The 461,373-nt window shown below is 37.5% G+C and carries 452 protein-coding genes, 2 tRNA genes, 3 other RNA genes, 1 pseudogene, 3 riboswitches and 2 other annotated features (1 of these 463 running past the window's edge); of the genes and pseudogenes, 162 read left to right on the top strand and 296 right to left on the bottom strand.

From position 1 onward, the window contains the following. Positions 1 to 61 precede the first annotated feature (61 nt). The 34 genes from tsf to E6X37_RS02695 all read left to right on the top strand — a co-directional run bounded on the left by tsf (position 62) and on the right by E6X37_RS02695 (position 37,097). Positions 62 to 742: a translation elongation factor Ts gene (gene tsf, locus E6X37_RS02860; protein WP_004695689.1), complete on the top strand. Its 681-nt coding sequence runs from the start codon at positions 62 to 64 to the stop codon at positions 740 to 742. 62 nt (positions 743 to 804) lie between these two features. Continuing rightward, positions 805 to 1,530, top strand: coding sequence for a UMP kinase (pyrH, locus tag E6X37_RS02855; RefSeq protein ID WP_008713845.1), 726 nt, complete (start codon positions 805 to 807; stop codon positions 1,528 to 1,530). Positions 1,531 to 1,535: 5 nt separating this feature from the next. After that, positions 1,536 to 2,096: a ribosome recycling factor gene (frr, locus tag E6X37_RS02850; protein WP_008713847.1), complete on the top strand. Its 561-nt coding sequence runs from the start codon at positions 1,536 to 1,538 to the stop codon at positions 2,094 to 2,096. Beyond that, the gene (locus tag E6X37_RS02845; RefSeq protein WP_004697100.1) at positions 2,096 to 2,347 is read left to right on the top strand and encodes a hypothetical protein; all 252 of its coding nucleotides are present in this window, start codon (positions 2,096 to 2,098) and stop codon (positions 2,345 to 2,347) included. The genes frr and E6X37_RS02845 overlap by 1 nt, the downstream gene beginning before the upstream one ends. Further along, positions 2,328 to 3,092, top strand: coding sequence for an isoprenyl transferase (locus tag E6X37_RS02840; RefSeq protein ID WP_008713849.1), 765 nt, complete (start codon positions 2,328 to 2,330; stop codon positions 3,090 to 3,092). Before E6X37_RS02845 ends, E6X37_RS02840 begins: the two co-directional genes overlap by 20 nt. Before the next feature lie 3 nt (positions 3,093 to 3,095). Further along, complete coding sequence (locus tag E6X37_RS02835; RefSeq protein WP_060919768.1) at positions 3,096 to 3,920, top strand: phosphatidate cytidylyltransferase; 825 nt, start codon at positions 3,096 to 3,098, stop codon at positions 3,918 to 3,920. Positions 3,921 to 3,938: 18 nt separating this feature from the next. Next, entirely contained in the window at positions 3,939 to 5,084 is a 1,146-nt protein-coding gene (locus E6X37_RS02830; RefSeq protein WP_060919769.1) for a 1-deoxy-D-xylulose-5-phosphate reductoisomerase, read from the top strand. 8 nt (positions 5,085 to 5,092) lie between these two features. Further along, a complete protein-coding gene (gene rseP / locus E6X37_RS02825) occupies positions 5,093 to 6,109 on the top strand; it encodes an RIP metalloprotease RseP (protein ID WP_008600853.1) in 1,017 nt (338 codons plus the stop codon). A gap of 18 nt (positions 6,110 to 6,127) precedes the next feature. Further along, positions 6,128 to 7,213: a flavodoxin-dependent (E)-4-hydroxy-3-methylbut-2-enyl-diphosphate synthase gene (gene ispG / locus E6X37_RS02820; protein ID WP_004695704.1), complete on the top strand. Its 1,086-nt coding sequence runs from the start codon at positions 6,128 to 6,130 to the stop codon at positions 7,211 to 7,213. Next, on the top strand, positions 7,207 to 8,925 hold the full coding sequence (locus E6X37_RS02815) for a proline--tRNA ligase (protein WP_156697535.1): 1,719 nt from the start codon (positions 7,207 to 7,209) through the stop codon (positions 8,923 to 8,925). Before ispG ends, E6X37_RS02815 begins: the two co-directional genes overlap by 7 nt. 116 nt (positions 8,926 to 9,041) lie before the next feature. After that, the gene (locus E6X37_RS02810; RefSeq protein WP_101928248.1) at positions 9,042 to 9,869 is read left to right on the top strand and encodes a PHP domain-containing protein; all 828 of its coding nucleotides are present in this window, start codon (positions 9,042 to 9,044) and stop codon (positions 9,867 to 9,869) included. Between the two features lie 15 nt (positions 9,870 to 9,884). Continuing rightward, positions 9,885 to 10,760 carry an Asp23/Gls24 family envelope stress response protein gene (locus tag E6X37_RS02805; protein ID WP_156697536.1) on the top strand — a complete coding sequence of 292 codons (876 nt, stop codon included), beginning with the start codon at positions 9,885 to 9,887 and terminating at the stop codon, positions 10,758 to 10,760. An 8-nt stretch (positions 10,761 to 10,768) separates the two neighbouring features. Beyond that, positions 10,769 to 12,082, top strand: coding sequence for a tRNA (N6-isopentenyl adenosine(37)-C2)-methylthiotransferase MiaB (gene miaB, locus E6X37_RS02800; protein WP_156697537.1), 1,314 nt, complete (start codon positions 10,769 to 10,771; stop codon positions 12,080 to 12,082). A 228-nt stretch (positions 12,083 to 12,310) separates the two neighbouring features. Further along, positions 12,311 to 13,111, top strand: a complete 801-nt coding sequence (locus E6X37_RS02795) for a class I SAM-dependent methyltransferase (protein WP_004697379.1) — start codon at positions 12,311 to 12,313, stop codon at positions 13,109 to 13,111. Positions 13,112 to 13,137: 26 nt separating this feature from the next. Then, positions 13,138 to 15,771 (top strand): DNA mismatch repair protein MutS, encoded by a 2,634-nt coding sequence (gene mutS / locus E6X37_RS02790; protein ID WP_156697538.1) that lies wholly within the window; start codon positions 13,138 to 13,140, stop codon positions 15,769 to 15,771. After that, entirely contained in the window at positions 15,771 to 17,810 is a 2,040-nt protein-coding gene (gene mutL, locus E6X37_RS02785; RefSeq protein ID WP_156697539.1) for a DNA mismatch repair endonuclease MutL, read from the top strand. Before mutS ends, mutL begins: the two co-directional genes overlap by 1 nt. A 1-nt stretch (position 17,811) precedes the next feature. Next, the gene (locus tag E6X37_RS02780) at positions 17,812 to 18,624 is read left to right on the top strand and encodes a class I SAM-dependent methyltransferase (RefSeq protein ID WP_004695722.1); all 813 of its coding nucleotides are present in this window, start codon (positions 17,812 to 17,814) and stop codon (positions 18,622 to 18,624) included. Beyond that, entirely contained in the window at positions 18,621 to 19,550 is a 930-nt protein-coding gene (miaA, locus tag E6X37_RS02775) for a tRNA (adenosine(37)-N6)-dimethylallyltransferase MiaA (protein WP_004695723.1), read from the top strand. The genes E6X37_RS02780 and miaA overlap by 4 nt, the downstream gene beginning before the upstream one ends. Further along, the gene (locus E6X37_RS02770; protein WP_008713866.1) at positions 19,547 to 20,785 is read left to right on the top strand and encodes a methionine gamma-lyase family protein; all 1,239 of its coding nucleotides are present in this window, start codon (positions 19,547 to 19,549) and stop codon (positions 20,783 to 20,785) included. Before miaA ends, E6X37_RS02770 begins: the two co-directional genes overlap by 4 nt. Before the next feature lie 198 nt (positions 20,786 to 20,983). After that, positions 20,984 to 22,045 carry a tRNA 2-thiouridine(34) synthase MnmA gene (gene mnmA / locus E6X37_RS02765; protein WP_004695727.1) on the top strand — a complete coding sequence of 354 codons (1,062 nt, stop codon included), beginning with the start codon at positions 20,984 to 20,986 and terminating at the stop codon, positions 22,043 to 22,045. Between the two features lie 38 nt (positions 22,046 to 22,083). Continuing rightward, entirely contained in the window at positions 22,084 to 23,883 is a 1,800-nt protein-coding gene (lepA, locus tag E6X37_RS02760) for a translation elongation factor 4 (RefSeq protein ID WP_156697540.1), read from the top strand. Positions 23,884 to 23,887: 4 nt separating this feature from the next. After that, a complete protein-coding gene (gene hemW, locus E6X37_RS02755) occupies positions 23,888 to 25,072 on the top strand; it encodes a radical SAM family heme chaperone HemW (protein WP_118091432.1) in 1,185 nt (394 codons plus the stop codon). Positions 25,073 to 25,153: 81 nt separating this feature from the next. Continuing rightward, positions 25,154 to 25,756, top strand: coding sequence for a nitrite/sulfite reductase domain-containing protein (locus tag E6X37_RS02750; protein ID WP_024061690.1), 603 nt, complete (start codon positions 25,154 to 25,156; stop codon positions 25,754 to 25,756). Positions 25,757 to 26,153: 397 nt separating this feature from the next. After that, positions 26,154 to 27,182, top strand: coding sequence for a heat-inducible transcriptional repressor HrcA (gene hrcA, locus E6X37_RS02745; RefSeq protein WP_101928258.1), 1,029 nt, complete (start codon positions 26,154 to 26,156; stop codon positions 27,180 to 27,182). Beyond that, the gene (gene grpE / locus E6X37_RS02740; RefSeq protein WP_024061688.1) at positions 27,182 to 27,727 is read left to right on the top strand and encodes a nucleotide exchange factor GrpE; all 546 of its coding nucleotides are present in this window, start codon (positions 27,182 to 27,184) and stop codon (positions 27,725 to 27,727) included. Before hrcA ends, grpE begins: the two co-directional genes overlap by 1 nt. Positions 27,728 to 27,754: 27 nt before the next feature. Then, positions 27,755 to 29,596, top strand: a complete 1,842-nt coding sequence (dnaK, locus tag E6X37_RS02735; protein WP_004697142.1) for a molecular chaperone DnaK — start codon at positions 27,755 to 27,757, stop codon at positions 29,594 to 29,596. A gap of 16 nt (positions 29,597 to 29,612) precedes the next feature. Next, entirely contained in the window at positions 29,613 to 30,770 is a 1,158-nt protein-coding gene (gene dnaJ, locus E6X37_RS02730) for a molecular chaperone DnaJ (RefSeq protein WP_004695739.1), read from the top strand. A 55-nt stretch (positions 30,771 to 30,825) separates the two neighbouring features. Further along, the gene (locus tag E6X37_RS02725) at positions 30,826 to 31,689 is read left to right on the top strand and encodes a 50S ribosomal protein L11 methyltransferase (RefSeq protein ID WP_021148129.1); all 864 of its coding nucleotides are present in this window, start codon (positions 30,826 to 30,828) and stop codon (positions 31,687 to 31,689) included. Then, positions 31,686 to 32,417 (top strand): RsmE family RNA methyltransferase, encoded by a 732-nt coding sequence (locus E6X37_RS02720; protein WP_060919782.1) that lies wholly within the window; start codon positions 31,686 to 31,688, stop codon positions 32,415 to 32,417. Before E6X37_RS02725 ends, E6X37_RS02720 begins: the two co-directional genes overlap by 4 nt. Before the next feature lie 24 nt (positions 32,418 to 32,441). Then, positions 32,442 to 33,737 carry a tRNA (N(6)-L-threonylcarbamoyladenosine(37)-C(2))-methylthiotransferase MtaB gene (gene mtaB, locus E6X37_RS02715; protein WP_024061685.1) on the top strand — a complete coding sequence of 432 codons (1,296 nt, stop codon included), beginning with the start codon at positions 32,442 to 32,444 and terminating at the stop codon, positions 33,735 to 33,737. A gap of 11 nt (positions 33,738 to 33,748) precedes the next feature. Continuing rightward, complete coding sequence (locus E6X37_RS02710) at positions 33,749 to 34,093, top strand: histidine triad nucleotide-binding protein (protein WP_156697541.1); 345 nt, start codon at positions 33,749 to 33,751, stop codon at positions 34,091 to 34,093. 157 nt (positions 34,094 to 34,250) lie between these two features. Then, complete coding sequence (gene rpsU / locus E6X37_RS02705) at positions 34,251 to 34,430, top strand: 30S ribosomal protein S21 (protein ID WP_004695751.1); 180 nt, start codon at positions 34,251 to 34,253, stop codon at positions 34,428 to 34,430. A gap of 82 nt (positions 34,431 to 34,512) precedes the next feature. Further along, positions 34,513 to 34,956 carry a GatB/YqeY domain-containing protein gene (locus E6X37_RS02700; RefSeq protein WP_004695753.1) on the top strand — a complete coding sequence of 148 codons (444 nt, stop codon included), beginning with the start codon at positions 34,513 to 34,515 and terminating at the stop codon, positions 34,954 to 34,956. 236 nt (positions 34,957 to 35,192) lie between these two features. Beyond that, complete coding sequence (locus tag E6X37_RS02695) at positions 35,193 to 37,097, top strand: type I glutamate--ammonia ligase (RefSeq protein ID WP_004695754.1); 1,905 nt, start codon at positions 35,193 to 35,195, stop codon at positions 37,095 to 37,097. A 105-nt stretch (positions 37,098 to 37,202) separates the two neighbouring features. Here the strand turns inward: E6X37_RS02695 and E6X37_RS02690 are convergent, their stop codons facing one another. Continuing rightward, the gene (locus tag E6X37_RS02690) at positions 37,203 to 37,598 is read right to left on the bottom strand and encodes a phosphate-starvation-inducible protein PsiE (protein WP_004695756.1); all 396 of its coding nucleotides are present in this window, start codon (positions 37,596 to 37,598) and stop codon (positions 37,203 to 37,205) included. Positions 37,599 to 37,708: 110 nt separating this feature from the next. Then, positions 37,709 to 38,224, bottom strand: coding sequence for a thiol peroxidase (gene tpx / locus E6X37_RS02685; protein ID WP_004695758.1), 516 nt, complete (start codon positions 38,222 to 38,224; stop codon positions 37,709 to 37,711). Between the two features lie 411 nt (positions 38,225 to 38,635). Between tpx and E6X37_RS02680 the strand changes: the two genes are divergently transcribed. The 8 genes from E6X37_RS02680 (at position 38,636) to thrB (ending at position 47,588) form a co-directional block, all read left to right on the top strand. Then, entirely contained in the window at positions 38,636 to 40,363 is a 1,728-nt protein-coding gene (locus E6X37_RS02680; RefSeq protein ID WP_004695760.1) for an ABC transporter ATP-binding protein, read from the top strand. Continuing rightward, on the top strand, positions 40,350 to 42,095 hold the full coding sequence (locus tag E6X37_RS02675; protein WP_004695761.1) for an ABC transporter ATP-binding protein: 1,746 nt from the start codon (positions 40,350 to 40,352) through the stop codon (positions 42,093 to 42,095). The genes E6X37_RS02680 and E6X37_RS02675 overlap by 14 nt, the downstream gene beginning before the upstream one ends. A gap of 1 nt (position 42,096) precedes the next feature. Beyond that, the gene (locus E6X37_RS02670; protein WP_004695763.1) at positions 42,097 to 42,891 is read left to right on the top strand and encodes a TrmH family RNA methyltransferase; all 795 of its coding nucleotides are present in this window, start codon (positions 42,097 to 42,099) and stop codon (positions 42,889 to 42,891) included. 159 nt (positions 42,892 to 43,050) lie between these two features. After that, a complete protein-coding gene (locus E6X37_RS02665) occupies positions 43,051 to 43,905 on the top strand; it encodes a ChbG/HpnK family deacetylase (RefSeq protein ID WP_004695765.1) in 855 nt (284 codons plus the stop codon). After that, on the top strand, positions 43,902 to 44,894 hold the full coding sequence (locus E6X37_RS02660; RefSeq protein WP_004695768.1) for a lysylphosphatidylglycerol synthase transmembrane domain-containing protein: 993 nt from the start codon (positions 43,902 to 43,904) through the stop codon (positions 44,892 to 44,894). Before E6X37_RS02665 ends, E6X37_RS02660 begins: the two co-directional genes overlap by 4 nt. Before the next feature lie 13 nt (positions 44,895 to 44,907). Continuing rightward, positions 44,908 to 45,357: an ACT domain-containing protein gene (locus E6X37_RS02655; RefSeq protein WP_004695770.1), complete on the top strand. Its 450-nt coding sequence runs from the start codon at positions 44,908 to 44,910 to the stop codon at positions 45,355 to 45,357. A 24-nt stretch (positions 45,358 to 45,381) separates the two neighbouring features. Further along, the gene (locus tag E6X37_RS02650; RefSeq protein ID WP_004695772.1) at positions 45,382 to 46,671 is read left to right on the top strand and encodes a homoserine dehydrogenase; all 1,290 of its coding nucleotides are present in this window, start codon (positions 45,382 to 45,384) and stop codon (positions 46,669 to 46,671) included. Between the two features lie 2 nt (positions 46,672 to 46,673). After that, the gene (gene thrB, locus E6X37_RS02645) at positions 46,674 to 47,588 is read left to right on the top strand and encodes a homoserine kinase (protein ID WP_316689511.1); all 915 of its coding nucleotides are present in this window, start codon (positions 46,674 to 46,676) and stop codon (positions 47,586 to 47,588) included. 97 nt (positions 47,589 to 47,685) lie between these two features. Here thrB and E6X37_RS02640 read toward each other — a convergent pair whose 3' ends face one another. Genes E6X37_RS02640 through E6X37_RS02630 form a run of 3 tightly spaced genes read right to left on the bottom strand, consistent with a single transcriptional unit; the run spans position 47,686 to position 49,390 of the window. Next, entirely contained in the window at positions 47,686 to 48,732 is a 1,047-nt protein-coding gene (locus tag E6X37_RS02640) for a tyrosine-type recombinase/integrase (RefSeq protein WP_316689510.1), read from the bottom strand. Positions 48,733 to 48,740: 8 nt separating this feature from the next. Further along, positions 48,741 to 49,007 carry an ImmA/IrrE family metallo-endopeptidase gene (locus E6X37_RS02635; RefSeq protein ID WP_316689508.1) on the bottom strand — a complete coding sequence of 89 codons (267 nt, stop codon included), beginning with the start codon at positions 49,005 to 49,007 and terminating at the stop codon, positions 48,741 to 48,743. Between the two features lie 20 nt (positions 49,008 to 49,027). Then, a complete protein-coding gene (locus E6X37_RS02630) occupies positions 49,028 to 49,390 on the bottom strand; it encodes a helix-turn-helix domain-containing protein (RefSeq protein WP_316689548.1) in 363 nt (120 codons plus the stop codon). Positions 49,391 to 49,556: 166 nt separating this feature from the next. Here E6X37_RS02630 and E6X37_RS02625 point away from each other — a divergent pair, with 166 nt between their 5' ends. The 66 genes from E6X37_RS02625 to E6X37_RS02300 all read left to right on the top strand — a co-directional run bounded on the left by E6X37_RS02625 (position 49,557) and on the right by E6X37_RS02300 (position 93,157). Further along, on the top strand, positions 49,557 to 49,763 hold the full coding sequence (locus E6X37_RS02625) for a helix-turn-helix transcriptional regulator (RefSeq protein ID WP_316689506.1): 207 nt from the start codon (positions 49,557 to 49,559) through the stop codon (positions 49,761 to 49,763). A gap of 27 nt (positions 49,764 to 49,790) precedes the next feature. Further along, positions 49,791 to 50,075, top strand: coding sequence for a hypothetical protein (locus E6X37_RS02620; RefSeq protein ID WP_316689504.1), 285 nt, complete (start codon positions 49,791 to 49,793; stop codon positions 50,073 to 50,075). Beyond that, positions 50,072 to 50,365 (top strand): helix-turn-helix domain-containing protein, encoded by a 294-nt coding sequence (locus E6X37_RS02615; protein ID WP_316689502.1) that lies wholly within the window; start codon positions 50,072 to 50,074, stop codon positions 50,363 to 50,365. The genes E6X37_RS02620 and E6X37_RS02615 overlap by 4 nt, the downstream gene beginning before the upstream one ends. A 15-nt stretch (positions 50,366 to 50,380) precedes the next feature. Further along, entirely contained in the window at positions 50,381 to 50,536 is a 156-nt protein-coding gene (locus E6X37_RS02610; RefSeq protein WP_316689501.1) for a hypothetical protein, read from the top strand. Positions 50,537 to 50,751: 215 nt separating this feature from the next. Beyond that, entirely contained in the window at positions 50,752 to 52,170 is a 1,419-nt protein-coding gene (locus E6X37_RS02605) for a YadA-like family protein (RefSeq protein ID WP_316689499.1), read from the top strand. Positions 52,171 to 52,271: 101 nt separating this feature from the next. Beyond that, the gene (locus tag E6X37_RS02600; RefSeq protein ID WP_316689498.1) at positions 52,272 to 52,412 is read left to right on the top strand and encodes a hypothetical protein; all 141 of its coding nucleotides are present in this window, start codon (positions 52,272 to 52,274) and stop codon (positions 52,410 to 52,412) included. A 7-nt stretch (positions 52,413 to 52,419) separates the two neighbouring features. Next, entirely contained in the window at positions 52,420 to 52,914 is a 495-nt protein-coding gene (locus E6X37_RS02595; protein WP_316689497.1) for a hypothetical protein, read from the top strand. A gap of 13 nt (positions 52,915 to 52,927) precedes the next feature. Further along, on the top strand, positions 52,928 to 53,248 hold the full coding sequence (locus E6X37_RS02590; RefSeq protein ID WP_316689496.1) for a hypothetical protein: 321 nt from the start codon (positions 52,928 to 52,930) through the stop codon (positions 53,246 to 53,248). 9 nt (positions 53,249 to 53,257) lie between these two features. Continuing rightward, on the top strand, positions 53,258 to 54,898 hold the full coding sequence (locus E6X37_RS02585) for a PcfJ domain-containing protein (RefSeq protein ID WP_316689495.1): 1,641 nt from the start codon (positions 53,258 to 53,260) through the stop codon (positions 54,896 to 54,898). A 12-nt stretch (positions 54,899 to 54,910) separates the two neighbouring features. Next, a complete protein-coding gene (locus E6X37_RS02580; RefSeq protein WP_316689493.1) occupies positions 54,911 to 56,818 on the top strand; it encodes an AAA family ATPase in 1,908 nt (635 codons plus the stop codon). 1 nt (position 56,819) lies between these two features. Then, positions 56,820 to 57,527, top strand: a complete 708-nt coding sequence (locus E6X37_RS02575) for a hypothetical protein (protein WP_316689491.1) — start codon at positions 56,820 to 56,822, stop codon at positions 57,525 to 57,527. After that, complete coding sequence (locus tag E6X37_RS02570) at positions 57,524 to 58,234, top strand: MBL fold metallo-hydrolase (protein ID WP_316689489.1); 711 nt, start codon at positions 57,524 to 57,526, stop codon at positions 58,232 to 58,234. Before E6X37_RS02575 ends, E6X37_RS02570 begins: the two co-directional genes overlap by 4 nt. Before the next feature lie 8 nt (positions 58,235 to 58,242). Beyond that, positions 58,243 to 59,109 (top strand): DUF4373 domain-containing protein, encoded by an 867-nt coding sequence (locus E6X37_RS02565; RefSeq protein ID WP_316689488.1) that lies wholly within the window; start codon positions 58,243 to 58,245, stop codon positions 59,107 to 59,109. Continuing rightward, entirely contained in the window at positions 59,063 to 59,743 is a 681-nt protein-coding gene (locus E6X37_RS02560; protein WP_316689486.1) for an ATP-binding protein, read from the top strand. The genes E6X37_RS02565 and E6X37_RS02560 overlap by 47 nt, the downstream gene beginning before the upstream one ends. Before the next feature lie 137 nt (positions 59,744 to 59,880). Further along, positions 59,881 to 60,078 carry a hypothetical protein gene (locus E6X37_RS02555; RefSeq protein WP_316689484.1) on the top strand — a complete coding sequence of 66 codons (198 nt, stop codon included), beginning with the start codon at positions 59,881 to 59,883 and terminating at the stop codon, positions 60,076 to 60,078. Positions 60,079 to 60,081: 3 nt separating this feature from the next. Further along, positions 60,082 to 60,504: a RusA family crossover junction endodeoxyribonuclease gene (locus tag E6X37_RS02550; RefSeq protein WP_285364105.1), complete on the top strand. Its 423-nt coding sequence runs from the start codon at positions 60,082 to 60,084 to the stop codon at positions 60,502 to 60,504. After that, complete coding sequence (locus E6X37_RS02545) at positions 60,501 to 60,632, top strand: hypothetical protein (protein ID WP_316689481.1); 132 nt, start codon at positions 60,501 to 60,503, stop codon at positions 60,630 to 60,632. Before E6X37_RS02550 ends, E6X37_RS02545 begins: the two co-directional genes overlap by 4 nt. Further along, positions 60,625 to 61,005 carry a hypothetical protein gene (locus E6X37_RS02540; protein ID WP_316689479.1) on the top strand — a complete coding sequence of 127 codons (381 nt, stop codon included), beginning with the start codon at positions 60,625 to 60,627 and terminating at the stop codon, positions 61,003 to 61,005. The genes E6X37_RS02545 and E6X37_RS02540 overlap by 8 nt, the downstream gene beginning before the upstream one ends. Continuing rightward, positions 61,005 to 61,445 carry a dCTP deaminase/dUTPase family protein gene (locus tag E6X37_RS02535; RefSeq protein WP_316689478.1) on the top strand — a complete coding sequence of 147 codons (441 nt, stop codon included), beginning with the start codon at positions 61,005 to 61,007 and terminating at the stop codon, positions 61,443 to 61,445. Before E6X37_RS02540 ends, E6X37_RS02535 begins: the two co-directional genes overlap by 1 nt. 22 nt (positions 61,446 to 61,467) lie before the next feature. Further along, entirely contained in the window at positions 61,468 to 61,935 is a 468-nt protein-coding gene (locus tag E6X37_RS02530) for a hypothetical protein (protein WP_316689477.1), read from the top strand. Positions 61,936 to 62,233: 298 nt separating this feature from the next. After that, on the top strand, positions 62,234 to 62,701 hold the full coding sequence (locus tag E6X37_RS02525) for a ParB N-terminal domain-containing protein (protein ID WP_316689476.1): 468 nt from the start codon (positions 62,234 to 62,236) through the stop codon (positions 62,699 to 62,701). After that, a complete protein-coding gene (locus E6X37_RS02520) occupies positions 62,701 to 63,435 on the top strand; it encodes a hypothetical protein (protein ID WP_316689474.1) in 735 nt (244 codons plus the stop codon). Before E6X37_RS02525 ends, E6X37_RS02520 begins: the two co-directional genes overlap by 1 nt. Before the next feature lie 9 nt (positions 63,436 to 63,444). Further along, positions 63,445 to 64,143 (top strand): 7-cyano-7-deazaguanine synthase QueC, encoded by a 699-nt coding sequence (gene queC, locus E6X37_RS02515; protein ID WP_316689473.1) that lies wholly within the window; start codon positions 63,445 to 63,447, stop codon positions 64,141 to 64,143. A 5-nt stretch (positions 64,144 to 64,148) separates the two neighbouring features. Next, entirely contained in the window at positions 64,149 to 64,487 is a 339-nt protein-coding gene (gene queD, locus E6X37_RS02510) for a 6-carboxytetrahydropterin synthase QueD (protein ID WP_316689471.1), read from the top strand. Next, a complete protein-coding gene (locus E6X37_RS02505) occupies positions 64,474 to 65,109 on the top strand; it encodes a radical SAM protein (RefSeq protein WP_316689470.1) in 636 nt (211 codons plus the stop codon). Before queD (E6X37_RS02510) ends, E6X37_RS02505 begins: the two co-directional genes overlap by 14 nt. A 2-nt stretch (positions 65,110 to 65,111) precedes the next feature. Further along, positions 65,112 to 65,675 (top strand): GTP cyclohydrolase I FolE, encoded by a 564-nt coding sequence (folE, locus tag E6X37_RS02500; protein WP_316689469.1) that lies wholly within the window; start codon positions 65,112 to 65,114, stop codon positions 65,673 to 65,675. 213 nt (positions 65,676 to 65,888) lie between these two features. Then, positions 65,889 to 66,602 (top strand): phage terminase small subunit, encoded by a 714-nt coding sequence (gene terS / locus E6X37_RS02495; protein ID WP_316689467.1) that lies wholly within the window; start codon positions 65,889 to 65,891, stop codon positions 66,600 to 66,602. Beyond that, positions 66,586 to 67,848, top strand: a complete 1,263-nt coding sequence (locus E6X37_RS02490; RefSeq protein WP_316689466.1) for a PBSX family phage terminase large subunit — start codon at positions 66,586 to 66,588, stop codon at positions 67,846 to 67,848. Before terS ends, E6X37_RS02490 begins: the two co-directional genes overlap by 17 nt. Positions 67,849 to 67,859: 11 nt before the next feature. Further along, on the top strand, positions 67,860 to 69,299 hold the full coding sequence (locus E6X37_RS02485) for a phage portal protein (protein WP_316689465.1): 1,440 nt from the start codon (positions 67,860 to 67,862) through the stop codon (positions 69,297 to 69,299). Positions 69,300 to 69,361: 62 nt separating this feature from the next. Beyond that, on the top strand, positions 69,362 to 70,000 hold the full coding sequence (locus E6X37_RS02480; protein WP_316689463.1) for a phage scaffolding protein: 639 nt from the start codon (positions 69,362 to 69,364) through the stop codon (positions 69,998 to 70,000). 16 nt (positions 70,001 to 70,016) lie between these two features. After that, positions 70,017 to 71,024 carry a major capsid protein gene (locus tag E6X37_RS02475; protein ID WP_316689462.1) on the top strand — a complete coding sequence of 336 codons (1,008 nt, stop codon included), beginning with the start codon at positions 70,017 to 70,019 and terminating at the stop codon, positions 71,022 to 71,024. 10 nt (positions 71,025 to 71,034) lie between these two features. Further along, complete coding sequence (locus E6X37_RS02470) at positions 71,035 to 72,939, top strand: minor capsid protein (RefSeq protein ID WP_316689461.1); 1,905 nt, start codon at positions 71,035 to 71,037, stop codon at positions 72,937 to 72,939. A gap of 10 nt (positions 72,940 to 72,949) precedes the next feature. Next, complete coding sequence (locus tag E6X37_RS02465) at positions 72,950 to 73,183, top strand: hypothetical protein (RefSeq protein WP_316689460.1); 234 nt, start codon at positions 72,950 to 72,952, stop codon at positions 73,181 to 73,183. A 12-nt stretch (positions 73,184 to 73,195) separates the two neighbouring features. After that, on the top strand, positions 73,196 to 73,594 hold the full coding sequence (locus E6X37_RS02460; RefSeq protein ID WP_316689458.1) for a head-tail connector protein: 399 nt from the start codon (positions 73,196 to 73,198) through the stop codon (positions 73,592 to 73,594). Continuing rightward, entirely contained in the window at positions 73,587 to 73,949 is a 363-nt protein-coding gene (locus E6X37_RS02455) for a hypothetical protein (RefSeq protein ID WP_316689457.1), read from the top strand. The genes E6X37_RS02460 and E6X37_RS02455 overlap by 8 nt, the downstream gene beginning before the upstream one ends. 2 nt (positions 73,950 to 73,951) lie before the next feature. Then, positions 73,952 to 74,317, top strand: coding sequence for an HK97 gp10 family phage protein (locus E6X37_RS02450; RefSeq protein ID WP_316689455.1), 366 nt, complete (start codon positions 73,952 to 73,954; stop codon positions 74,315 to 74,317). Next, positions 74,310 to 74,777 (top strand): phage tail terminator family protein, encoded by a 468-nt coding sequence (locus E6X37_RS02445; RefSeq protein WP_316689453.1) that lies wholly within the window; start codon positions 74,310 to 74,312, stop codon positions 74,775 to 74,777. Before E6X37_RS02450 ends, E6X37_RS02445 begins: the two co-directional genes overlap by 8 nt. Positions 74,778 to 74,781: 4 nt before the next feature. Beyond that, complete coding sequence (locus E6X37_RS02440; protein WP_316689452.1) at positions 74,782 to 75,912, top strand: phage tail sheath C-terminal domain-containing protein; 1,131 nt, start codon at positions 74,782 to 74,784, stop codon at positions 75,910 to 75,912. 16 nt (positions 75,913 to 75,928) lie between these two features. Further along, positions 75,929 to 76,384: a phage tail tube protein gene (locus E6X37_RS02435; RefSeq protein WP_316689451.1), complete on the top strand. Its 456-nt coding sequence runs from the start codon at positions 75,929 to 75,931 to the stop codon at positions 76,382 to 76,384. Positions 76,385 to 76,401: 17 nt separating this feature from the next. Then, positions 76,402 to 76,764 (top strand): phage tail assembly chaperone, encoded by a 363-nt coding sequence (locus E6X37_RS02430; protein WP_316689450.1) that lies wholly within the window; start codon positions 76,402 to 76,404, stop codon positions 76,762 to 76,764. A 171-nt stretch (positions 76,765 to 76,935) separates the two neighbouring features. After that, a complete protein-coding gene (locus E6X37_RS02425; RefSeq protein WP_316689449.1) occupies positions 76,936 to 79,680 on the top strand; it encodes a phage tail tape measure protein in 2,745 nt (914 codons plus the stop codon). Beyond that, the gene (locus E6X37_RS02420; protein WP_316689447.1) at positions 79,680 to 80,390 is read left to right on the top strand and encodes a hypothetical protein; all 711 of its coding nucleotides are present in this window, start codon (positions 79,680 to 79,682) and stop codon (positions 80,388 to 80,390) included. The genes E6X37_RS02425 and E6X37_RS02420 overlap by 1 nt, the downstream gene beginning before the upstream one ends. Next, positions 80,390 to 81,538 carry an XkdQ/YqbQ family protein gene (locus tag E6X37_RS02415; RefSeq protein WP_316689445.1) on the top strand — a complete coding sequence of 383 codons (1,149 nt, stop codon included), beginning with the start codon at positions 80,390 to 80,392 and terminating at the stop codon, positions 81,536 to 81,538. Before E6X37_RS02420 ends, E6X37_RS02415 begins: the two co-directional genes overlap by 1 nt. Next, a complete protein-coding gene (locus E6X37_RS02410) occupies positions 81,528 to 81,950 on the top strand; it encodes a DUF2577 family protein (RefSeq protein WP_316689443.1) in 423 nt (140 codons plus the stop codon). Before E6X37_RS02415 ends, E6X37_RS02410 begins: the two co-directional genes overlap by 11 nt. Continuing rightward, positions 81,947 to 82,375: a DUF2634 domain-containing protein gene (locus tag E6X37_RS02405; RefSeq protein WP_316689440.1), complete on the top strand. Its 429-nt coding sequence runs from the start codon at positions 81,947 to 81,949 to the stop codon at positions 82,373 to 82,375. The genes E6X37_RS02410 and E6X37_RS02405 overlap by 4 nt, the downstream gene beginning before the upstream one ends. Further along, complete coding sequence (locus E6X37_RS02400) at positions 82,368 to 83,402, top strand: baseplate J/gp47 family protein (RefSeq protein WP_316689439.1); 1,035 nt, start codon at positions 82,368 to 82,370, stop codon at positions 83,400 to 83,402. Before E6X37_RS02405 ends, E6X37_RS02400 begins: the two co-directional genes overlap by 8 nt. Before the next feature lie 44 nt (positions 83,403 to 83,446). Next, positions 83,447 to 84,028: a putative phage tail protein gene (locus E6X37_RS02395; protein ID WP_316689438.1), complete on the top strand. Its 582-nt coding sequence runs from the start codon at positions 83,447 to 83,449 to the stop codon at positions 84,026 to 84,028. A gap of 11 nt (positions 84,029 to 84,039) precedes the next feature. Further along, positions 84,040 to 85,041: a phage tail-collar fiber domain-containing protein gene (locus E6X37_RS02390; protein WP_316689435.1), complete on the top strand. Its 1,002-nt coding sequence runs from the start codon at positions 84,040 to 84,042 to the stop codon at positions 85,039 to 85,041. An 11-nt stretch (positions 85,042 to 85,052) separates the two neighbouring features. Then, positions 85,053 to 85,445 carry a hypothetical protein gene (locus E6X37_RS02385; RefSeq protein ID WP_316689433.1) on the top strand — a complete coding sequence of 131 codons (393 nt, stop codon included), beginning with the start codon at positions 85,053 to 85,055 and terminating at the stop codon, positions 85,443 to 85,445. 2 nt (positions 85,446 to 85,447) lie between these two features. Then, the gene (locus E6X37_RS02380) at positions 85,448 to 85,618 is read left to right on the top strand and encodes a hypothetical protein (RefSeq protein WP_316689431.1); all 171 of its coding nucleotides are present in this window, start codon (positions 85,448 to 85,450) and stop codon (positions 85,616 to 85,618) included. Further along, on the top strand, positions 85,590 to 85,928 hold the full coding sequence (locus E6X37_RS02375) for a hypothetical protein (RefSeq protein WP_316689429.1): 339 nt from the start codon (positions 85,590 to 85,592) through the stop codon (positions 85,926 to 85,928). The genes E6X37_RS02380 and E6X37_RS02375 overlap by 29 nt, the downstream gene beginning before the upstream one ends. After that, entirely contained in the window at positions 85,928 to 87,247 is a 1,320-nt protein-coding gene (locus E6X37_RS02370; protein WP_316689427.1) for a hypothetical protein, read from the top strand. The genes E6X37_RS02375 and E6X37_RS02370 overlap by 1 nt, the downstream gene beginning before the upstream one ends. 5 nt (positions 87,248 to 87,252) lie before the next feature. Then, positions 87,253 to 87,582 (top strand): hypothetical protein, encoded by a 330-nt coding sequence (locus E6X37_RS02365; RefSeq protein WP_316689425.1) that lies wholly within the window; start codon positions 87,253 to 87,255, stop codon positions 87,580 to 87,582. Then, entirely contained in the window at positions 87,557 to 87,889 is a 333-nt protein-coding gene (locus E6X37_RS02360) for a hypothetical protein (RefSeq protein ID WP_316689424.1), read from the top strand. The genes E6X37_RS02365 and E6X37_RS02360 overlap by 26 nt, the downstream gene beginning before the upstream one ends. Continuing rightward, positions 87,886 to 88,404 carry an N-acetylmuramoyl-L-alanine amidase family protein gene (locus E6X37_RS02355; protein WP_316689423.1) on the top strand — a complete coding sequence of 173 codons (519 nt, stop codon included), beginning with the start codon at positions 87,886 to 87,888 and terminating at the stop codon, positions 88,402 to 88,404. The genes E6X37_RS02360 and E6X37_RS02355 overlap by 4 nt, the downstream gene beginning before the upstream one ends. Then, positions 88,404 to 88,835, top strand: coding sequence for a hypothetical protein (locus E6X37_RS02350; RefSeq protein ID WP_316689422.1), 432 nt, complete (start codon positions 88,404 to 88,406; stop codon positions 88,833 to 88,835). The genes E6X37_RS02355 and E6X37_RS02350 overlap by 1 nt, the downstream gene beginning before the upstream one ends. A gap of 263 nt (positions 88,836 to 89,098) precedes the next feature. After that, the gene (locus tag E6X37_RS02345) at positions 89,099 to 89,335 is read left to right on the top strand and encodes a hypothetical protein (RefSeq protein ID WP_316689421.1); all 237 of its coding nucleotides are present in this window, start codon (positions 89,099 to 89,101) and stop codon (positions 89,333 to 89,335) included. Positions 89,336 to 89,353: 18 nt separating this feature from the next. Then, the gene (locus E6X37_RS02340; RefSeq protein ID WP_316689420.1) at positions 89,354 to 89,557 is read left to right on the top strand and encodes a hypothetical protein; all 204 of its coding nucleotides are present in this window, start codon (positions 89,354 to 89,356) and stop codon (positions 89,555 to 89,557) included. Positions 89,558 to 89,654: 97 nt separating this feature from the next. Next, positions 89,655 to 89,840 carry a hypothetical protein gene (locus tag E6X37_RS02335; RefSeq protein ID WP_285364048.1) on the top strand — a complete coding sequence of 62 codons (186 nt, stop codon included), beginning with the start codon at positions 89,655 to 89,657 and terminating at the stop codon, positions 89,838 to 89,840. A 1-nt stretch (position 89,841) separates the two neighbouring features. Then, positions 89,842 to 90,024: a hypothetical protein gene (locus tag E6X37_RS02330; protein ID WP_316689419.1), complete on the top strand. Its 183-nt coding sequence runs from the start codon at positions 89,842 to 89,844 to the stop codon at positions 90,022 to 90,024. Positions 90,025 to 90,247: 223 nt separating this feature from the next. After that, positions 90,248 to 90,580 (top strand): hypothetical protein, encoded by a 333-nt coding sequence (locus E6X37_RS02325; protein ID WP_316689418.1) that lies wholly within the window; start codon positions 90,248 to 90,250, stop codon positions 90,578 to 90,580. A 7-nt stretch (positions 90,581 to 90,587) separates the two neighbouring features. Continuing rightward, positions 90,588 to 90,902 carry a hypothetical protein gene (locus tag E6X37_RS02320; RefSeq protein WP_316689417.1) on the top strand — a complete coding sequence of 105 codons (315 nt, stop codon included), beginning with the start codon at positions 90,588 to 90,590 and terminating at the stop codon, positions 90,900 to 90,902. Continuing rightward, positions 90,902 to 91,090, top strand: a complete 189-nt coding sequence (locus E6X37_RS02315; protein WP_316689416.1) for a ribbon-helix-helix domain-containing protein — start codon at positions 90,902 to 90,904, stop codon at positions 91,088 to 91,090. The genes E6X37_RS02320 and E6X37_RS02315 overlap by 1 nt, the downstream gene beginning before the upstream one ends. A gap of 181 nt (positions 91,091 to 91,271) precedes the next feature. After that, positions 91,272 to 92,147, top strand: coding sequence for a zinc metalloprotease HtpX (gene htpX / locus E6X37_RS02310; protein WP_004695776.1), 876 nt, complete (start codon positions 91,272 to 91,274; stop codon positions 92,145 to 92,147). A 22-nt stretch (positions 92,148 to 92,169) separates the two neighbouring features. Next, positions 92,170 to 92,577, top strand: coding sequence for a nucleoside-diphosphate kinase (gene ndk, locus E6X37_RS02305; RefSeq protein ID WP_038125354.1), 408 nt, complete (start codon positions 92,170 to 92,172; stop codon positions 92,575 to 92,577). 64 nt (positions 92,578 to 92,641) lie between these two features. Then, a complete protein-coding gene (locus E6X37_RS02300; protein ID WP_004695779.1) occupies positions 92,642 to 93,157 on the top strand; it encodes a cob(I)yrinic acid a,c-diamide adenosyltransferase in 516 nt (171 codons plus the stop codon). A 46-nt stretch (positions 93,158 to 93,203) separates the two neighbouring features. Here the strand turns inward: E6X37_RS02300 and E6X37_RS02295 are convergent, their stop codons facing one another. Next, positions 93,204 to 93,539, bottom strand: a complete 336-nt coding sequence (locus E6X37_RS02295; protein WP_004695781.1) for a hypothetical protein — start codon at positions 93,537 to 93,539, stop codon at positions 93,204 to 93,206. A 63-nt stretch (positions 93,540 to 93,602) separates the two neighbouring features. On the opposite strand from E6X37_RS02295, the gene cobU reads away from it, so the two are divergent. The 29 genes from cobU (at position 93,603) to E6X37_RS02150 (ending at position 118,150) form a co-directional block, all read left to right on the top strand. Beyond that, positions 93,603 to 94,181: a bifunctional adenosylcobinamide kinase/adenosylcobinamide-phosphate guanylyltransferase gene (cobU, locus tag E6X37_RS02290; RefSeq protein ID WP_004695782.1), complete on the top strand. Its 579-nt coding sequence runs from the start codon at positions 93,603 to 93,605 to the stop codon at positions 94,179 to 94,181. Next, positions 94,174 to 95,691, top strand: a complete 1,518-nt coding sequence (locus tag E6X37_RS02285) for a cobyric acid synthase (protein ID WP_004695784.1) — start codon at positions 94,174 to 94,176, stop codon at positions 95,689 to 95,691. Before cobU ends, E6X37_RS02285 begins: the two co-directional genes overlap by 8 nt. Positions 95,692 to 95,703: 12 nt before the next feature. Next, positions 95,704 to 96,696, top strand: coding sequence for an adenosylcobinamide-phosphate synthase CbiB (cbiB, locus tag E6X37_RS02280; protein ID WP_004695785.1), 993 nt, complete (start codon positions 95,704 to 95,706; stop codon positions 96,694 to 96,696). Then, the gene (cobS, locus tag E6X37_RS02275) at positions 96,696 to 97,589 is read left to right on the top strand and encodes an adenosylcobinamide-GDP ribazoletransferase (RefSeq protein WP_004695787.1); all 894 of its coding nucleotides are present in this window, start codon (positions 96,696 to 96,698) and stop codon (positions 97,587 to 97,589) included. Before cbiB ends, cobS begins: the two co-directional genes overlap by 1 nt. 73 nt (positions 97,590 to 97,662) lie before the next feature. Then, the gene (locus tag E6X37_RS02270) at positions 97,663 to 98,547 is read left to right on the top strand and encodes a GHMP family kinase ATP-binding protein (RefSeq protein WP_021148137.1); all 885 of its coding nucleotides are present in this window, start codon (positions 97,663 to 97,665) and stop codon (positions 98,545 to 98,547) included. Positions 98,548 to 98,571: 24 nt separating this feature from the next. Beyond that, positions 98,572 to 99,702 (top strand): pyridoxal phosphate-dependent aminotransferase, encoded by a 1,131-nt coding sequence (locus tag E6X37_RS02265; RefSeq protein WP_021148138.1) that lies wholly within the window; start codon positions 98,572 to 98,574, stop codon positions 99,700 to 99,702. Between the two features lie 7 nt (positions 99,703 to 99,709). Further along, positions 99,710 to 100,348: an alpha-ribazole phosphatase gene (gene cobC, locus E6X37_RS02260; RefSeq protein WP_316584082.1), complete on the top strand. Its 639-nt coding sequence runs from the start codon at positions 99,710 to 99,712 to the stop codon at positions 100,346 to 100,348. Next, a complete protein-coding gene (locus E6X37_RS02255; RefSeq protein WP_287528589.1) occupies positions 100,348 to 101,046 on the top strand; it encodes a pseudouridine synthase in 699 nt (232 codons plus the stop codon). Before cobC ends, E6X37_RS02255 begins: the two co-directional genes overlap by 1 nt. Positions 101,047 to 101,116: 70 nt before the next feature. After that, positions 101,117 to 102,190 carry a M24 family metallopeptidase gene (locus E6X37_RS02250; RefSeq protein ID WP_205112414.1) on the top strand — a complete coding sequence of 358 codons (1,074 nt, stop codon included), beginning with the start codon at positions 101,117 to 101,119 and terminating at the stop codon, positions 102,188 to 102,190. 15 nt (positions 102,191 to 102,205) lie between these two features. Then, the gene (gene efp, locus E6X37_RS02245; protein ID WP_004695799.1) at positions 102,206 to 102,763 is read left to right on the top strand and encodes an elongation factor P; all 558 of its coding nucleotides are present in this window, start codon (positions 102,206 to 102,208) and stop codon (positions 102,761 to 102,763) included. Between the two features lie 135 nt (positions 102,764 to 102,898). Beyond that, entirely contained in the window at positions 102,899 to 103,279 is a 381-nt protein-coding gene (locus E6X37_RS02240; protein WP_004695801.1) for an Asp23/Gls24 family envelope stress response protein, read from the top strand. 11 nt (positions 103,280 to 103,290) lie between these two features. Next, positions 103,291 to 103,686, top strand: coding sequence for an Asp23/Gls24 family envelope stress response protein (locus E6X37_RS02235; protein WP_004695803.1), 396 nt, complete (start codon positions 103,291 to 103,293; stop codon positions 103,684 to 103,686). Then, positions 103,676 to 104,080, top strand: coding sequence for a transcription antitermination factor NusB (nusB, locus tag E6X37_RS02230; RefSeq protein ID WP_287518302.1), 405 nt, complete (start codon positions 103,676 to 103,678; stop codon positions 104,078 to 104,080). Before E6X37_RS02235 ends, nusB begins: the two co-directional genes overlap by 11 nt. After that, on the top strand, positions 104,080 to 105,033 hold the full coding sequence (locus E6X37_RS02225; RefSeq protein ID WP_287518299.1) for a Kae1-like domain-containing protein: 954 nt from the start codon (positions 104,080 to 104,082) through the stop codon (positions 105,031 to 105,033). Before nusB ends, E6X37_RS02225 begins: the two co-directional genes overlap by 1 nt. A 2-nt stretch (positions 105,034 to 105,035) precedes the next feature. Further along, the gene (gene xseA, locus E6X37_RS02220) at positions 105,036 to 106,259 is read left to right on the top strand and encodes an exodeoxyribonuclease VII large subunit (protein WP_287518297.1); all 1,224 of its coding nucleotides are present in this window, start codon (positions 105,036 to 105,038) and stop codon (positions 106,257 to 106,259) included. After that, on the top strand, positions 106,234 to 106,440 hold the full coding sequence (gene xseB, locus E6X37_RS02215; RefSeq protein WP_004697322.1) for an exodeoxyribonuclease VII small subunit: 207 nt from the start codon (positions 106,234 to 106,236) through the stop codon (positions 106,438 to 106,440). The genes xseA and xseB overlap by 26 nt, the downstream gene beginning before the upstream one ends. A 9-nt stretch (positions 106,441 to 106,449) precedes the next feature. Beyond that, positions 106,450 to 107,328, top strand: coding sequence for a polyprenyl synthetase family protein (locus tag E6X37_RS02210; protein ID WP_287518295.1), 879 nt, complete (start codon positions 106,450 to 106,452; stop codon positions 107,326 to 107,328). A gap of 28 nt (positions 107,329 to 107,356) precedes the next feature. Then, on the top strand, positions 107,357 to 107,836 hold the full coding sequence (locus tag E6X37_RS02205) for a divergent PAP2 family protein (RefSeq protein ID WP_287518292.1): 480 nt from the start codon (positions 107,357 to 107,359) through the stop codon (positions 107,834 to 107,836). Beyond that, positions 107,833 to 108,636, top strand: coding sequence for a TlyA family RNA methyltransferase (locus E6X37_RS02200; RefSeq protein ID WP_287518289.1), 804 nt, complete (start codon positions 107,833 to 107,835; stop codon positions 108,634 to 108,636). Before E6X37_RS02205 ends, E6X37_RS02200 begins: the two co-directional genes overlap by 4 nt. Before the next feature lie 9 nt (positions 108,637 to 108,645). After that, positions 108,646 to 109,530, top strand: coding sequence for an NAD(+)/NADH kinase (locus E6X37_RS02195; protein WP_024061669.1), 885 nt, complete (start codon positions 108,646 to 108,648; stop codon positions 109,528 to 109,530). 24 nt (positions 109,531 to 109,554) lie between these two features. Then, entirely contained in the window at positions 109,555 to 110,130 is a 576-nt protein-coding gene (gene mnmM / locus E6X37_RS02190) for a tRNA 5-(aminomethyl)-2-thiouridylate-methyltransferase MnmM (protein WP_021148148.1), read from the top strand. A 320-nt stretch (positions 110,131 to 110,450) separates the two neighbouring features. Further along, positions 110,451 to 110,906 carry an arginine repressor gene (gene argR, locus E6X37_RS02185; RefSeq protein WP_004695825.1) on the top strand — a complete coding sequence of 152 codons (456 nt, stop codon included), beginning with the start codon at positions 110,451 to 110,453 and terminating at the stop codon, positions 110,904 to 110,906. A gap of 4 nt (positions 110,907 to 110,910) precedes the next feature. Then, a complete protein-coding gene (recN, locus tag E6X37_RS02180) occupies positions 110,911 to 112,575 on the top strand; it encodes a DNA repair protein RecN (protein WP_316584083.1) in 1,665 nt (554 codons plus the stop codon). 41 nt (positions 112,576 to 112,616) lie between these two features. Next, positions 112,617 to 112,789, top strand: a riboswitch (Lysine riboswitch). A gap of 76 nt (positions 112,790 to 112,865) precedes the next feature. Continuing rightward, the gene (gene dapB / locus E6X37_RS02175; protein ID WP_287517703.1) at positions 112,866 to 113,663 is read left to right on the top strand and encodes a 4-hydroxy-tetrahydrodipicolinate reductase; all 798 of its coding nucleotides are present in this window, start codon (positions 112,866 to 112,868) and stop codon (positions 113,661 to 113,663) included. Between the two features lie 23 nt (positions 113,664 to 113,686). After that, the gene (locus E6X37_RS02170; RefSeq protein WP_119562960.1) at positions 113,687 to 114,718 is read left to right on the top strand and encodes an aspartate-semialdehyde dehydrogenase; all 1,032 of its coding nucleotides are present in this window, start codon (positions 113,687 to 113,689) and stop codon (positions 114,716 to 114,718) included. A 21-nt stretch (positions 114,719 to 114,739) separates the two neighbouring features. Next, positions 114,740 to 115,627, top strand: coding sequence for a 4-hydroxy-tetrahydrodipicolinate synthase (dapA, locus tag E6X37_RS02165; protein ID WP_077708420.1), 888 nt, complete (start codon positions 114,740 to 114,742; stop codon positions 115,625 to 115,627). Between the two features lie 270 nt (positions 115,628 to 115,897). Next, positions 115,898 to 116,290 (top strand): aspartate 1-decarboxylase, encoded by a 393-nt coding sequence (gene panD / locus E6X37_RS02160; RefSeq protein ID WP_004695834.1) that lies wholly within the window; start codon positions 115,898 to 115,900, stop codon positions 116,288 to 116,290. Between the two features lie 70 nt (positions 116,291 to 116,360). Further along, entirely contained in the window at positions 116,361 to 117,203 is an 843-nt protein-coding gene (panC, locus tag E6X37_RS02155) for a pantoate--beta-alanine ligase (RefSeq protein WP_077708421.1), read from the top strand. An 11-nt stretch (positions 117,204 to 117,214) separates the two neighbouring features. Next, on the top strand, positions 117,215 to 118,150 hold the full coding sequence (locus E6X37_RS02150; RefSeq protein WP_287517694.1) for a bile acid:sodium symporter family protein: 936 nt from the start codon (positions 117,215 to 117,217) through the stop codon (positions 118,148 to 118,150). Positions 118,151 to 118,207: 57 nt separating this feature from the next. Here the strand turns inward: E6X37_RS02150 and lexA are convergent, their stop codons facing one another. Continuing rightward, complete coding sequence (gene lexA / locus E6X37_RS02145) at positions 118,208 to 118,879, bottom strand: transcriptional repressor LexA (protein ID WP_287517691.1); 672 nt, start codon at positions 118,877 to 118,879, stop codon at positions 118,208 to 118,210. 253 nt (positions 118,880 to 119,132) lie between these two features. Here lexA and E6X37_RS02140 point away from each other — a divergent pair, with 253 nt between their 5' ends. Further along, positions 119,133 to 119,444: a LysM peptidoglycan-binding domain-containing protein gene (locus E6X37_RS02140; protein ID WP_287517688.1), complete on the top strand. Its 312-nt coding sequence runs from the start codon at positions 119,133 to 119,135 to the stop codon at positions 119,442 to 119,444. Positions 119,445 to 119,567: 123 nt separating this feature from the next. On the opposite strand, the gene E6X37_RS02135 is transcribed toward E6X37_RS02140, so the two are convergent. Next, entirely contained in the window at positions 119,568 to 120,578 is a 1,011-nt protein-coding gene (locus tag E6X37_RS02135; RefSeq protein WP_287517686.1) for a site-specific integrase, read from the bottom strand. A gap of 106 nt (positions 120,579 to 120,684) precedes the next feature. Between E6X37_RS02135 and E6X37_RS02130 the strand changes: the two genes are divergently transcribed. Together E6X37_RS02130 and E6X37_RS02125 are read left to right on the top strand one after the other, a co-directional pair. Then, positions 120,685 to 122,031, top strand: coding sequence for a VanW family protein (locus E6X37_RS02130; protein ID WP_316584084.1), 1,347 nt, complete (start codon positions 120,685 to 120,687; stop codon positions 122,029 to 122,031). Positions 122,032 to 122,224: 193 nt separating this feature from the next. Further along, a complete protein-coding gene (locus E6X37_RS02125) occupies positions 122,225 to 122,842 on the top strand; it encodes a phosphatase PAP2 family protein (protein WP_316584085.1) in 618 nt (205 codons plus the stop codon). 181 nt (positions 122,843 to 123,023) lie between these two features. On the opposite strand, the gene E6X37_RS02120 is transcribed toward E6X37_RS02125, so the two are convergent. After that, on the bottom strand, positions 123,024 to 124,325 hold the full coding sequence (locus E6X37_RS02120; RefSeq protein ID WP_316689415.1) for a hypothetical protein: 1,302 nt from the start codon (positions 124,323 to 124,325) through the stop codon (positions 123,024 to 123,026). 210 nt (positions 124,326 to 124,535) lie between these two features. On the opposite strand from E6X37_RS02120, the gene E6X37_RS02115 reads away from it, so the two are divergent. Further along, entirely contained in the window at positions 124,536 to 124,685 is a 150-nt protein-coding gene (locus tag E6X37_RS02115; RefSeq protein WP_004695850.1) for a hypothetical protein, read from the top strand. Between the two features lie 105 nt (positions 124,686 to 124,790). Here E6X37_RS02115 and E6X37_RS02110 read toward each other — a convergent pair whose 3' ends face one another. From E6X37_RS02110 to E6X37_RS02100, 3 genes are all read right to left on the bottom strand, one after another. After that, positions 124,791 to 125,534, bottom strand: a complete 744-nt coding sequence (locus E6X37_RS02110) for a DUF4241 domain-containing protein (RefSeq protein ID WP_156697547.1) — start codon at positions 125,532 to 125,534, stop codon at positions 124,791 to 124,793. Between the two features lies 1 nt (position 125,535). After that, complete coding sequence (locus E6X37_RS02105; protein WP_156697548.1) at positions 125,536 to 126,444, bottom strand: haloacid dehalogenase-like hydrolase; 909 nt, start codon at positions 126,442 to 126,444, stop codon at positions 125,536 to 125,538. A 140-nt stretch (positions 126,445 to 126,584) separates the two neighbouring features. Continuing rightward, a complete protein-coding gene (locus tag E6X37_RS02100) occupies positions 126,585 to 127,535 on the bottom strand; it encodes a DUF1848 domain-containing protein (protein WP_156697549.1) in 951 nt (316 codons plus the stop codon). Between the two features lie 149 nt (positions 127,536 to 127,684). Here E6X37_RS02100 and E6X37_RS02095 point away from each other — a divergent pair, with 149 nt between their 5' ends. Then, entirely contained in the window at positions 127,685 to 128,434 is a 750-nt protein-coding gene (locus tag E6X37_RS02095) for a class I SAM-dependent methyltransferase (RefSeq protein ID WP_004697068.1), read from the top strand. Between the two features lie 70 nt (positions 128,435 to 128,504). Here E6X37_RS02095 and E6X37_RS02090 read toward each other — a convergent pair whose 3' ends face one another. From E6X37_RS02090 to ribD, 9 genes are all read right to left on the bottom strand, one after another. Further along, a complete protein-coding gene (locus E6X37_RS02090; protein ID WP_156697550.1) occupies positions 128,505 to 129,794 on the bottom strand; it encodes an amidohydrolase in 1,290 nt (429 codons plus the stop codon). Positions 129,795 to 129,913: 119 nt separating this feature from the next. After that, positions 129,914 to 131,158 carry an adenosylhomocysteinase gene (locus E6X37_RS02085; RefSeq protein WP_008713939.1) on the bottom strand — a complete coding sequence of 415 codons (1,245 nt, stop codon included), beginning with the start codon at positions 131,156 to 131,158 and terminating at the stop codon, positions 129,914 to 129,916. Between the two features lie 199 nt (positions 131,159 to 131,357). Next, complete coding sequence (mtnA, locus tag E6X37_RS02080; protein ID WP_156697551.1) at positions 131,358 to 132,422, bottom strand: S-methyl-5-thioribose-1-phosphate isomerase; 1,065 nt, start codon at positions 132,420 to 132,422, stop codon at positions 131,358 to 131,360. A gap of 42 nt (positions 132,423 to 132,464) precedes the next feature. Then, complete coding sequence (gene mtnP, locus E6X37_RS02075; protein WP_008713941.1) at positions 132,465 to 133,259, bottom strand: S-methyl-5'-thioadenosine phosphorylase; 795 nt, start codon at positions 133,257 to 133,259, stop codon at positions 132,465 to 132,467. A gap of 109 nt (positions 133,260 to 133,368) precedes the next feature. After that, the gene (hslO, locus tag E6X37_RS02070; RefSeq protein ID WP_008713942.1) at positions 133,369 to 134,247 is read right to left on the bottom strand and encodes an Hsp33 family molecular chaperone HslO; all 879 of its coding nucleotides are present in this window, start codon (positions 134,245 to 134,247) and stop codon (positions 133,369 to 133,371) included. 195 nt (positions 134,248 to 134,442) lie between these two features. Continuing rightward, positions 134,443 to 134,904, bottom strand: a complete 462-nt coding sequence (gene ribH, locus E6X37_RS02065) for a 6,7-dimethyl-8-ribityllumazine synthase (RefSeq protein WP_004697404.1) — start codon at positions 134,902 to 134,904, stop codon at positions 134,443 to 134,445. Between the two features lie 69 nt (positions 134,905 to 134,973). Continuing rightward, entirely contained in the window at positions 134,974 to 136,176 is a 1,203-nt protein-coding gene (locus E6X37_RS02060) for a bifunctional 3,4-dihydroxy-2-butanone-4-phosphate synthase/GTP cyclohydrolase II (protein WP_156697552.1), read from the bottom strand. Between the two features lie 15 nt (positions 136,177 to 136,191). Further along, positions 136,192 to 136,848 carry a riboflavin synthase gene (locus tag E6X37_RS02055; RefSeq protein ID WP_156697553.1) on the bottom strand — a complete coding sequence of 219 codons (657 nt, stop codon included), beginning with the start codon at positions 136,846 to 136,848 and terminating at the stop codon, positions 136,192 to 136,194. Beyond that, positions 136,829 to 138,043, bottom strand: a complete 1,215-nt coding sequence (ribD, locus tag E6X37_RS02050) for a bifunctional diaminohydroxyphosphoribosylaminopyrimidine deaminase/5-amino-6-(5-phosphoribosylamino)uracil reductase RibD (protein WP_316689414.1) — start codon at positions 138,041 to 138,043, stop codon at positions 136,829 to 136,831. Before ribD ends, E6X37_RS02055 begins: the two co-directional genes overlap by 20 nt. Positions 138,044 to 138,110: 67 nt before the next feature. Beyond that, positions 138,111 to 138,226, bottom strand: a riboswitch (FMN riboswitch). 293 nt (positions 138,227 to 138,519) lie between these two features. On the opposite strand from ribD, the gene poxB reads away from it, so the two are divergent. Next, complete coding sequence (poxB, locus tag E6X37_RS02045) at positions 138,520 to 140,262, top strand: ubiquinone-dependent pyruvate dehydrogenase (RefSeq protein WP_024061651.1); 1,743 nt, start codon at positions 138,520 to 138,522, stop codon at positions 140,260 to 140,262. A gap of 96 nt (positions 140,263 to 140,358) precedes the next feature. Here poxB and E6X37_RS02040 read toward each other — a convergent pair whose 3' ends face one another. From E6X37_RS02040 to E6X37_RS02015, 6 genes are all read right to left on the bottom strand, one after another. Further along, complete coding sequence (locus tag E6X37_RS02040) at positions 140,359 to 140,817, bottom strand: hypothetical protein (protein WP_008713954.1); 459 nt, start codon at positions 140,815 to 140,817, stop codon at positions 140,359 to 140,361. Between the two features lie 45 nt (positions 140,818 to 140,862). Continuing rightward, a complete protein-coding gene (locus E6X37_RS02035) occupies positions 140,863 to 141,072 on the bottom strand; it encodes a hypothetical protein (protein WP_008713956.1) in 210 nt (69 codons plus the stop codon). A gap of 127 nt (positions 141,073 to 141,199) precedes the next feature. Further along, positions 141,200 to 144,991, bottom strand: a complete 3,792-nt coding sequence (locus E6X37_RS02030) for a PolC-type DNA polymerase III (protein WP_316689413.1) — start codon at positions 144,989 to 144,991, stop codon at positions 141,200 to 141,202. A gap of 2 nt (positions 144,992 to 144,993) precedes the next feature. After that, complete coding sequence (gene holA, locus E6X37_RS02025; protein WP_024061647.1) at positions 144,994 to 145,971, bottom strand: DNA polymerase III subunit delta; 978 nt, start codon at positions 145,969 to 145,971, stop codon at positions 144,994 to 144,996. 11 nt (positions 145,972 to 145,982) lie between these two features. Then, on the bottom strand, positions 145,983 to 148,211 hold the full coding sequence (locus E6X37_RS02020; protein ID WP_101928292.1) for a ComEC/Rec2 family competence protein: 2,229 nt from the start codon (positions 148,209 to 148,211) through the stop codon (positions 145,983 to 145,985). Next, a complete protein-coding gene (locus tag E6X37_RS02015) occupies positions 148,168 to 148,737 on the bottom strand; it encodes a helix-hairpin-helix domain-containing protein (protein ID WP_021148170.1) in 570 nt (189 codons plus the stop codon). The genes E6X37_RS02020 and E6X37_RS02015 overlap by 44 nt, the downstream gene beginning before the upstream one ends. A gap of 111 nt (positions 148,738 to 148,848) precedes the next feature. Between E6X37_RS02015 and E6X37_RS02010 the strand changes: the two genes are divergently transcribed. Next, complete coding sequence (locus tag E6X37_RS02010) at positions 148,849 to 150,078, top strand: aminopeptidase (protein WP_060919821.1); 1,230 nt, start codon at positions 148,849 to 148,851, stop codon at positions 150,076 to 150,078. A gap of 160 nt (positions 150,079 to 150,238) precedes the next feature. Here the strand turns inward: E6X37_RS02010 and E6X37_RS02005 are convergent, their stop codons facing one another. From E6X37_RS02005 to E6X37_RS01995, 3 genes are all read right to left on the bottom strand, one after another. Continuing rightward, positions 150,239 to 150,718 (bottom strand): deoxycytidylate deaminase, encoded by a 480-nt coding sequence (locus E6X37_RS02005; RefSeq protein ID WP_004695896.1) that lies wholly within the window; start codon positions 150,716 to 150,718, stop codon positions 150,239 to 150,241. A 75-nt stretch (positions 150,719 to 150,793) separates the two neighbouring features. Beyond that, on the bottom strand, positions 150,794 to 153,262 hold the full coding sequence (gene leuS, locus E6X37_RS02000; protein WP_302942700.1) for a leucine--tRNA ligase: 2,469 nt from the start codon (positions 153,260 to 153,262) through the stop codon (positions 150,794 to 150,796). Positions 153,263 to 153,352: 90 nt separating this feature from the next. Then, positions 153,353 to 155,035: a glycosyl hydrolase family 18 protein gene (locus E6X37_RS01995; protein ID WP_316603707.1), complete on the bottom strand. Its 1,683-nt coding sequence runs from the start codon at positions 155,033 to 155,035 to the stop codon at positions 153,353 to 153,355. 156 nt (positions 155,036 to 155,191) lie between these two features. Between E6X37_RS01995 and lgt the strand changes: the two genes are divergently transcribed. Next, positions 155,192 to 156,016: a prolipoprotein diacylglyceryl transferase gene (lgt, locus tag E6X37_RS01990; protein WP_004695902.1), complete on the top strand. Its 825-nt coding sequence runs from the start codon at positions 155,192 to 155,194 to the stop codon at positions 156,014 to 156,016. A 116-nt stretch (positions 156,017 to 156,132) separates the two neighbouring features. Here the strand turns inward: lgt and trmFO are convergent, their stop codons facing one another. From trmFO to E6X37_RS01710, 56 genes are all read right to left on the bottom strand, one after another. Continuing rightward, positions 156,133 to 157,449, bottom strand: coding sequence for a methylenetetrahydrofolate--tRNA-(uracil(54)-C(5))-methyltransferase (FADH(2)-oxidizing) TrmFO (trmFO, locus tag E6X37_RS01985; RefSeq protein ID WP_316603706.1), 1,317 nt, complete (start codon positions 157,447 to 157,449; stop codon positions 156,133 to 156,135). Continuing rightward, positions 157,442 to 159,814 (bottom strand): type I DNA topoisomerase, encoded by a 2,373-nt coding sequence (gene topA / locus E6X37_RS01980; protein ID WP_316603705.1) that lies wholly within the window; start codon positions 159,812 to 159,814, stop codon positions 157,442 to 157,444. Before topA ends, trmFO begins: the two co-directional genes overlap by 8 nt. Further along, the gene (gene dprA, locus E6X37_RS01975; protein ID WP_316603704.1) at positions 159,804 to 161,030 is read right to left on the bottom strand and encodes a DNA-processing protein DprA; all 1,227 of its coding nucleotides are present in this window, start codon (positions 161,028 to 161,030) and stop codon (positions 159,804 to 159,806) included. Before dprA ends, topA begins: the two co-directional genes overlap by 11 nt. A 106-nt stretch (positions 161,031 to 161,136) precedes the next feature. After that, entirely contained in the window at positions 161,137 to 162,834 is a 1,698-nt protein-coding gene (locus E6X37_RS01970) for a YifB family Mg chelatase-like AAA ATPase (protein ID WP_316063711.1), read from the bottom strand. A gap of 12 nt (positions 162,835 to 162,846) precedes the next feature. Beyond that, a complete protein-coding gene (locus E6X37_RS01965) occupies positions 162,847 to 163,245 on the bottom strand; it encodes a YraN family protein (protein WP_004695915.1) in 399 nt (132 codons plus the stop codon). A 294-nt stretch (positions 163,246 to 163,539) separates the two neighbouring features. After that, on the bottom strand, positions 163,540 to 164,337 hold the full coding sequence (locus tag E6X37_RS01960) for a ribonuclease HII (protein WP_287507693.1): 798 nt from the start codon (positions 164,335 to 164,337) through the stop codon (positions 163,540 to 163,542). Then, on the bottom strand, positions 164,330 to 165,235 hold the full coding sequence (ylqF, locus tag E6X37_RS01955; protein WP_060919830.1) for a ribosome biogenesis GTPase YlqF: 906 nt from the start codon (positions 165,233 to 165,235) through the stop codon (positions 164,330 to 164,332). The genes E6X37_RS01960 and ylqF overlap by 8 nt, the downstream gene beginning before the upstream one ends. A gap of 184 nt (positions 165,236 to 165,419) precedes the next feature. After that, on the bottom strand, positions 165,420 to 165,761 hold the full coding sequence (gene rplS / locus E6X37_RS01950; RefSeq protein ID WP_004695921.1) for a 50S ribosomal protein L19: 342 nt from the start codon (positions 165,759 to 165,761) through the stop codon (positions 165,420 to 165,422). Between the two features lie 142 nt (positions 165,762 to 165,903). Beyond that, positions 165,904 to 166,290 carry a MarR family winged helix-turn-helix transcriptional regulator gene (locus tag E6X37_RS01945; protein WP_118091475.1) on the bottom strand — a complete coding sequence of 129 codons (387 nt, stop codon included), beginning with the start codon at positions 166,288 to 166,290 and terminating at the stop codon, positions 165,904 to 165,906. A 166-nt stretch (positions 166,291 to 166,456) separates the two neighbouring features. Beyond that, positions 166,457 to 168,508, bottom strand: a complete 2,052-nt coding sequence (gene glyS, locus E6X37_RS01940) for a glycine--tRNA ligase subunit beta (RefSeq protein ID WP_316689412.1) — start codon at positions 168,506 to 168,508, stop codon at positions 166,457 to 166,459. 1 nt (position 168,509) lies between these two features. Further along, positions 168,510 to 169,385, bottom strand: a complete 876-nt coding sequence (gene glyQ, locus E6X37_RS01935) for a glycine--tRNA ligase subunit alpha (protein ID WP_012864405.1) — start codon at positions 169,383 to 169,385, stop codon at positions 168,510 to 168,512. A 359-nt stretch (positions 169,386 to 169,744) separates the two neighbouring features. Continuing rightward, a complete protein-coding gene (locus E6X37_RS01930) occupies positions 169,745 to 170,245 on the bottom strand; it encodes a hypothetical protein (RefSeq protein ID WP_231968110.1) in 501 nt (166 codons plus the stop codon). Next, positions 170,196 to 177,101, bottom strand: a complete 6,906-nt coding sequence (locus E6X37_RS01925) for a two-partner secretion domain-containing protein (RefSeq protein ID WP_187002447.1) — start codon at positions 177,099 to 177,101, stop codon at positions 170,196 to 170,198. The genes E6X37_RS01930 and E6X37_RS01925 overlap by 50 nt, the downstream gene beginning before the upstream one ends. A 31-nt stretch (positions 177,102 to 177,132) precedes the next feature. Then, positions 177,133 to 178,662, bottom strand: coding sequence for a ShlB/FhaC/HecB family hemolysin secretion/activation protein (locus tag E6X37_RS01920; RefSeq protein WP_243624512.1), 1,530 nt, complete (start codon positions 178,660 to 178,662; stop codon positions 177,133 to 177,135). A 242-nt stretch (positions 178,663 to 178,904) separates the two neighbouring features. Beyond that, positions 178,905 to 180,224, bottom strand: coding sequence for an amidohydrolase (locus E6X37_RS01915; protein WP_316597695.1), 1,320 nt, complete (start codon positions 180,222 to 180,224; stop codon positions 178,905 to 178,907). A 132-nt stretch (positions 180,225 to 180,356) separates the two neighbouring features. Beyond that, positions 180,357 to 180,818: a hypothetical protein gene (locus tag E6X37_RS01910; RefSeq protein ID WP_316689411.1), complete on the bottom strand. Its 462-nt coding sequence runs from the start codon at positions 180,816 to 180,818 to the stop codon at positions 180,357 to 180,359. Then, on the bottom strand, positions 180,811 to 181,614 hold the full coding sequence (locus tag E6X37_RS01905; protein WP_060918838.1) for a DUF3100 domain-containing protein: 804 nt from the start codon (positions 181,612 to 181,614) through the stop codon (positions 180,811 to 180,813). Before E6X37_RS01905 ends, E6X37_RS01910 begins: the two co-directional genes overlap by 8 nt. Positions 181,615 to 181,710: 96 nt before the next feature. Then, on the bottom strand, positions 181,711 to 182,232 hold the full coding sequence (locus tag E6X37_RS01900; protein ID WP_118091263.1) for a hypothetical protein: 522 nt from the start codon (positions 182,230 to 182,232) through the stop codon (positions 181,711 to 181,713). 64 nt (positions 182,233 to 182,296) lie between these two features. Further along, positions 182,297 to 183,001 (bottom strand): DNA repair protein RecO, encoded by a 705-nt coding sequence (recO, locus tag E6X37_RS01895; protein ID WP_118091264.1) that lies wholly within the window; start codon positions 182,999 to 183,001, stop codon positions 182,297 to 182,299. Beyond that, positions 182,988 to 184,319, bottom strand: a complete 1,332-nt coding sequence (locus E6X37_RS01890) for a hemolysin family protein (protein ID WP_118091265.1) — start codon at positions 184,317 to 184,319, stop codon at positions 182,988 to 182,990. Before E6X37_RS01890 ends, recO begins: the two co-directional genes overlap by 14 nt. A 55-nt stretch (positions 184,320 to 184,374) precedes the next feature. After that, positions 184,375 to 185,274: a GTPase Era gene (gene era, locus E6X37_RS01885; RefSeq protein WP_221740974.1), complete on the bottom strand. Its 900-nt coding sequence runs from the start codon at positions 185,272 to 185,274 to the stop codon at positions 184,375 to 184,377. Continuing rightward, positions 185,267 to 185,743, bottom strand: coding sequence for an rRNA maturation RNase YbeY (gene ybeY, locus E6X37_RS01880; protein ID WP_012864418.1), 477 nt, complete (start codon positions 185,741 to 185,743; stop codon positions 185,267 to 185,269). Before ybeY ends, era begins: the two co-directional genes overlap by 8 nt. Before the next feature lie 2 nt (positions 185,744 to 185,745). After that, positions 185,746 to 186,756 carry a PhoH family protein gene (locus tag E6X37_RS01875; protein ID WP_287529433.1) on the bottom strand — a complete coding sequence of 337 codons (1,011 nt, stop codon included), beginning with the start codon at positions 186,754 to 186,756 and terminating at the stop codon, positions 185,746 to 185,748. Positions 186,757 to 186,764: 8 nt separating this feature from the next. After that, the gene (mnmL, locus tag E6X37_RS01870; protein ID WP_155086207.1) at positions 186,765 to 187,730 is read right to left on the bottom strand and encodes a tRNA modification radical SAM protein MnmL/YtqA; all 966 of its coding nucleotides are present in this window, start codon (positions 187,728 to 187,730) and stop codon (positions 186,765 to 186,767) included. A 106-nt stretch (positions 187,731 to 187,836) separates the two neighbouring features. Next, positions 187,837 to 189,678 (bottom strand): B12-binding domain-containing radical SAM protein, encoded by a 1,842-nt coding sequence (locus E6X37_RS01865; protein WP_316689410.1) that lies wholly within the window; start codon positions 189,676 to 189,678, stop codon positions 187,837 to 187,839. A 63-nt stretch (positions 189,679 to 189,741) separates the two neighbouring features. Further along, positions 189,742 to 190,158: a hypothetical protein gene (locus tag E6X37_RS01860; RefSeq protein WP_012864422.1), complete on the bottom strand. Its 417-nt coding sequence runs from the start codon at positions 190,156 to 190,158 to the stop codon at positions 189,742 to 189,744. Between the two features lie 166 nt (positions 190,159 to 190,324). Continuing rightward, positions 190,325 to 191,773, bottom strand: coding sequence for an Asp-tRNA(Asn)/Glu-tRNA(Gln) amidotransferase subunit GatB (gene gatB, locus E6X37_RS01855; protein ID WP_101928315.1), 1,449 nt, complete (start codon positions 191,771 to 191,773; stop codon positions 190,325 to 190,327). Beyond that, positions 191,770 to 193,230 carry an Asp-tRNA(Asn)/Glu-tRNA(Gln) amidotransferase subunit GatA gene (gene gatA, locus E6X37_RS01850; RefSeq protein ID WP_278618107.1) on the bottom strand — a complete coding sequence of 487 codons (1,461 nt, stop codon included), beginning with the start codon at positions 193,228 to 193,230 and terminating at the stop codon, positions 191,770 to 191,772. Before gatA ends, gatB begins: the two co-directional genes overlap by 4 nt. An 11-nt stretch (positions 193,231 to 193,241) precedes the next feature. Continuing rightward, positions 193,242 to 193,532: an Asp-tRNA(Asn)/Glu-tRNA(Gln) amidotransferase subunit GatC gene (gatC, locus tag E6X37_RS01845; protein ID WP_004695967.1), complete on the bottom strand. Its 291-nt coding sequence runs from the start codon at positions 193,530 to 193,532 to the stop codon at positions 193,242 to 193,244. A 75-nt stretch (positions 193,533 to 193,607) separates the two neighbouring features. After that, positions 193,608 to 195,611, bottom strand: coding sequence for an NAD-dependent DNA ligase LigA (ligA, locus tag E6X37_RS01840; RefSeq protein ID WP_278618108.1), 2,004 nt, complete (start codon positions 195,609 to 195,611; stop codon positions 193,608 to 193,610). An 81-nt stretch (positions 195,612 to 195,692) separates the two neighbouring features. After that, complete coding sequence (gene pcrA / locus E6X37_RS01835) at positions 195,693 to 197,882, bottom strand: DNA helicase PcrA (RefSeq protein WP_004695971.1); 2,190 nt, start codon at positions 197,880 to 197,882, stop codon at positions 195,693 to 195,695. Between the two features lie 219 nt (positions 197,883 to 198,101). Further along, a complete protein-coding gene (locus E6X37_RS01830; protein WP_278618109.1) occupies positions 198,102 to 199,043 on the bottom strand; it encodes a manganese-dependent inorganic pyrophosphatase in 942 nt (313 codons plus the stop codon). A gap of 157 nt (positions 199,044 to 199,200) precedes the next feature. After that, positions 199,201 to 202,383 (bottom strand): efflux RND transporter permease subunit, encoded by a 3,183-nt coding sequence (locus E6X37_RS01825; RefSeq protein WP_316689409.1) that lies wholly within the window; start codon positions 202,381 to 202,383, stop codon positions 199,201 to 199,203. 14 nt (positions 202,384 to 202,397) lie between these two features. Continuing rightward, a complete protein-coding gene (locus E6X37_RS01820; RefSeq protein ID WP_101928320.1) occupies positions 202,398 to 203,525 on the bottom strand; it encodes an efflux RND transporter periplasmic adaptor subunit in 1,128 nt (375 codons plus the stop codon). 245 nt (positions 203,526 to 203,770) lie between these two features. Then, positions 203,771 to 204,388, bottom strand: a complete 618-nt coding sequence (locus E6X37_RS01815) for a Type 1 glutamine amidotransferase-like domain-containing protein (RefSeq protein ID WP_123137912.1) — start codon at positions 204,386 to 204,388, stop codon at positions 203,771 to 203,773. 192 nt (positions 204,389 to 204,580) lie between these two features. After that, positions 204,581 to 204,922, bottom strand: a transfer-messenger RNA (tmRNA) gene (gene ssrA, locus E6X37_RS01810). 175 nt (positions 204,923 to 205,097) lie between these two features. Continuing rightward, on the bottom strand, positions 205,098 to 206,258 hold the full coding sequence (gene bioF, locus E6X37_RS01805; protein ID WP_316689408.1) for an 8-amino-7-oxononanoate synthase: 1,161 nt from the start codon (positions 206,256 to 206,258) through the stop codon (positions 205,098 to 205,100). Positions 206,259 to 206,262: 4 nt separating this feature from the next. Beyond that, on the bottom strand, positions 206,263 to 206,991 hold the full coding sequence (locus E6X37_RS01800) for a 6-carboxyhexanoate--CoA ligase (RefSeq protein ID WP_316689406.1): 729 nt from the start codon (positions 206,989 to 206,991) through the stop codon (positions 206,263 to 206,265). Next, positions 206,991 to 207,491, bottom strand: coding sequence for a hypothetical protein (locus tag E6X37_RS01795; protein WP_012864432.1), 501 nt, complete (start codon positions 207,489 to 207,491; stop codon positions 206,991 to 206,993). Before E6X37_RS01795 ends, E6X37_RS01800 begins: the two co-directional genes overlap by 1 nt. A gap of 156 nt (positions 207,492 to 207,647) precedes the next feature. After that, positions 207,648 to 208,118 (bottom strand): SsrA-binding protein SmpB, encoded by a 471-nt coding sequence (smpB, locus tag E6X37_RS01790; RefSeq protein ID WP_004695987.1) that lies wholly within the window; start codon positions 208,116 to 208,118, stop codon positions 207,648 to 207,650. Positions 208,119 to 208,126: 8 nt separating this feature from the next. Beyond that, the gene (gene rnr, locus E6X37_RS01785) at positions 208,127 to 210,490 is read right to left on the bottom strand and encodes a ribonuclease R (protein WP_316689405.1); all 2,364 of its coding nucleotides are present in this window, start codon (positions 210,488 to 210,490) and stop codon (positions 208,127 to 208,129) included. A gap of 58 nt (positions 210,491 to 210,548) precedes the next feature. Then, positions 210,549 to 210,785, bottom strand: coding sequence for a preprotein translocase subunit SecG (gene secG / locus E6X37_RS01780; protein ID WP_004695991.1), 237 nt, complete (start codon positions 210,783 to 210,785; stop codon positions 210,549 to 210,551). A gap of 5 nt (positions 210,786 to 210,790) precedes the next feature. Next, entirely contained in the window at positions 210,791 to 211,465 is a 675-nt protein-coding gene (sigH, locus tag E6X37_RS01775) for an RNA polymerase sporulation sigma factor SigH (protein WP_004695993.1), read from the bottom strand. Between the two features lie 73 nt (positions 211,466 to 211,538). Further along, on the bottom strand, positions 211,539 to 212,072 hold the full coding sequence (locus E6X37_RS01770; RefSeq protein WP_004695995.1) for an NYN domain-containing protein: 534 nt from the start codon (positions 212,070 to 212,072) through the stop codon (positions 211,539 to 211,541). Positions 212,073 to 212,074: 2 nt separating this feature from the next. Then, the gene (rlmB, locus tag E6X37_RS01765) at positions 212,075 to 212,806 is read right to left on the bottom strand and encodes a 23S rRNA (guanosine(2251)-2'-O)-methyltransferase RlmB (protein WP_004695997.1); all 732 of its coding nucleotides are present in this window, start codon (positions 212,804 to 212,806) and stop codon (positions 212,075 to 212,077) included. Position 212,807: 1 nt separating this feature from the next. Then, the gene (locus E6X37_RS01760) at positions 212,808 to 213,284 is read right to left on the bottom strand and encodes a Mini-ribonuclease 3 (RefSeq protein ID WP_101928324.1); all 477 of its coding nucleotides are present in this window, start codon (positions 213,282 to 213,284) and stop codon (positions 212,808 to 212,810) included. After that, positions 213,274 to 214,722: a cysteine--tRNA ligase gene (gene cysS, locus E6X37_RS01755; protein WP_278618119.1), complete on the bottom strand. Its 1,449-nt coding sequence runs from the start codon at positions 214,720 to 214,722 to the stop codon at positions 213,274 to 213,276. Before cysS ends, E6X37_RS01760 begins: the two co-directional genes overlap by 11 nt. A gap of 49 nt (positions 214,723 to 214,771) precedes the next feature. Further along, positions 214,772 to 214,978 (bottom strand) — a binding site (T-box leader). Between the two features lie 240 nt (positions 214,979 to 215,218). Continuing rightward, positions 215,219 to 216,172, bottom strand: a complete 954-nt coding sequence (locus tag E6X37_RS01750) for a bile acid:sodium symporter family protein (protein ID WP_278618121.1) — start codon at positions 216,170 to 216,172, stop codon at positions 215,219 to 215,221. Between the two features lie 136 nt (positions 216,173 to 216,308). Next, positions 216,309 to 217,778, bottom strand: coding sequence for a glutamate--tRNA ligase (gene gltX, locus E6X37_RS01745; RefSeq protein WP_008714033.1), 1,470 nt, complete (start codon positions 217,776 to 217,778; stop codon positions 216,309 to 216,311). Positions 217,779 to 217,780: 2 nt separating this feature from the next. Next, positions 217,781 to 218,956 carry a 2-C-methyl-D-erythritol 4-phosphate cytidylyltransferase gene (gene ispD, locus E6X37_RS01740; RefSeq protein WP_008714035.1) on the bottom strand — a complete coding sequence of 392 codons (1,176 nt, stop codon included), beginning with the start codon at positions 218,954 to 218,956 and terminating at the stop codon, positions 217,781 to 217,783. Beyond that, positions 218,940 to 220,091, bottom strand: a complete 1,152-nt coding sequence (locus E6X37_RS01735; protein WP_004696009.1) for a PIN/TRAM domain-containing protein — start codon at positions 220,089 to 220,091, stop codon at positions 218,940 to 218,942. The genes ispD and E6X37_RS01735 overlap by 17 nt, the downstream gene beginning before the upstream one ends. Positions 220,092 to 220,106: 15 nt before the next feature. Next, positions 220,107 to 221,480: a DNA repair protein RadA gene (radA, locus tag E6X37_RS01730; RefSeq protein WP_278471622.1), complete on the bottom strand. Its 1,374-nt coding sequence runs from the start codon at positions 221,478 to 221,480 to the stop codon at positions 220,107 to 220,109. A 163-nt stretch (positions 221,481 to 221,643) separates the two neighbouring features. Next, on the bottom strand, positions 221,644 to 224,091 hold the full coding sequence (locus tag E6X37_RS01725) for an ATP-dependent Clp protease ATP-binding subunit (RefSeq protein WP_278471624.1): 2,448 nt from the start codon (positions 224,089 to 224,091) through the stop codon (positions 221,644 to 221,646). A 234-nt stretch (positions 224,092 to 224,325) separates the two neighbouring features. After that, positions 224,326 to 225,387, bottom strand: a complete 1,062-nt coding sequence (locus E6X37_RS01720) for a protein arginine kinase (RefSeq protein WP_205112456.1) — start codon at positions 225,385 to 225,387, stop codon at positions 224,326 to 224,328. Between the two features lie 9 nt (positions 225,388 to 225,396). After that, complete coding sequence (locus E6X37_RS01715) at positions 225,397 to 225,936, bottom strand: UvrB/UvrC motif-containing protein (protein ID WP_038125381.1); 540 nt, start codon at positions 225,934 to 225,936, stop codon at positions 225,397 to 225,399. Positions 225,937 to 225,942: 6 nt separating this feature from the next. After that, the gene (locus E6X37_RS01710) at positions 225,943 to 226,422 is read right to left on the bottom strand and encodes a CtsR family transcriptional regulator (RefSeq protein WP_004696020.1); all 480 of its coding nucleotides are present in this window, start codon (positions 226,420 to 226,422) and stop codon (positions 225,943 to 225,945) included. Positions 226,423 to 226,635: 213 nt separating this feature from the next. On the opposite strand from E6X37_RS01710, the gene E6X37_RS01705 reads away from it, so the two are divergent. Further along, complete coding sequence (locus E6X37_RS01705) at positions 226,636 to 227,142, top strand: S-adenosylmethionine decarboxylase family protein (RefSeq protein WP_004696023.1); 507 nt, start codon at positions 226,636 to 226,638, stop codon at positions 227,140 to 227,142. A gap of 80 nt (positions 227,143 to 227,222) precedes the next feature. On the opposite strand, the gene E6X37_RS01700 is transcribed toward E6X37_RS01705, so the two are convergent. The 32 genes from E6X37_RS01700 to recG form a co-directional block, all read right to left on the bottom strand. Beyond that, positions 227,223 to 227,906 (bottom strand): HAD hydrolase-like protein, encoded by a 684-nt coding sequence (locus E6X37_RS01700; protein ID WP_004696982.1) that lies wholly within the window; start codon positions 227,904 to 227,906, stop codon positions 227,223 to 227,225. A gap of 1 nt (position 227,907) precedes the next feature. Further along, a complete protein-coding gene (sufU, locus tag E6X37_RS01695) occupies positions 227,908 to 228,333 on the bottom strand; it encodes a Fe-S cluster assembly sulfur transfer protein SufU (protein WP_004696027.1) in 426 nt (141 codons plus the stop codon). A 14-nt stretch (positions 228,334 to 228,347) separates the two neighbouring features. Then, positions 228,348 to 229,577 carry a SufS family cysteine desulfurase gene (locus E6X37_RS01690; RefSeq protein WP_118091277.1) on the bottom strand — a complete coding sequence of 410 codons (1,230 nt, stop codon included), beginning with the start codon at positions 229,575 to 229,577 and terminating at the stop codon, positions 228,348 to 228,350. Between the two features lie 12 nt (positions 229,578 to 229,589). Further along, positions 229,590 to 230,636, bottom strand: coding sequence for a SufB/SufD family protein (locus E6X37_RS01685; RefSeq protein ID WP_004696032.1), 1,047 nt, complete (start codon positions 230,634 to 230,636; stop codon positions 229,590 to 229,592). Between the two features lie 9 nt (positions 230,637 to 230,645). Continuing rightward, positions 230,646 to 232,055, bottom strand: a complete 1,410-nt coding sequence (sufB, locus tag E6X37_RS01680) for a Fe-S cluster assembly protein SufB (protein ID WP_004696034.1) — start codon at positions 232,053 to 232,055, stop codon at positions 230,646 to 230,648. 8 nt (positions 232,056 to 232,063) lie between these two features. Further along, the gene (gene sufC / locus E6X37_RS01675; RefSeq protein WP_004696035.1) at positions 232,064 to 232,807 is read right to left on the bottom strand and encodes a Fe-S cluster assembly ATPase SufC; all 744 of its coding nucleotides are present in this window, start codon (positions 232,805 to 232,807) and stop codon (positions 232,064 to 232,066) included. 294 nt (positions 232,808 to 233,101) lie between these two features. Continuing rightward, the gene (locus E6X37_RS01670; RefSeq protein WP_004696038.1) at positions 233,102 to 234,358 is read right to left on the bottom strand and encodes a diaminopimelate decarboxylase family protein; all 1,257 of its coding nucleotides are present in this window, start codon (positions 234,356 to 234,358) and stop codon (positions 233,102 to 233,104) included. Between the two features lie 63 nt (positions 234,359 to 234,421). Next, the gene (locus E6X37_RS01665; protein ID WP_004696040.1) at positions 234,422 to 234,838 is read right to left on the bottom strand and encodes a DoxX family protein; all 417 of its coding nucleotides are present in this window, start codon (positions 234,836 to 234,838) and stop codon (positions 234,422 to 234,424) included. A gap of 333 nt (positions 234,839 to 235,171) precedes the next feature. Further along, a complete protein-coding gene (gene groL / locus E6X37_RS01660; RefSeq protein ID WP_118091278.1) occupies positions 235,172 to 236,797 on the bottom strand; it encodes a chaperonin GroEL in 1,626 nt (541 codons plus the stop codon). Between the two features lie 112 nt (positions 236,798 to 236,909). After that, on the bottom strand, positions 236,910 to 237,191 hold the full coding sequence (gene groES, locus E6X37_RS01655) for a co-chaperone GroES (protein WP_004696047.1): 282 nt from the start codon (positions 237,189 to 237,191) through the stop codon (positions 236,910 to 236,912). A gap of 131 nt (positions 237,192 to 237,322) precedes the next feature. Beyond that, a complete protein-coding gene (locus E6X37_RS01650; protein ID WP_278604476.1) occupies positions 237,323 to 237,901 on the bottom strand; it encodes an ANTAR domain-containing response regulator in 579 nt (192 codons plus the stop codon). Further along, positions 237,902 to 239,293 carry a sensor histidine kinase gene (locus E6X37_RS01645; protein ID WP_278604475.1) on the bottom strand — a complete coding sequence of 464 codons (1,392 nt, stop codon included), beginning with the start codon at positions 239,291 to 239,293 and terminating at the stop codon, positions 237,902 to 237,904. It lies immediately after the preceding gene. A gap of 2 nt (positions 239,294 to 239,295) precedes the next feature. Beyond that, a complete protein-coding gene (gene tsaD, locus E6X37_RS01640; RefSeq protein WP_004696053.1) occupies positions 239,296 to 240,327 on the bottom strand; it encodes a tRNA (adenosine(37)-N6)-threonylcarbamoyltransferase complex transferase subunit TsaD in 1,032 nt (343 codons plus the stop codon). Next, positions 240,324 to 240,773 (bottom strand): ribosomal protein S18-alanine N-acetyltransferase, encoded by a 450-nt coding sequence (gene rimI, locus E6X37_RS01635; RefSeq protein WP_004696055.1) that lies wholly within the window; start codon positions 240,771 to 240,773, stop codon positions 240,324 to 240,326. The genes tsaD and rimI overlap by 4 nt, the downstream gene beginning before the upstream one ends. After that, positions 240,773 to 241,531: a tRNA (adenosine(37)-N6)-threonylcarbamoyltransferase complex dimerization subunit type 1 TsaB gene (gene tsaB, locus E6X37_RS01630; RefSeq protein ID WP_316689404.1), complete on the bottom strand. Its 759-nt coding sequence runs from the start codon at positions 241,529 to 241,531 to the stop codon at positions 240,773 to 240,775. Before tsaB ends, rimI begins: the two co-directional genes overlap by 1 nt. Further along, entirely contained in the window at positions 241,515 to 242,009 is a 495-nt protein-coding gene (gene tsaE / locus E6X37_RS01625) for a tRNA (adenosine(37)-N6)-threonylcarbamoyltransferase complex ATPase subunit type 1 TsaE (protein ID WP_302942627.1), read from the bottom strand. The genes tsaB and tsaE overlap by 17 nt, the downstream gene beginning before the upstream one ends. Further along, the gene (thiL, locus tag E6X37_RS01620; protein ID WP_316689403.1) at positions 241,999 to 242,979 is read right to left on the bottom strand and encodes a thiamine-phosphate kinase; all 981 of its coding nucleotides are present in this window, start codon (positions 242,977 to 242,979) and stop codon (positions 241,999 to 242,001) included. Before thiL ends, tsaE begins: the two co-directional genes overlap by 11 nt. 112 nt (positions 242,980 to 243,091) lie before the next feature. Continuing rightward, positions 243,092 to 243,652: a GerMN domain-containing protein gene (locus E6X37_RS01615; protein WP_316689402.1), complete on the bottom strand. Its 561-nt coding sequence runs from the start codon at positions 243,650 to 243,652 to the stop codon at positions 243,092 to 243,094. Positions 243,653 to 243,655: 3 nt separating this feature from the next. Continuing rightward, a complete protein-coding gene (locus tag E6X37_RS01610; protein ID WP_316689401.1) occupies positions 243,656 to 244,753 on the bottom strand; it encodes an N-acetylmuramoyl-L-alanine amidase family protein in 1,098 nt (365 codons plus the stop codon). Between the two features lie 244 nt (positions 244,754 to 244,997). Further along, positions 244,998 to 245,942, bottom strand: a complete 945-nt coding sequence (locus E6X37_RS01605; protein WP_302942619.1) for a ComEC/Rec2 family competence protein — start codon at positions 245,940 to 245,942, stop codon at positions 244,998 to 245,000. Next, positions 245,939 to 247,516, bottom strand: coding sequence for an NAD(P)H-hydrate dehydratase (locus E6X37_RS01600; protein WP_316689400.1), 1,578 nt, complete (start codon positions 247,514 to 247,516; stop codon positions 245,939 to 245,941). The genes E6X37_RS01605 and E6X37_RS01600 overlap by 4 nt, the downstream gene beginning before the upstream one ends. Position 247,517: 1 nt before the next feature. Next, positions 247,518 to 247,889 carry a holo-ACP synthase gene (acpS, locus tag E6X37_RS01595; RefSeq protein ID WP_008601123.1) on the bottom strand — a complete coding sequence of 124 codons (372 nt, stop codon included), beginning with the start codon at positions 247,887 to 247,889 and terminating at the stop codon, positions 247,518 to 247,520. Positions 247,890 to 247,957: 68 nt separating this feature from the next. Then, on the bottom strand, positions 247,958 to 248,749 hold the full coding sequence (locus E6X37_RS01590; RefSeq protein WP_105086748.1) for a hypothetical protein: 792 nt from the start codon (positions 248,747 to 248,749) through the stop codon (positions 247,958 to 247,960). 94 nt (positions 248,750 to 248,843) lie between these two features. Then, positions 248,844 to 248,927 (bottom strand) — tRNA-Leu (locus E6X37_RS01585). Positions 248,928 to 248,981: 54 nt separating this feature from the next. Then, positions 248,982 to 249,743 carry a 5'/3'-nucleotidase SurE gene (surE, locus tag E6X37_RS01580; protein ID WP_004697320.1) on the bottom strand — a complete coding sequence of 254 codons (762 nt, stop codon included), beginning with the start codon at positions 249,741 to 249,743 and terminating at the stop codon, positions 248,982 to 248,984. 17 nt (positions 249,744 to 249,760) lie between these two features. Continuing rightward, positions 249,761 to 251,023: a glycosyltransferase family 2 protein gene (locus E6X37_RS01575; protein WP_004697272.1), complete on the bottom strand. Its 1,263-nt coding sequence runs from the start codon at positions 251,021 to 251,023 to the stop codon at positions 249,761 to 249,763. A 19-nt stretch (positions 251,024 to 251,042) separates the two neighbouring features. Then, positions 251,043 to 251,714 carry a CDP-diacylglycerol--serine O-phosphatidyltransferase gene (gene pssA / locus E6X37_RS01570; RefSeq protein ID WP_105086749.1) on the bottom strand — a complete coding sequence of 224 codons (672 nt, stop codon included), beginning with the start codon at positions 251,712 to 251,714 and terminating at the stop codon, positions 251,043 to 251,045. Next, positions 251,707 to 252,348, bottom strand: a complete 642-nt coding sequence (locus E6X37_RS01565) for a phosphatidylserine decarboxylase family protein (RefSeq protein WP_004696080.1) — start codon at positions 252,346 to 252,348, stop codon at positions 251,707 to 251,709. Before E6X37_RS01565 ends, pssA begins: the two co-directional genes overlap by 8 nt. Positions 252,349 to 252,362: 14 nt before the next feature. After that, positions 252,363 to 253,085 (bottom strand): WecB/TagA/CpsF family glycosyltransferase, encoded by a 723-nt coding sequence (locus E6X37_RS01560; protein WP_101928340.1) that lies wholly within the window; start codon positions 253,083 to 253,085, stop codon positions 252,363 to 252,365. A gap of 15 nt (positions 253,086 to 253,100) precedes the next feature. Then, positions 253,101 to 254,555: an IMP dehydrogenase gene (guaB, locus tag E6X37_RS01555; protein ID WP_004696085.1), complete on the bottom strand. Its 1,455-nt coding sequence runs from the start codon at positions 254,553 to 254,555 to the stop codon at positions 253,101 to 253,103. A gap of 76 nt (positions 254,556 to 254,631) precedes the next feature. Further along, positions 254,632 to 254,817 carry a 4-oxalocrotonate tautomerase gene (locus tag E6X37_RS01550; protein WP_004696087.1) on the bottom strand — a complete coding sequence of 62 codons (186 nt, stop codon included), beginning with the start codon at positions 254,815 to 254,817 and terminating at the stop codon, positions 254,632 to 254,634. A gap of 132 nt (positions 254,818 to 254,949) precedes the next feature. Next, complete coding sequence (recG, locus tag E6X37_RS01545) at positions 254,950 to 256,992, bottom strand: ATP-dependent DNA helicase RecG (protein WP_105086750.1); 2,043 nt, start codon at positions 256,990 to 256,992, stop codon at positions 254,950 to 254,952. Between the two features lie 223 nt (positions 256,993 to 257,215). Here recG and rpmB point away from each other — a divergent pair, with 223 nt between their 5' ends. Next, positions 257,216 to 257,404 carry a 50S ribosomal protein L28 gene (gene rpmB, locus E6X37_RS01540; protein WP_008601135.1) on the top strand — a complete coding sequence of 63 codons (189 nt, stop codon included), beginning with the start codon at positions 257,216 to 257,218 and terminating at the stop codon, positions 257,402 to 257,404. 85 nt (positions 257,405 to 257,489) lie between these two features. Here the strand turns inward: rpmB and E6X37_RS01535 are convergent, their stop codons facing one another. The 8 genes from E6X37_RS01535 to tyrS form a co-directional block, all read right to left on the bottom strand. Next, positions 257,490 to 258,479 carry a deoxyguanosinetriphosphate triphosphohydrolase gene (locus tag E6X37_RS01535; RefSeq protein ID WP_105086751.1) on the bottom strand — a complete coding sequence of 330 codons (990 nt, stop codon included), beginning with the start codon at positions 258,477 to 258,479 and terminating at the stop codon, positions 257,490 to 257,492. Continuing rightward, on the bottom strand, positions 258,476 to 259,297 hold the full coding sequence (locus E6X37_RS01530; protein WP_105086752.1) for a pyruvate, water dikinase regulatory protein: 822 nt from the start codon (positions 259,295 to 259,297) through the stop codon (positions 258,476 to 258,478). The genes E6X37_RS01535 and E6X37_RS01530 overlap by 4 nt, the downstream gene beginning before the upstream one ends. A 10-nt stretch (positions 259,298 to 259,307) precedes the next feature. Then, positions 259,308 to 259,937, bottom strand: a complete 630-nt coding sequence (locus tag E6X37_RS01525) for a helix-turn-helix transcriptional regulator (RefSeq protein WP_233189877.1) — start codon at positions 259,935 to 259,937, stop codon at positions 259,308 to 259,310. A gap of 98 nt (positions 259,938 to 260,035) precedes the next feature. After that, on the bottom strand, positions 260,036 to 262,417 hold the full coding sequence (gene ppsA, locus E6X37_RS01520) for a phosphoenolpyruvate synthase (protein ID WP_316689399.1): 2,382 nt from the start codon (positions 262,415 to 262,417) through the stop codon (positions 260,036 to 260,038). 175 nt (positions 262,418 to 262,592) lie between these two features. Beyond that, positions 262,593 to 263,039, bottom strand: a complete 447-nt coding sequence (locus tag E6X37_RS01515) for a hypothetical protein (protein ID WP_008601144.1) — start codon at positions 263,037 to 263,039, stop codon at positions 262,593 to 262,595. 3 nt (positions 263,040 to 263,042) lie between these two features. Next, on the bottom strand, positions 263,043 to 263,285 hold the full coding sequence (locus tag E6X37_RS01510) for a Zn-dependent protease with chaperone function (RefSeq protein ID WP_316689398.1): 243 nt from the start codon (positions 263,283 to 263,285) through the stop codon (positions 263,043 to 263,045). Next, entirely contained in the window at positions 263,282 to 263,899 is a 618-nt protein-coding gene (locus E6X37_RS01505; RefSeq protein WP_105086756.1) for an NUDIX hydrolase, read from the bottom strand. Before E6X37_RS01505 ends, E6X37_RS01510 begins: the two co-directional genes overlap by 4 nt. Positions 263,900 to 264,133: 234 nt before the next feature. Further along, positions 264,134 to 265,342, bottom strand: a complete 1,209-nt coding sequence (gene tyrS / locus E6X37_RS01500; protein ID WP_281782947.1) for a tyrosine--tRNA ligase — start codon at positions 265,340 to 265,342, stop codon at positions 264,134 to 264,136. Positions 265,343 to 265,504: 162 nt separating this feature from the next. Between tyrS and E6X37_RS01495 the strand changes: the two genes are divergently transcribed. After that, positions 265,505 to 267,595, top strand: coding sequence for a transglycosylase domain-containing protein (locus E6X37_RS01495; protein ID WP_281782946.1), 2,091 nt, complete (start codon positions 265,505 to 265,507; stop codon positions 267,593 to 267,595). A gap of 155 nt (positions 267,596 to 267,750) precedes the next feature. Here E6X37_RS01495 and E6X37_RS01490 read toward each other — a convergent pair whose 3' ends face one another. From E6X37_RS01490 to nth, 40 genes are all read right to left on the bottom strand, one after another. Further along, complete coding sequence (locus E6X37_RS01490) at positions 267,751 to 270,129, bottom strand: endonuclease MutS2 (protein WP_316689397.1); 2,379 nt, start codon at positions 270,127 to 270,129, stop codon at positions 267,751 to 267,753. Between the two features lie 13 nt (positions 270,130 to 270,142). Then, on the bottom strand, positions 270,143 to 272,566 hold the full coding sequence (locus E6X37_RS01485) for a U32 family peptidase (protein ID WP_316689396.1): 2,424 nt from the start codon (positions 272,564 to 272,566) through the stop codon (positions 270,143 to 270,145). 88 nt (positions 272,567 to 272,654) lie between these two features. Beyond that, a complete protein-coding gene (gene pheT / locus E6X37_RS01480) occupies positions 272,655 to 275,099 on the bottom strand; it encodes a phenylalanine--tRNA ligase subunit beta (protein ID WP_278618136.1) in 2,445 nt (814 codons plus the stop codon). Positions 275,100 to 275,108: 9 nt separating this feature from the next. Next, on the bottom strand, positions 275,109 to 276,131 hold the full coding sequence (gene pheS, locus E6X37_RS01475) for a phenylalanine--tRNA ligase subunit alpha (RefSeq protein ID WP_101928347.1): 1,023 nt from the start codon (positions 276,129 to 276,131) through the stop codon (positions 275,109 to 275,111). Positions 276,132 to 276,167: 36 nt separating this feature from the next. Further along, positions 276,168 to 276,632: a PaaI family thioesterase gene (locus tag E6X37_RS01470; protein ID WP_077708498.1), complete on the bottom strand. Its 465-nt coding sequence runs from the start codon at positions 276,630 to 276,632 to the stop codon at positions 276,168 to 276,170. A 225-nt stretch (positions 276,633 to 276,857) separates the two neighbouring features. After that, a complete protein-coding gene (locus E6X37_RS01465) occupies positions 276,858 to 278,069 on the bottom strand; it encodes an ABC transporter permease (RefSeq protein ID WP_278618137.1) in 1,212 nt (403 codons plus the stop codon). Further along, positions 278,062 to 278,784: an ABC transporter ATP-binding protein gene (locus tag E6X37_RS01460; protein ID WP_004696122.1), complete on the bottom strand. Its 723-nt coding sequence runs from the start codon at positions 278,782 to 278,784 to the stop codon at positions 278,062 to 278,064. The genes E6X37_RS01465 and E6X37_RS01460 overlap by 8 nt, the downstream gene beginning before the upstream one ends. Before the next feature lie 12 nt (positions 278,785 to 278,796). Beyond that, positions 278,797 to 279,879 carry an efflux RND transporter periplasmic adaptor subunit gene (locus tag E6X37_RS01455; RefSeq protein WP_278618139.1) on the bottom strand — a complete coding sequence of 361 codons (1,083 nt, stop codon included), beginning with the start codon at positions 279,877 to 279,879 and terminating at the stop codon, positions 278,797 to 278,799. Positions 279,880 to 280,038: 159 nt separating this feature from the next. Continuing rightward, positions 280,039 to 280,953 (bottom strand): ATP-dependent 6-phosphofructokinase, encoded by a 915-nt coding sequence (locus E6X37_RS01450; RefSeq protein ID WP_278618208.1) that lies wholly within the window; start codon positions 280,951 to 280,953, stop codon positions 280,039 to 280,041. Next, positions 280,925 to 281,767, bottom strand: coding sequence for a shikimate kinase (locus E6X37_RS01445; protein ID WP_060918894.1), 843 nt, complete (start codon positions 281,765 to 281,767; stop codon positions 280,925 to 280,927). Before E6X37_RS01445 ends, E6X37_RS01450 begins: the two co-directional genes overlap by 29 nt. Before the next feature lie 119 nt (positions 281,768 to 281,886). Continuing rightward, positions 281,887 to 282,294 carry a hypothetical protein gene (locus E6X37_RS01440; protein ID WP_042986426.1) on the bottom strand — a complete coding sequence of 136 codons (408 nt, stop codon included), beginning with the start codon at positions 282,292 to 282,294 and terminating at the stop codon, positions 281,887 to 281,889. Beyond that, entirely contained in the window at positions 282,284 to 282,541 is a 258-nt protein-coding gene (locus E6X37_RS01435; RefSeq protein ID WP_232055008.1) for a hypothetical protein, read from the bottom strand. The genes E6X37_RS01440 and E6X37_RS01435 overlap by 11 nt, the downstream gene beginning before the upstream one ends. A 322-nt stretch (positions 282,542 to 282,863) precedes the next feature. Beyond that, the gene (locus tag E6X37_RS01430; protein ID WP_105086764.1) at positions 282,864 to 283,718 is read right to left on the bottom strand and encodes a hypothetical protein; all 855 of its coding nucleotides are present in this window, start codon (positions 283,716 to 283,718) and stop codon (positions 282,864 to 282,866) included. A gap of 9 nt (positions 283,719 to 283,727) precedes the next feature. Further along, entirely contained in the window at positions 283,728 to 284,135 is a 408-nt protein-coding gene (locus E6X37_RS01425) for a hypothetical protein (RefSeq protein ID WP_004697137.1), read from the bottom strand. Continuing rightward, the gene (locus E6X37_RS01420; protein ID WP_105086765.1) at positions 284,116 to 284,787 is read right to left on the bottom strand and encodes a hypothetical protein; all 672 of its coding nucleotides are present in this window, start codon (positions 284,785 to 284,787) and stop codon (positions 284,116 to 284,118) included. Before E6X37_RS01420 ends, E6X37_RS01425 begins: the two co-directional genes overlap by 20 nt. Next, a complete protein-coding gene (locus E6X37_RS01415; RefSeq protein ID WP_004696139.1) occupies positions 284,784 to 285,140 on the bottom strand; it encodes a hypothetical protein in 357 nt (118 codons plus the stop codon). Before E6X37_RS01415 ends, E6X37_RS01420 begins: the two co-directional genes overlap by 4 nt. Positions 285,141 to 285,147: 7 nt before the next feature. Beyond that, a complete protein-coding gene (locus E6X37_RS01410; protein ID WP_004697487.1) occupies positions 285,148 to 285,609 on the bottom strand; it encodes a hypothetical protein in 462 nt (153 codons plus the stop codon). Continuing rightward, the gene (locus tag E6X37_RS01405; protein WP_105086766.1) at positions 285,588 to 286,130 is read right to left on the bottom strand and encodes a prepilin peptidase; all 543 of its coding nucleotides are present in this window, start codon (positions 286,128 to 286,130) and stop codon (positions 285,588 to 285,590) included. Before E6X37_RS01405 ends, E6X37_RS01410 begins: the two co-directional genes overlap by 22 nt. Before the next feature lie 53 nt (positions 286,131 to 286,183). Beyond that, a complete protein-coding gene (locus E6X37_RS01400; protein WP_004697182.1) occupies positions 286,184 to 286,630 on the bottom strand; it encodes a competence type IV pilus major pilin ComGC in 447 nt (148 codons plus the stop codon). Positions 286,631 to 286,666: 36 nt separating this feature from the next. Continuing rightward, positions 286,667 to 287,842 (bottom strand): type II secretion system F family protein, encoded by a 1,176-nt coding sequence (locus E6X37_RS01395; protein WP_105086767.1) that lies wholly within the window; start codon positions 287,840 to 287,842, stop codon positions 286,667 to 286,669. Positions 287,843 to 287,850: 8 nt separating this feature from the next. Continuing rightward, entirely contained in the window at positions 287,851 to 288,870 is a 1,020-nt protein-coding gene (locus E6X37_RS01390) for a type IV pilus twitching motility protein PilT (protein ID WP_105086768.1), read from the bottom strand. Further along, entirely contained in the window at positions 288,854 to 289,864 is a 1,011-nt protein-coding gene (locus E6X37_RS01385; RefSeq protein ID WP_105086769.1) for a GspE/PulE family protein, read from the bottom strand. The genes E6X37_RS01390 and E6X37_RS01385 overlap by 17 nt, the downstream gene beginning before the upstream one ends. A gap of 188 nt (positions 289,865 to 290,052) precedes the next feature. Continuing rightward, complete coding sequence (gene eno, locus E6X37_RS01380) at positions 290,053 to 291,336, bottom strand: phosphopyruvate hydratase (RefSeq protein ID WP_316689395.1); 1,284 nt, start codon at positions 291,334 to 291,336, stop codon at positions 290,053 to 290,055. Positions 291,337 to 291,453: 117 nt separating this feature from the next. Then, a complete protein-coding gene (gpmI, locus tag E6X37_RS01375) occupies positions 291,454 to 292,980 on the bottom strand; it encodes a 2,3-bisphosphoglycerate-independent phosphoglycerate mutase (protein ID WP_105086770.1) in 1,527 nt (508 codons plus the stop codon). 13 nt (positions 292,981 to 292,993) lie between these two features. Continuing rightward, positions 292,994 to 293,764 (bottom strand): triose-phosphate isomerase, encoded by a 771-nt coding sequence (gene tpiA / locus E6X37_RS01370; protein ID WP_060919726.1) that lies wholly within the window; start codon positions 293,762 to 293,764, stop codon positions 292,994 to 292,996. Position 293,765: 1 nt separating this feature from the next. Further along, positions 293,766 to 294,944 (bottom strand): phosphoglycerate kinase, encoded by a 1,179-nt coding sequence (locus E6X37_RS01365; protein WP_316689394.1) that lies wholly within the window; start codon positions 294,942 to 294,944, stop codon positions 293,766 to 293,768. A 13-nt stretch (positions 294,945 to 294,957) separates the two neighbouring features. Further along, entirely contained in the window at positions 294,958 to 295,968 is a 1,011-nt protein-coding gene (gap, locus tag E6X37_RS01360) for a type I glyceraldehyde-3-phosphate dehydrogenase (protein WP_004697289.1), read from the bottom strand. Between the two features lie 67 nt (positions 295,969 to 296,035). Continuing rightward, a complete protein-coding gene (locus tag E6X37_RS01355; protein WP_008714121.1) occupies positions 296,036 to 297,061 on the bottom strand; it encodes a sugar-binding transcriptional regulator in 1,026 nt (341 codons plus the stop codon). A 239-nt stretch (positions 297,062 to 297,300) separates the two neighbouring features. Continuing rightward, positions 297,301 to 297,927 (bottom strand): uracil phosphoribosyltransferase, encoded by a 627-nt coding sequence (gene upp / locus E6X37_RS01350; protein ID WP_008601199.1) that lies wholly within the window; start codon positions 297,925 to 297,927, stop codon positions 297,301 to 297,303. Between the two features lie 184 nt (positions 297,928 to 298,111). Further along, entirely contained in the window at positions 298,112 to 299,344 is a 1,233-nt protein-coding gene (locus E6X37_RS01345) for a serine hydroxymethyltransferase (RefSeq protein WP_101928355.1), read from the bottom strand. Positions 299,345 to 299,390: 46 nt separating this feature from the next. Continuing rightward, on the bottom strand, positions 299,391 to 299,828 hold the full coding sequence (gene rpiB, locus E6X37_RS01340) for a ribose 5-phosphate isomerase B (protein WP_101928356.1): 438 nt from the start codon (positions 299,826 to 299,828) through the stop codon (positions 299,391 to 299,393). A gap of 11 nt (positions 299,829 to 299,839) precedes the next feature. Continuing rightward, on the bottom strand, positions 299,840 to 300,286 hold the full coding sequence (locus tag E6X37_RS01335) for a low molecular weight protein arginine phosphatase (RefSeq protein ID WP_060919729.1): 447 nt from the start codon (positions 300,284 to 300,286) through the stop codon (positions 299,840 to 299,842). Positions 300,287 to 300,398: 112 nt separating this feature from the next. After that, positions 300,399 to 301,430, bottom strand: a complete 1,032-nt coding sequence (locus E6X37_RS01330) for an L-threonylcarbamoyladenylate synthase (protein WP_060919730.1) — start codon at positions 301,428 to 301,430, stop codon at positions 300,399 to 300,401. Between the two features lies 1 nt (position 301,431). Continuing rightward, positions 301,432 to 302,301, bottom strand: coding sequence for a peptide chain release factor N(5)-glutamine methyltransferase (prmC, locus tag E6X37_RS01325; protein ID WP_316689393.1), 870 nt, complete (start codon positions 302,299 to 302,301; stop codon positions 301,432 to 301,434). Next, the gene (prfA, locus tag E6X37_RS01320) at positions 302,294 to 303,376 is read right to left on the bottom strand and encodes a peptide chain release factor 1 (RefSeq protein ID WP_004696177.1); all 1,083 of its coding nucleotides are present in this window, start codon (positions 303,374 to 303,376) and stop codon (positions 302,294 to 302,296) included. The genes prmC and prfA overlap by 8 nt, the downstream gene beginning before the upstream one ends. Positions 303,377 to 303,378: 2 nt before the next feature. Next, positions 303,379 to 304,284, bottom strand: coding sequence for a DUF1385 domain-containing protein (locus tag E6X37_RS01315; protein ID WP_008601206.1), 906 nt, complete (start codon positions 304,282 to 304,284; stop codon positions 303,379 to 303,381). A 57-nt stretch (positions 304,285 to 304,341) separates the two neighbouring features. Then, a complete protein-coding gene (rpmE, locus tag E6X37_RS01310) occupies positions 304,342 to 304,539 on the bottom strand; it encodes a 50S ribosomal protein L31 (RefSeq protein WP_004696185.1) in 198 nt (65 codons plus the stop codon). A gap of 79 nt (positions 304,540 to 304,618) precedes the next feature. Further along, positions 304,619 to 304,888, bottom strand: a complete 270-nt coding sequence (locus E6X37_RS01305) for a YdbC family protein (RefSeq protein WP_004696187.1) — start codon at positions 304,886 to 304,888, stop codon at positions 304,619 to 304,621. A 104-nt stretch (positions 304,889 to 304,992) separates the two neighbouring features. Beyond that, complete coding sequence (locus E6X37_RS01300) at positions 304,993 to 306,438, bottom strand: hypothetical protein (protein WP_316073329.1); 1,446 nt, start codon at positions 306,436 to 306,438, stop codon at positions 304,993 to 304,995. Between the two features lies 1 nt (position 306,439). Continuing rightward, positions 306,440 to 307,075, bottom strand: coding sequence for an endonuclease III (nth, locus tag E6X37_RS01295; RefSeq protein WP_316073330.1), 636 nt, complete (start codon positions 307,073 to 307,075; stop codon positions 306,440 to 306,442). Positions 307,076 to 307,198: 123 nt separating this feature from the next. On the opposite strand from nth, the gene E6X37_RS01290 reads away from it, so the two are divergent. Continuing rightward, positions 307,199 to 307,468: a DUF896 domain-containing protein gene (locus E6X37_RS01290; protein WP_316689392.1), complete on the top strand. Its 270-nt coding sequence runs from the start codon at positions 307,199 to 307,201 to the stop codon at positions 307,466 to 307,468. A gap of 116 nt (positions 307,469 to 307,584) precedes the next feature. On the opposite strand, the gene E6X37_RS01285 is transcribed toward E6X37_RS01290, so the two are convergent. From E6X37_RS01285 to E6X37_RS01135, 31 genes are all read right to left on the bottom strand, one after another. Beyond that, positions 307,585 to 308,637, bottom strand: a complete 1,053-nt coding sequence (locus E6X37_RS01285; protein ID WP_316073332.1) for an ABC transporter substrate-binding protein — start codon at positions 308,635 to 308,637, stop codon at positions 307,585 to 307,587. Positions 308,638 to 308,639: 2 nt separating this feature from the next. Then, on the bottom strand, positions 308,640 to 309,440 hold the full coding sequence (locus E6X37_RS01280) for an ABC transporter ATP-binding protein (protein WP_316073333.1): 801 nt from the start codon (positions 309,438 to 309,440) through the stop codon (positions 308,640 to 308,642). Continuing rightward, positions 309,440 to 310,423: a FecCD family ABC transporter permease gene (locus E6X37_RS01275; RefSeq protein WP_316689546.1), complete on the bottom strand. Its 984-nt coding sequence runs from the start codon at positions 310,421 to 310,423 to the stop codon at positions 309,440 to 309,442. The genes E6X37_RS01280 and E6X37_RS01275 overlap by 1 nt, the downstream gene beginning before the upstream one ends. Before the next feature lie 174 nt (positions 310,424 to 310,597). Continuing rightward, positions 310,598 to 311,845, bottom strand: coding sequence for an aminotransferase class I/II-fold pyridoxal phosphate-dependent enzyme (locus E6X37_RS01270; RefSeq protein ID WP_195395119.1), 1,248 nt, complete (start codon positions 311,843 to 311,845; stop codon positions 310,598 to 310,600). A gap of 248 nt (positions 311,846 to 312,093) precedes the next feature. Then, positions 312,094 to 312,663 carry an outer membrane beta-barrel protein gene (locus tag E6X37_RS01265; protein ID WP_004696198.1) on the bottom strand — a complete coding sequence of 190 codons (570 nt, stop codon included), beginning with the start codon at positions 312,661 to 312,663 and terminating at the stop codon, positions 312,094 to 312,096. 80 nt (positions 312,664 to 312,743) lie between these two features. Further along, the gene (gene ftsZ, locus E6X37_RS01260) at positions 312,744 to 313,784 is read right to left on the bottom strand and encodes a cell division protein FtsZ (protein ID WP_004697140.1); all 1,041 of its coding nucleotides are present in this window, start codon (positions 313,782 to 313,784) and stop codon (positions 312,744 to 312,746) included. A 138-nt stretch (positions 313,785 to 313,922) separates the two neighbouring features. After that, on the bottom strand, positions 313,923 to 314,267 hold the full coding sequence (locus E6X37_RS01255) for a small basic family protein (RefSeq protein WP_278469750.1): 345 nt from the start codon (positions 314,265 to 314,267) through the stop codon (positions 313,923 to 313,925). Then, on the bottom strand, positions 314,264 to 314,959 hold the full coding sequence (locus E6X37_RS01250; protein ID WP_042986433.1) for a DUF881 domain-containing protein: 696 nt from the start codon (positions 314,957 to 314,959) through the stop codon (positions 314,264 to 314,266). The genes E6X37_RS01255 and E6X37_RS01250 overlap by 4 nt, the downstream gene beginning before the upstream one ends. Further along, complete coding sequence (locus E6X37_RS01245; protein ID WP_156697593.1) at positions 314,960 to 315,841, bottom strand: cell division protein FtsQ/DivIB; 882 nt, start codon at positions 315,839 to 315,841, stop codon at positions 314,960 to 314,962. 28 nt (positions 315,842 to 315,869) lie between these two features. Next, complete coding sequence (locus E6X37_RS01240) at positions 315,870 to 316,802, bottom strand: D-alanine--D-alanine ligase family protein (RefSeq protein WP_314932780.1); 933 nt, start codon at positions 316,800 to 316,802, stop codon at positions 315,870 to 315,872. Continuing rightward, a complete protein-coding gene (murC, locus tag E6X37_RS01235; RefSeq protein WP_316073205.1) occupies positions 316,799 to 318,181 on the bottom strand; it encodes a UDP-N-acetylmuramate--L-alanine ligase in 1,383 nt (460 codons plus the stop codon). The genes E6X37_RS01240 and murC overlap by 4 nt, the downstream gene beginning before the upstream one ends. Positions 318,182 to 318,195: 14 nt before the next feature. Beyond that, positions 318,196 to 319,305: an undecaprenyldiphospho-muramoylpentapeptide beta-N-acetylglucosaminyltransferase gene (murG, locus tag E6X37_RS01230; protein WP_316073206.1), complete on the bottom strand. Its 1,110-nt coding sequence runs from the start codon at positions 319,303 to 319,305 to the stop codon at positions 318,196 to 318,198. Further along, positions 319,305 to 320,675 (bottom strand): UDP-N-acetylmuramoyl-L-alanine--D-glutamate ligase, encoded by a 1,371-nt coding sequence (murD, locus tag E6X37_RS01225; RefSeq protein ID WP_316073207.1) that lies wholly within the window; start codon positions 320,673 to 320,675, stop codon positions 319,305 to 319,307. Before murD ends, murG begins: the two co-directional genes overlap by 1 nt. Before the next feature lie 83 nt (positions 320,676 to 320,758). Beyond that, on the bottom strand, positions 320,759 to 321,745 hold the full coding sequence (gene mraY, locus E6X37_RS01220) for a phospho-N-acetylmuramoyl-pentapeptide-transferase (RefSeq protein ID WP_288580510.1): 987 nt from the start codon (positions 321,743 to 321,745) through the stop codon (positions 320,759 to 320,761). Positions 321,746 to 321,801: 56 nt separating this feature from the next. Next, complete coding sequence (locus E6X37_RS01215) at positions 321,802 to 323,160, bottom strand: UDP-N-acetylmuramoyl-tripeptide--D-alanyl-D-alanine ligase (RefSeq protein WP_316689391.1); 1,359 nt, start codon at positions 323,158 to 323,160, stop codon at positions 321,802 to 321,804. Between the two features lies 1 nt (position 323,161). Beyond that, on the bottom strand, positions 323,162 to 324,646 hold the full coding sequence (locus E6X37_RS01210) for a UDP-N-acetylmuramoyl-L-alanyl-D-glutamate--2,6-diaminopimelate ligase (RefSeq protein WP_227065262.1): 1,485 nt from the start codon (positions 324,644 to 324,646) through the stop codon (positions 323,162 to 323,164). 55 nt (positions 324,647 to 324,701) lie between these two features. Further along, positions 324,702 to 325,106 (bottom strand): cell division protein FtsL, encoded by a 405-nt coding sequence (gene ftsL, locus E6X37_RS01205; protein WP_004697156.1) that lies wholly within the window; start codon positions 325,104 to 325,106, stop codon positions 324,702 to 324,704. A 21-nt stretch (positions 325,107 to 325,127) separates the two neighbouring features. Further along, positions 325,128 to 326,060 (bottom strand): 16S rRNA (cytosine(1402)-N(4))-methyltransferase RsmH, encoded by a 933-nt coding sequence (rsmH, locus tag E6X37_RS01200; protein WP_227065261.1) that lies wholly within the window; start codon positions 326,058 to 326,060, stop codon positions 325,128 to 325,130. A 9-nt stretch (positions 326,061 to 326,069) separates the two neighbouring features. After that, entirely contained in the window at positions 326,070 to 326,501 is a 432-nt protein-coding gene (mraZ, locus tag E6X37_RS01195; RefSeq protein WP_004696227.1) for a division/cell wall cluster transcriptional repressor MraZ, read from the bottom strand. A 403-nt stretch (positions 326,502 to 326,904) separates the two neighbouring features. Continuing rightward, positions 326,905 to 327,225: a thioredoxin gene (trxA, locus tag E6X37_RS01190; RefSeq protein ID WP_004696229.1), complete on the bottom strand. Its 321-nt coding sequence runs from the start codon at positions 327,223 to 327,225 to the stop codon at positions 326,905 to 326,907. A gap of 9 nt (positions 327,226 to 327,234) precedes the next feature. Beyond that, a complete protein-coding gene (locus E6X37_RS01185; RefSeq protein ID WP_004697233.1) occupies positions 327,235 to 327,609 on the bottom strand; it encodes a CoA-binding protein in 375 nt (124 codons plus the stop codon). Positions 327,610 to 327,741: 132 nt separating this feature from the next. Next, entirely contained in the window at positions 327,742 to 328,716 is a 975-nt protein-coding gene (gene gluQRS, locus E6X37_RS01180; protein ID WP_024061914.1) for a tRNA glutamyl-Q(34) synthetase GluQRS, read from the bottom strand. An 82-nt stretch (positions 328,717 to 328,798) separates the two neighbouring features. Then, positions 328,799 to 331,708, bottom strand: a complete 2,910-nt coding sequence (locus tag E6X37_RS01175; RefSeq protein ID WP_316689390.1) for an insulinase family protein — start codon at positions 331,706 to 331,708, stop codon at positions 328,799 to 328,801. Positions 331,709 to 331,848: 140 nt separating this feature from the next. Beyond that, positions 331,849 to 332,166, bottom strand: a complete 318-nt coding sequence (locus E6X37_RS01170; protein ID WP_004696238.1) for a hypothetical protein — start codon at positions 332,164 to 332,166, stop codon at positions 331,849 to 331,851. Between the two features lie 7 nt (positions 332,167 to 332,173). Continuing rightward, positions 332,174 to 333,403 carry an aspartate kinase gene (locus E6X37_RS01165; protein ID WP_004696945.1) on the bottom strand — a complete coding sequence of 410 codons (1,230 nt, stop codon included), beginning with the start codon at positions 333,401 to 333,403 and terminating at the stop codon, positions 332,174 to 332,176. A 319-nt stretch (positions 333,404 to 333,722) separates the two neighbouring features. Beyond that, positions 333,723 to 334,112, bottom strand: coding sequence for a class II SORL domain-containing protein (locus tag E6X37_RS01160; RefSeq protein WP_004696242.1), 390 nt, complete (start codon positions 334,110 to 334,112; stop codon positions 333,723 to 333,725). A gap of 138 nt (positions 334,113 to 334,250) precedes the next feature. Continuing rightward, the gene (gene cobO, locus E6X37_RS01155) at positions 334,251 to 334,793 is read right to left on the bottom strand and encodes a cob(I)yrinic acid a,c-diamide adenosyltransferase (protein WP_227037051.1); all 543 of its coding nucleotides are present in this window, start codon (positions 334,791 to 334,793) and stop codon (positions 334,251 to 334,253) included. A gap of 198 nt (positions 334,794 to 334,991) precedes the next feature. After that, a complete protein-coding gene (locus tag E6X37_RS01150; protein WP_227037052.1) occupies positions 334,992 to 336,368 on the bottom strand; it encodes a cobyrinate a,c-diamide synthase in 1,377 nt (458 codons plus the stop codon). A 29-nt stretch (positions 336,369 to 336,397) separates the two neighbouring features. Continuing rightward, a complete protein-coding gene (gene cobI / locus E6X37_RS01145; RefSeq protein WP_012864519.1) occupies positions 336,398 to 337,105 on the bottom strand; it encodes a precorrin-2 C(20)-methyltransferase in 708 nt (235 codons plus the stop codon). An 86-nt stretch (positions 337,106 to 337,191) separates the two neighbouring features. Continuing rightward, complete coding sequence (locus tag E6X37_RS01140) at positions 337,192 to 338,046, bottom strand: sirohydrochlorin cobaltochelatase (RefSeq protein ID WP_120055323.1); 855 nt, start codon at positions 338,044 to 338,046, stop codon at positions 337,192 to 337,194. A 206-nt stretch (positions 338,047 to 338,252) separates the two neighbouring features. Continuing rightward, positions 338,253 to 339,134, bottom strand: coding sequence for a sirohydrochlorin cobaltochelatase (locus tag E6X37_RS01135; protein WP_004696252.1), 882 nt, complete (start codon positions 339,132 to 339,134; stop codon positions 338,253 to 338,255). Between the two features lie 474 nt (positions 339,135 to 339,608). On the opposite strand from E6X37_RS01135, the gene E6X37_RS01130 reads away from it, so the two are divergent. Beyond that, positions 339,609 to 340,598: a sirohydrochlorin cobaltochelatase gene (locus E6X37_RS01130; protein ID WP_101928374.1), complete on the top strand. Its 990-nt coding sequence runs from the start codon at positions 339,609 to 339,611 to the stop codon at positions 340,596 to 340,598. Between the two features lie 51 nt (positions 340,599 to 340,649). Then, positions 340,650 to 341,591, top strand: coding sequence for an ABC transporter substrate-binding protein (locus E6X37_RS01125; RefSeq protein ID WP_119563156.1), 942 nt, complete (start codon positions 340,650 to 340,652; stop codon positions 341,589 to 341,591). Between the two features lie 68 nt (positions 341,592 to 341,659). Here the strand turns inward: E6X37_RS01125 and E6X37_RS01120 are convergent, their stop codons facing one another. The 12 genes from E6X37_RS01120 to E6X37_RS01065 all read right to left on the bottom strand — a co-directional run bounded on the left by E6X37_RS01120 (position 341,660) and on the right by E6X37_RS01065 (position 352,585). After that, entirely contained in the window at positions 341,660 to 342,442 is a 783-nt protein-coding gene (locus tag E6X37_RS01120) for an ABC transporter ATP-binding protein (RefSeq protein WP_105086614.1), read from the bottom strand. Beyond that, the gene (locus tag E6X37_RS01115; protein ID WP_021148283.1) at positions 342,442 to 343,437 is read right to left on the bottom strand and encodes a FecCD family ABC transporter permease; all 996 of its coding nucleotides are present in this window, start codon (positions 343,435 to 343,437) and stop codon (positions 342,442 to 342,444) included. Before E6X37_RS01115 ends, E6X37_RS01120 begins: the two co-directional genes overlap by 1 nt. A 199-nt stretch (positions 343,438 to 343,636) precedes the next feature. Then, positions 343,637 to 344,302, bottom strand: a complete 666-nt coding sequence (locus tag E6X37_RS01110) for a precorrin-8X methylmutase (RefSeq protein ID WP_004696261.1) — start codon at positions 344,300 to 344,302, stop codon at positions 343,637 to 343,639. Beyond that, positions 344,289 to 345,077: a precorrin-6A reductase gene (gene cobK / locus E6X37_RS01105; protein ID WP_128114217.1), complete on the bottom strand. Its 789-nt coding sequence runs from the start codon at positions 345,075 to 345,077 to the stop codon at positions 344,289 to 344,291. The genes E6X37_RS01110 and cobK overlap by 14 nt, the downstream gene beginning before the upstream one ends. Continuing rightward, positions 345,074 to 345,763, bottom strand: coding sequence for a precorrin-3B C(17)-methyltransferase (gene cobJ, locus E6X37_RS01100; RefSeq protein ID WP_004697003.1), 690 nt, complete (start codon positions 345,761 to 345,763; stop codon positions 345,074 to 345,076). Before cobJ ends, cobK begins: the two co-directional genes overlap by 4 nt. Positions 345,764 to 345,792: 29 nt before the next feature. Beyond that, positions 345,793 to 346,938: a cobalt-precorrin 5A hydrolase gene (locus E6X37_RS01095; RefSeq protein WP_195394681.1), complete on the bottom strand. Its 1,146-nt coding sequence runs from the start codon at positions 346,936 to 346,938 to the stop codon at positions 345,793 to 345,795. Positions 346,939 to 346,942: 4 nt separating this feature from the next. Next, positions 346,943 to 347,704, bottom strand: coding sequence for a precorrin-4 C(11)-methyltransferase (cobM, locus tag E6X37_RS01090; RefSeq protein ID WP_012864529.1), 762 nt, complete (start codon positions 347,702 to 347,704; stop codon positions 346,943 to 346,945). Between the two features lies 1 nt (position 347,705). Further along, a complete protein-coding gene (gene cbiT, locus E6X37_RS01085) occupies positions 347,706 to 348,293 on the bottom strand; it encodes a precorrin-6Y C5,15-methyltransferase (decarboxylating) subunit CbiT (protein ID WP_009351736.1) in 588 nt (195 codons plus the stop codon). Next, positions 348,290 to 348,916: a precorrin-6y C5,15-methyltransferase (decarboxylating) subunit CbiE gene (cbiE, locus tag E6X37_RS01080; RefSeq protein ID WP_012864531.1), complete on the bottom strand. Its 627-nt coding sequence runs from the start codon at positions 348,914 to 348,916 to the stop codon at positions 348,290 to 348,292. Before cbiE ends, cbiT begins: the two co-directional genes overlap by 4 nt. Next, positions 348,892 to 350,010 (bottom strand): cobalt-precorrin-5B (C(1))-methyltransferase CbiD, encoded by a 1,119-nt coding sequence (cbiD, locus tag E6X37_RS01075; RefSeq protein ID WP_316689389.1) that lies wholly within the window; start codon positions 350,008 to 350,010, stop codon positions 348,892 to 348,894. The genes cbiE and cbiD overlap by 25 nt, the downstream gene beginning before the upstream one ends. A 70-nt stretch (positions 350,011 to 350,080) precedes the next feature. After that, entirely contained in the window at positions 350,081 to 350,575 is a 495-nt protein-coding gene (locus E6X37_RS01070) for a YajQ family cyclic di-GMP-binding protein (protein ID WP_004696277.1), read from the bottom strand. 414 nt (positions 350,576 to 350,989) lie between these two features. Then, positions 350,990 to 352,585, bottom strand: a complete 1,596-nt coding sequence (locus E6X37_RS01065; protein WP_316689388.1) for a WG repeat-containing protein — start codon at positions 352,583 to 352,585, stop codon at positions 350,990 to 350,992. Between the two features lie 227 nt (positions 352,586 to 352,812). On the opposite strand from E6X37_RS01065, the gene E6X37_RS01060 reads away from it, so the two are divergent. The 3 genes from E6X37_RS01060 to E6X37_RS01050 all read left to right on the top strand — a co-directional run bounded on the left by E6X37_RS01060 (position 352,813) and on the right by E6X37_RS01050 (position 356,525). Then, positions 352,813 to 353,787: an RluA family pseudouridine synthase gene (locus tag E6X37_RS01060; protein WP_316689387.1), complete on the top strand. Its 975-nt coding sequence runs from the start codon at positions 352,813 to 352,815 to the stop codon at positions 353,785 to 353,787. A 248-nt stretch (positions 353,788 to 354,035) separates the two neighbouring features. Beyond that, positions 354,036 to 354,965 (top strand): class II fructose-1,6-bisphosphate aldolase, encoded by a 930-nt coding sequence (fba, locus tag E6X37_RS01055; protein WP_316689386.1) that lies wholly within the window; start codon positions 354,036 to 354,038, stop codon positions 354,963 to 354,965. A gap of 3 nt (positions 354,966 to 354,968) precedes the next feature. Continuing rightward, positions 354,969 to 356,525: a putative polysaccharide biosynthesis protein gene (locus tag E6X37_RS01050; RefSeq protein ID WP_316689385.1), complete on the top strand. Its 1,557-nt coding sequence runs from the start codon at positions 354,969 to 354,971 to the stop codon at positions 356,523 to 356,525. Between the two features lie 96 nt (positions 356,526 to 356,621). Here E6X37_RS01050 and E6X37_RS01045 read toward each other — a convergent pair whose 3' ends face one another. Then, entirely contained in the window at positions 356,622 to 357,665 is a 1,044-nt protein-coding gene (locus tag E6X37_RS01045; protein ID WP_316689384.1) for an AEC family transporter, read from the bottom strand. Between the two features lie 220 nt (positions 357,666 to 357,885). On the opposite strand from E6X37_RS01045, the gene E6X37_RS01040 reads away from it, so the two are divergent. Then, positions 357,886 to 358,626: a gamma-glutamyl-gamma-aminobutyrate hydrolase family protein gene (locus tag E6X37_RS01040; RefSeq protein WP_316689383.1), complete on the top strand. Its 741-nt coding sequence runs from the start codon at positions 357,886 to 357,888 to the stop codon at positions 358,624 to 358,626. A 15-nt stretch (positions 358,627 to 358,641) separates the two neighbouring features. After that, positions 358,642 to 359,949 carry an APC family permease gene (locus E6X37_RS01035; protein WP_316073572.1) on the top strand — a complete coding sequence of 436 codons (1,308 nt, stop codon included), beginning with the start codon at positions 358,642 to 358,644 and terminating at the stop codon, positions 359,947 to 359,949. Between the two features lie 150 nt (positions 359,950 to 360,099). On the opposite strand, the gene E6X37_RS01030 is transcribed toward E6X37_RS01035, so the two are convergent. Together E6X37_RS01030 and E6X37_RS01025 are read right to left on the bottom strand one after the other, a co-directional pair. Beyond that, on the bottom strand, positions 360,100 to 360,939 hold the full coding sequence (locus E6X37_RS01030; RefSeq protein WP_316689382.1) for a hypothetical protein: 840 nt from the start codon (positions 360,937 to 360,939) through the stop codon (positions 360,100 to 360,102). Position 360,940: 1 nt separating this feature from the next. Further along, on the bottom strand, positions 360,941 to 362,284 hold the full coding sequence (locus E6X37_RS01025) for a hypothetical protein (RefSeq protein ID WP_316689381.1): 1,344 nt from the start codon (positions 362,282 to 362,284) through the stop codon (positions 360,941 to 360,943). A gap of 124 nt (positions 362,285 to 362,408) precedes the next feature. Here E6X37_RS01025 and E6X37_RS01020 point away from each other — a divergent pair, with 124 nt between their 5' ends. Next, positions 362,409 to 363,068, top strand: coding sequence for an HAD family hydrolase (locus tag E6X37_RS01020; RefSeq protein ID WP_316689380.1), 660 nt, complete (start codon positions 362,409 to 362,411; stop codon positions 363,066 to 363,068). A 201-nt stretch (positions 363,069 to 363,269) separates the two neighbouring features. Here the strand turns inward: E6X37_RS01020 and E6X37_RS01015 are convergent, their stop codons facing one another. Beyond that, positions 363,270 to 363,866 (bottom strand): hypothetical protein, encoded by a 597-nt coding sequence (locus E6X37_RS01015; RefSeq protein WP_227065242.1) that lies wholly within the window; start codon positions 363,864 to 363,866, stop codon positions 363,270 to 363,272. Between the two features lie 225 nt (positions 363,867 to 364,091). Between E6X37_RS01015 and E6X37_RS10350 the strand changes: the two genes are divergently transcribed. Together E6X37_RS10350 and E6X37_RS01010 are read left to right on the top strand one after the other, a co-directional pair. Continuing rightward, positions 364,092 to 364,169 (top strand): putative holin-like toxin, encoded by a 78-nt coding sequence (locus E6X37_RS10350; protein WP_223209338.1) that lies wholly within the window; start codon positions 364,092 to 364,094, stop codon positions 364,167 to 364,169. Positions 364,170 to 364,442: 273 nt separating this feature from the next. After that, positions 364,443 to 364,530: riboswitch (ZMP/ZTP riboswitch) on the top strand. A gap of 88 nt (positions 364,531 to 364,618) precedes the next feature. Continuing rightward, complete coding sequence (locus E6X37_RS01010) at positions 364,619 to 365,830, top strand: L-lactate MFS transporter (RefSeq protein ID WP_316689379.1); 1,212 nt, start codon at positions 364,619 to 364,621, stop codon at positions 365,828 to 365,830. A gap of 272 nt (positions 365,831 to 366,102) precedes the next feature. On the opposite strand, the gene E6X37_RS01005 is transcribed toward E6X37_RS01010, so the two are convergent. Both E6X37_RS01005 and E6X37_RS01000 read right to left on the bottom strand, forming a co-directional pair. Next, complete coding sequence (locus tag E6X37_RS01005) at positions 366,103 to 369,441, bottom strand: AAA domain-containing protein (protein WP_316689378.1); 3,339 nt, start codon at positions 369,439 to 369,441, stop codon at positions 366,103 to 366,105. A 233-nt stretch (positions 369,442 to 369,674) separates the two neighbouring features. Continuing rightward, the gene (locus E6X37_RS01000) at positions 369,675 to 371,450 is read right to left on the bottom strand and encodes a hypothetical protein (RefSeq protein ID WP_316689377.1); all 1,776 of its coding nucleotides are present in this window, start codon (positions 371,448 to 371,450) and stop codon (positions 369,675 to 369,677) included. Between the two features lie 29 nt (positions 371,451 to 371,479). Here E6X37_RS01000 and E6X37_RS00995 point away from each other — a divergent pair. Next, a pseudogene (locus E6X37_RS00995) lies at positions 371,480 to 371,980 on the top strand (restriction endonuclease subunit S); the annotation flags it as partial. Between the two features lie 23 nt (positions 371,981 to 372,003). Here E6X37_RS00995 and E6X37_RS00990 read toward each other — a convergent pair. From E6X37_RS00990 to E6X37_RS00965, 6 genes are all read right to left on the bottom strand, one after another. Continuing rightward, a complete protein-coding gene (locus E6X37_RS00990) occupies positions 372,004 to 372,963 on the bottom strand; it encodes a site-specific integrase (protein ID WP_298606197.1) in 960 nt (319 codons plus the stop codon). Then, positions 372,924 to 373,508, bottom strand: coding sequence for a restriction endonuclease subunit S domain-containing protein (locus E6X37_RS00985; RefSeq protein WP_316689376.1), 585 nt, complete (start codon positions 373,506 to 373,508; stop codon positions 372,924 to 372,926). The genes E6X37_RS00990 and E6X37_RS00985 overlap by 40 nt, the downstream gene beginning before the upstream one ends. Positions 373,509 to 373,651: 143 nt before the next feature. Next, on the bottom strand, positions 373,652 to 376,786 hold the full coding sequence (locus E6X37_RS00980; protein ID WP_288327573.1) for a type I restriction endonuclease subunit R: 3,135 nt from the start codon (positions 376,784 to 376,786) through the stop codon (positions 373,652 to 373,654). A gap of 18 nt (positions 376,787 to 376,804) precedes the next feature. Then, a complete protein-coding gene (locus tag E6X37_RS00975; RefSeq protein ID WP_316689375.1) occupies positions 376,805 to 378,019 on the bottom strand; it encodes a restriction endonuclease subunit S in 1,215 nt (404 codons plus the stop codon). Beyond that, entirely contained in the window at positions 378,009 to 379,604 is a 1,596-nt protein-coding gene (locus tag E6X37_RS00970) for a type I restriction-modification system subunit M (RefSeq protein ID WP_288327577.1), read from the bottom strand. The genes E6X37_RS00975 and E6X37_RS00970 overlap by 11 nt, the downstream gene beginning before the upstream one ends. Positions 379,605 to 379,784: 180 nt before the next feature. Continuing rightward, on the bottom strand, positions 379,785 to 381,005 hold the full coding sequence (locus E6X37_RS00965; RefSeq protein WP_316689373.1) for a hypothetical protein: 1,221 nt from the start codon (positions 381,003 to 381,005) through the stop codon (positions 379,785 to 379,787). A gap of 111 nt (positions 381,006 to 381,116) precedes the next feature. Between E6X37_RS00965 and E6X37_RS00960 the strand changes: the two genes are divergently transcribed. Then, the gene (locus tag E6X37_RS00960; RefSeq protein WP_038125447.1) at positions 381,117 to 381,353 is read left to right on the top strand and encodes a hypothetical protein; all 237 of its coding nucleotides are present in this window, start codon (positions 381,117 to 381,119) and stop codon (positions 381,351 to 381,353) included. Between the two features lie 122 nt (positions 381,354 to 381,475). Here E6X37_RS00960 and E6X37_RS00955 read toward each other — a convergent pair whose 3' ends face one another. The 5 genes from E6X37_RS00955 to infC form a co-directional block, all read right to left on the bottom strand. Beyond that, a complete protein-coding gene (locus tag E6X37_RS00955; RefSeq protein WP_227037082.1) occupies positions 381,476 to 382,117 on the bottom strand; it encodes a PdaC/SigV domain-containing protein in 642 nt (213 codons plus the stop codon). Positions 382,118 to 382,385: 268 nt separating this feature from the next. Next, positions 382,386 to 382,940 (bottom strand): hypothetical protein, encoded by a 555-nt coding sequence (locus E6X37_RS00950; RefSeq protein WP_316073566.1) that lies wholly within the window; start codon positions 382,938 to 382,940, stop codon positions 382,386 to 382,388. A gap of 143 nt (positions 382,941 to 383,083) precedes the next feature. After that, entirely contained in the window at positions 383,084 to 383,434 is a 351-nt protein-coding gene (gene rplT, locus E6X37_RS00945; RefSeq protein WP_004696335.1) for a 50S ribosomal protein L20, read from the bottom strand. A 46-nt stretch (positions 383,435 to 383,480) separates the two neighbouring features. Continuing rightward, the gene (rpmI, locus tag E6X37_RS00940; protein ID WP_004696338.1) at positions 383,481 to 383,678 is read right to left on the bottom strand and encodes a 50S ribosomal protein L35; all 198 of its coding nucleotides are present in this window, start codon (positions 383,676 to 383,678) and stop codon (positions 383,481 to 383,483) included. 20 nt (positions 383,679 to 383,698) lie between these two features. Beyond that, complete coding sequence (infC, locus tag E6X37_RS00935) at positions 383,699 to 384,217, bottom strand: translation initiation factor IF-3 (RefSeq protein WP_008601314.1); 519 nt, start codon at positions 384,215 to 384,217, stop codon at positions 383,699 to 383,701. Between the two features lie 450 nt (positions 384,218 to 384,667). Here infC and E6X37_RS00930 point away from each other — a divergent pair, with 450 nt between their 5' ends. Continuing rightward, entirely contained in the window at positions 384,668 to 386,161 is a 1,494-nt protein-coding gene (locus E6X37_RS00930) for a DASS family sodium-coupled anion symporter (protein ID WP_316689372.1), read from the top strand. A gap of 164 nt (positions 386,162 to 386,325) precedes the next feature. Here E6X37_RS00930 and E6X37_RS00925 read toward each other — a convergent pair whose 3' ends face one another. The 70 genes from E6X37_RS00925 to E6X37_RS00580 form a co-directional block, all read right to left on the bottom strand. Further along, positions 386,326 to 387,531: an MFS transporter gene (locus tag E6X37_RS00925; RefSeq protein WP_315307279.1), complete on the bottom strand. Its 1,206-nt coding sequence runs from the start codon at positions 387,529 to 387,531 to the stop codon at positions 386,326 to 386,328. A 158-nt stretch (positions 387,532 to 387,689) separates the two neighbouring features. Then, a complete protein-coding gene (thrS, locus tag E6X37_RS00920) occupies positions 387,690 to 389,600 on the bottom strand; it encodes a threonine--tRNA ligase (RefSeq protein WP_316689370.1) in 1,911 nt (636 codons plus the stop codon). Between the two features lie 139 nt (positions 389,601 to 389,739). Then, positions 389,740 to 389,972 (bottom strand) — a binding site (T-box leader). Positions 389,973 to 390,115: 143 nt separating this feature from the next. Then, positions 390,116 to 391,105 (bottom strand): hypothetical protein, encoded by a 990-nt coding sequence (locus E6X37_RS00915; RefSeq protein ID WP_077708549.1) that lies wholly within the window; start codon positions 391,103 to 391,105, stop codon positions 390,116 to 390,118. Positions 391,106 to 391,200: 95 nt separating this feature from the next. Continuing rightward, positions 391,201 to 391,482 (bottom strand): DUF4911 domain-containing protein, encoded by a 282-nt coding sequence (locus E6X37_RS00910; RefSeq protein WP_287511131.1) that lies wholly within the window; start codon positions 391,480 to 391,482, stop codon positions 391,201 to 391,203. A 3-nt stretch (positions 391,483 to 391,485) separates the two neighbouring features. Then, the gene (locus E6X37_RS00905) at positions 391,486 to 392,730 is read right to left on the bottom strand and encodes a peptidase U32 family protein (protein WP_287511129.1); all 1,245 of its coding nucleotides are present in this window, start codon (positions 392,728 to 392,730) and stop codon (positions 391,486 to 391,488) included. Continuing rightward, positions 392,730 to 393,338, bottom strand: a complete 609-nt coding sequence (locus E6X37_RS00900) for an O-methyltransferase (RefSeq protein WP_287511128.1) — start codon at positions 393,336 to 393,338, stop codon at positions 392,730 to 392,732. Before E6X37_RS00900 ends, E6X37_RS00905 begins: the two co-directional genes overlap by 1 nt. A gap of 23 nt (positions 393,339 to 393,361) precedes the next feature. Next, positions 393,362 to 394,795, bottom strand: coding sequence for an endolytic transglycosylase MltG (mltG, locus tag E6X37_RS00895; protein ID WP_316055518.1), 1,434 nt, complete (start codon positions 394,793 to 394,795; stop codon positions 393,362 to 393,364). Between the two features lie 243 nt (positions 394,796 to 395,038). Then, positions 395,039 to 395,335 (bottom strand): DUF1292 domain-containing protein, encoded by a 297-nt coding sequence (locus E6X37_RS00890; RefSeq protein ID WP_008601328.1) that lies wholly within the window; start codon positions 395,333 to 395,335, stop codon positions 395,039 to 395,041. Positions 395,336 to 395,360: 25 nt separating this feature from the next. Next, positions 395,361 to 395,780, bottom strand: a complete 420-nt coding sequence (gene ruvX, locus E6X37_RS00885) for a Holliday junction resolvase RuvX (RefSeq protein ID WP_004696363.1) — start codon at positions 395,778 to 395,780, stop codon at positions 395,361 to 395,363. After that, complete coding sequence (locus tag E6X37_RS00880; RefSeq protein ID WP_004696366.1) at positions 395,780 to 396,040, bottom strand: IreB family regulatory phosphoprotein; 261 nt, start codon at positions 396,038 to 396,040, stop codon at positions 395,780 to 395,782. Before E6X37_RS00880 ends, ruvX begins: the two co-directional genes overlap by 1 nt. Positions 396,041 to 396,194: 154 nt before the next feature. Continuing rightward, a complete protein-coding gene (gene alaS, locus E6X37_RS00875; protein WP_287511125.1) occupies positions 396,195 to 398,810 on the bottom strand; it encodes an alanine--tRNA ligase in 2,616 nt (871 codons plus the stop codon). Positions 398,811 to 399,087: 277 nt separating this feature from the next. Then, positions 399,088 to 399,900: a C40 family peptidase gene (locus E6X37_RS00870; RefSeq protein WP_008714242.1), complete on the bottom strand. Its 813-nt coding sequence runs from the start codon at positions 399,898 to 399,900 to the stop codon at positions 399,088 to 399,090. 84 nt (positions 399,901 to 399,984) lie between these two features. Continuing rightward, entirely contained in the window at positions 399,985 to 400,995 is a 1,011-nt protein-coding gene (locus E6X37_RS00865; protein ID WP_004696372.1) for a glycosyltransferase family 2 protein, read from the bottom strand. A 376-nt stretch (positions 400,996 to 401,371) separates the two neighbouring features. Beyond that, on the bottom strand, positions 401,372 to 401,749 hold the full coding sequence (locus E6X37_RS00860) for a hydrogenase expression/formation C-terminal domain-containing protein (RefSeq protein ID WP_008714244.1): 378 nt from the start codon (positions 401,747 to 401,749) through the stop codon (positions 401,372 to 401,374). A 50-nt stretch (positions 401,750 to 401,799) separates the two neighbouring features. Then, a complete protein-coding gene (locus tag E6X37_RS00855; protein WP_077708554.1) occupies positions 401,800 to 402,396 on the bottom strand; it encodes a HyaD/HybD family hydrogenase maturation endopeptidase in 597 nt (198 codons plus the stop codon). After that, positions 402,389 to 403,198 (bottom strand): Ni/Fe-hydrogenase, b-type cytochrome subunit, encoded by an 810-nt coding sequence (cybH, locus tag E6X37_RS00850; protein WP_077708555.1) that lies wholly within the window; start codon positions 403,196 to 403,198, stop codon positions 402,389 to 402,391. Before cybH ends, E6X37_RS00855 begins: the two co-directional genes overlap by 8 nt. A 14-nt stretch (positions 403,199 to 403,212) precedes the next feature. Beyond that, the gene (locus E6X37_RS00845; protein WP_174892258.1) at positions 403,213 to 405,114 is read right to left on the bottom strand and encodes a nickel-dependent hydrogenase large subunit; all 1,902 of its coding nucleotides are present in this window, start codon (positions 405,112 to 405,114) and stop codon (positions 403,213 to 403,215) included. After that, a complete protein-coding gene (locus tag E6X37_RS00840; RefSeq protein ID WP_004696383.1) occupies positions 405,114 to 406,253 on the bottom strand; it encodes a hydrogenase small subunit in 1,140 nt (379 codons plus the stop codon). Before E6X37_RS00840 ends, E6X37_RS00845 begins: the two co-directional genes overlap by 1 nt. 273 nt (positions 406,254 to 406,526) lie before the next feature. Beyond that, positions 406,527 to 406,856, bottom strand: a complete 330-nt coding sequence (locus E6X37_RS00835) for a thioredoxin family protein (protein WP_004698670.1) — start codon at positions 406,854 to 406,856, stop codon at positions 406,527 to 406,529. 57 nt (positions 406,857 to 406,913) lie between these two features. After that, an RNA gene (gene rnpB, locus E6X37_RS00830) (RNase P RNA component class A) lies at positions 406,914 to 407,264 on the bottom strand. Positions 407,265 to 407,313: 49 nt separating this feature from the next. Continuing rightward, positions 407,314 to 408,417 (bottom strand): Nif3-like dinuclear metal center hexameric protein, encoded by a 1,104-nt coding sequence (locus E6X37_RS00825; protein ID WP_316689369.1) that lies wholly within the window; start codon positions 408,415 to 408,417, stop codon positions 407,314 to 407,316. Positions 408,418 to 408,432: 15 nt separating this feature from the next. Further along, entirely contained in the window at positions 408,433 to 409,164 is a 732-nt protein-coding gene (locus tag E6X37_RS00820) for a tRNA (adenine(22)-N(1))-methyltransferase (protein WP_077708558.1), read from the bottom strand. Between the two features lie 192 nt (positions 409,165 to 409,356). Continuing rightward, positions 409,357 to 409,431 (bottom strand) — tRNA-Ile (locus E6X37_RS00815). Between the two features lie 65 nt (positions 409,432 to 409,496). Beyond that, positions 409,497 to 410,060 (bottom strand): GTP cyclohydrolase I FolE, encoded by a 564-nt coding sequence (folE, locus tag E6X37_RS00810; RefSeq protein WP_004696390.1) that lies wholly within the window; start codon positions 410,058 to 410,060, stop codon positions 409,497 to 409,499. 81 nt (positions 410,061 to 410,141) lie between these two features. Beyond that, positions 410,142 to 410,885, bottom strand: coding sequence for a radical SAM protein (locus E6X37_RS00805; RefSeq protein ID WP_101928401.1), 744 nt, complete (start codon positions 410,883 to 410,885; stop codon positions 410,142 to 410,144). Continuing rightward, a complete protein-coding gene (queD, locus tag E6X37_RS00800; protein WP_004696395.1) occupies positions 410,872 to 411,210 on the bottom strand; it encodes a 6-carboxytetrahydropterin synthase QueD in 339 nt (112 codons plus the stop codon). The genes E6X37_RS00805 and queD (E6X37_RS00800) overlap by 14 nt, the downstream gene beginning before the upstream one ends. A 205-nt stretch (positions 411,211 to 411,415) precedes the next feature. Further along, entirely contained in the window at positions 411,416 to 412,576 is a 1,161-nt protein-coding gene (gene rpoD / locus E6X37_RS00795) for an RNA polymerase sigma factor RpoD (protein ID WP_004696398.1), read from the bottom strand. Positions 412,577 to 412,604: 28 nt separating this feature from the next. Further along, complete coding sequence (gene dnaG / locus E6X37_RS00790) at positions 412,605 to 414,377, bottom strand: DNA primase (RefSeq protein ID WP_316689368.1); 1,773 nt, start codon at positions 414,375 to 414,377, stop codon at positions 412,605 to 412,607. A 255-nt stretch (positions 414,378 to 414,632) separates the two neighbouring features. Beyond that, positions 414,633 to 416,234 (bottom strand): ribonuclease Y, encoded by a 1,602-nt coding sequence (rny, locus tag E6X37_RS00785; RefSeq protein WP_004696400.1) that lies wholly within the window; start codon positions 416,232 to 416,234, stop codon positions 414,633 to 414,635. Positions 416,235 to 416,352: 118 nt separating this feature from the next. Further along, positions 416,353 to 416,796: a regulatory protein RecX gene (locus tag E6X37_RS00780; protein WP_120055401.1), complete on the bottom strand. Its 444-nt coding sequence runs from the start codon at positions 416,794 to 416,796 to the stop codon at positions 416,353 to 416,355. A 2-nt stretch (positions 416,797 to 416,798) separates the two neighbouring features. Further along, entirely contained in the window at positions 416,799 to 417,839 is a 1,041-nt protein-coding gene (gene recA, locus E6X37_RS00775; RefSeq protein ID WP_004696404.1) for a recombinase RecA, read from the bottom strand. A gap of 4 nt (positions 417,840 to 417,843) precedes the next feature. Further along, entirely contained in the window at positions 417,844 to 419,091 is a 1,248-nt protein-coding gene (locus E6X37_RS00770) for a competence/damage-inducible protein A (RefSeq protein ID WP_120055403.1), read from the bottom strand. Positions 419,092 to 419,128: 37 nt separating this feature from the next. Next, entirely contained in the window at positions 419,129 to 420,475 is a 1,347-nt protein-coding gene (rimO, locus tag E6X37_RS00765) for a 30S ribosomal protein S12 methylthiotransferase RimO (protein WP_021148332.1), read from the bottom strand. Positions 420,476 to 420,530: 55 nt separating this feature from the next. Further along, positions 420,531 to 421,568 carry an ABC transporter substrate-binding protein gene (locus tag E6X37_RS00760; RefSeq protein ID WP_008601367.1) on the bottom strand — a complete coding sequence of 346 codons (1,038 nt, stop codon included), beginning with the start codon at positions 421,566 to 421,568 and terminating at the stop codon, positions 420,531 to 420,533. A 56-nt stretch (positions 421,569 to 421,624) separates the two neighbouring features. Further along, complete coding sequence (locus E6X37_RS00755; RefSeq protein ID WP_316689367.1) at positions 421,625 to 423,571, bottom strand: YgiQ family radical SAM protein; 1,947 nt, start codon at positions 423,569 to 423,571, stop codon at positions 421,625 to 421,627. A 39-nt stretch (positions 423,572 to 423,610) separates the two neighbouring features. Further along, complete coding sequence (locus E6X37_RS00750) at positions 423,611 to 424,063, bottom strand: helix-turn-helix domain-containing protein (protein ID WP_004698676.1); 453 nt, start codon at positions 424,061 to 424,063, stop codon at positions 423,611 to 423,613. Between the two features lie 48 nt (positions 424,064 to 424,111). Continuing rightward, positions 424,112 to 426,856 (bottom strand): FtsK/SpoIIIE family DNA translocase, encoded by a 2,745-nt coding sequence (locus tag E6X37_RS00745; protein WP_120055405.1) that lies wholly within the window; start codon positions 426,854 to 426,856, stop codon positions 424,112 to 424,114. Between the two features lie 82 nt (positions 426,857 to 426,938). Continuing rightward, positions 426,939 to 428,240 carry a replication-associated recombination protein A gene (locus tag E6X37_RS00740; RefSeq protein WP_004698739.1) on the bottom strand — a complete coding sequence of 434 codons (1,302 nt, stop codon included), beginning with the start codon at positions 428,238 to 428,240 and terminating at the stop codon, positions 426,939 to 426,941. Between the two features lie 244 nt (positions 428,241 to 428,484). Continuing rightward, positions 428,485 to 428,656: non-coding RNA, 6S RNA (gene ssrS, locus E6X37_RS00735), on the bottom strand. 80 nt (positions 428,657 to 428,736) lie between these two features. Continuing rightward, entirely contained in the window at positions 428,737 to 430,542 is a 1,806-nt protein-coding gene (gene aspS, locus E6X37_RS00730) for an aspartate--tRNA ligase (protein ID WP_012864577.1), read from the bottom strand. A gap of 8 nt (positions 430,543 to 430,550) precedes the next feature. After that, positions 430,551 to 431,822 carry a histidine--tRNA ligase gene (gene hisS / locus E6X37_RS00725; RefSeq protein WP_120055409.1) on the bottom strand — a complete coding sequence of 424 codons (1,272 nt, stop codon included), beginning with the start codon at positions 431,820 to 431,822 and terminating at the stop codon, positions 430,551 to 430,553. Then, positions 431,822 to 433,249 carry a coproporphyrinogen dehydrogenase HemZ gene (gene hemZ / locus E6X37_RS00720; protein ID WP_316689366.1) on the bottom strand — a complete coding sequence of 476 codons (1,428 nt, stop codon included), beginning with the start codon at positions 433,247 to 433,249 and terminating at the stop codon, positions 431,822 to 431,824. Before hemZ ends, hisS begins: the two co-directional genes overlap by 1 nt. Continuing rightward, complete coding sequence (locus tag E6X37_RS00715; RefSeq protein WP_004696420.1) at positions 433,242 to 433,730, bottom strand: Fur family transcriptional regulator; 489 nt, start codon at positions 433,728 to 433,730, stop codon at positions 433,242 to 433,244. Before E6X37_RS00715 ends, hemZ begins: the two co-directional genes overlap by 8 nt. A 41-nt stretch (positions 433,731 to 433,771) precedes the next feature. After that, positions 433,772 to 434,407: an MBL fold metallo-hydrolase gene (locus tag E6X37_RS00710; protein WP_316689365.1), complete on the bottom strand. Its 636-nt coding sequence runs from the start codon at positions 434,405 to 434,407 to the stop codon at positions 433,772 to 433,774. Continuing rightward, positions 434,407 to 436,647 carry a RelA/SpoT family protein gene (locus E6X37_RS00705; RefSeq protein ID WP_004696424.1) on the bottom strand — a complete coding sequence of 747 codons (2,241 nt, stop codon included), beginning with the start codon at positions 436,645 to 436,647 and terminating at the stop codon, positions 434,407 to 434,409. Before E6X37_RS00705 ends, E6X37_RS00710 begins: the two co-directional genes overlap by 1 nt. A gap of 11 nt (positions 436,648 to 436,658) precedes the next feature. Further along, positions 436,659 to 438,641, bottom strand: coding sequence for a single-stranded-DNA-specific exonuclease RecJ (gene recJ / locus E6X37_RS00700; RefSeq protein ID WP_316689364.1), 1,983 nt, complete (start codon positions 438,639 to 438,641; stop codon positions 436,659 to 436,661). A 194-nt stretch (positions 438,642 to 438,835) separates the two neighbouring features. After that, positions 438,836 to 440,254: a [FeFe] hydrogenase H-cluster radical SAM maturase HydG gene (hydG, locus tag E6X37_RS00695; protein WP_004698580.1), complete on the bottom strand. Its 1,419-nt coding sequence runs from the start codon at positions 440,252 to 440,254 to the stop codon at positions 438,836 to 438,838. A 310-nt stretch (positions 440,255 to 440,564) separates the two neighbouring features. Beyond that, positions 440,565 to 441,653 carry an ABC transporter substrate-binding protein gene (locus tag E6X37_RS00690; RefSeq protein ID WP_004698736.1) on the bottom strand — a complete coding sequence of 363 codons (1,089 nt, stop codon included), beginning with the start codon at positions 441,651 to 441,653 and terminating at the stop codon, positions 440,565 to 440,567. Position 441,654: 1 nt separating this feature from the next. Then, positions 441,655 to 442,464, bottom strand: coding sequence for an ABC transporter ATP-binding protein (locus tag E6X37_RS00685; RefSeq protein ID WP_004698744.1), 810 nt, complete (start codon positions 442,462 to 442,464; stop codon positions 441,655 to 441,657). Between the two features lie 14 nt (positions 442,465 to 442,478). Then, entirely contained in the window at positions 442,479 to 443,477 is a 999-nt protein-coding gene (locus E6X37_RS00680; protein ID WP_004698530.1) for a FecCD family ABC transporter permease, read from the bottom strand. Between the two features lies 1 nt (position 443,478). After that, positions 443,479 to 444,501, bottom strand: coding sequence for a FecCD family ABC transporter permease (locus E6X37_RS00675; RefSeq protein ID WP_004698649.1), 1,023 nt, complete (start codon positions 444,499 to 444,501; stop codon positions 443,479 to 443,481). A gap of 292 nt (positions 444,502 to 444,793) precedes the next feature. Then, complete coding sequence (locus E6X37_RS00670) at positions 444,794 to 445,558, bottom strand: ABC transporter permease (protein WP_004698663.1); 765 nt, start codon at positions 445,556 to 445,558, stop codon at positions 444,794 to 444,796. Further along, entirely contained in the window at positions 445,555 to 446,211 is a 657-nt protein-coding gene (locus tag E6X37_RS00665; protein WP_004698519.1) for an ABC transporter ATP-binding protein, read from the bottom strand. The genes E6X37_RS00670 and E6X37_RS00665 overlap by 4 nt, the downstream gene beginning before the upstream one ends. 154 nt (positions 446,212 to 446,365) lie before the next feature. Continuing rightward, complete coding sequence (gene rpmA, locus E6X37_RS00660; RefSeq protein WP_004696430.1) at positions 446,366 to 446,650, bottom strand: 50S ribosomal protein L27; 285 nt, start codon at positions 446,648 to 446,650, stop codon at positions 446,366 to 446,368. Positions 446,651 to 446,662: 12 nt separating this feature from the next. Further along, positions 446,663 to 446,977: a ribosomal-processing cysteine protease Prp gene (locus E6X37_RS00655; RefSeq protein WP_004698521.1), complete on the bottom strand. Its 315-nt coding sequence runs from the start codon at positions 446,975 to 446,977 to the stop codon at positions 446,663 to 446,665. A gap of 2 nt (positions 446,978 to 446,979) precedes the next feature. Then, on the bottom strand, positions 446,980 to 447,291 hold the full coding sequence (gene rplU, locus E6X37_RS00650) for a 50S ribosomal protein L21 (protein ID WP_004698652.1): 312 nt from the start codon (positions 447,289 to 447,291) through the stop codon (positions 446,980 to 446,982). Between the two features lie 202 nt (positions 447,292 to 447,493). After that, positions 447,494 to 448,069, bottom strand: a complete 576-nt coding sequence (locus E6X37_RS00645; protein ID WP_004698596.1) for a manganese efflux pump MntP — start codon at positions 448,067 to 448,069, stop codon at positions 447,494 to 447,496. A gap of 28 nt (positions 448,070 to 448,097) precedes the next feature. Beyond that, entirely contained in the window at positions 448,098 to 449,525 is a 1,428-nt protein-coding gene (locus E6X37_RS00640) for an Rne/Rng family ribonuclease (RefSeq protein WP_004698671.1), read from the bottom strand. A gap of 34 nt (positions 449,526 to 449,559) precedes the next feature. Further along, a complete protein-coding gene (locus tag E6X37_RS00635; RefSeq protein WP_004698585.1) occupies positions 449,560 to 450,255 on the bottom strand; it encodes a TIGR03936 family radical SAM-associated protein in 696 nt (231 codons plus the stop codon). Beyond that, positions 450,227 to 452,110, bottom strand: coding sequence for a TIGR03960 family B12-binding radical SAM protein (locus E6X37_RS00630; RefSeq protein WP_004698741.1), 1,884 nt, complete (start codon positions 452,108 to 452,110; stop codon positions 450,227 to 450,229). Before E6X37_RS00630 ends, E6X37_RS00635 begins: the two co-directional genes overlap by 29 nt. Before the next feature lie 55 nt (positions 452,111 to 452,165). Beyond that, positions 452,166 to 453,269, bottom strand: coding sequence for a rod shape-determining protein RodA (gene rodA, locus E6X37_RS00625; protein ID WP_004698715.1), 1,104 nt, complete (start codon positions 453,267 to 453,269; stop codon positions 452,166 to 452,168). Between the two features lie 8 nt (positions 453,270 to 453,277). Continuing rightward, positions 453,278 to 454,201, bottom strand: coding sequence for an AAA family ATPase (locus E6X37_RS00620; protein WP_004698588.1), 924 nt, complete (start codon positions 454,199 to 454,201; stop codon positions 453,278 to 453,280). A 1-nt stretch (position 454,202) separates the two neighbouring features. Then, on the bottom strand, positions 454,203 to 456,125 hold the full coding sequence (gene mrdA, locus E6X37_RS00615) for a penicillin-binding protein 2 (protein ID WP_008714278.1): 1,923 nt from the start codon (positions 456,123 to 456,125) through the stop codon (positions 454,203 to 454,205). A gap of 19 nt (positions 456,126 to 456,144) precedes the next feature. Next, positions 456,145 to 456,639 carry a rod shape-determining protein MreD gene (gene mreD, locus E6X37_RS00610; protein WP_008714280.1) on the bottom strand — a complete coding sequence of 165 codons (495 nt, stop codon included), beginning with the start codon at positions 456,637 to 456,639 and terminating at the stop codon, positions 456,145 to 456,147. Continuing rightward, entirely contained in the window at positions 456,636 to 457,553 is a 918-nt protein-coding gene (gene mreC, locus E6X37_RS00605) for a rod shape-determining protein MreC (RefSeq protein WP_004698531.1), read from the bottom strand. The genes mreD and mreC overlap by 4 nt, the downstream gene beginning before the upstream one ends. Before the next feature lies 1 nt (position 457,554). Beyond that, positions 457,555 to 458,592, bottom strand: coding sequence for a rod shape-determining protein (gene mreB / locus E6X37_RS00600; RefSeq protein ID WP_004698656.1), 1,038 nt, complete (start codon positions 458,590 to 458,592; stop codon positions 457,555 to 457,557). A gap of 279 nt (positions 458,593 to 458,871) precedes the next feature. Continuing rightward, positions 458,872 to 459,570, bottom strand: coding sequence for a RadC family protein (radC, locus tag E6X37_RS00595; protein WP_004696456.1), 699 nt, complete (start codon positions 459,568 to 459,570; stop codon positions 458,872 to 458,874). Positions 459,571 to 459,737: 167 nt separating this feature from the next. Continuing rightward, positions 459,738 to 460,304: a Maf family protein gene (locus E6X37_RS00590; RefSeq protein WP_004698546.1), complete on the bottom strand. Its 567-nt coding sequence runs from the start codon at positions 460,302 to 460,304 to the stop codon at positions 459,738 to 459,740. An 86-nt stretch (positions 460,305 to 460,390) separates the two neighbouring features. Next, positions 460,391 to 461,011, bottom strand: a complete 621-nt coding sequence (locus tag E6X37_RS00585) for a hypothetical protein (protein WP_278604975.1) — start codon at positions 461,009 to 461,011, stop codon at positions 460,391 to 460,393. Between the two features lie 152 nt (positions 461,012 to 461,163). Further along, positions 461,164 to 461,373: the end of an acetate/propionate family kinase gene (locus E6X37_RS00580; protein ID WP_004696461.1), read on the bottom strand. Its footprint extends 996 nt past the window's final position; the window shows 210 of its 1,206 coding nt (coding positions 997-1,206); its start codon lies beyond the right edge, outside the window — the gene reads right to left on this strand; the stop codon is at positions 461,164 to 461,166.

Here is a 461,373-nt window from a genome sequence, read left to right as displayed (position 1 = left end):
CATATATAATTGGGGTAAGGACTATATCCTTACCTTAATTAATACTAGGAGGAACAAAATAATGGCAATTACTGCTGCTTTGGTAAAAGAATTGCGCGACATGACTGGCGCAGGTATGATGGACGCTAAAAAAGCATTGGTTGAAACTGACGGTAATATCGATAAAGCGGTTGACCTTCTTCGTGAAAAAGGTTTGGCTGCGGCAGCTAAAAAAGCTGGTCGTATTGCAGCTGAAGGTGTAGTACAATCCTACATTCATGCTGGTGGTCGTATCGGTGTTTTAGTGGAAGTTAACTGTGAAACTGACTTCGTTGCAAAAACTGATGATTTCCAAAATTTAGCACGCGACATCGCAATGCAAATTGCAGCTGTAAATCCTACATACTTGAACCGTGAAGAAGTTCCTACTGAAGTAATTGAACACGAAAAACAAGTATTATTGGAACAAGCTAAAGTAGAAGCTGAAGAAGACGTTAAAGCTGGTCGTAAACCAAAACCTGAAGCTGTTTTAGAAAAAATGGTTGCAGGTCGTATTGAAAAATTCTATAAAGAAAATTGCCTATTAGAACAAGTATTCATTAAAGATGGCGATAAAACTGTTACAGACATCATTAATGAAAGTATTGCAAAAATCGGTGAAAACATCAACGTACGTCGTTTTGTTCGCTATGGTTTAGGTGAAGGCATTGAAAAACGCCAAGATGACTTCGTAGCAGAAGTAATGGCATCTGTTGGTAAATAATTAATAAACAATAAGAGAACACCGTACAGTGTTCTCTTATTTTGCAATAGAGGAGTAAAAATATGGCAAAAAGAAAGTTTCGACGTATTGTTTTAAAGTTGAGTGGTGAAGCATTAGCAGGTGAACAAGGTTTTGGTATTAATCCTGATGTTGTTGAAGAATTTGCAAAAGAAATTGCTGCTTTAGCAAAATCCACTGATTTAGAAATCGCGATTGTTGTTGGTGGCGGTAACCTATGGAGAGGTTTAGCTGGTAGCAATCAAGGTATGGATCGTGCTACTGCTGACTATATGGGGATGCTAGCAACAGTGATGAACTCCTTAGCATTGCAAGATGCATTAGAGCAAGCTGGTGTAGATACACGTGTTCAAACAGCTATTGAAATGCAAGAAATTGCAGAACCTTATATTCGTCGTCGCGCTATTCGTCATTTAGAAAAAAAACGTATCGTTATCTTCGGTGCTGGCCTTGGTAAACCTTACTTCTCTACAGATACAACAGCTGCATTACGGGCCGCTGAAATTGAAGCCGATGCTATTTTAATGGCAAAGAAATTTGCAGATGGCGTATATGATTCTGACCCTAAGACAAATCCTAATGCTGTTAAATTTGATGAATTAACATATAACGAGATTATCACAAAAGAATTAAAAGTAATGGATGCTACATCTACAACTTTATGTAAAGATAACAATATTCCTATTATTGTATTTAGCATGGATATTCCTGGTAATATTACAAAAGCTGCTAAAGGTGAAGAAATAGGGACCATTGTTCGAGGAGAATAATTCATATGGAAATTAAAGAATTGTTACAACAAGCAGAAGACCGCATGAATAAGTCTATTGAGGCTTTAAAACATGAATTCGCATCTATTCGTACAGGCCGTGCTAGTGTAGCACTACTTGATAAAGTAATGGTTGATTACTATGGAAGTCCATCACCCATTAATCAAGTTGCGAATATCTCCGTGCCTGAACCTCGCATGATTGTGATTGCACCTTGGGATAAAACAATGATTGGTGCTATTGAAAAAGCAATTTTACAATCTGATTTAGGTTTGAACCCTGGTAATGATGGTGCACAAATTCGTTTAAGTATTCCTCAATTAACTGAGGAACGTCGTAAAGAAATCGTTAAAGTAGTTCATAAAAAGGCTGAAGATGCAAAAGTTGCAGTGCGCAACATTCGTCGCGATGTAAATGAAGCATTAAAAAAAGAAGAGAAAGCTAAAACGATTACTGAAGATGATGCTAAAGACGGTTTAGATCAAATCCAAAAGCTTACCGATGCTAAAGTTAAGCAAATCGATGAGTTAAAAGTAGTAAAAGAAAAGGACGTATTAGAAGTATAATGTTTGATTCTAATAGCCTTATTGGAATACCATGGCAGCTTGCAAAGTCTCGTTTGCAGGCTGCCCATATTCCTTTTAAGGTAATGATTGGTGGATCCTTTAATCGCTTCTTTGAAATTTCAGATAAAGGATTTTATGTGGCACGTATTACAAAGGTTGATGAGTGCTTGCATATACTACTATATAGACCAATGATTGCCAGCGACTTCGGAAATTCTATCGAGGTAGACTATGCTAAAGAAATTATTTAACCGTAAACGTTCTGATACGCCTGTCATTGATCGTAATATAATTCCACAACATGTTGCTATTATTATGGATGGTAATGGACGATGGGCTAAACGCAGAGGCATGCCGCGCTCCATGGGGCATCGTGCTGGTGCAGATGTATTAAAAGAAATTGTTATGGCCGCAGATGAGATCGGAATTAGAGCTCTTACGGTATATGGTTTCTCCACGGAGAACTGGAAACGTCCTGAACAGGAAGTTTCTTTACTTATGTCTCTCATAAAAGAATACTTAAATAATAATGTTAAGTATATGCATGAACATAATGTACGCATTCGATTTATTGGTTTTATTGGAGGGCTTTCAGAAAACCTACAAAAAATCATTCAAGATGCAGAATTATTAACTCAGAATAATACAGGCCTCACATTACAGTTAGCGATTAACTATGGTGGGCGTGATGAAATAGTTAGAACTATCCGCGACATTGTAAAATCCGTTGCGGATGGCGTTATTACAATGGACAAAATTACTGAAGAATATGTAAGTTCTCAATTATTCACTAAAGAGTTTAGTGATGTAGATTTATTAATTCGTCCTAGTAGTGATTTTAGAATTAGTAATTTTTTGTTATGGCAACTAGCGTATGCTGAATTTTGGTTTACCGATTTGCATTGGCCAGATTTTACTAAGGAAACTTTACTTGAAGCTGTGGCGGCATATCAGAAACGAGAACGCCGATTTGGTGGCTTATGTGATGAGGAATAAAAAATGTTAAAAACACGTGTTATTACCGCTGTTATTGGTTTTATTATTGCCTTAGGGGCCATTACATTTGGTGGATTAGTATATGATGTGCTAATTACACTTTTAGCTTTATTAGGGTGGCGTGAGTTTGTATTACTTGGTAAAGCTAAACGTGTTCGGATATCCATTATATGGGGATATATTAGCATTTTATTGCTAATGATTGCTCTTGCATGTCATCAGTATATTATAGCTATAGCTATTTTAGTATTAAGTTTATTTGCCAATTATATGTTGTGTACATTTGGTGAAAGTAAGTACTCGATGTCTAGTGTATCCTTTAGTGTATTTGGTTTATTATATATTGGTATGGGTATGACTTCATTACTCTTGATTCGTCATGACTCAATTTACATGGATTTATCAATGCCTTTTGAACTATATAACTGGGGCACTATTACACTTTGGTTATTATTGTTTACTACTTGGGCTAGCGATACCTTTGCATACTTTTCAGGTCGAGCTCTTGGTAAACGTAAAATAGTACCATCCATTAGTCCTAATAAAACACTAGAAGGTTTTATTGGTGGATTTATCGGCTGTATCCTTACAGGTGCAGTATTTTCGTATATCGTTGGCATTCCTTGGTGGATGGGAATCCATGTAGGTATGATTAGCGGTATATTAGCACCATTAGGTGATTTGTTTGAATCAAAGATTAAACGACTATGTAATGTAAAAGATTCTGGTACATTATTACCAGGTCATGGCGGTGTATTGGATCGCTTTGATAGTTTATTATTTGCGGCTCCCATTACATTAGTATATATATTGCTATTTTCGTACTAATTTTATAGAGGTACACTTATGAAATACCTAAGTATTATCGGCAGTACTGGCTCAATCGGTACACAGACGCTTGATGTGGTGTCTCAACATCCAGATCAATTCAAGGTGGTTGCCTTAGTGGCACATCATAATATTGACCTCTTAGAACATCAGATTAAAGAATATAAACCTTTGGTGGCTGGTCTTGTAGATGAAGGTGCTTTTAAAGAATTACAAGCACGCTATACAGGTCCTACAAAATTGATAGGTGGTAAGGAAGCCCTCATTGCAGCAGCTACAATTCAAGAAGCAACAATGATTGTTACTGCTATTGTAGGTGCTGCGGGAATTGAGCCTACAGTGGAAGCTATAAAACAAGGGAAGACTATAGGTCTTGCTAATAAAGAAACTCTTGTTGCTGGAGGTCCATTAATTACGGCTTTAGCTAAAGAACATGGCGTGCAAATCCTACCTATCGATAGTGAACATAGTGCTATATTTCAGTGCTTAGAAGGACAGAAGCGTGACAATGTTGATTCTTTAATTGTCACTGCTTCTGGTGGACCTTTACGCACATGGGATTCTAGTAAAATTCAAACTGCAACTGCTGCAGATTGTTTGCGACATCCTACCTGGAATATGGGTAATAAAATAACTATAGACTCTGCCTCTTTATTCAATAAAGGCTTAGAGGTAATAGAAGCTCATTGGTTATTTGGTTTTGATTTTGATCATATTGATGTAGTAGTACATCCTCAAAGTATTGTTCATTCTATGATACGTATGAAGGATGGTGCGATATTAGCGCAAATGGGTAATCCAGATATGCGCGAGCCCATTCAATATGCTTTGACGTATCCCAAACGTGAAGTTTTAAGTATGAATCATCTTGATTTTAGTCAAGCACTACATTTGGAGTTTTTACCTCCACGGTATGACGATTTTCCTGCACTTCGACTTGCGTATGAGGTGGGACGTGCTAGTGGATTTAAACCTGCTGTATTTAATGCAGCTAATGAAACGGCAGTATATGCCTTTTTAGAAGATAAAATCGCCTTTGGTGATATTTATAAAGTCGTTACTTCTGTTCTTGAATCTATGGGACCAGAAGATGATTTTACATTAGATAATTTATTATCCATCGATAGATGGGCCCGTGAAAAGGCAACATCGTTGATGTTATAGGAGAATATATGATTACGGCATTAGCCACAATATTTGTATTTGGTTTAATTGTGTTTATTCATGAATTAGGCCATTTTATTACAGCTAAGATGTCAGGTATGCAAGTTGATGAATTTGCTATAGGTTTTGGTCCAGCCATATTTAAAGTACAAAAAGGGGAAACTTTATATTCTATTCGTATAATTCCTCTTGGAGGATTTAATCGTATTGCTGGTATGACACCTGACGAGCCTCTTAATGAGCGCTCCTTTTATAATAAACCTGCGTGGAAAAAATTTATTGTTATTTCTGCAGGGGCTGTATTTAACTTTATATTAGCCATTGTACTTTTCTTTGGCCTAAATGTGACTGTAGGAAATCTTACATATACAAATGAACCTGTAATTGGTAACATTATTGCGGGTAGTTCTGCAGAACAGGCTCATTTAGAAGCTAACGATAGAATTATTACGATTGATGGTAAAAAAATTAGTACTTGGGATGATATTCGTCCTAGCTTACAAGGCACAGCAAACCATGGTGTAACTGTTGTTGTAGAGCGTGAAGGACAAACTATAGAGACTACGGTAATACCTAAAATGGAACAAGATAGTCCTAAGATTGGCATCTACCCTAGCTTTACTCGTGAAACATATAGTATTGGTGAATCTTTGAGCCTTGCTGTTAGTCGGACGGGGCAAACTATTGTTGCTATGGTCAGTGGGATTTACGATATGATTCGTGGCACACAAGCAGCCGAATTATCTGGTCCAGTAGGAATTTCCCAAATGGCAGGTACTATTGCACAATCAGGATTTGCACCACTATTAAGTTTTGCTGCATTCCTTAGTATTAACTTAGGGGTTATTAATCTTTTACCATTACCTGTTTTAGATGGTGGTCACTTGATTATTATCTTGGCGGAAGCTATAACAGGCCGTAGATTACCTGCTAAAGCTCTTATGTATATACAAATGGTTGGGGTTGCCTTAATGGTAGCATTATTCTTATATGTAACAACGCAGGATATTTTCCGTTTACTATAAGACAGATGGGAGATTACAATGATTGTACGTAAACCAACAAATGGTATCTATGTAGGTACAGTTAAAATCGGCGATTATGCACCGGTAAGTATTCAATCTATGATTACTACGGATCCAGTACATACAGAGAAGGCAATTGCAGAAATTAATCATTTAGCAGAGGCTGGTTGTGAACTGGTTCGTGTCGCCGTTCCTACAATGGCATCTGCAAAGGCTTTAAAGGCTGTTAGAGCGGGCATTTCAATTCCTTTGATCGCCGATATTCACTTTGATTATAGATTAGCTTTAGAAGCTATTGAAAATAATGTTGATGGATTGCGCATTAATCCAGGAAATATTGGTGGTGAAGATAAGGTTTTAGCCGTTATTGAAAAGGCAAAACCTAAACAAATCCCAATTCGCATTGGTGTTAATGCAGGCTCTTTACCAAAGCATATTCTCGATGCTCATGGAGGACATCCTACAGCGGATGGTATGGTTGAAACAGCTTTAGAACACGTAAGAATTTTAGAAAAACTCGATTATCGTCAAATGAAATTATCCATTAAAGCAACGGAAGTACCTCTAATGGTGGAAGCATATCGTAAGTTATCTGATAAGATTCCTTATCCGTTACATTTAGGTGTAACAGAAGCTGGTACTATTAAACAAGGCACTATTAAATCTGCTATGGGGATTGGTGCATTATTGCTCGATGGCATTGGTGATACATTACGGGTATCCTTAACTGGAGATCCAATTCACGAAATTGAAGTAGGTAGAAGTATTTTAAGTAGCTTAGGATTAAGAAATTTTGGGGCCACTATGATATCTTGTCCTACATGTGGTCGTTGCCAAGTAAATTTATTTGATATGGCTGGTATTGTAGAAGAACGTCTAGCATCCATAAAAGCGCCTATTAAGGTTGCCGTTATGGGGTGTGTTGTAAATGGTCCAGGGGAAGCGCGTGAGGCCGACTTTGGTATTGCTGGTGGTGATGGTCAAGGTATTATTTTCCGTAAAGGGAAAGTTATTAAGACTGTACCAGAAGCTGAATTAGTAGATACATTGTTTAGAGAAATTGACCAATATTTAGAAAATTTAGATGAGGAGTCTTTATGTTAGCCACTAAATTATATGCACCTACATTGCGTGAGGTTCCATCTGACGCTGATGTAGTAAGCCAACAGCTTATGCTTCGCGCTGGTTTTATGCGTAAAACTGCAAATGGTTTATATAGTTTTTTACCATTGGGTTGGAAAAGTATTAAAAAGATTGAAGCTATTGTACGTGAAGAAATGGATCGTGCTAGTGCTCAAGAAATTATGATGCCAATTTTACAGCCTGCAGAAATTTGGAAAGAGTCTGGCCGTTGGAACGCATATGGCGCAGAAATGATGCGTATCAATGATCGTCATGATAATGAGTTTTGTCTAGGACCAACACATGAAGAGATGATTACAACCCTCGTTAAAAATGAGATTAACTCATATCGTCAATTACCAGTCAACTTATATCAAATTCAAAGTAAATTCCGTGATGAGCGCCGTCCACGTTATGGCTTGATGCGTAGCCGTGAATTCATTATGAAAGATGCTTATTCTTTTGATGTAGATGAAGCGGGTTTAGATGAATCCTATAAATCTATGTACGATGCATATACACGTATTTTTACACGTTGTGGTCTTACATTCCGCCCAGTAGAGGCTGATAGTGGTGCCATCGGTGGTAGTGGTACGCATGAGTTCATGGCCATTGCTGAAGCTGGTGAAGCAGATATCGTATATTGTACTAAATGCGATTACGCTGCCAATATCGAAATTGGTAAGCCTGGCATCATAAAACAGGATGAAGAAGTTCTTCAAGAGTTATCCGTTGTAGATACTCCTAATGCTAGCACTATTGAAGCTGTTGCGGAAATGCTAAACTTACCACTACATAAAACTATTAAAGCTGTAGTGTTCTCTATTGATGGTAAAGTGGTATTAGCCATCGTTCGTGGCGATCATGAAGTAAATGAAGTTGCCGTACAACATGCCGTACTTGGTTCTGTAGAGCCTGAGATGGCTACATCAGAAGAATTGGAAAAAGTAGGTTTAACAGCTGGCTTTATTAGTCCTGTAGGATTACAACAAACAGATGAATTTGCTATCGTTGTGGATGAATCTGTTATGGAAACTTACAATGTTTGTGGTGGTGCTAATAAAAAAGATGCTCACTATGTTAATATCAATCCAAAACGGGATTTTAATGTAGAAGACATTATTGTTGCTCCAATTCGTTTGATCACGAAGGACGATGTGTGTCCTAAATGTGGTGGCGCTTTAGAACATGCTAAAGGCATTGAAGTGGGTCAAGTATTTAAATTGGGTACAAAGTATTCTGAAGCATTACAAGCTACATTCTTAGATCAAAATGGTCGTCCTAATCCAATGATTATGGGTTGCTATGGTATCGGTGTATCTCGTACACTAGCTGCTGCTATTGAGCAATATCACGATGAAAATGGTATTATTTGGCCACGTTCTATTGCTCCATTTGAAGCAGTTATTGTCCCAATTAATGCAAAAGACGAAGCATTAATGTCTACCAGTCAAACTATTTATACTGCATTACAAAATGCTGGTGTAGATGTATTGTTAGATGATCGTAAAGATCGTGCAGGTGTTAAGTTCAAAGATGCTGATTTGATTGGTTATCCACTTCGCATTACAGTAAGTAAAAATACTCTTGAGAATAACGAAGTAGAAATTCAAATCCGTAAGTCTGGAGAAGCTCTTCCATGTGCTATTGATTCTGTAGCTGATAAAGTAACAGAATTGCTTCAAAACTTATAATAGAATTGCGATTCTAGTGAATGTTCATTAGGGTCGCAATTTTTCTTTCTAAACTTGAATTAATAGATTAAATAAGTCATAATTAAATGATAGAATATTTGGAATGGAGGTGCTATATGCTTGTAGATTTTCATATGCATTCCATCTTTTCAGATGGTGTTGAAACACCTAAAGATCTATTGCAACATGCCATAGACTGTAATGTATCTATGATGGCTTTAACCGATCATGATGAAATAGACGGCATTCAAGCATTGCGTGTTGCTCAAAAAGAGTTAGATCCTAATGAATCTATTAAAATCGTAAATGGCTGTGAATTTAGTGCTGATTATAAAGATAAGTCAATTCATATTTTAGGATATTGTTTTGATGAAAATAATAAAGATTTAATCGATTTTATTACGTTTTTTAAAGGAAAACGTGAAGAACGTATCGATGAAATTATCCGTCGTTGTAACAATGAAGGATATTATATTACAAAAGAAGAGCTCATTAAACAATTTCCTGATACTAAAGCTTATGGTCGCCCACATATTGGTAAACTTTTAATTGATGATGGTTATGCCAAGGATATTAATGATGTATTTAAAGGTATTCTTCGAAAAGATAGTCCTTGCTATGTTCCTAAGGTAAAAGTAGAGGTTCCTTATATTATTGATATTATACATAAAGCTGGAGGACTTGCTGTTATGGCTCATCCTAAATTGGTTACCAGTGATGAATATGTGTTGGAAATGTTAGATTATGATTTTGATGGTATGGAGGTATATCACTCAAAGCATAATGATGATGATGTGGAGCGATATAAAGAATTCGCTAAAAAGCATAAGCTATTTATTACTGGTGGTTCTGATTACCATGGTATTGTAGGCAAGAAACCTGATAGATTTGGTGATTACTTAGTATCTGGTAAGGATGTATCAGAATTTATTAGTTTGTTATAAATGACGAGGTAGGCTATGGAAGTCGTTGCATTTGTTGGTAGTAGTGGCACAGGTAAAAGTCATCGTGCCCTCGTAGTTGCTCATGAAAATAAAATTGAATGTATCATCGATGATGGTATTTTGATTCATGATAATAAAATTGTAGCTGGCTTTTCTGCAAAAAAAGAGTCTAGTCGTTTAAAAGCTGTTCGTCGTGCTATTTTTCAAGACGAAGTACAAGTTAAATCCGTACGAGAACAATTAGATAAGATTAAACCTAATAAGCTTATGATTATCGGCACTTCTGATAATATGGTTAAGAAGATTACTAAAGCTTTAGGCTTACAAGAACCTGATCGATATATTCGTATAGAAGATGTTGCAACACCTAAGGAAATTGAAAAGGCACAACATGCACGTCTTAAAGAGGGTAAACATATAATTCCTGTGCCGACTATGGAATTAAAGTCACACTTTAGGGGGTATTTGATCGATCCAATCAAAACCATGTGGCGCCGCAGGACTTTGAAAAAACAAGATCAAGATACCTTAGGTCAAATTGGTTCTGAAGGATTTGAACGTTCTGTTGTACGTCCTGCTTTTAGCTACTATGGTCGACTCACTTTTGACGATGAAGTAATTATTAAATTGATTAGAAATGGGTTAAAAAAAGTAGCTGGTGTCGATGAGACCAGTATAATTTCTTTTAAAAAAAGCGACAAAGGTCAAAACGGTCTTGTTGTTGATATGGCTGTAGTTATTGAACATGGATATCCTGTTAAACCGTTGATGCAACAGGTACAAAAATCTGTTCGCAATGAAATTGAATATATTACCGGCATGTCTATTGAACGCATGTCTATTAAAGTTAAGAATATTATTGAAACAAAACGTAAGATTGTTAAAGTGTAGGAGTTAGAATGAAGTCTTATTATATTTACACCTATGGTTGTCAAATGAATACTGCCGACTCTGAGCGATTATCGCATCAGCTGGAATCTGTTGGGTATATACCAACAGAGAATGTTGAAACTGCAGATTTAATTCTGCTAAATACTTGTGCAGTGCGTGAAAATGCAGAAACTAAAGTTTATGGGCGTATAGGTGAGCTAAAAAGACTAAAACGTAATAATAAAAACTTGATTATCGCCGTCACAGGATGTATGGCTCAAAAAAATCAAGCAGAAATGTTTAAACGAGCTCCTCATATTGATATTGTATTAGGCACTCATAATATTCAACATATTAACGAGATGATTGAAGAAGTACAACATGGACATACGCATCAAATCAACGTAGATATGGATAACTCTGTATTACCTGAATTAGAGGCAAAACCAAATGGCTCTTTTTATGCATGGGTACCTATTATGAATGGATGTAATAAATTTTGCACCTATTGTATTGTTCCCCATGTACGTGGTAGAGAGATTAGCCGTCCTGTAGAGGCCATTGTTAAAGAGGTTACAGACCTAGGGGTTAAAGGATTTAAAGAGATCACTTTATTGGGGCAAAATGTAAACTCTTATGGCCTAGATTTTAAAGATGGTACAGATTTTGGTACATTAGTTGATGCTCTTGATGGTATTCCTGGTATAGAACGTATTCGCTATATGACAAGTCATCCTCAAGATATGAGTAAGTCTATGATTGATGCTCTTGGTAGGTCATCCAATATTGTGACGCATTTACATTTACCTATTCAATCTGGTTCCAATCGTATTTTAAAGAAAATGAATCGTCATTACACGGTAGAGCATTATAAAGAATTACTTTCTTATTGCCGTGAAAAAATAAAAGATGTGGTGGTGACTACGGATATCATTGTAGGTTTCCCAGGAGAAACTGAGGAAGATTTTCAAGCTACATTACAATTATTAAAAGATGTGCGCTATGACATGGCGTATACGTTTATCTACTCTAAGCGATCTGGAACGCCAGCAGCAACTATGGATGATCAAATTCCAGAAGAGATTAAGCGCGTTCGCTTACAAACATTGATGGATGTACAAAATGAAATCTCTTATGAATTAAATAAACCTATGGAAGGACAAGTATTTGATATTATTGTAGAGGGACCAAGTCCTCGTGATGAAGACATGTGGTTCGGTCGTACATCTGGTAATAAAATGGTTTTATTCCCTAAGGATGACTCCCTAACAATTGGTCAAACTGTACCAGCTCATATCGATAAAGCTCAAACATGGGTTTGTTATGGTAGTATTGTAAAATAAACTATTAGAATCAAAAAGAACTCGTCACTATTATGTTAACTCTAAGGTTAGAATTTTTATCTAAAATTAGTTTGCTAAACATGTGGTGGCGATGTTCTTTTTTACCATAGATGCTGATTAGAAATCATATGTGTTATAATAATAAAATAATATAAAAGTTGTATATTGAAGACATTCATAGGTATGAACACCATTTACATTTTGTATTTTTACAAAGAAGGTGTAACTATGAAACTTGATTTAAACGCTGTAGGCGAAACGGCATTATTGACACTATATGCAAGAGCGAAAGATTATGAGTCAGATCAATCTGTATTAAAGGATCAGAAATCCTGGGATATTTTAAAGCATATTGATTATGATTTTGATCAATTTAAAGATGTTAAGATGTCTTATTATGGAATTTTAGGACGAGCAAAAGTAATCGATGAAGAGATACGAAACTTTATATCTCTATATCCAGATTGTATCGTCGTATCATTAGGTGCCGGTTTAGATACTATGTTTTATCGAGTCGACAACGGTTATATTGATTGGTATAATATCGATTTTGCCGGAGTGATTGAAGCACGTACACAATTTTTTGAGCCTCATGAACGAGTCCATAATTTAGTGAGTTCTATAACTGATGAATTGTGGACTAAAAATATTGAGATAAATGGACGAAAACTACTGCTTGTTAGTGAAGGTGTAGTTATGTATCTTACATTGGATGAAATGAAGCAGTTTTTAGGCTTGCTGACTGATTCTTTTGAAGAGTTTACGTTATATCTTGATATGATTTCTCCATATGTGGCGAAACGCACTAAACAACATGATATGCTTAGTAAAATGAATGTTTCTTTTCAGTGGGGAACTAAGGACGGTCATGAAATTGTAGTTATGAATCCTAAGCTTAAACAGACTGGATTGATTAATTTTACAGGAAGTATGTTGTCCTTAGCACCTATTGTTTATAAATTATTATACCCGTTTATATATTTGTTTAATAATCGTATGGGAATATACGAATATAAGCGGAATCTGTGATATGACTCATAATATATGAGGTGAATATGAGTAAAAAGCAAACACCTATGATGGAGCAGTATTTAGATATTAAATCTAGATACTCTGAAGAATTATTGTTCTTTCGATTAGGTGATTTTTATGAATTATTTAATGAGGATGCTTTAGTCGCATCACGTGAACTTAATATTACCTTAACAGGTCGTCCTACAGGAGATGAGGAACGCACACCGATGTGTGGCGTTCCTTTTCATGCGGCTGAAAGCTACATAGAAACGCTTGTAAAAAAAGGATATAAAGTTGCTATCTGTGAACAACTAGAAGATCCTAAAGCAGTTAAAGGCATTGTTAAGCGCGATGTCATTAAAGTTGTTACTCCTGGTACAGTGATGACAGAAAATGGTAACGATGCACGGTCAAATAACTTTTTATCATTATTTTATATGGTAAAAGATACGTGGATTCTTGTGTTTTCTGATGTATCTACAGGGGAAGTTATTTGGCACCGCATTACTGATTGTGAAAAACGCAGTGATATGTACGATGCACTCAGCATGTATAGACCAAGTGAAATCATATTGCCTGAAGGAACGATATTACCGCAAGATATTCAGGATTTTATTGAAAATCAATTTAGTAATGTCGTATTTTCTCCTTTTTCTACATACTATACACAACGTGAAGTAGCTGAAAAAGCTGTAACTCATTTCGGTGATTTAGGCCTTATGGAAGAGGATGTATGGGAAGCATTAGGTTATATGCTTTTGTACTTAGAGGATATCATTAAATCTGAAATTTCTCATATCAACTATGTACATCAATTAAGTGTAGGTAATCGCCTTATTCTTGATACATCTTCTTTGCGGCACCTTGAAATTACTCATAATTTACGCGATGGTGGACAAAAAGGTACTTTACTGGATGTACTAGATCGTACGTTGACACCAATGGGGGCACGCCTTTTAAAACAATGGCTTGAAAGTCCATTAACTGATATAAATCAAATACAACGTCGTCAAGCAGCCGTTTCAGAACTTATTACACGCGGTGCTGAACGTTCTCATATTCGTAACTTTTTAGATTGTATTTACGATTTTGAACGCATCGTTGGTCGTGTTGAAACCGGATCTGTGTCTCCCAGAGATTTAACGGCTCTTCGTGAGTCATTAGCAGTTCTACCTGATATTAAGAATGTATTAGGTACATGTTCAAGTCTAGCTTTAACATCTATTAATGAGCGCATGCAAGATCATAAAGATATTTATGACTTATTATGTCGAGCTATTGCAGAGCAACCAGCGTTGACATTAAAAGACGGTCGTGTTATTAAAGATGGATTTAATGCTGATTTAGATGAGCTACGTTCTTTAGCGACTAATAGCGAGCAATGGCTCGCCAAGATGGAAGCGGATATTAAAGAAGCTACAGGGCTTTCAAAAATTAAGACTGGTTATAATAAAGTGTTTGGCTACTATTTCGAGGTATCCCATAGTAAATCAGAACAAGTACCAGACTATTTCATACGAAAACAAACCCTGGCCAATGCTGAACGCTATATTACGCCTGAGTTAAAAGAATTTGAAATTAAAATTCTCAGTGCGAAAGATAAAATCATCGCGTTGGAACACGAACTATATCAACAATTACGCAATGACATTAAACTCGTTATCAAAGATGTGCAAGAAACGGCACGTGCTCTTGCAGACCTTGATGTATTGTGCTCTCTTGCTTTGGTTGCTTATGAAGAAAATTATATTTGTCCAACTATTGTAATGAATGGTCAAATCAATATTCGTGATGGTCGTCATCCAGTTATTGAAAAGTTTTTAAAACGTGAGGTATTTGTACCAAATGATATCGTTCTAAATCATGATGATGAAGAATTTTTACTCATTACAGGCCCTAATATGGCAGGTAAATCTACTTACATGCGTCAAGTGGCTATCTTAATGATTATGGCACAGATTGGTTCCTTTATCCCTGCTCGTGAAGCGTCTATCTCACCTGTGGATCGTATTTTTACACGTGTCGGTGCTAGCGACGATATTTCTACTGGTCAAAGCACGTTCATGGTAGAAATGAAAGAGGTAGCGTATATTTTAGAAAATGCTACCCATAATAGTTTAATTATTCTCGATGAAATTGGTCGGGGTACGAGTACCTTTGATGGTTTGAGTATCGCACAAGCCGTAGTGGAACATATTTGTAAGCACATTCATAGCAAGACTTTATTTGCAACGCACTACCATGAATTGATTTGCTTAGAAGAAAGCTATAGTAAATTAAAAAATTATACCGTTGCAGTTAAAGAAAAAGGGAAAGATGTTGCTTTCTTGCGTCGTATCATTAAAGGTGGTGCAGATCGCAGTTATGGTATCCATGTTGCCAGACTGGCGGGCCTACCTAACGCTGTATTAAAACGAGCTGAAGTGATTTTAGAATCCTTGGAAGATCAAAGTCATGATGCAAGTGACTTAAATAATCGAGTTATGGGTGCTCAACTTACTAATGTGGCAAAACCAGCGGTTAAGCAAGTTAGTGATTCTCCACTAGGCAATTTATTTACCCATTCCGTAGTAGATAGCTTACTGGAAGTCGATGTAATGAGTATGACTCCAATTGAAGCATTAAATAAATTATATGAACTACAAGAGGAAGCTCGTAAAGGAGGCGGGAAATAATGGCAACCATTCACGTATTGGATGAAACGACAATCAATAAGATAGCTGCCGGTGAAGTCGTTGAACGTCCCGCATCAGTTATTAAAGAGCTCATTGAAAACTCTATTGATGCGTCTGCCACTAATATTGAGGTTGAAATTGGTGAAGGCGGTGTGGCCTATATGCGGATTACTGATAATGGTATCGGTATGACGGAGGAAGATGCTCGCTTGGCGATTCTACGTCATGCAACCTCTAAAATTCAACAAGTAGAGGACCTCTTTGATATTGCGTCCCTAGGCTTCCGTGGGGAGGCCTTGGCTAGTATTGCCTCTGTATCTCATTTCTCTTTGACTACTCGTAAAGCAGACTCTTATTTGGGGACTCGTATTACTGTTGATGGCGGCACCTTTACCGATTGCATTCCTTATGGTGCGGCACCTGGTACAACTATCGAAATTAAAGATTTATTTTATAATACACCGGCTCGTCGTAAATTCTTAAAAACGGAGCGTACAGAAGCCTCTAAAATTCAAGATATTGTAGGGAAATTAGCTCTAAGTAATCCACATATTTCTTTTAAGCTTATCATCGATGATCGGGTAGCTATTATCACACCAGGAAATGGCGATATTAGTGATACTGTAGCTGCGCTATATGGATATAAAACCAAAGAAGATATTTTTACTGTTGCCTATGAAAGTGATTCTATCTATATCGATGGCGTAGTGAGTAAGCCCACACTTCTTAAAAGTACAAGGATATGGCAGACCATTATCGTCAATAATCGCGTGATTTCTGATAAAACCATAATGAAGGCTATCGATAATGCATACCATGCACTATTGCCGAAAAATGGTCATCCTTTAGTGGTACTAAATATTACTGTGCCTGCGAGAATGGTTGATATAAACGTACATCCTCGCAAGAGTGAAGTTAAATTCTCAGATGATAAGATTATATTTAAAGCCGTATATCACGGTATCTTAAATGCTTTAAATAATCCACTCCATGAGAGATACGAACGAGAGTCATCATCTTATATGACGGGTACAGTTGCTAACATATCCGATAAATATGGTAATGATATTGCTAGTAATAGTGATATTAAGAATTTTAGTTCTAATAGTACATTCTTAGCTGGTAATACTACTTATGATTCTTATCAAGCACCTACTGTTGTACACGATTCGATGCAGTCAGCTGAACATATAGCAACAGCTATAGATTATGATAAGGTTTTTGGTGGACGCCGTACAAAAGGCTATGAAGTCATGCGCGGTGAAACTTCGCAGTTTGTGGAAAATCTTAAAACAAAGGGGTATACACCACCTGCACCTAAGGCTACTTATGAACAATCCTCTTTTGTAGATGAAAGTTTTGAAGCTGTTCCTACTGCATACACTAGTTATACTTCGGAAGATGTAGAGAAGTTTAAATCCTTGTCTCACGATATTCGTAACGAAGAGATAGAAGAACGTACAATTCAAAACTCGGGCTTTTTACCAATGGGTCAAGTTGCATCTTGTTATATATTAGCTAAAAAAGGTGATGATCTATATATCATAGATCAACATGCTGCACATGAGCGTGTGCGTTATGATAAGTTGTGTAAGTCTTCTGAATCGATTCCTATGCAATCTATTTTGGTTCCTCAGTATAGTGAGGCCACAAATGATGAAATGAATTTAGTAGAGGAAGAACGAGAAACATTACTTGATCTTGGCTTTGATGTAGAGTTAGGTGGTCCTACTAAGATAAAATTAGTAGGGGCTCCAGTAGATTTAGTAGAGTCAAAAGCATTTGAAATTCTGCAATATATATTCTCTTACTTACATGATCATCAACAGCCTACTAAGGCCCAATTACGACATGAAATGTTAGCTTATGCATCTTGTAGAGGGGCCATCAAGGCAGGTCATAATTTAAATATGTATCAAATGACTACCTTAATTGAGGACTTATTTAGTACCGAAAAACCATATGTATGTCCTCATGGTCGTCCTACGATTATCAAATTTACACCTGATGAATTAGGTAAATTATTCTTACGGTCTTAATATGAATATATTAACTACAGCTCAAAAATCTAATGAGGCCATTCAAGAGGAAGCCAAAGCTTTGGCTTCCTCTATGCATATGGCCTATATAAAAAGAGGAAAATTATCTATACCAGCATTATTTAATGCTCATCCATGTGATTTTATTGCTGTTCTTTCTGGTAATGGCTTAACTATTCATTTTCCTGATAATCAGCAACATAGCTTTCATTTATCCATGGCTCAATTACGTATACTACGTTTGCAACGTGGAGAAGGAGATCATTTAATTAATGCTGTTCAGACAATACTAAGTACTAATGAAATAACTGATAAAGAAGAATTTTCGTTTCTTGATTGTACAATTGGTCTTGGTAGTGACAGTATCGTCATGAGCTATGCTTTTCCTCAGGCTAAAATAAAAGGTCTAGAAGGTTCTCTATCTATATGGCTTGCCACATCTTATGGTTTAGCTCATTATTCGCATAATGTGAAAAGTGTGACGGACGCATTACGTCGTATTGAGGTAAGTTATGATACCTTTGAAAACTATGTACCTAATCTACCAGATGAAAGTATAGATATTATTTATTTTGATCCTATGTTTGAGGTCCCTGTAGAGGATAGTCCTCAATTTAAACCACTTCGTGGACATACTGTGGAAAGTCGTATTGATGATAAAATTATGGAGGAAGCTATGCGTGTTGCCTCTTATGGTGTTATTATTAAAGAACGACCATTTAGTTCTGTCTTTCAGAAATATCCACCTCACCAATGGGTAGGGGGAAAATATAGCCGTATAGGTTATGGAGTATATATGAAGGAGTTATTGTGAATCCCTTAATTACCATCGTTGGACCTACTGCGGTAGGCAAAACAGATCTTACCTTGGACTTAGCAGAACATCTGCATGCTGAGGTTATTTCTGGTGATGCTTATCAGGTTTATAAACAACTCAATATTGGTACCGCTAAACCATCGGTGGATGAACTTAATCGGGTGAAACATCATCTCATCGATATACTGGATCCAAATGATTCATATTCGGTATCTATTTTTCAAGATCAAGCTAAAGAAATAATTGCAAGATTAAAAGATAGAAATATTCTTCCTATTCTGTCTGGTGGTACAGGACTGTATGTCCAATCATTATTGGAGAACTACAACTTTAATGATGTTAAACCTGACGAATATTTGCGAGCAGAACTCGATGAGCTCTATAGTACAAAAGGTATTGAAGGCTTACGAGACTATGCTTTCACATTAGGTAAAGAGCATAATATAGAGATACAATATAGCGACAAACATCGTTTGTATCGAGCTATTGAGATATTGCATCATGGTGATGTAGATTCGTTGCGAAATCAGACAAAAGATGGTGTATCCTATAAAGGTTCTGTTATCGGTCTCATGAGAGATCGTGATAAATTATATGAACGCATCAATTTACGCGTTGATATGATGTTTGATGCAGGTTTGATTGAAGAGGTGGAACAACTCATAAAATCTGGAGTGAATCCAGATTGCCAAGCTTTTAAAGGTATTGGCTATAAAGAGGTTGTAGACTATATAAATGACAATATAACATTAGATGAGTGTCGTGACTTAATTAAGAAGAATACACGTCACTTTGCTAAGCGCCAAATTACATGGTATAAACGTATGCCATATATAGAATGGATACATATTGATAGCAATACATCTAAAGATTTTATATTTAATAAAGCTATGGATTTAATCCGTAGAGAAGGATTAGCATGACATTAGAAGAAATACGCAGTAAAGCCCTAGAAATGGCTGAACCAGAATTTAAGAAATTTGAACCTATTGCATTGGCCAATACAAAAAAAGTATTAGAAGCCTTTAAGGAATGCCAAGTATCTGATTATCATTTCACTGGTACTACTGGTTATGGATATAACGACGTAGGGCGTGAAAAATTAGATGAAGTATTTGCCTATGTATTTAAAGGTGAAAAGGCTATCGTTCGTCCTCATTTTGTTTCTGGTACACATGCGTTAGCTACTACATTAATTTCTTTGATGGGAAATGGCTCTAAAGGGACAGAGTTTATCTATGCCGTAGGGGCTCCTTATGATACAATGCAATCCGTTATCGGTGCCGCTCGTGAAGTACGTGGTTCTTTAGTAGAAAAAGGCTTTACCTATACTGAGGTTCCATTGAAAGATAATACCTATGATGTTGAAGCTATTGCTAACGCTGTTAACGATAATACGCGGGTAGTAGTGATTCAACGGTCTCGAGGCTATAGCACACGTGAACCTTTATCTATTGCAGATGTTAAGGTTATTGTAGATGCTGTAAAAGCTAAAAACTCTAAAACGATTTGTTTCGTAGATAATTGTTACGGTGAATTTACAGAGCTGCAAGAACCATTAGAAGCTGGTGCTGATATTATGGCTGGCTCTCTCATTAAAAATGCAGGTGGCGGTTTAGCACCAACTGGTGGTTATATTGTTGGTAGAGAAAACCTTGTAGAGGATGCAGCGTATCAATTGACAGCTCCTGGACTTGGCGATCATATGGGTTCATATGCTCCTGGTTATCGCTTGTTCTTCCAAGGTTTATTTATGGCACCTCACGTAGTATTACAAGCTCTTAAAGGTGCTGTATATACGGCTGCTGTAGGTGAGTTACTAGGTTATGATGTATTCCCTAAGGTAAATGCTGATCGCTATGATTTGATTCAAGCCATTAATCTGAAAAATGGGGAAGAAATGGAGCATTTCTGTGTAGGTATGCAAGCCTATTCTCCTGTAGATGCTCACGTACATCCTATTCCTGGGGATATGCCTGGGTACGAAGATAAAATCATCATGGCTGGTGGTACCTTTGTACAAGGTTCCTCTATTGAACTCAGTGCCGATGGTCCTATACGTCCACCATATACAATTTTCATGCAGGGTGGCCTAGTGTTTGAACATTCCATGCTTGGTATATTAGGAGCTGCTGAAGAACTATTAAAACATAGATAATGTTTAGAATCTCTTTCTTTTGTGAAAGGGATTCTTTTTATTTCAAATCTTTTCAATATACCTATTTCTAGGCTATAATATAAGTTGCTATAATTTTATAGCAATACTACTCGGACTTTTACACCGAACTAGTGTTTTACACGTCAGGCTTTCACCCTGATTAGTTTTATGATCAAGAGATCATTAAAAGGAGAAAGTATGGAAAAAGTTATCGCTGTAGCTATGAGTGGCGGCGTAGACAGTTCTTTAACTGCTGCAATGCTATTAAAACAAGGCTATAAAGTATTTGGTATTACCCTATGGTTATGGGTGAGTGGTACGCCCTATGATGAGGTGCCTCTTGCCGTAACTGATGCTAAGAAGATGTGTGATTTTCTTGGTATCGAGCATCATGTTATCGATGCTCGTGATGTATTCTACGAAAACGTAGTAGATTACTTTGTAAAAGAATATGCCTATGGTCGTACGCCAAATCCTTGTGTATTTTGTAACAAGAACATCAAGTTTGACTTGATGCTCAATCGTGCTCTTGAATTAGGTGCCACACATATGGTAACTGGTCATTATGCACAAGTAAATTATAATGAAGAAACAGGTCTATATGAGTTACATAAAGGTGTTGATCCTACAAAAGACCAAAGTTATGTTATGTACAATATGAACCAACGTATTTTGAGTCATCTTATGTTTCCATTAGGTGGTCAATGTAAGACTGAAACACGTAAATTAGCTGCTGAATATGATTTGCCAGTCGCTAAAAAACCAGATAGCGTAGATATTTGTTTCTTGCCTCATGGGAATTATCAAAAGCTAGTGGTAGAAGAAATGAAGGGTAAGCCAGAGTCTGGTAATATCGTTACCGAAGATGGTGAGGTATTAGGTAAGCACAACGGCTTATTTAATTATACGATTGGTCAACGTAAAGGCCTTGGTATTGCTTATAAACACCCTTTATATGTTATTGGATTTAATGGGGATCGTAATGAGGTCATCGTGGGTCCTAATGAACGTCTCTTTACAAATCGTATGATTTGTAAGTTCTATAACTTCTTAGATGATACAATTCATAAGGAATTGAAGGCAGAAGGAAAAATTCGCTATGCAGCTAACCCTTCTCCTTGCACAGCACGTATTTTAGATGACGATACAATGGAGGTTATTTTTGAAGAACCACAACGGGCTATTACCCCAGGTCAGTCTGTAGCCTTTTATAATGGCACTCAATTATTGGGAGGTGCTGTTATCGATCGCGTATGTTAGAAAGGAGAATGCAAGTTCTTTGAACTTGTTTACATAGTATGTCAACGAAAAAGATTCGAAACTTCTGTATTATAGCTCATATCGACCATGGTAAATCAACCATCGCTGATAGATTAATTGAATATACTGGTACATTACAAAAACGTGAAATGGAGGCTCAAGTTTTGGACTCCATGGACCTTGAACGTGAACGCGGCATTACTATTAAAGCGCAATCTGTTCGTATTTTGTATAAAGCGCAAGACGGTGAAGAATATATTTTGAATCTCATCGATACTCCAGGCCACGTCGATTTCAGCTATGAAGTATCTCGTTCTCTTGCAGCCTGTGAAGGGGCATTACTCGTAGTCGATGCTGCACAAGGTGTGGAAGCACAAACGTTGGCAAATGTATATCTCGCTTTAGAACATGATCTTGAAATCATTCCTGTTATTAACAAGATTGATTTGCCGTCAGCAGATCCTGATCGCGTTAAACAAGAAATTGAAGATATTATTGGTTTAGACGCATCTGATGCTGTATTATGCTCTGCCAAATCAGGTATCGGTATTCCTGATATTTTAGAAGCTATTGTAAATAAAGTTCCTGCACCACCAGATAAATCTGATGAGCCAACAAGAGCTTTGATTTTTGATAGCCGTTTTGACGCGTATAAAGGTGCTATTGCTTATGTCCGCGTAAAAGAAGGGTCTATAAAAGCAAAAGATACAATTCGCATGATGCATGATAAAAAGGACTTTGATGTTACAGAACTCGGTATTTTTACTCCCAATCTTGTACCTGTGCAAGAATTACAATGTGGCTCAGTAGGTTGTATTGCAGCTAGCATCAAAAATGTAAAAGATTGCCATGTAGGCGATACTGTAACATTAGCTAATAATCCTGCAACTGAGCCATTGCCTGGTTATCGTAAGGCTGTATCTATGGTGTACTGTGGCCTTTACCCAACAGAGTCTAAAGACTATGAAAACCTTCGAGATGCATTAGAAAAGTTACAGCTTAATGATGCTGCCTTAGAATATGAAGCAGAAACATCATTGGCATTGGGCTTTGGTTTCCGTTGTGGGTTTCTCGGCCTTTTGCATATGGACGTAATTCAAGAACGTTTAGAACGTGAATATAATTTGACACTTATTACGACGGCTCCATCTGTAAATTACAAAGTGTACAAAACAAATGGGGAAATGCTCGAAGTCGATAATCCTGCTAAATTACCACCTCCAACGGAAATTGATTACATTGAAGAGCCTTATGTAAAGGCTACAACAATTGTACCTAAAGATTTTGTTGGTACTATTATGGAGTTGTCCCAAGATAAACGCGGTGAATATCAATCTATGGAATATTTGGATGAAACACGAGTATCTGTCGTTTATCACTTGCCATTGAGTGAAATCATTTATGATTACTTTGATAAATTAAAATCCGCTACAAAAGGTTATGCATCCCTTGACTACGAATTGATTGGATATAAACAATCTCCAATGGTTAAGATGGATATTCTCTTAAATGGAGATCCTGTGGATGCATTGTCCATTATTGTACACAAAGACCGTGCAACTGCACGTGGTCGTGCATTAGCTGAGAAATTGAAAGAATTGATTCCTCGTCAAATGTTTGAAATTCCTATTCAAGCGGCGGTAGGTACAAAAATTGTGGCTCGTGAAACTGTAAAAGCTTGGCGTAAGGATGTTTTGGCAAAATGTTACGGTGGCGATATCTCTCGTAAGCGTAAATTACTTGAAAAACAAAAAGCCGGTAAGAAACGTATGAAGTCTGTCGGTTCCGTAGAGATTCCACAAGAAGCATTCATGGCTATTCTCAAGGTTGAGGACTAATAAAATGAAAACAGATTCTGATATTCTGAATCTGTCTACACTGAGGGATATGGGGCTATATGTCCATATCCCTTTTTGTAAACAGAAATGTATGTATTGTGATTTTCCTGCTTACCAAAATTTACAAGATTATTACGAAACCTATGTATATGCTTTAGTTCAAGAAATCGATTTATGGGTCTCTGAACATCCAGAGTCAACATCTAAAGCTATTGATACAATTTATTTTGGTGGAGGTACGCCTACAGAATTATCGATTCAACATCTACAGATGATTCTTGATAAAATCAAAAACACTTTTACAATTACTGACGATTGTCATATGACTATTGAATCGAATCCTGGGGAAGTAAATTTACATTATTTAACGAAATTAGTTAAATTTGGTTTTAATCGTATTAGCTTTGGTGTTCAAACATTTGACGATAAGGCACTTACCATGCTTCATCGCAGTCACAACGGGGAACAGGCAAAACAAGCCGTTTATGATGCTAAAGAGGCGGGCTTTGCTGATATTAATATTGATTTGATTTATGGATTACCAAGACAATCCTTAGACGATATTAAACGTAATTTAGCAGTCGTAGAAGAGTTGCCTATTAATCATATTTCTACTTATGGATTACAAGTAGAAGTGGGGACCTATTTATATCATTTAGTTCAGAAAAATCTTATTTTCATTCCTAGTGAAAGTATAGATGAATCAATGTATGATACAATGATGGCTGGTTTAAAAGAATTGGGTTTTGAACGATATGAGATTTCAAATTTCGCCAAGGCTAATTCCTATAGTCGTCATAATTTAAAATATTGGCACTATATAGATTATTTAGGCTTTGGTGCTGGTGCTCATTCCTTCTATGACGGAGTACGCCGTAGTAATAATCGTAATGTAATGCCCTATATACAATCTGTTGACAGATATATTATGCCTACTATTGATACGGAGACGATTACTTTAGAGCGAGCTCAAGAGGATTTTTCCTTTTTAGCCCTTCGCACTAAATGGGGCCTTGATGAGCAAAAATTCGAAGATAAATTTGGCGTATCTGTCCATGATTTATTTGGTACTGCTTTAGATGATTTAGTTAGTAAAGGTCTATTAGAGTATCAAAATGGAAGTTATCATTTAACCGCTGAAGGTGCCAAGCATGGGAACTATGTATTTAGTCAATTTATTCGTGAGTAATTTCTCACAGTTTCTCAAAATCTAATATGTTAGTATAAATAGGATGATGGTGAATAAGCATGCTAGATTTGAGGAGGAGCGATGAAGACATCTGTAATATTACACGGTTTACATAATGAATTTACTTTAGATCAAATGAAAGCATGCATAGAACTTGCTGAAAAATATGGTGGATCCTTCCGTCATGTTGTAACAGGTATACAAATTACAGGTATTGAAAAAGATGATAAGGAGCAGTTTATTTCTGAATTGCCTGATGGCGTGACCACTGTTATTCATAGAGGTGTTAATTCCTTAATTGCTTGTGTAGGTAAAGGCCATTGTAAAAATGGACAAATGGAAACTAAAGAATTGGCTGATTATGTAGAGAGAAAACATTACGGCCGAAAAACCTCTCACAAGTGCAAAATCGGCATCAGTGGATGTGGACGTAACTGCCCAGATGCAATGGTAAAGGATATTGCCTTTATCGGTACATCTCAAGGTTTTATGTTGGCTGTTGGTGGTAATACAGGCATGAGACCTGAAGCAGGAAAAATTTTAGCAAGAAAACTAACTATTGAGCAATCTAAAAAAGCTGTAGATATTTTGATTGATTGGTATGCTAAATATGGTGAACCTCGTGAACGTATGGGGAAACTGTTAGAGCGTCTTGGCAATCCATTAGAAGGGGTAGAACTATAAATCAATTAGTACATTTTAGTTCTAATTGATTTATAGTTTATAGTCCGTAAATTCTTGGGCCAAAAAAGTATTTTAACTAAGAGTTTATTGACAACTAAATTATTATATATAAACACTTATACTATTTCAGGTTTTAATAATAGAAATTTTATTAGAACTACATATTCTAATCTTTAAATTTTGGGATATGTCATAAATGTAGATAGTATAAGTGTTTTCTTATTGTTGCACTTTGATTTTTTGACTAATTAATCAAAAATATTGATTTGTCTTTTTGACTAAATTGATATTATTTGACTTTTTTGGCATTTTTTAGCTTGACAATTTTTTTTAATATGGTAATATTATACATGCGATTAGCACTCAAAGTTAATGAGTGCTAACAAGAGGTGTCATTATGGATGAAAGAAAACAGCGCATCTTGCGAGTCATAATTGAAGACTATGTTAAGTCCGCAGAACCTGTAGGATCTCGAACGATTGCTAAAAATTATGATCTTGGCATCAGTCCTGCTACGGTGCGGAACGAAATGTCCGATTTAGAGGAATTAGGCTATTTAGAGCAACCTCATACATCGGCTGGACGTATTCCTTCAGCTAAGGGCTATCGCTTATATGTTGATTCTATGCTGAGTCGACAACCTGTTCCATTACAGGATGCTGAAAAAATTGAAATGTTATGGAAGCGTTCCAATGGATCAACGAGTGAACTCTTTCTAAATATGGCTAAACTACTTTCACAGGTAAGTCATAGCATGAGTTTATTCTTAGCACCAGCCCATGATAGAGCATTAATCAAATACATTCATGTATTACCGCTAGATAGTCATCAAGCCATTATGGTAGTTATTACTGAAACAGGAGCACTCGATAATGAGTTGATGTACTTTGGTGAAAGTGTTTCACCAGAGCTTTTACAAAGTCTAGCCATACAATTTAGCAATGCACTACAGAATGTAAGTATTGGTCATGTAACGGCTGAGGCTTTAGGATCTATATTGGTCCATATGGAAGGACCGCAGGGAATTTTATTAATCCTTTCGGAGACATTATTACGAGCTATTAATAAACGTAAGTTGTTCTATTCGGTAGGTACCACAGAGTTGTTAAATCAACCAGAGTTTAAGTCTGTTGAGAAGGTACAACCCTTGCTTTCCTTAGTGGAAGAACAAAATCAATTAGGACAGTTATTAAAAGATGATTCTCCAACACCTGTTAAGGTCAAGATTGGTATTGAGAATGAAACTGAAGCGCTACATTCAATGAGTGTGGTACAAGCTGATTTTACGAATCAAGATCAGCCTATCGGAACTCTTGCTATTCTTGGTCCAACGCGGATGGAATACGGACGTATCATCGGCATGTTGTCCCATATGAAACATATAATGGAAACTATGGTAAAAGAACAAAACAGAAAGGGCAAATAATGGCTGAAGAACAAGACATTAAACAAGAAACAGTGGAGGAAACAGAGGATACTACGAATGTAGAGGAACCAACTGTTGAAAAAACTGAAGAAGCTGTGGCTGATGCTGCTCAAGTGTTAGAAGAACTTAAAGCCGACTTTGATAATCGCTATAAACGGTTACAAGCGGACTTTGAAAATTTCAAACGTCGTACTAACCAGGAAAAAGAGCAACTTGCTGGATATGTAAAAGGGGATGTATTAACGGACCTTCTTCCTGTATTGGATAACTTTGAACGGGCCGTTCAAAGTCCTGCAGAAGGGGAAGCAAAAGTATTCCTCGATGGATTCATTATGATTCATCAAAATTTGATGGCTATGTTATCTAAACATGGTTTAGCTGTTATTGAAGCTATGGGTCAACCATTTGATCCAAATTTCCATCAAGCGATTATGCGTGTACCGTCAGATGAATATGAATCCGATACGGTGTGTGAAGTTTTGCAAACTGGCTATACTGTTGATGGTCGTTGTATACGTCCAGCAATGGTAAAAGTTGTTGAATAGATTATAAAGTTTTAGGAGGTATATATTATGGCAAAGGTAATTGGTATTGATTTAGGGACAACAAACTCTTGTGTTGCTGTTATGGAAGGCGGCGAACCTACGGTTATTACAAATCAAGAAGGTGCACGTACAACTCCTTCCGTTGTTGGGTTTGCAAAAAATGGAGAACGTTTAGTTGGTCAATTGGCTAAACGTCAAGCTGTATCTAACCCAGAAAATACAATCATTTCTATTAAACGTCACATGGGTACAGACTACAAAGTAACTGTAGAAGGTAAATCTTATACTCCTCAAGAAATTTCTGCAATGATTCTTCAAAAAATCAAAGCTGATGCAGAAGCTTACTTGGGCGAACCTGTAAAACAAGCTGTTATTACAGTTCCTGCATACTTTACAGATGCTCAACGTCAAGCTACAAAAGACGCAGGTGCCATTGCAGGTCTTGAAGTACTTCGTATCATCAACGAACCTACAGCAGCTGCTCTTGCATATGGTGTAGATAAAGATGAAGATGGTAAAGTTCTTGTATTTGACCTTGGTGGTGGTACATTCGACGTATCTATCCTTGAACTTGGTGACGGTGTATTTGAAGTATTAGCAACATCTGGTAATAACCACCTTGGTGGGGATGACTTCGACCAACGCATTATGAACTACCTTATTGAAGAGTTCAAAAAAGAAACTGGTATCGATTTATCCAATGATAAATTAGCTGATCAACGTTTAAAAGAAGCTGCTGAAAAAGCAAAAATTGAATTGTCTGGCGTAGCTAGCACAAATATCAACTTGCCATTTATCACAGCTGATGCTACTGGTCCTAAACATTTGGATGTAACATTGACTCGTGCTAAATTTGAAGAATTAACTGCTGATTTGGTACAAGCTACTATAGAACCTACTCGTAAAGCTATGAGTGATGCTGGTTTATCTGCATCCGATATCGATAAAGTATTGTTAGTTGGTGGTTCTAGTCGTATCCCAGCTGTACAAGAAGCTATTAAAAAAGTATTGGGTAAGGAACCAACAAAAAACGTTAACCCTGATGAATGTGTAGCTATCGGTGCTGCTATTCAAGGTGGCGTATTAGTAGGTGAAGTAAAAGACGTATTGTTACTTGACGTAACTCCATTGTCTCTTGGTATCGAAACAATGGGCGGTGTATTCACACGTATTATTGATCGTAATACTACAATTCCTACATCTAAATCTCAAGTATTCTCCACTGCAGCAGATAATCAACCATCTGTAGATATTCATGTATTGCAAGGTGAACGTGAGTTCGCAGCAGATAATAAAACATTGGGTCGTTTCAACTTGGATGGTATCCCAGCTGCTCCTCGTGGGGTTCCTCAAATCGAAGTAACATTTGACATCGATGCTAATGGTATCGTACATGTAAAAGCTAAAGATTTAGGTACTCAAAAGGAACAAAAGATTACCATTACTTCTTCTAGCGGCTTGAAAGAAGAAGAAATTGACCGCATGGTTAAAGAAGCTGAAGCTCATGCAGCGGAAGATAAAGCTAGAAAAGAAGAATTAGATGTTAAAAACAATGCTGATTCCTTAGTATATCAAGCTGAGAAAGCATTGAAAGACCTTGAAGGTAAAGGCGATGCTGCTTTGATGAAAGAAGTAGAAGAAGCGAAAGATAAATTGAAAAAATCTATCGAAGCTGGCAATATCGAAGACATCAAAAAAGATAGTGAAGCTTTGGAACAACCATTACATAAATTAGCAGAACAAATGTATGCAGCAGCTCAACAAGCTCAACAAGCAGCTGGTGGTGCTGAACAAGGTCAACAACAAACAAAATCTGATGACAATGTAGTTGATGCTGATTACACAGTAGTGGATGATGACAAGAAATAAGAAGGGTTGGTAACGAATGGCACGAGATTATTATGACATCCTAGGGGTTAGTAAAAATGCCTCTCAAGATGAAATCAAAAAAGCCTTCCGTAAAAAGGCACGCCAATACCATCCAGATGTAAATAAAGATAATCCAAAGGAAGCGGAAGCAAAGTTTAAAGAAGCTAACGAAGCTTACGAAGTATTGTCTGATGAAACTAAAAAAGCTCAATATGACCAATTCGGCCACGACGCCTTCAAACAAGGAGGCGGCGCTGGTGCCGGTGGTTTCCAAGGTGGCTTTGGCGGTTTTGGTGGTCAAGCTGGAGGCTTTGGTGATATCTTTGGCGACATTTTTGGTGGCATGTTTGGTGGTGGACGCCAACAACAAGGCCCTCAAAAAGGTAATGACTTGCGTGAAGATATCGATATTTCCTTTGAAGATGCAGCCTTTGGTAAATCTATGGAAATTGAAGTGCATCGTCATGAAGAATGTGATCACTGTCATGGTACTGGTGGTGAACCAGGCTCTCGTGTCGATACTTGTCCAAACTGTCATGGTTCTGGTCAAGAAGCGGTTATTCAAAATACTCCATTTGGACGTATGCAGTCCGTTCGCACTTGTTCCCGCTGTCATGGTACGGGTAAAAGCATTGAAAAACCTTGCTCTAAATGCCGTGGTACTGGTGAAATGTTGGCTAAACGGAAGATTTCCATTAAGATTCCAGCTGGTGTAGATAGCGGATCTCGTTTACGTGTAGCTAATGAAGGGGAACCTGGTATTTTAGGCGGTCCTAAAGGGGATCTCTATGTATATATCTTTGTTCGTCCTCACAAGGAATTTGAACGAAATGGTAATGACGTTATTAGCCGTGTAAATATTAGCTTTGCTCAAGCTGCTCTTGGTGCGACTATACAAGTTAACACTTTAGATGGTAAAGTAGAGTTAAAGATTCCGGAAGGTACTCAAACGGGAACGGCATTCCGCGTAAAGGGCAAAGGTATTCCATATTTGCGTAACCCTAACCAAAGGGGTGATCAACACATTGTGGTAACCGTCCAAACGCCTAAGAAGTTGACAGACACTCAACGTGAGCTATTGTTACGCTTTGCAAATGAAAGTAATGAAGATGTAAATAACTTACAAGTGAGCAAAAGTCTCTTTGAAAAAATCAAGGACTGTTTAACGAAATGAACAGCTCATGTGAAGGAATGGTTTGTTCCATCACATTCCCTATAAAGGAGCATATATGCAATGGATAGAAATATCCGTTGTCTGTGAAAGAGTAGCCACCGATGAGGTGACTACTCTTTTTGACAATTATGCAGACAATGGAATTATAGAAGAAGATGTTGAAGATCAGCCTAATTTAATAAAATTGTCTATGTACAGTGATCCATCACTAGATGACGATATGATTAAGTCTGATTTGAAAAAACGTCTTACAGAAGCAAATATTGGAATTATATCGATAGATACACATATTCTTGATGAGTCAACTTGGTTAAACTCTTGGCAACAGTATATTGAACCTACAGAAATTTTACCTAACTTAGTCATTAAACCAGCATGGCAGGAATACAATAATGTAGATAATAAAACTATTATTATAATCGATTCAGATATTTCCTTTGGTACCGGGTCTCATGAGACAACACGGACTTGTGCAGAGTTATTAAAATCCTATAGTGAATCTATGGATCTTGATACAGCTACTTGTTTGGATATTGGTACTGGCACAGGTATTCTTTTATTAGTAGCAGCCCATTTAGGTATTAAAAATTTAGTTGGTATAGATATAGAAGAGTATGCTGCAAATCAAGCTCGAATTAACTGTGAGAATAATCATGTATCTGCTGAAATCATTTGTGGTAATTTGGATAGTGATTTCAATAGTACTGCCCAATTAATTTTAGCTAATTTAACAGTAGATCCCCTTAAAATACTATTACCTCAAATTGGTAAGAAACTGGATGATAAGGGCATTTTGATTATTAGTGGCATTATTGATGATCGTTATGATGAAATCATGCCATATATTGAGGCTCATTGGCATATTATTGAGGAGCGCGTTGCAGGACCTTGGCATACATTTGCGCTAGAAAAACGATGAAAAAGATTTTTATTCCTACACCATTAGATGAAATAATAGAATTGCCGAAAGATGTGACCCATCATGTACTACATGTATTTCGCCATAATATTGAGAAGCCTATAACTGTAACAGGTAGTGACAATCGTTGTGGTACATATCAAATTACAGAAGAAGTAGACGGTAAAGCTCAAGCAAAACTGATTGAATATGTAGATGCAAATCTAGCATCGTATCGTACTATTCTAGTTCAATCATTATTAAAAGGTGAAAAGCTAGAATGGGTGTTACAAAAGGCGACGGAGTTAAATGTGGATACAATTTATCTTGTGCCCACAGCTAACTGCGTAGCTAAATATGATGAAAAAAAGCTTCAATCAAAAGTAAATCGTTGGGAAAAAATAATGCTAGAAGCAGCTCAACAATGTGGACGAAATCACTTGCCTACACTCGTAGTAGGAGAGACGCTTTTACAAGCATTAGACATTGAATCTGAGGCGTTGAAATTGGTAGCCTATGAAAATGAAGCAGGGCAGACTATCAAAGATGTACTTAAAACTTTACATTCCGATAAGTCTGTAACTGATGTTTTAATTTGTATAGGTCCTGAAGGGGGCTATCAAGAGAAGGAAATCAATGCTATTATAAAATATGGTGGAAAATCAGTATCGCTGGGAAATACAATTTTACGGGCTGAAACTGCTGCTATTGGATCGTTAGCGATGATTCGATATGAATTAGAATTATAAATTAAATAAGAATAGAGAGGTGCAATGAAAACCGTTGCTTTTACAACCTTAGGGTGTCGCGTAAACCAATATGATACAGATGCCATGAAAGGTTTATTTTTACAAAATAATTACGAAGCGGTAGACTTCGATGAAAAAGCTGATATATATGTAATTAATACCTGTTCTGTAACGAATATGGGGGAAAAGAAATCCCGTCAATTAATCCGCAAGGCAAAGCGTCAAAATGAAGATGCCTATGTTATTGTAACTGGTTGTTATGCTCAGCTTGATCCAGATGCGATTGCCGCTATAGATGGTGTTAATCTCGTTATTGGTACCAATAATCGCTCTAAAATTGTTGAATTAGTAGAGCAATTAGAATCTACAGAACGACAAATTAATGCTGTTCGGGATATCATGAAGGAATCTAACTTCGAGGAAATGCCGTTATATGGTAATGAATCTGACAAAGCTCGTGCGTTCATGAAAATTCAAGAAGGTTGTAATAACTATTGCGCCTTTTGTATCATTCCTTATACTCGAGGAAAGTTAAAATCTCGTAAAGTTGATGATATTGTACAAGAGGCAAAACGTTTAGTAGATCATGGATTCCATGAAATCGTATTAACTGGTATACATTTGGGTAATTACGGTGTCGAATTACCAGGTCGTCCAACATTAGCTGATGTGGTAAAAGCTTTATTAGAGATTCCTAATTTATACCGCATTCGTTTCGGATCCATTGAATCCGTAGAGGTTTCTGATGAGTTAGTAGAATTAATGGCTACGAATAAACGTGTTTGTCCACATTTACATTTACCGTTACAAGCAGGTTCTGACCATGTATTAAAGTTGATGAAACGCCATTATACATTACAAGAATATAAAGATTTAATTACAAGTTTACGTTCTCGTATTAAAGATTTATCAATTACAACTGATATTATTGCTGGTTTCCCTCAAGAAACTGATGAAGACTTCGAAGAAACATTGAATACAGTACGTGAAATTGGATTTTCGCACATTCATGCTTTCCCATACTCCATTCGTGAGGGTACACCTGCAGCCACTATGGCGGATCAAGTACCAGAAGCTGTTAAGAAAACTCGTGTAGCACTTTTAAATGGTCTTAGCCAATCTGGTTATGAACGATACGCAAAATCACGCATTGGTAAGCCTGGTGAGATTCTCATCGAAAAGGAAGAGAATGGATACTACATGGGCTTAACAAATGAATATATAAATGGTAAAGTTAAGTCAGATGGGACACGTAAAATTGGTGATCTCGTTGGTGGAACTGTTGTAGGTTTAGAAGATAATTATTTAATTATTGAGTAAGGAGTTATATTATGAGCGATTGTATTTTTTGTAAAATTATTAGTGGTGAAATACCTTCTAAAAAAGTGTTAGAAAACGATAAATTTTATGCCTTTCATGATATTCAACCGGTGAAAAAGGTGCATGTTCTAATCGTACCTAAAAATCATGTGTCTAATATCGCACATCTTACTGAAAAGAATGCAGATTATGTTGAAGGATTATTACCATTTGTTCGCGATGTAGCAAAAGAGCTTGGTATTTCTAAAGATGGTTATCGCTTGATCTTTAATACTGGCGGAAAAGCCGGTCAAACGGTATTCCATATGCATGCACACCTTTTAGGTGGAGAAGAAATGGGCTGGCCAGAAGCCTAATTTTGAGTATTATGTATTCTTTTTATAATACTCATTAAAAAACCTATAAAATATACTTGAAAATATTGACAACATCTATACCTATACATATAATATTATATGTGCGTATGTAAATTATCAGCACTTCCCGAGATTATTTTTGGAGGGAGGGATATAGATGTCTGAAATCAAAGTCGGTAAAAACGAAACGCTTGAAAGTGCTCTTCGTCGATTTAAACGCTCCTGCCAAAAAGCGGGTGTTTTGTCTGAAGTAAGAAAACGCGAACACTATGAAAAACCAAGCGTAAAAAGAAAGAAAAAATCTGAAGCAGCAAGAAAACGCAAATTCAGAGCATAAGATGATTACCCTAATTCTGCCTTTTCATGGCTTTATGAAATCCAGAATTAGGGTTTCTTTATTATATACATAAGGAGGAAATATGAGTTTAAAAGATCAATTAAAGGAAGATATGAAAGCAGCTATGAAAGCTCGTGAAGAAGGTAAAACAGCGTTATCTGTAATTCGTATGGTCAATAGTGCCATAAAAAATACAGAAATCAATGACAAAATTGAGCTAGATGATGCTGGCATTCTTGGCATTTTAGCTAAAGAAATGAAAACTCGTCAAGATTCCTTAACAGAATTTGAAAAAGCGGGACGTGAGGACTTAATTAGTCATGTAAAAGAAGAAATGGCTGTATTGCAAAAATACTTACCAGAGCAATTGAAAGAAGATGAAATTCGTACAATTGTACAAGAAGCCATTGCTGCATGTGGTGATAACGTAAATATGGGCAATGTTATGAAACATGTAATGCCAAAAACAAAAGGGCGTGCAGATGGTAAGGTTGTCAATAATATTGTTAAAGAATTACTTGGATAATATATAGTGATATCAACGACCATTCTATATACAGTTATTGATTAAAGTTGATAGTATTGGATGTGTTAGATGTAACTTTAAAAGAATAATGAAATTCTATAGAAAGTTATTGACATATATTTTCAACATATGATAATATGAACTCAATAAAATAATTGGTCAACGAAGACTCCACTTTAGATATATAGATTTATATATTTATTTGTTGGAGTCTTTTTCTTTTAGGAGGAACAAATATGTCGACAACTAACGAATTATTATATTACATTCCGGCGGGTCAATATGGGAAAGAAGGCGTTCTTGCATTATTAGAACAACATCCTGAAATCAAGTTCGTATCTCTTGTAGGTATTGACTTAGCAGGTAATGATACTGATGAAAAGATTCCTATGTCAGCATTCTTCGATGACTACGAATCTTTCTTTGAAGGTCGTGCTGTTCAAACAGATGGTTCCTCTGTAGTACTTACAAATATTGCTACATTAAATAATGCTCGTGTAGATATGTGGGGCGATCCAAGTGTAAACTGGTTTGTTGATTACAACTACGAAAATATTGATCCTGTTACAGGATTACCAACTGGTACACTTCGTATTCCTGCATTCTTGATGCATAACTATCGCTATGTAGATTCTCGTTCTATTTTAAAACGCAGCTGCGACTATGTACGTGCTGAATTATTGGCTTTGATTAAAGAACATGGTTTACCTGGTATGCCGCATGTGAAAGCTGATGAAGTTGTAGATATCATTTTCACATCTGCAACAGAACTAGAATTCTGGGTAAAAACTCCATCTAGAACAGTTACCAAAAAAGAATTATCCGTATCCCAAAAATTACAAGAACAATACTGGCAACGTACTCATGGTACAGTTCGCACTGCATTAGAACAAGCTGTTGAACGTCTTGATAGATATGGTATGGTTGCTGAAATGGGGCATAAAGAAGTAGGTGGCGTTAAAGCTAAACTTGATGAAGATGGTCATGAAGCCGTTGTATTAGAACAATTAGAAATCGACTGGAAATTCTCAAATAATCCATTACAAACAGCAGATAATGAATTACAAGCTCGTATCATTGTTCGTGAAGTATTCCGTGAAAATGGTCTTGATGTAACATTTAATGCAAAACCAATAATTGGTGTAGCTGGTTCTGGTGAACATACTCATTTTGGTGTTATGGCTAAATTAAAATCTGGTAAAGTTGTTAACTTATTTAGCCCAGAAGATATGCGTAAAGAATCTGCTAGCTCTTTAGGCATTGGTGCAATTATGGGACTTTTAAAACACTATGAAGCCATTAATCCATTCATCAGCTCTACAACAGATTCTTTAAACCGTTTAAAACCTGGGTTTGAAGCGCCAGTATGTATTGTTACATCTTTAGGTACTGATCCATCTGAACCTAGCCGTAACCGTACAATCCTTTGCGGTTTAATTCGAGATATCGATAATCCTATGGCGACACGTTATGAATTGCGTTCTCCAAATCCTTACACCAATACATATACTGCTTTAGCGTTGATCTTTATTTCTGCATTTGATGGTATGAAATATGCCATTACATCTGGTAAAACACAAGCTCAATTGGAAGCAGAGCTTTCCAAAGAAGTAGGTGAAACATCTGATTATCTTGCTACAAATCGTGCATACCGTACTGAAAAAGATGTGTTTGATGATTTCACACAAGAAGAACGTAATCAAATGTTTGGTGTTGCTCCAGCTACTGTATGGGAAAACATAAAGGGTTACCAAAATAATCCTGAATTAGTAGAAACATTGGCTCAAGGCAATGCATTTGCTAAAGATTTAATGGACTCCTTTATTGCCTCCATTCTTAAACGCTGGAAACTAGTATTGGCTAACCGCTTAATCCCAAACAATTTGGATACAGTTCGTAGCATGGTTGCAATTCATACTGACAGCCGAAATAGTGTAGATGATAAACGCTTTGCAGAAGTTAATGACTTACGTTTCTACCTTGCTAAAGATAGTGATGATCGTAAATCCTTATTCACTCGTTTAATTGATGCACTTAATGATGGTGAATATGATTTAGCATCCCAATTACAAATCGAAATGAATGATAAAATGGAAGAATTAGAAGCTAAATACGCTAACTACGCTAAAAATATCTTCTAATAAAATCAATTTATTAATAAAAATGGCCTCTACTACGGTAGAGGCCATTTTTCATTTAAATATATCTAAATAAATTAGATATATTCAAACAAAACGATTTAAATTTTATTCGTTATGTCCAATAAATTTTTCTACTAATACTAAGCTACATACAAGTACAAAAATTGCAACAGACCAAATTAAATTATCAAATGATGATTCATGATTGATAATTAGAAGTCTTACAATTGCAGTTATGCCAATGTATAAAAAGAAGTTAAGTGGAAAGTGGAAGTTATTTTTAAAGTATTTAACGATGAGTGCAATAAACTCAAAGTATAGAAAGAAGGTAATTAGTTCTTCAATCAATAAAGAGTATGTACTATAACCTTGAATATTCGCCCACGTAACATAGACAAGACTAATCAATGTATTAATAAGTGCAATACAAAGTGCAATACCAACGCCTACAAGGGCTATATTTTTTATCGTTAATAATAGTTTAGAAATACGAATCCACATATATAATTCACCTACAATAAAAATCTAAATATTATACTACATAAAAAAGACCGTACACCGTACGGTCTTTTTCGATTACATTGTACTATAATCAAATGAATATCTACGAATTAGATATCAGCTTTAATAGCTTCTAATGCAGCATCGAAGTTAACTGCTTGAGTTACTTCAGGTACATATTCAACATAAGTTACTTTGTTATCTTTGTTGATTACTACAACGCCACGAGTTAAAAGACGAAGCTCTTCAATCAAGAAACCATAGTTTTCACCGAAGGAAGCATCTTTGTGGTCAGACAAAGTAACAACTTTATCTACGCCTGCAGCACCACACCAACGTTTTTGAGCGAATGGTAAGTCCATAGAAATTGTCAATACGACTACATCTTCGGAAAGTGCTGTTGCATCTTGGTTGAACCAACGAGTTTGAGCATCACAAACACCTGTATCAAGGGAAGGAACAACGGAGATAACTTTTACTTTACCTTCGAAGTCTTTTAAAGTTTTAGCTTGCAAGTCATTGCTCAATACAGTGAAGTCTGGAGCTTGTTGACCTACTTTAATTTCTGGGCCAACTAATGTGATAGGGCCACCTGCAAATGTTACTACGCCAGTACGTTTTTCCATGTTGTATTCCTCCTAAGAGTTTTAATTCTAATTATGTAAAATATAATTTCTTTATATGCATAGTATAACATTTACATTACCATAAGTAAACTAAAAAATTCGATATAGTATTAATTAAAAAGATCGTTACGATTGATTACTGTAAAAATTTAAAGAGGCCATTTAACTAATATTAATATTGATGAAATAGAACTACTACTGTAATAAAATATTTAATCTAACTGTTATACGTATAGGTGTATTAATGTATCATAAAAAATGTGTATACTATAAAGAGAAAAGTTAACGTAATAAAATTTGTTGATTTAGCTTTTACAGTATTGATTTAAATTCATTTACAATATAATGATACTAGTAATTATATAGGCAATGATTTTGATTAGACTTAATAGGATATGTTAGAGAGGACCTATGAAACCAATAGATTTATTTATGCAGTTTTTCCGGCGTGAAGGCTGGATCTATGCCATTGGCTTAACTATGTTGATGGCAATTGACGTGGCTTTTTTATTTGTTCCTCAATTTATTGGTAATGCTATAGATACGTTGAGCAATAATAAGGAAGGGTTAGTCACTTATATTTTTTATTTCATTTTATTATTTATTATTATCACTATTTTAAAAGTTATCTCACGCAGAACCCTATTAGGCTCTATTCGTCGCATGGAGTATCTTTTTCGTGAGATTTTGTGTAGTAAAGCATTACAAGTAAAAACAACGTACTATGAGGCTAATGGACCTGGTAAGGTTATGGCGCTCATGACTAACGATGTAACATCGCTACGTGTTGCCCTTGGTCTAGGTGTAATGATTATAGTGGATATTATTTTCTATTCCATTGTGGGCTCCATAATTTTAATTCAAAAGATTAATACTGTATTAGCTTTTAAAATTATGACACCTGTATTCTTAATTATTGTGGCTATATTTGTACTAGGCAGAAAGCTACGTATTAAACAACGTAGTGCACAAGCTACTTATAGCGATTTAACAGAGTTTGGACAAGAGTTATTTCAAGGGATGGATGTTATTCGCGCTTTTAATCGTGAAAGCATTATCTCTAATTCTTTTGAAAAAATAAATAAACTTAATTATAAGAAGAATATGGATGTTGCACTACTAGATGCAATATTAACACCGTTGACAAGAATTGCACCCTTTATTTGTATCAGTATTAGTATTTTTATTTGTGGACATTTAGCTGTAGAAGGCAAAATGACTATAGGCGAATTTGTTACTATTAATTCATTCATAATGTTAATTGTGGGACCTTTAATAGGGTTTGGTGGCCTTATTTCTATTGTACAAAAAGGTCTTGCTTCTTTAGATCGTATTATGGATTTCTTACATTTGCCTACAGAAACAATAGATGATACCGATGAAGTACTGCCGCTTGAGGATATTCATATTCGATACTTAGATTTTACTTATGAAAACTCTAAAGGGCATGCATTATCTCAGTTGACAACGACAATACCAAAAGGTTCTTTTATTGGTTTAGTTGGTAAACCCGGTTCTGGCAAAAGTACATTGTTTAAATTGCTTATTGGATTACAAGAGTGTCCGGAAAAATCTATTTATTTTGGCAGTCAAGATTTAGCTACTGTTTCTTTATCAAAGCTTAGAAACTCAATTGCTTATGTGCCGACACAATCTTACCTATTAAGTACGACCATTGCTGATAATATTAAATTTGGTAAAGATTTATCCATGCATGAAACTGTAGAGTTGGCAGCACAAAAGGCAGACTTATATAGAGATTTAGGCGATTTGTTAAACGATGATTTACATGAGCTTGCTGAAGAAGGTCATGATTTATCAGGTGGACAGAAGCAGCGAATCAATATGGCTCGCGGCTTTTATAAAAATGCGCCATATGTATTACTAGATGATTGTTTTTCCGCTTTAGATGCAGTAACAGTTACAACCATATTAAATTCATTACATAATGTAAAAGATCAGACGATTCTATGTATTTCACAACGATTAGAGGTTGTAGAGAAAGCAGATAAAATACTAGTATTTGATGAGGGGCGTATCGTAGAAGAAGGTACTCATGAAGAATTATTAGGTAACAATGGTTTATACCGTACCTTATATGAAGCGCAGAATGGAGGGGGCCATCATGAAGAAGCGTGATCTAAGAAATGACTGGGCTCTATTCTCCTATATAACTGGCTACATTAAGCCTTATTTAGGTATTCTATTTTTAGCAACGGTTGCGCTCGCAGGAAATTTAGTACTATTACTTTTACGCCCATATTTAACTAAGCAAGTTATCGATCTTGGATTTGCCACTAATGATATCGCTGTTATTGAATACTATGCTTTAATGTATGGCTTTACTATAATTGGTAGTGTATTGTTTATCTTTGTAGAGAATTACTTTTTAAAAAGTTTTGGTCAAAAAATTATCTATAATATTCGTAGTATTATATTCCAAAAGATTCTTAATAAACCACATGATGAGTTCTATAAGTTGCCAATTGGGAATTGGGTAACTCGCATTACTAATGATGTAGAGTCATTACGTACATTATATACAGATGTAATTCTGAATTTGGCAAGTAGCGGTTTAATGATTATTGGTATATTAGGATTTATGTATGCCATTAATGTACCTTTAGCAATAATCATGACAATTTTACTACCTATAATGGGTGGAATTATTTGGGTGTTTCAAAAGTTTTCTCGCAAAGCATTCCGTCAGGTAAGACGTTCTGTAGCTGCTTCTAATGCAAGCATCAAGGAACTGTTAAATTATATTGTAATCGTAAAATCCTATGGTGGCGAAAGAGCAATTGAGGAACGTTATAATACTGTTAATAAAGGTTTCTTAGAAGCAGGTCTTTTTGAGGTTACCACATTTTCTATTTTTAGACCGCTCGTAGATGGTCTATTCTTTGTTGCGTTAATTGTTATTTTTACAACTACGAATTTAATAGACTCCGTAGCTGATGCTGGTACAGTATTTGCCTTTATACAATATATGGACCGATTCTTCCAACCATTAAAGGAAATTGCAGATAAATATAACTCTCTACAAAGCGCATTAGCTGGTGCTGAAAGATTAGTTCCCTTATTAGAGGAAGAAGAGCGTCAGATGGCTAATGAAGTTCCTGATGAATTTAAATATATAGAGACGATTGAATTCGAGCATGTATGGTTTTCCTATGAAAATAACGACGTTTATGCGCTAGAGGACTTTACATTCACTATTAAAGCTGGAGAATTCATAGGTATTGTAGGGCCTTCTGGTAGTGGTAAATCAACACTTTTGTCATTGTTGATGGGAATCTACAAACCAACAAGAGGGGCTATCTATATTAACGGTATAAATATTGCCCAATATGATAGTTCTGTACTTCGTCATTTAATGGGATATGTTTTTCAGCAAGCTTATCTATTTAAGGGTTCCATTAGAGATAATTTAACACTTTTTGATACATCAATTTCTAATGAGGATATGGTCAATGCAGCAAAACAAGTTAACTTGCATTCTATGATTGAACACCTTCCGGAAGGGTATGACACACCGGTTGGTTATTTAGGCTCCTTACTATCTGATGGGCAAAAGCAATTGTTGGCTTTTGGCCGTACCTTGATTAAAAAAACACCTATTCTATTGTTAGATGAAGCAACGGCTAACATTGATAGTCATACGGAGAAGCAAATTCAAGCAAGTATTGAAAATATTCGAGGTAGTAAAACAATTGTAAGTATTGCTCATCGCCTTTCAACAGTAAAAGATGCCAATAAAATAGTGTATATGGAATATGGTAAAATAATAGAAATAGGATCTTTTGATGAACTTATCAACTTAAAAGGGACCTTTTATAATCTCTGGAATAATCAACACAGTGGGAGTTAGTATGGAATGTATCCAATCTAAAGATAATAAGACCATTAAGCGAATTATCTCATTAGGGCAGCGTAAAAATCGCCAAAAATATGGAGAGTACATTGTTGAAGGTATTCGATCTATTCGAGATATTGCAGCTATGGGGGCAGTAAAAACAATTGTTATACGTGAATCTAAAGCGCAAGATAAACATGTATTAGATTTATTAGACTTAGATACTGTTCAATTTGTACCTAAATTTATTGCACAAGATCCAATATTTGATAAGGTGGATAATACCGTAAATGGACAAGGTGTAGTTGCTATTGTATCAAAACCAAAATACGATATGGAAAGCATTCACATTGATGATGGCTTATATATTACATTAGATGGAGTTCAAGATCCTGGCAATCTAGGTACCATAATTCGTACAGCAGTTGCAGCAGGTGTAAAAGGTATATTTTTGATGAAAGGAACTGTGGACCCTTTTAATGACAAGACAGTGCGCAGTACTATGAGCGCCTTACATAAAATACCTTTATATGAGGATATTACCTTATCTCTGTTACATGATATGGTAACTGAGTCTAATATGACTACCTATGTAACTGCTTTAGAACATTCCAATCCTTATCATACTGTACGTTATGCTAAGCGAACTATGCTAGTATTAGGAAACGAAGGGAATGGCGTAACACCAGAGGTTATGAATCTATGTACAAATCGTATTATGATTCCTATGTATGGTGATATGGAATCCTTAAATGTAAGCGTAGCTGCTGCATTATGTATGTATAAAGTACAAGAACAATTGATGCCTTAGTATATATGATAAAAATTTATGACCTTATAAAAAGTCCTCTACTAGTATACAAGTAGAGGGCTTTTGTATTGATTTTTTAGTTGTGTATTTGGTACAATAACATATATCCTTTGTGGGAGAACAAAGTTCTCCCTTTTTTTCATGAAAAGGAAGATAACTATGTCCAAATTAATTGTAAATGCAGACGATTTTGGCCTTCATAGTGCAGTTAATGCTGGTATTATTGATGGTCATCGTAGAGGTATTATTACCAGTACCTCTTTAATGGCAGGAGGAGAAGCTTTTACAGAAGCCGTAAGTATGGCAAAACAAAACCCTAAGTTGGGCATTGGTATTCATATTACCTTGGTAGGTGGGGTGAAACCAGTATGTGATCCATCAGAAGTTTCATCACTTCTCACACCAGAAGGTGTATTTCCAGAGAACTATGTAGAATTTATTAAACGTATTTACTCTGGCAAAATCAATTATAGTGAATTACGTAAAGAGATTCATGGACAAATAGCTCAAATAATGGATACCGGCTTAAGGGTAACTCATATTGATGGACATCAACATATGCATGTTCTACCAACGGTATTGCCAATTGTGATTGAACAGGCAAAATCCTTTGGTATACATGCTATACGTATACCCGATGAGTCTACTGGTTTTATGAATTATATGTATTCCCCAATTCGATTTCTTGGTAAAGTTGGTTTATCAACGGTTGCGGCTAATGCGCGACCAATCATACGAAATAATTGTATGACTACAACCCAATATTTTTGGGGCATGGTAAATGGAGGCCATATAAATCAGAAATCTCTAATGGGTATCCTAAAAGCGGTAAATAAACATTCTGGTACCCATGAATTGATGGTTCACCCAGGTAGTAATAGTAGTATTCTTAGTAAGCTTTATAATTGGGGTTATCATTGGGAAGATGAGTTGCAAGCACTCTGTTCCAGTCATACGCGATTATATATAAGTCAACATGATATAGAGCTCATTAATTATGGAGACTTGGTATGAGTAAAATGATGAAGAGAGGCATCTTTATGTTTCTCTTGTTGTTGGCTGTATCAATTGGTATCATTTACTATACTATTGATTTAGATGCATTGAAAGCCATATCATCTTTTAATAGTATTTCCTTATTATTAGCTGTAGTTGCTTTAGTAGCAGGTATGTATTTTGATGGATTACGACTTCAAAGGCTCGTAAAAATTGGTGGTTACAAGTTATCGATACGAGCAGTGCTACGAGTTATTTTTAGTAATTATTTTATGGCTATGTTGACACCTGGAGCTAGCGGGGGTGCTGTCGCGCAAGTACTGGTGTTGAGAAGTTATGGCGTACCTATATCTAAAGGTACACCGATTGTATTAATACGTACCGTATTTTCCATTATGTTTTTGGTCATTATGCTGCCATTAGTATTCTTACGAGATGCTATTGAAATTCCATATATCTCTCGTGATATGCTTTTGATTTTTGCCGTGCTTGCTGTTATAGCGGCCTTAGTGGGAACTTATATATTACAGACTAAATATATGCGTCAATTTGTCTATAATCTAGCACAACGATTTAAAGCACATAACACTAAAGATTGGCTTTCTAAATTAGAAACATTAAATCAAGGTCTTGGTTTACTTTATAAACAACCTGTCCAATCTTTAATAGTTTTTATTGAATCTGGTTTGAGTTTATTATGCTTATATTGTATTGCACCCGCTTTAATGTATGCTTTCACACCAGATATTCCTATTATCGATATTTTAGATCGCATGATTTTATTAAATCTTATTTTGTATTTTGCACCAACCCCAGGGGGAACAGGCATTGCAGAAGGTCTATTTGTAGTATTATTTAGTGCCTTTGTACCTAATGGAACAGTGGGCATCATCGCTGTAGGATGGCGTGTTGTGGCTGAATATATGCCATTCTTCATCGGTATGTATGCAGTATTAACATTATATGGACGACAATTCGTTGCCCAAGAAACTTCAAGAGAACAATAAGGGAGTGTGCTCTATGTCTAAACCAAAAAAAGATAAATTTTATCTGGTTCAAGAAGATATTTTACCAGAGGCTATAAAAAAGACGATAAAAGTAAAAGAAATTCTAAAACTAGGTGAGGTTAAAACAATTAACGAAGCAGTTGAAAAAATGGATTTAAGTCGATCTGCGTATTATAAATACAAGGATTATGTTTTTCCATTTTTTGAAATTGCTCAAGGGAAAATTGTTAGTATTTATGTTTCTATGTCAAATGAATCTGGTATGTTATCAAGCGTTTTGAAAGCCATTGCTGAACGTAACGGTAGTATTTTAACGATTAATCAAGATATTCCATTACAAGGCATTGCGAATAGTAGCATTTCTTTTGAAACCAAGGATTTACAAGGTTCATTAGAAGATTTATTGCTAGATATTCGCTCTATGAAGGGTATTATCAAGGTAGAAATTTTAGGCCAAGCATAGGCTAATTAAGAGAGTAGGACGATTATGACCACTATAAAAATTGCTTTATTAGGTTTTGGTACTGTTGCACAAGGTACTTTTAACTTATTGCAAGACAATGCTGAATTAATTAAAAATCGTACAGGTGTCAATGTTGAAATTTCAAAAATTTATGTACGAAATCCAGAAAAATATAGTCATATTACATTACCAGAAACAGCTAAATATGTAACTGATATTGATGAAGTGTTAAAAGACGATTCCATCCAAATGGTAGTGGAATTGATGGGTGGTACAAGCTTTGCTAAGGATTGCGTAGAAGGAGCTTTAAAAGCTAAGAAGAATGTGGTAACTGCCAATAAAGACTTATTAGCAGAAGCTGGTCCATACTTATTAGACTTAGCGAGTAAAAATGGGGTAGATCTACGTTTTGAAGCATCTGTTCTAGGTGGTATTCCTATAATCCGCACATTATATGAATCGTTAGCCGGTAATCGTATTACTGAAATCATTGGTATTATGAATGGTACTACAAACTTTATTTTGACTAAAATGTCTGAAGAAGGTTTAAGCTACCAAGATGTATTAAAAGAAGCACAAGATTTAGGATATGCAGAGGCAGATCCTACAGCTGATGTAGAAGGCCTTGATGCAGCTCGTAAATTGGCAATCCTTGCATCTATTAGCTTTAACCGTCGTATTTTCTTTGAAGATGTAACTGTAGAAGGTATTACTTGTATTGATACTGAAGATATAAAATTTGGGAAAGAGTTTGGTTACAATATTAAATTATTAGGTATTGCTAAAGAAACTGCTCAAGGATTATCTTTAAATGTATATCCTGCATTTATTCCTACGACACATCCATTAGCATCTGTTCGAGGATCCTACAATGCAATTTATGTTAAGGGCAATGGTATCGATGATGTCATGCTATATGGTCGTGGTGCAGGTAGCTTACCGACAGGTAGTTCTGTAGTATCTGACATAATGGAAGTGGCAAAGAATGTCTCTTATAATGAAACAGGGCGCTTGAAACCGTTCTATTATGATCAAAAAGATATTTATTCTCCAGGTAAAATCCAATCTAGCTACTACTTGCGTTTAGCAGTGGATAATAAAACAGGTGTTCTAGCAAAAATCTCTGCAAAATTAGCAGAACAAAAAATTTCTGTTTTATCCATCGTTCAACGAAATATGGATCCAGAAACTGCAGTTCTTGCCATTGTTACATCTAAATGCCCAAGATCTTATATTTTAAATCTTATAGACTCTTTTAATAGCTTGCGCTCCGTTAAGGCTGTTAATAGTGTTATTCGTATTATGGAAGCTTAATTATGAATACTGTTCGTGTACAAGTACCTGCCACTAGTGCAAACTGTGGCCCAGGTTTTGATTGCTTAGGATTAGCACTAAATCTTTATAATATATTCAGCTTTACACCAGATGAAAATGCTACAGAATATACATATACTTTTGAAGGTTTTTGTGCAGATATTTTACGCGCTGAAGATCCTAAAAAGAATCTAATTGGTTTCGCTATGGATCAAGTTTTTGCTACTGCTCAAGAACCAATTCGATATGGTCATATAACTTCTGAAACCTTGATTCCTCCCTCTCGTGGACTAGGTAGTAGTAGTACGGCTATAGTAGGGGGACTTTTACTGGCGAACGCATTAGTAAAGCATCCACTTTCAAAAGAAGAGTTACTGGTTATAGCAAATCGTATGGAAGGTCATCCAGATAATGTAGCGCCAGCTATTTACGGAAATTTATGTTGTGCTACAGGTTTAAAAAATAAGGTACTAAACACGGTCATTTCTATTCCTCCGGAGCTACATTTTGCTGTTGTAGTACCAGAAGTCATGGTATCTACTGAGTATGCTCGTTCTGTGCTACCAAATCATATTCCATTCAAAGAAGCTGTACAAAATGTAAGTCATGCTTCATTATTTGTAACAAGCTTAATTACGCATCAATTAAGTAATTTATCTGTTGCCTTAGATGACAACTTGCATGTACCTTATCGTAAGACATTGATTCCTCATTGTGATGAAGTTTTTGAAGCCGCAAAAGTTGCTGGAGCTTACGGTGCAACTATCAGTGGATCGGGTTCTACTCTAATTGCATATGTTGATAAAGCTCATGTACAAGAGGTAGCAAAGGCTATGGGGGCTGTATTCACAGCAAATGAGATTGAAAATAAAATATATTGCTTAGAAGCTGATACAACTGGAGCGTTAATTATATAGTTTATGGTATAATTATAGTGTTATAAAAATAAGAGCCTAAACCCAATGAGTAAAAGGGTTTAGGCTCTTTTCGTCATACAATCGTCAAAAAAAACGATTAGCCAAATATATTAGTAATGTGTTTAGATGCTTTTCGTCGCATTTCATCGCAGTAGTGGATATAGGTATTCATTACAGTATTAACATTATCACCTAACAGGCTTGCGACTGTTTGAATATCAACTCCATTCGCCAGGAGCGTTGTTGCGTAGGTATGACGGAATACATGTATTGATGTATTAGGTATATGCTTTTGAATGAGTGCGTTTAATTGGCTTGTACGATTAGTCCTAAAAGGGAATAGGCGTGTATCACCTGGACCGACATTCCATAGCAACTCATCGGCTAATATGTTTGGTATTGGAATAGTTCGAATACTGTTCTTGCTTTTAGGTACACCGAAGCCGTATTGCTTGTTACCGAGGAATGTCCATTGTTTAGAAATGGATATGGTATTGCTTGCGAGGTCAATGTCATTCCACGTTAACGCAATTATTTCACCGTAGCGTGCGCCAGTATAACGAGCGACCATGCACAATAAATAAAAGCGTGGGTGAGTTTGTTTTATCGCTTGTAAGAGCGTTTTAAAATCGTCATGACTAATTACATTAACCGATGTTTTATCCTTGCTTCTAAACCGCTTTAAATCGACACAAGGGCTTTTACTTAAAAAACCATATGGCGATACAGCATGTTTGAACATAGCTTTTAATAGTACTAGGCATAAATTTTTAGTTGCTACAGATACATTCATTCCGTTTAGTAACTGAACAAGCGTTGAATGTGTAATATCTTTAATCGATACGTTCCATAATGATTTACAATAAGCGTTTATTACATTGTCATAGGTACGTTTAGTGTTAGGCGATAACTCCTGTTTTTCGTCAATGTACATGTTATATAGTTGAATAAATGTTATGTCCTCGTCGTGCTTAGGTGGTACGACGTTTTTTAGTTCCTCGACTATCTGTTGGCCGTGTAACTTTGCTTCCCTTTGCGTAGTGAAACCTTGTTTTGATTTCTGCTTCCACTTATTACCTAGCTTGTAATTAACAATGACTTGATAGCCTTTGTCTTTCTTTCGAATGGTGAATGAGTACTGCATGCTAACCTCTATAAATAATGGTGATAAAAGTCAATATGAGATAGGTCTTCATCGGTTAGCGAATTACAGCGTACAGCCTTTTCAATGTTCGTTGCTGTGCCTTGTAGGTGAAAGTCGCCGTTAACGATATGCGACAACTCGTGCTTCAACTCTTTGCGTAACTCATCACCAGTTAATGCATTATGAACAGTTATTATATATACATCATCTTCTTTGGTCGTACTTGCTGCGGCCTTGCCTTTCGGTAGGTCGCAGTGAATAACATTAATAATCACTTGAACACTCTCCCTTGTGTTTATTTGTGCTTAGATTTTAAGTACTCGATGTATCGAACTGCTTCTTCCATATCTTCCTTTGTCATGTCTTTTGATGCGGAGAATAGTATTTTAGCATGTGGCCTCGTTCGCAAATACTCTGCATACTCGGCAGCCTCCTGGTCGTGGTAATATCCTTTCGGTGCGTTGCTTTCACGACCAGTGATGATATAGTCGGTTGAAACTCCGTATATATCCGCAAAGCGTTCGATTAAATCGGCACTAGGGGAACGCAAGTCCTTCTCCCACATGGATATAGCAGACTTTGAAACCTGCAGCATGCGTCCGACTTCCTCGCCAGTATACCCAGCGTTCATTCGAAGTTCTTTTAGCCGTGTTCCCATAGTTTTCATTTTGTATACCTCCTTTATTTTGATTATATGTAATTGTAAACAAAATGTAAAATCACATTTTGTTAATTTTATAAAAAGTTTACTTGGGAGTTTACAAAATGTATACTATAATACAGTCATAGGGTAGTTAACATATTGTAAACAAAGGAGGGATACAATGAAGCAAGATAAGTTGATTAAACTAAGACATGCGCTAGGGTTTAGTCAACAAGAATTAGCCGATATGTTAGGCATTACTAAGGGCGCATATAGTCTAAAGGAGAATGGTAAGCGGAACTTTAATCAACAAGAAATCGGAATGATATTTACTAAATTTAATGAAGTAGATACAAACCTAAATATGCAAGACATTTTTTTACTTTAAAAGTTCACAAAACGTGGAGGGGATAGCATGTTATATCGACATTGGGAATTTAAACCACTTGGTGAAGTTCTTAATTTTTACAGACGAACAGGATTTATCATTGTTACTCACTGGGCACAAACTGAACAAGAATTTCTCAACGGTATTAAAAAGTTCGAAAAAGTCGTTGCAGGAACGCAAGACAGAAATAATCTAAGCCCTTTTTATAGTAACGATGATTGTCAACAAATAAGGGAACGCAACCAGGAATATTTACATCGCTTATACACTATTAAATTACGTTTAGGGTTATACGAAAGGACATATGAATGAAACCGATAGTATACACCGTAAACGAAGTTGCAGAAATGTTACGAGTAACACCTCAAACGGTATACGAATTAAGAAATAGCGGTAAATTACCGTCGATTAAAAATATTGGCAAAGTGCTATTTAGAGCAACTGATGTAAACGCTTTCATAGGAGTTGATAGTGAATATTCACCATACCGATATAAGCAACTAGAAATTGAAAATAAAAAACTCGCCAAAGAGAATGACGAGTTAAAGCAACAAATTAGAAAAGCGACTAGCGAAATGCTGTTAATCGTAAACCAAATTTGAAAGGAGGTGAGCAGAATGACATACAAAGAACGAAGAGCGTTACGACGTGAAAACGCACTACCGCAATTCGCCGATATGGTCGAAGGGTTTGTGGTCGGTTCTGTGTTCGTATTCGTCGTAGTGAGTATTTTGTCTTGGTGGATGACTGGGGAGGTCGTTGTTAAATGGTGAAACGTTGTTACCATTGCGGATATAAATTAACCAATCACGAAACCTACAGTATATTCAATACCGCAATCGGCAAGGTCGTTTGTGTTTGTAAGAATTGTCATACGACATATTTACGAATGCGAGCAAAAGAAAGAAAAAGGGCTGCACTTGCTGGAACAAGCACAACCCTAGTCAAATAATTAACTATTTATAGTATATCACAAGGAGATTTAATCATGAATAAAAAAGTTGTAGTAACAGGTTTAGCAATCAGTGCATTAGCAGTTAACGTAATGGCAGATACAGTAGTTCAAGGCCCAGTAGAGCCAACAGCAGTTGCTCCTATTGCAACTGGTTATAATTCCATGGTCGGCGGTGTTAACAGTAAGGCAACTGGAACAAACGGAATTATCTTGGGTCGCGATAACGTTGTTACCGGCGATAATACAACTGTTATCGGTGGTGGTAATAACACAATCGCAAATGGTGAAGCAACTGTAATCGGATACAATAACACAATTACAGGAACAGACAAAGAAATTACTGTGATTGGTTCTAATAATACTGCAAGCGGTCAAGGTGCGTTTGTTGTGGGTACTCATACATTCGCAACCGCAATCGACGCAGTAGCATTAGGAAATAACGCTGTAGCAGATAACCCAAACAGCGTTGCTCTTGGTACTAACAGCGTTACAGATAGTGCCGTTGGTGTTGACGGCATCACTATTAATGGTACTCGCCATATCTTTGCCGGAGAGCAACCAACAAGCGTTGTATCCTTTGGTTCTCGTGAACGTGCTGGTGCTGGTGGTGTTAAACACTACAATAGACAGCTTCAAAACGTGAGTGCCGGCCGTATTGAAGCAGATAGCCTCGACGCTGTCAACGGCTCCCAGTTGTTCGCTGCGATTGATGAAATCGAGACGAACGCAAAGGCGATTAACAACAACAAAACAGCTATTGTTAAAACTCAAAACAATTTAAAAGACCTAGCCGTTGGCGTTCAAATGCTTGGCGACATTGTACAAGACAACGCAACAAACATTTCTAACAATACAAAGGCTATTACCGATTTAGGTAAACAAGTTAATACAAATACAGCGGACATTAAAGTATTAAATAATTACGCTACTAATCATGAAGGTCGAATTACTGCGGTTGAAAAATCTACAAAAGAAATTAAAAGCGATGTAGCTAATACACAAAAACAAGTCAATGTTAATACGAAAGATATTGCAGACTTGAAAGATAAAGTAGGTGCTTCCGCAACAGCAGTTAAAAACGAACTTAATAATCGCATTAACCAAACAGATAAACGACTTAATAATCTAGGTGCTAGTTCTGCTGCACTCGCTGGACTTCACCCTCTTGATTTTAATAAAAACGATAAAGCGTCCTATGCTGTAAGCTACGGTCATTATAGAAGTAGCAACGCGGTTGCATTAGGTGCTTTCTACCGACCTAATGAAAGAACTATGTTCGGCTTGGGCATGAGTTTAGGTGCTGAAAAGCAATTCACTGCAAACGTCGCTTTTAAAGTTGGAAAAGGCTCTGACTATGTAGCGGAAGCAAAAGGTGAAAACGCTCGTATTAGCCAACTTGAAAAACTTGTTGAAGCATTAACCAAAGAAGTTGCAACTTTGAAAGGTGAATAATGAATACTGACATTTTAATGTTTGAGGGCGAGAAAATTGACCTCAAACTCATAAAGGAACGTCATAAAAATTACGATATGCTCCCTACTCCATGGGGAAACATGACTTTATGGTACTTAACGTATCGTATCGATTATCTAACAGAACAAACGCAAGTATCACCAATGGTCGAAGTTAGACCATATCTATATAAAATTATCGACACAATGAAGGCTATTAAAGCCTATTTAGAAGAGGAGTAATGACATCATGAACCAATTTACAATCGAATTCAAAAATCCCAAAGACCTTGCTAAAAAAATTAGCGAGTATAACGAACTTATGAATGGCCCTGTAGCAGTTGAACCGGTTAAGGTTGAACCAGTAGTAGAGGAACCTAAAAAAGAAACTAAACCAGCAAAATATGAACCAAAGGAAGAAAAGCCAGTTCCTGGTGCTAAGGTCGATAAAGAAATCGTCGAAAACATTTCAATCGAAATCGAAGAACCTAAAGTCCCAGTAACAGACTTTGACGGTAACGTGGTTGATGTAGAGCCTACTGAATTGTCTGTTGAGGAACCGGAAGCGGAAATCGACCATCAAGCCTACTGGGCTGAGTTCAAAGAGTGGTTGAAAGCTGTAGGACAAGATGGTATTAAAGCAGCACTCACAATCTTTAGAAATCACGGTGTAGAGGGGAACCCTTCGAGCGAAAACTTAACACCTGAAATCATCAAAGAGTTAAACGCTTTAATGAATAAATAAGGAGAGTTTAAACATGGCAAATACTAACAGTTTTAAGCACGTTATCGATACAGTAACACCTCAAATCGAGGTGTTACAAAAAGCGATTGAACTAGACCCAGCGAACACAATCGAATATCAAAGGGCATTAGATTTTATCGAAACTAACATATCCACCTCAAAAAGCATTATTAAAGCGATTAAGTTAGTTGAAAAGCATGCTAAGGCCGAAGATAAAACCGAGGAAGCGCCTAAACCTAAAAAGGAAAGTAAAAAGAAAACTACCGAGCCGGTTCAAGTGGTTGAACAGCCTAAAGAGGACGAGGAAGAAAACTTGTTAAGCATGTTTGACTAGGAGGTAGCAATGAAATTTTTAGGCAACTTCAACGTAAATAAAATGTTCGACAGCATTATTATGGAGCGTCAATATGACGCTCTATATACCACCATTCACCATTGCGATTGTAATTTTACATTCGGCGGACAATGGGACCGAAAATATAGTTTTCATAGTGGTTATGTAACTGGTGCGAAGCATTTTGTTTGTCCTAATTGTGGTGTTTACTCAAACCCTGAAAAGGATAAGATTTACTATTCAACAAATGAAGATAATGTGTTCCCTTTAAACTTAAATATCGACATATGGAACTATAAACATTTTCTTGATTTGAAAATTCGCTATAAAGGTATTCAGTTAACGTTCGACGGAAGACGAATAGACCGAGGGATATGTACTGAAACTCTTCGCTTTGACTTTAAGCGTAAAATGGCCGTATTTATTGACCGCAATCATAAAAAGCATGATTTAACAGTTGAGTACATCAGAACAAATGATGTTTTACCTGTATTAAAGTACTTTAACAAGTCATACGCTGTTCACGCTGTATATAAAAAGCAATTAAATACAATCTTTAAATCGCTTAGATTAACGTTTGAACGACGTTTAAAAGAAGTGTACGGCTTTGATATTAAAGGAGTGTATATACCACCTTCTGTGAGTGAATATGGCGGTTATTTTAAAACTATGCTTGTTAATATGGCCTTGAAAATGCAAGCACCGGACATGCCAACAATTACAGACTTAATTAAAAGTAACAATAATTGGGAATACTCATATGGTATTCAACCTAATATCGCTATTCCGTTTGATGATGATGTACTTAACTTAACAAGAACAGGAGTGAACTTCCTGGAAGCGTTACGAATTACAAGTCATGCACCTAATAGTCGTTCATTACGGAAAGCAATGATTGAAGACCCTATGATGATTAAAATGGCGAATGTTTTAAATCTGTTTAAAGATGAAAACTGTCGACGGAAAATCGTTACATTAAAGCGTAAAGTCGAATACAGTATTCCGCACTATGAACACATTGTAAAACGGCCTCGCAACTTATTAGACTGCATGAAGGTTACAACGCAAGAAATTCGTAATATGTGGCTTAATATCATAGCTCGTTTTGGTGAAAAGAACGTTCTTAAATGGTTATTGAGTGAAGAACAACGTAATATAAGCGACATCGTTAATATATATCAAAAACTACAGCCTAACTATCGTGAAGTGTTGCATAATACAAAATTCCGCTTAAAGAGCTTTCACAACGTGGTTATTAACATATTCAATAAACAGGAATATGGCGATGTAAATCTGCCAACAATTCCAACGCTAAACGCAGACGTTAACGGACTTCATTTTATGGTACCGAAAACTGCTGCCGATTTAATGACGATTGGTAAACAGCTTAGAAACTGTGTTGGTTCATATAAAGACCAGGTTATGCGAGGTACAACGGCAATCGTAGTTGTAACAGACGATACTATGAAACCAGTTGCATGCTTAGAATTAAATCGAGTTGATGATGATTTTAAGGAGCTTGTGCAAGCGAAGCTCTTCGGAAATCAAAGTGTAAATAGGAATAAAAACATTAACGATACAGTTTTAGCCTGGGCGAACCAATTACAAATTGAACCTAGAACGATTGATATTGAAGCACAAGTATCATAGAGAGGATAAAATATGAAACTCGTACAATTAAATTTACAAAACTTTAAGGGCATTGAATTTGGTGATTTTAGGTTTACTAATAACACTATAATTCGTGGCGATAACGCTACAGGTAAAACGACTGTTTTCGATGCCCTTTGCTGGTTATTGTTTGGTAAAGACAGCTTAGACAGAGCAGACTTTCAAATTAAAACACTAAAAAACGGCGAACCAGTTCATAACGTTAATCATATGGTACAAGCTGCCTTTGATAACGAGGACGGAACAGGGTTTACCTTAAAGCGTATATATCGCGAGAAGTACAGTAACCCTAGGGGTGGTGAAGTGAAATTAACCGGTCATACGACTGATTATTTCATTAACGATGTACCCTCTAAAGAAAAAGAGTATAAAGCCTTTATTAATAACATGATTAATGAAGATGTTTTTAAACTCATTACGAACCCTTTATTCTTTAACGAGCAGTACACATGGCAAAATCGCCGTAAATTATTACTTGAAATGTGCGGTAATGTGGACGATGCAAGCGTAATCAATAGCAAGGACGAATTAAAACGTTTAACCGAACTATTGAATGGCCGTTCTATAGACGAGCAACGCAAGATTATCGCAAGTAAAAAAACTGCTATCAATAAAGAACTGGATATGATACCAGTTCGAATTGATGAAGCGGTTAAGTGTAAACCAACTCCAATGGAAGCCGAGCAAAAGTTAAAAGACGATATAGCGACTATTGAAACTGCTATTAAACAATTAGAGGAAGATAAAACGGTTATCGTTAACGGCTTGGACGGCGCAGAGCGCACCGCTAAAATTCGTGAAGTAAAACGTAAATTGGCGGATAGAAAAAGTCAGTTAATGAACGAACATACTGACAACGAGCGACGGTTAGAACATGAATATAAATTATCGCTTGTTCAATTACAAATGGCAGAGAGCGAACGCGACCGCTACAAAGACCGTGAATATGAATTAGATAGTCAAATCAAACAGGAAGAAGCTCGTATCGATAAATTACAAGCAGAGTTTGATACGTTCAATAAGCAAGAATTTGACGATGAAAATTGTCCGACTTGTGGACAACCATATCCAGCCGAAAAGCGAGCAGAGCTCGAAGCTATGTTTAATATTCAAAAAGCTACAAACCTTGAAGAATGGCAAAAGTTGATTGATAGTGCTAAGGCATTAAGACAAAACTACATCGAACAAAAGGAAATCATGCAAGTGAAAGCCGATGGCATGAGTAGTCAAATCGAAGAACTATCTAATACTAAAGATGCGAAACAAAAAGCAATGAATGAAGTCGGTGAAGTTGATTTAGATAACGATGTACAAGTTAACGACCTTAAAGCAGAGTTATTCATGCTTGAACTTGACGAAGATAATACAAGCGACGACCAATTAAAGCGAATTGATAGTGAATTATCTGAACTAGCTGATAAGCGAAGCACGTTACAAACGGAACTCACTAAATATGATGTTATTCGTGATATTACTAAACGCATTAACGAACTAGAACAAGAACAACAACGCTTGATTAACGAAAAGAATTTAGTTGATGAGACGGCGTTCCTATTAGATGAATTTGTGAAAGCTAAAGTTGAAATGCTCGAAGATACTATTAATAAGCACTTTACAATTACAACGTTTAAAATGGCGAATGTTCTTGTAAATGGTAGCGTTGAAGATTGCTGTGAAACTATGGTTGATGGTGTTCCATATAGAAGCCTTAATAACGCAGCACGAATTAACGCTGGTATTGATATTATTAACGCTTTAACTAAGTTTTATAAGGTAAACGCACCGGTGTTTATTGATAACGCCGAAGCGGTTACTAAGTTCGTTAACTGCAATAGTCAAACCGTTAAATTAATCGTAGACGAAACATGCAACGAATTGCGTGTAGATATGGAGGTATAACATGGCGAATGAAATTACAACAAGAAAAAATGAAGTGGCAGCTAACTTTAATTCCGTAGCTAGTTTTGAATTATTACAACGTCAAGCAAAAATGTTCAATGAATCTAGCTTAGTACCTGATAACTTTAGAGGCCCTCAAAACTTTGGTAATGCTTGTATCGCACTTGAAATGGCGGTTCGTATTAACGCTAGTCCATTAATGGTGATGCAGAACTTATACGTCGTGTATGGGAACCCTAGTTGGTCCTCTAAGTTCTTAATTGCAACGTTTAATCAATGCGGTAGATTCGAAGCGATTAAATACAAAGAAACTGGTACAAAAGGAACAGACAGTCAAGGTATTATTGCCTACACTCGCGAAAAGGGAAGTGATGAAGTTATCGCCGGTCCTGAAGTAACAATCGCAATCGCTAAGGCGGAAGGCTGGTATGACAAGAAAGGTTCTAAATGGCGTACAATGCCGGACCAAATGTTACGCTATCGAGCTGCAGCTTGGTTGATTAGAACTACAGCACCTGAAATTTCAATGGGGTTACCTACTGCCGATGAAACTATCGATGTTGAAGGTAACGTAAGCGAAATCTTAGATGATGCTGTAACAACGATTGAACATAACGCAAACACCGAAACGCTTGATATTGATAACGAACCAACGTTTGTTGATGCTGAAACTGGTGAAGTATTAAATACTGATGCGATGTTCAAATGATTAGCGTTGAATGTTTTGGTAGCAGTTCCGCTGGTAACTGCTACCGCTTAAAATCAAACGTAAACGGCGATGAAATTATCCTCGACGCAGGTTTACCCTTTAAAAGTATTCAAAGAGCTTGTAGGTATAATTTTCTGCATTTATTTGGTGTTTTAGTAACTCACCAACATGGCGACCACTCTAAATCAGTTATAGATTGGTTGAAATTAGGTCATAAAGTATATATGACAAAAGATACGGCGCAAGCGTTACACGTTTTAGACGAACGGACCTGGGTTGAAATTACACCGAAGCAGTCGTTTAAGATTGGGTGCTTTACTGTTCTTCCTTTTGAATTAGAACATGATGTGCCTAACGTAGGCTTTTTGATAACTGACGGCGACGAAAAACTATTGTACATAACGGATACATTTTATTGTAGGTACACCTTTAAAGGAGTACATCGAATACTTGTTGAGTGTAATCACTCATATGAAATCTTGAAAAATAAAGTTCATGAAGATGAACTATCTAAGCAACGAATGGAAAGGCTTGTAAAATCGCATTTTGCACTTGAAAACGTCGTTAAGTTCCTACAATCAATGGACTTAGCAGAGTGTAAAGCGATACACCTTATCCACTTATCAAACGAAAACTCGAACGAGGAGCAATTTAAATCAGTTGTACAGGCAGCTACTGGAAAACTGGTAATCGTAGAAAAGGAGTGATAACTACAATGGCACGACCGACCGCAAAAGGGGTTGAATACTTCCCTTTAAACGTTAATTTCATAAATGATTTAAAGGTTCGTAAGTTACTATTGTCATGTGGTGCAGAAGCAATCGCAGTCCTAATCTACCTACTTTCAACAATTTACAAGGACGAGGGGTATTACGTTGAAATTCACGAGGACGAAATCGACCTTATTGCATTAGATGTAAATGTTACTCCTGAATTTGTGTTAGAAGTGATAAATAAGGCATGTGAAGTTCGCTTTTTTGATGTAAATTTATACAATAATTTTAATATTCTTACATCGAAAGGAATTCAAGAACGTTATTTAAAAATTACAGAACGTCGAAAAAATTCTGTTGTAATAACTCAGTTTAACTTAATTAATGTATACAATAACTCAATTAATGTTAACAATAACTCAATTAATGTAGACAATAACTCGGTTAATGTATACAAAAGTACACAAAGTAAAGTAAAGAAAAGTAAAGTAAAGAAAAGTAAAGTAAAATCTCTCTCTAACGATAGTGTTAAAAATGTATATTTAACAGAAACGGAAAAGAGAGATTGTATGAATAAAAAAATTTACGAACTTTACTTAAACGGAATAGGACAAATATCACCAACAATAAAAGAACGTTTAGATGATTTGGTTGAGTTGTACGGAATGGAACATGTAATTGTAGCTATCAATACAACAATCGAAAGTGGTGGCAGTAGCATTAAGTACGTTGAAACCGTGGCAGCTAGTAACTTGAAGAAGAAGGTGAATGACAATGGAACAAATAAACGTAGACCAGGAGCTGGAGCGACTGAAGCAACAGATGGCAGTGAAATCGACTGGTCGCAAGGTAACACCGAATGGTTATGAGTGGTACAAGCCGATTTACAATGAACCGGTGGTCGTTGAAAAGAAGGTTGATTTAAGCGTGTATGGCATCAAAGGCCGTTATGTGGATATGACTTTTGACAAGCTAAAAGCACAAGGAGCACCAGTAGAAGATAGACAAGCCTATAACAACGCTTTCAAATATGGCGTGCATGTTAGAGAACATATCGCCAATGGACGAGGACTGATAATGATAGGCCCTGTTGGTACTGGTAAGACTAGCCTAGCAATTAGCATTTTACGAAAAGCAATCGAACAAGGGTATAACGGCTATTTGATATCCATGACAAGCCTATTCGATACACTCTTAACGCTTAGTAAAGGCCCTAGTGAGCATTACTTGAAGTTTGAAAATCGTATTCGAAACTCACCACTATTAGTGCTTGATGATTTCGGAGCAGAATATGCAAGCGAATGGGTTCAACAAAAGGTCGCTTCGATTATTGCGGACAGAGTAGAGCGTAGTAAATCAACGATTATCACGTCGAATTTATCGGTGGAGCAAATTAAGAAAGCCTATGACAGCCGAGTATATGACCGCTTAAAAGGAACATCATTTCTAATTGCGTTCAAAGGTAAATCACAACGGCAACCACTCGACATTAACGAAATTTAAAAATTCACGCTGTGTGAACATAAAATTCTCGTAACGATAAAATACTCGTGAGAATTAGTAGACCGACCTTATCGCGTTAAATTCATAGCTTAAATCGCAAAATAAAATACAAGATATATGACATGAGGTAACTAAAAATGGAAATTAAAGTTTTGATTGATGAAAAACATAAAAGTACATTCATTGAATATGACGAAACTAAACATGATAAAGAAACTGTTTGTGCATTCCTAATTTCAGCACTTTTTAACTATACGAAAGAACTGCCAGCAGTTGAACGTGATATTTTACGGTTATTGTACTGTGAAACCATGGCGAAAGGAGGAATTATGTAACACATGAATAAGCTAGTAGTGTATGGTCGACCAACAACTAAAAAGAATAGTTCACGAATTGTATATCATGGTTCACATCCTCGAGTCTTACCATCAAAAGCCTTTTGTGATTATGAAAAAGATTGTATTAAACAGTTGCAATTCTTCAAAAAACGAGTGAACTATAAAGGCCCTATATCCGTACAGTGCCGCTATTACATGCCGGATTTTAGAGGTTGGCCGGACTTGGTCGGCCTACTACAAGCTACATCGGATATATTAACCACCGCTGGGGTTATTTTAGACGATATGTGGATAACAGATTACAACGGCTCTGAAATAGTCGGTGTTGATAAACATAACCCTAGAGTGGAAATTCAAATAGATTACGCTAAACCACCTCATGTATTACATGAGATTTGGAACAGGAGGAATAGTAAAAAATGATTGGGGTATTTGTGTTAGGTTTATTTATTGGTACTGCACTAGGTGTATTGATTATGTGCTTATGTATCATCACTAAAGATATTGATAATGAACTTAAAAAGCTAGAGGGAGATAATCGACATGAATAATATTCCGTATTTTTTATCGCACTTGCCTATATGGAAAGCCAACGCAAAAGATACAGTTAAAATCACGAAACGTGCTCGTGTTAAAGAACATCAATTCGACGCAGTTGATAAAAAGTCCGAGGACGTAGTAGTGAAACAATGTCCAGTATGTGGCATTAAATATCGTGTATCGTATCGACTTCGCAATATTAAAAAGACATGCAGTCCTTCATGTGGACAAAAATTACGAAACCAAACATTAAAACCGACAGACTGGGTTGACGAAGCTATTAAGATGCGCCAGGAAGGTATGATTTTATCAGACGTTGCATTACGAGTTAATCGTGCAACGAGCACGGTGTGGAAGCAGTTGAAATTGAAAGGAATTGAATAATGAATAACAATGAATTCGAACGTGTAACAGGTTATGAAGATGCAGAATTACCGGAAAGAAAAACGGAATATGCTGCCGGCTATGATATGAAACCTTATGAAAGCGGTTTTGTTATGCCAGGTGAAACAAAGTTAATTAAAACTGGCATTAAAGCTCGTATTAACTATGACGAACATATTCAAATGCACTTGCGTTCTAGCGTAGGTATTAAAAATAATATTATGCTTGCCAATGGTACAGGTATTATCGACGCCGATTATTACAATAATGAGGATAACGAGGGTCATATCATGATACCTATTCGAAATTTAGGCAACGCACCATTCGAATATAAAGCTAGTGAAAGATTAGTTCAATTACTGTTCATGCCATATCGTATCACCGCAAAAGATACAACAACGGACAAGCGACATGGTGGGTTTGGTAGCACTGGGGTTTAATTTATAAAAGGGGACTGCAAGTATGGAAGAATTAACAAAAGCGGAGAAACGAAATCAAGCAAGGCTATATATCGCTAAGATTGATGATTATCATTTAGAAGAACAAGCCCTGGTATCACAATTAGAATTACTTCAAAAGCGACTGGGACCAGCTGGGTTACCGCATAGCAGTTTAAGCGAACGAACTGGTGGCGGTGGTTCAATGGGAATTATGGACCAGTTCAAAGAATTAACACGCTTGAAAGATGAAATTACAACGCTAAAAGAAAAAGCTGTGGAAGCAGAATGTGATATATTGCGGTGTATTTACAACATACCTGAACCAAAATATCGTGCCATACTGATTGAAAAGTATGTTAATCGCAGAGATATGTACGCTATATCGCTTGTGTATCGTCAATTAGGCATGCAAAATAACTCAACGAACTACATCAAAAGAACCATTCGAAAAGCAGAGGAAGCGTTTTATGATTACAATTTAAAAAAATAAGGGGTGCAACTAACTGTCCTCAACTATGTAGATATTATGCGTACTCGTAGCGTGTGTGGTGCACCTAAATGCACCTAATGTTACACTAAGTGCACCCAAATTACCATCAAGTGCACCTAAAATGCTATTGAGTGCACCCTATTGACAATGATATGATGTATTCGTCGATAGGTAGAAGTTGCACTACTGTTTAGACATTGCTATCCTCTCTTAGCGAAAACACTTAACTCTCTCATGAAAAGAGCACCCTAAAACTAGGGTGCTCTTTTTGTATGCAAAAAATAAAAGGAGGTACTGAATGGAAGTTATTAATATTAACGTTAACGAATTAACACCATACGAAAATAACCCTCGAAATAACAATGAAGCTATTCAATACGTCGCTAATTCAATTAAAGAGTTCGGCTTTAAAGTTCCGCTTGTAATTGATAGCGATAACGTTGTTATTTGTGGACATACTCGGTTATTGGCCGCTAAGCAATTAGGCCTTCAAGAAGTTCCTTGTATTGTTGCCGATGACTTAACAGACGAACAAATTAAAGCATTCCGATTAGCAGACAACAAAGTAGGTGAAATCGCTACTTGGGACTTGAATAAACTACAACTTGAATTAGATTTTTTAGACTATAACATGGAAGATTTTGGCTTTATAGAAGCCATGGAAGAACCTGATATTAGCGAGTTCTTAGAGGACCATGAAAGCAAGCCTAAAGAACCTAAGACTGTAGTTTGTCCTGATTGTGGACACGCATTTACGGTGGAATAATGAAAGTATTTTTAGCTAATATCGAAGCAGACTTTGTTATCGAAGGCAGTAAGCCTAAATACTATTTAGAGAGTTATTTTTATCTAAAAAAACCAATTCAACTTCAATTAATGCAAGAGGTAAATATGTTCTTGCTTGATAGTGGAGCGTTCACATTTATGAACGCTAAAAAAGAAAAGGCTGTTAATATCGATGAGTATTTAGACAACTACATCGCTTTTATAAATAAATACGATGTTAAATACTTCTTTGAGTTAGATACGGACAGCGTACACGGTTTAGATAAAGTACTTGAAATGAGAGGTAAGTTAGAAGCTAAGACTGGTAAGAAGTGTATACCTGTTTGGCATAAGTCAAGAGGTATTGAGTGCTTTAAGAAGTTATGTAAAGAATATGACTACATTGCTATAGGTGGGTTCGTTACAAAAGAAATTAAAGAAAACGAGTTCGCTAAAGTTAAACAACTGTTAGATTATGCTAAATTTCATAACGTTAAGGTTCACGGCTTGGGCTTCACTAGCATGAAGTATTTAGATAAACTCCCCTTTTATAGTGTTGATAGCACATCTTTTAAAAGTGGACGTCGATTTGGACAAGTACATCATTTTGATGGTAAAAAGATAGTATCTAAAAAAAGACCTGATGGTAAACGAGTTAAAGATTATCACGAAGTGGATAAAATTAACTTACAAGCCTGGTTACAATTTCAAAAGTACGCTGAAATATATCTGTAAGGAGAATATATGAATAAAGCTATTGTTTTATCGAGCGGTGGTGTAGACAGCACAACCGCTCTTGCGTTAGCTGTAAATCAATTTGGCAAAGATAATGTTTTATCTTTGTCTTTTTTTTACGGACAAAAACATGATAAAGAACTAAAAGCTGCAGAGAATGTGGCTGATTATTACGGTGTAAGTCATAAATTGTTCGATATTAAACAGTTCTTGGCTTATTCTAATTGCTCTCTTTTAACACGTTCAACAAAAGAAGTTAAAGAGGGAAGTTATGACGAACAATTAAAAGCCAAAAAGGAAGATGATATTTTAGAAACGTATGTTCCTTTTAGAAACGGCTTATTATTGTCTATTGCTGCTACTATTGGAATGAGTGTAGCAGAGAACGATAAAGTGTACATTTATCTAGGAAACCATGCAGATGATGCAGCTGGTAACGCTTATGCAGATTGCTCTATGCAGTTTGTGAAAGCTATAGGAGAAGCGATTAAACTTGGCACCTACAATAAAGTTGAAATTAAAAGTCCGTTCGTTAATTTTAATAAAGCACAAATTGTAGAAAAAGGCTTATCTCTTGGTGTTCCTTATGAACTCACATGGAGTTGTTATAAAGGCGGAGAAAAGCCTTGTGGTAAGTGTGGTACTTGTATCGACAGAATTAATGCTTTTAAAATTAACGGTCTTAATGACCCAACTATGAAGGAGTAAACGAAATGTATTATGTAATAAAACGAATGGAGATTGCTGGTTCACATCAGCTTAAACTCGATTACGAAAGCAAATGCCGTAACCTACACGGCCATAATTGGATAGTAACAGTCTTTATGAAAAGCGAAGAAGTAAACGCTAATGGAATGATTATGGACTTCACTCATATTAAACGTGCTATTCACGACCGATTAGACCATAACCATATTAATGATGTAGTAGGCGAGTTAAACCCAACTGCAGAAAATATGGCTAAATGGATATGCGACCAGTTAGGTAAATGCTGTTATAAAGTATCTGTACAAGAAAGCGAAGGGAATATTGCTATTTATGAACGTGATTGAAATTTTTAGCAGTATCGAGGGCGAGGGAACACGAGCTGGCGAACTATGTACTTTTATTCGACTAGCAGAATGTAACTTGCGCTGTTCCTACTGCGATACGGAATACAGCTTTGACGGTGGAAAACAAATGACCGTCGAAGAAATTATGCAAGTAGTCGATAGTTATGGAAATGTAAATGTAACTATCACAGGTGGTGAACCGTTATTGCAAGATTTAACGGAATTACTAAACGCTATGAATAGGTATTTTGTTAACATCGAAACAAACGGCAGTATAAACCCTGTTCCGTTGTATGGTGAATATCAAAATCTTATGTTCACTGTTGATTATAAATGTCCTTCTTCTAAGCAAGAGGAGTTCATGAACAACGGCGAAGCGTTACAGGACTTAGAAGAGTGCGACGTCATTAAGTTTGTAGTTGGTAGCTTGGAAGACTTAAATCGTATGCGTCAATTAATTGATGATAACGACTTTAAAGCACAGGTTTATGTATCACCAGTATTTGGCAAGATTGAACCTAGAGACATTGTTGATTATATGAAAACATATAACCTACAAGGTGTTAGATTACAACTACAAATTCATAAATTCATATGGCCGCCTGAAATGAAAGGAGTGTAAGCATGAACCAGGAAACTATTGAAAATGCTATCAAGCTCCTATTAACAGGGCTTGGTGAAAATCTAGAACGTGAAGGCATTGTTGAAACACCTAAACGTGCTGCCAAAATGTATTTAGAAATGCTAGAGGGTATGAACTACACAAACGAGGAAATCGCTAAAATGTTTGGCAAGTCCTTTGAAGTGGATACAACTCAAATGGTAATTGTTAAGGATATTGAAGCCTTTTCTATGTGTGAACATCACTTAGCGTTGATGTATGACATGAATATTAGTGTAGGATATATCCCTAATGGTCGTGTAATTGGCTTATCTAAAATTCCTCGTATAGCTGAAATGTGCTGTAAGCGATTACAACTACAAGAAAAGATAGGCGAGGACATTGCGGAAGTTATTTCTATTGCGACTGGCAGTGATGATGTAATTGTACACATTACATCGAAACATAGTTGCGTTACTGCTCGTGGTGTTAAGTCTCGTGGTTCCAGTACAACTACAACAACGAAAAAAGGTAAATTCACAAGCGATTATGATTTAACTCGTGAATTTATGAACGGCTTGAAATGACAGTTGTTAACTGCATTAAACATAAATGCTTAAACAATAAAAATGGCAAGTGTACAGCCGGCGTCATTGAGTATGACGGCTTGTGCCAAACATACATAACATACGGCCACGCACGCAAGCCGAAAGGTGGTCTTTGTGTTAGAAGTCATGGCAAGTTGAAACATAAAAGCAATGAAGTTCTAAAGTAGATATTCGGTGGGAGGTGGTGAGTATGTGAAAAACTATGAAGCAGCCGAGAAGGACTATAAAAAGTTCTTACCTTATAAAGACATAGCTGAGAAATACGGTGTATCAATCGAAACAGTTAAATCTTGGCGGAAGCGATACGGTTGGAAGCGTGCTAAGACTAAACCTAAACCGAAAAAGAAAATAGGTGCTCCGTTTGGCAATAAAAATGCCATGGGTAATAGTGGAGGTCCACCTGTTGGAAGTCAAAACGCTTTAAAGCATGGCTTATTTGCAAAATACTTGCCACTCGATATGATTGGCGTAATTGAAGAAATAGAAACAATATCCCCTATAGAAATACTATGGGGGAATATTTGTATCAAATACGCTGCAATTATACGAGCACAAAAAATAATGTTCATCGAAAGTGAAAATGCGGATAAACAAATTGAAAGCGTTACTCAAACAGTTGAGGAAAGCGACCAATTTGGGAACACTAAACGAATTGAAAAGCATGTTGATACAATCACAGCAGATATTCGTATGGAGAAGTTCCTTAAAGCACAATCAAGGGCGATGGACACGCTGGCAAGATTAATCAAGCAATATGACGACCTATGCAAAAGTGAATTGGCAACGGAAGAACAAAAGGCTCGTATCGCTAAACTTAAAAATGAAGTTGAGACTATTAAACAACAAAACGAGGATAATAAAACGCTCGTTCCTATTATTGTAGGCGGTGATGAAATTGAAGATTAAGGATAATCAAGTAGTCGTTCATCTACCTAGTATTGTAGGGAAGCATTATGGTGCGTTTTGGCGGTTTAAAGGCCGTTATAAGGCTGTTAAGGGAAGCCGTGCGAGTAAGAAGTCGTCAACTCAATCATTAAAGGTTATAACCGAAATTATCGAAAACCCTCATATTAATTGGTTAGTGGTTCGTAAAGTTGAACGCACGTTGCGTGATAGTTGTTATGCACAACTGAAATGGGCTATACACCGATTAAAGGTGGATAACTTTTTTAAGTGCAGTACATCACCTTTAGAAATTACCTATAAGCCAACTGGACAAAAGATATTATTCAGAGGTTTAGATGACCCTTTAAAAGTAACATCAATTACCGTTGAAGTGGGGGCGCTGTGTAGGTTGTGGATAGAGGAAGCATACGAAATAACATCAGAGGAAGCGTTCGACCGCTTAGATGAAAGTATTCGTGGACAACTACCAAAAGGAATGTATCATCAAGTCGTGTTAACGTTTAACCCCTGGTCTGATAGACATTGGCTTAAAAAACGCTTCTTTGATACTCCTAGTCCGAACGTATTGTCCATGACAACGAATTACATGTGCAATGAGTTCCTAAGCGAAGCGGACTTGGTACTATTCGAGGAAATGAAAAAGAACCCTCGTCGCTATAGGACTGCTGGTCTTGGTGAATGGGGTATCGTTGAAGGCCTAGTGTATGAAAACTGGGAAGAACGAGTTTTTGATGTACACGAAATATCTAATAGGCCAAATGTACGCTCTGCCTTTGGTATGGACTTTGGTTATGTCAATGACCCTAGTACATTATTCTGTGGACTTGTTGATACAGTTGCTCGTGAAATATATGTATTCGATGAAATGTACGAAAAGGGCATGAGCAATGAAGGTATTTTGTCAAAAGTATCCGAAATGGGATATGCAAAAGAACGAATTAAAGCGGATAGTGCGGAACCTAAATCGATTGCGTACTTGCGGAAAGGTGGACTTATGAGAATTAGGGCAGCCAAAAAAGGGCCTGACTCAATTCGTGCTGGTATTTCGATTATCCAGGATTATAAAATCATTATTCATCCTCGGTGTGTTAACTTCATTACTGAAATTAGTAACTACACATGGGACAAAGATAAATTCGACAACCCTATAAACAAGCCTATTGATGATTTTAACCATTTAATGGACGCCATGCGATATGCAATGGAAGAGTTTGACGGACGAAAAGGTGTACGCTTATTAACTTAGGAGGTGAAAGTTTGGAGCTTGAATTAGTTAAGAAGTTAATTAAAAAGCATACCTTGGGGCATGCAAACGTAATCAGCGAAATGCAAACAGCGGAACGCTATTATGAAGTCAATAATGACATTAAGTTGTTACCGACTAAACCAAAGGACGTTGAGGAAGCAAGGCAAAAGGGAGAAAGTTTTAACCCTATGCACCAGGCAGATAACCGAATTGCGTATTCCTTTTATCCTTTGTTAGTAGACCAAAAAACTGCTTATATGTTTACGGCACCGCCTATTTATGATGTTAAAAACGATAATTTAAATACAATTATCCTCGATACATTAGGCGATGCATACGAAAAGAAATGTAAGGACTTATGCGTTAAAGCTACGAATGGTGGTGTCGCTTGGGTTCATTACTGGATAGATGAAAACAACGATTTTCAGTGGGCGGTATTACCGGCTAATGAAATCATTCCAATCTATAACAATCGTATTAATACGAAGTTGGAAGGCGTATTGCGTGTATATGCGGATATTAACGACGAAGGCGAAAATATCACGGTATACGAATATTGGAATGACAAAGAAGTACAAGCATTTTCTATGCGAACTGGTGATGATTACGAAACATTATCGCCTTATACAGCATTTACAATGATTGACCCTAGCGGTGTAACGTTAAACGTTGATACTATTCCACATCAAATGGAAAAAGTTCCTTTTATTGCGTTCGCTAACAACGCACGTCATACAACTGATTTAAAACGTATTAAGGAATTAATCGATGTGTACGACAAAACTTATAGCGGTTTTTTAAACGACCTAGAGGACGTCCAGGAGGTTATATATGTACTCACTAACTATGGTGGTCAAAACCTAGCCGAGTTCTTGGACGGCATGAAAAAATACAAAGCAATTCAAATGGACTCTACTGGTCCTGATGATAGAAGCGGTATTTCAACTCTAACCATTGACATTCCGATTGAAGCACGTAAAGAACTTCTTGATATTACTCGTAAAGCTATTTTTGACATGGGACAAGGGGTAGACCCTCAGCAACAAGGTTTAGATGGCACTAGCGGTGAAGCAATGAAGTTTTTATATACTTTATTGGAGCTTAAAGCCGGTATGATGGAAACTGAATTCCAACTAGGCTTTAATGAATTAATTCGTGCTATCTGTTCCGCACATGGTTCGAACGATGTTACTATAACCCAAACATGGACAAGAACAAGCGTTAAGAATGACGGCGACTTGGTGGACATGTGTTCAAAATCGATGGGCGTCGTATCTAAGCGAACTATCCTTGCACATCATCCATTCGTGGAAGATGTGAACGAGGAAATGAAGCAAATTGAAACAGAGGAAGCACAAAATAATACTGATATGTACGATGATTGGCATAGCAAAGGTCATGACGATGGCTCTATAGACGACCATGACGACGACCACAGCGATGACGAATAATCGTATTTATATTTTCATTCGTGGCAGGTAAACCACGGTAAAAACCGGAAGGAGTAAAGCATATGACATTCAAGGAACTATTAGAAAAAATTGGAGTTGCAGAGGATAACATCGACAATGCAACTAAACAATTTAAAGAATTTCTCGATGGTGAATATGTTCCAAAGTCGCGTTTTAATGAGGTCAACGCGGAAAAGAAAACCTTAGAAACTGCTGTTGCTGATAGAGATAAACAGTTGAAAACATTAAAGGATAGCGAAGGCGATGTACAAGCGTTAAAAGACCAAATCACAAAACTTCAAGCAGACAATAAAGCGAACGCTTTAAAAGCTGCCGAAGATTTAAAAGCATTAAAATTGAGTACCGCGGTTCAATTAGCGATTGGTGATAGCGCACAAGATGCAGAGCTCGTAGCTAACTTGATTGACAAATCTAAACTTGTACTTGCTGAAGATGGTAAAGTAACTGGTTTAGATGAACAACTAAAAGACTTGCAAAAGAATAAAGCGTTCTTGTTTAAACCACAAGGCGAACCTAAATTCAAATACGACCCTAACAAGGGTGAAGGTACGCCTAAGGTAAACCCTTTCAGCAAGGAACATTACAATCTAACGCAACAAGCAGAACTTATTAAAACCGACGTTGCACAAGCTAAAACGCTTGCAGCACAAGCCGGTGTATCTATTGACAATTTGATTTAAATTAGGAGGACTAATAATGCCAAATCAAAACTTTTCTTTTAACTTGCAAACATTCGCAGCAACTGCATTGAAAGACGTAATTAACCCTACACCGTTATTCGTTGATTATGTAACACGCCGTACAAGCGAATTATCCGCTATTTTCTCTTCCGGTATCGCAACTCGTGATGCCCAATTCGATATGCTTGCATCTGAACCAGCACAAGTTCATAACATGCCTTTCTTCACTGATTTGACTGGCGACTCTGAAAACGTGGTGGAAGGTACTGACTTAACTGCCGATAAAATCGGTTCTAAAATGGATGCTTCCACAACCATTCGCCGTGCGAAAATGTGGGGCGCAACTGACTTGTCCGCTCAATTATCCGGAACTGACCCTATGTCCGCTATTGGTGATTTAGTAGCTGGTTTTTGGGCTAGAGACCATCAAAAGGAATTATTGAATATCCTTAATGGTGTATTCGCTGCCACTACAATGTCCGACCATATCTTGGATATTTCTGCTAAAACTGGCAAAGCCGCAGCATTCTCCGGTGAAGCGTTCATTGACGCAATGCAACTTATGGGCGATGCTCGTAACTCTTTAACAGCAGTTGTTATGCACTCCGCTACAAAATCTTATCTTGATAAATTGAACTTAATTCAAACTATCCGTCAATCTGATGCGACTTCCTTTGATTACTACATGGGCCGTCGTGTAATTGTTGACGATGGTTGCCCTGTTGAAACTGACAAATACACAACTTATTTGTTCGGTGAAGGTGCGATTGCGTATGGTGTAGGTTCTCCTGTTGGTATGGTTCCAGCGGAAGTTGACCGTGATAAACGTAAAGGCTCCGGTATTGATTACTTGATTTCTCGTAAAGCGTTCATCTTGCATCCTCGTGGGGTAAAATGGACTAATAAAACTCGTGCCAATGCTGAATCTGTATCTCGTGCGGAATTGAAAGACGGCGGTAACTGGGAACGTGTTTACGAATCTAAACAAATTCGCATTGTTAAATTTGTTCATAAATTAGGCTAAGGGGTAAAACATGGGGACTAATTCATATTGGGCTAGGCGTGCTGTTGAACGTGAAGATGAATGGAACAAAAAGAGCCGTGAAACAATCGAGAAAGAGTTGGCCGCTCAATATGAAAGGTCCGCCCAACGGCTACAAGCAAACATTGAACAACTTTACGGAAAGTTCGCCACTGATAACGGACTAAGCATGACCGATGCTCGTAAATTAATCAACGGAACTGAATTTAGGACTTGGCGAAAGGACGTCGAAGGATACTTGGCAGACTTTGAAAAGACTGGCAACCCTAAGATTATGCTTGAACTAAATGCCCTTTCAATGCGTTCGCGCATTTCAAGGTTAGATAAATTGTACAGCGATACACTTATTGAAATTGATAAGTTAAATCGAAATACAGACAATGTCATGTCCTCCTTTTTAAAAGAAGCATACAAAGATAATCGCTTGCATTCTGCCTATGAATTGGCAAAGAAAGGACAAGGTCCTTTAAATGTAGTTGTTGATAATAAACAAGTGGAACAGGTCTTGCGAACTCCGTGGAGTGGCAAGAATTATAGTGAAAGGATATGGGCCAACGGTGAAAAGTTGGCTCGTACCATTCAAGATACTGTTGTTAATGGTGTTCATCGCGGTGTATCAGTTAATAAACTGGCGAAAGAAGTGCAAGAGCGAATGGGAGTATCTAAAAATGATGCTGTAAGACTGGTTAGAACGGAATTAAATTATGTTCATAATCAATCAACCTTAGATTCGTTGCGTTCCTCTGATATGGAATACTTTCAATTCATCGCAACAATGGATAAGCGTACATCTTCTATTTGTAGGGAACACGATAATAATATTTATCCGATTAGTGAAGCCGAAGTAGGTAGTAACGTTCCTCCGCTTCATCCTCGTTGTAGGTCAACGATTGCTGGTGCTATTAGTAATAAGAAACCGACTAGCGGTTCTCGTATTGCTAAAACTGAACCAACTTCTAAAGGGGAGCGAGTACAATATCAAAAAGTACCACGCAATATGAACTATAACGAATGGAAAGCGATTTACGTTGATAAAACAAAAACGTTCGCCGATTGGCGAGAGGAACAAAAGGCCGAACGGCCTAAACAACCGAAACCAGTTAAGCCTAAAGAGATTGACTTGAAGGACAAAATATCTAAACTCGACATGTCAAAAGCGACTCCGCAAGATATGATTAATATTGGGAAGTTAGCTAACCAAAAACATGATATTATTAACTTGATAGGTAATAAAGATGAATTGGTAAAGGTAGTATCCCAATATCGTGAAGTTGGATATAAAATTCCTAATAGCTCCTGGGCGGAAGGTAGCGTTAAGAAAAATAAAGAAATGTTACAAGGTGCGTTTAATGTATATCCGAGCGACTGGGGTCGTATGTTAAAGGATAACAATAAAGGCATTAGCACTCGCAAGATTAAGCGTGGTTATTTCTTTGGTGAAGCTGCCGTTACTGGTCAACCGTTGAAATACGCTAAAATCGACAACCCTGAAAAGTACATAACAATTAATATGAACGGTGTTCGTAAAACAACTCCATTCCATGAAATAGGTCATATGGTGGAATTTTTTAACAAGGATGCAAGCCGTTTGTCTAATGAGTTCGTAGAAATGCGAACCAAAGGCGAGGAAGCGGAAAGGTTAAACAAAATCTTTAATATGAGTTGTTATGGAAAAGAAGAAGCTAAAAGGGATAACTTCATCAGCCCTTATATAGGTAAAACGTATTCGACTGGTGGAACCGAAGTTTTAAGTATGGGGCTTGAAAGTGTGTTTGAACCTAACGAAAACGGCCAGTATAAAGGCTGGGACTACAAAACAGGTAAACCTATTTGGTCTACTATAAAGGACGATGAGGAGTATTTGCACTTCATTATTGGAATGTTATTAACTGTATAGGAGTGTTACTATGACGGATAAAGATAAAGCGTTTATTGACGCTTTAACTAAATTCAATAGCATGTGTGAAACGTACAAATCAATCTTTGGTGAAAACTCATTGGATAGAGTATTCGTACTTAGTCCTGGTGATATTTCAACGGAGGAATTGAACGATAGCACTAAAATGCTTGCCTCTGCTATTGCGAACGATGAACCGCTTGAACAATTTGACGAGGACATGTGGGAACACGTCCATTATTAAAGGAGATTAACTTTGGGTAACGTTCAATATTTAGAATATGATGAAGCGGTTGCGTTGGTTATATCAACGACTAACCGTTTAATATCTATGATTGATAGTCTTAATGAAGTTAATTGCGCCGATTATATAACGCTGTTCGCCGAAAAGTTTGTTCTTGATTGTATGGACTATTGCCATAGGACGAACTTCCCTCGAACGCTTGTATATACGGCTGCCGAATTAGCTACAAAGTACATCAAAGACAAATACGGCGATACACATGGACCGCTAAAATCTTTGAAAGAAAATGACGTTGAATTTACCTGGGCTGTTACTGATATATCCCCTATTGGGTGTATTAGTGAAAAAGACTTTGAAAGCATTCGCACTAAATTAAATCTATATAGAAAAGTGGTGTGGTCGAATGGCTAATGTATACGGAAAACTGCTTGCAGATATTATGTACAAAGATACATGTACCATTTCACGGCAACAAGCCACCACAGACGATATAGGGGCGGATGTGTTCGACGTCGTTGATGTGTATGTTGATGTTCCTTGTAAATTAGGACAAACTGGACAGACTAGCATGAATGGTGTTACTACTGACAGCGTATTCACATTAAAGGATAAATTAAGATTATCCTTGCCAGTTGATTATGATGTCATGGCGAATGATATTGTCAAAATCAATCATCAAGGCCAAACATTTATCATGCGATGTGATAGTCCTTTTAAGTACACAACGCACCAGGAAATCACGTTAATTCGTGATGATGAGGCTTAACTATGGGAGCAAAGGTTAACGGCTTCATGGAGTTAAATTTCAAGTGGAAGAAGATTTTATCGTTATATCCTGAATATATCGATACGCTTTTACAACAACAAGCGGAGTTATTAATCGCCGACACAAAGGCGAAAACTCCTGTTGATACTGGTACACTTCGTAACGCTTGGAAGCGTACTGAACCGCAAAATAACTCCATTGAGGTATACAACAATACTGAATATGCTAACCATATTGAATATGGACACAGAACACCGAAAGGCGGTTTTGTCAAAGGGCATAAGATGTTACATCGTTCTACAGTTCAGCGTAAAAATAAATTTTTAAATGACACAAGAAAGATACTAAGGAACTTGATAGATGCTTAAATTAAGAACTATTCAAAAGGCCTTAGTTGACCTTTTGAAAAACAAATATCCGAATTATAAGGTGTATTTTGACAACGTTGAAAAGTCAAATGCACCTTATTTTTATATTGAAATGTTCGTTCATAGTGGCGTTGGTGATTACAACTACTTTGAAAGGACGGTTCAAGTCGATATTACATTCCGAGCTATGGAAGATAAGAACAACCGCATCAAACGTGCGGACTTATACGAAATGAGTGATAGCTTAGAGTGTGTGTTTAGACCTGTACTGAAAGTCGATGATAGATATATCACCATTAACGACTTTGAACATACATTTATAGATGAAGTATCGCACTTCATTTTTAATCTCGAGTTTAACGACGCTTTCACGGACGAGGAAGTTAACTTTGTTCGTGGTGAACTTGTTAATACTCTTTCATTTAGCCTTAACGGCTCTAATTTAACCGAGGAGGAATAATTAAATGCCAAACGAACAAGAAAAATTCGGTTTACCGCAAGTCTTAATCGACTTTAAAACAAAGGGTGTAACTGCTATTAAGCGTTCCGCTCGTGGCGTTGTAGCATTGATTTTAAAATGCGAAACAACCGATGTATCTAACAAGTACAAAATCTCTGATATCAGCGAAATTCCTGACAGAACGTTCGATGAAGCTACAACTGATTTAATTAAAAAATGCTTGGACGGAACACCTTTGCGTGTATTGGTATACACATTACCAAAAACAACTGTACAAGGTGCAAAAAACACGCAAGCGACTTTGTTAAAACAGTTAAAACATACTCGCTTTAACTATATCGCCGCTCCTACTGGTACAGTTCAAGACCAACAAGATTTGGCGTCCTACATCAAAGCAGAACGCAACAATGGTCGTAAAACTGTAAAAGCGGTAGTAGGTAGCGTGGCAGCCGACCATGACGGTGTTATCAACTTCTGCACAGAAGAAATTAAAGTTCCTAACGGTCAAGATACACAAGGCCGAACAACTTATAAAACGTATACTCCAATTGAATATACTGCTCGTATTGCTGGCATCTTAGCTGGACTTGCACTCGACCGCTCCGCTACTTATTACAAATTAACCGAAGTTGAATCTGTGAAAGTGTACGAAGACTTAACCGACCGCATCGATAAAGGCGAATTGCACTTATTCGATGAAGAGGACGGCGAAGGTGTTAAGATTGCTCGTGCTTGCAACTCCTTGCAAACGTTCACAACTGACAAAGGTCAAGAATTCCGTAAAATCAAAATTATTGAAGGTGTTGATATGGTTACAGATGATATTCGCGATACCTTTAAAAAGTTCTATGTTGGTAAATATATCAACGACTACGACCATAAAATGCTATTTGTGGCAGCCATTATGGTTTACTTCAATCAATTAGCCGGTAACGTACTTGACGCTCGAGCTAAAAATAATGTAGATATTGATGAACAATTCCAAAAGAACTACGCCATCATCAAAGGCGAAGATATTTCTAAAATGTCTGTCATGGATATTCGCGAATATAACACAGGTTCCGAAGTTGGTTTAGCTGGTACAGTTAAATTCGTTGACGCTATGGAAGACCTTAAAATTAGTTTCACAATGTAATAGGAGGAAAACATAAATGGCAAGAGCAAGCGAAGATGTAAAATATCGTGGTCGCCGTCGTTGGAACGGCTCTCATGGCAAAGTATGGTTTGACGGTGAGTTAGTGTTCGAAATTGAAAGTTTCGAATGTACAATCGAAGCACAACGTGAAGACGTTATCATCGGTAACTCTGTTGACAGTAAAATCACTTCCCTTAAAGGCGAAGGTACTGCCAAAATTAAAAACGTTATTAATCGAAACTTCCGCAAGTTGCATGAAGCATGGAGCGCCGGTCATGACCCTCGTTCCGTGATTACAGGCTTATTGGACGACCCTGATGCAGTGGACGGCCAAAAGGAACGCATTTCTATTGATAATGTATGGTTTAACAAATTAACTCCTTTACACTTCGAAAAAGGCAAAGTTGTTGAAACTGATATTCCATTCGGCTTTACACCGGAAGATTTACAATACATTGAATCTATTGATTAATTGAAAGGAACATAACAATGTCTGTATCTATTAACGAATTAATTGCTAAACGCGAAGAAATTAAAGCTCGTAAAAGTCAAAAACTAACAATCGAAACATCCTTGGGTGAAGTCGTAGCTAAAAAGCCTACGACTTTACTTATGACAGAAGCATTAGGTTTAGATGGTGATAACGATGAATACATCGTTTATAACTGTATCGTCGAACCTAACTTAAAGGACAAAGACTTGCAACAAGCATATGATTGCGCCGAACCTATGGACATTGTAGGTAAGTTATTCGAATTCGGTGAAATTAAAGCTATTAGCACAGTTTTGATTGAGTCTGTTGGCGTTGGTAAAAAATTAGACCACGCTATCTTTGACGAAGCAAAAAAGTAATAGAAGAAGACTGGGAGGCGGCTACGGCCGCCTACTTAGTTTTAAAAGGTCATACGTTTGAATACTTTTTTAGTTTGTCCTTAATGGAAAAACTCCTTTGTCATGTGGCTATGGAAAAGGAAAGGAAAGAACGTGTGGAAGTTGCTAAATTAGCTATAAGGGAGGTATTAGGTGGATAATAAAGAACGTTTAGGCGTCGAACTGTACCTTGACGATAAAGGGTTTACCAATGCAGTTAAAAAGGCGCAACAATCAACGCAAAATCTAACTAAATCTGCCAATGCTGTTACTCCTGCGATGGCCGGTGTTGATAGAAGCATGAGTAGTGCTGTTAGCTCCGTTCAAGGAATAGCAAACGCAACCAAAAAAGCCGAAAGCGAATTGTCAAAGTTAAAGCGTACCGGTAGCAATATCAAAGTTAAGATTGACGCAAAAGATGAAGCTACTTCTAAAGTCCAAAAGATTAAAAGTGAACTCAATACTTTTAAAGGTAAGGTATACACAGCTACAGTTAACGTTAAGCAAAATATGGCCGGTGCTATGTCTAGTGCTGGAAATAAACTTAGCGGTGCTATGCTTGGAACTACAATGCAAATGGCTGGAATGGCCGGCATTGGGTTTGGTATATTCGACGCCGTAAAAGGCTATGCGGACTTTGAAGAAGAAATGTCAGCGGTTAAAGCTATTTCAGGTGCTACGGCGGACGAGTTCCAAAAGTTGAATGAAAAAGCAATTCAAATGGGCGCCGATACTAAATTCAGTGCCTTAGAGTCTGCACAAGCGTTCAAATATATGGGTATGGCCGGCTGGAAAACTAATGAAATGATAGGCGGTATCGCCGGTATCATGAACTTGGCGGCCGCATCAGGCGAAGACTTGGCTATGACTTCCGATATTGTAACTGACAGCTTATCTGCATTCGGTTTACAAGCGAAAGATTCTGCTATGTTTGCCGATGTGTTAGCGGCAGCAGCCACTAACTCAAATACCAACGTCGCTTTAATGGGTCAAACGTTCAAATATGCTGCACCAGTAGCCGGTGCATTAGGGTTCAGCGTACAAGATACTGCACTTGCTGTAGGTCTTATGGCTAACCAGGGCATTAAGGGTTCAGAAGCTGGTACAGCGTTAAGAGCGATGATGACTCGTTTAGTTAAACCGACCAAAGAGTCCGGCGAAGCAATGGACATTTTAGGCTTAAACATCTTAGATGCGAATGGTAAGATGAAACCATTTAGGGATATTATCGCCGACATTCGCGAAGGCATGAAGAAACTATCTCCGGATAGTAAAGCGGCCGTTGCTGGTATGCTTGCCGGTCAAGAAGCTATGTCAGGCTTGCTCGCATTGGTTAATTCGCCTTACGAAGACTTCGATAAGTTAGCTGGTGCAATCGACAATTCGAGCGGTGCTGCCGAACGAATGGCGAAAATTCGCATGGACAATCTAAAGGGTGATTTAGAACAATTATCCGGCGATTGGGACTCGTTCACTACGAAATTAATGGGCGGTAGCATTGGCGGTTTCAGAGATATTGTACAAGGTATCGACAACTGGTTCGTAGGTTTAACTGAAAACTTTGAAACTAACGGTATTACCATTCGAAGCGTACTTGACGGAATAACTTCCGCTATTAAAGAGTTAGTAGGTCAAACGCTTAAAATGGAAGGTCTACCCTCTATCTTATCAGCTGCAGCATTAGCCGTTGGCGGTATTGGTGCATTTAAAATCGGCAAAGGTGCGTATGGTTTATTTAAAGGTTTAAAAGGCGGTGGTGGAGCCGGAACTGGTGCGGACAGCACAGTAGGTGATATGACCGTTCAAGCCTTAAATGTAACTGTAAATGCAAGCAATATGACTGGAATGGGTTCAAGCGGTCCTATAGTTGAAGGTGGTGGCAAAGGTGCTAAACCTAAAAGTGGTGGCCGTTTTGGTAAATTAAAAAGCGGTGCAAGTAAATTAGGTAACGACTTGACAAAAGTTGGTGGTAAAATAGCTGTTCCTTTGGCATTGGCTATGGGTGCTTATGATATTGCGACAAGCGATGATAAAGCTCGTGCCGGTGTTGGTTTAGGTGGTAGTCTTGCCGGTGGCTTGGCTGGAGCGAAATTAGGTGCTATGGGTGGTGCTGCCTTAGGTTCTATTGCTCCTGGTGTAGGAACTGCCGTTGGCGGTGCTATCGGTGGCCTTGTAGGTGGTATCGGTGGTGCTATATTCGGTGAAGAAGTAGCACAACAAATTTATGACGGCATTACAAGTAACCTCGAAGGTTTAACTGAATGGTTCAGCCAAAAGTGGAATGACATTGTAGCGACATGTGCTCCGGTGATTAATACTATAGCCGGAATATTTGGCTTTGCTTGGGACGGTATCGTTGCTATCTTTGGTCCGGCTGTTGATTGGTTTATTGGTAATGTATGGGAACCTATTTCTAGTGCTGCGAGTAGCATGTGGGAAGCTATTAAGGGCTTCTTTAGTGAAGCATGGGAAAGCATTAAAGGTGTATGGGCCGGCGTTGCTAACTGGTTCGATGAAAATGTATGGAGCCCTATTAAAAGTGCAGCGAGTGGTGTATTTAGTGCTATTGGAAGTGCTTTAAGTGCTGTTCAAGCACGAGGTGCACAAGCAACAGGTATTCCAGGGCATGCAACTGGTACAAGTCATTTCGGTGGCGGTTGGACTGAAATTAATGAACGTGGCGGTGAAATTGTAGACTTGCCGAACGGTAGTCGAATTTATCCACATGCAACAACTGAAAAGATGATTGCGGATAGTTTAAGCAGTAATAACTCTGTTAACCAATACTCTATCAGTGGAAATACATTCGTTGTTCGTGAAGAAGCAGATATTGACCGCATAGCACATTCGTTATTCTCTATGCTTGAAAGTGCGGAAGTAAATTATGGAGGTGTATAATGGCGAAATTAATCAGCGGTATTGGTAGAGCGTTATCGCTTTTATCTGTGATTTTAGGTAAGAGCGGAAATAACTATCCTACAGTGATACTCTCACAAGGCGATGAACGATTGGTCTTGCCAGTAACTCCAACAAAGTATGAAGTAGGTAATGAACAGGATAATAAAAGCGTTAACATCACTCAAATAGGTGAAGCGTTATTGTTTGGTAACCCTAAACTAATTACCTTGTCTTTCGAAAGTTTTCTTCCAGCTAAAGACTATCCATTCATTGTAGGTGATAAACGTAAGCCGGCTGAAATTGTTGCTTTAATTAACAAGTGGAAAGAATCAAAGAAACCGATTAGGGTCATTGTTAGCGATGGCCCTATTAATTTAATGATGGCTATTATGGCATTCCCTTGGAAGAAGCAAGAAAATACAGGCGATTTATATTACACGCTCAGTCTTAAAGCGTATAAAGATTTAAACACCTCTATGACGGCGGACGATGCAAAGGCTGTTGATGATGTAACAGGTCTTAAAGATAGACCTACAATCAACAATAAGCCTAGCACCGCAACGCTACATAATAAGGGTGCAGATATTTTAGATGCTGCCAAAAAAGCATACGGCAACTATAAACACTATGAACGTATTATTCAATCTAACGACTTAAAGAATTTAGCGATTAACAATTTAAGTCAGTTAAGAAAGTTGAAGGTTAAGTGATGATTATTAAACACATCGGAACTAAAACAGTTAAAGATGAAAAGACTGGCAAAGATAAGCAAGTTCCAGTCGAAAACGATATATCACACTTGGCTAATAATGCGACATGGAGCGGTTCTCGTATTCAGGCAGCAAGAAAGCTTGAATTTGTGTACACGCAAGAGCCTCGCGACCCTAATTGGCCTGTATATGCACTTGGCATTGGTGAAACTGTAAAAGCATATTCAGAAGATAACGAGTTGCAGTTCGTTGGTAATATATACTGCACTGAACGTAAAACCTCCGCATCAACAATCACGGTAACGTGTTATGACAATATGTTTATATTGAGTAAATCAAAAACTACTCGTAAATTCACAAATATGACCGCTGAGGACATTACAAAGGCTGTTTGCAAGGAAATGGGTATTAAAGTAGGTAACCTCGCTGAAACCGGCGAAAAAATAACTTTTATCGCCAATAACAAGTCAGGTTATCAAATCATACTCATGGCATACACGGAAGCGGCTAAAAAGACCAACAAAAAATATCAAGCTATGATGGAGGGCGATGAACTCGACGTCATAGAAAAAGGGTCGGTTATCGAAGGCCTTGTAATCGACCAATATCGTAATATTACAGACTCATCCTATAAGGAAAGCATCGAAAACATGATTAATAAAGTCATGATTGTTGATGATAAAGGTAACTTAATTCGATATGAAAGCAAGGACGACCAAATTCAGAAGTATTCCATGATACAAGCTGTATACAAGGAAAGCAAAAACAAAAACACGCAAGAGGAAGTTAAGGACATATTCAAAGGTCCTGAACGTACTGGTGTTATTGACTGCTTAGGCGACTATGACGCCTTGTCCTCGTATTCGGTTGAAATTAAAGATGTGATTACACAGTTAAGCGGTCAGTTTTGGATAAAAAGCGATACGCATAAATTCGAAAACGGACAGCATACTATGAAACTCGAAATCGAGTTTGAAAACTTAATGACGAAAGAAAAGGTAGACCATTCCTTAGAAGCGAAGGAAAAGAAACGCTTAGAACGTGAAGCGAAAAAGAAAAACAAAAAAGGGAAAACTCCTAAGGGTAAAGGTCGAAGGTCTACTAGAAAGTCAACGAAAAGAAAGGTAGAAATACATTATGCCGAATGATATTCCGAGTGCTGCACATTCTATGGCGAAAATGGTTAATACTATTCACGGCATAGCAAAAGATGAACAGCCAATGGGCATGCGAATTGGACTTGTTACATCACCATTCCCTAATCTTGTTATTCGTGTTGATAATATCGACATTACAAATGAACAGATATATCTTAACGACTACTGGAAACCGGACCACTACAGAGAAGCAAAAGGCCACATCATAAGTGAAACACAGCCTCGCTCCGGTGGTGGTGGCTTAGCGTTATTTGAAAGTCATACACATGAAATTCATAACGATTATACTGATACGATTATCATGACTGATACGTTACGAGTGGGTGATGAAGTAACCGTATTCCCAGTATATGCACAAGGTGAACAGTTGTATTATATCGGTCAAAAGGTGGTGAAACTATGAGTGCAGAATATCCATTCGCCGGTTCAACAAATATTAACGCTTATCAAAGCAAGGAGCTTCCGTTATTCGTTGAATACGATTGGGACTTCGATAAGAACTCATTCAAATTCACCGCTAATGGTAATCGAATAAAAGTAACTGGTGATGATGCCTTAAAAGTTTGGGTATACAAAGCCTTAATGACGGAACGCAATCAATACTTGGCATATTCTACTCGTTATGGTATTCAATTAAAGCCTTTTATAGGAAAGGTTATGAGTGTTAATGAACGGTACAGCGAACTACGGCGAGTTATCGTTGAATGTCTTATGGTTAACCCTTATATCAAGTCTATTGATAGTATTACATTCGATGAAAACGGCGATAAGGTAGAGTGTTCCGTTGAATTAACCACAGTATATGGAGGGCTTAATATTAATGTTTAACATTCCAACTAGCGATGAAATATTAAAAGATTTACAGGAACAATGCACATCGCCTTATAGTAAATTTGAGGGTACATTCGAATACGATGTATTTTCATCTAATGCTATTGAGTTTATGAAAACTTATGTTGAATTAGGCGAGTTGTACAAGGTAGCATTTGGTGATACAGCTTATGGCGATTTCTTAACCATGCGAGCTGCCGAAAGTGGGGTCATTCGTAAAGAAGCAACTAAGGCGACTGGTTATGTTACTGTCAAAGGTAACGGAACTCTACCAAAGGGCAGTCAATTCGCAACTCAAACCGGTGTTTTATTTGAAACGCTCGAAACAGTACAAGTTAATAACTCAACAAACGTTAAAGTGCAAGCCCTTGAAGGTGGCATAGGCGGCAACGTTACAGCACAATCAGTAACAGTTATTCCAATGTCTATTCCTGGTATTATGAGCGTTAATAATACAGAGCCTATAGGCGATGGGTTTAACGCAGAAAGCGACGACGAATTAAGAACTCGTTATTTGAACCATGTTCGAACTCCTGGCACTAGCGGAAACGCAACTCACTATTATGAGTGGGCGATGTCTGTTGGTGGTGTTGGTGGTGCTAAAGTGCTTCCAGTATGGAACGGCGCTGGTACTGTTAAAGTAATTATTGTGAATAGTGAGTTTAGTCCAGCTTCGCAAGAAATTATTAACAAGGTAACTAATTATATTGAAACTGTACGCCCTATGGGTGCGGTGGTAACGGTAACGACTGTTACGCCTAAGACAATCAATATTACAGTTAAGCCGGAAGGTGATTTTAATCAATCGGTATTCAATGAATTAGTCAAAGCATACCTAATCGACATTGAACGACAAAACATTAAGAATACAACGTTATTGAAAGTTGCGTATTCGAAAATCGGTAGCCTTGTATTAGATGCCGGAGTAACTGACTATACGAACTTAACGATTAATGGTGCTACTAAATCAATCGAGTTAGCGGTTGATGATTTAGCGGTATTAGGCGAGGTGAGTGTTCTATGATTTTTAACCTTTTAAGGACCTATAAGGTCGATGTTCTTAGGTACTTGCCTAGATACCTATCAAAGGACGAAACTTTTAAAGGAACGCAAGATTCGTTAAGCGAGGAACACGAAAAGCAACGCTTATTGATTATCGACATATGCAAGCAGTTGTTTGTTGAAACGGCTACTTGGGGACTTGATGATTGGGAGCGAGTGTACGGACTAGAAAATAATCGTAACTTATCCATAGACGATAGGCGCAACTATTTATTAATCAAAATTCAAGGCTCGCAAACAATCACCGAACGCAAGTTGCAAGAGTTTATTAACCTTGTATATCCTCCTGGTAGTGCAATCGTTAAAGAAAATACTGGACCGAATAGGTTTAGCGTTCTTCTTGATGTAGCCGACGCATTAGACGAGATACGAAATGTTATCGAAGTATACAAGCCGGCACATTTAACATACGCTATAGCACATGAATTTAACGCTAAAGGGCCGATTGCTGTTGTTGGTGCGGTAACTAATACCGAACATATTTACATCAAGCAAGAAAAATCGGATAGGTCGATTACAGCACGAGGAATTTATGCTTGCCCTGTTGGTGCGGTCGCTATTCGTAGCAATATTAATTTACACTATTAAGGAGTTGAACTATGAGTAATTACAATAAAATTATTCCAACCTTAGCCGGTAGCAATCTATTGGTTGAGTCAATCAAATCTAAAAAGCCGCTTATCTTTACTCGAATTGCATTAGGTGATGGCACGTTAACCGAAAGCGAAAACATCGAAAATTTAACAGCATTAAAGCACCCTATGGCGCAGAACTCTGTACAAGCGATTAACAGTCGAGGAAATGGTGAAATCGACGTTGTAGCGACTATTTCTAATACAAGTGTTACAAGCGGTTTTTATGCTCGTGAATTAGGTGTATTCGCTAAAGTTGGTGATACTGGCACGGAAAAGCTATTCGCTTATACGAATGCTGGTGCACAGGCAAGTTATACTCCGGCTGGTACATCTTTAGATGAAAAGTTGATTACTGTAACCTTTTATATCGGTAACGATGTTAATGTTCAAATCAACCTTAACAGCCAACTATACATCACGCAAGCTGCATTAGATGCACATAATTCAGCAACGAACGCACATCAAAACGCTTTTAATAAAAAGTTAGATGTTAGTTCTAACCAATATACAAAGACGCTCTCTAAACATAATCAAGGCTTGCAAGTAACAAAGGGCGATAACTCGCAAGAAATTATTAACTTTATTACTTCCAACTATAATGATAGCGACATTAATAAAGTACTTAACTTAGGTACTCTTAAAGGTCTTTTAGGCGAAGGTGCTATTGTTGCTTCTAAGTTAGACCGTGATAATGGGTATGTGAAATTCGCCAACGGCTTTATCCTTCAATGGGGCTTGACTTGGTTTTATGGCCAAAATACTTATGCCGATGTAACGTTACCTATTAGCTGTAACGTATTAATCGCAATGGCAACTGACGACCTAGCAAGTACAACAACAAGGGGCGATGAATTTTATATTTGTTGGAACAGTGGTTTTTCTAGTAATAACAGAAGTTCCATTCGTTTTTTGGCTAACCGTGGCAACGCTGGCAACTTCACATGGTTATGTATTGGCCGAGCATAAGGAGGTAAACTATGAACCAATATGTATTCGTACTTAATGAAATGGGCGAACGAATTACGTCCTTTGTTGATAATACAGTAACGCAAGAACAGTTGTTAGCGACTGCTAAACAAGAATGGCCGGATGCGACTAATTTTATTTACTCCGCAGACGGCGATAGTATGCTCGACGAGTTTATGCGAGGTAAATTATATGTAAATGGTGAGTTTGTAATTCCGCAACCAAAAGAGCCTACTAAGGCCGAAAAAATTGCCGAAATTAGAAATTATTACAACGGACGTTTTGAAACGCTAGAACAAATGGTATTAAGACGTCGATTGATTAACGGCGATATTGCTGACTTGCAAGAACAGTTTAAAAAGTTAAATCAAGAAATGTTATTAAAAATTAAGGCGGTGAAGTAATCATGGAAGCGTTCGAAATTAAAAGTGATGTTCCTGTTATGAAGTTCTGTGAGTTCTGCTATGCTACTTTGAGCGAAGATGGGACATGCCCTACAGAGGGCTGTATTCACAACGACCTTATGGAATTGGACGAGGTGAACGAAGATGAAACTACCAGTCCTACACAACTTTAAAGCCATTCAAGGTGAAGTCATTTCACTTAATATTGGTTATAACAATACTATTTCAAGCGATAATCTGTTCGCTTGTGTTCGTAAATTAGCACATGACGAAGAGTATAAAGCAAAGTTTAATATCGATGTATCTGAGGACGATTTAGAAGCTAATGAGCTTTGCAAAATCGCCCTTTCTTTAGATACAAATGGTTTAGAAGTTGGTAAATATCATTGGGACTTATTCTTATGGAGTGGCGACCACCCTATTAAATGTCTTGTGAAAGGACAGATTAATATAGTTGAAGGTATTAGTAATAGGGGGAAATAATGGACGAACTACACATTCGCGAAGATAAAGAAACAATTAATGTAAAGGACAATACCCAAATTATTAAATTACAAGGGCCGAAGGGTGAACCAGGGGAACAAGGTCCCCCTGGCCCTCCAGGACCTCCAGGCGAACCTGGTCGAAATGGCATTGATGGACTTAAAGGCGAACAAGGGTTGCAAGGTATTCAAGGTATTCAAGGACCACCTGGGCCTCCTGGTAAAGACGGAAAGTCATTTACTTATGACATGTTCACACAAGAACAATTAGAGGGTTTAAAAGGCCCTAGAGGTGAACAAGGACCACCTGGCGCTGGTGCTAATGTAGATTTATCGCCGTATGCAACTAAACAAGAAGCCGACAATCTGTATCTAAAAAAAGTGGATATAAGAAATTACCTTGCTATGCTAGGCGACCCCAAATATGCACTGAAAACAGAGTTAAGTAATTATTTATCTAACACAGATGCGATTAATAATTACGCTCAAAAGGGTTGGGCTACTCAAACATTCGCCTATAAGAACGATTTAGGCACTTTTATTAAAAAGAACGAGATTGCTCAATATGCGTTAACGCCTGGTGATGCTTCTACTCGTTACATTAATAAAATCGAAGGACAATCATTCGCTCAAAAATCTGAATTAAGTGATTATGTTAAGAAAGCCGAAATTAATCAATATACATCGGCTTCAAACGTACAACTCACCCCTGAACAGATTGAAAAGTTGAAAGGACCTAAAGGTGAACCTGGAACTCCTGGACAACGTGGAGCGGACGGCGAACGAGGACCGCAAGGGGTACCAGGACCGCCAGGACCTAAAGGTGAACCTTTTAAATATTCTGACTTCACTCAAGAACAACTTAACGCTCTAAAAGGCCCTAAAGGCGATAAAGGCGAGCCGTTCAAATATTCTGATTTTACGGCGGAACAATTACTAGCTTTAAGAGGACCTAAGGGCGACCCTGGAAGCGGTGGTGGACAAGCGACCTCACAACCAATCGAAATATATGAAGTTGTATGGGGAACGGCAAAAGCAGGTGAACGAGGTGCGGACAGAGGATATTTAGCATTCGACCCATTAACTGGTTGGGGGTACTTGCATTTTGACTTTGTATTAACTGCCCCTTCCGGTAATGGTAACGTAATCGCATCGCTTCCACCGAATTCTCCAGTTTCTGTACGACTAATAGAAAAAAGCGTTAATGTAAATAACAATAGTGTTTATGTTGAACGAAACAGCCGTATGATTAAGGCTTGGGGCGTACCAGCGAGCACACGTTATATTATTGATATTATAGGATTTTGGAGAAAGGCATAAAAAGAATGTGGACATGGCAGTTCGAGTTGAATGACATTTTAACAACGCTCTCTATAGTCGGTATTGTTGCCGGCTTAGGATATAAAGTGTTGGTTATTCCTTTGCTCGAAAAATTAGATTTGCAGAGAGTTCAAGATAATTTAGTCTTTCAAGAGAAATGGGGTGTATTGACAGATACACTTAAAGACCTAAAAGACGAGATTAAGTTATCGCGCGCAGAAAGAATTAAAGCAGAGGGAAAGCAAGTAATGTTAACTGCCAAAATAGAAGCGTTAGAAACTAGAGTTAATGACATTAGGGAGGAATTGCATGAACATACCACCAAATCTCATTAATACGGCAAAAAAAACAGTAAAAAACGTAAGAGTTGCGAATATTCATCCTACTGGCATATTCGCAACAAGGGCACTGGTATTAATTATGCTAGTGCCTATTTTATTAGTAGTAAGCGAATATATCATGATATTTATTCGTGGTTACGCTGACGACATGACAGTTAAGATTATTAATACTGGGATAAACATTATCGACCATATTTTTATTCCTAGCGTGTTAACTGCCCTTGTAGGGTTCTTGGCGCTATGGATAGACAAGGACGGTAATGGTATTCCGGACCAGTTAGAAAAGGAGGATAAAAAATGAAAGTATTTATTAACCCAGGACATGACATTAACTTAGATAGTGGAGCGGTTAACCCTAATACCGGTCGTCGTGAGTGCGATGTTGCTCGTGATGCCGGTAAATTGCTTATGCAGTATTTAGAAACCGCTGGGTGCGAAGTTAAAGTACTTCAAGATGATGATTTAGGCCTTGTATGTGAAACTTCTAACGAATGGGGAGCAGATATATTCGTATCGCTCCATTGTAACGCTTTTAACACGCAAGCTCGTGGCACGGAAACGCTTTACAAGTCCTTTAACGGCCAACGATTAGCAAATGATATTCAATCACAACTTATTCGCAGTATCGATACTGTAGACCGTGGCGTTAAAAAGCGTGATGATTTGTGGGTATTAAATGGAACTGACGCAACCGCAGTTCTTGTTGAAATGGCTTTTATTGACAACGATGATGATTTAGAAATGCTAAACAACGACCTTGATACGATTGTTCGTGCCATTGCTCGTGGCATTACTGATTACATGGGAGGGGTATAATGTATGTTCGCATTAGAAAACTTGCGGAAGGTTATCCTATGTTCATTCCTATTTTGTTGTTGCTTATTTGTCTTGCCGGTGTATGGTTCTTCGCCGACAGACGAAGTAATATTGACGAGAGCGGAATACAACGCTCTACAGTCGAAATTAACAACGCTAGACAATACAATAAGCAAGCAGTTGATGATAATCGACGAACTAGAACAGCAGTTGAACATAGCGAAACTCTCAACGACCGAGCAACAGACGGAGTTAATCGAAGTATTGAAATCACTGAACGAACAAAAGGCGCTATTAATCGAAGCGAAGAATACATTAATCAAGCAAGAAGTAACGCTATCAGCGCAAAGGGACTCATTGGCGAAAGCCGAAGCATACTTGAACATGCAGACAAACGAACTAAAGAAGGTAAAGGCGAAATATCGCAATAGTCAAATTTTAAATGCTATCTTAGGTGCTGGCCTTATATATGTAGCAGCAAAAGACTGAGAGGTGGTCCAATATCTCCCTAATCGTGCGAGGGTGGCGCATGAACTGGTATTGGTTACAACTGAATAAAAGTAATAGGGGTGCCGTAAAAAGCACCCCTTTATTTTTTTTTGCATTTTTTTGAAATTGGTGCTTGCCCTATTCTTGAATATGTTATATAATGTAATCAAGATAAAGGTACAGAGTTAATAAAGGAGATACCGAAATGATTAGAACTTGTAAACAATTAGAAAAAGCATTAAGAGAAGCTAATAACGACATGAAATTGTTTGTAGAAAAAACATGTGGAATGTATCGAGTTAGTTATGGTGGTTACCGATTATCTTGCTACACTTTAAAAGAATTAGTAAGAGAAATGACAAAAGAAACAGTTAAAATTAATTATGCGTTATGGTGCAAAGATGAAAGTAAAGCATCTATCTACATCAACGGAATTAAATAAGATAAAAGGAGAATAAAAATGAAAAAGATTAGAACTTGTAAAGATTTAAACAACGCATTAAAAGACGGTTTGCGTGTTAGACTTGGGGCAAGATGTGGAATGTGTACATACAAAGTTCACATCGAAGATATGAAAGGCGGTTTATGGGTAGAAGATACTAAATTAGTACGAGACCTAGTTATTAAATGCCGTGAACGTGGCTTGTTAAAATTTGGTTACTAAGTATCAAATTTTAACAAATTACCGCTTGCCTTAACCTTGATTATGATATATAATATAATCAAGGTTAAGGTATAAATTACTTAGGAGGATAACAAACATGAGAACATTAAATCAACTTAAAGCAAATTTGAAACCAGGTTGCTACTTATACAAAACAAGAGGCCGTGTAACAGGCGAAAGCATTTTTATTAAACAAGGTGGCAAAAACGTTTGTTATAAATGCGGTACAGTGAAATCTTTCATCGAAGAATGTATCAAAAGAGGTTTAGTTAAAGAGGCTTAATATGAGAACGCTAAAACAGTTAGAGGCCAATTTAAAAGAGGGTTATGAAATTGTAAATTTTGGTAGTGCAAGACCACATAGCTATAGGGTTTGGGTAGTAAAAGAAAAGAAGTTGATACTACCTAAAAGATTTACAGTATCATTTTTCATTCAAGAATGTATTGAAAAGGGCTTAGTAAAATAAGCCCTTAAAGGAGAAATTACAATGACACTAGATGAATTAAACAGCGTAATTATGCAACGAAACAGAAATGTAGCTATCGACAAACACAGAACATGCTATGAATGCTATAATATTCATACAAACAGACTTATAGCGAGTGCAACAACAATCGACGAACTAAAAGATATAATGGTTCGTATGGATATTATTTAGAGGTTAAGGAGGAGTAGCAATGAAGTATTTATTGAAATTAGGTAGAGGCGAAAACAAAGTAATTGAAGCGGATAACTTAGAAAAGTTGTTATACCTAGCAAGTTATGAATATTGTGATTATTACACAGTGCATGACGCTGGAGATATTAGCGACATGCTAAACTGGGATAACGGCGATGATAAAGCATTTACAGCTCGCATTCACCGCACAGTTAAAACGCTTAAACAAGGATATCATGTGGTGTTTGGTGATAAGACAGCAAAGTTTAAACCGAACGAATTAAACACTATCAGCGACGTTGAACGAATTATGAAACGTGCTGGTGCCAGTGGTTTTACAATCGAGAAAGTTGAAGGAGTGTGAGTTGATAATGATAAAAGTCATAGATTATAACAAAATGCCTAAAGTTATTGGTAAAGTTAATACATACAAGGAAGCGTGGGAGTTGATTGAAGAAAGGCAAGCACGGCTATCGCCGTGCGCTGGTAAATGGGATAAAGAAAGTTGGAACGAATGTAATATGCAAGATGAATATCCATCTTTTACTTGGCCTGACGGTGTTGATTATGTATGGGCGGCAGATTGGATACCAGTTCCAATTACTCATCCGAATGAATACACCGAGCAAAGCGTTCGTGAGTTGATAGATAAATTAGTATTGTATTACAGAGTAGAGGAAGTATAATGACAAGTAATAAAGGATGGGGCGGCGCTCGAAAGGGCGCCGGTGCTCCGGTAACAGTAGGCGACGAAGGCCGTCGCAAGGCTAGGGTGATTTCACTTAATGACAAAGAGTATGAAAAACTAAATGACACGGCAAAGAAGAACGCTGTCAGCGTATCGCAACTCATACGCGATACCTTTAAATTGTAGTTCGTCAAACAGTTCGTCAAAAACTCATTTTAAAACACGCAAAATAATTTAAAATTTAACGCTACAAGGTGTGTTTAAATATCTGATAGTACTAACTATTACAACTCTATTGAAAATCGCATACCGTTCAAAGTATAATTATAGTGTTAGGCATAGTCCATAACAATAATTGGAGGAAACTATGAACAATATAAAAACAACACTTTTGTTAGCTACGCTAACGGCCATTTTAGTGGTTATTGGTGATATGATTGGCGGCAGAAGCGGTATGATTATGATGTTTGTCATATCCATGGGTATGAATTTTATGTCTTATTGGTACAGCGATAAAATCGTTTTAGCCCAATACAATGCTCAACCTGTTACTGCACAGTCTAATCCAAAACTATATGCAATGGTAGAGAAATTGACTAAAAATGGTAATTTACCAATGCCAAAGGTTTATATCATTCCCAGTGAAGTACCGAATGCATTTGCAACAGGTAGAAATCCTAGTCATGCAGCAGTTGCTGTTACAGAAGGTATCCAACGTCTATTAACTGATGAAGAATTAGAAGGTGTGCTTGCACATGAATTAACACATGTTAAGAATCGAGATACATTGATTAGTACAATTGCAGCTATGATGGCTGGTGCTATTTCTATGATAGCCAATATACTTCAATTCACTGCCATATTTGGGCGCTCCGATGATCGAGAAGGCACTAACCCTTTGGCGCTTCTTGGTACGATCATTATTGCACCTATCGCAGCTGGTCTTATTCAGATGAGTATTTCCCGTACTCGTGAGTTTTTAGCTGATGAGGGAGGCGGAGATATGTGTCGCAACCCATTAGCACTGGCTTCTGCACTTGCAAAAATTGACTACTACTCTAAACATGGTGCATTGCCTAATGCAAGTAATGCTACAGCCCATATGTTTATTATTAACCCTATGATGGGAATTGGTGAAAGCTTGAGCAATCTTTTTAGTACACATCCTCGCACGGAAGAACGTATTCAAAAGTTAAAGAAACAAGCTATGAATCCAAAGTATAAAGAAAAGGTAATATTATAATTAGTATCTACTGGAGGGTATCATGCAAGAAACATTAGTTTTAATTAAACCAGATGCAGTTAAACGTCAATTAAGTGGTGAAATCCTTAGCCGTTATGAACGTAAAGGCCTTGTTATTAAATCATTAAAACTCTTACAAGTACCTCGTGAATTAGCGGAAGAACACTATGCAGAACATAAGGAAAAGCCATTCTTTGGTGAATTAGTTGATTTTATTACATCAGGCCCAGTTCTTGCTTTTGTGTTAGCTGGTGAGAACGCAATTGTATCCGTACGTGCTTTAAACGGAGCAACAAATCCTGTAGATGCTGCCCCTGGTAGTATTCGTGGTGACTATGCCCTAACAATGGATGCTAACGTAGTACATGCTTCTGATTCTCCAGAAGCTGCTGCTCGTGAAATTCATCTTTGGTTCCCTGAATACAAATAATCTCAAGGTTGGGATCATTTAGCTTTTATTTCTACATCCATGTATATCTATAGGAGGTAATCATATGGCAAGTAGTGTTTATACAAAAACAGGTGATGCTGGTACAACTGGTTTATACACGGGAGAACGTGTACAGAAATCATCTTTACGCGTAGAAGCTTATGGTACAATCGATGAATTACAAGCTTTTTTAGGATTGGCTCGCGCTTATGCTGAAAATCCACGTGTTGCTGCTGAATTATACGATATTGAGCGAAACTTATGGACATTAATGGCTGATATTGCAAGTTTAAATACTGCTCCGGTAATTACTGAGCAATATGTAAAGCATTTAGAAAAAGTTATTGATCGCTTTGATGCAAAGTTAGAACCTTTATCTAGTTTTGTCATTCCCGGTGAAAAACAATCTTCTGCTTATTTACATGTAGCTAGAACGATTACTCGACGTGCGGAACGCGCTTTATGGCGAGTATTAGACGCTGGTGAAAGTGTTCACGAATCTAATTTAAAATACTTAAATCGTCTATCCGACCTTTGCTTTATCTTGTGTCGTGTAGAGGAAGAACTTGGAGCTGAATAAACAAAAAAAGCTATGTATTTTACATAGCTTTTTGCTCGTTATAGACCTATTGTGAAATTGTTTGGTTTAAAACATCTTGAGGGCTAGGATAGTAAAAGAAGATATGAGGAATTTCATAACGGAATTTTTCTCTTAATAAATTGGCTAATGTTGTTTCAAAGTTTATAATTTTATCAGCGCCGAAATCAAAGTCTTCAACTAATACTAATAGTTGTGCTTCAACTTGCGGTGCATTTTCAGGTAAAGCTTCTGGTGGTAGAGGAACATTCACTACTACTCGTGCAGTACCAATATATTTACCTTGTCCGTCATCGATGGCAACACGATATGTATTATCCCATAGCGTAGCCATCATTTTTAGTTTCATATTCATAATTTCCATAGTATCGCTCCTTTGTTATACTTATAATGATACTGAAATTATAAATTCTTGTATAGGTGCATTATGAAATCACAAATTATATTGTGTTCCGGTGGGGCACGCAGTGGAAAAAGTGAATTTGCTGAACGTTTAGCATTGGCTACAAAGGGGCCAAAAGCTTATGTAGCTACGGGCCAAGCTTTTGATGAGGAAATGGTGGATCGCATCAAAAAACATCAAGAGCGACGAGGAAAAATATGGAATAATTTTGAAGTACCTTTACATTTAGCTGATGAATGGGAAAATATCAGTCAATCAGCAGATGTAATTCTTATAGATTGTTTAACCATGTTCACTACCAATCACATGATGGCTTATGGCTCCATTCGTGGTCAAGAAGATGCTAATAGATTAGAACAGACAATACTTTCAGAATTAGACACTTTATTAGACTCGATACAATCATGTGAAGGTAAAACAGTTATATTTGTGACCAATGAAATTGGGTTAGGTATTGTGCCGGATAATAAACTGGCTAGATATTTTAGAGATATTGCTGGTCGTGTGAATCGAGCAGTAGCTTCTGTTGCAGATAAACTCTATTTAACAATTAGTGGTGTTACCATTGAATTGAAATCACAGGAGGTTCATATAAATGGCTAAGAAAATCATGTTTCAAGGAACGAGTTCTAATGTAGGTAAAAGTATTCTTTGTACTGCATTATGCCGTATTTTTTATAGAAAAGGTTTTAAGACCGTTCCTTTTAAAGCACAAAATATGGCCCTCAATTCTTATGTGACAAAATGGGGCGATGAAATTGGCCGTGCTCAAGTCGCTCAAGCCGAAGCCGCTGGTATTGATCCAATTGTTCAAATGAATCCTGTGTTATTAAAACCTACAGGAAATCAATCGTCTCAAGTTGTATTGATGGGGAAACCTGTTGGCGTATATAGTGCCAAAGAATATCATACAAAATATTCACTAACCGCTTTAGATAAGGTTAAAGAATCTATTGATTTCTTAGACTCAAATTTTGATATGATGGTTATCGAAGGTGCCGGTAGTCCTGCAGAAGTTAACTTAAAAGCAAATGATATTGTAAATATGCGTATTGCCAAGATGACTCAAGCTCCAGTTTTTCTCATTGCAGATATTGACCGAGGTGGTGCTATTGCGTCCATTGTTGGTACCTTAGAATTATTAGAACCAGAAGAACGCGATCTTATTAAAGGTATCGTTATCAATAAATTCCGTGGTGATATCAAACTATTAGAACCAGCTCTTACATTTATTGAAGAAAAAACAGGTAAAAAAGTGGTAGGTGTTATTCCTGCCATTGAGAACCTCGATATTGATGAAGAAGATTCTGTTGCATTAGAGAACAAACGCAATAGTGGTACTAAAGATATTCAGGTCGTAGTTATGCAAACACCTAAAATCTCTAATTTTACAGACTTTGATGCACTTAATTATGAGCCAGATGTATCTGTCCGTTTTGTAGGCCCTGGAGATGTTATCGGTACGCCAGATTTAATTATATTACCTGGTTCTAAAAATACATTGGCTGACTTAACATATTTACGTGATACAGGCTTTGCTGATGAAATCAAAAAATTGGCTGCTCAAGGTACACCTATTATCGGTGTTTGTGGCGGTAACCAAATGTTAGGTAAAACTATTTATGATCCGCATCATATGGAAGGTGATATCGAGGAAATTGAAGGACTTGGCCTTGTTGAATCCTCCACGACTATGAAGGCTCAAAAAACTACCCATCAAGTACAATTCAATGTATCTAATTTACAGTTTTTAAATGGTACTTTCAGGGGTGAAAAATTAGTAGGCTATGAAATTCATATGGGGGATACTACGCCACTAGCAGATTCGGTGTCTCGTTGCTTTACAATTACAAGTCGCAGTGAAGAGGCTGTCAATGTTATTGATGGTTTTATTGATGGTAATCATCAAGTAATGGGTACATATATTCACGGTGTATTTGATAATGACGAGTTTAGACGTTTTATTATCAATCAATTACGTGAACGCAAGGGATTACAACCATTAGATGTAGTATTCCATTATTTTGACCATAAAAATGCGGCATATAATCGCTTAGCTGATATTGTGGAGGAACATCTAGATATGGATTATATTATGTCTACCTTGGGATAGTAGAGGAGATATATGGAACATTTAGCAATTTTTCACTGGTTTTCAAAGTATAACTTTGTGTGCATACCAGTTTTAGCATTTTTATTGGATTTAATTATTGGAGATCCCAATAGTAAATATCATCCAGTGGCCATTATTGGACGTATAATATCTTTTTTTGAAGCCGTTCTTTATAAAGACACTGATAATGATACGAAGAAATTGTGGTACGGTGGTATTGCAGTAGGTTTAATTCTTATATCGGTATATATCATAGTATCTTTATTGTTATGGCTAGGTGGAGTAGTAGACGAATGGGTATACTATGCTTTCGAAGTAGTGATCCTCTACATTGCCATTTCTCCACGTTCATTGGCTGGCGCAGGTTTTACCATTAGTCAGTTAATAAAACAAGGTAATATTGTAGATGCTCGCAAACGTTTATCATGGATTGTGGGACGAGATACGGAAGACTTAGATGAAAGCGAAATCACTCGGGCTACAGTAGAAACGATTGCGGAAAATACGGTAGATGGTATTATTGCACCTTTTTTCTTTTTTATTATCGGTGGCCCTATGGGGGCTATTCTTTATAGAACTGCTAATACTATGGATTCTATGTTAGGCTATAAGAATCAAAAGTACTTGTACTTTGGTCGCGTAGCTGCACGCTTTGATGACATATTAAATTGGATTCCTGCCCGAATTACCTTTGTATTATTTGTAATTTCTGCATTCTTTTTACGCTTTGATGCTAAAAAGGCAATAGAAATCGGTTTACGTGATGCAAAAAAACATCCTAGTCCTAATGGGGGGTATGCAGAAGCACCTGTGGCAGGGGCCTTACATATCCGTTTAGGTGGTTACAATCAGTATTTCAAAAAAATGACCTTCCGTGAATATATGGGGGATCCTATTGAAAAGCTAAACCGTAACCATATTACTCGAACAATTTATATGATGTATGTTACGACTATACTAATGGTTATCATTAGTACAGTCATTACCTATGGGATGAATGTATAATGACACCTTTTTTTATAGCACTACAATTTTTAACGCGTTTAAAAATTGTAAATCAAACTGAATGGTCTGTAGAGGACTTTGGTAAATCTGTTGTAGCCTTTCCTTATGTGGGCCTTATTATTGGTCTCATATTAGCTATATTATATGGCGTATTATCGCCATTTATTCCGATTATGCCATTGATGTTAATTATCGTTGTGGCTGAGTTTTTAATAACTGGTGGCCTTCATGCTGATGGTTTGATGGATACAAGCGATGGTTTGTTTTCCGGCCGTGAAAGAGAACGTAAACTAGAAATCATGAAAGATAGTCGTATAGGCTCCTTTGGAGTTGTTGCTTTTGTATTTGTTACACTTTTGAAATGGCAATTATTAGCTTCGATTCCATCGGCTGAATTTATACCTATGGCACTCATTATGATGCCTTTAATGAGCCGTTGGTCTATGGTTTTTAGTATTCGATCCTATCCATATGCTAGAGAACAGGGGATGGGGGCAGCATTTGCTAATTTAGCACCTAAACATGTTATTACTTATAACACCATATCTACGTTCTTTATGCCTATTCTATTACTATTAATCGGTTTAGTATTATATACACTTTTATATGGTGCTTATGCAATTTTATCAGCACCTGATGTAGGATATTTGGTAGGATTAGGTGTGTTAGTATATGCTACTATAGGTATTTTCCAAATCAATATTGTTAGCATGATTATTACGTATATTATTAACCGATTATTAAACCGCTATATTGTAAAAGCGTTAGGTGGCACTACTGGTGATACATATGGATTTGTTGTGGAAGTAACTGAAGTATTATTGATACTGGTATATAGCATAATTTTATCTATACTATCAGCTACGGTAGTTAATAATCCAACTATGTTCTAACTCTAAATTTTTGATTTTCAAAGTTTTAATATTTTTAGAACGTATACTTTATTTGATGTGAAAGGAGTTTAATGTGACCTATTATGTAAGAGCCCCAGGTACATGTGGGGAATTTCTACAAGGTTCTATTGATGGTCAGTCATTTTTAGTGACATGTCCAATTAATCGATACTCCTACGCATTGAGTAATGTAATACAACCTTTTTCTAAAGAATTTTGTGCACTTCAACCAAAATCGGCACAAGCTCGTAAATTAGTACAAGAGTTGGTCCAAGAAAAAAAGAAAAATCAAATTTGCCCGCCTGTGTATGTAAGATCCGATATTCTACAAGGAAAAGGCATGGCTTCAAGTTCGGCAGATATTTCTGTAACAGCTATGGCTACAGCTTTGGCCATGGACTATGATTTATCATTAAAAGAACTTGAGCAAATTTGTCTATCTGTAGAGCCTACAGATGCCTCTTTTTATCAAGGTGTAACTCAGTTTGATTATATTAAAGGGACTATCTCTAAGCCATTAGGTATGTGCCCACCTTTAAAAATCCTCGTTTTTGACGAAGGCGGTAGCATTGATACAGTTAGCTTTAATAAACAAGCAGATTTACAAAATAAAATTTTAGAAAAAGAATCTATTATACAAGAATCCTTTGATTTGTTTAAACAGGGGCTTACAACGCATGATATAAAGCTTATTGGCCAAGCTGCTACATTGAGTGCCTTTGGCAATCAGCGTATTTTATATAAACCTAATTTATATGACTTTCACGATGTAGGTAATTCTTATAATAGTGTAGGAACAATCATCGCTCATAGCGGAACCATTATGGGACTATTATTCCCCGTTGATTATGGTCGTATTAATGATTGTAAGAATGAGATTTTGCGTAAGTTGCCACAATTAACCTATGTAGATACGGTTGAAACTACGAATGAAGGATTAACTTATATCAAACGATAAAGTATTTCATAGAAAGAGAATAGTATGTCTAAAATACATGGGGGCAATATCTTTCAGTTTGCCCATGAACAACGAATTGAACCATATGAGGTTATTGACTTTAGTGCTAATATCAATCCACTAGGCCCTAGCCAACGAGGCTTATCTGCATTAGAATCTCAATTGCGATATATATCACATTATCCGGATGCTACAAATGATGATATATTAAATGCCATTGCTGATATCTATGGTATGAATAAAAATCAAATTGTAGTTGGCAATGGAGCGGCAGAGCTATTATATGCAATTTGTCGGTTACCTGGCTATACGGGCGCTTTTGTTCCCGCACCAGGTTTTTCTGAATATAAAGCAGCTTTAGAAGCAAGTAGAATTCCAGTACGCGATATTTATTATAGACCACGGGAAGATGAACATGGAAAACCTTATTTTGAGGTTCCTTATTTAGCATTAGAAACTTTTGCAGCTGAGTTAAAGGGGCAAGATGGTCGTATTATTGTATTTCTAGGTAATCCCAATAATCCAGATGGTACGTTACTTGATAAGAATCATATTCGTACTATTGCAAGCATGCTGAAAGATGCTAATAGTTTACTTGTTATAGATGAGTCCTTTATCGATTTTGTTGGTAACGACACATTACAAGATAATGAATACTCCATGCGCTCCCTAGTTAACGAGTTTGATAATATTATCGTGGTTCATTCTTTTACAAAATTCTATGCCGTGCCAGGGCTACGAATTGGTGCTGCTTTCAGCAATCCTCTTATCATTGAGCAACTAAATAGTTTTATTCCAACTTGGTCTGTTAATACATTAGCTCAATCCTATACAGAGGCGGCTTTGAATGATGTAGAGTATGTGAAACGAACAAAACAAGTATTACATGAAGAGCAACTTTTTATGTATAACTCATTAGATACTATAGATGGTATTACTATATATCCGCCTTCAGCTAATTTTATGTTGTTCCACATTGAACAAGAAGGAATAACAGCAGAGTCGATTAATGAAGCGCTTAAAAAATATAATATGATTGTTCGCAACTGTGATTCTTATATGGGATTAAATAATCAATGGGTTCGCGTTGCAATAAAAGATCATGATACTAATGTTAAGTTAGTAGAAAAATTAACAGATATTTTGAAAGTATAGGAAGACTATGAAGACATTGTATATTGTGCGCCATGGTGAAACTGATTGGAACAAAATGGGAAAATACCAAGGCATCACAGATGTTCCACTTAATGAAAATGGTTTAAATCAAGCAAAGGCATGTGGTCAGGTTCTTAAAGATGTTAAATTTGATCGCATATTATCTAGTGATTTGAGTCGTGCTTTAGTTACAGCTGAAGTCATTCGCGGTGAACGTACTACTCCTATTACAGTAGATAAACGCTTACGAGAACTTAATTTTGGCGATTGGGAAGCTATGTTATTTTCAGATATCGAAGATCGTTGGCCTGGTTTGATAGATGAAATGTATTTGCGACCACATCTAGTTAAGGTTCCTAATGGTGAAAGCTTTAAGAATTTACAAGACCGTGCATGGGCAGGTCTAGAGGAATTCATCAATGTTAATAATGAGGAGGAAACACTTCTCATTGCTTGTCATGGTGGGACTATACGAACATTATTGTGTAAATTATTAGATATTTCCATTAGTCATTGTTGGAATTTTAGTCAAGGTAATACAGCAATTAATCGTATATTCTATAATGGCATGGGAGAATTTGATCATAATATTTTAAACTTGCTCAATGATACAGCACACGTAGATGTATTACAAGGTCATGCATAATGCGACTAGATAAATTATTAGCCAATAAAGCTTATGGTAGTCGAAAAGAAGTCCATCAAATCATAAAGGATAGAAGGGTTACCATCAATGGTAGTATAACAACGAAAAAAGATACTCACATTGATATTGATGTTGATATAGTTGCTGTTGATGGTAAGGTTGTTAGTACTACTCAACTATATTATGTAAAATTTCATAAGCCAAAGGGCTATGTTACAGCGGTAGAAGATTCTAATCACCCTGTTGTTATGGATTTACTCCCTCCAGAATTCATAAAAATGGGAGTTGTTCCAGTAGGCAGATTAGACAAGGATACAGAAGGACTTTTATTATTAACTAATGATGGTATGTGGGGACATTCTATCATCAATGGTAATAAACATGTGCCTAAGATTTATTACGTAGAATTTGAAGGAACGCTATCTGATGAAGGTATACAACGTATTAAAAAGGGAATTCTTCTTGGAGATGGTACGCAATGTAAACCGGCAGAAATTGAATATGTATCGTTACATTCAGTACATGTAACGATTGAAGAAGGCAAGTATCATCAAGTTAAGCGCATGATTGGTGCTGCAGGTGGTACTGTAACATATTTGAAACGTCTTACGATTGGTCATATTGATTTAAGTGGCATTGAAGAGGTTGGTTCTGCAATGGAATTGACCGTTGAACAGATAGAGGGCTTTAAAAAATAGCATAAAATTCTATTCAATATAGGCATTTTATGGTAAGATTAATTGTACTTTATAGACTAGGAGCAAGATTATGAATGGATTAAATCTGCTACAACAGTATATTAAAGAGCAAGAATTAACAGGCGTCATTTTAATAAGCCCTATAAATTTACATTATTTTGCAGGCTTTACTGGTACTACAGGCTTTGCTATCATTACTCAAGATAAAGCCTTTATGATTACTGATTTCAGATATACTGAACAAGCAACAAAACAATGTGAAGGGTACACAGTGATTCAATATGAAACAACTGTTATGGATACTCTTGTAGATATATTCAATGAATATCATATTCACGAAGGTTTATTCGGTATAGAAGGCAAACAAATGCCTGTGGATACGTATGAAACTTTATGTGATACATTAGATGAATGCTTTAATTTTACATCTATCAATTTTGCAAAACTACGTGCGGTTAAGCGTGAAGACGAATTAGACTTATTGCGTAAAGCTGCTAAAATTGGTGATGATGCTTTTGCTGCCTTGCTACCACAACTAAAGGTAGGGATGACAGAAAACGAAGCGCGCATTATATTAGAATCAGAAATGTTAAAACGTGGATCAGAGGAACCTTCCTTTGCAACCATTGTTGCTTCTGGTAATCGTTCTAGTATGCCTCATGGTGTAGCCAGTGATAAGGTCATTGAAGCAGGTGATTTTGTTACCTTTGACTTTGGTGCAGTATATAAGGGTTATCATTCTGATATGACTAGAACTATTGTAATGGGGGCTGCCTCTGAATTACAAAAGAAGCTGTATGGTATAGTTTTAGAAGCACAAAAACGTGGCGTAGCTGCAGTTCGGGCTGGTATTACTGGTAAAGAACTTGATGCAGTTTGTCGTGATTATATTAAAGAACATGGATATACCAAGGAATTTAATCATGGTACTGGACATGGCGTAGGTCTTGAGATTCACGAAGAACCAGTAGCCAATACTAAATCCGATACGGTATTTACAGAAAATATGATCATTACGGTAGAACCTGGCATTTATATAACAGGTACTATCGGATTGAGAATAGAGGATAGTGTCATCGTCAAATCTGACGGCTATGAGGTGTTGACACATAGTCCAAAAGAGTTAATTGAAATAGGTATTTAGAAGGAGAAGAGTTAGATGATTTCCAGTAATGATTTTCGTCCAGGTGTAACCGTTGAAATTGACGGTAATGTATGGCAAGTAGTTGATTTCCAACACGTTAAACCAGGTAAAGGTGCTGCATTCGTACGTACTAAAATGAAAAACTTGCAAACTGGTTCTGTAGTTGAGCGTACATTTAATGCAGGTGAAAAAGTGCCTAAAGCACATGTTGATCGTCGTCGTATGCAATACTTATATGAATCTGATGGCTCTTATACATTCATGGATAACGAAACTTATGATCAAGTTGAACTTACCCTTGAACAATTAGGTGATGCTAAAAACTTCCTTCTTGAAAATATGGAAGTATCCATCATGTTCTTCCAAGGTATCGTAATCGGTATCGATTTACCTGTAGCTGTTGAACTTCGTGTAGTTGAAACAGATCCTGGCATCCGTGGTGATACTGCAACTGGTGGTAATAAACCAGCCGTATTAGAAACAGGCTATACTGTAAAAGTACCTCTCTTCATTGAAGTAGATGATGTACTTCGTATTGATACCCGTACAGGACAATACATCGAACGTGCCTAATACTCATTGATATGTATTGGGGCAAGATCTTTTCAAGGAATCTTATTCCCCATATATCGTAACATTTGCACTGTAAGCACTTGTCGTCTATGTAATTATATATAGGGACAGGTGCTTTTTTTGAAAGAGGCCAGTATGACCAAGAAAAATACTGAACTAGAGTCGGGTAAAATTAAGATTAACGATGATGTGTATGCTACAATTGTAACAATGACAGCCCTTGACACAAAGGGAATTCATCATATGAGTTCCACCTTTAATGATGGTGTTAACACTTTCTTTAGACGTAAATCCGATCATGAAGGTGTTAAGATATCCTTTAACGATGAAGGAGCAATATCAGTTACACTATATGTGTGCATTCAGTATGGATATCGTATTCCTGATGTTGTTTTACGTCTACAAGAGCGCATTAAAACTGCTTTAGTCTCTTATACAGAAATTGAGGTTCAAACTATTGATGTAGTTGTACAAGACATTATTTTTGATGATTTAGTAACACCTCAACAGCCATAGGAGGTATCTCTATGAGTTCAGATAATCAATTAAATTATGGTTTAGACACGGATACCATTGATATTGCAGATTCTGTCATAATTGATGTAGCAACAAAAACTTTAGGGACCATTCCTGGTATTCATTCTTTAAGCCCACGCTTTTACGATGAGTTGGTAGAGGGTATTACACATGCTTTTGGTCAGCGTAGCTTACCTGGTATCAATGTAAAGCATCGTAAAGGTTTTATTGAAATTAACATTTATATTAAAGCATTGTATGGATATAATCTCATTGAATTATCGAAACAATTGCAATTAGAAATCAAACAAACCTTAAAAAATATGCTAGATCTTGATCATATTAAGGTTGATGTGCATATTGAAGGTATTGTAAAAGAAAAGGAGCCAGTTTTACATGGTAACTAAGCGAAATCGGCGAGAGGCTCGTCAATACGCATTCCAAATGTTATATGCCAATGAATTTCATACTGATCAAAATGATGTTCAATTTCCCGAAGGAAATATTCATAAAGCAATGGATAAGGCATATGCAAATAGTATTATAGAGGGTGTACTATCAAACGCTAAAGCAATTGATGCTACATTACAGCCATTCTGTAAATCTCGTAAAGTAGCAAATTTAGATAAGGTGGATCGTTCTATTTTACGTATTGCCGTTTGGGAAATGAACAATAAAGTGGAACCTTTAGAGCCATCTATTGCTATTAATGAAGCCATTCAATTAGCTAAAGAGTTTGGCTCTGATGCATCTTATAAATTAATTAATGCAATCTTAGACGCATATAATAAGAGTAAATAATGAAACGATATTACTTAGGCATTGATACGAGTTGTTACACTACAAGTTGTGCCATTGTAGATAGTGACTTTCACATAGTAGGGGAAGCACGTAAAATCTTAGAGGTAAAACTAGGTGAGCGAGGACTACAACAATCAAATATGGTCTTTCAGCATATAAAGGCATTGCCTAAGTTAATGTCAGAGTTGCCTCAGGTACCAATTAGCGGTATAGGTGTTAGTGGCTTTCCGCGCCGTGAAGAACGCTCTTATATGCCTGCCTTTATGGTCGGGTTAGGACAGGGGCAAACCTTGAGTCATCTTATGAATGTGCCTTTACATATTTTTGCACATCAAGAGAATCATATATTAGCTGCTTTGAGAGATTTAAAAAATATTTCTAATGAGCCATTTTTGGCATTACATCTATCAGGTGGCACGACAGAACTAGTATATTGCCATTATCAAGGAAACGGTATTTTTGAATCTCACATCGTTGGTGGTTCTAAAGATTTACAAGGGGGGCAATATGTTGATCGCATAGGTGTCGCATTGGGCTTACCATTTCCTGCAGGTAAACATTTAGAGGCTTTAGCATTACAAACTACAGAATATGAACCATTGCCATCATCTGTAAAAGACGGATGGATTAGCTTTGCCGGTCCTTGTAGTGCTGCTATGCGGCGTATAAATAACGCTATGAGTGATATAGATAAATCTAAGTTAGCTAGAGCTGTTTTTACTTCCATTGGAAATGCTCTAGAAAAAATGATTACTTATCATACTAAAGAGAAATCTGTACGTGCACTCATTGCTGTAGGTGGTGTGATGGGTAATAGTTTACTTCGTAAGCGGATGGAAACCTATTGTAAACGAAATCATCTCCAATTACATGTGGCGCAGCCACAATTCTCTGTTGATAATGCCACAGGTAATGCTTTTGGTGCTGCTTATTTACAAGAATCTAGAGGATAATCGTGAATGTATTAACCATTACACAATTAAACAATCTCATAAAACGTACCTTAGATCGTGAATATCTATTAAAGAATGTATATGTAAGTGGTACCATTATTAATGCAAAACGTCATAGTAGTGGTCACATGTATTTTTCTTTAAAAGATGAGGAATCTGCTATTGATGTGACAATGTGGTCTAGTACAGTCATGCAAAAGGGACTAGCTAATGCCATTCAAAATGGTTTATTAGTAACTGTAAAAGCATCTGTTAACTTTTACAATAAAATGGGCCGTTTAAATCTCATTGCATCAGATATGCAGATAGGTGCTAAAAGTCCGTTACAGCTTGAATTTGACGCTCTAAAACGAGAGTTAACTGCTTTGGGGTACTTTGATGATAGCCATAAAGTAGGTTTACCCTATATGTCGAGTTGCATTGGTATTGTTACATCCCAATCTGGTGCTGTATTACATGATATTCTACATGTTAGTAAACAACGTAATCCACTAGTTCAATTTAAATTGTTTTCCGTTCCTGTACAAGGTAGTACCGCAGGCCCAATTATAGCAAAAGGGATTGCTACGGCAGATGCTGATCCAGATATTGATGTCATCATCGTTGGTCGTGGTGGTGGATCTATGGAGGACTTGTGGTGTTTCAATGATAGAGCTGTTGTAGAGGCAATTTATAATGCTCATACACCGATTATTTCGGCGGTAGGTCATGAAACAGATTACACCTTATGTGATTATGTAGCTGATGCACGCGGGGCTACGCCTAGCCATGCTACAGAAATGGCAGTACTTCCAATTACTACATTACAAGATCAGCTGACAGAAAAAGAAGAGTACTTACACGAATATATACGCTATACACTACAACAAAAACGTACAGATTTAACATTGCTCTTTAATCGAAAACTTGGCATTCCAGCTCTGCAATTTTTACATAAGCAAAAATCACACTTACAAGAGCTTTCACAAACTCTAACTAATGCAACTAAAGAACGATGTAATGCAGAGAGACATAGCTTAGCATTATTGGCACAACAGTTAGAGTCGCTAAATCCATTACAAATAATGATTAAAGGTTTTGCAAAGGTTGAGCATGATAACAAACCTATTACATCGGTTGCCCAATTACAACCAAATGATGATATACGAGTTACACTAGCTGATGGTTATATTACTGCTACGGTAAAGGAGGCGCACAAGGATGGCCGCATCACTAAAAAGTTATGAGAAAAAATATAAGGCCTTAGAAGATATTGTTAAGCAATTAGACGATGGGGATATGACCATTTCTGAGCTTTTATCACAATATAAAAAGGGCTTAACTTTGGTAAAAGAATGTGCTGAAATGCTTGACTCTGTTGAAGATGAAGTACAACAAATTATCGAAGAAGTCCGCATCAGTGAATAAGGAGATTCTATGTTCAAAGATTATTTAGCATCTAGCAAACAAAATATTGAACAATGGTTAGGCGAAGTACTTAATAGCCCAAATCAAGAATTTGAACAACTTTATGAATCTATGAATTATAGTTTAATGCAAGGTGGCAAACGAATACGACCTATTTTAACTAAGGCTGTGTTGGAAATGCTTCATAAAAAGCCAGCTGATTATAAGGAATTTCTATGTGCTATGGAGTGTATCCATACGTATTCATTAGTTCATGATGATTTACCAGCTATGGATAATGATGATTATCGTAGAGGTAATTTGACCAATCACAAAGTATACGGCGAGGGACTTGCTATTTTAGCCGGTGATGGGTTATTAACATATGCATTTCAATTGATGACTTCAAATACAGTTGCTAGTGCACAGCAAAAACTAGATGCTATACAATGTGTTGCTACTGCGGCTGGTCCTGAAGGTATGGTTGGGGGACAAGCCTTTGATTTGCTCAGCGAAGACAAACATATTCCTTTAGAAGAATTAAAGGTTTTACATACTGGTAAAACAGGTGCACTATTTAACGCTTCTGTAGAATTAGGTCTTATTCTTGGAAGTGCTAATAATACTACGCGAACAGCCCTTATGGAATATTCTAATTGTCTGGGATTATTATTCCAAATTACTGATGATATTTTAGATGTAACCGGTACTATTGAAGAATTAGGAAAAACACCCGGTAGTGATATTCGCCAACATAAATCTACCTATGTATCTTTACTAGGTTTAGAGCAAGCAAAACATCAAGCCTACTTAGTAGGTAGCCAAGCTCATGATGCGTTAAACTTGGTTTCTTATGATACAACTATACTATCAGCATTAATTGATTATCTTTTAGAACGTACGAATTAATGGGTATTACCTGTAGAAGGTATAAACAATGATTGATATATTACCACAAATAGCACATAATTATATCGCACAAGCTGCATTTTGGGGCTGGTTTACGGCTCAAGCTATCAAATTTGTATGGCAACTCTTAAGACATGGTAAATTCCGACCAGAGCGCCTTGTTGGATCTGGTGGTTTTCCAAGTTCACATACATCATTTGTAATTGCTACAACAACAGCGATTTACCTTAAAAATGGTGTAACGGATCTATTTATATTATCCTTAGTATTTTCAATTGTTGTTATGTATGATGCGTCTGGTGTACGATTAGAGGCAGGACGACAAGCTCAAATACTTAATCAAATTGTAGATTATTTTACCAAAAAGAATATACCTGTTGTCATTACACGTAAAGAAGCATTAAAAGAGTTGTTGGGACATACACCTATCGAAGTATTTGGTGGCTTAATTCTCGGTGTTCTTGTGGCCTTTATTCAGTTTTATTGTATTTATCATGGTGTAATATGAACAATAAAGAACGATTAGATATACTCCTCGTTAATCGAGGCCTTTTTGAAAGTAGAGAAAAAGCAAAAGCAGCTATTATGGCGGGCCTTATATTTATGGATACTACGCGCATAGATAAAGCAGGCACCAAGATTCCTGCGGATGCTAATATTATTGTAAAAGGCAATACTTTACCTTATGTAAGCCGTGGAGGACTTAAATTAGAAAAGGCTATTCAAACTTACCCTATCGATTTACATGGGGCTGTGATGATTGATATAGGAGCTAGTACAGGTGGTTTTACAGATTGCGCATTACAAAACGGTGCGTCTAAGGTCTTTGCCATCGATGTAGGATATAATCAATTAGCTTGGAAATTACGCCAGGATTCACGTGTAATTAATATGGAGAAACAAAATATCCGTACTGTTACTGCTGAACAAATAGGTGAACTTGTTGATTTTATTTCTATTGATGTAGCATTTATTTCTTTAGACAAAGTTTTACCAGTAGCTACTAATTTATTAAAAGATAAGGGCTCACTTGTGGCCTTAATAAAACCACAATTTGAGGCTGGTAAAGAAAATGTTGGTAAGGGCGGTATAGTGCGAGATAGTGAAATCCATAAAGAAGTTTTACATCGTATTCTACACGTTGCGTATAATTGTGGATTATATACACATGGCTTAACTTTCTCACCAATTAAAGGTATGGAAGGTAATATAGAGTTTTTAGGTTATTTTAAAAAGTACGAAGAAGGGGCCTTAACCATTGATGATACTTTAATTGATACAGTGGTTGCAGAAGCCCATTCATTATAGGAGATTACTATGCGTATCGGATTCTTCCCCAATATGGGGAAAAGCAATATTATGGCAGTTCTAAAAATGGCTGCACATATTTGTAAAGATGAAGGTATCGAAGTATTTTTGCCAGATGATCTCGAATCAGATGCACCTGCACGAGTACTTAAGATTCCTGAAACTCATATTTTAAGTCGCCCAGAAATCTTCAAACAAATCGATATTGCCTTTAGTTTTGGTGGTGATGGTACCATCATCCATCTTGCAAGACAAATTTATCCATATAATGTACCTGTTTGTGGTATTAATCTTGGCGAACTAGGTTTTTTAAATCAAATTGAAATTCATCAAATGCAAAGTCATATTAAACGTATTGCTAATGGTGATTATAATATTGAAAAGCGTGGACATTTATATGCTTATATAGAACGTCATGAGGGTAAAGAGGAAGAACTAGTTCCTATCATTAACGAAATTGTTATCACACGTGCTGAGCCTGCTAAAATGGCTCGAATTAATATGTCCATAAATAATCAACACACGCAAATGTATCCATCGGATGGTTTAATTATTTCCTCTGCTACAGGTTCTACCGGCTATAATCTATCGGCTGGTGGTCCAATCATGAAACCAGATAATCGATCTATCATTGTCACCCCAGTAGCACCACATTTAATTCAAGGTGTAAGCCTTGTTTTAGAGGAACATGATACGATTCAAATTACAATGCCGGAAAGAGAACCACAATTACATATTTGTATTGATGGTACATTTGACTATACTTTTACAAATAAAGAAACCTTACATATAAGTTCTAACCCTGTATATTGTTTATTTGTACGATTCAAGGATCAATGTTTCTTTGGTACTCTATTTAAAAAGTTAGCATCTCGTCGAGATGAATTATTATAACCAAATCTCAAGTGGGGTGGTTTTGTGATTAACATTAACAATGCTGTTCAATTCCAACATTTAATCTGGGATCGATGCATGGAAAATGCCAAAGTGGTAGTAGATGCTACATGTGGTAATGGACATGATCTTTTATACCTTTCTAAACGGGCACAGAAAGCATGCCATCTATATGGAATTGATATTCAAATGAAAGCTATTAAAACTAGCAAGGAGCTTTTACAATCAAATGATATTGCGCCAGAAGTAAGTTTAACGTTTATTCATGACTCTCATGATTTGGCGGTAGCTCATCAATTAAAAGATGAAGTTATTGATTTAATGATTTTTAACCTCGGATATTTACCTGGAGGAGATCACCAAGTTGTAACAAAACCGCACCAAACCATTGATGCCATAAATGAAGGTTTACAAAAACTTTCCAAGTCTGGAGTTATTACAATAGTTGCTTACCCTGGAACAACAGAGGGATTTGAAGAAATGCAGTCTCTTAAATCGTATTTATCAGATTTAGATCAGAAAATATATAATGTATGTCATTGGCATCCGATGAACCAAATACATAATCCACCTGAGTTATTTATATTGCAAAAACGATAAAACGAAATATATCTTTATTCATTATGAATAAAACTCATACTCAGTTAGTAAAATCCCCTTTATAGGGGATTTTAATTATACATGTATATTTTTCTATTTTTAAATTATTAATTCCCTATAAATAGATGAACCTTATGAGCTATGAATTTGTACGTTATCAATATATAGAATATTAACAATATTTTAAATATTAATATAATATGCATAAGACGTATAATATATGCGATTTATACCATATATTAATTATGAATATATGGTATAATATTATCAGAAAGATACTATTCTCTTTTATGTGCAAGGTTTAAAAAAGGGAGTTCAAAATGAAACGCTATCGCTATAACAAAATTAAAGAGATCGTGCAGTCCAAGGCGATTGAAACACAAGAGGAATTAGCTGCGGCTTTACTCGAGGAAGGTATTGAAGTAACACAAGCTACAGTTTCTCGTGATATTAAGGAATTGATGTTAATCAAAATTCCTACAGGCGATGGACATTATCGTTATGCATTATCTCCAGAGGAAAATGTAGTTTTATCTCGTAGTCGTATTAACCGACTATTCCAAGATTCTTTGATTAAGGTTGATCACAGTTTAAACCAAGTTGTATTACATACAATCCCTGGTTCTGCTCAATCTGTAGCATTTTCTATCGACCATGCAAAATGGACTGAAATTATTGGTACATTAGCAGGGGATGATACTATTTTGTTAATTGCAAAATCTGAAGCTGAAGTTCCAGCAATTTTAGCGAAAATTCAAGATTTAATGAAGGACTAATAATATGTTAACGCAAATGAGCATTCGCAACTTTGCGTTGATTGAGCAAATGAATATTTTATTTAATGATGGCATTACTATCTTTACCGGCGAAACTGGGGCAGGGAAATCCATTCTTATGGATGCCTTTAGTATTCTATTAGGAGAACGCGCAAGTAGCGAGTTTATTCGTCACGGTAAAGATAGTTTTGTTATTGATGGAATATTTGATATTGCTAATCACCAAAGTATTCAAGACCTATTAGAGTCTAAAAATATCATGATAGAAGAAGGCCAGTTAATTCTATCTAGATCTTTTAATCGTAATGGCAAATCTAGTATATTGGCTAATGATCAACCAATACCTTTAAAAGCTTTAAAGGAGATTGGTCAATACTTAGCAGATATTCACGGACAATATAGCAACCAACGTTTACTAGACGCTGATACACATCATGAATATTTAGATACTTTTAATAAAGAAGGAAAAGAAGCCTATAAAGCTTATACTGATGCGTATAAAATTTATAAGCAAGCAAAACAAGATGTAGATCATTTACAAGAAAATATGTCTGAACGAGCACGAGAGCTTGATATGCTTAAATATCAAATCGACGAAATCGAAGATGCTGGTTTAAGCATTGGTGAAGATACTTCTATTGCTGAGGAACTTAAGCGTCTAGATAGTTTTGAACATATTGATAAGGTATTAGGTTCTTGTTATGATGCCTTTTATAATGGTCGCCAACCATTACTTGATACGATTAACTCTATTAAGGTAGAGGTTAACGATCTAGTAAAATATGATGGCGAGTTAAAAGAAGTATCTGAAATGGTTGACTCTGCTTATTTCCAACTAGAAGAAGCTGCACAGTCTTTAGATCGTTACAGGGATACTATCAGCTACGATGAAGAACGTTATAAGTATTGCCAAGACAGAGATACCACAATTTATAGCTTAAAGAAAAAATATGGTGAAACCGTAGAAGATATTCTAGCATACGAAGAAAAGGCGCAATCTCGTTTAGAAGAACTAGAAGGCCTTGTATTTGCTCAAGATGAATTAGAAACACGTCTTGAAGAAGCAAAAAGGGTAGCAGAAGAAGCGTTAACAGTTTTACACGAGGTACGTCAAAAAAATGCAAAAGAGATTGCTACGGCCTTACATCAAGAATTAGTGGATCTAGGGATGCCCAAAGGGGATATTCAATTTCATATTGAAGAGGGGACTGAGTTATCCTCATTAGGTGCAAAGTCTATTGAAATGCTATTCTCTGCGAATAAAGGGGAACAGTTATTACCTCTACATAAAGTAGCATCCGGCGGGGAGTTAGCTCGCATTGCATTAGCCTTTAAATCAGTATTCCGCAGTGACGCTTTTAAAACTATGGTATTTGATGAAATTGACGTTGGTATCAGCGGTGATATAGCACTTAAGGTGGCAGAAAAAATACTTAATTTATCTAGAACAAATCAAGTATTTTGTATTACTCATTTGCCTCAAACTGCAAGTATTGCGAAACAACACTATCATCTATCTAAAATTGAGCAAAATGATCGCACACTCTCTACATTAGTAGTCTTAAATGAGGAAGAACGAGTAACACAAATCGCGTCTATGATGTCTGGTAAGGGAATGTCTACTACAGCACTTGCGGCGGCGAAAGAACTTATTGACCATTTTAATTGACTAAAATCGCATAATTACTTATACTAATAGTATTAAATGAATATGTTGATAGAGGTGCGAGTATTAAGAGTAATCATGAGGAGTAGGCATGCATTGATCCATGATAAAAGGGATGCTTGCCGAAGTTCGATGATTGCGACTCATCGTTCTGGTTGTCTATTTAATAGATAGACAACTGTCATCAATCTTGTATTGGTGGAGTGCTATCATTGAGCTTTTCGTAAGAGTATATATAGCTATATAATCTATAAGGCCAGTGGATGCATCCACTGGCTTTTTTGGAGGTATATATGATTCGAGTAATGGTAAATGGCGCTGGCGGCAAAATGGGTCGTGAAGTTGTCAAAGCAGTACATAACGATCCTGATTTAACATTAGTTGGTGGTATTGATCCGACTAAGGCAGGGGAAGATGTAGGCTCTGTAGCAGGAATCGAACAATTAGGTATCAAGATGAATGCCTCCATCGATGAGGTATTAGATACAAATAAACCTGATGTGATTGTAGATTTCACTAATCCTGCAGTTATTTATGAAAACGCGAAGAAAATGTTATCCGCTGGTATTCATGTAGTCATCGGTACTACAGGATTGACCGCAAAACAACGTGATGAACTTGATACAATAGGTCGTTCCAATCAAGCGAATTGCTTAGTGGCGCCAAACTTTTCTCTTGGGGCGGTAATGATGATGAAAGTGTCTGCAGAGCTCGCTCCATATTTCCCTAATGTAGAAATTATAGAATTACATCATAATCACAAATACGATGCGCCTTCTGGCACAGCTATTTTAACAGCTAAATTGATTAACGATGCTAAACAAGCTGCTAAGGTAACTGCTGATGAGGATTTAACTCGTGAAAGCTTACCAGGTGCTCGTGGTGCTAAGGTTGACGATATAACAATTCATAGTGTACGCCTTCCAGGTTATGTGGCTCATCAAGAAGTTTTATTTGGTGGTTATGATGAAACATTAACCATACGTCATGATAGCTTAAGCCGTTTATCTTTTATGCCAGGCGTAGTATTAGCATGTAAAAAAATTAGTTCTAAAACTGGCTTAACATACGGTTTAGAACATTATTTATAATATTTGTGCAAGGAGATGTATCAATGAAAAAACCTAATATTGCAATTCTAGGTGCTACTGGTGCAGTAGGTGCTGAATTTATTACACTTATTGAAGAACGTAACTTTCCTTATGAAAACTTAAAACTATTAGCTTCCGCTCGTTCTGCAGGTACAGAACTTACTGTGAATGGTAAAACATATATTGTAGAAGAAGCAAAACCTGAATCTTTTGATAATATTGATATTGCGCTATTTGCAGGTGGCTCTATATCTAAAACATTAGCGCCAGAAGCCGCTAAACGCGGTGCTATTGTAATCGATAACTCTAGTGCATTCCGTATGGATCCTGAAGTTCCACTCGTAGTACCAGAAGTTAACCCAGAAGATATCTTGAAACATAAAGGTATCATTGCAAATCCTAACTGCTCTACAATTATCATGAGTTTAGGATTAAAACCTCTTCATGATCTCTCTCCAATTAAACGTGTAGTTGTAAGTACATACCAAGCTGTATCTGGGGCAGGTAAAGAAGGTATTGAAGAACTTGAAAATCAAGTAAAACAATATACTGCAGGCGAAGAAATGACAGCAAATCTGTTGCCAACCGGCTCTGCTCCTAAACACTATCCTGTAGCATTCAACTTATTGCCACAAATTGATGTGTTCTTAGAAAATGATTATACTAAAGAAGAAATGAAGATGGTTTACGAAACGCAAAAAATTCTTCATGACGAAACTATTCAAGTAGTCCCAACTACAGTTCGTGTTCCTGTATATCGCTCCCATTCTGAATCTGTCTTGGTAGAAACAGCAGAACCTGTATCTGTAGAGGCTTTCAAGGTGGCATGTGAAAAATTCCCTGGGTTACAAGTTAAAGATAATCCTGCTGAACAAATTTACCCTATGCCATTGTATACATCTAATCAAAACAACTGTGAAATTGGTCGTATTCGTAAAGACTTATATAATGACAAAGGTATGAACTTCTGGATTGTAGGGGATCAAATTCGTAAAGGTGCAGCTCTTAACGCGTTGCAAATTGCTGAGTACTTGGTGGAAAAACAAGCATTTTAATCTATCAAGGGGAGGACATATATGAAAACCTTTGGTCGAGTGTTAACAGCTATGGTGACATCCTTTAATAGTGATGGATCCGCAAATATTGAAAATTGTGTTGCTATCGCCAATCATCTGTTAGATAATGGCTCTGATGGTCTTGTGGTTTGTGGCACAACGGGTGAAAACCCAACTATGTCTAGAGACGAAAAATTAGCTCTATTTAATGCGATTGCAAAAGAATGTGGACATAAAGGTTCGATTATTGCTAACGTAGGTAGTAACGATACAATGGCTTCTGCAGAATTTGTAAAGGAAGTCTCTAAAATCGATGGTATCGATGGTTTGCTAGTTGTAGTACCTTATTACAATAAACCGAACCAACAAGGCCAATATTTGCATTTTAAAACTATTGCAGAAGCTACTACATTGCCAATTATGGTGTATAATGTACCAAGTCGTGTAGGGACAGGTATTTTCCCAACTACCTTAGTTCAACTACATAACGAATATCCACATATTTGTGCTATCAAAGAGGCAAGTGGTAATTTAATGATTGCTTCTGAAATTAAGCGTTTAATGCCTGGAGATGATTTCATGGTATATAGTGGGGACGATGGTCTTACATTACCGATGTTATCTGTTGGAGGATGTGGAGTTGTATCTGTAGTATCTCATGTAGCAGGCAAAGATATGAATGCTATGATTCAAGCTTATGAATCTGGCCATAACTACGAAGCGATTCGTATTCATCAAGCTTTATCAGAAATTATAAAAGCGATGTTCATCACCACAAATCCGATTCCTGTTAAATATGCAGCCCGTAAAATTGGCTTACCTGTGGGAAAATTTAATTTACCAATGTGTGAACCAACGGCTGATGAAGCAGCATATATTGATAAAGCATTAGCAGAATATCTAAAATAAAATATTAGTATAAAATAAAAACCAGTAACTACATTGTAGCTACTGGTTTTTATTTTATACTACAATCACTGTTATTTTTGATTAGAGTCACATTATTTGTATTATATTAATTGTATTTTAATGTAAAAATTTACAATTATGGTATAATTTCTCTGGAGATAGTATTTTTAACTATACTCTAGTCTACTGTTAATTCATGATAAACAGACAAATTGTGAAAGTTCGAACCGACCAATATGGCGGGTACATTTAAAACACAAGGAGTTTAGCATGATACTAACAATGTTAAAAGGTAAAATTCACAGGGCTACTGTGACACAAGCAGAGCTTGATTATGTAGGGAGCATTACAATTGATACAGATTTATTGAATGCATCCGGAATACGAGAATATGAACAAGTTCAAATTGTAAATATTAATAATGGAGCACGTTTTAGTACATATACTATTGCCGGAGAAGCAGGTAGTGGTGTTATATGTTTAAATGGTGCTGCTGCACGACATGTACAAGTACATGATAAGATAATTATCATGTGTTATGCACAGCTTGATGAAAGCGAAGTTGAGAGCCATAATCCTCTCGTTGTATTTGTAGATAACAATAATAAGATAAGTCATATAAAAAACTATGAGAAACATGGTTTATTAGTTGATCAAAAATAATTGTCATTGATCGAATTACAGTAGACTGTATAGGACTATCTTCGTATTTACAATATAACGGAGGAATATAATGGAATTTATAACAACTATCGAAAATGTACGGAATACAGTAAATAGCTGGAGAAAAGAAGGTTACACAATTGGTTTTGTACCAACCATGGGATTCTTACATGAAGGACATGCTGCATTAATAGATCAAGCTAGAAAAAATAACGATAAGGTCATTGTCTCTATATTTGTAAATCCTATTCAATTTGGAGAAAATGAAGACTTAAGTACTTACCCGCGTGATATTAATAGCGATAAAAAGTTATGTGAATCACATGGTGTCGATCTTATTTTTTCTCCAAATCCGGAGGAAATGTACCAAGATAAAAAGGCATTTGTAAACATTGCGGATTTATCTGATACATTGTGTGGTATTCGCAGACCAATTCACTTTAAAGGCGTTTGCACTGTGGTGGCAAAATTCTTTAATATTACTCAACCAACAAATGCGTATTTTGGTGAAAAAGATGCACAGCAATTAGCCATTATACGTAAAATGGTCTTTGATTTAAATTTTCCTGTCAATATTATTGGTGTTCCCATTGTTCGTGAAAAAGATGGTTTAGCAAAATCTTCTCGTAATACATATTTGTCTAGTGAAGAACGGAAAGCTGCAACCATATTGTATAAAGCTATTCAATTGGGAAAACAAACTATACAATATGGGTGTCCTGCTAAATGTATCATTGATACTATGACAGACACAATACAAACCGAACCGCTTGCTAAAATAGATTATATTTCAGTTGTTGATGCTAAGACTATGCAACCTGTACAAGAGGTTACTGCCCCAGTATTAGTGGCTATGGCTATATATATTGGTTCTACACGACTTATCGATAACTTCTCATACGATCCAAATTAAGGAGAGAAGTTATGAATCATTTACTTACACTCAACAACGTCCTTTCCAAATACTTAATTTTTATAATCCTAGGCTTTTCATGTATTGCCTATATAGTACCAGAATACTTTACTTGGGCAATCGCTTATACACCATTCTTACTTGGTATAGCCATGTTTGGCATGGGGCTTACTATTAAGTTTGAAAGCTTATGTAGTATCCTTAGGCATCCAAAAGATATTTGTATTGGTGTACTTGCACAATATACAATAATGCCTCTATTAGCTTGGGGAATTTGCCATATATTTACCTTATCACCGGATATTGTTATTGGTGTTATATTAGTAGGTTGTTGTCCTGGTGGAACAGCCAGTAATGTTATAACCTATATTGCCAATGGTGATGTCCCTTTATCTGTAGGAATGACAATTACTTCAACATTAATAGCTCCCATAGTTACACCATTATTAATCCTATATATCGGTGGCGCATGGGTAGATGTTCAAGTACTACCTATGATGATTACTATGGTAAAAGTTATTATTGTGCCAATCTTATTGGGTGCAGTAATCCAATATGTATGTAAATCACATATTAATACTTTAACTAGTATTAGTCCTATCTTCTCAATGATAGCTATTATACTGTTAATAGCAGCCATTATTGCTATTAACAAAGAGAAACTATTGATTTCTGGGCTTGAAACACTTATTGTTGTTGGTATACATAATATACTAGGTCTACTATTAGGATTAGGTGTAGGAGCACTGCTTAAATTAAGATATGATAAAACTACAGCGCTAGCAATAGAGGTAGGAATGCAAAATAGTGGTTTAGCCGTAACATTGGCAGCAACAAATTTTGCATTAAATCCATTAGCAACGCTGGTAGGGGCTATTTTTAGTGTATGGCATAATATATCAGGTGCTATTTTTGCTACTCTACGGAGAGAAAATAGTTTACATTAAAAATAAACTTTATACATGCAACAAAAAAACGGCAACAATATGTTGCCGTTTTTTTGTTTATATTCTATCTCGTACAAGACCGATTACGAGACCCTCAATATGACAATCATCTACAATGATTGGAGCAAAATCATCATTTTCAGGTTGTAAACGAATATGACCATTTTCTTTATAAAAACGTTTTACGGTAGCCTCATCATCAATGCGTGCTACAACTACATCGCCATTATTTGCTGTATTTTGATGGCGTACGATGAGCATATCACCTTCATACATACCGATATTCATCATAGATTCGCCTTGAACACGTAATAAAAAACAGTCAGAATCGCCAGTCAATTGAACTGGCAATGTAAGCGTGGACTCTAGGTTTTCTACTGCAGTAATAGGCATACCTGCTTGTACAGTGCCGATAAGAGGTACTTGTTTAAGTCCAGCCCCTAAAAACTCAAAGTTATCAGAGCTAGACGTTTCATTACCAGTTACTGAGATAGAAGGTTTAGTATCTTCTAAAACGGTAATAGCACGATTTTTATTTGGATCACGTTTAATATAGCCAAATTTTTCTAGCGCATTCAAATGAGATTGAACAGTAGAAGTGGAACTTAGCCCTACATGTGTACAGATTTCACGAACTGTAGGACAACGATATTCATTATGTAATGAATCTTTTATAAAGTCTAATATACGGCGCTGTTTTGTATTAATATCTGTAGCAGGGCGTCTCACGATAAACCTCCAAAGTCAATCTAATGTCAAAAAATGTAAATATATCTATGCGTAAAAATTACCACATAACGTACTATATAATAAAAATATAAGATATTTACTTAACTTATATACCTATTATAGGAAATTTTGAAAGTTTTTGCAAACATTTGTTCTTAAACACTTGACCGAACATTCGTTCGTGTGCTATTATAAACATGTAAACAAACAAATGTTCTCAGATATTATGTTCGATGTAAATGTGAGGTATGAGATGAAAAATATATTGATGATGTTAGGAATGTGTTTAACAGTATTATTGGGTTATAATATGTCAAATTCTGTAACAGAGGTAAATACACATAATAATGTACGTGAAGTAAAGGTTCAAGCAGGCGATACAATGTGGGATATTGCAGCACGTACAGCTCATAAAGATATGGATGTTCGTGAAATGGTATATGCTATGAAGGAACTTAACAATATTAGTGATTCCGGAGCGCTTGTACCTGGTACCGTTTTGAAAGTACCAGCAAATAAATCTAATAGTCCAGTTAGAGCTTTGGACTATATGGCTCAAAACTAAATATATATGGGTTAATCCCACGCAAAAAAGCAGCTACTCTAACAGAGATAGCTGCTTTTTGTTATCTAATGTATGTTATTAAACGATTTATAGTTATTGTCTAAATCAACTGATTTATGATTGTTATCTAAATCGCTTTTCAAAAATTGTAGAGATAGGATTATCTACAAACTTATTTGCTTCATTGATATAACGACGAACCATATTTACACTATGATGACGTGTTTGTCGCATAATATTACGCTCCTCAACACCATAAGCTGCTGCAGTCGTTGCAAAGCCATGACGTAAACTATGAGCGCCATACATAGTCGGATCTAGACCAATAAGAGAAATATATTTTTTTACGATTTCTGCAATCATCTTATCGGATATAGCTGTTTTACGTAAAGACATATTTTTTGTAAACCCTCTAAATACAGGTCCCTCAGTAATACCAGAAGCACGTAACCATTGTTGTAAGGCTCGTACTGCATCTAACGGAGAACCAGATAAATGTGGGATAGCTACCACTGCACCTTGACCTTCTTGATCGGCCTTAGAGGATGCTACAAAGATTTCAACACCTTGTGGTGAAAATTGAAGATTTTCTACTGTAATAGCTGCAATCTCACTGCGCCGGAAAGCACCCATAAAGCCAATCAAAAGAATAGCTTTATCGCGCAATAATTGAAGTTCCGGCACATCTAGCTTAGTCATACAGTCTATAATATCTTCAATATCTTCTAACAAAACTGGGGTTTTCCCTTGTTGGAATGTTCCTTTTAATCGTCTAATACCACGTAAGGCCTGTTTAACGATAGGAGCCATACATGGATTATCTCTTTGGCCAGAAGCATTAAAATTTTCAGATATAGCACTAATACGCCGTGAAATTGTATTTGCCTTTGCATAATCTGCTAGATCGTTAATATAATTTACTATTGTTTCTGGTGTAGCTGGAAAATAAGATACCTTTTGATAAGTACACCATTCTACGAAATCGTCCCAATCCGATTCGTAAGCATCAACAGTATTCTCAGCCTTAGATAACAATATGCTTTGTTTTGCTTTCATAGACAACTTTGTACTATTCATAAGCGCATCATTATTGCGCAAATAAAAATGCTTTTGTTGTTTCTTAGACTCTGACATAATTCACCCTTACCCATAAAATATCAATATAATTGTACCATAGATTAGATCTTTATATGCTATAATTAGAGAATATAATAACTTATTCGGGAGCGTTTACGAATACATGACGAAGAAATATATATTAGTAGGAACAGTACTTGTTCTTTTGGGTACAAGTGGTTGCTCATACATTCCAACAGAAAATATTTCTTATGGTGTATATTATAATGATACAGATCTATCAAATACACCAAAGAACGAATTACAAGCACGTTTACAAGAGGTGAATGATAAGATACCTCAGACTATATCTATCGATATGGGAAATAATAAAAAACAGCAAGCCACATATCATGATTTAGGTATTCAATTCGATACAGAGGCTATGGTAAAAGCTATTTCCGCATACGGCTATGAGGATGATATGTGGACAGTATTGTCACATAGATTTAATGGTTTATTTTATGGTCATCATTTTAAACCACAATATAAGTTAGACGAAGTAAAGGGTAAAACATATCTCACTGAGTTAGCAAAAAGAATAGATACACCTGGTCATGATGCCTATCTTACTGTTGAAAATGGACAAGTAGTAATACATCCGTCAAAAAAAGGCAAACGTATTGATATCGATGCTACCTTGAAAAAGCTAAAAGATGATCTACAGATTAGCGATAGTATAAATTCTCTTTCTATGGTATTTACTACGCAGAATACGGTAAAAGTTACCGATACTGATCTAAAACCTTTAAATACTGTATTAGCATCTTTCACAACGGAGTATAATCCAAGTAATGAAAGCAGAACACATAATATCCAATTAGCCTCTGATAAGATAAATGGTACACTCATTAAGCCCGGCGCACAATTCTCCTTTAACGATGTTGTAGGAGAACGTACTGCAGAAGCTGGCTATGATGATGCGCCCGTTATGATTGATGGCAAATTAGTTCCTGGTATTGGTGGTGGTATTTGCCAAGTAAGTTCCACTATATTCAATACAGCTTTATTATCTGGCATGAATATTATTGAACGTACACCTCACTTTGAACCAGTTGGATACATTCAAGCTGGTAGAGATGCTACGGTAGCTTGGGGCTATTTAGACTTTAAGTTTAGAAATCCGTACCAACATTCTATTTATATCTTAAGTGTTATGAATAATGGTACGTTAACTATTTACATTATAGGTACAGCTGAAGATAAACCAAAAAATGTATCTATCTCTGTAGGCGATTATGGTGAGATTCCAAATAAAACAATAACTAAGGTAGATCCATCTTTAAAAGAAAAAGAGGTACAAGAGGGCCATGTAGGCTTAAAAATGAATACGTATAGAACCATTACATATGGTAACTGGGTTACTCAAACTGATTCCTTTGAGTCTATATATGACCCTGTAGATACAATTATTACAACGCCTGCAACACCTGAAGCGCCACCTAAGAAAACAGATAAAAAGAAATCATAACTATAGCTTTTATGAAATATAGCCTAAACTATTGACCATTAAATATAAATAGTTTAGGCTATTATTTGGGCTGTAAATGAGAAATTATTATATACGTAAATAAATTAGTATAGATTAATTATTAAAATAAAAAGCATAATAAGACATTCTCAATAATTATCATTTAGGAAAAAGTAGACTAGAAGAGGAATTTATGGACACAATTTTACAATTTGATCACTCTTTAATTTTCTATGTACATGAACATTTTGTATATAGTTTTTTAACACCAATTATGGCATTTATTTCAAAAATTACAAGTAATGGCGCATTATGGATTATAATAGCTTTATTATTAATGCTACAAAAAAAATATCGTGTTTTAGGCGTGGCAATTATTATTGCTTTAGGATTTGTTTTTATAATTGGCGACCAAGGTTTAAAACCAAATGTAGCTAGATTAAGACCATTTGTTGATTTTCCAAATGTAACGGTACCGTTGGAATCTGCACTACCAAAAGCTACAAGCTATTCATTCCCATCAGGTCATAGCTTTGGTTCATTCGCATCAGCCATGACTATTTACCTAGGCTTAACTCAAATAGCGCCTCAGAAGCGATATTTAGGGATTTTAGCATTGTTAGGGTCAATAGTAGTAGCATTCTCTAGAATATACTTATTTGTGCATTATCCAACAGATGTATTAACAGGTCTAGTATTAGGGATCATAGTAGGATTTATTGCTTGGAAATTAGCAAGAATTGGCTGGAACTGGTGGACTAACCGTCATAATGATGTAGAATACGAACCATATACATTTAAACGTAAATAAGCGAAAATAAGAAAAAAACTTGATAACACAACGGATTGGGCCATTTAGGCCCAATTTCTTATACAAATTACTTCCGATAATATATCGTTATCGGAAGTAATTTATGTTAAAAACAAAAACTAGCCTATAAGTCTATAAGCTAGTTTATTTTAGTTAATCAAAATAATCAGTAAAAAATTAATTATTTATCATATGAATTTATTTCTTTTATATATTCCGCTAACTCAGGTTCATCAATAGTAACTTTATCAAACTTAGGTTCAATAATTATATTACCGTTATAATCCATTAGGCCATATTTCCCTTTAGATTTATAAACAAATAAAGCTTTATAAAATGATGTTATATCGTCATCATAATGTGGTAATTTAAATAATTTATAACCTGAGTTTGTATCAATTACATATTTTATTTTATCATAAGTTGCTGTAGTAACTTTATTTAATACATAATTAGGCTTTGATGTATCTATACTATCAAAAACATCAGCATAAAATACACCTGAACTAGCATTAAAAATACTATTACCATATGAATCTTTCAAAATAAAGCTACGATCACTTAATCTTTCATAAGAATAGTTATTCGTAGCAACTATAGTTTGATCTAATGAGTCTACTATACCATACCTATTATTTTTATCAGTCACAACAAAGTACTTAAACTCTTTACCTAAATGTTTTATAGATTTATATTTAGGAGGAATAACGATTATATTATCCTTTGTCTTCATACCATATAAAGTATTACCTTTATCATCTACTTCTGAAAATAAATCATAAACATCTGATGGAGCTCTACTATAAAAATTCTCATCAGAATATGAATCACCTCCCGCACCATCATTATTACGTATTTCTATATAATCATTTCTGTTAATAAGGTCTATAGCTTCATCAACACTAAGTAAAACACCATTTTCTGTAAGATATTTTGTATAATCATCTATAGTATATAATTTATAAAGATATTTTTTATCTTTTCTAGACCAATATTTGGTAATACTCTCTTTGATACTTCTAATAGGACTATCAATAATTGGATTGCCGCTTACTCTATTATATACATACCAATATTCTCCTTTTTTACCTAATATTATAGTATCACTTAAATCATCATAATCAGTAATCACATCATTAATAGCATATGTACCATCTAAGTTTAATAATTTAAAGCCCCCATTAGTGAAAGCTTTAGCAAATTTATAATAGAACTCATATTCATACCCTACTGGTAAATAGGCTAGTTCAACTAAATTTACATATCGTTTTTGACCATTTTCATAAAATGATCCATATACATAGTTATTATTATATCCTTTTATATACTCCACATGTAAGTTATCATATGGGCCCAATATCCATTGTCCTTTTTCATCAACAATGGTATTGCCAGTTTGGGATTCTAATGTAATATATTCTTTTGCAGCTATTATATTACATGAAACCAATGCTATTGCAAAGCTTAATATAAACTTTCTCATAAAGCACTCCATTACACAACACATCAATAGTTGATTTCATATTAACATATTTATATTCTTTAAATAAACTATACTTTTCATATTCTTAATTATTCTATATGCCAATAAAGTATTATTATTACATAAAATTTATATTGAATTTTTTAGAATTAGATTGTAAAATAGTAATATAAATTATCTAATTTACTCATACTCTTATGGAGGAATTTTATGTGCTGGTGTGATATTGTAAGTAAAGCCAAAATTGGCGGTTTAAAACATTTAGGAAATGGCATGGAGAGTTCTTTAAGATTTCTTGCTGAAATGGTTGTTGGTTTAAGTATTATTCGCGTGTTAGTTAACTGGGTTTTTGGTATCTAATTTCTCAGATGAATATGAACATATTAATAGGCGCTTAGTTATCTAAGCGTCTTATTTTTATATTTTTTGATTTATAAAATTAGTTCCTTAACTACACCCAGTATATTATTCATATGCTTCACTGCAATCAATGTATTCCATAATAATTTGGCAGATCTGACCATCTTTATCAAATGCCCAGTATACTGGATATAAACCATCGCCAAATCCAGATTGAATCATCGGTACAGTCAATTCTGTATCAGGAATTGTGAAGTTAATCCAATCTCCTTTGGAACGTTGGTATTGTGGATATGCCATAGCATTTAATTGGAATAAATCACTATAATAGTCATCGTAGATATTTTTTTCAGGGTAGTTTATATGCCATTGTTCATAAAACTTATTATATGTTTCAATTGTTTGTGCATCTATAATTGTAGCTAAACCTGAATCTACAGGAAATCCAATATAGGTATCTCCATCATCTAAATCGGTTAAGTCTTCAGTTCCTTTTAATGCTAATTCATAGTATACAGGTTCATTGCCACTAAAAACAACTCGACTAGCTACATAACGATATTCATTTGGTTCCATTTCGATTATCTTAGTCTCTAACAAATACGTACCTGGTGTTACCTGTCTAAGATATGTATCTGGTTTGCTTGGTAATGTTACTAGAGGATCACAACACGTAATATAACCTGTTGGAAAATTTACCGTCCACATAGGTAATGTGTGTAACGGAAATCCTTTTAACTCTTTTCGGTTAAATAAATCGTGATATGGTACGGTAGGTTTTAATTTACCTTCAGAACCTAATCGGTTAAAGGTTTGAATCCATTCGCTAGTTAATTTAGATTGTTCCATATTACTCCTCGGCTTCGTATTTACAATGAATATATTCGCCTTCTAATACTTCATAGGCTGCGGTTTTACGAATAATTTGCTTCACTAAGATATCTAGTTTTGAACCATTAGAATAGTCTGCAGGTGCATAATAACGGATACGATGATGACGCATCATCTTATATACCTTTTCTTTATCCTTCTTAAATGGATCATATACACCTATAGAATGCCCCCCATTAGCGTTCACAAGACTCATACAAGGAATATCTGTATCGCTATCCCCAATATAAATCATGTTACGGAACGGCACACGTTGATTTTCAGGCTTAATGTAATCATTAACACCAGTATCATTAATATCGAGAATTCCTTTTTGAATACGGAACAAAAATTGTGTCTTATTCGTATAGTTAATGGCTTGTGCAGGCCAAACAGCTACACCTTTGTCATCGAACATAAATGCACTGGCATAGATTTTGGTGAAAGCCCCCTCTTTTGCCATTTCAGTGCCTTCGATCATTTCTTTTAAGCCAGACGAAATAATATAATGTTCAATCTTAACGCCTTGTTCTAAGCCATATTGACGAATGCGTTCAAACCAAGTCCGTACCCCTTCGTATAATTCTACCTGATTGCCGTATTCCATGAGCTTATCTTTTGTTACATAGAAATGGCCTACTGCTTCTTGAATCATTTTGTACATATAGGCTAAGTTATTATCCATATCATGTTTTTTAGCCAATTGATTTGATTCATACCAAAATTGTTTGATTTGCTCTTCGTTATAGCCTACCGATTGAATGAATCCTTGTGCCTGCATATCGTTAGGGGTTAATGTCTTATCAAAGTCGTAACACATTGCTAACACGGGCATAGATGAGTCAGATGATTGTAAATTATCTTTACTATCTTTCTTATACGTTATCATAAATGCACCTCCTTTTAAATTAAACCCAAAATACATTTACACTCTCTTATATTCCTGAGATACCTGCTTGACAACCCCTTTGGTATCTATTTTACACGATAAGTCAATTCATTTAATTTAGTAATTCCTCGTAATTCTCTCTAAAATAAGCTATCTTGTGTTACAGTTTCTTTTACAATCCAGCTCTTTTCCGTACTTTCTTTGATAATTTCTCTTTTTGAAAGTTTTCCAATCAGTAAGCTAGAATTTGGGTAATGATGTAAACGATTATATCGAACTGCCGCTTGATTAGTATTGGCATAACAATATCGACAAAAGTGGCTACAGCTATCGTAGGCACCAATATCACTATGTAAATAACAATTACATTCTGGTCGTGCTGGCGCGCGTTTAGGTACTTTTAATTTTATATTCCAGGCCCTTTCATAACAATCTAAGGTTAAACACCCCTCTGTATAAGCACCAAGCTCTTTAAAGATATCCCCTTCTCCACAGGTTTTAAGATTCATATGATTGGAATGAGCTATGGAAACAAATTCTTTAATGATCTTAGTTTGAACATCTAAACTTGGTCTATATCCTTCTGGAAAATTCTGAGCCACCTTATCCAATATATCTAAAAAGCTAACAACAACTGTATCTGTATAACCTTTAAGGGCTTGAGCCATTTTGTAAAAGCTTTCACAATGAAAATCAACGGTATATTCATTAGTTAAAATGATAGGATCATAGCGCCACACCATAGATTGAGAATTAAGCTGTTTAGAAATATGTTTAAATCCTTCTATAACAGACACATAAGTTGGCACGTAGGGTTCAATATCAGTTCCATAAGGCGTTATAGTCATATGCCAGTATTGTCTGTAATCAACAATTTCATTTAGTAGTGGAATAAACGGTAAAGGATTCTTTGTACAGAATGCAATACCATCTACCACTTCTTGATTAATTGGATACCGTGTCACCTGTAGGGGAACCTGTAGGGGATTATAAGGGTTACGAACATCTACAAAACCTTCACGTATACGATTGATTAGCCATTGCCCATAAAAAGCAGGAATATCTGTACGTTGCCCAGTCTGTAATATCATAGCCCCTGCCCTTTCAGTAAAATAAAAACATAGGAGTATTATATCATATCTAATAGTAAGTATTTATGGAGTTAATGTGATTTTTGCTGTATAGTTCATTATTATTTTATGGTACTATACATACTATAGAATATGAGGAGAACTAAATTATGAATGATACTTTTGAACGCAACCATCCTATGAAGGATGATAAAGAATTTATTACAGCCTATTGGGCAGATCGATCTCACGATTTTGGCGCTTTACGTGCAAAAGAATTAGAAAGTCCCAAACTAAAATTATGGAGAGAAGAATTAACTTGTCATATATTTGATTCTGATAGATCTTTACGAATATTGGATATTGGATGTGGAGCCGGCTTTTTTAGTATTATACTATCTCAGCTTGGTCATACAGTGCATGGCATTGATATTACACCTAATATGATAGATGAGGCAAATCAACTAGCAGAGTCCCTCGATTGTGATGCAACCTTTTCTGTGATGGATGCAGAGAATCTAGGATTTGATACTAATACCTTTGATATCGTTGTGGCCAGAAATGTAACGTGGAATTTACCCCATCCTGACAAAGCCTATGCCGAATGGTTTCGCGTCATTCGCCCAGGCGGTTTGATTTTAAACTATGATGCGGAACATGCTCGTAATCATCATAATGTACCACAATCTGTTCATCATGCCCATGAACATGTAAGCAACGAATTAAAAGAACGGTGTCATACCATTTATCATATGCTCGACATTTCGTCTTATACACGACCTCAATGGGATAAAGAACTACTTACTAAATTAGGTGCTAGTTCTGTTACCATTGATCTAACTGTAGGTCCGCGTATTTACAATGAGGAAGACGAGTTTTATATTCCTGTACCCATGTTCTTGGTGAAAGCAATTAAATAAATCTATATAATATATAACACAAAACCCACTCTATGATTATCATGAGTGGGTTTTGTGTTTAGATTAACTGCTAATTACTAAAATATACCTGAGCTTTATCAATCTCTGCCCGTAGTTTTTCTTCATCAATTGTAAGCAATTCTTTGTCTTTCATAAGAACTTTGCCACCTACAATTATAGTGTTTACATCAGAACTATTTGCAGAGTATACAAGTGCCGCTAAATCGTTGTATCGAGGCATCCAGTGCATACCAGATACGTCATATAACACGATATCTGCACGATAGCCTTTCGCTAATACACCAAGGTCTCTATAGCCAAGTGCTTTTGCACCTTCTACAGTGCCCATGTTCCATGCGGCTTGAGCAGGAATAGCCTTTGGATCATAAAGACGTGCTTTATGTAATGTTGCTGCAAGACGTACTTCTTCAAGCATATCAGCATTATTATTAGAAGCGGAGCCATCTGTACCAAGACCAACCGTAATACCTTTGGCAATCATTTCAGGTACTGGTGCAATACCGCTAGCTAATTTTAAATTAGATTGTGGGTTATGAGCTACGGCTACATTATTTTCAGCCATAATAGCCATATCTTCGTCTGTCACATGAACGCAGTGTGCGGCTAAGGTAGTATTCCAGAATAAACCTAAATCATGCATATGCGCAATTGGTGTCTTACCAGTAGCTTTCATAACATTCTCCACTTCTCCTTTTGTTTCGGACAAGTGCATATGAATACCACAATTTAATTCATGAGATAAGGCAATCACCTTTTCCATATAATCATCAGGGCAAGTATATGGTGCATGTGGTCCAAGCAATACTTTGATGCGGTCATTATCAAAGCCGTTCCAAGTGCGGAATAAGTCAGCATTTTCAACTAATGCTTGATCTGCTGTTGGGGATACACCGGCTAAGCCACGTGACAATACAGAGCGAATACCTGTTTCTTTTACCACCTCAGCAGTAGTATTCATAAAGAAATACATGTCGCTAAATGTAGTGGTGCCAGTGCGCAACATTTCAGCAATACCGAGTTGTGTGCCGTACCGTACATAATCGTCATTTAATTTTGCTTCTGTTGGCCAAATAGCCGTTTCAAGCCATTCCATAAGCTCAAGATCATCTGCATAGTTTCTAAATAGACCCATCGCAATATGAGTATGTGTATTTACAAGACCTGGCGTAGCCAATTGACCTTTACCGTCTAGTACTTCCTTAGCAGAGTCTTTTACCTTTTCAGCTTCTCTATCGTTTAAAATAGCTGTAATATAACCATTATTAATTTCAATGGCATGATTTTTTAAAACCCCCTCATCGGTGAGGACGTCTACATGAGTAATCAATAATTCAGACATAGTCTTCCCTCATAGGTATAACCGAGCCATGATAGCTCGGTTATATTTGTTTAATTTGAAAGCTAGTAATAGTTTAGATACAAAATGTATTACAGAAACTATTATATTTCAATACAGTATTAGTTTACTTTTGTTAGATAATCGATTTGTTCTTGTGTTAAAGAATCTAAATCATAGCCCATGGAGTTCAATTTAAGTTTAGCGATTTCCACATCTAATTCATGAGGCAATACGTATACTTTTGGATCCATTTCTTTACCGTTTTTCAAGATATACTCTGCAGCAAGGGCTTGCATAGCAAATGACAAGTCCATAATTTCTGCAGGGTGACCATCGCCAGCTGCAAGGTTTACTAGACGGCCTTCAGCCAATACATAGAGTTTACGACCATCAGACATAGTATAGCCTTCGATGTTTTGGCGAACCCTTTCGTGGCTTATAGCAAGTTCAGTAAGATCAGAAACATTCACTTCGCAGTCAAAGTGACCAGCATTACATAAGATAGCTTTATCTTTCATCACTTTGTAATGTTCTTTTACAATAACATCTTTACAACCTGTTACAGTACAGAAGATATCGCCAACCTTAGCGGCTTCAATCATAGGCAATACCTTGAAACCATCAAATACAGCCTCTATAGCTTTAATTGGATCTACTTCAGTTACATATACGTGTGCACCAAGGCCTTTTGCGCGCATCGCAACGCCTTTACCACACCAGCCATAACCAGCAACAACAACGTTCTTGCCTGTTACAGTCAAGTTCGTAGTGCGCATGATACCATCCCAAACGGACTGACCTGTACCATAGCGATTATCGAAAAGATATTTACAGTAAGAGTCATTTACAGCAATCATAGGGAATGTTAATTGTTTAGCGTTCTCTAATGCATATAAACGATGTACACCTGTTGTGGTTTCTTCACTCCCCCCTAACAAACGTTCTTTTGCATCTTGACGTGTAGTATGCAATAGATTTACTAAATCACCACCATCATCAATGATAATATGTGGTTTATGATCAAGTGCTTTATGGAGGAAGTTAAAATATTCTTCATCAGTACAATCGTACCAAGCATATACAGTAATGCCCATATCTACAAGACCTGCAGCTACATCGTCTTGTGTAGACAACGGATTGGAGCCCGTTACAATTACATCTGCACCACCGCGTTTTAATACAGTCGCAAGGTATGCTGTTTTTGCTTCCAAGTGAACACTAACAACAATTGTTTGGCCTTTGAAAGTTTGTTCTGCTTCAAAACGGTCACCTAATGTGTTTAATGTAGGCATAAAGTTAGAAACCCAATCAATTTTTTTGCGACCTTCTGTTGCTAAATTTATGTCTCTAATTAAAGATTGCATAATATCTCCTTTTACTCATACAAGTAGATACAATAGAATAAATAGTTGATAGTAAATCTACTTAGATTTATTGATACTATATAATTTTGTTAATATCGTTATAGATACTTACTTATATAGATAATATATTGCTTATATAGATAATAAATTACTTATATATCGAATGCTTCTTAATAAGCTACATTATTAAAATCATAAATTATTTAGATTCTACAATCTGGCGTAGCTTACCAATTGACTCTTCATAATTTGGAGTCAATACTCCCTCTTCGGTGATAATCGCTGTTACAAGTTCATGAGGTGTTACATCGAATGCAGGATTAAGTACACCAATACCACTAGGGGCTATTTGAACACCGTGTAAAGCTGTTACTTCATCATCATTGCGCATCTCAATAGGAATATCTCCACCATTTTCCAGAGTAAAGTCAAATGTACTATAAGGAGCGGCTACATAAAACGGAATATTGTGGAATTTAGCTAGTACAGCCACACCATAGGTACCAATCTTATTGGCTACATCCCCTTTTGTAGTGATGCGGTCAGCACCGACGATAACAGCATCAATTAACCCATGTTGCATCGCATAGGCGGCCATATTATCTGTTTCAAGAGTAATAGGAATACCATCCTCGTGAAGTTCAAAGGCTGTAAGTCGAGCACCTTGTAATAATGGACGTGTTTCATCAGCATACACGCGTTCCAGTTGTCCATTTTCATGTAATTTACGAACAACACCAAGTGCTGTTCCTAGACCACCTGTAGCTAGTGCACCCGCATTACAATGAGTTAAGATGCGAATATTCTTTTTACCTTCAAATAATGTAGAACCTGCTTCGGCCATACGTCTATTCAAAGACACATCTTCTTCGTGAATGATAATAGCCTCTTTTGTAATGAGGTCTACTACTTCACTCATTGAGGACATACTGTCAACATTAGTTTTCACAAGAGAAATTACACGATCTACAGCCCAAGCTAAGTTGATTGCCGTAGGGCGAGTTTCTTTTAAGATCTCACTAAACTCATATAAGCTTGTAAGTTGTTCACTAAATGGCGCCTCTAAACGTCCTGCTTCCATAGCAGCTAAAATGAGACCATAACTAGCAGCTACGCCAATAGCAGGTGCGCCACGAACGCGAAGCATTTTAATAGCTTCGGCCACTTGGCGCCAATCTGTACAGTGAACGTATGTAATTTCAGTAGGCAATTTAGTTTGATCTAATAGTACCAGCGTATCTTTACGCCATTCAATATTAATCATAACTTCTCCTTCGATGAACTATTGTGTATCATTATGAGTTGATTATAGTTTAAAACCACCATATTCATGCATGCGATTATGCGCATCATAACGAACATCCACATCGATTGCATCAATAGCACCTAAGATAAGAGATTTTAGTTGCGCCGCCATATTGCCCATCATTTCTACAACTTCCGCATGTGTCAAAGCAGATTCAGAAATACCTGCTGCATAGTTGGTAATCATAGAGATCGTAGCATATGCCATTTCAGCTTCATTCGCTAAATTTACTTCCGGTACATTTGTCATACCTACTGTATCGCCACCGAGCATGTGGAACATTTTAATTTCTGCAGGAGTCTCAAAACGAGGTCCCTCAGTACATACATAGGTACCGCCATTGTGTATCGTAAGGCCTTGTTCCGTACCTACCTTTTGAAGGATATCACGCAATTCAGGGCAGTATGGGTTTGTTACATCAAGATGTGCCACTGGACGGTCCCCACCTTCATAAAACGTAGTGATGCGGTTCTTTGTGAAATCTAAGAATTGATCAGTCAAAACAAAATGACCTGGCTTAAAGTTCTCATTTAAAGAACCTACTGCTGTCGTGGAGATAATAAATGTAACGCCTAGTTTTTTGAGGCCCCAAATATTAGCACGATAGTTAATTTTGTGTGGAGGAATTGTATGATCTTTGCCGTGACGAGCTACAAAGATTACAGTTTTCCCATGGTATGTACCTTGTACATAATCTATTTCACCATATGGTGTCATTAAGGATTCTTCATGTATATTTTCAAAGATGGACGGATCATAAACACCAGTACCACCAATTACGCCAATTGCACTCATTGTGACCTCCTATTATTAATAACTCTATCTTTTATTTTCTCATAGAATAGAAAAACAGGCTATAGGAAAAACCTAGTAGCCTGTATTTTTTCTACATATTATAAAGTTTTTATTGAATTGGACCTTTTTGGGTGAACATATTTTGTAACTCTTCACGTGTGAAATGATATTTTTCATTACAATAATGGCAAACAAGCTCTGTTACGTCATCTTCCAAAATAGCATTCTTATCTTCTTCACGTAATGTCATTAGCACACTGGCAAAGCGATCACGACCACAACGACACTGGAAATGAATTGGTTCATTATATACTTCATTCACAGTTAAACCATCGAGAACGCGTTCCATAAGACCTTTACCATCTGGATTTGCTTTCAAATATTCTGTAATAGGACCAAGTTCATTAATATTCTTTTCTACTTGTGCTAATGCTTCATCTGTAGCATCCGGTAAGGCTTGTACGATAAAACCTCCAGCTACAACTGTATGGTAATCTGGATCTACTAATACACCTAAACTAATCGTAGACGGTACTTGTTCAGATGCATATAAATAATATGCCAAATCCTCTGCTACTTCACCACTTTGAATCGGGCTTGTAGAAGTATAGTCTTGCGCTAATTGTGTAAATCGCGTAACTTGTACTTCACCATTATGACCTACGGCAGCACCTACATCAAGCTTACCAGCATGCTTTAAAGGTACATCAACATGTGGCTCATCTACATAGCCTCGAACCGTATTATCAGAAAATGCATCTACGTGAACTACACCTAGTGGACCATCACCTTTAATACGAAGACTTACGTTTTCATGGTTTTTAAAATCACCAGCCAACAAAATAGCTCCCGTCATAGCACGACCTAAAGCAGCTGTTGCTACAGGCCATAAATCATGACGTACACGAGCCGTTTCAACTGTATCTGTTGTTACAGCTAAAGACATACGAACCCCTTCTCGGGTTGTAAAACGTTTTATATAATCCATTCTATCATTCCTTATTTCTACTTATTTTATTAAGGTATTATTTTTATATTGCTTATATAGTATATCATGTCAAATATTTAACTTTCAATAATAGAGAATATATGTTCGTCTAGTATGATTTAAAGTTAAAAGAACATATTTTCGATGATATAAAAACACTCAGTACCATAAGATACTGAGTGTTATATACAATTCTTAGATTTGATCGATAAGATTAACCATTTCGATTGCACCCATAGCACAATCATAACCTTTATTACCCGCTTTTGTACCAGCACGTTCAATAGCTTGCTCAATGTTTTCAGTAGTTACTACACCAAACATAACAGGAATACCAGTTTCCAAAGATACATGTGCGATACCTTTAGCCACTTCGTTGCATACATAGTCATAATGAGTAGTGGCTCCACGAATAACAGCACCTACACAAATAACTGCATCATAACGACCAGATAAAGCTGCTTTCTTAGCAATCAAAGGAATCTCATAAGCACCTGGAACCCAAATTACTGTAATATCCTCTTGTTTAACATCGTGACGAAGTAAACAATCTTCAGCGCCTCCGATTAATTTAGATGTAATGAACTCGTTGAAACGAGAACCGATAATAGCAAATTTCTTACCAGTACCTAATAAGTTACCTTCTTGAACCATCATTATGTTGACCTCCTCTATTCCATCTAAGGAAATATATATGTAACGACCGAGTTATATGGTGAAAGTTAATTAGTCTTCTAACATATGACCCATTTTTTCTTCTTTTGTTTTTAAATAGCCTGCATTAAATTTATTTGCAGCAATGATGAGTGGTACACGGCTAGTTACATTGATTCCCCAATGTTCTAAGCCATGACGCTTTTCGGGATTGTTAGTTAATAAGCGGATGCTTTTAATACCCAAGAAACGGATAATTTGAGCCGCTAAGGAATATTCACGCATATCTGCAGGGAAGCCTAATTGTTCATTTGCTTCTACTGTATCAAGGCCCTGTTCTTGTAATGCATAGGCTTTAATTTTATTGGTCAAACCAATGCCACGGCCCTCTTGTCGCATATATACAACAACGCCTTTGCCTTCTTTTTCAATAGCGCGCAACGCATTGTCTAATTGTTCGCCACAATCACAGCGCTTAGAACCAAATACATCGCCTGTTAAACATTCAGAATGAATACGGACAAGCACATTGCTACAATCTTGAACATTACCCTTTACGATAGCTAAATGCTCTTTATGATCTAATTCATTTTTAAATACAAAAATATTAAAATCACCAAATTTAGTAGGCAACTTAGAACAAGCACCAAGCTCAACCATATCTTCATGTTGTTTACGATATTCAATAAGTTCTGCTACAGAAGCAATTTTCAAATCATGCTCCTTAGCAAATTTCATCAAATCAGGTAAACGGGCCATGTCACCATCATCTTTTGTAATTTCACAAATAACGGCAGCCTCCTGTAAACCTGCTAAACGGCAAAGGTCGATAGATGCCTCAGTATGACCTTGACGTACCAGTACACCGCCCTCTTTATATACAAGTGGGAATACGTGCCCTGGACGACGGAAGTCTTGAGGTTTCGCATTAGGATCTAATAGTTTTTGAATTGTATAAGCACGCTCTGCAGGAGACACGCCTGTTGTAGTATCTACATGATCCACAGTCACAGTAAAAGCAGTTTCATGGTTATCAGTATTTTTGGTAACCATTGCAGGAATGCCAAGTTTTTCTAACGCTTCGCGGCGCATAGGCGTACATACGATACCGCGGGCGTATTTAACCATGAAGTTAATATTTTCTTGCGTCGCAAACTCTGCAGCAATGATAAGATCGCCTTCGTTTTCACGGCTTTCATCATCAACGATAATAACAGGTTTACCAGCTTTAAGGTCTTGTAAGACCTCATTAATAGAATGTAATTGTTCGCTCATAGGAACGCTCCTTACTTATATAAATCCATTCTCTACTAAGAGGGATTGCATAGATTTTTTAGGCTTTTCTTCGGTAGGTTCACTACCAAGATTCATAAAATGACGAATATATCGTCCAGCAATATCCGTTTCTAAATTGACCTCTGTTCCAATATGAGCAAAACCTAAAATGGTTTCACTCAAAGTGTGAGGAATGATAGAGACGGAAAAACTACTGTCTGTTCGTCGCATAATTGTGAGGCTAATTCCATCGATGGTAATGGAGCCCTTATAGATAACATAATCCATAACAGATTTTGGAGCTTCGATAGTAAAGATAATGGCATTATCGGTTTGTTCACGATTAATAATACGACCTGTACCATCTACATGGCCTGCCACAATATGACCACCAAATCTACCATTAGCAAGCATAGCTCGCTCTAAGTTGACTAATTGATGGACTTTCAAATTAGTAAACGTAGTCATCTTAATGGATTCTGGCATCACATCCGCTGTAAATATACTATTGCCAATCGTTGTGGCCGTCAAGCACACCCCATTAACAGCTACGGAATCACCAACTTTTAAATCGCTAAAAATTTTTTCTCCTCGAATTGTTATGGCTAAGGATTTAGGGCCCTTTTTTATGTTTTCGATGCGGCCGATTTCTTCAACGATTCCCGTGAACATAAGCGCCCCTCCTTCCTTGACGATATGCTTCAATGCGAATGTTATTATCTAATACTTTAGTCTTGGTGAAAGTTAATTGCGGTGAAACCTCTAAACTTTCAAAACCTCGACCTCCTACAGCAGGTGTTGCATCGTTACCACCAATAATGGTATTTCCAATATATGTTACGACCTTATCAAAGTTCTTCGTTTCCACAAAGGAACTGATAATTGCAGATCCACCTTCAACAAGAATAGATGTGTAACCTAGTTCACCTAGTTTTGTAAGAATATCATCGATAGATAATTTCTTAATATCTATGACAATGTCTGTGCTCTTGCTTTTACGAGTAGAAATAGATTCTACTACGGTTACTTGAGCACCAACTTGTTCTAAGGCTTGTATCCGATCCTTAGGACAACCTTTAGATACGAATATATGAATCTTACGATTATTTATTTCAAAGACGCGACTAGTAGTAGGTGTTCTACCAAGACTATCCAAGATAATTACATCTGGTTGATGAATCGTAATCGGTTCATCAAGTATGCTTTTATCTAATAACGCATCTGATAATTCACTATCCGTTAAACGACAATTTAACTGTGGATTATCTGCCAAAATTGTACCAATTCCAACAAGCATGGCATCATGCGTGGCACGTAACACATGTCCATCGCGACGAGAGGACTCATTTGTAATCCATTGAGATTGTCCAGTAGATGTAGCAATTTTCCCATCTAGTGACATAGCACTTTTTAGAGTGACAAAAGGCTTACCTGTCTGTATATAGGTAAAGAAATGCTCATTTAGTTCAGCACATTCATCACTACATACGGGGCAAACAACCTGAATACCTGCTTCACGAAGTAACTCCATTCCTTTTCCAGAAACTAGTGGATTTGGATCTGTACTACCTACTATTACTTTAGCTATACCAGCCTCAATGATACGAAGCGCACAAGGTGGTGTTTTTCCATAATGGGAACATGGCTCTAATGTTACGTATAAAGTAGCACCTTTGGCATTATCACCTGCTTGATTTAGTGCATGCACCTCAGCATGAGCTGTACCAGCTTTATGGTGATAACCTTCACCGATTATTGTATTATCTTTTACCACAACAGCACCAACCAAAGGATTTGGTGAGGTGTGACCTGTGGCTAATTTTGCCAGTTCAATGGCGCGCTTCATATATACTACGTCATCCACCATATCACCTCAATAAAAAAAGGACTATTACATAGTCCTTGGGTCATCATAAATGCGCACAACAAACGTGCCTCGTCTTTTCTCATCCAGACTCTACTGTCGGTATCGGAATTGCACCGATTCATACCAAAAAGGTTCGCGGACTTTACCGCCGGTAAGGAATTTCACCTATCCCCAAAGACTTATCTATTTTGTTTATGAATTAATAGTAACACTTTTATTAATGTTATGCAAGAATAATAGTTTTGTATTGAGAAAGAATATTAAATAATTTAATTAAAATATAATTTTTAGAACACAAATACTAGAACAATATAAATAATAATATATATTTACTTTTAATATAAACATATATAAACTATGTATACAGTAAATAGTAACTTTTATCACATAATTACAAGTTAAACAAGTCTAATATAGTATATATGGTTTGGATAACCATATTTTAATGATAGTAATTATTAAATATAGGTGATAATATGGCAAAAAAACGAATTTCTGATGTACTTATAGAAGTCTTAGCCAATGCGGGCATCGAACGCATTTACGGTATCACTGGAGATAGTCTAAACTCTGTAAATGATAGTTTACGCCGCAATGGTAAAATTGCTTTTGAACATGTACGACATGAAGAAACAGCAGCCTTTGCTGCCGGTGCAGAAGCATCCCTAACTCATAAACTAACTGTATGTGCTGGTAGCTCTGGTCCTGGTAACTTACACTTGATTAATGGTCTCTTCGACTGTCATCGCAATCGTGTTCCAGTATTGGCCATTGCTTCTCACATTCCTCAATCTGAAGTAGGTTTGAACTATTTCCAAGAAACACATCCAGAAAATCTATTCAAAGAATGTTCTTGTTTCTGCGAACTTGTATCCAATCCTAAACAAATGCCGGAAATTCTATTCCGTGCTATGAACGCTGCTGTTGGTAACCAAGATGTTGCAGTTATCGTTCTTCCTGGGGACGTTGCCGTTATGGAAATGGAAATTGACGAATTACCTGTATGGACCCCACCTCGTTTACCTCATATCGTTCCACAACGAGAAGATATTGAAGAAATGGCTGCTCATTTAGAAACAGGCAAACGTATTACCCTATTCTGTGGTGCCGGCTGTGAAGGTGCCCATGACGAAGTGGTAGAATTAGCAAAACGCTTGCAAGCACCGGTTGTACATGCTTTCAGAGGTAAAGAATGGGTTGAATGGGATAATCCATATGATGTAGGTATGACTGGCCTATTAGGCTATACATCTGGCTACCGTGCTATTGAACAATGTGATACATTGGTAATGCTTGGTACAGACTTCCCTTACCGTCCATTTTATCCAGAAAATGCGAAAGTAATACAAGTAGATAGAGATCCTAGTGCTTTAGGTCGTCGCGTACCTCTTACACAAGGTATCATTGGTACTGTAAAAGATACGTTAAAAGAATTATTACCTCTTGTAGGCCAACGTGGTGATACTGAATTTATCGACACAGTGCGTAAAGCGTACACTAAATTTAGAGGTGATTTAGATAGTTATGCCGTTGCCGAGCCAGATGGTGTAGCAATTCACCCTCAATACTTCGTAAATCGCCTCAATAAACTAGCAGCAGAAGACGCGATCTTTACCTTTGACGTAGGGACTCCGGTTATTTGGACTGCTCGCCATCTAAAAACAAATGGTAAACGCCGTATTTTAGGATCCTTTAGCCACGGCTCCATGGCTAATGCTATGATGCATGCTATTGGCGCTCAAAATGCTTGTCCAAATCGTCAAGTCATCTCCCTCTCTGGTGATGGTGGCTTTACAATGATGATGGGCGAAATGTTAACATTAAAACAACTTAACTTACCTGTTAAAATCTTTGTATTCAATAACGAAGAACTTAGCTTTATCGCTATGGAAATGAAGGCTTCCGGCTATCTAGACTACGCTACAGACTTTGTAAATCCAGATTTCGGTAAACTTGCTGAAGCTGCTGGTATCAAAGGTGTGAGCATTCATAACTCTAGCGAAGTTGATGAAAAAATCATGGAAGCCCTTAACCATAATGGCCCAGTCATCGTTAACGTTCGCGTAGATAAACAAGAACTTGCTATGCCTCCTAAAATTGCATATCAACAAGCTAAAGGCTTTAGCAAATATTTAATCAATGCAATCCTTGATGGCCGTGGTACAGAGCTTAAAGAAATGGCCAAAACAAACTGGATGAAATATAAATCCTTATACTAATATTGCAAAATTTACAAAATCTGCCAAAATAAATAAACTGCAAAACTTTCAAAAAGAGGTGTCATCATTCGATGATACCTCTTTTATTGCATAATTTTAATCATATACTGTTATAAAACCTTCAGTCCAGCCCCTTAAATTGAGAGTAATTGTATCAATTCCTAAACAATCTAAACCATATACTTTAAATATATCCCAGGTCTTATACCACTTTAATGCTTTCTCTGCATATTCTAAAGTGCTAAATAAACCTATGTATCCAGAACTGGAATAATATGGATTTATATCGTAATCATACCAAACACCATAGATTTTATTATTTATTATTTCATAACTAACTTGATTACTTATATGAGAACAATCATTTAAATAGTGAGTTTTTATGGAAAAGGAATCATCATTTAACTTAGAAAATCCAGACAATATTTTAGATTCAACTAGAGCCTCTTCAGCTAATGATATATCAGAAAAAAATCCCAAGCTAAAATATTCTGTATAAGGTAGCTCTTCATTCTTTTTATAGTGTGCTAAAGCTTCATATATTGGAACTCTCATAATTCACCAACTCGATTCAATATACATATAACACATTAACTATTTCTATCTATAATAATCGTCCTCATAATCGTCTTTATACCGTATCGCATCGACCTCTGATGGAGATAGTACATTCCCCTCTTCATCTACATATTCCATGAATTCGTTAATGTATACACCTGGAATATCTGATTCTTCTAATTCAATAGTATCTTCAGGTTCAATCTCCCAAAATTCTATCTCATCAGCATGATTTTGAAGTTGCTCAATCATATTTCAACACTCCCTAGTATCAAAGACATATCTTAAATATATTGTAGCAAATTACATAAAAATAAGCACTATATACCTTTTTAGGTGTATAGTGCTTACTTTGTATTTAGTAATTTTTTGTATTAAATTATGCCCCAAAGAGTGACATTTGTTCATCTTCAGGTAGTTCACCACAGCATTTGAGGTCTTTCATAAGATCAATGATGGTATTTGATACTTTACAACGGCGTTGTAAGTCTTTTAAAGATGTAAATGGACGTTCATTTCTTTCCTCGACGATAGCATCAGCCACTGTTTCACCTAGAGAATCAATAGCTAAGAATGGTGGCAATAAAGCGCCATCCTTAATACTAAAGCGTCTAGCTTCGGAATGTTGAATATCTACATTAATAAAACGATAGCCCCGTTGATACATCTCCATAGATACTTCCAAGGCACTCATAAGGTCCTTATCTTTAGGACTGGCAGCACGATCAAGAGCCTTGATACGGTTAAACTCGGTCAATTGTGTTTTGAGGTCCCCTGTCATGATTCGTAGATCGAAGGCTTTCGCACGAATGGAGAAGTAAGCTGCATAAAATGCCAATGGATGATATACCTTAAACCAAGCAATACGGAAAGCCATCATTACATAAGCTACCGCATGGGCTCTTGGGAATAAATAGGAAATCTTTTTACAAGACTCAATAAACCATTCAGGAATATTATTTTCGCGCATTTCTGCTTCAAATTCCGTTGTAGCTTGACCTTGTTTATTTCGTTTTTCAATCCCCTTCCCTTTACGTACGTTTTCCATAACGAAGAAGCTGTGCTTTCTATCCATACCACGATGGATTAAGAAATTCATTACGTCGTCACGGGTAGAAATAGCTTCGTTCAACTTACAAGTACCATTTTTAATGAGGTCTTGCGCATTGTCGAGCCATACGTTTGTACCATGAGAGAAACCAGAGATACGTACTAAGTCAGAGAAGGTTTGCGGACGAGAGTCTTCCAACATGCCCCGTACAAACTTCGTACCACATTCTGGTACGGCCAAGCTGGCTACCTGGTCACCTTGCAATTGTTCAGGTGTTAAACCAATCCCCTCTGTAGAGGAAAACAAGCTCAATGTCTTTGGATCATCAAATGGTATTGTCTTAGCATCGATACCTGTCAAATCCTCTAGCATACGAATAATTGTGGGATCATCATGGCCCAGAATATCAAGCTTAGTCATACGACCTTCGATGGAGTGATAATCAAAGTGTGTCGTTAATACGCCACTTTCCTTTTTATTCGCTGGATGTTGTATGGGCGTAAAATGATGCACATCCATATCTCGAGGACATACCATAATACCACCAGGGTGTTGTCCCGTAGTATTCTTTACATTTGTAAAGCCTTTCGCTAAATGTTCAAAGAATCCATTGCGGGCTTGTATATCTCGAATTTCGGCGTATTTTTTAACATAACCAAAAGCAGTTTTATCAGCTATAGTACCAATTGTACCGGCTTTAAATACATTGTCACGACCAAATAGTTCTTCCGTATATTTGTGAGCTTTTGCTTGGTAATCACCGGAGAAGTTAAGGTCAATATCTGGAACCTTGTCACCTTCAAAACCAAGGAAAATTGCAAATGGAATATCATGTCCATTTGTTTGTAAAGCATGACCGCATTCAGGACAGTCTTTACGAGGCAGGTCAAAGCCACCTGCATATTCGCCTTTTTCAAAAAATTCTGAATATTTACAGTTAGGACATACATAATGAGGCGGTAATGGATTTACCTCTGTAATCTCAGACATGGTAGCGGCAAAGGATGACCCTACGGAACCACGGGAACCTACGAGATACCCATCATCAAGAGATTTTTTTACAAGCTTATGAGCGATGTAATACAATACGCCATAACCATTGGAAATAATACAATCCAATTCATAATCGAGACGTTCTTGTACGACACGCGGCAATGGATCACCGTAAATAGCCTTCGCATTTCTATAGCACATTTCTGTGAAAGCTTCGTCAGCACCTTCAATCTTAGGTGAATATGTACCATCAGGAACGGGCTTAATATCTTCAATGCTATCATTAATAGCACGTGTATTAGTAACGACTACTTCGTATGCTTTCTCTTCGCTTAAATAAGGGAAGGACGCAAGCATTTCATCTGTAGTACGTAAATGTAAATCTGGTTGTTCATCTGCATCTGGATAACCACATGCAGTTAACATGATTTCACGATAAATTTTTTCTTCTGGTGTCAGGTAGTGAACGTCACAAGTAGCACATACAGGTTTATTTAAGGCTTCTCCTAATTCGATAACGGTCTTATTCATATCGATGAGTGCCTGCTCGTCGGGCATGAGACCTTTACGAACCAAAAACGTATTGTTAGTATGTGGCTGAATTTCAAGATAATCATAGAAGGAGGCTATTTCTAAAAGCTCTTCTTTTGTAGCTCCACGAACAATGGATTGCATAAGCTCCCCTGCTTCACAGGCAGAACCGATAATAATACCTTCACGATGTTCTTCAATAACGGAACGAGGCAAACGAGGACGCACCTTGTAATGTTCAAGGTGAGAAATGGAAATCATTTTATATAAATTACGCAAACCGACCATATTTTTAGCTAATAAAATGATATGGTAACGTTTGTCTTTTTCCTTCTTCTTCTTTTTATCTAGTACAGGCTCTTCATCTTTTGTTACCGTTTCATTTTCGATAAGATATCCTTCTACACCATAGATAACCTTAACACCTAACTCTTTACCAAGGGCTTGTGCTTCTGGGAAGGCTTGTACAACACCATGATCAGTAATAGCCACCGCAGGATGACCCCATTTTTTAATTGTTTTAAACAAGTCTTTTACAGATACGAGAGCATCTTTATCACTCATCTTGGTATGTAAGTGGAGTTCCACACGAGAGTCCGGACGATTTTCAGTTCGTTCCACACTAGTAGTTTCTATTGCTTCAATACTGCGAATAGAAAGGATATAATCCTTGTCAAAACGATCATCAAAGCTGACACTACCTTGTACGCGAACCCGTTGTAAGCCTTTTAGTTGTTTTAATAATTCATCCCCTTCTTCAGGACTGTTCGTAAACTTGATAAATTTAATGCTATTTGTATCATCTACAATGCTGCCGTTAACGATACATTTACCCGTCTTAGTATCCCGTTTATCTAACCCTACAAAGACACCTTCAAAAATTACACTAGGTGTATCCAAGGTGCCCATGATTTTAGAGGTGATTCCTTCAATTTTAGGTCCTAAAATCATGCCTTCATCTGTAGGTGCCTCCTTTGGTGCACGACGAGTATATTTACCATCCCCTTCACTTCTTTTAGCCGTAGATTTTGTAGTTTTTTTAGGTCCAAAGCCTTTGCTTGCTTTAGATGTACTGCTCACAGATGCGATAGTATCACTACTGCTAGATTCGGCAGCCGTATGATTAGAACGAGGCACAACAACTGGGCTATTGTTGAAATAGCCTAATTCGACAGCTTCTACAAATGGGGCAAAATCATCTTCATCAATATCATCATATTTATCTTGTTGATCATATCCTGCAAAAGACTTGCCTTTAGGTACTTGATTTTTAGCCTCTTCAGCTTCACGTTGTGCTTCAGCCGCTTCAATCCATTCACCAGCACCACAGCCACCGCCATAATAATAGGTATCTAACCCTTCACCCGTTTCAGTATCTATCTTCCACGCAAAGCAACAAGCTGTATCTGTATTTGTTGGAATATCATCAAAAGAGATATTTTTTTCCTTATACCATGCAGACAACCTTTCACGTAGACTAAGCAATGTGGAAAATGCAGAGTCTGCTGCTTGAATCGTCACATGTTGGCTATGACAGTTCACATAGAAGGATGATTTCTTATTCTGTTTTGGTACAACACGATAACGTACTTTCATTTTTATCCCTTATACCCACAGTAGGTAATACATAAATCTCTAAATCGCCAAATATCGCCCTTGCTGCTACGGCTATCTAATATAATCTCATAAAGCCCTTTTAATAAAGCTCGTAGAGCCTTAATTGAAATTCTCGGACTCGCCTCGTAAGCTAGCTTAATCGGATATGGTTTAAATGACGAATCATGATCCTTACATAAGTTTTGTATGGCTTGAACAGACATACCCACTTGGCGACATTCGCTAACTAGCAACTGTAAACGTAATTGCCCCTCAATATAGCTCATAGCACGGTCTAATTCTTTATAGCCAAACATAAATGGAAATAGTTCAAGTAATGTATCGATATCTCTTTTTAATAGAGCCTCTTTAAAAGTAAAAATGTTTTTGGCTCCATAGTCACTACCGTTTTCTTCGAGAAATTCTTTGGTAATAACCTTTTCCCCAGTAATCTGTAAAAAATATCGGTCAAACTCAGTTCTCATAAAAGAAACAGGTACCTCTTGCCACAAATCAATGAGATGAGCCACATATTCCTGTGCATCAGGCGTCATTTTAAAGCCGTTAGACGTACAGTACTGACGTATCCACATCACGAGGTCTGCCCCTTCAAGACGCTTACATTGATGATTTGGTATTTTTTCTAAAATCTCTTTATTCTGCTTAATACGTTTATCAATCATATCATGATAAATCAAAACGATAGGATTATCTCCATTATATTCCAAGAGGAGTTCATACAATGGAATCCAAGCATCACTATTTTTGCCACTTTTACGAATGATAGGCAAATTAACTAAACAGAAGACCTTTTGATCGCCAAAAAGTGAATCTTCACATAGTTTTTCACTTATTTTTTGTGGGCCCACCTCATCATCTAATACAGTCACTGGAAGGTCTGGATAGGCACTTAAAAATTTACGTTTTTCTTCTTCAATTAATTGTGGTTCGTCGCCATAGATGAGTTGAATATGTGCCATGTTCCCTCCTTTCACAGATAGATATCTTTAATAAAGCTGTATCCCATTATATACATATGTTCTGATGATGGATCCACATCGCGTAAAGCACCATGAGGACTACTAAACAAAACAGTACTACGCGGTGAAATACGATCAATTTCATGCATTACACTAAATCGACTCGTTATAAATAAAACATTAGCCTTATCATTTAATTTTAGATTTTTTTCTCTACTTTGTCCATTATATACGACTATTTGGTTCATACCATTTTTATATATTACCCTTGCCGAACCGTTACTGTGAAAGTACTTAACTTTTACCATTCTAGGATTCATGCCATATGCCCTAATAGTTTGATTAATTAGACTTTCATTAGGCATTGTTTTAATATAATCTGGTGCATCGATTAACAAATATGCCTGTTCATGGTTTGGTGCTATACACAGCAGCACATTACACTGTTTCATAGGAATATAATGGATTAACGTATTCTTGTGATGATGAGTCACATAGTATGAAACACCATAGGCTGCAACCATGCATAATAAGGACATTACTACATATACAGTATACTTCTTCTTATGTGTCAAAAAGTACGTAAACAGACCTAGTAAAGTATAATATACATAAACACAATAAAGATGCATCATACCAAGCCAAAGTAAACTACCACTACTCCCTAAGACATGATTTAAATATAACGATATGCGTAATAGTACATCTATCAAAGACCATGGAAAAGATATAGACATTACATAGCTAATAACAGTGCTTATAAAGATTAAAATGATGGATATATCTAATATAGGTGCTACTATGCAAGCTGCTAATAAACTAGAAATACTAATATAGTGAAAGTAATACAGCTGTAGCGGCAAGATGAGCAACTGTGCTGACACACATAACACAAGGGGTGTTTTAATCCATTTTGGTAGCCATTGTATCCGTTCATATAGTACCTTCCCCCATATAAGTAAACCATAGGTTGCACCAAAGGATAGTTGAAAGCTTACATCAAACAAAGAAAAAGGATCATATACAAGACATAGAATAGCGCATATACATAAAGCCTGTTTAGCTTGATATAATCGTCCTTTTACATAAGCAATGCACATGAGTATACTCATCATCATTGCACGTATAACAGGTGTATCTCCACCAACGATACAGCAATATATACAAGCTACTAATATACCTAAAATTAAGCATGTGCGCTTTCGTAATTTAACGAGTCTTCCTAAACCGTAAATTAAGGCTAATAGCAGTGCAATATGTGAGCCAGAGATAGATAAAATATGGATGAGACCCGTATAAGCAAAATCTTTCATTCGCTCTTCCCCTAGCTCACTATAATGACCACCCAAGCATAAGGCTTGTGCTAATACCTTTTGTGGACCATCTAGATTACTAGCAATATTTTTTTCAATAGATTCTCGTATTTGACCACATACATATAAACTTTTTCCATATAGTTTTTCAGAAAATGTTTTTTTAAAGTGGAATGCTTGTAAATCTTTATTAGTAGCAGATCGATATACACCATCATAGATTCGACCTCTTGTATTAGAGCTCATATATCTACCTCTAAGATTAATGCGTCCTTCCTCTTCAATGAGAAATAAACTTTTTGGTGTACCTTCAATTATTGCTTGTTCCCCTAGCCGTATTGAATACTTTGTAGTAGATACCTTTGAGTAAATCTGTAATCGACCCTGTGCCTTAATATAGTCATTTTTAGCAGTATCTTTATAGGGATGTAATCCATGTAACTCTACATTATATTTGTAATACTCCTGTCCATCTAGATTTACTATTTCAGGAGATGATACAACAGTACCTAGATATTCTCCTTCTTGCTGTAAATAGTATGATGTATAGCTACTATAATTAATAATTTGTAAGTCTGTATGATAATAGGATAATCCCATTGCAGCAAAAACTAATATTAATAAATTGGCATATAAACGCCACCTACAATAAGATTGCATTATTTTAATAACAGTTACACCAATAATAGCTAAGGCAATCGCAAAAATATAATGCATTTGACTAAGTACGGGATAATATTTACCATATCCTAATATAGTGCCAATTATTATAGATCCCAATATAGTATGTGCCCATTGGCTATAAGTTATAAATGGCTTTGTATTAACTAAAACTTGAGTATTGAAGATTGATTCCTCAAACGCTCGTTCTGTATTCCTAAATTTAGATTGTAATTTTATCTTTAATCTTCTTAAATACGCCATCACCGATGCCCTTCACCCCCTTGATACCTTCAACGGATGTAAAGGGTCCTTTTTGTGAACGATACTCTTCAATTCTTTTTGCCATAGCGGGTCCTATGCCTGGTAATGCATCAAGATCTTTTGCAGAAGCTGTATTGATATTAATTTTGTTACCGCGCAATAAAACCTCTGGATTACCGTGGAAGTTAAATACTATGTGGATATGATCTCCCGCATTAACCGACTTTGCCATATTGACTGATTCTACATCAGCATAAGGTAATAGCCCACCTGCTAACTGAACTACATCACCTACAGTAGCACTACTTTCAAACTCATATAAACCAGGTGAAACTACGGCGCCCGTAATATAAGCTATAGGTTTGTTGGATGTTTGTTCAACAGTTGATATAGAAGAATTTCCATCTATTGCTCCTTCAACTAAGACAGAATCGCTTTCATCTGTTATAATAGGCCATAGGAAATAAATTCCTACTAAAATACATAGGATTAATATAATTGTCATATATGGCTTCAATTTTACTTTCATAGTGCACCTCCTACTGAAAGAATTCCCTATGAAAAAGTAAACTCCTACCGTTGACTCTATTGGTCACACCAGCAGGAGTTTCATAATTGATGTCGAATATAAGGAGATACAATGAATCAAGAAATATTAAAAAAATATGCACATACCTTGTTAAAATATGGCGTAAATTTACAAGAAGATCAAACTCTTGTTATTTCTGTAGATGTGGAAAACAAAGACTTTGCAGTTATCGTCACAGAAGAAGCATATGAATTAGGTGCCAAAGAGGTTGTCCTCAACTGGAGATGTTCTCCAATCGCTCGTCAACGTTTATTACATGCTAAGGAATCTGTATTAGAAAGACCGGCTAACTGGATACCTGAATTCTACAAGCAATACATCGATGATAAGGCCGCTTTCTTATCTTTGATTAGTGCGAACCCAAAAGCGTTAGAAGGTATTCCAACAAATCGTATTTCACTACAATCTCGTAACTTAAATAAAGCTTTATCCTTCTACCATACAGCGATTATGAACTCCTCTGTTACATGGTGCGTTGCTTCTGTACCAACGGTTCTATGGGCAGATTTACTTGGCTATGAAGGTACAGATGAAGAGAAAATTGAACAACTATGGGCTACCCTATTAAAACTTTGCCGCATTGAAGGTGTAGAACCGAAAGACACATATCGTCATCACATGGCAAAATTGCGTCACCGCTGTGAAGCATTGAATAAATTAGACTTAAAGGCATTGCGTTATACTTGTAAAAATGGTACTGACCTCTTATTAGAATTACCAGAAGGTCATATATGGCTAGGTGGTGAAGAATCTTCAAAGGATGGCACTATTTTTAATGCCAATATTCCTACAGAGGAAGTTTTCTCCGCACCCCAATATAATGGTGTTAATGGTATTGTATACAGCACAAAACCTTTAATTTACCATGGCAATACTATTTCTGATTTCTCCTTTACTTTCAAAGAAGGTAAAATCGTTGATTATACTGCAAAAGAAGGTTATGAAGTATTAAAAGAGTTAATAGAAACCGATGAAGGCTCCCACTACCTCGGCGAAGTTGCTTTGGTGGACCACTTCAGCCCAATTAGCCAATCTAACCAAATTTTCTACGAAACATTGTTTGATGAAAATGCATCCTGCCATTTAGCGATTGGTGCATCTTATCCTACATGCCTCAAAAATAGTGATGGTTTATCTGAAGAAGAATTAAAAGAACGTGGCCTTAACTACTCCTTAACACATGTAGACTTTATGATTGGTCATGAACATATGAATATTAAAGGCTACACTCGTGATGGCCAAGAAGTAGACATTATGATTGATGGCCGTTTACAAGTATAAACATGACTACAGTGTAATCCTACATTGGATGATAGTAAAAACTGTACGTTCAATCTAACGGATCTGGTTGATATCAATTTATAATAGAAAACTACATATAAAAGAGCCCCTATATACGCTTGTATATAGGGGTTCTTATAAGTGGTAAAAAATTATTATATCACAATGTAATATTCAATGTGCGGCCTGTAGATTTGTATTCAATAATGTCTACACCTGCGGTTTTCAACATCCGTTTGGATGCTTTTACTTCTTTTGTATCCTTATAGAGATCATCGCGATAGATAACGGCTTTAATACCACTTTGAATGATGGCTTTCGCACATTCATTACATGGGAAAAGCGTTACATATATTTTAGAGCCCTCTAGAGAACCGCCACGATAATTTAAGATTGCATTGAGTTCGCTATGTACAGTATAGAAATATTTGTTATCATCAGCTGTATCACGTTCCCATGTGAAATCATCATCACTGCAATTCAAAGGCATACCATTATAACCAATGGACAAGATTTTATTATCATTACTAACAATACATGCACCAACTTGTGTATTTGGATCCTTAGAACGTTGTGCTGCCAAAATGGCAACACCCATGAAGTATTCATCCCAGGAAATATAATCGCTACGTTTTGCCATAATTACCTCACTTAAAATAAGCCCCCTTCTACCTATGTAGTTGGGGGCTTACAATATTAAACAAATAGAATATCCTTATTTAACAACGATATTTACAAGTTTACCAGGTACGTAAATAACTTTTACGATATACTTACCTTCTATAAATTCTTGAACACGGCTAGATTCTTTGGCCAATGTTTCTAATTCTTCTTTTGTAATATTTACGGAAACAGTAAGTTTATCACGAACTTTACCATTTACTTGCAAGACTACTTCTACTTCGTCTACAACGAGAGCGGATTCTTCATATACAGGCCATTTTTCTGTGTGAATGGATGTAGTTTCACCCAATTCATGCCACAATTCTTCTGTAATATGAGGCACAAATGGCGCTAAAAGAAGCAATAAGGAATGTGTCAATTCATTAGCTAATGCACTATTGATTGTTTCTGCTTTATCCTTATGAGCATACATAGCATTTACAAGTTCCATGATGGCAGAAATCGCTGTATTAAAGTTGAAATTATTATCTAAGTCTTCCGTAACCTTTTTGATAACACGGTGTAATTCACGACGCAATCCGAATTCGTCTTTTGTAAGATCACCAGTTACATTTTTCTTAGACTCTTCGTTGTACGCATCAACAATACGCCATACACGGCCTAAGAAACGATAGGAACCTTCAACACCTTGGTCAGACCAATCAAGGTCACGATCTACAGGAGCTGCAAATAGAATGAACAAGCGAGCAGTATCAGCACCATAGGTATTGATAATTTCTTCAGGAGAAACTACATTACCTTTGGATTTAGACATTTTACTGCCTTCTTTAAGAACCATACCCTGTGTCAACAAGCCACGGAATGGTTCATTTGCATCGATAAGGCCTAAATCGTGAATAACTTTCACAAAGAATCGAGAGTACAATAAATGCAAGATAGCATGTTCAATACCGCCGATGTATTGGTCAACATTCATCCAGTAATTAGCAATTTTTTTATCGAATGAAGCTTGGTCATTTTTAGCATCTGTATAGCGCAAGAAGTACCAAGAGGAATCGATAAATGTGTCCATCGTGTCTGTTTCACGACGTGCAGGGCCACCACACTTAGGACATGTAGTATTTAGGAAGCTTTCAGATGTAGCTAATGGAGATACGGCACCAGATTCAAATTTAACATTCTCTGGCAAGCGTACTGGCAACTCTTCTTCAGGAACGAGTTGTTCACCACATTTTTCACAATATACTACAGGAATTGGCACGCCCCAGTAACGTTGACGAGAAATCAACCAGTCACGAAGGCGGAAGTTTACTTTACCTTCACCAATACCGCGTTCATTAAGAGCAGCTGTAATATTTTTACGAGCCTCTGCAGATGTTTGGCCGTTATAATCGCCAGAGTTAACTAGAATGCCATCTTCATGGTACCATTCTTGCCATTTTTCAAGGCTATATTCTTCGCCTTCACAAGCTACAACCTGTTTAATTGGCAAATCGTATTTATGAGCAAATTCCCAGTCACGTTCATCATGTGCAGGAGAACCCATTACAGCGCCTGTACCGTAGTCTACTAATACATAGTTAGCAATCCAAACCGGTACTTGTTCGCCAGACATAGGGTTTACTGCATAAGAGCCTGTGAACATACCTTCTTTAGGTGCCTCTGTAGATGTACGGTCGATATCGCTCATATTCCGCATACGTGTAATAAAAGCTTCTAATTCAGCTTTATTAGGAGCGTTTTCAATAATGCGTTCTACATATGGATGTTCAGGAGCCAGTACTACATAGCTTACGCCATAAATTGTATCTACACGGGTCGTATACACAGATACACGTTCATTAATAGACGGTACTTCAAAGGAAAACTCCGTACCTTCTGAGCGGCCAATCCAATTCTTTTGCATCAATTTAACGCGTTGTGGCCAGTGATCAAGAGTATCCAAATCAGTTAACAAGCGATCTGCATATTCAGTGATGCGCAAGAACCATTGAGACAAGTCTTTTTTCTCAACTGGGTTATCACAGCGCCAGCAAGCACCATCGATGACTTGTTCGTTTGCCAATACAGTATGACAAGTTTCACACCAGTTTACTTTAGCTTCTTTTTTGTACGCTAAGCCTTTTTTATAAAATTGTTGGAAGAACCATTGAGTCCATTTATAGTAATCTTCTTTGCAAGTCGCTACTTCACGGTCCCAATCGTAGGATAAACCAAGAGCTTTTTGTTGTAATTTCATGTTCTCGATATTATCAAGAGTCCATGTTTTAGGTGCAATACCATGTTTGATAGCCGCATTTTCAGCAGGCATACCAAAGGAGTCCCAGCCCATTGGATGCAACACGTTGAAGCCCTTCATTTTTTTGAAACGAGCTACTACGTCACCGATGGAATAGTTACGCACGTGACCCATGTGTAAGTTACCAGATGGGTACGGGAACATTTCTAATACATAGTATTTTTCTTTAGATTCATCATATTCTGTTTTAAATGTATGGTTATCTTCCCAATACTGTTGCCACTTTTTTTCAATATCTTGGGCTACATACTTTTCGTTCATGTAGGGGCCTCCTCATATGGTCAACCTCATAGGTTGCCATTTTATAATTAATATTTTTATTTTACTACGTACTGTAAAAGCAGTCAAACACTAGCGTTTTACGACTTGAATAGTTTTTATTAAATCATTTTTAGGGCTTGTATTTTGATCAGAACTATGACTAGTATATAAATCATTTTGCTCTTTAACAGTTTGTTTATTGTGTTCTTTTCTAGCTTTAGCCTCTTCTTCTAAGCGTTTTTTCTCAGCTTTTACTTTTTCAACTTCTTCTTTTGCTTTGCGTTTAGCAGCTTCTTTCTCTTCTTTAGCTTTCCGTTTTGCTTCCGCTTTAGCTGCTTTTTCTTTTTCTTTTTCTTCTAAGCGTAATTTGTATTGTTCAAGCTTTGTTAATGGTTTAGCTTCTTGAACTACAGGTTCAGGAACAACTGCTGTAGGAGATTTAGGAATACCACGTCCTAAGTCTTTTTCTTGAATCATAGTAATCGTAGAAATATCTTCAAACCCTTTACGCCATGCTGCAAACCCACCAAGGTGTAATTCTTTTACCAGATCAAGTTTTAAGCCTAACGATGTATTATCTTCAAACCAAATACGATCTGAACCAGAAGCTGTTGGAATAGATAAATAGTATAACTTTAATCGATCGTCCCAAGTCATTTTATCTCTGTAATTAGCAAAGTAATTCCCTGTATTTTTCATAGCCAGTGTTTCACCCTTAGCATAACCATTTGTATCATGCCATAAGCGCATATAGAATGGTACCCCTAATATTAGCTTTTGAGAAGGAACTTCAGAGAGCATTCTTTCTGTATGGCTACGAACCCAAGGATAACTTGCAACAGGACCTGCAGTAGTACTCTTAGCCCAAGTTTCGTCATATGCCATAAGAACTACATAGTCGACAGTATCTGCCAAAGCTTTGCGGTTATACACTAATGACCATTCTGGACTATCAGAATACCCGGTCACATCGATAGAAGTTTTAATATTATATTGATGTAAATGATTAGACAAATATGATACAAATGTTGTTAAACGATTGCGGTCAGCATAATCGATGTTTTCAAAGTCAAAGTTATAACCATCAAACCCATATATATAGGCATATTGAACAAGATTATGAGCAAATTTCTTCCATACCGATTGGTCCGCCAAAATACCACTTGTAAAATTAGAGTCAAACCGATTAGTAATCAACGGCCAAATATGATAGCCTTTATTCTTATACGCTTTCACATAATCAATATTAATATTTGGACTTGCTTCTAAACCTAAGCTATGTAATTTAAACCAACTTGGAGAAATGATATTATCACCACTCGTATTGAGTTTTGCCTGATATGGAGCGCCCTCCGCTGTCCATGGATCAAAAGCCCACGCCAATGGTGTTTGCAATGTATAAGGCGCTTTCACCGTAGATGCTTCTGGTGCAGGGCCTAAAATAAGTTGACCATTATTTTTTGTATAACTAACACCCAGCATAGCTGGTTCAGACTCAATATCTACATAGGATAGACCATCTTTTTTGGTAATGGGCAATTTAACAGGTTCACCTACGGATGTAGGATTTAAAACAACCTTATCACCTTGTAATTCACTTTGTGGAACATACACGGTATATGATGTTTTATATTGATTTGCTTCGTAATGACGTGTAGTATTAGCTAAAAATTGATCTAATGGAACCAATACTTCTGCATGTACGAATGTACTTGATAATGCGGACATTACTAAAGCCGTTAACGATTTTATAATAGTAGATTTACGAATCATGTACTCTCCTAATTCTAGGTCCCATACTGGGATACAATACCAATTTCTATATTATACCATATTATATATAGTTCATCTCTTTTCTTGCACGAAGGATATATGTAATTTATAATTTAATCTATGTACTAATAAAAATTATCACATAAGGAGTTTTGTATGCATCAATATTTATTTTTCATAGGGGACTTCCCTATTAGAGCCTATGGTACCATGTTAGCTTTGGCTATCATCTGTGGTGCCTCTGTTGCCTATGTACTTTTGAAAAAGGATGGTCGCGGATGGCATGAACACATCATCGACTTTTCCATTACTGTTGCCGTAGCTGGTCTCATCGGTGCTCGCCTATGGGATGTCTTTTTCTTTGATTGGGATTATTACGGTAATCATTTATTGGAAATTCCCTTTGTTTGGCAAGGAGGCATGGCCATTCAAGGTGGCGTAGTACTAGGCACAATTGCGGGCTATTGGTATCTTCGTAAAAACAAGATTGACTTTTGGGCTTTTGCCGATTTATTTGCCCCTGCATTGATTTTGGCTCAATCCGTAGGTCGTATGGCAAACCTCTTAAACGGTGATGCTTTTGGTCATCCTACGGGCGGTAATTATGGTATTATCTATCCTGAAAGTACCCTTGCATACCGCACCTACGGTAATCAACCGCTTTGGCCTGCCGAAGTATGGGAAGGTCAAATCGATATTCTTATCTTTGTGGCCCTTCTATTATTTGGATCTTTTAAGCATGCTAAGGGTCAAGTATTCGTACTATATGCCATTCTCTATTCTACGGCTCGCTTTTTCTTAGAGTTCTTACGTGGCGATTACGTAAACGTAACGCTAGGTCTAAAATCTGCTCAAATGACGAGTTTAATAGCTATCATTGTCGGTATCTGTGTATTCATCTATCTAGGCTATCTAGAAAAGAAAAATCAAAAGGTACTTGTTGCTATAGAACCAACAGTAAAAACTAAAAAACGTAAATAAATTACATATAAAAAGAAAAGTCCTGCATTCATTGGTTTTACCATTGAATGTAGGACTTTTACTATTTTTTGAAATAAAACTATTTCTTAAAAGCCTATTTTCTATAAGGCTATTTCTTATAAACTTTCTTTAGCTTTTAGAGCATCAATTTCTTCTAATGCACGATTTGCAATCAGTGCATTTTTTTCTTTTTTCTTACGTACTTTTTGAGGCCACGACTCCATAATGCCAAAGTTGACATTCATTGGTTGGAAGTTAGAGCCTTCGTAGTTAGAAATATAGTGGCTAAGAGAGCCAATAGCCGTCGTCTTAGGGAATTCAATAAACGGTTTTTCCTCTAAATAGCGAGCTACTTGAAGACCTACCATGAGACCGCTAGCAGCAGATTCCAAGTAGCCTTCTACACCTGTCATTTGACCAGCAAAGAATAGCCGTGGTTCTTTTTTTAGTTGAAATGCGTGATTTAATAGTTCAGGAGAATTGATATATGTATTGCGATGCATAACACCATAACGAACAAATTCTGCATTTTCGAGTCCTGGAATCATACCGAATACACGCTTTTGTTCGCCCCATTTTAAATGAGTTTGGAAGCCTACCAAGTTAAACATGGTGCCTTCCTTATTTTCCTTACGCAATTGTACCACTGCGTAAGATTCCTCATTGGTACGTTTATCCACTAAGCCTACAGGCTTTAATGGTCCATAACGTAATGTATCTTCACCACGGCTTGCCATGATTTCTACGGGCATACAGCCTTCAAAGTAGATTTCTTTTTCAAAATCCTTTGGCTGTACGGCTTCAGCTGTTGTAAGCTCATGCCAGAACGTTTTATATTCCTCTTCTGTCATAGGACAGTTAAGATAATCCGCATCGCCTTTGTCATAACGAGAAGCAGCAAAAACTTTATCGTAGTTTAAAGATTCAGCCGTTACGATAGGTGCAGCAGCATCGTAGAAGTAAAAGCCTGTTTCGCCAGTTAAGGCTTTAATCTTATCTCCTAATGCTTCAGACGTAAGTGGACCAGAAGCAAAGATAACAGTTCCCTCTGTAGGAATCTCAGTTACCTCTTCGTGATGAACTGTAATATTAGCATGGCTCTTTACCTTCTTAGTCACCATTTCACTAAATAAATGACGATCAACGGCTAATGCACCACCGGCAGGTACAGCAGTTGCATCGGCACATTCCATAATGATAGAACCTAAACGACGCATTTCTTCTTTCAAAAGGCCTACCGCATTTTCAATATTACCAGCGCGCAACGAGTTACTACATACGAGCTCTGCAAATTGATCTGTTTGGTGCGCCGGAGAACTCTTCACAGGGCGCATTTCATATAAGTCTACATGAATACCTCGGTTAGCGAGTTGCCAAGCCGCTTCGGAGCCTGCAAGGCCTGCACCAATAACAATAACATTTTTATTATTCAATTGTAGTTTCCTCTTTTTTAGCTTTACTAGACTTTTTAGATTCTTTTACAGGTTCTTCACTAGCTTCGCTCTTTTTCTTTCTTGTTTTCTTTGGTGGTCGAGTCGGACAAGTTTCATTGGAACAGAATTTTTTAACTGTACCATTTTTATATGTCTTTTCAACCATTATAGAACCACATGTTTCACAGAAATCATGGGTTGGTTTATCCCATAGTGTAAAGTCACATTGTGGGTATCGATTACAGCCATAGAAAATGCGTCCACGACGAGACTTACGTTCTACGATTTCCCCTTCTTTACATTTAGGACACGTTACCCCAGTTCCCACTGTAATAGGTTTTGTGTTTTTACATTCTGGAAAATTAGAGCATGCTAAGAACTTACCATAGCGACCAAATTTATATACCATTGGACTATTGCAAAGTTCACATATCTCATCGCTTTCCATAGATGCAATTTCAATGCGCTCTACATCACTTGCATCTTCTAGTTCTTGCGCAAAGACCTCGTAGAAATCAGATAATACTGTTACATACGTATCCTTACCAGATGCGATAGCATCAAGTTCTTCTTCTAAATCACGGGTAAAGCCAGTATTGATGATTTTTTCAAAATATGTAATCAAGAAGTCTACCACTACAAAGCCTAGCTCAGTAGGCACGAATTGTTTATTCGTATTTTCCACATAGTTACGGCTTACGATAGTATCTAGAATTGGTGCATAAGTACTAGGGCGACCAATGCCAAGTTCTTCTAATGTCTTGATGAGACTCGCCTCGGAGTAACGTGGAGGTGGTTGTGTAAAATGTTGTTCAGGCAATACCTCTACCGTATGGGCAGCATCATTTTTTTTCAGAGCTGGCAATTGAGGTGCATCCTCTTTTTTCACATCTTCATAAACAGCACTGAAACCTGGGAAGATAACACGAGAGCCAGTTGCTTTAAAGGTATAGTCATCTTTAACATTCAACTCAATCGTTGTGGATTCATTTTGTTGAGGCGCCATTTGGCTCGCCATAAAGCGATTCCAAATCAACGTATATAGCTTAAGTTCATCACGACTCAAGAATGGTTCCACCATTTTAGGTGTTAACTCGAGAGATGTAGGACGAATCGCCTCATGCGCATCTTGTGCAGAACCTTTAGAACCGTACACATTTGGTTTAGATGGATAATATTCCTCCCCATAGTTACGAAGAATAAAGTCCTTAGCCATAACTTGCATCTCTTTAGAAATACGCGTAGAGTCTGTACGCATGTACGTAATCAAACCTACGTGGCCATAGGAGCCAATTTCTAAACCTTCATATAAATGTTGGGCAATCATCATCGTACGCTTAGCACCAAAGTTCAATTTACGCACACCATCTTGTTGCAACGTAGATGTTGTAAACGGAGGTGCCGCTTTACGAGAACGTTTGCGCTTTTCAATATTTGTCACTACTGCATCTTCACCGCCAATAGCATCAACCACCGCTTGTGCATCGCTTTCAGTAGTAATATCGATTTTCTCGCCTTTAATATGTGTCAACTCCGCTGTGAAAGATTCTTTTTTAGGTGTTTCAAAATTACCTTTAATAGTCCAATATTCTTGTGGTTCGAAGGCTTGGATTTCGCGCTCTCGTTCACAGATGAGTCGAACTGCTACAGATTGTACACGACCAGCGCTGAGACCCTTACATACTTTTTTCCAAAGTAATGGACTCAATTTATAGCCTACGATACGATCTAATACACGGCGCGCTTGTTGAGCATCTACCATATTCATATCGATGGTACGTGGAGCCTCCAAAGCCTCTGCTACGGCATTTTTAGTGATTTCATTAAACGTAATACGACATGTAGACTTAGGATCTACATTGAGAATGTACGCTAAGTGCCAAGAAATGGCTTCCCCTTCGCGGTCAGGGTCAGTTGCAAGCAATACGGCACTGCTTTCATCAGCATAGGAAACGAGTTCATCTATAACCTTTTTACGAGTTACAAGATTGCTGTAGCGCGGTGTAAAGCCATGCTCTATATCGATGCCCATTTGAGATTTAGGCAAGTCTCGTAGATGGCCCATACTTGCTTTTACCACATAGTTAGGACCTAAGAATTTTTCAATTGTTTTAGATTTAGCAGGAGATTCTACAATAACCAAGACTTTGCCGTTCGGATTATATACGCGAGGTTCCCGTTGCTCCGGTGGCACAGAAGTTTGTAGTACAGATTTATCCCGTACAATCCCCATTGGAGTAAGGGCTTCTTTAGTAACCTTACGCTTTATAGTAGTACTCTCTTTCTTAGTATTTTTCTTTTCTGTATCTTTACTAGTACTAGCTGCTTTCGGCTCGCCAATAACGATAGATCGTTTAATGGACAAGTATATCACTCCTAGTCATATTAATATAGCCTCTCGGCGGATGATTCTCTATAGCCCCTTCCATTTCTAATGTTAGTAATAAGGGCTGTAGTTGTTGTAATGGAATACGAGTCGCTTTCAAAATATCACTAACCGTAATACATCGATCATGAGGTATTTCATTCAATATTACACTCCTATCCACATTAAAGCTTAACATAGAGCACCCTTTTCTATCAACACTTTGACTATGATTCCCTATTTGAACGCTAGCTTTTACGCCTTTATTACCTTTATTATTTGTTGGTAAAAGTTTATGTTCACTAGAAAAATATTCCCGCATTGTTAAATGGTATTGTTCAACTATATCCTCATAACCAGTAAGTACATATGCACCATTTTTCATTAAGAATTTATTTCCATCTGCTGTATGGTCTAATAGATTACATGGTACCACAAATACATCTCGACCTTCACTAACCGCCATATCTGCCGTAATTAAAGAACCACTACTAGACTTGGCCTCCACTACGATAACACCTCTGCATAATCCACTAATGATACGATTCCGTGCTGGGAAATGTTTTGCGGACGGCGGTGTACCTGGCGGGTATTCGGAGAGAAGTAACCCATTATTTTGTAATATACGATCAAATAATTTTGCATTTTCTCGAGGATAGGTAATATCTAAACCACATCCCATAACAATGATTCCATACCCCTGACTAGCCAGAAGGCCTTCATGACCATGTGAGTCTATACCACGCGCCCCACCACTAACAATAATGGTACTATATTTACCTAATTCCTTGCCGAGCATTCTCGCCACATTCCGACCATATAAGGAGCAACTCCTTGCTCCAACAATAGCAATACGATTTAAGCGTCCATCTAAGAGTGCCCGATTACCTCTCATAAATAAAATGGCTGGCGGATTATATATATGATTTAAAATAGACGGAAAGTCTTTGTCTAAAAAGGTAGTAAAATCCATCTGGTATTCGTCTACTTTATGGATAATATAATCTAATTTTTCATCTTTAGCCGATGCTGAAATGGCACGTTTATCAGATGCAGAAATATGTGTATAAGATTTTAAGTTTTCTACATTCTTAATAGCTTGCCACGCATTATAAGGGGATCCAAAATCCTCTATAAATCGCCTTACATATGTGGCTCCAACATTGTATAAGCTTTGTAATCCTGCAATATAAATATTGTCATCGTATCTAATCATATAAACACCTAGTAATTCTTTCTAAGTATATAATCATTAATTTTATATAGAATCAAACAACTACTTTTGGCAAATAAACAACTACTAAATTTATGAGATACTTACTTTATTTGCCAGTTCTAAATAACATTGCTTCAGAAATATGATGTGGTTCTACTTTTGGATTTTCTTCTAAATCAGCAATTGTACGAGCCACCTTTAATATGCGATCAAAAGCTCGCCCACTTAAATGAAAATGGTCAAATATATTGCCTAAAACACTCCAAGCCTTATCTGTAATATTGCATAGTTCACTAATTGCCTTATGAGGAACTGCTCCATTCGAATTAAAGTCAAAACTTTCATATCGTTTCTGTTGCATAGCAGTGGCCATGATAACTTGTTGTCTCATACTTTCACTCGTCATATTTGAAGATGATGTATCTAACAGCTGTTCAAGGGTCGGTCTCTCAACGGGAATATGCAAATCAATACGATCCATAATCGGCCCTGATAACCGTTGCTGATAGTTTTTAACCATCGTTTCTGTACAAACACATTCCTTATGAGGATCATGGTAATACCCACAAGGACAAGGATTGGCCGCAAGAATACAAATAAAATTAGCTGGATATATATAATTTCCTTGAGACCGATTTATAGTAATCGTTCTAGACTCTAAAGGCTGTCGTAATGCATCGATTACTTGGCGTTGAAACTCAGGCGCTTCATCCATAAATAATACACCTCCGTGAGCTAATGTTACCTCTCCAGGACGTCCCTGAATTCCTCCACCGACCATACTAGCCAAAGTAGCCGTATGATGAGGATGTCTAAAAGGTCTAGATGTAACTAGCCCATTATCGCCCAGCAAACCTATTACATCTTGTATACGACTCACTTCAACAATTTCATTCCAAGTCATAGGAGGCAATATGGTCGGCAATCTTTCGGCCATCATCGTTTTACCCCCACCTGGAGGCCCTATCATAATACAATGATGATGACCTGCAGCACTGATGAGCATGGCTCGTTTGCCTAACTCTTGACCTTGTACATCACCAAAATCAACTGTATATGTTTGATTAGTCTTTATAGTTATACTTTCATCCGTAACAGACGTATCAACACAATTATTACTAATCATAGTTACTTGCGGTTTGCTGATTGTATCTACATTTTCATTATTGCCAGTTAATGGCATAGACTCTAGAGTTGATTTATTGGTATTATGTTTATCTACATGTTCTGTTTTGATACTTATTTGTTTATTTTTATCAACTACCTTTGGCTTAATTTGTTCCTCTAAAATAGTAATAATTTCTTGTAGTGATAATCCACCATATATAGTTAAATTAGGAATAGACTGTAGCACTTTACCATTTTCAATACTTGTATAAATTTTTGAATAATTAGCATCTAATCCTGCTAACGACATAGCTAAAGTCCCAAAGGTCGGTAATAGCGAACCATCTAACGCTAATTCTCCCATAAACAAACTCTTATCAAATAAAGCCGAAATTTTAGCTTTACGCCCCTTTATCTGTCCTGATGCAAGCAGAACCCCTAAAGCGATCGCTAAATCGAGTCCAGCACTACTTTTACGAATTGTAGCCGGAGCTAAATTGACTACGATGCGTCTCATTGGAAATTCGTATCCACTATTTTTAATGGCCGCTCGTACACGTTCACGAGCCTCTTTAACCGATTGATTAGGTAGTCCAACGATATCAAAGACCGGCAAACCTTGTGATATATCGACCTCTACAGTAATGATGCATCCATCAATGCCGTGTAAGGTGGCTCCATATAATTTTGCGTACATAAACAGACCTCACTAAAAACACTGTGGTAAATAATGAATAGAACTTTGAAAGTCTTCGTGTAAATACACCTCTATTACATCAAAGGATATTTCCTTCCAACGGCGCTTTTTTTGATTTAAATCATATAGAAACAACATAGCAGCTCGTTTAATATGCTTTTGTTTTTTCTTGGTAACTGCCTCACGTGCTAGTCCATGTTGCATACCTCGGCGAGCTTTAATCTCTATAAAATGATAGACTAAATCACGTTTAGCAATGATGTCGATTTCCCCTAATCGGGTTCGATAATTTGTATCTACTACCGTAAGTCCTATTTTTTCAATATAGTTAGTGGCTACTCGTTCTCCCCATTTGCCCAGTTCTTTTGAATCGAGTTCATTAAATGCTTTACCAGTACTAATCGTTTTCATATATACCTCCTAATAAGGTGTATCTGCAACAACAACTCATAGAATTTTAATATCTACACTATATTAATCTTTCAACAGGTAATACTTACTTGTAGAGTAAGATACGTAAGATGTAAAAGTAAATACAAAAGAGGTTCCTAATAGTCACATAAGTGACCAATAGGAACCTCTTTACGGTTATAAACTATATGCAATTTATAATGATATAACGAATAAAACTAATACGACTATAGGACTTAACTTAATAGTCGAATCATAAAGTAAATCTATTACCCATATATAAATAACTAAGATTTACTCAGGTTTAACCCAACGCACAATAGATTTAATAGGCTCAAAGCTCTTACGATGAAGCGGTGTTACCCCTTGTTGCTCGATAGCTTCTTTATGTAATTCCGTATAGTAACCTTTATGAATACCAAAGCCATAACCAGGGAACTCAACATCAAGGCTCTTCATATATCGATCTCGCGTAACCTTTGCAATGATGGATGCAGCAGCAATATTAGCGCTTTTACTATCGCCCTTAATAATGGATTCAACAGGAATCGTTAAATCAGGCAATTTCATAGCATCAGCCACTACTGCTTCAGCTGGTACGCTGAGCGTACGAATAGCCTCATACATCGCTTGTCGCGTTGCTTCATAAATATTGAGTTCATCAATCTTTTCTGGGCCGTAGGAAATACAGCTAACAGCAACAGCTTCGTCCATGATGATATCATAGAGCGCTTCACGCTTTTCTTCCGTTAGCTTTTTAGAGTCATTAAGGCCTGGAATTAATGTCATAGGTGGCAAGATAACAGCAGCTACCGTTACAGGACCCGCAATAGGGCCACGCCCCACTTCATCAACGCCAGCCACATGATAGATACCTTGATCATAGAACATGCCTTCATAGTCATACATACCCATGAGGCGTTGCTGTTCTTTTAACTCTTTTTCTTGCCGCTTAATATAAGAAGCAGCCAATTTTTGTACAGAACTACGAGTATCCTCTTGAGCAAAAGACAAAATCTCTAAGGCTTGTTCAGTTTCAAAGAGAGCTTTAATATCTGCTACTTTTAACTTAGAAAATATATCCTTATCCATTATGACTCTCCTCACCATCTGCAGGGTAGTACGGTTCTTCATCAACTTGATCGAGAGTAATTGTACCTAACTTAGTATTGCGATAGTCTTGCAAGATAATACGGCGAGCCTTGTCAAAATCTACAATGCCACCGCTTACAAGACAACCTCGACGACGTCCGATGCTTTCAAGAATCGTATCAACATCGGTCATCTCTTCTTCCTTTAATTTATAACGCTCTACCAAAATATTTGGCGTGTTCGTCAATAAGTAATTTAATAGCTGTTTTATAACATGCTCTAAATCATAAACATCATCGGAAATGGCACCTGTCATAGCGAGGCGAGCCGCTGCACGTTGGTCCTCTAATTTTGGCCATAATACACCTGGTGTATCAAGCAATTCAAGATTTTTACCGATTTTAACCCACTGTTGACCACGTGTATGACCTGCCTTATTAGCTGTACGCGTTGCAGCAGAACCAGCTAAAGAGTTAATCAATGTAGATTTACCAACATTAGGAATGCCTAAGATGATAGTCCTAACAGAACGACTGCGAATACCTTTCGCTACCCAACGATCAATGATAGGTTTACTTAGACGTTCTACGGTAGATAATAATTTTTTATTGCCTTTGCCAGATTTAGAATCGATAGCCAATACTGTAATGCCTTGTTTAGTAAAGAATTCAGTCCATTCCTTTGTGGCTTTAGGATCAGCTAAGTCAACTTTATTTAACAGTACAATATGTGGTTTTTGACCAACGAGTTCAAGGATCACAGGATTCGCACTAGAGCGAGGAATACGCGCATCTAATAACTCGATAACAACATCTACCTTCTTGATATACTCTGTAATCATACGAGTAGCTTTCGCCATATGCCCAGGGAACCAATGTACGATAGGTGAATCTGCCATTTTATATCCTTTCTACATACTTTATATACATCTCATAGAGATACTTAGTATATTTTATATTTATCTTTTTACAGCTCTATATTCCTCTATTATAACTCTTTAATTCATAGAATAATAAAATAGAACTATTCATATCTAATCTTAGCAAAAATAAAAGGCTGCCAACGGCAGCCTTTTATGAACATTAGCGTTTTTCGCGAATACGAGCAGCTTTACCAGTAAGGTTACGTAAGTAGTACAATTTAGCACGACGAACAACACCACGACGCATAACTTCGATTTTAGCTAAACGTGGGCTGTGTAGTGGGAATGTACGTTCTACACCTACACCGGATGCAATACGACGAACTGTAAAAGTTTCACGTACGCCACCGTTTTGACGTTTGATTACCAAACCTTCGAACACTTGGATACGTTCACGAGTACCTTCCACTACTTTTACGTGTACGCGAACTGTGTCACCAGCGCGGAAAGTAGGGATGTCTGTACGAAGTTGTTCTTGTTCAAGTACGTTAATAATGTTCATTGTTTCCTCCTGTTTGCAGACATTCAATACCTACACCTTATAGGCAGCGGACTGTCTCAAATTAACAGCAATATAGTATCATAAATCACGTACTGTTAGCAAGTATTTTCTATATTATTTTAATAATCCAAATATTTACGTATTATTTACGTATAATTGGTCGTTTTAACTTACCTAATAAGCGGTATAAATTCTCCTGTTCTTCATCCGATAAATCAGAGAACATTACATTAAGAAATTCGTTATATGTATGTAAAAGAGTTTTGCCTAAACGTTTCCCCTCATCTGTTAATGTTATTACAGATATACGTTTGTCCATATAATCAATATGTTTTGTAACATATCCCAATTCAATGAGAATATCTGTCTGCTCCGACACAGTAGCGGGACGCATATTTAAAGCATCTACTAACTGCTTCTGTGATGCTCCTTGGGAACGCATATATAATTCAATAATAATTCTATCACGAGACTTTTCTTTGCCGCTTGGCACCTTACATAAGGCTTTATATAATTCATCATGATTCATAATCATCTATCTCCTCATACAACTTTGTATATTATAAAGTATTCGCCATAGTCTCTAAAAATCCTGCATAAAATTTGCATATTCTTCGTAAAAGCAAAAAAGAGGTACGCACGGTACCTCTTCTCCTGTATATCATTGTAAAAAATTTAACTTTTACTAAAATATGTTATTTTAATGCGCTAATATCTCCAATAATAGCCATTACGTTGTACGCTAAACGAACGAGTTGTAACCGGTTAGCTTTAATAGCTTCATCTTTATCCATAACCATTACATCTTCAAAGAATTTGTTGATGGCTGGAACTAAAGTAGCTGGAACTGCCACGACTGCATCATAATCGCCAGCTTCCCAAGCAGCACTACTTATTTCAGATGCTTTAGAAGCAGCTTCAAACAATGCTTTCTCAGCATCTTCTTTCAACAAATCATTATTAACACCAGTATATTCCACATCTTTTACAAGATTGTACATACGTGTATACGCTTGAACAAGTTCAACGTTTTCATCGATGCGGTTAGCTAACAATGCATTTACAAGACCTTCAGCATCAGCAACGGACAATTCGTTGTTAGATAACAATAAGTCAATTACATGATGAGGAACTTCGCGATCAAGGAAGATATTTTTCAAACGAAGCATGAAGAACTCTTCTACTTGGCCAAGCAATTCGTCTTGTTTTTCAGCTGGTACATTAAGCAATTCCATAGATGCTTTGAAGATTGGACGTAAGCTGATATTCCATTCGCTACCAAGCAAGATGTTCAAAATACCAATTGTTTGACGGCGCAATGCATATGGATCTTGAGAGCCTGTAGGAATTAGGCCACGGCTGAAAGTGGCAACGATGTTATCTACTTTATCGATGATGGACAATACTTTACCTGCTTCAGTTTGAGGCAATACATCGCCTGCAAAACGTGGTAAATATTGTTCGAAAATAGCTTCTGCTACTTCAGGAGATTCACCATCAAGTAAAGCGTATTCTTTACCCATTACACCTTGTAATTCAGTGAACTCTGTAACCATACCTGTTGTAAGATCAGTTTTAGCAAGCTCTGTAGCACGTTCTAACACAACAGCTGCATCTTCGTGTAAACCACATTCTTCACCAAATACACGGCCCAATTTAAGTAAACGTTCAGTTTTATCCGCTAAGTTACCAAGACCTTCTTGGAATACAATTTTAGTCAAACCATCTTGACGGTCGATAAGAGGTTTCTTGCGATCTTCGTTAAAGAAAAATTTAGCATCATCAAGACGTGCACGCAATACACGTTCATTACCAGCTTGAACTACTTCGATAGAATGATCGGAGCCGTTACGAACTGTTAAGAACATTGGCAACAATTTGCCGTCTTGGTCAACTAATGGGAAGTAACGTTGATGGTCTTTCATAGGTGTAATGATAGCTGCATCTGGAAGTGCCAAGTAGGACTCTTCAAAGCCACCACACAATGCTGTAGGCCATTCAACAAGATAGTTGATTTCTTCTAACAAATCATCATCCCAAACGATAGATGCATTTTTAGAAGCTGCAATGTCATGTAATTGTTTGGAAATCAATTCACGACGTGCGTCTTGATCAACCATAACAAAGTTTTCTTTTAATGTGTCTACATAGGATGATGCATTTTTGATAGTGATTTCATCAGCACCTAAGAATCGATGACCACGTGTTACATTACCAGATTTAACAGTAGCAAATTCTACAGGAATTACTTCTTCATCAAGTAATGCTACAAGCCAACGTACAGGACGTACAAACTTAGCATCTAAATTGCCCCAATGCATGGATTTAGGGAAATTAAGACCTGTAATTAATTGTGGTAACATATCTGTTACGATATCTTTTGCAGGTACACCAGCAGTTTTAGTTTCAGCATAAATATAGCCGTCTTCTACAACTAGGTTAGCTACATCAAGACCTTTACCACGAGCAAAACCGATAGCTGCTTTTGTAGCATTGCCGTCAGCATCGTATGCAATGGATGCAGAAGGACCTTTATGACGTTCGCTAATTTCCGCAGATGTGTCAGCAAGACCTTTCACGATAAGAGCCAAACGACGTGGTGTGCCGTATGTCGCGATGCTTTCAAAAGGAAGATGGGCATCATTTAATTTTGTTTCAGCCAATTGTTTCAATTGACCTAAGATATGTGGCATAAAGCCGGCAGGAATTTCTTCTGCACCGATTTCAAATAATAAATCCTTTGCCATCTTATTTATCTCCTTTCAAAAGTGGGAAACCTAATTCCTCGCGTTTAGCAAGGTATTGTTGTGCACAAATACGAGCTAATGCACGTACGCGACCGATGAAAGCTGTACGTTCGCTGATAGAAATAGCGCCACGGGAATCAAGCAAGTTGAATGTGTGGGAGCATTTCAATACATAGTCGTAAGCTGGTAATACATAACCTGCACCGCAAACGCGTTTTGCTTCTGCTTCGTACATATCAAACAATTTGAAAAGCATATCTGTATCAGCTAATTCAAAGTTATATACGGATTGTTCAACTTCGTTAGCATGCCAAACGTCACCATATGTAACATTTTCATTCCATTTAAGGTCATATACATTTTCTACGCCTTGAATGTACATAGCCAAACGTTCTAGACCGTATGTAATTTCTACGGAAACTGGTTTACAGTCGATGGAGCCAACTTGTTGGAAATATGTAAACTGAGTTACCTCCATACCGTCGAGCCATACTTCCCAGCCAAGGCCCCAAGCGCCCAATGTTGGAGATTCCCAGTTATCCTCAACAAAGCGGATATCGTGGTCTTCTGCGTGAATGCCTAATGCAGCCAAAGATTGTAAGTACAATTCTTGGATATTATCTGGAGATGGTTTCACGATAACTTGGAATTGATGATGTTGGAACAAACGGTTAGGATTATCACCATAACGACCGTCTGCTGGACGACGAGAAGGCTCTACATAACATACAGACCATGGTTCAGGACCAATAGCGTGCAAAAATGTAGCAGGGTTCATTGTACCTGCACCCTTTTCGATGTCATATGGATTTTGAACGATACAACCTTGATCGCTCCAGAATTTTTGTAGATTTAAAATAATCTCTTGAAATGTCATTGCTGCCTCCACTTTACACAACCGACATAAAATCAACCATTTCGTTACAAACAAAAAAGTCCCTGTAACGAAAAACGTTACAGGGACGAGTATACCCGCGGTTCCACCCTATTTGGCTTGCGCCCTCTTTTTTCTATGTTGGCCTTTACTAACAGATTTCTGCGTTCCTGCCAATGCTCTACAGCGCCTTCAACCAAATGTGAGCTTACACCATCCTCACTCGCTAGAGAGGTTTACTACTCTGCTTCATCGCATATATTATACACAATATTGTAGCAATACAGAGGGATTAATGTCAAATCCATTAAACAAAATAATTATTATAAAATTTCTAATTTATTTTCATTGAGCATTTTTATTTAAATAGATTTATAAAGCCAATCATTTTTATCAAATCTCTTAGGTTGTTTATTTGTTATTTCATCTATAATTAATTGTTCATCTTCTGTAAAATCATCAATAGAGGAATAAATATATAGTCTATCACCATATACTTTTTGGAGGCTATATATACTGCTATCATCAATACTATAAGCACCATCTATATGGGTAAAACCTTTATAATTCGGTAAAATCTTAATACTACCGTTAGGTAGAGTATTAATAATTAAAATTCCATAATCTCCATATGTATAAACATAAGGGTATTCAGCGGCAAAACCTTTAATATCTCGATTTAATCCTATTTTATATTTTTGATCAACAATAGAGTTTATAAACCACTGATATCTAAAAGAATAACCTAAGATATATAAGATTAATATTACTATTATAGAAATAAATATATAATATAAATATTTTTTTTTCATTTTATAATCTTTCTCTAACAGCTCTTCCACTAACTGAAAACGGAATGTCATGAACCTCATTATTATACGGTTTACGCAAATTAGTCACCTGAATAACATAAGCATTATGAATAGGATTATTATATTCACCAAAACTTATTATGCCTAATTTAGCCAATTTACCACCATTATCCCATCTATCTGCAACTATCATTGTTCCATAATATACATCATTATATTCATCATAAAAAACACGTGGACTAATAAGATATGTTCCAACAGTTAAATACTGATTAACACTTTGTACTCCAAGATGACTATTAATAGTGCTTTGACCAGTATTATCTATATTTATACCTTTTTCTTTTAAGATAGTCATAAATGCAACGATAGCATCTAATTTCATGCGTTCTGAGGGAACCATTGTTTGTCCTAATACACTATCTTTATCTATGACAACAGTTTGAATATCATTAGTAGAACCCTTGACATCAACTATACCATACTTACCAATTAAATCGCTCTTATCCCCGGCATATAAAAATATTTCTGTAGCTTCCGCAGCTCCATTATATTGCTTTCTAATTTTAGGAATTTGATTATACAACGATTCAAGAGCTTTTTCTCCATCTTGAACAGTATAACTTTCATTATTACTCTCAATCTTACTATTTTCATTAATTTTATGTAATCTTTGAGTTACTAATAATTGTTGCTTTTCTTTAGAAAGTTGTATTTTCACCTCATTACTAGGATTAGGGTTATACCAAGGTCTTCCATTCTCATCCAAAGTATAATAAGTTTGTCCATCGTCACCTAAAACTGTAGGATATCCCTCAAGCTCAAGTTGCTTACCTCTAAAACGTCCATTTAGTACAGTACCACCATTTATAAGTTTATTATAATATTGTCCATCATCTTCTTGCCATCCAGCATCATAAGTGCGAACATTATAGCCCTTATCTTGAATATATTTTTCTTCACTAACAAATTTATTATAATAATACTCTTTTAAATGCGTATAATAATTGATATTATTAGGGTCACTACCTACTACATACGCAAATAAATTATTAAGTAATGCTGAGTAAGATTCATCTGTATAATAAGGTTCTCCTATATGGCCTCCGTCCGTTGTATGTACTAAATTATCAGAATCATAATAATCATGATAGTCACGTTCATATTCCATTAAAGCATAATAATAAGCAACCTTCTCTCTTAATTTACTCCACCGTGTATCTTCATCATAGCCATAAGCATTAGTAAATAACAGTTGGGAAATATCATAATTTAAATCTTGACGATTCTGATGCTCTAACCAATTATAAGTAGTCGCCTTTTCTGCTAAAGCACCGCCAGTATCTCCACTGACAACTTTACCAATGACTAAACTTATAATTTTTCTAAATTCCGGATTAGTGGATTTATTAATAAAACTTTGTAAACTTTCATTCACGGCAGAAGCTTTAACACCAGAAATAATATTACTTCCTGAATAATTAGATAAAAAACCTCCTAAGCTAGCATGTAAGCTTATTTTATATATACCATTATCCCCCCATTTTTTCGACTCTTGATAATACTTATCCGCTTTAGCATTTTCGCCTTTCATTTTTGCCTTCACTGCTTTATCAAGTAATCTCGTTTGTTGATGTACACTTACGTCTCCAATTAACTTATATCCATGTTCAGAAAGCTTATTTAATAGAATTTGTTTTTCTTCTACTGTTTTCTTATCAAAAATTGGTGCTAATTTATTAAGTGCTTGTTCTGTATCATGATTAATCTTTTCTAAAGATTCTTTCTCAGCAACTTCGATGATACCTTTACTGATAGCAGAATGAGTAGTTGATTTAGAATTACCTTTTACAGGAATCCCCATTTTAGGGCTACCAGTAATACCTATTGGATTATTTTTAGAGCGTTTAGTAGTTGATAAACTATACCCAGATGTCTTCGCTGAATAGGATGCTTCATTATGAATATCATTCATTGATAAAGAGTTAGAGGATAATTTATTCTTAGATATATCAGTACTACCTTTAATTATACCACCTGTAAGTGTAGTTGCATTATTTACCTGTACATTATATCCACCATCACCTGCATATATGCCAGCCTGGTTTGTAACACTTGCATAGTGACTGTCTGTCGTGCCTCTCGAATTATCAAATCCAACTCTCGCAGGACCACTCATTCCATAGGATACAGATATACCTTTATTTTTACTTACTTTATGGTAGTCATTCGTATCTTGTAAACTTTCAATTTTTAAATCATGTCCAACTTTTGTAGACACACTGTCACCGATGATCTTAGAACCAATAATATCTGTATCATTTCCAGAGATAGTATTGACTTGGTTACCACGAATAACAGTTCCAGTATGTGTCTTGGTTGTCTCTAATGCATTTTCTTTACCTTTATACACATTAGCTTCTAAACCAATAACACCATTACCATGAGGACTAACTGTAGCACCAACAGACCACCCAGAACTTGTATATGTATCATGTTGTACCGAAGAGTTTGTTCCTGCATCTAAACTTAGGTTATTTGTTGCATTTAAATTAACCTCTGGAGCCTCTATAACACTACCTGTAATCTGAATATTGCCTTTATCGCTATTGTCACTATTCGCAGTAATACTTACTTTATTTTTGCTACCTATAGAACTACCTATATAATTCTCTTGCTTAAGTTCACTAAGCTGTTTGAATTTGCTCGAACCAATACCAACTTGTACATTGAGTAAACGATCTTTTTTAGCTCTATTATTTATATTATTGATCGCAGTTTTAACATCTGGATGCATAGCATTTTTCTCTTCAGGATGTTCTGCCTGATATGCTTTATTAAGTTCATCAGCCTTAGCAAGTATATCTTTTTCTTTTTCTAAAAGCTTTTCTATTTTAGCATTTTTATAAGAAGTCCCATCATTATAAGCATGTTTTAAAGTATTTGCAGCCTCAAGATACTCTAATGTTGATAAGTTGCTATTTTTTCTAGAGTTAGCACGCTTGCCAAGTTGCTGAACATTATTTAATTCATTAACAATCTGACCACCAACACTTACAGTAAGACCAGAACGCTTCTCCTCGTGACTTTGAACTATATGTACAGTATTATGCTTCCCATCAACAGTTACATTTTGAGCAGAAAGGTCTGCAGGTTGATTACTAAAATAGTTTGTCGTAGTACTATGAATTGCATTACCAGCCTTAACATTAATCTCTCCATCTGAGGAGGCAATGTTACTTGCAACTTGATTTATATACCTTCCATCTGTTGTATCAGTCACTTTTTTACTACCTATAGTAAATCCTATACCAGCACCCATTAATCCAGATTTTTTACTATATTGATATACATCATCACGTTGTGTTTCTTCACCTGAATCTGTACGCACATCATTCCCCGCAGATACTAATACATCGTTTGTTCCTAAAATATTAGAACCTGTTACCGAAACATTACGATTAGCTTTCACATTAATCGTATCGCCACCAATAGTTGAAGATAGCACACCTGTGTGTTCGTGATCTGTACGTATGATATTAGTTGTACGAGATAGTAAACTTTTTTCTTTATACTTTAGACCATATTCATCACGGCTATAGCTTTTCCCATTAGTGATAGTAACATCATTTCCCGCTTCAACTGATGTTAAGCCATGTTCACTATTAACAATACCATTACGGATATTTACATCATTTCCCGCTCGTAAAGTAACATTGCTATCACTTAAAATAGCTGTACCTAATTCTGTACGGCGGTCAGTACGATTATAATTATCACTATTAACCGTCATATCCTTTTTAGCAGATAATGCCTCTGTTGTTACATTAATATTCTGACCAGCATCAATACTTACTTTGGAATTATCTCCAGTATGAACAATAGCTCCTTTAAGGTTAATATCTCGTTTAGCAGATAAAACTAAATCACCTTTTTCTCCTACACCTATAGTACCTTGACGACCAACAACATCTTGATGTTGTAATCTATCTACCTGAGTACCTACATTAATATCACGGCCAGCATTAATATAAACTTGTTTATCACCATGAATATTACCAGTATTTATTACATCTTGAGATGCTTTAATAGTAACTGTACGTCCATCTATACGCCCTGTATTTTCTACATCAAGAGCCCCTAATACAATTGTATCTGCAGTCATAATGCCTTGATTTAGAATATCTGTATTAGCATTGCTAACGATAGCTTTGCCACTTATAATTCCCCCCATTGTATCCATAGATTTAGCAGACTGTTTGGCTAAATACACTTTAGGATACAAAACTTGTTGCGCTTTTCCATCTACTATAACGGTTTTAGTTTCCAACCAAACCATATCTGTTGTTATAGCGTCCATTTGTTCTTTAGATAAAGCAATTCCAGGTGTTAATTTAAAAGCTTTACCAAAAGCTACACCAGCCTCTAATAAAGCTTTATATTCAGCTTCATTATCTGTATAACCTTCTAAATATTGTTTACCTGTAGCTGATACAATTTGCTCATTAATAAGTTGCTGTTCATAGAATCCATCACCTAAGCGTTTGGATCTTCTTTCAGGATTATTTGCCAAGGCATCAATCATAAATTGAGATGATAAAAAATTCTTTCGATTAGTAAAAGCAGGATCAGTCTCTATCAAAGCATTAGCCGTAATATCAGGATGAATTTGATATAGTGCCTCTGTTGGTAGCGATAAACCATCTATGGTTTGACTTGCTTTACCTTTGCCCCCACCCAGACCATAGGGATCTAAACTATCATTAACCTTTTTAATAGTTGCGTTAGATACTCTATCTTCAGCATGCTCTTTAATAGTACCAATTGGTTTTACATTTTCTTCAGTAATCGATGGTGTCATAAAGACTTCAGGGCCCCAAACACGTATACGTTTACTTCTATAACCGTGACGTTTCCTTTTCTTTTCTGTTCTACTTTCTTGAGTAGTGCCAGTAATAAAAGTCTTATCACTAATCATATCTGATATGTTTTGTATCGAGCCATTTGTCTTAAAAGTTCCTCCTGAAATCACTCTGCTATTATCATTATAAAGTATACCACTAGTTATTAAATCACCACCACTACTAATGATACCTGGATCATCATTAGTAACCTTTTTGTGAGTTTGTTCGGCTTCACTTCTAATGATTGTAAACTGATTTATTCGGTTCTCATTCTTATTCATTTCCTTATTATAGGCTTCATCTTCAGGCGTTTTAACTGGTTTGATATGTGCTACACCATAACCACTTGAATCATCAGCATATGGGAACTCAGACTTATCAAATACCTGTCCTTCTAATTTATGATGTGGATGAGTAACTTTAATTTTATCTGGATTTTTAGTAATGCCATCTGAAACACGCTTTACACCTAATGCAACATTTTTATTATTTACTACGGGTGTATCTAATTCAATAGATTTAACGGATTTAATAGTCGCTCCCGTATTATTTATACCTTGTTTAGCTTTAAGGTCCATAGTTCCACCACTATAAATGAGACCTTTACCAGTATTATCTATTGTATCTGAAGTTATATTAACGTGATTACGACCCGCAATTACACCAGACTTATGAGAATCTAGTTCTACCTTAATAGCAGTAACCTTCTCTTGTACATCATCATACGCTTTTGTTAAATCTTTAATCCGTTGACGATGTTCCTCTAGCTCAGGCTTGGTCTTATATTTAGATATATCAGCATTCCATTCGGCATCAAGTTCATTCTTTGCCTTTTCTAGCTCTTTACCAGCTTTATGATAGCGTTGTTCTATTTCACTATTAGTATGATTTGTAACTATATTAGCTTTAATAGCTACTGTATCACCATAAATACGTCCACCTTCATGATTATCTATAGATTTAGCATTTATAGTTGTAGTATTTCCAGAGTTTACAAGACCACTATTGTTTACCTTTTCTTGACTATATACAGTTGTAGAAGAATCTCCTTGTACTACAGCATTTGAATGAATTGCTATACTTTGGCCATCTAAAATAGTATTGCCATTACTTGTAACACCACCATCAACTACAATTTGACCATCACTAGTAATACTAGAGGCCTGTGAAGAACTCACTACACCTTTAACATTTACCCCAAGACCAGTATTGGTTCCTTTCAGAGTAATAGAGTTTGCATACATTCCCCCAATTGCAGATACATCTAAGCCAATATTGTTAGAATTACCAAGTTTTTGCGTGTCTAATGTATTAGCATCTATTTTGTTCTTACCCGTGCGAGCTTCAATCGAATTTGCCCAAACTCCAGCATTTACACTTGCTGCTTCTGTTAAAACTTGTAGCGAGTTAGCATCTTTGGCATTTAGACCGTTTCTATTAATAGCAACAGTTCCTCGCTCTACACGATATGAGTTTAGATTTCCTGCTGAATCATATTCAGGTTTACCTGTAGTTAATACTGCTCGATCTGTATTGATAAATCCACCACCATCTACAGTAATACCATTAGGATTTGCTATAACTACGGAAGCTTTGTGACCTGCTACCTCAATAAACCCGTTCATATTAGTTGCATTGTGTGAAGTAACCTCGTTAACAATGACATTGGCAGAGCCACGCATCATATTAGCATTACCAGGTACATAACCACCAAGCTTAGTATTAGACATTTGGTAAGAGTTATTAAGAATTACACCATTTTGTGGTACGTTAAAGTTAGTATAATCATTTCTAGATACTCCACCAGCACTAGGGCCAACGACATTTACTAATGTGACACCGTTAGCAGCTTGTCCGATCATGGCTTGTCTTTCATGTGGCGCATTTCGATCTACCTCTATAGGATTTTCTGCATATACAAACGGTACGACTAAAGGATCAACGATCATTAAACCCATAGTAAGCCATACTGCTATTTTATATTGTAATCGTTTTTGTTTCATATTTACTCTCTCAATTAATACGTATACTATATTAGAACCGCACACCTGCTTGGAAACCTGCTGTTACAGAATCAGTTTTGTAACCACTTGGTTTATATAAAGGAGCCCCAACAAATACATCATAGAATAATCCAGATTTAAATTGTCCTCTCATCCCAAGACTAGTGCCAGCAATAAATTTTCCTGTTAATACCTCCGTACTTGGACCATATACGGCGCCAAAGTCAATATTAGCATAAACACTTGATTTCCATTTAGGGATGTAACTAGCAACCTCATTACGCATATACCAGCCACTTTCAGCCATTAGTGTATTTTCACCATCAAACCCTTGTACTGTATATCGATTACCAAGGCTAATCATATCTCTAGAGAATAAACGTTTATCCCCTAATGTCCATTGTCCATGGAAAGATGACGTAATACTTGCTGGTCTATGTCCCCATATACGTGGAATTTGATAATCCACATCTACTAAAAGTTGTGTAAATCGAGTGCTAGGTGCTCCATTACCATATTCAGGTTGTGAACCAAACCAACCAACCCCTTGTTTAATAGCCACTCTAGAATATAACGTGTTTTGCTTAATATATCTTCGTTCTGATATACCTACTTCTAAAGAAGCTGTATTAGCACGTTGTACAGCAACTTCTACATCATTAATATAATTTTTAGCATTACGCTTACTGATAATAATATCCCAACTACGTTTAGTCGTTCGATCTCGATGAAATACATGATTCCACGAACCTCTTACAGTCTTGGCATGACTAGAACTAATAAATGGAGTAGCCATAGAATTAATCGTTTGATGATATTTCATATCACTATAGGAAATACTAAAGGTATCCTTTCCTCTAGGTATTGAATAAGAAATAGTATGGTTTCGACTACCTTTTCGTTCACCATCTTGAGCAGCATCTCGATTAATACTTAAATTTAATGAATCATTAGCATTAAATACCCTATCAACTCCAATTGCAGCCGTCCACTGTAGTTTACCAGTATCTTTTAGTCCAGAATCATCTATGGATATCATTCCATGAATTGCTGGTTTTTTAGTAGTTTCAAGTACAATATTCGTAGCTAACGGTTTTGTTCCTGGCTCAAGCTCAACAGACACATTTTGAGAGCCAATTCGCTTCATTTGCTCTATACCCTGTTCTATATTTCGAATATTAAGGATATCCCCTTCACGAATAGGAAATGCATTTTGCCATGGCAATGGTTGTGCATACGTTTTATATAAGACAGACTCTACGCGACCGAGTTGTAAATTGAATTGTAGATTACCTGAAGCTAATGATTGGGATGGAATACCAATCCGAGACGTGACGTATCCATGTTCTATAAGTGCAGTATTTAAGTTAGTAGATAATCTATTTACATCTTCAACTGTAAGTTTACGATTTACAAATGGTTTAATTGTTTTACGTAGAAACGTAAACTCGTTAGGCACATTTAATTGTATCTTCTTTTTTTGTGCTTCATAATATAATGGACCTTTAATTAATCGTACACTTGCTGCAGAACTATTATCCACAAATGTTGTCTGATCCATAGTAGTATTTATCATATTACTATATGTTAATTCTGCAGACTGACTAATAGGTTCTTCAACAACACGGATATGAGATACAAAAAAAGATGGCTCTACATGTGCTGGCTGTTGTGCCGGTACTGTATAACCATCTTGTGATGTTAAATATTTTATTATGTTTTTATTTTGATAGTCAATAGAGAGTTTAAACTGTAAAACCACCTATCAAAGATAATCAATTTATCTTCAATAGGTGGTTTATTTTATTCACCCTTAGCAATACGGTCTAAGAGTTCAATATAGCTTTGTTTGTTTAATGCTGGTGTAAAGTTGTCTAATACATCTTTAGCGCCTGCTGCGTCATCGTATAGTAAGTCTACGATAGTCATAGCCAAGGCTTGTGCTGTTTTAATGTACGCTACATCAGGTACAGAGATTTCGTATTCTGCGCTGTGCAGTACGCCATTAATACAGCCAACCCAAGGATGGATAACCGGCATCAAGTGAGATACGTCGCCCATATCGGTACTTGCCGTCATGTGATCGCCTTGGAATACATTTTCTTCACCAAATAGCGGATTAGAGTTTTGGCGTAACATTTCATTCATACGAACGTCGTTTCTCATCGGCAAATAACCTGGCAAATCGTTAATTACACAAGTTGCCCCTACTGCATCGCCACCAGCTTTTAAGGCACGGTTTACACGACAATTGCCATCTACAATAGCGTCGATATTGGACGCACGAACGTAGCTTTCAACTTGAACATAATCAGGTATGCAGTTAACCAATGTACCACCTTGATTAATAATTGGGTGGAATCTGAAATAGTCGCTTTCTTTGAAAGTTTCACGAATGGAGTTAACCCCCATTACGCCCATCAAAGCAGCATTAAGAGCATTGATGCCTTCATGGGGTGCTTGAGCCGCATGAGCTACCTTACCGTGATATTCAATCAGTTTAGATACAAAACCATTAGAGGTACTACCAAGTCCCATTTCACCAGCTGGTGTTTTGGCTGTCTCCACATGCATTTGCATAGCCATATCAATATCGTCGAAAGCTCCTTCATAAATGAGCTGTTGCTTACCACCCATATACTTAAGCTTACCTTGCTCACGCAATTTATTGCGGTAATCAATTTCAATCATTTCCTCTGCAGGGACAGCAAATAATACGACATCCCCAGCGAGTTGATCCATCACAGCTTGTAGGCCCATAGCGACAGCAAACATATTTGTAATTTGTACATTATGACCACAACAATGGGCGGCGCCTGTTAAATCATCGGCACGAGGATGGCGAGGACAGAGAATAGCATCTAATTCCCCCACCATGGCAACCGTATATTTGCTATCACGGCCTTTCATTCTACCTTTTACACCTGTCAGTGCATGACCAGTAGTATAAGAAATGCCAAGTTCATAAAACATATCTTGAACCTTTTTAGAGGTTTTTACCTCTTTAAAACCCAATTCTGGTTCAGCCATAATAGATTCTGCTAGTTCTCGTAAACGCGGTTGTGCATCAACAATAGCTTTACAAACACGTTCTTTAACTTCTTCCTTTGTTATACGGCTCATACTATCTCCTTTATAAAATCGACCGTATAAAATACGGTCGATCATGTCATCATGATGTATAGATATCTTCTAAAATATAAATCTATAATTATATCTTAACATAATTTAGACATCTAACATTATGATTTAGTATTAAATTAAACCTTCTAAATGAAGTACTAATTGGGCTAATACTGTTGCACAGATGAAAGTACCTGCTGTTACAGCTAGTGCAACAGGAATAATGCGCCAAGATAAGCGACGGAATGCACCAAGATCTTTACCTAAGGATAAACCAGCATAAGCAAGTACAGGTGTTGTTGTTGCAAGGAATGTAACTTGACTAGTTTTAGCAATAATCCATTCTTGGCCAGGCATACCTGGTAATGATGCAATAACACCAACTAAAGATACCCAGAATACCATAGGTAATTTATTAGCATATGGCAAGTTAGAGATTAAAGCACCAATTGTAGCAAGAACTGCCAAGATAGCTACGCCAACTAAACTATCGCTAAATAGATGTTTACCATCCATTACGTTACCTACTGCAGTGATGATAGCAGCGATACAAATAACGATGACAAATTGTGTTAATTTTTCACTTTTACTCATGATGTGCTGCCTCCTCTGCTAAATCTTGTTCACGGGTACGGCCTGTAAAGAAATTGTATGTTTTCTCCATAACTGGTAACGAAACAAATAGGCCAAAGTATACGCCTAGAACGGTAGTTAACAAGTTTGCAGCCCCAGCAAGAGCCATAATTTGTTGTTCATAATCTGGATATACTGCAATGATTGGAGCTGTAGCTGCCGCCATCATACTAGCACTACCTACGCCAGCACCCATAGCTAATGCCAATGGATGAAACCAACCAGATTGTGCCAACATGCCAGCCAATACGGAGGACCACATAGCACCGATAAGAACGCCACAGATGTACATGCCCATAACGCCACGGCCCTCAGGAGAGCTAAAGCCAAATTTATCGATAATAATCGCTACATTCGGCTCACGGTCTACAGAGTAACAAGCTCCTACTGCTTCACGACGCATACCTACTAATAAAGCTACAGGTAAACCAAATACAATAGTACCAAAGAAATGACCTAATTCTTGTAATAATAATGCCCAGCCAGCACTTGTAAGAATACCGAGATTTGGACCGATACCTAAGCCTACTTTTACCATCAGAATCATAACGGCGATACCGATATAATCAGCGGATTTTTCCATTTGTTTAATGGTAAGAATCTTAAACTTAGGAATAGAAATTAATAAACCTAGAATCAATGTGTACAATAATGGCAATAATATAACAGGACCTAGTTTTTTTATGCCTATAAATTCAGCGACTACAGTTAGTACGAGCGCTAGAAAATGTATTTTAAGATTTCCCAAAAGCTGCATAATGACCTCCTATAAAAACATATAATATAACATTGTTATATTATAAATAATTGTTATTAAAAGTGTCAATTACAGATGTACATTTGTCTATTAGAATTATTTTTTTCCAATAATATAAAGACCCTTTTCAGCGTCAATTTCCTTAATAATAATATTTTCTATCATTGACGGTTTCACTTTATGAAACCTTTTTTCTTCTTCATCATAATAAATGGCCCATTTAGACATAGATGCCGGAATAATGTCACTATCATAATCCTTTCCCCTCCAAATGGCATCATCTCTAAAATAACATAGTCCATCTTTTACTAATTCTGTTTCTAAACAAAATTCCCCAGCTAAGCTAACATGATTATCTAATAAAAGATCTCTAACAATGATAGCTTCATATTCCCAACTTAAGAAACATAAATAGTCAAAGTATCTGAGTGCCATTTTGGAATCCCAACGATTGTTTAAAACCATCGTTTGAAATAACTTATTTATTACCCCATAATCAGCAGATATATAATAGTCATTAGTTAAAAGAAAATTATATATCTGTTGAATTTCTTGTAAATCTAAAGTTTTATCTTCATTTATTTTGTCTATAGGCAACGAAGAGAATATTTTATCCATTTAGTACCTCATAAATATTTCAACAAAAGGCAGTTTGATTTCTCAAACTGCCTTTTTACTATCACTAAATTATAGAGTTTAAAAACTTAACGCTTTGTAACGGCTTACCTATTTCTTGTTCACAGTAAGAAAATAAAAGCTTCTCAAATTCCTTCCATATTGTTTTCGGAAGTTCTAAAGGCGTATCTTCACCCCACTGATAAGCTAGAATCTGAGGTAATGCGGCTTTTACAGAGGGCGAAATAGTAAGACTTGTTGATTCTCTCACCTGCATCCAAAATGGATCGATACCATCTTGTTGGATAAAAGCATTAGCACTTGGCACAATTCCTGCGAGAGATAATAGCTGCCACCCAAGCATGATCGTTCCCAATTGTACATTGCGACGTCGAATTTGCTTGGAGTAATTTACTACCGTATCAAAGACCTTACGATCTACGTCATACATGGCAAATAACTCTTGAATGAGCTCACTCGCTACCGCTGCATAAGCAATATTATCGAGGTTTACATCTAAGGACTCCACCACATAGGAGCCATCAATTTGCGTAACATTAACATATTCCCCATCAGGTACGACTGTAATATACATGGCACTAAATGGACGTAAATAGGAACTGTTACGCATCGTCATCATTCGCTTATGTGGAATCGATGCTTTAATAAGTCCCAAGCTAGGCGTAATAAACGTAAATACGGAATACAACTTATACTTTTTTCGACTTATGACGATGGCTGGCGTATTAAAACCACCATTAAGCTTCTTCATTTTCTTCTTCCGTTGGTTCCTCTACTGGTATAGGTGTTACTTTAATGCGAGAAATACGATAGCCTTGCATTTGCTTAACTTCAAAGGTATAGCCATGAGCATCCACCGTATCACCTACGATTGGTGTACGTTCTAATAAACCAAAGACATAGCCCCCGATCGTATCAGAGTCAGAATTATCAATTTCAATATTCATAATCTCTTCTACTTCGTCTACAAGGACCTTGCCATCAAACTCGAAGGAACCATCTGCATAGGACATCGTAGCCGGTAAATGAGGCTCATGCTCGTCTTGAATATCACCAACTAATTCTTCAATAATATCTTCTAAGCCTACGAGACCAACCATACCACCATATTCATCTACTACAACGGCTAGATAAATACGGCGCGTTCTCATATATTGCAACAAGGTAGATAATTTCATTACTTCTGGAACAGTAAGGATATCTCGTTTAATATTGCGCAAATCTTTACGGGCTTGATTAGGGCGTTCCATTAAATCTTTAATATGAACAAGGCCAATAATGTGATCCTTATCCTCTACACAGAGTGGATAACGTGTATGTACTTTAGAGCGGATAACCTTCATCGCTTCATCGTAACCATCTTCTACGAATACGCAGTCTACGTCTTGACGAGGCACCATAACCTCTTTCGCCATGCGATCTACGAAGTTAAAGACATTATCGATTAACTCAGACTCTACTTGGTCCAGTTGCCCTTCCTCGTGGCTTCGAGAAATCATCATGCGAATTTCTTCTTCTGAGTACACAAGGTCAAGCTCTGTTAAATATTTTGTTTTGTAAAAGCCTAAAATAACATTGGAGATTTTACTAGCGATCCAAATAAATGGATACACCAATTTACCTGCAGCAACGACGATACGGCTATAGGTATTCACGTATTTCGTAGGGAAGGATAGGCCCAATGCTTTAGGTACAATTTCGCCGAAGATTAAGACGATTAAACTAATTAATAGCAATAAAATAACATCTAGTACCAAATGCATCCATGTACTATGAATATTTAGAACCGTCACTAAACGATCAACAATATTATCGAATACAAAGGTACCAGTGCCTGCAAGAGCCAAGATAAAGAATAGAATCAAAAACTGTGTAGTATTTAGAAAATACTCTGGATTTTGATAGAGCTTTAATAAAAACTCTCTATCCTTTTCTAAGAGGATATCCATATCCTCCACATGTTCTTTACGAAGGCGGGCAAAGGAGAACTTTGCAACCACAAAAAAGTTAATTAGAAAAATACATAACAGACCAAACCCGACGGGTATCAGGCCATCTATACTATCCATCTTTATTCCTTTCATATGATTATGGAAATACTTATTATCTTTTTATTATATCAAATTATTTTCTATAACCAAGTTCAGATAACATACCAGATTTATTTCGCCAATCTTTTTTAACTTTAACCCAAAGGTCTAAGTAAACTTTTGTAGCTAATAGTTTTTGAATATCTGCACGCGCTTCAGCACCAAGTTGTTTTAACAAAGCACCTTTTTTACCAATAATAATACCCTTTTGAGAGTCTCTTTCACAGTAGATTGTAGCGCGGATATAGGTAGTACCATCATCACGTGTTTTCATTTCATCTACGTCTACAGCAATAGCATGAGGTATTTCATCTCGTGTAGCCAACAAGATTTTTTCACGAACGATATCGGAAATAATAAGGCGTTCCGGTTGATCCGTAATCATATCTTCTGGGAAATATTGTGGACCTTCTGGCAATGTTTCTTCTAGAACCTTAAGAATTTCAGCTAAGTTCTCTTTATCTTTTGCAGAAATAGGAATTACACCTGCAAATGGATATGCATCTTGATAAGAAACAATTGCTTCTAAAAGCTCTTCTTTTTTAAGTGTATCAATTTTGTTGACCACTAAAAATACGGGAACTTTTACTCGTTTTAATTGTTCAATAATGAAGTTATCCCCAGGGCCACGTTTTTCATTGCCTGCTACAACAAATAAAACAGCTTCCGTTTCTTTTAAAGACTCGATAGCAGCATCTACCATGAATTCGCCTAACTTATGTTTTGGCTTATGAACGCCTGGTGTATCCATAAATACGATTTGTTTGGATTCATCCGTATATACGCAGATGATACGGTTGCGAGTCGTTTGAGCCTTATCGGATACGATAGCAATCTTATCACCAATTAAAGCATTAATTAATGTAGATTTACCAACATTTGGGCGACCTACAACGGCTACAAAGCCTGATTTAAAATGTTCCTTGTTATTCATTATATGGTGCATCCTCCCGCACATAACCGAGATTACCTAGGATAAATTCTTCCTCTGTGCGCATCTCTTTTTTTTCTTCGTCGTTCATATGGTCATAGCCTAAGATATGTAAACAGCTATGAGTCGTCAAGTATGCTAACTCACGCTCAAAACTATGTCCATATTCGATAGCCTGCTCACGAGTTCTCTCCAAGGATATAATCATATCCCCTAGTAAATGATGTTCCTCTTCACTACCTTCGTAATCGTCCCCCTCATTAAGAGCAAAGGACAATACATCTGTAGGTCTATCGATACCGCGATATTCTTTATTAAGTTCATGAATCTTTGCATTATCACACAGCAAAATACTCATTTCATCTTCTTCGAGACCATATACGCGACTCACTTCGTCACAAACCTTACGGATAATGGCCTCTATATTAGAATCCTCTTCAATTCCTTCATCATAGCTAATATGTATGTACATAGTTACCCTTTCGCTACATTCTCTGTAGGTGCTTCAGTCGTTGTAGTTTCACCCACTAATTTACGCTCATGGTACGCATCGTATGCTTTTACAATGCGACCTACTAAGTCATGACGAACTACGTCTTGATCGCTAAAGTACACCATATTTATACCCGGCACATGACGCAATACCTTTTCAGCCTCGCCAAGGCCAGACACAACACGTGGAGGCAAGTCAATTTGTGTCTTATCACCGTTGACTACCATTTTAGAATTGTTACCTAGACGAGTTAGGAACATTTTCATCTGCTCTGCCGTTGTATTTTGAGCCTCATCGAGAATGACGAAGGCATTTTCCAATGTACGGCCACGCATATACGCTAGTGGTGCTACCTCGATAGTACCACGTTCCATAAAGCGTTGTACTTGCTCGATACCAAACATTTCGTGTAATGCATCATAGAGGGGTCTCAAATACGGGTCTACCTTGTCTTGTAATTCACCCGGTAAGAAACCTAATCGTTCACCAGCCTCTACGGCAGGTCGAGTCAAAATGATTTTATCCACATTACGGTTTTTCAAATAGAATGCAGCTAAAGCTACCGCCAAGAACGTTTTCCCTGTACCAGCAGGACCAATACCAAAAGTAATGGTATTTTTACGAATGCTGTCTACATAGTATTTTTGGCCTTCCGTTTTAGGCGTAATATTTTTGCCACGCATATTAACAGATAAGGTATCTTCAAACATATTATGTACAGCATCAGCCTTACCATTAGCGACAAGTTTAGCCGCAATACGCACCTGAGACTCAGTTATGGTACTACCTTCACGATAAAGAAATACTAATTCTTCTAGAGTACGATAGAGGGCATTGACTTGATTCTCATCACCCTTGATAACTACCGTATCACCTCGAGCTACTACATCGGCAGAAATTACCTCAAGCATCATATGTAAATATCGATTATGTTGACCTAGTATGGATTGTGCTAGGTCATATGTAGGAAATGTAAATATTTGTTCGCTCATACAACCTCCTAATCTATAAATTTACGAACTGCTTTACCATTTAGGTAATCACAGAGATCACCTTGATGAGCATCTAGTTCGTCTAGTTTATCATCAATTAAATCTTGTACGCGCCACCAACCCATGGACCAGTTTGTAAAAAGCGTATTATCTTCAGGCGCTCTCCCTACAAGACGCTGTAAAACAATGTCAGGGTGTAAATGACGTACAAAATTAACAACCCGATCAGCATATTCTTCAGCACTGATTAAGGTGAACTGACCTTCTTGATACCACTTGGCCATCAATGTATTTTTAACAATATACAACGCATGTAATTTAACTTGATCTACACCAAGGGCTGACAAAATGCGAGCCCCTTCAATAGTATCCTTCATGGTATCCCATGGTAAATTAACTATCATATGAGTTGTTATGTTAAATCCATAGCGCTTAATCCGTAATACGGCATCAATAAACTGGGCTAAATCATGACCACGATTAATTTTCTCTAATGTATCATAGTTAACCGTTTGAAGACCTAGCTCAATATAGATATCCTTATGAAAGCAATCCCTAATATCAGCTAATATTTCAAGATATTCATCAGCAATACAATCGGGTCTTGTTGCAATAGCAATGCCCACGGCTTCATCGATACAACCTTGTTCAATATAACTTTTAAAATCATCAAGATTCAAATAGGTATTACTAAAGTTTTGATAATAAGGGATGAACTTCTTTGCTTTATATTTAGGGCCTATGTGAGCAATATTTTCCTCTAATTGCATGCGTACAGTCATCCAGGCAGGACGATTTTCGTAGCCCGCACCGATTTCACCACAGAAGGTGCAGCCTCCAACACCAGCCGAACCATCTCTGTTAGGACAGGTCAAAGGTAGTGCTACAGGTAATTTATAAACCTTTTCCCCATATGTTTCTTTATAATATTTAGATACCATGCGATATCGTTTTGGTCTCGTTGTATCGGTCATAACACTCCTATTAAACTAACCAATCATCGCTTATTATGTAATATTTCAACTATCATATATTCTCTAATCTTTTGATTAAAAAAAAAGATAAACTATTTTTATATTACTAACAAGCCTCTATTTCAGGACGTATAAAAGGTTTTACCTCTTTATTTACGTCGATTACAACTGTAAAAGGTACATTTGGTACATTCTCTATACCTAACACTTTAGCCGTGTCCTTAGACATAGGCATTTCTACATATTGTTGGCGAATTTTGCGCCACTCTTTAAATGTATAGTTTGGAATATATTGAGATGCAATTTCTTCATTGCGCCAGAATGCTTCCCCTTCTTGTAAAAGTTCTTTTGTCTGCTTCGGTAAACCAACAGCTTCACTGCGAACCTTACCGCGATAACTAACGAGTGTATCATATTGTAATAACTCGGCAGCCACTGTATCGCCTTTAGCTAGAAAGAAATTGTATAAAAACTCAATTTGATCAATATCTTTTAAATTAATCTTATGATTACCCGCATCGAGCCAAGCCTGTGTCATGTCACAGAAATAGGAAAAGGCATCTTTTTTTATCTCCACTTTAGATGGATCGTACTTTTCCATAGGTGGTACATGATTAGTAGTTAATCTATCCTCACCAGTTATAGATGTATCAGTATGTTCCTTTATGAGCTTACTACCAATATAACCAAACACAGTTCTAAATCGTTCGCTATTATAGAAGCGTTCAAAGACATCTTCAAAGTGTTTTAAAAAGCGTATGTCTCTATAAGGGAGCACGTGAGTGCTTAGTACTTCATATGGCGCTAAAGGATCACTAATATATTGATACTCATCCATGCGACGTACACCAGATCCTTTTAAAAGTTTCAAGAACCCTATTTGTAACGCATGAGGTTGTAAACTAAAAAGATCATTAAAGGATAAACCAAATCGCTGTTTATTCTCATAAGGCAAGCCTACGATTAAATCCATGTGTACATGAGTTCGACCTGCTTCAATGATAGGACGAATAGCCTTTTGAATATACGGCCAATCATTATATCGATTAATAGCATCCAAGGTTTTCTTATGTGTACTTTGAACCCCTACCTCAATTTGAATACGGCCTGGTGGTGTTTCACAGAGAATATTTGTCTCCCATTTCGTCATTAGCTCTGGTTCCATTTCTAGATGGAAATTCGTCTCCGTATCAGCATCACGCATGAATTCCATCATAGGTCGATGATGATGTGGCGCACAGTTAAAAGTTCTATCAACAAATTTAACTTGTTTTACCTTATGATCGATAAACCACTGTAGTTCTTTAAAAGTTCTTTCCTGCGGGAAAAAGCGAACTGTATTTTTATTGCCAGATAAACAGTACTGACAAGAGAATGGGCACCCTCGAGAGGATTCATAGTAGATGATTTTATGTTCTAAATCTATCATATCCTCTTCTACGTAAGGGAATGGTATGGTACTAAGATCTTTTACCTCCACCGTATCAGTAGAGCCCAGGAGTCGGCCAGAAATGTGGCGACCACGTACGCCAGGAATCTGCTCTTCTAAGCCATCCTTGCCAGCGATTAGTGCACTAATAAGTTGATAAAAAGCTTCTTCCCCCTCACCTTGTACGACATAGTCCACCGCAGCACAACGATTTAAGATTTCATCGGCTGTGAAAGACACCTCCGGCCCACCTAAAATAATTTTAATATCTGGTCGCACAGCTTTCACCATGTCTACTACATGTAAAGTCATCTCGATATTCCAGATATAGCAAGCAAAGCCCAATACATCAATATTGCGCTCTGTAATATCACTAAGAATATGTAAAACAGGCATATTAATAGTATATTCTACTATATCGTATGCCTGTCCGTGAGCCTGCCCATAAGCTTTGAGATAACGCAAAGCCAGAGAAGAATGTATAAATTTTGAATTTAATGTGGATAAAACTACGTTCATAGGTCCCCTTTAAATCATCGAATGGCTCAGCCACCGTCTAGTCATAATATATGTATTATACCATTAAAAGAGACTAAAGATAATAGAAATAATAGCACCCACTAAAATAACAACAGTTACTACCGTAAGAATGACACTACCAAAGAATACGACAGCTGCCAAAATAATCGCTAAAACAATAAACAAGACAATTCGACTAAGCCAGCTTGTACTAGTAAAGCTATACACCTTAACTTTCGGTTCATATTGATTGTTTTCATCGTAATATTGTTGCTCGTCATTGATATTGGTTGGCGTTGAATCTACATGGACGGAATCGCCTACCTCTTCAATAGTTACACCATCAAATTCTCGTCTCTCATCATCGGATAATACGCGTGTATTAGGTTCACCAGAATAAGTACTGCGACTATAAGTATCATCTGATTGACCATTTCTATATGTATATTGATTATTGTTTATATTGTGTTGATCATTCATATGTATTTCCTTTATATGAACAAATAATAATAAATTTTATACAATTTATTATACCATATTTTACCATCATAATGGCAAATAGAAATCCCTTCAGATATAAACTCATATATCTGAAGGGATTGTATTTTTTAATATTGATTAATGCTAATATATATTAACACTCATATCAGTCATTTAAGAATTTTTTAAGTAATTCATTTACCATTCCAGGATTAGCTCGGCCTTTGGATTCCTTCATAACTTGACCAACTAAGAAGCCTATAGCCTTACCATTACCACTCTTGAAGTCTGCTACTGGTTGTGGATTATTAGCAATAACTTGCTTAACAATTTCTTCAATAGCACCAGTATCTGTGATTTGAACTAGACCTTCCTCTTTTACAATAGTATCAGCATCCTTGCCGGATTCCCACATGGATACGATAACTTTTTTCGCAATTTTACCCGAAATTGTACCTTTGTCGATTAGGGCAATCATACCAGCCAAGTTTTCAGGACTTACCTTGGATTCAGCAAATGTTAAACCGCTTTCATTAATCATCTTGGACAAGTCACCAAGCATCCAGTTAGCAACAGTCTTAGGATCTGCACCTGCTTTTACAGTAGCATCTAAGAAGTCCGCTGTTTTACGGGATACAGTAAGAATAGTTGCATCTTCACGAGACAAGCCATATTCAGATACAAAACGTTCAATCTTAGCATCTTGTAATTCTGGCAGTGCACGACGTACTTCTTCGATTTTTTCATCTGTAATTACGATTGGTACCAAATCTGGTTCTGGGAAGTAACGGTAATCGTTTTCTTCGTCTTTTTTACGCATACCAAGAGTGATACCTTGTGCATCATCCCAAGTACGTGTTTCTTGATCTACAGTACCGCCAGCTTCGATTAACTTAGCTTGGCGCAATGCTTCATATTCAACAACTTTTTGGATTGCAGTTAAAGAATTAACATTTTTAGTTTCTGTACGTGTACCAAATTCTGTAGTGCCACGTAAACGTACGGATACGTTACAGTCACCACGCAAAGAACCCTCTTCCATACGACCGTCAGATACTTCTAAATATTGCAAAATAGAACGTAATTTTTCAACGTATGCTCTCGCTTCTGCACCGGAACGAATATCTGGTTCAGATACGATTTCAAGAAGAGGTACACCCGTACGATTGTAGTCAACATTAGAAGATTTAGAGTCGGAAATAGTGTTGCCACTATGGACGAGTTTACCTGCATCCTCTTCCATATGAATACGGGTAATACCGATGCGTTTAGTTTCACCATTAACCTCAATATCTAAATGACCATTTAAGCAAATTGGCAAATCATATTGAGATGTTTGATAGTTTTTAGGCAAATCAGGATAATAGTAGTTTTTACGGTCAAATTTGTTAAAGTTAAGGATTTCACAATTCAATGCTAAACCTACTTTAATAGCAAATTCTACTACTTGTTTATTTAACACAGGCATTGCACCAGGTAAGCCAAGGCACACTGGGCATACATGTGTATTTTGATCACCGCCAAATTCAGTGGTACAACCACAGAAGATTTTAGACTTAGTCTTAAGCTCTGTATGAACCTCTAAACCAACGACTGTTTCGTATTTACTACTCATAGAGAAACCTCCCCAGTTGGTGCTACTAATTGACAGTCTGGACGTGCTTGTTCAAATGTGAAAGCGGCACGTAACAATGTTTCTTCACCCATAGCAGGTCCAAGCAATTGTAAGCCGATTGGCAAATTACTGTTACTCATACCTGCTGGAATGCTAATGCCTGGAATACCTGCAAGGTTTGCTGGTACCGTACAGATATCTTCTAAATACATTGCCAATGGGTCATTTGCTTTTTCACCAAATTTATAAGACGTATTAGGTGCCGTTGGTGTTAAAATCAAATCCACTTTGGAGAATGCTTCATCAAATTCATTTTTAATGAGGCGGCGGACTTTTAATGCTTTCAAATAGTAAGCATCATAGTAACCAGCACTCAATACATAAGTACCTAACAAGATACGGCGTTGTACCTCAGGGCCAAAACCTTCTGTACGAGTTTTAGTAGACATGTCTACTAGATTATCTGCAGGTACGCGCATACCATAGCTTACGCCGTCATAACGAGCCAAATTGGAGCTTGCCTCTGCCAATGCGATGATATAGTATGCAGACAACGCATATTTAGAGTTAGGCAAGGAAATCTCAATGATTTCAGCACCTAATTTTTTATATGTTTCGATAGCCTCTTCCATAGCTTTGCGAACTTCACTATTGAGACCTTCACCAAAGAATTCTTTTGGCACACCAATTTTAAGATTTTTTACATCATTTACAAGAGCTGTAGTGTAATCCACACGAGCACCTGGAATCGATGTAGAATCCTTTGCATCGTAACCAGAAATAGCATTCAATACCAATGCAGCATCCGTTACATCCCGTGTAACAGGTCCGATTTGATCTAAAGAAGATGCAAAAGCAATAAGGCCGTAACGGGATACATTACCATAGGTTGGTTTTAAACCTACTACGCCACAGAAAGAGGCTGGTTGACGAATGGAGCCACCTGTATCAGAACCGAGAGCCCAAATTGCAGAACCACTAGAAACAGCAGCTGCACTACCACCAGAAGAACCACCCGGTACACAGTCAATATTCCATGGATTAGTCGTTTTTGCTAATGCAGAATTCTCTGTAGAACCGCCCATAGCAAATTCATCCATATTAAGTTTACCAAGGCTAATATAATGATTGTCTTGTAAGCGCTCGATAACAGACGCATTATATGGAGGCACAAAGTTTTCTAACATTTTAGACGCACAAGTTGCGGGTTCGTCTTTGATACAAATATTATCTTTAATTGCACCAGGAATACCAGCTAGTGGAGAAATCGCTTCACCTTTAGCAATTGCTTCGTCTACAACCTTAGCTATAGTTAAAGCACGGTCATGAGAATCTGACAAGTACGCATGCACAGTCGGTTCCACTTTAGCTTTATGAGCAATAACAGCATTCGTCAATTCAACGGCACTGATTTCTTTATTCACAAGTTTTTTATGTAATTCATGAATTGTCGGCACAGCAAAATCTCCTATTCTTGTACAACACGAGGCACTTTAAAGTACCCATCTTCTGCTTCTGGAGCATTGGATAAAGCTAACTCATGATCAAGGGATGGTTTCTTTTCATCCTCTCTAAATACATTGTGTAAAGGTACAGCATGAGCCATTGGTTCAACACCATCTAGTTCTAATGCATCTAGTTCAGCAACATAGGTCAAGATGTCGGACAACTCTTTTTCTACATGTGCCATATGTTCTTCTTTAACTTCCAAACGTGAAAGCAAGGCGATTTTTTTTATTTCCTCTTGGCTGATTTTCATCGGAACACATCCTTTCATAATTACTTATTATAAAGCAAATAGTATATATTTTCAAAACATTGTAAGACTATATATTTATTGGATTTCACCGAGTTCTTTTAATAGTTCTACGAACTCTTCTTCGTTTATCACACGAATACCCAATTCATTTGCTTTAGTGAGTTTACTACCACTATCTTCTCCAGCTACGACGAGTGTTGTCTTCTTTGAAACAGAACCAGTAACCTTGGCTCCATGAGCTTCAAGGATTTTACCGGCTTCACTGCGCCCCATAACCTCAAGCTTACCTGTGAGAACGACGATTTCGCCTTCCATTTGATTGCCTGCAGCTTCTACTACATCTACGGTCATCTTAAGACCAGCTTGAGTTAAGCCTTCAATAATTTCCTTATGTGCTGGATCTTGACGATATTCAACGATGCTATCTGCCATTGTGGGCCCGATTTCTTCAACTGCTACTAGTTCATCCTTCGTAATAGTCATGAACCGATCTATAGATTGCACCACATTAGCAATTGTAGTTGCAGCCTTTGAGCCGATTAAACGAATTCCCAATCCATATAATACACGGTCTAAACCACGTGATTTAGAGTCATCAATAGCTTTCACCAAATTTTCTGCAGATTTTTTACCCATACGGTCCATCGTAACAAGTTGGTCTACAGTTAAATGATATAAATCAACAACATTTGTAATTAACTTGTTGTTGATCAAATTTTCTACGATACTAGGACCAAGGCCATCGATATTCATAGCGTCACGAGAGGCAAAGTGGATAATTTGTTCCTTTTCAATAGCTGGACAATGTTTATTCGTACATCGAACTGCCGCTTCTCCTTCACGACGAACTACAGGAGATTCGCATACAGGACATGTATTAGGAATTGTAAAAGGAATTTCGGAGCCATTTCGCTTTTCAGGAACAACACGGATAACCTCCGGAATGATTTCCGCCGCCTTGTGAATAATAACGTGGTCACCAATACGAATATCCTTTTCATCGATAAAATCTTGGTTGTGTAATGTAACTCGGCTTACATTCGTACCAGATACAAATACGGATTCCAGCTCACCAGTAGGAGTTAGAACCCCTGTGCGACCTACATTAATGGTAATATCTTTAAGGATTGTTTCCACTTCTTCAGGTGGATACTTGTACGCAGTGGCCCATTTAGGATCCTTTGCAGTGCTACCAAGAACCTCTTGATCATCAAAGCTATTTACCTTAATAACCATTCCATCTGTATCATATGGAAGTTCATGCCGTTTATCACCCCAATAATCAATGGCTTCAATTACTTCATCAATTGTTTTACATACACGATAATGAGGATTTACAGAAAACTTAAAGTTCTCTAAACTCTTAAGCAATTCCTCTTGGCTATGAATATTGGCTCCCACTTCAGAACCTATAGCATATGCGAAAAATGCAAGATTCCGGTTAGCAGTAATAGCTGGGTCTTGTTGTCGTAAGGAACCTGCTGCAGCATTGCGAGGATTTACGAAGGTCGGGAGACCTTCTTCATCACGTTCTTCATTAATACGTTTAAATTCACTATGAGGCATATACGCTTCACCACGAACTTCGATAAACTCAGGCGCATTATCTAAAAATAATGGAATAGATTTAATGGTACGTACATTAGCTGTTACATCTTCACCAATGCGACCATCACCACGCGTAACAGCACGGACAAACATACCATTTTCATAGTGTAAATTAACTGCTAAGCCATCGATTTTTAGTTCTACAACATACGAAGATGGCTTATGGCCAAGTTCCTTTTCTACACGATTTCCAAAAGCTCGTACTTCATCAGCATTAAATACATTGCTAAGGCTTAACATAGGACGTCCATGAACGACCTTTTCAAAGGAGCCTTCCACCTTCATACCGACCCGTTGTGTTGGAGAAGATGGCACAATATATTCAGGATGAGCAGTTTCTAAATCCACAAGCTCACGATATTTTTTATCATATTCAAAGTCGCTCATAGTAGGAGCATCTTTTACGTAGTATAAATACTGCGCATGAGTAAGCTCCTGTTGCAACTCTTTAATTCTATCTTTCGGATTCATTTTATACCCTTTTATACACAAATATATTTAGTTATATGATTGTATGTGTTTTCTATTTAAATATAAACGTAATTAGACGAATCATCCCTTTTTAACAGGCGCAAATTTTGCCATTACGACACGTACACCTTGTGTAGGGAACTCGATAGTCAATTTCATACCCGCCCCTTCACCAGTTACGTTGATTACTTTACCATTACCCCATTTACTATGAATAGCCGTATCGCCCACCTTCCAGTCGGCAATTACTTCATTACGAACAATTGGCTTTGTCACAGGGCGGCTAGTAACACTCATATGTTGGGGTACATGACGTTTAATATCGTCAGGCACTTTACGCTTAGCACGTAAGCCATCTACTAATTCTTCGGGAATTTCATCGATAAATCGAGATGGTAAATAACTACTAGTACGGCCAAATACGGTTCTAGTAGTGGCATTAGAAATATATAATTCCTTTTCAGCACGCGTAATACCTACATAAGCAAGACGACGTTCCTCTTCAATTTCTTCAGGGTTCATCAAGGTACGACTATGAGGGAATAAACCTTCTTCCAACCCACATAAGAATACGATAGGAAATTCCAAACCCTTTGCAGCATGTAATGTCATCAATGTCACTTTAGCCTCTTCTTGTTCGAAGGAGTCTACATCGTTAACAAGTGCTACTTGCTCTAAAAAGTCCTCTACAGTACCAGATGGATTTGTATCTTGGAAGTCTTTTGCCACAGATAAAAGCTCACCAATATTCTCAGCACGAGCTTGATCTTGTGGGTCTGTACTCTCTTCTAATTGTGCCAAATAACCTGTTCTATCTAGAATAGACTCTAAGATATCGAGTACAGTTTTATCTTCCATTTCAGAAACAAGAGTAAAGATGAGAATACCGAATTCTTCTAACTTTTCTTTAGTTTTTCCCTTGATAGAATCAATTAAGTGTAACTGCGTAAGCGTCATAAACAAAGACGTTCCTTTTTCACGAGCATAGTCTTGTAGTTTAGCAACTGTAGTGGCCCCAATACTCCGTTTTGGCACATTAATGATGCGCAATAAGCTCAAATCATCAAAGGGATTGTATAATACGCGTAAATAAGCTAAAACGTCTTTGATTTCTTTACGATCATAGAACTTTGTGCCCCCTACCATCGTATAGGGTAAGGCCCGCTTAATAAGTGCTTCTTCAAGGACACGAGACTGGGCGTTTGTACGATATAAAATGGCCATATCCCCATATGGAACATCGTGAATATCATGTTTTTTAGCGATTGTGTCACCGATAAAAGCTGCTTCCTCATGTTCGGATTGAGCCGTAAAATGCTGAATTTTTGCGCCTTCTATTTTATCGGTCCAAAGATTTTTCTCTGGGCGACCTTCATTATTATCGATAACAGCATTGGCTGCATCGAGAATAATCTTAGTAGAACGATAGTTTTGCTCTAATTTAATAGATGTACAATTAGGATAGTCCTTTTCAAAATCTAAGATATTTTGAATATCAGCGCCACGCCAAGCATAAATACTTTGATCAGCATCACCCACGACGGCGATATTCTTCCAATGTGAAGCTAATAATTTCGCCAATAAATATTGTGCATGGTTTGTATCTTGATACTCGTCAATCATGACATAACGGAAACGATGACTATATTTATCAAGAACAGTTGCATTAGACTGTAATAATTTAACGGCTACTAATAATAGATCATCAAAATCTAATGCATTATTCTTGCGCAACTCCCGCTCATAATACTCATAAACATCAGCTACCTTTTGTTGGTAAAAGTCTCGTGCTTGTTTTCTAAAATCAGAAGCAAAAAGTAATTTATTCTTAGCATCTGATATGGCAGCAATCATAGCCCCTACAGGATAGTATTTATCATCCAAATTTAACGCTTTCAATGCGGCCTTAATAACAGCTTGAGAGTCAGATGTGTCATAGATAGTAAAATTGCTGTTATACCCTAAGAAACTATCTATTTCAAAACGTAAAAACTTAGCACAAAAGCTGTGGAATGTACTGAGCCAAATACGATTTGCCACATCGCCTACAAGACCTTCTACACGGCTTTTCATTTCTTTCGCCGCTTTATTGGTGAAAGTAATGGCCAAGATTTCATAAGGATTAACACCTTGTGCCAATAAATGTGCAATACGAACTGTTAAGACCTTTGTTTTACCAGATCCAGCACCAGCTAAAATCAATAAAGGGCCTTCCGTATGCTGGACTGCTTGTTGTTGTTCTTTATTTAAACCTGTTAATAATGAATTCATCGAAACACACCTATTGCCCTTACTTATGCAATACAAACTCCAAATATACATAAATGATCTTTATAAATCTGTGAAATAAGTATGTATAGTTAAAAGCTAAATTATTATATGCAAATAAACACATTTATAATAGCAATTAACATATTCATGCAATATACTTGAAGCCCTATAAATAGAGAAGAAGAACGTTGCGAGCAACGTTCTTTTTTAGTTTGTATACTATTTCATAGCACCAAGAATTGGTGGTACAATTTGTTTTTTACGAGACATAGTATTAGGTAAGAATACACCATTATCTTTTATTTCTTTTTCAAATGCTTTAGTAACTACAGCTTCTACATCGCCACTAAACAACAATGTTGTACTCTCATCGAGAATATTTGTAATCATGATGTAAGATGCATCGTAGTTATTGGCACTGCGAAGAGCCTCTAAAGCTTGTACAAGTTCGCCTTGTTTAGCCAACACATCTGTAGTATCCATAACGGAAATTTGTCCAATGGAAATAGTTTTACCTGCTTCGGAGAACTCTTTCATATCTGTACGAACGATATCATCATTAGTCAAATCAGAAATGTCGGCACCAGCTTTTAACATATCAAGACCATAAGACTCAATATCTACACCAGCAATTTCGGCTAATTTATGAGCCATTGCTTTATCTGTTTCTGTGCACGTTGGAGAACGAAATAATACAGTATCAGAAATAATGGCAGATAACATCAACCCTGCAATTGCTTTAGGAATCTCTTGGTTATTTTCCATATATAATTTAGTAATGATGGTATTGGAGCAACCTACTGGTTCTAAACGCATGAATACAGGACCATCAGTTTCAAAATCACCGATACGATGATGATCTACAACGCCACACATGTTCATAGATTTGTAACCATCAATGATCTGTTTAGATTCATTATGGTCAGTTAAATACAAATTGCCACCTTCTGGAGCAAACTCCTCCCAGTTCTTAACGATTTGAGGGTGTTCAAAACCAAAATGGTTCAAGATATATGTTGTTTCTTTATTAGCTTCACCTGCACATACTGGAGTTGCTGGTGTGCCCATTTGTGTTAATAAATTAGCAAAGGAAATAGCAGAACAAATAGAATCTGTATCAGGGCTTTTATGACCTGCTACATATGTTTTTACATCACTCATAATATACCTCTTTAATGTTTAGTTTCATACTTTATATTGACTTACGTCAATTCGATTTTTAACTATATTATTATATCATAAATCATACAAAAAAACACGCCACTACTTAGTAATAACGTGTTTTTTATCTATCTATATTAAGTACTAATACAGAAAGTTATTCATGATTTTTCTTGCGATTTGTCAACAAACCAGGACCAAGTTTTTCAATGATGATAAACAACATTGGGATGATAAAGATACCAAACAATGTAGCTGTTGTCATCCCTGCTACTACAGTAATACCCATAGAAGTACGTGCACCAGAACCAGCACCACTAGATACTGCCAATGGTAATACACCAAGGATAAATGCAAAGGATGTCATCAAAATTGGACGCAAACGAATTTTTGCAGCTTCGATAGCAGCATCAACAACATTCATACCACGCTCGTCAACGCGAATCTTAGCATACTCGATAATCAAAATCGCATTTTTCGCAGCCAAGCCAACCAAGGTTAAGAGACCGATCTGCATATAAATATCATTTGCTAAGAAATATCTGCCTGTAAAGTTCAATAAGAATGGTACTAAAGAAGCACCAATCATACCAGATGGTACGGAGAACAATACGGCAAATGGAACCTTCCAAGACTCATATAAGGCAGCCAAGATTAAGAATACAAAGACAAGCCCTAAACCTAGAATCAACATAGTTTGAGAACCGGCTTTTAACTCTTCACGAGATTGCCCTGCCCAATCATATGTATAACCAGCAGGTAATGTTTTAGCGGCGGCCTCTTTTAATGCATTGATAGCATCACCAGAGGAATATCCTCTAGCTTGAGAACCACCAATTTGTACGGCCATCGCATTATCAAAGCGAGTAATGCTAGATGGTGTACCCGTTTGTTCCTTTGTAATATAGTTAGAAACAGGTACCATTTGGCCATTACTATTTCTAACAGCTAACATATTAAGCTGAGCTGCATTTTGACGATATGCGTCTTCCGCTTGGACTACAACCTTATAGTTTTTACCATAAGTAGTAAAGTCGTTAACTTGAATACTACCGTAGAACCCTTGCAAAGTGGTAAAGATATCAGCTAATGCTACACCATCTTGAGCCGCTTTTTCACGATTTACATCAAATTGTAATGTCGGCGTAGATGTATCAAAAGTAGTATAAATGGATTGAATTGCTGGGCTCTTACGAGCTTCCGCAATAAATTCATTAGTACGATCAGCCATAACTTGTGGACTATCGCCAGCTTTATTGATGATGTACATACTAAAACCACCAGTTTTACCCAAACCAGGAATGGATGGTGGATTCATAGCAATTACAGTTGCTTCTGGTACACCTTGAGCGGCAAAACCAAAGGTTTGACCAACCATTGCATTAATAGAAGTTGCAGCAGTAGTACGATATTTCCAGTCAGACATAGTAGCAAAAATTACACCAGCACTAGACTTTTGACCACCACCTAAAAGGTCAAAACCAGCGACAGTAAATACTTCTTGGAATAATTGTTCATCCTTAGGTTTTTCAGGATCATTTTTTTCTTCCAAGAAAGATGCAATTTTTTCAAGTGTAGCCATAGTCCGTTCAGATGTAGCACCAGGTGGCTCATTAATAGCAATCATGTAGTAACCACTATCTTCAGCTGGTACGAAAGAAGTTGGTAAGAAGTGGAATACTAAGGCTGTACCACCTGCAAATACTAGCAATGTAATAACAATTAAACTTAAACGATGGCTTAAACGCGCTAATTGGATGCCATACCAATTACTGAATCGTTCTAAAGCAACATTAAACTTATTTAATTGGCGATGTAACCAATCTTCACGATTTTTAGATATATGTGGTTTCAACATGGTAGCACATAATGCTGGTGTCAACACAAGTGCAATAATAGCTGAAATTACAACGGAAACAGCAATCGTTAATGCGAACTGTTTGTAAAGGATGCCTGTCATACCACCCATGAAAGCAACTGGTACAAATACAGCAGTCAATACAAAGGCAATACCAATTACTGGTCCTTGCACATTTTCCATTGCTTTAATAGCCGCCTCTTTTGGAGGTAAACCATTATATTTTAACTCATATTCAACAGCCTCTACCACTACGATAGCATCATCAACAACAAGGCCGATAGCCAAAACCATGGCAAAAAGCGTCAAAGTGTTAATAGAGAAATCTAATAAAACAAAAGCACCAAATGTGCCAAGCAAAGATACTGGCACAGCAATCATAGGAATGATTGTGGATCGCCAAGATTGTAAGAAGACATATACTACAACTAAAACAAGGAGCAATGCCTCTACAAATGTATGCTCAACCTCATTAATAGATGCACTTACGAATTTAGTATTATCTACAACTACGTTATATTGCATATCTGGTGGGAAGGATTTAGATTGCTCATCTAGAACCTTCTTAACATTAGCAATTGTTTCTAATGCATTAGCATCATTTTGTAGGGAAATAGCAAAACCGGCAACCTCTTTATGAGCAGATTTTGCGATGAAGTCATACCCTTCAGCCCCAATTTGAATACGGGAGACATCTTTTAGATGTAATACCTTACCATTAGTGCTTTTAATAGCAATATTGCCAAATTGTTCAGGTGTTACGAGACGTCCATCAATTTTGATAGGATATTGAAAGGCTTGTTCACCATTTGTAGGGTTTTTCCCTACTGTACCTGCTGCGGCTTGTAAGTTTTGACCTTTTATAGCCGCCGTAACTTCAGAGATAGTAACACCAAGTTTTTGCATCTTCGCAGGATCTAGCCAAATGCGCATAGAATAATCAGATCCGAACTCTTGTACAGAACCAACACCCTTAATGGATTTGATAGTATCCATCATATAATTGGTACCATAGTTCTTTAAGAATGTTGCATCATATGTGCCATTTGGTGAACTCAAAGAGAATATAAGTGCCATATCACCAGAAGATTTAGTGGTTGTAACACCTACAGCTTGTACCTCTGAAGGCAATTGTGCAAGTGCTGCTTGAACACGGTTTTGCGTATTAACCGCATCCATATCAGCATCTGTACCTTGATTGAACTGAACAGTCAACGAATAGCTACCGTTACTGGAACTATTAGATGTCATATAGTCCATATCTTGTACGCCTACAATCTGCGTTTCAATAACACTGGCTACTGTATCATTAACAACTTGAGCAGTTGCACCAGTATAAGCAGTATTAACTTGAACTGTAGGTGGAGAAATTTGTGGATATCGAGCTACCGGAAGGTTCATCATAGAGATAAGCCCTACCAACGTGATAACAATGGCTATTACGATGGCAAAGATAGGTCGATTAATAAAGAATTTCGACACGATCTATCCTCCTTTTATTTTGTAGCTTTCAACTGTTCTTTAGTTAGTAGTTTGCCATTTACTTTTACGCCATTTTTCACCTTAGTTAAGCCGTCAACGATGATTGTATCACCAGCAGCCAAACCAGATTTAATGATCGTTTCATTACCTTTAGTACCACCAATCTCTACTGTCTTTTGTTCTACTACACCAGCTGCATTTACAACATAAACAAAGTTTTTGTCCATGATTTGTAAAATTGCACGACTTGGTACAAGGATTGCATTTTTAATCTTTTCACCAGGAGAAACAACAGTAGCATACATATTAGGTAATAATAAATGATTAGGATTTGGGAAGGACGCTTTCAATACAAGCTTACCCGTAGATTGATCTAAACTCTTAGCCGCTTGCACGATAGAACCAAGTTCATTATATGTTTCGCCATCAGCAAGTTTTAATTGAATATTTGGACCATTAGAATCATCCGTTGTAGGATTCTTCATAAAATCAAGATATTCTTGCTCAGTCATACTAAACTCAACGAAGATTGGATCAATAGAATCGATTGTAACCAATGTAGTAGAGCCAGCCTGAACATAAGTGCCTGTATCTACGTCATCCATGCGTAATGTACCAGAATATGGTGCATATACCATGGTATCCCCCATATTATCTTGAGCAATTTTCACGGATGCTTCATACGCTTCATAAGTAGCCTTAGCTTGCTCTGTAGCACTACGTTGCGTATCTACACGTTGTTGAGCAATCGCATCTTGTGATGCCAAAGTTTCATAACGTTGAAGATCTACTTCAGCATTTTTCAAGTTTGCATTAGCTTGAGCTGCTTGTGCTTCTGCATTAGCAAGACTCGCTTCATATTGACGAGAATCAATTCGATATAATGGTTGTCCCGCTACTACTTGTTCCCCACCTTTTACAAACTTCTCAACAATATAACCACTTACACGAGCATGTACAGCTACAGAGTTCTCCGCAACTACAGTACCAGCAAATGTTTGATCAACTTGTGTATCACTTGTTGTAAGTTTATATGTATTAACATTAATCTCACCAGCTTGCTGTTGATTGTTGCCACACCCTGCAATCATCACAGCAGACATTACGAGAGCTGCTAACATACGGGAATAACGATACTTCATTATCTGTACTCCTTTTCAGAAACGAATCATTCATGTCACATAATTTCATAAATATCTTTATATATTTTACAGGATTATATAGATAAAGTCAATTTTTCCGATACCCCTCTACCTTTGTAGAACATAGATAAAATCTGATTAAACCCACATATATTGTATACAGCAAAAATGTTAAAAACTATTGACATTTTATATTCAATATGAACTTAAATAGTTTTAGAATTATAAAACTATATATTACTAGTTTACTTTTTTTCAGTTAATACCGTATAACCATGATCCTCAACTAAGATTACTTCATTATTGTTTATCGGCACTAATGGTATCTTATCTTGATAAGTATCTAATGTTTTCTGAGCAGTCTCTTCAAATGGATATTCCCCTATATGAGGTAAAACATAATGATTAAATACATTTACACCCATATAATCATCTAATTCAGATGCTATACTTTTATCATCCATTATCTGATTATATTCAATATTTTCAGACATAATAATTGCGCCAGCAGATTCACCAATATATAATAAGCCTTCTTTGATTCTTTCATAAAGTAGGCCTATAAGATTTTTCTTTTTCAGCTCTTGTAATAGATAAAATGTGTTACCACCAGATATACAGATACATTCAGTCTTTGAAAGTTTATTCTTTAAATAATCTTCATCATATTTAGAAATATCAATAATTTCCAATTCATATCCTAAAGACTTTAACATCTCAACACCTTCATCAATATATCCAGTATATGGTTCAACATTTCCAGCAGTAGGAATAAAAATTATTTTATTTGAAACCATTTTTGAAAGATACTTTTTTGTTATACTTTTTGCTCCTGCTAAATATGACATAAGTAAAATTTCCATGTCTTATCACCTCTAAGATTCTTTATTTAAATCAATATGAAAATTTTATGTTTAATATACAAAAAACCGCCTAAGAATCTACCTAGACGGTTTTAAAACCATTTAATCGGCTGTTCTATATCAATTATAGCCGAATAATCACAAATTTATCTGTAAGCGCAGACTTATTTCTTAAAATGTACGCTTCTATTTTGGTGGAGATGAGGGGAGTCGAACCCCTGTCCAAAAGTGTTGCCATATAGACTTCTCCGAGCACAGTCTATGATTTAAGTCTCAGGTTGCTATCGCTCACAGACAAGCTACACAACCCCAGTTCATATTGTCTCGCCTAATTCATATGAACAACTAAATTAGACCAGCCTACTGTTTGACGTCCATTCACACTTGGTAGGCACAAGTATGAGGGACGTAGCTTATGCAGCTAATGCAAAATTTTCTTCTGCGTTTAAATGTTTTCCCACCGTTTAACGGCCTCATGGAACGCCGACTCGCTATCTATACCACACGCACCCCTGTCGAAACCTTTACATCCCCGTGCGTCGGTTTAATAATTATAAGCCTATTTGGTATTACTGTCAATTGTATGAAACCTTTACAGTTCAGATATATTCACTCTTCTTAGACTACTCGATTTATCTAATATAGACTAATTAACCAATCAATTTAGGATTCTTTTAATACTGTCTTTATTTAGATATATTATCTACTATCATGAGTCTAATTGCTTCAAAGCATTATGCAGTGATTGGCACACATAATCAATTTGTTCTTTATTATGAGCAGCTGTAACGGTTAAACGAATTCTACTTTCACCAACAGGAACTGTAGGCGGACGTATCGCTGTACCTATAATTCCAGCATTGTATAAATAATTTGATACTGTTAGAGTATCCTCATTACTACCGATAAGTATTGGGAAAATTGGAGTATCATTCGTAGCATATATTCCTATAGAATTTAAGCAATCTGCCATATAGTTCACATTATTTTGTAGTCGCCTTAAAACAGATGTATCAGACTCAAGAACATGTAATGCAGCCAGGGCTGCCCCTATGTCAGCAGGAGATAATGCAGTGGAGAATATAAAGCTACGACTCATATTCACAAGATAATCAATGATGGTGCTATTAGCAGCTACATAGCCGCCAACAGAACCTAACGATTTGCTCAATGTACCTAGCTGAATATCCACTTCTTTTTCAAGACCATAATAAGCAGCCGTTCCATGACCGCTACCAATGGTACCCGTCGCATGAGCATCGTCTACCATAAGTAAAGCATTATACTCACGGCTAAGCTCGTAGAGCTTATCTAATGGGGCTATATCGCCATCCATGCTAAAGACCCCATCTGTGACAATTAGCTTTCTTGTATTTCGATCTACTTCTTTCAATAAATACTTTAATTCGTCTACATCACAATGGTTATAAGCCTTTACAGATCCTCTACTCAGTCTACAACCATCTATAATACTAGCATGATTTAAAGCATCGCTAAAAATAATAGTATTCTTATCTGCTATGGCAGAAATGGTTCCTACATTTGCCATGTAACCCGTATTAAATACGAGGGCTTTTTCTGTATTCTTAAATTTTGCTAGTTCTCTTTCAAGATCTGTAAACAAGGGAAATGTACCGGATACTAGACGCGATCCACCTGATCCAGTGCCATATTGTTGAGCCCCTTTAATGGCCCCCTCTATTACACGTTCATCAAAAGTAAGCCCTAAATAGTTATTTGATGCCATCATCAAATATTCTTTATCATCTCTTCTAACCCGTACTGCGTCTATAGGGCAATATTCCGTTAATGTGCGCAAATTTAGGTTATTGATTTTATTATTTAATTGCTCTTGGAAGAATTTATACATACAATCACCGCTGAATAAGTACTGGTGCTTTTTCCAAATACTTGATTACACAGTCCACATCAGTATTTGGTTTAACAAAAAATACACGTCCTCCTAGATTAGAGCCAAATTCTTTCATGCTAGGAATTCGATGGTAAATATCATTGTAAGCCACATAGCCTACTGTGTAATCAGGATCATCAGACCAACATAATTCACCTACAATCCCCTCAGCAGATTGCACTTTAGAAGCCAATACTAAGGCCTCTCTCATATGTTCATTATCCCCTAGTTTTTCAGAATCAAAGGAGTCCATATGACTCACGCGAACACCACGGTTACCAGAATCTATGCGCTCACCAGAAATTGCGTCAACCAACATAGCACCTCGCATAGATGAATCTAAACCTTCTAATAGATAAATAGCATGTTTAACAGCAGTTTCACTAATATCAGCGCCCTGTAAAAGTTCAACAGCTAATTGATGCGCCTCAGCAACAGTATTAGCAAAGTGTTCATTTACTTTTAAGCATTCTATATATGTAATTGTTTCTGAAGGAATCAAGTCCACTGTAATATTAATAAAATCAGCTGTCCCCTTACTATGATGCAGTGCTCGTTCGGCTAAAGACTGAGCGATAGCTCCAACTTGATTTAAGGTCACAATGCGTTCTGCGCCAGAAATATGGTGGCCCCCGTTTTCATGGGGACCACCTTGAGCCGCGCGCATACGCACACTATATAATTCGTCCATTATGATACCTTACCTTTAACTACATTACTTTGAGGTACTTGGTTGTGAATTTTATGGAATACTTTCACAAATACTGGTGCCATAATTACTGTAAAGATCATACCTGGAACTGCGAGAGCTATCATCGGTAATGCAGCCTTACCAACGTATAAAGACAAAGATAATCGCGCTAAAGCAGATGCAATTGGACCAGAAACCATAATACCTATCATGTGATTATGGCACATCCAAAGAATTAGTCCCACAATGAGCCGGAATTGCATAGCAATCATAACATTTAAAATGGTTTGAGTACCTAATGCTAATCCTATTAAACTAGATAAACAACCACTTATAATATACTTTTTAAATCCGAATACGGCACATATCGCTACCGCCAACGGGGCTGATAATTGAAACTCTATACCTGGAATGACATTAGGTATTTTAATAGCCCCTAATACAGTAATCATGGCAGTTAAAATAGCAACCTCTGTAATGTACCGAATGTTCTGATTCATAATGTATCTCCTCTACTTAGAAAATGTCAACTACAAACACCTCTTATTGTTTACATTATAAATTCTCACTGTATTTTTATCAACCACTAAAAATAATATAGTTAACAAATATACAAAAAAAGAACCAAGCCATATCGACTTGATTCCTTATGATTCTTAATATTTTTGTTGTTCTTTGATTCGCTTAGCAATATCGCGCTTGGCATCACGTTCCGCCATATCTTGACGCTTGTCATAAAGTTTCTTACCAGTTACTAAACCTACAGTAACCTTTACATAACCGTGACTAAAATGAAAGTTTAGCGGCACTAAAGAAAATCCTTTTTCCTTAACTTGAGCATGTAACTTATTGATTTCAGATTTATGCATCAACAACTTGCGTGTCCGCTCCGGTTCATGGTTAAAACGATTACCTTGTTCATACGGACTGATATGTACACCATACAATAAAATTTCCCCTTTATCTATACGACAAAAGCTGTCCTTAAGATTAAGCTTACCTTGACGAATAGACTTTATTTCAGTTCCTGTTAAAGCAATACCAGCTTCATAGGTTTCATGAATATGAAAATCATGACGCGCCTTACGATTGTCAGCAATAAGCGATGGGCTAGATTTCTTTGCCATATTCTCCTCTATCGTTTACGTTTACTTTTAGATTTTTTAGATTGACTACGTTTTGTAGCTTTATTTGACTTCTTGCGACTCGATTTACCTTTTTTAGATTTTTTACTGAAAGCATCATATCTAGAACGCCCAGCTTTTGAATCATCTCGTTTAGAAGTTTTTCTACCGTTTTTTCGGGATGACTTTCGCCCCTTTAGATTTCCAAAACCATCACGACTAGTAGCATGGTCAGAGCCACTACTCAATTGTTCTTGGATAGCCATCAGATTATCTACTTCACCAAGAACAAAATCGATTTGTTTCTTTTCTACATCGGCTTTTACAAGTGTAACAGTAACCTTTTCACCTAAGTGATAGGTTTTACCTGTCCGCTTACCAACAAGAACAAAATGTTCTTCGTCAAAGAAATAATAATCGTCGTTCATCATGCTAATATGCACGAGACCGTCGATACCATTCTCTAACTCTACGAACATGCCAAAGGAGGTTATGCTCGCAATAGTGCCTTCAAAAACTTCACCTACAAATGGAACCATGTATTGAGTCTTCTTTAGATCCGTAGTTTCTCGTTCTGCCTCGGTTGCCACTTGTTCTTGTATGGAAGAATGTTCCACAGCACCAGCTAAGAAAGCTTCATCTACATCTCGTTTAGAGTATCCACCCTTCCAGTGCATATCCGCTTTTAAAAGTCGATGTACCATCAAATCCGGATAACGTCTAATGGGAGATGTAAAATGAGTATAGCAAGTGGATGCTAACCCAAAATGGCCGACGTTTTCAATGCTATATTTCGCTTGCTGCATAGAACGTAAGGTCATAATTTGAGCCACTTGCTCGATATCTTGTCCCTTCACTACATCAAGGATTTTTTGGAAATCTCGTGGTGTTACACCATCAGCACTAAGGACAAGAGTTTGACCTAAATAATGTAATACCTTTTGGAATAAATCCAATTTTTCTTCACTAGGATGTTCATGAATACGATATACCGATGTACGTTGAGTATCCTTTAAATGCGTAGCTACCGTCTCATTAGCAATGAGCATACATTCTTCGATAAGCCGCTCTACCATAGTTCGATCGCGTTTTACGATACGCAACGGTGTACCATCGAGATCAAGTAATACCTTATATTCCGAAAAATCAAAGTCTAATGCCCCTCTACGACGACGCATACGATTTAAAATCTTAGAAATTTCTGCTAAGTCACGAAGCATAGGAATAAAATCTACTAAATCGTCAGGAACAATATTTTCCTCTAACGCTTTATAAACTTCTTTATAGCTGCAACGACGTCCTACATGGATAATAGACGGACGAATACGATAATTAACAACTGTACCTGAATCATCAATTTCCATCATACACGTCATAGCATAGCGATCTTCATGGGCATTTAAACTACAAATACCATTCGATAATACCTCTGGTAACATTGGTACTACGCGGTCCACTAAGTAAACTGAAGTCCCCCGCTTGTATGCTTCATTATCAATAGGCTGGCCTGAAGTAACATAATGACTAACATCCGCAATGTGTACGCCTAGCTCATAATTACCATTTGGTAATTTACGACCACTTACAGCATCGTCAAGATCTTTTGCATCTTCTCCATCGATAGTTACCATTTGTAAGTCTCTAAGATCCCACCGCTTCGGATCTTCATGAACAATAGTATCTATCTTCTCACTTGCCTCAATTACCTCTTTAGGGAATGCAAAAGGAATCTTATGATTAGCCATAATACAGTTAATGTCTAGGCCTACATCCCCCTTATAGCCTAAAATTTCTGTTATAATTCCTTCAGGTTTTTTATTGCCTTCAGGCCATTTTGTAATTTTTACTAGTACCTTAGCTCCACTCCGAGCATCTAAAGTATCTTTTAAATCTACAAAAATATCTGTTCCAATACGTTCATCATCTGGTACAACAAAGCCGAAGTGTTGTTGTCTGTCGTAAGTACCAACTATGGTTTCATTAGCACGCTCAATAACATCAACGATGATGCCTTCACGTTTATGTTTTGTATAATCTGATGGTACAATACGAACACGTACCTTATCATTATGCATAGCAGTTCCTTTATTTTGTTCTGCTACATAAATATCTTCATCATCCAGCATAATAACAAATCCATAAGATTTACGATATCCTTTGTAGATACCTTCATATTCTTCATGCTGTTGATCTTCATATCGGTATACATCTGGTCGAGATGAAGTTAATACGCCTTCACGGGCGAGCATTTTCGCAGATCGAATAAACATTTCAAGATCTTTGCCACCTCGAATACGATTATCCATTGCTGCATCCTCAATATGGTATGCATGTGGTTGTATAGATTTATAAAAGTCCAATACCTTCTTCTTCAAGTCTGCACCCCCTTATTAGGATGAAAAAAGAAAAAGCCTGCAAAGCAGGCTTTCATCATTAGAATTGATTAATCATTGCCCCTAACACTAAGCTCAACACAGCAAAGATAATCCCCAATATAATCGTACATTTAGATAAGAAAGCATCTAAACCGCGTTGCTTACCACCAAAAGAAGAGTCTGCCGCACCAGAAACAGCACCGCCCATGCCTGCATTTTTGCTATTTTGTGCAACAACTACTACAATTAATAAAATAGATACGATTACTTCTACAATCATTAAGAAATTTGTCACGACTGTCATCCTTCCTGTGATGCTCGATGCGAGCCCAATACACGATGTTCTAAATACTTCTCTAATTTACGTTTTACCCTTTGTAGCGCATTATCAATAGATTTAACACTACGATCTGTGACCTCAGCCATTTCTTGATAGGAACGTCCATCAAGGTATCCTTCCAAGACTTCCCATTCGAGATCACTTAAAATATGACCAATATTGTGCTCAATATCATCTAGTTCCTCTTGACTGATAATGAGGTCTTCAGGATTTGTAATCTTTGTTGAAGATAGCATTTCAATCAATGTACGCTCAGAGTCCTCTGTATACACCGGTTTATTTAAGGATATATAGGAGTTCAAAGGCGCATGTTTTTGTCTTGTAGCCGATTTAATAGCTGTAATAATTTGTCTAGTTATACAAAGTTCTGCAAAAGCTCTAAAAGACGCTAATTTATCATGTTTAAAATCTCGCGTCGCCTTATAGAGTCCAATCATCCCTTCTTGGATGATATCCTCTCGGTCGGCACCTACCAAAAAATAGGAGCGAGCCTTAGCTCTTACAAAGTTCTTATATTTATTAACAATATAATCGATTGCAAACTCATTTTGCTCTTCCTGAGCTATGACCACAACTTGCTCATCGGTCATTTCCTTGAAATTGTAATCGGACTTGCGTGTATGAATCATTTTCATAAGCTCCTCCTTACAATTGAGCGAGAAAAACCAATATATTTATTATACTGGAACGGTATATGATTTTCAACTATCAATGACCTCGACGCAATTTCTCAAGCTTTTCAGCAACTTCAGGAGATAATAAACCTCCCACTTCATTACGACGCACTGAAAATTGATCACGTCTATGTTCATGAGCATATTGAAGTCGTTCTTCTTCCTTAGCTATACGAATCATATTTTGCAACTCACGAGCAGGAATGCGCAACCCGCCAGAGCCTAGAATTTGATTCTGTTCTGCCCCATCGGAGGTTACAACATATACATTAGTATATTTGCCTTTACGTAAAAATACCTCTCGTTCAATAAAGGAATCCGCCGTTTCTCCATCCTCAGTATACACTTCGATAAATCCACTTGTAATAGATTCAATGGAACCTCCAGATTTTGTATACTTACCATCAAATACAAGGATTACTTCGTAACCCTTAAATTTACCATAGTTCAACAATCTATCTCGAAGCTCCATTCTCGCATGTTCTAAAGACTCATGAGCCAATTTTTTCAAATGAGTCCAAGCAAAAATAACATTATAGCCGTCTACAATTAAAATATCTTTTAGCATGATTATTTCGCCTGGCGTTGACGTACCGCCTCATACATAAGAACTGCAGCTGCAACAGATGCATTCAAAGAATTCAAATTTCCATACATAGGAATTGTTACAAGGAAATCACAAGCTTCTTTTACAACGCGACTAATCCCCTTACCTTCATTACCAATGACTATAACCGTAGGAATTGTCATATCTGCTTCATACAAGGTACGATCACCTTCCATATGAGCCCCCATTACCCAAAATCCTTGTTTTTGAAGTTGTTTAATGGTTTGCACTACATTGCCAATTTGTACAAGTGGAATTTGTTCAATAGCTCCAGCAGATGTCTTTGCAACAGTAGCATTAATAGGCGCATTATGTCGTTTAGGAATGAGTACAGCCGTAGCTCCCGCACATTCAGCAGTACGAATGATAGCTCCCATATTATGTGGGTCTTCAACCCCATCCGTTAAGATGAGTAAAGGAACCTCATGTGTCGTTTCTTGTAATACCTCGCCCAATTCTTTAAATTGAACGGCCGATACAAGAGCTATAACCCCTTGATGTGGTACCTCTAAATCGTACTTATTCATCTGTTTAACTGGTGTTGGTCTAACTTCAATACCTTGAGATTTAGCAAGATTTACAATATCAGCTAACCCTGTTTTTACCTTATCTTCACTGACCAGAATACGTTGAATAGAACGGCCACTTTTAAGGGCTTCTTTAACCGCATTGCGACCTACAATATAATTATCCATACTACATACCTCGTAGAGTTATAGAAAAGGCTTGCCCCAAGATATGCTGTAAGCGCTCATCTTGGCGCGTTTCATAAAGAAATCCTAGTACTGCTTCAAAGGCCGTACTACTGCGATATTCTTGAACAGTACTACTTTTAGGCACGTTTACATTACTATTTCTAGCACGGCGTGCAATAGCTTGTTCATCTTCTGTGAAAGTATTTTCTATTTCTAGCAATACTTTTGCCTGTGATTTAGCACAAATAAATTCAGTAACGATAGTATGTAAGATCTGTACTTTTGTAATATTCATTTGTACTACGCGTTCGCGCACATACATGGAGTATACTGCATCACCGATATAAGCTAGCATAACTGCATCGGCACTTAGGCACTCCTCTATTGTTCGTTTGCGCAAACGAAGCGGCTCTTCTTCAAGAGCCGTTAGTTTCTTTATCGCTTCATTCTTTAAGAATTGAAATTGTTTAAACTTCACGTTTTTTCCACCGTGCACCTTGAGGAGAGTCCTCAATGGTAATACCAATCTCAGCTAATCGATCGCGGATACAATCAGCTAATGACCATTGTTTTTGCTCGCGACAAGCTTGACGTACAGAAAGAATAACTTGCATTAATTCTTCATATTCAGCAGCATTAGCACCCGTATTGCCTTCCCAAGCTTTTTCAAGAACACCAATAACATCTGTCATAAATTTGAAGATTCGTTTCACTTCAGCAATTGCCTCTTGGCAAACAACGCCTTCTCTACTTGTTACAGCTTGATAGTAGATATTAATTTCTTTTGCAAGACCGAACATACTAGAAGTTGCTAAAGCAGTGTTGAAATCATCACTCATAGCATCCTCAAATTCTTCTTCGTATGCTTTCGCTTTTTCTAATAAGCGTTGAGCTTCATCACATGAGCCTGGCTCACATTTTTCAAGGTAAAGAAGGTTTTCAATAGCTGTGCTTAACCGTTCCAAAGATTTATTAGCTTCTTCTAGACGCTCATCAGAGAAATCTAATGGGCTACGGTAATGCGTGCTCAATAAGAAGTAACGCAATGCATCAGGACTATATTGTTCTAAAATATCTTTTACCAAGAAGAAATTATTCAAGGACTTAGACATTTTTTCAGAATTAATAGTGATAAAACCATTGTGCAACCAGTAGCGCACTGCTGGATGTTGACCAGAGCAACCTTCTGATTGAGCAATTTCATTTTCATGATGAGGGAAAATCAAATCGCTACCACCACCGTGGAAGTCAAATTCTGTGCCTAAATATTTTTGGCTCATAGCAGAACATTCAATGTGCCACCCTGGACGACCATTCCCCCATGGGCTTTCCCAATAAGGTTCACCAGGTTTTGCTGCTTTCCACAAAGCAAAGTCCATAGGATTCTTCTTACGACCATCTACTTCAATACGTGCGCCTGCTTCCATATCGTCTAATGTACGACCAGATAACTCACCGTAATGTTCAAATTTCTCCACACTATAATATACATCGCCATCGAGTTCATAGGCGTAGCCCTTGTCAATCAATGTTTGAATCATAGCAATGATATCATCAATATGTGTAGATACACGTGGATAAATGTCTGCACGTTGTACACCTAACGCATCCATTACTTCAAAATAACTATCAATATAACGGTTTGCAATGGTATCCCAAGAGACACCTTCACCATTAGAAGTGTTGATGATTTTATCATCCACATCAGTAAAGTTTTGTACATATGTTACTTTATAGCCTACATGTTTCATATAGCGACGAATTACGTCCCAAGTCACGAAAGGACGAGCATTGCCAATATGAGGATGATTGTATGGTGTGACACCACATACGTACATTTTTGCCTCACCTGGTGTTACAGGATTAAAAACCTCTTTTTGGCGCGTCATAGTATTATAAACAGTAATTTCTCTCATCGTTACCGATGCCTCCAATTTTGTAAAATAAAAAAGACCTCTCATCTCATACAGAGACGATGGTCCGCGGTTCCACTCTGTTAGGTACCAATAGCGATACCCACTCATCGCATAACGGTGCGTCGCCGGACAAACCTACCTATAATCGGAGTGTCAGCTCGTGAATGCATTTCATCTACCTATCCATGAACCCTCCCACCATCGGTTCTCGCTAAAAAGTTAGTCGTAGAGTACTTCTTTCAGTCTCAGCTATTAAAATAATCTATATTCATATATAAAAATATTTTACCAATAAAGCTATAGAATGTCAATATTTACAAGAAAGATCCCCATCTTTCATAGGCAGCTATTCACATATCATACATAGGTATTTTAAATAGCTTAATTAGAAAGATGAGGATATATAATCAGAATATTAAATTACTATTATCATTCATAACAATAGCTTTTATAGTACACAAGTAATAATAATGTCATTACATCAAATCAATTAATATTAAGCATTTTCTAATTTATCTTGATCATCATGTTTACGGCAAATACCTGCAAAAATAGATCCTGTAAAGTTATGAATGATGGAGAATACTGCACCTGCTACCGCAGCTTGTGGTGTAAAGTGTTTTAGTGCTAAAGATACGGATAATGCAGAATTTTGCATAGCCACTTCGATTTGCATAGCACGACGAGAAGACACATCAATACTGAGGGCTTTACATACCAAGTATGTCACAACATAACCACTCAAATTTTGTACTAAACACGCTACAAAAATAATGAAACCGGTTTCGGCAATTTGCTTTTGGTTAACTGCAGTTACAGCTGCCAAGATAAGCAATACCGCGATAGCTGCAATGGTTGGACATACAGATTTTACAGGTTCAATTTTTGCGCCAATAAAGTAATTCAATACAATCCCCAAAATAATTGGTACTAACACAATTTTTACAATGGATATAAACATTGGCATAAATTGAATTTCAATAGAAGATGTTGCACCAGCATATAATACGACAAATAAAGGCGTTAAAATAGGTGCCAATAATGTGGATACAGTTGTTGCTGATACGGATAAGGGAACATTACCATTTGCAAGGAAGGTCATTACATTAGAAGCAGTACCACCAGGACATGCACCCAACAAGATAAAACCAATCCCAACTTCTGAAGGAAAATTAAATGCTAAGGCTACTAAGAAACCTGCTAATGGCATCCATAAGAATTGGATTACGGATACGAGAATAACCTTCATTGGTTGCTTAAATACATCAATAAAGACTTGAGCCGTTAATGTTAACCCCATCGCAAACATAACAAACTGTAGCATGTAAGCAATATAAGGAGTCATCCAAGAAAATACTGCAGGTAGCATATATGCTAAAACAGCCATCAATAGTACTATCCAGGATAGATAACTATTGAATAAGTGATTAATAGAACGAATAACACTCATAAAAACACTCGCTTTCATAATAAATCAAAATTTAATACGCCGATTATTATAGCATTTCTATAGAATATTAACAACACATACAAAAGGAGTTCACATAACACCTGTTACGTGAACTCCTTTGATTAATTGATCAAATTTATTTTGTTAATGCACCTACATTATCTAAACGATGTAAGCACTTTTCTTTACCAAGTAATGTAACAATATTATTCAAATCTGGACCATGCATTTGACCTGTTAAAGCTACACGAATTGGCATAAATACGAATTTACCTTTTAAAGAGGTTTCTTTCATTACGGCCTTGATTGTTGCTTTTACAACTTCAGGTGTAATTTCATCAAGTTCAGCCAATGCATTCCGGAAAGCGCCGAGAACTGTTGGAGCTGTTTCTTCATTCAATACAGCACGCAATTCTTCTTCATGGCCCTCTTCAAGGAATACTGTTTCGCCCATAAACAAGCCTACATGATCTTTGATTTGAGCACCATAGCTAATATGATCACGGAATGTAGAGCATAATAATGTCAACCAATCAATATCAGCTTGATTCAAGCTATCTGGAGCTAAACCAACCTCTTTCAAATGCGGTAAACAAAGATGGAATAACTCTTCATCACTCAAATTCTTCATATAGTGGAAATTTATATGGTTCAATTTATCAATATCAAACACAGCAGGATTTTTCGCTACCCGATCCATAGAGAAAGCCTGAATTAATTCATCTTGTGTGAAGAATTCTTCTTCACCTTCAGGAGCCCAACCAAGAAGTGCCAAAAAGTTTACAAGTGCTTCTGGCAAGTACCCTAATTGTTTGTATTGTTCAACAGAAGTAGCACCATGACGTTTAGACATTTTCTTGTAGTCTTTACCAAGAATCAAGGAAATATGACCAAACTTAGGGACCTCCCAACCTAAAGCTTCATAAATAGCCATTTGACGAGGTGTATTAGATAAATGTTCCTCTGCACGAATAACGTGAGTGATCCCCATCATATGATCGTCCATTACTACAGCAAAGTTATATACAGGAATGCCATCAGATTTTACAATTACAAAATCACCAACGCCATTAGATTCAAAGGATACATGCCCACGTACCATATCATCAAAAGCGTATGTTTTATTCAACGGTACACGCAAACGAATTGTAGGTTTACGACCTTCAGCAATGTATTTAGCCTTTGTCTCTTCATCTAAGTGTTCACAATGACCGTTGTATTTTGGTGTTTCCCCACGATCCATTTGATCTTGACGCACCGCATCTAACTCTTCAGGTGTGCAATAACACTCATAAGCTTTACCTTCATCCAATAAGCGTTGTGTTACTTCTTTATATAAATCAAGACGTTCTGTTTGACGGTAAGGACCATTATTACCACCCACATCAATGCCTTCATCCCAGTTCATGCCAAGCCATTGTAAGGAAGCTTTAATATTCTCTTCACTTTCACGTGTAGAACGAGCTAAATCTGTATCTTCAATACGCAATACAAATGTGCCTTTTTCCTTACGTGCTAATAACCAGTTAAATAAAGCAGAACGAGCACCACCAATATGGAATGGACCCGTAGGGCTTGGAGCAAAACGAACTTTCATGGAACTCATGATTAAATCTCTCCTTCATATACAGAAACGACAGCTTGTGCAGCAATGCCTTCACGGCGCCCAATAGCCCCTAGCATTTCATTTGTTGTCGCTTTAATACTAATGCGATCTAATGGTATCTCTAATATAGACTGTAAATTAGCCTTCATCATATCGATGTGAGGTTTTAATTTAGGTGTCTCAGAAATAACCATAATATCAATATTATAGGCTTGTAACCCACGTTCTTTCAATAAGAAATTTACTTTTTCTAGTAAAAGCATGCTAGAAATCCCTTTATACTGGTCATCTTCAGGTGGAAAATAGTATCCAATATCCCGTAAACCAGCGGCGCCTAGCATGGCATCCATCAAGGCATGAATGAGAACATCCGCATCGGAGTGTCCATCAGGGCCAAGGCCAGATTCGATATGAACACCACCTAAGATACAAGGACGACCTGCTTTTAATTGATGAATATCATAACCAAATCCAACGCGCATACGCTTATCCTCAATTCCTAAATATCGTTTTGCTACTGCAATATCATTAGGAGTGGTCACCTTAATATTACAATAGTCTCCACTTACTATATGTACAGGCTGCCCTAAATGCTCAACGAGGGACACATCATCAGTGCCTAAATATTTTTCATCATAAGCCTTTTGATGGGCCTCTTTAAATAGATCTTTTTGAAAGCCTTGTGGCGTTTGAATTTGGTATAATTCACTGCGTTTTAATGTTTCTATTACAGTATGCTCTGTATCAACTCGTTTAATCGTATCCGTAGCAGGGACACCTACAGTAGCAGCTCCATATTCTATTGCGGCCCTAACAACAGAATCAAACAGTTTCGTTGATGCTAATGGACGCGCTCCATCATGAACTAGCACAATATTACTATCTTCTGATACAGCTTTGAGCCCATAAGCCACAGAATCTTGACGTTCTCTTCCACCAAGCACTATCTTTACAGGAATATGCAAATCCAACCCTTGAATATGGTTAGACATATATTCTTGTTCGCCTTCAGCTACAACAAGAATAATTTCTTTTAAACCTTCAATCTTTTCTACATTCTGTATGGTACGTTGAATAATAGAATATCCCCCTAAAGGAATAAATATCTTATTTTCTTTATATCCCATACGGCGACCAGCACCTGCAGCGAGAACGATACAACTAATTGCCTTGCCCATTTTGTCCTCCATCTACACGAGCAAAAATCATCCGTCCTGCACTCGTTTGTAATATGGATGTAACCATAACCTCTACATTTTGACCAACATAAGGCTTACCATCCTCTACGACAATCATCGTGCCATCGTCGAGATAAGCCACACCTTGGTGTACTTCCTTACCTTCTTTCATGATTTGAACGCGAATCCATTCTCCAGCGATTAGAGCAGGTTTTAATACATTTGCCAATTCATTGAGGTTAAGCACTTCAATCCCCTGTACACGAGCCACCTTATTCAAGTTAAAGTCATTAGTCATCAATTTCCATTGCTTATCTAAAGCAAGTCGCATAAGTTTTGAATCAACCTCTACAAGATCATCATAATCATCTTCAACAACTTCTATAGCTACCTTATTGGCATCTTGCATATCCTTCAAAATATCAAGGCCACGTCGGCCACGGTTGCGTTTCGTAGCATCCGCAGAGTCAGAAATTACCTGTAACTCATTTAATACAAATAGTGGCACCATAAGAGGGCCTTCAATGAAGCCCGTAGCACATAGTTCTTTGATACGACCGTCAATGATAACTGAAGTATCTAGTAATTTTGGCGTACTAGAGGATTTATCTAATTTATGAGTTGAAAACATTTTAAAACGACTTGTTTTTTTAGTGCTATCTCCTCCCCATTGTTGTACGTAATTATTGTACATTTCGGGGCCTTTACGAGCCATGATTTTAAGTCCACTATATCCAAAAATAGCACTCAAAATTATAGGAATATAAGGTCCTATAATAGGTACTTGATTGAATGCAACACCAATTAGATTTGCAATAATAAGGCCGAATAATAAACCGATGGTACCTGCAATCAATTCTTGATTTGGAATATGAGTAAGAATACGCTCTAATCTTTTAGCAATTACTAAACCTTGTTTCAGAATAAATGATGAAATCAGATAACCAATAACAAGGCCTAATAGAGTACCTACGATTAATACTGCAATACGTGCAATTGTTAATGACATGTCCCCAAAAGATTCAAATTGAGAAACCAAATATGGGTCAATAATAGGTGCTAAGCTATCCATTCCCACGTAGGCTGCTGTACCTACTAAAATGGCTATTACATAGCGTAAAATCCGATAAATCATGAAATCACCCCCTAATTATGAAAATACGAGCTGCATCGCCTCTTGTATAGATTTGACACCTCTAATTTTGATAGAACTATCATTATCCTTGATTTGTTTATAGTTGCCTTCAGGAATAATAAACTTTTTAAAACCTAATTTCTTGGCTTCATTTATACGCTGTTCAATGCGAGGAATACTGCGAACATTACCAGTTAAGCCTACTTCACCTAAAATTACCATATCTGTTGGAACGATTCGATTTTTCAGATTTGACACAATGGCAACCGCCATAGATAAATCACAAGCAGGTTCATTTACCTTGAGACCACCGATGACATTTACATACACGTCTTTATTACCTAATGTAAAGCCACAGCGTTTTTCTAAGACTGCTAATAATACAATTAATCGGTTAAGATCATAACCAATCGCCGTACGTCTAGGCATACCAAAGGCCGTAGTAACGACCAAGCTTTGTACCTCTACTAAGATGGGCCGAACCCCTTCGAGGTAAATCATAACAGCACTGCCACTTTCTTCATCGGAACGCTCTGCCAAGAGAGAAGCAGATGGATTGGACAATTCCTGTAACCCTTCCTCTACCATGGCAAAAATGCCTGTTTCTGATGTAGAACCAAAACGGTTTTTAATGGACCGTAATATACGGAATTGATAAGAACGCTCCCCTTCAAAGTAAAGCACTACATCTACCATATGCTCTAACATACGAGGCCCTGCAATATTGCCTTCCTTTGTTACATGACCAATGATTACAGTAGGTATATTTCGTTCTTTACAGAAGCGAAGTAGACGAGATGTGCATTCACGAACTTGACTAACACTGCCTGGCGCAGCATCTATATCTCCAGTATACATAGTTTGTATAGAGTCAATGACTAGTAAGGAAGGAGTCATTGCTTCAGCTTGCTCCAATATATGATCTAGATCAGTATCTGCAATAACTTGTAACCGTTCACTATTAATATGCAGTCGTTCTGCTCGAAGTTTAAGTTGTAACTGAGACTCTTCACCAGATGCATAAAGAACTGCTCCTACTGTATCGGCTACCTTCTGGGATACTTGTAGTAACAGAGTAGATTTACCAATACCAGGATCACCACCTAAAAGCATTAGAGCACCAGGCACTATGCCACCACCTAATACACGGTCAATTTCACCAAAGGTTGTAGATACGCGTGCAATAGAAGAAATTTCGATATCTGGCAAGGCGGTAGGTTTCGCCGTTTGATTTCCAACACCTCGAGAAGGTGTTCGACTATGTTTAGTTTCTTTAATGATTTCTTCAACTAATGTATTCCATTCTCCACATTGTGGACAACGGCCCATCCACTTAGAGGATTCAGCCCCACAATTTTGACAAAAGAATACAGATTTTGCTTTTGCCATAACACCTCAATACATTTAAAAAGAAAGGTCATGAATGATAACCATTCATGACCTTTTATGCATAATTTTACTACATGGTTAACTATCATCATTTTATAGTATACCATTTAACTTATATTTTTTATATGAAAGGTAGTCATTAACTGTATAATTTGTATTTTTATCATATTGATACAACAAGATCGTTATCCTTTGCATCTGCTTTAATAATTTTACCTTCTTTTGCATCTCCTTTCAAAATAAGATCGGACACTGGGTCCTCAATTAAACGTTGAATAGCACGTTTTAATGGTCGAGCCCCCATTGTGAAATCAGAGCCCTCCTTAACGAGTAATTTCATAGCCTCAGGAGTTATTTCTAATTGTAAATCACGTTCTCCAAGGCGTTTTGTGACATCACTCATTAAAATGGTTACAATTTCTTTTAAGTCCTCTCCTGTTAATGGATGGAATACAATCATTTCATCAATACGGTTTAAAAACTCAGGTCTAAAATGACGTTTCACCGCATCCATTACTGACTTCTTAGCCTCTTTGAACTCAATTTCTTTATTTTCATCTACATTGAAATCAGATTTTTTAGCCGCTAAAAAACCAAGTTCTGGAGAGTTTTTATGTAAAGCTTTAGCACCTAAGTTACTTGTCATAATAATAACTGTATTTCTGAAATCTACAGTTCTTCCTTGACTATCAGTAAGACGACCATCATCAAGAACTTGTAACAAAATATTAAAGAAATCTACATGTGCCTTTTCCACTTCATCGAGGAGGATAACGCTATATGGTTTACGACGTACCGCATCTGTTAATTGGCCACCTTCTTCATAGCCTACATAACCTGGAGGAGCACCGACTAAGCGAGACACAGTATGTTTTTCCATATATTCAGACATATCAAGTCGAATCATAGCAGATTCATCGCCGAACAAGGAGGATGCAAGCGCTCTTGCTAGCTCAGTTTTCCCTACACCAGTTGGCCCAAGGAACAAGAATGAACCAATAGGCCGTTTTGGGTCTTTTAATCCAGCCCTTGCACGGCGTACAGCTTTAGCTACAGCAGTAACAGCCTCATCTTGACCTACTACGCGTTTATGAAGTTCTTCTTCCAAATGTAGTAAGGTTGCAGACTCTTCTTCTGCAATTTTAGCCACTGGAATGCCTGTCCATTGCGCTACTACAGCAGCTATGTCTTCTTCTGTTACTATTAACTTTTGATCGCTTTTTTCTTTAGCAATAGATTTTTTATCACCAATTTCTTTTAATAGTGATTGTTCTTCATCGCGAAGCTTTGCAGCCTTTTCGAAATCTTGAGACGTAACAGCCGCTTCTTTTTCTTTCTTAACTGTATTGAGACGATCCTCTAATGCTTTAACATCAGGTGCTGCAGAAAATACTTTCATACGAACCTTAGATGCAGCTTCATCGACTACATCGATAGCCTTATCAGGCAAGAATCGATCTGTAATATATCGGCTAGATAAAGACACAGCTGCTGTTAATGCCTCATCTGTAATCTTAGCCTTATGGAAAGCTTCATACCGATCTCTTAAGCCCTTTAAAATTTCAAGAGCATCCTCTTCGTTAGGCTCTCCTACTTGAACGGGTTGAAAACGACGCTCTAAAGCAGCATCTTTTTCTATATGTTTCTTATATTCATCAAGTGTTGTGGCACCGATAACTTGGAATTCACCTCGTGCCAAAGCTGGCTTTAAGATATTAGCTGCATCCATAGCACCTTCAGTAGCACCTGCCCCAACCAATGTATGAATTTCATCTATAAAGATAATCATATCATCATGTTGTTGTACTTCATCGATAGCTTTTTTTAACCGTTCTTCAAATTCACCACGGTACTTAGCACCCGCTAACATAGAGCCAATACTAAGAGATATAATGCGTTTATTACGCAAAATCTCCGGTACATTACCAGTCACAATGCGCTGTGCCAAGCCTTCGGCAATAGCTGTTTTACCTACACCTGGTTCACCGATAAGAACAGGATTATTTTTAGTTCTACGACTGAGAATTTGAATGACTCGTTGAATCTCCGTATCGCGACCAATAACGGGATCAATCTTACCTTGTTTAGCAGACTCATTAAGGTCAGTTGCAAAATCTGACAGCTCACCTAAATCATTATTGCTATTTATTCCCTCTTGACCACCATTATTGCTACCTTTATTCGAGCCAAGAATACTACGAATTGCTTCTACTACGTCATTACTACGTATATTCATAGCTCGTAAAATAGCAACTGCAACACCGCTACCATCGCTAAGTAGGCCCAATAGAATATGCTCAGTACCAACGTAGTTGTGATTCATGTGATTTGCTACTTGAATGGCAAGCTCAAGCACATGCTTAACGCGAGGTGTCATATATATTGACGTTGCCTTTTTATTACCACGTCCTACATGTTCTTCTACAGCTTCAAAAATATCTTCTGTAACAAGGCCAAGCTCTTCTAAAGCTTTAGCTGCTACACCATTTTTAACCTTTGTAAGGCCGATGAGTACGTGTTCAGTACCGACATAGTCATGTCCTAACTCCAAAGCAGCCTCTTGAGCTAACGAAAGAACACGCTGTGCATCGTCTGTAAACCGTTGCATCATAATATCACCTCATCTATCTATGTAAATTGTAATTATTTCTTTTCAAATATATGTAAACAATGGTGAAATAACCATTGGAATATCAAAAATATTATTAAACTCTATTAATCTATTATGCTATCTAGTATTAATATTTACTATTTTTTACAAATCTCTTAACAGTAAACTAAGAAAATTATATAAATCAATCTATACAAAATAAATAATCATGCATTAATTATTTATGTACTTATATTAATTTGAAATTTTTTGACGTATCACCTTTGCACGATAGCTGTCGCGATCGGTATCTGTCAAATTTTCACTACCTAAGTATTTAGAGAGGAAGTTTGGTCTAGTTATAGCAACAAGCTCATTAAAAGTATCTTTACCCCAGAATGGTAAAATTTCTAAATCTACACCTAATTGAATGTCACTAAGCTTACTAAGTGCCTCTTTACCGCTTACACGTCGTGCATATTGTAAAATTCCATAGGATCGCCAAAGTATATCTTCCAAACCTTCTTTATCGTTGTGTAATAAAGATTGCCGAGACTTTCGTTCTTCTGCAATAATTCCTTCTACAATTTTAATCAATTGCTCAATAGTTGCTTCTTCACTAATACCCATCGTTCGTTGATTAGAAATCTGGTAAATACAACCTAAAGCTTCGGAACCTTCCCCATACAACCCTCGTACAGAGTAACCTAATTGTATTATGTTACGAATGAGTCTCGTAATACGACCAGATAACGTCAATGCGGGTAAATGTAACATAACAGAGGCTCGTAAACCTGTACCCACATTAGTGGGGCAAGCAGTTAAATAACCAAATCGCTCATCAAAGGCATAAGGGGATTTTGCTTCAATAGCTTTATCAATTTGAACCGCATGATTATAAGCTTGTTGCAATTTAAGTCCTGGAGCCATAGATTGAATACGTAAATGATCTTCTTCATTTACCATAATTGCGATAGAAGCATCATCAGATACGATCAAATTACGATACGGTAATTGTTCCTCTAAAGCAGGACTCATTAAATGCTTTTCAACTAAGACAGCACGTTCACGTTGACTTAATTGCTCAAGGCTAATATTTGTATATTGGTGCTCATCAGCCTTTTTTAATATTGGCAATAGGCCTCGAGAGATTTTATTCACTTTTTCTAAGGAAACTGTATCTTCACGATTCGTAAACAATATATCATCAAAATTTCTCGCCAATCGTATACGGCTTGAAATTACAATGTGGTCTGTCGCCTCTGTATCCTGACACAGCCACTGACTTAGCGGAGAGTCCAATATAGTATCTAACATAAGAACCTCCTATTCGTTATCACCATCAATGATAACTTCTAGATTTTTAATTTTATCTCTCAAAATTGCAGCTTCTTCAAAGTTTTCAGCTTGAATAGCTGTATCTAATTGACGGCGCAATTGCTTTACTTCATACTTTGCTTTAAAAACATTAGTACCACGACTAGGTATAGTCCCTTCATACTCAGAACTACCTTGTATTCGTTCTAATAATGGATTTATTTCACTATTAAAAGTCTCATAACATTGACCACAGCCAAACTTACCTACCCGATTGAATTCATCATAAGTAATACCACACTGAGGGCATCTCTTAGATTGATGAGCTTTTAATAAGTTATCTGGATACACCATATTCTTAAAAAAATCATTAGTAAAAAAGTTATTATCCCACATATCATTCATAAAAGAACTATAAGGAGATAATTTCCCAGCTTGTTGTAACTCGGTGGCACAACTACTGCAAAGATGTTGCTCAGTCTTTTGATTATTTATGATATTAGTCATATGGATAGTAGCTTCATTTTTATGGCAATGATCACATAACACAAATCATCACTCCTTCCGCAAAGTGTCCACCATTGATGCATATAATTGACGAACAGCATCATTACGTTCTTCTACGTCTACATTTTCAATTAATGTAGCAAAAGAATTATGCATCAATTGAGCTTCACGACGGGTAATCTTTTCAGATTGTAATAATTGAAATAATGATTGATCTACATCTCGCATATCAATTAATCGTTCTACCGTATTTGGACCTTCATAAATCCGATAAGTTGTAACAGCAGGTAAAGAATCTGAACTTTCTGGGTTAATTTTTTTGATTCGAATATATCCACCCAAGCCACGTCTTGACTCAACATCGAAACCGCGCTCATTAGAAAAACGCGTACTTAATACGTAACTAATTTGGGATGGCGCACAATCTAATTCATCAGCCAATTCATTACGCTTTAAAATTAGCTTTTCTTGTTCTTCACGCATACGGTCTAATATAAATTTTTCTATTTTATCAGCTATCATACTCATAAAAAACACCCCTTTAAAGTTTATTTACTATAGTTTTGACTATTTGTTCTTTAGCATAACTCTATTATATTTGACTTTTTGACCTTAGTCAATATAAAAGTCAAATTTTATAAAAATAACGTTTGACTTTTAATGTATTCTCATATAATTGGACTTAATCCTTAAATCTATGTATAATAAATGAGATATTATTTTCTGAAGGAAGGTGTTGTTATGGCAGAAGCATTAGGACAAGAACTGTTAATTGATTTATATTCCTGCGATGAAGACGCAATTTCATCCGCTACAGCTGTACAGGAAAGTGTAGCAACCGCATTTGACTTAGCTGAACTTGATGTAGATGAAATCAGTTGTCAAGTTATGGACGAGGAAATCGCCCTCCTTTCTGTCGCACCAGGTTTTCACTTTACATTGCACACATATCCTGCACTTGGTTATGTAGCAGTTGATTTATATTCCTTCGAGCAAACATTACCGCTTACATTAATTATGAAAGCCTTACGTAAATCTTTTAGAGCTGAAAAAGTAAAGGCAACAAGTGTGCAACGTGGCGACTTTGGTAACGAACGAGATATGAAGCCACGTCGCAAAACTAAGATTACTACACTTGGTCGTGTTTCTCGTACACGTATCCAACTCAAACAAACAGGGGGCAAGTTGAAAAAACAAAGTGCTAAGGTTATCAAAACATTAGCTAAAAAGAGTGGCCTAAAAAAATAACATAAAATGAAGATGCAAAAAAGCTAGAGGATTTCCTCTAGCTTTTTATTTGGGTTGATATGTAATTCTATTTATATAGCTTATCTACGAACCATCATTTCTTCAAGATTGAGAACATCAGCAATTTCATCAACATCATCACAAATATATTCGGCATCCGCTTCTTTTAACTCAGATTCCGTACCGTAACCATAGGTAACACCGATGGAGATACAGCCAAGTTCATTAGCTGCTTCTACATCGTACTTACGATCTCCAACCATGAATGTCAATCGACGACCATTTTCATCAGTTAATGGGTTACCACATAGCGTGAGAGCTTTTTCAAGAATTTCTTTTTTGTGTAACAATCCCGCTTCGTAATTAGCGCCAACAATAACATCAAAGTATGGTGTCAATTCAAAGTGATCAAGAATATCTTTAGCATAATGTTCTGGTTTTGCAGTAGCTACAGCTATAGTATATTGTTCAGTTTTGCATTTAGCTAATAAGTCTACAATATTCGGATATACTTTATTTTCAAATTTACCGATGGTACCATAACGTTCACGGAATTTAAAGTATGTTTCTTCCGCTTGCTCAAAGGTCAAACCACAATGTTCTTGGAAAGCATCTACCAATGGTGGTCCTAAGAACAATTGTAATGTTTCTTCATCAGGTACAGTATAACCGAAATGTTCCAATGCAAATTTAATGCTTTTAAGAATACCTTCTTGAGAGTCAGTTAAGGTTCCATCTAAATCAAATAATATCGTTTTCTTCATATTATTTCTTTAAAGCCTCTTTCAATGTATGCCATGCAAGAACTGCACATTTTACACGTGCTGGCATATTAGAAATATTTTGTAGAGCCATAGCATCTTCTAATTCTTCTAACTCATTTTCATCGGTAATCTCTTTTTTAATCATACCCAAGAAAATTTCTACTAAACGAAGCGCTTCCTCAACAGATTTGCCCTTAATGATATCAATCATCATAGATGCAGATGCTTGGCTAATAGCACAGCCAGAACCTGTATATGCAGCATCTTTAATGATACCATCTACTACATTGAGTTGTAATGTTAGATCATCACCACAACTAGGGTTATGTCCATGTTCAGAATTTGTAAATTCAGATAATTCATGCTTATTACGTTTATCTTGGTTATGTTCCAAAATAAGTTCCGTATATAATTGATCCATTTCCATTAGTGGTAATTCTCCTAATCTTTAAAACCCATTACTGAACGAACAGTCTTTAATACTTCAAGGAATGCGTCTAAATCTTCCTTGCGAGTGTATAAGTACATACTTAAACGAGTAGATGCAGATACATTGTAGAACGCACCTAATGGTTGTGCACAATGGTGACCGGAACGAACGCAGATCCCCTTAGAATCCAAAATTGTAGCTACGTCATGAGGATGTACATCATCTACAGTGAACGCAATAACGCCATGTTTTTCCTTAGGATTTTGAGAACCAATAACATGGACATGTGGCAATTCAACAATCTTAGGAAGAATATAAGCTACTAACTCCTCTTCATAGGCTTCTATAGCATCCATTCCAAAGGATTCCAAATAATCAATAGCTGCATGCAAGGAAACGGCACCATCAGCATTTGGAGTACCTGCCTCAAACTTATATGGAAGCTCATTGAATGTAGCAGTTTGTTCTTTTACATACTCAATCATATCGCCACCCAATAGGAATGGAGGCATAGTTTCTAATAAATCACGTTTACCGTATAGTACACCAATCCCTTGAGATGCACACATTTTATGGCCAGAGAATACGAAGAAATCGCAATCCAATGCTTGTACGTCAATTTTTTTATGAGGTGTAGATTGAGCACCGTCTAGAACAACAATAGCACCTACAGAGCGAGCCTTCTCAGTTAATTCTTTTACTGGGAATTCCATACCAAGCACGTTACTAACATGAGCGAAAGCAACAATTTTAGTCTTTTCATCAATTTTATTGATTTCACCATCTTTTAAGTGCCCATGTTCATCAAGATACATGTATTCTAAGGTTGCCCCCGTCTGTTCTGCCACATATTGCCATGTTACAAGATTCGCATGATGTTCAGCAACAGTAATGACAATCTTGTCACCTTTTTTCACATTATGAAGGCCATAGCTGTGGGCAATCAAGTTCATTGACTCCGTACTATTACGTGTAAATATAACCTCTTCTCGTTCGCGAGCATTGATAAATTCAACTACGCGATCCCGTGCATTTTCATAGTCTTCAGATGCTTCAATGGCTAAAATATGAGAACCACGATGTGGGTTACCATTACGTTGTGTCATATGTTCCACAACACGGTCAATTACGGACTGTGGAATTTGAGCAGTAGCACCGCTATCTAAATAGATAACACGATGCCCATTATGCTCTTTATGTAATATAGGAAAGTCTTTGTATGCTTCTGCAATTGGTCTCATAAAAACGCCTCTTTAAATTTTATTACGTACAGCTGCTAACGCTGCTTCTTCAATCGTTTCATCACCAATGCGATCAATAATAGGTCGAATCATAGATTCAACAATGATATGTTTTGCCTCTACCTCACTAAAGCCACGGCTCATGATATAGAACAATTTATTATGATCAATTTGGCCTGCACTTGCTGCATGATTACCAACTACATTATCTTCTTTACACAATAAAAGTGGTAACGAAACAGATTTTACAGTTGGATCTAACAATAAGCAAGTATCCTCTTCCGCACCTTCAGAAGCTGTTGCTCCATTAAGGAAATCAAGGGTCCCTCTGAAGGATTTTTTAGAATTGCCACTAAGAGCACCTAAGGTATGAATATCACTAAATGATTTTTTACCACCATGACTCATAACCATAGAAATATCAAATTTTTGCTCTTTATTACCAAGATAAGCAATGTCATGAACCATACGGGATTCTTGACCTACTAAATCATGATAGTAATTCAAGATGTTTTCACTGCCACCAATTTCAATATTGATGTATTCTACATCTGCTTTTTCTTCTAATTTAGTGTATCGATGCTCGATATGTTGTACATGTTCAGGCAAAAGATTTACCTTTTTTACTACAACCTTACCAGCTTCTTTCACATCGTATTCGTTTAAATAGCTAACATTTGTCAATGCATCGCCAGAACCAGTTACATAGAATTGTACTTCTAGTTCAGCACCTTCACCAACGATAAATTGGAAACGGTTTGCCACACGAGCATTAGCATCAATGCGGATGCCTACAACTTCTTTCGCCTTAGGAGGCACATTGATAGCATAGCCTTCCGCTTTTTCAACTAATACATGAACAGCTTCTTTATTAGCACCTTCATAATTACCATCTAGTAATGCTGTACCAACAGGTAATGGTGAAAGTATATCTTTATTAGCTTCCACAGCGATGGATTGTACCGCTGTATCTTCTCCAGCTAGAGAGCTTACAGTATGATTAACGCGCAACCATCTGAATGTCGGTCTAGGGAGTTCATTAAATAGTAATTCGCTCATAATTCCTCCTTAACCGATAGAACCTTCTAATTCAAGATTGATTAGATTGTTCATTTCTACTGCATATTCAAGTGGCAATTCTTTAGAGATTGGCTCTACGAAGCCACGAACGAGCATCGCACGAGCTTCTTCTTCACTAATACCACGAGTCATAAGATAGAAAATTGCTTCGTCGGAAATACGACCGATTTTAGCTTCATGACCTAAATCCACATTGTCATTTTCTACGATAATAGCCGGAATTGTATCAGATTGAGACTCAGCATCAAGCATCAAGGATTCACAAGAAACTGTTGCTTTGGAATGTTCAGCTTTAGGGCCAATCTTCAAAAGGCCACGATAAATTGCAGCGCCACCGGATTTAGAAATGGATTTAGAGTTTACATTACTTGTTGTATATGGTGCATTATGTACCACTTTACAACCTGTATCGAGGAATTGTCCTTCACCTGCGAATGTTACACCTGTAAATTCAGCATGTGCACCTTCACCATTGAGAATACTCATTGGGTACAAACAAGAAACTTTGGAGCCAAAGGAACCAGATACCCACTCAATTGTACCATTTTTACCTACTACACAACGTTTTGTGTTAAGGTTGTACATGTTTTTAGACCAGTTTTCAATTGTAGAATAACGCAATGTAGCATTATCTTTAACGAACAGTTCAACAGCGCCTGCATGAAGGTTAGACACATCATACTTAGGAGCAGAACAACCTTCGATAAAGTGCAATTTAGCCCCTTCTTCTACGATAATCATCGTATGTTCGAACTGACCAGCACCTGGTGCATTCAAACGGAAGTAAGATTGCAATGGAATCTCTACTTGTACACCTGCAGGAACGTATACGAAGGAACCACCAGACCAAACGGCACCGTGAAGAGCAGCCCATTTATGGTCTGTAGGTGGAATTAATGTCATCCAGTATTTTTTTACGATTTCTTCATGTTCATGTAATGCTGTTTCGATATCAGTATAGATAACACCTTGCTTAACAAGATCTTCTTGAATACTGTGGTAAACAACTTCAGAATCATATTGAGCACCAACACCAGCTAGAGATGTTTTTTCCGCTTCTGGAATACCTAAGCGGTCAAAAGTACTTTTAATTTCTTCTGGAACTTCATCCCAGTTTTCTTTCATATCTACTTTAGGCTTAACATATGTATGAATATTTGCCATATCTAAGCCCGAGATATCAGGAATCCAATTCGGAATGCCCATGCGATTATAGATTTCCAAAGACTTTAAGCGGAAATCGAGCATCCATTCTGGTTCATTTTTATTAGACCAAATCTCACGGATAATATCTTCTGTTAAACCGGCATCAGAGATATAAGAATATTCAAATTCGTTCTTTATATCATAGACGCCACGGTCCATATCCGCGACTTGGGTTTTCTTTCTTTCTTCCATTATGCCTCCTATGCTAATGCTTTGTATGCGTCATAACCTTTTTCTTCGATTTCACGTACAAGAGAAGCATCACCAGTTTTAACAATCTTGCCATTGATCAACACATGAACATAGTCTGGTTTTAGTTTTTGTAAAATTTGGTTATGATGAGTAATGATTAATACAGCATTTTCTTCGTTATGGAAACGTTGTACACCTTCAGATACGATACGAACCGCATCTACGTCAAGGCCAGAATCAGTTTCATCAAGAATAGCCAATTTAGGATTCAAAATGGACATTTGAAGAATTTCATTCTTCTTGCGTTCACCACCAGAGAAGCCTTCATTTACATAACGTTGCGCATAAGATAAATCAAAGGATAATTCATCCATTTTTTCTTTCAATTCTTTTTTGAAAGATAATGCACGTACATTTTCACCAGTAATTGTGGATTTAGCTGTACGAATGAAGTTTTCTACAGTAATACCAGGAATAGAAATTGGATTTTGGAAGGACATAAAAATACCCGCTTTTGCACGATCGTTTACTGCATCTTCCGTAATATCCTTACCATCAAAAATGATAGAACCACTATCTACTGTATATGTAGAATTACCCATGATTGCATTAGCAAGTGTAGATTTACCAGCACCATTTGTCCCCATCACAACATGAATTTCACCTTTATTAATTGTTAAATCAATACCTTTCAAGATTTGTTTCTCTTCAACAGATACCTTTAAATCTTTTATCTGAAGTAATTCAGCCAAAATGTTCACTCCTTTTATTTGTATGTAACCATAAGAAACATACACTCATTATATATAAAACGTATATACTGACACATATAAAAAGGCGGTACGCACTAACGTGAATACCGCCGTAATTCTCGCCAACTTAGCAAGTATGTGCATAACAATCTACACTCATTATACATTCTTATCTAAATGATAGCAAGATATTCCTACTAAAATATACAGGAATTAAAAGAATATCAAGTATTACATATATTGATAGGTTTTTATTAATATTAATTCTCATCCTATTCGATTCTCAATATTAAATTATAGATTTGAAAAATCAAGAGTTCCAAATAAATCATCATATGTTTCAGCACGACGAATTTGTGTAACAGAGCCATCTTTATGTAGCAATAACTCTGCAGAACGTAATTTACCATTATAATTGAAACCCATAGAATGTCCATGTGCACCAGCATCGTGAATGATGACACGATCTCCAATATCAATTTTTGGCAGCTCTCGTTGAATAGCAAATTTATCATTATTTTCACATAAGGAGCCTGTTACATCATATACATGATCCTTGGGAGCATTTTCTTTCCCCATTACGGTAATATGATGATAAGAGCCATACAACGCCGGACGCATAAGATTTGCCATACAAGCATCTAAACCGATGTAATGACGATAAATATCTTTTTTATGAATAGCAGTAGAAACAAGGTAACCAAATGGACCTGTTACCATACGCCCACATTCATAAGCCAATGCTACATCATTAAGTCCATTAGCTACTAAAATCCGATTATACGCTTCTTCTACACCCTTGCTTAATACGCGGAAGTCTACTGGTGTTTGTTCTGGTTTATAAGCTACACCTACACCTCCACCTAAATCAATAAATTCAATAGTGATACCAAGTTCTTTTTTAATATCTACAGCAAGATTAAAGCAAAGCTCTGCTGTACCAACTAAACCGTCAATATCAAGTTCGTTAGAAACAACCATTGTATGAATACCAAAGTGTTTTACACCTTTAGCTTGTAATTGTTTATACGCTTCAAATATTTGTTCGCGTGTCATACCATATTTAGCTTCTTCAGGAAGACCAATAATTGTATTGCCCCCTTCCTTTAAAGAACCCGGATTATAACGCACGCAGAATGTATCTGGCAAAGAGCCATGATTTTTTTCTAAATATTCGATATGTGTAATATCATCAAGATTGATGATTGCACCCATTTCAAGTGCCTTTTTATACTCCACATACGGTGTGTCATTAGATGTGAACATAATATCATGGCCCGTAATACCCACTTTTTCACATAAAAGTAGTTCCGCTAAGGAAGAACAGTCTGCGCCAACCCCAAGCTTTTGTAACAAACGCATGATATACGGATTTGGAGTTGCTTTAACTGCAAAATATTGCTTAAATCCCTTATTCCAAGAGAATGCATTGATGAAAGATTTCATATTCTCAATAATTCCTTCTTCATCATAAATATGGAATGGAGTTGGATACTGAGCAATAATATTTTCTAATTGTTCTGACGTGAATGGAACTGTTTTTTTGTTCATGATAACCTTTCTACATAAATAAAAGACTCATCAGCCGATGAGTCTTTTATTCTAATTTCCTAATTATTTAAATAAAGCTTTATCTAAACTAAAGCGACCAGCACCAGCAAAGAATAACATAAGTGCACCAAAGCCTAATTGAGATGGGTAGTCCCAGCTAAAGAAACTACCATTCAAACTCACAATAGTCGCAGTTGCTAAAGTACCTACAACTAGAATAGCACCAATACGTGTAAATAATCCTACTGCAATGAGAATACCACCAATCATTTCTGCAAGTGCTGCCATAGTGCCTAGCATCTCATAACCACCGGATACGCCTAAAGGTGCTAACATAGTCCCTACTTTGTAGAGCCCTTCAGCTCCGCTAAGCCATTTTAAATAACCATGATAAAACATGGAAATGCCCAATGCAAGGCGATAAATCAATAAGCCAAAGTTTACATAATTAGGTTTACTTTTAAAAATAAAGTTCAACATAGTGATCCTTCTTTCAATTCAAATATAACAAATCGAATAAATTCGATACATTAATTATACTATTAGAGAATAACTATGTCAATAAGACTCACTATTAAATTCTATAGAATTATATCATACATTGTATACAAAATCAATTTTATCGATGTAATCAACATAATCTAGTCACTTTAAATCTGGTCAGCTTGAATATAATAATATCTTATTTAAAATATTACACCCTTACAATAGATTAATTTATCAGTAAAAAATAATCCTAATGAATATGAAAAATGTAATTCACAATTCATTAGGATTATTATATTTCTTATAAAATTAATTCTAAGCAGCTGATTACATCATACCGCCCATACCACCCATTGGAGGCATTGCAGGAACTGCTGCATTTTCATCTACCTTATCAGCTACGATTGTTTCAGTAGTTAATACAAGAGATGCGATAGATGCGGCATTTTGAAGAGCAGAACGAGTAACTTTTGCAGGGTCAACAATACCAGCTTTAACCATATCGATGTATTCTTCAGTCAAGGCATTAAAACCTACACCAGCTTCAGTATTTTTAACTTTTTCTACTACTACAGAACCTTCGAGACCTGCGTTGTATGCGATTTGACGAAGTGGTTCTTCTACAGCGCGTTTTACAAGGTTAATACCAGTTTGAACGTCACCAGTAGCTTCCAATGTATTCAATGCAGGGATGATATCGATAAATGTAGTACCACCACCAGCTACAATACCTTCTTCAACAGCTGCACGAGTTGCATTCAATGCATCTTCAATGCGAAGTTTCTTATCTTTCAGTTCAACTTCTGTAGCAGCACCTACTTCGATAACTGCAACACCACCGGACAATTTAGCTAGACGTTCTTGTAATTTTTCACGGTCGAAATCAGAAGATGTTTCTTCAACTTGTGCACGGATTTGGTTAACGCGTTTAGCAATTACATCTTTATCACCTGCGCCATCGATGATTGTAGTTTCATCTTTAGTGATGCGAACTTGACGAGCTGTACCAAGATCTTCAAGCTCTACAGAATCAAGCTTACGACCCATATCTTCAGTAATAACAGTACCGCCTGTTAAGATAGCGATATCTTCAAGCATAGCTTTACGACGATCACCAAAGCCAGGAGCTTTAACGGCTACAGCTTTGAATGTACCACGCAAACGGTTTACTACTAATGTAGCCAATGCTTCCCCTTCTACATCTTCAGCGATAATAAGAAGTTCTTTGCCTACTTTTACTACTTTTTCAAGTGTTGGCAACATGTCTGCGATGGCACTGATTTTACGATCAGTGATCAAGATATATGGGTTATCCATAACGGCTTCCATACGATCAGGGTCAGTTACCATATAAGGGGAAATGTAACCACGATCAAATTGCATACCTTCTACTACATTTAATGCAGTTTGCAAACCTTTGGATTCTTCAACAGTAATAACACCGTCATTACCAACCTTTTCCATAGCTTCAGCAATTAAACCACCGATTTCTTCATCAGCAGCGGATACGCTTGCAACTTGAGCAATTTCAGCTTTACCAGAAACTTTGATAGAGCGTTTTTTAATTTCTTCAACCAAAGTTTTTACTGCTGTTTCAATGCCTTTTTTCAAAATCATTGGGTTTGCACCGGCTGCTACATTGCGCATACCTTCTTGAATCATAGCTTGCGCCAATACTGTTGCGGTAGTAGTACCATCACCTGCTACGTCGTTAGTTTTAGTAGCAACTTCTTTTACTAATTGAGCCCCCATGTTTTCAAATGGATCTGGAAGTTCAATATCGCGAGCAATGGTTACACCATCATTTGTAATTGTTGGGGAACCAAATTTTTTATCCAACACAACATTACGACCTTTTGGACCTAATGTAACTTTTACAGCATTTGCTAATTGATCGACACCACGGCCTAAAGCGCGACGAGCTTCTTCATTAAACAAGATTTCTTTTGCCATATGTATTACCTCCTAAATAGTAACACTATCCAATGTAACGAAATATATGTGCCCTTAGGCAATATAGAATGTATCATCAGTTTTTATAGTCATATAGACTATAAATCAGCGATTATAATACTGCTAAAATATCGCGTTCGCTAATAATCAAATGAGTAGCGCCATCGATTTCTAATTCGCTACCAGCATATTTTGCAAACATAACAGTGTCGCCAACTTTAACTTCTGGAGCTACACGTTGACCATTGTCATATACTTTACCAGCACCTACAGCTACAACTACACCTTCTTGAGGCTTTTCTTTAGCTGTATCAGGAAGGAAGATACCACTTTTAGTTTTTTCTTCTTTTGCTTCTAGACGGATAAGAACGCGGTCAGCTAATGGTTTTAACATATAATGTCACTCCTTTTTACTAGTTAATCTCCATAATTTATTAGCACTCTAACTCATTGAGTGCTAATCACAAGTATTATTATAACCGAAGTTAAAATAATTGCAAGTACTAATTTTGATTTTTTGACTTTTTAGATATTATTTGACTTATTAGACTGTTTAATGATGAGATTACATGTTTCTATAATAGATATTTGTTTATTCATACTTAAAGTGCGGATCCGATTATACGCTTCCACTTCAGATATAGAATATAGTTCCATTAATATACCAGTTCCCTTTTGAATGATTTTACGATCTTCTAATGACTGTTCTAGCTCAGCCATCTTTTCACGCAACTGAGCATCACTTTTATAGCGACCTAAAGCCATCTCTAAGGTAGGAACTAACTGTTCCTCCCGTAATGGTTTAATTAAATAGCCATATACACCAGAATCTCGAGCCTTATCGATTAAATCTTGCTGGCTATAACTTGTTAATAATACTACAGGTGCTTCATGGTGAAAGCCAATTTGACGTGCCGCCTCAATACCATCTAATTCTGGCATCTTAACATCCATCAATATAATATCTGGCTTATGTTTTTTACAAAGTGCTAAAGCTTCAACACCATTTGTACCTTCTGCAACGACTTCATGACCACAAGACTCAATAATATCTCGTAAATCCATACGTATTAGGGATTCATCATCCACGATTAAAACGCGCATTTATGCCTCCTTTTTCATATATATCGTCACCAATACACCTGTTCCAGTATTTTCTATGGATAAACTTCCTTTTAATTCATGAGTAACTAAATTATTAATAATTGTTAAACCTAACCGTTTATTAGACGAAACAGAAAAATCACTAGGCAATCCTTTTCCGTTATCTGTAAAAGCCAGTTTAATTGTACTACCTGCATCAGTAACTGCTAGATGAACATTTCCACGATTCCCGTCTAACCCATGTTCTAAGCTATTCGTAATCAATTCATTAATTATAAGAGATACATAACTCGCCATATGAGAAGAAATTAGCATATCTTCGCCACTGTAAGTAAAAGTAACCTCTTGATCTTGTCGCACCATACTCATACGCAACAAACGACATAATTCATCGTAAATTGATCGGATACCAATATAATCCTCATCGTAATGAGACACTATATCGTGAACTAGAGCCATGCTCTCGATACGATTAATCCCCTCTTTGAGTGCTTGCTTTACATCTGGTAAGCTAGAGCGTCTCGCCTCCATACGCAATAACCCTGCTACAGTTTGTAAGTTATTTTTTACACGATGATGAACCTCTTTGATAATGGAATTTTTAACCAATAATTCTTGTTGCTGTTTACTTTCACGAGTACAATCATGAAGAACTAAAAAGCACCTCGTTTCATTGCGCCCCATAGCAATAGGAATCATGTGCTGACGAATTACCATATCTTGGTAGATTTCTTCATTTGTAAGTATACTTCTATCTGATAATACCTGCTGTATAGCGGACATTTTTAAGGTACTGCTAAAAATTGATGAACCTACCAAGCGACGGTCAAAGCCTAATACATCTACTAACTTCATAGCTGCATCGTTAGCATACAGTATTTTATAAGTGTCGTCGAAAATAATTAAACCATCAAAATAGGACATGGGTTCATAAGACAATATTTGTTCATCGGTAGCTGTCAGCATAAGACGTTGCATCGTATCAGACAAAAGGTATTCTTGCTCATATTGTTCTGCCTTAATAGATGGTGATAATGTAAAAGATATACCCCCAATAATACGACCTCCGTTGTCTACGATAGGAAAGACATGTTGACGCTGTTTGTCATCTAACCCGATAAGTGGTTGACCATCTTTCATCATAGCATGCCACGTATGACTGCCTTTTAATTGACGTGTAGTAATCCCTTGATCACTGCGTTCTATACATAGCATATCTGCACATTGTTGTGATCTCTCACCTTGTCCTGTCTCTAGTAGGGGTGTAAAAATCTGTATCCTTTGACGAGTTAAAGACTCGCCAAAGGATATGAGTTTACTAATATGCTCAAGTAATGAGGTTTGTAATGGTCCTAATGGTGTTCTATTTAAAATATCTTGACCAATATCCACGATTAATCCTCTTTCCAAGATACGTATCCAATTTCAACACTAGGCTTTGCATTCAATGTTAAATCGCCAAATTTTCCAGCCTGCGCCATATAATAAGCTCGACATCCAATCATGGCAGCATTGTCAGTAGACAATATTTTATGTGGTTTGTAATAAGTAAAGCCTTCTTCTACACACATAGCTTCTAAAGCCTTTTGTAATCCTTTATTAGCTGATACACCGCCAGCAATAGTAATACGACTTTCACCTAAAGTATGTGCGGCATCTTTCGTCTTTTCTACTAACACATCTACGATGGCCTTTTGAAACGATGCAGCCACATCAGCTTGATTGATAGGCTCATTCTTTTGTTGCTTACTATTTAAATAGTTTAAAACTGCGGATTTCAAACCACTAAAGCTAAATTCAAAATTACCTGGTTCACTTAAAGCCTTTGGAAATTCAATAGCCTCTGGATTCCCTTCAACGGCAAGGGCATCTATATGAGGGCCCCCTGGATAAGGGAATCCCATAACCCGTGCAATCTTATCAAAAGCCTCGCCAGCTGCGTCATCTCGTGTTTGACCAAGAACATCAAATTCTTCATATCCTTTTACATGTACTAACATGGTATGACCACCAGATACAACGAGACTTAAAAACGGAGGCTCCAGTTCTGGATTAGCTAAAAAGTTAGCAAAAATATGACCTTCCATATGGTGCACTGGCACCAAGGGAATCCCTGTAGCAAAGGATAACCCTTTTGCAGCAGCTACACCAACTAATAAAGCCCCTACAAGACCTGGCCCATACGTAACACCAATATGATTGATATCTTGTAGAGTCACATTCGCATCACGTAATGCTTGGTCTATAACAGGTATAACTTGTTCTATATGATGACGTGATGCAATTTCAGGTACAACGCCACCAAATTTTCTATGTATTGGTACTTGGCTTGAAATAACATTAGACAAAACGGTGCGCCCGTCCTTAAGGACAGAAGCAGAGGTTTCATCACAGCTACTTTCCAAGGCTAATGTGTATATACTCATTCTATTTCCTCTGAAACGAGAGACATAATATAAGCATCTTCCGTAGGCTCTGAATAATAATCTTTACGAATTCCTTTTACAGAAAATCCTAAATTTCTATACATAGCCAATGCTGCTAAATTAGATATGCGCACCTCTAAGAAAATTTCTTTCATACCTCTCGTAAGACATTCATCTATTAATTGCTTGGTAAGTTTTGATCCATATCCCTTACCTCGTGCGGAAGGAATAATAGCGATATTCGTGATTTGACCTTCATCGTATACAAGCCAAGCACCTGCATATCCAACAATTTTGTTCTCCTCACAAATTACCATATATAATTTATTTGATGCCCCTTCTAACTCAACGAGAACAGATTCTAAACTCCAAGGAACAGAAAAAGACTGTTGTTCAATAGCATAGATAGCTTGAGCATCATCTATTGTAGCCAAACGAATCTCCATTATTCGACTCCCGCTGCCTCAGTAACTATAACTGTAGGATTTTGGTTCAACATTTCAGGATTATTTTTATGGCGTTCTTCCCATAACACTTCTGCTTCTGACCGTCGAATATAATAAGGAACCATATCCATAGGGTCAGAACTCTCTTCAGAGACTACCAATCTACGGCCAGCCAGTAATAGAGAACTAGCTTTTGGAATACGTTGCGATATATCTAAAATCGTTAAATTTGTATCACTTTCATCTAGTAGCTTTTCTATTCGCTTAACGCCATCCCCAAGGAATACAACATGCTCTTCAGATGCTCGGAGTCGATCTAATAAATCATTAGCAGCAATGACAAAAGGTTCCTCTTTGCAGACTAGTTCATTACCATCATATTTGTAGATACCTGCATAAACATGTTTTTTCTGAGCATCGATAATAGTACAAATCGTGCGGTCTGTATAAGCTACATTACGAGCTAAACTATCCATGGTCATTACACCATATAAAGGAATTTGTAAGGCATAAGCCATAGCTTTGGCTGTTCCCATACCAATCCGTAGCCCTGTAAAAGAACCAGGCCCAATGCTAACCATAATACCTTTTAATTCACTTTTTTTAACTTGAGAGGCTCGTAATAACATATCAATATGAGGTACCAACTGCTCAGAATGAGTCAATCCAGCTTGAATGGTCAATTCCCCAATTAGGCAACTTTCATCCATTAAAGCCACACTCGACACGAGTGAGCTCGTCTCAATTCCCAACCACATATGGGCCTCCTATTTCTACTAAATCATCCGCTGTAAGGTAATCACTAGCTAATGTAATGGAACGGCTTGTATCGTCAATGCGCGTTAAATAAATCCATAACGTTTCATCAGGTAATTCATGAGGGAATTTATCGGCCCATTCTACAATGGATACGCATTCTTCTGTATATTCATAGAAGCCAATATTTTCCAGTTCACTAACATCTTCCAAGCGATATACGTCAAAATGATATAAATGAGTTCTATTCACATCATAGGTATTCATGATAGCAAAGGTGGGACTTGTAATTTCTTCAGTAACCCCAAAGCCCTTTGCAATGCCTTGCGACAAATGTGTTTTCCCTGTCCCCAAGTCACCAATAAGTGCTATACAAAGAGGATGCCCATTATGTTTAACCCATGCACCTAATAATTGGCCAAATTGTTGTGTGTCTTCTACTGTATGAGTCTTTAAATGAACCTGTACCTTATCCTTCATGAAAATGATTATATCCTTTCGCTTCTATGGTCTTAATCGTTTTATCGGATGTTACCATTTGAACCCGAGGAGGGCCAGATAAAACTTCTCCAATCAACGTAATGCCTGCTAGTTTTTCCAATTCCGAAAGTAGTGATTTTGGCGCTGTAAAGACTAACTGAAAGTCTTCTCCACCATACAAAGCATAATCTACTGGATTAGTTTGTAAATGCTTAGCTAATTCGTAAGTCTCCTCGTGTAAAGGGATTGCTTGTTCTTCAAATACAATAGAAACATTACTAGCTACAGCGATTTCATTCAATTCACTACCTAGTCCATCGCTAATATCATTCATACTATGGATACCAAGTCGTCGCAATTTTTGCCCCAATTCAATCTGTGGTTCAGGACGTTGATGCCCCACTTTGGTCATATCATAGCCTACTAAATTATATGATAACGCACCTAAACCTGTAGCTGCATAGCCTACATAGTTTGTAAGACCAACAACGTCTCCTACTTTCGCACCACTTCGCATAACCGCAGTACCTTTAGGAACCTCTCCGATAATTGTTACGGTCCAAACCATGGGGCCTTCCGTACGTACCGTATCTCCACCCAATATATTGAGTTGATACCGCATACATTGATCTTTAATTCCCCTATAAATTTCATCAAGAATTGCTGTATCAATATGGTCTGGTACAGCAAGAGATAATACAATTTGTCTAGGAATGCCACCCATAGCCGCAACATCACTCAAATTAGCCGTCATAAGACGATACCCTACATCATAGGGCTTCATATAGTGAAAGCTAAAATGAATACCTTCTACCATTGTGTCAGTGCTTATCAATTGCTCTGTATTTTGTTCAGTTTTATAAATAGCGCAATCATCACCAATACCGTACACTACGGTATTAGGGTTGTAAATCGTGTTATTTTGAATTTGGCGAATGAAATTAAATTCCCCAACATCTTTTAATTGCATCTGATCACCTAGTTTCCTATTATTACTTATTGTATTGTAACATATATAAAAGACAACAAAAATAGCAGATAGTTGATATATCAACTATCTGCTATAAATGTTCCTAAAGGAATTATTTTTTAATTAGATTCGTCATTCTCTTAACAGGTTCTTTAGTATCAAAGGAGCCTACAGTTGGAACCTTTTTACCATTATTGACGAATAGAACACCATTAATATTATCAAAGGATGTCAATGTATTTACAATGGCAGCCATTTGTAACTTAACAGTTAAATCTCCTCCATTACCCTTTATGAATGCATCATTTACTTCAACAGAAGCAATGCCATCTTTTACAGTAACAGATGTAATTTCAATATCCTTAGAGAACACTGGATATTTTTGTGCTCTATCAGCATTTAACATCGCTAAAAGAGCTGCTTTAGGCGTAACTTTATTCGCCTCTATCTCAATGGTAGTTTGTTTTACCCCAGAACCATCCTCTGTAGGAACAAAGAAGGCCATCTTAACCTTTTCTTGAGATACTTTACTTGTTTCTGCATCCTTATTGACTTTCGTCTCTTGCGTAGGTTCACTTTTACCTGTTGTAGGAGCTTGTTCATGTGTACAACCCACTACAAATGCCAGCATACCTACACAGAGAATCGATAGAACTTGTTTACGTAATTTCATCGATTAACCTCCAAAGTAATTAGCAATACCATTTGCAATGCGGTTAGCAAAGTCTTCTTGAGTTTGAGGAGATTGTAGCACACGTTCCTCATTAGGGTTAGAAATAAAACCAAGCTCTACAAGAATTGCAGGCATATTAGAATGTCTCAACACGTATAAGTTACCTTCTTGAATGCCACGATCACCATTGAAACCAGGTGTGTTAGCAATTTGAGATTGTACCTTTTGCGCTAATCGAGCATCGTTACCGGTTTTGCTATAGTAATATGTTGCAATACCACCAACGCTAGGATTATTAAATGCGTTGATATGAACGCTTACAAGAGCATCAGAATTGCTACGGTTAGCCACGTTAACACGAGCCCCCAATTCATCAACACCACTTGCATTAGGGCCATATACATCTACATCGGTAGTACGAGTCATAAGCACTTTAGCACCACGATTTTCTAAAGTTTTTTTCAAATACATAGAAATCGGTAGTGTAATGTTTTTCTCTTGTACACCGTGAGGTCCAATAGCACCTGAATCACTACCACCATGTCCTGGGTCAATAGTAATTGTTTTACCAGATAAACCGCCACTAGTAGAGTATTTACCAGATTCTGTAGATACATTTTTTGCTGGATGCGCAGATTGAGATGGCTTTTTACCATAGTAAGCGGGCTTAGCTGCAACACCTTTTTTCTGAACATCAACAACGATACGATACGGTTTCTTATTAACCGTATCTTTTTTCAAGGAAAAAACCTTTACATCACTAGTATCAATAGATGAAGGTGTCTTGATTGTTACTTTAACATCTCTGCCATCTTGTGAAAATTTGGCAGAGCTAGCAATAGCCGAGTCCATAGAAATGTTCTCTTTAGCCGTCTTTAGCTTTGTATTTTTTAAAGTAACAGTCGTAGTTTTCCCATCTTTGCTAATTGATGCAGACGCCTTTATAGGTGCCGATAAGTCCATAACAATACGAACATACGGTACAGGTGCATCTGTTCTAGTCACCCATCGAGCATCTTCTAAATTAGCTGCCTTTGCTTGCGTCAATAATAAAGGTATTGCCATCAAGACTGCAAGGCACATAAAAAATAGTTTACGCAATACATTCACTCCAATCTAACTGACATACATAGTGTCCAAACCATAGAGATGAGTCGATGATATTTTTATCTATCAAAATCTCATCGTTCCAATCTATCCATAAACTAATGTTAGATTATAAATAGATTATTTCATACAAACATGAAGATTAGTATGCCGATTACACATATTACTATATAAAGACCTTATTCAGAATACACAAAAAACAGTTTCATAAAATTATTTTTTGTATAAGTAATCAAAACTAACGTTCAGTTGTAATTTGCCATTCATTCCCATCCGTACTAATATGAATACGACCCATCGTATCTGTACGGTAAATAGCAATATTATTTTCCTGTAAACGACGTAATGTCACATCGTGAGGATGACCATACTTATTATACATGCCATTTGAAATTAATGCACTTTCAGGCTTAATAGATTTCAAAAAATCTTCAGAGCTACTTGTACGAGAACCGTGATGACCTACCTTAAGAATACGAGAAAACAATCTAGAATTCTGCTCTTTTATAAGTTTTTTCTCTTCTTGTAATTCAGCATCACCCGTAAAGAGCATAGAAAATTTACCGAAGATTAATTTACCTACAATAGAATTATTATTAAGATCTGTCTCTCCTTTTTTATCAGTCAAAGGTTCAACCCAAGGAGCATATACTACAAAGACAGCACCATGTCCAAAATCAACTACATCTCCACTTCTCAAAGTAGTTCGTTGAATTTTATTTTTCTCAATCCATTTTTCATAGGTTTTGTACATATTATTATCAACAGCAATACCATCATCATATACATGTTCAATAGGCATAGCCTTTGCAATAGCATAAAAACCACCCATATGATCAGCATGAGGATGCGTGATAATAATATTTTTTAACTTTGTTACACCCATAGTTTTAAGTTGAGCTACAATATTTTCACGATGTTCTATGTCACCAGTATCGATCATGCTATACTCATCGCCTACCTTAAGTAATATAGCATCCCCCTGACCAATATCTAGCATATATACATCTAGCTTACCTTCAGGGACAGTCGTTTTAGTATCGATAGAGTAAGCCCCATTAGCATTAGTAGTTACTTGATTTGCTGCGTTTGCTACATCATTATTTGTGCATCCTGCAATGGCGAAGATAGGAATACATAATACTAGCAAGAAAGCTATAAAGCGTTGTATTATATTTGTCATTCATAATCTCCCAATAATTCACTAATAACACAGCCTAAAGAAGCACTGACATCACTCGGAGTATAACCCCAACTCTTTGTTTCATTCAGAATATCTGCACTACGACTATGTACATATACACCTAGAACAGCACTATCTTGTAGTGAATAACCCTGACTTATAAAACCAGCAGTTACACCAGTCAGCACATCGCCCATACCGCCAGTCCCCATGCCCGTATTACCGATAGTATTTACATACACTGTTCCATCAGGTAATGCCACAATTGAAGGAATTCCTTTTAGTACAAGAATAACTTGATGAGCCTTAGAAAATTCTCTAGCCAACGTAATATAATGACGCTCAATCCATTTAATAGGTAAATCAATAAGTCTACTAAATTCACCTAAATGAGGTGTCATGACACAATATGGAAGTTCTCTTTCCACTGTATATGCAGACTTAGTATCTCCATCTCGCAAAGCATCTTTATTAACACTGCCAACATGTCCTAATGCATACAAAGCATCAGCATCTAGTACTAATGCTCCTTCATAAGCATCTAAAATATTATCTACTAAAATAGGAATTTCACAAGTGCGACCTAACCCCGGTCCCATAGCAACAACTTGGCGACAATCAAAAAGTTCTTTATTATTCTCTGTAGAAGTAACCATCACCTCAGGTATGACACGACTTTGTACAACCTGCTTGATTATTTGGGGCACGGCCAATGTTACTTTACCAGCACCACTATGAACTGCCGCTTCAGCAGCCAAAATAGGGGCTCCTATCATATCATTTGAACCACCAATAATTAAAGTGTTTCCATTGACACCTTTATGCGCCATTGGCGTACGATAGTTGATAATTTTTTCGGCTAAATCAGAATCAATGGTTATAGTTCTAACACGTTCACCCAGTACCTGCTGCCAAGGAGCACCCAATGGAGCAACCACAGCGGTTCCTCCTACAGCCTTTCCGGGATATAATAACAAACCTTGTTTGATAGCTCCAAAAGTAACAGTATAATCATAGGTCAGTGTGCCTTCTGCTACATGACCAGTAGTAGCATCCAAACCTGCAGGTACATCAATAGCCCACAAATCAAAATTATACTGACTACGCATAGTATCAATATCATTCAATATATCGATGGTCACCTCTCTTAACCTTCCAGTAACGCCCGTTCCCATGATGCCTTCCACAGCGATGGCTACGTTGGACCAATCATTGAATTCATCATACATATCGATGCTACAGCCCATAGCTTTGCAGCGCTCAATTTGCACTGCAAAAAGATCACTACACTTGTTTATATCTCCTACTAGTACAATTTGTGCTGGTACGCCTTGCTCCATAAAATGGCGAGCCGCTACAAGGCCATCTGCCCCATTATTACCCGTACCACATATAAATAAAACAAAACTATTTATGGAACGACCATTATTCAGGGAAAATAAATCGTACTCTCCCCATAAGGCATCTACGATACCACGTCCAGCATTTTCCATGAGGATTTCTAAAGAAATTCCTAATTGCTTAGGAACCTCTCGATCTATAAATCGAGCATCTTCTGTAGTTAAAATATTCATCTTATGCTCCTTCAAGTATAACTGTACTCATTGCATAATCCTTGCAATGACTAATCGATACATGAATATCAGTATAACCTGATGTTTCGTAAATATCTTTGAAAGTATCTTGTAAACGAATTAAGGGTGCGCCCCATTTATCATGATAAATCTCTATATCTTGCCATGATCCATGCCTCATCCCTGTGCCTAAAGCTTTAATAAAAGCCTCTTTTGCAGCATATATACCTGCAAAGGATTCGTAACATCCTTTATTCCGACTTTTACAATATTCAATCTCATGAATCGTATAAACGCGCGCTTTAAATGAACTTGATTTCTCTATAGCTTGACGTATACGGTCAATCTCTATAATATCATTCCCTAATTTCATAATAGCTCCTAAAATACCCTAATACTATTATTATACACTCATAAAGGGGATTAAAACATAGGTAGTATCTAGACATTTACCGAAAATGGTAGGCTAGACAAACTATAAATTTCAACTTTACCTTTGCGATTGACCGCCATATACATTTGACCATTTCGACAATCCATGTCTTCTACTTCCATTCCAGAAGCATAAGGGCTAATATTTTTAACAACTCCCTCTTCATCGACGTATACAAAGGTTGTCAACGTCGTAAATAAAGTATTTCCATTAGTTGCGTAAGCACCGTTATTATTTAAGTTTGTATGATTAGCATCAATTTTATAAGAACGAATACGATTAAAATTGGAGTCGTAATAATTAATTGTCCGTTCAGAGTTTGTTAAAGGCACAATTGATACATATTCATTGCGTACTTTATCATATGCAAAATTAAAAACTTTCTCTTTTAGTTTAATCGGTGCTTCAACAATCATGCTATCCGCTTCAATAGGAGTAAGGTTATATCCATTTACAACAGCATTTGTTGTATAGTAACGATTATTGACAGAATTATAAGTTAAGGTATTCATATGACCTAATAAACTTTTATAACTATACTCATATTTTGCAACAACAGTAAAAGTTTTTGGATTAATTTCATAAATAATTTGCTTCGTATTATCTGAATTAATACAAGCTAAAGCAAAAACGTCTTTTTTGGAATTATAACAAAATCCTTGGCACTGATTTACAGATCCATCTAATGGTATTTCTGCCAAGCGAGATAATGGCAATGGCATCTGTACAGCGCTAACCTGTTGAGTAAGTTTAGGAATATCAAAAATATTTGTAATATAATCAATTATACCTTGATCCATACTGTCACCTCACGAAATTAATAATGTATATTATAGTATATAAATTCATAAATATAAAAATAGGCGGTAAGACAAAAGTCTTACCGCCTAATGTTGGTGCCGGAGGTGGGACTTGAACCCACACGGTGTTACCCGCTTGATTTTGAGTCAAGTGCGTCTGCCATTCCGCCACTCCGGCGTATCGGAACATTTGTTATTATACAGACATCCCTAAGCAATGTCAACATATTTTTTATATTTCATCTAAAATATTTTGAACCCTTTTCATATCCGTATCACATTGTTGTTTCCATGTAAGTGCGACACCTGTAATATAGCCTTTACGGGCAAATTCTACATCTGTAGGAACACTTTCAGCACCATAGTCTAGCTCGCCAGCTAACCAATAATAATCCTGTCCTCTTGAATTAATGCGAGCTTCGATAATATTACTGTAGGTTTGTAAGCCTTGGCTCACCATTTTAAAATGATCCCAATCACATGTGCCACGTAATGGGAAGTTCACATTTAGTAAACCGCTAAACTGACCCGCCACATAAATTTTCTCAATCAATTCATGTATAAATGGATGCATCTCGTCTCCCCGTTCAACAGAATATCTCTCAACAGATAATGCTAAACCGGGAATACCGTAAAAACCACTTTCCATAGCTGCCGAAACAGTGCCGGAATACAATACATCAGAGCCTAAATTAAATCCATGATTAATTCCAGAAATTACAAGATCTGGCATATCATCAGTCAATAAATAACTGAGACCGAACTTCATGCAATCGGACGGCGTTCCCGTTAGAGCATAAAGGCGAGGATTTTCATCCTCGCCATTGCAAGCATCTAATTTCAATGGAACCTCGGTCGTCAATGCATGGGATTTAGCACTTTGCTCATTAGCAGGTGCTACAACGGTAATTCTATAATATTGACTTAAATACGATGCAAGATGACGTAAACCATCTGCTAAAATGCCATCGTCATTACACATTAAAATATGCATAGTCACTCCTACAGATTCTATTTTTCATTCTTATTCATATTGCCCATACGTGTTAATTTAACATCATCTAAGCCCACAGCTCTCGTATGGACTGTATGAGACCATACCTTATTATGACGGCGGAACCACCCTAAAATATTTACTGGAATCCAAGAGTAAACAAATAATGGATATAGTAAATAGTAGAACCAAATCTTTGGTGGTACCTTGATTTTCAACAATACAATTAATGGGAATAGATATTGACCAACACCTATAATTGTCCATACAGACATAGGCATAATTTGATACAAAATATTTGTATAAATTGGAGTATACGCATTGATGTAGGATAACACCAAGTATACGGTTGTCAACAATAAGAAATAAGGTTGACTCACTTGGAATATACCATCCAAAATCATAATATTCCCTGTTTTGATACCAATAGCAAATAATTTAGGAATATATCGACCCGCACAGTCAAATTGCCCCTGAGCCCATCGTAAACGTTGTCTGCAAGAAGCCATCATAGTCGTAACCTTTTCATCGTATACGATAGCATCATGCCCCCAACAAGTACGGATACCATGAGTCAATAGTTTCATGGAAAATTCCATATCTTCGGTTAAGCTATTGCAATCCCAACCGTATTCGCGAATAATAGATGTACGAATACACATGCCTGTACCACCTAAAGCCGTAGATAATCCAAGACGATATTTTGCTAAATGCCACATATGGTTAACCATCCAAAAGGCGATAGAGAACGTACCGGCTACCCAAGAGTCAGTTGGATTTTTAGAGTTCAAGTAACCTTGAATTACAGACTCACCTTTTTCAAGATGATCATTCATTTCTAACATAAATTGAGGATGTACTAAATTATCGGCATCAAAAATCAGGAATGCATCATATTTCCGATCCATTTGTTCTACCCGATCAAACATCCACCCCATGGCATAACCTTTACCTATTTCTTGTTTATTTTCACGTACATGTACATTAGCGCCAGCAGCACTTGCTACTTCCGCAGTCTTATCTGTACAGTTATCGGCAACTACAAAAATATCGTATAGATCATCAGGATAATCTAGGCCACGTAAGTTTTTAACTAACTCACCAACAACAGCTTCCTCATTATGAGCGCATACAACGATGGCAAAGGAATTTTTAGGGGTATAATTTTTATGTACTCGCGATCGCCACATACCTACGACAGCGAGTATAAAATAATAAACCGTATAAATTACGATTATTACCTGCATAGGAATCAGTAATAGATCCAGTAGGTAATTCATACTATTCTCCTCCACACATCTATTTACGTACTATATTTAAAGCCCCGTTAATAAGCCCAAACATTACATAGCCAGCAAAAATCATAACGGCCCATGTATGCCAATCATACACGAGACAAGCTATAACAAATATGGCTGTGAGTACAATAGAAAGTTTATTGATATAAATCTCACTTTTACCTTTAAAATCGGGATATTTAACTTCACTAACCATAAGGAGACCTATACCAATCATACAAACTACCAACACAAATTGAGGTACCGATACGCCACACAATACGTAAGTCGCCGCTAAACATCCAGCGGCTGGAATTGGTAAACCTTCAAAATAGCCATGAACTTCGTCAGTTTTAATATTAAATCGCGCTAAACGAAATGCACCAAGCACTGCAAAGGCTAATAGTGGCACATATGCAATCCATCCTAAACCATATAATTCTTTCATATAAAGCATATACGCAGGCGCTACACCAAATCCCACTACATCAGACAGAGAATCAAGTTCCCGGCCCATTGGTCCTGCAACTCCTAAAGCTCTTGCTACACGCCCATCTAATCCATCTGCTACTAGAGACAATAATATACATATAGCTGCGCAGAAGGTATTATTTGTAGCAGACAACGTAATACCAAGAACACCAAATGCTAAATTTGCACTAGTAAATAAATTTGGAATAATAGATTTATTCATGTCGTAACCTCCCGATAACAGTATCACCGCCTGTAATATGTTGACCTTTTTCAACGAACAACTCTACATCCTTATCCATATAGAGCTCAGTACAGGAACCGAACTTAATCATCCCGTACAACTGACCGCGTTCAAGTACACTATCTAGGTCTGTCCAAGATACGATACGTCTTGCTAAAAGGCCCGCAATTTGCGTTACTAATACGGAAGTACGATCATTTTCAATACAAATAGTATGACGTTCATTTTCAAAACCTACATCATCTTTGAATGCTGGTAGGAAACTACCCATCGTATAGTGACGGTACGTAATTTTACCATCAATAGGCGCACGATTAGCATGCACGTCAAAAACAGATAAGAAAATAGTTACTTTTTTACACTCTTTATGTAAGTAAATATCTTCGTATACATCAGAAATATCCATGATTTTACCGTCCGCTGGGGATAAAATCAAATCTGGATCTTGAGGGATTACACGTTTAGGATTTCTAAAGAAATTAACGAAAAATAATGCCAGAATAAATGAAATAATCGCAATTACATAATGTCCTAAATATCCTAACACCACAGTGATAATGAGCATAGCTCCTATCAGAGGAAACCCTTCCTTAATTATTGGTCCTGTAGGCACGATTCAACACTCCTCTATTTATTTCTAATAACGGTCCACATAAACTTTGGAATAGCCAACATACGGCCAATCCGTTGAGGTTCTAAATATAATCGATACAACCATTCAAGTCGATTTCGTTGCATCCATTCTGGGGCCCGAGGAATATTACCTGCCAAGACATCAAAGGAACCACCAATTCCAATGGCAACTACGCCATCGAGGTGACTCAACTTTTCTGCAATCCATTGTTCTTGCTTTGGCACACCTAAGGCAACAAATACCAATTTTGCCTTAGATTCAGCTATAGATTTAATGATTTCTTGTTCCTCTGCACTATCAAAGAATCCGTCATGAATTCCTGCTATATTTAATGCACCTACCTGAGCAGATACATTATCAATCGCTCGTTGAGCAACACCAGGTGCCGCCCCCAAGCAGTATACAGGAATTTGATGAGTCGCCGCAACTTTAAACAATTCCATAGTTACGTCTACACCTGTTACGCGTTCAGGCACATGTTCTCCTTGACGCTCTGCAGCCCACAAAATGCCAGCCCCATCGGGAACGACGAGACTAGCATTATTCAATATGGAGTGCAATGTAGGATTTTCATTAGCCAACATAACCATTTCTGCATTAGCCGTTGCTACTAAATGTAGCCCCGGCTGTTCAGTTAATTGTAAAATACGTTGGACTGCCTCATCCATTGTGACACAATCGATAGGCACAGATAAAACAGAAATACGTTTATTCAATGTAATACTCCATTATCAACCACTATAATTTGGTGCTTCAACGGTAATGCTTACATCATGCGGATGACTTTCTTTCAAACCAGCCGCTGTAATTTGAATGAATTGAGTGTTTTCAATCATTTCTTGGATGTTATGACATCCACAATACCCCATACTTGCACGCAAACCACCAACCATTTGGAAAATTGTATCGGCCAGCATACCTTTATATGGTACACGACCTTCTATACCTTCAGGAACTAATTTCTTAGCTTCTGTTTGGAAATATCGATCTTTACTACCGAGTTTCATAGCCCCTAGACTACCCATGCCTCGATATACTTTATAAGAACGGCCTTGATAAATCACTGTTTCTCCAGGGCTTTCATCAGTACCCGCTAAAATATTACCCATCATAACTACATTAGCACCAGCCGCAATAGCTTTAGCAATATCTCCAGAATATTTAATACCCCCATCAGCAATGATAGGAACTCCATAACGACGCCCCACTTGAGCAGACTCATAGACTGCTGTAATTTGAGGTACCCCAATGCCAGCAATAACACGAGTTGTACAAATAGAACCAGGTCCTATACCAACCTTAACTGCATCAGCTCCAGCTTCGATAAGAGCCTCAGTGCCTGCTGCAGTTGCCACATTACCTGCAATTACAGGAATGTGAGGATACGCTTGTTTAATGTCCTTCAACGTTCGAAGAACACCTGCAGAATGCCCATGGGCAGTATCAACAATAATTACGTCAGCTTTAGCAGATACAAGCGCATCAAGTCTATCATACAAATCTTGAGAAACACCTACTGCAGCACCAACTAATAATCGGCCACTACCATCCTTTGCTGCATTTGGATATTTAGTCGCTTTTTCAATATCTTTAATCGTAATTAAGCCTTTTAAGTTACCGTCGCCATCTACAAGAGGTAATTTTTCAATACGATGTTCGCTTAAGATAGCTTTCGCCGCTTCAAGAGATGTACCTTCCGGTGCAGTAACTAGGGAATCTTTTGTCATACATTCCCCAATTTGTCGGCTTAAATCAGTTTCAAAACGCATATCGCGATTTGTAATGATCCCTACTAGTTTACCATGTTCTGTGATAGGTACACCAGAAATTTTATATTTTTCCATAAGTTCTGCTGCATCGGATAGTAAATTTTGAGGGCTTAAGAAAATAGGATCAACGATAACACCGTGTTCAGAGCGTTTTACCTTGTCAACTTCATGAGCTTGCTCTTCAATAGACATATTTTTGTGGATAACGCCAAGACCTCCTTCACGAGCCATAGCAATCGCCATCCGTGATTCAGTAACCGTATCCATCCCAGAACTAATCATAGGAATATTTAATGTAATGTCACGAGTTAATTGAGTTTTTAACTCTACTTGATTAGGCAGTATATCCGAAGCTGCTGGTATTAATAATACATCATCAAAAGTTAGTCCACGCATACCGAATTTATCGTCTCTCATATTTCTTTCCTTTCCGTATAATAAAACAAAACTACGACCCGCCTAGTCCCTATGGACTAGGCGGTCAGTCGTAGCCTTAGCGTTCAGACCGCAAAATGCCGCCTTCCATATAATCGTCTTTTTTCATATCTACGAAGATAACTTTTACTGCATCAGCAGGAACATTTACGATATCAACCGCAGCCTTTGTAATTGCTTCACCTAATTGTTTCTTTTGTTCTTTTGTACGCCCTTCGACGAGCTCTACATGAATAATTGGCATATTAACCTCCATAGATGAAAAAATGAAATAAATTGTTTGTTCTATTATACGGTATGAAGGACATATAAACAAGGAAAAAAGCCAGATAAAATCTAATATTATCGATGCTTATATACTTATTAATCCTACCTCTTAATTATACAATATTCTTAGAAATTTTTCACCAAATCTTTTTTCTAATTCTTCTTTCATGATAGATTCTAATTTTTCTATTCCGAATTGATTTGCAAAATCTAGCACATCCTTGCGAGCCTTTACTAAAATCTCAATATCTTTGATGATATTAGCAACACGCAAATCAGGTAGTCCTGATTGAGCTAATCCAAACAATTGTCCTGAACCACGAATCAATAAATCTTGCTCTGCAAGCTCAAATCCATCCTGGATTTGTTCCATCAACTTTAAACGCTCTTGACTTACATCATTTTTAGAATCACTAACAAGAATGCAATAGGACTGATGAGCACCACGGCCTACACGTCCCCTCAGCTGATGTAGCTGAGACAGACCAAATCGCTCTGCCCCTTCAACGCACATAATGGTCGCATTTGGCACATTAACCCCCACTTCGATAACTGTTGTAGAAACAAGTAATGAAATTTCACCCCTATGGAAGGCATTCATCACTTCATCTTTTTCACTTGGCTTCATACGACCGTGAACGAGGCCCACTTCATAGGTCTTATAAAAGTACTCTTTTAATTCTAGATACAATTCCTCAGCAGCTTGCAAGTCTAATTTTTCGGATTCTTCTACAAGAGGGCACACCACATAGACCTGACGCCCTTCCGCCATTTCCTTACCAAAGAAAGTGCGTAATCTCTCTTTATAAGAACTATCTACAGCATATGTTTTAACAGGTTTTCGACCTGGTGGCATTTCTTTAATTAAAGATACTGCTAAATCTCCATATACGGATAATGTCATGGTACGAGGGATTGGTGTAGCCGTCATGATAAGTACATGAGGATATGTTCCCTTCTGTTGCAATCTCGCCCGTTGATCTACACCAAAGCGATGTTGCTCATCAATGATAACAAGGCCTAAATTATGGAAATTAACCCCCTCTTGGATAAGGGCATGCGTTCCAATAATCATTTGGATTCTGCCATCTGCTAAGCCCTCATAGATGCATTCTTTCTCTTTTTTCGTAGAGGATCCCGTTAATAATTCTATGGTAATACCTAAATTAGCACATACAGTTCGTATCCCTTCGTAATGTTGAGCCGCTAGAATCTCCGTAGGGGCCATCAATGCCCCCTGATACCCATTTTCAATAGCTTTTAATAAACTCAAGGTAGCCACAATAGTTTTACCAGAGCCTACATCTCCCTGCAACAAACGTTGCATAGGTCGTTCATCTTCCATATCAATACGAATATCCTCTAACGCTCGTTGTTGATCACCTGTTAAGGAAAACGGTAAATTCTCTATACACTGAGCCATTAGTTCCCCATTTGGTCCCATTTTAGGCCCTCTATGGCATTGTTCTTTATTTCGCAACAAAGCTAGGCCAGCTTGCATGACGAACAACTCTTCATAAGCCAATTGATAACGAGCCTTTTCATAGAGCTCTGAGGAGTCTGGGAAATGCATCATCTTAAAAGCATCATAGCGACTCATATAATGATGATCTTCACGAACCTCCACAGGTAAAATCTCTGGTAATTCATGGTTAGCCGCGAACCAATTACGTACAGATGAACGAACCACAAACTGAGATACCCCATCAGCAAGTGCGTAAATAGGAACGATACCTCGATCTGGTTCACCACCGTCTCCTAAGTTTTCCATTTGCGGTGTATTCATTTGCATGGAACCATATTGAAACTCAGCCTTACCATATGCATATATACGCTGTCCTTTTTTGTAAAAGTTCTTTTTATACCCTTGATTGAACAAAACAATCTTCAAAGGTCCTGTGCCATCTGCAATGACTACCTCTAAAATAGACAATCGAGGGCGAGGGCGTTTCTCTTGTACAGCAATAACAGTACCTACGACACCACCTGTCATACCTGATTTTAAATCACTAATTCTATAAATCGTACGCCGGTCTTCATAGGTTCTGGGAAAGTAAGTCAATAAGGATGTAACATTGGTAATTCCCAATTTATGCAATTGTTTCTCGCGACCAGGACCAATTCCCTTTATAGTCGTCAATCGTTCATCCATAAAAACTCCTTTAAATATACGATAAACACATGAGATATATCCAATTTTTGTATATCCTTGTGTAAAAGTCCATTTATATCTTAGAATATGATATATAGTATACCTTATATTGTAGTATATTTCATAAAAAGAGCAATATATACGACAAAAATACTTGCTTTAAGCTATTCTTTATGATAATATACTTTTGTTATGTTATAGATTAAGCTTGGAGGTGGAAACTATGGCAAACCTTTGCGAAGTATGTGGTAAATCCACATCTAGCGGTATGAACGTGAGTCATTCTCACATTCGCACAAGAAAAACTTGGAAACCGAACATTCAAAGAGTACGGGCGGTTGTAGACGGTGCTACTAAAAAAGTAAACGTATGCACTCGTTGCCTTCGTTCTAATAAAGTTACACGCGCGTAAAATAAAAAGTACATGTACTCTTTGGGGTTCTAGAGCCCCAAAAAAAGCAGTTAGTTCATTTTGAACTAACTGCTTTTTTTGTTATTTATAATGTAATATTTGGAATATAATATTGCTTAAATAACTTAATAGCATATTGATCTGTTAAGCCTGCTACATAATCAACTACATCACGTGTAGAGTAAAACGCTTTACCTATTTCACAACCTTCCATATCATCAGGGTGTTCCATGAAGTGAGTAAATAGATTTTTTACCACATGGGATGCCTTTTTGCGATCCGGAATTAAAGCTGGTGCCAAATATACATGTTTAAACATAAATTGACGGAATAGATTCATCGTCATTTCCACATCAGCAGACATAGATATAGCTGGCTTATCCAAGGATTCGCGTACCATATCCTCTACCATTGCAGTAATCATACTGGATGGAGTCATACCAAAATGTTCGCGCACTTCAAAAGGCAACACCTCTGCCGTCAACATACCTGCTCGCTGTGCATCATCAAAATCATGGCACAAATACGCAATACGGTCTACAATACGAATAATTTGACCCTCTAAAGTTACAGGAATTGTAGCCCCTGTATGACCTACGATGCCATCTCGAACAACGGTGGTTAAATTGAGACCTTGATGATCACCATGTCTTTCTAATACTTCAACCATGCGCAAGCTTTGCTCATTATGATTAAAGTGCCCTACCATATCTCGCAATGCATATTCACCTACATGACCAAATGGTGTATGCCCCACATCATGGCCCATGGCAATAGCTTCCACAAGATCTTCATTTAAACGTAATGCACGAGCCACAGTACGACCGATTTGACCTACCTCAAGGGTATGAGTCATGCGTGTCCGATAATGGTCACCTGGCGCAATATATACCTGTGTCTTATGCTTTAACCGTCTAAAACATTTACTATGAATGATGCGATCCCGATCGCGTTGAAACGCAGTTCTAAGTGGATCAGGCTTTTCTGCTATATCACGGATTGCATCGCGGCTTTTAGCTGCATAGGGAGACAGAAGCAAAGCCTCCCTCTCCTCTATTTGTTCACGTATATTCATTTACCCTCCGACGCGCGATTTTTATCAATCAATTGCATAACAAGGGAAGCTGTTTCTTCAATAGATTTATTAGAAACATCTAACACTTGGCAGTGCAAACGACGCATAATAGCCTTAGCATAATCCAATTCAGATTGAATACGCTCAATAGATGCATAATTTGCTTCGTCTTCAAGACCGATAGCGCGTAAACGTTCACTACGAATATTATTTAATTTATATGGATCTATAATAAGGCCCACGATTTTTTTTGCCGGAATTTTGAATAATTCCTCTGGCAACGGTACCTCTGGAACTAGTGGCAAATTTGCGGCTTTAATCTTTTTGTACGCCAAGAACATGGACAATGGTGTCTTACTAGTTCTAGATACACCAATAATAACTATGTCGGCCTTTTCAAAACCAGATGGATTTTTACCATCGTCATATTTCACGGCAAACTCAATAGCTTCAACCTTTTTAAAATACTCTTGGTCGAGCTTATGAACCATACCTGCTGTCATGCGAGGTTTAGTAGTCGCGATAGTACCAACTGCATCGAGAACAGGGCCCATGATATCCACAGCCGGAATATTATATTCAGCCACCTTCTCATGTAAATACTTACGTAAAGACGCAGATACAATGGTATGGCAAATAACATGATTTCCACATTTTGCGTCGTCTATAACCTCATCAATTTGGCTTTCACTATCAATATAAGGAACACGGACAATTTCAATTTGCTCCTTATCATATTGACTCGCCGTAGCTCTCGCTACAGCCTCAGCAGTTTCCCCCAGGGAATCCGATATTGCATAAATAATTTTTTCTGCCATTCTATCAACCTCAGTGTGTGCTACATTCTAAAAATACTTTTGCTACCGTCGTTTTTGATACACGGCCCACAACCTTTAAACGCTTCTTGTTACCTATATCCTCACGAGCGACGACAGGTAAACAATCTACTTCATAATCTATCATTTTCTGTGCAGCCTCTACCAAAGTATCGGTAGGCTCCACCGCTATAACCTTGCTTACAGGGGTCATAATCATAGATATAGGCATGGTATGCGAATCTGTTTGTCCCATAGAGGCGCGTAGTAAATCTTTTCGAGATACCACACCTACTAGGTATGAACCATCACACACTAATATGGTACCTACATCCTCTGTAAATAATGTGACAATTGTATCATACAAACTCGTATCCCCATTGACCACAACTGCTTGAGATAATACATCACTTACCAGAAATGACTTTAATCGCTCAGCCGTTTGTGTTTCCTTTGAAAGTCCTACATAGTAATAGCCTACGTTTGGACGTGCATCTAACACACCTAACATGGTCAATACAGATAAATCTGAGCGCAACGCAGATCTTGTGACCTCTAAATGTTCAGCAATGGCACTACCTGTTACAGGACCTTCTTCGCGAACGATTTGAGCAATTTGTTCTTGTCGTTTCGACAGTTTCACACGGTAACCCCCTTTCATCTCTGTTTGTATTATATCCTAAGTTACCATTCAGAAAAAGAGGAGACCCACAGGCCTCCTCTTTCACTATAACTATATTATTACCAAATTAGTTCGTCAGATTCTTGACGACCACGACCAGTCATAGCATCGAGCATAATTCGTTGTTCGATTTGAGCCACCATTTTCTTAGTATTAACTACTGCATCTGGGTTAACAGAAATGGAGTCGATACCGCTCTTCACAAGGAATTCGCAAAGTTCAGGGTATACGCTTGGCGCTTGGCCACAGATAGATACAGTCTTACCATCTTTATGGGCCACCTCAATGAGGTGACGAATTGCTCTGCGAACCGCTAAATTACGTTCATCATAGATATGTTGAACTGTTTCGTTATCGCGGTCACAACCGAGTACAAGCATAGTCAAATCGTTAGAACCGATAGAATAACCATCTACGTATTTATTAAATTGATCAGCTAAGATGATATTGGATGGAATCTCAGCCATGAGCCATACTTTAAAGTCTTTGCTGCGTGCAAGACCTTCTTGAGCCATTAAGTTAGTTACTAATTCAGCTTCTTCCACAGTACGGCAGAATGGAATCATAACTTGTAGATTTTTAAAACCAAATTCGTTACGTACTTTTTTGATTGCTTCTAATTCTAATTTGAAAGCAGGTGTGTACTTAGGATCATAGTAGCGAGATGCGCCACGCCAGCCAAGTAATGCACTAGATTCATGTGGTTCATATTTATCGCCACCTTTAAGGTCACGGTATTCACTAGATTTGAAGTCGCTCAAACGAACTACTACTTGGCGAGGGGCTAATGCTTGGCATACTTTACGCATACCTTCCGCCAATGTATTTACAGCGAAGTCACTGCGCCCTGTTTCGATAAGGTGCAATGGATGTTCATGAATAAAGGTTGTCCAAATGAACTCTTCGCGCATGAGACCAATGCCATCACATGGTAGTACACCATATTTTTGAGCCAAATCAGGATCACCTAAGTTCATATAAATCTTAGTGCCTGTTACAGGTACATATTCAGCTGCTACCCCTGTAGAAACTTGAGCTTCAGGCTTTTTAACGATATCTTCTAATACGCCATCGTATACAATACCATTTGTAGCATCAACGGTAATCATTTGACCATCTTTAATAGAGGTAGTCGCTTCATGACTACGACTCTTAGTACCTACGATACAAGAAATACCAAGCTCACGGCTAACGATAGACGCATGACAAGTCATACCACCAGCGTCAGTAACAATTGCTTTTGCCTTTTTCATGGCTGGCACCCAATCAGGAGCTGTCATAGCTGTAACAAGGATTTCGCCTTCTTTGAACTCATCGATATCCTCGGGATTGATGATAACGTGAGCTTTACCTGCTGCATTACCAGGGGATGCTGGCAAACCTTTTACAATAATATCGCGATTACCTGCATCTAATGTGCTAGCTTTTTCGGACGTTTCTGATTTTTCTTTGCGGGACCAAACTGTTTCTGGACGAGCTTGCAAGATCCAAATCTTGTCATTGCGTTCATCTACGCCCCATTCCATATCCATATAGCAACCATAATGCTTTTCAATTGCTTTTGCATATTCTGCAAGTTCCAAAACTTGAGCATCTGTAATAACTTGTTGTTTTGCTTCGTCAGCTGGAACCACTTCTTCAACACAGTCACCATCGGCTTTACGAACAAGGCGGACATGTTTATCGTTAATCATACGGTCCGTAATTTCCATCTTTTCTTTATCCACACGAAAATTATCTGGTGTAACCGTACCTTGTACAACATATTCACCAAGACCCCAAGAGCCTTCAATAAGAATATTGTTATCATTGCCTGTTACAAGGTCAACAGTAAACATTACGCCAGCTGCTTTAGAGAATACCATCATTTGAACTGCAGCACTCAATGCTACTGTCATATGATCGAAGCCTTGTTTTACACGATAATATGTTGCACGATCTGTGAATGTAGATGCGTAGCATTCTTTTACTTTTTCGATAATTACGTCAGCACCGCGTACATTTAAATATGTATCTTGTTGGCCTGCGAAGCTTGCATCTGGCAAATCTTCTGCTGTTGCACTAGAACGAACAGCCACAAATGGATTTTCTTCGTTCACTTTTTTACCAAGTTCTTCATAAGCATGACGGATAGCATCTGCCAAGTCTTTTGGCATTTCTTCCTGACAAATCATGCGGCGAATCTTAGCACACACTTCGCGCAATAATGCAGAATTTTCTACATCATCTAAAGCATCAAGCTCAGCCCGGATTTTATCTTCCAAACCTGTAGCTTTCATAAACTCACGATAACCATGGGCAGTTGTTGCAAAGCCATAAGGTACAGGTACATTAGTGGAGGATGTCAATTCCCCTAAAGAAGAAGACTTGCCACCTACTAAATTAACATCTTCACGTTGTAATTCATCAAACCAAAGTACGTATGCTGTTTCGCGATTCATGTGAGAACCTCCTAGATTAATTAGTGCAACACATTAAACCTTTTACACATAAATAGTATACCTTAATTTAAAATCTGTCAATTTATATGAGGATTATTATACAAATAAAAATGATAAAAAACTAAAAGATGATTGCCTAATACTAGGCAATCATCTTTTAACATGTAGTTATTACTTAATTGTTATTTCTACCTGGCTGTAATAAAAATAGATACATTCCAAGTATCAAGAATTCAAAAATAGTATCATTGATAAAAAGACTTAAAAGTATTAAAGCTATAAAAATTGGATATACCCAAAATGGAAATCCTATATCATAGGCTCTTCTCATACCAGTCATAAAAAAGAATGTAAATCCATAAATGCCAAAAGAATAACCTAAGATTAAATATTTAATCCCTTCAGCAATATCTTTAGATTGTATTACATAACTACCAAAACTAATTAATAAAATACAACACATAAATGAAAATGCATTGCCGAAAAAATAGAATAAACGTCCTAATGGTACCTTTGGATCCAAATATTTAATATGTCTAGTCTTTCCATATATCATTAATAATATTGAAATGATAATACAAATAGGAATCATTGTATAACCAAACAACTGTATTATTTCCATCTGCTACACTCCAAATAATGTTTTCATTATAAACAATACTATTATAATTAATATATTTAACATAAGCTGCAATTCAGGCGAAAGATTATAATAAGTTAATAAAGAAAAACCACCACTAACAATAATTAAACTTATACTAGCTAGTATAATTATAGATTTTTCTAAATGATTGTTTTCTCTATGTCTCTTATATAATACATACGCTACATATATAATCCATAACCATGGAAAAAATTCAGGTTTCATTTAACCACCCTATATATATCTAAAAAATTCTTCAATACTCGTCCAGTAAGCCCCCATATGGTGTATTGTTTATAGGGATAGAAATAGACGGAATAGTTTTGTCTAATTTTCCAGTCGATATTATATCCTTCTAATAGATGAAATGGAAAATCTTTTAACGGCTTAGTTCCAATGTCTAGGTGACCTACGGTCGGTTCCATATCTAATAGATATTGTAAGGGAACTGTAAATACCTCACCTACTTCATCAGAATTTGGTTTTAAATCACTTGTATGTAGGCGCACGACGACCGCATATAGTTTTACACCAATAGCAGATACTAAACAGTCTAAATTTCCTAGCAGTTCAATTTGATCTAAGTCTATACCAAGTTCCTCAGAGCATTCACGCATGGCTGCATGAGCACCACTTTTATCATTAGGTTCACAGTGCCCACCAGGGAAACTGATTTCACCGGGTTGACGTCGCAATGTATTACTACGCACGGTAAACACCACATGATCTTCTCCATCGATTTCTAATAGAGGCACGGCTACTGCAGCTGTAATAACATCAATATCTGTAAGAACAGAATGTTCTCGTTGTGATAAAAGGTTACTTAATTTCTTGTCCATAAATGGTCCTCACACAAGTTATAATCTATTTTATACAATATTTGTAAAAATCTTTTATGTATCAAATTTGTATTTTATTTTTATATTTATATTGTCTTTGTATATTCATTATACATTAACTTGTAAGTCAATTTCTTGCTTCACAAACAACAGGTTCAGTAGATAAATAATCTTATAAACAAAATAGACAGAAAAAACTGTGATGAGAAATCTAAACCTCATCACAGTTTTTTATTAGTTAAATTTAATTTTTACAAATTTACGTTTCCCAACTTGAACGATCATGCCATCTTCTAGCTTAAGGTTTTCTTCCGTGTATTTTTCACCGTTTACTTTGAAAGCACCTGCTTTAATGGATCGACGTGCTTCACCATTGGACGCGGTTAAACCAGCATCTGTGCAGAATTGTGGTACAAAGATTGGTTCTGTTGGTGCATCCATAGCGTACTCAGGAATATCTGTAGGCATGGCGCGTTGTTGGAACACCCGTTTAAATTCTTCTTCCGCTTCGAGAGCAGCTTCTTCACCATGGTACAAGCGAACAATGGTACGAGCCAATTGCATTTTAGCATCACGTGGATGTAACTCTCCGGATTCTAGACGTTTTGCCATGTCCTCTTGCTCTTCGATAGACATATCTGTAACGAGCATGAAATAACGCATCATCAATTCATCAGGAATGGACATCGCTTTACCATACATTTCTTTAGGTTCTTCGTCGATACCGATGTAATTGCCTAAAGATTTACTCATTTTTTGAACACCGTCAAGGCCTTCAAGCAATGGCATTGTGATAACAACTTGAGGTTCTTGACCTTCTAATTCTTGTAAATGACGGCCCATTAACAAGTTAAAAGTTTGGTCTGTACCACCAAATTCAACATCAGCATGTAATGCTACAGAATCTTGACCTTGCATCAATGGATACATAAACTCATGAACACCAATAGCACGACCTTCTTTAAAGCGTTTATTGAAATCATCACGTTCCATCATACGCGCTACAGTGTAAGAACTTGCCAAACGTAGAACATCAGCAAAATTCATGGATTCAAGCCATTCACTGTTGTCGCGAACGATAGTTTTTTCAGGATCCAACACTTTGAAGATTTGTGTTTTATAAGTTTCAGCATTTTTCAATACTTCTTCTTTTGTAAGTGGTGGACGAGTTGCGCTTTTACCAGTAGGATCACCAATACGTGCAGTGAAACCACCGATAACAATCACTACTTGATGACCAAATTCTTGGAACAAACGTAATTTACGAAGTGGTACAGTATGACCCAAATGAATATCTGGCGCTGTTGGGTCCAAACCTAGTTTTACAACTAACGGTTTATTTTCCTTAATGGATTTTTCTATTTTCTTTACAAGATCTTGTTCATTAATTAAATCTGCTACGCCGTGTTTAATTTGGCGTACTTGTTCTTGAGCACTAACCATGATAATCCTCCTCGAAATACTATTGTTTTAGTATACCATTATCTAAAAACTTTCACAATTATATATATAGTATTGGTTTTAAGCCATTTATGATATAATATTTATAACTGCGTAATAGAATTTACGTTATATTTACTAACAAAAGAAAAAAGAGGTGACTCTATGAGTAATAACTCAAATGCGAGAAGCAGCCGCCGTTCTAACGGTAGCGGCTCTACACCGAAGAAAACAAGTCCAAAGCGTCTATTTTGGATTTGTGCCCTTCTCCTTATACTCATCGTAGCCGGAGGTGGCTGTGGTTTTATCAGTGCCACACTGTCTAACCTACCAGATGTATCCAATGTACGTCCTTCCGCATCGTCTCAAATTTACGATGTGCACGGTAATCTCATCACAACGGTTCATTCCACAGAGAATCGATTACCAGTACCTTTAAAAGATGTACCAAAGGATTTACAAAATGCCTTTGTTGCTACTGAGGACTCTCGCTTCTACTCCCATCACGGTATCGACCCAGTTGGTATCTTACGTGCTGTATGGGTTAACCTTGTTCATAGTGGCGTATCTGAAGGTGGTTCTACTATCACTCAACAGTTAGCGCGTAATGCATTCTTGTCTCAAGACAGAACATTTAAACGTAAAATTTCTGAAGCATTACTAGCACTAAAAATTGAACAACACTACACTAAGGATGAAATCCTAGAAATGTACATGAACCAAATTTACTTTGGTCAAGGTGCATACGGTGTACAATCTGCAGCTCATGTGTACTTTGGTAAGGATGCTAGCCAATTAACGCTTGCTCAAGCAGCGCTCATTGCGGGCTTACCACAAAGTCCTAACTACTACTCTCCATTCAATGATTTGGAAGCTAGTAAAAAACGTCAAGCCGTTGTATTAGGCCAAATGGTTAAATACGGATACATTACACAAGAGCAAGCTGATGAAGCGCGTCAAGCAGATTTAGGCTTAGTGGCAAAACAAGAACAAACGCATGAAAAATCTAATGCGTCTTACTTCATTAACTATGTTATTGCACAAGTTTCTGAAAAATATGGTGACGATGCAATCTATAAAGATGGTTTAAAAATTTATACTACTCTCGATATGGATGCACAAAATGCAGCTGTAGCAGCAATGCAAAACTTGCCTAACTACTACACAGATAGCAATGGTTTACATCAACCACAAGGTGCTATCGTAGCTATGAACCCTCATAATGGTTACATTATGGCTATGGTTGGTGGCCGTGGTGATGATGCATTTAACCGTGCTACACAAGCAGAACGTCAACCAGGTTCCGCTATGAAACCATTTGTATATTTGGCAGCTATTCAATCTGGTAAAACTCCTGGTTCTATCGTAGATGATAGCCCTGTTACATTTGGTAACTGGAGCCCTAAAAACTATGAAAATGACTTCGTAGGTAGCATTACATACCGCTATGCATTACAACATTCTCGTAACGTAGCTGCCGTAAAAATTGCTGATGAAGTAGGCATGTCTAAGATTATTAAACTTGCTAAAGAAATGGGTATCTCTACTCTAACTGATCAAGATAATAACTTGTCTACTGCACTTGGTGGTTTAACTCATGGTGTAACACCTCTTGAAATGGTTCAAGCTTATGGTGTACTCGCTAATGGTGGTATCAAAGTTCAACCTACGGCAATCGTTAAAATTGTAGACCGCAATGGTCAAGTTGTGGAAGAAAACTCCATCCAAGAAAAACGTGTTGTAGATGAAAAAGATGCAGCTATCATTACAAATATGCTAGAATCCGTTATAAATGGCGGTACTGGTGGTAATGCCGCAATCGGTCGTCCTGCAGCAGGCAAAACTGGTACAACAGATGATTCCAAGGATGCTTGGTTCGTTGGTTACACGCCTGATTTAGTAGCTGCCGTTTGGATTGGTGATGACTATGGCTCGGAAACATTACGAGGCATGACCGGTGGTGACACACCTGCTATTATGTGGGGCCAATTCATGGCAAATGCGCTTGCCAATACCCCTGCTTCTGACTTCTCCGTTCCTGCTAGCGCTCAATCAGCTGTTTCTGAAGGTTATTATAATCCTGTAAAAGCACAACCTAAAAAAGAAGATAAAAAGGACGAAAAAGCAGATAAGAAAGACGATACAGGCAAAACTACAGATGAAAAAATAAAAAGTAATGACAAGCCTCAAAAAGAAGAGGTTACAGAACAAAAATCAAATTCATCGAAAAATAAAAAGTCTAAAAAGGAACGCTAATTCAACAGTAGTTTCTAAAAGGGCGGAACTCAGTGTTCCGTCCTTTCTTTTTATACATATTTACTATCCAAATATTATCTATACAAAAAGGTAGCAAGCCCTAGGAGCTTACTACCTTTTTATTTCCATATACAATATTTTGAAGATTATATTTTTTATTTAAGAACTACATTCGTAGCCCCTGCACCACCTTCATCATAACCGGCTGTTTCAAAGTGCGCTACATGAGGCAAGGTACGTAAATATTGGTGAACGCCTTCACGTAATGCACCTGTACCTTTACCATGAATAATACGCACTTGATTAACACCACCAAGCAAAGCTTGGTCAATAAATCTACCTACAGAAACGGTTGCTTCATCTACTGTTTGGCCAAGAATGTTGATTTCAGTACGAACCTCTTTTTGACGTTGTACGGCGGAGCCACCCATACGTTTTCTTGTTTTAGGCATGGCTGCTTTTTGTTCACGTGCTAGTTTATTGCCTTCTTCACGTGTAGTTGATTGTAATTCGCTAACCTTAACGGTAGCTGTTAGTCCATTAATATCAACATTTACACGGTTACCATTGATAGATAACACAGTACCCAACGAACGCAAGGACGTAACATAAACAGCTTGGCCAACCTTAATAGCATCTGCGGTTAACGACTTACGATCATCATCCACTGGAGCTTCTGGTACATGAACACTAGAAATCCCCTTACGTGCTGCATTAATAGCCGATTGACGCTTATCCTTATTTGTTTCAGAGAATTGCGCTTTCAATTGCTTGATAATCGCTTCCCCTTCAACGCGTAAACTACGTTTCATGGACTCTGCATCGGCCTGAGCTTTGGCTAAGATTTGTTTACGTTTTTCATTAAACTGTTTCTTTTCCTTCTCTAGTTGGCCACGCATACGACGTGTTTCATCAAGCTCTTTCTTTAACGCTCTTTCACGTTCAGAGGCTTTACGGAGTTGTTCGTTTAAGTCGGAAAGAACTTCTTCCATTTCATGACTACCAAATTGAGATTTATACTCTGTTGCGCGTTCTACAATGTCTTTTGGTAAGCCTAAACGTGAAGCAATGCTTAACGCATGGCTACTGCCGGCTACGCCGATATGGAGTCGATATGTAGGTTTTAAGGTACGCTCATCAAACTCTACGTGGCCATTTTCAATACCTTCCGTATGGTATGCATAATTTTTAAGCTCATTATAATGGGTACTTACCATCATAAGGGCACCTTTTTTACGGAAGAACTCAAGAATAGATACAGCAAGTGCACTACCTTCTTCTGGATCAGTACCAGACCCAAGTTCATCCAGTAAAACCAAGTCATTAGGACCACAATGTTTAATGATGGAAATAACTTGTGTCATATGAGCAGAGAACGTACTAAGGCTGGCCTCAATACTTTGCTCGTCTCCAATGTCGGCAAAGATATTATGGAATACTGGTAACATAGATCCGTGATCGGCAGGGATAAATAGACCACATTGATTCATCAAGCTCAACAGGCCTAATGTTTTAAGGGATACTGTTTTACCACCTGTGTTAGAGCCTGTGATTAATAGGATACGATATGATGTACCTAATTGAATATTCGTAGGCACTACCATATTTGGTGGAATTAATGGATGACGAGCTCTCATGAGATTAACAGTTCTGTCAGTACTCAAGATAGCTGGTACACCTTTATAAGAAATAGCAAGACTTGCCTTACCATATACAAATTCGATATGGGATACCTTTTCACAAGCATCCATCAAATCATTGCTATGTTGTTTTACAAGAGCCGATAACTCGCGGTAAATACGCAAGACCTCTTGCTCTTCACCAATCAAAGCCTCTTGTAATTCATTATTTAGATTCACCAAGCGCATCGGTTCAATGTAAAGTGTTTGACCCGTTGCAGAACGGTCGTGAATAAGGCCATCAAAGTATTGGCGATACTCTTGTTTTACAGGAATTACGTAACGATTATTACGCTGCGTAATGATGGTTTCTTGGAAATACTTTTGATTATCTTTATCATGCAGGATAGCTTGAATATCATTTTTAATCTTTTCACGAGTCTTGATAATCGTATTTCTAAGGCTCGCCAATTTAGGAGACGCTGTATCAAGCAATTCCCCCTTTTCATCAAAGACGCGTTTAAAACGGTTTTCAATGCGATCTGTATTCGGCATATCCTGTACCCATAGGGATAGCAATGGATAATCCATATATTTCGTTCTAAAGAACTTTGTCATGCGCTTATAAGCACCAATGGTCAAATAAATGTCCCACAAGGCTTCACGTGTAAGAACAAAGTCTTTGCGACTCTTCTTGCAAGATTCACGAATATCGCGTGTACCGCCTAACGGCTGTTCTACCTCTGTTTGCAAAGAACGCATGGCTTCTGCCGTCTCATCAAGGTTTTCTTGAATGGTCTTGGCATCTGTCATCGGTTCAATGTGCATCGCTAATTCTTTAGCGATGGTAGAACTACAATGTTGTTGTAATTGTTCTTTTATATGGTGAAAGTCTAATACATCTTCGTTAAACAATGTACTACCTCTTTTATAAAATACCTCTAAAATAGTGGCCCCTTGTAATAGGCGTATCATCCTTGCCTACGCTCTTAGGAGGAGCCTCTTTTGTTCCATTTTGAATAGATACATAATCTACTACAATGTTACGCAATCGATGTGGATCCATATGACGCCCATCGATGCGCAAGATATGTAGACCTTTACGATGTAACTCGGGCACGTAAGCACGCATATCCATTTCATGACTATTCATGATATGCATGCGGCAATAAGGATCGGTACGCAATGGGAACACTTCCCCTTTACGGTCCTTCAATGCATAGTCCTCTGTTACACATGGCATAGGACAGTTTTCCTTTTTGCCAGTGCCCACAAAACTAGCGATGGCACAATACTCAGAAATCATCATTTCTGTATAACCGTGTACCATTACCTCTAATGGCAAATGAGCAGATTTTTGTAAGTTTACTAATTGTGCCAAGGTCAACTCTAAGGATGGAGCTATACTACTCATATTAAAAGCTTGCCATACTTGTAGTGCAGAGCCATTGAATATGTTAAGACCTGTATCAGCTTCAATAGCACCTGAATACCCTAACTCACGAAGCCATAATAGAGCTTGTGGCATATGAATAGAAATGCTATCTGGTTTAGACTCAACTATGGCCTTAAGCGTATTCATGTACGCGTCTACCTCATCATCTTTAACGACGCGAGGCGTAGCAAATACACAAAGCACATTATGCTCTTTACAAAGTTTGGCTACCTGCTCGTAGATGCTAATTTTATAAGGCTTACGTTGCAAACGGTCACCACCGAAGATAATCTTCTTAGCGCCCCCTTCGATCGCTGCTTTTACACCATCAAGTTCATCAACGCGAGCACTCACCATAGGCTCTGTGTATTGAACCTTACTTTTAGCTACTAACGATGACATATTTCGGGGTTCTACAGCACGTTCTGCCCAAGCTGTTTCATGGTCTTTAATCAACAAGTTTTCTAGCGCCTCCACAGCATCGCGACGCAATGCATTTAAAACACTAGCAGGCCACATATACGGTCCATCAGGAATAGCCATAGAGCCTAGTGTGAAGAATGTATTCCCTAATCTACCTACTTGATCTCTAACCTTCTCTAATGTAGTCGGTTTATTGTTAGCATAAACAGGTTCAAACTCGTTAGATACTGTCACAGTACGACCATCATTCAATACAAAGGTTAGTTCTGTACAAGGTATTTCTCGTTCATTATTAATAGATAGATAACCATGTACCTCTAATTTAGCAGTAAAATCTTGTAGTCCCCGTTGCTTTTGAGCTTTAGGGCCTGATGTAAGGAATACTTGCCCCGCAGCAAAGCCTTCATCCGGTTTACCTACAATATGCTTTTCATCCACTAGAGACCAGTTCTGATCGATTTGATAGTACGTAATACTACCTGAACTTTGCATGACCTTTAAGAGTGATCCTTTTTCAATTGGTTCTGTTAGGAATAAATGAACTTGACCCTTTTTGACCTCTGCTTTGCCAATCAATTTCCCTTGATTATTTGGGGCCACCACGGTCATCATTGATTTTCCTACATGGTCTGTTAAATAATCCGTAGAAAATCCACGATTAAATCCAGAAGCTAATGCATCGGCATCAGTAGAATCTATATGAGCCGTATCTAAAATATGACGATAGGTTCCAATAACTTGACGCACGTAGGAAACCTTTTTCATACGCCCTTCTACCTTAAAGGACGTAACACCGGCCGCCACAAGTTCATTCATATATTCACTATAGTTAAGATCCTTTGGACTTAATAGATAGGCTTCGTGTTTTGGCAACAAGCTAGTACCTGAAGAATCTAATAGCTCATAAGGCAACCGACAAGGCTGTGCACAAGCACCACGGTTACCACTGCGACCACCGATGAAAGAACTCATTAAGCATTGACCAGAATAACATACGCACAACGCACCGTGTACAAAAACTTCGATTTCAGCTGTACAGTTCTTGCAAATATGTTCAATTTCAGCGAGGCTCAATTCACGAGCTAAAACGACACGTGTAAAACCGAGACTTTCATAAAAACGAACCGCATCGAGCGTAGCTGCAGTCATTTGTGTACTGCCATGTAAGTGTAATTTAGGAGCCACTCGCTGCGCCAATTTAGCCACTGCTAAATCTTGAACGATGATAGCATCCATGCCGATGCGCTCTAAGTCCTTTAAATATGCCTCAAGAGCAGATAATTCGGAGTCACCTATGAGGATATTTACCGTTACATATACAGACACATCTAGAATATGGGCCAAGCGAATAGCCTCGGTTAATTCCTCAATTCCAAAGTTTGCTGCATGAGCTCGGGCATTAAAACCTTTGCCACCAAGATAAATGGCATCTGCTCCAGATTCTAAAGCGGCTATAAAGTTTTCCATCGTACCGGCAGGAGCCAATAATTCCATGGACAGTCCTTTCTACCTAACTAAAGGCATAACTATAGTACTAAAAGGGTTTACCATACGGTAAACCCTTTCAATATACTGCTTAAAATTAACGTAATCTGCAGTTAATTTCTGCTAATGCATCGATAATAGCTTGAATATTACCGTCAATATCCTCATCATTCAACGTACCTTCCATAGAGCGGAATTGTAAGTTGTATGCGAGACTGCGGTAACCTGCTTCGATATGTTCACCTTCATAAACATCAAAGATAGATGCACTTTCTAAATATTCTCCACCATGTTCTTTAATGATAGATAAAATTTCACCACTAGATACGGACACAGGTGCAACGATGGCAAGGTCACGGCTAGTGCCTGGGAATTTACTGAAGGATGTATAACGGAACGGTGGAATCGTTAAGGATAATACGGCTTCCAAATCGATTTCAAACATATATACTTTACCAGGCAAATCAAAGTTTTTGCTCACTTGTGGATGTAATTCACCATATTGAGCAATGATTTTACCATCGACTACATATTGAGCGCTTACACCTGGGTGGAAGTATGGCTCAGTACCACGATTTATTTCATAGCTTGTAACGCCTAGCTCAGCTAACAACGCATCTACAATACCCTTTACATCATAGAAATCTGTAGTACGTTCTGCTTGATTCCAACCAGCTTGGTTTGCCTTCCCCATCAAAATACCACAAGCCATAGGGCGTTCATGAGGTACTTCTGTTAAAGGTAAATCTTTTGGTTCATACACATTAGCCGTTTCAAATAACCAAAGATCCTTATTTTGTTGTGCAATATTGCGTTTTGCAGCTTCAATAACAGCTGGTACCAATGTAGTGCGCATATAAGGGAATTCTTCGGAAATAGGGTTCAAGATTGGAATGGCTGTATAACGGCTATCCCCTTCAGGAAGCATCATATTGGAAAGACCATCTTTATGCATGAAGCTAAATGTAATGATTTGAGTCATACCCAATTTAGCTAATGCATGAGTTACCTCTTTAGTAAGCGCTTTCTTAGGTGTCATACCACCAGAGGACAATACCGCAACAGGGGTTGTAGGCGCAATATTATCGTAGTTGTAGATACGAGCCACTTCTTCGGCGATATCAGGCATCACTGTTACGTCACCACGCCATGTTGGAACGAGGGCAGACAATTTGTCTCCGTCTTCGGTTACAACGAACTCAAGGGCTGTCAAAATACGAACCATTTCGTCTTTTTCAATGTTTGTACCCAAGTAATCATTGATTTTTGCTGCTGTGAAAGTAACTGTATGTTGTTCTACAGGATTTTTATATACATCGATAACGCCTACATCAACTTTACAAGTAGGACAGATTTGTTGTAATAATTGCGCCGCTCTGTCGATAGCATAGGCGGTGTATTTATGATTTACACCACGTTCGAAACGACCAGATGCTTCAGAACGCATGCCGAGATCTTTAGCAGTGCGTCGAATAGATGGACCATTAAATACAGCAGCTTCAAACATAACTGTGGTCGTTTCGTTTGTCACTTCACTATCAAAGCCACCCATGATACCTGCTACACCTACTGGACGTTCAGCATCAGCAATGATAAGCATGGAGTCATTCAATTCGCGTTCAGAACCATCAAGTGTAACAAGCACTTCACCATTTTTAGCACGTCTCGCCACTAATTTATGACCTTTTACATGATCATAATCATAGGCATGCATAGGTTGACCAAGTTCTAACATAACATAATTTGTTACGTCTACTACATTATTAATAGGACGAATGCCGCTATTACGTAAACGGTTTTGCATCCACAATGGGGATGGCTCAACCTTAACATCAGTTACTACACGAGCTGTAAAACGCGTACAAAGGTCATCAGCTTCGATAGATACAGATGCTTTGCCTTCAATGGATTCGCCATTCTCGTTAACCATAATAACAGGGAATAAAGCTTTTTGATTTGTCATGACTCCAAATTCACGGGACAAACCAACCATTGAGAAGCAATCAGCTCTGTTAGCGGTGAGTTCAAATTCATATACTGTATCATTTAAGCCTAAAACATCTTTTACATCAAGACCAATTGGTGTTCCTTCAGGGAAAATGTAAATTCCTTGAGCTTCTTCTGGCAATACTAAGTCGCTAGAGATACCAAATTCTGCAACGGAACAGAACATGCCTTCAGAAACAACGCCACGCAATTTACCTTTTTTAATTTCTGTACCATCTGCTAAACGAGATTTATGATACGCTACAGGCACGATTTGACCTACTGCAACATTAGTAGCAGCCGTTACGATTTGTTTTGTAACAGGTTCGCCTTCTTCTGTAAGGCATTCAACTTGGCATACTTGTAATTTATCTGCATCTGGATGTTTTGTAATCTCCACGATTTTACCAGTATAAATTTTCTTAATGCCATTATCCATAGCAATGACATCTTCTACAGGAATACCAGCTTGTGTTAATTCATCGGCCAATTCTTGAGCAGGACGATTCATATCCACAGGCACGTATTCGTTCATCCACTGTAAACTTGCTTTCATGAGTTCCTCCTAAAATTGTTCCAAGAATCGTACATCATCTTCAAAGAATAGACGTAAATCGTTAATGCCATATAAAAGCATAGCAATACGTTCTACGCCCATGCCAAAGGCGAAGCCTTTAACCTTTTCAGGATCGTACCCATTAATACGCAATACATCGGGATGAACCATACCGCAGCCCAAAATTTCAAGCCAGCCTGTATGAGAACATACACGGCAACCTTCACCACCACACATTACACAAGAAATATCTACCTCTGCAGATGGCTCTGTGAATGGGAAGAAGCTTGTACGGAAACGTACCTTTGTGTCATCACCATACATGTGACGTAAGAAGGACTCTAATGTGCCTTTTAAGTCAGCAAATGTAATATGCTCATCGATGATGAGACCTTCCACTTGATGGAATACAGGGGAATGAGTCGCATCATAGTCCCAACGGTAAACCTTACCAGGCGCAATCATACGGATTGGGCTATTAGGTTCATGACGTTGCATTGTACGAGCTTGTACTGGAGATGTATGCGTGCGTAATAAGAAGTTTTCTGTAATATAGAAGGAATCTTGCATATCACGTGCAGGATGATCTTTAGGCAAGTTTAAGCATTCAAAGTTGTAGTAATCTTGCTCTACTTCTGGACCTTCTTCAACGGTATACCCCATTTTCATGAAGAAGTCCTCAATCATTTCATTAACCTTTGTTAATGGATGGATATGACCAGCTTTTTGTGCACGGCCAGGTAATGTAATATCGATGCGCTCTTTTTCTAAACGAGCATTTAACTCTGCAGTTTCCATACGAGCTTTAACCGTATCAATTTCAGCCTCTAACGCTTCACGAACAGCATTAACAAGGGCCCCCGCTTTAGGACGTTCTTCTGGAGATAATTTACCAAGACCTTTTAATAAAGCCGTTACCTCGCCTTTTTTACCTAAATATTTAACACGTATATCTTGCAACGCTTGTTGATTAGCAGCGCCTTTGATGGCATCAAGGGCTTCTGCCTTAATACGTTGTAATTCTTGTTCCATTCAAGCATCCTCCTATTTGTAAAAGTCTAACTTATATTATACCAAATCAGGGTTATCTTCTTCAATAAAACGCCATGGTAAATCAGGTAATGGCTTCTCTTCTAGTACAAAAAATGTACCCCGTGCCAAGTGAACAAGTTCACCTAATTCATTATAAATACGAGCGGTAGCAACCATAGTAGTTTTACCGTTGTGCTCTACATTGGCTACACCACGCAATACAGCACCGCCCTTAACAGCTTTCACATAGTTACCATTAAGATCAATGGTGCTAACAGATTTTCCCAATGTAAAACAAGCAGTCCCCATCACACTATCTGCTAAGCCAATACATACGGCACCATGCAAATCCCCTCTAAAATTGCAGTAATCTGTTTCATTTGTTTGCAATGTCATTTCCGCATGACCTGGTTCCACTGCTGTAATCGCAGAATCTTTTACCCAAGAAAATGGGTTTTGATCTCGTAATTCGTTGAAATATTCTAACAATGTTGTAGCCATAAGGTTCTCCATTCTATATACATACTCATAGATTAACTAATCTGAATACTAAGTCTATTACATTACCTGTATGAAAATCTTTATAGTTAAATGTAAAAATTCAATACAAACATATAAAAATGGTGCGTTACATCATACATATTGTATCATGCAACGCACCATATGCGAATAACTCTATCTAATTATATGGTATGTTCTTAAGAAAACACATTTATAAATTCAAAACTATTCATAATGCAATGCATCGATTGGATTGAGCTTAGCCGCTTTACGGGCTGGGTATATACCAAAAATCAAACCAATAGCCATGGAAAAGGCAAAGGACATTATGATTGTTGGAACAGATACAATTGTACTCATTCCAGATACCATTCCGATTACTTTTGAGGCTCCTATACCGAAAGCAATACCAATAAAGCCCCCTATCAAACTGATTACAACGGCTTCTATTAAGAATTGCGTAACAATTACGCTATACGTAGCCCCCAAAGCTTTACGCACACCAATTTCTCGAGTCCGTTCCGTTACAGATACAAGCATGATGTTCATAATACCAATGCCACCTACAACTAGAGAAATCGCAGCAACAGCCCCCAGGAATAACGTAAATGTTCCCGTCGTCTGAGCCACTGTTTCCATAATAGATTTCATATTTTGAATATTAAAATCATCCAAATTTGTATCTTTTATATTATGACGAACACGCAACAAGTTCTCTATATCTGCCTGCAAACGATCGATGCCCTCATCATCCTTAGCCACAACATACACCCTGCGAAGATAGTCAATGCCCTCTACGCGCTCCATTGATGTTGTATATGGAATTAACACCGTATCGTCTTGGTCATTACCCATGGTTCCGTTCCCTTTACTTTTGAGAACACCAATGACACGGAATGGAATATTTTTAACACGGATTTCCTTGCCTACAGGATCTTCATCAGCAAACAAATTTTTTACTACCGTTTGTCCCACAACCGCTACACGTTCTCGGTTCTGAACATTTTTATCGGAGAAAAATCGACCAGATGTCATAGTCCAATTATTTACGTCCTGAAAGTTAGCATTAACCCCCGCAACAGATGTAGTCCAGTTTTTATTTTGATAAATCACCACATAAAAGCCATTTGTCATAGGACTGGCGGCTTTTACACCTTCTAACTTAGCAATAGCTTCATAGTCAGATATTTTCAACGATTTCATGGACCCCTGCGAAGATCTAGCACCTGGCGTCCGCGGCGCCCCTGGCAGAACTACCAACAAGTTAGAGCCTAAGCTAGAAATAGAATCCTCAATATCTTGCTTCACCCCATTACCGATAGATACCAAGGCAATAACAGCTGCTACACCGATAATGATACCTAACATGGTCAAAAGGGAGCGCAATTTATTAGCAATCAAGGAAGCCCATGCCATTAGAAAACTTTCTTTATACATTAGGCACCTCCTTTATAGGAGTCATATTAGAATTGATCGAATCCTCTACGATTATCCCATCTTTCAAGACTACATTACGACTCGCGTACGTAGCAATATCCGGTTCATGTGTAACTAGAAGAATCGTACGGCCTTCATCATGAAGGCCTCGAAAGATGTTCATAACGTCAATGGTTGACTTGGAGTCAAGATTCCCTGTCGGTTCATCAGCCATGATAATAGCAGGATTATTTGCCAATGCACGAGCAATCGCCACACGTTGACGTTGCCCACCAGACAACTCGGATGGCAAATGGTCCATACGCTCGCCCAAGCCGACAGACTGTAATAATTGAGTGGCCCGTTCAATGCGCATCTTTTTATTTACCCCAGCATAAATCATAGGAAGCGCTACATTTTCTAGGGCTGTCAATTTTGTCAACAAATTAAAGCTTTGAAATACAAAACCTATCTGTTTGTTACGTACATACGCTAGTTCATCATCAGATAAGGTAGCAACCTCGTCTCCGTTGAGTCGATAAGAACCAGTTGTAGGTCGGTCCAAACATCCGAGAATATTCATAAAGGTTGATTTACCAGATCCAGATGGCCCCATAATGGATACAAATTCACCCTTATTGACAACTAAATCAATGCCATGCAGAACAGGTACTGATAATTTGCCATTCACATAGGTTTTTGTAATCCCTTGTATGTCAATTACTGTTTGGTTCATAAGCACCTACCCTTAGAATGGTCCAGCTACATTATTCTTTGGTGCATTCACATCACCGCTTACGATAATTTCATCACCTTCAGATAAACCTTTTAGGATTTGAACATTAGTATCCCCAGTTACACCTGTAGAAACAGCGGTACGTACTGGTTGACCATCTTTTATTACATATACATACTCACCTTGTTTATCCGTACGTACAGCAGTAAGAGGAACTACCAATGTATTTTTAATATCTTCACCAAAGATTGTGGCACGAGCCGTCATAGTTGGTAAGAAATTACCTGCAATATTTTCAGGAATTTGAACCTTAACAGTATAGTACACAACGCTACTACTTGTTGTGCCCATATTACCTTTTGTACCTTTTGCAATTTCAGAAACGTAACCGGTGAAAGTTTCACCTGGCTTAGAATCTACAGTAAACTCTACCTTAGCACCTTGTTTGATATTGCCAATATCGGTTTCGTCTACAGTAAGATAAATCTCCAAATTTTTTAAATCTGCAATGGTAGCAATGATCATTTGTGTGGAAATACCAGTACTAATAGTTTGACCGGCTTTTAGCGGTGTACCAACAACAGTCCCAGACATTGGAGCTGTAATAGTAGCATCACTTAAATCTGCGGCAGTACGTTCATAAGTAGATTTAGCACGTTCATAAGATGTTACAGAATCATCATATGTTTGTTGTGCAATAGCATCTTGAGCCGCCAAGGATTTATAACGATTCATATCAAGTTCTGCTTTGGCTAACGCTGCACGAGCATCATCAACAGATGCTTGTAATTGACGTGTATCAATATAAGCGATAACTTGACCGGCCGTAACTTGATCATTCTCTTTAACTAAAACTTTTTCAAGTTTACCAGCAACATTTGTAGAAACATCTACATAATTTACAGGGTTAATAGTACCTGTGGCACTGATACTAGTTTTTACATCACCCTTTTCAACCTTGCCAGTAGTATATAACGTTTGTGCTTGATTTGCATTTAGACTATCCATGTAGTAATATGTGCCGCCACCAAGAACACAAAGAACAACAGCACCTGTTACTATACGTTTACGATGCTTTTGTAAGAACTCTTTCATTATGATCTCCTTTTTTTAAGATGAAGATATATTAAAAAGACATTTATTCTATATCAACACATATAGTATTTTTAAATTATACAGCACCAATTGCTTTTACGCAATATAATTTCATTAATGAATAAATTATGATATATAAAAAATGGCCCTTACGGGCCATTAACTACTCAATATTGACAATAATCTATAATCCTTCTCATCAATTGGAAATTCAAGACGTTCTGCCTCTTCATAAGATAGTGCACGGATATGACCATCTATATAACCTACTAATCGGTTAGCGACACCACTCATCAATAAATCAATACAGACTTCACTCATGCGAGCCGCTAAAATAGCATCAAATGCCGATGGACCACCGCCACGTTGTAAGTAGCCTAACACAGTTAGGCTAGGATCAAATTCTGTATGCTCCTTGATAAAAGCTTTCACCTCACCGCTGTTATAGGCACCTTCTGCAACGAGGATAACACTATATTCTTTACCCCGAATTTGTGTTTCCTTTAAATGACGACAAACCGCATGTAAAGGCATGGGATTTTCAGGAACCAAAACTATTTCTGCCCCACAAGCTAGGCCTGCCTTTAATGCAATATGTCCAGCTTTGCGCCCCATAACCTCCACAATAGCTACACGTTCATGGGAGTTTGATGTATCACGAATACGCCCAACCGCATCAACTACCGTATTAAGAGCCGTATCATAGCCTATCGTATATTGTGTACCACCCATGTCATTATCTATCGTACATGGAATGGTCATAGTAGACATACCAAGTTTAGATAAACTTGTAGCACCACGCATGGAGCCATCACCACCGATAACAACCAAATGGTCAATGTCATAAGTTTTCAAAATATCATAAGCTCTGCGTTGAATTTCTTCATTCTGAAATTCTGGAAAACGTGCTGTTTTCAGCATCGTACCACCTTGTGTTATGATGCCACCAACGTCTCGATTCGATAAGGGAAATATCTTTTCCTCAATGATACCTAAATAGCCACGTTCAATACCAAACATTTCAAAACCTTCATGTATAGCTTTTCTAGTTAGCGCTCTTATGGCGGCGTTCATTCCAGGTGCGTCTCCGCCGCTTGTTAGTATTGCGATTCTTCTCATATCCATTACCCCCTTGTGGTGTACGTTGTTTGGATATACTATGTGCCTTACCTTTTTTATTCGTTTGATTAGAAGTCTTTTGTTTATACCGTTTATCATAACGAATTTTATTAGACATTGCTCTTTTTGATACTGCTTCAGAAATCTCTTTTTTCCTACTTTGTTGATTATTAAATTGTATATCTTCAGATGCTTCTTTAGCATCTACATCGTTTATATCATTGGGTTGACGTCTTGCTTTAAATTGCACATCTGAGGCATCTAATTCATCCTCAATACGCTGTATAAAATCATAGGTCCGGCCATTTGTTGTATCTAGTACAAAATCGCACTGCTTATACACGGGCTTCCACGATTGTATCATAGCATGTACAAAGGCATTCACATTACTATAGTCCATGGTAGGCCGTTTCCCAACACGGCGATTCACCCGACTGACAATACGGAATTGTGCAGCTCGGATACCAATAATATAGGAATATTTTTTTAATACCTTTAAGGTGCGATGTTCAATAGGAAAATTCCCACCCACAGAAATCACTGCTTCATGGTATAAGCAAACCTTTTTTAGTACATCCATTTCGGCGCGGCGGAATGCTTTTTCTCCTATCTTTTTAAAAATCTCAGCAATGGGCAACCCAAAACGACTTTCTAATACGCGATCGGTATCTACAAATTGCCAACCCTTGCGTTCTGCAAGGTTCCGTCCAAAGTGACTTTTGCCACTTCCCATAGAACCGATGAGCATAATATTCCGTTTTATTATCATCTATTATGTGCCCCTTATCATTACATATCCTTCATTGTACTATAAAATGGTCCAAAAACAAAGACAGACTATAGACATAAAATCTATAATCTGTCTCTATACAGTACACCCGATTTTCATTAAGGTTTTATAATCGATTTAATTGCACAATGCACATAAACTACATTACCTTTACGTTCTATATCTTCTATTTCTATACGGCGTGAAGGATCCTTTTCTTCAACAGTATTTATCCAGTTAATCATACGCTCTGTACTACCTAATACTGTTAATTCTAGTATACCTTCATGCTCATCAGTACTGACAATCATTAATGGTTCTCCTTGCAAGGAATCAAAAATATTTGTATTAGAACTCGTATTAGATGTCTTGTTCCGTGTAAAAGATTCTAATAGTTTTGCTTCATTAGACACTATATAATCTGACTCAGCATTCATTTGTATATTATAATTATCTTGTTGATTTTTTAAGCTATTATTTTTGTCTTCAAAATAAATATGCCCATACATAGAAAGGCTAATGAGCATCCCCCACAACACTAGGCCCGTTAATATTCTCTCGACCTGATACGTTGTGCTCTCTTTTAGATCCGTCCATATGGAATGTATAAACACCTTTATCTGCTTTAACTGTTCCATGACACTCCATCCCTAGTAATTTTTGTTGGAGAATAGCAATAAATTTACGACACATTTCGTCACTCGTACCTATACCATCTATACTGATACGCCCATCCTTAATGCTAAGATGCTGTAGACTAATATGTTCTGACATAGCGGCATCAAGAATATATAGGACCATTGTATTGGGTAATATATCTGTTTGATTCTTAAGGATTTTATTCTTTATTATTTTATTTCTTATTTCCATTAATTCACCATATTGTTGATGTATTTCTTGATACTGAGCATTTGCTTGCAATCGCACAATGTCTATCTTTCGATTTTCATAGCTACGATAGCTTGACCAACAACTATATATAGTAACAAGCCCTACTATAATGTATATAAGACTTATCCCATAAAGAAGGTATCGATAGGTATGCCATAAACTATGCCATCGTAACGAGCGAGGCATTAAATTAATACATCTGTCCTTACCAGCCCAATCCAATCCATTTAAGCCCCCTTGCCGCCATACCAATAGCCATGTCCCAATCTAATTGCCCTTGCTTGCAACGATTACGGCCACGACCTAAGAATAATAATGGAATATATTCAGTTTCTCCATACATGGAAATTATACCTTCCATATCTGTCCGTTCTTCATTTGTTATAGATTCTAACCCATACATCCGAATTCCCTGTATCTCATCTATACCAAAGTCTTGTAATCTCACTTCTAACTTATCCATAGCTTCAGCTACATCGCTACCAGTAATAGGTACAATACACTCTTGAATGCATATATCATTCCACCAAAGCCATAAATGCATGGCGCCTTCTTCCACAACACCTGTTACAGTACCGCTGCGCCGCATCAAGCAATAACAAATAGGAATAGGCCAAAAATCAATAACATCAACGGGTGCATAAGTATCTCGTATACCTTGCTTCAAAAGCTCTAGTGAATGCCGATCTACAGCCACCATAAACATATGATAATTGTGTCGTGGATATTCCCGGCGACAAGCATCCATTTGGAAACTATCCCCATCAAAGCTAAAGTAGTCCTCTATATTCCACTTTATAAACTCCTTCATATCAAAATCATGAGGATCATAAGGTGCTACATGCATTTGTGTATCAATATTAGCAACAATACTATATGCCCCTTCATCTAAATCATACGTTTCTATAAATTTTGTAACGTCTTCATCAATAGGTCCTGTACGCTTCATTTCTAACGCATCAGTAATGACCATTGTTTTATTTTCTATATGAGCGGTAACACATACAATATGTTCATCAGTTATACATACTCCAGAATGTATTTTCTTTTTTCGTTTCATAGAATCACCTCAATAAGGTTTTACCTTTATAACATGCATATGTTTTTCTTTATCTACGGTCACATACATATGTACACGACTCACGATTTCACTATTCTTCAGTTTTCCATAACTCATAATATGACGCGGATTATCTGTTGAGCTGTCCGCTTCAATAGTAATCTCTACATTTTCATCATCTATTACAACAAGTTTATTTTGAAAGTCCCATACATTTCCTAATTTACAATAGCCCACAAACCAATGAGCACCTCTTTGTGCTGCGTAATGAGCTTCTTCCAAATGCAATTCATCCACCACATTACTTTCACATATTTGTCCTATACGCAGCCCCATAAAAGCTAATAGTAATAAAAAGGACATCGTAAGTATCGCTATATATGTAATAAAGCCCGCGTTATGGGCTCCTATGTTCATGACTTGTCTCCTCTTTACTTTTATACCAATCATAAATAGCACTCTGTCCAATGGAGACCTCATATATGGTTAGTCCTCCATAACCACTTGTATATTTCCTATCATTAACAAAACGATTGTTAATATACCAGCGCAAATACACGGTCCCATTAGTATCTACACTAAAAGGATATTCCTGAGTATAGCCCACATTTCGTTTATCTGTAGTTCCTACAATTCGACTGCCACTGACAGGCTGCAAGCTACTATCTGTTAATTTTCTGTATAGTGCATGACGTTGTACAGTTAAGGTTGTACGTTTTGTATCGTGAATATATAAACTCTTATTATGGTCTTCTACAGTAACCTTCACAGGGTTCCATATCATTTGAGCCACAACCATCCGCCGTGTATATCGACCATCCTCCATCATAGCTACACTATCTAGTAATTTAGCATCCCACATAACTGCATAGAATACGATGCCTAACAATATGGTAAGAACTATGACAGAAATCGTCATACTAATGAGCGTAGAATACAAAATAAATCCCATATTATTTCTATTCTTACTATTATTTTTCTTATTATTATTTTTATTCTTATTTGCTATAGGATTCTGTTTATATTCTTTGTTCTTTCCAATTACCTTTTCTATATCCTCGCCCTTCAATGTATCCCCTCCAAATCAACTGATAGAGAGTAGACAACAGATTGATTATCGATGGCATCTACTGTTAATCGTTGTAAAGATACACCTTCTATCACTACAGGCTTTATATGTGTTTTATAAGTAATTTTTTCACTAGGACTCATAGTGAATTGAGAGTTATATACACCTGCTTCTATTGTTCCAGTTTTATAATAAGAAGCTTTAGCCTTTTCTAAATACGTTATGGTATCTTGCAATATATGATCCCAATAATACGCCTTATATACCGTAAGAGTAGCCATCCAAAATATAGATAATACAATAGGTAAAATGAGCATGATTATAGCAGCTGATATTAAGGCATCACCATACATAAATCCTTCAGTGCACTTCTTCCCACCTAATTCGCCCTGTTTGTACAGATATCCATATACGATTTTTCTCACCACTTTCACGATCTTTCAAAATAATTTCTGTCCCATCATAAGGTAAGCCTAAGGCCGAAAAAGAAATAATTGTCATAGACCGTTCGTTCTCAATATTTTGCGGTAATAATATGTTTACCGTATGATGATTAACATCTTCCTCTAATGTATAACTATCCTTATTTAAAATAAAAAGCATTCTTCCTTTACCATTAGATTTATGCCCTAACATAGACCACAGTTGAACTTTCTTGAGCATATACGCCACCTCTTGCGTAGCACCATTTAAAGTATAACGACTAGGTGTTGTCACAATAGGTAAGGCAATGGAGATGAGCAATAAGATTAAACCAATAGTAATAATCCATTCCGCCAATAAAGATCCACTCTGACGATTTATAAGTTGCACCTTAACCATTGATAAAGCACCTCCATATAGGAACCACCATGTAAGGCACACCATCCGCCAAAGCATAGAAAGGGACCAAATGGGATATATCGATTACGATAACCGGTGAGTAAGAGATAGAGAGAACCAACACAAAAAGTTACGTAAAAGAAACATATAATTTCCCATGGAGTAAGCCATATTGCAATAGCAGAAAACCATTTAATATCGCCTATACCAAAGCCTTTACGGCTAATCAAACGAAGTCCATATGTAATAGTACCTACGCTGATAACACTTAATAAGGTTACTAACATAGATTGATCATTTATATAGCTATATATAATGCCACCTATTACAAGAGCCAATGCTCCTTCATCAGGCAATATATAGTAATGCATATCGATGGTAGCACCTGCTATGATGATGAGTGAAAACACAGCATACAAAGCAATGTGAGTATAAGATATTGTTTTTGATGAAACTATAATAGGTAACAATATAGATGCTATATATACCAAAAGTCCTATTACATAATTAGTCCCTTTCATACCTTGTCCTTTCATATAACTAACGTATATAATTCATAATCTATACAAGTTAATTAAGGCTCATTAGGTGCTTTAACAACAACAGATTTTGAAGTCCCACCACTGACAACTTCATAAGTAATAGTGTATTCTTTTCCTTTTGCAGTCTTAACATGTTCAGTAAGATAACCTTCCTTATATAGATTTTCTACTGTTGGAGGTGTATCAACATTCTTATCAATCATATACAATTGAGTGGCATTTTTTATAATTTGAATATCTGCTGTTTCTTTAGCATTTCTAGCTTTATCCGCTGCAGATAAGAATTGTGGCATTGCAATAGCCGCTAATATAGCGATAACCGCTACTACAACCATTAATTCAACGAGAGTAAATCCGCCTTTTCTCGATTTTTTAAACCCTTCTCGAACACGAGAAATATGTAATCGATCTACGACCCATTGACCGCACATTTCTAATCGATGATTCACTCCATGAATCATATGCATAACAGACTTCATAATATTCTCCTTTTAATAGTTAAGTAATAACATTGTCTATTGCCCTCCTAAGTTGGCAATGGACGTGAATAAGGGATACATAACAGATACAACTAATACGGCTACACCGATTCCCATTAGGGTTAGTAAAATCGGTTCCAACAATCGTTCTAAACGGGCAATATATTTTGAAAGTATAGATTCATAGTAGCAGCCACAGTGGTTTAACATCTTTACTAATTCACCACTCTCTTCTCCAATGGAGACCATTTGCCATATAAAAGCATTTCCTATCTGACCAGTACGCAAACTTTCTTCCAGTGAGTGTCCTGATAATAACTTTGCTTCCACCTGTTTACTACATTCAACACCATATATATTCCCCCACAAAGGGCGTGTAATATTCATGGTTTGAATGATAGAAATACCAGAATCTAGTAAGAGAGCCCAAACTTTTAACATACTTGTATAATACACACAAGTACTCCATTGGTATCGGTGAGCCAACAGCCAAAGCCAACGATGTACTTTACACTTTATACTATGCTGTTTATAAGCAAATGCTAAGGAACCTATTACAACACAATGTATAGCTATTACCATTAAAGGATGCGATTTTAACCCTTGTCCTAATGCAAAAAGAGCTCGCGTCATCAAAGGTAATGTAATATGCATAGTGGTAAATACCTTTTCAAACGAAGGAATAATAAACAAAATGGTGACTAGAAAAAATATATTCATCATCAGAAGAAGAAATAAAGGGTAAGAAATAGCACTCATAACCTTTTGTTTCAGCTGCCTCTCCCAATCGTAGTGACGGGATATATATTGTAAACTCTCACCCAAGGTGCCCGCTGCTTCACCACTTTCTAGTAAAGCCAAAGCAATAGGAGGACATCCTTCACGCCGTAGGGCTTGTGATAAAGTCTGACCACGCTCTATAGATTCATATAAAGCTGTATAGAGTAGTCCTCGTTTTCCCTGGCAGAGTAGCTGTAAGGCACGCCGTAATGGAACACCAGATTCAATGAGTAGACCTAATTGATAAGTCACATCTACCACCATAGTATGATTCCATTTATGTTTCTTTTTTTCATTCTGCAACGATATCCTATAAATTTTATAGCCATCTCGTTTTAACCGTATTGCAATTTCTTGCTCTGAATCCCCCCACATCAAACCTTTTTCTGTTTCATTTTGATTATTTTTTACGACATATTCATAAGCCTCCATATACTCACCTACGATAATTGTTGATCAAGCAAGGTATGCAATTGTTGTTGGGCTCCATATTGTGCCTTTACATCTCGCACAGCCATTTCTAATGTTTTCATCGGTAGTTGCGTTTCTTGAATAGATATGATTTGTGGTTCCTTACGGGTCCGTATCAAATTTGCTACTGCATGGGTATTTAGCAAAATATCACGAATAGTAATGAACTTTTTATTCCATCGAAGTAAACGCTGACATATAACGGCCCGTAACACTTGAGATATTTGATTGCGTATCTCTTCTTGTTGCTCCCCAGGAAATAGAGAAATCATGCGGTGAACCGCCATCACTGCACGCTGTGTATGCATAGTCGCCATTACAAGGTGACCAGTCTCTGCCGCATGAAGTGCCGCTTCAAGGGTTTCACGATCTCGAAGTTCGCCTACCATAATGACATCCGGATCCTCTCGTAAAGCATCTCGAATACCATCTGACATAGTATTAATATCAGCACCTAATTGTCGTTGATGTATTAAAGACTTTTTAGGTACAAACTCAAATTCGATAGGGTCTTCTAAGGTAATAATGTGGCGCTCCATAGTCTGATTTATATAATCAATACAACAAGCTAAGGTAAAACTTTTACCACTGCCTGTAGGACCACAAACAAGCAATAGACCATCATGTGCTTCACATAGCTTTTGTAATAACTGACCTTCACTATTATCATCTAACTTAAGTTGCTGATGACAAAGTAATCGCAATGTACCACATATGGTCTGATTAGCTCGATATAGATGAACACGAATACGCACACCACAACAGGAACAAGCCTCATCAAGAGACTGCCATTCATAGGATGCTATACCGCAACGGCGCAATATATCCTCGATTAATTCTGTAGTACACATAAATGAAGTAGCCTTTAATCCATCACCATGTCGCAAATAGATAGGCTGACCACATTGTAGATGAATATCTGTTGATGATAGTTGTATTGCATTTTCTACAATAGTTTCTAAACTTTCACGTTTACAGCATGAGTCCACAACGATGCACCTCCTCTATAGATGTAACATGCTGAGATACGGCCTTACGAGCAGACTCTTCTAATGACAATAATAAATGTGTTTCCAATTCGTCCCAATGAGCCGAATTAGCTGGTATTTCTAAGTATTCAAATAGAGCAGTCCGTCCCTGATATGATGTACCATCAAATTTTCGTACTAGCCGTTGTGCAATAGCCCCCATTAAAGTAGCCCGTATTAAGTACGGCTCTACGCCCATATCCATGAGTCGCGTTACAACGCCTATAGCTGTATTGGTATGTATAGTAGATAATACGCGATGCCCCGTTAAAGCAGACTTAACGGCTAACTCTGCGGTCTCCTTATCCCTAATTTCACCAATCATAATCGTATCTGGATCTTGCCGTAATACAGAGCGAAGACCTTTGGCAAAGGTAAATCCAATCTTTTCATTAATACCAATTTGTATAGCCCCTTTGATTTCAGCTTCTACAGGATCTTCAAGACAGATAAGCTTAGTTTCGTCTAAATTTAACATGCGAAGCATGGCATATAAAGTAGCTGTCTTACCACTGCCTGTAGGTCCACAGATAAGTAATAATCCATAAGGACGTTTTAATAATTGTTCAATGTGCTCAAAGATATCCGGCTGCATGCCTAATTCTTTTAAGTCTTTATGACTCCCTTCATTTCCCATAAGGCGACATACTAAGGTTTCTCCGTATAGGCTAGGCAATGTAGATACACGCATCGTTACAGACTTATTTTTATGACTCCAAGACCAACGCCCATCTTGTGGTAAACGCTTCTCGCTAATATCTAGAGAGCTACAAACCTTAATACGGTTGATAATGAGTTCAGCTTCTTCAAATGATACAGTCATGTAATGTTGCAGCAGTCCATCTTGTCGCAACCGAACATGAGCACCACTTTCAACGGGATCAAGGTGGATATCACTTACATGGTGTTCTAAAGCATACAAGATAATATCGTCTAATGTTACGTCTACATACATGGTCACCTCCAATACCTTGCGGTATGTTTTTACCTCACACTAGCGTATGGCGTTATAGGTTTCGACATCAGCCTCTAAATCCCTCTTTTATTTTTAAAAATCCACGAAGCGAAAACTTTTCTTTTTTTAGACATACAAAAAAGGCGCCCCAAAGGGCGCCCTTATTGGACTATTAGATATAACGTATCTTATTTTAAGTTATAAAAAACGTCATTACCTTTATATTGAGCTGTTTCGTATAACATTTCTTCAATGCGAAGTAATTGATTATATTTTGCTACACGTTCAGAACGAGCCGGTGCACCAGTCTTAATTTGACCAGCATTTACAGCTACAGCAATATCAGCAATGAATGTATCTTCAGTTTCACCAGAGCGGTGAGATACTACGCAAGTGTAACCAGCACGTTTAGCAAGTTCCATAGCATCGAAAGCTTCAGTGAGAGTACCGATTTGGTTAACTTTTACAAGAATGGAATTACCTACACCAAGCTCAATACCACGAGCCAAACGTTTTGTGTTAGTTACAAATAAATCATCACCAACAAGTTGTACGCGGTCACCAAGGCGGTCTGTCAACAATTTCCAGCCTTCCCAATCTTCTTCTGCAAGGCCATCTTCGATGGATATGATTGGATATTTGCCTACTAGGTATTCGTAAAAATCTACCATTTCAGCTGCTGTTTTAACTTTACCTTCCCCAGCAAGGTTATATTTACCACCTTCGTAGAATTCAGAAGATGCAGAATCAAGTGCCAATTTGAAATCTTTTCCTGGTTCATAACCAGCAGCTTTAATAGCTTCACAGATTACTTCTAATGCTTCTTCATTAGATGATAAGTTAGGTGCGAAACCACCTTCATCACCTACTGCAGTACTAAGACCTTTATTGTGAAGTACGGATTTCAAAGTATGGTATACTTCTGCACAGCTACGAAGAGCTTCTGCAAAAGATTTAGCGCCTACAGGCATGATCATAAATTCTTGAATGTCTACGTTATTATCAGCATGTGCGCCACCGTTCAAGATATTCATCATAGGAACTGGCAACTCTTTTGCATTAAAGCCACCAAGGTATACAAATAATGGCAAGTCCAAAGATTCAGCTGCAGCACGAGCTACTGCCATGGATACACCAAGGATTGCATTTGCACCAAGGTTAGATTTATTATCGGTACCATCCAATTGCAACATTAAGTTATCGATTGCCACTTGTTCTGTCGCATCATAACCGATAAGTGCAGGACCGATTTTAGCATTTACATTATCGATAGCTTTTAAAACACCTTTACCGGAATAACGGGATTTATCTCCATCCCGTAATTCTACGGCTTCAAACATACCTGTGGAAGCACCAGATGGAACTGCTACTGTAGCAATAGTACCATCTTCTAAACATACTTCAACTTCAACTGTTGGATTACCGCGGGAATCTAAAATCTCTCTTGCAATGACTTGTTCAATTACTGCCATTTCTTCACCTCATATAATCTAATGGAATAACTGCCATCTGACAGCCATTATATATATTGAGCTAAACCTTATAGGCTTATAACTCTAATTAACTACTAATATAGTGAAAGCTCCATATTATGCTTTATGTACCAAGCTATGACCTGTCATAGCTTTTGGTTGTTTTATCCCAGCTAAGTCTAATAATGTAGGAGCAATGTCACATAATTTACCAGCTTCTAATGTAGCTGTTTTTAAACTGTCGCTCATTAAAATTAAAGGAACCAAGTTCGTTGTATGTGCCGTATGTACCTTACCTGTTTCATGATTAACCATAAGCTCTGCATTACCATGATCTGCTGTAACTAACAGATGACCTTTCTTGCTACGAATAGCCTCCACGATACGACCTAAACAAGTATCTACTGCTTGAACCGCTTTAACGGCAGCTTCAAAGCTACCAGTATGACCAACCATATCTGGATTTGCAAAATTCAAGATAATCATGTCATATGTTTCATCTTGTATCGCTTGTACAACCTTATCGGTCACTTCATAAGCACTCATTTCTGGTTGTAAATCATAGGTGGCCACTTGAGGGGATTTTACAAGAATGCGATCCTCTCCTTCAAAGGGTTCCTCTTCACCGCCATTAAAGAAATATGTAACATGAGCATACTTTTCTGTTTCCGCAATACGCAATTGGCGATAACCACCTGCACTTAGAACTTCACCTAATGTTTCAGATAATGTATCCTTTTCATACACAATATGTACGGGCAAACCATCCTCGTATTTTGTCATAGTTGCCATATATATAGATAGTGGCTCCCTTTTAAAGCCATCAAAATCAGGTAACACTAGTGCCTTTGTAAGTTCACGACCACGGTCTGGGCGGAAGTTACAGAATATAACCGCATCTCCATCTTTGATAGTCCCTGCAGCATCAATCACCGTAGGAAGTACAAACTCATCTGCCGCATCTTTATCATAAGACTGTTGCACCGCTTCACATGCAGATATAGCTATTTCACCTTGACCATGCACAATGGCATTATATGCCAATTCAACGCGGTCCCAACGATTATCGCGGTCCATTGCATAATAGCGACCACTAACTGTAGCAATTTTACCACAATTGAGATCAGCCATATACGTTTCTAAGTCCTTTAAATAGCCTTGTGCACATTGTGGAGCTACATCACGACCATCGAGCAAAGCATGGACATACACATGCTCGATTCCATTATCATGAGCCCCCTTGATGACTGCCTTAATATGATCTAAGGAACAATGCACATTACCATCTGAAACTAGACCTATAAGATGTAAGCTTTGCTTCTTAGCTACTTCGTATAGTTCCTTCATAACAGGGCGATTATAAAACTCACCAGACTCGACATCTTTAGTAATACGAGTCAAATCTTGATACACTATGCGACCAGAGCCAAGATTTAAATGGCCAACTTCAGAATTTCCCATTTGACCTTCTGGAAGGCCTACCGCAAGCCCTGATGCTTCTAATGTTGTATGTGGATACGTATCCCATAATCGATTAAAACAGAGCGGCTTCGCCTGTACTACAGCATTGGTTGTGTCTGATTTATCCCCCAAGCCAAAGCCATCTAGGATGACTAGCATTACGGGAGCCTCTAATTTAGCCATTTGTAACCTCATATTAAGCGCTTACTTGGTTTGCAGCTTTAATAATATCAATAAATTCATCGACCACAAGTGATGCACCACCTACGAGAGCACCGTCAATATTAGGCTCTCCAAGGATTTCTAGTGCATTTTCTGATTTAACGCTACCACCATACTGGATGCGTACTGCATCGGCAGTTTCATTATCATATAAAGATTGAATGTAATTGCGGATTTCTTTGCATACCTCTTCAGCTTGATCAGCCGTTGCTGTCTTGCCCGTACCGATAGCCCAAATTGGTTCGTACGCAATGATCAATTGACTGACTTGTTCTTTCGGAATATCAGCCAAAGCCCCTTTTAGTTGAGACGTAATCCAGTCAAGTGTATGACCCGTTTCACGATGTTCTAAACTTTCACCAACACAGACAATAGGATTCAAATTATGATGAAATGCACTTTTAATTTTTGCATTAACGGTCTCATCTGTTTCGCCATAATATTCACGGCGCTCAGAGTGACCGATGATTACATAATTAACGCCTACTTCTGTAAGCATAAGTGGTGAAATCTCACCAGTAAACGCACCAGCATCATGATAATCCATAGTTTGTGCACCTACTTCAATAGCTGTATTTTTCGTCAATACTACAGCACGTTCGATAGCTGTAAAAGGCGGACATACAACTACATCACAGGACAATTCCATATCTTGTAACACGCTGTTAAACGCTTCGATCAGAATTGATCCAGATGCAATGGTGCCATTCATTTTCCAATTCCCTGCAATAATGGGTTTTCTCATATTATGCCTCGGACAATGCAGCAATACCCGGTAGGATTTTGCCTTCTAAGAATTCTAAAGATGCACCGCCACCTGTGGAGATGTGGCTAATTTTATCTGCTAAACCACTTTTTTCAATGGCTGCTACAGAGTCGCCACCACCAACGATAGTCATCGCATCAGATTCAGCTACAGCTTTCGCTACTGCATTTGTACCAGCTGCAAAGTTTTCCATTTCAAATACGCCCATAGGACCATTCCAAATAATAGTCTTCATTGGCGCCAATGCTTCTACATAAAGTTCGCGGGTTTTAGGCCCAATATCTAATATCATCCAGCCATCTTCGATTTGATCAACATCAACGATTTTAGTGTTAGCGTCGTTGCTGAAAGCATCAGCTACTACAGCATCGATAGGGGTCAATAATTTAGCACCTGCTACGCGAGCTTCCATAACAAGATCTGTAGCAATAGCTTCTTGACCTTCTTCAAATAAAGAGCTACCAATGTTGCAGCCTTGTGCTTTAATGAAAGCATTTGCCATACCACCGCCGATAATCATGACATCAACTTTAGGCAAAAGGTTTGAAATAACAGAAATTTTATCTGTTACCTTAGCACCGCCGATAATAGCTGCCATAGGTGTTTTTGGATGCACTACAGCTGCACTTAATGCATCAATTTCTTTTTTGAGCAAGAAACCTGCTGCCATAGGGATATAGTCAGCAATACCAACTACGGATGCTGCATTTCGGTGAGATACACCGAATGCATCGTTGATGGCTACGTCCGCAAGAGATGCCAATTGTTTAGCAAACTCAGGATCATTTTTAGTTTCTTCGTTATGGTAACGTAAGTTTTCAAGCATCAATACATCGCCTGGTTGTAATGCTTTTACAGCTTCTTCAACCTTAGAGCCAATGCAGTCATCTACGAATGCTACTGGCTTGTTGATAAGCTCAGATAAATGTTTTGCACATGGTGCTAAAGACATTTCCGGTTTACGCTCCCCTTTTGGACGACCAAAGTGAGAAGCAAGAATAACCTTTGCCCCTTTTTCAATTAAATAATTGATAGTAGGTAAGGCACTACGAATACGAGTGTCATCAGTGATGACACCATCTTTCATAGGAACATTAAAATCAACACGAACAAATACTGTTTTGTTGTCTACTTGTAAACCATCGATTGTTAGTTTCATCAAAGCCTCCCGATTATAAGCCTTTGCTTGCTACGAATGCTGCCATATCGATAAGACGTTCGGAGTAGCCCCATTCGTTATCATACCAAGAAACAACTTTTACCATGTTACCATCCATAACCATTGTTAAATCAGCGTCAACAATAGAGCTACGTGGGTCAGAGCTGAAATCGCAAGATACCAATGGCACATCAGATACACCTAAGATACCTTTTAATTCGCCAGCTGCTGCTTTACGGAATGCTTCGTTGATTTCTTCTTTAGTAGCAGGTTTTTCAAGTTCGCAAACAAGATCTGTAGCAGATACATCTGGAGTAGGAACGCGCAATGCAAAGCCATCTAATTTACCTTTTAATTGTGGCAATACTTTAGCAACCGCTTTTGCTGCACCAGTTGTTGTAGGAATGATAGACATTGCTGCTGCACGAGCACGACGAGGGTCTTTATGACGTGCATCAAGAATTTTTTGGTCATTTGTATAGGAATGAATTGTAGTCATCATACCGCGTTTGATACCGAATTCATCGCATAAAACTTTAGCAAATGGAGCCAAGCAGTTTGTTGTACAAGATGCATTGGAGATGATGTGGTGTTTTGCAGGATCATACATATCTTGGTTAACACCCATAACCATTGTTAAATCTTCGTTTTTACCAGGTGCAGAAATCAATACTTTTTTAACAGTAGGTTGATTCAAATGAACCTTTGCTTCCTCTGCATCACGGTATTTACCAGTACATTCCATAACAATTTCAACGCCTTCTTCAGACCAAGGCAATTTAGAAGCATCGCGGTCATGGAATACGCGAATTTTTTTACCATCAACGTAGATATTTTCTTCATCAAATGTTACTTCATTAGGAATTGTACCGTGTACGGAATCGTATTTTAACAATAATGCAGTACCTTCATTATCACCAGTTGCATTAATTGCCACTACATCCACATCAGGATTATTAATCGCTGCGCGAACTACACATTTACCAATACGACCAAATCCGTTAATACCAACTTTTACTGCCATTGTTAGATCCTCCTAATAACAAAAATTCTAACCAAATTCAAACTAAAATTTATAACTACTAATTCGCCTATAAGGCAGAAATTTGTAACAATTGACGCATACCTTCGGCTGCTTGCTCATCAATGATAAGTATCCCTTTCTGGCAAGCTCGCATCACACCTATAATAGCGCTCGCTTTTTCTTGTCCGCCAGCTACAGCAATAACATTGGGAACCTTTACTACATCGGGAAGTGATAAACCAATATTATTAGTAGAATAAATTAACTTACCCTCAATGTCACAATATTGGCCAAGTGCTTCACCTACCGCATGATTATCTACCAACTGCTTACGCACATCATCGGCAATATGGCGCTGATCCGCCATGCGCATTGCAGTACCAATACCAAATAATAGTACGTCAGTCCTACTAATGAGGTCTCCAATTTCTTTAATTTGTGGTTCACAAGTCATGAGCATATGTAATGAGTCTTGTGAAAGTCCATCAGGTAAATGGAGCATCTTATAGGAACCACTTAGTCGTTCAGCAAGCACCGAAGCAATTACATTAGCTTGGTATTCCACTACTTCACCAACGCCACCACGGGCTGGTACCACAGTAGGATTGAAAGGTAAGATAGGCATTTCTTCAGCTATTGCTGCCATGGTGCTACCGCCACTGATGGCTACTACTGCATTAGGTTTCAATAGGTCTTGCAATAACTTTGCCGCTGTAAAGCCTAACTTTTTAACCATCAAGGTTCCTTCTGTAGGTGTAATAACAACTCTATCGATATGAAGTGCTTCAGTCAATCGATGTTCTAGCTCGTTAATACGATCTAGCTCATTTAAAAAATTTCGTAACTTTGGAACAATTGCATGTCCCTCATCAGTGAGAAAAATCCCTGGTTTATAAATGTCTACAAGACCATTAGCACGCATTAACTCAATATGACTTCTTACGGTTCGCTCTGGAAGATCCGTTGCGGTAGCTAATGTTCTACGGCCTATAGGCTCTTCATAAACAAGGTGGTTTAGTATTTTGTATCGCTCCTTCAATACGCTAACAATTTCAGGAACAATACGTTCACATATCATTAGAAATTCGTTCATCGGGTCCCTCCTTTACCCGTTGGGATTACATGAATCGTTTTTCGTCCCATGTGAACAAAATCCGTCCCACCTAAAATAAAAAAATACTTTTACACTTGTATTGTATACCTTATGTAATTTTTATTCAACCCTAAATAAGAGAAAACGACATACGCCTTAGATAATTTGTTATTATTTCAAATCTAATAATATGTCGTCATGTCCCCTTATTATATTCTAATATGTCGTTTTATTGTATTTTATTTTGTACCGAAGATACGGTCACCTGCATCCCCTAAGCCAGGCAAGATGTAACCATGATCATTAAGCTTTTCATCAAGTGCTGCTACATAAATAGGAACATCTGGATGTTCTTTATTTACTGCTTCTACCCCTTCAGGAGCAGCTACTAAGCACATTAATTTAATATGTTTAGCACCTTTTTCTTTTAGCAATGTAATCGCTGCAGCTGCACTACCACCAGTAGCAAGCATTGGATCAGTTACGATGAAGTCGCGTTCTCCTACGTCAGATGGTAGTTTACAGTAGTATTCTACTGGTTTCAAAGTTTCAGGATCACGGTACAAACCAATATGACCAACTTTTGCAGTTGGAATTAAACTAAGCATACCATTTACCATACCTAGACCAGCGCGAAGAATTGGAATAATACCCAGTTTTTTACCTGCAATTCGTTTGCCAGTCATTTTAGTTAGTGGTGTTTCTACCTCCACATCCTCAAGTGGTAAGTTGCGTGTAATTTCATACCCCATCAACATAGTAATTTCATCAAGTAGTTCTCTGAAATCTTTAGAGCCTGTTTGTACGTCACGCATCAATGTAACTTTGTGTTGAATCAATGGATGTGTCATAACATTAACTTTCATGACTGTCCTCCTATAAAACAATATACATATCCCATTCTAGCGATTAACTATCATATTTACTCTATCACAGATTAGAAAATCATGCCATAAAAATATTGAAAGGGATGTGCCGATGGCACACCCCTTTTACACTACCTATAAACTTATAGGACTATAAATATATATTTAATATTAATACAATCGATTAGTACAATGGATACGCTTCACAAAGTGCAGCAACACGTTTACTAGCTTCTTCATGGAGCGATTTATCCTCAGGATTTTTAAGAACCACTGCAATAATATCGGCAATTTCTTCCATATCTTTCACTTGCAAACCACGTGTTGTAAGAGCTGGCGTACCAAGGCGAATACCACTTGTTACAAATGGGCTAGCTGGATCAAATGGAATTGTATTTTTATTACATGTAATACCTACTTCATCGAGTAAGTGTTCAGCTTCTTTACCAGTTAAACCAGTATTACGAACATCTACAAGCATAACATGAGTATCTGTACCGCCAGAAACAATTGTTAAGCCCTTTTCTTGTAATGCTGCAGCCAGCGCTTTTGCATTGTCGATGACTTGTTGTGCATATACTTTGAACTCAGGTTGTAAAGCTTCACCAAATGCTACAGCTTTAGCAGCGATAACATGCATCAAAGGACCACCTTGGATGCCAGGGAAGATAGCTTTATCGATTGCTTTAGCATACTTTTCTTTGCAAAGAATCATACCACCACGAGGGCCACGCAATGTTTTATGAGTTGTTGTAGTAACGATATCTGCATATTCCACAGGGTTTGGATGTAAACCAGCTGCTACAAGTCCAGCAAAGTGAGCCATATCTACCATGAAAATAGCATCTACTTCGTGTGCCACTTCAGCCATTTTCTTAAAGTCGATTTGACGGCTATAAGCACTACCACCAGCGATAATCAACTTAGGTTTTGCTTCTAATACAATTTTACGGAACTCATCGTAGTCGATTTGTTGTGTTTCAGCATCTACACCATAAGGTACTACATTGAAATATGTACCAGATACGTTAACTGGAGAACCATGAGTCAAATGACCGCCGTGGGACAAGTTCATACCCACAATAGTATCACCTGGTTGTAATAATGCGAAATACACGCCAAAGTTTGCTTGAGAACCAGAGTGAGGTTGTACATTAGCATGTTCTGCACCGAACAGGCGTTTTGCACGTTCGATAGCCAATGTTTCAATAACATCAACATTTTCACAACCGCCATAATAGCGTTTGCCAGGATACCCTTCTGCATATTTGTTAGTCAATACGCTACCTTGAGCTTCCATTACAGCTTGAGAAACAAAATTTTCAGAAGCAATCATTTCTAATTTATCGCGTTGGCGTGCTAACTCTTGGTTGATAACAGCTTGAATATTAGGGTCTTGTTTTTCTAAGAAACTCATGAGTATCCTCCTCATATAGAACAACTATCTATAAAGTAATGATGTATTATTTCTCTAATGCTTTTATTTTCTCTACACGACGTGCATGACGTCCACCTTCAAACTCAGTTTCCATAAAAATGGTTACAATATCGTTAGCAAGGCCTGGTCCAATAACGCGTTCACCCATAGTAAGGATGTTCGCATCATTATGTTCACGACATGCGTGAGCAGAAAATGTATCATGACAAAGAGCAGCGCGAATGCCCGCTATCTTATTTGCTGCAATACCGATACCGATACCCGTACCACAAATCAAAATACCGCGATCTGCTTGACCAGATACAACTGCATTTGCTACAGGTACTGCAATATCAGGATAGTCGCAAGACTCAGCTGTATGACAGCCAAAATCCTCTACTTCATGTCCCAACGCATTTAATAATTCCTTAACGGATGCTTTTAAATGTAATCCGCCATGATCACAACCGATTGCAACTTTCATAATTTCATCTCCTATGCTTTCTCAGGCGCTGATTTAAGGCCTTCCACTATTAAGTGATAAATCTGTTCCGCACATTCGTTATATACGGTTTGATCAGATCCATATGGGTCCGTAACATCACCATCTTGACCACCCCACTCGGAAATCGTTTTAATTTTACCTTCCTCAAAGGGGAATTGGCGAAGTAGTACAGATTTGTGATCTTTCGTCATACCAAGAATAAGATCTGCTGCATTTACGAGTTCCATCGTTAAGGGTCTCGATTCATGGTTGGAAATATCTGTAATGGAACGGACAGCTACTACGGCTTGTTCAGTTGGTTTTGCTCCATAAGCGGCAAATAAACCAGCCGATACAGTTGTAACATCCTTATGTTTCTCCGCTGCAAGGGCCCGTGTAATACCTTCAGCCATAGGGCTGCGGCAAGTGTTACCGGTACATACAAATAAAATATTCATAATAACATCCTTACTCAATCACATTTTGTGATTACTTTATACATTATAGCAAATCTATCCAATATGTAAAGACATTTTTCTATTATCAGTGGACATCTTTATGCTATTAAATTTACTTATAAATGATATGATGACTCGATGCTTTTTCCATTCGATTCATAATGGCAACACCGAAACCATCATCATCAACACCTTCTGCTAGGATTAGCGTAACATGATTTTCATTAAAATGTAATAGACTTTTATAAAAGTCGTGCCCCAATGCTAACGCATCTCCATGATGGCCAAAACAATGGCACATAAATCGTCCATCCTCTTTAATCAAGTTATACGTTTCTTGACTTACCAAACACCCTATGGGACCTTCTATGCCTTCTGAAAGCTCTTTGAAAGTGTGTGCTACACCTTCTGGACTACCTACAACAACCGTCATAGGTGCATCAGGCGCATAATGCGTATACTTCATGCCAGGAGCCTTTGGTATAGTGGTTGCATTAACTAACGCAGTATCATACTCAACAGTAGACACCACACGTTCAAGCTGTGCTTTTGTAATTCCACCAGGTCTTAATATAATGACCTTATCATCATGGACTTCTACAACAGTAGACTCTACACCAATCGTACATGGACCAGCATCTAAGATATAGGAAATGCGACCATTCATATCATTATATACATCTTCTGCAGTAGTTGGACTTGGGCGCCCTGAAATATTGGCACTAGGTGCCGCTATAGGTATGCCTGCACGCTCTAATAATACTCGACATGCCTCATGATCAGGACACCGAAGCGCCACACGAGATAAACCACCTGTTGCACGATCTGGCACTAAATCAGATTTAGGCAATGTAATCGTTAATGGCCCTGGCCAGAATGTATCCATTAAGGCTTGCGCCGTAGCAGAAATTTCTGTTACCAAAGGTTTTATGCTTTCACTATTAGGAACATGCAAAATAAGTGGATTATCAGAAGGCCGTCCTTTGGCAGCATAGATTTTATCCATCGCCTCTGGATCTAGACCATTTGCACCTAATCCATATACAGTTTCTGTAGGAATAGACACCAATTCACCATTGCGCAAAGCACGGGCTAACGTATCTATATCTTGTTCTGATGGATTTGTAATGATTTTAGTATCCATATTAGCCCTCATATACAGCTGTCACTACCCGGTTATGACCACCGAGGTCAGCTATAAATTGAATATTCGAATATTGACCTGTTTCTTGCAATAAAGCACCTACCTCTTTTGCTTGGTCAAAGCCTACTTCAAACGCCACACGGCCATTAGCGTTTAAATAATTTCTACATTCTTTAGCTAAGATTCGATAAAATTGAAGTCCATCCTCTCCACCAAATAATGCAATATGAGGCTCATTTAACACATCTGGAGACAACATCTTTAAATCACCAGTTCGAATGTATGGCGGATTAGAAACAATAAGATCAAATTTCTCTTTTTTTCCATATAAAGTGTGGAACATATCTGATTCCATAAATTGTACTCGGTCAGATAAATTAAAGGACTCACCATTTTCGCGTGCCACCGGTAAAGCATCTGTGGAGATATCTAAACCAACACCACTAGCATTTGGCAAATAATGTAATAGACTTAATAATATTGTCCCAGGGCCTGTACATACATCAAGAATACGCACATTACTATCTTTTGGATAAGTACCTAGTACATGCTCAATCAAGGTTTCCGTATCAGGTCGTGGAATTAATACCTTATCATTCACCTTAAAGGTCAACCCCATAAAGTCCTTTTCCCCAATGATAGCCGCTACACAATGTCCCTTAGCTCGTTGTTGAACGAGAGGTCTAAAGGCATCGAGTTCATCTTGAATAAGCGGTTGGTCATAATGGGTATATAGATAAATCCGATCTTTACCTAAAACGTGAGAAAGCAGTACTTCCCCATCAAGTCGAGGTGTATCCATCTCCTTGCTTTGAAAGTACTGCTCTGTCCACTGGAGAATACGACCGATTGTCCAAATCTCCTTATGCATTTGTATTGGCCTCCTGCATTTTTGCCGCTTGGTCTGCAGCATTTAAGGCTTGAATAATTTCATCAAGATCGCCATTTAAAATAGCATCTAATTTATATAATGTTAAATTAATACGATGATCTGTGACGCGTCCTTGTGGGTAATTATAGGTGCGAATACGTTCACTACGATCACCTGTACCGACTTGACTCTTACGATCTGCAGCCATACTAGAAATGGCCTCTTGTTCAGCTTGATCCTGTAACTTAGCACGTAATACACGCATAGCTTTTTCACGGTTTTGTAATTGAGATCGTTGATCTTGACACGCTACAACGATACCAGATGGTAAGTGTGTAATACGAACAGCAGACTCAGTTTTATTGATATGCTGACCACCGGCACCACTCGCACGATATGTATCAATTTTTAAATCTTTTTCATTAACTTCAATATCAACATCTTCCATCTCTGGCAATACGGCTACTGTAACGGTAGATGTATGTACACGGCCTTGTGTTTCTGTAGCCGGTACACGTTGTACACGATGTACACCAGATTCAAATTTCATCTTAGAGTATACATTTTCACCATCCACAGAGAAAATAACCTCTTTAAAGCCACCAAGCTCTGGTTCATTAGCATCGATAATCTCACAACGCCAGCCTTGGCTTTCCGCATATTTTGTGTACATGCGGAACAAGTCGCCTGCAAATAATGCAGCTTCATCACCGCCAGCGCCCCCGCGAATTTCGATGATAATATTTTTATCATCATTAGGATCCTTAGGTAATAATAGAACTTGCAACTTTTCTTCCAATTCCTCTTTTTGAGGTTTTAAGTCTTTCAATTCCTCTTGAGCCATTTCTCGGAATTCTTCGTCCATGGATTTATCTTCAATAACTTCCATAGCTTCATCAATACCAGATAAAACTTTTTTATAAGTACGGAACGTTTCAACGGTTTCAGATAATTGAGCATGTTGACGGGTCAATTTACGCCATTCATCTTGGCGAGCAATGACCTCTGGGTCACTAATGCGCTGCTCAAGATCCATAAATTTATCTTCAATAACTTGTAATTTATCAACTAACATGTTTATTCCTCTTCATATGCGTCACTCTCAGGCGGACGGACCTCTTCTAAAGCTCGTATAGCAACTTCAATTTGATCATCCTCTGGTTCACGCGTTGTCATATATTGTAACGCAAGACCTGGTTTAATAAGAGCTTTCACAAAAGAATGATCGCTACGTCCAGCAAGACGAATTACCTCGTACGCAATACCAGCTACTACAGGCATAAGGAGTACGCGGCTCACGATACGTTCCAACAAATTGGGCCAACCCAAGAAAGCAAATACAAAGATACTAACTACCATAACAATAAGTAAGAAATTTGTACCACATCGCGCATGCAAGCGACTTTGTTGGCGAACATTTTCTACAGTTAAAGGCAAATCTAATTCATAAGTATGAATCGTTTTATGCTCTGCCCCATGATATTGGAAAACTCGTTGAATATCCTTCGTAAGACCAATCCCCCAAATATAAAGTAAGAAAAGTACTAAACGAATGACACCTTCAATGAGATTTAATACTATATGATTATCCTGTACACCAGGAATGAATTTTACGATAAATGTAGGCAATGCCAAAAACACAGCTATCGCAAACAGTGTAGAAATGACCATGGTAATGGCGATTTCACTATTAGACATTTCTTCCTCTTCATCGCCAGCAGCCTTAGCAGAGAAGGATAAAGCCTTCATGCCTATCACTAGAGATTCATAGAGAGCTACACAGCCACGAAGAAATGGTTTTTTCAATATTGGATATGTGTCAGCAATGGACTTTGTAGCTTCTTTTTGAACTACAATAGTTCCCGCAGGCTCACGTACGGCAGTTGCCGTATAACCAGGGCCTCTCATCATGACACCTTCAATCACAGCCTGTCCTCCGACAAACTTTTTTATACGTTCTCTGTTCACAAGATCTCCTCTCATAAACAAATATAGGCAGAGCCAACAGCCCTGCCAATACATGTTACATTACAAAACAAATTATTTGCCGTAACGTTTGTTAAATTGTTCAATACGACCACGAGCTTGAGCCGCACGTTGTTGACCAGTGAAGAACGGATGGCATTTGGAGCAAACGTCTACACGAAGGTCTTCTTTTACAGAGCCAGTTTTGAATGTGTTGCCACAACCGCAAGTTACTGTAGCTTCTTTATAGTCTGGATGAATACCTTGTTTCATTCTATACACCTCTTTCCAGCAATCAATATTATTCTTATAGATTATAGCATGACACCTACACAAATGCAAGTAACCAATACTATTCCTTGGACGCTTGCTTTTCTTCAATAGCCTCAGCTAAAATAGCTTCCAAGTCACTTTCGTTGAGGATGTCACGCAATGCAATGAGCTCCTCTAAAGAAAGGGTAATACCTTTTTTCATGCTTGTATATTCACTATCCCAAGCACGAAGATCAAACTTAGGATTGTATTTTCCCCAACTAGTACATGTTAATTGTTTTTTCCAACCATCTTTATCTTCAGACAAAGTACCAATAACCTTGAAGATTTCAAAATTAATAACTGCCATAGGTCCTCCTTTCTTACATATTCATATGCTATGTTTCGTATCTACTATATTTAGTAGTTTATATTTTTTAGGATACGATATATTTTAAACCAAAATTATATGATTTACAATTCTTTTTTATAGTCACTATAATCTTCAATATCAATAGAAGCTGTAGGTGGCATAACTTGTGCACCTAATGAATCTACGGTCTCTTTCCAACTCCTTGTAGCCTCCGTAACAGCCTTGATATATGCCTCGTCAGCAGCCTGTACAGATTTAATTAGTTGGGCTTCATTCTTTACATCTAATACGCGACGACGTACGCTACTAAGCATATAGCCAAAGGATTCAGCTGTTTGAACGAGCATGGAGATTTCTTGAATCAATGTTTGACCCGTAGTGCTGCAGAAATAGGCATACCACATATATGCTAATTCAGCATCTGGGAACATCCAGTACATATCATCTACAGGCGCTTCTGTCGTAATATCTACATCAATATGATCAGTATGACGTTTAAAAGTAAGAAAATAAGCTCCACTTTCAATAAGAGCAGTGCGACCTAATTCAGATACACGGCTATCAATGCAATAAATACCATCTTGACCTAAGGCTACGTCCGTTTGACCGCCGGGCAACAAAATAGAGCGCAAGGACAAGCCATAATTTAATACCGTAAATACTGGCAATTGCGCAAATACGCCATGAGGTAATGGAATATAATTAATTGTTTTCCACTCATCCCCTACACGTTCACGAAGACCAACACGCATTTTTTTTACATCGTATTTACCATATACGATTTCATAAGCCCCTAATGGAGTCCATTCTCGTATAGCTTCTACTCGTTTTTGGTTCAAGAAAAATTGCAACGCCATATTATTTAAGCCCAATTGATTTTGTGCCATTGTAGCAGGTAAGAATAATTGAGCAGTCCCTTCTGGAACCAAGTTATGTAATCCGTTAGCGACCTCTTCTACAATATCTTCAGAGGATTGGAACATACCAACTGTGCCTGTAAAGATATGGTCAAAATAGCTACGATGAGGCCATTGATTAATGATTTGAGCCATCGGATATAAACGTGTCAAAATGCTATAGCACACGGGAGATGCCGTATACAGAACGACTTTTTTATCTTCATAAGATTGAAGAATCTCTTCAACCATGCCTGCATATTCTTCTACATAAGCATACAGAACCAGTTCTCCCGTTTTACTATGAGCTTCGATACTTTCACGAACAGGAGTTTCCCAAATAGTTCCTACATCTAGACCTTCTAAAATACCTGTGTCACTAATAAAATCAAACAATTCCACTCTAAAGGATGGTCCATAAAGAGCTTGGAATGTATTCAAATCATATGGTACAGGACCAAAGGATTCTACTGTGGATTTTTCTGCTAACGCATATAAATCATCTGCCGTTACCCCCCACTCACGGGAGCTAGCATTACTAGAAATCAATTGATCTAGCACTTTAAAACGCATTAACTCATTTACAATATCAATTCCCTTAATACCATGATTAGCACAAAGGGCAATAAATTCTTCGTTATTTACTTTCATATTAAACCTTTCCGGCTGAAGGACATAGATGATTTAAAAAACATTCATTACACAAAGGCTTACGAGCCTTACACAATCTACGGCCATGATAGATTAACCAGTGGTGTGCAGCAGCCCAGTCCTCTTTTGGGATTGCCTTTTGTAACTTTTGTTCCATCTCTTCCGGCGTCTTAGCAATACCTAATTTTAATCGATTAGACACGCGGAATACATGTGTATCTACCGCAATGGCAGGTGTACCAAATAAAACGGATACCACAACATTTGCTGTTTTACGCCCTACACCAGGCAATTCAACGAGTTGATCAAACTCACGAGGCACCTCTCCATGATATTGTTCAACTAAAATCTGACAAGTAGCAATTAAGTTTTTTGCCTTGGATTTATAAAGACCGCAATCTTTAATAAGAGTCTCTAACTTCGCAACCCCAATCTCAAGCATCTTTGCAGGATGATTAAGTTTAGGGAACAATCGTTTCGTAACAATATTGACCCGTTCATCCGTACATTGTGCAGACAAAACTACAGCAACTAATAATTCAAATTCATTTGTATACTCAAGGGCAGGTTTTGCATCAAAATAATGTTCTTGTAACAGTTTCAACTGCTCTGCCTTTATCGCTTTTGTTACACGCATACAGTTCTCCTTTCTCACCTGTGAAAGTACAGACGCGTACAACTTATATCTTACCATACGTATTCATTAAGTTCTATGTTATAATAAAACATGCTATTCTAATATAGAATACAGGAGGCGCATATGAGTAATATTAACGATACATTAAATCGAATAAATGAACTAGCTGCAAAGAAAAAATCTGGTCAAGAATTAACACCAGAAGAATTAGTAGAAAAAAAAGAACTATACGAAATTTACTTAAGCTTCATTCGTAGTCAAATTACAAGCACCTTAGACCGCGTTGAATTTGTAGACCCAAAAACAGGTGAAAGAACCGCTCCTAAACGAGCTCTAGAAGATTTAGCTAAAGAAGCTGACCAAGATATTAAAGAACATAAAGATATTCACTAAGACTACAAAAGCGTACGCATGAAGGATATTTCCTAATGCGTACGCTTTTGATTTTTATTTTTACTATTTTCGCTTCTAAATAAATAAAATATATTACTAGACTAGTATCAATATTTCTATTGAGGTCCTTCTCCAGCAATAATACGTTGTGCCTCAGCATCAGATAAATCATAGTGTAAGAAAGTCTTATAGAATAATTTTGTTTCTTTCACTAAATCAATATCATTAAATAATTGAGGTTGTATGATTTGACCTGCCCATAAGATTTGTAATGCAGACTCAGCACTGTAACGATCCCAGTTGAAAGTACCTACAGGATTGCTGTAAATACGACCGTTTTGTACTGCTTTAAGGCTTGCCCATTGTGGATCATTCTTAATCGCTTCAATACCTTTGCGTGATTGTGTACCACCAATAATGATAATATCAGGGTTAGCTTTAACGATTTCTTCCATTGTTACAGTAATTTGAGGACCTTTTGTAGTGATGGCATTTTTACCGCCAGCGTAACGAATCCATTCATTGATAATAGTCTTATCACCATCAACCTTTAATAGATTATCTCCACCTACAATATGTAATACGGATGGACGGTTAGCATCATCAATACTTTTTGTTCTATCTTCAGCAAATTTAATTTTGTCATCTAAGTAAGCAAGGTATTGTTTTGCCATTTCAGGAGCTTTATCACCTAATACTTCAGCTGTAATAGTAATAACTTTACGCAACCCATCATAGTCTTGGAAGTTCACACGGACTGCTGGAATCCCTGCATTACGTGCCATTTCAATTTGATTTTTATTGCTTGCTAATACAACTTGAGGTTTCAATTTTTGAATTTCTTCCATTTGTACATCTGTACCTTTTACAGGTGCTGGAATTTCTTTAATGCGTGGGTACACTTGAGCGAACCAAGGCAAGCCTTGAACAGAAGTTGTGGTAGACACTAATTTATCCGCACCACCAAGCATCAATACAACTTGATTATTGGCATGCCATAAATCGGCAACCTTTGTTATATCTTTAGGAATTGTTACATCTGTTCCATCGATATCCTTTACTACACGCGTAGCAGATTGATTACCTTGTGATGCATTCTCTGTGCCACATCCAGCTAACATGAATAGAGCCGTCATAAGGGCTAATAAAAATACAATAATACGCTTCATACTTACATTCCTTTCTGACCTAATTGAGGGATAACACATACAGTACGATTAACTGTATCGCTATAGAATAAGCTTAGCTTAGTCTTATAAATCTCCTCGAGCGCTTCTAAGGTCACATCACTAACAGAATCATAAAAATCTATAGTTCCACCACGACATAAACCAACACGGCTATTTAACAACAACGCCTGTTCCGGTAAATGTGTAGTGAAAATAATAGCATATCCTTGGGCGCGTAATTGATCAATTGTTTCTAAAACAATAACCTGATTACGTATATCTAAAGCAGATGTAGGCTCATCCATAAGTAATAAGCGTGTATCTTGTAACAAGGCACGACCTATAGCAACTAATTGCCGTTGACCACCACTTAAATCACGGCATGGTTTGTCCTTTAACGCCGTAATACCAAGCATGTCCATAATAGAATCAGTTTTTTCAAATTCCTCTTTACCTGGAGATGAGAACATGCCCATTCGCAAGGTAGCACCAAAGGAGATATAATCTCGTACCGTATAAGCTATATCAGCCCCAATAATCTGTGGTACAAAAGCAATTAGCTTGGCCCGTTCCTTGATTGATGCAGTCATTAAGTCTACACCACTACAATAAATATGTCCTTGTTGAACATGATTAAAGCACATTAAACAGCTTAATAAGGTAGATTTGCCTACCCCATTCCTACCTAGTAACGCCAATGCATCACCAGCTTTTACAGAGAAGGATAAATCACTAAAAATATTAGGTTGGTTCTTATCATAGGCAAATGATATAGAATCAACGACGAGTTCAAATGAATCCATTAGAAGTACCTCCGTTGTTTATATAATACCCATGCAAAGAACGGTGTTCCAATAAAACCACATAAAATCCCAAGTGGAATCTCTGCAGTTGTTAAGGAACGAGCAAATAAATCAGCAATCATCAAAAAAGAAGCACTCACTAAAATCGTAGCAGGAATTAATTTTTTATGATCATTACCTACTAACATTCTAGATAAATGTGGTATAACAAGACCAACCCAGCCAATAGTGCCGCTAAGACATACAGCAGCAGCTGTAAGTAATGTAGAGATTCCAATAATAACTAGTCGCTCTCGATTGACATTAACGCCCAAACTTTGAGCCTCTTGATCAGAAAGAGACAAAATATTAAGTCTCCATCTTAAAGCTAACACTGCGATTGTGCCTATGATAATAATAGGCAATACATAAAGTAAATTATCCCACGTAACCTTTGCTAGGCTTCCCAACTGCCAATAAACAATATCTTGTAACTCTGTATCAGGATCTGCAATATATTTAAGCAAACCAATTATAGCAGCCATAAATCCAGAAACGATAATACCACATAATACTAGAACGATACGCGATTGATTCTGAATCAATTTAGGCAATAACAAGGTTAAACAAACCGCCAAAATACCACCCATAAAGGCTAGTATGGCAACGCCATATAACGAAAAGTGTAATAGTATGCCTATACATGCACCTACACTAGCGCCATGTGATACACCTAATAAATCTGGAGATACTAAATCGTTACGGAATACCCCTTGGTAGGCGGCACCAGAAACGGCTAATGCAATACCTACAGCAATAGCCCCTAATACACGGGGCAATCGTATCTCCATAACCACATTGTACATAGATGCATCCCAAGTAATGGGTAATACTAAAAAATTAGATAATAAAATATTAGTTACCTGATCTATAGGAATGAAAAAACGACCTATAACGAGAGAGGCCAGAAAAATACCAATACATATAACTAATGTTATACCCATTGTCCGTATATAATGTTGCATAAAATACCTCAACAAACAAAAACTTCATATATGCTACCTTTAACTATACAAGATTTTATATATTAAGAATAATTAGTTTTAATGATATATGTATAGAAAAAAGCCACTTGATATATGGATCAAGCAGCTTTTAGTATAAGTTTTACTTATCGATTATAATTTACCAAGACGTTTCATAGCAGTATAAATTTTTCCTGCGAGTCCTGTCATTTGCTTTTTAGGAATACCACAGGCAGCTATACGAATACCATTTGCTAATGCAATTACATAGATATGCTCTTTCTTCAACTCTTCACAGATAGCATTTGCAGAGTCTGTAGGGATTGTAATAAAGAACCCACCACGGTAAGGTAACATGGGAAGACCCACTTGTGCTGCTTCTTGTTTAAAGATATCAGCACGATCGCGAATTAATTGATAATAGCAATTGCGTTCAGCTTCATATTCCTTAAACTTAGCTGAATCAGCCACAATATTAGCCATTGCACGCATTGCAGGACGACAAATATTGGACCATGTAGCACGACTTGTAGATTTGTTAACTTCGAAAAACTCATCAGCTATTTCTTCATCGTCAGAGATCCCAATCATCGCACCAACACGCTGACCATACATAGTAAATCCTTTAGATAAGCTATAACACACACAGGTGAGAATTTCTTTTGGTAAATGACTAAATTTATTGAAGAACGCACGTACCTCATCTTTTTCACCAGAGTAATCAAGATATGCTACATCAATACCAATAATCACATTATTTCGACCAATAGCAACTAAATCCTTCAGGAAATTAAGGATAGAATCCCAATCTTTATCCTCAATAGAGTAGCCGGTTGGGTTATTACCAGGTGTATTAAAGATAACAACCACATTTGTTTGTTTAGCCGCCAATTCGTTTACACGATTTTGGAATGCTTCATGATTAAAGTTATTATGTTCATCAAATAAGGAATACGTAACTAGTGTACGTCCAGTATCACTACAAATAACACGGTATGCACCCCAGTACCAATCCGCTGTTAATACTTCATCACCAGGCTCTGTATAGTTATGAATCAAATGATGAATGCCACCAGTGCCACCTGCGGTAGCAATGCTACGAATATGTCCTTCTGGGCGGAAATTACCAAAACATTCTTTTTCAGCAGCACACAAAAAATCTGGAATGCCCGCAATTGGTGCATAACCAACATGTTCAGAATCCGAAAGACTCAAATATTCTTCTTTAACGGTCTTAAGAAAAACTAAGTTTCCCTCTTCATCATGAATAGCACCCAAAGTACCATTTACAACATTCTCACGGCCATTTTCTTTAGCATCGGCTTGAGCTTGGCCAGCAGTTACGAAGATCACGTCTTTTAATTTTTTTCCTTTTGCATGCTTTGCAGCAACACTTGTCATAACTAGCACCATCCTATCTGAAATGAATATTACATATTTATCATACCTAAACTAATTTAAATATACAACGTATATTCAGTAAATATATTGTATACATAGAAGATTTAACTAACTATTAGTAACTCAACACTTATTAAATATATATAGAATATATTAAGTACCTTATTTAGGAAAAATAATTAACAAATATACAATAAAACAGTAAATATATAAAAAAAGACCACTCAAAAGAGTGGTCATCATCATCCTTAGAAGGAATAGCCTACACCAGCGTGTAAACCTTTTGCAGTTTTATCATTGCTATCTACACTATATTTATCATAGCCATAGTATACATTCAAATCTACATCAGGGCGTACTTCATATTGAGCACCTACTTGATAAGTTTGCTTAATATCATTACCCCAACCAGCCTTAGCAAAGCCGTTTACTTTATTAGTCAAAGGTACATGACCGATAACACCAGCTTGGAAACCAAGTTCAGTATCATTTGTACGAATCGCAGTACCTGCACCATATAAATTTACATTTGGATGTACTTTATAAACCAATGCTAATTGATGATCTTTAATATCACCATTTTTTGCATTTAATTTATCGTAAGAGTATTGTAATGCGGCTTTATTGGAAAGGTCGTGTTGTAAAGAAACACCGAAACCGTCATTACTATTGCCACCACCATTAGATACGTGTTGTTTAAAAGCATAATCAGCTTGTACCTTAGTGGATCCATCACTAATTTTCGTTACAGGAGCTGCAGCAAATGCACTACCGGCTACAACTGTAGCTGCTAAAGTTAATAATACTAATTTCTTCATTTTTACCTCCTATACACATACCAACGGTATGTCTTAATAAGTTACTAATCGATAGGTATAGTAATTATACAATCTATAAATTAGCGTTTCATGAATACAGGGATATCAGGGATACCACTGTTAGTATTTGTAGTGGATGCCGGACGGGATGTAGTTGTTGTTTTACCGAATTCAGGTACATTCTTAGTATTTGAATTAAAACCAGTTGCCACAACAGTAATTTGAACTGTATCGCCTAAGCTTTCATCGATAACGGAACCGAAGATAATATTTGCATCAGGATCCGCCGCTTCAGAAATAATTTCGGCAGCTTCATTAATTTCAAACAAGCTTAAGTTAGCACTACCGGAAATATTGAGTAAGATGCCTTTTGCACCATCGATAGATGTTTCCAACAATGGGCTATTAATAGCCATTTTAGCTGCGTCAGCAGCGCGGTTTTCACCTTCGCCAACGCCAATCCCCATCAATGCTTCGCCTTGTTCAGTCATGATAGTTTTAACATCTGCAAAGTCAAGATTGATCAAGCCAGGAACTTGAATCAAGTCTGAAATGCCCTTGATACCTTGGCGAAGTACATCATCAGCTGTACGGAATGCATCGCTTAAGGAACATTTTTTATCTACAACTTGCAACAATTTATCATTAGGAATAACGATAATAGTATCTACTTTTTGAGTCAAGAATTCAATGCCTTTTTCCGCTTGTGCACGACGGCGTTTACCTTCAAATGCGAACGGTTTAGTAACGACGCCGACTGTCAATGCACCGATTTCTTTAGCACATTCTGCAACGATAGGAGCAGCACCTGTACCAGTACCACCACCCATACCAGCAGTTACGAATACCATATCAGCACCTTCAAGAGCTTTTATAATTTCTTCGCGGCTTTCTTGAGCAGCCTCTTCACCGATTTGTGGATTTGCGCCTGCACCAAGACCTTTTGTAACCTTCTCGCCAATTTGAATCGTTACATCCGCTTTAGATAATTCAAGCACTTGGCTTTCAGTATTAGCGGATAAAAATTGAACACCTTTAAGATCGCTATCTACCATGCGATTAACAGCGTTATTACCGCCGCCACCAACACCGATAACTTTAATATTTGCAAAATCAGACATTGAACTTCCTCCTCTTATCGTTATCTATCGTATCAATATACGTCCCAATGTATCGATTTATATACTGACAATCTTATAACAATTACATTTATTTTACACTAAAATTTAAAAACTTTCCACTATATAGAATGTGATTTATTAGAATCGCTTAGTCATAATAATCTTTCGTATAGCGCCTACATTAATAAATACATGCAATCCAAAGCCAATAAGAGCTACGTAATATAGGTTAATTCCTATGAGGTCACCTACATATACAAGAATAACAGCTAACACAACATTTGAAAAGAACCCAAGCACAAAATTACTAAGATCAAAGGTTCGTTCCAATGCAGCACGGCTACCACCAAATACAGCATCTAGTGCAGCCAGAACAGCAACTGATGTGTAGTTCGCATAACTTATAGGTATATGAAATGGTGAAAGCCACCCTAATGTAGCGCCTACAATTAAACCAATAATGGCAAAGATATAAATATTCATTCTTTACCTCCTGTTTCATTAGGCTTTATATGCTCTTCTCTAAAGGTTCCTGTAAAAGCTGGAATAGCTAATTCATTTTCTTCCTTTATGGTTACCTTTATGCCCCAGTGTTTCAAGGAATCCACCACACCGCCTCGCATGGTGAGCGCAGAATTTAGTGTTTTTGGATCACCAATCGCTTTAACTGTAAAAGGAGCCCCAAAAACCTTACCATTCACAGTAATAGTCGGACCAGAGCATCGTATTTCAGAAGTCCCTATGAGACGTTGGTCATTGATAGCTATCGCCTCAGCCCCACCAGCTCGCAATTCATTAACAATACGTAAAATATCTTCATCATGAATTACATATAAATTAGGATTTTCACCACTTTGAATTGGCTTTAAGCTATCCTCAATTAATACACTAACACCCGTACCTTTAACATTAGTTAAAGCTGCTTTCATCATCAACTGTTCATCTGCTTTAACATTGCCAGTGGCACCAGACTGTTTAAGCTCTTCTATTTGTTTTAACAATGCATCACGTTCACTTTGAGCCTCTCGCAATTGTACGGCTAAATCACCAGCTCGTTGTAAACGGATATTTTCTTCTATATTATCTTGAGTCATCTTATATTGGGTGACAACCATGAAACCCAATATACAACTGACTAAGGCTATTGCCCACCGTTCGTGTCTCACGACAATCATCTACCTTTTATCTTCAACATGACCTTGTTTATCTTGTTTTGTATCATCCTTCTTAGTAGATGAATTTTCTGTAGTCTTTGTTCCTGTCTGATGCTTTTTAACTTCCGGTATTACATCAGTTTTTATGTATGGCGATGAAACATTAACATCTATATATTGTACATTGCTATGTGTTGTCTTAATATCTTGTAACATAGACTGAGTTAACTCGGCTTTTTTAGGTAAGTCTTTACTATCTCCTAATCGAATTTGCACCCCCGATACGGTATACGCCATTATTGCATCAGGGTCTCCTATATTGACCTCTGCAATATTTTTAAAAGTGCTTTCATCAAGAGAGTTCAAGTATTCAAGAGCCGCTAAAATAGGTTTATCCACAACGGTATCACCTAATAAAATATTTCCCGCCTTAACTCCTGATATCATTGGTACCGACGTATCTTGTATAGCAGGCTCTGATGCAATTACTTGACCTTTACTATCAAGTGTTAGATAGCCAAACTGAGCTGGTACAACTGCAACAGCTTTGCGTTCTATGACACGTACGACCATTGTAAATGGCAATTGATAACTAATTTGAGCCTCTTCAACCCGTAAGTCTTTCGCCAATCTATTTTTTAATTTCTCTGTACTAATTTGCAATATATTTACAGGTTCATGAATATCCCCTGCTACCATTACATCTTGTACAGTTACCTTATCCGATCCTACAATTTTTAAGGATCCAAAAGGAATAGGTAGTGTAAACAATCCCACCAACACGAGAGTAACTGCACCACCGATTTTTAATACTCGTTTTCTAAATACAGCCCGTTCATCTTGAACAGGTGTAGAAGACTGCATCTCCCCAGAGTTGGATGGATGGTATTGCTTATCATCCATAGATAACTCCTTATATTCTATTCAGCCTTTAAAATTTCCCTATACTAGCTGTTAATAGAATCTTTTCACATAATGTTGGAAAGTCAATTCCCATTTCTTTAGCTGCCTTTGGTACTAAAGACGTTGCCGTCATACCTGGCACAGTATTGTATTCTAGAACATACATATTATCTACATGATCTGTCATAATATCAACACGAATAACCCCACTGCCTTGTACTTCGCGATACACAAGTTCCCCTATGCGTTGCATCTCAGCAGTCATTTCTTCACTAATAGGCGCAGGTACTAAATATTCTGTAGCACCTACAGTATATTTACTAGTATAGTCATACTCCCCAGAATGTGGACGGATTTCAATTACTGACAATGCCTTACCGTCAAGAACGGATACTGTAAATTCGCGACCATCAAGAAATTGCTCTACTACAAGAATCGGATCATATTTTAGCGCTTCTGTAACAGCAGCCTCCAATTGTGCCTCATCACGAACGATGGTAACGCCAATACTAGAGCCTTGAGTAGCAGATTTCACCACTACAGGAATCGTAAACTGTTTACGAATATGTCCTATAATAGCTTCTGCAGATTCTAAATTACCATTAAAGGATTCAGAAGTAGCTGTTGGAATATTAGCCCCTTTGAAAACATCTTTGCTTACTTTTTTATTCATTCCTACCGCATGAGCCATGATGCCCGATCCAGTATATGGAATTTCTGCCATTTCAAGTAAGCCTTGTAATGCACCATCTTCACCATAACGACCGTGAATTGCATTAAATACAATCTCTCCACCTAAGGATTCAATGTCTCTTAAAACAGTACGAGGATTAAGTTCTAATGTTTGGGCATTATACCCTTTACTTTCGAGTGCTTCTGCAATAGCAGCGCCAGTACGGCGAGATACTTCAGCCTCTTTGGAAGGACCACCCATCAATACGATTATTTTTCTATCTTTCATTGTAAGCCTTCCTCCAATATAGCTAATAATTTAGGTCCATATTGATTAATAGAACCGGCACCCATTGTGATAACCAGATCATTAGGTCGCACAATTTTTGACAATACAGCCGGTATGTCATCAACAGATGGTACATAATGTACAACCTTATGTGTAGCAGCTTCAACAGCATCAGGAATAGTACGTCCATCGATACCTGCAATCGGATCTTCACCAGAACTGTAAATATCTGTCATATATATTTCATCAGCACTTGTAAAAGCAGTGGCAAATTCATCTTTCAACAAGCTTGTACGTGTATACCGATGCGGTTGAAACACACAAATAACGCGATGTTTTTCAAGTTCTTTTGCTGCTCTTAAGGTCGCTTTAATTTCTGTTGGATGATGTGCATAATCATCGACAACCCAGACGCCAGCAACATGACCTTTTGTTTCAAAGCGTCGTTTTGCACCGATAAATTTACCTAACGCTTTTGTAATAAAGCGATTCTCTACACCGCAACATTCATGAGCCACAATAAAGGCTGCCAATGAGTTTAATACATTATGTTCTCCAGGCACGCGCAAGCTGATACGGCTTATATTAATGCCTTTATGATATACATCATATACCAAGGAAGAGTCCACATAATGAATATTTTTTGCTACATAATCATTATTATCCTCTAAGCCATACGTAATAAAAGTACGTTTTACGCGGCTCATAACATAACGAATATTTTCATTATCACCACATACGATAGCCTTGCCCGCTTCTGGTAACGTTTCGACGAACTCACAGAAAGCGTTTAACAAGTTATCCATAGTCTTATAATGATCCATATGATCATCTTCAATATTAGTTATAACGATAGTATGTGGATGCAATTTTAAAAATGAACCATCGCTCTCATCCGCTTCCACAACTGAAAAATGGCCTTTCCCAAGGCAACTGCTACCTTTGAGATAATCTACTTCGCCACCGATAATTACCGTAGGGTCCGCATTAGCCTCCACTAAAATTTGTCCAATCATTGAAGTTGTAGATGTTTTACCATGCGCACCAGCTACTGCGATACCATCTGTTACATCTAATACAGCCTTTACAATATCAGAACGATGTAAAATGGTAATCCCTTGCTCTTTAGCGGCAACAATTTCAGGATTGTCTTCACGAATCGCTGTAGAACGAACTATAGCATCAACACCATTTACATATTCTTTATTATGACCGATATGCACCGTGGCACCCATATCTCTAAACTTAGAAATCACTGCAGATTCAGCAATATCTGAACCAGATACATCATAACCTTTTTGAATCAAAATATTCGCTATCGCACGCATACCAGATCCACCAATACCGATAAGGTGAATTTTGTGAATACCGTCTAACATAAAACCTCTCCTTGTTACTTTGCAATAGATAAAGCTAATTTTGCAATATCATGAGCCGCATTCGGTTTCCCCAATTGCAATGCTCGGTCTCCCATTTGTGCCAACAAATCACGGTTGGCCATAAACATCTCGATTTCCCCTATCAAATCGTGAGCACTCAACATTTTATCTACAATCATATGAGCCGCCCCTTCTTGTACAAAGATACGTGCATTATAGGTTTGATGATCTTCCGCTGCGTATGGATACGGTATCAATACGGATGGAATACCGCGAACTGCTAATTCTGCAAGACCTATAGCACCAGATCTAAATACTGCTAAATCGGCTGCTGCTAGTGCTTTTGGCATATCATGTAAATACGGCAAAATCAAAGATGAACTACCTAAACCATCCCCATCGGTAATGCCCAATTGGGATAAAACAGATTCATATTCTCCGTTTCCCGTAATATGGATTAATTTAATACCTTTCACACCTTGAAAGTGTTTATGTACATCTACCATAGCATTGTTAATAGTTCTCGCCCCTCGAGAACCTCCAGCTATGAGTACTGTAAAGGTATCATCACTTAAGTTGAAATAGTTACGTCCCGATGTTCTCGAATCAACTAGCACATCTGGACGAACAGGATTCCCTGTATAGACTACGCGCTTTGCTTTAGAAAACGATGCTTCTGCATCCTTATAGCCTAGGGCTACCACATCAACAAAACGACTCAGAATTTTATTAGTAATGCCTGCTATGACATTCTGTTCTTGAATTATAGTAGGAATATTATGTAATGCTGCAGCCAAGAGAACAGGACCACATACATAACCCCCAGTACCAATAACCACATCAGGTTTAAACTTAAAAACTATAGCATTAGCTTTTACAATGCCTAAAGCAGTTTTACCTAATGTGACTAATGTACCTAACGATAATTGACGCTGCAAGCCTTGCACAGGAATCGTAGTAAACTCTATCCCCTCTTTAGGAACTAATGTAGCCTCGAGACCTTGCTTGGTACCAACATATAACACCTTTGCATCAGGATTCTGTTTCATAATTTCCTTATATATAGTTATTGCTGGATATATATGTCCACCAGTGCCACCACCTGAAATAATAACACGTTTCATTAATGGTGTCCTCCCTCTTGCAACATATGAACACAACGTTTAAAATCATCTCCACGCTCTTCAAAACAGCTATACCAATCAAAACTTGAGCAAGCCGGAGATAATAGCACAATATCACCCGTCTCTGCCAATTTATAGCCTTTCTCTACTGCGTCCTTCATGGATAAAGCACGATAAATCGGCTTCACACCAGCCTTTTTTGCAGCCGTCTCGAAACGATCTGCCGCTTCCCCCATGAAAATAACAGCTTTAGTCTTCTCTTTAACTAACTCCATGAAATCTTCTAAAGGCGTCATTTTATCATGGCCACCAGCTAATAGAATAACTTGTTGATCAAAGGATTCTAATGCTTTAATCACAGAATCTACATTAGTGGCTTTGGAATCATTATAGAATGTGATACCACCAATCGTCTTAACGCGCTCTAAACGATGTTCAACTCCATGGAACTCGCTAATAATGTGATGAATTGTCTCTACGGGTACGCCCAACGCATAGGATAAAGCAATAACGGTCAATATATTTTCAATATTATGACGGCCTGGAATATGAATATCTTCATTTCCAATAACAGATTTTGCTATACCATCTTTAGCAATATAACATTGCCCATCAGCATAATAAGCGCCATTCTCTACAACTCGGTTTTGACTAATTTGTAAAATATGACTAGGCGCACGGTGTTCCATATCAGCTACAACAGAATCATCAATGTTAAGTACTAAAAAATCTGTACTTAATTGATTTTCAAAGATGCGTTCCTTCGCAGCAATATAGTTTTCCATTGTCTTATGACGAGCTAAGTGATCTGGAGTAATATTGAGCATAATAGCCCCAACAGGCCTAAAATGCTTGATTGTCTCTAATTGATAACTAGATAATTCGGCTACCAAAAAACCGTCTGCAGGCATAGCGTACGCCACTTCGCTAAGGGAATCACCAATATTCCCTCCCACACGAACTGGTTTTCCAGAGCCTTCTAGAACCTTAGTTAATAAGGTTGTTGTCGTAGTCTTACCATTTGTACCAGTAACAGCTACGATAGGTGATTTAGATACTTCATAAGCTAATTCTACTTCGCTGACCACGTCAATACCACGAGCCTGTGCTGCTTTTACAATCGGAATATCTAAAGAAATACCTGGAGAAATAACGATACGGTCCACGCCATCTAGCAAGGATTCATCTTGACGTCCTGTAATAATATTTACCCCTGCCGCAACAAGTCGTTTTTCCTCAGCCGTAGGCAGTGTCATAGGCTTATAATCATTTAACACAACATGCGCACCCACTTGGGCTAATACCCAAGATGCACCTATACCGCTGGCTCCAGCGCCAAGAACAAGTATATGTTTATCTCCGTATTCCATCTATATCACCTAAATTATCTACAAAATTAATGTATCCTATCTAATAAGCATACCATTATTTACAACTTCCGTTAAGTATTATCTTATAAAGTTATAGTCGCTAAAAGTACACCAATAATGGCTAAAACAGCTCCACCAAACCAAAAGCGATTAACAACTGTTTGTTCTGCCCATCCGGAAAGTTCAAAATGGTGATGAATAGGACTCATCTTAAATACACGCACACCCCGTGTTTTAAAAGAAATAACTTGAATAATAACAGACAGTGCTTCCATAACAAAAATGCCACCAATCACCACGAGTAACAATTCTGTTTTAGTTAAAATAGCCATTGCTGCAAAGGCACCACCTAATGCCAAAGAGCCTGTATCTCCCATGAATACTTTTGCAGGGTTCACATTATATACCAAGAAACCAAGACATACGGCAGCTACAATAGCGCCGAAGTACGCAACACTTTCAGCACCGATAGAATTTGTCATCGATGCAGCCATTAGACCAATAACAGAGAATGCTATCGCCGCCACTGCTGATGTACCACCAGCAAGACCATCAAGACCATCTGTTAAATTTACTGCATTTGTAGCTCCTACAATAATCAAAAATGCCAATACATAATAACCCCATCCCAATTGTAATTGTATATCTACAACAGGAATCCATAATGTGGTAGGAACAACCATAATCTCAGTAATGCAATAACAGAATACGGCAGCCAATATAAATTGTCCAAGTAATTTTTGCTTCGCTGTTAAACCAAGATTGCGTTTTTTTACAGCTTTTACAAAATCATCAAAAAAACCTAATAAACAATGACCCAGTGTTAAGAATAATAACATTCCTGTGCCCACATTCCATGGTGCAAACAATGCCACGCCAATAATAAGGGCCACCATCATGAAAGCACCACCCATTGTTGGCGTACCGGCTTTTGCTTGATGACTTTCAGGGCCTTCTTCACGAATACTTTGTTGTGCGTGCAAAGAACGCAACATAGGAATAGCAATTTTACCTAGCACTACCGTAATGATGAAAGTCGCTACGAAGGCTAATAGAATGTGATTTATCATATGAATCCTCTACTTATTAATAAATAGGACGGCTAGATATAACTAGCCGTTACCTATTATTCTCGATCCTTTAATTCTTCAACAACGCGCTCCATTCGTAAACCACGGGAACCTTTCACAAGGATAACATCCCCTTTTTCACGAATATCACTATATGCGTTGGCCATTTCTAAATGGCTGTTACAACGGAATGTAGTTAAACCCGCTTTTTTTGCTTCCTTTGCAATGAAGGCAGCAGCATCACCAAAGGTGAATACAACACTATAACCCTCTTCAGCAAGCAAATGGCCGATTTCACGATGTGCTTCTTCAGAGAAGTCGCCGAGCTCGAGCATATCGCCTAGCATCGCAATTTTACGCTTACCTTCTAATTGGCCAAGTGCTTTAATAGCTTTTGCCATGGATGAAGGGTTTGCATTATAAGCGTCATTTAAGATAACAATATCTTCAAACGGAACGATTTCTTGACGCATTGGAGTTCCAGTAAACTCGCTCAAACCTTTACGAATTGTATTGGATTTTATACCTAACACACGACCTGCGACGATAGCCGCCAATGCATCATATACATTGTGTTCACCAATCATAGGCAAGAAGATATCAAAAACTTCATCATAACACTTACAGGTAAACTTAATACCATCTTTTTTATAGCGTAAATGACTACCAATACAGGTAGCATTACGTTCAATACCATACGTAATAGTTTTACCTTTAGCTAAGCTATCCATTGCTTTTACATATGGATCGTCCTCATTAAGGATAGCCACACTATTTTCAGGCAAGCAACGAATCAACTCACCTTTTGCTTCAGCAATGGCTTCGCGAGAGCCTAAAAGCTCGATATGACTAGTACCAACATTGGTAATAATCCCCATCGTTGGTTCTGCAATCAACGCCAGTTCTTCAATTTGGCCGAGGCCACGCATACCCATCTCAACAACACAGGCTTCATGCTCAGCGGTCAAACGTAACAAGGTTTTTGGTAAGCCAATTTCATTATTATAGTTTTTCTCAGTTTTTAATACATTAAATTCTGTACCAAGTACGGCTGCCACCATTTCCTTTGTTGTAGTCTTACCAGATGAACCGGTAATAGCAACTACAGAAATATCAAAACGGCGACGATGATAACGTGCCAAATTTTGATATGCTACCAAAGTATTGTCTACCTCGATACAAGCAATGCCTTCTACAGCACGTCCTTTTTCAACGATAGCCCCTGTAGCACCTTTTTCGATAGCCGCATTGATAAAATCATGGCCATCAAAGGTATCACCTTTTAAGGCTACAAATAAAAAGCCTGATTCAATAGTTCTTGTATCAGTAGACACATCTAAAAACTTAATATTATCGGTATGTGCACTCGTCCCCTTTGTGGCCTCCAGTACTTGAGACAATGTAAATTCTGCCATATTAGATCTCCTTGAGGGCTGCTCGCGCCTCTTCACGATCATCAAAATGGATCGTTTTATCCTTTAAGATTTGGTAATCCTCATGCCCCTTACCTGCAATGAGTACAATATCCCCAGGTTTTGCATTTTGTATAGCATGTTGAATCGCTTCCCGACGATCAACGATAACTTCATAGTAAGTTCCTTCTCGAAGGCCGTCTTTAACGCCGACTTCCACATCTTTAACAATTTGTATAGGATCCTCTGTACGCGGATTATCAGATGTAACATACACAACATCACCGTATTGTGCCGCAATGCGTCCCATAATAGGACGTTTGGTTGCATCTCGGTCACCGCCACAACCAAAGACTACAATAATACGATTTGCTTGAATAGCCTTTGCTGTTTGTAAAATATTTTCTAACCCATCTGGTGTATGTGCATAGTCTACAACAACAGCAAATGGTTGACCTTCTTCAATCAATTCAAAACGACCAGGTACAGCACTAAATGTTTTCAACGCTTTATCGATGTCTTCCATGGAAATACCTTCTAATAGGCAGGCACCAATAGCTGCTAATGTATTATACACATTAAACAAGCCAGTCGTATTCATTGCAACTGTATAGTCATGACCATCATAAGATACCGTGTAACGGCTAGACTTTGGCGTCATATCAACGTCATGAGCATTCAATGTGCCGCTACCATCAATACTATAGGTAATGATAGGGGCTGTAGTTTTTTCAACAACCCGATGTCCATAGGCATCATCGATGTTAATGACAGCACCCTTACCAGATTTTACTTGGTTTGGTTTGCTAACCTGTTCAAATAGTTTACATTTAGCTGCTAAGTAATTCTCAAATGTTTTGTGAAAGTCTAAATGATCTTGTGTAAGATTTGTAAATACTGCCGTATCATACTCAACACCAGATACGCGTCCCAAAGCCAATGCATGGGAAGATACTTCCATTACGCAATGTGTAACGCCCTCTTCCACCATTTGATGCAAAATATGTTGTAAATCTACTACGTCAGGGGTCGTGTTATGAATCGGATATGATGTATCGCCAATCATGATATGAACCGTACCAATCACACCGACCTTATGACCTTGAGCTTTCAAAATATGACGAATCATATGAGTTGTAGTCGTTTTACCATTAGTACCAGTAACACCAATCATGCGCATAGAATTGGCTGGATAATCAAAAAAGTATGGCACACAGGACATCATAGCCGCACGTGTATCTTCAACAGTGATAACACAAACGTCACTACTTACCTCAACAGGTTTAGATACTAATACAGCTACTGCCCCAGACTCAACAGCTTTATTAACATAGTTATGACCATCGACAGTAGCACCATCTAAAGCAATAAATAAACTACCCGCTTTTACAGCACGAGAATCAGCGGTTACATCTAAAATTTCAACAGCTGTATTACCTTCTACATGCGGTGCATGTAAGGTTTTTACTATATCTTGTAATTGTTTCATATACAATCTCCTTTACACGCAAAGGAAAGCAGCCCAATACGAGCTGCTTCGCCTGCTAGTCTATAATTTGCTGTTTCTCTTGTACATTACGTTCAGTAACAGCGCTTTTTGTGCTATAAACAAAAGAATCAGGCAAAACCATTCCTAGTTGTTCTTCTGCGATTTGTTGGATACGTACAGGAGACTTCAAAGAAGCCACTTCAACGTCCAATGCATCGTTATCTTTTGTTAATTGTACTACAGCTTGCTGTGTTTTAACTACCTCATAGCCCAACTTTGTACTGTATGCATTCATAACCATCATGATAAGCAAGCATGCAACTAATGCAGCAATACCATATACAACTTGCCACATCATAGGGCTTAAATCTAAAGCTACGTTTGCACTACGTCTTCTCCCTTGTGCAATGACCAACATATCACCTTTTACTTGGCCCACAACAGCCTTTCTTGCTAACATAACACTTAACCCCTTCCAATTCTACAACTTTACTGCTACGCGCAATTTAGCGCTTCTAGCCCTCGGATTAACTTCAATCTCCCCTATACTTGGCTCTATAGCCTTATTTTTTGCCTTTACAACTGCCTTGTGATTACAAACACACATAGGCAATTGTGGAGGACATATACATGCGGTACTTAACTCTTTAAAAGTTTGCTTTGTAATTCGATCTTCCAAGGAGTGGAATGTAATAACTCCAATCTTTCCCTTTGGTTTTAACATCGATACAGCATCTACAAAACTATCATGCAAGATTGCTAATTCTCTATTTACTTCAATACGTATAGCTTGAAACGTCCGTTTTGCCGGATGAGGTCCATCTTGTCGCGCCTTTGCAGGTATTGCATTCTTAATAATTCTAACTAACTCACCAGTAGTAGTGATTCTTTTTTCTTGGCGTGCTTCAACAATAAACTCAACAATCCGTTTAGCCCATCGTTCTTCCCCATAGTCGCGGATAATTTGCAGTAATTGTTCACTGTCATATTCATTAACAATTTCCTCTGCCGTGAGAGGTGCATCTTTATCCATACGCATATCAAGAGGTCCATCATTCATATATGAAAAACCTCGTTCAGGGGTATCTAGTTGATAGCTTGATACGCCAAGATCAAATATAAAGCCATCTACTTCATAGATGCCCGCATTTCGGAGGGCTTCTTTTAAGTTAGAAAAGTTTGTAGGTATTGTTAACACCTGACATTTCAAATCAGATAAACGCTGTCGAGCTACACTCAAAGCATCTTCATCTTGATCTAAACCTATAATCATACCTTCTGGGTCTAGCATCTCGCCCACTGCGTGAGCATGTCCTGCCCCACCAAGGGTACAGTCCACATAAATGCCTTTTGGATTAGTTACGACGGAGTCCACCGTTTCACGTAAGAGTACGCTAGTATGATTAAATTCCATCATAGCCTCCTATAACATAATCCCTTCAAGCCCTTCAACTAATTCTTCCATGCTTTCAGCCACTTGCTCATCATAGAAATCGTATTTTTCACGACTCCAAATTTCAACGTGGTCCCCAGCACCTACAATAACAGCCTGTTTATCAAGGCTTGCATATTCACGTAGTGGTACAGGAATGAGGACACGACCTTGTTTATCATATTCAAGTTCAGCAGCACTACCAAAAACAAAACGTTTTAAGGCACGCACGCTAGCTTTAGTGGAGGATTGTGATTGTAAAGCAGTAGAAATTTTTTTCCACGCCTCTTCGGTGTAAATAGCCAAGCAGTTATCTAAGCCTTTTGTAACGATGCACAAATCGCCTAGTTGTTCACGTATTTTCGCAGGTATAATCATCCGCCCTTTTGTATCAATAGTGTGATTATATTCGCCCATGAACATACGTATCACCGCCTTTCACTATTTCTTATCCACCACTATATGGTAAATTCTACCACAATTCCCCACCTTTCACAACAAAAAATCCATTTTTATCCCACTTTTTTATATTTTTCTTGTTTAATCTCTATTTTTCTCCTCTTTTCTACAATACATATGTTCGATTAAATATTTAAAACAAATCAATTTAAACCACTCTCCACCACAATGGTGAAATACCACTCCTTAGATGGACATAATCCCCACTTCAGATGTATTATGTTTAGGAACTCAATGTATTATGTTTAGCAACGCATAAACGTTAAATATATTTAGGTCTATATTAAAAAAGCAAAAAAAACCTCATCAATGTACAACACATACATTGATGAGGTTTTCCTCTATTTATATAATTTTAATTATAGTATTAAAATTTAGATTCGATAGCCGCTTGAAGATCGCCTTTAGGCAAGAATCCAATTTTACGGTCTACTACTTCACCATCTTTTAGAATAACGAATGTAGGCAATACTTCAACTTGTAAGTTACGTGCTAATTCTGGTTCTTCATCAGCGTTTACTTTTACAAAGTTAGCTTTACCTTCAAGCTCACCTGCAATTTCTTCAATGATTGGCATCATACGTACGCAATAACCGCACCATGGAGCCCAGAAGTCAACAACAGTAACACCACCTTGGTTTACTAAATCTTGATATTCAGCAGTTTTTAAATCTTTTAATTCGCTCATTGTACCCTCCTACGGTAATTGAACTAATACACAATCTTGAATGACATGCAGATCTAAAGCATGTGCTTTTTCAACAACAGATGGTTTATCCGCCCCCGGTTGCAACCACACAACAGGAATGCCAAGTTCTTTGCATTCATCAAGTGCAGCTAACCCTACTGCTTCTGGTACAACAAAATCTACCACAGCAGGCACAACGGGAAGTGCAGAAAGACTAGAGTAACAAGTGTCTCCATCTATTTCTGCAATATTAGGATTGACTGGATATACTTCATATCCGTGATCTTTAAGACATTTATAAATCTTATAACCGAACTTTTCGGTTTTATGGGTAGCTCCAATAACGGCCCATACTTTTTGATCTAAAGCTTGTTGAATTGTCATTTCGACCACCTCTTATATACTATTATAAATGAATATCGAACATTGTCAATATATTATATCGAATTATATAGTTAAAGAATTATTCTCTTTTAGCAAACATTCTATAACATAAAGCAATACTATTTTCTTACGTTATTCTTTGATTTGTATCTCAATCGTTTTCTGACTAAGACTAGGTAAATTTAAATCAATCTCAATTAATTCAGATAAACTGATTTCTCTACGACTTAATGTATGAGCTTCAACTAAGCCCCCTACAATAGCCAGCTCACCTAAAATTCTATTAGGAGACCACTGATTTTCACGCAATTCTCGAATAGTAATACTCTTTTGTCGCTTAGACAATCTATGTCCTTCAGAATCAATTAATAATGGAGCATGCCCATAAGAAGGTATTTGTATATTTTTAGAATTGAAACTGGTTTGTAATGTTTTATATAAATATATTTGCTGCCCCGTAGTCTCTAGTAAATCATCTCCACGAATGACCTCCGTTATCCCCATAACAATATCATCCAGTACGACAGCTAAATTATAGGCATACATACCATCACCACGACGCAATACATAATCATCTAATTCACCTTCTAAATGAATATGTTGAAAGCCTTGCCAACGATCCACGAAATCTAAATCACAAGAATTAACGGCTAAACGCAAAGATGGCTCCTTAGACATCATAAATTCTTTTATCAATTTATCCTCTAGATGACGGCAATGGCCATCGTAACGATGAATTACATCGCCGACATGGGGTGCCGAAGCAATAGACTGGAGCCTTGTACGATTACAAAAGCAAGGATAAATTAGTTTTTCTGATGCAAGATGTTCTAATATTTCTCCATAATATGTTTGCCGTTCACTTTGCCAATATGTTGATTCTGGACCACCAACACGAGGTCCTTCATCCCATTCAAAGCCTAGCCACTCTAAATCATCTAATAGAGCTTCCCCTAAATCCCGTTTAGAACGTTGGATGTCTATATCCTCCATTCGCACAACATACTGCCCTTTTTGTTGCCTCGTAGAAACATAGGATAAGAGGGCTATCCACACATTGCCAAGATGGATATATCCTGTGGGGCTTGGAGCAAATCGGCCTTTCATAATGGACCCTCCTACAGTACAAAACAAGTGGCATATCCCGTAGAATTACACAGAATATGCCACCATACATGATATAAGACAATTATCCTAGAGAAATGATGTTATCGAATACCTTACCAGCGTCTTTAATTTTTTGTTCGTTCCCCATTGTACAAATATGATTATCCTTCAATACGGGTTCAACCACATCTGCTAAAGCAACGATATCCTCTGGCTTACAAGCGATAACTTGTTTACGAAACTCTACCTTATCCTCTAGTTTAGCACCGCTAAAATACATCCCCATCGCACGTGGGCCACGCAACGCAGGAGTCATAGGCAAGTCCAAGGAGCTCATAGTACCGATAATATATTTACGCATCTCACGATTAGTCAACGTAAACTCACGAAGATATTGAGGTAATTCTTTATATACATTTAATGTTTCTACCAAGTTTGGATCTCGATAGCTACAGAAAATCATATTCCCATCATCATAGAAGTTTGCAAAGGCACCGTAAGCACCACCTTGTACACGAATGCGAATCCAAAGATATTCATAGCGTAAAATCGTCTCTAATACACTCATTGGGCCTACGTGTTTATACCCATGGTCTACAAAGTTACCACCTTGAGCTACGTATTGAACCTTACCAGCTGTAACGATACCATCATTACCAGACAAACGTGTAATCTTTAATTTATCATTACTTAACTCAGTAGTATCCCAGGTTTCAATCAATGGTTTCATAAGATGTTCAAAGGCTTCTAATTCGCCTTCTTCACCAACGAACATGATATCCACATTGTTAGCACGGAAAATCTTACGAGCTACATCAGCTAATTTTTCTGGCAATAATGGTAATGCCGCAGGATTAGAAGCCAACTCGCTAATCTTTTGATAGTAACCAAAGTTACCATTATCTCTAAATTTACCAACTGCAGACACTTGAGCCATAACACGTTGACTTACGATGGAATTACCACGACGGAATGCTTCATTATCCCAAATAGCTTTGCTTTCTTGAACAAGTTCAGTCAAGCGTCTATCGTCACTATAATCTGCTTTTTGTACTACTTCGTTAATCAAACGGCATAAGTCAGGTAATTTAGAATGCAAAGCTTTAGCTCGAACAATCATGAGAGGCGTAAATTCATCACGCTTACCATCTTTGCTAATAGCCGTAATATCTGAGCTTAAACCACCAAGATTCATATTGATATCTTTCGCCAATGCTTCATAGCCACGTTCAGATGTGTCAATACGACCAATAATATCACTTAAAATATCGGCGTAGAACAATTCATCTTCTGTAAGACAGCTTAAATTAAAGTAAAGCCCTACATAGTTGATGCCTTTTGTGAAAGTAGGCACAAAATGTACTGTAGTGTTGCCAATTTTACTTTCACGACGTTCTACCTCTTCAATATTAGGATTTAAATCTGATAATTCAAGCAATGGTATCGATGCTAACGCTTCGTCGCTATCTGGAGCCTCTTGACGAAGTTTAAGTCGTTTTGTTTGCTCTACAATTGCTTCGATTTCTTCTGGAGACATCTTAGCTTTTACAGAAGCTAAATATTCTTTAACCTCTGCATCCTTGCGTTCTTGAAGACCACGTTCAGGATAAATAGAAACAAGCACTTTATGATTGTTATTTAAGATAGATCGACGAATCAAATCTTCAAAGTACGTGCCGGATAAGCCCTTGCGAATATTCACCAATGCTTCTTCGTAGTGTAATAGTTCAAGTGGGTCATTGTCATATAGCCAATTATCCATCATACGGATAACATAAGCAAGACCAATTGGACGACCACCAAAGTCGCTTTCACGAAGAGCAAACTCAATGCTATTCAAGGAAGCTTCTAATAATTCTTTATCTAAACCGTTATCACAAAGTTCTTGCAATGTAGATTCCACAATACGCTGCAAGTCAGCTTGTTTATCGAGATTAGAACCAGTTGCTTGCACGGTCCACAAAGGTTGACGAATACTATCAAGATAATAACCACTCACATCAGAACCGATACCTGCTTTCACCAAAGCCTGTTTAAGAGGCGCCGCAGGAGATGTCAACAATGCATGTGTTAATATCTCAAAAGCCAAGCTATGCTCAGGTGTTACATCAGGTAACACATAGGCAAAGGAATGTAAAGTTCGGTTGTCTGTTGGCTCTTCAGAACCTACGCTATATGGATAACTTACCACCTTACCTTCCGCAAATGGCGTTTGTATACCAACCTCTGTATTAACCTCAATAGCATCAAAATGACTTAAGTACTCATCATTCAAGAATGCCAATTGCTCTTCAATATTCATATCACCATAGAGGAAAATATAACTATTGGATGGATGATAATGAACTCGATAGAACTCTTGGAACTCTTCATAAGTTAAGTCCGTAATATGGTCAGGATCTCCACCAGAATCAACACCATAAGTGGTATCTGGGAAAAGTTCACGCATCATTTGGCGTTCTAGAACGGAATCGGGAGAGGAATAAACCCCCTTCATCTCATTGAATACAACACCTTTATAGGTAAGTTCATCGTCCGCACTATCTAATTCATAATGCCAACCTTCTTGCATCACGATTTCCGCATCTTCACGAACGCGTGGATACAATACAGCATCAAGATATACGTCCATCAAGTTGTGGAAGTCTTTATCATTCTTGCTCGCTACAGGATACATCGTTTTATCAGGATATGTCATAGCGTTTAAGAACGTGTTTAAAGACCCCTTAACAAGCTCAACAAATGGCTCTTTTAAAGGAAACTTACGAGAACCACATAAAACGGAATGTTCCATAATATGTGCTACACCAGTACTATTATGTGGTGTTGTTCTAAAAGCGATATTGAATACTTTATTAGAATCTGGTGAATCAATATAAATTAAACGTGCACCAGACTTTTCGTGTTTCATTTCATAAGCGGTACCATTGATCTCATCAATGCGCTCAATGCGGTCAAGGCGAAAGCCAGAATAAACCTTATTTATTTCCATGCTGTCCCTTCTTTCTATACTAATATAATGATTTCTCTCTGAATAATTTATTATATCATATCGATGACTCTATATATAGATGTTAAGAATAATTATCGAATTACAAAACCCCATAGGCAAGTATACCCATGGGGTTCATATTATTTATTATGTTGCATCTGCCACTTTTGATTGCGACGTAAGGTTAATAAGCCTTCTAACACGGCTTCAAATTGTATAAAGCTCAATGTATATGGTTGATACATATCTGGTACAACCTTGTAAGTAATAGTAACCTCAGACTTATCGTAATCATAGAAGATACCATGTAAATTACTCATTGTTGTATAACCAGTTTGAGCTTGTTCCAATGTTGGAATAGGCTGATTTTTTAGATTTCCTAGTAGATCGCTAATGAAACCTTCCTTACGACCTTGGTCATTGAGCATTTCATCCATAAAACTACGTAGACTATCCATGCAATGATTAACCTCTTTGATCTAATAATAAGCCATTATGAATTACACGAACAGCATCTTTTACGCGATCTTCAGCAACAAGACAAGAAATACTAATTTCAGAAGTAGAAATGATTTCAATATTGATACCTTCTTGGCTCAAGATATCAAACATTTGCGCAGCTACACCAGGTTGTCCTAACATACCTGCACCAATAATGGAAACTTTCGCCATTTTTTCATCGATATTAACAGCTTCAATATCTACTGCTTTTTGTAATTCTTCTAATACTTCTCGAGCTAGTACCACATCATCCATAGCTACTGTAAAGATAAGATCAGTTTTTGGTTCTCCCACAGAACGGATAGATTGAACAATCATATCTACGTCAACGTTTCTAGCAGCTAATGCTTTAAATACAGTCGCTGCAACGCCTGGTTTATTTTCAACGCCTACAAGGGCTACTTTTGCTGTATTTGTATCATCAGCTACGCCAGTAATTACGTGTTTATTTGCTTCCACAGTATAATCCTCCCGAATAATAGTACCTGGTTTATCACTAAATGTAGAACGTACATGAATAGGTACACCATAACGGAAACCCATTTCTACGGCACGCGGTTGCATTACACCTGCACCAAGGCGTGCCATTTCAAGCATTTCACCATACGTTACTTCTTCTAATTTGAAAGCTTCCTTCGCCACGCGAGGATCTGTAGAATATACGCCGTCTACATCCGTAAAAATCTCACATACATCCGCTTTCATAGCACCTGCCAATGCAACAGCTGTTGTATCAGAGCCACCACGGCCTAATGTCACCATATCACCATATTCAGTTATACCTTGGAAACCAGCAACTACTACTATTTTACCTTCATCCAAAGCTTCAAACACACGATTAGGATCAACGCCCAAAATGCGACCTTTATTAAACGTATCACTACTTGTAATACCTGCTTGATCACCTGTTAAGGATACAGATTCCTGACCACGTTCGTTAAAAGCCATTGCCATCAATGCAATTGTTACTTGTTCACCTGTAGATAACAAACGATCCATTTCACGACCATACGGCTTGGATGTAACTTGTTTAGCTAAGGCCACCAAGTCATCAGTTGTATCACCCATAGCGGATACAACAAGAACGATTTTATCGTCAGCTTGCTTCTCACGAAGAACGCGATCAACAATATTAAATATTTTTTCTGGTGTAGCTACGGAACTACCACCAAATTTTTTAACGATTAAGGCCACAATAATCCCTCATTTAACTATGTTTACTAAATATCAATATGCATATACTTTACCACAAACAAATAGCACTGTAAAGGGATGTACAGCAATTAATCCACTGGAGTGATACAAAACTCCTTTTTATGCGGACACTAAAAATCAAATAATATGTTTATAATATTATGAATATGCATTAAATAATCCTAACATATATTAGCCATAATGCCATTAAATACCTACTATTGAAAGTTTAACTTTACCTCATTATTAAGCTATGTAAACACATAGATATACAAAAAGACCAGCCCACGGGCTGGTCTTTATTAGTTGTTTTAGTTAATTAAGCAACTACGATATCTTTTTCGGATTCCCACAAGCCATGGATATTGCAGTAGGAAACAGCGATCAATTTACCGGATTTTTTCAAAGCTACTGCTAAAGTACCTTCAGAAACTGCTGCCACAGGACCTTCATTTGCAGTTGCACCGTCACCATGAACGTTGAACTCGATAGCGCCAACTTCGAATGGTAATTGAGTGCCTTCAGCTACGAAGTACAATTTAATCCAATCAATGTGATGTTCTACAGTGTTTGGATGTGCAATGTCTTTACCTACGGATAAAGTAACGTGGAATGTTTCACCTGCTTTTACAGTGTCAACTGTTTCGATAACAGGAACGTGTTTTTCAGTAGCGAAATCGCCAGATTTAATGTAATCATGTACAGCCATAGTTAACCTCCTGGTTAGTCTTATATACATACTTAATGTCAAGAATATTGAGCACCTCTGTGCTTATGACTATATTATACATTTTCGATATAGTTTTAGCAAGTTCTTTTTCGATATTTTTCGATTTTTTTAATTTAGTTAGAATTCAATTCCTTTAGCAGCCTTAATGCCCTTTTCATAAGCATGCTTTACTACATTCATCTCCGTTACAGTATCTGCCATATCAATGATTTCAGGTTTAGCATAGCGACCCGTCATAACAACATGAAGTCTTTCTGGCTTATTTTTAAGCATTTCCACTACAGAATGCACATCGATAAGCTCATAATTAATGGCATTATTTATTTCATCCATAACAATTAGATCCCATTTATCAGAGTTTACTTCCTCTACTAATGTACGCCAAGCGGCTTGTGCTGCTTCTTTGTGGCGAGCAAGCTCAGCTTCCCCTACTTCATCCCGTTTATAGTAAATAAAGCCTTTTCCCATAGAGCGAATTTCAACTTGATCACCTAGTTTAGCAAGACCTGCCAATTCACCATAACCATTACCGCTCTTAATAAATTGTAATATAAGAACCTTGAAACCTTGTCCGACAGCACGTAAAACAACGCCTAATGCCGCTGTTGTTTTACCTTTACCATTCCCTGTATTAACTAGAATTAATCCACGTTCTTCCATAATAGCTCCTTTAATACGAACTGTCCCGCAATAACTTTAAGAACTAACTATTCCTGATTAATTACATTCTCCTCATATTTACTAATAGGATCGCAACAATACATATGAATATAATTGCAATAGCACATTACAATACTTATGTATGTAATTGTGATAATACATAGTAATATAAACCTATTAAATACATTTATAGATCTATTACTTTTGGGCTTTATAAGCAGCACATGTATCAACAAAATGTTGTGCCCCTTCATCAGAGCCAGCAAAGTTCAAATGTAAGTAAGAAGCTAATACATTTTTTGTTGCATAGCCGCCGTCATACGATTGAGGTTTACGGCCTCCTTCTAAATGAAAAGCCCATGGAAAGTCATCTATAGTTGGCTCCATTGTAGAGAAATGGAACTCATGACCACGAATAGCTGTATTCATAGCTCCTAATAAAGTATCTCTCTTTGCAGTTGCTGTAACATAGCCCACCTTTTGAAGCTTTTGTTGCATCACACAATTGGCAGGTACAATACCTACAGTTTTATATACAGAACCTCCAAAGTCATTAATACTTTCACAAAGATACATGAGGCCACCACATTCGGCATAAATAGGCATACCTTGTGCATTAGCTTGGCGGATAGATTCCTTCATAGACTCATTGCTAGATAACTGAAATAAAAACATTTCTGGGAAGCCACCACCGAATACAAGTCCGTCTACATCAGGAATTACCGAGTCATTAAGCGGACTAAAGTAAACAAGCTCAGCCCCTTTTTCCTCTAACGCAGCAAGACTAGCTGGATAGTAAAAAGAGAACGCTTCATCATAAGCTACACCGATTTTCACACGTTTTTCAATGGTTTTAACATCTATAGCATCTGGTAGTTCGATAGTTGGTGCATTAGTAGCAATTTCCAATAGTGCATCGAGATTTACCATCTTCTCAACAGCTTCTCGAATCGTATTAATCGCCTCTGTTGGATCAATTTCAGTAACCGGTGTAAGTCCTAAATGACGTTCTGGAGAATGCATACGATCATCACGATAAATGGCACCAATAACAGGTACCCCGATTTTATCCATCCCTTCACGAACCATACGCTCATGATTGGCTGAGCCTAAGCGGTTCAAGATGACACCACCAAAGTTTACCTCTGGGTCATAGTCACGGAACCCTTTAGCAATAGCGGCTGCACTTTCACCCATAGCTTTACAATCAATAACAAGCACCACTGGTGCATTTAACTGTTTAGCAATTTGAGCCGTAGAACTAACGCCCTCTCGACCACCATCGTAAAGGCCCATAACACCTTCAATAATGGCAAGGTCTACATCATGTGCCATTGTAGCAAAGAAAGGAGTCAACTTGTGAGGTGGCACGAGCCACGTATCTAAATTATAGCTGTCACGGCCGGATGCAATTTTATGAAAGCCCGGATCAATATAATCCGGGCCCACTTTAAAAGATTGCACCGTACGTCCACCATTTGCATAAGCGGCCAATAAACCCGCTACGATAGTTGTTTTACCAACACCAGAGTTGGTACCAGCAATGACAACACGTGGAATCTGTACTGTGTTCATAGATATTACCTCGTAATACGATGTGTTTGTTAACGATCCTTGCGTTTTGCAAGAATTGTAGATAAGTAGTTGAGTTTAGTATCTTTTGGCATATTATCTAAACCTACGAATACTTGCTCATCAGGCAAACCTACACGGCTAATCATAACCGCATCATCTGCCATATTATGTTTAATCAAGGTTTCTTGTACTTCATCAAAGTTTTTATATACCTTCATAATAACTGCATCATCTGCAACAGCCAATACAGCATCGATTTTTTCTTTAGGCGCTGTAGCTGGAACGATGGCCAATACCTCTTCCTTCTCTACGATTGGATAGCCAAGGTGAGATCCGATAGCACAGAATGCAGTAACGCCAGGAATTGTTTCAATTTCATGCCCTGTGTTTTCAATCAAACGGTATACATACATATATGTGCTGTAGAACATAGGATCACCTAATGTTAAGAATACAACACTTTTACCTTCATCCAAATAAGACAAGATAACGCGTTTAGCCTCTTGCCAGCCTTCCTCTTGCGTAGAATCATCCAACACCATTGGGAATACTACGGGAACGATTTCTGTATGTTCTTGGATATATGGGGATGCGATATCAAGGGCTACGGAACCATCTTTCTTTTCTGTTTTAGGTGTGATAATAATATCTGCTTCTCCTACGATGCGAGCAGCTTTCACAGTCATTAATTCAGAATCGCCAGGGCCTACGCCAATACCATATAATTTACCTTTCATGGGTATCTCCTATTCTTATAGTCACACTCTATTTATAATTGCAATATCTTTTATTATAACCAATTTATACAATATATACAAAGATACTATTTAATATTTGGTATTGCAGGACGATGTGGGCTACGTTTGCCATACAAATCGTCGATACAATCTTGCACATGTTGACGGAAAATATCATGAATCGCTTCATATTCACCTAGAGCACTATGAATTGGTTTAACCTCATATCCTGCTCCAGCGAGTTCATTCACTATGCTATCCTCTTCGTCACCAAATAAATCATTTTGTGCATGATCCCCGAGTACCAATAATAAAGGATGTACATAAATTGTTTTTGGGCGTTTACCATCAAGCCATTCCCAAGGCATTGCTACATCTGACACATATGGTGCGTTTTCAAGTACAGCAATACGCACATTCGTAAGTCCATTACGGATTAGCTTAAACTGTAAATTACCATATGAAGAATTGCCAGAACCAAGACCTCCATGACCAACCAATAACAAACCATCATCTTTGGAAATATTAAGAGATTTAATGAAACGGTCAATCAAAATTTGGTAATCATCTGGATGCTCTTCTTGTCCCATGTAGTATACGAGAGGTCTACCTACACGCAACACTTCGAGTTGTCCTTCACCTTCATGAGCAAGGATATTATTTTTTAATTTATCGAACTCTTCACCACCGGTGAAATGAAGTGGCTGCACATATACATGTGTATAACCTTCTTGAATCAGTTTCTCTAACGCCCCTTGTTCAGTAGGAATCTCAATACCACGCTCACGTAAGCGCTTAACGATGATACGAGACGAAAAAGCTAATTCTACAGTATAATCCGGATACGATTTACGAATATGTTCTACTACAGAATCGATATTATGTACACGAGCACTGTCCACAGTGGACCCAAAGGCAACAACTAAGATAGCTTGTTTCATGAATGTCTCCTTATATTAACTAATAATGTATCTTAATCATACCATAGACCATTCTCTAGGGGCATACCATGGTACGTATAAAATGGAAATTATTCTTATCTTTCATGGTAAAAGTAAAAATCCTCCTCATTGGATATCCAACAAGGAGGATTTTTATTAATGTGAAGGAGTGCAGTAATGTATGTCTAATTATGTAATAGCAAATATCAAGAAATCAAACCTTGCGCTTCCAAGCGAGAATTTGTCATCACAGGTTTTACGGATTCTCTAGGCATGGGCCGCTTCCGATCAGACATGCGGATAGCTTGACCTAAATGTTTCAAAAATAAATCTTGTACATGTGGGTTTTCCCCAAGCCCTTCATTCCAGATATCAACATTATAGCCTTCCTCAGCGAGTAAAGCATAAATGGAATCGGAGCGTTCACCGCCAAGATAGTCCATTAAATGTGTAGAACCTATGAGAGCCAATGGTACAACTAATAAATCTTTATGCCCCATACGATCCAAGAAAGTAAGAGCTTGTTTAAAAGTAGGGAAACCATTTGTAGTAAATACTACTACGTTTGGTGCTGCACCATACATTGCCTTTAATTGCAATGTACTGAACTCTAATTGATTTTGGCCATTCGCCATGAGCACAACAGATTTATTAAGTGCTTTTGTATTAACGTGACGAACAATGCTTTCTAATGTTGCTTCATAATCATCGGCATAATTTTTTACACCTAAAGAGGTAAGCAATGGTTTACCGATATTTACCTGGCTAAAACCATATTCATTGCTATGTAAAAACTTTAATGCTTGTTTGCGCATTTGTTGGTAGCACTGATCTGCCACCAATGTAATAGGTTGAATGTACACCTCATCAATTCCCATGCGAGCGAAATCTTGCATAGCCTCTGTGAAAGAAGAAATCTTATCTTCGTACTTCTCATTCCACTTCTCTACTAATGCATCAGATAAGAATACGCGGCGTACCTCCATATCACTATACATGGAACGTACTTTTTTCTCTATACTGCCAATGGATTTCTCCACAGCATCTTGGTAAATTGATCCAAAGGATGCAATAATTATGCCTTTCATATGTGACCTCCATATTACTCATACATGAAACAACTTTCACAATTGAAAACTGTTATCAACTACTATGTAATAATAGTACAAGATTAATCTATAGAAGTCAATGAGAAAAAATATCAAAATTAACATTTATAACGATCAATTTAGTTGTAGTAACGTTATGGGCCCCATCAAAATAGTCCTAAATAAAAAGGAAAAATAAAATTACTCACATATTCACATATTCATACCCTTATAACCAACAAGAATATAATTATAAAGTGTACTATCATACTATATTCATCACATTAATTTATTAATACTTTCTTATTTTCTCTATACTTCTAGGGGTATAGGGTTTATTGACACTCCTTAGCCCCTCTGCTACGATTGATTTAAGGTTATATATATGCGATAAATCCATAGTTCTCATTATATTAGAACTATGTGAATGATTGCATATTAGTGTAGTTATAGTTATAAATTAGGAGTATAGAAATGAAAAAACAATTAGCTTTAGCATCCGCTATTCTAGGTCTTGCAGTATCCTTTGGTGCACCTGTTGTATCTAATGCTGCATACCAATTAAATCCTGAAGTAAAAGACCCTACTCCAGCATTAAAAGAAGCTTCTGCAATCGGTGTTCGTACACACAATACTGAAGCTTTACAAAACTTGCCAAACAAAGATGCTATGGTTGTTATGAGCTTTGGTACAACTTATAAAGATACTCGTGCGAAAACAATCGATGCAACTGTAGATGCTATTAAAGCAGCTCATCCAAACACAAAAGTAATTACAGCTTTCACAAGCCATATTATTCGTGATCGTATCCAACAAAAAGAAGGTATTACTTACCCAACTCCTGAAGAAGCATTGGCTGAACTTAAAAAAGACGGTTACACTCGCGTTGCATTAGCATCCCTTGATGTAATTCCTGGTATGGAATACAACTACGATACAGCAGTATATAATTTGTACAAAGATAATTTCAAAAAAATGACACTTGGTACATCTCTTATGTACTGGATGGGTCAAGAAAACCAAACTGACCAAGTTATTGAAACATTAAAAGCTGTTCAATCTCAATTCCCTAAATTAGGCAAAGAAGACGCTCTTCTTATCATGGCTCATGGTACTCCAGATCCTTCCAATGCTTACTATTCCGTAATTCAAGACCGTATCCATACTCTTGGTATGAAAAATGTATTCGTCTACACAGTAGAAGGTACTCCAAATCTTGAACAAGTTATCCCTCAATTAAAATTACATGGTATTAAGCACGTTACATTGATGCCATTCATGATGGTTGCAGGCGACCATGCTAACAATGACATGGCTGGTAATGAACCAGATTCCCATAAATCCATCCTTGAAAAAGAAGGCTTCAAAGTTGACACTTACATCCATGGCTTAGGTGAAAATCCTAACATCCGTAACTTATTCGTTGAACGTGCTAACGAATCTTGGGACGCATTACAAAAATAATCAATCCATAATTTAACTAGTATCGTTATATAACGTACATAGGAGTACATCATGAAAAAACTACTACTTTGTAGTCTCGCTTTGGTCATGGTTGTACTAGCAATAGCTGGGTGTGGTAAATCCACATCCAGCTCTTCTGCTACTACGAAGGAGTTGACCTTTAATGGTCAAACCTATACTGTACCAAAGGATCCACAAAAAATTGCTGTATTATCTAATTCTGTTTTATCTATGCTTTATGCTGTCGATGGTAAAGCCATTAGCCGTGCCAATACAACGGATAAATTAGCCCCAGAATTAGAAGCTCTACCCGCTCTTGGTCAAACTGCAAATATCAACATGGAACAACTATTAGGCTTGAAGCCAGATGTGGTATTGGGTTTAGTAAATCAACATAAAAAATATGAATCCCAATTACAAGCTAATAATATTCCAACCGTACTTTTTGATTACGATGGTATTAAAGATAATGTACCAATGTTAACATTCCTTGGCGAGTTAACCAATCATCAAGATAAGGCTAAATCTATTATTAATACCTATGAAAGCAATATTACCAAGGTAAAAGATGCTGTTAAGAATCAACAGCCTGCACGTGTTGCCGTATTACGTGCCACAGGAAAAGGTGTAACTGCCGAAACTGATGAAGCAGTTACTGCATCTATGGTAAAAGAACTAGGCATGACAAACGTTGTTGCCTCCCACTTAGAAGGTACAACCAAGGATAAAACTGTCCCTTACTCTCTTGAAACATTGACTGCAGATAACCCTGATATTATCTTTGTTGTTACAATGGGTAAAGAAGAAGAAATTACAAAAGCTATGAAACAAGCTATGACAGATAATCCTGCATGGGCTAATTTAAAAGCCGTACAAAATAACCGCGTAATATACTTACCATCTAAACTATTCCTATTAAACCCAGGACTACAAACACCTGAAGCTATGGCACGTTTAGTTAAAGAAGCATACGGTATTAATGTTACATTCTAACATATTGTATCATGCGAAAGAGGGCATCCCCCAAATAGGGAATGCCCTCTTTTTCTATTAGTATCAAGCTACTCAACTAATCCTTTTACGCGCACATATTTTTTATTATCAAATGTATCAAGTTGTACATCTACAGAGAATACATCTCTAAACAACTCATCCGATATAATTTTACTTGTCTCTCCTGATGCTACTAAATGGCCTTCTTTTATAACAGCCATATAATGTGAATATTGAACCGCCTGTGTTAGTTCGTGAAGTACCATGAGAACGGTTAAATCTTGTTCCTTATTTAATCGTTTCAATAACTCCATAATTTCTAATTGGTGATTAATATCTAAATATGTTGTTGGTTCGTCTAAGACTAATAATTTTGGTTGCTGTGCTAGCGCCATAGCAATCCAAACGCGTTGCCGTTCACCACCAGATAGGGATGGGATTAATTGTTCTCGCAAATGATTCGTTTTCGTGATATGTAACGCATAGTCAACAATCTCACGATCTTCTTTAGCCGTGTTTTTCCACCATGTTTGGTATGGATACCGTCCACAATATACCAATTCTTCTACAGTCATATCCTTTGGCATATTCGGTACTTGTGGCAAAAATGCCATTTGCCGTGCCAGATTGTTTTGAGAATATGATTGTAACGGTTTATCAAATATGGTAATACATTCATGAGGGCTATGAATATATCCGATCATAGATCGTAAAAGCGTACTTTTACCACAGCCATTAGGCCCTATTAATGTCGTAATTTTACCGATAGGAACCGATACATTAATGTCATGTAGAATATGACGATTGCCAAGAGTTACGGATAACTGTTTTACATCAATAGCGGTATTCATTAGTTATCCCTCCTCAATAGATACAAGAAGAACGGCGCTCCAAAGAATGCCATAATAATGCCCACTGGTACCTCTATAGGGCTCCACATAACACGTCCTATTGTATCACTAACAACAAGAACTAGAGCGCCTAATAATGCAGATCCAGGCAGTAAATATGCATAGTCATTACCGATTATAAGACGTAACATATGGGGAATAACCAAACCTACAAATCCGATAAGCCCAGCTATACTTACAGCACCAGCCGCTAAAAGAGCAGCCACTGCAGTCATAATAAACCGTGTTTGTTCTACCTTAAGGCCTAATCCCTTTGCAGTTTCATCACCCAAACTTAAAATGGTAAGTCGTTTAGCTCCTAAACAGGCAAAAATAAGGCCAACTATAGCATATGGAAACAGCACTTCTACCTGAGGCCAACTGCGTGCAGCGAGTCCTCCTACCATCCAAAGCAATGCCCCTTGTACACGATCACCGAAGAATACAAGTAGTGCTGAAATACCTGAGCCTAAAAAGGCTGCGACCGCAACACCAGCTAAGATAATACGACTAGGTCGCACTCCATTTTTCCATGCTAGTGCATACACCATGAGTGCTGCAGCCATAGCACCTAAAAAGGCTACCAACGGAACTATATGATCATACCCAGGGAATAAAATAAATATGATAACACCAGCCAGCCCTGCACCAGAGGATACCCCTACAATCTGTGGATCTGCTAGAGGATTTTTCATAACTGCTTGCAAAATTGCACCAGATACAGCTAGACAAGCCCCCACTAACGCAGCTACAATATTGCGAGGCAATCGAATATTCCAAATAATTTGTGAAGATGTGTCAGTTAGCTCACTAGACCATAATGTATGCCAAATCTCAGCTAATGATACGGATGTTGATCCCCAAATAAGAGATATAATCATGCTCATAATAACGGCGATGATTAAGATACAAATCACTGATACACGAAATAATTTTCGTTCATTACTAGATGCCATATGAACCCCCTCTCAAAACCTACCTAATGTAATATAAGTCTCTTATAAAATGAACTCTATTTTACAGATACTACATTATAAGAAATTTAATATAACATAATTACTGTGTTTATCTAATTTATGTTTAGCAATTATTGTGAAAAATATATACAGTAAAACCCGAATCGCAAAACTACTAAAACACGATTCGGGTTTTGTATTATTTAGATTCTTTACCTTCTACAAAAAGCATGTCATTGCGTTTTACGTCTGTGTAAAGTAATGCATTACATACGGAGGCAGCGATTGGGCTACCGCCTTTGTTGCCTTTTACAGTGATGTAAGGAACTGGAGATACTTCCATTAAATAGTCTTTAGATTCTGCAGCACCTACGAAGCCTACAGGGATACCAATGATAAGAGCTGGTTTAATGCCTTCTTCAAGAGCAAGGCGCAATACTTCATACAATGCAGTTGGTGCATTGCCGATAGCAACAATTTGTCCTTCTAATTGTTTGCCAAAGGTACGCATAGCTGCAATGGAGCGAGTTACACCTAACTCTTTAGCCATTTTAGCTACGTTTTCATCTTTAATTAAGCAGTGCACTTCATTACCGCGAATTTTAAGAGCTGGCTTAGAAATACCTGTGCGAACCATTTCTACATCTGTATAAATATCTGCACCATTATCCAATGCTTCAATACCTTTTTGAACAGCATCAGGGCTCATTTTTACGAGTTGAGCATATTCGACATCACCAGACGCATGTACTGTACGAGATACTACGCGCACTTCATCATCTGTTAAGCCTAAATCCTTTACATAATCGTAAATGATTTCCATGCTTTTATCTTCAATAGCTTTAGGATTTTTAACGTAATCCATTCGTTTCCTCCCATAATTTAAAGAATTCATCATTTGATGATACCACGTGACTTTCAAGTTTAACACGCGGACGATCGATAACAATAACATGGATACCAAGATCCATAGCAGCTTGTAATTTTGTATCTGCACCACCTACAAGACCAGAGTTTTTCATAACTACAACACTAGCCTTTGTATCGTGGAACATGATGCGGTTCATATCATAAGAAAATGGACCTTGGACAGCAACAATGCGCTTAGGGCTCACGTTGAGGTCTTCCATCATTTGTAACACCTCTGCGGTCGGCAAAATACGTGTCCATACTTCACAATCTTGTAAAGCCTCAGATTTAGCAAAGATGTGCATTGTCTTACTACCTGTGGTCAAATACACATGTTTGTTATTTTCCTTTGCCAGTTTACCAGCTAAATTAGCTGCTTCTACCTCATCAACTACAATATGCAATTTATCATAGTCTGGTAATGGTACCTCTTTGCGTTCAAAACGAACAAAAGGAATACCTTCAGCTTTTGCTGCATCTTGAGCCGTAGCTGTAACAATAGCAGCATACGGATGACTTGCATCGATTAATAAACGTACATTATGTTTCTTAATCAAATCCTGCATAGCCTCTTGGTCAAGACGGCCCGTATGAACAGTAATTCCCTTATGGGCGGCAAGCTCTGCCCCATACTGACTCACAACAGTAACGAGAACCTCTTCACCTGTCCGTTCTTGAATATCTACCGCTAAGGTACGACCATCTAAGGTACCGGCGATGACCCAAATCATAATTTGTAGCCTCGAGGTGTAATCATGCGGCCATTTTCAACATAGGTTTGGCTATTACCGATAATAACAAGTGTTTGCATATCCACTTCTTCTTTTGTAAAGTTTTCAAGGTCAGAAATTACCATATGTTGACCTGGGCGTCCTGCTTTTTGCACGATGCCAACAGGTGTTTTTGGGTCGCGGTATTTAAGAACGATTTCACGAACTTCATCTAAGTGAGTAACACGTTTTTTACTGCGCGGATTGTACAAGGAGATAACCATGTCACCTTGTGCACAAAGATCAGCGCGTTTTTTAATTAAATCCCATGGAGTCATCAAGTCACTGAGAGAAATAACCGCAAAGTCATGCATCAAAGGTGCACCCAATACAGATGCTGCTACATTTACAGCACTAAGGCCAGGTACGATATCTACGGAAGGGCGTTTTTCTGCTGGTACCTTATTAGCAAGTTCCAACACAAGACCTGCCATGCCGTACACGCCAGAGTCACCAGAGGATACTACAACTACTTGATGGCCTTCTACCGCTAAATCAACGGCTTGTTGGCAACGATCGACTTCTTGCATCATGGCAGTACCTACAGTTTCTTTACCTTCAATGAGGTCTTTGATCAAGTCAAGATAAGTCAAATAACCTACTACGCGGTCAGCTGCTAAGATGGCTTCGCGTGCTTGCGGTGTCATAAACTCTTCATCGCCAGGGCCTATGCCGATTACTTTGATGTTACCTGTGCAATGGCTACCGTTGTTTTGGGATAAATTGTTTTGTGCTGTATTAATGTTCGGCTCTTGGCCGCTAGTAATGCTGTTGTCTCGCATACGTTTCCTACTCCTATAGTTCCTTTTACAAAATTAGATTCTTTTAATTTTTCTTCTTCAATAAGTGGTGCCATCTCGTCCTGTGTATAGAACACGATAGGCCACCCCATAATTTCCATAGCCTCCAAGAGGCCTACTTCATCTTGTTTAACAATTACCGATGCTGCCGTTACAAGGCTTTTAGGTGAAAGTTTATGCGCTGCTAGTGATTGTTGTATGGCGTCAAGAATCAATTCCTTTGGCGTATCTCGGCGACAGCCAATGCCCATCGTATACGTACGAGGACGCAAAATCAATTGATGTCCATACTCAACAATTACTTTATCTGTAATTACAACTCGAGATGATCCCTCTTCGGAGCTTTCATTCTTACATGGCATAGAATCAAGTTGCTCTAACGAAACAACATGAACCTTACCATGTTCACCAATATGATCTTTCGCAGATTCTTTTAAATGCTCTGCATTAGATAAGCTCTCATCAATGTAATAATCAACCCGCTCGCCCCCAACAATGGCAGAGTTCACATTGATTAAGGTTTGAAAATCATCTACCAACAGATGCTCGTGGCGCGCTAACACATCAGGCGCTGGCAATCCGTTTACATCCGTTGCAGTTGTAATAACAGGGTCCGCATCGATGGCCAGTGAAATGGACTGTGTCCATTCGTTGGCACCCCCAAGGTGACCAGATAATAAACTAATTACATGGTGCCCTACTTCGTCCATTACGACTACCGCAGGATCCTTAGATTTATGCTCAATATACGGTGCAATCATGCGCACTACAATACCGAGTGCCATGATGCATAATACTTGATCGTAATCCTTAAAAATCTGTCCGATATGGCTTTTGAGGGAATCAAAATAAATAGCCTCACCACCAGAAGGACGGTTTTCTTTTTCAAAGCAATCTGCATGAGGTGCCACCAAAGACTTGATGCGTTGACCTAGCTTTGCACCTCGTTCAGATACAGAAAGAATAGCCGTTCTATTCTTCTTAGCTCCCGTCGTAGGCACAACAGTTTCTAGTTCTTTCATTATACTAGTCCTTAGCACTGCGGTACATATGAGCAAAGCCTTTATCATAGAGTTTAGACAATTCGTATTCACTATCTAATACATGGCTTACAACGATCATAGCTTGGCGCAATACGCCTTCTTTAGCTACGATGTCCGCAATAGTTTCCAATGTGCCACGAATAATACGTTGGTCTGGCCAAGAAGCTTTTACCACGATAGCCACTGGAGTCGTTTTGTCATAACCGCCCTCGATGAGTTCAGCTACAACCTTATCTAACATTTGAACGCTAAGGAAAATACACATTGTCGCTTCATGAGATGCTAACATGCGCAATTTTTCCTTTGGAGGCATCGGTGTACGACCTTCCATACGCGTAATAATGACTGTTTGAGATACATTTGGCAATGTATATTCTTGTTTCAATGCCGCAGCTGTAGCAAGGAAAGAGCTTACACCTGGTACGACTTCATAAGAAATCCCCATGCTAGCAAGTGCATCCATTTGCTCTTGAATAGCACCGTAAATAGCAGGGTCACCTGTGTGAAGGCGAACTACGCTTTTACCAGCCTCAACAGAAGCTTTCATAACAGCCAATACCTCATCAAGGTTCATAGTAGCACTGTTATGAATTTCACAGCCTGGTTTACAAGCCTCTAAAATGGCAGGGTTTACCAAGGAACCCGCATAAATTACAACATCTGCCTCTTGCACTAAACGATACCCTTTGCGAGTAATTAACTCAGGATCCCCAGGGCCTGCGCCTACAATATATACGTCAACCATATTACTCTCCTTCTGCGATACGCGTTGCAGATACAATGAAAATTGGACTCAATGGGTCTAACAAATGGTAGGGACCAGCCTTGCGGTAACGACTGATGGACATTTGGTAACCTTCATACGTGAAAGGACGACCTTTCAACTCTTTAAGGATTGTATAGCCAGTTTCCATCGTTACAGCAGTTACAACTAGACGGCCACCTACTTTTAACAGACGTTGCGCCTCGTCCATGATGCCTGTCATGCCACCAGCGCTACCACCGATGATAACCGCATCAAGCTCAGGCAATTCTTCCATGCCTTCAGGAGCTTTAGACTTGATGACAGTCATATTATTAACATTGAATTTCTTCATATTCTCATTGATAAGGTCGATGCCTTTATCAAAGCGCTCAATTGCATATACATGCCCTTTAGGAGCTGCCAAGGCTGCTTCAATAGAAATAGAGCCCGTACCAGCACCTACGTCAAGGACTATGCTATCCTCCTCGATGCGTGCCTCATTCATAACGGCTTTGCGAATTTCGCATTTCGTCATCGGCACATCGCCGCGGATAAACTCCTCATCAGGAATTCCGAAAAAATGTCTCATCCTAGTACCACCATTACAGAATGACCAAAGCCTTCAAGCTCAGTTAACACCTCTAGCGTAGAGTCTACGATTTTTTCATCATCATAACTCAAGCGCTCAAGGGCTGCCGCTCTCGTTTCTTTTGGCCAACCTGCATCTATTAAAATACGCGCAATATGCGCTGGATTATATTCTGGGTCAGTTAAGAATCCCATCTTTTTACCTGCTTCATATACGAGTTTTTCGGGCGCCGGTTGACGACCGTGAAAGCTCATTAAATCCGCATCATGCCATACCTCATTAAGACGGGCAAAGGCAAAGGTCATAGAGCTAATGCCTGGCACCACCTCAATAGGGTTAGCAGTAAATTTTTTCTTTAAATAGGGCAATAAGCTATAATAGCCTGTATCGCCACTAACCATAACTACAACGTCATGGTCGTTGAGTTCACGCTCAATTTGCTCCGCTAATACGCTGAGCTTACCTGTTACAGGATATGTAGTTTGGCCAGGCTCTTGAAAGTCCTCTAAAGAACGTTCACTGCCTACCAATACTGTAGCATGTTTAATTAAATTAAGGCCTCTAGGCACCACATAATCAGGATTACCCGGACCAATGCCTACGATATACAAGGTATGTGCCAATGTTCAAGTTCTCCTATCTCTTTTGCATGCTTATCCATTGCCAAGATTTCGCCCTTTAAGGTCGTAATAATGATGCCCACCTCTGCTTCGTTAGCAATATAGCGCTCACTACGTAGTGATGCACGATCTACAACACGTTGGTACACACCAGTCAATCCTTCTCGCTCCAAGATAGGGAATGTAGACTCTGTGGTTTGGCAATTAAATAACTCTTCACACACCTCTTGGGATGCTCCTTCTAAAGCAGCATAGGCCACGATACTTTCCATACGGCCATCACTCATGCGATTATGAGTATGGAAGCTACCACTAGCTAGTTTGATTAACTTACCGATATGACCGATAATTAAGATTCGCTTGAATCCAATCTGTACAGCCTTTTCTAGCATAAATCCGATAAAGTTACTTGTTTCTGCCATTTGGTTCTTATGGATACCCAATACTTGCTCTGCAAGATCTTGACCAATACGCCCCGGTACGAGAACAGCTGTTTCACATCCGTTAGCCTTCATAACTTTCAACTGTGGCACTAACGAGTTCTTAAACCCTTCTTCACTCATAGGCTTAACAATACCAGTAGTACCAATAATGGAAATGCCACCTTCGATACCAAGTGTATGATTTAATGTTTTCTTGGCTAATACCTTACCATTAGGAACACTAACGGTTACCGTTACACCTTGACCATGGACACAATATTCTTCAAAAACTATTTTCATCATTGCCCGGGGCCCTGGATTGATAGCCGGTTCTCCTGGTGGCATAGCAAGGCCTGGTTTCGTTACTGTACCTACACCAAAGCCAGCTCGAAATCGCAGTTCACCAGTATCATCAAGGGACACTGTCGTTTCTACATCATTTCCATGAGTTACATCTGGATCGTCGCCTCCGTCTTTCATGACGGTCACCTTCGCCTCTGTATCGGATATAACCTCTATCGCTTTAATAGGAACCTCAATGTACTGCCCTTGAGGATTCTCAATGACCACTTGGTCCACAATATTCTTATCTAAGAGGGCCAATAAACCAGCTTTCATACCTGCCGTAGCACATGAACCTGTGGTATATCCACCCTTCATGTCCTCCACTTTCATAAGGCCTCCTACACTGATAGTATTAGAGATTCAAACAAGTCTAACTAACCTACCCTATGGACATATAATATTAAGAACGGAAGTTAACAAATTGCAATTCTACAGGGATATCCAATTGTTTTAACATTTGGATTACTGCTTGCAAATCATCTTTATCTTTACCAGATACGCGCACTTGATCCTCTTGGATAGATGCTTGTACCTTAATTTTCATGTTTTTAATTGCTTTTACTACTTCTTTAGCATTTTCTTTAGTAATGCCTTTTTTAATAGTAATGATTTGGCGAACTGTTGCACCTGCTGCTGGTTCAACTTTGCCGTAATCAAGATTTTTAATCGCTACGTTACGTTTAACCATCTTGCCTTTTAATACATCGATAATGGCATTCAATTTGTATTCATCATCACCGATGATTTTAATAGTGTCACCTTCAAGACTAATTTCCGCTTTAGAACCACGGAAATCATAACGCGTACCAATTTCTTTTTTTGCTTGGTTTACAGCATTATCTACTTCCTGCATATCCACTTCAGACACAACGTCAAAGGAACAATCTTTAGCCATTTTATACCTCCTACACCTGAACCTATTGGGCATAAGGTTCATAGCATTACTTTCATCATCCTCATATTCCAAGTGAAAGTGTAAAACTACACCAAATCGGAATACATCTCTATAATTATACCTTAAAATATGCTTATTTTCTAGGTAAATCGATTTTCTTAATTATAATTGTTAGCTATGTATTAATGAAGCTTTTATAAGTATAGTGAAAGTTCTCTAATACGGTTATGCAACGCAATACACAAGACAAATAATATAAAAAACTAGCAACATACATAATATATGTACATTGCTAGTTCTATATAACGCTATTCTGTTGTATTTAGTTTATAGCTAAGAACTATAACTAAACAATACTAATTAAGCCAAAACTAAAGACAATACAAATTCAAAGGAATTCTACAACCCATTATATTATAAAACGTTTACCGCATCATATGTAGGTTGTACAAGCCATTCGCCTTTGGAGTTCATAATTCCCCATTTGCCTTTAGACTTAACAGAACTGAAACCATGGTTAAAGGACTTAGCGTCTTCAATAATTTTGTTTGTATCTTTAAATAAAATATGACCATTATTATCTATGATTGTATAGCCCTCTTTACCAGTATGAACCCATGTTACAGTATCGTTGTTGAACGGTTCAATAGTTGTTTCTGTTTGAGCAGAATACAAGGATTTACCACTATTCATATCGATAAGGTTTTTAACATGATCTTTCACAACCACTAAACGGTCAGTCCCTGCAAAGGAAATAGAATCATATTTGAAGGTTACTACTTGCTTACCTGTTGATACATCGAAAATGCCCCATTTCTCAGTCTTATTGTCTCTTAACGCTAATAGACCATTTAATTTATCCATTTCACCTGCATCGTAATCGCCTGGTTGAATAACAACTTCACCTTTACGGTTCACAAAGTATAAGTTACCAGCATCTTTGATTACCGTACCATAAGCTGTGATAGGCCATACTTTATCTTTTTTGCTGTCGATTACGATATTACCAGAACGATCGATATAGCCACGTTTTGCACCATCATAGGCAAAACCACCTACGTGATAATGTTGACCACCTAAAAGCGCACCTCCAAGGATACCGCCCACGATGAAGCCACCTACAAGACCACCTAAATTAAAGCCACTCACGGAGCGGCGGTATTCAGCCAGACCATTACGGTATCTATATACCTCTTTAGATGGAGCATTAAATAATTCTTTACCAGTACCATCAATCGCTACGATTTTACCTTTAGCATTTTTAACAAAAGCACGGTCTTCGCTAAATCCAGTCACGATTTGACGGAATTGTGGAGCAATCACTACTTTATCATCAGTAGTTTTAAAGCCATATTTACCTTTTTCTTTAAACTCTACATAAGAATCACTTGCATACTCTTGAGTTGCTTCTTGTTTTACACGTTCTTTTAAAGCTTCCTCTTCAGAGATTTCTAGACCCTTAGGGGTAACCCAAGTGTCTGTTTTCTTATCTACTTGAGATAACACATTGCCCGTTTTATAATCAACATCTTTAATTTCTTTATACTTAGGCTCAATGGCAACGGTACCGTCTGGACGGATAACACCCCATTTACCACCTTGTTTCATAGCTGCCAATACACCATGTTCAAGGACTTCGTCATTTTTGAAAGTAGTGCCTTTACCAGATTTTAAAGATTTAGGTGCATTGCGATAAGGATTTAATGCGCTCGCCACATCAGCTGCGATATAGCCAGAAAGTGCACTACGCTCTTCAATTTTTTGAGGAGTCATAACGCCTACACTAGCTTTTGTACTTTTAGTGGAGCTAGAGCTCTCTGTACGAACAGTAGAAGTTGATGTAGTCGTTGTATGTTCCTCACGAGTTACACGTGTACTAGTAGATGTTGGTGTATCGTGGTTTGTTATCGTTGTGCTACTAGTAGATGTTGTAGTAGATGCCGCAAAAGTTGTTGTAGACATAGCCGCTAACACACATGCGACTAATACAGATTTCTTGTTAATATTCATAAACCTCTCCTTTTATAGAATAAGCTATAACCATACAGTCGTTAACATACATATATAGTTCATAAAATATACTGTTATAACTAAACACACAGTTTTACAGTAAAAAAAAGTTCACACATAAATAATGTATAAAATTTAATAATTCAAATTATACTATATGGACCTTCATAAAAACAACGAATTATGAAACATTCTTCATTTTTATTTTATTTGTTATAATAATACGTATGAAAATAGCAACAATAATCAACTTAATTGTAGATTCTGATGTACACACACAATCTATAAATCATATTATAAAACAACACAATATCTCTCATCGCATGAGACGACGTTTACGAAGTGATGCCATCATAACAGTTAATGGTAAACCTGCTACCTGGAATACGCTCATTCACGGTGGTGATCATCTCATTATGAAGTTAACACCAGAGCAAGAGTTTAGTTTAAGCCCTATGGAACTAGATATCATATATGAGGACGAATATATTTTAGTCATTAATAAGGCGGCTGGTATTCTTATGCACCCTACTTCTACCATACGAGATCATACGCTGGCAAATGGTGTACTTCATTACTACCAAGAAACAAATCAGTATTATGATTTCCATCCCGTACACCGATTAGATAAGGATACCTCAGGTATTGTCATCATTGCTAAAACATCAGTAGTCCAACATGCGTTTGATAAAAAACACACCCATTTTTACAAAATCTACGACGCCATTGTAGAAGGGCATCTCCCTTCTATGCGTATAAGCATTAACTGGCCTATAGGTCGTAAACCAGGCAGTATCATTGAGCGCTGTTGTACAGTCCAAGGAAAGCCGGCTCGCACGGATATAACTATTATTAGTAAAAATACAAGCAAAATCAGTAGTGGTAAGATTAATTCTGATGATGTAATTACGATGAATAATAATAGTAATATTTGTCCAACCGACAACTCTCTAATAGCTTATAATTACTTTACCCATGTGCAATGCTTATTGCACACAGGGCGCACTCATCAGATTCGAGTTCATTTATCTCAACTAGGGTATCCACTAGCTGGTGATGACTTATACGGTGGTCATCTAGAATCTATCCAACGCCAAGCACTGCATGCAGCGCGCGTAAGCTTTTACCATCCCATAACAAATGAATGGCTCGAACTGCATGCAGAGATGCCAGAGGATATGAATGTATTGCTGAACGATTGAGCTGATATAACACCAATAAATAAATGCTAATACACAGAAATAACCCACATGGGTCACAAAACAAGACGAAATTTATGCATAAGTTATACAAAAAATATTGGCCCTTTATAGTGTTTCTTGATATACTTAACTTGAATTGATATATGATTGCAATAACAGAAATGCATCTAGTTCTTACAAGCTAGAAATATTAGCAGTCACGGTATTAATAACATGATATAACAGGCCCTATGGCCAAGGAGGACAACATGCCATTAGTTACTACTACAGAAATGTTCAAAAAAGCCTATGAAGGCGGCTATGCTGTTGGCGCTTTCAATGTAAACAACATGGAAATCGTACAAGGTATTGTAGATGCAGCAAAAGAGGAACAATCTCCTCTTATCTTGCAAGTATCTGCAGGCGCACGTAAATATGCTAAACATATTTACCTTGTAAAACTTGTGGAAGCCGCTCTTGAAGACAGCAATCTACCAATCGCTCTTCACCTTGACCACGGCGATTCCTTCGACATTTGTAAAGACTGTGTAGATGGTGGTTTTACATCTGTTATGATTGATGCATCTCATCATGATTTCGATGAAAACGTAAAAATCACAAAACAAGTTGTTGAATATGCTCACGCTCACGGCGTTGTAGTAGAAGCAGAATTGGGCCGTTTAGCAGGCGTTGAAGATGATGTAAACGTATCTGATGCAGATGCTCGCTTTACTGATCCAGAGCAAGCTGCTGAGTTTGTCCATCTTACAGGTGTAGACTCCTTAGCAATCGCTATCGGTACCAGCCACGGTGCATACAAATTCAAAGGCGATCCTTACCTCGATTTCGATCGTTTGAAAAAAGTAGGCGAATTATTGCCTAACTTCCCAATCGTATTGCATGGAGCATCCTCCGTATTACCTGAATTCGTAGCAAAATGTAATGAATTTGGTGGCAACATTCCTGGTGCACAAGGCGTACCTGAAGAAATGCTTCGCAAAGCAGCTCAAATGGCAGTTTGTAAAATCAACATCGATACAGACCTTCGCCTTGCTATGACTGCATCTGTACGTGAATACTTGGCTCAAAACCCATCTGAGTTTGACCCACGTAAATATTTAGGACCTGCTCGTGATGCTATTAAAGGCATGGTAGCTCACAAAATCAAAAATGTATTAGGTTCTTCTAACAAACTATAATCAATGGCTAGTGGATTTTTAAAAGGAACCTTAATTTTAACAATTGCCGGTTTCGTAGTGAAAGCCATCGGTAGTATCAACTGGATTCTTCTATCCCGCATCTTGGGCGGTGAAGGCATCGGCATCTACCAGATGGCCTTTCCTATCTATTTGTTACTATTGCAAATTTCGAGCGCAGGTGTGCCGATTGCCATCTCTATTTTGACGGCAGAACGATTAGCCTTACACGACTTTGGTGGTGCTAAGAGAGTATTCAATATTTCTTTTACAATGTTGACTATAACAGGTTTTATCGCCAGTCTTGCCATGTACTTTGGTGCAGATTGGTTAATCTCTAGTGGTCTCATTGCTGAAAGCCGTGCCTACTACTCTATCATCGCGCTCGCTCCGGCAGTATTCTTTGTAACATGGATTTCCTGTTTCCGCGGGTATATCCAAGGCTATGAAATGATGACGCCTACAGCGATTAGCCAAATTGTAGAACAATTGCTACGGGTTATCGTTATGCTTGGTGCTGCTGCTATTTTATTACCTTACGGCTTACCGGCCGCGGCAGGTGGAGCTAGCTTAGGTGCTGGCGTAGGTGCCTTTGGTGCCTTCCTAGTGCTCTTGTACTACTACTATAAATTACCTAAGGCAAGTAGTACTGGTGAAAGCTACGATGGGCCTCGTGAATCAGCTAAAGAAATTTTGTCACGACTCTTAACCTTGTCCATTCCAATTTCCTTAGCAAGTATCATGTTACCGTTGACGGCGAATCTCGACTTACTTATCGTACCACGTCGCTTATTAGATGCTGGGTTCCCAATGAACGAAGTAACAGAACTCTTCGGTTACCTTACTGGGATGGCGGTACCGCTCATCAACTTGGCTACCATCATTACCGCAGCCCTTGCGACAAGCATTGTACCAGCTATCTCTCATGCCTTTGCAAAACGCGATCATCAAGGTATATATGATCGCACTGCTGGCTCTATGCGTTTAACATTTATGGCAACCGTACCATTTACAGTGCTATTATATGTACTTGCTGCCCCAACTGTTACACTGATTTACAATGCGCCTAAGGCAGAACTAGCAACGCAAATCACGGCATTCTCTATATTCTTCCTAGGTGTACATCAAGTAACAACAGGTATTCTACAAGGTCTCAACAGACCACGTATTCCAGTCATAAATATAGGGATTTCCCTCATAATCAAGGTCATCCTTAACTGGACACTGACTGCTATTCCTTGGCTTGGCATCGGCGGTGCCGCTTGGGCAACCGTTGCTGATATTGGCTTTGCCGCATTACTTAACTTGATTTATATCAAAAAATACACAGGCTACTTCCTTGATATTTCCCTGCTTTGGAAAAACGTGGTCAGTGCCGGTGTTATGGGTATACTTATTTTCATGAGTTACCATTACTTAATAGACATCCTACCAATGTGGGCTAACTTTATACTCACAGGTATTGAAGGATTACTACTATACGTAATTATCATGGTTCTTTTAAAAGGCCTTAATAAAAACGATGGTGCTAGCATGCCACTCGTTGGTAGATTCTTTAGATAAGCTGTATATACTTACATAAAAATAGGTTCCTAATAGTCACCTATATGACCATTAGGAACCTATTTTTTATTTACTTATTTTAATCTTCTTCTTATTTTAAGCCTGTATACCTATCATTGTTAAAATTTCCATTATAATTGGAATTACTACAACAAATAGTATGGTACTAATCATAACTAGACCTGTAGCAAATGGTAAATCAGCTTTTGATTCATTAGCTACAATCGGCAATACTGCAATAACAGGTCCTGCTGATTGTACAACAAAGGTAATGATTGCAATTGGTTCTAGAACAATGCCTGCTCCATATTGTAAAGCCGTAATCAAACAGAACATGATAATCGGGGAAATGACAAATCGTCCTACAATCCCACCGATGGAGTCTTTATTTAAACGCATGCTTTTTAAGCCCGCATCATGAAGTACAATACCTATATAAATCAAGGATAATGGGGTTACCATATCACCTAAGTAATTCAAGGTAGTATGCAAAATTGGAAGTAAAGGAATTTCAAAAAACAAGAAGATTAAGGCCACAAAAAAACCTATCAATGGTGGTGGTAATAACTTCTTCCAATCAAATTTAGGTTTCTTGCTTTTACCTTCAGTAGATTCTGAACTATTATTTATACTATCAATCTTATAGGAGCCATTATTAAAATCTACTTCAGAATTTGGCAGTGGATCTAATTCTATAAGGAATACTCCCACCATCCATACGGAAATAGTGTTACCGATGTAATATAACAGGAAATACGGCAGCGCATCTTGACCAAATAGTGCAATTTGCACTGGTAACCCAATAAACAAGCAGTTATCATTTACTACCATATTGATAAAAATACCACGTCGTCCTTTAGGAACTTTCAACATTTTCATCATAATAAACGCTACGATATATGCGATAACATATGTTAGGACAACCACCAACATGCCATATCGTAAATTCCATATATCAGAAGTATGTAGGTGATGTAATACAGATACAAATACTCCCGCTGGTAATGCAACCGACATGATAAATCGCGATAAATTACCGCTAAAGCTAGGATTAAACATGCCCCGCCCTTTTAATATATATCCTAACAAAATAAGTAGCACAATAGGTATGATACTTTGTAAAGATGTTAGAAAAACCATAGTAAACCTCCCGCACAGTTCATTCGTAGTTTATCATATCATGTTTCGCACTAAACAGATACAACTATATCTTGAAAGAAAATATAGTAAAATGTATCAACTTTAACATATTTTCTCTATTATAAGTCTTATAATTATATCTATTAGTAGTGTTTTTATCCATAAAATCTGATACACTAACATAAGGTTGTACAGATTTTTACACATATGAGGTGATATTATGACGAAACCATTTATTGGCATATCTGGCAATATCTCACGAGATAATGGTGGTCCTTACGTAGATTTATTGCGTTCTTACGTAAACCAAGACTATCCTCGTTCTATTGAGGAAACTGGTGGCATTCCTGTTATAATTCCATTTACCGAAAATCTTGATGTAGCTCGCGAAACGGTAGCAAAGCTTGACGGCTTGTTATTATCCGGCGGTCATGATGTATACCCGCTTCACTATGGAGAAGAACCTCTGCAAGGTCTTGGTGATGTATTTCCGGAGCGCGATCAATTCGACTTTGCTTTAATCAAAGCAGCAGAAGAAAAACAAATTCCCATCTTTTGTATCTGTCGTGGCTTACAAATCTTAAATGTATATCGTGGCGGCTCTTTATTCCAAGACTTAAAATATGATCAAAACTGTACAATAAAACACTCTCAGAATCAAACACCATCTCTTGGTACCCATACTGTAGAAATTGATTCCAAATCAAAACTGGCTGGTGCTATAGGTTGCAATACTTGGATTACGAACTCCCATCATCACCAAACAGTTAAAAATGTCGGTAAAGGATTACAGGTTGTAGCAAGAGCTAAGGATGGTACCGTAGAAGGTTTAGAGGATCCATCCTATCCTTGGTTAGTCGCCTGTCAGTTCCACCCGGAAATGATGTCTACAAATGACGAAAATGCAAAGCGTTTATTTACTGCATTCGTAAAAGCAACTCAAGAAAATGTAACTAAATAGTAGGAAGATTGTATCATGAAAGAAACAGGAAAATTTGGCTTTTGGAGTATTGTACTCCTTGGCATCAATGGTATTGTAGGGACAGGTATTTTTCTATTACCTAATAAAGCATATTCCATAATTGGTTCAGCTAGTTTAGGTGTACTCTTATTTGACGCCGTTATCGCAGGTTGTATCGCCCTTTGCTTTGCAGAGGCAGCTAGCCTATTCACACGTAATGGCGGTCCTTATCTATATGCAAAACATGCATTAGGTGACTTCTGGGCATTTGAAGTGGGCGTTCTAAAATGGATCGTAACCGTTATTGCATGGGCGGCTATGGCCGTTGGTTTTGCTACCGCATTAGGTGCTGCAATACCAGCTTTAAGTGGTGATTTTGCAAAGGATGTCATTTCATTTATCTTAATTGTAGGCCTTACCATTGTGAATATATTTGGTGTTAACGTATCAAAATTCGTTAATAACTTAATTACTATCTCTAAATTGGTTCCTCTTGGCCTATTTATTGCAGTTGGTATCTTCTTTATTAATGGCGCTAACTTTACGCCTGTATTTCCACAGGATACCTATGTGGACGGTTCTTTTGCACAAGCTGCGGTTCTTCTATTCTTTGCCTATACAGGGTTTGAAGTTATTGCCATTGCTGCAGAAGATATGAAAAATCCTAAAAAGAATTTACCACGTGCTATTATCATGTGTATGCTTCTTGTATCGGTTCTATATATGGCAATCCTTGCCGTATCCATTGGTGTACTTGGTACAGATTTAGCAAATACTAAGGCTCCAGTACAAGATGCATTCAATGTGATCGTTGGTCCTATTGGCATGTATATCGTATTAATAGGCACCTTAATCTCTATGGGCGGTATCAACTTTGCTGAAGCTTACTATGCGCCTCGTGTGGCAACATCCATGGCGGAAGATGGTATGCTACCAAGTGCTTTAGCAAAACGCAATCGTTACAATGCACCATATGTAGCAGCCATCGTTACTGCCATTGCCAGTGTATTACTTGCCTGGTCTGGTTCCTTTACAACACTAGCAGCCATCAGTGCGGTATCTCGTTTTACACAATACCTACCAACTTGTTTGGCTGTTATTATCTTCCGTCGTAAATGGGCAGACAAAGCACGTTCCTACACAATCCCTGGTGGCTACTTAATCCCAGTCATCGCTATCGGCACATCCCTATGGATGCTTGCCCAGGCTCAAACTAACCAATTATTATGGGGTCTAGGCGGCTGTATCGTAATCTTGCCATTCTACTACTCCTATTGGAAAAAGAAAAAAGCTGGTCTCATTAAAGACCATGATGAAATGTAAATAATACAAAAAACTACCAGTTATTCATAATATCTAGTGGCTTATCCTTCCATAGCAGAAGATCTGTTTAAAAGATATATGTTTAACTGGTAGTTTTTATTTTATCTATTAATCCTAATTAGATTAGATATATCAAATGAGTAGTATCGACTAATATAGATCCTCTTCAATAATAGTTTCCTTCGTTAAGTCCTCTTCGATATAACCAACCTCATCAGTCGCTTCATCTTCATCGCGTGTATCGATATAAATACTGATAAGTACTAGTGTACCTTCTTCATTGAGGGTAGCAATGGCACTCATAGGGCCGTAGGTTAAGATTAATCCATCTTCTTCATCGCGAATAATATGAGGCACTGCATCAAAGTGTTGGTTCATTAATTGATCAAAGTAATCCTCTACATCAAGACCGCTTTCAAGGGTAATAGATTCAGCATCACCCTTTTGGAATACAACACGCGTATCTTCATCGATATATTGATAGAAATCATCAATATCGACATTTGCCGTTTCTAACCACATACTTAAGGCCGTAAGCCAGTCTTTCACAGTTGTTGGAGGCGTTGTAAAAGAATACTCTCTTTCATCATCACCAAAGCGAAGATCGTCATACTCAATACTGTAATTCTCCTGACTAGAAACGATACGGTCTACAAGGCCCTTATCATTTACGTCTACAAAAATCATGTACACGTAATTATCGTTACTTTCATAAGAAACGGTTAAACCGTGACGGCCCTCATGGAATAGCGCATCCTCCTCGTACACATCGGTAATATGCATCACCTTGCACGTAACAGGCACATTATCAGCCTTGATGGACTCAGTCATAGAGGACAAAAACTCAACAGTTTCATTGCGGTTTCGTCCAATGATACCACGGCCCGTAGACATATACTCACAATCTTCACTCAAGATATATTCAATACCGTGAATATCTGCAGATTCAAGGATGGATTTTATCAATAAAAGAGCTTGTATTTCAGTCATACTACTTCTCCAAATCTTTTTTAACTATATCATCAATATTAGCAAGATCAACATTGCCCTTGAATTTCTCAGGAATAGTAACTAACTTAACATCAGTTATCATATTACAAAGTTGTTCTTTAGTATAAGACATATTTCTATTATAACTCAATATACTAGTTAAAGCTGTTGTTCCATCCTGAATATAAAATATCATTATACCATCTTTATTAGCCTTCTCTTGTTCCACTAGAATACCTGGTACACCATCATTCCATACAATGCGTTTAGAGAAATGGACAAAGTCTTCAGGCGATTGGACTGCATTCATAATCACCTCATCCATAAAGCTAGCTAGCGCAATAGAATCAGTTCCACGCTCCTTAGCTATGGAATCTATAAAGATAGTTTGTGTTATACCAGAAGGACTTTTATAAAATAAACCACTTTTAAAATCTGCTAAAGTAGCACTAACTTTTGCATCATTAAGAATACGATAAATAAAATTTTCACCGTCTATTTTTGTTGTATGAGAATATGCATCACTATCTGTTAGTGGTTTTATAGATGGTAGCACGTAATTAACAAGTAAGGGACTGATTACCTGTCCCATATTCTGTTTGGCCTCAGTCAAACCTACATGATATCGAATAGTCGAATCATTATCAAAAGCAAAGTTTAAATTAGAGTAAAATTGAGCTTTATTATTTTTCTTAATTTTACCATATAAAGAATCCCAGTAACTATCCGTTAATCCTGCATACGAAAAACTTGCACCATGAATATCTTCAGGTTTATAAGAAAGTGATCCAAACTCTTTTATGTTTGTAGGTCGTTTATAATCTTTACGTAAATCTTCTTCCGTAATCGAATCAAATGGCTTTCCCATGTAGTCAGAGCTTTGCCAATTCTGTTTATTTTCAACAATTAAGCCTATCGTCATATCATGTGAGAAAAGTTCATACGCTGTATATTTATCAGTTATATTATTTTTCTGCACTTTATAATAACTTATATAGGGTACAAGAAAACGAATTCCTTTTCCACTATGATCAATAACCTCTGTTTGCCCCTCATACAGATTAAGGGGACCTACATAACTTTCTCGAATGACTGTTTCAGCCTCTTTTTCAGATAGGCCATTATCTCTATATAGCTGCTTAGTTTTATCATACTGTTTACTCTTTTGAAAGTCTCTCAAGGCTTCCTCTTGTATATTTCTAATTAAGGAATCATGATGTATATAACTTTCATAAGCATTTGCAGAAATTCTATTATCCGCACCGGGAATATTAACATCAACAGCCCCTACTAAACCAGTAATTAAGCTGATATATACTGAAAATACTATTGTTTTACGAATCATTTATCTCTCCAATTTTAAAATTCCCAACTATAGTACGTTAATTGTAACATAGTCCAATTTTTTATGAAAATTTTCTTCGTCTGTCATATAATAGAATAGTTAATAATTACATTTGGAGGCTCCTATGAAATATACAACCATCGTTTTTGATTGCGACGGCACATTGCTCAATACAGCTACAGATTTAGCCAACGCCGTAAATCATGTACTACGTACACATAACTTCCCTGAAAAATCGCTAGCAGAGGTAAAAGCAGCACTCGGTAATGCAGTAACCTATTTGATGCGTCAATGTTTACCAAGTACAGTAGCTGATCATGAATTAGAGCCATACATTGAGGAGTTCAAAGCTTACTATGGTGAGCATTTAAAAGACACAACAGCTCCCTACCCAGGCATCCTAGATATGCTTGATAAATTGCGTGAGCAAGGTTATAAATTAGCCATCGTATCCAACAAAATCCAAGAAGGTGTAACACCGCTCAATAAAGAGTACTTTGGCGATCGTTTACCTGTTGCCATCGGTGAAAGACCAGGATTACAACGTAAACCTGCTCCAGACATGGTGTTACAAGCCTTGAAGGAATTAAACTCTCCCCCAGAAGAGTCTATCTATGTAGGTGACTCTGAAGTTGACGTAGCTACTGCAGAAAACTCCGGTCTACTTTGCATTGGTGTTACATGGGGCTTTAGAGAAGAATCTCTCCATCAAGAACTAGGCGTAACACATATTGCACGCAAAGCAGAAGATATTGTAAGCATTGTTGGAAACTTAAATAAATAATAATTTCCTTTAGGTAAAAGCATATTATAATAGTTTGAAAACTATATAAACTCTTGCACAATAAAAGAGGTTCCTAATGGTCACAAGTTGACTCATAGGAACCTCTTTTTAATTTACTTTTACTATACCCGTTCAGCTAAATATTACAGACTGACTAAATACATTAGGATAAACAAATATGGGCGTCTGATCAAATACACCTTATTTATAACTAAACCGCGCATCCATAATCATCTGGCGCAACTGCTCAATGCGAACACCATTTGGTAGCTTGTCTCTATAAAACTGCAACTTATAATAGTAACGAGTATCTTCATAATCAGTAACTAATACCATATCCGTCCTATTATGTAATGGCCAGCCATACATAAATTCGGCTAGTAAACTACGCACACCATCATTATCGACCTCTGTTACATCATACTTAATAGGCAATACCATCTTTGCAGTAGGTTCAGGAACCGTTCTATCTTTAACAATTTTTTCAATCTCATTATCTAAGGTCGCACTTGTATTATCAATAGTTCTAGCCTTCACATGCATGAAGACACCATCAGAGGTTCTAAAGGCTCTGCCATCTATATCTTTAGTTTCCCCTTTAGTCTCTACAGCATCCTTCAATACACGGAACTGATACGGTCCATAAAACTTGGTTGCTGTAATAGCATCTAATTCTTCATCATATTGGCCATTATGTACATTCGTAACATGTATGATAGGTCTTATATCCACTGCTTGTGAAAGCATTGGTGCTACAAAACATAAACCTAAAGTCAATAGCATAATATAACGTTTCATATGAGTTTCCCTCTCCCTAAAAACTATTATCTTATTTGTATTGTAACATAATTTATCTATCCTATAATAATAATTACAAAGCGAAAAAGGTTCCTATTGGTCACCTAGGTGACTATTAGGAACCTCTAATCTATTTACTTTTATTATCCACAACACTATATTGAACTTGAGGCCTCTAAATGGGTCCAGCCTTTGCTAATCTTCTAGAGATTGGCGGTGATCAATATGAGTACATTCAAAGTGTTATCATTAATGATTTCCTTTGGCATACTTGTGGCGACCATTATCATGGCAGCTAAATGAATTGACATCTAGCAAAAGTTAGCTTTTCACAGAATTAGGCTATGAAAAAAGGCCCGACTGTGAAGTCAGACCGTTTCTTCAACATTAAATTCTAGAAGCGAAGTCTGGCGACCAAACCATTTATGCCTCACTTTGATTTAAATTATATCATATCTAAACAAGGAAAGAAATCCAAAGATTTCTTTCCTTGTTTTCAATTATAAATCATCATAGTGCATACGATAGTGACTTATATCACCGACAAGATGTCCTTTCAATTGCTATATTTGTAATATATTCCTACTGGGCTGACGGATACGTAGAATTAACTACATGCACAGTAGCACACATCGTGTGATAGCCGACCGTCTGGGCAAGCTTTTGTTCAGATGGTCTTTTTTATTGCCTTCCCGTAACAAATGCTTCTTTATCTATATCTGAATATTCACCTATATGAAAGGAGTTTTCTTATGAGAAATCGTTGGTTTATTGCATTAGCAGCCATTGGTCTGCACATATCCATTGGTAGCGTATATGCATGGAGCGTACTCACACGTCCTATTATGGCAGATATGGGTTTTACTTTATCGCAAACAACATGGACATTCTCATTAGCCATTTTAATGCTCGGACTATCTGCGGGCTTTCTTGGATCCTTTGCAGAAAAAATTGGTCCTAAGAAAAGTGGACTTCTCGCTATGTTATTCTGGGTAACCGGATTATTGGGTACGGCCTATGCACTTAGCATACACAATCTTACCCTACTCTATCTCTTCTACGGCATCATCGGTGGCATTGGACTAGGCATTGGTTATATAACACCAGTTTCTACGCTCGTGAAATACTTTCCAAATCGCCCAGGATTTGCTACTGGTTTAGCTATTATGGGTTTTGGGTTTGCTTCTCTCATTGCAGGGCCTCTTATGCAATACCTTGTAGCTCAGGTTGGATTGGTAGATACTTTCATTATCCTCGGTGTAATCTATCTCGTAATTATGAGCGCCTCTTCGCTCTATTTGAAAGCACCTCAACCAAAACACCCAACTCGAACTACGAAAGATAAATCCGCCATGTACGTTCATACCCATGGCATGCTAGCCAATGATGCCATGAAAACTTGGCAATTCGGGGCCCTTTGGTGGGTATTCTTTATTAATATTACCTGTGGTATAGGCCTACTATCCTTAGCGTCCCCTATGGCGCAAGAAGCCATTGGTATGACACCTGCAGCAGCTGCATCACTGGTTGGTATTATCGGTATTTTCAATGGTGGGGGGCGTATTGCATGGTCTACTATCTCCGATTACCTTGGGCGAGCACAAACTTACATACTATTCTTTATTATAGAAATCATCGCATTTTATCTACTCGCTCAAACCAATAGCACCCTAACATTCCAAATTTTAATTCTTCTCATTATCACATGCTATGGTGGCGGATTCTCCTGTATGCCAGCATATCTAGCTGACATTTATGGTATACGTCAACTATCGACTATTCATGGCCGTATTCTAACTGCTTGGGGATTAGCGGGCATCGCAGGCCCTATGCTCGTATCATACTTTCACGAAGCAGGATATGGCTATACTACTGCTTTAGAATGTTTTGCCGCTCTATTTGTGTTAAATACAATTATTGCTATAGTCCTGAAATTATACGGAAAACGAGAGTTACACAACTAATAACTCCATTTAAACATGAAGAAACGGCCTGACATGATGTCAGACCGTTTTTTCAATTATAAATACTAGAAGCGAAGTCTGGCGACCAAACCATTTATGCCTCACTTGGGTATAAATTATATCATATCTGGACAAGGAAAGGAGACTAAGGATTTCTTTCCTTGTTTTGTTTTATGGACCTTTATTGTATATATAAATTCTTTATAGAAGCATCTATAGTAACCTATACCTTATAATCTAGCAATCTACTATAGTCGTTACAATTTATTAACTTAGAAATCCTTTAGTGTATAAATAGGCAAATATCTTTGTGCGAATGCAAGGTTTTTATTGAGTTCTGCCCATTTCACTGCATCACCAATAACATAGATATACTCCCTTGCTCTTGTAAAGGCTACATTTACATTATTGGCGTTAACCCATTTAATAGCTCCATTAGCAGAGTCATCGCTTTGACAGCCTAACATATAAATAACGACTTTAGCTTCTTTACCTTGGAAGGTATGAACCGTACCGATATTATCATCTAACCAGTCTTTCTTATTATCCTCTTTAGTCCAATTCACAATATCATTACTAAGGGATTCCATATACTTTTTAAACCCATATGCAACACTAGTAAATGGTGTAATGATAAAAATATCTTTAAACTCCACATTTCTTGCTCGTAGCTTTTGAATCAATTCAAAAGCAATTTGACCTTGTAATTGTATATATCGATCTTTACCCATAGTAGATTCAATATTACTTGTATCATATGTTATCCAACAGCTCTCTTTGCATGGCTCAATAGACTCTTTAGGCTCCATGGTCTTATTAATCATAAAGCCACCATAAGATAACTCATTAGCTACTGTAAACATAGGATTCTTACAGCGTCTATGAATAACGAGCGGGCAACCGACCCAAGATTCGGAACCATCAAGATTTTTGATAATGCCTGCAAATGGATTTTGTGCATCAGCTAAGCTTTGTACAGATAGCTCTTTACTCCGATATTTACCAATACCTTCGCCACCAATTTTTTCTACAAACAAATCCTGTACAGTTTGTACAGGTTCAATCTGTTTAGGATCACCAACTACTACGGCCTTCTGCGCACGGAACAATGCCCCTACAAGCATATGAGGTGACGCCTGCCCTGCCTCATCAATAATAATGGTACCTAACGAGCTTTCAGATTTACAATTAATCAAAAATCTCTCCACAGCAGCAAAGGTGGAGGAAATAACTGGTACTGCAATCATCAAGGAATTAAGTAATGCAGGGAATATGGCATCAAGGTCAAAATTTTTCTGTAAATTTTTCCTATCATTTAATGAGCCCCAATACTGACTAAGTAATTGCATATTTTTTCTGAAAGCATCACTCATAACAACAGCCTTTTGCAATTGTAAAGCATCATATAACAAATGCTCTCTACATTCATTTAAGTAGTTGCACATATATAAGAACGCTGTATGGGCCTCTGCTCGGTCCTCATCAGGTGACATTAAATTTGATGCTATATCATCAAAACAATGTAACGTGTCTTTATTATCAGTTTTTAATATACCTAAAATATCTTGCTGTGTTTCTTCTATTTTTTGAAGAGTATTATCAAGCCCTTTAATATCAGCTAATAAACCATCTTTCGTATTGATTATAGATTCACGCTCATTAACCAACTGGTGTAATGCATCTAATTCACCTTTAACATTTTGAAGCTTTATAGTCTCGTCTTCAATAACTGATAACAATGCAGCATTACTCATGGCTTCTAAAATAGACCAGTTGGTAGCACTCCAAATCTTATCAATAATAGAACGTTTGCTGTTCAACTCTATTAATTTAGACTCAATACTATTTTTACGCTCTATCAACTTCAACAAGTTATCATCTAAATCATCATACTTACTTAATTGTTCATTGATTACAAGAACTTCCTCTTTTAATTTATCGATTTTACCCTTTAATTCTTGAATCAAATGAATATTCTCTTCATAGGCTGTTACATAAGTAAATAATGCTTTTACAAGATTATGTTGAGCCTGAAACTGTTTCTTGGCACTTTCAAAAGCATCTTGAGCACTAGGCATACGCATAATAGAGGACATATCTAAGGATAATACATCTAATACTGGCATAAATGTGTTTATATTAGACTTCTTACCAAGTCTCGCAGAAATTAGGCCCCATTGTTCATTACTCTCCGCTAAACGATCCGCTAAAAAGGTAAAATATACCTCTCTCGATTTAACGTATTCATAATTCTTATCCTTAGCAAAACAAGATAAATCAACCTGTTGGTCTGCGGACCTTGGATTAAACAATGTAGACCCATTCGTTCCCTCTTTTATAGAGGAAATATTAGGTAATTCTAATGTAATATTTTCGACAGCCTTGTTATTTGATGAAAGCACCAGCATGCCATATACGGCAATATCACTAGGTATATCATAGTAAAAAGATGTCCCATCCCGACCCATAACTTTCTTAAAGATATCGTTTACATTATTACCTTCACAAAACTTAGCAGCACGTTCAACAATATTGCTAGCAATTATATCTTTTAATAATGTTGTTTTTCCTGTACCTGGAGGTCCATTAACAGAAAAGATACCCTTAGGACTCGCCTTAGCAATATTAACAGCAATTTGCTGCATAAATGACAAATTAAACTCAGACGGCCATCTACCATATGGTAACACCTTCGGATTATACCATTTACGCATCTGTTCAGTATCTTTCAACAAATCATAATGCTCAATATCTTGATTAAGACTATTGATATAAGACAATACCTTATCATCATCCTTTAATGTATCAATATGTTGTAACACCAACTGTAAATCATCAAGGAAGAAACTAGACTTTAAATCATTAATAGGCATTGTATCAGCTTTAACAAGCTGAATCTCCTCTTCCTTAAAACCGCAATAACCATAGATATCACCGGCACGAAACATTGTAACGCCCATAGTATCCAAGATATGCTCTTGTATATACGCATTGATCACACGTGCAGCCTTATCAAGGGATACCTTTTCCTCAGGAAGATTAAAACCATCCTCGATTTCTTTAACAACCTCATCCCAGCCATCTAGCTTAATATCTTTAAACTCCACATCAGGCTGAGACATCATTTGATGAATCACCCAAATAAAAGGAGCAATTTGTAGACTCCCCTCTTTATAGTATCCCTCCGCATCAACGATAAATGATGCACTATACACATTTCCTAAATATGGTTTTTCAGGATATTCAATTTCTAATTTATCAATGAAAGCCTCTAATATTTCAGTCCCTTTAACTACACATAACAGAACAGCATGTTCATCGTCTAAAACATATTCCTTTTCATCCTTAAAATATTTAATCTCATCAATAATAGAGTAATTATAAGGATCATTTGGTAAGGGTACTACATACGTAGAAACACGTGAATTAGTTCTTTTCCAATAAGATTTTATTACAGACTGTTGATAAATAGTAGTTGTATCATTCTCAGTAGTAAATACAAGCTCATTAACATACTTCTTAGAAATTGCTTTATACTTAGGAACCTCTTTCGGTTGCAAACATTCAAGTGAATACCAATACTTTATAATTTGCTTTGCAGTATCTTTCATCTATACCTACCCTCTCTTTAGACTAATGAAAACATTATACAGGTAGAATGAAGGAATTTAATGAAAATTTTTAGCCAAGATAACCTTATATTATCGAATATCAATTTATTGTATTAAGGTTTCTATTTATAAGGTACTCATCGAAGGCCTTTAAATAGTTTAAGATTCAATTATTAAATATCATTAATAGGTAGAGCCTTTAACTATATCTTAATATAATTAGTCAAATATGATTATGTCTCTTGAAAAACTAACTTAACCATTTGACGAATTAATCTATTATTCAAATATAAATAACATGAAACCATTTTTTGCTTAACAACATCATTATTATTTGATAAATGCAAAATATCATTATACACAGGGCTTAATATGTAATAAATTTCGGGGACTTCGAGATTATAAGAATCTGCAAATTCAATTTTCCCTTTCGTTGTATGCTCTTCAATTAACTTATCTCTTAGATTGGGCGAGACTTCATTATAAATCATCTTTTCAATTTTAATTCTTATTGCTAAAGCCACTTTTATAGGATCAAAAGTATTCGAATCAGAAACTAAATATTTATCAGTTACCTCCTGAAATAACTCCTTATATAACTCAAAGTTGTTAGTAATATCTCCCAACGATATTTCATAATCAGACAAATTACACTCTTTATTACAGTAATGTAAACAGAATTTCTCAATTACCTTCTTTTTGTCAGAGTCTTGTAGTGATGAGCGTAATTTAATCACTTTAATAAGCTCACTATTAAAATCAAAAGCTCGAGAATGACTTATATAATAATGTATCTTTTGTTTTTTGAAGACATATGTTTTAAAAACCTCAGGGTCAAGATGAGTTAAAATCAGTGGAAATAATAGCTTATTATTCTTTTTACAGCTTTTTATAAAGTTACTAAGGTAGTATTGAACTGCCAAAAGATTCCCACCATCTAAATAATCAAAGATTTCATCAATTACTAATAAGCCAATATTTTTCTTAAAGTTAATTTCAAATTTTATCAAATTTCCAATAAAACATAAAATATCACGTTCACCATTCGACATCATTTTGGGACTAAAAAAATCTATAATTAATGAATTATTTTTAACCTTAGATACAATCGTTCTTCCTGTCGTATTGAAAATATTAATGTGTTCATCGATACGTTTTTTGTCATATTTATACTTTGAATATTTAAACGATTTATCTATAATTTTGCCATCAATTAATAATTGCTCTCCACAAAAATTAATAACTTGAATTAATGTTGTAATTATTACATCAATATCATCTGTTTTTATAAACGCTTTTATAATATTTATAACTTGAATAACATTAACGTTATTCATTATAAAGGTTTTGGCCCGATTAAAAGAATCATTATTTATGTTAGAGGTTCTAATACCATCTAAATATACATTAAAAGCATTTTTTATCTTCTTTTGATCAAAACATTTTTTTATTATATTTTTATTATTATAAATACTCTCCAAAAAATTATAATCCAAAAATATATTACTTAAATTTATTAAATAATTTCTTTTTAAACGATATAATTTACATATAATTTGATACTTATAATTAAGTACACACTTTTCAGGAATATTTTCATATAATTTAATTCCATCTATTGCTAAATCTGCAGTACTAAATACACTTCCCGAAGCATAGTGATTTACTTTTCTAGCATTTAAAGAGCTATTAATTACAAAAATGTCCATATGCTTACTTATTTCAGATTTGCTTTTATCTGAAATATATATACCATTGTATATTCCATCTAATTTTATAGTTACTCTAGGTTCAAAATCTGATTTATATAAATCTTGACTATCCAATTTTATTGTTCCATGTGCAACTCCCTGTAATGCAGTCGCAAGACTACTTTTTCCACTACCATTTGGCGCTACAATAATATTAAAACTATTAGCATCACAGTTTTGAAATTTTAATTTAAAAGATTCATTTCCAGATCCGAAACTTTTTATATTTTCAAAATTAATATAATTTATTTTATTCATAAAACAACCTTTCATTTAATAAAACTTGGGAACAGCGTAAGTTAGATGAATTAACGATATTTATAGGTGATGGATTACATGGCACACCTAAATATGATGAAAATGGGAGCTATTATTTTATTAATGGCAATAATTTAGTTGATAATAAAGTTTCTGTTACTGAAGAAACAAAAAAGGTAGCATTTGAAGCTTTAGGTAATGATGATAGACGATTAGATAGTACAGCTATTTTAATGTCAATTAATGGCACGATAGGAACACTTGCTAGATATAATAATGAAAATATCATGTTAGGAAAAAGTGTAGCTTATATTACCCCTAAAAATATAAATAGAGATTTTTTGTTTTATCAACTACAAGGTAATGTAATACAAAGTTATTTTTATAAGAATTTGACGGGTACAACTATAAAAAATTTAGGTTTAGGTACCATTAAAAATACTATAGTTATGTCTACATTATCTGAAGAAGAATCTACAATAGGTCGATTCTTTTATAAGTTGGATCAGTATATTACCCTTCATCAGTAAAAGCCATTTCTATATAATAATTCTCATGCTAATCCAGCCATAGACCGCATCACTAGATCAATATCTCTATTTTCCATTTCTTGAATAATATGTATATATGTTTTTTGTGTTGTCGTCATACTCGCATGCCCAAGTCTTCTTGCGACACTTGCAATCGACACTCCTGCAAAGAGTAATAGTGAAGCATGTGTATGTCGTAATCCATGAATTGATATGACTGGTATTCCCAACTTTTTACAATACCGTTCTAATACACCATTTATTGTCGAATTGAATACACGACCTTTAACAAATATAGGCTTATCTTCAGGTAAGCCTTTAATTAGTTCTGAGAACTTTATGATTGTTTGCCAATCAAGCTGTATTTTTCTCACTGATGAGCGATTCTTCGTTGGCAGGAATCCACCATTTCCTTTATAATCCCACGTTTTATCCACAATCAATGATTGATGTGAAAAATCAAAATCCTTTGGTGTTAATGCTAAAGCTTCTGAAAATCGCATCCCAGTTTTTGCTATTATCAATATCAACCAATCCCAGTTAATCTCGGATGTCAACTTCAAGTTAACTAACAAGGTATGTAATTCAAACTGATTTAGATATTTGATTTTCTTTATTCTCGGTGACCGACCTTTTATAATAGCCTTCCGCGTCGGATCCCTATCAATAAATCCTTCATCTACTGCATCCAATATAGCTGCTTTAATTTGATGATGAAAGTCCATTGTTGTTTGTCGTTCATGAAACTCTGCATAATCATTTAATAATTGTTGATACGATATTCTGTTTAATTGTGAAAGCTTAAGTTCAGGAACTAATTTTTTTAACCATAATAGAGTTATCTCATATTTTCGCATTGTTACATTACGAATAGCCCCTTCTTTATAAATTCGTATCCACTTTTCGTAATAAATATAAAATAGTTCGGATTTTTCCTCTATTGTCAACATAATTCCACCCCACCATTTACGCTGTTCCCACATAGAAATGGCTCTTGCTGATGAAGGGTAATCATTTTAGCAATATGGTAAAATAAACTACCAATTTTTTCTTGTTCATCTAGATTTTTTGGATATTCAATCATTGTATCTTTCAAGGCAGATTTAGATATCGAACTAACTTTTATGCCCTGAACTAATGGTCTAAGCTGCATCCTATAAGAATTTGAATTAAAAAAATTACCTAAATAACCTTTACCAAATGGAATTAGTGGTCTACAAGGGATTGTATGTAAACCACCAAGAATAAATGGCGCATTTACATTCTGCAACTCAATCGCTTTACCAACAGTATCATCTTCAGCTGTATCCGAAAAGATGATATCCCCATCTCGGAGTAATGATTTACTAAATTTAGATAAATCAAACTCAGAATTAATATAAGGTATATCTTTACTAGATCCGTCTAGTATCTCATCAAATTTAACAAGGATATCACCATAATGAATATTCTTTACATTGGGTTTTTTATAATTTAATGAGTCTCTAGACAAAGTATTATTTTGTAGGTATTCAAATGTTTCCCCCAACTTACGCTGTTCCCAAGAAAATAAAAAGCCGTATTAAACACCATATAATGTCTAATACGACCAAATCTAAACGTTTCTGACCATATACGGACAAAACTTCGGATATTCTTTTATTAACAAATATACTATAAGATTTTATGTTGCTACTTCAATTCATCTCTTAACGGTATAACTTCATCAAACAAACATACTTCCCATGCTTCTATCATGTGTTGAGGATATGAAAATGGATCAGAATCGGGGTGTTGTTGTACATATACAGGATAGTTAGCACTGCCTACTATTCTATTTTTATTGTATATATCTTCACCTAGTGTAGATTGATTTACAGAAACCATAAGTTCATCCGGATCAACACACCATATTGATGCAAAGGATTCAACAATAGAGTCATAAGCTTTAGTAAAATATTCTCTTTTTATTTTCAATAGATTACTATCTTTATCTATCACCTGTGTATCAATATCATCAAGAATATGTTTATAAATAGTACGGACTGATTCACTCTTATTCAACTTTGTTAAAGCATCTTCAATTTTTGCACGAGTGTCTTGACTGTTCGCCTCATATTCACTTAATAAAGCATCTATATAGCTCTTATCAACAGTATATGTCTGTACTGTACTAGAATCAAAGAAATCAATTAATTCAATACCAGGTTCATTCTTATCATCAGGTTTTAAGGATGCTTTTATCGTATTATATAAGCCAATATTGTCTTCTATAATTGCAATCTTTTTAGAAAAGGTACCATGTTTGTCATTATCAAGTTCTATGTTAAAGTCATCATATGAGGCAATAGCACGATAAGCTTTATTTAAATCCTGGAAGCACTTCACAAAGTTAATTCGATCTGAAACGGGAGCATATTCAGTAATAGGATTATTTGGATTTATAGCCTCTAATTTTACTAAAGCTGTATATGCAGCATTAAACTTCTTTTTAGATTCTTCATATGTTGGGTAGATCAAACTACTATTATTATTCGTTTGAGAATACAACCGCGTTGCTGCATATACATGTTCCTTCATCGTCGCAGGTTTTCTAAAGGTTGTAATCAAACCTTTATCTTTTCCTTTATATGTTCGATTAGTTCTAGAAAATGCTTGTATGAGTCCAGCATATTGTAAGTTCCGATCTACAAACAAGGTTTGACATCTAGGAGCATCAAATCCTGTTAATAATCGATCTACAACAATAACTAAATCTAAATGTTTACCAAATTCTTTAAACTCACCCTTTTTACGCGCTAACCTATTGTTAATGTCACCATTATAACGATTAATACTTTCAATAGACCAAGAGGTCCCAAACATCTGATTATACTCATCAATAATCTCAGCCATTTCAGTTTCTTTTAATGCTGAATCCTTTGTATTTTCCTCTAAAGAGTATGTAATTGCCACACGTGGAAAATCTGGATCATTCATAACCGCACCCTGGCGCAAAGGATTATTAGGAAACTGTGTTTCTAACCAGTTCTTATCGGCTGTAAATTTCTTAATTGCCTTATAATAACGCTTCGCCATATCAATGGAACTAGTTGTCAAAATAGCAGACATTGTTGGCTTACCATCTTTGAATACAAATTTACTATATGCATTGTTAGGGCTTAAAATTTTGCGAATTACAGATTGAATATGGTCATCTGACTCATAATGTGTACTCTGTAAATATTGCTCTTTATCAATATCCTTCATAGATTCAATAGTAGACACTAGCTCCTCATCGGTATAATTGATATTTTTTTCTTCCGAACGCATTGCTCGATACACTACATTCGCCAGTTCATCCTGATGTATAGTAGATTCATGTTCTACCTGAAATCCCAATACAGATCCATCTTCAAGCGCATTTTTTATAGTATATCGATGTAAAACTTCTCCATATTGATCATGTGTAGTGCGGGCATATTGACCATCAGAACTCTTTTTATTCTCCTCAAAAATAGGTGTACCTGTAAATCCAAACCATGTCGATTTTGGAAATACTTTTTTAATATCATCCATATTTTGAGCACTAATAGCTCTATGACATTCATCAACAATAAATACAATATGTTTTCCTCGAAGGTTAGCAAGTCTTCCTGGTTCTTTTTCTTGCAAGTATTCAACAGCCTTATTTAGTTTTTGGCGTGTAGTCACAATTACTACATTAGAACTTGAATCCTGTTTAAGAGCATTTGAAAGCTCCTCGGTATTCCCCGTGCCGACTATAAGTGTATTTTTGTTAGTATTTACACCTGTTGAGTAAGCAGAGGCAAATTTAGTAAACTCTGATGTCGTTTGATTATCTAAATCTTTTCTATCTAACAGCATAATAGTTCTATCTATCCCACTCTTTTGGGCAAGTAGTTTTGTAGATACAAAACTAGTTATAGTCTTACCTGAACCAGTTGCATGCCAAATATAACCAGATTGATGTTTACTTGCAGCCTCAAAAATTGCTTCTATAGCATGAATTTGGTATGGGTGTAAGACCATTAATATCTTACTGCTTACTTCTTCACTAAGAATCATATATTCAGATACTAATTCATGAGCTCTTGGAATATTTAATACCTGCTTTACAAACTCATTAATATTCTCAACCCTTGTGTTATCTCGAGTTCGCCAACCAAACATAAATTTTTCTTGTAACTCACCTTTTGGAGCAGCAGCCATATATCGAGTCGTTTGTTCATTAGACATAACATATAGCTGTAGCGTTTGGAATATAGTATTTGAAAATGTCCCTTCATCAATATATTTTTCTATTTGATAATAAGCTTGCTTAACCCCATCCTTTGCTATGGCTGTTTTTAATTCTATTTGAATAATCGGCAGACCACCTATCAATAAAGTAATATCAAATCGACGACTTCGTTCTTCTAAGTTAGATTTATTTTTTGCAATTTGATGTACTATTTCATAAGAAGAAAAACCACCATTTTTTTCAATACTAGAATAAATAATTAACTCTATACGCCCTAAACCATTATCTCTTTCCAGAACAACTGAACACTTTCCCTTTTCACCACGCAGCCATTTTGCGGCTTCAAAAGGCGTTTTAGTATTTGCCAATATTTCTGATCGAATTCGCTCAAACTCACTATCAGTTAACATATTATCATTAAGTTCACTTTTATTTCGAATCTCAATAATATTACGTAAATTGTTCCATAAATCTTCTTCTGTTTTTAAATCCGACCGAAAAGTCCATTGTCCATGTTGTGCACAAAGTAAATCAATTAGATTTTGTTCGAGCTGAGCTTCTTTTGTATTATTTAATTTCCCCATATAGTTATCCCTGTAATTCTATACAAACATTTTTTGAAGCAAGCCTTTTTTTACTTCTTGTAACCTTTCTAACTTACGCTGATGAAGGGTAATAATACTATCTATTTTTGATAATACAGCGGAAATCAGGTTTTGTTCTTGGCCCGAGCTAGGTATCGATATACTTTGTTCAATTAATTCAGTTTTTGTAATCCCTTTTATTGATGTTCCTTGAAGTACTTTGGCATTTTCTTGCATTAATCGATATAGTTGATATGCAAGAAATTTAATATCACTTCCATCAAAATCACTCAAAGACAAAAAATCTTGACTAGTAGTAAAATCTTGATTTATTACTGCAACTTTACCAACACCCACTCTCGTAACTAAAGCAATTGAATCACGAGAGATCAATTTAGCTGCTGAATTCTTTAACGCATTATTGTTAATAAATTTATTTATATTAACATGCACAATATCACCTTCAACTAAATCTGATGACTGTATCCAAGGTATATTACCACTCCAATATTCAGGATTAGCTGTTTTAGGAGTTCCTCCACCAGTTTTTATTTTGGCAATATCATCTAGCTTACGCTGTTCCCAAGCATCAGTAAACCCTTTAAATCTAACCCCTGGAATTTGACTTCCATTTCTTGGAAATAATTTTTGTAACAATGATTTTTTAGCTAAATTGAGTTTTTTAAGCTTACACTGATGAAGGGTAATATACAAATCTAAACTATAAAGTAGATTAGAAATTTTATTTTGCTCATTAATAGTAGGTAAATCTATGGTACCCTTACACAACTTATCATAGTAGAAATATAATCTAACGCCACCCTCTTGGTACTTCTCAATCAAACGATTAAATTGATTTGATTTAAACCAGTGCCATAAGAATTTATCATTGACTATATCTGTAGTCTTAAAAACCTCATACAATGAACTAACAATAACATTATTAGGCTTATCATAATAACCAATTGATCCAACATTAATTCTGGCCGGATTATAAGCAAAAGAGTTTTGACTTACAATATAATACATGCTTTTATCAGCAGTTTTCATTGTTCCACCATTCTCAAATTGTTCATCCTGAGGAATAAAACCAAACTCATTAGAAATTGAATAGCTCTCATAGGGTTTGTTTTCTTTATTTTTTATACCTGATAAATATGTAATATCTGAAAACTTACGCTGTTCCCAATCTTCAGTAAATCCCCTAAATCGTATTCTTGGTTTATTTGCCATAATTAAATACCTCAAGTACACCATTTAACCAATCTTTATCTTCATCAGTACAGTCTAACTGAAGAAGCATATCATAAATTTCTTTTTCTAATTTTGCTTCTTCTTCTTTAATAGCATTCAGCTCTTTGCCAAGTACAACCATGTCAATAGGAGCTTCTTCTTCGAATGTATCAACATAGCGTGGAATATTTAGGTTAAAATCATTTTCTTTAATTTCTTCAAATGGTGCTAAATAAGAGTACTTTTCAATGCTTTCACGACTTTTATATGTATCAACAATACGTTTTATATGCTCTGGTTCCAATTTATTCTGATTTTTGAATTTTGTGAAATCATTACTTGCATCAATGAATAACACATCTCGTCCTGGTCGATTCTTTTTAAGAATAATTACAGTAGTCGGTATGGATGTTCCAAAAAATAGATTTGCAGGCATCCCAATCACCGCATAAATACTTCCATCTTCTAATAGTTTTTTTCGAATTGTACCTTCTGCTGCCCCTCTAAATAAAACACCATGTGGCAAAACAATTGCCATGGTACCAGATGTTTTTAAATGATAAAAGCCATGTAAGAGAAAAGCAAAGTCAGCTTTAGATTTAGGTGCTAACTTTCCATAACGATTAAAACGTGCATCATCCATAAATGTAGAATCTGCAGACCACTTTGCAGAGTATGGAGGATTCATAACTACAGAATCAAACATATACGGCTCATCTGTCGGCCAGTCTTTATTTAGTGTATCCCCATTATGTAGACGTTGATCTTCAGCATTTACTTCATGAAGAATAAGATTCATGCGTGCAAGATTATATGTAGTTACGTTAAGTTCTTGTCCATGGTATTGTACACGATCCGGATTATTTAAATACTTACGTACATTTAGCATCAATGAACCAGAACCCATTGTAGGGTCGTATACAGTAAACGATGGTGTATCCTCTTGTCCAATTGTTACAATTTGAGCCATCATATTAGATACTTGTTGGGGGGTGTAAAACTCACCTGCTTTTTTACCTGAGCCAGCAGCAAATTCACCAATCAGATATTCATATGCATCACCAATCACATCACCATCATGACCTAACACATCAACTTCATCTAGTTTTTTAATAACTTCACTAATGGTAATATTTCGTTGATTTGCATCTACACCAAGTTGTTTTGAATCTAAATCAATATCATCAAATAGACCTTCGAATTGTTTGTATGCCGTTTCCAATCGTACAAAAGCATTTCTCAAATGAACCAATTCAAAAGAGTTATCCTTAACAGAATTAGCAAGCTCACTAAAAAGATATTGTGGTTCTATATGATACCCTAACGTATCTGACATAGTCGCAATAAAAAACGCTTTGCTTTTATCATTTAAAATATAAGATTTATACAGTTCTGTTTGCTTTGCTACTGTATTATATTCATCAAGGGATTTATAAGCTTTTACAACTGTAGACTCTAATAATTTATCAGATAAATATTTATAAAAAATTAGCCCTAAAAGATAATCTTTATATTGATCAGCACTCATCTTACCGCGTAAACTATCAGCAGCACTAAATAATTTTTGATTTAATTCGGCACCCATAATATCTCCTAATTTTTCATGATTTATTCATAGTAATTAATTTTATTCTACTACAAAAAATGCCACATATAAACACTTTACTAGAGTAATAGTGTTTATATGTGGTAAAGCTTACATATATATTTTCATAAATTAAATTTAGAATCAAGTCAAGATTATATATGAGATTGACTATTTCCCTTATTTTCCAAATGATTTTTCATATATACCTTTAGGCATAGCTCCCATCCCAGCTTGGCTTTTAGCATATTTATCTTTGTCATTTGCATTGTCCACATATTGAACTATATCGCGTAAGTCTTTTGATGGTGTTTTATAATCTAAATCGGCCATTATAAAGTGAGTATATAAGTATTTATCATCATATAGTGATTGAATGTACATTCTAGATATAGATCGTTCTACTTCCATATAGATAGCAGGAGTGGCATCATTCCAAACCGTTGCATATTGAATTGGCTTGAAATCAGAATATGGCTTATACATAATGAAGAATCGTATCAATTTATAATTAATTTGATGACGATTAGCCAACTCTTCCGGTTTTAATTCTCTCACCATAATACCTTCACGATATTTTTTACCATCATAGATATAAATTGCATCATTATCAGGGCCATGATAGGCCAAATCACTTGATTTTAAAGTTTGAAAAGTAAATCCATTAATAGTTATGGGTTTAGTTTTTGAAAGTATTTGTTTTGCTGGTTCAATTGAAGGTAGTACATAATTAACTAATGGTGACATTAGCTCTTTATACACATACTCCTGATCATGTGTCTTTAATAGTTCTAGTTCCTTTTTCTTAATCAAATCATAACTAATATGATAAGACATCAAAGGATCGGACTTTACACCAAAGTTAATGGCCCCTTCTAAAGCTCCACTTTTAGTCTGCCCAATCTCCCATGTAGCATTTCTAACAGTAGGATACGAGAACGAATTTTCCTTAGCTTGGCTTTCACCACTCTTACGAATAGTATAATGTATATTTCCTTCAATTAAGCGGAAATTTCCTTTTTGAACATCTGTAGTTAATGGGTCCCCTTTTATAGTTTTACCAAATTGGCTACTCTCTGGTACAGTAAATTTAATATTTGCCCCATTATCCTTAAGAATAAAAACAGAAGAAGACTGTTTTGTGGAATGATACAATTCCTTAGTAAAGTATAACAACTCATCTAGTGTCCATTTTTTAGACCCATTATTGTTATATTCATCTCGTATCTGATTAGCTATAATATTTTCAGTCTTTTGGACTTCATTACCAGTCTTACGATAATTCTGATATGCATCCTTCGATATTGTAGGATCCGCACCTGGTATATTAATATCAATTGCTTGGCTACCTAATGTCACAAAACTAAAACATAGTGTAGCCATTAACGCACGTTTCATCATAAACTCTCATCCTTTCACATAATGTCTCCCCAATATTATATATATAGAATATCATATTTTATTTGACTCATAGTAGTATAATATAAATATAGGAACAAGGAGGTAATTACTATGAAATTTACAAAACGTATACTCATCATGACTGCTTTAGCCGTAACCGCTGTTGTATCTACTGGATTTGCTTACGATTATGTATGCAATAACTCTCAGTACAATTGCAACACTAACACACAATACAACTCCGATAACAATACGAACAATACTAACTATGCACCAGGCACCAATAACAACCAAAATTATTGCGGTCCAAACTCTAATACTAGAGGATGCGGCGGATTTAGAAGATAATATGGTAAATACGATAAAGGCCTATAGTACTAAAAATGTACTATAGGCTTTTGTCGTATATTACAAGAATACTATTTAATTCATCAAAATACAGTTAGGATCAATATAGCAACATACTTTTATCAGGAGTTCATTCTGTTAAAGTATTCAATGGCTTTTGGTGTAAAACCAATATAGGTATTACCAGCTGCGTACGGTCCTAGTTCATATGGTTGGTAAACTAGATCAATGTTCCCCTTACCACGTAAGCAATAGTTATCGGTTACATATTTTACACTCCATCCACTTGGAATATAGCTCTTTGTATGATTACCTGTATAATAACTTAATACATGGGATCGTAAGCCGTTATCCAATTGTGCTGCATTCGCAATTTTTATATAGTTATATAATGGAATGCGTTGACCTGTTACTTTATTATATACAAGACCTCTTGTATTATACATACCATGAGCAGCTCCGGCGTAGTAATAATAGGTAGTTAGTAGGATTGAAACAACTTGACTATCCTCATAGGTAACCTTATAGTTTTGAGAAACTTGATAAATATGTTGGTTGTAATACATATCCTTTGCTTCGAGTACATAATTTGCAATATCTGTATTAATAACTCTTTGAGCATAAGCATGATCTGTATAAACTAAAGGATACTTTAAATCTAAATTTACATCTGATTGACTGCCTGTAACAACAGTTGCATACGTTGGTACAGTTAACATAACACCTAACATAGAGGTCATACATAGCTTTTTAAAGATTCCCATAATAATGTCTCCTTTTACAAGCACCTTAAATAGGTTTATTACTATGTTAGTTCTACAAGCTATAATAAAACTCCTCTTTTATATTTTACTTTTTTGATAGTTTATTTCACTTTATAAAACAGCTAAAACGATTTAGTATTTTACACTAAAATATAAATGTAGCTATATCATACTTTCACCATACAAAAAAGGACCCTCCAAAGAGAGTCCTTAATCTGTATTATTATGCTATTAAGCGTTTTTAGCTACTTCCATAAACTCATTTATCTTATTTCTTATGAAGAGCCATATTTTCAAAAGCTGTACCATAAGCTTCTTTAAAGATATAGTTACCTACAACATATTTAGGATCACGCAAAGCTACATCAACATATTGTTGTGGAATATTACCGAAATTCCCCAAAGCCACACCTTCATAATTAAAATCTTCCACACTATTTATCGTTAATTTCATACCAGAGCTAGCTTGTTTAGCATATATGAGGAGTGAATAGTCTTGTGCATACTGTGGAGTACGTAATACGCTGGCTACAGAATGGTTTATATTATAACGATAAGTAACTAAAACCTTGTGAATATATGAGTTAGTTCTACGACTATTATTATTTTCAACCTCATATACAACTGCCTGTGCTTTATAAATAAACTGGTTCTCTTCTATTCTTTTAATAGAACTCTTGTCTACAAAATACGTAATGGCATTTTTCCCTGTAAGAATAGGAATATTATTCTTATCATTTTTAATAGCTTCCATCGATATAGCTTGAATTTGTAATGGTATTACTATACATACTAACAATAACATAGAAAATAACTTTTTCATTAATTTAAATCCTCTCTTTTAATATTATCACACACATTATATGTATAGAATATCATATTATAAAAGTATTGATAATCTATTACTTTCACCACATAAAAAAGGACCCTCCAAAGAGAGTCCTCAATATATATATGGTTATGCTATTAAGCGTTTTTAGCTACTTCAACAAGTTTAGCGAATGCTGCTGCATCGTTAACTGCCAAGTCAGCCAACATTTTACGGTTAACTTCAACGCCTGCTTTAGCTAAACCAGCGATGAAACGACTGTAAGTTGTACCGTTGATGCGAGCCGCTGCGTTGATACGAGCGATCCACAATTGACGGAATTCGCGTTTTTTCGCACGACGGTCACGACGAGCGTAGTACAACGCTTTCATTACTGTTTCGTTAGCTTTTTTGAACAAACGGGAACGTGTACCACGGTAACCTTTAGCTAATTTTAAAATCTTTTTATGACGTGCATGAGCTGTAACGCCCTTTTTCACTCTTGCCATTGTATATTCCTCCTAAATTACGATGTATCGATCTAATAGTTAACGATTAAGCGTATGGTAAGCATTTAGCTACGCGTTTGTGGTCAGCTTTTGCAACCAATGTAGCTTTACGTAAATTACGTTTACGAGCTGGAGATTTCTTCTCAAGAATGTGGCTTTTGAAAGCTTTCGCACGCTTGAATTCACCAGTACCAGTTACTGCGAAACGTTTAGCCGCTGCGCGACGAGTTTTAATTTTTGGCATAATATAATCCTCCCAATACCTTATTTACTTACTAAAATCATGGTCATGTTACGACCTTCTAACTTAGCTGCTTTTTCAATAGACGCCGTTTCTTTGAGTTCATCAGCAAAACGTGTCAATACCGCCATGCCGAGTTCAGGGTGTGAAAGCTCACGACCGCGGAACATAATGGTTACTTTTACTTTGTTACCTTCAGCCAAGAATTTGGATGCATTTTTCATTTTTACGTAAAAGTCATGGTCTTCAATATGTGGACGTAATTTGACTTCTTTCAAAGTTACGATTTTTTGTTTTTTCTTCGCTTCTTTCTCGCGTTTTTGTTGTTCATAACGATATTTACCGTAGTTCATAATGCGAGCTACTGGTGGTTTAGCGTTAGGTGCAATTTCCACAAGATCAAGATGCTGTTCTTCAGCCAATGCCAAAGCCTCACGGCCAGACATAATACCGATTTGTTCGTTTTCAGGACCTACGACACGAAGTTCACGAGCACGAATCTCTTCATTAATGCGTGGTGTATCCTTGCTAATAGCGTTCACCTCCAAGAGAATAAAAAAAAACGGACGGCAAACACCATCCGAATAGAATTCTCTATATTAACCTCATACTTCTTGGTATTAGGTGAGTGGCGGATGGCCTCTGCTTCATAAATTACTTAATTATAATAACAAATTAGATAGTGAAAGTCAACAACAATCTTAGGTTGCTCTCAGCAATTTATTATTACAACTCTTACAGTATAACAGAGATTATAAGTTCTGTATATAGGTATACTTACTGACACCTATCCCCCTTTATGTATACAATATTTCTATAATATAATTATTAATTCTATAGAAAAAATACGATACAATAATATATATAATATATTCTACCTAACTAGGTATTATCTAACTAAACATTATCTAACTAAACATTATCTAACTAAACATTATCTAACTAGGTATTATACAGTAATAGGTATTACACAAAGTGAAAGGGGTTTTATTATGAGTGTAACAACTAGTTCGCCTTCTCAAAAGGAGCGTACAACAGTTCAAAATATAGGTCTTATTCTTGCCTTTATTGTTTTAGGCAGCATTTTATTATTACCAACACCAGAGCCATTATCTACCGGTGGTCATCGCATGATTGGTGTCCTCGCCTTTGCTATCATCTTGTGGATGACATCGGCTGTATCCTATCCGGTAAGTGCGACCATGATTACGGCGCTCACGGCCTTATTACTAGGCTTCTCTCCAAATCCAGAAGCGCCAGCGAAAGCTATGGGCACAGCCAATGCCTTAAAACTGATTATTTCAGGTTATTCTTCTCCTGCGATGATTCTCGTCGGTGCCGCTATGTTTATTTCTGTAGCCATGCGTAAAACAGGTCTCGATCGTCGCATTGCCATGCTCGTGTTATCTAGTGTAGGCACAAAGGTAAGCCGTATCTATTTAGGTGTTATTATTACAGGTCTTATTCTAGCCTTCTTTGTACCGAGTGCAACGGCTCGTATCGCTTGTCTTGCTCCAATTATTATCGGTATCGTTGAAAACTTAGGTATTGAACGTAAAAGTCGTGTAGCAGCCCTACTCATGGTAGGTGCCGTACAAGCAGATACATTTTGGAATATTATGATTCAAACAGCTGCCGCTCAAAACCTCGTAGCTGTTGGGTTTATGCAAACACAGATGAATACATCTGTAAGTTGGATTGATTGGCTCACAGCAGCTGCACCGTTCTCCATAATTATGGCTATCATTACCTACTTTGTAACGCAAGCTTTTATTAAACCTGAGTTTAAAGAACTCGTTGGCGGTGATGTACAACTCGCTAAAATGCGTAAAGAAATCGGTCCAATGACATTTGATGAAAAGAAACTATTATGCATCTCTATCGGTTTATTAGCATTGTGGGCAACGGGAGGTAAATTACATACCATCGATACTACAACAACTACAATTATAGCAATTGCCTTATTCTTCTTCCCTAAAATTGGCATTATGGACTGGAAATTTGCACAGCCAAACATCGACTGGGGTTCCATCGTTATGTTTGGTGCTGGTATCGGTCTTGGCTCTGTATTGCTTAAAACAAAAGCAGCTACTTGGCTTGCTCAAGTATTCGTCAATGCCTTCTCCCTTGAAAGCGCTAGCGTGTTCATCTTAATTGCCGTAATGGCTGCATTCCTTATTATGATTCACCTAGGCTTTGCATCGGCCACTGCCCTCTCCTCTGCCATGATTCCTATTGTAATTTCTATTGTAGTAGGACATAACGCAGAAGGACTTAATCCACTTGGCGTAACAATGCTCATGCAATATGCAATCTGCTTCGGTTTAGTATTACCAGTAAACTCACCACAAGGCATGGTAGCTTATGGTACAGATACATTCGACGTAAAAACATTTATGACTACAGGTATTCCATTAACAATTATTGGATATGTAATAATGCTCGTATTTGCACTTACATACTGGCACTGGATCGGAATTGCTTAAGTCTAAATATTCTAAATAGACCAAATATTCTAGATAATTCTAATATTTTAAATTAAACATACTATAAAAGGCTCTGTCTTATGACAGAGCCTCTTGATTTTTATATGCGTTTCAATATAAAACGTCTATGTTCTTTTCAATGTAAAGCTTTCAAAATTATTTATTTATTCTAATTCCTTACCTTTTAGTTCAGGAATTAAGAATACTGTTGCTAAAATATCGATTACATAGATAATCGCGAGGAAAGCGATTGCCACTTGGTAGGAGTACAGTGAGATGATCATGCCTACTACCATTGGGCTAAAGCCACCTACAGCACGACCAATGTTAAATAATACATTTTGAGCTGTTGCACGAGCACTTGTTGGATATGCTTCCGCCATCAAGGCACCATAGCCACCCATCATACCATTTACGGAGGCCCCTAAAATAGCACCGGCAAATAGCATAGCTGTTGGATCAGATAGTTGAGAGTAAATCAAGATAGATACCACAGCACATACTTGGAACAAAATAAATGTCGGTTTACGACCAATTTTATCAGCCAATCGTCCGAATAACCAAATGCCGACCATCATACCACATACAGTTACGGCAGTCCACAAACCCGATTTTGTAAGAGAAAACCCTAATTGCTTACTCAAGAAGTTAGGCAACCAAATCATAATACCGTAGTAACCAAAGTTTTGAACAGATGTTAAAATAGCAACACCTATAGATGTCTTTGTAGTTCTTACATCTTTTACTAATAACTTGAATGAGTTCGTATGGGAATGTTCCTTAATTTCTTTACTTTGAACAAAGATTTCTGGTTCATGTAATTTCGCACGAAAGAACCAGGCTACAAAGGCAGGAATAATGCCAACCATGAACATACCACGCCAGCCAATATAAGGGAGTAATACGGGCGTTAACAGTGCTGCGGCCAATACGCCTAACTGCCAACCGATGGCAACATAGCTCGTCGCTTTTGCACGGTGTTGTGCAGGCCATGCTTCAGCTGCTAAGGCCATACCAATACCGAATTCACCGCCTAAGCCGATACCGGCAATTGTACGATATATGAGAAGATCCCAATACCCTTGTGCAAAAGCACATAGACCAGTGAATACAGCGAATAATACAATAGTCCATGTCAACACACGAACACGGCCAAACTTATCTGACAAGGTACCAAAGATAAAACCACCAATTACAGCACCTACCAAGGTCCACGTCACAAGGGAACCTGCTTGACCTGTGGTCAAACCTAAGTCCCCTGAAATTAAGCTCAACATAAAGCCGAGAATCAAGAGATCAAACCCATCCATGGCATAGCCAATAGAGGACCCAATAACAGCTTTCCAACCGTATGAATTTACTTCTTTCATAGTCATTTCCTTTCGCTACTCACAGGTAACAATTAAAGCGAATATAATACAAAATCCCCCTCTTATAATCTCATCACTATTAAATTATACAGACTAATTTAAATTGTGCAAGATGTGAGGGGGATTTATAACATTATAATTACTAGGAGAGTAAATAATTAGTTGCGTTCTTTAATTTCAGTTTTAATAGAATTGAAGAATTCTTCGAATGGTACGGAGCCCAATTCGTCACCACCGTGTTTACGAACATTAACTGTGCCTTCTTCGACCTCTTTATCACCCACAACAAGCATGTATGGAACCTTTGCCATTTGTGCTTGGCGGATTTTATAACCGATTTTTTCGCTGCGATCGTCTACTTCCACACGTACATAGTCACGGTGCATTTGTTTTGCCAAGTCCTTAGCATATTCAACGTGTTTTTCAGAGATAGGCAAGATTTTAACTTGTACAGGAGCCATCCATGTTGGGAATGCACCTGCATAGTGTTCAGTTAAGATACCGATAAAACGTTCCATGGAGCCGAAGCATGCACGGTGAATCATAATAGGGCGATGTTTTTGACCATCTTCACCAACATATTCAATTTGGAAACGTTCTGGCAAGTTCATATCCAATTGAATAGTACCACATTGCCATGTACGGCCCAAGGAGTCTTCGATATGGTAGTCAAGTTTAGGACCGTAGAATGCGCCGTCGCCAGGGTTGATTACGTATGGAATGCCTTTCGCTTCAATAGCATTACGCAATGCTTCTGTCGCTGCTTCCCAAATGGCGTCATCACCCATTGCATTATCAGGTTTAGTGGACAATTCTACATGATATTTCAAGCCGAATTGACTATAGATACGGTCAAATAATTCGATAACTTTCATCAACTCAGATTGCATTTGAGATGGCAACATGAATACGTGAGCATCGTCTTGTGTGAAAGCACGTACTCGGAACAAGCCGTGTAATGCACCAGATAATTCATGACGGTGAACTAGACCAAGTTCAGCGTAACGCAATGGGAAGTCACGGTAAGAGTGCATTTCGTTTTGGTAAACCAAGATACCGCCTGGGCAGTTCATAGGTTTAATTGCATATTCTTCTTCGTCGATGATTGTAGTGTACATATTTTCACGGTAATGGAACCAGTGACCAGATGTTTCCCACAATTGTTTGTTCAAGATGATTGGTGTACGGATTTCTTCGTATTCAAATTCATGGTGAACTTCGCGCCAGAAGTTTTCTAATTCGTTGCGAAGAGCCATGCCTTTTGGCAAGAAGAATGGGAAACCAGGACCTTCTTCTTTGATAACAAACAAGCCAAGTTCTTTACCAAGCTTACGGTGGTCGCGTTTAGCTGCTTCTTCAAGCAAGTGAAGGTATGCATCAAGTTCTTCTTTTTTCTCGAATGCTGTACCGTAAATACGTTGCAACATTTTGTTCTTTTCATCGCCGCGCCAGTATGCACCTGCAATGCTTTGTAATTTGAAAGCTTTTACCTTACCAGTGGATGCCACGTGAGGACCTGCACAAAGATCGATGAAGTCGCCTTGCGCATAGCAAGAGATTACAGCATCTTCAGGAAGATCTTGAATCAATTCTACCTTGTAATCTTCATTTTTAACTTTAAAGAATTCGATAGCTTCTTGACGAGGCATAACGGATTTAGTAATCGGTAAATTTTCTTTTACAATACGGCTCATTTCCTTTTCGATTTTACCCAAATCTTCAGGAGTCAAAGTATGTTCCATATCGATATCATAGTAGAAACCTTTGTCGATAGCTGGTCCAATAGCCAATTTAGCTTCAGGCCATAAACGTTTGACAGCTTGAGCCAAGATATGAGAAGCTGTGTGGCGCAATGTATGTTTACCACCATCTTCTTCGAATGTTAAGAATGCTACTTCAGAACCATCTACAAGTTCTTCGCGAAGGTCTGTTAATTCGCCATTTACGTTTGCAGCTAGTACTTTTTTAGCCAAGCTGTTAGATAGTTGTTTTACTGCTTCCCCAAGAGTAGTGCCAACAGCGTATTCCTTCGCACTACCATCAGGTAAAATGATTTTTACATCTGCCATTTTTCTTTCCTCCAATTTATAAAGTAGGATAGCATCGATTTTCACTGTCCCCAAAATGCTCACATACCACCAATACATATGTAGTGAGTAAATATCTTGAAGAAATTGAGTAATAAAAAAAGACCCTCTATCCCTACAAACAAGGGACGAAGATCATTCGCGGTTCCACCCTAGTTAACTACCTATACGAATATATGTGTATAGTTAATTCACTTCATTAAGCCCGATAACGGTGGCGGCCGTACTTGCCTACTTAGGTTCGACAAATCAGTTTAAAGGGGGTAACTCTAATATATGTGTAAGGCATTTCCAGCATCTGCCTCTCTCTGGTACACAGGGATAAAAGAATCATGTCCTTTGCATCACTTTTACTAGATTATAGTATCATAGAGAATTAAAAAATTCAATACAGTTTAACTGGAAATTTTATAAATTCTATACATTAAAAATAACGGCCCGAATGTATCGAGCCGTTTTGTAAGATCTATTAACCTTTGAAAATTTTGCTAGCTCTATTAACGTTTGAAGTTTGTAGACAACATAGCGCCAATTACTTTTTCCAATTTGCTAGTGGAAAGGTCTGGACCTTTGTAAAGTGTTAAGAGCACGTCATTAGAATTATCTTGTTTAGATACCATCATAACACCGCTACCGCGAGCACCGTTATCATCGTAATCTTTCGCTACGATAACAAGGTTCAAATAATGGTCCTTCATGTATGTGTACACCTTACTTGTACGCGCAGAGGAACCGATCATTTTTGCCATGTTCATACCACGGTTGAATACGATTGCATTTGCATTATGAGGATTTGCCGCTAATTGTTGCTTCTCTTCTTCATTTAGAGGCATGAGGTTTACCATGAGGGAATCACCCATCTTGCCGCGGAACATGGCTGGCATCGTTTCGCGTACATCATCAGGAATACCTGTGTCAGCAGTCAATTTCAATTCCTTAGGAACGGTCATGTATAAAACGCCCTTGCTATTGCGTCCCACCTCTGTTGTACTGAGGTCTACAGCACTAAGCATAATGGAATCTTTAATGGTCGCCACTTGATTAGCCAACGGTTTTTCAGGAACGCCACGGCTCGCCAATTGTACATCGCCAGATTTAGTTTTCTTCAATGTTTCCACATTCCAACTTGCACCTTTTTTGTCTGCATCGCTAGCTTCTGTGAAAGCATTCGCCCCATCCTTTGTACCTACATATACATAGGTTTGAGCTGGGATGATGGTATCTGGTGCACCAGATTTATTGAATGCCGCACCATATACTACATTAGGAATCACAGTAGAGCCAATTTGTAAATTGTTGTTAGTTTGGCTTTCCACATCAAAATTGATATTCCCTGTGAAAGTCATATCAGGACCATGGTTGATAACAACCACATCCCCTGCTTGAGGAATGATTACAGGGCCTACAGGACCCGCCATAGCTACACCTGCCATAGATACTCCAAGGCAAGCTGTTAATAATGTGCGTTTCAAAATAGATTGTTTCATAGATATACTCTCATTTCTCTACAATTCGTATACATTTAATATAATTGTAAATCTAGTATAGTCACAAAATTCCCTCATACAATTTACAATCAAAATTATACTTTATCTTCTATAGTGACATAGTCGGATAAACTACTTAATACTTCAAGCGCCAAAGGCCTTGTAGATGGTGTGCAGCGCAACATGCACCGCCCACTCGTATCTACAGAGGTCATAACACCTAAATATTCATAGCCTTCAATGATGCGATTAATGAAATTCGTATGCTTAGAATCAATGTGAAAGTACACATACGCTTCTTCTCCAGAGGTGGTTAAGTCAGGTACATCTGGAAATGCGCCGATAGATTTACTCGGCTCTAAGGCTGTACCACTCATAAACTATTCAGCCTCTTTAGGTTTGCACTCACGGCGCATCATGGAGTACGGTTCAAGTGGGGTATCCATATAGATGCGAACTTTCATTTGTGCGTGAGGTGCTACATCGATAGGATTGCCATCTTCATCTGTCATTTTTTCGATAACAGTTTCAACGAGTTCCCCTTTCGGTTGGCAGAATTCTACCTTATCGCCCACCTTGAAGTTATTACGTTGTTCAAGATCAACGTATTTTTCTTCTTCGTTGTAGCCCATAACTAAACCGATGAAGTCATGGCTCTGCGTATTCGTAGATTTACCATAGTTTTGAGCCGTTTCATCAGGACGACCTTCTGCAAAGCCATCTGTATAAGGACGATGGGAAATCTTCTCTAATTCTGCAATCCATTCTGGACGAACATACCAATCTTTACCTTCTTTAAGGTATGTATCAATCGCTGTACGATATACTTTTGCCACTGTGGCACAATAGTGAACTGATTTCATACGCCCTTCAATTTTAAGGCTATCAATACCAGCTTCATAAAGATCTGGAATGCGGTGAATCAAGCACAAGTCTTTAGAGTTAAAGATATACGTACCATGTTCATCTTCTTCGATAGGATAATATTCACCAGGTCGATTAGATTCAACAAGAGAATATTTCCAGCGACAGGATTGAGAGCATTGACCACGGTTAGCATCGCGATTACCGGTCATATAGTTAGACAATAAGCAGCGACCGGAGTAAGAGATACACATAGAACCATGTACAAAGGACTCAATTTCAATATCTACATGGTCCTTCATTTCTTTAAGGTCTGCTAAGGATACTTCGCGAGCCGCTACAACACGTGTGGCACCAAGTTCTTTCCACATCTGAACTGTATGCCAATTCGTAGTAGAAGCTTGTGTACTTACGTGAAGCTCTAAACCCGGAGCTACGCGCTTAGCAAGGCTGAAAATTCCCATATCTGCAACGATGATAGCATCAATACCGATACTTTCAAGGAATTTCAAATAGTCTTCTAAACCTTCAAAGTCCTCGTTGTGAGGAATGATATTACATGTAACATGAATCTTTTTGCCATGCGCATGTACAAATTCTACAGCTTCCTTTAATTCCTCATCGGAGAAATTAGAGTTACCTGCGCGCAAGCCAAAACGTTTACCTGCGCAATATACGGCATCCGCACCATAGCGAATAGCCATTTTAAGCTTGTCCATATTACCTGCAGGACAAAGCAATTCCATAAAATGTTCTGCCATTATTTGTTGTGCCCTTTCCACACACTCACACTCATACCATCACCCATGGGATAAATGGTGGTGTTAAACAATTCTTTATTTTCAACATATGTTAAGTATTCTTGTAACCGTTTTACGATAGTTTTGAACCGTTTTGGCGGTTCCTTATCGCCCCTTACATAGCCTCTAAAGAGTACATTATCTGCAAGAATGACGCCCCCTTCTTTCACATGTGGCAGAATAAGTTCAAGTTGTTTTAAATATTGCCCCTTTGGTCCATCTAAAAACACTAGATCGTATTCGCCTGTGAGTTCCGTTAAGACTTGAGACGCATCGCCTTTCAGCAATGTAATTTTATCGGTATAATCGGATTGGTTAATATAGTATTTTGCCATTTCATAGCGCACATCATCCAATTCAATGGAGGTAATATGCCCTTCCTCTTCATCGAGTAATGGTGCCATCAACAAAGCGGAGTAACCAATGGCTGTGCCCACCTCTAACACAGAGGTGGGCCGGTATAAACCTATTAATTCTTCAAATAGATGAACCTCAGATTCTCGTAAAATCGGCACATCATTAATCATCGCGTAAATACGCTGTTCATTTAAAATATCATTTAATGTCATGAAAGTAGATTAAATCTCCTACATTATCTATTGTTAGTACCACTAGGAACTACCAACGTAGAGCGTTCAGCCGGATTTGCAGATTCTACCTGAATTTGTGGTGCTTGTTGTGCATTAGGAATAACGTTCTGCATCGATTCAGGTACAGGTGTCGTCGTTGGTACATACGTATTGGTATTTGTATTATTTCCATAGGATGGAGCAGTTGGCGTAACTTGCGTCGATGATTGATTTTGTGTTGAACCTGGTACAGGATCTGGGACCTCAGCCGCTGGAACTGTAGTTGGTGTGTATTTATAACTAGGTTCTACATCAACATATTGAGAATCTGCTTCCACTGCTTCTGCAGAACTATAATTATAATTAGGCTCTGTAGTCGCTACTGCTACGTCATAGTTAGGACCAGCTTGTGCAGCTACTTCAGTATTAGCAGAAGAATTTTTTACTGTGTCAGCGCCATAAATTTTATTAACCTCTGCTAAATGTTCTTCGTATGATTTAGAGAAGTGATTATGCCCCTCTTTATCTGCTACGAAGTATAAATAATCTGTATTTTCAGAGTGTAATACTGCATCTAAAGCTTTTTTACCAGGGTTTGCAATTGGTCCTGGTGGTAAACCTTTAGATACATATGTATTATATGGGCTTTGCAATTGTGTATCACCAATCGTTACATTTTCCTTTGCATAACCAAGTACATAGGAAATAGTCGCATCAGATTGCAATGGAATACCATGAGCTAGACGCTTTTTGAATACCCCTGCAATGGTTGGACGGTCTGCATCAAATAACGACTCTCGTTCAACGATAGACGCCAAAGTTACAAAGTCATGAATACTCATATGTTGAGCTTGAATTTGTTTCTTCACAGCTGGTGTGAGATAACGATTCATTTCATCAGCCATCATTTGAATAACATCACGAGGTGTAGCCCCTACGGGGATTTCATACGTACTTGGGAACAAGAAGCCTTCTACAGGATATGTAGCAGGTTTTGTGCCTTTCATGTATGGGTATGGTACATAAGTTTTAGCTTCAGCCAAGAAGTCCTTCGCCTTCATGATTTGATTCTTTTCAAGAACGATAGCGATATCCCCAACTGTATAGCCTTCAGGAATTGTAACACGAATAGATTCTACATGACCTTCTTGTAACAAAGAAATGAGTTCGTGCACAGTTACCTTATTAGGTATTTGATAATGGCCAGTTTGAAGCTTATCATTGGTACCACTCAAGTATAACCAAAGCTTAAAGCCTTGAGTTGAGCGAATAAGCCCCCTTTCAAAAAGCATATCTGCAATTTCAGTACCAGTTTGACCTTTTTCTATAACGACTACTTGTGTTCCATCATCTTGAGCAAAGGTATTCGGTACAAAGTACAATGCACCAAGGCCTCCACCAATAATTAATATACCTACAATAACTAGGATCAAAATATATCTTAAGGCTTTTCTCACGTTGTTGAGTTCCTTTCTGTAACATAACAGTATATCAATTCATTATACCATAAACTCTATATTTCCCCTATATAAAAGGGCAATGATTACGCTTATTACATTTTATGCAATATATTAATTTTGTGAATTTGTTATGCCTTTAGCATAAATGAAGTCTAGTCTTTGTCCAACAATGATAATGTATAACAAAATAAAAATAGCGCATTGTCCACTGACAATACGCTAAATTTATGCTAAAAACGATTATTCGTCTTCATCCATGTCTTCATACAATTTTACTAGAGTTTCAAAGTTTTCATCTTCTTCATCCAAAGGTACGTATTCTTCTACGCCTTCTTCGTTTGTTTCGATGCGAGCCAAGATCATGTATGTGTCATCTTGACCTTCATGATCAGCATCTTCATCTTGTACATGCACAAGAACGGCATACTCTTGACCTTCATGACTCAAGATAACATCTTCTGTGAAGTATTGTTTATTACCATGTTCGTCTTCGAATTCCAAATAATACACTTCACCTTCAAAATTTTGGTCAACCATTGGAAACCCTCCTTAAAGAAAATACTTATTTATTAAACTGCAAGCGATCTAAATATCCTTGCAAAATTACAACCGCTGCCATTTTATCAATAACGGATTTACGCTTTTTACGGCTCACGTCAGCCGCAATGAGTTGACGTTCAGCCATAACAGTAGATAACCGCTCATCCCAATATGTAACAGGTAAATCGATGACTTCCTTCATCTTTGCAACGAATTCTTCAGTCTTTTCAGCCCGTTCACCTTTTGTACCATTCATATTTTTCGGCATACCTACCACAAGTTCATGTACTTCATATTCAGAAATAAGTTCTTGTAAGCGATTAAAGTCTTTTTCTAGAGATGTTCTACGAATGGTTTCAATACCTTGTGCAGTCATGAGCAGTGCATCGCTACAGGCAATACCAATAGTACGGCTGCCTACATCTAATGACATAATTCTCATTATAGTTGTTTAGCCTTTGCGTATTCTTTCAACAATTCTTCAATCAAGTCATCACGCTCTAAACGACGGATATCGGAACGCGCATTATTATAACTTGTTATGTACGCAGGGTCTCCAGAGATTAGATACCCTAAGATTTGATTAATTGGATTGTAACCTTTTTCTTGAATAGATTGATAAACACGCGTAAGCACCTCTTCAGCGGTCATCGGTTCATCGTCTACTTTACGGAATAACATGGTTTCATCTGAAACGTTCATCGTATCCCTCCTTTTTATTACATCGGCAGATTTCACCATAAAAGTGAAATCTCACCTACTATTATACTTGAATTAAAGCTACAAAGTCAGTAACTTTTTATGCATTATGAAAAATTTCTATAACAGATACAAGTATAATTATAAAATTATATGCCTATTGTAACATAGATTTTAAGGCTTCACCACCAGCTTTTAATGCTTCCATCAATTTAGCTGGCTCTTTACCACCTGCTTGTGCCATATCTGGACGACCACCGCCATTACCACCAGCTACTTGAGCAGCCGCTTTAACGATATTACCAGCTTTTGCACCTTTAGCAACGACATCTTTGGATACTTTACATACAAAGTTTACCTTATCATCGCCCATAATAGCACCTACGAGTACTACGCCAGAGCCATTTAATTTATCAAGACCCATATCAGCTAAATCTCGTAATTCATCAATAGAAAATGCTTTTACAGCAGCCCCTACAAACTCTACATCACCTACTACAACTTTACCAGCAATAATGTCGGCAGCACCCGCAGCAGAAACCTCTTTACGAATTTGTTCTAATTCTTTTGCTGTGTCTTTAGCTTCCGTCAATACTTGGTGTAAGCGTTCTTCTATTTGAGGGGATTTAGTTTTAAGCTCGCTTGCCATGCGTTCAATAGTCAAACGATCTTGTTTTGCTGCATCAAGAGCTGCACGACCAGTAATAGCTTCGATACGACGTACACCAGAACCGATACCAGCTTCAGATGTTAAGCGGAAAGAGCCAATGAATGCGGTATTTCCTACGTGGGACCCACCACACAATTCAACGGAGAATCCTGGGACCTCAACAACGCGAACCACATCGCCATATTTATCACCGAAAAGCGCCATAGCACCTTTTGCTTTTGCTTCATCCATGGACATTTCAGCAATGGCAAGATCAGTTGCTTTAAGTATCTCTTCGTTTACAAGTGCTTCGATTTGATCAAGTTCCTCTTGCGTTACAGGGGAGAAATGGGTGAAGTCGAAACGCAAGTAATCTGGAGTTACTAAAGAACCTGCTTGGTTTACATGCTCACCTAAGATTTGTTTCAAAGCAGCATGTAACAAGTGGGTCGCTGTATGATTGCGAGCCATTGCTGCACGGCGATTTGTATCCACTTCAAGAGTGACATCGTCGCCTTCAGAGATGGAGCCTTCTACAACAGTACCGATATGGTATACAGTGCCTTCTGGTAAACGTTTAGTGTTATGAACCTCTACTTTACCCATTGAGCCTACAATAAAGCCTGTATCGCCTAATTGTCCGCCCCCTTCTGCATGGAATGGAGTCGTACGTACGATGATAGTAATTTCATCACCGTCAGCAGCTGTTTGTAAACGTTCAGCACCTTTACCTATCATCAATACAGAAGATGCTTCTACAGCCTCGTCCTCAAGAAGTTCTTCGTCTTTCAAGAATGTAATATCCGGTGTTGCTACCTTTGCATCTTCTTTAACACGGGCTTCACGAGCGCGTTCACGTTGCTCTTTCATAGCAGCTTCAAAGCCTTCATGGTCGATTGTAAAACCACGTTCAGAAGCAATTTCCTCTGTTAATTCCCAAGGGAATCCATAGGTATCATATAGTTTGAATACTTCAGAACTAGGAACTACAGTTGCCTTTTCAGCGGCTAATGTATCGATTAAGGAGTTTAATAACTCAAGACCTTGTTCCAAGGTTTGGTTAAAGCGTTCTTCTTCGTTTTGAACCACGCGTTTAACGAAGTCTTGTTTCTCAGCAATAGATGTAATACCAGGGCCAAGAATGTCTACAACTACATCAATAAGTGGTGTTAAGAAGATACCTTCAATACCAAGTAAACGGCCATGACGTACAGCACGGCGTAAAATACGACGCAATACGTAGCCGCGACCTTCGTTGGATGGCAGTACGCCATCGGAGATCAATGCAGTGACAGCACGAGCGTGGTCAGCGATAACTTTTAAAGAAACATCTGTATTTGGATCTTCGTTATATGTAACACCAGCGCGTTTTGCAGTGGCTTCGATGATTGGGAAAATCAAATCGGTTTCAAAGTTTGTTTTACAGCCTTGTAATACAGAAGCCAATCGTTCAAGACCGGCGCCTGTATCGATGTTTTTATGTTGTAATGGTTCATAAGATCCATCTGGCATTTTATTGAATTGAGTAAACACTAAGTTCCAAATTTCAAGATAGCGATCGCAATCACAGCCTGGCGCACAATTAGGGTCATCACAACCATGTTCAGGACCTTGATCAAAAAAGATTTCGCTATCTGGACCACATGGGCCTTCGCCAATTTCCCAGAAGTTATCTTCGAGACGCGTGATATGGCTCTCTTCTACACCACAATCATTATGCCATGTATCATATGCCTCTTGGTCATCTGGATATACAGTAACATATAATCTATTTTTATCGAGTTTAATAACCTCAGTTAAAAACTCCCACGCCCAATGAATAGCTTCTTTTTTAAAGTAGTCCCCGAAAGAGAAATTCCCCAACATTTCAAAGAATGTATGATGCCGTGCTGTACGCCCTACGTTTTCAAGGTCACCGGTACGCATACTTTTTTGGCATGTTGTAATACGACGACAAGGAGGTACCAATTTACCTGTAAAGAAAGGCTTCAATGGCGCCATACCTGCCCCGATCAATAACAAAGACGGATCGTTTTCTGGTATAAGAGAAAAACTATCTAATTTTAAATGTCCTTTACTTTCAAAAAACTGCAAGTATGCTTGACGCAGTTCATTACCCTTCATATGTATATTCCTCCTAAAATTATTTACTCTTCATTATAACTCAAAAACGATATAAAATCTATCAAAAACATTGAAATTATGCGGAATTCACGCACTTTCACACTAATCCAATCAGACCGTGAAAGATATAAATTTTAATCCATATTTTTTACAATAAAAGTAAAGGTCAAATTTAGTCAATGCTAGTTAAATCGTAAATAATAAACATAAAAAGAGGTTATACAAATCAACAAAACAAAATTGATTCGTATAGCCTCTTTTATAGCTAGTTATTAAATTAGCGTACAACGCGTTTTGCGCCGATGTAACGTTCACCCCAATAGCCAGTATCAAGATCTGCTACTGCAACACCACGACTGGAAGTGGCGCTAATGAACTTGCCATCGCCAATATAAATGCCAGAATGAGATGGACCTGGTTCATATGTTTCGAAGAATACCAAATCCCCTGCTTTCAAGTTCGCACGAGAAACTTCAACACCTACGTTATACTGTTCATCTGCCAAACGTGGTAAGGAAATACCTTGTTTTTCAAATACATATTTAACATAACCAGAGCAGTCAAAGCCACTTGGAGTAGTACCGCCAAATACATATGGTACACCGCGGTATTTGTCAGCTTCTGCCAAGATTGCGTGAATACTGCTAGGTGTTTCATTTTTCGTAATATTGTTTAATTTAACGTTCTTGCCATTAATGGATTGACCAGCGATACGACGGGATGTCGCGTTGCTGTTTGTAAAAGCGGATTTCGTTGCTACTGCTTTAGTCGCTGCATTTTGAGTCAATACTGCCTTCGTAGAACGAGGAGCACCCATCAATGCGTTATACGTAGCAGGACCTACGATACCATCCACTGGAAGGCCACGATCTTGTTGGAACAAACGAACTGCCCACTTCGTTTCCTTACCATATACACCATTTTTATCTGTAGCATTATAGCCGTGTTTAATTAGTTGTTGTTGAACCGCTGTAACACTTTTGCCCTTATCACCATATTGTAATGTTGTTGCGCCAACCATGGCTGTTGTGGCACACACAAAAGTTAATGTTAATGCCGTTATTTTAACCTTACTATATTTTGACTTCATATGCTTCCTTTCCAAAAAACTTTTAAAGTAAGTTATTTATTCAAAATATACTAACCGTCTATTTATTTGCATTCACAAATACAGCTAGTCTTCTTTGCTCTTGTTGGTATAAGCCTCTGGTGCCATAAAAACATCTGCACTGCTTGGTCCGAGTAACGGAGCCTCTTCATGCTCTTCAAAATTTATAGCTGACTTAACCCAATACAAAGGCCGTTGCTTCACCTCTTCAAAAATACGACCTACATACTCGCCAATGATCCCCAGTCCGACGAGTTGAATTCCACCAATAAACAAGATTGATACGCCCAAGGTTGTCCACCCATTCAAAGCTTGTCCTGTAAGATATACATACAAAAGATGTAAGATGAGCAAAAAACTCATTCCACCACAAAGTACACCTACATACAAGGCCGCCCGTAAAGGCACCCTTGAAAAAGCGGTTACACCATCGAGAGCAAATCGAATCATTTTACGCACACTAAACTTTGAGACACCTGCAAATCGAGGTGGTGCCACAAAGTGCAACTCTGCTTGTCTATACCCTAAGGCGCCGACAATACCGCGCAAAAATCGACCATGTTCTCTAAATCGTTTCAACGTGCCCAATGCTTTACTATTCATGAGGCGGAAATCTGACCCGCCTTCAACAATAGGAACATCGGCCATTTTGTTCATTAGTTTGTAATAATACTTAGACGTGAAAGATTTAGCCCAACTAGCGTCATCAGTTGAATCGCGAATGGTACGCACCACATCATACCCTGATTCCCACAATCGAACTAGTTCAGGAATCAATGCAGGTGGATGCTGCATATCACCGTCCATTGTAATGACTGCATCGCCATGAGCATAATCAAGTCCACATGTAAGTGCCGTTTGATGCCCAAAGTTACGAGCCAGCAATAACACTTTAACATGTTTATCATTGAATGCAATTTCACGCAGTATCATAGCTGACGAATCACTAGATCCATCATCCACGAAGATTAGTTCATAATCATACGTGAGACCTGACATAACATCAGTTACAGCTTTATAAAAGTTCGCTATATTTTCCTCTTCGTTATATACAGGCACTACAATAGAAAGTAACATAAATCCTCCAAAGTATTTTACTCACATATTTTATGTTAATTAGTAAATTAAGGCAAATGCTAAAGGTTAACAATAGGCCTAATAATGTTTATAAAGCCAGTAAATAAGCCATTTCTCTATAAAACACCAACAAAACACTTCATTTATCCTTTATATAACTACAACAAATTAATATCATATTCATTTATTTGCAAAGCTACTTAATAAAGCGACTTATAAAAATTATTTATTTTAATGATATGGAGATAAATATGATTATTTCTGACTTTATTAACTATTAATCAAAAATTTATATGTATTTTTATCACAAATTTACCAAAAACATCTATTTTCATCTATTTTTCATAAAAAGGAGACCCGTTAAGGGTCTCCTTTACTATAATCCAGCAGCATCAATCCAAGATTGTAAATCTTCCTCCGCCAGTTCCATATCCTCTATATAAGCACCAGCTACAACTGGATACTTAGCGACCTCTACGGTATGTAAAATTGAGTCATCACGACCATTTTTATAAGTCCCAATCCAGATTCCAGAAAATTGTGATTCATACCATTCTACAGGTTGATCAGTTTCATTAAAGTTAATCGTAATATGACCGCGTCCAAGTGTTTCTAATACTTCAACTTGTTCTTCCTCTGTTAAACCCGTTTTTTCAATATAAATCGAATATGTCTCACCAGTTTCACGCAAATTCTTTAGAGCCAAACGCAGCTCATTTAAAACGGCGCGAACATTACCATAATTTTCAATCATAAATACTCCTATACAGAGACTATCTTTACACTCTATAAGCTATCTATATACTATATGAAATTTTCACTTTGTGCTTTAGGCTCAGCTGTTACGCCCCATTCTCGTAGTACATTCAAAACACGTTTTTTAACCTCAGGCAAGGCACATTGTACCGGCTCGCTAGGTTCAAAACCAATCTCCAATGATTCCGGTTCTACACCGATAACCACTGCATCTTCTAATGGATCCTCTTGAATAGCACGGATGCGCAAAATATCTTGCATTCCTACTTCATGTACAGAAATATGTTCCGTAAAATATTGTTCTAATTCCTTATGAGGAAATTCATATATAGTTCCTGGAGCATCTCCGCCATTAATAGCGTCTACAAGAAGGATTTTCTTCATACCACGCATATACGTAAGTAATTCCATTCCCATAGTGCCACCATCAATAATGGAAATCGCAGGCGTAAATGTGAAAGACTCTTTCAATTCTTTTACTACATGAACACCTAATCCCTCATCGGTAAGTAAAATATTGCCGACTCCGAGTAGAACAATTTCATTATCTCCATCATCATAAAGGCTATTTAAATCAATACGCGGACCCTCTGAGTCCGCGTATTGTTCCAAGCCACTAATAATATCAGTACTTGTATTAGTCATTTTCTTGTAATTCTCTTTCTCTAGGATCATTAGGATCACTTGGACGGTATGTAGTACCAGATGGTTTATCAATACGTTCCCCACGACGACGTTTACCATTGAGGTCTTCAATATCAATTGGATCATGAGCGTAATATTTCATACCGGAAACCATAGCTGATACTTCGCCGGATTCCTCCATAACATCTTCTCGGAATGCCATATACACGTGAACAATAGTAAAGAACAAGAATCCCCACGCAATGTAGTGATGGATAATATGGACCTTGTATTCACCACCAAATAATGTAACCACTGGTGCAAATAAAGTTCCTAGAATACCATTAGGGTTAACCATCGAATACATTGCAAAACCCGTTAAAATTTCAAAGAAGAACATAATGTATACCATCATATACGCAGTTCTAGCTAAAGAATTACGAAGCCAATGATGTTCATGTTTTTGAGGAATCATTAAATAGTGCAATGTTGTTTCTTTAAGACCGTACCAATACCGTTTTTGACGGAATTTAGGTAATAATCTATCCCCTCTGTTCCAAAGAGCACCTGCAAAACGGAAGATAAAGGAGAATGTTAAGATAACACCTGCAATGAAATGAATACGCCGCATAGTTTCCATAGAGAACCAGCCATCAATAGCAAAAGTTGGTTCAGGGTTACCCGTAATCGCAGCAAAGCCTGGATCACCAATATATAGGCCAGTCCAGAACAATGCAGTTACACTGAGTACCATAGTCCAGTGGAATATACGCAACCATAGACTAAATACGACATACGCCTTTTTGTCAGTATGTATTAACATAAGTCCACCACCCTTTATTTACACAATGCATCTGTATTGACGGAAACAATTTTTTCGCCTTTTTTATTGTATAAATGGGTTGCACATGCTAGGCATGGATCAAAGGAGTGAATTACCTTCAAAATTTCAAGTGGTTTATCCGCAATTTTTACATGTGTATCAATCATAGAATCTTCATAGGCACCATGTTCATTAGCTGCAGTTTTAGGGCACGCATTCCATGTAGATGGTACGATACATTGATAGTTTGCAGAGCGTCCATCTTTAATATGTATCCAGTGCCCCAAACCACCACGAGGCGCATCTACAAGACCAACACCTTTAGCATCTTTATCCCATGTATTTGGTTCAAACTTAGTCATATCCGCTACTGTAGTATCACCATTTTTAATATTAGATACAAGCTTGTTAAAGAAGTATTGGCTAATATTTGCCGCTACCTGTGCATCAAGGCCACGACATGCTGTACGTCCTACCATAGTAGTCATCCATACATGAGCTGGTACACCCAATACTTGTGATACTGTATCAATTTGACGAACAATCATAGATTCAGCCCAAGTTGGGTCTTTGATTATGCCTTGTTTTACCTTTGTATACACAACAATATATTTTGCTAATGGACCAACCTCTGCAGTTTTCCCTTTGAAAGTTGGAGATTTAATCCAAGAATATTTTTTATCTTCATCAAGGAATTCCCATTTTTCTTTTGTACCAGATTTAGGACCTGTAAATTTAGGATCAGTAACACCTTCAATAGGATGAAGTGTTTTTGTTCCATCTGGATATGTAAACCAGGAATGATCAACCTCTTCACTAAGATATTGAGGATCCATGAAATCTTTACCTTCTAATGGGATGAATGTTGCTTTATCTACACCTAATGCAAAGTTCTCAACAACACCATTGGAACGAACAATACATTTCTTATGATAGTCACCATTAGAAATACCGGTGTACGTATCATCAGGATAATCGCCATAGGACATAACGCGTTTCTTCGCAAGGCCACCACCATCGATCATACCTTTTTCTACATATATTTTACCGATAGCTAATAGATCTGGCACGTAGAAATTATCAACTAAGTCTTTAGTCAATGCAATAGATTGCTCTACAGCAGCAAGGCGTTGCGTATTAATAGGGGCATTCATATCATTCATAGAAATAGAGCATGGCATGCCACCTACAATGTAATGAGGATGAGGGTTTTTGCCACCAAATACAACATGAGGAATTACAATATCCCGTTGACGATCAAGAATGTTCAAATAATGAGATACGGCCATCAAATGAACTTCTGGAGGTAACAAGTTATAATCAGGATGATCCCACCATTGAGCGGAGAAAATCCCCAATTGGCCTGATTCAACTATTTTCTTAACCTTTTGTTGTACAGCCGTAAAGTATGCTGTAGTAGCCTTAGGAAACTCTTTAGGATAAGCTGAGTCTTTTGATGCCGTTTCCGCAGGTGCTAAACCGCTCACATTATAAGTTGCTAATACATCATTTTGTAATTGAGCGGTTTTAGCAGGGTCGGCACTAAGAGCTGCTACCGGGCTAACCCAGTCAAGGGCATGTAAATGATAGAAATGCACGATATGATCATGCACATCAAGACTACTATGCATAATATTACGTATATAGTTTGCATTTTTAGGAATTGTAATACCAAGCGCATCTTCAACAGCTCTTAACGAAGCCAAGGCATGTGTTGTAGTACATACACCACAAATACGTTGTACGAACGCCCAAAGGTCACGAGGATCGCGGTCTTTAGCAACAAGTTCGATACCGCGCCAAGCAGTACCAGAAGACAATGCATCCTCTACTTTACCACTCGCTTCATCAACTTTTATTTCAACCCGTAAATGACCTTCAATACGGGAAATCGGATCTACTACTACGCGTTTCATTAGTGACCTCCTCCATTATTATGTTTCTTTTCATCCCACAAGCCTTGTTCTTTTAAGCGTTTTTCTTCTTTCATATCAAGAATTTTATTACGCGTAAGAGTTGCAGCGCCATGAACGATAACTGCTGCAGTGGCACCAACAGCAGCTACTGTACCGATTGTATCAGCAGTCGTGATGGTATTAGCCAATGGAATATCTGGTAAACGTTTGTAGAATACGTCATTATCCCAGAAGCCCTTTTCAGAGCAACCAATACAACCGTGACCGGATTGAATTGGATAGGATAAACCATTCCACCAACGTAAGTTACCACAAGAATTATATGTTTGAGGTCCACGACAACCTACTTTATACAAACACCAACCAGATTTGGATGCATCGTCGTCGAATTTTTCAACAAAAAGTCCAGAGTCAAAGAAGGCACGACGGTAGCATGTGTCGTGAATACGATTGCCATAAAATTGTTTAGGACGGCCTTGAGAATCAAGAGGTGGAATTTGACCGAATAATGCATAGTGCATGATTACGCCAGTCATAACCTCTGGAATTGGAGGACAACCAGGGACCTTAATAATTGGCTTGCCAGATACAACGGAAGATACAGAAACTGTATTTGTTGGATTTGGTTTTGCCGCCTGTATACCGCCCCAAGAAGCACAAGAACCATATTCTATGATTGCTGCAGCTCCTTTAGCTGCTTCTAATAGGGATTCTTTAAATGTACGTCCACCTACTGTGCAATAAACACCATCTTCATCAAGTGGTACGCCACCTTCAACAGCCAAGATATATTTACCGGCTTTTTCTTTGATGATTTTTTCTAAATGTTCCTCTAATGGTGCACCAGACGCTGCCGCCAAAGTATCATCATATTCTAAAGAGATCATGTTTAAAATAACATCAGAAGTAAAGGGAGAGGATGAACGGATAAAAGATTCACTACAACCAGTACATTCATGACCATGCAACCAAATCACTGTAGGTAATTCAGTTGTTTCGGCAGCCTTAACAACGGTGTCTAACATCGTTGGAGGTAGTCCTAAAATAGCAGTGAGTGCTACACAGGATTTCATAAATGTTCGTCGACTCAAACGGCGTTCTTGGAAGAGTGTCCACAAACTATTTATACGATTCTTCATGGAATATAGCCTCCTTACAACAACTTTGCGCAATATAATTATATTACTTAATAAACTACAACGTTTATGACGGAAATCATTTTATTAGCGTCCTCTATCACTTTGAAGAAGTTCAACCAACATGATGACAATCATATTTCTACTATTTTATTATATCACTTAACATTTTTGAAAACTATGAAATTTAACAAAAAAGCTGTATATAAGAAATTAACTTTCCTTATATACAGCCTCATGTTATTCATTTCCTAAGAATTCCTAGTTATTAATTAATCAGATAACTTCCTTTATTAGAGACTCAAGCATATCTGCTTTTTTATAGCCCACAAGGGAATCGAGCATTTTGCCATCGCGGAAGAATACTAAGGATGGAATACCATCAACATCTTCTTTTAACAAAATACCGCGAAGATTTTTATCTTCTGCATTAACACTAAAGAATTCTACTTGACCTTTTAAACGCTCTGCTACATCTTCAATCTCTGGGCGCATAACAGTGCATGGTTCGCACCAACCAGCCCAAAAATCAACAATAGCTAAACCTTTAGCGCCAAGCACTTTCTCATCAAATTCTTGTACACTAGTAATTGCTGTAATTGCCATGAAGTTCTCCTAACAAAGATCTACAATCTTATATACTATCAATTATATGTTAAATATAGAAGCAAGCAATCAATAAGCCGAGTTCTGTTCCACTTGCGCGGTGACGATTATCTTTCTAGGCGTACAGTCGCCTGCACGCTCGAGCGACACAACCCGGAAGGTAGGCGGGACCACCCTTAACCCTTCCCTATTCGGTCTTGCTCCGGATGGGGTTTACCGAGCCAGCCTGTTACCAGACTGCTGGTGAGCTCTTACCTCACCTTTCCACCCTTACCACTTACGTGGCGGTTTCCTTTTCTATGGCACTTTCCCTAAGGTTACCCTCGCCAGACGTTATCTGGCATCCTGCCCTATGGAGCTCGGACTTTCCTCGAGTCTTATAGACTCGCAACCGTCTTTCATACTTGCTTCAATTCAGTTTATCATAGCTAACAATTTGTTGCAAGAAAATGCATCATTACACAAAGAAGAAATCATTTTGTTCTGTGAAAGCTTTCACAGGAACAGCAAGCCTTGCAGAGATTAAATAGTCACGTAAACCATGTGCCACTATAGACTCAGTTCCAAAATGCCCCGCATCAACTACGAGTAAGCCTAATTCCTTAGCCATTTGCGCCTCATGATACTTCACATCACCTGTAATATAGGCATCTACATGTAACCGGGCAGCATCCTTAATAAATTCTGCACCTGCACCAGAGCATAAAGCAATGGATTGAATCGCTTTCGGCACAATACCAGCAAAACGAATGTTAGCATCAGGCAACGCTTCTTGTACCCACTCACGGAAAGAATCTAAGTTTAATGCATTAGGCAAGCGACCTACCCGTCCTAGATATTGAGTTGAACTAGTAGGCTCGACTATATTCAAAACCTCATAAGCAACTTCTTCATATGGATGAGCAGCTTTCATAGCCGCTACGACTTTGCTTAAATGCGTACCATCAACGATAGCATTCACTTGTACCTCAGGAACCACTGTCAAAGCACCAGCTGCCCCAATGACAGGATGAGAATCTTCATTACCAACAAAGCGTCCTTCCCCATGGATACTGAAACTGCAATGCTCGTAATTACCAATTCGGCCTGCCCCTGCATCACCCATCGCCAATCGAACCGCATCAGCCGAGCTTTCAGGTACAAAAGTGGTCACCTTATAAAGCGCCTCTTCACCAGTTTTAATGAAGCCCTTAATATCTATAAGTCCCAATTGCTTCGCCAACATATCATTTAGACCGCCTGGTGCGATATCAAGATTTGTATGAGCACTATATACGGCAATCTTATGTTGAATCAGCTTATTAATCGTACGCCCATGAGCAGTATCACATGATATCTGTTTCAACCCTTTAAAGATTAATGGGTGGTGGCTAACAATTAAATTACAATTTTGTTCAATAGCATATTCTACGGTTTCTTCTGTTACGTCTAACGTAGTCACTACACCTGTAACAACTACATTCCGATCGCCCACCATTAAACCTACATTATCCCAAGACTCTGCATAAGAACGCGGTGCTAATTGCTCCATCAAGGTAATAACTTGTTGAACCGTTATCATACAACTCACTTCTTTCTATTTATTCTCTAAAAGATTACGAAGAAAATTAACTTCCTGCTCTAAATCCTGATATTTATCAGTATGATTTAATTTCTCTGTCATATCATCTAATGCACATTGTCGTTGATATATTAAATACTCTATATATTTCATCCAAAGTGGTGGTCTATCTTGTTCCAATAAAGCCCCTACAGACCACAACAAGGAGTCTTCCGGTAACGATTGATAAACATCTACATATTCAGTCATACCTGTATAAGCTTCCACGCAGTCATTGCGCACGGCTAAAAATGCTGTATAGAGCTTACCAGCATCTTCTACGATAATTTCTAGAACAATAACATATCCCTTTTGAACCATATATTGACGTAATTCTTTTTGTCCATTCTGTGGTTGGAGTACATAGAACTCTAATGGTTCTGGGCCTGCATCTACAATATCTCGCATTAAAAATCCACCCATACCACAACAAATGGCGCCGTTCAACTCGCCCTTTTCTGTCACTTTAAGACCATCGCCTAAACGACAATCTACTTTATCGGCTAGTCCACAAGACTCAACATATGATCTTGCAGACTCTAACGGACCTTTATGTACATCACCGGCAATGACATATTCAGCGCGTTGACGGTTGATGAGCTCTACCGCTAAATAGCCATGATCGGTACCGATATCGGCAATGGCATGAGCCTTTGGTACGATTGAGAATACCGCTTCTAGGCGGTCCATCATAGGTCTAGGTTCCATAACTTCCTCTACTATCACTAATTATTTATTCGTAATTACTAATTCTTGATTATTTTCTTACTTATTTGTTCTCGTTTATATATGTCTAAATACAATACTATTCTGAAATAATATCTATTATGTTGCCTCAAAATGAGTTACATATAAAAATAACCGCCCTTGAAATCTCAAGGACGGTAGATATCAACATAATGGTGGGCCCACCTGGGTTCGAACCAGGGACCGACCGGTTATGAGCCGGTTGCTCTACCCCTGAGCTATAGGCCCTCAGTTAGTTTCTAGCTTATTAATTATACCGAATAGACTATTATTTAGTCAAGGCAACTCAAATCTTAAGACTGTTTCATTAGCATAAAACGGTGAATCATATGATCTTCGTTAAATACGCCTTTAGTAGTTAGTGTAGTCGTTTGGCTATCTGTAGATTTAATACCTCGTGCACTCATGCAGCTGTGAGACGATGTAATATGCACAATAACATCATCAGACCCTGTTGCTAAAGAAATTACTTCCGCAATATCTTCACCAATTTTTTCTTGTAGTTGTAAACGCTTGCAGCACATTTCAGCTATGCGGGGAATCTTAGATAAACCTATGACACGACCTTTTGGAATGTACCCAATACTGATACTCATATCATACATCAATGCCATATGATGTTCACAATGAGAGAAGCAAGTAATATCCTTTACTACTACCATTTGATTTGTATCTACAGCGAAGGTCTTACCATACATGTCTGCAATCTCAGCATTTGTATACTGAATGCCTTCATATACCTCTTCCATCATTTGAGCCACCCGTTTCGGCGTTTCTAACAAACCGTCCCGATTAGGATCCTCACCTAATGCTTCTAACAACTGATATATAAGCGATTCTATTTTTTTTGTATCCATATTTACCCCTTTATATCAAGATTTCATCAGACCTCATATCATACCATAGAAAAGATACTGATACTATACAGCCTAACAATACTATACACCCTTTGCATCTGGATCCCAGACAAATTTATGGATTTGCAGTTGGAATCGTACATTCTGCAAATTATATGCTTTCATATACTCGATAATTGATGCCGCCTCAATCTTCCCCCATACAGGAGATACATATATTTGAGCCTTTGTAGAATATTTACCAATTATGTGACGCATACGATCCAAATCTTCTGGAGAACCAACGACAAACTTAATCAAATCACGTTCTGTAGCCACCTTGAATATATCTATATTCATAGACTCTTCAGCTAAAGAGGACGGCGTTTTATAATCGTAGGTAAACCACACATTATCTCTATGAAAGCTCGGTACAATTGTGCCATTTGTTTCAATATTGAAATCATAATAGCTAATATTAGGTATCTTTCGTTTATCAAATTTATCTACATCATTGATAGGATTCAAATCACTTTGACTTGATGGACTGTTTTGTATCTTTAAAGCCTTCCGACGATTTAATTCATCAATTAACTCTACAACAGCAGCTTCTTGTAATAGAGGCTCCCCACCAGTAATAGTAATGCGATGATTGCCTAAGCTTTCAATAACATCCGCCACCTCACATATAGTCATCTCTGTGAAAACACTATCAATGCCATAGCTATAAGTCGTGTCGCAATAGGAACAGCGAATATTGCAATCATGGAGGCGTAAAAATGTAGTCAGCAAGCCTTGCCGACTACCTTCCCCATCAATAGAGGCAAAAATCTCAATCACGTTCATAAATAGCTGTGTTCCCTTCAGATTCTTGAACCTCTACTTTAAAGCATTTTGGGCCCAATTCATCAGCGATCCATTTTGCCATATTCTCCGCAGTAGGATTTATATCGCCTAGTACATCGTTGATATGGCGATGGTCCAATCGACCATGAATTTTTTCTTTAATAATCGTAAAGTCGATGACCATCCCATTATGATCTAACTCTTCAGAACGTGCATGAACTGTAATAATCCAGTTATGCCCATGAAGATTTTGACATTTACTCGGATAATCTAGTTTTAATTGATGAGATGCACTCACCTCTAACCGTTTAGTAACTGTAAACATTATATCTCCTATCTATTACATAAGCTTTCAACTTATATCTATTACATAAAACTTATCGCTATTACATGAAACGCTTGTCTATTACGTAAGTCTTATCATAAATTACTTTTTATTGTAAGATATTACCATTTTTTATTATAACACAAAAGGGTTGCAATACAGTGCTATACAACACTGCATTACAACCCTTAAGAGATTCAAAATATTATAAGAAATCTTTGATTTTATCACGTTTACCGCGGTTGCGCAATTTAGTAAGCGCTTTACCTTCAATCTGACGAATACGTTCACGTGTAACATTGAAATGTTGACCAACTTCTTCCAATGTACGAGGCTTACCATCCTTCAAACCAAAACGTAAAATCAATACTTGTTGCTCACGATCAGTCAAGCATGTAAATACATCTTCAATTTGTTCTTGCAATAAAATGTAGCTAGCTGCATCATCTGGAGCAATTGCATCTTGGTCCTCGATGAAGTCCCCTAAATGGGAATCTTCCTCTTCACCAATCGGAGTTTCCAAGGATACTGGCTCTTGGGCGATCTTTTGAATTTCACGTACCCGCTCTACAGTAATTCCCATACCTTCAGCAATTTCTTCTGGCAATGGCTCACGACCTTTGTCTTGCAACAATTGTCTAGAAATACGAATCAATTTATTAATTGTTTCTACCATATGTACAGGAATACGAATCGTACGAGCTTGGTCTGCAATAGCACGCGTAATCGCTTGACGAATCCACCATGTAGCATACGTTGAAAATTTATAACCTTTAGTATAATCGAATTTATCTACCGCTTTAATCAGACCTAGGTTACCTTCTTGGATTAGATCCAAGAACAACATACCGCGACCTACATAACGTTTCGCGATACTTACAACTAATCGCAAGTTAGCATCTACCAATTTTTTCTTAGCCTTTTTGCTAAGTTGAATATCTTTATATGTAGCATCCTCTTGTGCACCAGCTTCGATTTGCTTAGCTAATACGATTTCTTCGTCAGCTGAAAGCAATGGTACGCGACCAATCTCTTTTAGGTACATTCGTACAGGGTCATCAATATTAACACCAGAATCAACACTTAAATCGATAGAAATTTTCTTCTCGCTAGAAACTTCGTCTTCATCTTCATCCGTTTCAATTGTATGACTATCTGTATCATCAGCATCAATATCTGCCACAATCTCAACATTCAATTTACCCAAAGTCGTATAAATATCATCTAATTGTTCCGCAGTAATTTCCGTCTGCTCATGAAGAGCATCTGAAATCTCGGATTGTGTCAACACACCGCTCTTACGGCCTTTTTCAAGAAGTTGCTCAACAATCTCCTCTATTTGACTTTTTTGTACTTTCTTAGCCACAGCGCTCTCCTTTTTAACCATTAATGATTTACTTAGACCATTCTCTAATTAAATTCTGTATTTCCTGACACTTATATAATTCGCTAATAAACGTCGAATCTCCTGCTCGTTTTAATTGATCCGCCATAATTGAATGCGCTTTATACTGTTCACGCAATGAATGGAGCCTTATCTTGCGGATTAATGCAGGCACTTGTACCTTGTAGTCATCGTCACTCATGACGACCAACCTAGAGTAAATATCGTATTCTTGAGAAGATAAAACAGATTGAATTGCAGTTTCATCTAGACGACCTTCGGACTTATACAAGGTGAATAGCTTTTCTATTATACCTCGATATTCAATTTTTTCAAAGTCCTCTAATGGCAAATAGCTCATCATATGTTGTAATACTTCGCCATCTGTGAAAGCTAAGGACAATAATTTTTCCGCATCCCCCTTTGGTAAATCCTGTGTTGGCAAAGGTGTTGATGCAGTATCCACTAATTCAATTTGTCCTTTTTTCACATAATCTCTAAAGTATCTAAAAATAGTACTATTATCAAGCCATAATGGCAATGCCAATGTTTTTAAAGCATCATCTCTCTGTGTTTGACTATCTATATTTGCAATATATGGGAAAACATCTGCCATAACAGCCTGCTTCCCTTCTGTATCATTTGTATCGTGTTTAATCAAAGACTCACTTAATAGATAATCAAGAGGTTTAACAGCTTTAGCAACTAACTCCTTAAATGCCTGTCCCCCATGATTACGCACATAATCATCTGGATCTTTACCGTCTGGCATGGCAAGGACACGCACCTTAAAATCCGTATTTTGCAATAATTCAATAGCCCTAGCAGCCGCTTGACGACCAGCACCATCCATATCATAAGCTAACACGATTTCTTCAGCTTGCCTCATCAAGATATGCCCATGATCTCTTGTATAAGCAGTCCCCAATGATGCGACTACATTAGTAACACCATGATTATGAGCGGATATAACATCCATATAGCCTTCTACAAGAATAGCTTGTTTTTCCTCACGAATAGATTTATAAGCCTTATCAAAGGCAAATAAGAGTTTACCTTTTTCAAAGATTGATGACTCTGGAGAGTTTAAATATTTTGGTGTACTATCATCCATAACGCGTCCACCAAAAGCAACTACTCGCCCTTTACCATCCATAATAGGGAACATAATTCTATTTCTGAAGAAGTCATAAAATTGACCCTTTTGGTTCTTTCGGACAAGATTCAACTCTAAAAGAATGGAATCATCAATGCCACGCTCATGAAAGGCACGATATAACTTATCCCAACCATCAGGAGCAAAACCAAGCTTAAATGTTTCTATGGTCTCTTGTGTGAGCCCTCGCTTTTTCAAATAATCTAATCCCACTTTACCAATAGACGTTTGAGTGAGACAGTTATGGAAAAAGGTAGACGCTAAATCAGAAGCTTCATACAGTTTTTTGCGCCTTTCATCTCTAGCTCTTTGTTCAGGTGAAAGTTTCGCCTCTGGCAATGGAATATTAGCTCGATTAGCTAGCCGCTCTAGGGCTTCTACAAAGGTTAAATGCTCTAATTCCATAAGAAATTTAATAGCATTTCCTGATGCATGGCACCCAAAGCAATAATAAAAACCCTTTTCAGGGGCTACACTAAAGGATGGCGTTTTTTCATTATGAAATGGACAACAACCCCAATAGTTCTTGCCGCGTTTCTTTAAGGCTACATGCTCGGATACAACTGACACGATATCATTAGCATCTTTGATTTGTTCAATCAACTCATTTTCAAAATATCGGCTCATAGCCAACGCCTCCTTCCCCATATATATATTAATTCTATATACAAATAAAAAATCCTCTATTTGTAAAGCATTTCAATCAATTAAATTATTAAAAAAGTATAAATAACTTGATACGAATCATAGGAATCATCATCTACAACGCAATGTAAATGATGATTCCTATACGCCGTATATAGCAATATATAATTACCGAAACTTTGATAACAATAGGCTGCAATGAAAACATTGCAGCCTATACTTATCGCTTATAGCATATTATTTTGCGTAATCCACAACGCGAGTTTCACGAATAATTACGACCTTAATTTGGCCTGGATATTCAAGTTCTGACTCGATGCGTTTTACGATATTCCGAACAAGTAATGTAGACTCAGCTTCATCAATCTTATCCGGTTTTACTACAACGCGAATCTCACGACCGGCTTGAATAGCAAAACATTTTTCAACGCCTTCGAAGGATTCAGCGATTTCTTCCAATTTAGATAAACGTTTTAAGTAGTTTTCTAATGTTTCTCGACGTGCTCCTGGACGGGCAGCGGAGATAGCATCAGCGGCAGCTACTAATACAGCTTCTACGGTTTGGAACTCTTCATCACCATGATGAGCACCAATACAGTTAATTACTGCTGCACTTTCACGATATTTACGAGCCACATCAACACCGATTTGAACATGAGAACCTTCAAGTTCACGGTCTAATGCTTTACCAATATCATGAATCAAACCACCTCGTTTAGCCAAAGTTACATCACAGCCTAGTTCAGCTGCCATTAAACCTGCTAAATGAGATACTTCAATGGAATGTTTCAATACGTTTTGACCATAACTAGTACGATATTTCAAACGGCCTAAAATCTTAACAATTTCAGGATGTAAGCCATGAACATCAGCTTCAAATGTCGCTTGTTCACCAGCCTCTTTAATAGTTTGGTCCACCTCTTTACGAGCTTTACCAACCATTTCTTCAATACGAGCTGGATGGATACGACCATCTACAATCAATTTTTCCAGCGCAATACGAGCCACTTCACGACGAATTGGATCGAAGCCGGAAAGAATAACTGCTTCTGGTGTGTCATCGATAATCAAATCAATACCTGTTAATGTTTCGAGTGCACGAATGTTACGGCCCTCACGACCGATAATGCGCCCCTTCATTTCATCATTAGGCAATGCCACTACGGATACGGTAGTTTCCGCTACATGGTCAGCTGCACAACGTTGGATAGCAGAGGAGATAATTTCTTTCGCTTTTTTCTCCGCTTCATCCTTAGCTTGCTGCTCCATTTCCTTAACCATAATCGCCGTTTCATGACGGATTTCTTGTTCCACATTCGTTAACAAGATATTTTTTGCTTCTTCGAACGTCATGCCAGAAATACGTTCCAATTCTGCCATTTGTTTTTCATACAAAGCTTCTACCTTTTCACGGCTTTGGGCTAAGTCAGCTTCTTTGCGATGTAAAGCTTCCTCTTTGTGCTCAATATTGTCTAATTTTTTATCCAAAGATTCTTCTTTTTGAAGAATACGACGTTCCATACGTTGAAGTTCAGAACGACGATCTTTATTTTCTCGTTCTACATCAGAACGGAGCTTATGAATTTCTTCTTTCGCTTCTAATAAAGCTTCTTTCTTTTTAGACTCAGCTGTGCGTTCACCATTTGCAATGATGCGAGCAGCCTCTTGTTCAGCTTGATTCAGTTTTCCTTCAGCAATATTTTTTCTTAAAAAATAGCCTACCCCTAGTCCAATCAGTACCATTACCACTGCAATTAGACTATACTCTAAAATTTCTTTCACCTCCTTTTTATTTCTCAAAATTGAGCTTTCATGCTCCTTTTTATGCCCTTTATGCATTAAATTATCAATTAGCCATATCATCATATAAATAAATAAGGCTATTATTAATTTTAGACTTCAAAGCCCTTTCTGTCAAGATTTTACAAGCCTACCAAGGCCTCTCAAAAAGCAGAATTTATTCATAAAAATCATTGCATACAACTTGAATTGTGCTTGTTGAGAACCCCCTGTATTTGAGAAAACTAAAAACTTTTACCCGAGGAGTCTTTTCTTCATTGAGAATAGATCCAAATTTTTTCTCTACCACCCGATAAGCAGCTTTTACCTCATCATAAGCAGAAATTTCTTGAGGAATCGCAAGTCCTCTAAGTTTCATTTTTTGCTTAATCATATAAGCACCGTATTTCTGTTCTTTCATCAAATACGCTAATACCTGCTCAGATAAACGTTCATCATTAATGTAATCATAATCTCTAAGGCGCTCAAGGACCCTCTCAATGATAGGGTCCTCGAATTGTTTACGTCTCATTTTTTTCGTCAGCTCATAAGAACTAAGGAAGCGTTGGGCTAGGAAGCGATACGCTTGATCCATAGCAGCTTGCATCGTTTCGTCACTCATGATTATACTTCTTCAGTTACTTCTTCACCAATTACATCGATTTCTTCAGTGCCAACAGCCAATGTATCACGAATAATGCGATCGATTTCATCAGCTATTTGTGGATTCTCTAACAAGTATTGTTTAGCCGCTTCCTTACCTTGCCCCATACGTTCCCCATTATAGGAGTACCAAGCACCAGATTTATTAATAATTTCCATATTTGTACCAATATCAATAAGTGTGCCAGTTTTAGAGATACCTTCGCCATACATCAAATCAAATTCAGCTGTCTTAAATGGAGGTGCCACCTTATTTTTGACAACTTTGACTTTTGTTCGAGCGCCAACATTTTCGTTATTTGCTTTAATTAATTCCCCTTTACGAACATCAAGTCGCACGGAAGAATAGAATTTCAACGCACGACCACCAGTTGTTGTTTCAGGATTACCGAACATAACACCTACTTTTTCACGCAATTGGTTGATGAAGATAACAACTGTTTTGGATTTACTGATGATACCAGTCAATTTGCGCAAAGCTTTACTCATCAAACGAGCTTGTAAACCTACGTGAGCGTCACCCATTTCACCATCGATTTCCGCTTTAGGAACCAAAGCCGCTACGGAGTCAACTACAACGATATCTACTGCACCACTGCGAACAAGAGCTTCTGTAATTTCTAGAGCTTGTTCTCCATTATCTGGTTGAGAAATCAACAAATTATTGATGTCTACCCCCAAGTTGCGAGCATATACAGGATCCATCGCATGCTCCGCATCAATAAATGCCGCAATACCACCTTGTTTTTGAGCTTCTGCTACAGCGTGAAGAGCCACTGTTGTTTTACCAGAAGATTCTGGACCGTAGATTTCAATTACACGGCCACGAGGGAAACCACCTACACCAACAGCAATATCGATAGCAAGAGAACCAGAGGAAATCACCTCTACATTCATGCGATCTGCCGCTTCACCAAGACGCATAATAGCACCTTTACCAAAATCTTTTTCGATTTGTTTTAACGCGTTATCCAACGCTGCTTGTCTGCCATCTACAGCCATTATTTTATTTCTCCTTTTCTGTTATATAAGTATAAACATAGTATAGTGCTAGCTCTGCCGCACTTTGTCTAATATCTTCTCGATTGCCAATTAAATTAGCTTTATGGGCCACTGTGCCATGTGGACCAGTAACACCAAACCACACTAGTCCAACGGGCTTTTCTTGAGTTCCTCCACCAGGACCGGCTATCCCCGTTGTAGAAACAGCATATGTTGTTTGGCCAACAGTTCGTGCCCCCTCTGCCATAGCCTTAGCCACTTGTTCACTAACAGCGCCATATATATCTAACATATCTTGTGGTACACCTAAAACACGATGTTTCAAATCATTACTATACGAAATGACACCACCCATATAGTACTCACTACTACCACTGACATTAGTAAGAAGCTTACCAACTAATCCTGATGTACATGATTCAGCAGTACTAATAGTACTATGTTTCTCTAACAAGGTTCGGCCTAGAGTTTCCTCCATAGAAATCGTTAAGTCGCGTCCTACGCGAGAACCTAATCGCTCTCGTATGATTGCATCCCATGGATTTAGTAGGTCTTGGGCCGCTTCTAATGTTTCAGCTTTAGCCGTAATGCGTACTTCGATATAACCTTTTTTAATGAGTAAAGCTATGGTTGGATTTGATTGCTGCTTAATGAGATCCATCAAGGTGCTTTCTAAATCGATTTCACGAATATCATACACACCATAACGATAAGATGTAACAACACCTTGAGAACCAAATCGGTTATTCAAATAAGGAACTACGCTCTCTTGGAACATACCCTTCATTTCACCAGGAGGACCTGGCAGAAGTATGTATGTAGTATCTCCATCTTCAACGACGACACCTGGTGCAACTCCAACAGGGTTATATAATACTTTCGCCCCTTCTGGTAATTGTGCTTCTCGCCGACTCGCATCAGGTATAGTACGGTTTACACTTTTAAAGAATCTTTCAAGCTCATCCATGGCCTCTTGATTAAATACAATAGGTCTGCCAATTGAATCGGCAAGTACATTACGTGTAATATCACCCTGCGTAGGTCCTAGCCCACCAGTACTAATAATAATATCAGCCCTTGTACTAGCGAGCTGAAAAACTTCAGCCATTCGTTTCGGATTATCACCTACCACCGATTGATGGGCAATGGTATATCCTAGTTTATTCAACTCTTGTGCTAGCCATGATACATTCGTATTTACTGTATCACCTAACAATAATTCTGAACCTGTAGAAATAAGTTCTACAATCATCAGATCACCTCCACAATCGAATATATCGAACTGTGCATTATTCTACAACTGTAGCTACTACATCATAAGCAAAGCCTTGCTCTACTTGTACCTTAAGAATATCACCAGGTTGAATGTCTTCACCGCAGTCTTCAATGTACATATTACCATCTACATCAGGTGCTTGAGATTTCAATCGACCTTTTGCAAGCAATGTGTTATTCTCGCCTTCTTCGATTTCCTCTACCATCGCATAATCAATGGTACCTTCTAAATTGCGATTATTCTCTTCAGAGATAGCAGCTTGGATGGACATAAGAACGTGATAACGCTCTTCTTTGACCTCTTCTGGTATTTGGTCTTCACGAGCACCAGCTGGTGTACCATCCTCTTGAGAATACGTAAATACGCCCATATTATCGAATTTGATTTCTTTTACAAAGTCACAAAGTTCCTCAAATTGTTCATCTGTTTCACCAGGAAATCCAACGATGATAGAGGTGCGCAATGTAATATGAGTCGGTGCATTTCTAATCTTCTTAAGCAAGCGCTCAATATCATTGCGATCGTCTCGGCGATTCATTTGTTTCAAAATATCGTTATTAACATGTTGCAATGGAATATCTACATATTTACAAAGCTTTGGCTCATTAACGATAATATCTAACAATTCATCAGAGAAGAATGTCGGATATAGGTATAGCATGCGAATCCATTCTATACCTTCTACAGTTGTTAATTCCTTTAACAATGTCGTCAACAATGGTTTTCCATCATTAAGGTCAATACCATAACTTGTTGTATCTTGAGCGATAAGAACAATTTCCTTAACCCCTGTCGCAGCCAATCGTTCCACTTCAGCCTTAATAGACTCGATAGTACGACTACGGAATGCACCACGTACCTTAGGAATAATACAGAATGTACACCCGTTATTACAGCCTTCTGCAATTTTTACATATGCACTATAACGAGGTGTTGTTTGAATACGAGGCATGCGCTCATCATAGATATTCGTAATATTTTCCATGATACAACTGCGATTGCCGTGCTCAATAGCATCAACGGCTACCATAACTTGATCCCATGCACCGGTACCGATTAATGCATCAATTTCAGGAATTTCTTGGAATAATTCATCCTGATACTGTTGGCTAAGACAACCTGCTACGATGAGGCCCTTACAAGTACCATCCTCCTTATATTGGGCAACCTCAAGTATAGTATTTATAGACTCAGCCTTAGCTTTTTCAATAAAAGTACAGGTATTTACAACGATAAGATCTGCTTCGCTTAAGTCTTCTGTAATCGAATAGCCATTATCTCGCAATAAGCCTAACATTACCTCTGTATCTACTAAATTTTTAGCACAACCTAGGCTAACATATCCTAATTTTTTCCCCATTCTATATCCTTTCGTCACTAGATTCTTATTTATTTCTTGGATTTATACAACTGACTTAGTCCTTACGGAATCGTACTTGGCTAACCCAATGATTTAATAGTAACTTTTTACCTTCTAGAGTATAACCACCATTCACAGGCCATAATACTAAATCATGCCCCATAGAATCTTTTGGCTCATCCATCTCAGGATTAGTAAATATATAAGTAAAATTCTTTTCTACCATATATTTCGCCGTTTTAGAAGATAGTAACCAATTAATAAACTCTACACTATCTGCTTTATGTTTTGAATTTTTTAAAACGGCAGCACCAGTCACATAATAAGACGTACCATCTTTAGGATAAATGATCTTAATTGGATACCCATGATGACTATATTGCGCCGCATCAGACAAGTTACCAATACCAATATTTGTCTCCCCTAGCGCAGTTAGTCGTATTGGAGTAGACAAAAATTTAGCATGTTGAACCACATGGGGCTTCAAACTATACAAGTATTCAAGAGCCTCTGGTTCCCCTTTATACTCTACCATATTATATAGCAAATTGGCCGCATTCTGAGATGCTACAAAATCAGTCATAACGATAGACCAATCACCTTGTTTTCCCAATGTATCCCATGTAGTAATATATTTACCAATGCCATTATGGAAGGTATCATTCTGAACAAATACGATGGGATCATACCAAATACCAACCCAATAGCCATTTGGATCCTTTAGATTATCACGTACCTCGTCAATACGTTCATTGACGATGGGCATATATTTACCTGCATTGGCACCAATTACGAGATTATCTTCAGAAGTTAGCACCAAATCACCAGAAGTATCAGCCACTGTAGAAGCCGACCGTTGCGACATTTGTTCCTCTGTAAGAGGCATTACAGTGACTTTTACCTTTTGTTCCTCTTCATAACGCTCAGCAAGCATAGCTGTCAAAGTATTAGGTAAGTCCGTATAGACTATAATTTCACCACGAATAGGCTCTTTGGCCTGTTCTATTTGTTCTTGTTGGTAAAAGTTTATGCCATAGATCAACATTCCTACCACAAATAATGCTAAGATGCTCGGAGCAATCCATCGTTTCATATATGCCTCCCATAAGACATAAAGTATCTTAAAATGAGAGTAGCTAGAGCTACTCCCTACATGTAACGACCACCAAAACTTTTATTAGATGTACGAACTTTAGTCACATCTCTACTACGTTTTTTTCCAGTCTGGCATCGATTCCTAGATTCGCAACCTCGTTTGCCATTACGAGATTTACTAGATTGGCTAATACGCTTAGAATTTCCACCAATTGGTCGGGGTGGAATTAAACATTCTGGGCCAAAGCCAATTAAATCACGTCGATTGGCTTCTATGAGAGCCTCTTTAACAAGGTCATAGTTTTCAATATTTTTAAACTGCATCAATGCGCGCTGTTTTGCTTTATCTCTACCCTTTTTAGCAACATAAACAGGTTTTCCATCTAGTGGATTAATGCCCGTATAATACATACAAGTAGAAAGGCTACCCGGCGTAGGAATAAAATCCTGTACTTGCTCTGGGTACATATGGTGATCTCGTAAAAATTCCGCTAATTCAATAGCATCCTCTAGGGCACAACCGGGATGAGAGCTCATAAAGTACGGCACTAAGTATTGTTTCTTACCAAGCTTTTTATTTGCCTCTTCAAACCAAGACTTAAAGGTTAGGAATTCTTCTTTACCAGCTTTCCCCATCATATTGGTAACCCGTTTAGATACATGTTCTGGAGCTACCTTTAGCTGCCCACTTACGTGAAACTCGCAAAGTTCCCGCACAAAATCTTTATTGTTATCGGCTAGTACATAGTCATAACGCAAACCAGAACGAACAAATACCTTTTTTACACCTTTTAGTTTACGTAATTTACGCAGTAAAGCAATATAGTCATCATGATTTGTATTCAAGTTTTCACAAGGCTCTGGAGCCGCACAAGTACGACCTTTACACGCACCATAGACAGCTTGTTTATCGCAAGCTAGCTGGCGGAAGTTTGCCGTAGGACCCCCTACATCATGAATATACCCTTTAAAATTGTCCATCTTGATCATCATGTGAGCTTCTTCAATCAAAGACTCATGACTACGATTCTGAATGATACGCCCTTGGTGATTAGTAATAGCACAGAAAGAACAACTGCCAAAGCAACCTCGTTGGCTCACAAGGCTAAATTGAACTTCGCTTAATGCTGGCACACCACCCTTATCATCGTATTTAGGATGCCACTTTCGAGTATATGGCAAGTTATAGACACCGTCCATTTCCTCCTGTGTCAATGGCAAGGCAGGCGTGTTCTGAATGAGATATCTATCACCATGCTTTTGGACTACAATACGTCCATAGAACGGATCTTGTTCATCGTATTGAATGCGGAATGCATCGGCAAAATCCATCTTATCCGCCTTAATAGCTTCATACGATGGGCACTCTACATAGTCAATGGTTGGAATTTCCTTTGCCATGTAGCAAATGCCACGTATAGATGGCAAAGACTCTTTAAATCGACCCTGATCTAAGGCATCAGCTAGTTCAACGATTTGAAGTTCTCCCATGCCATAGACGAGTACATCGGCCTTAGAATCTACTAAGATGGATCGACGCACCGTATCTGACCAATAGTCATAATGACCAAAGCGACGCAAAGACGCTTCTATACCACCAATGATAAGAGGTACATCACTGTAAGCCTCCTTCATACGGTTAGCATATACCAAGGTAGCACGATCTGGACGATGACCTGACTCACCACCTGGAGAATAATCATCTTGACGGCGAACTTTCTTTGCTGCCGTAAATTTATTAAGCATTGAATCTAAATTCCCTGCCGTAACAAGGGATGCTAGACGTGGTTTACCTAGTTTTTTGAAAGCCTCTACATCATTCCAATCTGGTTGATCTATAATGCCTACACGATAACCTTTGGATTCCAAGTATCTACCGATAACTGCAGGCGCAAAGGATGGATGGTCCACATAAGCGTCCCCACTGATGAGAACGAAATCTAATTCAGCCCAACCACGTTCCTTCATATCCGAAGGTTCTGTTACTAAAAATCTATCCATTGATTGTGTAAATGCCTTTCTATCATGCCTAATCAGATACTAGAACAGGAATAACCATAGTAAAAATAATGCCATACAAACTAAAATAATCCCTAAAATAATGCGTTCTTGTACAATAGAGCGTTGACGTTTTCGTTGACGCGTTTCTAAGGACATACGCTTTTTAGATGTTTGATATTCAACAAACTCACTTTGTACCAAATTAGGAGTTGCTTGAGCCTTCCGTCTTGTAACAGAACGTAAAGAAAAGGTATCTATGTCTCCTACTTGGCCCTGATATACTTTCACCAAGCGATCCCCATCAAGATCTAAGTAGTTACCATAATTTCGAATAAAACCTTTTACGTAGACTTGACCAGGAATGATATCATAGTTACCATCTTCGATAGCCTCTAAATAGGTTGTTTTAATGTGCAGCACTTGCTCCACATCTTTAAAGGTTAGATTACGTCTTACCCGTTCACGTCGTAATTCTTCGCCTAATTCAGCCATTTTCGTTCCTTTCTAAATCTACGTAATATTCATATAGTAATTAGCTAATTATTGCTCATCATTGGAATTGGAGAAATATCTAGCCTTAGCTTGTTCAGGGCTCATTAAAATTTCTCGAGCCTTACTGCCCATGCTAGGGCCAACGATTTTAAGGTCTTCCATTGTATCTACAAGACGTGCCGCACGGGTGTAACCTATACGGAAACGACGTTGCAACATCGATACGGAAGCTTGACCAGATTCCATAACGAGATTGACAGCTCGCTCTAATAATTCATCGCGGTAAACATCATTAGCATCATAAGATTCTTTTTCAGCTTCCTTTTCCACTTCTTGAGTTACCGTATTATCATATTCTGGTTCTCGTTGAGCTTTCACAAACTCTACAAGTTTTTCTACCTCATCATCAGAAATGAAGGCCCCTTGTACACGAATAGGTTTATTAGCACCAATCGGAGCAAATAACATATCCCCTTTACCCAATAGTTTCTCTGCTCCTGCCATATCAAGAATGGTACGGGAGTCAATTTGAGAGCCTACAGCAAAGGAAATACGGCTTGGTACATTAGCCTTAATAGAACCGGTAATAACGTTAACAGATGGCCGTTGTGTCGCAAGAACCATGTGAATACCTGCGGCACGAGCCATTTGTGCTAAACGACTAATAGATTCTTCAATATCATCAGGAGCCGTCATCATAAGGTCAGCTAACTCGTCGATAATCAACACGATTAGCGGCATAGCAGCCTTAGGATGCGCTTCATTGTAGCTCTTGATATCACGTTTACCAGATGCAGCAAACGCCTTATAACGAGCCTCCATTTCACGAACGGCCCAACGCAATACAGCTGCTGCTTTTTTCATATCCGTTACAACTGGAGCCATCAAGTGCGGGATCCCATTGTAAATAGACAATTCAACCATCTTAGGGTCGATTAATAATAACTTAACCTCTTCCGGTTTGCGGCTAAAGAGAATACTAGAAATTAATGTATTTACACATACGGATTTACCAGAGCCAGTTGTACCAGCTACGAGCAAGTGAGGCATCTTCGCAAGATCCGTAATAACAGGCTTACCTGCAATATCCTTACCAAGACCGACAGGAATACCTCCACGAGCATCTTTAAAGTCACTGCAATCAAGTACATCGCGTAAATGAACGGCTTCTGTCGTTTTATTAGGGACCTCAATACCGATGGCAGATTTCCCTGGAATCGGAGCCTCCATACGAATATGTTGCGCTGCCAAATTGAGGGCAATATCGTCTGTTAAATTAACGATACGACTCACTTTCACGCCTGGTGCAGGTTCAATTTCATAACGTGTAACAGTTGGCCCTTGTGTAGCATTAACAACCTTTGCAGTAATACCAAAGTCACTCAATACATGTTCAAGCATCATCGCATTTTGTGCTACTTCTTCACCATTATTTTGACTCCCCTTCCCTTTCGCCAAAATATCTAGGCTTGGGAAATGGTAAGGTCTATCATAGGACCGATGAATCTGTCCATCTTTAGATACAGCTACTTGCGCCGTATCTTCTGTAGTACTAATAATGGACGGTACTTGTAACCCCATACCTGCCATACCAGCTCCAGCACTTACAGAACTTGCAGCTGCACCCGTTCCTGGCACAGCGGAGGCAATAGCACCGTGATTCGTTTCCAATGGCTCTATTGTTGTATTTTGATAAGAGAATTCTGGTTCTTTATCATCAGAATTTTCTACAATTCCAACCTCATCTGAATACTCTTCATCTGGTGTATATGCATAGTCCTCATCTGGAACATATACATAATCATCACTCGTAGTTCTATGTGTATCAGAGAATTGTTCAAAATCATCAGCTTCATAAGACTTCGCATCACCAGATGCTTCAGATATATTAGCCAATTGCTCAGCCGCACGATTACGTGCTTCTATCTCAGCCAATTCCTTCCAAGATGTAGGAGTTTTTTGTGACTCCATAGTAGTAACTGTATCTTCAATAGGATCAACATCTATAGCTGTGGTAGAGTCAAAGAGGTCTCTACCAGTAGCAATACCTTGTTTTTCTAGTGCATCTAATGCTTGATCTGCTGCATCAGCAAAGCGTGTATCTTTTTCCCTGTTATAAGCTTTACGCTGTTCTGCCGCTTCTTTACGTTGTTCATTCCAATCTTCAAACACTTCTTTTGCAACAGCAACCTTCTCAGCAGCTACCTCTTTTGCAACATCAAGGCCAACCTGTGTTTTGTCCGCAGCCTTTTGTAATCCACTACGCAAAGACAAACGTGTCACCAGTAATCCAAAAGCTATGAGTAAGAATACATCAAGAATAATAGCCCCTAGGTTACCTAATAGTGTACGAAGGAATGTAGCAATTGCGCCACCTACGAAACCACCTTGATTAGCTAGTTGCGTAGTTATGAGTTCCTGCCCCTCAGGAACTCGCCACAAGGGAACAAGAGCTAACAAAAATAGGAAAAACAAGGTCATTACAACCCCTCGTTTTGTAATGGAAATAAATGTATCCTTATATAATAATCTCCAACCTAACCAGAAAACGCATAAACAAGGAATAATACCACCTAGGCCAAAGCCATAACGGAATATACCTGTTAAAATCTGTCCTACAAGGCCGAGTTCAAAGCCAAAAAAGCCCAGAAAGGAAATCACAGCAAAGGCAATGACAATAAGGCCTTTCACTTCGCTGCGCAAAGAAAAGCTTTGCGACTTTGATTGCTGTTTTGTACTTGTTCGCTTACGGCGTGTGTTGCGTCTTTTGGTGGAAGTATTTTCTTCTGCCATAAATCTATACAAACCCCTTACTTATATAACATTACAGTAAATTAACTTATCATTATATTATAGCATATATCGTAATATTAAGTTAATTTTTACAACGTTTCTCCCAGTCGTGAAGTAACTGTTCCTCAGTCCCTCTCTTTATGCCCTTATAGTAGGTTGCATCGACTAGAGGCGTTGGTAAATACTGCTGTTTTACAAATCCATTAGGATAATTATGAGCATACTTATAAGCTTTCCCATGGCCTAATTTACTAGCCCCGCTATAGTGACTATCTTTCAAATGATCCGGTACTTGTCCACAATCCTTATGTCGCACATCAGATATCGCGGCATCAATAGCTACATAAGCAGAATTACTTTTAGGTGCGAGAGCAACATAGCACGCAGCCTCAGATAATATAATGCGCGCCTCCGGAAAACCTACCATATGAGCCGCTTGAGCTGCTGCATTTGCGAGTATGAGAGCTTGTGGATCCGCAAGACCTACATCCTCTGCTGCACAAATAACAATACGACGAGCAATGAAGTTAGGATCCTCTCCGGCTTCAATCATACGCGCTAAATAATGTACTGTTGCCTGCACATCGGAGCCACGCATACTTTTAATAAAAGCTGAAATTGTATCGTAATGACTATCACCTTTTTTATCGTATGTATATATGCGACGACCTACGACCTTTTCGAGAACTTCAATAGTAATCATCCCCTCATCAGGAACCATAGCTGCTGCTTGTTCAAGAATATTGAGAGCCATACGCCCATCGCCATTGACGAAAATCCCCACATCCTCCAGAACTTCATCGGTTACCTGTAGATGGCGTTTGCCAAGGCCTACCTCTTCATCGGTAATGGCGCGACGTAAAATTTGACCGATAGCCTTTGGTGTAAGTGCTTCTAATGTAATAAGACGCAAACGAGATAAAAGTGGTCTATTAACTTCAAAGAACGGATTCTCTGTAGTAGCGCCAATAAGAATGATAGTACCATCCTCTACACAGGGTAACAACACATCTTGTTGGCTTTTATTAAAGCGATGGATTTCATCGAGGAATAGAATTGTTCGTTGCTGTAAAGAACGAACCCGTTTTCGCGCGTCTTCAATGATAGTACGCAACTCACCAATACCAGCGTTAGTAGCATTCAGATTTACAAAATAACTATTGCTCACCTTAGCTATGATTCCGGCTAATGTAGTCTTACCCGTTCCACAAGGCCCATAAAAAAGCATAGATGGTATTGTATCCTTCTCTACCATAGCTCTCAAGAAAGTCCCCTTACCTACGGCCTTCTCTTGACCATATAAATGATCTAGTTTAGTAGGACGCATTCGTACAGGAAGCGGCTCGTATGTATTTGTAGGTGTCATATCAAACAAACTATCCATTCTATCACCTCAATTCTCACTCAGTTTAACTGTCGTATTTTCATATCTATAACTATTCAATCAAAAAACAATTACTTCCCCGTCATAAAAGCCTAATAACATCAGTAACTCGGTAACACTGATAATATTGGCAAGACATTTATGACGTTTATGACATTTAGGACTCTTAAGATTTTAAAAAGTTTAAATTCTTACCAAAGATATATTTATAGTATATGATATTTCAGTCTATTTTTACACGCAAAAAAGCCCCACCATGCCGTAATGTACCGCGTTTTGATCCTGCAAGGGCAGGTGGGTGTCCTCCTCATCCTGCAGTTGTCCCGTAAGGGCGTAACGTTCAGACGAGAGTTCAGACTCCCAAAGTAAATGTGTTGGCTCAAAACTGCGATATCACACGCACATGGCAGGGATATCTTATACATAAATAGTATCAGAAAGATTAGCAATTAACAAGTCTTGACATTTCAAATTTAATCAATTCTTGCCTATGTTTTTACACTAAAGATTGCTCTTGTTCTTCTTCTACATCTGGTTTAATATGCAACTCTTTTAATTGCTTAGGTTCTACTTCAGATGGAGCTTGGCTCATGATATCAGAAGCAGATTGAGTTTTAGGGAATGCGATTACGTCGCGGATAGATTGACGTTTTGCCATCAACATAACAAGACGATCAAGGCCAAATGCACAGCCTGCATGAGGAGGTGCACCGTATTGGAATGCATCAAGCATGAAGCCGAATTTAGATCTTGCTTCTTCAATGGACAAGCCAATTGCTTTGAATACTTTTTCTTGTACGTCAGCTTGGTAGATACGCAAGGAACCGCCACCGATTTCTACGCCATTCAATACCATGTCGTAAGCAATCGCTTTTACACTGCCAGGATCGGATTCTAATTTATCAAGATCCGCATGGCGTGGCATTGTGAACGGATGATGCATTGCAACATAACGTTTTTCGTCTTCGTTATATTCGAACATAGGGAAATCAGTTACCCATGTGAATGCCAATTTATCTTGGTCAATCATGTTCATACGGCGTGCCATTTCAAGGCGTAACTCGCCTAATGCACGTGCCACAGTTGCAGGTTTATCAGCAATCATCAATACAAGGTCGCCACCTTTAGCGCCCATTTTTTCACCAATATTGCGGATTGTATCTTCACCTAAGAACTTCATGATTTGAGACTTGATAGAACCATCTTCATTGAAGCAAGCCCACGCAAGGCCTTTAGCGCCGTAACGGTTTACATACTCAACAAGATCATCAAGTTCACGGCGAGGAATGCCAGCGTCACCAGGCACAACGATACCTTTAACTACGCCACCATTGTCGATAACAGAGCGGAAGACTTTGAATTCTGTATCTTTTACAAGATCAGTTACATCAGTAAACGCCATATCAAAACGAAGATCCGGCTTATCAGAGCCGTATTTATCCATTGCTTCGTCCCATGTAATACGAGGCATAGGCAAAGAAATTTCTTTACCTAATGCAGTTTTAAATACATGAGCAATCATCTCTTCAAGCAATGCATAAATATCTTCTTCATCAACGAAGGACATTTCTAAGTCAAGCTGAGTGAACTCAGGTTGACGGTCTGCACGCAAATCTTCATCGCGGAAGCAACGAACGATTTGGAAATATTTTTCGTAACCAGCAACCATCAAGATTTGTTTGAAAATTTGTGGAGATTGTGGCAACGCATAGAATGTACCAGCATTTACACGGGACGGCACTAGATAGTCACGAGCGCCCTCTGGCGTAGATTTAGTAAGCATTGGAGTTTCAATTTCCAAGAAATCGCGGCTATCAAAAAAGTCGCGCATTGCTTTTGTTACCTTGTGACGTAAAATCAAGTTACGTTGCATTTCAGGACGACGCAAGTCAAGGTAACGATATTTCAAACGAATATTTTCATCTACATCGATATCATCTTGAATATAGAAAGGAGGAGTTTTAGCGGAGTTCAATACGCGCAACTCTTCACAGAACATTTCGTATGCACCTGTAGGAAGGTTAGGATTAATAGCAGAATCATCACGTTTTGTAATAGTTCCACGCACGCAAAGCACATATTCATTACGAACATCCTCTGCTTTGTGGAACGATTCTACGTTGTGATCTGGGGATGCCACTACTTGTACTACGCCAGAACGATCGCGTAAATCTAAGAATATCAAACCACCATGGTCACGACGGCGTTCAACCCAACCACATAATACGACCTCTTTACCTACCTCTTGTTCAGAGATGGTGCCACAACCGTGCGTACGGTGTAAGCCTTGCATTGTTTCCATTCTAATTGTCATCCTTTCACCAAAGAAGTTATACGTTCAGCCACTGTATCAAGAGATACAGTCTCTTGTTCACTAGTATCCATGAATCGAATTATGGCTTCTTTACGAACCAATTCATCATCACCCAATATAATAACATATTTCGCATTAATTTTGTTAGCGTATTTTAATTGTGCCTTCATACTTTTGCCCTGCCCGTCCATTTCAACAGGAATATCAAGACTGCGAAGTTTTTGGCAAATTTTGAAAGCCTCTACCTTAGCCGCATCACCAAGAGCTACTACGAATGCAGATGGTTCTACAGTTGGTTCAGGCAATAGGTTTTGTTTTTCAAGAGCTAATAATAAGCGCTCCATGCCCATAGCAAAACCGATAGCTGGGGTATGCGGTCCATCGAGCTCTTCTACGAGACCATCGTAACGACCACCACCGGCTACGGCACTTTGAGCACCTAAAGGAGTATATTGTACCTCAAAGGCTGTCTTTGTATAGTAATCAAGGCCACGTACGAGACGAGGATTTAAAGTATATTGCACATTAGCTGCAGTTAAATAGGTTTTCAATTCTTCAAAATGATCATGACACTCTTCACATAAATGTTCGTGAATTTCAGGAGCACCTACGGACAAGGATTTGCATGTTTCATTTTTGCAGTCCAAGATACGCAAAGGATTTTTGTACAAACGCTCTTGGCAATCGCTACATAATTGTTCCTTTTTAGGTTCAAAGAAAGCGATTAATTTTTCTCGGTATACAGGACGACATATTGGGCAACCTACGGAGTTTACTTCTACATTGAGGTCTTTAAGGCCAAAGTCTTTTAATAACTGTACAACCATACAGATAACTTCACTATCTACCACTGGAGATTGCGAACCTAGTACCTCTGCACCAAACTGGTGGAATTGACGATAACGACCCGCTTGCGGTTTATCATGACGGAACATAGGGCCCATGTAATACCATTTTGTGAGACCTTCTTTACCATATACTTTATTTTCTAAGTATGCGCGCACAGCAGACGCCGTATTTTCAGGGCGTAAGGTAAAGCTAGAACCACCGTCATCACCAGTGGTAAAGGTGTACATCTCTTTTTGTACTACATCTGTAGTCTCACCGATACCGCGTAAGAATAATTTAGTTTCTTCAAAGGCAGGTGTGCGAATTTCATTGAACCCATATACTTTACAAATTTCGCGCATACGTTGTTCAATATAATGCCAATGTATCATCTGTTCTGGCAAAAAGTCTTGTGTACCTCTTGGTTTTCTTATAGCCATTACACAACCTCCCAAAATCTTTCACAAATTCTATGTCGTTTCTCTAAAAGTGCATCTATCGTTTCGTGATAAACATCTACGTCTTTTGGCATATGCTGTTTAAGTTGACGATATTCAGGGGCGCGCATCCACTTGGATGAACTGCCAGGCCCCATAGATAGAATACTCTGCCGTTCTTCCATAATCTGGATATTATATTCACACGCTTTGCCAGGCAAGGTATAGCCAATATTCTCTAACTGCCCTCTCATATATTGTTGGCGATATAAATAATATGGCACATAACCAGCCGCTTCAAGACGCTCTTTACCATATTGTACCATTTCCGCCACAAGATGTTCTTCAGGAATATCATCTTCCATATGTAAATCGTACAACGGGCTACCACGTTTTAATGCTAACGTATGAATTGTAACATTTTCCGGCAGATTTTGACATACATAATCCATATTCTCTATCATGTTTAACATCGTTTGATTAGGCAAGCCTGCAATAAAATCCATATTTACGGCTAATGATGTATTGTTTTTTACATATTGTAAAAGTTCATCAATATCCCGTACACTATGGCCGCGTCCAATACGACGCAAAATATCATCTTGCATTGTTTGCGGGTTAATGCTAATACGATTCACACCTAGCGCAAGCATGGAACGTAGCTTTGTAGGATTAACAGAATCAGGTCGTCCTGCCTCTACAGTAAATTCATGACCTTCTGGTACGAGTAGAGACAACTGTTTTAGAACCTGGTGAAAGTCTTCATCCTTTAGCACTGTCGGAGTACCACCGCCCATATAGAGGGTATCTACGGTTAGATTATAAGATTGGATAATAGCTTTCATATCTTCTATATCACGGGTTAAAGCCCTTAGAAATTGACTTTTACCAGCATAATCCTGATAGAGACCATATGGAAACGAGCAATATACGCAACGCGTGTCACAGAAAGGAATACCACAATAGAGGCTTACCTTTTTATCATCTGTATCAGATAGAAATGGACGTTGATACTCGCCAATGGCCCCCAAAGTAGCAAGCTTTTCCATAGACACAGAAAACTCGTCCCGAATGTGACGAGTTGCTGCGTGGACAGAGCCATATGTATCTATATATTTATGTAGTAGCTTTGTAGGGCGCACACCTACCATGGTTCCCCACGGAGCCTCAGCAGGTAAGCCTTGATATTCACGCAAATAGCGCAACAAGGCTTGTCCAATTTGACGACGCCCCATAGAGGAAACAGGTCCTTCAAAAATCTGAACCGAATCACCAATAGTAACAGTTAATGTGTACATCCCTTCCATTTCATGCGCTTCAAGGATAACCTCTGGATGTACCTTATCAGAAAAGAGTCCTGCCGCGCCACAGTTATGAGCTACTACGGAGCCAAGTGGTAATGGCCCCGTATATAGATAACCATTAACCATGATGGGACATACGCTCAAGCTTTTCTAATTCTGCTTCAGTCATATGATTTTGGCAATCGCTACAGTAACCATATACTTTCAATTGATGATCAATGGTACGGAAGTTTAATTTCTTAGCGATAATAGACTCCAATGTTTCAAGCATGTCGTCTTCAAACTCAGATACTTTACCACATTTTACGCAAATCAAATGATGATGGAAATGAGCGAATTCTTCGTCATTTAATTCATAGCGATTACGGCCATCACCAAAATCAAGACGTTTTAACAAATCAAGTTCTGTGAAGAGATCAAGAGTTCTGTAAATTGTTGCCAACCCGATATCAGGTGCCACCTCTTTTACAAGAACATATACATCTTCAGCACTCAAGTGATTTTCATCAGCATCGATGAATGCTTGCAAAATTGTTTGACGTTGAGTTGTCAATTTGTACTTTTTGTCTTTAATGCGTTCTTTTAATTTTTCTAATGTTGTGTTCATAATAAATTTCCCCTCGACTGTAAAAAATAATTCGTTTAAACCTACTGACCAACGAATGGGTTGTATTGTTTTTCATACCCTATATTTGTTTCCGGTCCATGACCAGGATAAACCATTGTATTATCAGGCAATGTATAAAGCTGAGTCTTAATAGATGATATCAGGGTCTCATAAGAACCATTTGGAAAATCTGTACGGCCTACGGAATCTCTGAATAGAGTATCCCCTACAAATACAAGACCTTCCATATAATAACACACCCCTCCTGGCGTATGACCTGGTGTTTCAAGCACCTCAAGATCCATATCACCACATGTAATGTGATCACCTTGTTTAACCTCGATAATTTCCGCTTTTACCTTAATTGGCGTTGGATTGCTATAAGCACTAAGATTAAGTTCAGGATCAGATAAATACGGTACATCGCCTTTATGAATATATACAGGCACATGATAGATGTTTACAATCTCTTGAATGCCACCAATATGATCTCCATGACCATGTGTCAGTACAATCGCCTTCGGCTTTAAGTCATGTTTTTTTAGCGCATCTAGTACTTCAGCTGTTGCAGGATCGATAATGAAAGCTTCACCTATCGCTTTATCACCGATAACATAGCAATTTGTTCCTAGTGGACCTAAAGGCATGCGCATAAGCACTAATTGTTGTTCGCTCATTAAGCCCCTCCTTTACTACGTTGAACAGTATACACTTCACGAATACGACGCAATTTAGTCATTACGAAATCTAGTTGCGAAATATCCCGAATATCAACCACCAAATTGATGCTTACATTTTTTGTATCTTCTTGAACCTTAGCATTGATGTTAGTAATGGTGATTTTCAATTCTGAAAGCACCGCCATAACCTCCATGAGAATGCCAGCTCGATCATAAGCTTGAATATCAATGCCTACGTGGAAAGATTCGCCAGAAGAACCGTCCCAAGAGACTTCTATCATCCGCTCTAAATCTTCAGGTGAATGGCCCATGCTAGGGCAATCACAACGGTGAATAGAAACGCCACGACCACGGGTTATGTAACCTATAATATCATCACCAGGTACAGGATTACAGCATTTTGCCATACGCACCATCACACCAGCTTCACCTTTTACGAGAACACCAGTGCCATTTTTAGTTTTCTTTTGTCCTTGAGATTTTAACTTCTCAATAATTTGCTCTGTACTGCGCTTAGATTCCTCTACCTCTTTAGACTTTTTATAAAGTTCAATTAAACGCAAGAGAACCGTGCTTACAGGAATACCGCCATAGCCACAGGCTGCAAACATTTCCTCTTCTGTACCGGCTTTAAGTTGTTTCGTTACATGTTGTAAACGGTTGTCTGCACATAATTCTTTCCAATTATGATTCAATCGTTTTGCTTCTTTTTCAAGAGCTTCTAAGCCTTTTTCAATATTTTCAGCTTTATTTTCACGCTTGAACCAATTGCGAATTTTGCTCTTACTTTCAGAAGAACCTACGATATTCAACCAATCAAGGCTAGGACGACCTGTTTTGGATGTGATGATATCAACAATATCACCATTTTGCAAGGTGTAATCCAGCGGTACAATTTTACCGTTTACCTTAGCACCTACACAATGATGACCTACATCGGTATGAACTCGATAGGCAAAATCAAGAGGTACAGAGCCTATTGGCAACTTAACAACGTCACCCTTTGGCGTAAATACAAATACCTCACCAGAGAAAACGTCTAATTTCAAAGCATTAACGAGTTCCGTTGGATTACTAGTATCTTGCCATTCAAGAACCTGGCGCAGCCATGCAACCTTTTGATCAAATTCTTTATCGCCGTTTTTATTTCCTTCTTTATATCGCCAGTGAGCGGCCACACCATATTCAGATACACGGTGCATTTCCCAAGTACGGATTTGAATCTCTACCGGTTGCCCCATCGTGCCGATAACGGTTGTATGCAAGGATTGATACATATTAGACTTCGGCATGGAAATATAATCTTTGAAGCGATAAGGCAATGGCTTCCACAAGCTATGTGCAATGCCAAGTACTGCATAACAATCAGGGATGCTATCAACGATCACACGAACGGCAAGCAAATCATAAATTTGGGATAAATCACGATTATCCTTTTTCATCTTCTTATAAATACTGTAGAAGTGTTTTGGACGACCTTTGATATCCGCCTTGATATGGGCTTCACTTAAGGCCTTTGTAAGTTGCCTCATCGTATCATTAACGATGTCTTCCCGGACTTGGCGTTTTTGTTTCATTTGATCGACTAGATCATAGTATTTTTCCGGCTCTAAATAACGGAAGGATAAATCTTCCAACTCCCATTTCACATTGAAGATACCAAGACGATGTGCCAAAGGTGCAAAGATTTCTAGGGTTTCCTTAGCAATACGCTTTTGTTTGTCACTACGCATATGCTTTAAGGTGCGCATATTATGTAAGCGATCACCCAATTTAATAACTACGACACGTACGTCCTTCGCCATAGCTAAAATCATCTTTCGATAGTTTTCCATTTGGCGATCTTCTTTGGTTTCATACTGGAATTGGTTTAATTTTGTTACCCCATCAACGAGGAATGCTACTTCAGAGCCAAACATCTCCTCTAGGTCTTCCTTCGAGTAAGATGTATCTTCAACCACATCATGCATTAGAGCTGCCATGAGTGTAATATGGTCGATTTGTAAATGTGCCAAAATATCAGCTACAGCTAGAGGATGCATGATATACGGTTCACCGGAAGCTCTAAACTGACCTTCATGAGCCTTATCAGCAAGCTCAAAAGCTTTCAATACTTGGTCACACTCATCATCTGTTAAATACGTATGGATATACTCCATAAACTCAGCTAAGGCTTTACTTTTATCAAATGTACTTTGTTCTACCAAAGCTTTGCCTTCTTCATTTACAGTTGTCATGATGTCACCTCCTATACACTATAAGTAAGGAATGTTACGGATGTGACAAGATCTAATTTTCCTTCAATGGCGTTCCATCTAAGCATTAATTGACCATCATCACTTGTATATTCTTCAACAATGCCCAATTCTTTAAATACATCAATAGATGTTAGAGCACTGCGATTATTCTGATCTGCCGGCTTACGGCGCAATATATCTTGTTCTACATTATAAACCGATTGACTACGACCTCGCATGGACTGTTTTATTATGACATACATTTGTCTAAGCCCTTCTGTAGAAAGCTTAATCGGCTCTTCAGTCAATGGTTCAATAGCTTGAATCATGAGTTGCGGAGAAACCATGCCTTGCCATTCATTCTTTTGCAAAGAAAATGCCACTTTTACCACAGTTCCCACAAAGATAAATTTAAATAAGTCTGGACGATTCCAAGCTATAGCATCTAATGTACCATTCGAAGTTTCAAATATTATCTTACAATGATTTTTTAATTGGCCCATGAGCATAATATCTTGCACGGTAGCTTCCATAATAGCAAAGACTGGCGTGCTATTGGCCATTCCATAAGGTTCAAGGTCTGATACGCGGTCAATGATATCGACATCGATATCATCAACAGGTAGTTCCGCATCAATAGCAACCACAGGAATATATTCCTCATCTGTAATAACTGCTTTGCAATACTTGGTTAACCGTTCTCGTAACTCATCAATACGATTTGCATCGATGCTAAAGCCTGCTGCCGCAGCATGCCCGCCAAACTGTAGCAAGATATCCTCACAAGATTTTAATGCATCATATATGTTAAAGCCATCTATACTACGGCACGAGCCTTTACCAACGCCATCATGAATACTGATGACTAAGGTTGGCTTGTAAAACTCCTCTACTAGACGAGAAGCAACAATACCAATGACTCCTGGATGCCACTCTTCGCCGGCCACAATAGTTACATAATCAGCTTTATGTCCTTGATTAGCTACATCAACACGAGCCAACTCATGAATATTTCGTTCTAACTCTTGTCGTTCACGGTTCGTTTCATTTAGTTCCTCCGCAATTGCCTCTACTATATCCTCGTCATCGGTCACAAGTAATTCAACTGCACGCGTTGCATGCGTTACGCGACCAGCTGCATTAAGGCGAGGTGCTAAAGTATAGCCAATATGTCCAGAGGTGATAGTTCGTTCATGAAGCCCCGCTACATCAATTAGCTTATTAATCCCCAAATTAGGATAGCTATTCATCTTCTCAAGGCCCGATTTTACGATGATGCGGTTCTCACCGACCAAAGGTACTACATCAGCTACCGTGCCAAGTGCGACGATATCTAAATCATCTAAGTACCATTCTCCGTGCTTTGTAAGCCACAAGGCTTGGCATAATTTGAAAGCAACGCCTACGCCAGATAAGTTTTTATCCTTATAAGGACAGTCCTTTTGCTTATGATTTATGACGGCCTTCGCTCGTGGAATCATATCTGGAGCCGTATGGTGATCCGTAATAATCATATTGATGCGGTCCCGTACAGCCTCTACAATATCGTAAGAGCTAATGCCGCAGTCTACGGTAATTACCAAATCCGTTCCCCGTTCAATAAGGTGCTTTAAAGCCTCTAAATTGAGACCATACCCTTCGCTTTGACGTTCTGGTATGTAATATGTAATATCAGCACCTAATTTCTTTAAAAATCGATAGAGTACAGATGTTGCAGTAATACCATCCACATCATAATCACCATAAATAACGATTGGTTTGTGACTTTCAATTGTCTCCAGAACTAGCGAAACAGCCACGTCCATATCTTTCAAAGTGAATGGGTCTAACAAATCTGACAAAGTACCTTGCAAAAATCGACGACCTTCGTCAACATCAATATGACGATTCACCATTAATTTAGCCACAATAGGGTTCACACCAAGTTCACGGATTAAGATAGACTCTTTCTCCCTCTCACCTTCACAAAGGCGCCAACGTTTTTTCTTAATCATCATATCCCTCAGTAGTTTATAATCAATATTATTCTAGAATTCAACGTATTATCATTATCATTTTTATTTATTATACCTTAAAATGCAAATAAAATAAACCATTTTATATATTTTATTCTCATTTAAACTTTGCTATTTTCTCAACAAGAAAGAGCCTCCCATTATCAATAGGAGGCTCCATATCAGTGAATTCCTTAGAACCGGAAGTCCCGTTTGCCGTCTTTCATCTGTGCAATATAAGCTTTAGCTTTTTCTTTAACTAAATCATTTTTAATATTTTCTAACTGTTGTTCGATGACCTTAGCACCATGAGCCTTAGTCTTTTCATCACCGTAATCCATGATATATTCGTTTAATGTCATCAACGCATTAGGTTGGCAACAATTGTGAATTTGACCGGATTTAGCAAGGGCCATGAAACGGTCCCCTGTTCTGCCTGCACGATAACATGCAGTACAGAAACTTGGTACATAACCAAGGTCTAATAGCCAGTCTACGATTTCATCTAATGTACGTGTATCGCTGCGATCAAATTGTGCAGAATTATCTTCTGGTTTCTCTTCTTCTTTGTAACCACCTACGCTAGTACGAGATCCACCACTAATTTGGGAGATACCTAATGCCAAGCCACGTTCACGCATGGACTGACTTTCACGAGTGGACATAATCATACCTGTATACGGTGTGGAGACGCGGATAAGAGCAACAATTTTTTCAAATACATCATCAGGCACAGCATTACTGAAATCATCTACATCGATATCATCAGCTGGACAAATACGAGGTACAGAAATAGTATGTGGACCTACCCCATACACAGCCTCTAAATGTTCAGCGTGCATCAACAATCCAACGAAATCATATTTATAATGTTCCAAACCATAAAGAACACCGATGCCTACATCATCAATGCCACCTTGCATAGCGCGGTCCATCGCCTCTGTATGGTAGGCGTAGTCGCTCTTAGGGCCTGTAGGATGTAAAGCTTCATAGTTTTCTTTGTTATATGTTTCTTGGAATAATGTATATGTGCCAATACCAGCTTCATGTAATTTTTTGTAGTCCTCAACGGAACAAGCTGCAATATTTACGTTTACACGGCGGATTTCACCATTTTTATTTTTGATACCGTAAATTGTCTTGATGGATTCCAAAATATATTCAAGAGGATTATTTAATGGATCCTCACCAGACTCAATTACAATACGCTTATGGCCCATCGCTTCTAACGCAATAACCTCTTCTCTGATTTGGTCTTGCGTTAATTTTTTACGTTTAATATCGCGGTTTTTGGAGTGGTACGGACAATACACACATCCATTGATACAATAGTTAGACAAGTATAACGGTGCAAATAGAACAATACGATCGCCGTAGATAGCCTTCTTGATTTCCTTTGCTAAAGCAAAAAGCTTTTCCTTATATTCAGGTAACGGACATTCTAAGAGAACTGCTGCTTCTCGGTGGTTTAATCCCTTAAATGTAGCAGCTTTCGCTAAAATAGCATCTAACAACTCCCGATTTTCCTTGTTTTCCTCTGCATAGGCAAGTGTGTCAAGGATTTCCTGATGGGAAATAAATTCCTCCGCCTTTGGAGATTTTACATCATACATAGTACTTACCTCAAATCTTTCTAGTGGCAATGCCACCCCTCTTTAGGTTTATGAAAGTATATGACAACCAGTCTTCTGGTATTTCACTGATACTGTACATAGTATACCACTATTCCTACTAAAAAGCACAGGAATTTGATACATGCAAAAAGGTTGCCACCTCATAAGAGGAAGCAACCTTTATATCATGGGAGTTTCTAATCTATATCGATTATCTATATCGAACATGACTAAAATGTATGTATGTATTTTTACACGAGATAAACCCTTACATAATAGTACTAACTATATATTACAAATGTATTTAGTCCTATTCTCCCCATGTATCATACAGCTCTTTCATAGCACGTTCTTTCGCAATAATACCATGGGCCATCCACAAAGTACTATCCACTTGCAATACATGATCGGCTTTTACAGCAGGCAAATTTTTCCATAACTCATCTTTTTTAAGATTTGCCAATCGTTGATCTGCTACACCTTGATTATTAGCACTAGAAGCACCGTAACCAGCAGAAACGATTAAATAGCCTGCATCAAGATCGGGTAATCGCTCTAAAGAAATCGCATTGTTCGTAGGGTTAAGTTCTGTTTCTAATACCATATCAGGCGGTTTAATATTAAGTAATTCAGCCATAAAGACATTCAAATCGCTTTTCATATACGGATACAATCGTATTTCTTTATTTAAAATTCTTAGAAAAGCTACGGTTTCCCCTTGCATATGTTCAGCTAAATCTATCCGTGTTTTCTTAGCCTGTGAATAATATTCTTTCAAACGAGCTTCCCCTTTTTCAGGGACCCCAAGTGCTTTAGCAATAGTTAGTAGTGCAACTTCTTCCTTATTTACGTTGACAGAAATGGTTGGAGCAATTTTAGAAAGTGCATTATATGCCGCTTTACCATAAGAGTCACGCATAATAATCAAATCCGGTTTTAAAGCCTGAATCTGCTCATAGTTGATAGTCTTTGTTTCATCATTAATGCTAAAATTTTGAACATTACGATTACTTAATTCATTATAAAGATAGCTTTTTTCATTAAAATTTGCCCCTATAAAAGATTCATCTAATGCAATCATAGGATCTTCTGTCCGAACAACCACGATACGTTTATGTTCTTTAGGCATAACTGTTGTCCCGAGCTTATGAGTGACAATAATCTTATCTCCTTCAACAGTAACAATTTTATCTGCTGCCTTTTGGATAGCCGTTAATCGCTTCTTAAACTCTTTATCAATGTCTTTCGGATCATTTGACCGTTCAAGGGCTGTTTTTACCTTATCATCAAGATTAGCATAGATGGCTTCATGAGTCATACCATTTTCCTGTGGACCACATCCTGCAATTCCCATGAGCATACAAGCCCCCAAAAGACCAGAAATTAACAAACGCTTCATACTACACCTCACGTGCCGTATGGCCATAATTTTTCATAGAATAAGGAATACAGAACGGACGATCTGTCTTAGGGTCATTCATGATTGTAGAATCTACACCAAATACATCCTTCAACATTTCATTATGGAAGATAGTATGAGGCGTACCTTCGTATAGAATTTTTCCATCCTTCATGGCAACTAAATTATCGGCAAAACGAGCGGCTTCATTAAGTTCGTGAATAACCATGACAATCGTTTTGTTATAAGCTTTATTCAAATGCTCTACCAGATGCAATACATCCATTTGGTGAGATACATCAAGGAAGCTCGTAGGCTCATCAAGGAATAGAATGTCTGTATTTTGAGCAATAGCCATGGCAATCCATGCCCGTTGCCGTTGCCCCCCAGACATATTTGTAATGCCACGATCTGCAAACTGAAGTAATTCAGTCTCCTTCAAAGCCCACTCTACAATTTCTTTATCCTCTTTTGTAGTACGGGCAAATAAGCTGCCTTGATGCGGTGCACGACCGTACATAACAAGTTCACGCACTGTAATTTCACCAGGTGCCGTTGGATTTTGAGGCAAAATAGCAACCTTTTTTGCTAGCTCTCTACTACCATAAGAACCGATAGATTTACCATCTAGTAAGACATCGCCATCCATTGGTCGAATAATACGACAAATAGTTTTTAGTAAAGTAGATTTACCACAACCATTAGCGCCAATTAATGCTGTTACTTTGCCTTCTGGAATCGTAAGATTTAAGTTCTCTATAATTTTTGTATCACCGTAACCAGTAGTTAGGTTTTTAACTTCTAATTTCATTTATATTTCCCCTTTTACGCTTTTGTTTTTGCTAGAATATACAAGAAGTATGGTGCCCCGATTAAAGCTACAATAATCCCTAATAGGATTTCATCAGGCGCAATAATGGATCGGCCAATCCAGTCGGCAGTGACCACTAAAATAGCTCCAATTAGACCTGTTAATGGCAAGAAATAGGCATGATCGGCACCGACTAAGCGACGTGCAATATGCGGGGAAATAAGCCCTACAAAACCAATGCTGCCGCCGATAGCTACACAGAACCCAGATAAAAGAACTGCAATAATAAGGTATACAAATCTAGAGCGATTTATATGTACACCAAGCCCAATCGCCGTTTCATCAGCTAGGCTCAATAAATTTAACTCCATATAACGGGCATAAAGAATGAGTGATAATACAATGACAATTGGTGCAAGTACCCATACATGCTCCCAGGTATTACCCGAAATAGTGCCGATGGTCCAAGTATTAACTAAATAAAATTTATTAGGGTCCAAACGCGTTACGAGTAAGACTTGCAATGCATGGAATCCTGCACTCATAGAGATACCTGTTAAGATTAAACGATATGGCGAAATAATATCTCTACCGCGACAAGATAGAAGATAAATTAAAATCGCTGCCACAACAGCCCCAGCTACGGCAACAGTAGGTAATGTCCAAATTCCCCACGCCGTTGTAGAGCCTGCAAAATATACTAAAAGAACTACACCTAAACCAGCACCAGCATTTACACCTAACAAGCTTGGACTAGCCAATTCATTTCGAGATATAGTTTGAAAAATTGCACCAGACATAGCAAGGCCCATACCAATAAATACAGCCAAGATGGTGCGAACTAAACGGAAATCAAAAACTGTGAGTTTTTCTACATCATTACCACCGCCAAAGAGAATACGAATAAGATCAGATGTAGACATATCACTAAAGCCTGTATGAAGATGTCCATACATGGCACCTAACAACATGAGCGTCATAACGAAAGAGTAGGCAAAAAAGCGTTTTTTCATCTTATTTTCCTCCCTTACGATTTGCTAAATAAATAAAGAATGGAACACCTACAAGGGCAGTAATGGCACCTAATGGTGTTTCGAATGGAGGATTTACGATACGAGCTACAACGTCAGCAATCATAACAAGTACTGCACCAAAGAGTGCAGAGAATGGAATTACAAGACGATAATCGATGCCTACCAGTTTACGTGTTATATGTGGAATAACGAGACCTACAAAGCCGATCGGACCGGCTAGAGCAACAGCAGAACCGCTAAGAATAAGTACAGTCAAACCAGATAATACACGTACACGATTTAAATTACTGCCAAGACCAATAGCTACCTCTTCGCCAAAGCTTAAGAGCGTAACAGATTTAGATACGTACATGGCAATAAGAATACCAATGAGTGTCCAAGGTAATACAAGTAATACTTGTTCCATACGAATACCACTAATACCGCCTGCAGTCCAAAAACTTAACTCTTGTGCCACTTGGAAGTACACAACAAGCATATGTGTAACAGCCACAAATACTGCACTAATAGCCGTACCTGCAAGTGCAAGATATACAGGAGTAGCTTTACCACCTACGCGTTTAGCAAGAGCTAAAATGAATAGTGTTGCCAATGCGGCCCCACCGAAGGAAAACAAAATACTTCCATTTAAGGTTAAATAAGGAAATAAAATCATCCCAACAGCTAAACCAAAACTGGCACCTGCGTTAATCCCCAAAATAGAAGGACTTGCCATAGGATTGTTGGTAACACCTTGCATCAGTGCACCTGATACGGCAAAACTGATACCTACAACGATACCTGCTATCATACGTGGCAAGCGCAATGTTTGAACGATCATCTGACCTATACTATTAGGATCATAGTTAGTAAAGGATAAAGTAATATCATCTAGGCTGATATAGCGTATCCCAATGAAGAGTGAACCAAGAGATGTGGCAATTAAAATAGCTAAAGCCAGTATACCTAGTAGCGTAGTTTTAGCTGCGCGCCCTCCCCTTGTTTCTACGTCATAATTGCTCATAAAAACTCCTTACAATACAAAATACTATAGAATTTACTGATACATTATATCAACAACACTCTATCTTTTTCAATAATAAATCTCATTATCATTTATAGCAATAATGCAATGTTAAAAACAAAATAAGTAAAGCTTTATAACTATACAAAATTATATCCAATATTCTTTATTCCTATAATCATATATAAACATTATCACTATAAAAAAGAGTAGTAATCTTAAGGCTACTACTCTAAGTTATGAGTAAATATTCTGATTTGATGTACTATAAAATATATTTAAAGCACTAAATTTACCTATTTAATTGATTTCTATTATTAAAAAATGCTCTATACGCTAATTGACAAGTAATAAAGCAAGCAATCGATATAGTAGATAAACTCATAAATGTCACAATCATTTGATATTTTACAGCTTCAAGTGGAGGCATCCCCGCTAAGATAAGACCTGTCATCATTCCTGGTAAAGCCACGATTCCTAAAGTCTTAGCGCTATCCACAGTAGGTTGCAATCCAGTCTTTATAACATCTCGCACGATGGCTTTTGACGCTTGCTTAGGTGTACTTCCTAACGCTAGTTTAATTTCCACCTCTTGTTGGCGCAACTCAAAATTTGATAGCATTTGTCGATAACAAAGGCCAATTGCCACCATAGCTCCACTAATAACCATCCCTCCAACAGGAATCACCTGATAAGCAGTAAAGTTAAGCACACCTGTTAGAAGCAAAATCGATAATGTAATGCTTGCACCTACTGTTATGGCAAACCAAGAAATCCACAATGCATATGGTATTCCCTTGCCGCGTTTAGAAGAATTATAGGCTGCATTAATAGCCATAAAACCTAATAATCCGATTATGAATATGGGACTTTCAGTACTAAAAATATAAGCTAAAATAAAGCCTATGGCAAATAACTGTATGGTAGCTCGTAAAGCACTTATAAAAATATCTTTCTCTAACTTCAACTCCTGCCGATAGGACATAAACATACTTATAATAACTAATATAGATGCAAGGCATAATGACATGGCTGAAATAGCATGAAATTGACTCACCGTAATACCTCCTCTTTAGCTAATGATCCATCTACAATTGTAATGCGGCGATTAGCCTTACGTAAGCTTTGTTCCTCACTATGTGTTATTGCTATGATGGTCATCCCATTATTATGAAGTTCATCGATTACCCGTTCCACGATAGCCGTGTTAACAGCATCTAATGCAGAGGTAACCTCATCTAAAAGCAATACTTTAGGTTCAAAGATAAGGCTTCGAATGAGACAAATCCGTTGCATTTCTCCACCAGATAGTTCATCATTATGGCGCTCAAGATATTCAATAGGCATATGAAGTAAATCGAAAAGATATTTGATACGAATCATATCAGGTTCCATACCTCGAATATCATAAGGGAACAAAATATTACGACGCACCGTTTTTGCAAACAAGTAAGGTCTTTGAAAGCAATAACCTACCTCTTTTCGATAACTTTCTGGATCTATAGTGGTTAAATCACGTCCATTATAAGTAATAATCCCTGAGGTAGGACTAATCAAATCACTACATAATTTTAAAAGTGTACTTTTACCACTACCAGAAGGGCCTACAACAGTGAGATACTCTCCTTCATGTACAGATAGAGACACATCACGGATAATAGACTTTTCGTTTACAACATAGGATATATTAGATAACTCTAATAGTGCCATAATGCCTCCGATTAAATTTAAAAATTCTAGAATATATTTGATAATCACTTTAAACTATATTATATTATACCAATACAACGAACACCATAATAAACAAAAACAAACAACAAAAAATCCCTAGTGGAAACCACTAGGGATTAATAGTCTTGTAAAATTAAGCTTCTACAGGGTATACGCTAACTTTACGGTTATAACGACCAGCACGTTCAAATGCTACTTTACCAGGCACAAGTGCGAATAAAGTGTCATCTTTACCGATACCTACGTTAGTACCAGGGTGGAAGTGAGTACCACGTTGACGAACGATGATGTTACCGCTCTTTACGATGGAACCATCATGGCATTTAACACCAAGACGTTTAGATTCACTATCACGACCGTTACGAGTACTGGACACACCTTTTTTATGTGCGAACAATTGCAAATCAAAAGTAAACATTAAGTTCACCTCCTATATTTCGTGAATTTGGACAAACTCTGGATATTGACGGCTAATTTCCTCCAAACCGAGAAGCATAGTCCCCAGAATATCCTGTCCACTCTGATTAATCGTACCAGAGAGAACTATATCACATTGACCTTCGCTATTCGTATACTCACCTTCTTGTTGAGCAATTTGGGTGAGGCCTAACATCGCCGTTGCCGATAAGGCAGACACTGCAGCACATACGATATCGAAGCCATGTTCATCATATCCTGCATGACCGGACATATGACAACCAATAACTTGACCATCACTATTCCGCTGGATTCCGATGGAAACCATAATTAAGCTTGGATAGATTCAATACGAACTTTTGTAAACGGTTGACGATGGCCTTGACGACGACGGTAGTTGGATTTAGCTTTGTATTTGAATACTAAGATCTTTTTACCTTTACCATGCTCAAGAACTGTACCTGTAACTTTTGCACCGTTTACAAGAGGAGCGCCAACTTTAACGTCGCCGTCATTCACTACAGTCAAAACTTCTTCGAATGTAACGGACTCGTTAGCAGCTGCTTCCAATTTTTCGATAGTAATTACATCGCCTTCAGCAACGCGATATTGTTTACCACCAGTTTTAATAATTGCGTACATGAGAACACCTCCTTGTTATCGAACTCGCTGAATTCGGTATCCCGACCCGAACTTCGGTCGGGCGTTTAAACCTGCTTCACGCGGATTGCAAAGTTCAGAAAACCGAACTAATACTGATATAGTATATACTATTTACACAGTCATGTCAAACCAAAAACTACAGAATTCGCCTAGTTTTTAACACTTATATATATACAGAGCTTTAAAATTCTCCGATAATTCCAAGGTGCTGTAAGAGTATCTTTGTACCGATGAGAATTAATACACCTCCACCAACTATATCTGCATATTTTCCAACAAATTGGCCCATAAATTTACCTAAGTACACACCAATTAAAGAAATGCCAAAGGTAATAATACCAATCATGGTAGAAGCTTCCCATACATTAATAGGTAAGAACGCAAAGGTCAACCCTACAGCCATCGCATCGAGACTGGTCGCTACGGAGAGCATCACCATCTCCCAGACACCTAAAAATTGCTTATCATCGTCCTCTTCATCATCATCGCTAAGCCCTTCTCGAATCATAGCGATACCTAAATAGCCAAGAAGACCAAAGATAATCCAGTGATCCCAATCAGATATGACATCGATAAATTGACGTCCTATGAGCCAACCGATGAGGGGCATTAGGAACTGAAACAAGCCAAATAGAAAGGCCAAAGTGACCTTCCGACCATTCTCACCTACAGGCATTGTCAGCCCCTTACCAATAGATACGCCAAAAGCATCCATGGCAAGACCAATACTAATTAATACAATTTCAAATATAGACACTATACTCACCTATACACAAACTACTTACTTATTCGGCTATAGCCATCAAGGAATATCCTTCTCGACTAATTTGTGGATTTACTACAATAGAAATCTTGCGACCTATAGACTCACCTAAATCCTCGACAATAGTCTTTGTTAAATACTGGGCCACCTCCGGATGAACTTCGATTTCTAGATTCGTTTTAATACGTCCTGATTTAAATAACTCGCGGATACGACGCACAATCTGCATATATACAGTACGACCCGACAACATATAGCCCGTACCACCGCATTGAGGGCATGTATCAAACATCAAGGTTTGCAAGCCTTGGCGAGCTCGTTTTCGCGTCATCTCTACGAGGCCAAGCGAACTAATGCCGCATACAACGGTTTTCATTTTATCTAACTTAGCTTGTGCCCCCAACAATTTTAATAACTCTTGTTGATGTTCTTTATCTTTCATATCAATAAAATCGATGACGATAATACCACCGATATCACGCAAGCGCAATTGACGACAGATCTCTCTTGCCGCCTCTTTATTGACTGTAAAAGCTAAATCTTCTAGCTTATTAGATTTACCAGTATAATGAGCAGAATTTACATCAAATACGGTGAGAGCCTCCGTATGATCAATACGGATTGACCCTCCAGAAGGAAGATTAATATCGCGAGAGATAAGATCTTCTAATTGCGGTTCAATATGGTTTGCTTTAAAAATAGGTGTGCTATCGCGATGACGTGTTACTTTAATTTGTTGCGATGTAGGGCCATGACCTAAGAGGTCCAGCAATCGGGATTCTCCCATATCGGAATCGACGATGATTTCCTCTACATTGCGATGCGCATAGTCCCGTACAAGGCGGAACCAGAAATCCGCGTCACTATATAAATCAGTACCGCTCTTAGCCACCTTAAAGCGCTTCAACACATGTTGCCAGGTCCGCCACAGATACTCCATATCGCGACCGATTTCATCGGCACTGGCCTTAGCTGCTGCAGTGCGAATGATAAAACCGCAACCTTCTTGTACATAAGGGGCTGCCAATTCTTGTAGTTTACTGCGCATGGTTTCGTCTGTAATTTTCTTGGAAATATGCATGCCTTCAGAATACGGTAAAAGCACCATAAAGCGGCCCGCCAAACTGACATCAGCAGTTACGCGAGCACCTTTACCAAGCATTTCTTCTTTCACTACTTGAACGAGAATTTGTTGCCCCACAGATAAGCGTGGCAAAATTTTCTGTTCCTTCCCTTGTTGTAAGTTCAAGTACGCATTTTGAGAGCCCCCAATATCAACAAAGGCCGCTTGCATACCATTCAATACATTCTTTACTGTGCCTTTGTACATATGATTTGCCATATGAGACTCATCGGTACGCTCCAAGACAAAGTCCACTAGCTGGCCTTCTTCATCGATAACAGCCATGCGAATTTCTTCGCGCATAACATTGACCAAAATTTTATGCATCCTATCCCTCCCTTCTTTATCAGTTAAATTATAATTAGTAATTAATCTCTAATGGCGTATAGCGACCTTCTTCGTTTTCTACCATAATGGCTTTACGGTGAATTTCGTAATCTGAAGTAATAGGCCAATTATACTGTTCTTTACCAAGATTCCATACTTCGCTAGGTTTAATAGTCCCTTGCGGATAAATACCGATGCCCATTGTAAGAGTCACCATGTCATCCTTAATAGAGGCTACGACCGGTTCTTTTACAAACTCTTTTACATCAATGGTACGAGTTTTCTTAGGTGTCACCTTTTCATAAGAAATTTTTGTTGCTTCATTAAAAGCTTTGAGTAACGCATCCCAATCCGCATTTTTATCTGTCACAGGACCTGTAACCTCATAGATAGCAAAGTTACAGATGGCCATCATCTTTTTCACCTTTTCAGGCATTTCTTTACCATCTAGGACCTCAAGACCAGGAGGCGCTACACGATTTAAGCGGTCCATAATGGACTCTAAACTATCATCTTCGAGCACATCCATATCGATATATTCAGCTGCTGCCGTTACGCCTAAAGCAAGTGCAGAGGAAAAGCTAATTTTCATATGCGGGTTAAAGCCTTCAGAATATGCCATTTTAATTTCTGCTCGACGTATCATACGCTCTACAGCTTGAGCATAATCAAGGTGTGACAGGAATCGTAATTCTTCGCCCTTATTTAAGGCCAAACGTAACTTTTTCAACTCTGCCACCCTCCTTATAGTCAATAATAGCTGTATTGAGCTCTGGACATACATTACAGCCCTTGCATGGAGCTCGACGACAATCGCCTGTAAGGTTAGCTGCCACCGCTTGTTCCCACTCGCGTTTTAAGAAAGCTTTACTTACAGTGCAATCTAAATGATCCCAAGGCAATGGCTCATCGAAATCTCGTGTACGACGTGCAAAATACGCAGGATCCAATCCGCAGTCAGCGAATGCTTTCAACCAAGCTTCATAGTTAAAGAACTCAGTCCAACCATCAAATTTACAACCAGCCTTCCAAGCCTCTACGAGAACTTTAGATAGTCTACGATCTCCACGAGCAAAAGCGGCTTCCATGTAGCCAGTATAACCATCATGATAGTGATAAGAAATGTTACGATTATTGATGAGAGACTTCAAGTAACGTTGTTTACGATGAATCTCCTCCACATCTTCTTGACCATACCATTGATATGGAGAATGTGTTTTTGGTACGAAGAAGGATACGCTCACCGTTACAGAACCATTACGTTTGCCTGTAATATCACGGTGCAAGTCAAGCACCTTGTACGCAAGATCTGCAATACCAGCCAAATCTTCATCTGTTTCTGTAGGAAGCCCCATCATAAAATACAATTTAACCGTGTTCCATCCTGATTTGAAGGCATTAGTACATGCGGCCAACAAATCTTCTTCACTAACGCCCTTATTGATAACGTCACGCATCCGTTGCGTACCTGCTTCAGGCGCAAAGGTAAGACCACTCTTGCGCACTTGCTGTACCTTTTTCGCAATATCGATAGAGAAGCTATCAATACGCAATGACGGTAAGCTAACGCTAACTTGTTTATCTTTAAACTCTTCCATGAGCATATCTACGAGTTCAGGCAATTTAGAATAGTCCGCAGAGCTCAAACTCATCAAGGATATTTCATTGTACCCCGTATTGGCAATTGTATCTTTAGCAATCTGTAACAAACGTTCTGGCGTCTTTTCACGAACCGGACGATAGAGCATACCGGCCTGACAGAAACGACAACCACGCGTACAGCCACGGAATAACTCCAATACAGCGCGGTCATGCACTATATCAAGGAACGGTACAACAGGCTTTGTTGGATAGAATACATTCTCTACATCCTCTATAATACGTTTCTCAACGGTTGCAGGTACGTCTTCGAAACGCGGCGTAATCGATTTAAAATCGCCTTGTTCGGTGTATTCTACATCGTATAAAGCCGGGCAATATGTGCCAGGAATTTGGGCTACTTTACGCAAAAAGCCTTCTTTGCCACCTGGGAAGCCTTTGGCTTTTTCTGCTTTAAATAAGTCGATGAATTCATCGCCCCACTCTTCGGATTCACCGAGGGATACGATATCAAAGAAATCAGCAATAGGCTCTACATTATACGCACAAGGGCCACCGCATACAAGCAGTGGAAAATCTAAATCACGCTCCTTAGCATACATAGGAATGCCTGCTAAATCGAGCATATTTAAAATGTTAGTAAAACTCATTTCATATTGAAGCGTAAATGCTAACACATCAAAGTCTTTAATAGGCGTACGTGTTTCTAAGGAAAATAATGGAATATTACGCTTGCGCATTTCCTCTTCCATATCGTGCCACGGTGCAAATACGCGCTCGGCTACCGCATCTTCACGACGGTTTACGAGACCATACAAAATCTTGATGCCCAAATGACTCATGGCCACTTCGTACACATCGGGAAAACCTAAAGCCATAGTTACATCAACAGTACTGTGATCTTTCACGATACTATTGTATTCGCCGCCCGTGTAGCGAGCAGGCTTTTGGACATGTTGTAACCATGACGTATCTAATTGAATCATACATCCTCCGTCTTTAATGAAAGACTTCTTTCACAATCAATCCTATGAAAGGATATTAAAATATATATTTTGTCCGCTGTCTAGCAATATTTAATAAAATGCCAATGCTCAGCATATTAGTTGTTAGCGCACTAACACCATAGCTAAGGAAAGGCAACGGAATCCCCGTTACAGGCATGATACCAATCGTCATTCCTACGTTTACGAGCACTTCAAAGGCAAACATCGTACCAATACCCGTTGCTAATAACATACCAAAATTATCATTGCAGGTATATGCTACTTGAATACTGCGATAAATAAGCATAAACAATAATAGCAATACTACAATGCATCCTACAAAGCCAAATTCTTCGCCGATTACAGAAAAGATAAAGTCCGTATGATTTTCTGGTAAAAAGTTCAACTGACTTTGAGTACCATTAAAGATACCTTTACCAAAAATCATACCCGACCCGATGGCAATCTTAGATTGAATGATATGATAGCCAGAACCGAAGGGATCAATATCTGGATTTAAAAATACTAGAATACGTTGCTTTTGGTATTCTTTCAGTACAAACCAGCCCAAAGGCATCAAGAGTAAAGTCACGCTCGCAATGATTTTTATAAGCTTTGTTTTGATACCAGATATAAAGAGCATCCCTACAAATATAGCAATATATACGAGGGATGTCCCCAAGTCAGGTTGTAAGAATACGAGAAGGATAGGAATCCCTACATATAACACTGGCATCAATAGGGATTTAAAAGTATCTAACTTGCCAATGCGCGGTTCTAACATTTTAGCCATACAGATAATCATCAATAGTTTAGAAAACTCTGAAGGCTGGATAGTAATTGGCCCCAGTTGAATCCAACGCTGTGCACCTAGTGCGGAGGTACCAACTACCATGACTGCAATTAACATAAGCATGGTAATCACATAAATCATATTCCCCCACCCTTTAAGGCGATGGTAATCTAGAAATTGCATGCCTATAACGACAGCTATATTTGCTAAAAAGAATACGAGTTGTTTTACCACTAAACTACCAAAACCGATAGCTTCATGATTCACATGGGTAGCACTACCAATAGCTGTAAGACCAATTCCGACAAGTAATATAGTACATATGATGATAGTCCAATCGCTATCTGTCCATATTTTACGCCACATCATATCACCTATTTCAACTTGCTACGGCGCCACAAGCTTTGTTTCCCTTGCACCAATAAGCGTTGCGTGGTCCAACCGCCACGATTAATGTAATGAACATTGTTAGAATCCTCAAAAATAGACTCACCTACTGTTGCAAGACTTGGTGTACTATCTTGCTCCTTCGATGTTTTTTTCTTAGTTACATAAGCATCGAAGTGCTTTTGTACATCGTAGTCTTCCCAACACTCACCGGTAGTTACATAATCAACAAGAGGTGCTAACATAGCTTTTAGTTCACTAGAAACAAATTCTAACAAACGACCATCTTGTGTATAGGTCAAAATATCCTCATCATAAGGAATTATAGCCCCTACATATTCAGCGCGAAGGACTTCTAACATATCATATAAATGGATATCCTCTCCATCGATAGGTACTGCATTAAAAGCAATAGCATAATCACGAATATTATGTTCTTGACATACTTGAATCATGCGTGCCCCATTACGCAAGGATACCCATAAAGGATGCGTCACCACGATGCAGCGATTTACTAATTCTAAAATAGACTCTATGCCCTTACCAATACCAGCAGGAGCATCAATTAAAATATAGTCATATGTCTCAGAGAGGCGACGGACTAATTTTTTATATTTTTTACGACCTATATCTTCCCAACGAGCGCTTTGGCTAGCTGGTAGGAAATCTAAGTTTTCATCAATTGATACGATGGCATCATCCATATAGTCTTTATCTTCGCTCGCATCTAATGCGTCGTAAATAATTTCATTTGCCACTCCTAACACAAGGTCTAAATCGCGCAATCCAAAATCTCCATCACAGAGCAATACGCGATGCCCTACATTGCTTAAGGCTGAACCCAAGCAAGCGGTAATCGTAGTCTTACCTACGCCCCCCTTACCGGATACAACGCCGATTATCTCGCCCATACTAATCCTTTCTTGGTTGTCCACTAGTTACCGCATTCTGAGGTTTTTGCCCTTTATTAATACTTGTCCCCGTAGCAGTTTCCTTATTGCTCTTACTATTTGTATCATTAGATTTCTTATTCACTGGTACATTGAAGTACGCAGCCAATATATCTCGTACGATAGGCCCTGCAGAGCCCGCACCAAAGCTACCTTGCTCAACAAGTGCAACCACTACAATTTGTGGCTTATCATATGGTGCATAGGCTACAAACCAGCCGTGATCTCTGCCATGTGCATTCTCTGAAGTACCTGTTTTACCAGCTACATCAATAGGGAATCCTTTAAACAACTCCCCTGCTGTACCACCTTCATTAGTAACATCACGCAAGCCTTCGCGAACAAGATCCATAATATTTTTTGGTACAGGTAAGATACCGAGCTTGTCTGGGCCAAAGATTTCTTTTGGCGTGCCATCCTTATTATCAATACGGCTCACTACATATGGGCGGTATTTAATGCCACCATTTGCTACTTCACTGAGCATAACAGCCATTTGTAATGGTGTCACCAAAGTAAAAGACTGACCTATGGCCGCATCAAAGGTTTCACCTAAATACCAATCTTCATCATACACTTTGCGTTTATAAGCAGGACTTGCCATATTACCAGAGGCCTCACCAACAAGATTGATGCCTGTCTTTTCGCCAATACCAAAGTAGCCAGCATATTTTACAAGTCCTTCTATGCCAACGCGATTGCCCATTTCATAGAAGTAAACATTATCTGATTTTGCAAGAGCTTTATTAAAGTTAAGCCACCCTAATGCTTCACCTTCTGCATTTCGTTTATCGATAAGCCAATGTTTACCACTATCAAAAATCATTTCTTCAGGGGTAACCTTTTTCAGGTCTAAAGCCGCCGTACCTGTAATAATCTTGAACGGAGAACCTGGTGGATATTCACCAGAAATAACCTTATTATCAAATGGATGATTCTTATCGTTATTCAATTGATTCCACTGTGCCGTTGTAATCCCTTTCGCAAACCAGTTAGGATTAAACTCAGGGGCGCTGACCATGGCCAAAATGGCACCCGTATTTGGATCCATTGCTACTACAGCAGCTCCTTGAGCTGGAATGCCTTGGGCACGCAACTGTTCTAATTGGTTCTTAACAGCTTCTTCAGCAGCCTTTTGTAGATTTGCATCTATTGTCAAATGGATATTAGATCCAGGCACTGTATGCTTTCTATCTACCTCCGCAACCGGTCGGCCTGTAGCATCAACCTCTACCTGTTTACCACCATCAGTACCACGCAAGATGGAATCATATAGTTTTTCAAGACCAGAACGGCCTAAAATAGTACCACCACTAATAAGGGTATTTGGATCTTGCTGTTTTAGCTCTTCTAATTCTTCTTCGCTCACTTCACCCACATAACCAAAGAGCTGAGAAGCCATCGTTTCATATGGATAATAGCGAAGTGGTTCTACATCTATGGTAACACCTGGTAATTCATGACGATGCTCTTCGATGCTTGTAACTACATCCATAGAAATATCATTAGCAATACGAATTGGCTCATAACCATATTTATGATCATTTACCTTTTTTGTAATATCTTCTGGTTTAATTTTCAGCAAAGTTGCCAACTTAGCAACTTCACCTTCGTCTAGAGCCTTCCCCGTAGGCAAAATGGAGATAGTGTATGCCGGTCTAGAACCTACTAAGATCTGACCATTTCGATCGTACATAATACCACGAGCAGCTGTCATGGATACCATGCGCAAACGGTTGCCTTCTGCCTTAGCTTGGTAATAACCACCAGACAAGATTTGCAACGACATCAGGCGTAATGCCAAGACTATAAATATGCCGGCTACAATGTAAAAGAGTACATCAAAGCGATTCGTTTTTCTTCGTTTATAGAGGCCTTCAAGCACTCTTTCACCCCCTTAATCCTTACCAAATATAACCTTGTTGTTCATCATCTTTACGCCATAACAAACCATGCACAATAGCGCCTAACAAGCCATTCCAGAACATCACGGGTAATACCATATGCCACAAGTATAGTCCAAAGTGCAAATCGCCACCACTAGCTAATATCATAAAGCTACGAATAACGCCATCTAGTAGCGTACAAATAGCTACTATACCGCTAGACCAATACCAGCGTTCTTCATAGATACGATGCTTTACGGCAGATAGTAGGTATACCACAATTACGTAAGGGAATAGATGGAGCCCAAAAAAGTTAGATATCAATACATCATGTACGATACCCCCAACAACAGCGGATATCAGCCCCATACGACGACCTTTAAATAAAGTAATCATAACAATTATCGTCAAAATTAAGTTTGGTAACCAATTTGTATGAAAAATAGTAGGCAATAATTGCGCTTGTATAAAATATATTAAAAATCCAGAGAGAACTAAAGCTAGACGCATCATTGTTTAACGGCCCCCTTTGCACCCTCTACTTGATCTCGTTGTGTTTGAGGCACAAGTTTAGGTTCAAGTTCTGGTTTTTGTGGTGCACTTAGAGAAGACGAGGTAAGCACAAAAACTTCTTCTAAACGATGAAAATCTACACTCGGTGTGACTACCGCATTTTTAACAAATCCTTCCGAATCATTTTCGATAGATTGCACGTTGCCAACAGGTAGACCTTTCGGATAAATGCCTCCATATCCAGAGGTAATCAACTTATCACCTACCAATACATCACCATCGCGAGCAATATTTACCATAGATGGTGTACGAGGTGTATTGCCATTACCTTTTACAACGCCAGACAAACGAGATTCAGGTCGTTGTACAAGGATACCTATTGCGCTACGCGGATCAAGAATGGTTTGAACGCGAGCAGAATGCGGATATACATCTGTAATAAAACCAACGACACCACTAGGTACAACAACAGCCATATTAACTGCCATACCTTCTTCACTCCCTTTATCAATGGTGAAAGTATTTGTCCAAGTACCGTAATCCTTTGTAATGATACCTGCTAGGGTCATGGAGAATTCTGGATGGCTACTCTTATAGTTTAAAAGCTGACGAAGGCGAATATTCTCTGCTACTACTTCATCGTAGTTAACTACCTTTTGTTCCAATGTAGCTTTACGAGATGCTTCCTCTTCACGTTCGATAGTAGAGAAAATAGCATTATTAAGTACTGTAAAGCTAGTTTGGACGCCCTCTAATAAACGAGCTGACCCATAAGAGAAAGGCGTTGTAATTCCTTCAAGGGTAACCGTAACAAAGGGAATACTAGTCCGTTGCTTCCACGCAAAGCCGAGCAATGCCATTAGGATACAACCAATGACAACGATGATAATTAACTTTTTATCTGACTGTATCATGCTAGTCTCGGCCCTTTCTATTCTTAGAATTTACAATAAAACGCGATAAGCTCACCAAATCAGATGAGGCCCCATTAAGGCCTACCACAACTTTTGTTTCAGGTGCTTCAGGAACGTGAACAGGTACACCTACTTCAGTACCAATCCGATCCGCTAAGCCAGATAGTCTTGCCGTACCGCCAGTAAGCCATATGCCATGTTGCATAATATCAGCCACGATTTCTGGTGCCGTAGCACGAATCATTTGCTTAACCTCATCCAAGAGTCCTATCAAACATTCATTTACAACTTGGTACACTTCAGATTGATGAATCACACAACGTCTACCTAAGCCGTTCATCATATCGCGCCCCTGAAAGGCATACTCTGCATCCTCTAAAGGAGCGATAGCTGTACCTAATGTATGCTTAATATCTAATATGGTCTCATCAGATACGATAACGCCAAAACACTCACGCACATAGCGCAATAAGGCATTATTAATATCAGAACCACCAAAACGAATTGTTTTGCTATCTACGATACCACCTAAAGAAACAATCCCCATATCAATAGTGCCACCACCGATGTCAATAACCATAGATCCTTGCGCTTCAAAGATAGGCACACCACAACCAATAGCAGCTGCCACAGGTCGTTCAATGAGGAATACCTCTCGAGCACCAGCTTGAATAACAGCATCCATCATAGCTCGTTGCTCAACATCGGTCATGCCACAAGGAACCCCTACGACAACGCGGGCTCGACGCAACGCATTAGACACCTTATTAAGAAAGTAGCTAAGCATAGTATGCATAACACGATAGTCAACGATAAATCCATCCTTTAAAGGCGTTAACGGACGCCACATATCGGGCATGCGCAATACGAGGCGCGCCGCTTCATCACCAACGGCTACTACTTTTTCTTGTTTTGTATCAGTTGCTATAATCGATGGTTCGCTTATAACAGTCCCTCGCGTCCCCCCCATGAGGCGCGTTTGTATGGAACCAATATCTATACTTACATCTTTTCCTAGAGTAGGTAAAATGGAACTCATAGTAATTTCTCCTTCATTACATCATCATTCCATTTTACCATATATAACGCGACTTTTTCCATTGATATCAGTACCTTTCCTTTTGTTAAAAGCACAGATAACGCATAATCCCTGTACTCATAAGTCATACATAAAAATTACATAACTTCATACATATAATCTCATACACAATAAGGAAAAGCACTCATTTATAGGAACTTACCCATGCGTCAAAATTAGGTATAGTTCAAAATGAGTGCTTTTAATAATCTTACTTGGCTTTGTTCAGTTTATTTAGGCTCAGCTCAATTTACCAATTTCGCTGAGGCTCGTAAATTCATTATCCCCTATAACAATATGATCAAGTACAGGAATCCCCATAAATTGACCAGCACTAACAAACATTTTCGTTAGCCGTATATCTTCATCACTTGGTCTACTATCACCTGACGGGTGGTTATGGATTAGAATAATAGCCGCCGCATTGCATGCTATAGCTTTTTTAAATACTGCTCTTTGCTCTACAAGGCTTGATACCAATCCACCATTAGAGATATGCTCCAACTGAATAAGCTTATTTCGAGATGTTAGCATGGCAGCCCACACATGTTCCACATCTTCGTGCCGCAGTCGTTCCATCACATATTGAGCTATTACAAAAGGTTGCGAAAAATCTTCATAAGTCTCTTTAATCTTAAGCTCCCCTAGACGCCTACCCATTTCAAGTGCTGCACATAGCGTCACTGCTTTATCTCTACCAATACCCTTGATTTTGGTTAGATTATCTACGGTCATTCGGTTAAGACCATATACGCCATCATCAAAGGATTGTACGATATCACTTGCCAAAGAAATCGCAGATTGCCCCTTTACCCCTGTACGCAATAAAATAGCCAACAACTCCTCCATCGCCATATGTGAAGGGCCTAAGGCGAGAAATTTTTCTCGCGGGCGCTGGAATGGTAGCATATCTTTTACACTTACTGTTGGTACTTCCATAGAATCTCTCCATTCAAATAGATAACACCATTTGTAAATCAAACAATAAACACATCTACTCTCTTAAAAATTATTCAGCACAGCACAGCACAGCACAGCACAGCACAGCACAGCACAGCACAGCACAGCACAGCCAATTATATCACTATCTGTCTAATACGCTAGTACTATTTTGCCCCTAACGCCTTGCACAGTTCCTCGTATACATGTTCAACTGGTAACCCTACCACATTAGTATAAGAGCCCTCTATTTTATCTACCCATAATGCACCTTTTCCTTGGATGCCATAAGCTCCAGCCTTATCCATCGGTTCCCCACTAGCAATATAAGACTCAATTTCAAAGGGTGCTAATTGTTTAAAATATACTTTTGTTTCATTGTGAAAAACTATCTCCTCCCCTTTGATGAGTAACGCGACTCCAGTGATTACAGAATGTGCTCTACCCGATAAATGCTCCAACATATGGCGTGCATCGGATTCATCATGTGGCTTTCCTAATACTTTATTATCAAGGACAACAATAGTATCTGCGCCTAACACAATACTTCCGTCTGGAACACCTACAGCACAACGAGCCTTACCTAATGCTTGGGCTTTCACCATTTCAATAGGGTTGTCGTAACCCTCATTAGATTCCTCATAAGTACTGGATACAACAGTATGATCAATCCCAACCTGTGTTAATAATTCAGTTCTACGTGGTGATTGACTCGCCAAATATAATCCAGCCATATACGCTCCTTCGTATTAAAAAACTTGTACATAAAATTCTTGGTATAACTAAACTATCCTGCCTATCCCCCAGAACTTACCATCCCTTACATAGTTGTTACTTTATCTTCTTTTGAAGAAATTAATCTTTCATAATATTCTTGTACATCTTCCCCATGTTTTACCGCATCAGCTCGCACCGCTGCATAAAATACAATATCCGCTTGAGGCACACGAATACGGCCAGGCACATGCTCTTCTAATATTTCAAAGAATCTATCGTCGGCTTTCAACAGCAAACGACCATTTTTAACTTTATTTCCATCTACAATAGAATACACAAGAGACCAAATCGGGCGCGGGTCAGAGGTAGAACATTTTCTATATTTATAGCGGTATTTAATATTTGTCAACAACTCACGTTCAAACTTGAACACCCCATCAATCATGTTATAATCTACTTCAAAATGACGATTTCTAAAGATAGAGTGCTCTTCAATCACAAGCTTTGTATCTGTCAAAATATATGTATATCTACTAACAGCCTGTTTAACCATAACAATGATGGCCATGATTTCAATAAAATACTCAGCTAATAAAACCGTATGTAATTGAATACTGCGATACGTTGTATAAGCTGCTGCACACAACAATAAAATCACAAAAAATACTACCAATAACTCTGCACTTCTGGTGCGCTGAGATTTTTCTTCATATAATACTGTCATGCTTTACCCCTTTTAAAGAAATCACTAATTAATAACTATACATCCTATTATAAGATATTCTATGCATAAAAACTACAAAAACCCCGTCCATATCCGAGATATAGACGGGGTTTTATGACTCTATTAGTCACTCAGTTCAGATGCGAACTATATTATTTTTTCAACGCTGCTGTAATACGTTGAGTATCACGAGCAATCATGATTTCTTCGTTTGTAGGAATTACAAAGATTTTAACCTTAGAGCCTTCAGCACTGATTTCTTGTTCTTTACCACGAACATTATTGCGTTCAGAATCAATACGAGTACCTAAATATTCCAAACCGTTACAGATTGCATCACGGTTACCAATACCGTTTTCACC

It is taken from the genome of Veillonella parvula, assembly GCF_032550495.1.
In the GTDB taxonomy this organism is placed as follows: domain Bacteria; phylum Bacillota; class Negativicutes; order Veillonellales; family Veillonellaceae; genus Veillonella; species Veillonella parvula_G.
The sequence above is the reverse complement of the archived record's forward strand: the minus strand, read 5'-3'. Positions and strand labels throughout refer to the sequence as shown.

Bases quoted from the DNA above. Each gene is read 5' to 3' on its own strand.
- E6X37_RS02660 (WP_004695768.1), top strand. From the start codon at position 43,902: ATGAGTAAAATGATGAAGAGAGGCATCTTTATGTTTCTCTTGTTGTTG.
- holA (WP_024061647.1), bottom strand. From the start codon at position 145,971: ATGGCACATATTCAACTCATCTATGGCGACGAACCACAATTAATTGAA.
- ftsL (WP_004697156.1), bottom strand. From the start codon at position 325,106: ATGTTAGCAAGAAAGGCTGTTGTGGGCCAAGTAAAAGGTGATATGTTG.
- E6X37_RS01430 (WP_105086764.1), bottom strand. From the start codon at position 283,718: ATGAAACGAAAAAAGAAAATACATTCTGGAGTATGTATAACTGATGAA.
- cbiT (WP_009351736.1), bottom strand. From the start codon at position 348,293: ATGAGACATTTTTTCGGAATTCCTGATGAGGAGTTTATCCGCGGCGAT.
- tpiA (WP_060919726.1), bottom strand. From the start codon at position 293,764: ATGAGAAAACCCATTATTGCAGGGAATTGGAAAATGAATGGCACCATT.
- xseB (WP_004697322.1), top strand. From the start codon at position 106,234: ATGGCCGCATCACTAAAAAGTTATGAGAAAAAATATAAGGCCTTAGAA.
- E6X37_RS02595 (WP_316689497.1), top strand. From the start codon at position 52,420: ATGAACCAATTTACAATCGAATTCAAAAATCCCAAAGACCTTGCTAAA.
- E6X37_RS01065 (WP_316689388.1), bottom strand. From the start codon at position 352,585: ATGAATATTAACAAGAAATCTGTATTAGTCGCATGTGTGTTAGCGGCT.
- hemW (WP_118091432.1), top strand. From the start codon at position 23,888: ATGAAAACAGATTCTGATATTCTGAATCTGTCTACACTGAGGGATATG.
- htpX (WP_004695776.1), top strand. From the start codon at position 91,272: ATGAACAATATAAAAACAACACTTTTGTTAGCTACGCTAACGGCCATT.
- E6X37_RS01445 (WP_060918894.1), bottom strand. From the start codon at position 281,767: ATGATAATAAAACGGAATATTATGCTCATCGGTTCTATGGGAAGTGGC.
- mtnP (WP_008713941.1), bottom strand. From the start codon at position 133,259: ATGAGTGCAATTGGCGTAATTGGTGGTACTGGTGTTTATGATCCGTCC.
- E6X37_RS01510 (WP_316689398.1), bottom strand. From the start codon at position 263,285: ATGAAACCTGAATTTTTTCCATGGTTATGGATTATATATGTAGCGTAT.
- E6X37_RS02615 (WP_316689502.1), top strand. From the start codon at position 50,072: ATGAAACCGATAGTATACACCGTAAACGAAGTTGCAGAAATGTTACGA.
- cbiB (WP_004695785.1), top strand. From the start codon at position 95,704: ATGGAACATTTAGCAATTTTTCACTGGTTTTCAAAGTATAACTTTGTG.
- rseP (WP_008600853.1), top strand. From the start codon at position 5,093: ATGATTACGGCATTAGCCACAATATTTGTATTTGGTTTAATTGTGTTT.
- nusB (WP_287518302.1), top strand. From the start codon at position 103,676: ATGGTAACTAAGCGAAATCGGCGAGAGGCTCGTCAATACGCATTCCAA.
- E6X37_RS00905 (WP_287511129.1), bottom strand. From the start codon at position 392,730: ATGGCAGAACATTTTATGGAATTGCTTTGTCCTGCAGGTAATATGGAC.
- E6X37_RS00870 (WP_008714242.1), bottom strand. From the start codon at position 399,900: ATGAAGTCAAAATATAGTAAGGTTAAAATAACGGCATTAACATTAACT.
- E6X37_RS02385 (WP_316689433.1), top strand. From the start codon at position 85,053: ATGAACCAATATGTATTCGTACTTAATGAAATGGGCGAACGAATTACG.
- ndk (WP_038125354.1), top strand. From the start codon at position 92,170: ATGCAAGAAACATTAGTTTTAATTAAACCAGATGCAGTTAAACGTCAA.
- mreB (WP_004698656.1), bottom strand. From the start codon at position 458,592: ATGAGTTCCATTTTACCTACTCTAGGAAAAGATGTAAGTATAGATATT.
- E6X37_RS01705 (WP_004696023.1), top strand. From the start codon at position 226,636: ATGGCAGAAGCATTAGGACAAGAACTGTTAATTGATTTATATTCCTGC.
- E6X37_RS01170 (WP_004696238.1), bottom strand. From the start codon at position 332,166: ATGGATAGTCTACGTAGTTTTATGGATGAAATGCTCAATGACCAAGGT.
- smpB (WP_004695987.1), bottom strand. From the start codon at position 208,118: ATGGCAAAGAAATCTAGCCCATCGCTTATTGCTGACAATCGTAAGGCG.
- E6X37_RS02560 (WP_316689486.1), top strand. From the start codon at position 59,063: ATGGCAGTGAAATCGACTGGTCGCAAGGTAACACCGAATGGTTATGAG.
- upp (WP_008601199.1), bottom strand. From the start codon at position 297,927: ATGAAAGTTAATGTTATGACACATCCATTGATTCAACACAAAGTTACA.
- E6X37_RS00710 (WP_316689365.1), bottom strand. From the start codon at position 434,407: ATGAGCGAACAACAATTAGTGCTTATGCGCATGCCTTTAGGTCCACTA.
- sigH (WP_004695993.1), bottom strand. From the start codon at position 211,465: ATGAAAATGATTCATACACGCAAGTCCGATTACAATTTCAAGGAAATG.
- rodA (WP_004698715.1), bottom strand. From the start codon at position 453,269: ATGTGGCGTAAAATATGGACAGATAGCGATTGGACTATCATCATATGT.
- E6X37_RS01450 (WP_278618208.1), bottom strand. From the start codon at position 280,953: ATGAACGCCGCCATAAGAGCGCTAACTAGAAAAGCTATACATGAAGGT.
- E6X37_RS01725 (WP_278471624.1), bottom strand. From the start codon at position 224,091: ATGATGCAACGGTTTACAGACGATGCACAGCGTGTTCTTTCGTTAGCT.
- E6X37_RS01095 (WP_195394681.1), bottom strand. From the start codon at position 346,938: ATGAAAGAACTAGAAACTGTTGTGCCTACGACGGGAGCTAAGAAGAAT.
- E6X37_RS01265 (WP_004696198.1), bottom strand. From the start codon at position 312,663: ATGAAGAAATTAGTATTATTAACTTTAGCAGCTACAGTTGTAGCCGGT.
- E6X37_RS02335 (WP_285364048.1), top strand. From the start codon at position 89,655: ATGAGAACATTAAATCAACTTAAAGCAAATTTGAAACCAGGTTGCTAC.
- cobC (WP_316584082.1), top strand. From the start codon at position 99,710: ATGAAGACATTGTATATTGTGCGCCATGGTGAAACTGATTGGAACAAA.
- E6X37_RS02580 (WP_316689493.1), top strand. From the start codon at position 54,911: ATGAAACTCGTACAATTAAATTTACAAAACTTTAAGGGCATTGAATTT.
- E6X37_RS02355 (WP_316689423.1), top strand. From the start codon at position 87,886: ATGAAAGTATTTATTAACCCAGGACATGACATTAACTTAGATAGTGGA.
- E6X37_RS00740 (WP_004698739.1), bottom strand. From the start codon at position 428,240: ATGGATAGTTTGTTTGATATGACACCTACAAATACATACGAGCCGCTT.
- E6X37_RS02350 (WP_316689422.1), top strand. From the start codon at position 88,404: ATGTATGTTCGCATTAGAAAACTTGCGGAAGGTTATCCTATGTTCATT.
- E6X37_RS00665 (WP_004698519.1), bottom strand. From the start codon at position 446,211: ATGGCACTATTAGAGTTATCTAATATATCCTATGTTGTAAACGAAAAG.
- E6X37_RS00930 (WP_316689372.1), top strand. From the start codon at position 384,668: ATGAGTGTAACAACTAGTTCGCCTTCTCAAAAGGAGCGTACAACAGTT.
- recJ (WP_316689364.1), bottom strand. From the start codon at position 438,641: ATGATTAAGAAAAAACGTTGGCGCCTTTGTGAAGGTGAGAGGGAGAAA.
- E6X37_RS01290 (WP_316689392.1), top strand. From the start codon at position 307,199: ATGAGTAATATTAACGATACATTAAATCGAATAAATGAACTAGCTGCA.
- thrB (WP_316689511.1), top strand. From the start codon at position 46,674: ATGAATACTGTTCGTGTACAAGTACCTGCCACTAGTGCAAACTGTGGC.
- gltX (WP_008714033.1), bottom strand. From the start codon at position 217,778: ATGAGTTCCATGAAAGTTCGTTTTGCTCCAAGCCCTACGGGTCCATTC.
- E6X37_RS02710 (WP_156697541.1), top strand. From the start codon at position 33,749: ATGAGCGATTGTATTTTTTGTAAAATTATTAGTGGTGAAATACCTTCT.
- E6X37_RS02810 (WP_101928248.1), top strand. From the start codon at position 9,042: ATGCTTGTAGATTTTCATATGCATTCCATCTTTTCAGATGGTGTTGAA.
- E6X37_RS02130 (WP_316584084.1), top strand. From the start codon at position 120,685: ATGACGAAGAAATATATATTAGTAGGAACAGTACTTGTTCTTTTGGGT.
- E6X37_RS02680 (WP_004695760.1), top strand. From the start codon at position 38,636: ATGAAACCAATAGATTTATTTATGCAGTTTTTCCGGCGTGAAGGCTGG.
- E6X37_RS01005 (WP_316689378.1), bottom strand. From the start codon at position 369,441: ATGAAAGATACTGCAAAGCAAATTATAAAGTATTGGTATTCACTTGAA.
- E6X37_RS01060 (WP_316689387.1), top strand. From the start codon at position 352,813: ATGAAAATAGCAACAATAATCAACTTAATTGTAGATTCTGATGTACAC.
- E6X37_RS02750 (WP_024061690.1), top strand. From the start codon at position 25,154: ATGAAGACATCTGTAATATTACACGGTTTACATAATGAATTTACTTTA.
- E6X37_RS01815 (WP_123137912.1), bottom strand. From the start codon at position 204,388: ATGGAAATTTTACTTATGTCATATTTAGCAGGAGCAAAAAGTATAACA.
- E6X37_RS01345 (WP_101928355.1), bottom strand. From the start codon at position 299,344: ATGAGTTTCTTAGAAAAACAAGACCCTAATATTCAAGCTGTTATCAAC.
- pssA (WP_105086749.1), bottom strand. From the start codon at position 251,714: ATGAATAAATCTATTATTCCAAATTTATTTACTAGTGCAAATTTAGCA.
- hemZ (WP_316689366.1), bottom strand. From the start codon at position 433,249: ATGGTTAATGGTTATCTATATACGGGGCCATTACCACTTGGCTCCGTA.
- E6X37_RS02200 (WP_287518289.1), top strand. From the start codon at position 107,833: ATGAACAATAAAGAACGATTAGATATACTCCTCGTTAATCGAGGCCTT.
- E6X37_RS00825 (WP_316689369.1), bottom strand. From the start codon at position 408,417: ATGATAACGGTTCAACAAGTTATTACCTTGATGGAGCAATTAGCACCG.
- E6X37_RS00965 (WP_316689373.1), bottom strand. From the start codon at position 381,005: ATGATGAAACGTGCGTTAATGGCTACACTATGTTTTAGTTTTGTGACA.
- E6X37_RS02405 (WP_316689440.1), top strand. From the start codon at position 81,947: ATGAGTGCAGAATATCCATTCGCCGGTTCAACAAATATTAACGCTTAT.
- E6X37_RS01900 (WP_118091263.1), bottom strand. From the start codon at position 182,232: ATGGATAAAATATTCTCTTCGTTGCCTATAGACAAAATAAATGAAGAT.
- gluQRS (WP_024061914.1), bottom strand. From the start codon at position 328,716: ATGAAAGGCCGATTTGCTCCAAGCCCCACAGGATATATCCATCTTGGC.
- E6X37_RS01495 (WP_281782946.1), top strand. From the start codon at position 265,505: ATGAGTAATAACTCAAATGCGAGAAGCAGCCGCCGTTCTAACGGTAGC.
- grpE (WP_024061688.1), top strand. From the start codon at position 27,182: ATGGCTGAAGAACAAGACATTAAACAAGAAACAGTGGAGGAAACAGAG.
- pheS (WP_101928347.1), bottom strand. From the start codon at position 276,131: ATGGAACAAGAATTACAACGTATTAAGGCAGAAGCCCTTGATGCCATC.
- bioF (WP_316689408.1), bottom strand. From the start codon at position 206,258: ATGTATAAATTCTTCCAAGAGCAATTAAATAATAAAATCAATAACCTA.
- E6X37_RS01110 (WP_004696261.1), bottom strand. From the start codon at position 344,302: ATGGATTACGTTAAAAATCCTAAAGCTATTGAAGATAAAAGCATGGAA.
- E6X37_RS02650 (WP_004695772.1), top strand. From the start codon at position 45,382: ATGACCACTATAAAAATTGCTTTATTAGGTTTTGGTACTGTTGCACAA.
- queC (WP_316689473.1), top strand. From the start codon at position 63,445: ATGAATAAAGCTATTGTTTTATCGAGCGGTGGTGTAGACAGCACAACC.
- E6X37_RS02805 (WP_156697536.1), top strand. From the start codon at position 9,885: ATGGAAGTCGTTGCATTTGTTGGTAGTAGTGGCACAGGTAAAAGTCAT.
- E6X37_RS02420 (WP_316689447.1), top strand. From the start codon at position 79,680: ATGGCGAAATTAATCAGCGGTATTGGTAGAGCGTTATCGCTTTTATCT.
- E6X37_RS00860 (WP_008714244.1), bottom strand. From the start codon at position 401,749: ATGATTGAAAATTATGGTAATGTTCGCGCCGTTTTAAATGAGCTGCGT.
- E6X37_RS02235 (WP_004695803.1), top strand. From the start codon at position 103,291: ATGAGTTCAGATAATCAATTAAATTATGGTTTAGACACGGATACCATT.
- mtaB (WP_024061685.1), top strand. From the start codon at position 32,442: ATGAAAACCGTTGCTTTTACAACCTTAGGGTGTCGCGTAAACCAATAT.
- E6X37_RS01535 (WP_105086751.1), bottom strand. From the start codon at position 258,479: ATGAATATACGTGAACAAATAGAGGAGAGGGAGGCTTTGCTTCTGTCT.
- E6X37_RS01150 (WP_227037052.1), bottom strand. From the start codon at position 336,368: ATGAACACAGTACAGATTCCACGTGTTGTCATTGCTGGTACCAACTCT.
- ylqF (WP_060919830.1), bottom strand. From the start codon at position 165,235: ATGGCAGATTCACCTATCGTACATTGGTTCCCTGGGCATATGGCGAAA.
- gatB (WP_101928315.1), bottom strand. From the start codon at position 191,773: ATGAGTAGTAAATACGAAACAGTCGTTGGTTTAGAGGTTCATACAGAG.
- folE (WP_316689469.1), top strand. From the start codon at position 65,112: ATGAACCAGGAAACTATTGAAAATGCTATCAAGCTCCTATTAACAGGG.
- E6X37_RS02640 (WP_316689510.1), bottom strand. From the start codon at position 48,732: ATGCAGTACTCATTCACCATTCGAAAGAAAGACAAAGGCTATCAAGTC.
- E6X37_RS02085 (WP_008713939.1), bottom strand. From the start codon at position 131,158: ATGCAATCTTTAATTAGAGACATAAATTTAGCAACAGAAGGTCGCAAA.
- surE (WP_004697320.1), bottom strand. From the start codon at position 249,743: ATGCATATTTTAATGTGTAATGACGATGGCATTTTAGCAGATGGTTTA.
- E6X37_RS02795 (WP_004697379.1), top strand. From the start codon at position 12,311: ATGAAACTTGATTTAAACGCTGTAGGCGAAACGGCATTATTGACACTA.
- E6X37_RS00590 (WP_004698546.1), bottom strand. From the start codon at position 460,304: ATGGCTGGATTATATTTGGCGAGTCAATCACCACGTAGAACTGAATTA.
- E6X37_RS00925 (WP_315307279.1), bottom strand. From the start codon at position 387,531: ATGAAAGAAGTAAATTCATACGGTTGGAAAGCTGTTATTGGGTCCTCT.
- E6X37_RS02135 (WP_287517686.1), bottom strand. From the start codon at position 120,578: ATGTCAGAGTCTAAGAAACAACAAAAGCATTTTTATTTGCGCAATAAT.
- E6X37_RS02320 (WP_316689417.1), top strand. From the start codon at position 90,588: ATGATAAAAGTCATAGATTATAACAAAATGCCTAAAGTTATTGGTAAA.
- E6X37_RS01460 (WP_004696122.1), bottom strand. From the start codon at position 278,784: ATGAACCAAACAGTAATTGACATACAAGGGATTACAAAAACCTATGTG.
- efp (WP_004695799.1), top strand. From the start codon at position 102,206: ATGATTTCCAGTAATGATTTTCGTCCAGGTGTAACCGTTGAAATTGAC.
- E6X37_RS01960 (WP_287507693.1), bottom strand. From the start codon at position 164,337: ATGGATAAGGATATATTTTCTAAGTTAAAAGTAGCAGATATTAAAGCT.
- miaB (WP_156697537.1), top strand. From the start codon at position 10,769: ATGAAGTCTTATTATATTTACACCTATGGTTGTCAAATGAATACTGCC.
- E6X37_RS02480 (WP_316689463.1), top strand. From the start codon at position 69,362: ATGACATTCAAGGAACTATTAGAAAAAATTGGAGTTGCAGAGGATAAC.
- E6X37_RS02150 (WP_287517694.1), top strand. From the start codon at position 117,215: ATGAATCATTTACTTACACTCAACAACGTCCTTTCCAAATACTTAATT.
- E6X37_RS01385 (WP_105086769.1), bottom strand. From the start codon at position 289,864: ATGTATGTAGACGTAACATTAGACGATATTATCTTGTATGCTTTAGAA.
- E6X37_RS00770 (WP_120055403.1), bottom strand. From the start codon at position 419,091: ATGATTGTAGAACTTATTTCTACAGGTTCAGAATTATTGTTAGGTGAT.
- nth (WP_316073330.1), bottom strand. From the start codon at position 307,075: ATGCGTGTAACAAAAGCGATAAAGGCAGAGCAGTTGAAACTGTTACAA.
- E6X37_RS01440 (WP_042986426.1), bottom strand. From the start codon at position 282,294: ATGCTCATTAGCCTTTCTATGTATGGGCATATTTATTTTGAAGACAAA.
- folE (WP_004696390.1), bottom strand. From the start codon at position 410,060: ATGGATACAAAAAAAATAGAATCGCTTATATATCAGTTGTTAGAAGCA.
- E6X37_RS02465 (WP_316689460.1), top strand. From the start codon at position 72,950: ATGACGGATAAAGATAAAGCGTTTATTGACGCTTTAACTAAATTCAAT.
- E6X37_RS02520 (WP_316689474.1), top strand. From the start codon at position 62,701: ATGAAAGTATTTTTAGCTAATATCGAAGCAGACTTTGTTATCGAAGGC.
- eno (WP_316689395.1), bottom strand. From the start codon at position 291,336: ATGGCAGTAATTGAACAAGTCATTGCAAGAGAGATTTTAGATTCCCGC.
- E6X37_RS01505 (WP_105086756.1), bottom strand. From the start codon at position 263,899: ATGGACAAGAAATTAAGTAACCTTTTATCACAACGAGAACATTCTGTT.
- E6X37_RS00715 (WP_004696420.1), bottom strand. From the start codon at position 433,730: ATGAACACAACATTAGAAAAATTAAAAGAACGCATTAAAGACAAAAAG.
- panC (WP_077708421.1), top strand. From the start codon at position 116,361: ATGGAATTTATAACAACTATCGAAAATGTACGGAATACAGTAAATAGC.
- E6X37_RS01910 (WP_316689411.1), bottom strand. From the start codon at position 180,818: ATGAGTAAAAGTGAAAAATTAACACAATTTGTCATCGTTATTTGTATC.
- E6X37_RS00835 (WP_004698670.1), bottom strand. From the start codon at position 406,856: ATGGCAATTACAGCAATTACTAGTGTACAAGAATTTGATGAGAAAGTG.
- E6X37_RS02225 (WP_287518299.1), top strand. From the start codon at position 104,080: ATGAAACGATATTACTTAGGCATTGATACGAGTTGTTACACTACAAGT.
- E6X37_RS02255 (WP_287528589.1), top strand. From the start codon at position 100,348: ATGCGACTAGATAAATTATTAGCCAATAAAGCTTATGGTAGTCGAAAA.
- E6X37_RS02455 (WP_316689457.1), top strand. From the start codon at position 73,587: ATGGCTAATGTATACGGAAAACTGCTTGCAGATATTATGTACAAAGAT.
- E6X37_RS02250 (WP_205112414.1), top strand. From the start codon at position 101,117: ATGAATGGATTAAATCTGCTACAACAGTATATTAAAGAGCAAGAATTA.
- E6X37_RS00630 (WP_004698741.1), bottom strand. From the start codon at position 452,110: ATGATTCAATTAGATACGTCATGGTTACAACATGTCCAAAAGCCTGCT.
- E6X37_RS01305 (WP_004696187.1), bottom strand. From the start codon at position 304,888: ATGGCAGTTATTAATTTTGAAATCTTCAAGGTTATTGGTACTTTGTCT.
- E6X37_RS01925 (WP_187002447.1), bottom strand. From the start codon at position 177,101: ATGAAACAAAAACGATTACAATATAAAATAGCAGTATGGCTTACTATG.
- E6X37_RS00955 (WP_227037082.1), bottom strand. From the start codon at position 382,117: ATGGGAATCTTTAAAAAGCTATGTATGACCTCTATGTTAGGTGTTATG.
- E6X37_RS01070 (WP_004696277.1), bottom strand. From the start codon at position 350,575: ATGGCTAAAGATTGTTCCTTTGACGTTGTGTCTGAAGTGGATATGCAG.
- E6X37_RS02330 (WP_316689419.1), top strand. From the start codon at position 89,842: ATGAGAACGCTAAAACAGTTAGAGGCCAATTTAAAAGAGGGTTATGAA.
- E6X37_RS01335 (WP_060919729.1), bottom strand. From the start codon at position 300,286: ATGAATATTTTATTTGTATGTACCGGTAACACTTGCCGCAGCCCTATG.
- tsf (WP_004695689.1), top strand. From the start codon at position 62: ATGGCAATTACTGCTGCTTTGGTAAAAGAATTGCGCGACATGACTGGC.
- murC (WP_316073205.1), bottom strand. From the start codon at position 318,181: ATGTTAGACGGTATTCACAAAATTCACCTTATCGGTATTGGTGGATCT.
- ribH (WP_004697404.1), bottom strand. From the start codon at position 134,904: ATGATGGTTCAAGAAGGTAACTTATTAGGTACTGGTAAGAAATTTGCT.
- E6X37_RS01040 (WP_316689383.1), top strand. From the start codon at position 357,886: ATGACGAAACCATTTATTGGCATATCTGGCAATATCTCACGAGATAAT.
- E6X37_RS02205 (WP_287518292.1), top strand. From the start codon at position 107,357: ATGATTGATATATTACCACAAATAGCACATAATTATATCGCACAAGCT.
- E6X37_RS00915 (WP_077708549.1), bottom strand. From the start codon at position 391,105: ATGAAACAATCTATTTTGAAACGCACATTATTAACAGCTTGCCTTGGA.
- E6X37_RS00845 (WP_174892258.1), bottom strand. From the start codon at position 405,114: ATGAAACGCGTAGTAGTAGATCCGATTTCCCGTATTGAAGGTCATTTA.
- E6X37_RS02340 (WP_316689420.1), top strand. From the start codon at position 89,354: ATGAAAAAGATTAGAACTTGTAAAGATTTAAACAACGCATTAAAAGAC.
- radA (WP_278471622.1), bottom strand. From the start codon at position 221,480: ATGGCAAAAGCAAAATCTGTATTCTTTTGTCAAAATTGTGGGGCTGAA.
- cobO (WP_227037051.1), bottom strand. From the start codon at position 334,793: ATGGAAGAACGTGGATTAATTCTAGTTAATACAGGGAATGGTAAAGGT.
- E6X37_RS02375 (WP_316689429.1), top strand. From the start codon at position 85,590: ATGAAACTACCAGTCCTACACAACTTTAAAGCCATTCAAGGTGAAGTC.
- E6X37_RS01685 (WP_004696032.1), bottom strand. From the start codon at position 230,636: ATGAGCGAATTACTATTTAATGAACTCCCTAGACCGACATTCAGATGG.
- E6X37_RS01965 (WP_004695915.1), bottom strand. From the start codon at position 163,245: ATGAAAACGATTAGTACTGGTAAAGCATTTAATGAACTCGATTCAAAA.
- E6X37_RS02570 (WP_316689489.1), top strand. From the start codon at position 57,524: ATGATTAGCGTTGAATGTTTTGGTAGCAGTTCCGCTGGTAACTGCTAC.
- rimI (WP_004696055.1), bottom strand. From the start codon at position 240,773: ATGGAGATTCGTTTGGCTACAATAGATGATGCTCAAGCTATCTATGCT.
- E6X37_RS00840 (WP_004696383.1), bottom strand. From the start codon at position 406,253: ATGAAGAATCGTATAAATAGTTTGTGGACACTCTTCCAAGAACGCCGT.
- rpmE (WP_004696185.1), bottom strand. From the start codon at position 304,539: ATGAAACAAGGTATTCATCCAGACTATAAAGAAGCTACAGTAACTTGC.
- E6X37_RS00960 (WP_038125447.1), top strand. From the start codon at position 381,117: ATGAAATTTACAAAACGTATACTCATCATGACTGCTTTAGCCGTAACC.
- E6X37_RS01470 (WP_077708498.1), bottom strand. From the start codon at position 276,632: ATGGCTACAACATTGTTAGAATATTTCAACGAATTACGAGATCAAAAC.
- E6X37_RS01575 (WP_004697272.1), bottom strand. From the start codon at position 251,023: ATGAATTACCTACTGGATCTATTACTGATTCCTATGCAGGTAATAATC.
- recO (WP_118091264.1), bottom strand. From the start codon at position 183,001: ATGAAGAAGCTTAATGGTGGTTTTAATACGCCAGCCATCGTCATAAGT.
- E6X37_RS02265 (WP_021148138.1), top strand. From the start codon at position 98,572: ATGTCTAAAATACATGGGGGCAATATCTTTCAGTTTGCCCATGAACAA.
- lepA (WP_156697540.1), top strand. From the start codon at position 22,084: ATGTCAACGAAAAAGATTCGAAACTTCTGTATTATAGCTCATATCGAC.
- E6X37_RS01140 (WP_120055323.1), bottom strand. From the start codon at position 338,046: ATGAAACAAGCTATCTTAGTTGTTGCCTTTGGGTCCACTGTGGACAGT.
- glyS (WP_316689412.1), bottom strand. From the start codon at position 168,508: ATGGCAAAGGATTTATTATTTGAAATCGGTGCAGAAGAAATTCCTGCC.
- ppsA (WP_316689399.1), bottom strand. From the start codon at position 262,417: ATGAATCGCGAAACAGCATACGTACTTTGGTTTGATGAATTACAACGT.
- E6X37_RS02300 (WP_004695779.1), top strand. From the start codon at position 92,642: ATGGCAAGTAGTGTTTATACAAAAACAGGTGATGCTGGTACAACTGGT.
- E6X37_RS02490 (WP_316689466.1), top strand. From the start codon at position 66,586: ATGAAATTGAAGATTAAGGATAATCAAGTAGTCGTTCATCTACCTAGT.
- ruvX (WP_004696363.1), bottom strand. From the start codon at position 395,780: ATGAGAATTATGTCATTAGATGTAGGCAGCCGTACTATTGGTATTGCC.
- cobS (WP_004695787.1), top strand. From the start codon at position 96,696: ATGACACCTTTTTTTATAGCACTACAATTTTTAACGCGTTTAAAAATT.
- E6X37_RS02410 (WP_316689443.1), top strand. From the start codon at position 81,528: ATGCCGAATGATATTCCGAGTGCTGCACATTCTATGGCGAAAATGGTT.
- E6X37_RS01735 (WP_004696009.1), bottom strand. From the start codon at position 220,091: ATGATTTATCGGATTTTACGCTATGTAATAGCCATTTTAGTAGGTACA.
- E6X37_RS02365 (WP_316689425.1), top strand. From the start codon at position 87,253: ATGTGGACATGGCAGTTCGAGTTGAATGACATTTTAACAACGCTCTCT.
- rpmA (WP_004696430.1), bottom strand. From the start codon at position 446,650: ATGTTTACTTTTGATTTGCAATTGTTCGCACATAAAAAAGGTGTGTCC.
- E6X37_RS00750 (WP_004698676.1), bottom strand. From the start codon at position 424,063: ATGGCTGAATTAGGCGAAGAATTACGACGTGAACGGGTAAGACGTAAT.
- E6X37_RS02630 (WP_316689548.1), bottom strand. From the start codon at position 49,390: ATGGGAACACGGCTAAAAGAACTTCGAATGAACGCTGGGTATACTGGC.
- E6X37_RS00990 (WP_298606197.1), bottom strand. From the start codon at position 372,963: ATGTGGGAACAGCGTAAATGGTGGGGTGGAATTATGTTGACAATAGAG.
- E6X37_RS01330 (WP_060919730.1), bottom strand. From the start codon at position 301,430: ATGGATACTAAAATCATTACAAATCCATCAGAACAAGATATAGATACG.
- E6X37_RS00855 (WP_077708554.1), bottom strand. From the start codon at position 402,396: ATGACTAATACAAGTACTGATATTATTAGTGGCTTGGAACAATACGCG.
- ribD (WP_316689414.1), bottom strand. From the start codon at position 138,043: ATGGTGGATGACGTAGTATATATGAAGCGCGCCATTGAACTGGCAAAA.
- E6X37_RS02530 (WP_316689477.1), top strand. From the start codon at position 61,468: ATGGAAGAATTAACAAAAGCGGAGAAACGAAATCAAGCAAGGCTATAT.
- mtnA (WP_156697551.1), bottom strand. From the start codon at position 132,422: ATGATTAATATTGAATGGCGTAAAGATACGCTGGTACTATTAGATCAA.
- aspS (WP_012864577.1), bottom strand. From the start codon at position 430,542: ATGGAAACAATGCAAGGCTTACACCGTACGCACGGTTGTGGCACCATC.
- rimO (WP_021148332.1), bottom strand. From the start codon at position 420,475: ATGGGGAAAAAATTAGGATATGTTAGCCTAGGTTGTGCTAAAAATTTA.
- E6X37_RS02770 (WP_008713866.1), top strand. From the start codon at position 19,547: ATGACATTAGAAGAAATACGCAGTAAAGCCCTAGAAATGGCTGAACCA.
- E6X37_RS01800 (WP_316689406.1), bottom strand. From the start codon at position 206,991: ATGGACGAATTATATAGTGTGCGTATGCGCGCGGCTCAAGGTGGTCCC.
- E6X37_RS01605 (WP_302942619.1), bottom strand. From the start codon at position 245,942: ATGACAAATATAATACAACGCTTTATAGCTTTCTTGCTAGTATTATGT.
- E6X37_RS02525 (WP_316689476.1), top strand. From the start codon at position 62,234: ATGGAAGTTATTAATATTAACGTTAACGAATTAACACCATACGAAAAT.
- E6X37_RS01020 (WP_316689380.1), top strand. From the start codon at position 362,409: ATGAAATATACAACCATCGTTTTTGATTGCGACGGCACATTGCTCAAT.
- recN (WP_316584083.1), top strand. From the start codon at position 110,911: ATGTTAACGCAAATGAGCATTCGCAACTTTGCGTTGATTGAGCAAATG.
- E6X37_RS02780 (WP_004695722.1), top strand. From the start codon at position 17,812: ATGAATATATTAACTACAGCTCAAAAATCTAATGAGGCCATTCAAGAG.
- mreC (WP_004698531.1), bottom strand. From the start codon at position 457,553: ATGATACAGTCAGATAAAAAGTTAATTATCATCGTTGTCATTGGTTGT.
- E6X37_RS01395 (WP_105086767.1), bottom strand. From the start codon at position 287,842: ATGGAGGCTTATGAATATGTCGTAAAAAATAATCAAAATGAAACAGAA.
- E6X37_RS02590 (WP_316689496.1), top strand. From the start codon at position 52,928: ATGGCAAATACTAACAGTTTTAAGCACGTTATCGATACAGTAACACCT.
- E6X37_RS02835 (WP_060919768.1), top strand. From the start codon at position 3,096: ATGTTAAAAACACGTGTTATTACCGCTGTTATTGGTTTTATTATTGCC.
- mutL (WP_156697539.1), top strand. From the start codon at position 15,771: ATGGCAACCATTCACGTATTGGATGAAACGACAATCAATAAGATAGCT.
- E6X37_RS00880 (WP_004696366.1), bottom strand. From the start codon at position 396,040: ATGAACGTTTCAGATGAAACCATGTTATTCCGTAAAGTAGACGATGAA.
- E6X37_RS02440 (WP_316689452.1), top strand. From the start codon at position 74,782: ATGCCAAACGAACAAGAAAAATTCGGTTTACCGCAAGTCTTAATCGAC.
- E6X37_RS02120 (WP_316689415.1), bottom strand. From the start codon at position 124,325: ATGAGAAAGTTTATATTAAGCTTTGCAATAGCATTGGTTTCATGTAAT.
- E6X37_RS02400 (WP_316689439.1), top strand. From the start codon at position 82,368: ATGTTTAACATTCCAACTAGCGATGAAATATTAAAAGATTTACAGGAA.
- E6X37_RS01995 (WP_316603707.1), bottom strand. From the start codon at position 155,035: ATGATTCGTAAATCTACTATTATAAAATCGTTAACGGCTTTAGTAATG.
- murD (WP_316073207.1), bottom strand. From the start codon at position 320,675: ATGGAATACGGAGATAAACATATACTTGTTCTTGGCGCTGGAGCCAGC.
- E6X37_RS01945 (WP_118091475.1), bottom strand. From the start codon at position 166,290: ATGAATCATGATGAATTATATAAAGCCTTATGTAAGGTGCCAAGCGGC.
- E6X37_RS01245 (WP_156697593.1), bottom strand. From the start codon at position 315,841: ATGGATGATAAGCAATACCATCCATCCAACTCTGGGGAGATGCAGTCT.
- E6X37_RS02585 (WP_316689495.1), top strand. From the start codon at position 53,258: ATGAAATTTTTAGGCAACTTCAACGTAAATAAAATGTTCGACAGCATT.
- E6X37_RS02435 (WP_316689451.1), top strand. From the start codon at position 75,929: ATGGCAAGAGCAAGCGAAGATGTAAAATATCGTGGTCGCCGTCGTTGG.
- E6X37_RS02010 (WP_060919821.1), top strand. From the start codon at position 148,849: ATGAATCAAGAAATATTAAAAAAATATGCACATACCTTGTTAAAATAT.
- E6X37_RS01010 (WP_316689379.1), top strand. From the start codon at position 364,619: ATGAGAAATCGTTGGTTTATTGCATTAGCAGCCATTGGTCTGCACATA.
- E6X37_RS01905 (WP_060918838.1), bottom strand. From the start codon at position 181,614: ATGCAGCTTTTGGGAAATCTTAAAATACATTTTCTAGCGCTCGTACTA.
- E6X37_RS02110 (WP_156697547.1), bottom strand. From the start codon at position 125,534: ATGGAACAATCTAAATTAACTAGCGAATGGATTCAAACCTTTAACCGA.
- E6X37_RS02620 (WP_316689504.1), top strand. From the start codon at position 49,791: ATGTTATATCGACATTGGGAATTTAAACCACTTGGTGAAGTTCTTAAT.
- panD (WP_004695834.1), top strand. From the start codon at position 115,898: ATGATACTAACAATGTTAAAAGGTAAAATTCACAGGGCTACTGTGACA.
- E6X37_RS02095 (WP_004697068.1), top strand. From the start codon at position 127,685: ATGAATGATACTTTTGAACGCAACCATCCTATGAAGGATGATAAAGAA.
- E6X37_RS01215 (WP_316689391.1), bottom strand. From the start codon at position 323,160: ATGGCAGAATTTACATTGTCTCAAGTACTGGAGGCCACAAAGGGGACG.
- E6X37_RS02565 (WP_316689488.1), top strand. From the start codon at position 58,243: ATGGCACGACCGACCGCAAAAGGGGTTGAATACTTCCCTTTAAACGTT.
- E6X37_RS01120 (WP_105086614.1), bottom strand. From the start codon at position 342,442: ATGAATACCGCTATTGATGTAAAACAGTTATCCGTAACTCTTGGCAAT.
- E6X37_RS02090 (WP_156697550.1), bottom strand. From the start codon at position 129,794: ATGTCTGAATTATTGATTACTCATGTAGACGTCCTCACCGATGAGGGG.
- rlmB (WP_004695997.1), bottom strand. From the start codon at position 212,806: ATGGATAATTATATTGTAGGTCGCAATGCGGTTAAAGAAGCCCTTAAA.
- E6X37_RS02625 (WP_316689506.1), top strand. From the start codon at position 49,557: ATGAAGCAAGATAAGTTGATTAAACTAAGACATGCGCTAGGGTTTAGT.
- E6X37_RS02470 (WP_316689461.1), top strand. From the start codon at position 71,035: ATGGGGACTAATTCATATTGGGCTAGGCGTGCTGTTGAACGTGAAGAT.
- poxB (WP_024061651.1), top strand. From the start codon at position 138,520: ATGGCAAAAAAACGAATTTCTGATGTACTTATAGAAGTCTTAGCCAAT.
- E6X37_RS01700 (WP_004696982.1), bottom strand. From the start codon at position 227,906: ATGAAGAAAACGATATTATTTGATTTAGATGGAACCTTAACTGACTCT.
- E6X37_RS01185 (WP_004697233.1), bottom strand. From the start codon at position 327,609: ATGACAATTCAACAAGCTTTAGATCAAAAAGTATGGGCCGTTATTGGA.
- E6X37_RS02605 (WP_316689499.1), top strand. From the start codon at position 50,752: ATGAATAAAAAAGTTGTAGTAACAGGTTTAGCAATCAGTGCATTAGCA.
- E6X37_RS01720 (WP_205112456.1), bottom strand. From the start codon at position 225,387: ATGTTAGATACTATATTGGACTCTCCGCTAAGTCAGTGGCTGTGTCAG.
- E6X37_RS02445 (WP_316689453.1), top strand. From the start codon at position 74,310: ATGCTTAAATTAAGAACTATTCAAAAGGCCTTAGTTGACCTTTTGAAA.
- E6X37_RS01365 (WP_316689394.1), bottom strand. From the start codon at position 294,944: ATGAAACTAACAATCGATGGTTTACAAGTAGACAACAAAACAGTATTT.
- cybH (WP_077708555.1), bottom strand. From the start codon at position 403,198: ATGTTAATACATACTGACAAAAAGGCGTATGTCGTATTTAGTCTATGG.
- E6X37_RS02475 (WP_316689462.1), top strand. From the start codon at position 70,017: ATGCCAAATCAAAACTTTTCTTTTAACTTGCAAACATTCGCAGCAACT.
- E6X37_RS02725 (WP_021148129.1), top strand. From the start codon at position 30,826: ATGCAATGGATAGAAATATCCGTTGTCTGTGAAAGAGTAGCCACCGAT.
- E6X37_RS02655 (WP_004695770.1), top strand. From the start codon at position 44,908: ATGTCTAAACCAAAAAAAGATAAATTTTATCTGGTTCAAGAAGATATT.
- gatC (WP_004695967.1), bottom strand. From the start codon at position 193,532: ATGAAAATCAGCCAAGAGGAAATAAAAAAAATCGCCTTGCTTTCACGT.
- E6X37_RS01250 (WP_042986433.1), bottom strand. From the start codon at position 314,959: ATGATTGTCGTGAGACACGAACGGTGGGCAATAGCCTTAGTCAGTTGT.
- E6X37_RS00890 (WP_008601328.1), bottom strand. From the start codon at position 395,335: ATGGTTGACCAAAATTTTGAAGGTGAAGTGTATTATTTGGAATTCGAA.
- E6X37_RS00690 (WP_004698736.1), bottom strand. From the start codon at position 441,653: ATGAAGCGTTTGTTAATTTCTGGTCTTTTGGGGGCTTGTATGCTCATG.
- E6X37_RS01455 (WP_278618139.1), bottom strand. From the start codon at position 279,879: ATGAAAGAGTTCTTACAAAAGCATCGTAAACGTATAGTAACAGGTGCT.
- E6X37_RS01415 (WP_004696139.1), bottom strand. From the start codon at position 285,140: ATGTATGGTGATGCCTTAATATCAGCTGCTATAATCATGCTCATTTTA.
- cbiD (WP_316689389.1), bottom strand. From the start codon at position 350,010: ATGAAAGTGGAGGACATGAAGGGTGGATATACCACAGGTTCATGTGCT.
- E6X37_RS02535 (WP_316689478.1), top strand. From the start codon at position 61,005: ATGAATAACAATGAATTCGAACGTGTAACAGGTTATGAAGATGCAGAA.
- mnmA (WP_004695727.1), top strand. From the start codon at position 20,984: ATGGAAAAAGTTATCGCTGTAGCTATGAGTGGCGGCGTAGACAGTTCT.
- E6X37_RS01130 (WP_101928374.1), top strand. From the start codon at position 339,609: ATGAAAAAACAATTAGCTTTAGCATCCGCTATTCTAGGTCTTGCAGTA.
- prmC (WP_316689393.1), bottom strand. From the start codon at position 302,301: ATGCATAAGGAGATTTGGACAATCGGTCGTATTCTCCAGTGGACAGAG.
- E6X37_RS01435 (WP_232055008.1), bottom strand. From the start codon at position 282,541: ATGTCAGAACATATTAGTCTACAGCATCTTAGCATTAAGGATGGGCGT.
- cobJ (WP_004697003.1), bottom strand. From the start codon at position 345,763: ATGACACCGCAAGCACGCGAAGCCATCTTAGCAGCTGACCGCGTAGTA.
- E6X37_RS02550 (WP_285364105.1), top strand. From the start codon at position 60,082: ATGAATAAGCTAGTAGTGTATGGTCGACCAACAACTAAAAAGAATAGT.
- lgt (WP_004695902.1), top strand. From the start codon at position 155,192: ATGCATCAATATTTATTTTTCATAGGGGACTTCCCTATTAGAGCCTAT.
- E6X37_RS02055 (WP_156697553.1), bottom strand. From the start codon at position 136,848: ATGTTCACGGGAATCGTTGAAGAAATCGGCCGCATCGAAAACATAAAA.
- E6X37_RS01830 (WP_278618109.1), bottom strand. From the start codon at position 199,043: ATGAGTGATGTAAAAACATATGTAGCAGGTCATAAAAGCCCTGATACA.
- E6X37_RS01615 (WP_316689402.1), bottom strand. From the start codon at position 243,652: ATGAAATTACGTAAACAAGTTCTATCGATTCTCTGTGTAGGTATGCTG.
- rpmB (WP_008601135.1), top strand. From the start codon at position 257,216: ATGGCAAACCTTTGCGAAGTATGTGGTAAATCCACATCTAGCGGTATG.
- E6X37_RS01875 (WP_287529433.1), bottom strand. From the start codon at position 186,756: ATGAGCGAACAAATATTTACATTTCCTACATATGACCTAGCACAATCC.
- cobU (WP_004695782.1), top strand. From the start codon at position 93,603: ATGAAATCACAAATTATATTGTGTTCCGGTGGGGCACGCAGTGGAAAA.
- E6X37_RS01860 (WP_012864422.1), bottom strand. From the start codon at position 190,158: ATGAATGATCAACACAATATAAACAATAATCAATATACATATAGAAAT.
- E6X37_RS00805 (WP_101928401.1), bottom strand. From the start codon at position 410,885: ATGAACGTGATTGAGATTTTTGCCTCTATTGATGGGGAAGGTAGTCGG.
- E6X37_RS02240 (WP_004695801.1), top strand. From the start codon at position 102,899: ATGACCAAGAAAAATACTGAACTAGAGTCGGGTAAAATTAAGATTAAC.
- E6X37_RS02690 (WP_004695756.1), bottom strand. From the start codon at position 37,598: ATGTGGATTCGTATTTCTAAACTATTATTAACGATAAAAAATATAGCC.
- prfA (WP_004696177.1), bottom strand. From the start codon at position 303,376: ATGTTAGTTGATAAATTACAAGTTATTGAAGATAAATTTATGGATCTT.
- tsaB (WP_316689404.1), bottom strand. From the start codon at position 241,531: ATGTGGTTGGGAATTGAGACGAGCTCACTCGTGTCGAGTGTGGCTTTA.
- E6X37_RS01590 (WP_105086748.1), bottom strand. From the start codon at position 248,749: ATGGATCAAGGTATAATTGATTATATTACAAATATTTTTGATATTCCT.
- rsmH (WP_227065261.1), bottom strand. From the start codon at position 326,060: ATGGAATTTAATCATACTAGCGTACTCTTACGTGAAACGGTGGACTCC.
- E6X37_RS01315 (WP_008601206.1), bottom strand. From the start codon at position 304,284: ATGAGAGGAGATCTTGTGAACAGAGAACGTATAAAAAAGTTTGTCGGA.
- pheT (WP_278618136.1), bottom strand. From the start codon at position 275,099: ATGAAAGCAAGTTTACAGTGGATGAACGAATACGTGCCTGTGGATATG.
- trxA (WP_004696229.1), bottom strand. From the start codon at position 327,225: ATGAGCGAATTAAAAGATTTAAAAACTGCTGAATATCAAGATTTAGTA.
- fba (WP_316689386.1), top strand. From the start codon at position 354,036: ATGCCATTAGTTACTACTACAGAAATGTTCAAAAAAGCCTATGAAGGC.
- hydG (WP_004698580.1), bottom strand. From the start codon at position 440,254: ATGTATGATGTAAAATCTCCAAAGGCGGAGGAATTTATTTCCCATCAG.
- E6X37_RS02600 (WP_316689498.1), top strand. From the start codon at position 52,272: ATGACTTTATGGTACTTAACGTATCGTATCGATTATCTAACAGAACAA.
- E6X37_RS01750 (WP_278618121.1), bottom strand. From the start codon at position 216,172: ATGAGTGTTATTCGTTCTATTAATCACTTATTCAATAGTTATCTATCC.
- E6X37_RS01280 (WP_316073333.1), bottom strand. From the start codon at position 309,440: ATGGATTCATTTGAACTCGTCGTTGATTCTATATCATTTGCCTATGAT.
- E6X37_RS02285 (WP_004695784.1), top strand. From the start codon at position 94,174: ATGGCTAAGAAAATCATGTTTCAAGGAACGAGTTCTAATGTAGGTAAA.
- E6X37_RS01270 (WP_195395119.1), bottom strand. From the start codon at position 311,845: ATGACAAGTGTTGCTGCAAAGCATGCAAAAGGAAAAAAATTAAAAGAC.
- E6X37_RS02830 (WP_060919769.1), top strand. From the start codon at position 3,939: ATGAAATACCTAAGTATTATCGGCAGTACTGGCTCAATCGGTACACAG.
- frr (WP_008713847.1), top strand. From the start codon at position 1,536: ATGGAAATTAAAGAATTGTTACAACAAGCAGAAGACCGCATGAATAAG.
- E6X37_RS02195 (WP_024061669.1), top strand. From the start codon at position 108,646: ATGCGTATCGGATTCTTCCCCAATATGGGGAAAAGCAATATTATGGCA.
- E6X37_RS01795 (WP_012864432.1), bottom strand. From the start codon at position 207,491: ATGAATCAGAACATTCGGTACATTACAGAGGTTGCTATTTTAACTGCC.
- E6X37_RS02450 (WP_316689455.1), top strand. From the start codon at position 73,952: ATGGGAGCAAAGGTTAACGGCTTCATGGAGTTAAATTTCAAGTGGAAG.
- rpiB (WP_101928356.1), bottom strand. From the start codon at position 299,828: ATGAAAGTTGCAATCGGTTGTGATCATGGCGGATTACATTTAAAAGCA.
- E6X37_RS02295 (WP_004695781.1), bottom strand. From the start codon at position 93,539: ATGGAAATTATGAATATGAAACTAAAAATGATGGCTACGCTATGGGAT.
- E6X37_RS02040 (WP_008713954.1), bottom strand. From the start codon at position 140,817: ATGAGAGTTCCAATATATGAAGCTTTAGCACACTATAAAAAGAATGAA.
- E6X37_RS00705 (WP_004696424.1), bottom strand. From the start codon at position 436,647: ATGACAACTGTAAATGAAGAAGGCAAAGCTTTGGTAGAACAAAGTACA.
- recA (WP_004696404.1), bottom strand. From the start codon at position 417,839: ATGGCTGTAGATGGCAGACAAGCAGCGTTGGATAACGCGTTAAAACAA.
- E6X37_RS00970 (WP_288327577.1), bottom strand. From the start codon at position 379,604: ATGGGTGCCGAATTAAATCAAAAATTATTTAGTGCTGCTGATAGTTTA.
- ispD (WP_008714035.1), bottom strand. From the start codon at position 218,956: ATGGGCAAGGCAATTAGTTGTATCGTTCTCGCTGCAGGTGCTGGTCGC.
- radC (WP_004696456.1), bottom strand. From the start codon at position 459,570: ATGGAAGTACCAACAGTAAGTGTAAAAGATATGCTACCATTCCAGCGC.
- E6X37_RS00620 (WP_004698588.1), bottom strand. From the start codon at position 454,201: ATGGGCGAGATAATCGGCGTTGTATCCGGTAAGGGGGGCGTAGGTAAG.
- rny (WP_004696400.1), bottom strand. From the start codon at position 416,234: ATGCATAAAGGGCATAAAAAGGAGCATGAAAGCTCAATTTTGAGAAAT.
- E6X37_RS01865 (WP_316689410.1), bottom strand. From the start codon at position 189,678: ATGAACGTAGTTTTATCCACATTAAATTCAAAATTTATACATTCTTCT.
- guaB (WP_004696085.1), bottom strand. From the start codon at position 254,555: ATGAGAGACGATAAATTCGGTATGCGTGGACTAACTTTTGATGATGTA.
- mraZ (WP_004696227.1), bottom strand. From the start codon at position 326,501: ATGTTCATGGGCGAATATAATCACACTATTGATACAAAAGGGCGGATG.
- E6X37_RS01015 (WP_227065242.1), bottom strand. From the start codon at position 363,866: ATGAAACGTTATATTATGCTATTGACTTTAGGTTTATGTTTTGTAGCA.
- dnaG (WP_316689368.1), bottom strand. From the start codon at position 414,377: ATGAGCCGATATTTTGAAAATGAGTTGATTGAACAAATCAAAGATGCT.
- E6X37_RS01515 (WP_008601144.1), bottom strand. From the start codon at position 263,039: ATGGAAATAATACAGTTGTTTGGTTATACAATGATTCCTATTTGTATT.
- E6X37_RS00780 (WP_120055401.1), bottom strand. From the start codon at position 416,796: ATGAGTGACGAAACGATGCAAGCTGCTATGGATCAAGCGTATCGCTTC.
- argR (WP_004695825.1), top strand. From the start codon at position 110,451: ATGAAACGCTATCGCTATAACAAAATTAAAGAGATCGTGCAGTCCAAG.
- E6X37_RS02100 (WP_156697549.1), bottom strand. From the start codon at position 127,535: ATGATATTACAGACTGGGCAACGTACAGATATTCCTGCTTTTTATGGG.
- acpS (WP_008601123.1), bottom strand. From the start codon at position 247,889: ATGAAATTAGGGAATGATATTATAGAGATTGACCGTATACGTCAAGCT.
- E6X37_RS00950 (WP_316073566.1), bottom strand. From the start codon at position 382,940: ATGAAAAAGTTATTTTCTATGTTATTGTTAGTATGTATAGTAATACCA.
- gap (WP_004697289.1), bottom strand. From the start codon at position 295,968: ATGGCAGTAAAAGTTGGTATTAACGGATTTGGTCGTATTGGTAAATGT.
- E6X37_RS02670 (WP_004695763.1), top strand. From the start codon at position 42,097: ATGGAATGTATCCAATCTAAAGATAATAAGACCATTAAGCGAATTATC.
- E6X37_RS01355 (WP_008714121.1), bottom strand. From the start codon at position 297,061: ATGAACGAATTTCTAATGATATGTGAACGTATTGTTCCTGAAATTGTT.
- E6X37_RS02610 (WP_316689501.1), top strand. From the start codon at position 50,381: ATGACATACAAAGAACGAAGAGCGTTACGACGTGAAAACGCACTACCG.
- rplT (WP_004696335.1), bottom strand. From the start codon at position 383,434: ATGGCAAGAGTGAAAAAGGGCGTTACAGCTCATGCACGTCATAAAAAG.
- E6X37_RS00675 (WP_004698649.1), bottom strand. From the start codon at position 444,501: ATGAGCAATTATGACGTAGAAACAAGGGGAGGGCGCGCAGCTAAAACT.
- rpmI (WP_004696338.1), bottom strand. From the start codon at position 383,678: ATGCCAAAAATTAAAACTCGTCGCGCAGCGGCTAAACGTTTCGCAGTA.
- queD (WP_004696395.1), bottom strand. From the start codon at position 411,210: ATGTTTACAGTTACTAAACGGTTAGAGGTGAGTGCATCTCATCAATTA.
- E6X37_RS01400 (WP_004697182.1), bottom strand. From the start codon at position 286,630: ATGAAGTCTGTTATGCATATGATTCATGGAGTGAATCATCGATTAGAA.
- E6X37_RS02720 (WP_060919782.1), top strand. From the start codon at position 31,686: ATGAAAAAGATTTTTATTCCTACACCATTAGATGAAATAATAGAATTG.
- E6X37_RS00760 (WP_008601367.1), bottom strand. From the start codon at position 421,568: ATGAAACGATGGATTGCTCCGAGCATCTTAGCATTATTTGTGGTAGGA.
- E6X37_RS02125 (WP_316584085.1), top strand. From the start codon at position 122,225: ATGGACACAATTTTACAATTTGATCACTCTTTAATTTTCTATGTACAT.
- E6X37_RS02695 (WP_004695754.1), top strand. From the start codon at position 35,193: ATGTCGACAACTAACGAATTATTATATTACATTCCGGCGGGTCAATAT.
- E6X37_RS02360 (WP_316689424.1), top strand. From the start codon at position 87,557: ATGAACATACCACCAAATCTCATTAATACGGCAAAAAAAACAGTAAAA.
- E6X37_RS02315 (WP_316689416.1), top strand. From the start codon at position 90,902: ATGACAAGTAATAAAGGATGGGGCGGCGCTCGAAAGGGCGCCGGTGCT.
- E6X37_RS02140 (WP_287517688.1), top strand. From the start codon at position 119,133: ATGAAAAATATATTGATGATGTTAGGAATGTGTTTAACAGTATTATTG.
- ispG (WP_004695704.1), top strand. From the start codon at position 6,128: ATGATTGTACGTAAACCAACAAATGGTATCTATGTAGGTACAGTTAAA.
- E6X37_RS01665 (WP_004696040.1), bottom strand. From the start codon at position 234,838: ATGTTGAACTTTATTTTTAAAAGTAAACCTAATTATGTAAACTTTGGC.
- E6X37_RS02415 (WP_316689445.1), top strand. From the start codon at position 80,390: ATGATTATTAAACACATCGGAACTAAAACAGTTAAAGATGAAAAGACT.
- E6X37_RS00980 (WP_288327573.1), bottom strand. From the start codon at position 376,786: ATGGGGAAATTAAATAATACAAAAGAAGCTCAGCTCGAACAAAATCTA.
- rplU (WP_004698652.1), bottom strand. From the start codon at position 447,291: ATGTACGCAATTATTAAAACTGGTGGTAAACAATATCGCGTTGCTGAA.
- hisS (WP_120055409.1), bottom strand. From the start codon at position 431,822: ATGGCTATAAGAAAACCAAGAGGTACACAAGACTTTTTGCCAGAACAG.
- E6X37_RS02210 (WP_287518295.1), top strand. From the start codon at position 106,450: ATGTTCAAAGATTATTTAGCATCTAGCAAACAAAATATTGAACAATGG.
- pcrA (WP_004695971.1), bottom strand. From the start codon at position 197,882: ATGAATTCATTATTAACAGGTTTAAATAAAGAACAACAACAAGCAGTC.
- E6X37_RS02840 (WP_008713849.1), top strand. From the start codon at position 2,328: ATGCTAAAGAAATTATTTAACCGTAAACGTTCTGATACGCCTGTCATT.
- E6X37_RS00685 (WP_004698744.1), bottom strand. From the start codon at position 442,464: ATGAAATTAGAAGTTAAAAACCTAACTACTGGTTACGGTGATACAAAA.
- groL (WP_118091278.1), bottom strand. From the start codon at position 236,797: ATGGCAAAAGAAATCTTGTTTAATGAAGAAGCTCGTCGCGCTTTAGGC.
- ftsZ (WP_004697140.1), bottom strand. From the start codon at position 313,784: ATGTCTGATTTTGCAAATATTAAAGTTATCGGTGTTGGTGGCGGCGGT.
- E6X37_RS02015 (WP_021148170.1), bottom strand. From the start codon at position 148,737: ATGAAAGTAAAATTGAAGCCATATATGACAATTATATTAATCCTATGT.
- tsaD (WP_004696053.1), bottom strand. From the start codon at position 240,327: ATGAGTATATACACATTAGCCTTGGAAAGTAGCTGTGATGAAACCTCT.
- E6X37_RS02815 (WP_156697535.1), top strand. From the start codon at position 7,207: ATGTTAGCCACTAAATTATATGCACCTACATTGCGTGAGGTTCCATCT.
- E6X37_RS00640 (WP_004698671.1), bottom strand. From the start codon at position 449,525: ATGCATAAAATTTTGGTCAATGTTATGCGCGAAGAAATTCGCATGGCT.
- E6X37_RS01770 (WP_004695995.1), bottom strand. From the start codon at position 212,072: ATGCTAAAAGATATTTTAATTGTAGACGGCTATAATGTTATTTTTGCT.
- E6X37_RS01890 (WP_118091265.1), bottom strand. From the start codon at position 184,319: ATGGATAGTATAGATGGCCTGATACCCGTCGGGTTTGGTCTGTTATGT.
- tyrS (WP_281782947.1), bottom strand. From the start codon at position 265,342: ATGGTTAGTGCTCAAGAACAAGTACGCCAAATTAAACACGGCGTAGCA.
- rplS (WP_004695921.1), bottom strand. From the start codon at position 165,761: ATGAACATTATTAACGTACTTGAACAAGAACAACTTCGTACAGACATC.
- E6X37_RS02545 (WP_316689481.1), top strand. From the start codon at position 60,501: ATGATTGGGGTATTTGTGTTAGGTTTATTTATTGGTACTGCACTAGGT.
- E6X37_RS01125 (WP_119563156.1), top strand. From the start codon at position 340,650: ATGAAAAAACTACTACTTTGTAGTCTCGCTTTGGTCATGGTTGTACTA.
- E6X37_RS02700 (WP_004695753.1), top strand. From the start codon at position 34,513: ATGAGTTTAAAAGATCAATTAAAGGAAGATATGAAAGCAGCTATGAAA.
- E6X37_RS01030 (WP_316689382.1), bottom strand. From the start codon at position 360,939: ATGACTGAAATACAAGCTCTTTTATTGATAAAATCCATCCTTGAATCT.
- alaS (WP_287511125.1), bottom strand. From the start codon at position 398,810: ATGAAGGGTAATGAACTGCGTCAAGCATACTTGCAGTTTTTTGAAAGT.
- E6X37_RS01045 (WP_316689384.1), bottom strand. From the start codon at position 357,665: ATGGTTTTTCTAACATCTTTACAAAGTATCATACCTATTGTGCTACTT.
- E6X37_RS02540 (WP_316689479.1), top strand. From the start codon at position 60,625: ATGAATAATATTCCGTATTTTTTATCGCACTTGCCTATATGGAAAGCC.
- E6X37_RS01275 (WP_316689546.1), bottom strand. From the start codon at position 310,423: ATGGGTATAACATTAGTTATATGTATTGGTATTTTTCTGGCCTCTCTC.
- E6X37_RS01670 (WP_004696038.1), bottom strand. From the start codon at position 234,358: ATGAACAAAAAAACAGTTCCATTCACGTCAGAACAATTAGAAAATATT.
- tsaE (WP_302942627.1), bottom strand. From the start codon at position 242,009: ATGAAGGATAAGGTACAGGTTCATTTAAAGACTCATACAGTAGAAGAC.
- dapB (WP_287517703.1), top strand. From the start codon at position 112,866: ATGATTCGAGTAATGGTAAATGGCGCTGGCGGCAAAATGGGTCGTGAA.
- E6X37_RS00745 (WP_120055405.1), bottom strand. From the start codon at position 426,856: ATGGCAGAAGAAAATACTTCCACCAAAAGACGCAACACACGCCGTAAG.
- E6X37_RS00655 (WP_004698521.1), bottom strand. From the start codon at position 446,977: ATGGTTTCCATCGGAATCCAGCGGAATAGTGATGGTCAAGTTATTGGT.
- E6X37_RS01410 (WP_004697487.1), bottom strand. From the start codon at position 285,609: ATGGTTAAGGTGCAACTTATAAATCGTCAGAGTGGATCTTTATTGGCG.
- tpx (WP_004695758.1), bottom strand. From the start codon at position 38,224: ATGGAAAAACGTACTGGCGTAGTAACATTTGCAGGTGGCCCTATCACA.
- cysS (WP_278618119.1), bottom strand. From the start codon at position 214,722: ATGAGAGAAATTACTGTTTATAATACTATGACGCGCCAAAAAGAGGTT.
- E6X37_RS02345 (WP_316689421.1), top strand. From the start codon at position 89,099: ATGATTAGAACTTGTAAACAATTAGAAAAAGCATTAAGAGAAGCTAAT.
- groES (WP_004696047.1), bottom strand. From the start codon at position 237,191: ATGTTAAAACCATTAGCTGACCGCGTTCTTATCCGTCTAGAAGCAAAA.
- E6X37_RS02430 (WP_316689450.1), top strand. From the start codon at position 76,402: ATGTCTGTATCTATTAACGAATTAATTGCTAAACGCGAAGAAATTAAA.
- thrS (WP_316689370.1), bottom strand. From the start codon at position 389,600: ATGGCAGATGTAAAAATCATTTTACCTGATGGTAGTGCGAAGGAATAC.
- hrcA (WP_101928258.1), top strand. From the start codon at position 26,154: ATGGATGAAAGAAAACAGCGCATCTTGCGAGTCATAATTGAAGACTAT.
- ligA (WP_278618108.1), bottom strand. From the start codon at position 195,611: ATGAATCCGAAAGATAGAATTAAAGAGTTGCAACAGGAGCTTACTCAT.
- E6X37_RS01550 (WP_004696087.1), bottom strand. From the start codon at position 254,817: ATGCCAATTATTCATGTAGAGCTCGTCGAAGGGCGTACAAAAGAACAA.
- E6X37_RS00910 (WP_287511131.1), bottom strand. From the start codon at position 391,482: ATGAGTGGTACAGCCTTAGAGCCGAGTAAATCTATCGGCGCATTTCCA.
- mutS (WP_156697538.1), top strand. From the start codon at position 13,138: ATGAGTAAAAAGCAAACACCTATGATGGAGCAGTATTTAGATATTAAA.
- E6X37_RS00680 (WP_004698530.1), bottom strand. From the start codon at position 443,477: ATGAAAAAACGCTTTTTTGCCTACTCTTTCGTTATGACGCTCATGTTG.
- E6X37_RS01025 (WP_316689381.1), bottom strand. From the start codon at position 362,284: ATGATTCGTAAAACAATAGTATTTTCAGTATATATCAGCTTAATTACT.
- E6X37_RS01285 (WP_316073332.1), bottom strand. From the start codon at position 308,637: ATGAAGCGTATTATTGTATTTTTATTAGCCCTTATGACGGCTCTATTC.
- E6X37_RS02370 (WP_316689427.1), top strand. From the start codon at position 85,928: ATGGACGAACTACACATTCGCGAAGATAAAGAAACAATTAATGTAAAG.
- E6X37_RS01465 (WP_278618137.1), bottom strand. From the start codon at position 278,069: ATGTATAAAGAAAGTTTTCTAATGGCATGGGCTTCCTTGATTGCTAAT.
- E6X37_RS01920 (WP_243624512.1), bottom strand. From the start codon at position 178,662: ATGGATCAGACAACATTTGTGGATAATAGTTCTGCAGCAAGTGTACGA.
- E6X37_RS01530 (WP_105086752.1), bottom strand. From the start codon at position 259,297: ATGGCAGAAAAAATTATTTATGCAATATCGGATTCCCTGGGGGAAACT.
- E6X37_RS02390 (WP_316689435.1), top strand. From the start codon at position 84,040: ATGAGTAATTACAATAAAATTATTCCAACCTTAGCCGGTAGCAATCTA.
- murG (WP_316073206.1), bottom strand. From the start codon at position 319,305: ATGAAACGTGTTATTATTTCAGGTGGTGGCACTGGTGGACATATATAT.
- dprA (WP_316603704.1), bottom strand. From the start codon at position 161,030: ATGATTAGATACGATGACAATATTTATATTGCAGGATTACAAAGCTTA.
- recG (WP_105086750.1), bottom strand. From the start codon at position 256,992: ATGGATGAACGATTGACGACTATAAAGGGAATTGGTCCTGGTCGCGAG.
- E6X37_RS01485 (WP_316689396.1), bottom strand. From the start codon at position 272,566: ATGGAATTATTGGCTCCTGCCGGTACGATGGAAAACTTTATAGCCGCT.
- E6X37_RS02005 (WP_004695896.1), bottom strand. From the start codon at position 150,718: ATGGCAAAACGTAGCGATTATATTTCCTGGGATGAATACTTCATGGGT.
- E6X37_RS01915 (WP_316597695.1), bottom strand. From the start codon at position 180,224: ATGAGCCGTATAACAAAGGAAGAAGTTAAAGAACGTGTTTGTAAAGCT.
- E6X37_RS02170 (WP_119562960.1), top strand. From the start codon at position 113,687: ATGAAAAAACCTAATATTGCAATTCTAGGTGCTACTGGTGCAGTAGGT.
- era (WP_221740974.1), bottom strand. From the start codon at position 185,274: ATGAATAACAAGGAACATTTTAAATCAGGCTTTGTAGCCGTTGTAGGT.
- E6X37_RS00975 (WP_316689375.1), bottom strand. From the start codon at position 378,019: ATGGCAAATAAACCAAGAATACGATTTAGGGGATTTACTGAAGATTGG.
- glyQ (WP_012864405.1), bottom strand. From the start codon at position 169,385: ATGACATTTCAAGAGATTATTTTAAATCTACAAAAATTCTGGAGCGAT.
- E6X37_RS02575 (WP_316689491.1), top strand. From the start codon at position 56,820: ATGGCGAATGAAATTACAACAAGAAAAAATGAAGTGGCAGCTAACTTT.
- E6X37_RS01115 (WP_021148283.1), bottom strand. From the start codon at position 343,437: ATGGCATCTAGTAATGAACGAAAATTATTTCGTGTATCAGTGATTTGT.
- E6X37_RS01970 (WP_316063711.1), bottom strand. From the start codon at position 162,834: ATGTACGCAAAATTATATGGAGCCACCTTACACGGCATTGATGGATGC.
- E6X37_RS02555 (WP_316689484.1), top strand. From the start codon at position 59,881: ATGGAAATTAAAGTTTTGATTGATGAAAAACATAAAAGTACATTCATT.
- E6X37_RS01240 (WP_314932780.1), bottom strand. From the start codon at position 316,802: ATGAAAGATAGAAAAATAATCGTATTGATGGGTGGTCCTTCCAAAGAG.
- E6X37_RS02845 (WP_004697100.1), top strand. From the start codon at position 2,096: ATGTTTGATTCTAATAGCCTTATTGGAATACCATGGCAGCTTGCAAAG.
- E6X37_RS02505 (WP_316689470.1), top strand. From the start codon at position 64,474: ATGAACGTGATTGAAATTTTTAGCAGTATCGAGGGCGAGGGAACACGA.
- E6X37_RS01600 (WP_316689400.1), bottom strand. From the start codon at position 247,516: ATGAATATTTTAACTACAGAAGATGCTCGATTTATAGATCGAGAGGTT.
- E6X37_RS01300 (WP_316073329.1), bottom strand. From the start codon at position 306,438: ATGAAAGTAAATAACGAAGAATTTATTGCCCTTTGTGCTAATCATGGT.
- cobK (WP_128114217.1), bottom strand. From the start codon at position 345,077: ATGATTTGGGTCATCGCCGGTACCTTAGATGGTCGTACCTTAGCGGTA.
- mnmL (WP_155086207.1), bottom strand. From the start codon at position 187,730: ATGACCGATACAACGAGACCAAAACGATATCGCATGGTATCTAAATAT.
- sufU (WP_004696027.1), bottom strand. From the start codon at position 228,333: ATGGAAATGGATCAATTATATACGGAACTTATTTTGGAACATAACCAA.
- E6X37_RS01820 (WP_101928320.1), bottom strand. From the start codon at position 203,525: ATGAAGTATCGTTATTCCCGTATGTTAGCAGCTCTCGTAATGTCTGCT.
- E6X37_RS02030 (WP_316689413.1), bottom strand. From the start codon at position 144,991: ATGAAAGTACGTTATCGTGTTGTACCAAAACAGAATAAGAAATCATCC.
- sufB (WP_004696034.1), bottom strand. From the start codon at position 232,055: ATGGAAGAAAGAAAGAAAACCCAAGTCGCGGATATGGACCGTGGCGTC.
- E6X37_RS00585 (WP_278604975.1), bottom strand. From the start codon at position 461,011: ATGACAGTATTATATGAAGAAAAATCTCAGCGCACCAGAAGTGCAGAG.
- E6X37_RS01050 (WP_316689385.1), top strand. From the start codon at position 354,969: ATGGCTAGTGGATTTTTAAAAGGAACCTTAATTTTAACAATTGCCGGT.
- E6X37_RS01690 (WP_118091277.1), bottom strand. From the start codon at position 229,577: ATGAGACCAATTGCAGAAGCATACAAAGACTTTCCTATATTACATAAA.
- E6X37_RS01425 (WP_004697137.1), bottom strand. From the start codon at position 284,135: ATGAACATAGGAGCCCATAACGCGGGCTTTATTACATATATAGCGATA.
- E6X37_RS02665 (WP_004695765.1), top strand. From the start codon at position 43,051: ATGTCCAAATTAATTGTAAATGCAGACGATTTTGGCCTTCATAGTGCA.
- dnaJ (WP_004695739.1), top strand. From the start codon at position 29,613: ATGGCACGAGATTATTATGACATCCTAGGGGTTAGTAAAAATGCCTCT.
- thiL (WP_316689403.1), bottom strand. From the start codon at position 242,979: ATGCAATTAAAAGATGTTGGGGAATTTAATTTCATTCGCCAAATTCAA.
- E6X37_RS00820 (WP_077708558.1), bottom strand. From the start codon at position 409,164: ATGGAACCTAGACCTATGATGGACCGCCTAGAAGCGGTATTCTCAATC.
- E6X37_RS02105 (WP_156697548.1), bottom strand. From the start codon at position 126,444: ATGATAACGTATAAGAAAGATAGTAAAGATAATTTACAATCATCTGAC.
- pyrH (WP_008713845.1), top strand. From the start codon at position 805: ATGGCAAAAAGAAAGTTTCGACGTATTGTTTTAAAGTTGAGTGGTGAA.
- E6X37_RS00755 (WP_316689367.1), bottom strand. From the start codon at position 423,571: ATGGATAGATTTTTAGTAACAGAACCTTCGGATATGAAGGAACGTGGT.
- E6X37_RS01000 (WP_316689377.1), bottom strand. From the start codon at position 371,450: ATGAATAAAATAAATTATATTAATTTTGAAAATATAAAAAGTTTCGGA.
- E6X37_RS01650 (WP_278604476.1), bottom strand. From the start codon at position 237,901: ATGCGCGTTTTAATCGTGGATGATGAATCCCTAATACGTATGGATTTA.
- E6X37_RS01135 (WP_004696252.1), bottom strand. From the start codon at position 339,134: ATGAAAGGCATAATTATTGCATCCTTTGGATCAATTTACCAAGATGCT.
- cobM (WP_012864529.1), bottom strand. From the start codon at position 347,704: ATGGTTGACGTATATATTGTAGGCGCAGGCCCTGGGGATCCTGAGTTA.
- E6X37_RS02035 (WP_008713956.1), bottom strand. From the start codon at position 141,072: ATGATTGAGCAACTTCAAAATCATGCTGATGAGATAGAATTTTGGGAG.
- E6X37_RS02675 (WP_004695761.1), top strand. From the start codon at position 40,350: ATGAAGAAGCGTGATCTAAGAAATGACTGGGCTCTATTCTCCTATATA.
- rpsU (WP_004695751.1), top strand. From the start codon at position 34,251: ATGTCTGAAATCAAAGTCGGTAAAAACGAAACGCTTGAAAGTGCTCTT.
- E6X37_RS02115 (WP_004695850.1), top strand. From the start codon at position 124,536: ATGTGCTGGTGTGATATTGTAAGTAAAGCCAAAATTGGCGGTTTAAAA.
- ybeY (WP_012864418.1), bottom strand. From the start codon at position 185,743: ATGTACATACATATTAGCTATGATGAAGGAATTGAAGAGGATTCTAAT.
- E6X37_RS01035 (WP_316073572.1), top strand. From the start codon at position 358,642: ATGAAAGAAACAGGAAAATTTGGCTTTTGGAGTATTGTACTCCTTGGC.
- queD (WP_316689471.1), top strand. From the start codon at position 64,149: ATGTATTATGTAATAAAACGAATGGAGATTGCTGGTTCACATCAGCTT.
- E6X37_RS01930 (WP_231968110.1), bottom strand. From the start codon at position 170,245: ATGACATTCCGTTTTCAGTTAGTGGAAGAGCTGTTAGAGAAAGATTAT.
- dapA (WP_077708420.1), top strand. From the start codon at position 114,740: ATGAAAACCTTTGGTCGAGTGTTAACAGCTATGGTGACATCCTTTAAT.
- E6X37_RS01405 (WP_105086766.1), bottom strand. From the start codon at position 286,130: ATGAAAGGGACTAATTATGTAATAGGACTTTTGGTATATATAGCATCT.
- mraY (WP_288580510.1), bottom strand. From the start codon at position 321,745: ATGATAAATCACATTCTATTAGCCTTCGTAGCGACTTTCATCATTACG.
- E6X37_RS02380 (WP_316689431.1), top strand. From the start codon at position 85,448: ATGGAAGCGTTCGAAATTAAAAGTGATGTTCCTGTTATGAAGTTCTGT.
- E6X37_RS01175 (WP_316689390.1), bottom strand. From the start codon at position 331,708: ATGGAAATAAATAAGGTTTATTCTGGCTTTCGCCTTGACCGCATTGAG.
- E6X37_RS00865 (WP_004696372.1), bottom strand. From the start codon at position 400,995: ATGTTACTTTCTATTGTAGTGCCTGTATATAACGAAGAGGAAAATATA.
- hslO (WP_008713942.1), bottom strand. From the start codon at position 134,247: ATGGATTATATAAAACGTTTTACAACCCGAGAAGGGGTTCGTATGTCT.
- E6X37_RS01255 (WP_278469750.1), bottom strand. From the start codon at position 314,267: ATGAATATTTATATCTTTGCCATTATTGGTTTAATTGTAGGCGCTACA.
- E6X37_RS01160 (WP_004696242.1), bottom strand. From the start codon at position 334,112: ATGGCTGTACATGATTACATTAAATCTGGCGATTTCGCTACTGAAAAA.
- gpmI (WP_105086770.1), bottom strand. From the start codon at position 292,980: ATGGCTAAATTAGAGGCTCCCGTAATGCTAGTCATCCTAGATGGCTTT.
- leuS (WP_302942700.1), bottom strand. From the start codon at position 153,262: ATGAACGAAAAGTATGTAGCCCAAGATATTGAAAAAAAGTGGCAACAG.
- mreD (WP_008714280.1), bottom strand. From the start codon at position 456,639: ATGATGCGTCTAGCTTTAGTTCTCTCTGGATTTTTAATATATTTTATA.
- dnaK (WP_004697142.1), top strand. From the start codon at position 27,755: ATGGCAAAGGTAATTGGTATTGATTTAGGGACAACAAACTCTTGTGTT.
- cobI (WP_012864519.1), bottom strand. From the start codon at position 337,105: ATGAAAGGTAAATTATATGGTATTGGCGTAGGCCCTGGCGATTCTGAA.
- E6X37_RS00900 (WP_287511128.1), bottom strand. From the start codon at position 393,338: ATGACATTAAATGATATTTTAAATGAACAGCGTATTTACGCGATGATT.
- E6X37_RS01210 (WP_227065262.1), bottom strand. From the start codon at position 324,646: ATGAAACAATTACAAGATATAGTAAAAACCTTACATGCACCGCATGTA.
- E6X37_RS10350 (WP_223209338.1), top strand. From the start codon at position 364,092: ATGAGTACATTCAAAGTGTTATCATTAATGATTTCCTTTGGCATACTT.
- E6X37_RS02060 (WP_156697552.1), bottom strand. From the start codon at position 136,176: ATGAGCGAACAATTACATTCTATTAATGAGGTCTTACAAGACCTTAAA.
- E6X37_RS01710 (WP_004696020.1), bottom strand. From the start codon at position 226,422: ATGAGTATGATAGCTGATAAAATAGAAAAATTTATATTAGACCGTATG.